Raw genomic sequence first — 454,872 nt, 5'->3', positions numbered from 1 at the left:
GGATCGCCTCCCCGACTACCTCGGGTTCCGGCTGATGACGCAGTGGCATGAAGTACGCGGAAATCGGCAGGAACTGACCCGCTGCCTCACCAGTCGCCCCTTTTCGAACCACCGCGACGCCGGCACCGAGTGGAGTCACGATGACCCCACCCGGCCGAAGCTGCTGAAGCCAAGCCGCAGGTACGTAGTCGAGCCGGCAGGTCGCGATGACAGCGTCGTACGGGCCGGCGTCCGGATAACCATTGACTCCGTCGGCGACTGCTAGCAGCGGCCGGTACCCTGCCGTTTCGAGCCGGCTCCGCGCCTGAGCGACTAGCTCGGGGTCTATGTCGACGCTTACCACCTGGTCAGGCCCAAGCCTCTCCGAGAGCAGCGCTGCGTTGTACCCGGTGCCGGTACCAATCTCGAGAACTCGCTCATTGCCGGACAACTCAAGTGCTTGGAGCATGCCGGCCATCAAACTCGGCGCCGTCGAGGATGACCTGACATCCTCAGTCGTGACGAGGTGGATGTCCGAGTAGACAGCCGACAACCACTGGTCCCCAGCTGTGGAGTCGACGATCGAGGTGCCTTGCTGGTCACCGCGATAGAACCGCGGCACGAACAGATGACGCGGTACTGCGCTGAACGCTGCCTGCCACCGCGGATCAGTGATGTGGCCGTTAGCAACGAGTTCACTGACCAGCTTGTCCAGGTCTCCTGCGGCTTGGCGGGCGAGGCTCGCTCTCGGCTCGCTCATCGGCAGCTCGTCTCCAGAAAGTCCGTGATTGCACAGGCGATGGCGTCGCGCAGCTCGGGAATGAAAGCCCATTGTCCATTGGGGTTGGCTTCGAGAAACATCCAGCCACGCTCAGGATCGACCTTGAAGTCGAGCGCGGCGAAGGTCAGTCGCAATTCGCGAAGCAGATCGAGCACCGCCCGGCGTACACCTTCGGGTACCTCGACAACCCGGTACTCCACGTTCTCATGATGAGCTCTGATATCGATCGGCCCGCCCAAATCCGCTGGATGAATTTCGGTGGCGAAGAGCTCCCCTCCGACGGCGGTCAGACGGATATCGACGCCCGAAACGAGTTCCTGGAACAGATGTGCCGTAGCGGCGATGCCCGGATCACCCCACAGATCTTCACCCACCTCGGCTGTGTACAGAACGCCGCTGCCCCGCAGATCATCGACCGTCACCATCGTGGCCAACGACTTGGTGACGATCCGGCCGCCGACCGACCTCGCGAAATCGCTGACGGACTCCGGTTCGGTGGTGATGAGCGTCGCCGGCACCCGCAGGCCACAGCGCGCCGCGACGGCGAGCTGATGCGGCTTGACCCGTGCATCTGCCATGGCCGACGGGCTGTTCAGCCAGACTGCGTCTGGAAGGCTCGTGAGAACACCTGAGAACCCATGTCGGGCCTGAGAACGAGCGAATGTCTCCTCCGCCGACGAGCCTCCGGCCGGGATTCGGAACTCCGAAGGTCTGCGGTAGTAGACGGCACGCACCGACTGAAGGTCGATCTCTCGAGGCCCTCCGGTGAATCCCCCGTCCCAGGTTGTCCCGTCCCGATCGAGCCTCGCCGTAAGGCGGAGGTCAGCCGGAAAGCTTCCCGGGTCGCAGCGCACGAAGGGGGTCCCTCTCGCATTGAGCTGATGCAGGACCACATCAGCTGTGGGGTCGTCATCATGAGTCAGCACCAGGATCCTGGCGGGGTCGGTCATCTTGGTGGCCCCGGCTACTTGTCGTCTGCCATCCAGTCCACGGTAAGCACGTCCTTACCGTCGGACTCTGTTTGGGTCATGGTCGCGGCGACCGGCATGACCTCGGTCGCAAGCTGCCCATTGACGAGGCCGACCTGTCGCTCCCGGCAGAGCGTCACCGTCGGGGGATTGAATCGCGGCCGACCAGGTGAATAGTCGACGAAGCGCAGACCGAATGGGCGAACGAACTCGTCGGCGGAGGTCTCCGCACCCTGCATACTGCTGAGCGGAAAGCGGTCTTGGTCCTGCCACATGATGTTCTCCTGGTGAGTTGAAGTCAGAGCACGGTCAACGGCCACAGCCGCTGCTCAGACGGAATCGGTGGATGATCGGGGACGCAGTCCGGATCGACAAGGACCGTGGGCGGCAGCGGCTCATTGGTGATGCGCAACCCGGCGAATCGACGGCCCATCGCAGCGGCGTACCGATCAGCGAGCAGCCTCTCGGCGACGTAGGTGGCAATCACGTGGCTGCCGAACCAGACCTGCACCCTGCGGCGCTCGAGAGCCGTCATCGCCGGCCTCGCAGATCGCGCGCTACATCGATCACCATCGCCACGACCAAGACTGCGGCGATCACGGCCAGCACTCGCATCTGTGTGTTCACGACACTCACCACTTCTTCCGTCCACTCCGCAGCCGCCGGAATTTCCCGACACGACGAGCGAACCATCGGTTACGGTGAGTTGGTACCTGTATCAACGGCCGATGTGGTGAAAGCGGTGAACGGCGAGCCCGGTCAACTGTTCACCGAGGGGAGGCAACTGTCGTGTCAAAGGCCCGGCAGCGCAACGAGAAACTCGCGGCAGTCATCGCGGAGGCTGGCTGGTCGCACGCCCAACTGGCGCTCGCTTTCGGACGTGTCGCGGCCGAGCGGCGGTCCCAAGACCAGGCCGGTGTCGGCCGATCACACGTCTCTCACTGGGTGGCCGGCTCCAGGCCGTCCGGCTCCGCACCCGACATCCTCGTCGAGACCTTGTCCCGTCGTCTCGGACGGCCGGTCACGGCTGATGAGATTGGCCTCACCCAGTTGACCTCGTCACCGATACTCGACTGGAATGCCGACACGTTGACGGCGCTGGTCGATCTCGGGAGAAGCACCTTGGATGTCGAGCGCAGGGCGGTACTGCGGGCAGCCGGCTACTCGGCCGCCGCGCTGGCATTGCCTGACCAGGCATGGTGGGACCAGCTCGCCGATCGATCCACGAAGCAGACTCTCAAGGGCGGCCGCTTGGTCGGCACGGGAGATCTCGAAGCTGTCCGAGAGACGGTGCAACTCTTCACCCGAATTGACCAGCGCCGTGGCGGAGGCCATGCCCGTGCGGCCGTCGTTCAGTACCTGACCTCGGATGTCGCGGGATATCTGCGCGCCTCCTACACCGACGACGGTGTTCGAAAGGGCATGTTCTCCACGGCCGGCGAACTCGCCTACCTCGTCGGCTGGATGGCATTCGACAACTCCGAGCACGCGATCGCCCAGCGATATTTCGCCGTCGCCGTGAAGTTGGCGGCAGAAGCCGACGATGCACCGCTAGCCGGCCACATCCTTCGCGCCATGGCGCACCAGGCGGTCGATCTAGGACATCACCGGCAGGCAGTCAAGGTAGCCGAGGCATCACTGGACGGTCGTCGCTATCAAGACGCCAGCCCGCGTGAACGCGCCCTGATCGGCGTGGTCCACGCCCGAGCGCTGGCGGTCGACGGGCAACGAACTGCTGCGGCCCGCGCCCTCCTCCGCGCCGAGACAGACCTCGCCTCCGCGAAAGCTGGCGACGACGAGCCTGGCCGCGTGTTCTTCTTCGGCGAAGCAAGCCTCGCCCACGAAACCGCCTGCACGTTGCGCGACATGGGCAACCTTGCATCGGCAACCAGAGAGTTCCAGCACAGCGTCCGTACCCGCAAGGCGGCTACCTTCACCCGCACCCACGCTGTGACCCTCGGCTACCTGGGCGCAGTACAGGCTCGCAGCGGCAGTATCGAGGAGGCATGCGGGACCTGGTCCGAGGCGCTCGACGCCATGGACGGAGTCCACTCCGGCCGAGCTCGCCAGGCGGTCCGCGACATGCGCTCCAGCCTCTCGGTCTACCGCGCCAAGGGCATCCGCTCCGTAGCTGAACTCGATAGCCGTGCAGCCAGATACCTTGCCTCGGCCGAGCACTGACAATGCCTTACTCACAAGGGAAACAATGACTGAACAGCCGATTACCCTCCACCCGGTCGCCCACGTCGTTGGCGGCCGAGTCGAGCCCACTGACGACTACTGGGGTGGCACCCAAGCCATCATCCGCATCGATGACCCGCGCCTGGACGCCGACTCCACCAAAGGCCTCGAAGACTTCTCCCACCTCGAGATCGTCTTCCACTTCCACCTGACCGATCAATCAGACCTCCACCTCGGCGCCCGCCCAGCCCGCGACAACCCCGACTGGCCAGCAGCAGGCACCTTCGCCCACCGCAACATGCGCCGCCTCAACTGGCTAGGCGTCTCCCGCTGCCGCCTCCTCAAAGTCGACGGCCTAGACCTCCACGTCGAAGACCTCGACGCCGTCGATGGCACACCCATCCTCGACATCAAGCCTTGGTTCACCGAATTCGGCCCCCGCGGCGCCATCCACCAACCCACCTGGCCCACCGAAATGCTCAGCGAGTATTTCGCGCCGCACGACTAGACATACGCTGGCCTCGCATCCGTCCTCGTCACCCAGTACGGGTGCCAGCGAAGGCTTGCCAGTGGGTTGCGCCGTTGACGTTAACGTAGGGCAGAGCGCTAACGAGTAGGCGGGCAACGGCCTCCTCGGCAGTCGCCTGTCTGTCCGGCACATAAGCAGCGTGAGCCAACAAACCGCACCTGATTGAGGCGTTGTCCATACGACCGAGCAATCGAGACTGCGTTTCGACAGCTTTCCGGATGTGCGCTGGGTGTCCTGCATTCGATAGCAGCGAGTACTCCTACTGAGAGGTCGGCCTCTTATTGATCAGACCGTGCGGGTAGTAGGGACTCAGGACCAGGACACCCACCTGGGATTCGCCTGACCATCGATGCACTCAACGCTGCATTTTGCGCGGCGATGAGCGAGGTGGGCATCGTGGCCAGCGACCCTGTGCTCCGCGAAAGCACTCTCCTGCGCAACTCTCTGCGGAAAGCGTTCTACAACGTCAGGTATTCGAGCGTCTACTCTCCCGAGAAACCAAGCGCGGCATTGTCGGAGTCGACCGCTGCATATGACGCCTATTTCCGATCCGTCCGCGAAGATCTCGGTATCGCCGAACCCAGATCCAGGGCCACACCTACCCCGTTCCCCTGATCTGGCTGGACACTCAGTCAGACATCTAAAACGGGTCTGGCCACTTCTTCTATGTAAGCGTGTTCCCGCCTTTCAGGCCGGGCCGGTCTCCGTGGGCCGCTCAGCTCATACGGCGGTCCGCATGGCCCCCCAGCCCGGAGAGCGTGCCCACTCGCCCGCACCATGCGGAGGGACCTTAAGTCGCACGAGCGTGTCACAGAACTGCGCAGGAGATCTGCCAAGCACGTCTCCTCTATAATCTGCGCTATCGACGTCGTGCAGGACTGGATACCCGGCAGGACCGGCATGCAACTCCTTCCTACCCAGGACCATGACCCGAAAGTGCTTCAGTACGATGAATGACGAAACAAACGTAGAGCGACTCGCACGCTCCCTGCCTCTGATCATCGTGGCCGGGATTGCAGACCTAGCGGCTTTTATATCCCTCCTGACGTCATCCAGGGTCAACGCATGGGTTGATCGGCATCCACAAGCAATAGCCTTCGGCGCACTGACCCTAATCACACTCCTCATCACAGTCGCAAACGTGATTGCGCGATCAAATCGAATAATGCGCCTGACAGTCATATCCAAAGATGCAGAAATTGAAGATTTGCAGCAACGGCTACACCCCACCCCTCGCGACAAGGAACTCTTCATGAGGCTTCTTGGAGAGTTCCCATCCACAACCGGAACGATCACCTTTCTGGAATATTCCTTCACGGCGAAGAGATGGCATCGCGATAAGGTTCATCACGTTCTAGCATTCCCAGAAGTATGGCGTCATGAATTTTTTGATGACAAACAAACCCAAGAGGCCTTCACCTCGTTCCGAGCGAATATCCAAGCGCTGGGCACCTGGATGGCAAGCGAGAGTTTCCCCAGCCAAGACGATCCCCAGGTTAACGAACTACCAGCGCCACATGAATTTGCCAGAGGCTACAAACAGTTCGCAGAAGTTCGTGAGCGTGGCCTTCGGTTGGCCAATGCGGTGTTGGAGGGCCGACAGCACGTCGAGCGCGTAGGGCGAAGCAGAGGACTCTGAGGCACCCAGATTGCAAGGATTCATGTGTCCCTCCAGGGATGCGCTGCACCAGGCGCGGACATCACACTGGCCGCAGCAGGGACAGCAATGGCCAACCCCATCCATCGTCTAGTCGCATCGGGAGATCGCCGGGGTCTGGGCCTGCGGGCACGCCGCACACCGTTGTTGAACTGAAGGCGGAAGATCGGTGTTTGCACCGCATCCAATTGGCCGTCGTACCGCCGCTCGACCGCTGCGCCTAGGCTGGGAGGCTTCATGGGTTGTTTACGCAGACTCGGGGGTCGCCCTTGGAGAGGTCGTGGAAGCAGGCCTTCCAGTAGACGGTGACGCCTTCTCTGATGTCGGCTGGGCCGCATGGGTTGTGGAAGACGTCTGTGGTTCCGCCTCGCCAGGTGAGGTAGCCACTGCTGTTGGTGCAGACGCCGTTGCGGCCGGTGCTTGTCCACCACACCACCTCTGCGGAGGCGCCGTCCTCGTCGCCGTCGAAGGCGTTGAAGAGTTCGCCGGTCGGCCGGAAGCAACCCTTGTAGTAGCCGCCGTCGTGCCACAGGGTCTGGCATTGGAAGAGATCCGGGTGGTATGCGTGCGCGGGGCCGGCGCCGAGGGCAATGACCGTGATGCTCGCCAATGCAATCAGGAGCGCTCTGACTTTCACGACTACTCGCTTGTTCTCCGCATACTCGCTAGTCGCCCAGCGCGAAGTCGGTGTTACACGACGCGGTTGCCGACGACGCGGCCGCGGAGAGCGACTGCAGTGGGCTTCAGCTCAGCGAGGGCTGCTCGAATTCGGCTGGCCTGTGCGAAGGGGGCCTCGTAGTCGGCGGGCGCGATAGCGCGCAGAGGGCGGGCGTTAGCACGCAAGAGCCGGCGGTAGCCGGAGAGACCTGCGCAGCAGGCAAAGGGCCGGCGACGGCCGGAAAGGTCGGCGCCAGCCGGCAAGTCCGGCCGGCGGTAGCCGGAGGGTGGGTGGGAGCGGGCGTAGCGGGCGTTGTGAGGAGCGGAGCGACGAACGACGGCTGCGGAGACCGCGTGGGGAGAAACCCCCGGGAGGGTGTTTGACGGGGTTGTGGGTTGTCGGGAAGGATGTGGGTACGGCGTGCGGCTCGCGCCGCACCTTCGGTGGCCGGCCCCAGCCCGGTCCTTGGAGAAGGCAAAGGGGTCTTGGATCTCGGGTCGCGCTCGTCCTGGTCGTCTGCCTCGGGCGGGGTTGCTGGGGGATCGCGTTCGGGTGCGTGGAAGGCCAGATGACAGCGCACAGGAGCTTCAAGCGACGGGTTCGGGCCCGCGCCGCCAAGACGGGCGAGTCCTATACGGCTGCCCTCCGGCACTTCCGTCCTACTCCTGAGGGAGAACAGATGCCGGAAAATCCCCAGACCAGCTTGCGGATCGCGGTCGCTCAGTCGACGGTTCGGCAGGATCCCACCGATGCCGACGGGTTGCGGGCCAGTGCCGCGGAGGTGCGTCGGCTGATGCAGGATGCAGCGGAGGCAGGTGCCCGCCTGGTGCACTTCACCGAAGGCGCCATCTGCTTCCCGGACAAGGTCGTGATGTCCGAGCTCGGGCCGGATGAGATCGGAGCGTCCGACTGGAGCAAGGCCGACTGGGCGGTCCTAAACCAAGAGCTCGACCGGATTGCCGCACTTTCAGGACAGCTGGGCATCTGGACGGTGATCCCCTCGATCCACCAACTGCCCGCGATGCGGCCGTACAACAGCGTGTACGTCGTTTCTGACCAAGGAAAAATCTTTACCCGGTATGACGAACGCATGCTGTCGACCACCAAGATCACCTGGATGTACACGGCCGGCGAGAAGCCGGTGACCTTCGACGTCGACGGGTGGCGGTTCGGGCTCGCGCTCGGGCTTGACGTGCTATTCCCGGAGCTCTTCACCGAGTACGACCGGCTCGACGTGGACGCAGTACTGGTGTCCTATGCGACCACCGGCGTGACGCAGAACGAGCACATCGGAGTACAGGTTCGTGGGACCGCTTCGATGAACACCTACTGGATCAGCCTCGCGGCGCCGGCCAATCCCGGGGCGGGACTTGAGTCGGGGGTGGCTGATCCGACCGGTACCTGGGTGGCCAAGGGACCGGAGGCCGGTACGCCGGGGATTGCGGTGACCGACCTCGAGAAGGCTGATGTGAGTCAGCTCGGCCGCGACTTCCGGCGCAAAACCCGGGCTCGCGTCAACTCCTGACCAAGACCTTGAGGGGCCCCAAAGCGGTGGCCCCTCAAGGCGTCAGCCGCAGATCGCCTTGTCCACAAAGGCTTCGGCCACGTCGTCGGGATCGTTGCGGAAGGCCGGCGTGAACGCGAGGGTGACCTGCCGCTTGCCGTCCTCCGTCGAGAACGAGAAGGCGTTGTAGGCGAGCGCGTCACCGTCGTTGCCGTAGATCCGGATCCCGCACGGCGTGTCTCGCCACGCGAGTCCCAGACCGTAGTTCCGCTTCGCGGTCCCCGGCGTCTTCATTGCCTCCAGCAAGTGTTTCGGCAGCAGCGTGCCGTCGAGCAGAGCGGCGAAGAACCGGTTGAGGTCCTTCGTGGTCGAGATGATCTCGCCACCGGCACCGAACAGCGACGGGTTGATCACGGTCAGGTCGACCATCTGGTCCCCGTCGGCGAACTTGATCGGCACATAACCGTGTGGGTGCGGCCCACGGATCCGCGGATCCGTCCCCGGCATTTCGGTACCGTGCAACCGCAACGGGCGGATCACCCGGCGCTCGATCTGGTCGCCATAAGACTCACCGGTCACCTTCTCGACAATCTCGCCGAGCAGCGCGTAGTTCGTGTTCGAGTACGAGTACTGCGAACCCGGGATCTTGAAGACCGGCGGGTGCGCCAACGCCCGCCGGATCTGCTCCTCAGCGGTCCACGTACGCCAGCGATAGTCCAGGAACCCTGGCTCCGGCGGCCGCGTGAGGGTGCGCAGGAAGTCGTACAAACCGCTGGTGTGGTTGAGCAACTGCTTCACGGTGATGTTCTGGCCGTTCGGCACGACACCGGGCAGCCACTTCTCCACCGGGTCGTCCAGCTGCAGCGCCCCCTCGTCGACTAGCTGCAGTACGACGGTGGCGAGGAACGTCTTGCTAATACTGCCGGCCCGGAAGCGGCTCTCGACCGGAACAGGCCGGCTCGACCCCAGTACTGCGACCCCGCTCGACCCCCGCCACACGCCTCGCTCGTCGCGCACCTCAGCCAGCGCACCGAACGCACTGGAAGTGACCACGCCATCCAGTTCTCTCTGCAACTCAGCCCGGTCCCCGCCGTGTCCAGGCGAAGCACTCGCAGCCACCGGCGCCGCAAGCACCCCCAGCCCGGTCGCCACGGCCACCAGTACCCGATGTACCCGCCTCATCCATACCTCCTGTGAAAAGTTCGTCGAGAACAGCCTCAGGGAGGACGGCTCGCCAAACCTCCGGGAACGCCCCTGCTTCTCCCCCGACGCCGGCAGCCGAATCCCTTGCCCTGGGCACCACTAGGGTTCAGGGGTAACGAAAGGAGCTTCGTGGTCGGCAAAGCGGTGTTGATGCGGTCGGGCCATCGGGTACTGCGGTTGTGGTGGCGGCTGCGGAAGCCATCGACGTACGGGGTGAAGGTTCTCGTGCTGCATCCAAGCGATCCGGAGCGGTGCCTGGTCGTGCGGCACTCGTACGTCGACCAGCACTGGTGGGGACTGCCCGGCGGCGGCTACAAGCCGCACAAGGAGACGGCGGAAGCGGCTGCGGCCCGCGAGGTCTTCGAAGAGCTCTCGCTACCGATCAGCAAGATGACCGTGCTGGAGACGCTGACCACCAACCGGGAAGGCAAGGTCGACAGCCTGACGATCCTGTCCGCCGAATCCGCCTCGGAGGACTTCAAGCTGTCACTAGAGCTGACCGAAGCGCGATGGGTGAGCACCGACCTGACCGACCTACCCGCAGACGCCGCTATCTCGCAATGGCTGCAGCGAGCCTTGACGGCAAACAAGCGCGGCTAGGGTTGGCGGGGTGGCAAGGAGACTAAAACCAGGTCAGACGGCCGAGCTGTATGTGGTCGAGATAGCAACAGGCGAGCGAAGGCTGGTCTACAGCTCCAACACATTGTTGTTCGAGGCCCCTAACTGGAAAGGCGACCAGCTGATCGTCAACGGCGACGGCAGCCTGTTCCAAATCAACCTCACCGGCGGTGAGCTCACAAAGCTCGAACTCCTCGGCGTGCCCGAGATCAACAACGACCACGTCGTGAGCCCGGACGGCAGCACCGTCTACGTCTCGGCCGAGGACGGACACCTGTACGCCGTACCGATCGCCGGCGGGCCGGGCCGGCGGATCAGCAACGAGCATGGGATTCACCACTACCTGCACGGGGTTTCGCCGGATGGCAGCCGGCTGTCCTACATCGGGTTGGAGACCCGAGGCGGCCGGCGGATCACCAACGTGTACACGGTTCCGGCAAACGGCGGGCCCGACGTACAGGTGACGGATGACGAGTTCGCCGACGACGGAGCGGAGTACGGGCCTGATGGGGAGTGGATCTACTTCAACTCCGAGCGGGCGGCGACGGTGCCGGGACATGCACAGTTGTTCCGGATCAGAGGCGAACAAACGGAGCAGCTGACCTTCGATGACAGGGTGAACTGGTTCCCGCACCCGGCCGGCTCGATGGTCGCGTACGTGAGTTTTCCGCCGGGGACGCTGGGACATCCTGCCGATGTCGATGACGTCCGCATCAGGTTGCTGCAGGCCGACGGCCAGATCTGCGAGCTGGCAACAGTCTTCGGTGGCCAAGGCACCATGAACGTCCCCAGCTGGTCCCCGGACGGCACATCCTTGGCCTACGTCGCCTACCCGATTTCTTAGCATCAGCTGTGGTCGGCGAAGAAGGCAAAGGTCACTACTACCGCGAGCAGGGCTACCAGCACGATCACCATGCCAGTGACGAGCACAGCAACAACCCCTGTCACCGAGGCGAGAGTCAATCCCGCTGCCGGCACCAGTAGCCGCAAGGCGCCCACACTCGCGCGCGTAAGACCGCGGGTAAACGCAGCCAGCCCAAGCAGCGTAGTAGTCCCAGCAGCAGCAAACACCAGCATGAGCAGCGGATGCCCGCCGTACGTCGCAATCGTGCAGGCCAGGCCGCTGCAGCCGGCAGGGGCTTGCAGCATCGCGAAGAGCGCAAGGCAGCTGCCGATCCCAACAGCGATGAGCAGCCACAGAGCGATCGTCGTACGACGGCCCAGCGCCACAGGCTGAGGAGCCCGCCCCACAGGCACGACGTCGGACACAGCGTCGAAGGAACGGACAAAAGCAGGCAGTGGTTCGGCAAGTCGAGGCGGAAGGAGGTCGAGGTGAGTCAGTTGATCAACCATGGCTCATCGCTCCCGGGTCGGCGGGCGGCGGTCGCAGGGACCGCCCTAACCCTTATTAGGCGATGAATCCGGCGGTTCTCACCACCATCGATGCCTCGACGGCATCAGCGAATCGCGTGCGCTGCCGCCAGTTCCGCCACCAGGCACTCACCAGGGCCCTGCATCGTCGCGGCCCAACTGTGTCCCGTGTCAGGCGACTCGACCAAGTCAGCAAGCTCAGCCAGCGTCGGACCACCGTCGAAGACCGGCCGGTCAGTGTCCGGCACGTCAGGCTTCAGTACGTCGACCAGCCGCGCCAGCCGCCGATGACGGGCAGCCAGGTCGCCCAGTCGCGCCTCGGCCATCGCGAGTCGCCACTCCCGCAGTACTGCGGCTGCCCGCCGCGCTCGCAACAGCGCGCCATCCGAGTCAGCCTGAGCCGGTACTACGTCGCTGTCGACGTCGAACACGTCAGCCCGCAAGTCCTCTGGCGACGAGCCGTGCAGCGGTACGACTCGCGCGAAGACCGGTGAATCGGCACCGAGCTGCCCAGCCTCGTCGCCGGTCACCAGCGTGAGCATGGCCGGCTGATGCACCTTGCCGGACTTGCGATCCACCAGCCGCACCAGCAGCCGGTCCGCGAGGTCAGCAGCCGGCAGACGCGGCCCATAGGCGGGCACTGTCACCAGGACAGCCGGCCCTTCGTCCAGGCGGACTTCTTCCATCCGTACTTCGGCAGCCGCGCGGCCGATGCCCACTACTCGGGCTGGCAGCTGACGGGGGTCCACCAGGCTTGTCAGCGCATCGTTGTCGACGGCCACCACCTGGTGAGGTGTGTCATCGGCTTCCTCACTGGAGAGGCGGTTGACGACCGGCAACTGCGCCAACAGCCTGGCCCAGGTCCTGCCCACTTTGGCCAGTTCCTTCTCAGGACCGTCGACGACCGTACGCCGCAGAGTCTCGTACCCGTCGACGAGTCGCTCCAGCCCGGCGTACAGCTCGGCCGGGATCGAGGTCGCCGAATCTGCCAGCGTGGAAAGGTAATCCGCGAACCCGCTGGCAGCCTGCCGGGTGATCACCAAGGCCTCGCCGATGACCCGCTCATGAACCGGGCCCGGCTCGAGCGTCTCCGCAGCACGCTCCCGAGCGACTCCGCGCTCAGCGTCAACCAGCGCCTGGTCGAGCGGAAGCTGCAACCGGCGATCCAGCGCATCGATCGCGGCGACTCTGAGCCAGGGATCCGGCGAGGCCAGGACGAGTGACTTGTCCTCCTTGCCCCGCGACCGGCCGGACAGCAGCAGCTCGGTCCGCAACTTGCCGAGGCGGCGCCTGGCCTTCGCACCGATCAGCGCGTCCAGCAGTTCCGGGTCGGCCTCTTCCCAGCGGGCGATCGCGACCGACCGCCAGCGCTGCGGCCGGGCGAGGTCGACCGCGACGTCGATCCCGAGGCCGACATCGGTCTGCCAGCACAGGTCGGCCGGATCCCGTGCCTCGACGCGGAGCTCGGGCGAGGCATCGTGGTCCGGGCTCGGTGCCGCGGTCACGAAGGCGAACATGGGCCGACCTCCCCTTACGACGGAACTTCCGCGTGTGTGCCGCCCGAGTCAGAGTCTTTGCCTGTCTTTCCCGCGCCGGCGAGAGGATGCGGGCACCCTTGGTCAACGGGTAGGAAAGGTGGTTGTCACCAAAGGTTAGGACTCCAGCGCGAACTCGTAAAGGCCATCGGATTCCGGAGCCTTCGCGGACTCCCACGCGCGCTCGGCCCACAACCGGACCGGCACCCGCCCCGCCAGTGCCGGTTCGGTCCACGGCGGGGCGGACCTGCTCGCCAGTTCGTTCAGCGCCAGCCACCGCAGTCCGTGGTACTGGTCGACGCGGTCCCAGACTGCTCGGGTCATGCCGCCGGAGGTGGGGCGGTACAGGCGGCGCAGGTCGGTGGCGCTGCGCAGGAGGGCTTCGCGCCGACGGTCGGTGAACTCGGCGATCCGGGTCTCGACGGCCGCGAGGTCCTCGTCCGGTGGCGACTTGGGGGCCCAGCTGCTGAGGTCGAACTCCACCCAGCAGAGGTACTCGACGAAGGCCAGCACCAGGATGTGCCGGTCCTCGGTCAGACCGATCGGGCTGTCACCGGCCCGCCGACGGAGCTGCCTCAGCTCACCCTGTTCGCGGCAGACCAGCCGGATCGTCCGGTACGCCGCCCAGCCAGGGCTGTCCGGCTCGCGTTCCGGCGGCAGCGCGAGCTGGATGGCATCGATGCCATTGGGGCGCAGGACAGGCAGGCTCGGCTGACGGCGGCGGAGCCCGGCCGCGACCTTGGCCAGCGCGGTCCAGGCCGACCCGTGGTCGCCGGCGGCGCGGTAGGCCATCGCCCGGGCGATCGTGCGCAACTCGGCGCCCAGCATCGCGTCGTACTGGCGGTCCTCGCGGAGCTGGCGCTGGGCGGCGCGCCAGGCGCCGGCCTCCAGAGCGCTGATCGGATCGCTCGCAGCGCCGCGGTCGGTTGTCATGGCGCCACCTGCTTTCGTCACATGATCCCGCCTCATGGGGCCTGTGAACGCCTCGGTCAGGTGTTCAGCGCCCCCAGCCAGCTCGTCTACCGCACTCCTTGAGTGGCTTCGGTTGGCTACACGCAGAACTACACCACCTACGGTAGATGTGCGGTGGAGCACGGTCAATATGTCGCGCGTCGGTGACTTATGGCCGGCTGGCGCGTTGAGGAAGCAGAGTGTCGGTCCAGGCCGCAGCAGGCGGCCGTTTCGGCACTCCAACTGCCCAAACTGATATCAGGCATTACGCAGTACAGTTGGGTGTTTCCGGTGTATATGGGTATAGCATCGCCGTTGTAGCGTCCGCGACGTGCGGGGCGCCGACAGATCGGGAGTGACAGTGGCCCCTTCTTCAGAGGCCGTAAGACTCGCCAGGCGGCTTCGCGGCCTGCGCGAGTCCGATGAGTCCGGGTTGACCCAGCGCGACCTGGCCAATGCACTGAGCGACGACGCTCGAGTGGCGGTCGCGACGATCAGTTCCTGGGAATCACTGTCCAACCCGAAGCTGCCCCCGGCCGAACGGCTGCGCTCCTACGCTCTGTTCTTCTGCACCGATCGCAGCCACGAGGGCAGCACCCCGCATCTCGTTCCCGAGCGGGACCTGACCCCGCCCGAGCGGGAGCGCTTCGAAAAACTGCACCACGAGCTGGTCGGCCTCCGCGACGCGGTCCGCAACCAGAGCGGCGGGGCGGGTTCGGGGGGCGGCGGCTCCTACACCTGGGACTTCGAGAGCGGCCCGATCACCATCATCTGTCCGGAAGCCGTGCCGATCGTCAACCCCGAAACGGGGCGCGAGTTCTCGCACCCGCTGGCCGACGAGCGCCACCCCAACTACACCCGGATGTTCCGGTACGCCGACCTCGACGCGCTGATGGAACTCTGGGGCCACATCCGGGCCTCCAACCCCGAGCTGCAGATCGTCCACCGGCTGCCGTCGGAGGTAATGGCCGACGACATGTCCAGCCATGTGATCGTGCTCGGCGGGATCGGCCTGAACCACGTCACCAAGCGACTGCTGAAGACCCTGCGCGAACTGCCGGTCTCCCAGTTCGAGGTGGCCGACCTGAAGACCGGCGAGATCTTCAAGGCCAGCGACGCCGGCAAGGAGTTCCGCCCGCAGTGGGAGGAAACCGGCGACGGTCCCGAGCTGGTCGAGGACGTCGCCCTGATCACCCGGGTGCGCAACCCGTTCAACCACAGCCGCACGCTCACCATCTGCAACGGCATCCACAGCCGCGGCGTCCTGGGCGCCGTCCGGACCCTGACCGACGTCCGAGTCCGCGAACGAAACGAGGCCTTCTTGTCCAGCCATTTCCCGGAGGGCTCGTTCGCCCTGCTGCTGCGCGTGCCGGTGGTGAACGGCGAGGCGATCTCGCCCGACCTCGAGATCGAGGAGAACCGCCTGTACGAGTGGTCCCCGGCCGACAAGGCGGCCGCGAAGTGAGCCGTCACTTCAAGCACCAGCAGTCGCACGCCTCACTGCTGCGCGACGTGTCGAAGTCCGCCGTCCCGACCACCCGCAGCGGTCTCGACGCGATCGTGGTGCCGGCCGCCCGGGCCTCCCTGCCGCAGCACATCATCACGCTGTCGGCCGCACTGTCGGTGCCGCTCGTCGTGCTGTGCAGCCGGCAGGCGCAGGTCGATCGGGTCGCGGATCGAGTGGCCGCCACCTTCGGCGCGCGGGCGCTGATCATCGACGTACCTGAGGGCTACCAGACCCAGTGGTCCCCGCTGACCTCGAGCCAGAATTTTTTCGACGTCAGCGCCGGGCGCTCGAGCGATCTCAGCATCAAGCGCAACCTGGGCCTCCGGCTGGCGCGGCTGCTCGGCTGGAAGAAGATCCTCTTCGTCGACGACGACATCTTCCAGCTTCGTGCCCAACACATCCATCGAATGGCTGCCCAGCTCGACCGGCACCCGGTCGCGGCGATGGCCAGCCGTGAGTTCCCCGACAACTCGGTGGTCTGCCACGCGCGCCGTACGGCCGGATTCAAGCAGGACGTCTTTGTCAGCGGCGCGGTGCTCGCGGTCAACACGCAGCACGCCCAGATGTCCTTCTTCCCCGACGTCTACAACGAGGACTGGTTCTTCTTCGCCCGGCACGCGGCAGCCCGGTCGCTGCCCAAGATCGGCGAGGTGGGTCAAGAGGAGTACAAGCCTTTCGTCGACCCGTGGCGGGCCAAGCGGGAGGAGTTCGGCGATCTGCTCGCCGAGGGTCTCTACAACCTGTTCGAGGGGACGGCGGGCTGGGAGTTCAAGGACCAGCTGTCCGTCGCGGCGAAGCCACGCTTCTGGCAGGAGGTCAGGGAGGGCCGCGAGTTCCTCATCCGGGAAACCTCCCAGCGGTTGACCGACGCGATGGACAAGCGCGGCGCCGTCGACTCCTGGCAGATGACCGAGGCGCTGAAGTCGCTCAGCTACGCCGACGAGCAACTGCAGGACATCTCCAACCAGGTGTGTGCCGACTTCATCGACAGCTGGCGAGAAGACGAGAACCAGTGGCAGTCGGTACTGCGCGGCAACGGCTCGGTCGTCGGCGAACGTGACGCCCTCGACGAGCTGGGCCTCACCACCTGGCGATCCGGCGGCTACGGCCTCGGCTGGACCGCCTCCGGATCACAGCCGGTGCCTGTCGTACCCGCCGAGGCTGAGTCCGAGTCGCTCCTCACTCCGGCCTGACGGGTCGTTCAGCGGCTGACGTTCACCGGTCGACCGGAAACCCAGCCGCTCGTACGCCGTCCGCGCCTCGACGTTGTCGGTCAGGACCCAGACCCGCCATTCCAGCACTGCTGGTTCCAGTTCGGCGAGGTAGCGGAGCAGGGTTCGCAGTACGCCGGTCCGGCGGTGTCCCGGCTCGACCCAGACCGACTCGAGGTGCCGCTCGAAGGCCGGCCGGTGCTCGACGCGGACCGATCGGGCCATCCCGACGATCTCGGGCCGGCTCCCCGCGACCACCCATACCGAGTCCTCGAAACTGCGTCGCCAGCGCGCCTCGGTCCAGGTGATCTCCGTTTGCCGGCTGGAGATGTAGGCCGTCGGCGAGTCCTCCAGGGCCCGCAGGCGGACATCCCGCAAGATCTTCCAGTCATCGGCCGCAAGCGTCTCGACATCCAAATCCCGACCCCACTTCCGTGCGTCCTGCACCGGCGGAAGGCGCAGCATGTCCGTCCCGCGACGGCGACAGTCAGCCCCTTTGGAGTGTGACCCCGGCAATCGGACGCCAAACGGCCCCTAGTTACGAAGAGTGTTAAGTCGACAACACCGTGCACCCTTCAACTACGTCGCTGCGGTGCTCCTCGCGTCACTGCCTGTGGACAATCAGCGGTATCCGGCAGGCTCGACCGAGTAGTCTCGGGGTGTGACCGCGCAGCCGCATCAGGAGTCGTCGGAGGACCCGGCGGAGATCCTGCGCGTGCTGCCGGCGAAGTGGCATCCGCAGTTCCTGCAGGAGTACCACGGAGCGCTGGATGCGGCCCACGAGGTTTGGCGGTTCCAGCAGTTGCGTGACGTGCTGCATGTGTGGCGACTCCGCGCGGCGGCGTACTCCAAACCCGGCTTCGAAGAAGCAGCCCAAGCCGCCCGCGAAAGCCACGACGACGAATTCACCCCCGCCGACCAGGTTCTTCCAGCCTGACCGATCAACCTGCCTGCCCTGCCCGGTAGCTGAACTTTTGCGTGGTGTTATGGGGTATGGGTTTGTTTGGGGAGACGCTGGCGGTTAAGGGGTTTGGGCGGCCTGAAGGGGTGTTGGGGCGGCTTGGGGGGTGGGTGATGGCTCGGGGGAACGGGCCTACTGAGAAGCATGTGGTGGAGTTGGTGCGGTTGCAGGCTAAAGAGCAAGTGTTGGTGCTTGGGCCGGGGCCTGGGGTCGGGTTGATTGCGGCTGCGCAGTACGCCGGGATTGTGGTGGGGGTGGATCCGTCCGACACGATGTTGCTGGCGGCTCGGCACAACTGTGGTGAGTTGATCGAAGCCGGGAAGGTGCAGTTGATTCGTGGGGATGCGGCTGACACGCATCAGCCGGACCAGTCCGCGAACGTGGTGCTGTCGGTCAACAACATCCAACTGTGGGAGGACCGGCAGGCGGCGTACGCCGAGATCCGGCGGGTGATGAAGCCCGGCGCGCGACTGGTCATCTCGGTGCACCAGAAGTGGCAGCCGGCCGGGATCGCTGCAGAGCTTGAGGATGCGGGCTTCACCGACGTCAGCAGCAGCACCTGGGAACCACCGAGCCGCCGGGCCACCACCGCCGCCATCTATCAGGCGAACAAGTAGCAACACCGGCGGCTAGGTAGGTCACGCAGCGACAGTCGCCTCCGCGATCTGTTCGGCATCGGGCTGCAACTGGGGCGAGGCCAAGGTCAGTACGGCGTTGGCGATCGCGAAGCCGGCCGCGACGAGCAGCCCGCGCTGGAAGCCCTCGACGAGTGCCTGCTGTTGCGGGACTCCCGCCGCAATCGCTTCCGTAGTACGGGTGATGGACAGTGTCGTCACGATCGCCAGTCCGAGCGCGCCGCCGACCTGGTACATCGCGTTGACCACACCCGACGCGGCACCAGCCTCATGGTGCTCGACCTCCGAGACCGCGGTGATCTGCGCCGGTACGCCGACGCCGAGGATGCCGAAGCCGAAGATGACCAAGCCCGGCAGCAGTTGAGTGGTGTAGCTCCCGGTCGCATCCGCCTGTGAGAGCAGCAGAAGCCCGATCACGCTGAGCGCTGCCCCAGACAGTTGCACAGTGCGCGTACCGAGCCGCTGAACCAACTGAGACGCCAGTACTGCGGCAACGATCGCGGCCCCACCCATCGGCAGGAAGTGCACGCCGGCCTCGAGCGCGGAGTCGCCACGCACCTGCTGCAGGTAGATAGCGGTCAGGAAGAACATCGACAGGAAGCCGGCGCCGTTCAGAGCCAGCGCCCCGCTCGACACACTGAGCGCTCGCGACCGGAACAACCGCAGCGGCACCAGCGGCGCCTTCGACCGAGCCTCGACGAAGACGAAGGCGGCCAGCAACGCAACGCCCGCGATCAGGAAGAACATGACCTCACCGGAGCCCCAGCCCTTCGGCTCCGAGCGGACGACGCCGTACACAACAGCCAGCAGACCAGCCGTACTGAGAACCGCTCCGGCCGTGTCGAAGGTCCGGCCGCGGTTCTCGTTGTGCCGGGTGTCGCGGACGAAGACCGGGATCAGCGCGATCAGCACGACCACGATCGGGACGTTCACGAAGAAGATCCACTGCCAGCTCAGCGCGTCGACCAGCAAGCCGCCGGCCACCACCCCGAGGGTGCCGCCGAGACCGGCCAGGCCACCCCACACGCCCATCGCGATGTTCCGCTCCCGGCCGTGCGCGAAGGTGACGGTCAGGATCGCCAGCGCGGCCGGCGACAGCAACGCACCACCAAGACCCTGTGCTGCGCGGGCGCCGATCAGGAACTCCGCCGAGTTGGCCAGCCCGGCCACCATCGAGGCCACCCCGAAGAGCACCAGGCCGCCGATGAACACCCGCGGCGGGCCGAGCAGGTCGGCCATCCGGCCACCGAGCAGCAGGAAGCCGCCGAAGAGCAGGGTGTAGGCGTTGATCACCCACTGCAGCGAGTCGGCGGAGAAGTTCAGGTCCGCCTGGATGTCGGGCAGCGCGACGTTCACGATCGTCACGTCCAGAACCACGATGAACTGCGCTAGGGCCAACACCGCGAGTGTCGCCCAGGGACTGCGTCGCATGCCTACCTCACAGAGGATGTCTACATTGTATGTATACGCTGTATGCGTACGTAGTAGACGGTAGGTCTACGTTGTAAACTTGTCAACGTGACCCCGACCAGCAGCCAGACCGCCGGCCCGATCCCCAGGCGCCTCGACCCGGCCCAACTCGCCACCAGCGCGCTGCGGCTCGCCGACGCCGAAGGACTGGAGGCGCTCACCATCCGCCGGCTGGCCCAGCAGCACGACGTGACGCCGATGGCCATCTACCGGCACTTCGCCGACAAGGACGACCTGCTCGCGGCGGTCGGCGACCGGATCCTGGCCGACATCGCCCTGCCCGAGCCGAACGACGAGCCGTGGGAGACACAGCTGCGCGCAGTACTGGCCGCGTTCGTCGCCGCACTCCGGCCGCATCCGAAGGTCGCCGGGCTGACGCTGTACCGGATCCTGGTCTGCCCGGACGGCCTGGCGCTCGGCGAGCGCACGATGGAGTTACTGACCCAGGGTGGCTTCTCCGTCGACGACGCGGCAGAGGTCGGCCGGCAGTCGATCTGCGGGTTGATCACGCTGGTCACCACCGAACCCGGCTCCAACGAGGACACCGACCCGATCGCCCGCGAGGACGCGCTGCGCGCGAAACGCGCCTCGCTGTCCGCACTGTCGCCGCACCGCTATCCGCTGATCACCTCGGCGGCCGACACCCTGATCTGCCCCGCCTCGACCGACCGGTACTACGCGCTCGGCATCGACCTGGCCGTCGCGGGCATCCGCGGAGTACTGGCGAATCTCAAGGACAGTTAGGGCTGCGCCGAAGTATTGCGGGACTACCGTCGTAGGCATGAGTCGAGCAGCTGTGCGGCAGCGGTACCTGGAGATCAACGGCGTCCACCCGATGACGGCGGAGGACGACGCCTATGTGACAAAGCAGTTCCGCGTCCTGGACGAGCTCTGCGCCGAACACGGGCGTGACGCAGACGAAGTCCGGTCGCTCATTCTGGCGAACAAGCTGCCGGTGCCGAGTTACCTGCGCAGCGACGGCGCCGAGATGGTTCCAACCGACTATTTCGCCCTCGCGGACCAGGTCGGGATCGATGCTCTCCAGGGCTGGTTCGTCGCGCACTGGGCGGATGTGGCCGAGGGCAACGAGGAGTGGAAGGCCTATCTGAGTGGGCAATATGTCTGCCTGCACTCGGTGTCCCCGGCAACGATCCGGCGCAAGGGTGAACTGATCGAAGCGATCGACGCGGCCGTCGATCCGGTCGAGGCCAAGCCGTTCGTCGACGAGCTGGACGCGCTCGAGCCCGAGTTCACCGGGTACGACCGGCTCCGGTTCGGTGGGCCGGTCTCCCGCGACACACACATCACCGCCTACAGACGGAACTGACATGTGAGGTCTACGCTCCGTAACGGAGTCATACGATCACACGGAGGTACGTCATGGCGGGGAAGTTCGAGCTCTACGAAGACAAGTCCGGCGGGTTCCGGTTCCGGCTCAAGGCCGGCAACGGCGAGGTGATCGCCAGCAGCGAGTCCTACCAGACCAAGGCCGGCGCGCTGGGCGGGATCGAGTCGATCAAGAAGAACGCCGGCGACGCGGACGTCGACGACCAGACCGCCTGAACGGGCGGGATCGTAGTACCGGCCGGCAAGTGCCGCGGTAGAACGAGCAACGGCAGCAGCTCCCCGAAGCGGAGCTGCTGCCGTTGCGTCTTTCCGGGCCGGGTCAGAGCCCCAGCTCGTGGATCACCTCGCGAACCTCCACACCGAGCCCCTCAACCCCTGCGTCCGGGATCATCGCGGCCAGCTCGACGGCACGCTCCGGGGTCGCGCACTCCAGCAGGTAGTAGCCCGCCAGGAACTCCTTGGCCTCCAGGAACGGTCCGTCCGTCACCGCCGGTACCCCGTCCCGAACCTTCACCACCGAGGTCTTGGCCGGCTCGGCCAGCGCCACCGTGCTGTGGAACTCACCCGACTCCTGCACCACCTGCAGGAACTTCTCGTGCCCGCTGAAGATCGCCTGCTGCTCCTCTTCGCTCAGGGCAGCCACCACGTCGGGGTTGATGTTCAGCACCACCAGGTATTTCACGATCTCTCCTTCACCATCGGCCCCCGAGCTGGGAACCTCTCGTCATCAGTACGGAGCGGGCTCCGCCACTTTGACATAGCGTCGCGGCATGACTGAGTTGACTCTCGCCGACGTGCAGGCGGCGGCCGAACGAATCGCCGGGGTCGCGCACCGTACTCCGGTCCTGACGTCGCGCACGCTGGACGAGCGCGTGGGCGCTGAGGTCTTCCTGAAGGCGGAGAACTTCCAGCGGATCGGCGCGTTCAAGTTCCGCGGCGCCTTCAACGCGATCAGCCGGCTGTCGCCCGAACAGCTGGCCGCCGGCGTCGTCGCGTACTCGTCAGGGAACCACGCACAAGCGGTCGCCCTGGCCGCCAAACTGGCCGGGACGACCGCGGTGAACCTGATGCCGACCGACTCGCCGCCCACCAAACTCGCGGCCACCCGCGGGTACGGCGCCGAGGTGGTCACCTTTGACCGGTACTCCCAGGACCGGGCGGTGCTGGCGAACCAGCTGGCCGAGGAACGCCGGCTGACCCTGATTCCGCCGTACGACCACTACGACGTCATGGCCGGGCAGGGCACGGTTGCCCTGGAGCTGATCGAGGACGTCGGGCCGCTCGGCGCGTTGCTGGTGCCGATCGGAGGTGGCGGGCTGATCGCCGGGTGTGCGACGGCGGCGACCGCGCTGTCACCGGGGATCCGGGTGATAGGTGTCGAGCCGGCCGCCGGCGACGACACGGCTCGCTCGCTGGCGGCGGGTGAGCGGGTGGAGATCGGCGTACCGCGGACGATCGCCGACGGCCAGGCGATCGCCAGTCCCGGCGAACTCACCTTCCCGATCGTCCAGCGGCTGGTCGACGGCATCGAACTCGTCACCGACGACGAGATCCGGGCGGCGATGAAGTTCGCCTTCGAGCGGCTGAAGATCGTCGTCGAGCCGAGTGGCGCGAGCGCGCTGGCCGCCTTGCTGACCGGCCGGATCCGCGACCTCCCCGACCGGGTCGGAGTGGTGCTGTCCGGCGGCAACGTAGGCCTGGAGAGATGGCTGGAGCTGCTCGGCCGAAGGTGACCCCAAAGGGCCCTGAACACGCGCTGTGGTCGTTGTCACACACAGCCACTGCACCACTGTGACCGGGGTCACACAAATCGGCTGTGCGGCCGCCTGGGACGCGCTCAGACACGCTCAGGACACCTGGTGTTTGCCAGAAGTCCCTGAGCCGTCAGAGAGGCGTTTGAGGGCTTTCGAGAGGGTCTCTCCCGATTTGAGGGTTTGCGTCGTGATCGTTCTGTTATACAGTCGTCGGCGGTTCGACAAATGCGCCGAACTGCGAGTGTGTCAACGCCGAGTCCTGCCAGGCACACCCGCTCCCCTCGAACACCACATGGCAGGAGTGGGGGACCCAGGAAGTTGGGGTCCGACCGTGAGTGGTCGGGTCCCTGGGGTGAAGTCCGCGGGAGCGGACCGGGCTATTGACTCTCAGCCCGAACCCGACAGCTAACTTCACAGGCGTCGGGAGACAACCATGCCCGTCACTGCCCGACGGACAGCGCTTCTTGGCGCCGTCAGTCAGAACAGCGATGCCAGTACCCGGCCCACCGGCCGCCCGTTGGCTAAGCACCGCAAGTCCAGCAAGTCCGCGACCGCTCCTCGCGCCGCAGCCGCCGTCCTCTCGGTCGGCCTCGCCGTCGGTGGTGGAGCCGCGATCAGCGTCGTCACCACTCCGACGACCGCCTCCGCGGCCAGCGACACGGCCGGCCAGGTGCGCGGCACCACCAGCATCGCCAGTCGCCCCCTGCTTCGCTTCCGCGACTCAGGCTCCACTGTCAAGTACGTCCAGAAGCGTCTGCGCATCAAGCAGGACTACTACTTCGGCACCAGCACGGTCAGAGCGGTCAAGAAGTTCCAGGCCTCGTGGGGCATCAAGCCCACCGGCTACATGAGCAAGCCGACCTGGAACCGCCTGACCTGGGCCGCCAAGCACGGCGTGCTCTACGGCCCCAAGGGCGGGTCCAGCACCACCACGACCTTCCGTGCCAAGGTCCTGCGCGAGGCCGCGAAGCTCAAGGGCACCCCGTACCGCTACGGCGGCACGAGCACCCGCGGCTTCGACTGCTCCGGCTACACCGGCTACGTGTACAAGAAGGCCGGCAAGAAGCTGCCCCGTACGTCGCGACAGCAGTACAGCGCGACGAAGCACATCAGCCGCTCGGCCGCCAAGCCCGGCGACCTGGTGTTCTTCCGCAGCGGTGGCGGCGGCGTGTACCACGTCGGCATCTACGCCGGTTCGAACATGCTGTGGCACGCCTCGAAGCCGGGTACGCGGATCAGCAAGGCAAAGATCTGGACCAAGAGCGTGGCCTTCGGCCGCGCCTGAGGTTCCAGCGCGTCAGCCGGCCCCGACTCCCCCCTCGGGCCGCTGACCTGACAACCGGCCGTGGCGTCGTCGCCCCCACCCCCTCCGACGACGCCCCGGCCGGTTGTCCCGTTCCAGGGCAGTTTCTTGGGGCTAGTTGTCGAGTAGCCCCGCGTCGTGCGCGAGGATGGCCACCTGGACCCGGTTGGTGGCGTCGAGTTTCACCAGCACCCGCGAGACATGCGCCTTCACGGTCGCCTCGCTCATGAACAGCTCCCGGCCGATGTCGGCGTTCGACAGCCCGCGCGCCACCGCTGCCAGTACTTCGCCCTCGCGGTCGGTGAGCGCGGTCAGCCGCTCCCGCGCGATCCGCTGCCGGTCCGTCCGCTGGTCCGCCGCGAAGTGCCCGATCAGTCGTCGCGTCACAGTCGGCGACAGCATCGCGTCGCCGGCCGCCACCACCCGGACCGCCTGGACCAGCTCCCGCGGCGGGGTGTCCTTCAGCAGGAACCCACTCGCCCCGGCCTGCAGCGCCCGGAACACGTAGTCGTCCAGATCGAACGTGGTCAGGACGACAACCTTCGGCGGATCGGGCAACTCCTGCACCTGCCGCGTCGCAGCGAGTCCATCCATCCGCGGCATCCGGATGTCCATCAGCACCACGTCCGGCCGGTGCTGCCGGACCATCGCGGCCGCGTCCGCACCGTCATCGGCCTCGGCCACCACCTCGAGATCGTCGGCCGACTCCAGGATCATCTTCAGTCCCGCCCGGACCAGCGCCTCGTCGTCCACGATCAGCAGCCGCGTCATCGTTCCCTTTCTTCGCCATCGGATTCTGCGAGCTTCGGCTCCGCCGCCCGATAGGGCAGCCAGGCCTCGACCCGCCAGCCGCCGTCCGGAGTGGGCCCGGCGTCGAGCCGTCCGCCGGCCAGGGTGACCCGCTCGCGCAGCCCGACCAGCCCAGCGCCGGATCCCGGCAACAGTGAATCAGCAGCGACCGGCCGTACGTTGGTCACCCGCACCGTCACACCGCTCCCGGGCGCGCCGTTCACCAGTACTTCGGTGGAAACACCCCGCGCATGCTTGTGCACATTGGTCAGCGCCTCCTGGACAACCCGATAGACCGTCCGCCCGACCAGAGCCGGTACGTCGTCCGGCAGCGACAACTCGCTGCTCACCTGTACTCCGGCCGCCTGCGACGCCTCGACCAAGCGCACCAGGTCGGCAGCTCGGGGTACCGGTGCCAGGTCGGCGCCATCCTCGCTGAGATCGGCTCGCAGTACTCCGAGAACCTCGCGTAGATCCTCCATCGCCTGCCGGGCGGTCTCGCGGATCAAGCCGGCCGAGCTCTCCACCTTCTCGGGGCCGACGGCCGGGTTCACCTCCAGCCCGCCCGCATGCAGCGCGATCAGCGACACCTTGTGGGCCAGTACGTCGTGCATCTCCTGGGCAATCCGGGCGCGCTCACCCAGCCTGGCCTGGTCGGCTCGGAGCTCCCGCTCGGCCTCGGCACGCTCGGCCCGATCGCGCAGCGACACCATCAGGTCTCGCCGGGCACCGATGTAGGCGCCGACCGCGACCCAGGTGCCGATCACGAAGGGTCCGGTGAAGAGTGCGGCCAAGAGGTTGTTGCTGCCCTCGGCGCTGGGGATCACGTACGCGACGTACGCGGCGACGGTCAGGATCGCGAGGGCGAGGTCGCGGCGCCGGATCGCCAGCGTCAGCAGTGCCAGCCCGACCGGCATGAAGATGCCGGCGGCACCCATCGCGATCACGGCGATGACGGTGACCACGACGGGGAAGCGACGCCGCCACCACAGCGCCAGCGAGGCGACCGCTCCCAGACCGAGCACGAACCAGTCGCTGCCGGCCCAGCCCGGCCGGCCGTTCGAGGTGGCCTGCAGGACGATCGTGAGCAGGCTGAACCCGACGTACATCAGGTCGCGGAGGCGCGGGGCATGCCGGACGAACCAGGCATACCAGCGCCGCAACCGTTGCATTCAGTCAGCGTAGTCGCGACGGGTCACGGCTTTCGTCCCTCTTCCGGTGGGGGTCGGGATGCCGGTTCGGCGACTTAAGTAGGGGGTCGGCGAAGCCGGTCGGTCGATGTGGCGAGGGGGTCCGGGCCGGAAGAGTAGCGGTCATGATCACCGTCGAGAACCTCAGCAAGCGCTACGGCAGCACCACGGCTGTCAGCAACGTCTCCTTCACCGTCGAGCCAGGCAGCATCACCGGCTTCCTCGGCCCGAACGGCGCCGGCAAGTCCACCACCCTGCGCATGCTGACGGGGCTCACCCCGCCGAGCGCGGGACGGGCGACGATCGCCGGTAAGAAGTACTCCGAGCTGCCGAACCCCGGGCGCGTCGTCGGCGTGATGCTGGACGCGGCGGCCCAGCACCCGGGTCGCACCGGCCGCGAGACGTTGCTGCTCAACGCGTCGCTGCTCGGCGTACCGAGCAGCCGGGCGGACGAGATGCTGGAGGCTGTCGGGCTCAGCTCGGCGGCCAAGCGCCGGGTCGGGCAGTACTCGCTGGGTATGCGGCAGCGGCTCGGGATCGCGGCCGCTCTGCTCGGCGACCCGGCCGCGCTGATCCTGGACGAGCCGGCCAACGGCATGGACCCGGAGGGCATCCGCTGGATGCGGGGGCTGCTGCAGGACTTCGCTTCCCGTGGCGGCACGGTGATCCTGTCCAGCCACCTGCTGGGTGAGGTCCAGGCGACCGTGGACAAGCTGGTCGTCATCGGCGGCGGCAAGATCGTCGCGAACGGCTCCCTGGAGGAGCTGCTGGCCGGCAGCGGCACCCTCGTCCGCGGCCTCGACCCGGTCGGCCTGAACCAGGCGCTGACCGCGGCCGGGCTGAGCCTCGAGCCCCTGTACGACGGCGCGCTGCACGTCGACGCCACCGCCGAGCAGGTCGGCCGGGCCGCGGCTGCTGCCGGTCAGGTGCTTCTCGAACTCCGCGAAAGCGACGGCGCCGGCCTGGAAGAGCTCTTCTTCCAGCTGACCAGCCCCACCGCCACCGCCGCCTGACCCACCCAACTTCTTCTTCCTGGAGCTCAAGCTCCACCCCGGTCTTCCTTTCCCTTCTTCTTCCTGGAGCTCACACCATGGCTGTTTCTGAAATCACCTCTCCGGCCGTCGCGGCGGTTCCGGGCAAGCACCGGGCGGCCGTCGGCGCCTCGCTGCCCCCGGCGCGCGGCCAGTCCTTCCTCAAACTCGTCACCATCGAGCTGCGCAAGTCGGTCAACACCCGCAGCGGCCAGGTCCTGATCCTGGCCATCCTCGCTCTGGCGCTCGCCGCGCTCACCTGGGAACTCACCCACATGCAGGACGGCAAGCAGGCCTTCGACGGATACCTGGGCGCCGCGTCGACCGGCGTGATGATCCTGCTGCCCGTGATCGGCGTGATGGCGATGACGAGCGAGTGGACCCAGCGGACCGCGCTGACCACGTTCACGCTGTCGCCGCGCCGGGTCCGGGTCCAGCTGGCCAAGTTCGTCTCGGCGATCGTGCTGAGCGTCGTCGTCCTGAGCGCCACCGTCGTGCTCGCCGTGGCGGGTACCGCGCTCGGCGGCTCGATCAGCGGCGACGGAGCGTCGTACGCCGGATTCGGTGGTGCCCTCGCCGGTGCCTACCTGACCACCGCGCTGAACGTCGTGATGGGTGCCGCCTTCGGTGCGGTGATCGCCCAGACCGCGGTGGCGATCCTGGTCTTCTTCGTCGCCCCGACCGCTTGGGCGCTGGCCGGCCCGGCGCTGTTCAAGAGCAACGCCGACTGGCTGGACGTGTTCGGCGCCTTCGGCCGGATCGCCGAGCGCGACCTGCACGGAATGGTGCCGGAGACGCTCACCGCGATCGGTGTCTGGATCGTCCTGCCGACGATCGCCGGACTGTGGGCAAGCTCACGTCGCGAGGTGAAGTAGCGCCGCGGTAAGGCGCCGAAGACGCGGGAGACCTGGCCGGTTTGAGGGGATCGGCCAGGTCTCCCGGCCGTTATCGGGCCGGTTCGGGTGTCCAGTCAGGGGGTCGCGCGTGTGTCGGAGACCGGCTCCGGGTAACCTAGAACCACGATTACTGACGACTGATCCGTGGGCGCCACGCTGCGTACCCGGTTGACTTGTGCGAGGGGGTCGACGCTATGGGGCGCGGCCGTGCAAAGGCCAAGCAGACGAAGGTCGCACGCGACCTGAAGTACCGCACCTGGGAGACCGACTTGGAGCAGCTCAAGAAAGAGCTGTCCGGCGGGGACGAGGGCGGTACCTCTGCGAACGGCAACAACGACGCAGACGTCGGCGATGACGCCGACGACTACCACCCCCGTCGGTAAAGCTGCAGCATTCTGACCTGCCCAGCGCCTCCGGGCGTCTGGGCAGGTTGGTGTGTTAGCCGACGTAGTTCCACCACACGGCAGGACAGGTGATCCCAGCCTGCCCTGTCGACACGCTGAGGTCCGGTCGGTCCGAGGCACCGCGGAGACTTCCGGGGCGCCTCAAATCGCCCGGCCGCTGCGAGCTCCGCCGACCCTGTAGCACCGCGCAGGCTCCGCTGACCCTGAGGCACCTTGCAGGGTCCGACGACTCTGCAGCAGCTCGCAGACGTCTCCGACGCTGCAGCACTTCGCGGGCTCCGCCGGCTCTGGTGGCAAGCCGGCGGAGGCGGGCCCAGCGTCAGCTGGCGTACGTCCCCTGTAGTTCCACGCCTGCCCCGGTGTCAGCTGCCGCGCTGACCTCGCCGCAGACCCAGGCGTCGATGTCGCGCTCGGCCAGCGCTGCGATCGCGCGATCCGCGGAGGCCGGGTCCAGGACCGCGACCATGCCGACGCCCATGTTCAGCGTCTTCTCCAGCTCGAGCTGCGGGACGCCACCGAGCTGACCGACCAGGCCGAAGATCGGCGCCGGCGTCCAGCTGGACCGGTCGATCCGGACCGCGAGGTCGTCGGGGATGACGCGGGCCAGGTTCGCCGCGAAACCACCGCCGGTGATGTGGGACATCGCGTGCAGCGGCTTGGTCTCGTTGACGTTCAGCTCACGGATCAGCTCGAGGCAGTGCTTCGCGTACACCCGGGTCGGGACCAGCAGCGTCTCGCCGAGCGTGCCACCGAGCTCGGGCACCTCCCGGTCGAGCTGCCAGCCGGCCCGGTCGAAGAACACGTGCCGGACCAGGCTGTACCCGTTCGAGTGGAGCCCGGAGGACGCCATCGCGACCACCACGTCACCGGCCCGGACCCGGTCCGCGCCGATCACCTCGTCGGCTTCCACGACTCCGGTCGCGGCACCGGCCACGTCGTACTCGTCGGCCTCGAGCAGTCCCGGGTGCTCGGCCGTCTCGCCGCCGACGAGCGCAGTACCGGCTTCGACGCAGGCCTCCGCGATGCCCTTGACGATCTGCGCGATCGTCTCCGGCACCACCTTGCCGGTGCAGATGTAGTCGGTCATGAACAGCGGCTCGGCGCCGCAGACGACCAGGTCGTCGACGACCATGCCGACCAGGTCGAACCCGATCGTGTCGTGCCGGTTCATCTTCTGCGCGATCGCGACCTTGGTCCCGACGCCGTCCGTGGACGTCGCCAGCAACGGCCGCCGGTACGCCGTCAGCGCACTCGCGTCGAACAGCCCGGCGAATCCGCCGAGCCCGCCGACCACCTCGGGGCGGGTCGCCTTGGCCACCCATTCCTTCATCAGCTCGACGGCCCGGTCACCGGCCTCGATGTCGACTCCGGCGGCCGCGTAGCTCGCGCCCTCGCTCACGTTGGTTCTCCTTCTTGGGGGCTTACGGGCCTCGGAGCCGTTACGGCCGGGACAGGGCGTCCGCGGCGCCGGCGCCACCGGACACGGTGGCCAGGCCGTCGGCGTCGGTGCTCACCGGTACTTCGAGCAGGTGCTTGCCCAGGTGCTCCGGGCTCGGCAGCTCGACCGGGTAGACGCCGTCGAAACAGGCGCGGCACAGCTGGTCCTTGGGCAACGTGGTCGCCTCGACCAGCGCGTCCAGGTCGATGTAGCCGAGCGAGTCGGCACCGAGCGAGCGGCAGATCTCCTCGGTGTTCAGCCCGTTGGCGATCAGCTCGGCCCGGCTGGCGAAGTCGATGCCGTAGAAGCACGGCCACTTCACCGGCGGTGCGGTGATCCGGACGTGGATCTCCTTCGCACCGGCCTCGCGCAGCATCTTGATCACCGCGCGCTGGGTGTTGCCGCGGACGATGGTGTCGTCGACCACAACCAGCCGCTTGCCCTCGATGACCTCGCGCAACGGGTTCAGCTTGAGCCGGATCCCGAGTTGCCGGATGGTCTGGCTGGGCTGGATGAAGGTGCGGCCGACGTAGGCGTTCTTGACCAGGCCCGATCCGTAGGGGATGCCGGACTCCTCGGCGTACCCGATCGCGCCCGGTACGCCGGACTCCGGGGTGGCGATCACCAGGTCGGCGTCGGCCGGGTGCTCGCGGGCCAGCCGGCGGCCGATCTCGACCCGGGTGGAGTGGATCCGCTGACCGGAGATCTGGGTGTCCGGGCGGGCCAGGTAGACGAACTCGAACAGGCAGCCCTTGGGGTCCGGGGTGGCGAACTTGGTGGAGCGCAGGCCGTCCTCGTCGATCGCGACGATCTCGCCCGGCTCGACCTCACGGACGAAGCTCGCGCCGCAGATGTCCAGCGCGGCGGTCTCACTGGCGATCACCCAGCCCCGCTCGAGCCGGCCGAGCACCAGCGGGCGGATGCCCTGCGGGTCGCGGGCGGCGTACAGGGTGGACTCGTCCATGAAGATCAGGCTGAAGGCGCCCTTCACCTTCGGCAGCACCTTGGCGGCCGCCTGCTCGATGGTCAGGTCCGGGTAGCCGGCCAGCATCGAGGTGAGGATGTCGGTGTCGGAGGAGGCGCCGTGCTTGGCGTTCGCCTTCGCGTGCTCGACGTCGGCGTCCAGCCCGAGATCGAGGTCACCGGTGCCGCCGAGGCTGGCGGCCAGCTCACCGGTGTTGGTGAGGTTGCCGTTGTGCCCGAGCGCGATCGAACCGGTCGCGGTCGACCGGAAGGTCGGCTGGGCGTTGGCCCAGACGCTCGACCCGGTCGTCGAGTACCGGCAGTGACCGACCGCGATGTACCCCTTGAGGGAGGCGAGCGTCGCTTCGTCGAACGCCTGGCTGACCAGACCCATGTCCTTGTAGACCAGGATCTGACTGCCGTTGCTGACCGCGATGCCAGCCGACTCCTGCCCCCGGTGCTGCAGAGCGTAGAGCCCGAAATAGGTGAGTTTGGCAACCTCTTCCCCGGGAGCCCAGACCCCGAAGACGCCACAAGCGTCCTGCGGGCCTAGGTCCTGCGGGTCAAGATCATGAGTGAGCCGACCATCGCCACGAGCCACGCCCAGCAGTCTACGGGACTACATGTGCCAGCACGCATTCACCGGTCCGCACTGGGGATCCCCTGGGCCCGCCTGCACCTGTGAGCCGCCCGGCAGGCCGCCGAAAATACCGGCGATCGCTGTCAGTAACAGACCGGTGGCAACTACCGTGAGAAACTTCTTGATCACAACTCGTCCCTTCGAAATAATCGGCAACCGACCAAGCAAGCGCTCATTGTCGACGCATTCTGTATATGGTCGGTTCCGAACGGGCGCTGAAGGAGTGAACAGCTGTGCTGGAACCGCTGGGTGTGGATGATGCCACCTTTGCGGTTTACCACGCCCTCCTGAGCCATCCGGACAGTACGGCCGAGCAGATAGCGACGTTGCTAAACCGGCCATTGGGCGAAGTGCTCGACACGATGGCACTGCTCCGAAAGCTGGAACTGCTGGTCCCGACCTGGTCCGACCCGGACACGGAGCACGCCGTGCATCCCCGGCTGGGCCTGTCCGGGCTGGCCGAGCGGCGCCGGGGTGAACTCAACCGGATGCTCAACGAGCTCAATCAGGCCGAGTCGTCCGCCGAGGTGATCGCCGAGCAGTACAACGAACTGCTCACCTCCCGCAGCAGCGGCGACGTCGAGGTGCTCAAGGGCCGGGCCAACGCCTCCCGGCGGATCGAGGAACTCGGCCTCAAGGCACAACGAAGCTTCTGGGGGATGATTCCGGCGCACCTGGACGACGCCATCAGCTCGGCGCCGGAGACTTCACCCGACATGCCCTTGCTCGAGCGCGGCCTGAGGATGCGCACCATCTATCTGCAGAGCATGACGGTCTCCAAGGCCGGTATCGACTACGCGGCGACCCTGCACCGGCTGGGCGGCGAGGTGCGCTCGACACCGACCCTTCCCATGCGGCTGCTGATCATCGACCAGGAGATCGCCATCATGGCGATGGACCCGGAGAATCCGACCGCGGGCGCGGTGATCCACCGCAGCCCTGCGGTACTTTCCGTCGCCATCGCCCTCTTCGATGCCTACTGGTCGCGCGCGACCGACCTCTTCTCCCCTGAAGACCGTGACAACGACAGCCCGCTCACTCCGCACGAGGCCGAGGTACTGCGCCTGTTGGCCGGCGGGGCCAAGGACGAGCAGGTCGCCCGTCTCCTCGGCATCTCCCTGCGCACGGCCCGCCGCATCACCGCCAACCTGTCCGACCGCCTGGATGCCACCTCCCGCTTCGAACTAGGCGTGGCCGCCGCGAAACGCGGCTGGGTCTGACGGTTTGTTCGAGTCGCTGGGCGTCACAGAACGCACGCTGGCCGTTTACCGTGGGCTGCTCCAGCGGCCCGCCTTGATGCACCTGTCCGAGCAGGAGCGGACGGCCGAGCTCGCCGCCCAGGTCGGGTGCGCCCAAGCCGAAATCCGCTCAGAGGTCGAACTGCTGCACCAACTAGGGTTGATCGTTCCGCGGTGGAACATCGCCGACGAGGACTACCCCCTGGATCCGGCGGTCGGCTTCGAGCGGTTGGCCGCTCTGCAGCGGCAGAAGATCGACGAGCTGGCCGACGGGCTCCGGCAGGACGAGCTGGCGGCCAGCGGATTCACCGCTGCGTACCGGGAGTTCCTGGTCAGGAAAACGGCGCGCGACGTAGAACTGCTGGAAGGGGCGGAAGCTGCCTACCAGCGCCTGCAGCACATGCAGCCGCAGGTGATTTCCTGGGCAATGATTCCGCCGAACAATGGCGGATCCCGGAAGAACGAAGATTCGCCGGACCGGGGATTTCTGGAACGCGGTGTCGAGTCCCGGTATTTGCTGGCCCAATCAGAAATCAAACACCGCTACATCCGAGAATACTGCCAGTGGGTGATCGGCTTCGGCGCGAAAGTACGAACTGTTCCCTCGGTGCCCATGAAGATGCTCATCCTGGACGACGCCGCCGTTTTGGGGATCGACCCCAAGGACACCTCTGCCGGCGCCGTGATTCACCACAGTGTGGCCGTCGTGAATCTGGCCAAGGAGTTCTACGAGAGTTACTGGCGGCGCGCCGACGACCCGTTCGCTGACGATCAGCCGGGGGCAGAGGAGATCACTGCCCAGGAGGCGGAGCTGCTGCAGTTGCTGGTGCAGGGCGCTACCGACGAGCAGGCGGGGCGGAAGCTGGGTGTCTCGTTGCGGACGGTCCGGCGGATGGCGGCGAAGTTGAGTGAGCAGGCGGGGGCCTCGGGTCGGTTCGAACTGGGGGTGCGGGCAGCTCAGCGGGGGTGGGTGCGGTGAATTTACGGCCTAGACCAATCGGGTAGGGATTGGATCGATTCAAGCGCACCAGCCAAGTTTGTGGCCGGAAGATGCCAAGAGGTTGAGTTCGCGACAGAAAAGTGCTTGGCCGGCTCGCCCTTCAATGTCGGGGGAAACCTGCTGTACCGGGCCGAGGAGCAGCAGGACGAGCAGCGCGGCGGCGGACAGAGCGGCGGGTGAATACACCATACGTTCGGCAATCATGAGCATCGCCTCCTTTCGGGCATGACAATGAGACCGCATTAGCGGCCGGCATTGCGGGGCGGAATTCGCCGCGGAGTAATCGCGGCGGGCGGCGAAGTGGTCCACACCGCTCACCCACGAACCTATTTCGCCCCGTCCCGACGGGTCAACGCCGACGCCCGGCCGCATGGTGCATTGGCACCACGCGGCCGGGGCTTCAGTTCCACCCGCTGCCGTCAGCCACTGGACTCGCCGATGCAAGGGTCGGTGCCGCTGATCGCCACCTACAGTGATTTGGGGAACAGCCACGGTCACCGAGTGTCGACTACGGGGGCGAATCATGGGGCGTCGCCGGGGACTTTTCGCCGAGCTCGAGCACCAGCGGAGCCAGCAGCAGAAGCAGGCGGCCCGCGAGCAGCGCGAGCGGGAGAGGTTGATCGCACAGGCACGGCGGGAGCGCGAGCGCCTGGCCCGAGAGGCCGACAAGGCGGACAAGCAGGCCGCGAAGGAGGCCGCCGCCCGCTATCTTCAGGCCAGGCAGACAGAGGTCAACGCACAGAACAATGAGCTGACGGCACGCATCCAGGAACTCGACAGGATCCTGGTCGACAGCCTGCGAAGGTCGGCCCGCATCCCGTTCGCCTCGCTGCGAGTGTCTCCCGAAGTATCCCGCTTCGAGCCAGGGGCACTGGCCGTACCGAAACAGCCGCCAGCTTGGGAACAGTTCGTCCCGCCACCGGCGGGCGCAGTACAACGCATGTTCAAGAAGCCGCATCTCGAACGCGCGATGGTCGAGGCTCGCGGCAGGTTCGAGCTGGCCCAGGCCGCATACGGTGCAGAAGAACAGCAACGCATGCTGCGGTTGCAGGATGCGCAGCGAGCGCACGCCACCCGAGTGGCAGCTGCACGGAAGGCCGCGGACGATGCCAACGCGCAACTGGAGGCGTTCGAGCAGGCCTACCAGGCCAAGAATCCAGAGGCGGTGAACGACTATCTCGAGCTGACGCTCGAGTCTCGGCCGCTTCCCGCCGGATTCCCCTCGGACGTAGAGGTTGCCTACCAAGCCGGCCTACGTCGTCTGCTGGGTTGTCATGGAGCTTCCAGGAATCGATGTGGTCCCCACGGCCGCGGAGTACAGATACGTCCGGGCGAAGGATGAAATCGTCGCCAAGCCGCGACCAGCCCGTGAGATCAACCAGCGCTACAGCAATGTGGTCGCGCAGCTGGTTCTGCGAACCATGCGCGACGTGTTCGAAGTCGCCGGCCATGGCCTGATCAGCGAGGTCGCCGTCACCGCACGCGTGTCGACCCGCAACAGGGCCACCGGGAGACCCGAACAGCCTTGCCTGGTCAGCCTCATCACTTCGCGTGAGCAGTTCGGCGAGCTGGTCCTGACCGACCTCGATCCAGGCGAGTGCCTACGTCACCTGAACGCCCTGGTCTCCAAGCATCCATGGGATCTGGAGGCCATTCGCCCAGTTTTCGATCCGGACCTCTCGCGGTACAAGTTCGTCGATGCCCGGGATGCGGCCGCGGGGCTGGACGGCCGACGCGTTCTCGTCGAGATGGACCCGACCGAGTTCGAGCACCTGGTCCGGCAGCTGTTCGAGGCAATGGGCCTCAAGTCCTGGGTAACGCAGGCGTCGCGAGACGATGGCGTCGATGGTGTGGCGGTCAACGAGGACCCGATCATGGGCGGGGTCTGCGTCATTCAGGCCAAGCGGTACCGCGGCGTCGTCTCGACTGAAGCCGTCCGGGCACTGGCCGGGACGATGGGTCAGTTGAAGGCAAGTCGAGGTGTCCTGGTGACGACTTCCTGGTTCGGCAAGCAGTCGCATGAGTTCGCCGCTGAGCACGGCCGCATCCAGCTGATCGAAGGCACCCACCTGAAGCAGATGTTGCAGGAGCATCTCGGCTTGGACGTGCTCATCGGCGAACTCAAAGGCCGGGCTAGACGGTCTTGACGGCGGTGAGGAGTTTGGTGAGGGACTCTCGGGCGTCGCCGAAGAGGAGGGTGGTTTTGGGGTCGTAGAGGAGTTCGTTCTCGATGCCGGCGAAGCCAGGGCGCATGGAGCGCTTGAGGAAGATGACCCGCTGGGCCTCGTCGGCGTTCAGGATCGGCATGCCGTAGATCGGGGCGCTCGGCGTCGTCCGGGCCGCCGGGTTGACCACGTCGTTGGCGCCGACCACCAGGACGACGTCGGTGGCCTTGAAGTCGCCGTTGATCTCGTCCATCTCGCGCAGCTGCTCGTACGGGACCTGGGCCTCGGCGAGCAGGACGTTCATGTGGCCCGGCATCCGGCCGGCCACCGGGTGGATGGCGTAGTCGACCTTGACCCCGCGCCCGTGCAGCTCCTCGACCAGGTCGCGCAGGACGTGCTGCGCCTGCGCGACGGCCAGTCCGTACCCCGGGACGATGATGACCCGCTGGGCGTACCCGAGCAGGATCGCCACGTCGGTGGCGCTACCCGAGATGACCGGCCGGTCGGACGCCGTACCGCCGCCGAGGGTGGAGCCGCCCTTGACCGCGCCGAACAGGATGTTGAAGACCGAGCGGCCCATCGCGTCGGCCATCAGCTTGGTCAGCAACGTACCGGCCGCGCCGACCAGCGTTCCGGCGACCAGCAGCATCGTGTTGCCGAGTACGTAGCCGCCCGCGGCCACGGCAAGGCCGGTGAAGGCGTTCAGCAACGAGATGACGATCGGTACGTCGGCGCCGCCGACCGGCAACACCAGCATCACGCCGACGGCCAGTCCGACCGCGCACAGCAGCACACCGACCCACACCCGCGGATCCGACACCAGCCAGCCCGACAGCGCGAGGCCGCCGAGGAGTCCGGCGACGAACAGCACCGGCAGCCCGGGGAACGTCACCGGCCGGGTGGTCATCAGCTCCTGGAGCTTCGCGAACGTCACGATCGAGCCCGAGAAGCTGACCGCGCCGACCAGGACGGTGAAGGCGGTCGCGATCGCGGCAATGGTCTGGCCGTCGTGCACCTCGCGGAGCTCGATCAACGCGACCAGCGCGGCCGCGCCACCGCCCACGCCGTTGAACAGCGCCACCAGCTGCGGCATGTGGGTCATCTGCACCCGGCGCGAACCGACCACGCCGGCGACCGTTCCGATCACCAGCGCGATCAGGATCGGCACCAGGTTGTCCGGCTTGTAGGCGGCGAAGGTGATGATCACCGCGAGCACGGCACCGGCGGCGCCGAGCAGGTTGCCGCTGCGGGCCGACCGCGGCGACGACAGTGCCTTCAGCCCGACGATGAAGGAGACCGCCGAGATCAGGTAGCCGATCTGGGCCCAGGTGGCGATCACTTGTGCAACTCCTTCTTGCGCGCCGCGGGCCCGCGGAACATCTGCAGCATCCGGTCGGTCACGACGAACCCGCCGACCATGTTCACCGTGGCCAGGACGACGGCCAGCAGCCCGATCACGGTCACCAGCGCCGAATCCGACTGGCCGGTGACGATGATCGCCCCGACCAGGATGACGCCGTGGATCGCGTTAGCGCCGGACATCAGCGGGGTGTGCAGCGTCGACGAGACCTTGCTGATCACCTCGACACCGACGAACGCCGCGAGCACGAAGATCGTCAGCAAAGCGATGGTCTCGGTCATGCCGGTCCTTCCAGGAGCTGGCGGGTCGGCTCGTGCAGCACGGTCCCGTCGTGGGTGAGGCAGCAGCCGCTGACGATCTCGTCGTCGAAGTCCGGGTTGAACTCCGCGTCCCGGGTCATCAGCGTGATCAGGTTGGCGATGTTCTGGCCGTAGAGCCGGCTGGCCGGTCCGGCCATCTGGCTGGGCACGTTCGCACCGCCCCAGACCAGCGCGTTGCCGATCATCAGTTCGGTGCCGGCCACCGAGCCCTCGACGTTGCCGCCGGACTCCGAGGCCAGGTCGACGACGACCGAGCCGGGCTTCATCTGCTCGATCATCGACCGGGACACCAGCATCGGCGCGGTCCGGCCCGGTACCGCGGCCGTGGTGATCAACGCGTCCGCGCCGGCCACGTACGGCGCGAGCAGGTCGCGCTGCAGCTGGGCCCGTTCCGCTGTCATCTCGCGGGCATAGCCGCCGGGCCCGTCCAGCGTGCCGAGCTCGAGCTCGATCGGCTGCGCGCCCATCGAGGCGATCTCCTCGGCGGCGGCGGTCCGGACGTCGTACGCCTTCACGACCGCGCCGAGCCGTTTCGCGGTGGCGATCGCCTGCAGCCCGGCGACACCGGCGCCCAGGACGAGGACCTGGGCGGGCGGCACCGTCCCGGCGGCCGTCATGTTCAGGGGGAAGAACCGCGGCAGCCGTTCCGCCGCGACGATGGCCGCGCGGTAGCCGGCCACCAGCGCCTGCGAGGACAACGCGTCCATCGACTGGGCCCGGGAGATCCGCGGGATCATCTCCATCGCGAACGCGGTCAGCTTGGCCCGGGTCGCGGCCCGGATCACGTCCGGCGGGTTCGTCGGCAGGAACGACATCAGCGCAGTACCGGCGTGCAGGCGTTGCAGCCGCTCGCGTTCGAGCGGCTGCACCGACACCACCACCGTCGCCGCGTGGTCGGCACCCCAGGCCACTTCGGCCCCCGCCTCGCGGTAGGCGTCGTCGGAGTACAGCGCGCGCTCACCGGCCGCGGGTTCGACCGCGACCTCGTAACCGAGCTGGACGAGTTTGACGACTTGTTCCGGCACCAGGGCCACCCGGCGCTCGGCCGGTCTGGTCTCGCGCACCACTGCGATCTTCACTCGCCGAAACCTATGCCAAACACACGGTGCCCGGAAAGCCCGGTGGGGTCGATCAGGCCAAGTTCTGAAGAAGCAGTGCCTCGGCCAGACAGACCTTGGCGAACTCCTCCAGGTGCAGACCCTCGTCGATGCCGTGCGCCCGGGTGTCCGGGTCCTCCACTCCGGTGACCAGAACGGCGGCATTCGGGAAGGCCTGCTGGAACTCCGCGATGAACGGGATCGAGCCGCCCATCCCGGTGTCCACGGGCTCCACACCCCAGGCCGCGCTGAACGCCGAACGGGCCGCGTCGTAGGCCTTGCCGCGCGCGTTGATCGAGCACGGCTGGCCGATATCCCCCTCTGTCACGGTGACTTCGGCACCCCAGGGCGCGTTCTGCTCGAGGTGGTTGCGCAGGGCCTCCATCGCCTTGACGGCGTCGTCGCCGGGGGCAACGCGCAGGCTGACCTTGGCCCGGGCGACCGGTACGAGGGTGTTGCTCGCGTCGGCGACCCGCGGTGCGTCGATGGCCAGTACGGCGATCGCCGGCCGGGTCCACAGCCGGTCGACCAGCGTGCCCGACCCGATCAGCCGGACCGAGTCCAGGACGCTCGACTCGGACCGGAACCGGTCTTCCGGATATTCCAGGTCGGCCGCGCGTGTCGCGTGCAGCCCGTCGACCGCGACGTCACCGTTGTCGTTGTGCAGGGTCGCGAGCAACCGGCAGAGCGCGGTCAGCGCATCCGGTACTGCGCCACCGAACAGCCCCGAGTGCACAGCGTGCTTCAGCGTCCGGACCTCGACGTAGCAGTCGACCAGGCCACGCAGCGAAACGGTCAGCGCGGGCTGGCCGATCGCCCAGTTGCCCGAGTCCGCGATCACGATCGCGTCGGAGGTCAGCTCCTCGGAGTACTGGTCGAGCAACTGCAGCAGGGTCGGCGAACCGATCTCCTCCTCGCCCTCGACGAACACCGTCACGCCCACCGGCAGGTCGTTGCCGAAGGCCCGTACGGCGGCGAGGTGGGCGGCGATCCCGGCCTTGTCGTCGGCGGCACCCCGGGCGTACAGCCGGCCGTCGCGCTCGGTCGGGACGAACGGCTCCGAGGTCCACTCCTCGACGGCACCGGTCGGCTGCACGTCGTGGTGGGCGTAGAGCAGCACGGTCGGCTTGCCCTCCGGGGCCGGCTTCTTCGCGATCACCGCGGGCGCGCCGTCGCCGGCCCGGACGATCTGGATCGCGAACCCTTCGGCCGCGAACAGCGCGGCGGTCGCCTCGGCGGACCGCTGGACGTCGGCCGCACGGGCCGGGTCCGCACTGACCGAGGGAATCCGGATGAGGTCCTCGAGGTCGGCACGGACAGAGGGCAGAACGCGGTCGATCGCCGCGGCTAGATCGGTCATGCGCCTACCGTACTGCGGGTCAACGACTAACCTTCTCCGCAGAAGACCCCGAAGGTTTCCGCCCCAACCTCAGCACGCACACCCCGCAGGGCGCGGGCACTTGGTACAACTGGTGCCGTAGCGGCTACTTGATGAAGGTCGCCGAGTCGAGCACCTCGTTGACCTGCTGGTTGTCGGTACTGCGAGCCTGCGTGCGCAGTACCGTCCCCGGCAGGACCAGCTCGTAGCGCTCGCCCACAGTGCTCTTCACCTTCGAGTTCGGCTCCTCGCAGGTGTAGTAGAACGTGACCGTGTCGCCGTTCCGCTCCCCCTGGCCCACCGGCGTACAACCCGCCGGGGTCCGGCCGGTCGCCGGCAGGGTGGCCGCGTCGGTCTGCTTTTGCAGGTAGACACCTGGCACTCGGCTGTCGGTCAACCAGCTGCTGGTGTCCGCCGTGACCAGCAGGCCCGCCCCGTCCGCAGTAGTCGACTTCTGGTCCCAGTCGCGCGGGACCTTCACCGACAGGTTCTTCTCTTCGACGGTCACCGGGCGGCTCATCACCAACTGGTAGCCGCCGTAGCCGCCGCCTGCGGACAGGAGCACCGCCAGGACGACGGTGATCACCCACGCTCGCGCAGAGCGCTTCGGTGCTGGTGCTGCCACCACTGTTGCCGGCACTGTCGGCGGCGCGACTGTCGGTGCGTTGGCGGCCGACGGCGCGGTCTCCTGGTCGAGGCCACCAGGACCGGCCGGCACCGGCAACTGGTCGGCAGGAACCAGGCCGGCCGGGATCTTGCCGGTGGTGTGAGCCTCGCGCAACGCGTCGAGGAAGCTGTCGAGATCCGGCCAGCGCTTGTCCCGATCCGGCTCGAGGGCCCGCCGTACGACGGCGTCGATCGCGTCCGGGACGTCGTCGCGCAAGGTGCTCATCGAGGGTGGCGGCGACTCGATCCGCATCACCGCGCCGAGGCTGATCAGTCCGTGCGGTGCCTGTCCGGTGAAGGCCGCGTAGGCGACCGCGCCGAGCGAGTAGAGGTCCGCGCGGTGGTCGAGCCGGTCGCCCATCACCTGCTCGGGCGCGACGTAGGCCGGCGTACCGCCCGGCATCGTCAACTGGGACACGGTTTCCAGCGACTTGCCCAGGCCGAGATCGCCGAGCATCGCGCGATCGCCCGACTCGTCGGTCCGGAACAGCACGTTGGCCGGCTTCACGTCCCGGTGCAGGACGCCGCGTGCGTGCAGCTGCTTCAGCCCGCTGCCGACCTGCGTGATGATCTCGACGGCGTCGGCGATCTCCAGCGGCCCGGCCTTGATCCGGTCCGCGAGCGATCCGCCGTCCGCATAGGTGAGGACGAGGTACGGGCGGCCGTCCTCGGTCTCGCCGACGTCGTGCACGCCGACCACGTGCGGTGAGTCGACCCGGCGCAGGAAGCGGCCCTCGGCCAGGAACCGGCGCCGGACGTCGTCCTCGTCGATCCAGTTGTCGGACAGGATCTTGACGGCGACTTCGGCGTCGAGCTGTTCGTCCCTGGCCAGCCAGACGGTTGCGAAGCCACCGGCACCCACCCGGCGGACCAGGGAGTACCGGCCGATCCGCGGTGGCTGGTCCATCCCCGCATTATGCTCGATCCTTCCTGCGACCGGGTCGCCGGAGCGCGGGTTCGAGACCGAAACGGGGCCGATGCACGGTGCGAGACAAGCGGCTGGTGATCTTCGTCGCGTCCGTGGCGGCGGCAGCGGTGGCCGTCGGCGGCTTCCTCGCGGCCACCCGCGGTCCGCAAGCCGATGCCGGCACCGCCGCACCGCTGGGAGCCGCCAGTACTTCGTCCGCGCCGAAGAGAGTCCCGGCCTCGACGGTCAAGATCGATCCCACAGCGCTCAAACCCGGTGCCGGTCCACGCGTCACCTATCTGCGCGCCCGCACCGTGCTGGGCGGCACGGGCCCACCCGTCAAGGTGCCCGGCACAGCGGAGATCATCGCGGTCGGCCGGCTCCGCGAGACCGTCCTGACGATCCAGATGGGCAGCAACCAGACCAGCTCCCTCGTCGTACTAGATGCCTCAGGCAAGCAAATCCGCCAGCTCGCCGCGGTGGACTCGCTCGTCACCAGCGCCGACGGCCAGGCGATCGCCTACGCCTCCGGCGGCCGGTTCACGCCGTCCGGCCGGTCGGGTGCCGGTGGCGCGGTCTACTACCAGCGCTCCATGACCGAGCCGGCCGCGAAGCTGGCCTGGCCGAACGCGTACGAGCTGGAAGTGCTCGCTGTGGTCGACCGGACCGTCTACTTCCGCTCCGGCGCGACCAGTGAGCCTTGGCACCTCTACCAGTGGAAGGTGGGGAGCCCGAAGCCCACGCTGCTCAGCAAGGTCGTCTCACCGACCATTGTGTCCCGCGACGGCACCCTGGCGGCCGGGTTGCCGGTGTTCAACGACAGTGGGATGTGCACGGCGGTCACCCCACTACCGGCCGGGACCCAGCGCTGGCGGACCTGCCAGTACAAGGTGACCCGCTTCAGCCCCGGCAAGGTGTTCGCCGCCGCTGTCCCACCCGACTTCCCCCTGTACGGCGAACCGCTGACGGTCGCGCTCGACCTGTCGACGGGCAACCGGCTCCGCGAGTGGACCGGGCCCTCTCTGCGCGACTCCACCGCCGAGGACGACGACCACCTGCTGCTGCAGTGGCACGACAAGAACGAACCCACCTCCCGGTCCGCCCTGGTCCGCTGCACGGTGAGCACCGGAGCCTGCGAACTGGCGACGCCCCTTGCCGCCGGCCCGCTCGTCATCGGATCGTGACCAACAAAACCACCCGCCCCGGCGTCCCACCTCGGACGGGGACGACCAACGACCATCCGGGGGTGACGGCGATGCGGACAAACACCCGCCTCGCCGCCATGGTCGCGTCCGTCGCGGCGACAGCGGTAGCGATCGGCGGCGCGGTGGCCTACCAACAGCGCCCCGTCGCCGACGGCTCAGCAGCGGCACCCCTGTCTCCGCTGACCCCATCGTCACCGCTGACCCCGTCGTCTCCGCTAGGCAGCACACCGACGCCAAGCTCGCCGCGTACTACGCCCACGCCCACGGCCACCTCCACCGCGCCACCCAAGCAGGCGCCGCCGGCGAAGCAAACACTCGCGCCGACGATGACGGCTCCGCCCATCGCGACCGGGCCGGTCAAGGTCGCCGTGGTACCCGCGAAGCTCAGCAAGGGCCGGGCCCCGCAGGTGCCGTACCTGGTCGACCGTGAGGTCCGGGGCGGTAGCGGCTGGACCGACAAGATCCCGAGCACCGATGTGATCCACACGGTCGTCCGCAGAGGCAACGCCGTCTTGGCAACCCTCAGCAGTCAAGCCTCGGCCGGAGACCGGCTCCTCACCATCGAGGACGGCAAGGCGACGTACACCCCCGGCGTCACCTCCCTGGTCGGTTCGCGGAACGGCGCCGCGGCTGCCTACGCGGCGAGGGGCGCCGAGTGGCGCGGCGGTGTCGTCTACTCCGCGGGCTCGAGGTCGGTGCAGAAGCTCGAGGTGCCCGCTGCGGCGTACGAGCTCGAGGTTCTCAGGGTGACCGACCAGGGCAAGGTCTACTTCCACTGGAAGGACTCCCGCAGTGCCCCCTGGAAGCTGTTCGAGTGGCTGCCCGGGCGGGCCGCGACGCAGGTGAAGTCCGTCGCCTCGGCGACGATGGTCTCGGAGGACGGCACGGTGGCCGCCTCCATCTCCGACTCCGCTCCCGGCGAGGCGACTCGAACCTGCTCCACGGTGACTGTGCTAGCGACCGGGAAGCGGCTCTGGCAGACCTGCGAGAGCACGCAGCTGAATTTCACTCCTGACCACTCGGTCACCTTCGGCCGCGGCGGCGCCGGCGATGACGGCACGGCCACCAGGATCACCGCACACGACACGGCCACCGGCAAGGTGATCCGGGAGTGGACGGGACAGTTCCTCGCTGTCCTCGCCGAGGACGACGAGCACCTGCTCATGGTCTTCGACAACGCGGTCAGCCTGGTCAAGAGGTCGATCGTCCGCTGCACCATCTCGACCGGTGCCTGCGAGGCGGCTGTCGGTCCGACCGACAGCCGGCTCGACCTCGGTGGCTGGCGGCCGTGAAGCTCCGTGCCGGCTTGCCTGCCATCTCCACGGTCGCGGTGGTCGTCCTGGCCGTGCTCGGTGGCGGGGTTGTCGCGATCAGGCAGCACCCCACCACGATTCCAGCCGCCAGCGCGGTGCCGCTGCGCGGTGATCCGGCCGAGACGCCGATCAAGCTCGCCGGGCTCCCGGTCGGCCGTACTCCGCAGCTGCCCTATCTCGCCGGCCGGGTGATCAAGGGTGGCGCCGGTGGCGACATCGTCGTACCGGGCAAGCAGAAGATCCTGCAGGCCGTCCGGTACGGCGGTTCGGCCTTCATCCTCCTGCAGACCGGGTCAACCGGCACTGAGCTGACCCGGATCGACAGCATCGACGGGGCCGTCGCCGAACGCATCCCCGACGTCCGCAGCGTTGTCGGTTCAGCGACCCAGGATGCGGTCGCCTACGCGACAGTCCGCAGTACGGGGGGCCGCGTGGTGAAGGGCAGCACTGTCTACTGGCAAGGGCTCGGCATCGACGAGCGTCGGCAGCTGCGGCGCCCCCAGGACTGGCGGTCGACAGTCCTGACCGTGCAGGGCAGCACCGTGTACTTCGCTGCTTCGCCCGGCCCCGCCGTTTCCAAGGCGACACTGCACTCCTGGGACTCGGCCACTGGCCAGGTCACGCCTCTCAAGAGCGTGATGGGCTCGATCATCACCAACCACCAAGGCAAACTGATGGCGATCGCTCCCCGCCGCGCCTGCTCGAACCTGCTGGAGCTGGCGTCGGGGCAGGAGCTCTGGCAGACCTGCGGCTACGCGGTCGGTGGCTTCACCTTCGATGGCACGACGGTCTTCGGTCGGTCGATCCCTGATTCCGAGGACCGCTCGGCCTGGGTCGCGGCCGCCGTTGACGCTCTTACGGGTGAGCTGAAACGCCGCTGGACCGGCGTACGGTTCCTGGCCGGGATTGCGGAGGACGACGACCACCTGCTGCTCGCTGTCGACGACGGAGCCGGGTCGCGGGATGCGATCATCCGGTGCACGATCGGCGGCGGTACCTGCGAAGTGGCGGCCGCGCAATCTGGTCTTCGTCTGTTGGGAGCGCGCTGATGCGGAAGCTGAACACCCTTCCGGCGGTCGTCATCGTCACGGTCGCTGTCCTCGCGGTGGCGGCGGGCGGCGTACTGGCTGCTCAGCGGAGCCCTCGCTCGGAGGGTGGCAGTGCGGCCGCACCGCTGGCACCACCGGCCACCACTCCCCTGGCGAGCCCTGCCAACGTGTCTACTTCGGCACCACCCGCGCTGCCGAACGGGAAGATCACGCTGAAGCTGAGCAAGCTCGGCAAGGGCCGTCCTCCGCAGGTGCCCTACCTGGTCGGCCGCGAGGTCCGCGGTGGAGCCGGTGATCCCGTGAAGATTCCTGGTGCGGAGCCGATCCACTACGTAGCCCGGATGGGCAACTCGGTGCTGGCCGTCCTCGGCACGAACAAGGGCGCGGACCTGCTGCGGTTGGACCCCACCGGCGAGAGCAGGCGCACGCCAGACGTCAGCAGCCTGGCAGTGACCGCCGACGCCACCTCAGCGGCGTACGCGGCACCGCGGATCGCCGAGACGGGCGAGGACCTGGGCGGCGGGACCGTCTACGCCGAGCAGGCCGACGGCACCGTGCAGAAGGTCGCCGTCGGTGGTTTCGGGGTCGAGGTGATCGCCTACCGCTCCGGCACGGTGTACTTCCGCTCAGCGAAGATCCAGACCGGCAAGGCCTGGGAGCTGTACAGCTGGACACCGGGCAATCCCACGGCCGCCCTGGTCAAGACCGTCCCGTCGCCGACCGCCCTGTCGAGCGACGCCACGATCGCCGCCTCACTCGACGTCGCCGCCGACACCTCCAGTTGCTCGGCCGTCGTCGAGGTCGCCACCGGCAAGAAGCTCTGGCGGACCTGCGAGAACGGCCTCGAGGGATTCACCCCTGACGGCCGGACGGTCATCGGCGGACCGACGTACGGCGACGGGTACGGCGCGGCCGCGACCTCGGCGCTGGACGCGCGGACCGGCAAGCTGTTGTACGAGTGGAACGGACTCGCGTTCCTGCAGACGGCCGCCGAGGACGATCAGCACCTGCTCATCCGTGCCGACGACGGCGAAGGCACCAAGGGCGCGATCATCCGCTGCGACGTCACCACGGGCCGATGCGAGCTGGCCACTCCACTGGCCCTCACTCAGGTCTCGATCGGGCAGTAAGGCATCAGGAGCCAGCCATGGAACGAAAGAACGGGCGATTGGTCGCTCTGGTCTCGTCGGTCGCGGTCGCGGCCGTCGTGACCGGCGGAGTGCTCGCCTACCGGCAGGCACCGAATGATGGTGGAGGCTCCTCGGCGGCCCCACTGCCGGGCCAGCCCACACCGAAAGCTTCGGTCAAGACACCGTCCAGGACGCCGGTCCTCACGCCGTCGGCCACCCCGTCGAGCACCCCGACACTCACTTCGCCGAGCACCCCGCCGGTCACCGCTCATCCGGTAGAGATCGAGGTGGACCTCGCCGGCCTCGCCACCGGCCCGGGCACCGACGTGACCCACCTGGCCGGTCGCGAGGTCCGGGGCGGCGGACCGACGGTCAAGATCCCGGGCAGCCAGCGGATCGTGGAATTCGCCCGGCTGGGCAACGGCGTCGTCGCGATGGTCAGGACCGACGGCGGCGGCGACGAGTTGCTCGTCACCGGCACGGGCCAACCGACCAGGCGCATCCCGCACGTCTCCACCCTCGCGGCCGACGAGACGGGCACCGCGGCTGCGTACTCGACGACCGTCGTCAACCCGGACGGCGTCGTCACCAGAGGCGGCTCCGTCCACTACCTCTCGGCGGGCGGTACCGCGAAGACCCTCGCCCTGCCCGGTGACACCTTCGCCCTCCGCGTGGTCGCGGTGCTGGACGGCAAGGTCTACTACAAGTCGACCGACGAGCACGCGGACGTCGAGCGGCTCTACGAGTGGAGCCCGGCGACCACGACGCCGAAACTGGTCAAGGCCATCACCGCGACCGCTGTGCTGTCCAGGGACGGACGGTATGCCACCTCCCACCGCAACGGCCCCAGCAGCGTCTGCCACGCCGTCCGCGTAGTTGCCACCGGCAAGAAACTGTGGGAGACCTGCAAGGCCGATCTGCTGGACTTCACTCCGGACTCCGGCGTCACGATCGGTCGCGGGTACGCCGGCGGCACCGCGATGATCCGCATCACCGCTCAGGACACCAAGACCGGCAAGCTGCTCCATGCCTGGACGGGCTTCTTCGAGAATGTGGTTGCCGAAGACAACCAGCACGTCCTGATCAGCACCGCGGGCGCCACCGGTGCCGCGTTCATCCGGTGCGCGGTCTCCACCGGCGCCTGCGAGTACGCCGTACCACCCGGTGACGCTGAGCTGCGACTCGACTCGAGGATGACGATATGAAGCAGCAGAACGGCCGGCTGGTCGCGTTGGTCGCCTCGGTGGCGGTGGCAGCCGTCGCGATCGGCGGCGTACTCGCGTACCAGCAGAACCCCCAGCAGGGCGACACCGCCGCAGCACCCCTACCCGTCCAGACCCCACCGGCAACCCCGACTCCGACACCACCAAAGACCCCGACCCCCACCCCTGCTGCCACCCCGTCCAGCAGACCCACCCCGTCGAGCGTCCCCAGCAAAGCCCCCAGCAGCACGCCACCTCCGATCACCGGGCCGACCACCATCACGCTGAATGCCGCCAAGCTGCCCAAGGGGCGCGAACCCCAACTGCCGTACGTGTTCGGCCGCGAGGTGCGCGGCGGATCGGGCCCGGTGCGAAAGGTCCCCGGCACCGACCCGATCTACGAGGTCGGCCGGCTCGACAACTCGGTGCTGGTCGTCATCAGCAAAGCGGGGAAGTCGGAACTGCTCAAGCTCAGTGACGGCAGCCCGCGGCGGACCGCCGGGGTGTCGTCGCTGGTGACCACGGTCGACCAGTCCGCGGCGGCGTACGCGGCGGTCAACAGTGACGCGCTGGGCAACGAGACCAGGGGCGGCATCGTCTATTCGGAGACCGGCGGGTCGGTCAAGAGCCTCAAGGTGCCGAACGGCTACAGAATCCGAGTGCTGGCCTACGCGGCCGGGAAGGTCTACTTCCGGTCGGGCGACGGCCCGGATGCCTGGAAGCTCTACGCCTGGACGCCGGGTGCCGCGAAGGCCGATGTCGAGAAGGTGGTCTCGCCGACAGCCGTTTCCCACGACGGCCGGATCGCCGCCTCGGCGCACCTGATCAACGACGCGGGCAGCTGCAGCACCATCCTCGAGATCGCGACCGGAAAGCAGCTTTGGCGCACCTGCGAGAACCAGGTCGTCGGCTTCACGCCGGACGGCGCCACCGCGATCGGTGGACCGGCATACGGGGACGGGTTCTGCTCGGTCGAGCAAGCCGCGCTCGCGGCCGGGAGCGGCCGGCTGCTCCGGGAGTGGAAGGGGTGCTTCCTCGACATCACCGCCGAGGACGACCAGCACTTCCTGATGGTCGCCGTCTTCGATAGTCGCCAGGACGAGAACGCCAGGCGCGCGATCGTTCGCTGCAACTTCATCACCGGCGCGTGCGAACTCGCCACGGCAGCCAGGATCGGCGACCTCGTCCTCCGCCGTTGATGTCTGCCAGCAGCTAACCAGCGGGCTCTGCGCGACCGGCGGCGGCAGACTGCTCCTATGGAGCGAGTGGTGGTGCTGGCGGATGTTCATGGTGTGCTGCCTGCGCTGGAGGTTGTGTTGGCGGAGCCGGATGTTGCAGCGGCCGATGTGATCGTGCTGGCTGGGGATATCGCCAGTGGGCCTCAGCCGGTGGAGACGTTGGACTTGCTGGTGCGGCTGGGCGAGCGGGCGGTGTGGGTGCGGGGTAACGCGGACCGCGAGCTGGTGGAGATGGCCCGTGGCTCCTACCAGGGCGAGCCGCCGGATGAGGTCAGCCCCTGGGCGGCAGCACAGCTCAGGGCCGACCAGGTCGAGCTGCTGGCCGGCCTGCCGACCACGGTCACCATCGGGGACACCTTGTTCTGCCATGCGACGCCCCGCGATGACGAGGAGATGGTGCTGGTCGACAGCCCGATCTCCCGGTGGGCGGACGTGCTCAGCGGCGTACCGGAGGAGATCAGGACGGTCGTCTGCGGGCACACGCACATGCCGTTCGCCCGGCAGGTCGACCGGCGGCTGGTGGTCAACACAGGCAGTGTCGGCATGCCGTACGGCGCACCCGGGGCCAGCTGGGCGCTACTGACTTCGTCCGGCGTCCAGCTTCGTCGTACTGCGCTGCCCTCCACCGCTGCCGACCAGCTCGCCAGGCACTCGTCGTACCCGGGGATCGAGCCCTGGCTGGACGAGTACGTGCGCACCAACTACTCCGACACCGAGGCGTTGGAGGCGTTCAGGCCGCGCTCGGAGGTCTGAGCAGCTACCGTCGGGGGCATGTTCGCGCGGCGACGGAAGCACTTCGGTACCTCGGCCGACAAGGCGACGTACGCGACCCTGCACACCGCTTCCCTGGCCACGCCGAGTCTGCGCGAGGGGTTGACCCCTGCGGCCGCCGGCAAGGCGAGCAAGCATCTGCGCGATCTGCTCGGTACTGCGGCCATCGCCATCTGCGACTCGTCCGGCGTACTGGCCTGGGACGGGGTAGGCGGTCCCTACGAGAGCAACCACCGTCGGGACGCCAAGGCCATCGCGGCCTCCACCCTGCGGAGTGGGCGGACCGCAGTACTGGGTGCTCATGACGTGGCGTGCGGTGATCCGCAGTGCCCGGTCCGTACTGCGGTGATCGCACCCATCGTCACCGAGGACCGGGTAGTTGCCGTGCTGGTCGCGTACAGCCCTCGCTCCTCGGCAGCACTCGTCCGGGCGACCGAAGAGGTGGCCCGCTGGGTCTCTGGTCAGGTGGAGCTCGCCGAGCTCAACAAGGAGCGCACCCGGGCCATGGAGGCCGAGCTGCGGGCGCTCAGGGCGCAGATCAGCCCGCACTTCATCTACAACGCCCTGGCCGCGATCGCCTCGTTCGTCCGGACCGACCCGGAGCGCGCGCGGGAGCTGCTGCTCGAGTTCGCCGACTTCTCCCGGTACGCGCTGCGCCGCGGCGGGGAGTTCACCACGCTGTCCGACGAGCTGCGCAACGTCGAGCGGTACCTGGTCCTGGAGCAGGCCCGGTTCGGCGAGCGGCTCAAGGTCTCGCTGCTGATCGCGCCCGAGGTGCTGTCGGTGGCGATCCCGTTCCTGGTGGTCCAGCCGCTGGTGGAGAACGCGGTCCGGCACGGCCTGGAGGGCACGTCCGGTATCGGCCGGATCACCATCCGTGCCCAGGACCGCGGGCTGGAGGCCGAGATCAGCGTCGAGGACGACGGCGCCGGCAGCGACCCCGAGGTGATCCGGGCCGCGCTGGCGGGTGAGTCGAGCAACGACTCGGTCGGCCTCGGCAACGTCGACGCCCGCCTGCGCCAGGTCTACGGCGACGCCTACGGCCTGGTGGTGGAGACCGCACCCGAGGCGGGCACAAAGGTCAGCTTCCGAGTGCCCAAATACTCCTCAGGGGTGCACGCCTCCGCTTAGTGTGTGGCCATGGCTGACTCTCCTTTGCGTGCGCTCGTCGCCGACGACGAGGAGCCCGCGCTCGCCGAGCTGGTCTATCTGCTGTCCCGGGACCCGCGGATCGGCCCGATCAAGACCGCGTCGAACGGCGCCGACGCGCTGAGGATCCTGCAGGGCGCGGACCTGGATGTGGTGTTCTGCGACATCAAGATGCCGGGCCTGGACGGGATCGATCTGGCGCGGGTGCTGGCCAACTTCAAGAAACCGCCGCAGGTGGTCTTCGTCACCGCCTACGACGAGCACGCGGTCGATGCCTTCGAACTGCGCGCGACCGACTACGTGATGAAACCGGTCCGCGCCGAACGCCTCTCCGAAGCAGTCCGCCGAGTCGTCAACTCCGGTACGCCGCTCGCCGTGGCGCCGCAGGAGGACTCCGAGGACGAGACCATCCCCGTCGAACTCGCCGGCGTCACCCGCTTCGTCCAACGCTCCACCGTCCGGTACGTCGAAGCCCAGGGCGACTACGCCCGCCTGCACACCGGCCAGAACTCCCACCTGGTCCGCATCCCCCTCAGCACCCTCGAGGAACGCTGGCGCGACGCAGGCTTCACCCGAATCCACCGCAGCACCCTGGTCGCCCTGGCCCACGTCGACGAAATGCGCGTAGACAGCGGCCGCTGCTCAGTCCGAGTAGGCGACGACTGGCTCCCAGTAAGCCGCCGCCACACCCGAGAACTCCGCGACCTACTGGTCCGCTCCACCTCCCTGCGAGGCTGAGATGACCACGCCGGAGCCGGTGCCGCGGCGGGTTCGGGTTACCAGCCCGCGGACGAGTGCGGCGCGGCGGACGACTGCTCACACCGGGACCCGGGAGATCGACGAGCAGACCCGGGTCGGCGAGGTCTACATGAACTCGCTGATCCAGTCGCAGCTCCGGCTCGCTCTCGCCGTCATCGCCGGGGCAACCGTCGCGCTCGGCGGGCTGCCGTTGCTCTTCCTCCTCGTCCCCGCCACCCGCACCTTCGCGATCTTCGGCGTACCGCTGCCCTGGGTGCTGCTCGGCGTCGCCGTCTACCCCGTGGTTTATGTTGCCGCCCGCATCTATGTCCGCCAGGCCGAGCGGATCGAGACCGAGTTCACCGAGTTCGTCGGGCGGAAGTAGATGTCCCCGGCAATGAGTCTGACCGCGATCGGTCTGGTGATCGTGGCAACCATCGGGATCGGGCTCTTCGGGCTGCGGATCTCCCGGACGACGAGCGACTTCTACGTCGCCAGCCGGGCCGTCACGCCACGCTGGAACGCCTCCGCGATCAGCGGCGAATACTTGTCGGCGGCATCTTTCCTCGGCGTCGCCGGCCTGGTGCTGGTGAACGGCGCCGACATGCTGTGGTTCTCGGTCGGCTACACCGTCGGCTACCTGATGCTGCTGGTCCTGATCGCCGCCCCGCTGCGTCGCTCCGGCGCCTACACCTTGCCCGACTTCGCCGAGACCCGGTTCGAATCACCCGTCGTACGGCGGATCTGCTCCTTCCTCGTCTTCGGGATCGGCACGCTCTACCTGCTTCCCCAGTTGAGCGGAGCCGGCCTGGCCCTGCAGACGGTGACCGGCGCGCCAACGGCGGTCGGCGCGGCCTTGGTCGCGGTGATCGTGGTGATCAACGTCGCCGCCGGCGGGATGCGCTCGATCACCTTCGTCCAGGCCTTCCAGTACTGGCTGAAGCTCACCGCGCTGGCCACACCGATCTTCGTCATCCTGCTCGCCTGGCGCTCCGCGGATCACCCGGTCGGAGTACTGGAGTCCTTGCACGGCGCGGGTGCTCAGTGGGCCGAACCGTTGTCCCAGGCGGGCGGGCGCGATCACCCGCTGTACGCGACGTATTCGTTGCTCTTGGCCCTTTGTTTCGGAACGATGGGCCTGCCGCACGTCCTGGTCCGCTTCTACACGAACCCGGACGGCCGAGCAGCCCGCCGTACGACGGTCGTCGTGCTGGCCCTGCTCGGTGCGTTCTATCTCTTCCCACCCCTGTACGCCATCCTCGGCCGGAGCTTCGCGCCTGACCTCATCAGCGGGAGCGCCGACACCGTCGTACTCGAACTGCCCGGCCGGATTTTCCCTGGCACAGCAGGAGATCTGCTGGGTGCTCTCGTCGCCGCCGGAGCCTTCGCAGCATTCCTGTCGACCTCCTCCGGGCTGACCGTCGCCATCGCGGGCGTGATCGACCAAGACCTGCTGCGCCACCGGCTGCATCGCTTGACCGGTGGCGACTACCTGGCAGTCAACAGCTTCCGCATCGCTGCGCTGCTTGCGGTATTGGTCCCCTATCTCGCCTTCAACCTCACCGGCGCCCTGAGCCTCGCCGACACCGTCGGCCTGGCATTCGCCGTGGCCGCGTCGACGTTCTGCCCCTTGCTGGTGCTGGGGATCTGGTGGCGCAAGATGTCCACCGTCGGCGCCGCGGCCGGCCTGGTCGTCGGCGGAGTCGCCGCGATCACCGCAGTACTGGTCAACGTCATCGGCCCGCCCTCAGCCGGCTGGCCGAAGGCCCTGATCGGCCAGCCCGCCGCCTGGACGATGCCGCTGGCCTTCCTCACCGTGATCGTCGTCTCCAAGCTCACCCCGCACAAGATTCCCCGCGGCACCGCCCGCAGCATGGTCCGCCTGCACACCCCCGAGGCCGTCGACGTGGACCGCGGCCTGCCACCGGCCTGAACCGTTCGTCGTACGGTTCCGACCGCTCGCCGCAGGTGGGTTCGCCGCCGGTCGAAAGCTGGGGGCCGCTGAGCGCTCGGTGTGGCTGCGTGCTGTTGGTCGGCAGTGAGCTGGACCACAGTACGAGCTGCAACCCTGCGTGCCGGTCATCCGCCCGGCCTGACTACGTCTGGAGGTCCCGCGATGAGCGATACCAGCCGCGCGGCCGGCGATCCAGAACTGACGACGTACCGAGACGTCCAGCTGTCACCGGACTTCTCCGAACTGCGTCGCCGGTTCCGGCGCTTCGTGTTCCCGATGACCGGGCTGTTCCTGGCCTGGTACTTCCTCTACGTCCTGCTCGCCGACTACGCCCCCGGCTTCATGTCCCAGCGGATCGGCGGCAACATCAACGTCGCCCTGGTCATGGGACTCGGGCAGTTCGTCTCCACCTTCGCGATCACGCTGCTCTACGTCCGCTGGGCCGACCAGAAGTTCGACCCGGACGCCAAGCACCTGCGTGACCAGATCGAGGGAGAGACCAAGTGAGCGCGCCAATGATGTTGCCGATGGCAACCACTGTCGGGGACCCCAAGGTCAACATCGCGATCTTCGCGCTGTTCGTGGTGGCCACCCTGGCGATCGTCATCCGGGCCTCCCGCAACAACAAGTCCGCGGCCGACTTCTACGCCGGCGGCCGCTCGTTCACCGGCCCGCAGAACGGCGTCGCGATCGCCGGTGACTACCTGTCCGCCGCATCGTTCCTCGGCATCGCCGGCGCGATCGCCCTGAACGGCTACGACGGCTTCCTGTACTCCATCGGGTTCCTGGTGGCCTGGCTGGTGGCCCTGCTACTGGTGGCCGAGCTGCTCCGGAACACCGGCCGCTTCACGATGGCCGACGTGCTGTCGTTCCGCCTCAAGCAGCGTCCGGTCCGGATGGCCGCGGCCATCTCAACGCTGGGTGTCTGCTTCTTCTACCTGCTGGCCCAGATGGCCGGCGCGGGCGGTCTGGTCGCGCTGCTGCTGGGCATCGACAACCGCGCCGGGCAGAGCCTGGTCATCGCGGTCGTCGGCATCATCATGATCACCTACGTGCTGGTCGGTGGCATGAAGGGCACCACCTGGGTGCAGATCGTCAAGGCGGTGCTGCTGGTGATCGGCGCCGGCATCATGACGATCTGGGTGCTGGCCAAGTACACCTTCAACCTGTCGGCCCTGCTGGGCGCCGCTGTCGACCGCAGCCCGGCGGCCGGTGAGAAGCTGCTCAACCCGGGGCTTCAGTACGGCGCAACGGGGATCAGCAAGCTCGACTTCATCTCACTCGGCCTGGCCCTGGTACTCGGTACGGCGGGCCTGCCGCACGTGTTGATGCGCTTCTACACGGTCCCGAACTCCCGCGAAGCCCGCCGCAGCGTCAGCTGGGCCATCTGGATCATCGGCATCTTCTACCTGTTCACCCTGGTACTCGGCTACGGCGCCGCGGCCCTGGTCGGTCCGGACGCCATCCGGGCAGCTCCGGGCAAGGCGAACTCGGCAGCTCCATTGCTGGCCTACGAACTCGGCGGGGAGATCCTGCTGGGCGTGATCTCGGCGGTCGCCTTCGCCACCATCCTGGCGGTCGTGGCCGGTCTGACCATCACGGCGAGCGCGTCCTTCGCGCACGACATCTACGGTCAGGTGATCAAGAAGGGCCAGGTCTCCGGTGACGGCGAGGTCCGGGTCGCCCGGATCACCGTGCTGGTGATCGGCGCGGTCGCGATCGTCGGCGGCATCTTCGCCAACGGCCAGAACATCGCGTTCCTGGTGGCCCTCGCCTTCGCGGTGGCGGCCAGCGCGAACCTGCCGACCATCCTGTACTCGCTGTTCTGGCGGCGCTTCAACACCCGCGGCGCACTCTGGAGCATCTACGGCGGCCTCGGCTCGGCGATCATCCTGATCGCGTTCTCGCCGGTCGTCTCCGGCAAGGTCGACGCGAAGACCGGTGCCAGCCTGTCGATGATCACCGACACCAGCATCGACTTCAGCTGGTTCCCGCTGGACAACCCGGGCATCGTCTCGATCCCGCTGGCCTTCGTGCTCGGCATCATCGGCACGCTGACCAGCAAGGAAGGCACCAACATCGACCGGTTCGCCGAGATGGAGGTTCGCTCGCTGACCGGCGCCGGCGCCGAGAAGGCGGTCCAGCACTAACCCACCCAAACCTGTCAGGCAGGCCCTGCTGATGTCCCGCGGGCCTGCCTGACAGCACCAATCACTTCAGGGTCGGCCACAACTCCAGGAACGCGATCCGGGAAGCCTCACCCCGCTGCTCCTCCGCAGCGTGCAGCCGCCCGAAGGTGAAGGCGTTACCGCCGTCGAGATACACCTGTACGGCGAGCTCGCGGAGCAGGTCACGCGCCACCACGCTGTCCTGGTGGTCGCCCAGCACCTCCTGGACCTCCTTGGCCCGCGACACCAGCCCGGTCGCCTCGTCACCAAGAACGGCAACGGCCGACTCAGCGGCGTACCGGAGTCGTTTCGAGGCCTTGCGGACCTCGTGCAGCTCGTGATCCTGGGTGGCGGCGTCCTCGGCGGCTTCCATCCGCCGGACGGCCTTGCTCATCCGCTTCCAGTCGTGATCCAGCAGCTCGGGCATCTGCTTGGCGGCCTTGCGCGTCTCGCCGGCCAGCGGCGGGTTGGCGATCAGCTCGTCCAGTGCATCCAGCAGCCGGAAGTACCGCTCGCTCTCCAGCGCTGCCAGCGCCTGCACCCGGCCGGACTTGTAGACCGCGCGCAGATGCGTGTCGATGAAATCGGCGACCTTGCCCATCACCAGCTCGACGGGTTGCGCCTCGACCGCCGTCTTGAAGTGCTCGCGCTGCACCTCCGCGTCGCGCGCGCCACCCAGCTCGCCCGCGAGCCACTTCAGCTCGGCACGGAGCTGGTCGCCGGCCTCCCGATCGACGACCGGCCGGTACGTCGCCAGCGCCGACCGCAGCCGCCGGGTCGCCACCCGCATCTTGTGCACAGCGTCGTGCACGTCGCGACGGACCTCGGGGTCGCGCTGGTGAATCGCCTGCACCTGCTCAAGGGCATAGGCGCGGAACAGGTCGGCCGTGCTCGGCTTCTTGGGCAGCTCCCACTTCTCGCGCGCCGGGACGCGGTCGCCGAGCGCCCGCGCCAGCTTGCTCGGCCCAGTGGCCGGCTTGGCGCCCGCGGCCCGCAGTACGGGCTCGGCGGCTTCGAGCAGGTCCAGCGAGCCGTTGACGAGCTCGATCTCCCACTCCCGCCAGGACTCCTCCGCGCCGTCGACCGTCGAGGTCACGTGGTCGTCGCTGACCTCGGCCAGTACCTCGCCGTCGGCGTCCAGCAGGCGGTGCACGATTCGCCGGGTTTTCAGCGTCACCACCGGGACGAGTTGGTTGTCCCGGGCATGCACCCGGACCGACCGCACGACCTGCAGCGGCACCTTGCTCACGGACCGGCCGAGCGGGTGCTGGATCTCCAGCCGCTCACCCGACGACACCGGCAGCTTCACATGCCAGCCGTCGTCCTCACCGCCGGTCCGGCGGCGCAGCGTCACCTTGGCCGCGGCCAGGTCGAGCGCGGCAGTGTCGAAGTACACGGCCTCGAGACTCAGCTCGACAGGTTGCGCAACGCGGTCGACCCCCGGCAGCTCGTGCAACGCGGGGAAGATCGCGTGCTCGTCGACGTCGTACTTGGTCTCGATCTCGAGTTGCTCAGTCGGCGGCATACCCCCTTGTTTACCAGCCGAGATCAATCCCGCATAACCGGTTCAACCTCAAGATTCACGGCGGCGAGCAACTCCGCCCGCACCCGCTCCAGGTCACGGTCCGGTACGCCGGTCAGCCCTGCCCGCGTCTCCCGCGGGTATGGCTGCCGCCGCCGATTCCCTTCCAGCCCCACGACGAGCAGCACCACGATCAGCCCGAGCACCAGCAAACCCATCACCCCGCTCCTTCCGGAATCAGCGCGACGGCCTTGAAAAACGTGTAGTGAAAGGTGCCTCCCGGCTCAGCCGCGCGTTCGAGGTCCCGGATGCCACGGCGCCACTCGTCGGGGGTCCGCAACCCGGCGGCCAGCGCGCGCTCCCGAACGGACTCGACCATCGCGATGAAGGTCTTCCGGATGAATCCGTCGACCAGGTGCGGCAGGGTCTCGTCGGCGTACACGGTGCACGGTCGCGTTCGTACGTCGTGGTAGCCGGCGGCCTGGAGCAGTGGTTGCACTCGGCGTCCAATCAGGGCGTCGCCTCCAGCCTCGGCCTGGAGGTCGGTCAGGCAGTCGATCAAGGACTGCGCGGCCGTACTGCGCGGGTGGTGGAACGCCGAGTCGTGGTCGCCCTCGATCACCGTGATGTCGCCACCGGGGCGCACGAGGCGGCGCAGTTGCCGCAGTACTCCCTCCGGATCGGCGAGGTGTTCGAGCACGAAGCAGACGAAGAGGTGGTCGAACGAGCCGTCCTCGAACGGAAGGTCGCGCAGGTCGCCGTGGTGCCACTCGACCTCGGCGTACGGCGCGGCTGCAGCGACCCGGGCCTTCGCCTGGGCCAGGGAGTCCTCGGACAGGTCGACGGAGACGAGCCGGATTCCTGGGTTGGCGGTGACGAGCTGCACGGTTTGAGCGCCGACTCCGCAGCCGACTTCGAGCACCCGTGCGCCGGGCGGGTACGTCGTACCGGCGTGCAGGAGACCGGCGAGCGTCTCCGCCTGGTCGGTCAGCCTGCGGGTCTCGTGGGTGGTGTAGCCGTGGACGTAGTCGGTTCCCATAGCTCTAAGTTCGCGTCACAATGGTCTGGTGAACAGGTCCAATCAGGGTGAGATTGGTAGGTCCAAAGCGGCGGGGGCGGACTTTCTGCAGCTTCGGCCGGAGGAGGCGCCGACTGGAGGGCTGGCCGATTGGCTGGCTGGGCGGTTTCGGGACGCGATCGCCGACGGGCGGCTCGCGGTCGGGAGCAGGTTGCCGGCGACCCGTCAGCTCGCGGCCGAGCTGCAGGTCTCCCGGGGCGTGGTGACCGAGGCCTACCAGCGCCTCACCGAGGACGGGCACGTCAGCGGCCGGGGCCGCGCGGGGACCGTCGTGGTGGCCGCGCCCATCGGCACCTCCTCCGCCGCGTCCGGCCATGCACGCGCCAGCCGCCCCGCGCTGGACGATCCCGGGCTGGAGATCTTCGATGCGATGCGAGCCGTCGAGGCGCGGATCGACCTGACTCCCGGCATCCCCGACCTCGCCGCGTTTCCCCGGGCCGCCTGGCTGAAGGCGGAGCGCGCAGTACTGGCCGAGCTCTCGGCATCAGCCTTCGGCTACGGAGACCCAGCCGGTACTCCGGCCCTGCGGCTGGCCGTCGCGAACTGGCTCGCGCGCAATCGCGGGATCAAGGCCGACCCGGCCGACCTGATCATCGTCGCCGGCGTCTCGCAGGCGATCGGGCTGGTCGCCCAGGTGCTGGGCCGGGAAGGCATCACCGAGCTGGCGGTCGAGGACCCCGGCTCGCTCGGATCGCGGCAGCACCTGCATCTGTGGGGAATGCGGACACCGCCGATCCCGGTCGACGCGGACGGCTTGCGGGTCGACGTACTGCGCGACAGCGGCGCTCCCGCCGTGATGGTGACGCCCGCGCATCAGTTCCCGACGGGCGTAGTACTGGATGGGGAGCGGCGCCGGGAATTGATGCAGTGGGCAACTGATGGGGGGTTGATCCTCGAGGACGACTACGACGCCGAGCACCGGTACGACCGGCCGCCGGTTCCCGCATTGCGGGCGATGCTCGCGGAGCACGTGATCTATATGGGCAGCGTCTCGAAGTTGCTCGCCCCGGCGTTGCGGATCGGGTGGATGCTGCCACCACCGCAGTACCGGCAGGCGCTGGTCGGCGCGAAACGGCAGGCGGACCTCGGCAACGCGGCCCTGCCGCAACTCGTCATCGCCCATCTGATGGAGTCGGGCGAGCTGGAACGTCAGCTCCGCTACGTCCGCCGCCGGCACCGGATCCGCCGCGACGCGATGATCGAGGCCATCGGTCGGCACTTGCCGACAGCAACCGTTCACGGCGCGGCCGCCGGCCTGCACCTCACCATCACCTTCGACGACCCGGACCTGACCGATCTCGCGCTGGCCTCCGCCGCACTCGACCGGGCCGTGAAGACCCAGCCGCTGTCCTGGCACTGCCAGCACCCCCGGCCCCCAGGTCTCGTCCTCGGGTACGCCGCGCGGACCCCGACGGAGATCACCGAGGCTGTCGCCACAATCGGCGAAGCACTGTCAGCCTGCTCGGTCGATGCGGTTGGCGCGGGCGAGGAGAAGTAGCAGGTAGGGGGCGCCGAGGAACGCAGTGACGACTCCGACCGGGAGTGCGGTGGGGGCGAAGAGTTCGCGGGCGAGCAGGTCGGAGGCGACGACCAGGAGGGCGCCGATCGCGCCTGCAGGTAGCAGGCCGGCGACGCCTCCGGCCAGCAGACGGCGGGCTAGTTGAGGCGCGACGAGAGCCACGAAACCGATCGGTCCCGCCGCGGCGGTGGCGAGGCCGGCCAGACCGACTGCGATCGCGATCAGAATCCCCCGCGACAGTTCGACCTTGCCGCCCAGGGCTCTGGCTAGGTCGTCGCCGAGCTCGAGCAGGCGCAGTTGCCGCGATCCGGCCATCGCGGCGGGGACGAGCACGAGCAAAGTGATGCTGATCAGCGTCGCGTGCGACCAGGAACGCCCGGCAAGGCTGCCCGCGAGCCACATGGACGCGCTCTTGGCCGTGTAGATGTCGGCCAGCGTGAGCAGGTACGCGGTGATCGAGCCGACGATCGCGGTAATGCCGATCCCGACCAGGACCAGCCGATAGCCGGTGACGCCTTGTTTGTAGGCCAACAGGTAGATAGACGTTGCTGTGAGCAATGATCCGGCCAGCGCACCGGCGGGGAGCCAACTGGTCGCAGTACCGAAGACCGTGATCATCAGTACTGCGGCCAGCGCCGCGCCTGCGTTGATGCCGACCAGATCCGGGCTGACCAGCGGGTTGCGGGCCAGCCGCTGGAAGATGGCACCCGAGATCGCGAACGCCGTACCGACCCCCATCGCGACGAGGACTCGCGGCAGCCGGTTGTTCACCACCACGTCGGTCATGATCAGCGAACCGTTGCCGGCCAGGGTGTCGAGCACCTTCGCGAGCGGGAGGTCGTAGTCGCCGAGGGTGAGCGAGACGGCGGCGATCACGGCGGTGGCAACCCAGGCGATTGCGGAGACCACGACGCTCTTCACAGTTCGGCCAGCTTGCGGCGGCGGACGAGCGCGATGAACAGTGGGGCGCCGATCAGCGCGGTGATGATGCCGACCTGCAGTTCGTCAGGCCGAGCGACCAGACGGCCCGCGATGTCGGCCAGCAGCAGGACGGTTGGCGCTAGAACAAGCGACCACGGAAGGATCCAGCGATAGTCCGGACCGACCAGAGCCCTTGCCACATGCGGAACCGCGAGTCCGACGAAGGCGATGGGGCCGGCCATCGCGGTCGCAGTACCGGCGAGCAGTACGACGGCCAGCGCGGCTGTGAGGCGGACCAGACCGATCCTGGCTCCCAGCGTGACGGCGAGGTCGTCGCCGAGTGCCAGCTGGTTGAGCGAACGTCCGAGGGTCAACGCCAAGAAGATGCCGAGAGCAATGAACGGGAACGCCTGGGCGATGATCGCACTGGTTGCCATGGTCAACGAGCCGACGACCCAGAAGCGGAACTCGTTCAGGGTGGACAGATCCAGCAAGGTGATGGCCGAGGTCATCGACCCGAGCAGGGCCGTCACCGCGGCTCCCGCAAGAGCGAGCTTCACCGGGGTCGCACCGGCTCGGCCGGCCGAGCCGACGAGGTAGACGACGACTGTCGCGATCAGCGCGCCACCCATCGCGAACCAGACATAGCCGGTCAGCGACTGGACGCCCAGCAGACCGATCGCTGCCACCACTGCCAGCGCGGCGCCCGCGTTGACGCCGAGGATGCCGGGATCAGCCAGCGGATTCCTGGTGATCCCCTGCATCACGGCGCCGGCCAGGCCGAGTGCCGCGCCGGCCAGCAGGCCTGCCGCAGTACGGGGAAAGCGTAGGTAGCGGATCACCCGGTCCGTGTCCGATCCGGTGAAATCCGCCGCCGCGACGTAGACGTCGTGCGGTCCGAACCATTGGTTGCCTGCGACAAGCGAAAGCAGCACGACGGCCAGCAGCAACCCACAGGCCGCCAGCAGACCGGCGGCCCGGCCACCCCAGGACCGGGTCACTTGACCAGGTCGGGGTGGATCAGTTTCGCGATCAGTTCGGTGGAGTTGGCGCCGCGGACACCCGCCGAGTGATGGGCGAACAGCCACGGTACGACGCGCTTGTTCCGGACCGCCTTGAGATTGGCATACGCCGGATTGGCCAGGATCTTCTGGACATCCGGCTGGACCTGCGCCTCGGTCAGGGTGGCGTCGCAGCAGCCGCTGATCAGGATGTAGTCGGGGTCTCGCTTGATGAACTCTTCGACGCTGATCTTCACGTTCCGCTTCGAGGTCAGGTCGGCGAAGGCGTTCACCCCGCCGGCCTGCCGGATCAGCACGGTTCCGAAGTCCGGACCGCCCGACACGGTCACGCCACCGCCCTCCAGCCCGGGACGCAGGATCGCGACGGTCGGCTTCGGGGCTTTGGCGACCTTCGCCTCGACGGCAGCGATCCGCTTCTGCTGGTCGGCGATCACGGTCTCGGCCCGGTCGGAGACGTTGAAGAGCCGGCCGAGGTCGCGCAGGTCGGCGTACACATTGTCCATCGAGACGGTCGACGGGTCGATCGCCTCGTCGCCCTTGCCGTCCGCAGTCGGGCAGAGCGGGCTGAAGATCCACGTCCGCACGCCGAGATCGGAAAGGCTCTTCCGGCTGCCGAAGCTCGAGTCACTGCCCGCGCTGCTGAAGACGTCGTTGAATCCGGAGAGCACGAAGTCCGGCTCCTGGCTGAGCAGTTCCTCGCGACTTGGCAGGTTCTTGTAGTACTTGCGGTCCGTCTGCGTCGCGGCGTACTGCGGCAGCACGGTCGCATCCAGGTACGCCGTACCGACCAGCTGGTCCGAGATCCCCAGCGCGTGCGCCAGCTCGATGGCCGGCTGGTACGCCGCGAACACCCGCTTGGGCGGGCCGTCGACGGTGACGTCGATCCCGCAGTTCTTCACGGTGGTACTCGGGCCGGCCTTGGGGCCGGCTTTCGCGGCACCCCCGCAGCCGGTGACCAGGGACAGTACGACAACAGCAGCAGCCAGCGTTTTCACGCGCGCCTCCAGCACCTCGTGGACGGTGTGACACGTCGTGGCCGGTCTCCTGGCTGACGGGTACTGCGCTCGCGGGCCTGACCTTCCCAGTCATCGCTGACCAGTGGTCTCCACCCTGGAACAACCCACGAACATCCCGATCACAGTGGCGAGGGCCGCGCCGGCATCACACCGGCTTCCCGAACACCACGACCCCGCCAACCTAACCCACCTGCAACCCAGTCGCAGAACGGGCGGAACCCTAGACCGGTTCTGTATGACACAAGCTGAGTTTTGTAGTACATTACAGCGGTGGCAATCACGTGGGCACCCAGTGCGGACAAACACGGCATCGACCGCGAGGACGCCCTGCACGCCATAATGAACGCCTACTTCGTCCAGCGAGAGTTCGATGAACCCCGCCGCCGGCCAACATCCGGCCGACATTGTTCATCAGGCCGCCCCGGCAACTGGGCGGAGAGTTGCTGGAGGTCATGGTTGAGATCAATCCACCACGTGATCTGCACGTCTTTGACGTGATGGTTGCTCGGCGCAAGCATCTTGAGCGGATGGAGGAGGAGAGATGAGCGAGAAGGATTACGACGCGGTGGCCGAGTGGGCTGAGCACGACATGACCCTGGCGCGGGATGCGGAGAAGGGCCTGTGTGGTCAGGAGGCAGCCGCGTTCGGCCGGGAGCTGGTCGAGCGCTCACAGGGCGGCCGGCCGTCGATCGACCCCGATGCTGCCCCCGGAGAGAAGTCGCCGATCCGTCAGGTTCGGCTCCCTCGCGCTCTCAACGCAGACCTCGACGCGTTCGCCAGGAACCATCACCGCAACGCCAGCGATGTCCTGCGGGAAGCCCTCAGCGAGTATCTGGCGGCGCACAAAGACGCCAGCTGAAGGAATTCAGCGGTAGAGCGAGGAGGTGGCGAGGGCGAACTTGACCATGTCGTCCTTGTCGGCGGTGCCGGCGGGGAGGGGGACGAGTTCGACGATTTTGCTGGTGCCGATGCGGATGAGGGTGCGGCCGGTGGCGGTGTCTACGTAGCCCTCGTCGCCCAGGGGGATCGAGAGGGAGGTGGCGGCCTTGCGGGTGGGGGCGATGACGGCTTCCGCGTCGGCGACTCGGCGGGCAGTGGAGTAGAGGACGCGGGTCTTGGTGATCCAGCCGCAGACGATGTCGCCCAGGTCGGTCTGGCCGTCGCGCCGGATGGCCGCCTCCGTGCCCATTACCTTCGCGGCAGCCGGCGTGGCGCGTTCGCACTCCGGCCGGGTGATGAGCGGCCCCGGCTCCGGCAGCCCGTCCGCCTGCTGCGCCACCTCTTTGGCCAGTACTGCGTACTTCGCCAGCGTCGCAACCGGCCCGCTGACCTTGCGCAGCTTCCCGTCGAGCAGGAACACCACGAAACGACTGGTCCCGAACCCACCCTGCCCTACCGTCACCGGTTTGGCCGGCTCGCCCTTGGTGGCGTCGTACGCCTTGCGGGCCGCGGCAAGGTCCGCAGGGGTCGCCGGCATGACAGACGTGCCAACGCGCAGTACGGGACCGGTTGGGCTCGTGCTGAGCCCCAGCTGGCACACGTCGTACGTCGGGAAGCCGAACTCCGCCGGAGCCGGCTTCGGCTGGATCTGCACCACGGGGACGCCCAGAGTCGTCTGCACCAGCGTCTGGTCCATCCGCACGCACAGGGTGTCAGCCACCTTGGAGGTGGGCGGCGTACTCGGCGTCTCGCTCGGTGTAGGTGTCTGTGTCGGTGTGGTGCTGATGGAAACGAGTGGCGGCACACTGGGCGCGGTCTCCCCACCAGGACCGCCACAACCGGCCAACAACGCAGTACTGCCGAGCAGAGCCACCACCGAACGAGTACGCATGATCACAGAGCCTACTCGCGGCTCTCGACGAACTCCTTCGTCTTGGCGATCGCGAAGCCCCAGGTCTGCTGCACGGTCGGCGCCGGGGGAACCGAGATCTCGTCGGCATTGGTCAGTACGTCGATCAGCACCGGCCCAGGCGTCTTGAGTGCCTGCTCCACCGCACCCTCCACCTCACCGGGCTGCTCCACCCGGAAGCCGGTCAGCCCGATCGCCTTGGCGACCTCGGCGAAGTTCGGGTTGGCCAGCTCGGTCCCGTACTCCGGCAATCCGACCTGCTCCATCTCCAGCTTCACCATGCCGAGCCGGCCGTTGTTGAAGACCACCAGCTTGACCGGCAGCTCGTAGGACACCGCGGTGATCAGATCCCCCAGCAGCATCGATAGCCCGCCGTCACCGCAGAAGGCGACCACCTGCCGGTTGCGGTCCAGCGCCGACATCCCGAGCGCCTGCGGCATCGCGTTGGCCATCGAGCCCAGGTTGTACGAGCCAACCAGCCGCCGGTCGCCGCGCATCCGCACGAACCGCGACAGCCAGACCGTCGACATCCCGGTATCGGTGGTGAACAACGCATCGTCGGCCGCGTGCCGGTCAACCGCGGCCGCCAGCAGCTCGGGCCGGATCCGGGCATCCGGGTTGTCCACCTTGCGCCGCAGCAGCCCCTTGGGCTTGCGGTCGAAGGCAGGGTCGGTGAACTGCTGCTGCCGCTTCCGCCAGGCGGCGTACGACGCTCTGGCCTTGTCCAGGTGACCCGTGTCGGTCTTCTGCTCCAGGAGTGGCAGCAACTGCGCCAGGGTCGGCTGCGCGTGGCCGACCAGCCCGTGGTCGGCCGTGACCCGCCTACCGATGTGGTCGCCCCGCAGATCCAGCTGTACGACGGTCTTCCCGGTCGGCAGGAAGTCGCGGTACGGGAAGTCAGTCCCGACCAGGAACAGCACGTCGCAGCCGTCGAAGGCCACCTTGGTCGCATGGTTGCCGATCAGCCCGGACTGGCCGACCTCCTGCGGCAGGTACTCCTCGAAGCGCTCCTTGGCCTTCAGCGTGAGCACAGCGGGCGCTGCCAGCGTGCTAGCAAGCTGCTGCACCTCCGCCAGCGCCTCCCGCGCCCCGATGCCGACCAGCAGCGTCACCTTGTCAGCAGCGTTGAGCACAGCCGCGACCTTCTGGAGCTCCGCTGCATCCGGCACAGTGTTCGAGGCAGGCTCGAGGAACCGCGGTACAGGCGTGTCCTTCGGTACATCGAGGCCGCCCACGTCGCCGGGAATCGACAGTACTGCGACCCCACGCTCGGCCAGAGCCGTGTTGACCGCCTGCTCGATCAGGCCGGGCGCCTGCTCGGGAGTCGACACAGTTGCGCTGAACACGGCGACATCCGAGAACAGCACATCGTTGTTGACCTCCTGGAAGTAGTCGCTGCCGATCTCCTCGCGCGGCACCTGGCCGCAGATCGCAAGTACGGGCACCCGCGACTTGGCAGCGTCGTACAGGCCGTTGAGCAGGTGGATGGCTCCCGGGCCGACCGTGCCCATGCAGACGCCTAGCCGCCCACTGATGGCCGCCTGGGCGCCGGCCGCGAACGCACCGGCCTCCTCGTGCCGTACGCCGATCCACTCGATCCGGTCCTCGCGCCGGATCGCGTCGGTGACCGGGTTGAGCGCGTCACCGACGACACCCCACACCGAGCTGACGCCGTGCTCGGCCAGCGACTCCACCAGCAGTTCGGCAATGGTGCTCACAACGGCTCTCCTCAGGTCGGGTTCGGCTCCGTCCCGCCTGTACCCACACCTGTCCGGAGGTCACGTTCGCGGACGGCGTGCTCGTCGGTGCGGGCGTCGTACCGCCAGAACTCGCGCAGCCAGGCCGCCGTACCGACGACACCCACGACGCAGAGCGCGCCCCCGCTGACGATCGCGAACCGGACGCTGGTCAGGTCGGCGACCAGGCCGGAGCGGGCCTGGCCTCCGAGTGGGCCGAGGGAGTAGCCGAGCATCTCGATCCCGGCCAGCCGGCCGCGCATCTCGTCGGGGATGGTCTGGTTCCAGATCACCGACCGGAACAGCACCGAGACCATGTCGGCGCCGCCGGCGATCGCGAAGAACCCGATCGCGAACCAGATGTTCGGCGCCACTCCGGCGATGCCGACCGACGCTCCCCAGACGATCGTCGCCAGCACCACCGCCCGGCCCTGGTGATGCACGCGTTTGGCCCAGCCGCTGGTGAGGCTGGCACACATCGCGCCGATCGCCTCGGCGCTGTAGAGCAGGCCGAGCAGCTTGGGTTCCTTGAGGATGTCCGTGGCGAACGCCGGGAACAGCACGATCGGCATCGCCATGAACATCCCGACCATGTCGACCAGGTACGTCGCCAGCAGGTCCTTGCGGCGGTAGGCGTAGACGATGCCCTCGCCGATCCCCCGCAGGCTGGGCGGTTTGCTGTGCTCACTCGTCTTGTACGACCGGAGCCGCGCGTACAGCAGGGTTGCGATGACAAGACCGGTCAGCTCGATCGCGAACGCCCAGGTCACGCCGGCCGTGCTGACCAGGACGCCGCCGAGCGCGGGCCCGGCGAGCTGCCCGACCTGCATCGTCACCGAGGTGAGCGCGACCGCGGCGGCCATCTCGTCGTGCTTCACGACCCGTGGGAACAACGCCTCCCGGCTCGGCCGCTGCAGTGAGGTGGCGATCGCGTTGAGGCCACCGCAGACGTAGATGAGCCAGACCTGCGGGTTGGCCAGCAGCGAGTTGGTCAGCATCACCGCGCAGATCAGCGCCTGGGCGATGCCGGTCGCGATCAGCATCTTGCGCCGATCGACATGGTCGGCCAGCGCACCGCCGTACAGGCCGAAGACGACCAGCGGGACGATCGTCACCAGGCCCATCGCGCCGACCGCGAAGTTGGAGCCGGTCAACTGGTAGAGCTGGAACGGCAACGCAACGTAGCCCACCATGCCGCCGAGGAAGAACACCGACCCGGCGACCACCAGGATCCGGAAGTCGCGCGATCCCCGCCACGGCGTCAGATCGATCTTCAGGCGGGCCAGCCCGGTCCGCAGTCTTGTCGCCACCGGCCCATCGTGTCAGTCGAAGTGACCCCGGATGAACCGGTTTTCCCCCTCCTGCTGTTCCATGTACGTGCAATAGCAGGAGGATCCGAACCTTCTGTACCCCTCCAGGATCTAATCTTCGACAGATCCGACCCGAGGGGGGAACCACCCGCATGATCAAGAACACACTGCGCTCCATCGCCGCCGTCGCCGCAGGCCTGGCCACTGTCGCCACCGGTGCCGCGCTGACCGCACCGGCCCAGGCCGCCACGACGGTGGCCGAATCAACTGCCCAAGCCGCCGCGATCTCCAACACCCTGCTGCCCGGCCAGCGGTTGGCGTCAGGCCAGTACATCCGTTCCACCGACCGTCAGTGGACCCTGGTGATGCGCCCGAGCGGCAACGTGGAGCTGGTCCGGACAGGCACCGGCAAGGTCTGGGAAACCGGTACGACCCGCGCGGGTTCCGTCATGGTGATGGGAACCGACGGCAGCTTCAGGCTCGTCCACGGCCGGACGACGTACTGGATCGGTGGCGCGTCCGCGAGCCCGAACGCCAAGCTCGTGCTGCCGACGGACGGGCTGCTGACGATCTACAACGGGCGCGGCAGGTCCATCTGGAACTACAAGATGATCATCGCCACCATGTACCCGGGCAACCGGATCTACGCTCCGGTCGGGTGGGGGCGAGGGCCGGTGGTGCTGTTCTCCGCCAACCGGGTCTACTCGCTGCAGATGCGCGCGAGCGGTGCACTGGAGCTGATGAAGGACAACAAGACCCGGCTGTGGTCCGCGCCCTACAAGCCGTACCCCGACTCCTGGGCCTTCCTGACGACGGACGGCACCTTCGGTGTCGCGCAGACCTGGGACACGGTGTGGACCGTTCCCACCCGCAGGTCCGGCACCGTCCTCCACCTCCGCAACGACGGCAAGCTCCTCCTGATCCACGGCCGCACCGTGGTCAGAACCCTGTACTGAGCGGCAGCAGGTTGGTGAGGTCCGTGCGTTCACCCGACGCGCGGACCTTGCCTGTTTCCCGGGCTTCCGCCCAGGTGGTGCGGCCGAGCGCCAGGTCGATCCACAGCTCCGCCGGCATCTCGATCACCGCGCCCGGCGTACCGCGCGTGTGCCGCGGACCCTCGATGCACTGCACTGCCCCGTACGGCGGTACGCGGACCTCCACCGCATGGCCCGGCGCCTTGGCGACGAGGAGCTTCAGCAGCTCTTTGACCAGGAGTTTGAGTTCCGCCCGGCCGGCCTCGCCGGCGTCGTACGAGCGCAGTGCATCTTCCATTTCCACAGGCGACAACGTTACGCGGTTTCGCCGACGCCCCCTTCGTGCCTGATAATCAACAGGCGACTAGACGCGGAAGTGAGGTCGGGATGCTCACGCCCAGGCACCAGGCGCTGCTGGCGACACTTGCGGGGATGACCGTGGGGGTGGCCGTCTTCGGCACCGTCCTGGCCATCAACGGCAACTTCTCCGGCGGCGGTACTCCATCGAGCCAGGTGGTGAACAGTCAACCCGTCGAGACGCCGAAGACGGGCGACGGCCTGCAAGCCGACTCGCTGCAGTTCGCGTCCGAGGCGTTCGGCAACGACAAGGCACCGGCCACCGCCGACGTACCGGTCGGCTGGAAGAGCACGCAGACCGGCACCAGACCGAAGTACGTCGATCCCACCGGCGTCTGGCAGGTGCGCTTCGACGTCCGCGGCAGCGACGAGTCGCCGGCCGACCTGGTCGCCGCCCGTGAGCGGAGCATCGAGGAGAAGAGCCTCAAGGTGATCAGCCGCGACGGCGGCACGCTGATCTACACCTACGTGGACGAGACGCGTGGCCCGCGGATGGGCCTGTCCACGTTCCGCCCCACCGCGGACGGCGAGGGCACGGTGGCCGAGATCACCGTCGGCGGCCGCCCGCAGGACGAGGCCGGCCTGCGCGCGGTCCTGCAGCGCGCCACCGACACCCTGCAGATCTCGGGAGCCGGCGACACCCGCCCGAACTAGGTCAGCACTTGATGTCGCCGGCCGGCGGCGTGCCCTTGAGGAGATAGGTCTCGATGGCGTCGTCGACGCACTGGTTGCCTTCGTTGTAGCCGGTGTGGCCGTCGCCGTCCCGGGTGATCAGGACGCCGCTGTCCAGTTGCCCGGCGAGCCCGACCGCCCAGTCGTACGGCGTGGCCGGGTCGCGGGTGGTGCCGACCACGACGATCGGCTTGGATCCGGTCGCCTTGATCGTGTGCGGCTTGTCGGTGGCCTTCACCGGCCAGTTCGCGCACGGCAGCGAGCCCCAGAGCAGGAACGCCCCGAAGCGCGGTGACTCGGCCTTGAACTTCGCTTCGTCGGCCTTCGCCTCGGCGACCGAGGAGATGTCGGGGCGGTCGAGGCAGTTGACCGCGTAGATCACCTCGTTCTGGTTGTTGCCGTAGCCGCGCGGCGTCCGGTCGGTGTACTCGTCGGCGAGCGCGAGCAGCCGGGCGCCCTTGCCTGCGATCCCGTCCACCACCGCGTCCTCGAGCCGCGGCCAGTAGTCCTTCACGTACAGCGGGAAGATCACGCCCAGGACGACAAGCGCCTGCGGCACGTCCCGCTTGCCGTCACCGGGAAGCGGGGTCGCGTCGCTGCTGGTGATCAGCTGGTCGACCTTCGCGAGCACCTCCGCCTTCGAGCTGCCCAGCCGGCACGACCGCTGCGCGCAGTCCTCGGCGAAGGCGTCCAGCGCGGTGTCGAAGCCCTTCGCCTGGGCGATGTTGTTCTCCTCGGACGTCTTCGACGGGTCGACCGCGCCGTCGAGGACGAGCCGGCCGACGTTCTTCGGGAACAGCTCGGCGTAGGTCGCGCCGAGCAGGGTGCCGTAGGACATGCCGAGGTAGTAGAGCTCGGAGTCGCCGACGATTCCGCGCAGTACGTCGATGTCGCGGGCGGCGTTCTTGGTCGAGACGTGCGGCAGCAGGTCGCCGGAGCGCTGCTGGCACCCGTCGGCCAGCGCCTTGGCCTCGGTGTTCAGGGCCTCGATCTCGGCCTCGTCGTCCGGGCTCCCGTCGGCGGCGATGAACTTGTCCAGCTGCTCGGTGTCGAGACAGCGGACCGGCGTCGAGTCGCCCACTCCGCGCGGGTCCCAGCCGACCACGTCGAACTTGCGCAGCAGCGGCGCGCCGAGCACGAACCCGGCCGCTGCGGCGAACTCCTGGCCGGAAGCGCCCGGACCGCCGGGGTTGATGAACAGCGTGCCGATCTTGCCGGTCCGGTCGCGCGCCGGCACCTTGCGGGCCCGCAGCTCGATCGTCTTGCCGTCGGGCTTGCTGTAGTCGAGGGGCACGTTGATGGTGGCGCACTGGTTGCCCGAGCCACACCGCTGCCAGTTCGGCTGCTGCTGGTAGAACTTCTCCAGCCCCGCCGGTACCGGCCCGGCCGGCCCCTTGGGCGCAGTACTGGACTGAGTCCCGCCCGGCCCGTCAGCATCCTGAGCCCGGCTCGCCACTCCACACGCACTCACCACGAGGGCCAGGCCCACCACGACCACGGTCATCCTGCGCATCATCACAGCGAGCTGTCTCCCGTACCCTCGTCCGACCCGTCCTGTACTGCGCTCTCAGTCTCGCCGTCGGTGTGGGTCAGCCGACGCCGCCGACGCGGTTTGCGCTTCCGCGGAGCCTCTTCAACCGTCTCCGCCGCCTCGACCACCTCTTGCGGTTCGGGCTCAGGTGGAAGGATCGGTGGGGCGTCTGGCGTGGTGGTGGGGGATGCCTCGTATTGCTGGCGTGGGGAGCAGACGTCTGCCCGACTGCAGGCGCAGCGGCGGCCTGAGGCAGCCAGCCGGACCACCACCGTGTCGCTGGGGACGTTGTGCCCGACAACCACGCCGTCACCCGCGGGGGTTTCGACCGGCGTACCGGTGGCTGGTGCCTTGGCGTTGAACTCCTGGTAGAGCGGGTGCTCGTACTTCAGGCAGCACATCAGCCGCCCGCATGCTCCGGAGATCTTCAGCGGGTTGAGCGGCAGGTCCTGGTCCTTCGCCATCCGCACGCTGACCGGCTCGAAGTCCTTCAGGAAGGTCGCACAACACAGGTCGCGCCCACACGGCCCGATCCCGCCCTGCAGGCGCGCCTCGTCGCGGGCGCCCACCTGGCGCAGCTCGATCCGGGCTCGCAACCCGCGGGCCAGGTCGCGGACCAGTTCACGGAAGTCCACCCGGTGCGGCGCGGAGAAGTACACGATGACCAGCTGGTCGACCTCCGCGCGGCGGTCGACGAAGTCGATGCCGACCACCTTCATCGGCAACCCGTGCTCGCGGATCAGCCGCTTGGCGGTCAGCCGCGCGTCGGCCCGGCGCTGCCGGTTCTGCTCGTCGCGCTCCAGGTCGGCCGCGGTCGCGACGCCCTCACACAGCGGCAGCCCACCGATCTCCTCGGTGACGTACTGCGGCGCCCAGACGCACTCGGCGACCTCGGGCCCGTCGTCGGTCGGGACCAGCACTTTGTCCCCGACCCGCGGTCTGTGCGGGCCGGGGTCCAGGTAGTACAGCCGTCCGTACCGCTCGAACGACACCGCCATCACCATGCCCACGGCGCCCAGACTACGTGCCCGTCAGCGTTTGCTGTCTTTGACCGTTCTGGTGAGGAGGTCGTAGTCCGGTCCGTAGGCGGCACAGACGACCAGACGATCGCCACTGTCCCAGTCGTCCTCCTCCGGGTACCAGTAGTCGGATTCCAGTTCCGACTGGCTCCGCGGGGTGCCGACATACTTGCCGAACTCGGCGTCGCACCGCGCCCGCGACAGGTCGTCCACCTCGCCGTCACCCGGATACGGACCGGCCGGCAGCGTGACGTTGGCGACGATCTCGCCGTCGTGCTCCTCGCTGCAACTCCGGCGGTGCACCTCGTCCATCCCCCAGCCTTCGTTGAAGCACTCGCCGACCGCCAGTGAGTCGACCCTCGTACTTGGCCCGTCGGCGCTGTCCGCCTCGCTGAAGCCGATGATCAGCGCGAGTGCGAGCAGGCCGACACCGAACGCGGTGATCAGCCCGCCGACGACGATCCCCCCGATCGCCATCCCCTTCCCGGACTCGCCCCGCCGCTTGATCTGCACCAGCGCCGCGATCCCCAGCCCGACCCCGACCGGCGCGCTGAGCCCGATCACCAGCCCACCCAGCCCACAGACCAGCGCCGCGATCGCAAGACTGTTCGTCTTGACCATCCCCGCACCCGGATACCCGTAGCCGTAGCCATACCCGTACGGCGGCGGGTGCTGCTGCCCGTGGGGCGTGGGCGGCGGATACTGCTGCCCGTACGGCGCCGGCGGTGGGTACGGCTGCCCATACGGCGCCGGCTGCTGCCCAGGCGCCTGCCAGCCCGGCGCCTGCGGCGGCGGTGATGGTGGGTTCACCGGCTCCGGCGGACGCCCGTACGTCGGGAACCCGCGCGGCGTGTCCTGCGGCCGGCTGGGATCCGGCGGCCCCTGCGGATAACTCACAGATCTCCCCCTAACGCTGGGATCCGCGCATGGACCCGGTCAGCTGCTCGCCGGGTTTCCCGACCATGCACAAGACGTTGCCGTCAGCAACCGCTCGATCCTCCAGCACGACGTAGTACATGTCCAGTTCCGACCGCTCGTACGACTTGCCGATGAACGCCTCGAAGGCGGTCGCACACTGCTGGGTCGCGACCGCGCCCTTCTGGTCCGCCGACAACCCGGTCAGCATCGCACGGACCTTGGCGTACGCCTCACCCGAGTGCGGCACGGCACAGTCCGCGATCCGCACCTGGCGCAGCGTGTCCACCTCCAGGTCGGCGTCGAAGCACTGCTCGACCCGCACCTGCGAGATCGTCGTCGTCCGGCCGATGCCCGCGCGCCGTTCGCCGTCCAGATTGAGCGCGGCGGCGACCCCGATCGCGATCAGCCAGCACAGGCTGATCACCAGCGCGCCGATCGCCAACGCACGGCCGCGTGCCCCGGACCTGCGGATCCGCGACAGCGCGATCAGCCCCAGCACCGCGGCGATCGGCACCAGCCCGGGCAGGCTGGTCGCGAAGGCAGCCACCGCCCAGCGGTCCAGCCGGCGCTGCGCGGGGGTCGGTACGCCGGTCAACCACGACTCCGCCGGCGGGAGCGGGGCCCGGACAGGCTGGATCGGCGGCGGTTGGGTCAAGGAACATCCTTCGGGAGGGTCACGCCTGGCGGGGTCGAACCCCTCGCCCACCCACTCATCGGCGGCGCCTCCGCCTTCGTTACATCTCAGCCATGCCCTAGCCCTCGAACAACGCGATCGTCATCGCCTCGAGCGCCAGCAGCGGGGCGACATTGCCCTCGATCGCCTCCCGGCAGCCGGTCAGCGCGTCGATCCGCCGGATCGTCTGCTCGGCGGTCGTCCGGCTCGCCAGCCGCTGGATGTCCTGGCTCAGCTCGGCGTTGATCAGCTCCGCGCCGGCGCCGGTCTGGAGGACCAGAACGTCGCGGTACAAGGCCATCAGGTCGACCAGGGACCGATCGAGGACGTCGCGTTCCCAGCGTTTGGCGCGCGCCTTCTGCTGGTCCTCGAGTTCCTTCAGCGCGGCGCCGGCCTCGCGGGGCCGGGCGCCTTTGGTGCCGACGCCGAGCGCCTGCTCGAGCTCGGCCCGTTCCTTCTCGTCGACCTTCGCCGCGCTGGCCTTGGCCTCTTCCTTCGCCGCGTCGACGAGGCGCTGCGCCGCTTTCAGGCAGGCACCGATGTCGTGCAGCTCGAAAGGAACCTCCAGCACCCGGGTCCGCCGGCTGCGCACCTCAACGTCTCGAGCCAACGCCTTGGCACGACCGATGTGCCCCTGCGCCGCCCGCGCCGCGAAACCGGCCAGCTCAGGCTCGACCCCGGACTGCCGGGTCAGCATCTCCGCGACCGCCGCCACCGGCGGGGTGCGCAGTACGAGCAGGCGGCAGCGAGAACGGATCGTCGGTACTACGTCCTCGACGGTCGGCGCGCAGAGCACCCACACCGTGCGGGCCGCGGGCTCCTCGATGCTCTTCAGCAACGCGTCGGCGGCCTGCTCGGTCAGCCGGTCCGCGTCCTCGACCACCATGACCTGCCAGCCACCCTGGGTCGGACTCATCGCGGCCCGGCGAACCAGGTCGCGGATCTCGCTGACGCGGATCGACAGCAACTCGGTGCGGATCAGCGAGACGTCGGGGTGCGCGCCGTTGAGCGCAGTACGGCAGACGGCGCACTCGCCACAGCCGTCGGTCAGGCATTGCAGGGCCGCGGCGAATGCCCGGCCGGCGTTGGACCGGCCCGAGCCAGGCGGGCCGGTGATCAGCCAGGCATGCGTCATCCCGTTGGTCGCCGTGCCACTCTCGCCACGCAACCGGGCCGCCGCCCCGGCAACGGCTTTACGCAGTACGGCGACCGCGGGCTCCTGGCCGACCAGGTCATCCCAAACGGTCATGGCCCTACCTTCGGCAACATCGGGAGCAAGCGCGACCGGATCTGCTCGGCCAACTGGGCCCGGTCCTGGGTCGCGTCGAGGACGAGGTAGTGCTGCGGCTCGGCGGCCGCGAGCTCGAGGAACGCCTTGCGGACACGCTCGTGGAAGTCCGCCGACTGCGCCTCGATCCGGTCCCGCTCCTCGAACCGGCCGAGCCCGCTCTTGGGTGGCAGGTCCAGCAGGATGGTCAGGTTGGGGCGCAGGTCGTCGGTGGCCCAGCGGTTCACGCGCTCGACGTCGGCGAGGTCCAGGTCGCGCCCGGAACCCTGGTAGGCAAGCGCTGAATCGACGTACCGGTCGGTGATGACGACGGTGCCCGACTTCAGCGCGGGTTTGATCACCGAGTCGACGTGTTCGGCCTTGTCGGCGGCGTACAGCAACGCCTCGGCGCGATGCGAGATGTCACCGGTCGCCGGGTCGAGGACGATCTGGCGCAGGGTCTTGCCGAGCGCGGTGGCGCCCGGTTCGCGGGTGAGGAGAACCTCGTGGCCCTGCTCCTTCAGCCACTCGACCAGCAGCGCGGCCTGCGTCGACTTGCCCGCGCCCTCGCCGCCCTCGAGAGCGATGAAGAAGCCGGTGGTCGGGTACACCCCGGGTGTCTTGCCGAAGCTGCGGCGCAGATCCCGCCAGAACGGTACGCCGGGACGGTCGTCCATCTGCCGCCACGCGACCAGCCCGATCACGCCGGCCAGCACGGCCGCGATCAGCATCGTCATCGCGGCCCCGTTGTAGCTGACCGAGCGGTCGCCGACCGACACCGTACGCCGGCCGATCGCACCCGCGATGAACGGCGCGATCGCGAGCGTCACAGCCAGCACGGTCCGGACCGCGGACTGGACGAACGCGAACGTCCGCCCGCGCACGTTGTCCGGCACCTCCAGCCCGAGCAGCGTGTACCCCGAGACCCACGAAGCGCCGGCGCAGAAGCCCAGCACGACCGCGATCATCGTGGCGATCTCGATCTGCTGGATCAGCGCGAGCCCGGCCAGCCCGATGCCCGACCCGACCAGGCCGGCAGCGAACAGCCTCCGCCGCGACAGGCCGGAGAAGATCCGTGGCGCGAACCCCATCCCCAGGGCGAGTCCACCGAAGACCGCTCCGAACAGCACGCCGTACCCCGGGTCGCCCGCGTCCAGGTCCTCGACGTACGTGCGGCCGAGGCCGATCACGACCGCACCGGCCGCGAAGGCGCCCGAGATGCCGACCACGAGACCGCGCACGACCGGCGTACCGGTGACGTAGGACCAGCCCTCGACCATCGTGCGCCACAGGGTCGGGTGTTCCTCGTGGGGATGGTCGCCGGCCCGGCCGATCTCCGCGACCGACACGATCGCCAGGGCGGAGATCAGGAAGGTGGCGGCGTTGACGTAGACGGCCAGATCGATCGAGAAGTCGCCGAGACCGCGGGTGACGAGGGTGATCGCGGTGAAGATCACGGCGGCCGGCAACGCCGATCCGTACGTCGTGATCAGGCTGATCTGGTTGGCCGCCTCCAGCCGGTGCCGGGGCACCAGGTTCGGCACGCTGGCGTCCTTGGCCGGCCCCCAGACCAGGCTGACGATCTCGATCAGCACGGTCGCCACCAGCACCCAGGTCAGGGTGCCGACGATCGGGATGCTGACGAAGAACGCGGCCCGGATCAGGTCGCCGAGGATCATCGTCCAGCGCCGGTCCAGCCGATCCGCGATCCAGCCCGCGACCGGCCCCATCACCAGCGCGGGCAAGACCCGCAGGAACAGCACACCGCCGATCGCGAAGTTGGCCGCCTGGTAGTCGTCGCCGGCGAAGGCCTTGGCCATCGCCGTCAACGCCAGCAACCCGATCCAGTCACCCAGACTGGACAGCCCGAAGGCGATCCAGAGGCGCCGGAACGCCCGGATCCGCAACACCGCGCGCAGGTCGTGCGCCGGTGCAGGATCAGTCAGCGGGTCATACACCTCCGGCACACCCGGAAGCCTAGTCGGTCGGAACTGAGAACTTGACAGACAGTGAGGCCGGGGCGGTCTTCAGCTGGTACTGCGCGGGCAGGACCGGGCCGCAGGAGTTGGAGCCGATGCCTGCCTGAGCCAAGTCGAGCGTCACGTACGTCGTGTCGCCTGCCACCAGGTCCGGAGCGTGTTTCGCCTTGGCCAGGTCGGCTGTCGTCCAGTCGCGGACGGTGAGGCCGAAGAGGTCAGGCGCTGCCTCGACCCGCAGGGAGTCCAGCTGGGCCCAGCGGGTGTCGATGCGGTGACCGTTCTCCTGGGGACGGACGTACGGCGTCTGCAGCTGCTCGACCGTGGCGGAGTACTTACCCACCGCAGCGGCCGCGCGGGTGTCGACGTACGCCTCCCCCGGGCCGGTGCCGAACCACTCGACCTGGCTGACCTTCGGCAGCTCGAAGGTGATGCCCAGTCGCGGCAGCGCGGCCGGGTACTGCCCGTCGGGCTCCACCGACAGATCCAGTACTACGGAACCGTCCTGCGCGTGGGTCCAGCGCCAGGTGGCGACCAGACCCCACTGCAGCGCCGGCGGCGCAGTACGGGTGACTACCTCCCAGGCCCCGTCAACCAGACCAGCCGACACCACCCGATGCTGCACCCGATGCAACCCAGCCTCAAGCCAAGCGTTCGAAACCCCCGGAATCACATCGTTGTCGATCGGAGCCCGCCACACATCCAACCGAAGATTACGGACCCCCAGCGAACCAACATCAATCCCGTTGGCACCAGCGCTGACATCCTCCCCGGCATCGCTCCGAGCATGCCGCGCCTCGCCGCCTACGACGGCCTCGGCGGGGAGGGAGGAAGTAGCAGCAGCGCCCGCCACGGCTGCGCTCGCGCTGGCCGACGAGGCCGTCCCGGCGATGTGTCGCGCGCCAGTTGGGTGGTCTAGGCGGAGTTGGCCCCATGCCACCCGGTGGCCGGCCTCGGCCCAGGGGGTGCTTTCCGTGAGTTCTGCGGTGACTGTCACCCAGGTTTCGGGCTGGACGTCGGCGGTGGCTGCCGGAGGGAGTTCCACCGTGACGGTCTGGCCGGGGGCGATCGCGGGCACGGCCAGCGTCCCGCTACCCACCCGCTCGCCGCCGACCTCGGTGACGATCCGGAAGGTGAGGTGACTTGTGTCGAGGACCTCGTAGCGGTTGGTGATCGTGATGCCGGTGGTGTCGCCGGCGATGACCAGCGGCTCGATCACCTTGATGTACTCGTGCATGCCCGGCGACGGCGTCCGGTCCGGGAACAGCAGGCCGTCGCAGACGAAGTTTCCGTCGTGGATCTCCTCGCCGAAGTCACCGCCGTACGCGTAGATCTCCCGGCCGTCCTTCGTCGTCCGCAGCCCGTGGTCGATGAACTCCCAGATGAAACCGCCCTGGCAGCGCGGGTACTTATCGAACAGCGCGCGGTAGTCGGACAGCCCGCCCGGCCCGTTGCCCATCGCGTGCCCGTACTCGCACAGGATGAACGGCAGTCCCCGGTACGACGTGGGGTCCTCGCCGATCTCGGTCACCTTCTCCAGCGAGGTGTACATCTGCGAGTACACGTCCACGAACTCCGCGTGCGTGTCCCGCTCGTAGTGCACCGGCCGGGACGGGTCGCGATCGTGCGTGAAGGCGTACATCGACTTCAGGTTCTCGCCCATCCCGCACTCGTTGCCGAGTGACCAGAGCACGATGCTCGGGTGGTTCTTGTCCCGCTCGACCATCCGGCGCATCCGCTCGACCAGGTCGGCCTCGAAGCGCGGGTCCATCACCGGGTTCGGCAGTTTCGGCGGCTGCGGCTCGTACCCGAAGCCGTGCGTCTCCAGGTCGCACTCGTCCACGACGTACAGGCCGTACTGGTCGCACAGGTCGAGGAAGTGCGGGTGCGGCGGGTAGTGGCTGGTGCGGACCGCGTTGATGCCGGCCCGCTTCATGATCAGCACGTCGTCGAGCATGTCCTGCTCGGTCAGCGCCCGGCCGCGATCGGGGTGGAACTCGTGCCGGTTGACACCGTTGAAGAGCACCCGGTTGCCGTTGACGGTCAGTACGCCGTCCACGATCGCGATCGTGCGGAACCCGATCCTGAGCCGGACGTCGCCGCCCCCGGTTCGCAGTACGGCGTCGTAAAGGCGCGGGCTCTCGGCGCTCCACGGCTCGACACTCGGGACGGGCGTCTCGAAACCGGTCGGGAACTCCAGACCCAGCTCCTCGACCACCACGGTGCCCGGAACGTCCGAGTCGACCTTGAGCGTGCCGGTGCCGTCGACGTACGTCGCGTGCACGAACACGTCCGTCGGCGCCTGCGGGTTCAGGCCGAGCAGGTTGACCTCACGGAAGATGCCGGACAGCCACCACATGTCCTGGTCCTCGACATAGCTGCCGGCCGACCACTGGTGCACCCGGACGGCGATCTTCGCCTCATTGCCCGGAGCAACCAGTTCGGTGAGGTCGAACTCGCTCGGCAACCGGGAACCCGACGACCAGCCGATCGACTCACCGTTGACGAACACCGCGAACCGCGAGTCGACCCCCTCGAACCGCAGGATCACCCGGCGCCCGTCCCAGTCGGACGGCACGGTCACGGTCCGCACGTAGTCACCGGTCGGGTTGGCCGTCGGCACGTGCGGCGGGTCCACCGGGAACGGGTAGTCGATGTTCGTGTACGCCGGAGCGCCGTACCCGCTCAGCTGCCAGTGACCGGGCACCGCGATCGTGTCCCAGCCGGACACGTCGGGGTCCAACAGGTCGTCCGGCGCCTCGGCCAGGCTGGGTGAGAGCCGGAAACTCCACTCCCCACTCAGCGGCACCCGGGCGGCATCATCGTCGAGCCAGGCCCGCGGGGACAGTACACCGGCGCCGGAGGCGAAGTCTTCGACATAACTGTGGTCGTAGGTCACAGGCATCGACCCTACGGCCGATCTGTTCACAATTCCACACCGATGAACAGATATGGACAAATTCACGCCAGCGCCAGGCACCCTCCGCTAGGGGTCCCGGCCACTCAAGCCAGGAGGCTCAGCCGAGAACCAGCCGTTCGTCACCGAAATCGGCGACGATTTCGAGCTTGCCACCGATTGCTTCGACATACCTACGGATCGTGTTGAGCTCGGAACGGTCCAGGTCGCCGCGCTCGATCTTAGACACCGCCGTCTGGCTGACATGCAGCCGCTCGGCGACATCGATCTGGGTCAGCCCATGCTTCTGACGAACGTCAGCCAGCCGGTAGGCGCGCACCTCATCCAGCGCCTCGTCTCGGAACGCGGCCAACTCAGCCTCGTCCTGCGGTGTCCTGACAAGCTCCTCACGGACCTCGTTGTGCCTGCGATACTTCATCTGCTTCCTCCTGTTGTGCCAGGCGCTCATCTGGCGACGCGACCAACAGGCCGCGCATGTACTACCTAGTTCTCCTTTAAGTCAATCAGCCACTCGTCGTACAGTTCGTCAGCGATCGGGATGTTCTGCCGGTACCACGACTCCCACCGATCCACCTTGTCGCCGCCGATCAGCAACACGGCCTGCCGAAGAGGATCGAAGGCGAACAGCACCCGAAGAGTGCCGCTGCGGATCTCCTTCAGATTCGCGTGCCCACCCTGGCCAGTAGGCGGTTCCGCTCGCTGGCTGGTAGCTGCTTTAACCACTTGTAGCAACCGTCGGTGTAGACGACCTCGAACGCCATGCTCAAACTGTAGCACCCAGAGGTTATAGAACCCAAAGGTTCTATTCTAAGATTCCGCCAGCCGGTGAACTGTCGGTACAGGTGCCTAGCATCGCGGGCTATGAATGCTTCTATCGAGCAACCTGCCGACCTCGACGTGGTCCGGACTTCGTACGACCGCGTCGCCGACAACTACGTGGAGATGAACGTCGGCGACATCAGGACCTACCCCTGGCTGCGGGCCGCGGTCGACGGATTCGCGGCGGCGGTACAGGGCCTTGGTCCGGTCCTGGACGTCGGATGCGGTCCGGGAGCTGTCACCGGCTACCTGGCTGAGCGCGGCGTCGACGTGTCCGGCGTCGACCTCTCACCCCGGATGGTCGAGCACGCCCGACGGTTGTACCCGGACCTGAAGTTCGACGTAGCGTCGGCCACCGAGCTGGACCTGCCGGACTCGTCGTACGGCGGAATCCTCGGCTGGTGGTCGCTCTTCAACCTGCCGCGCCACATCCTCCCGCAGGTCCTCGAGTCCTTCGCCCGAGCCCTGCTCCCCGGCGGCCACGTCATCATCGGTACGCACAGGGGTGACCACGACATCGAACGCACCGAGGCGTACGGCGCGGTCCCGGTCACCTGGACCACTCACCTGTGGCAACCCGACGAGCTCTGGCCGATGCTCACCAAGGCAGGCCTCACCTCGGTGGCCGAAGTACGGCTGAGCGAAAGCGTCGCCGGCGTACCGTCATTGATCCTCGTCGCCCAGCGCCCGGCCAGTTAGCTGCTGCAGTCCTTGCAGAGGCCGACCAGGGCGACCTGCTCCGGCGCGAGATGGAAGTCGAGCTCGCGCTGGAGCTTGCGGCGAACCGGGTCGAGGATGTCGCCGGCCACATCGAGCACCGTGCCGCAGTCGCTGCAGCGAAGGTGGAGGTGACGCGGCGCGAGCTCGCCGGCCAGGTGGTACGTCGTACCGGCGCGTCCGAGGTGGACGTGCGTCACCAGGCCGAACTCGCCCAGTGCATCCAGGGCCCGATAGACCGTCGCCCGGTGGATCCCCGGTCGCAACTGCTCGGCGCGTTCGCCGATCTGCTCCGCGCTCAGGTGCTCGTCGGTGGAAGCCAGTACTTCGACCACGGCGAGCCTGGCCGGGGTCACTCGCTCGCCTCGTTCTCGGAGGCGTTGCGCGGTGACCTCGGCCGGGCCCTGCGTAGTACCGGACATCAAGCCTTCTTGGCGGTCTTCTTGGCGGTCGTCTTCTTGGCGGTCGTCTTCTTGGCCGCGGTCTTCTTCGCTGTCGTTTTCTTGGCCGCCGTCTTCTTGGTGGCGGTCTTCTTCGCGGCCTTCTTGGCGGTCTTCTTCACCGGCCCGCGGGCCCGCTTGTCGGCCAGCAGCTCGGCGGCGCGCAGCAGCGAGATCGTCTCGACCGAGTCGTCCTTGCGCAGCGTCGCGTTGGTCTCGCCATCGGTCACGTACGGACCGAAGCGGCCCTCCTTGACCACCACCGGCTGACCCGACTCCGGGTCCTCGCCGAGCTCCTTCAGCGGCGGCGCCGCGGCGCGACGGCCACGCTGCTTCGGCTCGGAGTAGATCTTCAGCGCTTCCTCGAGAGTGATCTCGAAGAGCTGCTCCTCGGACTGCAGCGACCGGGAGTCCGTGCCCTTCTTCAGGTACGGCCCGTAGCGCCCGTTCTGCGCGGTGATCTCGTCCCCGGACTCCGGGTCCTTGCCGACCACCCGCGGCAGCGAGAGCAGCTTCATCGCGTCGTCGAGCGTGACCGTGTCCAGCGCCATCGTCGACAGCAGGGAGCCGGTCCGCGGCTTGGCGCTCTTCGGCGCGTCCTCGGGCAGTACCTCGGTCACGTACGGCCCGTAGCGGCCCGCCTTCGCGACGACCTTGAGCCCGGTGTCGGGCGCATTGCCGAGCTCCAGCTCGACACCTGACGGCTGGCTCAGCAGCTCCTTGGCGCGCTCGACCGTCAACTCGTCCGGCGGCAGGTCCTCGGGCACGTTCGCCCGGGTCTCCTCCGGACCCTCGACATACGGCCCGTACCGGCCGACGCGGACGACGATCCCGCTGTCCGGCGGGCCGACCGGGAAGGTCGACATCTCCCTGGCATCGATGTCGCCGAGATCGCTGACCATCGACTGCAGGCCTTCGATCCCGTCGTCACCGAAGTAGAACCGGCCGAGCACACCCTCGCGCTCCAGGTTCCCGGCGGCGACGTCGTCGAGCACGTCCTCCATCGAGGCGGTGAACGCGTAGTCGACCAGCCGGGTGAAGTGCTCCTCCAGCAGCCGGACGACGGCGAACGCCAGCCAGGCCGGCACCAGCGCGTTGCCCTTCTTGTAGACGTAGCCACGCGCCTGGATGGTGCCCAGGATCGACGCGTACGTCGACGGCCGGCCGATCTCGCGGTCTTCCAGCTGCGCGATCAGCGTCGCCTCGGTGAAGCGTGACGGCGGCTTGGTCTCGTGACCGGAGGCGACCACCTCGGTGGCCGGCAGGACATCACCCTCGGACACGTCCGGGATCTGCGTCTCGCGGTCGTCGGTCTCGGCGGACGGGTCGTCCGCGCCCTCGACGTACGCCTTCAGGAAGCCGTGGAAGGTGATCACCCGGCCGGACGAGGTGAACTCGCAGTTCTCCCCGGTCGAGGCCTTGGCGTCGATCTTGATCGAGACGCTGTTCCCGGCCGCGTCCTTCATCTGCGACGCGATCGTGCGCATCCAGATCAGCTCGTAGAGCCGGTACTCCGGGCCGCTCAGCCCGGTCTGGGCCGGCGTCTGGAAGACCTCGCCGGCCGGCCGGATCGCCTCGTGCGCCTCCTGGGCGTTCTTCACCTTGGAGGTGTAGACCCGCGGCTTGTCCGGCAGGTACGACGCGCCGTACAGCTCGCGGACCTGGGCCCGGGCCGCGGTGATCGCGGTGTCGGACAGCGTGACGCTGTCCGTACGCATATAGGTGATGTTGCCGTTCTCGTACAGCCGCTGCGCGATCTGCATCGTCTGCGAGGCGGACATGTTGAGCTTGCGCCCGGCCTCCTGCTGCAGCGTGGTGGTCCGGAACGGCGCGTACGGCTTGCGGGTGTACGGCTTGGACTCGATCGAGCGGACCGTGAAGGTCGAGTCCTGCAGCGCCGCGGCCAGCGCGGTGGCGGTCGCCTCGTCCAGGTGGACGGTGCTGTTGCTCTTCAGCTCGCCGTTCGAGGCGAAGTCACGGCCCTGGGCGATCCGCCGGCTGTCCACCGAGACGAGCCGGGACGGGAAGATCCGCGGCGTCTTGCCCTCGCCGGCGTCGAGCTTGGCATCCAGGTCCCAGTACGACGCGGAGCGGAACGCGATCCGCTCCCGTTCGCGGTCGACCACCATCCGGATCGCGACCGACTGGACCCGGCCCGCCGACAGCTTCGGCATGACCTTCTTCCAGAGCACCGGCGAGACCTCGTAGCCGTACAGCCGGTCCAGGATCCGCCGGGCCTCCTGGGCGTCGACGAGCGCGTCGTTGATGTCCCGCGCACTGCCGACCGCGTCCTGGATCGCCTTCGGGGTGATCTCGTGGAAGACCATCCGCTTGACCGGGATCTTCGGCTTCAGCTCGTCCAGCAGGTGCCACGCGATGGCCTCGCCCTCGCGGTCCTCATCTGTGGCCAGATAGAGCTCGTCGGCGTCCTTCAGCAGATCCTTGAGCTTGCGGATCTGTGCCTTCTTGTCCGCCGGGACGACGTACAGCGGGTCGAAGTGGTCCTCGATGTTGACCCCGAGCCGCGCCCAGGGCAGGCCCTTGTACTTCGCCGGGATCTCGTCGGCCCCCTTCGGCAGGTCCCGGATGTGGCCGAAGCTCGACTCCACCACGTATCCGGCGCCCAGGAAACCGGCGATCATCCGCGCCTTCTTCGGCGACTCGACGATCACCAGTCGACGCGAACCACCAGCGGCTGCCGTCGCCGACGAGCCGCCCGATGCTTTCGTTCCTGTTGCCCCTGCCACTGCGCTCCTTGCCTGTCAACGCCATCGATGAACCCTTGCGGCCGGACTACTTGTTCCCCCGAGCACAAACCGCACCGTCCGAGGACAGCGTACGGCCGACAGCAACGCATTTCTCAACGCACGGTAACCGCTCCGGGCGCCGTCAGCCTCATCAGGGTTTCAGAAAGTGGCGGAAAATCGAGGCGAGCGCATGTCGGGTGGAGGCCGTCGAGACGTCCGGATCGACCGTTCCGGGCCCGTCGCGACGCCGAACATCCCGATCCGGTTCAGGTCCATCGCCTGCCGTAGCCGGCACGGCAGCCGGGAGAGTGCGTCGAGGACGAATCTCACATCCACCGTCCGCGTGTCAGTGGCCAATTTCGCGATGGCCACCACGACGTAGCCCTGGCTAGCCAGGTCCTCTCGCGACCCACCCGACCCGGGTGAGTAGAGCAGTACCGGGTGCCGTCCCCAGGGCTTGGCGCGGGTGCGGCCGGCGTACTGGCGCTGGGGGGACCTGGTCGGGTACCAGACGCTCACCATCAGTTCGCGCCGGGCGTCCGTCAGGTGGACCGTTGCTGTCCCGACCGAGTACGGCCCGGTCGGCTTCAGCGACACCACCCGGTACGGCGTGCTGACGGTCGAGGCCGGGACTGCAACAGCGGTGACGGCGGTCGTGAGGATGGCGGTGGCGAGGACGGCTGCGACGATGCGGCGCCAGATCATCCCCTCAGCAAATCGGAGCAACCGCCCCGGCGAATCGTCCTAAGGCGTGATCTCCGGTCATCCTCAAGTACTACTCAGCGCACGAAGGTGATCTCCGGGAAGTCCGGTGACTGGTTCTCGAGCAGCGGCTGCGGGTGGTCGCGGAGGGTCTGGTCGAAGAACGCGGTCAGATAGGTCCGCTGGGCCAGCATCGCGCGGGAGCGGACGACGATGCCGGTCGTGTTCGCCTGGACCTGGTCGGCGATGTCCGCGTCGTGGACCAGGCCGAAGACCACGTCGTACCAGAAGAACTGGTGGTCGGAGAAGCCGAGGTGGTACGAGCCGGGCAGCTGCAGGTTGAGCTTCCAGCCCCGCTGCGCTTTCCACCACGACGCCCACGACTTGTCGTAGTACTCCGCGTCCGGCCGGGTGCGCTGGGTGGTGTCCGAGCCGAACAGCAGGAACGGACGGTCCAGCCCGTGCACCGCGGCCTTCCCCAGCGCGGTCTTCTCCGAGTCGTACGCGAGCGTGCCGTCCAGGTTGACGCCGGACCTGATCCGGCCGTCGGCGTACATCGCGTTGGCCGCCGTGTGGCCGCCGGCCGAGAACCCGAACATCCCCACCGAGCGGATGTCGAGCGCCTGCCGTAGTCCGCGCGGAAGCTTGCGTCCGTCGGCGTCCGGATTGCGGCCGCGCGACAGCAGCGTGAGTTGGTCGAGCACGAACCGGGTGTCGGCGACACGGGCGCCGATCAGCGACTCGAGTTGTTCAGCGGTCGGCTCCTGGATGTCGGAGCCCGGCACGAACCTGCCGCCCGGGAACTCGACCGGCCCCTCGTGGGTGTGGTCCATCGTCACGACGACGTAGCCGCGACTGGCCAGCTCCTCGACCTGAGCCGTGTTGTAGAACCGGCTCTGCTGATAGCCCGGCGAGAACAGAATGACGGGATGCCTGCCGAGCTTCGCCGGTGTGCCGACGCGGGCATGGGTGTCGCTCTGCGCGAAGCCGAAGACCGGGTCCCGCGTGCCGAGCAGCTTCGAGAGGGCGGGGTTCACCGCGGCCGAGGTCTTCTCCGGCATGTACTTCGCGACCGGGCCATCGGCGTCGGAGCGCGCGGGATACCAGACGCTGACCATCAACTCCCGATCGCGAGCGTGATCGACCAGGCGCAACTCGGTCGTGCCAATTTTGTTCGGTCCGGTCGGCGCAGGCACCGAGATCTTCACCGGCTGGTACTTCGTGTTCGCGACGGTCACCGACCCGCTGTCGCGCTCGACGGGCGGGTAGGCCCCGGCCTGCGCCGGAATCGACAGGAGCGCGATCGCGACCGAGCCGACGACCAACAGACTGCGGCGGCTGAGGCTTTGACAGTTCGGCATGCGAAACATCGTCGCCGCCGAGCCCGCCGCTTGGGCCCAACGCTCGATGGAGACCCCATCTCAACTTCATGACGGTCCAGCCGGGCCGAACTAGTGACAAGAGTCGGTCCGGTGGGTTATCAATGGCGCAATCCTGTTCATAGATGCGTGAAGTGAGGCACTCGTGAGCATCTTTGTCCGCGTTAAACGTTCAATCATCATTGCCGGGACATCCCTGGCCTTACTCGCGGGTGCCCTGGCCAACGCCGTCACCCCCGCCAACGCCGAGCCGACCGCAGCCACACCGGGCACCTCCCTGGGCGCGGTGACCGACTTCGCCGCCGACGGCGCGCAGTACACGCTGAGTGCGGGTACCGCGAAGGTCCGGGTCGTCTTCCTGAAGGACGACGTGTTCCGGATCTGGCTGGCGCCGGACGGCACGTTCGCCGACCCGGCCAACACGCCACCGAGCGACCCGACCGCCCCAGCGTCGAACATCGTCGTCAAGACCGACTACGCGAAGCCTGCGACCAGTTGGACCGACAAGGGCAGCTACTACTCGCTCACCACGGGCAAGATCGAAGTACGGGCGAACAAGTCGCCGCTGCGCTTCTCGCTCTACCGGGCGAACGGCCAGCAGGTCTGGTCGGAGACAGCGCCCCTGTCCTGGACCGACACCTCGGCCAGCCAGTCACTGAGCCGCGGCGCCAATGAGCAGTACTTCGGCGGCGGCATGCAGAACGGCCGCTTCTCCCACCGGGACAAGACCATCAAGGTCGCCCGCGATTTCAACTGGGAAGACGGCGGCAACCCGAACGCGTCGCCGTACTACATGAGCACGGCCGGGTACGGCGTACTGCGGAACACGTTCGCGCCGGGTAGCTACAGCTTCACCGAGCCCGTCGTCACCAAGCACGACGAGAAGCGGTTCGACGCCTACTACTTCGTCGGCGACCTCAAGACCTCGCTGGACCGCTACACCGAGCTCACCGGCCGGCCGTTCATGCCGCCGATCTACGGGCTCGAGTACGGCGACTCCGACTGCTACAACCGCGGCCACTACGCCACCGACCCGGACCCCAGCAACGACTGGAAGGTCAACCCGGAGAAGGTGACCACGCTGGACGCGGTCAAGGTCGCCCAGAAGTTCGTGGACAACGACATGCCCGGCGGCTGGATGCTGGTCAACGACGACTACGGCTGTGGCTACTCCGACAACACCGAGTCGGAGCTGGTCGAGGGCACCTGGTGGGGCAAGCGGGAGATCCCGGCGCTCAAGCAGACCGGTGACGAACTGCGCAAGCGGAACATCGAGATGGGTCTGTGGACGCAGTCCTCGCTGGACCGTCAGCCGGCCGAGGTCGGCGAGGCCGGCGTGCGAGTACGCAAGCTGGACGTCGCCTGGGTCGGCCCCGGCTACCGGCACGCACTGAGTGCCTGCGACACCGCCCACAGCGGCATCGAGCAGCACAGCAACGCCCGCGGTTACGCCTGGATGGTCGAGGGCTGGGCCGGTGCGCAGCGGTGTGCGGTGCAGTGGACCGGTGACCACAGTGGTTCGCTGGACGCGATCAAGTGGCAGATCCCGGCCATCACCGGCTCCGGCAACTCCGGAATCGCCTACAGCGCAGGGGATGTCGACGGCATCTTCGGCGGCTCACCGACCAGCTACACGCGCGACCTGCAGTGGAAGGTGTTCAACCCGGCCTTCATGACCATGTCCGGCTGGGCGACACCGGCGTACAAGCAGCCGTGGACGTACGGCGAGCCGTACACCTCGATCAACCGCAAGTACCTCAAGCTGCGCGAGCGCTTGCTGCCCTACTTCTACTCGTACGCCGCCGAGGCGCACGCGACCGGCGCACCGCTGAACCGCTCGCTGGTGCTGGAGTACCCGAACGACCCGAAGACCTGGGACGACACCACGAAGTACGAATTCCTTGCTGGTAAGGAGTTCCTGGTGGCTCCGATGTGGGGTGCCGACGAGGTGAAGAACGGCATCTACCTGCCGAAGGGCAACTGGGTCGACTACTGGACCGGCAAGGTCTACCAGGGGCCGACCACCGTCAACGGCTACCACGCGAAGCTCGACACGCTGCCGTTGTTCGTCAAGGCCGGTGCTGTCGTGCCGATGTGGAAGCCTGGTATCAACTCGGCCGCCCAGCAGGGTTTCGGCGATCGGCTCACCGTCGACATCTACCCCGAGGGCAAGTCGTCGTTCCGGCTCTACGAGGACGACCGCGTCACGCGCGACTACAAGCAGGCCAAGTCGGCCACCCAACTGCTAGAGGTGACCGCACCCGTCGCCGCCCGTGGTGACGTCACGGTCAAGATCGGTGCCAGCAAGGGTTCGTACGCCGGTAAGCCGGCCGCGCGTCCGTACGAGCTGACCGTTCACACCGGCACCGCACCGCGCGACGTCTCGATGGACAACGTGGCGCTCGCCAAGCAAGCCAGCAAGGATGCTTACCTCGCTGCCGCCACCGGCTGGTACTACGAGAATGGCGTCGTCCTCGTGAAGACGGCATCCATCTCCACCTCCCGTGACGCCACTGTCCGGCTGGGCGGCACCACCTCGGTCGGCGGCGGCAAGGCCGTCCTCGAGTCCTTCGGTACGCCGGAACTCAACTCGCCCGCGCTCTGGAACGCACCAGGCCAGGCAACCGAGCTGACGGCAACCTTCACCAACCCCGGTACGACGACGATGCGCGACGTACGGCTCGCGCTTGATCTGCCGGCCGGGTGGACCGCGACCGGCACGAGCACCTTCGCCAAGGTCGAGCCAGGCCAGACAGTCACCACCAAGCTCGCGGTGACACCGGCTGCCTCGGTCAAACCCGCCAGCTTCACCTTGCGGCTGGACGCGTCGTACCTGGTGCACCAGACCAGGTATCAGAACAGCACGGTGGCGACCGCACAGTTGCCCTACGCATCGTTGTCGCAGGCAGCGACCGTGGTCGGTATCAGCGACGCGTCGAGCTTTGCCAAGGGCAACTTCGACGGATCCGGCAACAGCTTCAACGGCGAGGCTCTGGCCGCCGCCGGCTACACCCCCGGCGCCAAGGTCACCGTGCAAGGCGCCGACTTCACCTGGCCGACCGGAGCGCCCGGTACGCCGAACCTGGTCAAGAACCAGCCGGCCCCGATCCTCGTCTCCGGCACCGGGACGCACCTGGCCCTCCTGGGGGCGGGCGCGAGCCTGAACGCGAAGGGCAGCGTGACGATCATCTACACCGACGGCACCGAGTCGCAGGCGCCGTTCCAGTTGCCCAACTGGTGTTGTCAGGACCCGACTACGGGCGGCGCGAAACTCGCTGTCTCCGTCAAGGGCCGGTACACGCAAGCCGGTCTGGCCAACACCACCACGGACTACCGGGTCTTCTACACCGCAGTACCGCTGACACCGGGCAAGACGGTGAAGGCGATCAAGTTGCCCGGTGGCGGTCTCGGCTTCTTCGCGGCGACGCTGGCGAACAAACCGTTGCCCCCGGCTCCGACCGGTACGCCGTGGGTGAGCGACCTGGAGTGGGTCGACTCGAGCAACGGCTGGGGACCGGTCGAACGGGACAAGAGCAACGGCGAGGACGCGGCCGGCGACGGGGCTGCCCTGACGCTCGACGGCACGCAGTACGCGAAAGGCCTGGGCACGCACGCGGCGTCGTCGGTCACCGTCCGGCTGGGCGGCAACTGCACCGGCTTCACCGCCAAGGTCGGGGTCGACGACGAGGTGACGGACCGCGGCAAGGTGAGCTTCAAGGTGCTGGTCGACGGTGTGGTGAAGTACACATCGGATCTGCTCACCGGAACCTCGCCCACGGTGCCCGTCAGCGTCGACACGACCGGTGGGCAACTGCTGACCTTGCAGGTCACCGACGCCGGCGACGGCGTCACCAGTGACCACGCCGACTGGGCGGAGGCGCGACTGACCTGCAAGAGCGCCTGACCGAAGCGCCGAACCGGCCCGGCGCAAGCGACTTTCGGCTGGACTTTCCCTGAGCTACCCCGGAACCCACCTGATCGCCGTCCCAGGGGACGGTACAGGTGGGTTCCGGTGGTGTGCGGGCCCTCGTCCATGACAAGGTCTGTGCTGGCACCTCGAACGCAGCGCCGTGGCCCCCTCCCATGGTGGTGCAGGAACCACCATCGAAGTGGTGCCAAGACCATCAGATCTGGTCCCCGCGACGACTACTTTTCACTGTAGACGGAGCCATTGGGGGCTGCAGTTCAGAGAGGGCGCGTGGGAGTCATGGTTGCGACATACCTGAAGAGATGGGTCGGCAACCGGGTCTTGAGCAGGACCACCCGCAAGGGTGGTCTCAACCTGTCCAAGATGCGGGTCTTCCCGCGTCAGGTCTCGATGCCGCTGCGGCGCGAGGGTCTGGATCCGGTACCGGAGCTCGGCGCGATCCGGGAGATCGAGCCGGTGCACAAGCTGGCCAACCTGTTCGGCCTGAACGTCTGGATGGTCACCGGCCATGCCGAGGCCAAGGCGGTGCTCGCGGACTCCACGAACTTCAGCAACGACATCCGGCCGATGATCGGCTCGGACCCGAACAAGCCGTCCGAGGGCATCGGCGGGCTCGGCTTCACCGATCCGCCGGACCACACCCGGCTGCGCAAACTGCTCACGCCCGAGTTCACCAAGCGCCGGCTGGCGCGGCTGGAACCGATGATCGAGAAGATCGTCAACGACCAGCTCGACCTGATGGAGCTCAAGGGCCCGGTCGTCGACATCGTCGCGGACTTCGCCTTCAACGTGCCGTTCCTGCTGATCTCCGACCTGCTCGGCGTCGAGGAGTCCGACCGCGACCGGTTCCGCGCCCTCGGCCCGGCCCGGTTCGACCTGTCCGGCGGCGGCATCGGCGTCTTCGGCTCGGCCAGCGAGTCGCGGGAGTTCCTGTTCGAGATCGTCGGCAAGCAGCGCAAGCACCCCGGCGACGGCCTGATCGGCTCGATCATCCGCGAGCACGGCGACAGCATCGACGACATCGAGCTCGGCGGCCTCGCCGACGGTGTCTTCCTCGGCGGCTACGAGACCTCCGCGAGCATGCTCGCCCTCGGCACCCTGGTCCTCCTGCGCGACCCGGAGAACTTCGCCCGGATCCGCAACGAGCCCGAGTCGGTGGACGCCATCGTCGAGGAACTGCTGCGCTACCTGACCGTCGTCCAGGTCGCCTTCCCCCGCTTCGCCAAGCACGACCAGGAACTGTTCGGCCAACAGGTCAAGAAGGGCGACCTGGTCGCCGTCTCCCTGTCCGGCGCCGACCGCGACAAAGCCGTCTTCGGCAACGACGCAGAAGACTTCTGGCCCCGCCGAGCCTCCCCCGCAGCCCACCTGGCCTTCGGCCACGGCATGCACCGCTGTGTAGGCGCCGAACTGGCCCGCATGGAACTAAGAGCAGCCTTCACCGCCCTAGCCAACCGCTTCCCAGACCTCTCCCTAGCCATCCCCGAAGAAAAACTCCGCTTCCGAGACTTCTCCATCGTCTACGGCGTCGAATCCCTCCCAGTACAACTAGACGCAGCCAAAGAACAACAGGTCGCCGGCTAACCCCCCACGCATCCTCCGCCCCGCCCCACCGACGACCCACAGCCGCGGGACAGTTGTCGGATCGGGTCCGTCGCGTTCGTAGCAGGAGTACAGGCCGCCCAACGGAGAGGCGGCACGCGAGGGCAAAGGAGAACACCATGAGCACCACCTTCACCGTCGACTTCTTCTGCAGCGTTGATGGCTACGGCATGGCCGAGGGCTGGCCCGGCTATTGGGGGAAGGAAGGTCCCGAGCTCATCGAGGACCGGATGCGAACGTTCGCGCAGGACCAAGTGCTCGTTTTCGGCGCGACGACCTTCCGGGAGTTCCGCGAGTTCGTGGTCGAGTACGACGAGCCCTACTACAACAGCCTCAACGAACTGCCGAAGATCGTGTTCTCCAGCACGCTCGAACAGCCGCTGGGGTGGAACAACTCGACTGTCCTCAACGAGGATGCGGTGACGGCGATCGAGCGCCTGAAGCGCACGACGGCCGTCCCGATGCGTTCACATGGCAGCATCTCGCTGAACCGCGCCCTGCTCGCCGCCGGCCTCGTCGACCGGCTCGAGATCATGGTGTTCCCCGCCGTCACCGGCCGCGCCGGCGCGAAGGCGCTCCTCCACGGTGGCGCCGAACTCGACCTGGAACTCGTCGAGTCCACCGTGCTCGACGGCCGGACCCAGAAGCTTGTCTACATCCCCCACCTGCACGGCGAGATCCCCGAAGACGCCGGTCCGCAGCGCCGAAACCGCTCTGGGCAGTGACAGTGGGCTCCGTCGCGGCCACAATGGGCGGTCTTACCTGAGCAGTTGGTGACCAAACGGGGAGGGCGGGCGATGGGAGCGGGGCAGTTGTCCGCACGGCTCGCGGCGGCGATGACGTTGGCCCAGTCGGGCGGTCATGTGGTCGCGGCTGCTCAGGTCGATGCCATCCGCCACGAACTCGGTGGTGTCCCGAGTTACGAGCTGGCCGCGGCGGAGTACGTCCGTGGGGTGACTGCGCACCACGCCAGCGACGCCGACGAGGCCCTGGCCGCGGTGGAGGCGTGCCTCGCCGTCGCCCGCGCGATCGAGGAGCCGGGTTGGGAAGCCAATGCGTTGCCGATCCGGATCATCACGCTGGCCAGGAGCGGGCGCGGTGGTGACACCGTCGCCGACCTGGTCGCGGCGGAGTACGCCCTCAGCCGGACCCGCGATCCGGGCCTGACCGGCTGGGCGCACACCGGCATCGGCTACGCGTACGACGTACTGCGGCTGTTCGAACTTTGTATCCCGCACTATGAGCTTGCCGCCGGCATCGACGTCGACGTGCTCCCGCTGGCCGAGTCCCCCGCGATCGACCGGCTCAACCTGGCTGAGACCTATCTGCGCTGGGCCCACGAACTCGAGCGTCTCGGCGACCCGTCGTACCAGGCGGAGATCGATGAGCGGCTGGCCGCTGCGGCGCACTGGGCGCGCGAGGCCGAGCTGGTGATCGTCGACGACGAGAGCCAGGAGTACTGGCGGTTGAGCGCGCGACTCTGGCTGGCGGCGGCCGCGACCTCGACTGATCCTGCTGTCGCTGCTGACGACCTGACCAACCTCCGGGACGAGATCAGCAAGCTCGGTGAGACCGAGCGGCTGGCGATCGCGGGCGCCTACCTGGCAAGGGCTTTCGCCGCGCAGGAGCTGTGGGACCAGGCGCGCGCGGCGGCTGATCGTGCCATCGAGGATCTGCTCCCGCTGGCCGATCCGTCGACTCAGGTTCTGGTCCTGCAGACACGATCCGAGCTGGCCGCGCAGACCGGCGAGCCGGGCGCGACGGCTGCGCTCGGCTATGCCCGTTCGGTGGCGCGCGCCTGGTGGAAGGAACGCCAGCGCGGGCTGAACGCAGTACGGCATGCCCTGATCGCTCATGACCTCTCGGCCCGCCATGATGCCGAGTGGCACGCCGCGCGGCAGGACGCGTTGACCGGGCTCGGCAACCGCCGGGCGCTGGACGAGCGGCTGTCCGCGGCCCGGGATTCCCAGCGGGCGGTGACGCTGCTGGCGATCGACGTGAACGATCTGAAGGTCGTGAACGACACGTTCGGGCACGCCTGCGGCGACGAGTTGCTGCAGGTTGTTGCAAAGCTGCTGGTAGAACAGGCGAGAGCCACCGATGCCGTGATTCGATCGGGAGGAGACGAGTTCTTCGTGGTGCTGGACCAGCCGGATGCCAAGGGTGGCGCACAGCTGGCCGAGCGGGTCCGAGCCGCGGTCGCCCTGGTGGCGGCCACGACGGCGAAGCCGTGGCTGAAGAAGCTGGGGTTGAGCATCGGGTACGCCGCCACCGCGGAGGGCGTGCCGGTGGAGTTACTGGTCCCGATGGCGGACAGCCGGCTGTACGAGGACAAGCGCCGCCCAAGGTGAAGTTGGGTCGAGCAGGACAACACGGGGAGGCCGGGTGCGCGAGACTTCGGGGGTGACCGCGCGGATCGCGGCGGCGATGACGCGGGCCCAGTCAGGGCACTCGTCGGCCGCGGCGACCGAGATCCGCCTGCTGCTCACCGAGCTGGGAGCGGAGCAGTCCAGCGAACGCGCCGCCGCGGAGTACGTCCGGGCGGTCGCCGCGCATCACTCCGGCGACGCCGAAGCGGCACTGGACGCCGTCGACGCCTGCATCCGGGTGTCCCGGGCGATCGACGAGCCCGGCTGGGAGGCCAACGCGCTGGCTGTTCGGATCGTCACGCTGATCCGGACCGGCGAAGGTGGTGACTCGGTCGCCGACCTGGTTGCCGCGGAGAACGCGTTGTCCAGGACCAGAGATCTCGGTCTCGCGAGCTGGGCGCACACCGGTCTGGGTTATGCGTATGACCTGCTGCGCCTGTTCGAGTTGTGCATCCCGCACTTCGAGTTCGCCGCCGCGGCTGATGTGGATCCGCTCGGGCTGCCCGAGTCGCCGGCCATCAACCGGCTCAACCTGGCCGAGTCGAACCTGCGCTGGGCGCACGAGATGGAGCGGCTCGGCGATCCGGCGTACGACGAGGAGATCCTGCGCCGGCGCCAGGAGGCCAAACGCTGGGCCGCCCAGGCAAATGAGGTGATCGTCCGCGCGAACCTGATCGGCTACTGGCCGCTCACCGGCCGAATGTGGCTGGCGGCAAGCGACTTCGACGCCGATCCGGGCGAGGCGGTGGTCATCCTGAAGGACTGCCGCGACCAGCTGGCCAAGCTGGGCTCGCTCGAACTCGCCGCGATCGCCGGCGCCTACCTGGCGAAGGCCTATGCGTCCCTGGGTCGGCCCGATGAGGCGCTGGAGGCCGCCGAGCGGGCGGGGACCGATCTGCCGCCGACGTCGGATCCGCCCGTCGAGGCGCTGGTCCGGCACACCGCAGTACGGATTGCCGCTGATTCGGGGGATGCGGGTGCGGCCTCTGGGTTGCAGTACGCGCGAGCGATCACCAGGGGTTGGTGGGCCGAGCGGTTGCGCGGCCTGTACGCCGTACGGAGTGCGCTCGCGACTCATGACCTCTCCATCCGGCATGACGCCGAGTGGCGGGCCGCCCGTGAGGATCCGCTGACGGGTGTCGGCAACCGGCGGGCTCTGGACGAGAGGATGAGCGCGGCCTTCGACTCGGGCCGTTCGGTCGCGGTACTGGCGATCGACGTGGACAACCTCAAGATCGTCAACGACAGTCACGGCCATGCCTGCGGCGACGACGTACTGCGTAGCGTCGCCCAGCTGCTGACCGAGCAGTGCCGGGCCGAAGACGTGGTCGCGCGAGCCGGTGGTGACGAGTTCGTCGTCGTGCTGGACAACCCGGACGAGCGCGGAGCCGGTGAACTGGTCGAGCGGATCATGGCGGCGGCGGAGCGGTTCGCTCGGGGAGCGGTCGATCCGTGGTTCGCCATGCTGCGGTTGAGCATCGGGCACGCGAGCAGCACGGAAGGCGTGCCGGTCGCCGACCTGCTGACCGCCGCCGACCAGCGCATGTACGAGGAGAAGCGGCGCCGCCGGGCCTCCTCCAGTTGATCAGCTAGTCAGGAAGCCCTCCCTGATCAGGTTGGCGATCTTCGGCAGGTAGTCGCCGTGCAGGTCGTCGCGATCCAGCAGGCTGGCGAGCGCATCCAGGATCTGGCCGACGCTGAGGTCGCCGTCGCACGCACCGACGAAGCCGGCGAGCACAGTGTCGACCTGCTCGGCCCGGCGCATGCCGCGCTGCCGCCGCAGCACGATCGTCGCCGGATCCTCCGCGCCCGGCGGTCCGGCCGTCTCCTGTACTACGTCGTCGGCCATGGTCAGGTAGAGCCCAGTGAGATCCGCCGGCAACGCCTCCGTCCGCTCGAACCTGTCGAGCACGTGCGGGCCGATCGGCTGCTCGATCTCGTACGGCCACTCCTCCGCATCCAGGCTGCCCACCGTGTTGTGCAGGTTGATCCAGCCCATCCCGATCGCCTCGACCTGCTGCTCGTCGAGCCACCGCAGCCAGGCGTCGTACCGGCTCGTGTACTCCGGACGCCCGTGCAGGCCCGCGTCGCGCAGCCACAGCTCGACGTACTCCGCTGGGTCGAGCTGCTCGCGTTGCACGACCCACGCGGACCTGTCGCCGGTCCAGCCCGCAATGCGCTCCTGCCAGTCCTGACCGCGGACAGACGCCCAGTTGGCCAGCAGCTGGCACCAGCCGCCGTCCGTCAGGTGCTGAGGAGCCTGCCGGACCAACTGCTCGACAACGGCGTCGCCGGCGAACCCGGTCTCGCGATAGGTCAGCCGCTCATCCGCCGCGGGCGGGGCGATCACGTAGGGCGGGTTGCTCACGATCAGGTCGAAACGCTCCCCCTCGACCGGTTCGTAGAGGCTGCCGTCCCGGACGTCGAGCTCGACGCGGTTGAGCGCGGCGGTCCACCGGGTCAGCTGGAGCGCGCGGGGATTGACGTCGGTGGCAACGATATGGCCGATCCGGTCGGCGAGGTGGAGCGCCTGGATGCCACAACCGGTGCCGAGATCGAGCGCCTTCTCGGCCTCGATCGGCACGGTCAGCTTGACCAGGCTCAGGCTGGCCGGCGCGATCCCCAGCACGTAGTCCGGTCGCATCGGCTCCCGCCTGCCGTCCAGTCCGGGTGTCAGATCGGCGACCACCCACCAGTGCCGATCGTCCTCGGCGTACGGCCTCACGTCGAGCGCCGCCGCAAGCTGATGTCCGGCTTCCTTAATGATGCCTAAGGCAATCATTTGATCCAGCGCACCGGGAAGCGCCTTCTCCGCAAGTTCTCGTGGCACGGCCCGTTGCAGCAGGAACAATCTGATCAGCGTGTCCAGTGGATCACCCGCAGCGGTCCGCCGGAAGGCAAGCGTCGTCTCGTTGCGCCCCAGCGCCTGGTTGCCCTGAGCACCCAACCGCTCCGCCACACCTTCGACCGTGTACACCGCCGCGTCGAAGGCAGCCCGCAACCGGTCGACCAGGTCCGCATCCAGCTCTCGCTCGTCCATGTCCCTATTCTCTCAGGCCGTCGCCCAGTCGCCCGAGGTTATCCACAGGTTCACAACTCGTCCGTTCCGGAGAGGCCAACGCTGGCAAGATTCAAGTGTCAGGAAGTCAGCAAATGAAGGGGAAACGCGATGAAGACTCGAGTGGGGATCGCCGTGGCCGCAAGTCTGGTGGTTGTGGCCGGCTGTGGGGCGACGGGTCTGCGGACGGGCGCCGGGACGGTCGAAAAGGAGACCGCCTCGGCCTTCCTGACCACTGCCGAGAGAGACTGGCACGGGCAGGTGGACGGCGAGCCGGTCAAGAATCTCAGCCCGGCAGCGCGCTGCTATTTCGTGACAGGTGCCGACGGCAACCAATCGCTCGGCACGATGGCCTGCGGCCCACTGCGTCGGCTCGGCAGCGCGGAGCGACAAGTGTGGGACATCGTCCGGATCGAGACCACCGGTGGCGACAAGCCCGGCCTTCGACTGCCCGATGGTGAGCAATGGAAGAAGTCCCAGCTCCGCCCGGACAGCAGCGATCTGTGGCGACCGGACGACAAGGCTGCCGACGACAACGCGGATGCCCTGGCCGCACCGCAGCCACCAGCTGCCCCGACGGGACTGACATCGGTCACCAGCAAGAGCGAAACCCTTGAGCTCAAGGCGGCCGATGGCAAGTTGGTGGTTCCTGACGGCACGGTCACGCTCAAGGGAATCGCAACTCCCGGGACGTTCGGCAGCGGGGCCCAGCAGGTCACACCGGCTTCCGGAGAGAAGTTCGTGGTCGCTGTCTTCGGCACGAGTCCGACGATCGACCCGTTGACCGGCGAGGCGGCGTACGAGCGGGAGGCGGCCAAGCGAACACCCGCGACCAAGTGGACGGTCACGGTCGGCGGACAGCAGCGCCCGGTCGACATCCTCCCTGGCGATCAGGGCACGATGACCGCCGAGCAGACTCTGCTCGTCTCGGTTCCGAAGGACAGCTCCGAAGTGCTGTTGACGGCTACCAGCGGGGCGGTCGTGCAGTCGCTGTCGTTGACCACCGGGCAGCGGACGGCGACCGACGTCGCCGCGGCGTACTACCGGACGGGCGTCTCCGCCGATCTGAACAAGTCGCTGCCGACGACGGTCCGCAACGTCGGCAGGGATTTCAAAAGCTCGTTCTCGCTCTCGCTCGGGAAGGCGGCACTGACGCCCTGGGACCCGGCACGCGGCTGGGCGCCCCAGGGAAAGGCGTGGGCTCGGGTCCAGGTCCGCTCGACCTTGGACTACTCCAACTTCACCTACGCCGCCGCCTGGGTCTCACCCTTCCTGACGGCGACCGCGGACGGCGTCGCGATCCCGACGATCGCCGGGGATCCGGACACGGAGGTGATCGCGATCCCGGTGCCTGCCACGACGAAGGTCCTGCAACTGAGTGCGAAGACCGCACTGAAGTTCAACAGCCGCATCTCGAGCGCCGTGCCGATGAAGGGCACAGCCTCTTTCCCAGCCTTGACCGCGACCGCAGGCTTCCAGTGATCAGGTGGCTGTGGCGGTGACGTACAGGACGGTGCCGGACTCGATGAAGGCGTCGGGCTCGAGTCGGCTCAGCTCCCGCTCGGCAGCCGCCAAGCACGCCGTACGCCGGTCCGATGGCAGCTGCTCGATTCGTCGGGCCATCGCGCCGATCACCTGCGAGTGGGCCAGGAACCGGGCAGCGGTCGGATGGTGGTGGAAGCGCTCGACGGTGATCTCGATGCTGCCGAAACCCGCTGTCTGCAAGGCGATCTCGAGCTTGCCGGGATCGGAGGTGACGGCATGGGAGGGCATCTGGGGAGCTGGGTCGGGTGGAGCACCGTACTCGTCGATCACCTCGACCCAGACCTGGTACGCCTGGTGCGGGTCATGCTCGAACCAGGTGACGGCGCCGAACGAACCGCCGGCGGCCAGCGTCCGGCGTACCTCGGAAAGAGCGAGCGGGAGGTCAGGGACGTGGAAGAGGACGAAGGGCATCAGTACGGCGTCGAGCGTGCCCGAGCGGAAGGGCAACGCCTGGGCGTCAGCGGCCACGCGATCGAACCGCGTGGGCGCTTGGTGGAGCATCTCCTCGGTCAGGTCGATGCCGACCACCCGCGCATCCGGCGCCAGCCGCTCGAGGTCAGCCAGGACGAGCCCTGGACCACAGCCGACCTCGCCCACCCACCGGAGCGCCCGGCCATCCGGGAGGAGGCGTTCGGCCAGGGCGCGGCCGTGGTGGGCGAGCGTTTCCGCCCATTGACCGGCGTACGTCGTCGCAACCCGGCTGTAGTTGGCCCGGATCGCCGCGGTCGTCGGATCAGTACTCGTCGTCTTCTCACTACCGGCCGCCATGGCTGCGCCGGATCAGAAGTAGTACGGCGTCGCGGTGCGGAACAGCTCGACCAGCTTGGCCTTCACCTGATCGCGATGCGGCACCTGGGTGATCCCCTCGTCGCCGAGGCGGACACCGTGGTCGACCAACAGGTAGACCACGCGCAACGTGCGCAGGGTGTTGGAGACCTCCGGCCGGATGCCCGTGGTCGAGACCGTGGCGACCGCCCGTACGGCCGGGTCGAGCCAACCGATCGCGTCCTCCTCGGCGAGGTCCGGCCGGGTCAGCGCGACCGCGAGAGCGAACCCCAACCGGTCGTCCTCGAAGTCTCGTAGGACGTACTCCGTCGGTGTGAGGAGCCGCCCGATGCCCAGCCGGAGCATCTGCACGGGCTCCACCGCCTTTACGCGTGCCAGTGCCGCCAGGAGGTCGCTCCCGTGGGCGACGGCATGAAGCCAGCCCAGCTTGGGGTCGAAGCCGCGCAGATCGTCCTCAGCGACGTACCAGCGCTCGAACGGCGGCACCCAGGACGGTTCGAACACGCCCTGGGAGACGATCGAGTCGAGGATCAGCGGCGCGAACGTCCGCGCCTGGATCTCCGGATCGGCGAACCGGGTCACCATCTCGTCCCCGAGCGCGCGCAACTGCTCCGCCGAGAGCGCGCCGTTACCGATCCAGGTGGCCAGCGTCGAGTAGGCCTGCCCGTCGCGGACCTGCGGATCCGGCGACCGGAGCATCAGCGAGAGCTCGTCGACCAGTTCGTCGAGTGGCCGATCAGCCGGTACGGCGAATCCGTCAGCGCGCACCTGCGCCCAATCGGTCATGCAGCGCAGGCTAACAAAGGAAACGGCCCATGGGACATCTGTTACCAGATGTTCCATGGGCCGTCAGCGGCCAGGACCCCTCAGCCCGGCCGGGCTCAGGTGTCAGGCGTCGCGCTTGCTCGCGGTGACCAGTGCGATCACCAGCAGGCCGATGCCCCAGGCCGCGAAGTACGCCAGCGCCCACCACGGCGACAACGAGGTCGAGGCGCCCGCCGCCTCGGCGCCGGCCAGGCCCATGTCCTGACCGCCGTTGATGAACTGGTTCGCGTTGGTGAACGGCGACCACTTCTGCAGGTCGTCGCCGACCTTCGGAATCAGCGGCAGCAGGCTCTCCACCAGCAGCGGCCAGAGGATCAGGATGGCGATCGCGCCGGCGCTCTGCCGGATCAGGATGCCGACCGCGATCGCGAAGATCGCGGCGATCCCGTAGACCAGGCCCTGACCGAAGATCAGCCGCCATTCGGCCGACGTGTTGATCGCCATGTCGGCGCTGCCGGCCAGCAGGTAACCCATCGCCCAGGAACCCCAGGAGGCCACCAGGCCGACCAGGGCGGCCAGTCCGGCGACCACGACGGTCTTGTTCAGCAGCAGGACCGCACGCTGCGGGACGGCCTGGAAGCTGGTCCGGATGGTGCCGAACCGGTACTCGGTGGTGACGGCCAGCGCGGCCATCACCATGATGACCATCTGCCCGAGGTTGACGCCGAACTGCGACATCGCGGGCGTGATCTGGGCTTCGTCGGGCCCGGACGCCAGACCGGTGGCGAGCGAGGCCAGGCCGATCGACAAGACGGCGGCGATGATCATGCACCACCATGGCGACCGGGTGGAGAAGAGCTTGATCCGCTCGACGGTGATCAACGACATGTCAGTTGTCCTCCTTCGGCCCGACGGCCACCTCGACGCCGGAGACCGGCGGAACCGCGTTCGGGTCGGTGACCGCGGCGATCTCGTCGTGGGCGTGGTACTCGACCGAGTCGCCGGTCATCTGCATGAAGGCGGCCTCCAGCGAACCGCGCTGCAGGGTCAGCTCGTGCAGCACGATGCCCTGCGCGGCGGCGGTCTCGCCGATCGCGTCGGTGGTCAGGTCGCCCTCGACGAACAGCACCTTGCCGTCGTCCTGGACGTCCTCGATCCGGGTGACCAGGTTCTGCTGCTGCAGCACGCTCTGCAGCTGGTCGAGCTGCGGGCTGCGCACCTTGACGGTGGTCCCGCTGGCGCGGTCGACGAAGTCCCGCGTGGAGCTCTGCGCGATCAGCTTGCCGCGGCCGATCACGATCAGTTCCTCGGCGGTCAGCGCCATCTCGGACAGCAGGTGGCTGGACACCAGCACGGTCCGGCCCTCGCCGGCCAGCCGGTGCATGAAGGTCCGGATCCAGACGATGCCCTCGGGGTCGAGGCCGTTCACCGGCTCGTCGAAGAGCAGCACCTCCGGGTCGCCGAGCAGGGCGCCGGCGATGCCGAGCCGCTGGGACATGCCGAGGGAGAAGGCCCCGGCCCGCTTGTTCGCGACCGAGGTCAGGCCGACCATCTCCAGCGCCTTGTCCACACTGGACTTCGGCAGCTTGTTGGAGGCAGCCATCCAGGCCAGGTGGGCCCGGGCCGACCGGTTCGGGTGCACCCACTTGGCATCCAGCAACGCGCCGACCTTGGTCAGCGGCTGGTGCAGGTCGCGGTACCGCTGGCCGTCGATCCGGACATCGCCGGAGGTCGGGGTGTCCAGGCCCAGGATCATTCGCATGGTGGTCGACTTGCCGGCCCCGTTCGGGCCGAGGAAGCCGGTCACCTTACCGGGCTTCACCTCGAATGAAAGGTTGTCAACGGCAACGGTTGCGCCGTATCGCTTGGTGAGGCCTTTTGCCTCGATCATCCCGTACTCCTCGTTCGGTGGCGCGCCAATGAGTTCATGGGCGGGCGGTCTCGATTCAGTATCGAGGTCGGACCCGGTCATCACATCGGACCCGGGGCGGATCCGGTGTGTCCACCCTCAGGGGGATTCTGCCGTCCTCCCGCCCGGGGATGCCATCGGTTAACCCCCTGACCCGCCCCCGACGATCCCGTACCGCGGCCCCGCCCGCATCCGACCAAAGTAGACAACCGATGGCCGAATGTCTTTTTTGCCAAGGCAATTCCATCCGCGCCGAATGAAAGTCCCTTCCAGGTGAAGGTCGATGCCAGAAAACGAGAAGCCCGCCGGAACGGGTCCGGCGGGCCTCTCGGCGTACTGCGTCAGTCGGTCAGGCCGCTGCGTTGACCTCGGCCGGGGTGTCCGAGATGACGGACTCCCGGCGCTTCGAGATCACCACTGCCACCGCGATGATGGCGACCGCCACCAGGGCGATGATGATCCGCAGCGGGGTGTTGGTGTCCTCGCCGATCGCGGACATTCCGACGACGGCCGGAGCGATCAGCACCGAGACCAGGTTCATCACCTTGATCAGCGGGTTGATGGCCGGGCCGGCGGTGTCCTTGAACGGGTCGCCCACGGTGTCACCGATGATGGTGGCCTCGTGCGCCGGCGAACCCTTGCCGCCGTGGTTGCCGTCCTCGACCAGCTTCTTCGCGTTGTCCCAGGCGCCACCGGAGTTGGCCAGGAAGACGGCCATCAGGGTGCCGCTGGCGATCGCGCCGGCCAGGTAGCCGGCCAGCGCCGAGGCGCCCAGGCCGAAGCCGACCGCGATCGGGGCCAGGATCGCGAGCAGACCGGGGGTGGCCAGCTCACGCAGCGAGTCGCGGGTGCAGATGTCGACGACCTTGCCGTACTCCGGCTTGCCGGTGCCCTCCATGATCCCGGGGATGTCGCGGAACTGGCGACGAACCTCGTAGACGACCGCACCGGCGGCGCGGCCGACGGCGTTGATCGCGAGACCGGAGAACATGAACACCACGGCCGCACCGATGATCAGGCCGACCAGCGTGGACGGGTCGAAGACCAGCGCGTCCATGTTGAACGCGGCGTCACCGGCCTCGTTCAGGACCGAGTAGATCGAGTCGGTGTAGGACCCGAACAGCGCGGTCGCCGCGAGCACCGCGGTGGCGATCGCGATGCCCTTGGTGATCGCCTTGGTGGTGTTGCCGACGGCGTCCAGCTCGGTCAGGATCTGGGCGGCTTCGCCGTCCACGTCACCGGACATCTCGGCGATGCCCTGCGCGTTGTCCGAGACCGGGCCGAAGGTGTCCATCGCGACGATGACACCGACGGTGGTGAGCAGACCACAACCGGCCAGCGCGATCGCGAACAGCGCGACCACACCGCCACCGCCGACCAGGAACGCGCCGTACACGGCGGCGGCGATCACCAGGGCGGTGTAGACGGCCGACTCGAAGCCGACCGAGATACCCGACAGGATCACCGTGGCCGCACCGGTCAGCGACGTCTTGCCGACGTCCTTGACCGGCTTGTCCTCGGTACCGGTGTAGTAGCCGGTCAGCGCCAGGATGACCGCAGCCAGCACGATGCCGATGATCACCGAGACGGTGGCGATGATGCGCGGGTCGCCGTCGTTGGCGGCGATCGCCTCGGTGGCACCGGTCAGGCCGCCGAAGCTGTCCGGCAGGTAGACGAAGGCCGCGACCGTACAGAGCACGGCCGAGATCAGCGCCGAGATGTAGAACGCCCGGTTGATCGTGCGCAGGCCGTTCTCGCCGGCCCGCGGCTTGGTCAGGTAGACACCGATCACCGCGGTGATGACGCCGATGGCCGGCACGATCAGCGGGAAGATCAGGCCCTGCTCACCGAAGGCCGCCTTGCCCAGGATCAGCGAGGCGACCAGCATGACGGCGTAGGACTCGAACAGGTCCGCGGCCATACCGGCGCAGTCACCGACGTTGTCGCCCACGTTGTCGGCGATGGTCGCCGCGTTGCGGGGGTCGTCCTCGGGGATGTTCTGCTCGACCTTGCCGACCAGGTCCGCGCCGACGTCGGCGGCCTTGGTGAAGATACCGCCGCCGACCCGCATGAACATGGCCAGCATGGCGGCACCGAAGCCGAAGCCCTCCAGCACCGTGGGCGCGTCGCCCTCGAAGAACAGCACCACGACGGCCGCACCCAGCAGGCCGAGACCGACGGTGGCCATGCCGACCGTGCCACCGGTGCGGAACGCCACCCGCATCGCGGGCTCACGTCCCTCGGAGCGCGCGGCGGCGGCGACCCGGACGTTGGCCCGGGTCGCGAGCCACATGCCCAGGTAACCGATGGCGGCGGAGAAGCCCGCGCCGATCAGGAAGAAGACCGACCGGAAGATCTTCAGCGTGGTCTCGTTGCCGTCACCGTGCACGGGCAACAGGAACAGCAGCAGGAACGCCACCACGGCGAAGACCGACAGCGTCTTGAACTGGCGGGACAGATAGGCCGAAGCCCCTTCCTGCACCGCCAAGGCGATCGTCTTCATGTTCTCGGTGCCATCGTTCGCGGCAAGCACCTGACCGCGGAACACCATCGCGATGGCGACCGCGAAGATCGCGATCACTCCGACGACGATGACCAGCGTGGTGTTGCTCGACGAAAGATCCACCGCTTGTACAGCAAGCAGCCCGGACATCCGTCCTCCTTGTAGGCAACCCTCAGGGCTGACGGCCCCCGTACTGCCGTGACCGAAGGGTTGAGAATTACGACACAGCGCCAAAGGCCTGACGCGGTGGGTCACTCTAACGGGTAGCCGACCAGACCTGACGACAGGGTGGTCTACGTCATACCCGCTGTCGGCAGCCTCAGATGGCCGAGGCGACGTCCGGGTGGATTTCGAAGACCTTGGTCAGGCCGGTGATCCGGAAGATCTTCAGCAGCCGTTCCTGGGTACAGACCAGCGACAGGGAACCGTCGTGGGTCCGCACCCGTTTCAGTCCGCCGACCAGCACGCCGAGACCGGTGGAGTCCAGGAACTCCACCCGCTCCAGGTCGACGACAAGGTCGTAGTGCCCCTCGTCCACCAGCGTGACAATGGTTTCGCGGAGCTTCGGCGCGGTGTAGACGTCGATCTCCCCACCCACCTCGACGACGGTGCGCCCACCCTCCGTGCGCGTCGTCAGCGACAGATCCACTTCGGCCTCCGATCCCGTGAACTGTTGCATTCAACCATGTACGGACCGTGCGCGCCCGTCCAGTTAGGGTCGGAGTATGAGTGAGGCGGCCGACGTACTCAAGCGGCTCGCGGCCGCGCCCGGCCGCGCCGAACGGCTGACCCATGTGGAATCCGTACCGCCCCGGCCGGGTCGAACGGGCGTTTGGCCGCGCTGGACCCCGCCCGAGGTGCTCAGCCAGCTGGCCGACTGCGGCATCACGGCACCCTGGAGCCATCAGGTCGAGACCGCCGAAGCGGCGTACAGCGGCAAGCATGTGGTGGTCGCGACCGGTACTGCGTCCGGCAAGTCGCTCGGCTTCCTCCTGCCCGCCTTCGCCACGTTGAGCATCGCGCACGCGGCGTCACCGCATCGGCGGACGGCGTCTGTTCTGTACTTGTCTCCGACCAAGGCGCTGGCGCATGACCAACTGCGGGCGATCTCGCAGTACACGGTGCCGGGGTTGCGCGCGACGACGCTCGACGGCGACTCGGAGCGGACCGAGCGGGACTGGGCTCGCGACCACGCCACCTATGTCTTGAGCAATCCGGACATGCTGCACCGGTCCGTCCTGCCGAACCACCAGCGGTGGGCCAGGTTCCTGGGCTCCCTGCAGTACGTCGTGGTGGACGAGTGCCATCACTACCGAGGCGTGTTCGGTGCACACGTCGCCGGAGTACTGCGCCGGCTGCGGCGCGTCTGCGCGCAGTACGGGGCCCATCCGATCTTTGTCTGCGCTTCGGCGACCGTTGCGGAGCCTGCTGTCTCGGGTGAGCGGCTGACCGGCCTGCCGATGGTGGAGGTGGTGCAGGACGGCTCACCGCGGGGCGGCATCTCCTTCGGCCTCTGGGAGCCCCCGCTGACCTCCCTCCGCGGCGAGAACGGAGCCCCGGTACGCCGGTCCGCCCCGGCTGAGGTCGCCGACCTGCTGACCGACCTGGTGGTGTCGGGAGTCAGAACCGTGGCGTTCGTCCGGTCACGCCGAGGAGCCGAGTCGGTGGCGATGACGGCCCGGGAGAACCTCGCGGAGATCGACCCGGCGTTGAGCGAGCAGGTGTCGGCGTACCGGGCCGGCTACTTGCCGGAGGAGCGACGGCGACTCGAGAGCATGCTGCAGAGCGGGGAGCTGACAGGTGTGGCTGCGACCAACGCACTGGAGCTGGGCATCGACATCGCCGGGCTGGACGCAGTACTGCTGTCCGGCTGGCCGGGGACGCGTGCCTCGCTCTGGCAGCAGGCTGGACGGGCCGGGCGGTCCGGTGGCGACGCACTGGCTCTGCTGGTGGCTCGCGACGATCCGCTCGACACCTATCTGGTCCGGCACCCAGCAGCGATCTTCGGCCGGCCGGTCGAGGCAACAGTGTTCAATCCCGAGAACCCGTACGTGCTCGGTCCACAGCTGTGCGCCGCCGCTCAAGAGCTGCCGCTCACTCCTGACGACTACGACATCTTCGGGGCGACGACCGAGAGCGTCATCAAGCAGCTGGTCAAGCAAGGGCTGCTGCGCGAGCGGCCGCACGGCTGGTTCTGGACGCGGCGTGACAGGGCTGTCGACGCTATCGACATCCGCTCGGCCGGTGGCAAGACAGTGCAGATCGTCGAGGACCAGACCGGTCGGCTGCTCGGCACTGTCGACGGCGGCTCGGCACATGCCAGCGTGCACGCCGGTGCCGTCTACGTCCACGCCGGGGAGTCGTACCTGGTCCGCACACTGGACCTGGAGAACCACGCGGCGATCGTCGAGCCTGCCTCGCCGGACTACACCACCTTCGCTCGCGACGTCACCGAGATCAGCATCCTGGCCACCGAGGACACCCAGCACTGGGGTGCGGCCGAGCTGTCCCGGGGCTGGGTGCAGGTGACCAACCAGGTGATCTCGTTCCAGCGCAAGCAACTGGTCACCGGTGACGTGCTCGACGAGCAGCCGCTGGACCTGCCGGAGCGCACGCTGCGGACCAAGGCCGTCTGGTGGACCATGCCGGACTCGATGGTCGCCGAGCTGGGGCTGAGCGAAGTACCGGGAGCAGCTCATGCGGCCGAGCATGCGGCGATCGGGCTGCTGCCGCTGTTCGCCACCTGCGACCGGTGGGACATCGGCGGCGTCTCCACCGCCAAGCACGCCGACACCGGCCGGCTCACCGTCTTCGTGTACGACGGTCACCCGGGCGGGGCGGGCTTCGCCGAACACGGGTACGCCGCGGCGCGCGAATGGTTGACCGCGACACGTGAGGCGATAGCACACTGTGAGTGCGTGGACGGGTGTCCGTCGTGCGTACAGTCACCGAAATGTGGGAACGGGAACAACCCGCTCGACAAAGGTGGCGCAGTAGCGCTGCTTACCGCACTTCTTCGCAGTGAGGCCTGAAACCTCCAGCACCAGGCTGCTGGAAGAAAGGCAGCGATCATGCTAGCCCTCGGAATCGTCCTGATCGTCCTTGCCGTCCTCTTCGGCCTGGGCGTCACCGTCTCGTCCGGCGACTCGACCACCATGTCGGTGTTCGGCGTCGACTTCGGCCTGGCCGTCCCCACCCTGTTCTTCCTCGGCGTCGCCGCCGGTATCGCCGTCACCCTCGGCCTGTGGCTGACGAAGAAGGGACTGGGCCGCGGCTACCGCCGGCACAAGGAAGTCCGTCAGCTCCGCGAGAAGGTCGCGGAGGTCGACAACCAGCCGGAAGAGCCCACCGGTACGCCGGTCGGCCGGCACGCCGCGGATCCGGACAGCACCCCTGCCGCTGATGACCCGGACACCCGCACCGTCGACGTCTCGGAGGGCGAACGACTGGCGCGCGACCAGCACATCGTTGCCGATGGCACCGATCCGAAGCAGCCGCACTGACACGGAAACCGTTGTAATATGTCGATCTGAGCACAGCCGCCACTCGGCCACGGCACAGCCATCTCGCAGCCGCATATCGATGCCCTGCGCAACGGTTTTGCCGTGGCAGTTAGTTGCCATTGGCATCAAGTTCCTCCGGATCTCGATAACCACCGCGGACCCAGCTGTGTATTACTGGTCGTGGCGTCAACGTCGCGTTGAGTCACCGTCGGCCGTTCCGGGCCACACCGCCTCCTCATCGGGGGACCGACCCGCAAGCTCGCTCCGCGCAAGGAGCATTCGCGGTAGTCCGGAAAGGCTCGGCCACTCTCGCCTCGGGGTCCCGACGACCTGACGCCGCGAGATGGCACGACCTCTGGAGGTTGTCTTGATCATCCGTAGCATTTTGAGTCGCACCGGCGTGGCAGTCCTCGCCGTCAGCGTCGCCCTGGCCACCGCGATCCCCGCCCAGGCGGCGGCTCCGGCACCGGCCGACCCACCGGGCGTCGAGGTCGGCGTGGTGAAGCAGATCGCGAACCGGGCCGACACCCGGTACTGCCTCACCTTCGTCACCTCGAACAAGGTCCCGATGGCGGTGATGATGGCCTGCGCTCCCGGCAAGGAGGGCAAGACCCAGGAATGGGTGCGCACCGAGAAGGGCCAGCTGCAGGTCGCGATGAGCAGGAGCGTCGGTGGCGCCCTTGCCCGGACCGGTGCCTGCCTGGACACCGGCGCGGATCTGGTCGCCACCCCGAAGGACGCACCGGTACTGGTGCTGCCGTGCCGGGACGGCGACGGACAGAAGTGGAACTACGACGAGTCGTCCGGCTCCTTCGTCAACGCAGCGAACGGAATGGCACTCAGCTCGCTGCTCGGCAAGGGCAAGGCGAAGCAGGCTCAGCCGACCGGTAACCAGCCGGCCAGCGGTGGCAAGTACCAGGGCTGGAGCGCACTGCCGCTGCCGGGCCTGGACATCCTCGGCGCGGTACTGGCACTCGTGAACGCACTACTGGCATCGCTGGGCCTGGCCCTGCCGCTGCCGATCGCGAACGCCGCGACGAGTCTGTTCGACCTGGTCCGGGCGAAGACCCCGGTACCGGCCCAGATGACGACCCTGCCGAAGCAGATGATGCAGCTGGCACAGCGCTGACGCCGGTGGATCCTCAGCCAAACAGAGGAGGGCCGGTCCCGACATCGTCGGGACCGGCCCCTTCCTCGTTGTGGGCGATCCGCTGCTTGCGCGTCAGCGGAGATGCCCCCGATCAGTCGGTCACCACCAGCAGTGGCAGTGGTAGTGGCAGTAGCCGAGAAGGTCGTGGAGCAATCCGAGCAGCATGTCCGTCACCTCCGATCCAGTAGGTCTGATCGGCACCGACGCTACCTCGCGCTCTCACAATCTGTATCTAGTCAGCTACTTTTTGTGATGTAACCGCGAGTGAGCTTTAACTATTCCGCAATGCCCTCCGCCTGTCCCCAGTTTGACGTCCACCCAGCGCGTCCGGGAAGTAGCCGAGGGCAACGAGCCGCCGTAGGAAAATGACAACGTTTTCCTCACCGCCGTGAAAAAGTCTTCACAAAGTTGGCCGTGAGTGCCAAGGTGAACCGGCACTGGCTGAACTGACCCGCAAGGAGCCCCCTGATGCGACGTATTCCGCCCTTGTTCCGGCTGGCCGTCCTCGGCTCGGCCGCCACCGTCCTGCTCACCGGCTGCCTCGGCTCGTCGGACTCCGGCGGCGAGCAGGACACGAACCGCAACGCCGACGCGAAGAAGGTCGAGTTGGTGATCGGTGCCAACGCGGTCAAGGGCGGCAAGAACACCGCCGGCGCGGAGTTCACCGAGACCGTCCTGATCCCCAAGTTCGTCGAGGCGCAGAAGGCCAAGGGCGTCGACGTCACCGTGAAGTTCCAGGGTGACGGCTCCGAGGACGAGGTCTACAAGCAGAAACTCGCGCTCGGCCTGTCGAACAAGACCGGCCCGGACCTGATCAACGTGGACGGCATCTGGGTCGGCGAGTTCGCCCAGGCCGGCTACCTCAAGCCGCTCACCGACACCGTCGGCGACGCCGCCAAGGTGGACGACTGGGACGGCTGGAAGCAGATCCCCGACGCGGTCCAGCAGCTCGGCATGTTCGACGGCAAGCGGTACGGCGTACCGGGTGGCACCGACGGCCGGGTGCTGTACTTCAACAAGAAACTGTTCGCCCAGGCCGGACTGCCGGCCGACTGGCAGCCCAAGTCGTGGGACGAGATCATCCAGGCCGGCCAGGCGCTGAAGAAGCTGCCGGGCGTCAAGCCGATCCAGATCAACGCCGGTACGGCGATGGGCGAGGCGACCACGATGCAGGGCGTGCTGCCGCTGCTGGTGGGCACCGGCGCGACCATCCACACCGACGGCAAGTGGCTCGGGGACACCCCGCAGCTGCGGCAGGTGCTCGACTTCTACAAGTCGATCTACGGCAGCGGCCTGGGCGACCCGATCCTGCAGCGCGAGGCGAAGGGCCGGGACAAGTCGTTCGCCGAGTTCGCCGCCAACAAGATCGGCATCCTGCTCGAGGGCGACTACTTCTGGCGCAGTGTGGTGGAGCCGAAGTCCGGCGTCGCCAAGATGGCGGACCGCGACACCGCGGTCGGCTACGCGCTGATCCCGGCCAGCAAGCCCGGGGCCGGCGTCAAGGGCCAGGACTTCGTCTCGATGTCCGGTGGTGGCGCGGTCGCGATCAACCCGAACACGAAGTTCCCGCAGCAGGCCTGGGAACTGCTGCAGTTCATGAACTCGGCCGAGATGGTCAAGGCCGGGCTGAACGGCGCCGCCAAGATCACCCAGCGCACGGACGTCAACGCCGAGGTGCTGTCCGGCGACCCGATGCTGAACTTCGTCGCGACCAAGGTGCTGCCGATCACGCAGTACCGGCCCGGTCTGGCGGAGTACCCGCAGGTCTCGGCCGCGCTGCAGCAGGCGACCGCTGATGTGATCGGTGGCAAGCCCACCGAGGCCGCGGCGAAGGGCTACCAGACGGCCGTGGTGGCCGCGGCGGGTAGCAAGGACAAGGTCACCAGCAATTGAGGAGGGTTCGTGGTCCGGCCCAGGACGTCGCCGGGCTCGGCGTCGGCCGGGCCGTCGGCTTCCTGGCGCCGGCGCTGCTGCTGATCGGGGCGTTCCTGGTCTTCCCGGCGCTCTGGACGATCTACATCGGCATCACCAACTACCGGCTGACCGGTGTGCAGGCGGTGTCGCCGTCGATCGTCGGATTGTCGAACTACACCAAGGCCCTCAACGACGCGTTGTTCCACAACGCGCTCTGGCTGACGCTGCTGTTCGTCCTCGGCTCGGCGATCATCGGGCAGAACATCCTCGGCTTCGCGCTCGCCTGGACGATGCGCCGCGCCCGGCCGGCGGTCCGGCGTACCGTCGAGGCGCTGGTCCTGCTGGCCTGGATCCTGCCGTCGACGGTGGTCGCGTACCTGTGGATCGCGTTCTTCGACCGGGACACCGGGACACTCAACAGCATCCTCGGGACACAGGGCACGGCCTGGCTGATCGACTATCCGATGGTCTGCCTGGTCCTGTTCAATACCTGGCGCGGTACGGCGTTCTCGATGATGCTCTACTCCTCCGCGCTGCAGGCGGTTCCGCCGTCGCAACTGGAGTCCGCGCGGATGGTCGGTGCGTCGGGCTGGCAGACGCTGCGCGACGTCGTGTTCCCGCACATCCGCGGGCACGTGCTGACCAACACGTTGCTGATCTCGCTGTGGACCGCGAACGACTTCTCGCCGTTCCTGCTGACCAAGGGCGGGCCGAACCACGAGTCGGAGACCGTGCCGGTCTACATCTACAACGTCGCGCTGCAAGGCGGTGAGCTCGGCTACTCGTCGGCGATCTCGTTCCTGCTGCTGATCGCGAACCTGCTCGTCGCGCTCTTGTATCTTCGGTTGCTGCGGAGGCGCTCATGACCCCGGGCTTCGTCGTACGGCGGATCGGCTTCTACACGCTGATCTGCGCGATCACGTTGTTCTTCGCGGTACCGATGCTGTGGATCGCGTCGGCGCCTTTCGACGCTTCTCCTGGTCTGGGGGTTGGCTGGCCGGACTGGACGCTGGAGAACTTCCGCAAGACGCTGGCGCATCCGTACGCGATGCACTCGATGGTCAACTCGCTGCTGATCTGTGTCACCACGGCTGTAGCCGTGACAGCTTTTGCCGCGCTGGCCAGTTATGCGTTGTCGCGGGTCCGGGTTCCTGGCCGGGACGCCTTGCTGTACGGGCTTCTGCTGCTGTCGTCGGTGGTCACCGGGACCGCGGCGATGGTGCCGATCTTCGTGATGATGTTCCAGCTCGGGCTGATCGACTCGCGCTTCGGCGTCGCGCTGGTGATGACCGGCGGGTTGTTGCCGGCCGCAATCTTCATCCTGAAGGACTTCGTCGACGCGGTACCGAAGTCGTACGAGGAGTCGGCCCGGGTGTTCGGCGCCTCGACGCTGCAGATCCTGCGCGACGTGGTGCTGCCCGTCGCCCGGCCGGGGCTGGCGACCATCCTGGTCTGGGCGTTCGTGAACTCGTGGGGCAACTTCCTGGTGCCGTTCCTGCTGATCCGGTCCACCGACCTGCAGCCGGGTGCCGTGTTGTTGCAGACCTTCACCGACGAGGGCGGCAGCGCCAACCTGTCGGTGATCCCGGTCTTCTCGCTGCTGTTCTCGATTCCGGTCGTCGTGCTGTATCTGCTGGTGAACTCGAGGTACGGGTTCCGCTTCCATGGAGGGATCAAGAGCTGATGGCGGGCATCGACATCGAAGGCCTGGCGACCGTCTACCCGAACGGCGTCCGCGCCGTCGACGGGCTGGACCTGACCGTGGCCGACGGCGAGTTCTTCGCCCTGCTCGGCCCGTCCGGGTGCGGGAAGACGACGCTGCTGCGGACGATCGCCGGACTGGAGGCCGCGAGCGAGGGGACGGTCCGGATCGACTCGGTCGACGTGACCCGGCTCGAGCCCGGCAAGCGCGGGGTGGCGATGGTCTTCCAGGACTACGCGCTCTTCCCGCACATGACCGTCTCGGAGAACATCACCTACCCATTGAAGGTACGCCGAGTCGCTCCGTCGACTCGTGCTGAGGTGGCGGAGCGGACTGGCGCGGAGCTGTCGCTGCAGGGGTTGCTGGAGCGCCGGCCGGGGCAGCTGTCCGGCGGGCAGCAGCAGCGGGTCGCGCTGGCCCGGGCGATCGCTTCTGAGGGCAAGGTGCTGCTGCTCGACGAGCCGCTGTCCAACCTGGACGCTCGGTTGCGGCTGGAGGCCCGGACGTTCCTGAAGAAGCTGCAGCGGGATCTGGGGATCACGACTGTCTTCGTCACGCACGACCAGGCGGAGGCGTTGGCTCTGGCGGACCGGATCGCGGTGATGCAGAACGGTCAGCTGCGCCAGCTCGGGTCGCCGCGGGAGGTGTTCGCGCGGCCCACGAACACCTTCGTGGCGAACTTCATCGGCTCCACCCCGATGAACCTGCTGCCCGGGGCCGTGTCGTCCGAGGGCACGGTTTCGCTCGCCGGCGGGTCATTGCCTGCCGCAACCTCGTCGGTGCCGGCCGGTGCGGACGTGACGGTCGGGATCCGGCCGGAGTACCTGACGCTGTCGACCGGCGACGTATCCGGGCCGTCGTTGCGCGGCTCGGTGGTTGTCGCGGAGAACCTGGGCACGATGTCGCTCATCAGCGTCGACTGCGCCGGAACGCTGATCGGCGTGACGGTGCCCGAGGAAGACGAGCCGGCGCCGGGCACAGCCGTAGTACTGACTGCTTCCGCTCAGCGAGTGCTGCTTTATGACAAGGAGTCGGGCGAACTGCTGGCCCGCCAGCCGGCTGTCGTCGGCTGATGGCGAGTACGACGTACCGGCAGCGCTGGACGCTGGACGACCGGGCGGAGTCGGTCTGGCATTCGTTGCCGGTCGACATCCCGCCTGGCTGTCCCGGGCTGCTGGTGAGTCTCACCGTGCCTGCGGTGGAGGGGGCGGTGATCGATCTTGGGTGTGAGGGCGCCGGCGGCTGGCGCGGCTGGTCGGGTGGCGCTCGTCGGACCTTCGCGATCACTCCTTCCGCTGCTACGCCTGGCTATTTGGCCGGTGAGCTGGAGGAGGGCACCTGGTTCGTGGTGATCGGGTTGCATCGCGTCCCGGTCGAAGGCGTGGAGTTGGAGGTCGAGGCGGTCACCGGGCCGGTCTCGGTGATCCCGGGACTGGACGAGTACGCCGCGTTGACGGCTGCTGTCGGCGTACCGGCTCGGCCGCCGCGTCGTGAGTTGCCTGCTGGTGAGGGGCTTCGGTGGGTGGCGGGTGACTTCCACGCGCACTCGCTGCACTCGGACGGCTCGACACCGGTCGCCAACCTCGCCGCGCTCGCTGTCTCGGCCGGGCTGGACGTCATGGCGATCACCGACCACAACACCGTGGCGCATCAGTCGGAGCTTTCTGAGGTGGGGCGACAGTTCGGTATCGGGCTCATCCCTGGGCAAGAGGTGACTACGGATACCGGCCATGCGAACGCTTTCGGGGGGATCGGGGCGATCGACTTCCGCCGGCCGGCGTCGTACTGGGTCTCGGAGGTAGCCGGCCGTGGCGGGCTGTTGTCGATCAACCACCCGCTGGGCGGCGACTGCTCCTGGCGATACCCGCTACCGGAGCACCCGCCACTCGCGGAGGTCTGGCACTCGTCGTGGCTCGACCACACCTGGGGCGGCCCCATCGCCTGGTGGCAGGCGTGGGGCCTGGGGAACACCACGCCCATCGGCGGCAGCGACTTCCACAACCCGTCGTCCCTGACCCTGCCCGGCACCCCCACAACCTGGCTGGCCATCGACGCCGCCGCCGAAGGGCCGGACGAACTAGTCCCCGCCGTCCTGGACGCCCTAGCCGCCGGCCGCACAGCTATCTCCGCTGGCTACACCGGGCCCGTAGTACTCCACAACGACAACGAACTAGTAGTGATCGACGCCCCCAACACCCTCCTACTAACCCCGGACGGCACCCGCCACCCCATCCGCACCGCCTACGAAGCCATCCCGGCCCTCACCACCACCGGCACAGCCCTGATCACCCACACCAACCGCTTCCTGTCCCTCACCAACTAAGGCGCTAGGGGGCTGGCGCAGCTCGAGCCGGCGTTGACGATGCTGTAAGAGCTGATGATCGCGGCCGAGTAGGACCAGGCCCCGCCCGGCTCGACCTTGTGTGACCAACCACTCTGCCCCCTGTTGTAGTTGTGGTGCTGGTAGACGCAGACGTAGGCGCCAGTCCGGTTCCAGACGGACTCGGCCCAGTCTCCGAACCCGATGGAATGCAGGTTCACGTGCCAGATCGGTGCAACCCCGTCGGTGTAGGGAGTACCTACACCGTCTTCATAGGGGAAGAGGCAGAACTTCCCCGCCGCGCAGTCGGACCAGGCGGCGTTTGCCTGGGTGGCTGGTGCCGCGACCAGGACGGCTGCGCCGAGGCCGGTGGCTAGTGCTGCTGAGGTGAGAACCCGTCGAATGTTCATCGTCGATCCTTTCGAAGATGTGCTGACGGCTTCGACTCTGAGTGATGCCGCGGCTTCGGTGGGCAATCCCGGACGAATCCGGATGCGGGCTCGCCGGGGCCGGGAGGCCGGGCGGTCGCGATCTGGTCGCAATCTGGTAGAGATACCGCGTTGATGTGGACGGCGTCAGTTTCTGCCCTCCATGATCTGGAATCCGAAGTCCTGCCCATCTCCTCCCGGACGCACTTCCCCGGCGCCCGGACGGACCCCCGGAGGCTCGTTTGCCCGACCGCATCCGGCTGTTACTGGTCGACGACCAGATCCTCAGCCGAGGCGTGCTCAGAAGCGGCCTGGAACGCGAGCAGGATCTCCAGGTCGTTGCCGAGCTCAACCGCACCGACGACGTGGTCGGCGCCGCGAAGCACCACCGCGCCAACGTCGCCCTGCTCGACACCGCCGGTCCCGGCTCCAACAGCCTCAGCGTCACCACCGAGCTCCGTACCTCGATGCCGGAGTGCCGCGTCGTCATGCTCACCACGTTCGGCCGCCCCGGTCATCTCCGCCGCGGCCTGGAAGCCGGCGCCAAAGGCTTCGCCCTCAAAGGCAGCCCGGCACCGCAACTGGCCGACGCCGTACGCCGCGTCCACCTCGGCCTCCGCGTGGTCGACGCCAGCCTCGCCGCGGAAACCCTCCAGTACGCCGAGACTCCGCTCAACGACGGCGAGACCGACACCCTCCGCGCCGCCCGCGAAGGCGGTTCGATCGCCCTGATGGCCCGCAACCTCCAAGTCTCCGAACGAGTCGTCCGCACCCGCCTCTGGTCCGCCATCGGCAAAACCGGCGCCCGCACCCGAGCCGACGCCATCACCATCGCCGAACAGAACGGCTGGCTGCTCGACTAGCTGCCGTGTCGCGTTGCGGGTGCGGCTCAGGAGGGTAGTTGGGCTCGGAGCCAGCTGGGCCCCGTGGGTCAGGAAGGCAATTGGCCTCGGAGCCAACCGGGGCCAGTGGTCTGAGCGCCGAGCGCTTCCACTCGATCTCGGAGGCCTCGGTCGGCGGTGACGACGGTGATCTGGCGGTTGTTGTCCGCCGCGGCGGCTGTCGCGACCAGATCGACGATCGCGTCATCGCCCGAGCCGGAGGCCAGAACGATTCGGAGCTCGGGGTAGTCCGAGCCCGACCCCGAGTCGGAGCCCGTGCCCGAGTCCGTGCCCGTGCCCGTCGCGCTGTCCCGGTCTACTGCCGCCTTTGCTGCTCCTTCCAGGATGACGGCTATCTCGGTGGGTTCGTCGAGGCGGGCGGGGAGGGCTTGGAGGCTGGTGAGGAGGCGTCGGGCCGCGCCGGCGCGGTCGCGCCACCAGCCGTCGGGGCGTGAGCCGACCACGTTTGCCGCGTCGACGACCAGGAGGGGCACGGAGTTGTCGGTCACCGGATCAGTTTGCTCCTTCGGCCGGTCCGGCTCGTGCTTCTGCTGTCACGATCGGCGTGCCGAGGACACCTAGCCGCAACTTCACCGCCACGACGATCGCGACTGATTCCCCGGCTTGGTGGCAGGCGTGGACTTCCGCTTGCTGGGCAGCTGCGATTCGGCTGGCTGTCAGGCAGGCATCATTGGCTCCCGTCTGTAGTGCTTGGGCTGCACTGAGGGCTGCGAGATCCGCGGCGGATGCTGCCCGGTGGCGCCCGACGGACACGGCTGCCCAGAAGACGCCCACCAGACAGCCGCCGAGCAGGACCGTTGCCAGTCCGATCGCGAGGATGCTTGCAGTGCCTGACTCGCTTCGAGGGGTGGACTCAGCCATGGGTCGGCTCCGTTTGGACGGTGGCGGTGGCTTGGGCGGTTGGGTTGGGTAGGGCGCGGAGTACGCCGGGTGGGGTGGCTGAGGTGGCGATCACCTGGACGTGGATCGTGGAGTCGGTCTGGGTGATGGTGATGGTGGCGCCCGATGGTGCGGTTCGTTCGCCGAGTTGGCGGGCGGCCTCGGTGGGTTCGCCGCGCGCGACGGCTCGGGCGGTGTCTCGGGCCGCGTCGATGCAGCGGATGTTGGTGATGACGGTGCCGACGAGCCAGAGGCCCGCGGCCAGGACAGCCAGCAGGACGGGGATAACGAAGGCCACCTCGGCGGTCGCGGAACCGCGGTGGTTGTGACGGCGCTGGGTTGGCATGGACGTGCCTCCGGGTCGGCCGGCCGCGGCGGGGAGGGGTGACGCCGCGGCCGGAGGGCTTGGGGGTCAGATCTGTACGCCGTCGACGCCGGCGGCCTTCAGGGCGTAGTTGATGATTGCCTTGAGCAACGTCATCATCGCCGGCGACTTGAACAGCGCGATGAGGATGCCACTGAGGCCGCAGGCCGCGACGATCGTGACGGCGTACTCCGCGGTGGCGGCGCCACGGTCGGTGCGCTTGCGGGATCGGCGAGCGGGTACCAGCGCCAGGGACATGTCGAACCTCCTGCTCTGCGACCCGGCTGCTCCGGATCGGCTTACTGACAAGGTGCCGTCGTCAGAGCCCTTGCAGAAAAGGAGTTCTCAGCCTGGGGACAACTAGGTCCGATCGGCCTCCGCCAGGCGCTTCAGCTGGTCATCGGACAGTCGGAGCTGGGCTGCTTCCACGTTCTCCCGCAGGTGGTCCGCCGACTTCGTCCCCGGAATCGGCACCATCACCGGCGATCGATGCAGCAGCCACGCCAGCGAAACCTGCATCGGCGTGGCATCAAGCTCGGCCGCGATGTCGGACAGCACCCTCGAGGAGGTGGCATGCGCGCCCAACGCAACCGGCAGCCAAGGCACGAACGCAATTCCTTGCTCTGAGCAATGATCTAGGACAGCGTCGTGTTCGCGGTCGGTCAGGTTGTAGCGGTTCTGCACACTGACCACCTCGATCACCTGGCGCGCCTCTTCCAACTGCTCAATCGTTACCTCCGACAAGCCGAGATGCCGGACCTTGCCTTCGGCCTGCAACTGGGCCAGCGCGCCGAGCTGGTCCTGGAACGGCACCTGTGGGTCGATCCGGTGCAACTGCAGCAGGTCGAGCCGCTCGACCTTCAGCCTCCGCAGTGACAGTTCCGCCGCCTGCCGCAGGTACTCCGGCCGCCCGACCGGTTTCCATTCGCTCGGCGACGGGCGGGTATGGCCGATCTTCGTCGCGATCACCACGTCATCGGCGTACGGGTGCAGCGCCTCGGCCAGGAGCTCCTCGTTGGCGCCGATGCCGTACGCGTCGGCGGTGTCGATGAAGTTCACCCCCAGCTCGACGGCCAGCCGGGCCACCCGGATCGCGTCCGCGCGGTCCGCTACCGGCCGGAATCCGGTCAGCCGCATCGCCCCGAACCCGAGCCTGCGCACCTCCAGCTCACCGAGCTTCAGCGTCGTGGAGAGGTTCATCGGAGTACTCCTTCTGGTCGGCGCCGTGCAGCGCGACGGCGGCTCGTGTACTGCGCATGCTCGCCGCCGGCCGGAGAGCTCCTACAATGATTTAGCTATCACTAAATCGACAATTGCGGCTGCGGGTGACGGATGTGCTGACGATCAGCTTCACCGTGGAAGACCTCGCGCGCACCCGGCTCGCGGTCTCGCCGCTGTGGGAGGTGGTCGCGAGCATCCGGCTGCTCAAGACGCCACGGTCACAGACCTTTCACCGCACCTGGGCCCGGACAACCACGGAGCGGATCAACCGTTCGGGCGTCGAGCTCGATCTGCTCTTCGACTTGGTCGACCCACGGGTCTGGTACCTCGCCGACTTCCTGACTCCGCCCCCGCAAACGCCGGTGCCCGACCTGACCACAGATCTGAGCGCTCTGCGCCGGGTTCCCGCCGACCAGATTCGCGCGGATCTCGACGTACTTGCCTACGCACAGAAGAACCCCATCGGCTCGCTCGAGGCCGCATCCCTCCCCCGCCGCAGGCGACGCACCACCGCGAGCGACATGCCAACCTGCGCGATCGCCGACCTGTACTCCGATCCGCCGGCCGGCGTCGAGCGGCTGGTCGGGCAACTGCAGGCGTACTGGGAACTGGCGATGGCGCCGCACTGGGGGCGGATCCGCGCACTGCTCGAAGGTGATCTGTTGTATCGCGGACGGCAGCTCGGCCAAGCGGGACATGGCGGACTCTTCGACGATCTCGCGGCGACGGTGAAGTGGCGTGACGGGTCCTTGCACATCAGGCACCGGCGGTTCACAGGCGTGCGGCAACTGGCCGGCGAGGGGTTGCTGATGAGCCCGTCCGCTTTCGTCTGGCCGACGGTGTACTCGAGCACGATTCCGCCCTGGCAGCCGACACTGACCTACCCGGCTCGTGGAGTGGCGACGCTGTGGAGCGATCCGGTACGGACCACCTCAGCCGGCGTCACCGCAGTACTGGGGCGGTCGCGGGCCGAGTTGTTGACGCGCCTGGACACGCCGCGATCCACGACAGAGCTGGCTGCGCACATCGGGATGACAGCCGGCGGCGTCTCGCAGCACTTGAGTGCACTCCGGGCCGGAGGACTCGTCACTCCTCATCGGCTCGGCCGGGTTGTCCTGTATGCGCGCACGGCGGCGGCGGAGGCGCTGCTCGCCGCGGCCGAGGTCGGTACGCCGGGCTAGCCTGGTCGCCATGTTTGTTCTGGAACTGACCTACACCGCCCCGCTCGAGCGCATCGAGGAACTCATCGCCGACCATGTGGCCTGGCTGAAGCCGCAGTACGAGGCCGGGGTGTTCCTGATGTCGGGGCGTAAGGATCCTCGGGACGGCGGCCTGATCATTGCTGCCGGCGACGACCGGGCCGCGATGGAGGAACTGGTGGCGAGCGATCCGTTCTCGGTCGCGGGGGTGTGCGAGTACCGGGTGACGCAGTTCCTCGCGACGAACGTCGCGCCGGCGCTGGAGCAGTTCCGGGATCAGCCTTCAGTCTAGGAAGCTCAGCAGGCCGGACAGTGAACTGGCGATGGTCGGGATGATGCCGAGCAAGACGAACGCTGGAAGGAAGCACAGGCCCAGCGGTACGACCGAGCGGGACTCGACCGCACGGGCCTGCTCCTCGGCGGTCCAGCGGCGGGCTTGCCGGGTGTCGTCGGCTTGATGTTCGAGGATCTTCGCGAGTGGGGCGCCGGACCGGAGGGCTCGTTGGGTCGCGCGGGCGAAGGCGGCGCAGGCGGGCTCCTTGAGGAGGCATGACCAGGCGTCGATCGGGTCGGCGCCGAGGTTCATCCGGCGTTCGACCTCGGTCAGCAACTCTGCGAGTGGGCCGTCGAGAGACTTGCCGACCACTCCGATCGCCGCTTGCGGCGGGCGGCCGGCTCGGAGGCAGGCGGCTAGCAGGTCCACGGCCAACGGGAGGTCGGCGACTAGTCGCGCCGTACGCCGACGGTTGGCTGCGGGCTCCAATCGGCTGAGGGCGGGTGGGGCTCCGACGAGGACTACGGCGGCGGGGATCACGCCGGCTGGGATGCCGAGCATGAGGAGCAGGCCGACTGCGGCTGTGGCGGCGACCGTCAGGTGCAGGCGGCGCGTGGTTGGCGGTACCTCCTTTGGCGTCAGCAGGCTGAACGGCCAGCGTCGGGCGAGAGCAGGACGCTGCGCCGCCAGCCGTCGACGCCCCGGCGGGCTTGGAAGGAAAAGCACGACCGCTATTGCTATGGCGATCGCGGGAAGGATTGGGCCGGGGTTGTCCATGGGGGGTCAGGTTGTCGAGTGGGTAGGTTCCCACGGCGGTCTGGTCTGGGCGTCGGTCCAGCGGAGGCCGAGGATGATGAGGGTCAGGCCTAGCGCAAGGCATAGCCAGCCCGGTGGGGTGTTGGTGAGGAAGGCGAGCGGATCGGCACCGATGGCGTAGCCGAGTGCTGTGCCGAAGACCGGCAGAACCGCTAGCAAGCGGGCAGTCGCGCGGCTGCCGGCGACACCCGTCGTGATCTGGCGGCGGATGGTCTCGTCGGCGCGGAGGGACTCGGCCAGACGCTCGGTGATGAGGGCGAAGGCAGCGCCGGACTCGTCGGCGACTCGCCAGGCTGCTGCGAGGGCACGAAAACCTTCGGTTCCTGGGGATTCGGCGACTAGCTCAAGGAGGGCGGGGACGTCACCGCCCAGTTTGGCTGCTGCGGAGACGACCTCGAGATCTGGGCACACGGTGGCGGCGCCTGCCAGAGCGGCGGCTGGTGGGCGTCCGGCGCTGAGCTCTGCAGCTAGTACCTCGCAGGCTTCGATGACGGTGGCGCGTTTTGCGGCGGCGGCTCGGCGTTGGACAGAACGGGCGCGTTGCTTGACGACGACTGTTGCGATGACGCCGACTGTCACGGCTACTACCACCACGGATGGGTCGGTCGAGGCAGCGAGCAAGATGCCTATGGCAACTACTGCGGCAATCAGTCCGAGCCGTCGCGCGGTCGATCGGGCGAAAGCGCCTGCGCCTGCGCCGGCAGAACCGAGCCTTCGCCGCGGCGCTCGGCTGAACCGCTGTGGGTTGCCGGGCCGGCCCGAGGCGCCGGGCTGCTCGTAGCGGCTGGGTTGTGCTCGGCCGCGCGGTCTCGGGGTCGGGGTGTCGAGGCGGTGGAGGGCGCGGTTCGGCGATGGCACGAGGGTGACGACAGCGATCGCGGCCAGGAGCGCGGTCAGTGCTTGCATCAAGAAACTCCAAAGGAGCAGCGGGTGGTCGGTGGGGCTCGTCAGGTGGATGGGGCGGTGAACTGCGATTGAGTGCTGGCATGCAGTCGATCGGACGGCGGTGGGTGGTTGGGGTTAAGGCGGGGGTCAGGCTGCTTTGGGGTGGTTGGCGCTGAGGAGGGCGGCGGCTGGGTGGAGGGTGGGTGGGCCGGTGGGGGTGAATTCGATGGCGGGGACGGTGATGGCTTGGCCGGTGGGGGTTCGGGTGATGGCTCGGATTTCGGTGATGCGGCGTACGCCGGTTGGGGAGCGGGTCAGGTGGATCACCGCGTGCAGGGCAGAGGTGATTTGGCTGTGGATGGCTTCTCTCGTCAGGCCGGCCAGGGCTCCTAGCGCTTCTAGGCGGGCCGGGAGATCGGCGGCTGAGTTTGCGTGGACTGTGCCGCAGCCGCCTTCGTGGCCGGTGTTGAGCGCAGTGAGCAGGTCCACCACTTCCGCGCCGCGGACTTCACCAACCACTAATCGGTCGGGTCGCATTCGCAGCGCCTGCCGGACGAGGTCGCGCAACGAGATCTCCCCCGCGCCTTCGACGTTGGGCGGGCGAGCCTCCAGCCGGATCACATGCGGATGGTCGGGATAGAGCTCGCTCGAGTCCTCGACCAGGACAAGACGTTCGGCGGGATCGGCCAACGACAGCAGGGAGTTGAGCAGGGTCGTCTTGCCCGTGCCGGTGCCACCGCTGATCAGGAAGGCGACGCGAGCGTGCAGGAGATCTCGGAGTACGGAGGCTCCGACGGCGGGGAGGGAGCCTGCGGTGACCAGGTCCTGGAGGGAGAAGACCTTCCGGGACGGCACCCGCAACGACAGGCATGTCCCGGGCGCCGCGATCGGTGACAGGACGGCGTGGAAGCGGGTGCCGTCCGGCAGACGCACGTCGACGTACGGCGTCGCGTCGTCGAGACGGCGGCCGGCTGCTGCCGCGAGGCGGACAGCTAGGCGCCGGACGGCATCCTCGTCGCCGGTTCGCAAGGCGATGCGCTCGAGACCGGCGCCGCGATCGACGTACACCTCGTTGGGTCCGTTCACCAGGATGTCGGTGATGCCGGGCTCCGACAGCAAGCCGTCGAGTGGTCCGGCGCCCATCGCCTCACGCCGCAAGGCGGCCACGACGGCGAGCACGAGCGCGTCACCGCAGACCTCGCCTCCCGAGCGCAAGGCGGCCGCGACCAACGCCGGCGTCGGCTCGGATCCCTGCTCGGCAAGGATTCCGCGCACCCGGTCGAGGAGTTCGGCCGAGACGTTCATGCGGCGAGCAATCCGTAGAGACCGAACAGGTCCAGTACTTCGCCCGCCGCGCGCCCCAGCGCACTACGTGGCCGTGGGTCGAAGTACCCCTCGTCCAGAAGCGACGGCAGGTCGCGCTCGAACCCGAGCTTGGCCGCCAGCGGGAGCGACAGGTAATCGGCCACGTCGAGAGCGGACAACCCGTTGAGCCCAGGCTCCCGCGCGACCACCCGAAGGTCATGCGCGACCTCGCGCAACGGCGCCACCAACCGAGCGGCCGCCGCACAGGAGCGGACATCGCGCGGCACCACCACCAAAGTCGAAGTGGCGCGAACAAACGCCTCCTCGGCAGCAGGATCCGGACGACGCGGCAGATCGACCACGACCAGATCGCTGCTGCGCTGGGCCGCGCTGAGCACCGATCGCATCGCCTCTGGCGGAAGCGCGGTCACGTTCGACCGATCCCACGACAACACGGCCAACCCGTTCGCCAGCGGCAGCGCCGACCGCAACGCACTGGCACTGACCCGGCCAGCGGCATTCAGCAACGACGGCCACCGAGATCCCTCGTCGGCCTCGGTCCCGAGCACCAGATCGATACCGCCACCCAATGGATCGCCGTCAATCAGCAAGCAGCGCAAGCCACGCCGACTGCCGGTCACGGCAAGCGCCGCCGCCAAAGTGGTCGCGCCCGCACCACCACAGCCCCCGACGACGGCGAGCGTGACGGCGGTCCGCACCCCACCGTCCAATGCGTCGGCCAACTTGTCGCCAAGGGCAGCCTCCTCGGCCGGCATGGCAAAGACACCTTCGGCGCCGATCGCGAGCGCGTGCCGATACGCGTCGCCGTCGCCCGGATCGACGCCGGCCACGATCACGCCCGGCCGGCGGGCAGGCTGGGTCCGCGCCAGTGGCTCGGCCAGATCCTGACCGACCACAACCAGCACGGGAGTCTGCCAGTTGCGGCGCAGGCCGAGCAGGTCGTTCTCGACCCGGGGCGCGATCTCCGCGGCCGCGGCGAGGCGGAGCAGGTCGTCGAGCAGGAACTCGTCGGCGGTGGCCAGCAGCACGGCCGGCGGCGGCACAGAAAGAAGGTTCTCCATGCCTTAGAAGGTGCCGTCGTCGCAGGCCCGCGCCAGAACCAATCGAGAGCCTGTGGAGAACTGTCGGTTATCCGTCACCTGCGGCAACCCGCCAGCGCGACCCGGAGACCTGCGCGCCGGCAAGAGCTACGGTTCCTTTCGAAGCGTCCTTAACTAAATTGTTCCCAGAACGCTCCGAAGTCGTCCATTCGTGGACACCAGCTGGACAACCCGTGCCTTGCTCAGCTCCTAACCGGAGGTCCGCCCCATGAGTCGAATGCGCAGCTTCGCCGCTGTGGCCACTGTCGCCGCGAGCGCCCTGATCACGGTCGCCGGAATCTCGGCCGCCACCGCGGGACCACCCGCGACCAGTACCGCCCCAGCCGCCCGGGCCGCCACCAGTGGTGGCGTGAAGACGGCCTACTTCACCCAGTGGGGCATCTACCAGAACGCCTTCTATCCCAAGAACCTGATCACCACCGGGATCGCGGGCAAGCTCGACTTCCTCAACTACGCGTTCGCGAACATCCACCCGACCAGCCACACCTGCTTCATGGCCAACAAGGCCGCCTCGCAGGACGAGAACAACCCGAACGCCGGGGACGGTGCGGGTGACGCGTTCGCGGACTACGGCAAGTCCTACGGCCCGGACATCAGCGTCGACGGCGTCGGTGACGTCTGGAACCAGCCGATCCAGGGCAACTTCAACCAGCTGAAGAAGCTGAAGGCGAAGTACCCGAACCTCAAGATCCTGATCTCGCTCGGCGGCTGGACCTACTCGAAGTACTTCTCCGACGCGGCCGCCACCGACGCCAAGCGCAAGGCGCTGGTCAGCTCCTGCGTGAACATGTTCGTCAAGGGCGACCTGCCGATGATGGACGGCTTCGGCGGTCCCGGCAGCGCGGCCGGAATCTTCGACGGCATCGACATCGACTGGGAGTACCCCGGCTCGCCGGGCGGTCACGTCGGCAACCACTACAGCCCGGCGGACAAGCAGAACTTCACCCTGCTGCTGGCCGAGTTCCGTCGCCAGCTCGACGCGTTCGGCAGCAGCGTCGGCAAGAAGATGTGGCTGACCGCCGCGACGCCGGCGGGCCAGGACAAGATCAACAAGATCGAGACCGACAAGATCGGCGCGTACCTCGACTACAACAACGTGATGACGTACGACATGCACGGCGGCTGGGAGGCGACCGGTCCGACGAACTTCCAGGACCCGCTCTACCAGGCACCGGACGACCCGAGTACGCCGATCCCGCCGGGCACCAAGAAGTACTCCATCGACGGAGCCGTGAAGGCGTGGACCACCGGCGACCCGGAGTACGGGATTGCCGGCGGGTTCCCGGCGAACAAGATCACGATCGGCTATCCCTTCTACTACAGGGGATGGAAGGGTGTCCCGGCCACGGCGAACGGCAAGTACCAGACGGCCACCGCCCCGGCCGACGGTCACGCGTTGAGCGGCAACGTGCCCGGCGTCTCGTTCTACAAGGAGCTGACCGGCTTCGTCGACAGCCCGTCCGCGACGTTCTACGACGAAGCCACCAAGGCCTCCTGGTTCTATCGCAACGGCACCTTCTGGTCCGGTGACAACGCGCGGTCGATCAAGGAGAAGGCCGACTACCAGCACTGCAACGGGCTGGCCGGCGCGATGATGTACTCCCTCGAAGCTCTGGACCCCGGCGTCACGCTCTTCAACGCCGTCGTGAACTCGGTGAACGCCGAGACTCCCGGCTGCAGCGGCCCCACGCCGACGCCGACGCCGACCCCCACGCCTACTCCCATCCCGACGCCGACGCCGACCCCCACACCGACGCCGACGCCTACTCCCACCCCCACGCCGACTCCCACCTCGACACCTCCCACGGCGACCCCGTGGGCGCCGAACACCGCCTACGCGACCGGCTCCCTGGTGTCCTACAACGGCGTCACCTACAAGTGCATCCAGGGCCACACCTCGCTGACCGGATGGGAACCGCCGAACGTCCCCGCACTCTGGGGCCGGGTCTGATCACGTACCGCCCACTGATCGGAGCATGATGAAACGCAAGCACATCTCGGTCGCCATCGCGGCGATAGCAGCAGTGGTGATGTCCGTCCTGTTCATCCCGTCGGCCTCGGCCGCACCGGTGAGCGCGGCCTTCACCAAGGTGTCGGACTGGGGTAGCGGCTTCGAGGGCAAGGTGACCGTCACCAACGGCACCACCGCCTCGATCAGCACCTGGTCGGTCGCCCTGGACTTCCCGTCCGGCTACACCATCAGCAGCTCGTGGGACGCCACCCGTAGTACCAGCGGGCAGACTCATACCTTCACCCCGCCCGGCTGGGCAGGGCCGCTCGCTCCTGGCGCCAGTGTCACCTTCGGCTTCAACGGCAGCCCGGGCAACTTCCCCGGGATCAGTGCCTGCCGGTTGAACGGCGGCTCCTGCACTGGTGGCGGTGGCGGAACAGTCCCCGGTGCACCTAGCGGACTCACCGGTACGTCGACCGCCTCGTCCGTAAGCCTCTCCTGGTCAGCAGCGAGCGGCGCGACCAGCTACAACGTCTACCGCAACGGCTCCAAGGTGGGCACAGCCACCGGTACGTCGTACACGGACACCGGGCTGGCCGCGAACACGGCGTACAGCTACCAGGTCAGCGGCTCCAACAGTGTCGGTGAAGGCGCCAAGAGCGGCTCCATCTCCGTGACCACCAAGACAGGTGGTGGCGACACGGGCACCCGCAGGGCCGCGCCGTACCTCTACATGGGCTGGGGCGACCCGCCGAACCCGGCAACCGTCATGAACGCCACCGGCATCAAGTGGTTCACGATGGCCTTCATCCTGTCGTCCGGCGGCTGCAACCCGGCCTGGGACGGCGCCCGGCCGCTGCAGGGCAGTGCGGACGCCACGGCGATCGCCCAGATCCGTGCGGCCGGCGGCGACATCGTCCCGTCGATCGGCGGCTGGAGCGGGAACAAGCTCGGCCCGAACTGCAGTACGCCGGAAGCGCTGGCCGGCGCCTACCAGAAGGTGATCGACGCCTACGGCCTGAAGGCGATCGACGTCGACATCGAGAACTCCGACGAGTTCGAGAACGAGGTGGTCCAGGACCGGATCCTGAACGCGCTGAAGATCGTCAAGCAGAACAACCCCGGCATCCAGACGATCCTCACCTTCGGCACCACGACCACCGGCCCGAACTACTACGGCAACCGGCTGATCGAGCGGTCCGCGGCGCTGGGCGCGAACATCGACGTGTTCACCCTGATGCCGTTCGACTTCGGCAGCAGCAACATCTACAACGACACGGTCGCCGCGTCCCAGGGCCTGAACAACAAGCTGAAGGCGGTCTTCGGCTGGACCACCGCGCAGGCCTACGCCCACCAGGGCATCTCGGGCATGAACGGCCTGTCCGACCAGCAGGAAATGACCACGACGGCGACCTGGCAGAACATCACCAACTGGTCCAAGAGCAACGGCCTGGCCCGGCTGGCGTTCTGGTCGGTCAACCGTGACCGCGGCTGCGCGGGCGGCGGGGTCGTCTCCAATTGCAGCGGGATCGCCCAGCCGGACTGGGAGTTCACCCGCATCACCGCAGGGTTCTGACCGGTACTGCGTACCGCGGCGACCCGCCGCGGTACGCAGTACGTCAGCCGGCTCTGAGTGCCTGGACGATCAGTTCGTTCCGGGCGTCCTGGCCGTACGGGACCGAGGTGTGGATGCCCTGCCGCAAGTAGGTGCCGAGCCGGGTCGGCTTGGCCGCCAGCCACTCCGCCCAGCGGACGATCCGCAGGTTCGGGTGGCGGCGCTGTGCGTCGGCCAGCTGCAGGTTGATCCACGCGCTGTTGCGCTGGTCGGCCAGCTGGACCGCCGCGCTCACCGTCGTCCGCGCGACCTGGGTGTTCACCCAGAACACCGTGCGGCTCGTCCCGGCGATGCTCATCGCCCGGTCGACCTGCGCCCCGAAGACCGACGGCGTGAAGATGTCGTTGGTCCCGCACGCCATCAGGATCCCGCGGGTCAGTCCGTACTCGGCCTTCCACTGGGCCAGCGCGTCGACGGTCTCCTTCGTCGGCCGGCCGGACCAGTTGTTCACCGCCAGCGACAGGTTCAGCGAGCTCAGCATGCGCTGGGCCAGCGCCTTGCCGTCCTGGACGCCCAGGCTGTCCCCGAACATGAAGATGCCGTTGTTCTGCCGGGTGCGCTCGATGGTCGTGGGCGTGGAGATCGCCCTGGTCAGACGGGTCCACGGGGCCAGATCCCCCGATCCGAACCCGCCCGCCGTCGCACTCTCGGTCGCGGCCACGGTGGAGGCCGCCACCACTGCCCCGGCCAGAAACACTTGTCGCCTGTTCGGCCTGACACTCGTTGGCTTCCTCACTGGGGCAACCTTAGTGGATTTCCAGTTTCAGACAAACGTCTTGCACAAATGTCTTAATCGGCTTTAGCGTGGGCCCATGACAGACCTGGCCCTGACCCACGTGACCGTCATCGACCCCGAACGCGACCACCCCCAACGCGACCTGACCGTGCTCATCTCCGGGGACCGGATCACCAAGATCGGCGATCAGCTCCGGATCACACCCGGTACGCCGGTGGTCGACCTGACCGGCAAGTTCTTGATCCCGGGACTCGCCGACCTGCACGCGCACAGCATCAGCTCGGAACGGATCTCGCCTCCGCTCTACGTCCTCAACGGCGTCACCACGGTCCGCGAGATGGCCGCGTCGGCCGAGGTCAGCGACTGGCGGCGCAAGATCGACCGCGGCGAACTGCTCGGCCCGACCTGGGTGATCGCCAGCCAGATCATCGATGGCTTCCCGTCCCTGCTGACCGAACCTGGCGAGGAAAGCGACATCATCACGGTCACCACGGCCGCCGAAGGACGGCAGGCGGTACGCCGGGCCAAGGCCGAGGGCGCCGACTTCGTGAAGCTCTACTCCCGGATTCCGGCGGAGGCCTTCTTCGCCATCGTGGCCGAGTCGCGCAAGCTGCGGATCCCGATCGCTGGGCACGGTCCCGACCAGCTCCCGGTCGAAGCCGTGATCGACGCCGGCTATCGCAGTATCGAGCACCTGCACACGCTGCCGCTGGCCACCTCGAGCCGGCCGGCCGACGTACGGCGGGAGCTGGATGCGATCACGATCAGGCCGGGTGACTACGGCGGCTGGTTCCGGAAGCTCCATCCGATCGAGTGGCTGGCCGCGAACAACCCGAGCGCGACCCGCCGGGAAGCCGTGTTCGAGCGGATGGTGCAGCGCGGGACCAGGTCAGTGCCGACGCTGATCATGCACCAACTTCTGGACAAGCCCGAGGACGCGATCCTTGACGATGACCGGCTGCGCTACGTCCCGACCGAGACGCGGGAGTTCTGGAGATTCGTCCTGGAGGAGTACTACCTCAAGGGCCGGACGAACGAGGAGAAGGCGCAGCAGCGGGAGCTGTACCAGCGCCGGCTCGAGTTCGTCCACGCGATGCAGCGCGCCGGCGTACCACTGCTGGCAGGTAGCGAAGCCGGACTGGTCTACGCCTACCCAGGCTTCAGCCTGCACGACGAACTCGCCGAACTGGTCCGCGCCGGCCTCACCCCACTGCAGGCCTTGCGTACTGCGACAGTCGAGCCGGCCAGCTTCCTCGGTACGCCGACCGGCTCGATCCGGCCCGGCCGCATCGCCGACCTGGTCGTGCTCGATGGCGACCCGTTGGCCGACATCAGGAACACGGCCAAGATCCACGCGGTCGTCGTCCGCGGCAGGCTGATCGACTCCGCCGAGCGGCAACGCCTGCTGACCGACGTAGAAGCCGCTGCGGCTGAAACCAGGGTGAGAAACTAGCCAGATGACCCGAGCGACTGAGGCAGCGGACTCTCTTGGCCTGAGCTACGAAGTCACCCAGCATGGCCGGGTGAACTCGCTGGAGGAGGCCGCGGCGGCGCGTGGCATCGAGCCGGCCAAGTTGATCAAGACGATCGTCGTGCGGCTGGCCGACGACGACTACCGGTTCGTCCTGGTCCCTGGCGACCGGGAGATCGCCTGGCCCAAGCTGCGCGCGCTGCTGGGCATCAACCGCATCTCGATGCCCAGCGCCGACAGAGCTCTCGCCGTGACCGGCTACATCCGGGGCACGATCACTCCGCTCGGCAGTACCAGCGCCTGGCCGGTGATCGCCGACGAGCGGATCACCGGCACGATCTCGATCGGCGGCGGCGACCACGGCGTCGGCCTGACGGTGAACGCCGAGGACCTGGTCAAGGTCCTCGACGCCACCGTCGCGGATGTCACCGATTAAGCAAGCAGCCCTCGCTGACCGGCTCGCAAGCCGGCTTGGAAGCGGGTGGTGGCGTCCAGCGCCTTCAAGACGCGTTGCATCCGGCGCTCGACCGTTCGCTGCGCCACCCCGAGCCTGCGAGCTATCGCCTGGTCGGTGAGCCCAGCAGCCGCCAGCGCCAGCAGTTGCTGGTCCTCGAAGCTCAACGGCCCGTCCGAAGCCGACGGCGACAGTGGAGTCGCCTGCTGCCAGAGCAGCTCGAACAACCGCAGCAGCCCGTCCAGAAGAGAGGACGACCCGATCTCGATGAGCTCCTGCCCCGACTGCAGCAGCCCTGTCCGCCGATCGGCGATCACCAGCTTCAGCGGTACGTCGCGCAGCATCCGGCACCCGGGCGCAGCACTACGAGCCGCAGCCAGCTCCGTCGGCTCAACCAGCGCGGCCATGTCGTAAACGATTCGGTAGGCAATTCCATGGGCCCGCCGCGGCTCGATCGGCAGTACGACGAGCGGCGGCTTGTCGAGCACCAGCACTTCGCTCTGGGCACTCTGCTGGGCTTGCTGGAACCGCTGCGCCATCGCCTGCTGTCCGCGGATCACCGTGAACGGCCCAGCCTCTCGCCGGGCCCGGAACTCCTTGGTGAGCACAGCAGCACCGAGTCGCGCCTGGACGATCGCGGCCTGCTTGCGAAGGGCCAGGAGCTCCACGGCAGCCTCGGGCACGGCCGGGGTGTAGCGGGCCGGGCGTCCCGGAGTACGGGAAGCCAGGCCTAGTGAGAGGAGTGAGCGGAGGTGCCGGGCCACCCGTGCGGTGGTCCAGCCTGTGTCGGCGACAAGGTCGGTAGTAGTGGCCTCCGGCCGGGCCAGAAGCACCCGGTAGAGCTGCTCGTCCTCCGAGCAGACACCGAGCGCTTCCAGCACCGGAGCGGGTCGGTAGCTGTGCATCAGGGCCGCGCCATCAGGGCAGGGTGCGGAGGTGTGCGCCGACCTGGTTGGAGAACGCGTTGCCGTTCAGCGCGTCCCAGTTGGTCGACCAGGTCATCGCACCGCGCAGCGTGGGCCAGGTGGTGCTCGGCTTGAAGCTGCCGCAGTTGGTGCCCTTGGTGAGGCAGTCCAGGGCGTTGTTGACGATCGTCGGCGACACATAGCCGCTGCCGGCTCCCCGGGTGGAGGCCGGCAACCCGAGCCCGACCTGGTCCGGCCGGAGCCCGCCCTGCAGCATGATGCACGCCTGGGCGGTGATGAAGTCGACCGTGCCCTGCGAGTACACCTGTCCGTTGCAGCCGTTCATCGCGCCGGAGTTGTAGTACTGGACGTTGACAACGGTCAGGATGTCCTTGATGCTCAGCGCCAACTTGAAGTACTCGAACGACGGGCTCTGCATGTCGATCGTCTGCGGTGCCATCGCGATGATCAGGCCACTGCCGAAGCTGCTGCGCAGACTCCGCAACGCCTGACCCATGTACTGCGCGTTGACGCCGTTCTCAAGGTCGATGTCGATCCCGTCGAAGCCGTACTCGCGCAGTACCGACAGCGCGCTGCTCGCGAAGTTTGCCGCGGCTGTAGAGCTGGCGACCGAGATGGTGCCCTTCTCGCCACCGACGGACAGGATGACCTTCTTACCGGCCGCCTGCTTGGCCTTGATGTCCGCCTTGAACGCAGCGGCGGTGTAGCCACCGAGCCGGCCGGCCAGGGTCGGGTCGAGCGTGAAGGTGATGCCACCCGGACGACTCGGGTCCGCATCGGCGAAGGCGACCGCGATCAGGTCGTAGTTGGCCTGGACGTCACTGATCCGCTGGACCGTGGCGCCGTTGTCGAAGTTCTGCCAGTAGCCGGTCAGGATGTGCTTCGGCAGGTTGCCCGGCGGTGGCTCCGTCGGCCCGCTGGACGTCGTACCGGAAACACTCGCGCCGTACGGCGAACAGTTGCCGGCCGCGTCGCAGGCTCGCACCTTGAAGCTGTACGCCGTACTCGGGGTGAGGCCCGTCGCTGTCCAGCTGGTCACATTGCCGACGCTCTGCGCGGCCTCGGAGCCACGCACCACGTCGTACCGGGCAACGCCGTTGGCGTCCGAGGCGGCCGACCAGTTCAGCTGTAGAGAGCTAGACGTCGGACTGCCGACCGTGAGACCACCAGGTGTCGTCGGCGGCGTCGTGTCCGGCGGCGGCCCACTGCCACCGGGACCGTCCAGTACTACGTCGTCGGCCTGGTACGCCGGGAGGCCGTACCAGCCGTGCAGGTAGACCGTGACCGTGCTGGCCGAGGCGCTGGTCGTGAAGGTCGTGGTGAGCTGGGCCCACCCGGTGCTCGAGGTCCAGGTGCTCGTGCCGCCGTCGGCACCGAGGTACACGTTGGAGCCCTTCACCCAGGCCGACAGCGTGTACGTCGAGCTCGGCTTGACCGAGACCGACTGGCTGCAGCGGGCGTTGTCGTTCGAGGTGGGGCTGCCCTGGAGTGCATAGGTTCCGGTGCGGGCCGAGCCGCTCACGGCGGCCCCGGACCTGGCGGTACAGGACCAGCCGGCGAGGGTGCCGGTCTCGAAGGTCCCGTTGGTGACGAGGTTGGTCGCCGCGGAGCTGGCCGAAGTGGTCAAGACCACTCCGGCGACGGCGAGCAGGCAGGCGAGCAGGACAGGGATGACCGCGGAGTGGGGGCGGTGGGTTCGCGGGTTCATGTGACACAAAGTGTGACCAGACAACTACATTGTCAAGACCCTGCATAAAGTGGGAGCGCTCTCACGCTCACCACTGGTGAGAAATAAGCTCGGCTTTACATCGGGAAAAGGCTCTCCACCACGAGGCGGCCGAGCAGCGGCAGCACCTGAAGGAGGCTGCGTCGATAAGAGGAAAGGCGACGGCCCCCGGCGGGGGGGTGACCGGGGGCCGTCTTCGGCCACGGGCTCGGGGGGAGGAGCCGGGGGCCGATCAGGAGGCGACAGTCTGCCACTGTCGAGAGGATATGTACCCCCCGAATCCGCGGATCACACATCTCAGTTCTGTTTCAACCAAGTGCCCGACCCACGACGCCTGGACCTCGATCAGAGGCTTACAGGCCAGTGCCACTGTCACACTGCTCAACAGTCTAACGGGAGACCCGCCCACACGAAAGGCCGGGCCCCTCGGCGTTTCGCGAGTCGGTCCCGAAACCCGGTCCGGACGGTTACTCCCGGTCTCCTATGCTCGACCTCATGGAGCCTCTGGGGACGAGTCGAGCGGCCGCCTTCTTCGACCTCGACAAGACGATCATCGCGCGCTCCAGCACGCTGGCCTTCTCCCGTCCGTTCTACGCCGGCGGGCTGATCAACCGGCGGACCGTGCTGCGCAGCCTACGCCCAGTTCGTCTACCTGCTCGGCGGTGCCGACCACGACCAGATGGAGCGGATGCGCGAGTACCTGTCCGCTATGTGCACAGGCTGGGACGTCCAGACGGTCCGGGCGATCGTCGCCGACACCCTGGACCACATCGTCGATCCGATGATCTACGACGAGGCCGTCACCCTGATCGAGCAGCACCGCGCGGCCGGCCTGGACATCGTGATCGTCTCCTCGTCCGGGGCCGAGGTGGTCGAGCCGATCGGCGCCAAGCTGGGCGCCGACAAGGTGATCGCCACCCGGATGGTCGTTGCTGACGGCAAGTACACCGGCGAGATCTCGGAGTACGCCTACGGTCCGCACAAGGCGACCGCGATCACCGCGCTGGCGGCCGCGGAAGGCTATGACCTGCAGGCTTCCTACGCCTATTCGGACTCGATCACCGACGAGCCGATGCTGGCCGCGGTCGGCCATCCGTACGCGGTGAACCCGGACAAGGCGCTGCGCCGGCTGGCGATCACCCGCGACTGGCCGGTGCTCGACTTCAGCAGACCGGTGGCGCTGGCGGAGCGTTCCAGGTTCCGCGAGGTCCGCCGGCCGGCCGTCGCGGCCGGCATCCTCGGCACCGTCGCGGCCGTCGCCGGAGTGCTCCTGTACGCCGCCCGCCGGCGCGCGCGACCGGAGGCAAGTTGAGGCCGGCTCCGTTCTTCACAGCTTCATGAAGGTCGCGTAAGCCCTTCCCAGGAAGGGATTCGAAGAGTACAAAGGAACTACAAAGGACCTTCGGGTCCGGTAGAGAATCGCACGGCAGCCAGGCACCCACGCGGCGACCAGCCCATCCCAACCGGGCAGCGCGACCCCAGACTCAGGCCAACGCCGAAGTTGTGGGGCGGCAGACAAGGTGCACGCTTGGTAACCAGGTTGACGTGCCAGGGACGGCGCTCTCTTCGGAGAGCGCCGTCTGCCTGCCCGGGCGCCTTCACTGATCGGACAGAGTGCTGATCGGACAGAGTGCTTACCGGACAGCGTTGTTGAGTGGCGAACGTTCCGCGGCCAGGGCAAGAACTTCACAACTGCGCAGTAACCAGTCCCGGACGCCGACCAGCCCGCCGCCGGCGTAGTCGCGCAATCCCTGCGGGTACGAGCCGGCCAGTTCGAGATGGCCGACCTCCGGGACCGTCACCGCGACCGGGTCGATGCCTCTGGCAATCAACACGGCCCGCTCGGCGGCCCGGGCGACCAGTCCGTTGGCGACCGGAAAGGGCCGGAGTACCGCGATCTCCGCGTGCACGATCGCGGCCACCACCAGGCCCGGAGCTTTGGTCGGCCGGGTCAGGGCCTGGGCCAGTCCGCTGAGGCGTTCCCACATCTCGTCGGCGGGCGGCGCGTCCGGGAGTCCGGGGATGTCGTCGGGGAGCGGCTCGCGACTGGTGCGCAGATGCCCCAACTGGTCTTCGCTGCCGAGATCGACGGCCGCCAACTGGTGCAGTCTGGTCCAGACCTGTACCGGCGCGGTGTCGAGCCGAGGCGCGAGGCCCATCAGCTCGCCCGTCATCCGGACAGCCCCCGCCGTCAGCGGGTCGCCCGCACCCCGGCGTACCTCCTCGAGCGTCGCCGAGCTGCCGGCCAGCACGGCCGACGCGTGGGCACCCCGGAGCAGCGCCTCGGCGGTGGTGTCCGCACTCACCTTCCGCAGCCCACGGTCGCGCAACAGCACGTCCACCGCATCCCGGGCCGCCCGGGCGGCAGAACCGACCCCTTCGAGTCCGGCCAACGGTTCGAACACATCAGAGGTCATGATCCGCACTCTAGGATGCAGTCTCATGGACGCCAGCACCGACTCCGCCGGGGTCCCCAAGTTCAGCATCGTGGTCCCTTGTCATGCGTCCCGAGCCTGGCTGCGGCCGTGCCTGGATTCGGTCCTGGCCCAGTCGTGCACCGACTTCGAGATCATCGGCGTGGACGACGCCAGCCCGGACGGCAGCGGCCGGATCCTGGACGAGTACGCCGCCGCCGACCCCCGGGTCCGGGTGCTGCACCTGACCGAGAACGTCGGCCTCGGCCTGGCCCGCAACGCCGGCCTCAAGGCGTGCCGCGGGGACTACGTGCTGTTCCTCGACGCCGACGACCTCTACCTGCCCGGCTCGCTGGCGGCGATCGCCGCCCGGATCGAGGCGACGGACCGGCCGGACATCGTGATGTTCGACTACGAGCGGATCTTCTGGGACGGCCGGGTGGTCCGCAACCAGCGGCACGACGCGTTCGCCCGCGAGGGCGACGGCGTGTTCACCGCGGCCGAGCGGCCGGTCTTCCTGACCTTCCTCGAGGTGGTCTGGAACAAGGCGATCCGGCGCGACTTCCTCACCCTGCACGGCTTCGTCTTCACCGCCGGGTTCTACGAGGACGCGCCCTGGACCTACTCCACGATGCTGACCGCCGAACGGATCGCGACCCTCGACCAGGTCGTCGTGCACTACCGCCAGCACCGCACCGGCGGCAACATCCACGCCACCGCGACCCGGCAGCAGTTCGACATCTTCGACCAGTACGACCGGGTGCACGCCTTCATCACCTCCGACCCGGAGCTGGCCGGCTGGCGGCGGTTCGCGTTCGACCGATCGCTGGACCACATCCTGGCCGTCCTGGACAAGCCCGAGCGGCTGCATCCCGAGCACCGGGCCGAGTTCTTCCACGCGGCCGCGGCCTTCGCCAAGCGCTGGAAGCCGGAGGGGTACGCCGTCGACAAGACCCGGCGCGGGTTCCGCCGGTGGCTGCTCGTGCACGACGACTACGCGACGTACTCGACGCTCAAGCTGAGCTCCAAGGTGCTGGCCGTGCCGAGCCCGCGCAAGACGGTCGGCAAGCTGCTGCACCGCGGCGAGCTCGATCCGAATCTGGCCGTGTACGGCGCCTACTGGTTCAAGCAGTACGCCTGCAACCCGCGAGCGATCTACGAGAAGGCCGCCGAGCTGGCTCCGCACCTGCGCGGGGTCTGGGTGATCGACGAGGACCACGTCGCCGCCATCCCGGAGGGGGTCGAGTACGTCGTGGCCGGCTCTCCGGCGTACCAGAAGCTGGTGGCCAAGGCGACATACTTCATCAGCAACATGAACCTGCCGAAGGAGCTCGAGAAGCGCGAGGGGCAGATCCACGTCCAGACCCAGCACGGTACGCCGCTGAAGACGATGGGCACCGATCTGCGCCACTACCCGCTGGCGGCGAAGGACCTCGACCTGGACGAGCTGATGCGTCAGGTCGACCGGTGGGACTTCAACATCTCGTCGAACCGGTACTCGTCGGAGATCTGGGAGCGCACCTACCCGGCGCACTTCGAGGAGCTCGAGACCGGCTACCCGCGCAACGACCGGCTGGTGAACGCGACGCTGGAGGACGTCCGGGCGATCCGCGCGTCCTTCGGGTTCGACGACTCGCACCTGGTGGTGATGTACGCGCCGACCTTCCGCGACGGCGTCGACTCGGTCCGTACGCCGGCCGGCCTGGTCGATCTCGGCGGCGACGGAATCCACCTCGACCTCGACCAGTTGGCCACCGCGGCCGGCGACCACGGGCGGGTCCTGGTCCGCACGCACTACTCGCTGTCGAAGCAGCCGTCGGCGCGCTGCGACCGGGTTGTGGACGCGTCGAACCATCCCCGGGTCGAGGACCTGATGCTGGCGGCGGACGTGCTGATCTCGGACTACTCGTCGATCAGCTTCGACTACGCGAACCTCGACCGGCCGATCGTCCTGCTGGTCGACGACCTGGGCCGGTACGACAACACCCGCGGCACGTACTTCGACATCACCGCCTTCCCGCCCGGCCTGGTCGCGCGATCTCCCGAGGAGTTGCTGACGGCGCTCCAGACGGGTGCGTTCGCCAAGGCGGAGGCGGCCAAGCACCGGCAGCTGTTCCGGGAGAAGTTCTGCGAGTTCGACGACGGGCGCGCCGCCGAACGTGTGGTCCGCCGGGTCTTCCTCGGCGAGACGGACCTGCCGTCCATTACTCCCCTGGCCGAACGCCGGCCGGCACCATCGCCGTACCAGCTCTGACCTCGTGCATAATGGTTTACATGTCGACCGGCCCGGTGATCGTGAGCGCCTTGCGCGATCGCTCCGGCCTGCGACGACGACGCACTGTCTGAACACCTCAGCCCTGTTCCAGTGCCTCGTTCGAAGGACCCTCTGCCATGTCCGCAGTCCTGCCTGTCCTGACCACCCAACTGTCCGCCGCCGTCACGGCCGCCTTCGGCGCGCAGTACGGCGAACTCGATCCTGAGCTGCGGGCAGCGACCAAGCCCGAGTTCGGTCACTTCCAGACCAACCTCGCGCTGCGGCTCGCGAAGTCGCTCGGTCAGCCGCCGCGCGTCGTCGCCGGGCAACTGGTCGATGCCCTCGACCTGACCGGGCTCTGCGAGCCTCCTGCAATCGCGGGACCGGGTTTCGTCAACCTCACGCTGCTGCCGTCGGTCCTTGCCGCCGGCGTCAACGAGCCGGTCACCTTTGCGCCACGGGGCGAACGGGTGGTGGTCGACTACTCGCAGCCGAACGTCGCCAAGCAGATGCACGTCGGCCACCTGCGGTCGACCGTCATCGGCGACGCGCTGTGCAACGTACTGCGGTACGTCGGCTACGACGTGATCCGGCAGAACCATGTCGGTGACTGGGGTACCCAGTTCGGCATGATGGTCGAGCAGGTCCTGTTCGAAGGGCTGGCCATGGAATCCCTTGATATCGAGGGATTGCAGCAGCTCTACCAACGGGGCCGGAAGCATTTCGATGCCGACAGCAACTTTGTCGAGCTGTCCCGGGCCCGGGTCGTGCTGCTCCAGTCGGGCGACGAGGAGACGCTGGCGATCTGGCGGCAGATGGTCGAGGTGTCGCTGGCCGAGTTCGACCGGATCTACGCCCAGCTCGGGTCACCGCTGAGCCGGGACGACGTGGTCGGCGAGAGCGCCTACAACGATCGGCTGCCCGCGGTGGTGGACGATCTGCAGAGCGCTGGGCTGCTGACCGAATCCGGTGGCGCGTTGTGCGCGTTCCTCGAAGGGTTCGCCGGACGGGACGGGTCGCCGTTGCCGGTGATCGTGCGGAAGTCCGACGGCGGCTTCGGTTACAGTGCGACGGATCTGGCCGCGGTGCGGCACCGGATCGACAACCTCCGGGCGGACCGGATCGTCTATGTCGTCGACCACCGGCAGGGGCTGCATTTCCAGCAGATCTTCGCGCTCTGCCGGGCGGCGGGATGGTTGCCGGAAGACGTTCCGGCGGAGCATGTTGCCTTCGGCACCGTTCTCGGGAAGGACGGAAAGCCGTTCAAAACCAGAGATGGCGGCACCGTGCGGCTGGCCTGGCTGCTGGACGGCGCGGTGGCGCGGGCGAGAGCGCTGCTCGACGAACGAGCGTCGCTGGACGAGTCGGCCAGGGCCCAAGTCGCCGCGGCGGTGGGGATCGGGGCGATCAAGTACGCCGATCTGTCCAGTGACCGGATCAACGACTACGTGTTCGATCTCGACCGAATGGTTGCGATGAACGGCAACACCGGGCCCTATCTGCAGTACGCGCATGCGCGGTTGTCGCGGCTGCTCACTAAGGCGGACGAGGCTCCCGGCCAGGTGACCGTGCTCGACGAGCCCGCTGAGCAGCGGTTGGCCTTGCTCCTGGCCGGCTTCGGCGACTGCGTAGTACAGGTTGCTGAGACGTTGCAGCCGCATCGGCTGTGTACTTATCTCTTCGAGGTTGCCACCGCGTTGTCTGCGTTCTACGAGAGTTGTCCGGTGCTCAGCAGTGCCGGGGAGGTCCGGTCGAGCCGGCTGGCGTTGTGCGCGGCAACCCGGAGCGTGCTGCACGACGGCTTGGGCTTGCTGGGCATCAGCGCACCCGACGCCATGTAAATGAGGTGCCGAGAGAGCGCGGGGACCCTACCGTCGGGGCATGGCGACATTTCCGGAGTGGGTCGAGGCGCGGCCGATCGAGACGAGCGACGCCGTCGAGTGGGCCCGGATGCTCACCGACGTCCAGAAGACCGACGGCAGTGACGAGTACTACGACCCCGAGGACCTGGTCGAGGAGCTCAGCGATCCGAAGCTGAAGCCCGACCTGGACACGGTCGGGCTGTGGGTGGACGGCGAGATGGTCGCCTTCGGTGTGGTCCTGTGGCGCAAGAACCTCCTCGACGTGGACCGGCTCAACACCGACTCCGCGGTCGGGCCGGCCTGGCGCCGTCGCGGCCTCGGCAAGGCGCTGATGACCTGGATGATCAGCCGCGCCCGCGAACTGCACGAGCAGCACCACCCGGAGGCCGAGGCCGAGCTCAACGCCTCGGTGATCAGCACCAACACCGGCGCCGCGGCCCTGTTCAGCTCGTTCGGGTTCGAGGAGTGCCGGTACTTCTTCGAGCTCAGGCGGGTGTTCGATTCGCCGATCCCGGCCATCGACGTACCGGCCGGGCTCCGGCTGGTGCCCTTCGGACCGGAGTACGACGAAGCGCTGCGGCTGACCCACAACGAGGTCTTCCTGGACCACTGGGGTTCGACCCCGAAGGACGAGGACACCTGGAAGCTGTGGTTCACCGGGTCGCGCGCGTTCCGGTCCGGGGTCAGCTTTCTCGTGCTCGACGGCGAGCAGATCATTGCGTACGCGCTCGGGTACGAGTACGACGCCGACACCGCCGCGACGGGGATCCGCGAGGTGTACGTGGGGCAGGTCGGGACGGTCCGCTCGCATCGAGGCCGCGGGCTGGCCGCGGTCGCGCTGTCGGCGCTGATGCGGCAGGCCGAGCAGGTCGGGTTCAAGCGTGCCTCACTGGGCGTCGATGCCGAGAACCCGACCGGCGCGCTCGGCCTCTACGAACGCCTCGGCTACCAGCAGTACGCGCAGTCGATCACCTATCGCCTGCCGCTGACCTGAGCCCGGCGCGGCGGTGGTACCGCCGCGCCGAAGCTGCTGTCAGTGCACGGCCGGGACTTCCTCAATCCTTTCGACCGGCACGGCAGGCGTACGACGGATCCAGGGGCGGACGCCGAGGATGATGACTGCCAGGGTGAGGGTTGCGTAGATCGCTGAGCCGACGAAGGCTGCGTGGACGCCGTCGGTCAGGATCTCCCGGGCTCGCTCGGCCGGGACTCGCGAGGCCGCGTCGGAGTTGCGGCTCGCAGTACCGAAGATCGTGACCAGGATGCCGAGACCCAAGGCCCCGCCGACCTGCTGCAGGACGTTCAGCATGCCGGAAGCGGCACCTGCGTCCTCCGGTTGGACGCCGTCGAGCGCGCGACCGGTCAGCGGGATGAAGACCATCCCGGCGCCCAGGCCGAACAGGAGCAGCGGACCGACCACCCCGCCCAGGTAGCTGGTGTCCTCGGAGACCCGGGTCAGCCAGAGCATGCCGAGCAGGACCGACACCGAACCGGTGATCATCAGCTTGCCGCCGTCGATCCGGCCGAGCAGGCGCGGCACGATCCGCGACGAGGTGAACAGCAGACCGGTCAGCGGCAGGAAGGCCAGGCCGGCCTGCAGCGGGCTGAAGGTGAGCACTCCCTGCATGTACTGGGTGAGGAAGAAGAACATCCCGAACATCGTCCCGACCAGCAACAGCATGGTCACGTACGCCGCCACGCGGTCGGTGTTGGCGAACAGCCGCAGCGGGACGATCGGGTGGCTGACCCGGCGCTCGATCGCGACGAACGCCACCAGCAGCACCACGCCGACCGAGAAGGCGGCGAGCACCTCGGCCGAGGTCCAGCCGACCTCCGCGACCCGGATGAACCCGTAGACGATCGAGGTGATGCCGAGCGTCGAGGTGAGCGCGCCGGCGACATCGAACTTGCCCTTCTCGGGCGGTGTCTCGGACAGCACCTGCCGGGCCGCGAACACCAGGCCGATACCGATCGGGACGTTGATGAACAGCCCCCAGCGCCAGGAGACCCAGTCGGTCAGCATGCCGCCGACCACCAGGCCGACGCTCGCGCCGCCGGAGGAGACCAGGCTGTACAGACCGAGCGCCTTCAGCCGCTCGGGACCTTCGCGGAAGGTGAGCATGAGCAGGGTCAGCGCGGCCGGGGCCGCGATGGCACCGCCGACACCCTGGAGAACGCGAGCCGCCAGCAGCAGCTCCGCGTTCGGGGCGAGACCGCCGAGCAGCGAGGCGGCGGTGAAGACGCCGACGCCGGTGACGAAGACCCGGCGGCGACCGAGCAGGTCACCGGCCCGGGCGCCGAGCAGCAGCAGACCGCCGAAGGCGAGCGCGTAGGCGTTCTGGACCCAGGACAGGCTGGCCGGACTGAAGTCGAGCGCGTGCTGGATCTTGGGCATCGCGATGTTCACCACGGTGCCGTCGAGGATCACCATCAACTGGGTGATCAGGATGACCGCGAGGACTACCCCCGGCCGCCGCGCGGGCGTACCGGTACTGGCGCCGGCCGGCGCCGCGGATGTTGCCGACATAGTGTGCTTGCTCCTTACCCCGGAGGGGCTAGAGTGGATTCAGACGAAGTGGAGCGCTCCTCCGGATTACCATACGGAGGCCTCCTCCGCTTTTCAAGCGATTTTGGCAATGACTTGGCGAGGAGGGCCGGATGAGTTCGACACCGCTCCCGACAGCGCGGCCCACCCGGGCCGATGCGGCGCGGAACTACGACCTCCTGGTCGCCGCAGCGCGGGAGGCATTCGCCGAACACGGCACGGACACCTCACTGGAAGAGATCGCCCGCCGCGCCGGGGTCGGCATCGGCACGCTCTACCGCCGCTTCCCGAACCGGACCGCGCTGCTGGAGGCGGTCTACGTCGACGAGATCCGGTCGGTCTGCGAGCGCGCCTACGGCTTCTCCGAGCAGCTGCCGCCGTTCGAGGCGCTGGCCGCCTGGCTGCGCAGCTTCGTCGGCTACAGCGTCTCGAAGAAGAGCCTGGCCGGTGAACTGACAGTTGCCCTAGGCAAGGACTCGGAGTTCTTCACGGCCTGTAAGACCAATGTCCGCGATGCCGGTGAACTGCTGCTGGACGCGGCGAAGGCGGACGGCTCGGTGCGCCAGGAGCTGGAGCTGATGGACATCCTGCGGCTGGTCGGCGGGATCACCATGGGCCGCGAGATGGAGCCCGACCAGGCCTACCGCCTGCTCGACATCGTCCTGGCCGGTCTCAAAGCCTGATCAGGGCCTGATCGGGGTCAACGCGTCCAGGTACGGCGCGGTCGCGTCCGCCTCGGTGTACTGCAACTCGTCCATCGGCAGCGGCCACGGTACTGCGACCCGCGGATCGAAGAGGTTCAGCACCGTACGCCGCGCCTCCGGCGTCCAGTGCTGCGTGAGCAGATAGGTGTAAACCGTGTTCGGCTCGAGCGTGCAGAACGCGTGCCCGCATCCTTCCGGCAGGAAGATCGCCTGGCCGGGGGTGAGTTCGAAGGTCTCCAACCGGCCGAACGCCGGCCCTTCGCGCAGATCCACGATCGCAGTGAAGAGCCGCCCGAGAGCCGGTGAGATGTACCGGTCCCAGGGCTCCGCGTGGACACCCCGGGTGATCCCGACTTCGGTCGTGTAGGCGACGTTGTTCTGCACGAACTCGACCTGCGGAAAGCCGAGTTCGGTCAGCTTCGCCTGCTGGAAGCTCTCCTTGAACCATCCCTGGGGGTTCTCCAGCACGTCCAGCTCGACGTGCAGAAGACCGGAGATGCTGGTCTGCTCGACACTCGGCATCAGCGACGCACCTGGGGACGGGCTTGCAGCTGGGCTTGGTCGGCCGCGGACAGGCCGGCGGCCCAGCCCGCGCCGTTCGTGATCCTGGTCCGCCGGGTGACCGTTTCGGGGAACAGCTTGGTGAACAACGCTTCGACCTGCTCCTCACGCCTGGTCAGCACAGGCAGCAACCGATCGGCATCCTCAGCCGGTACTGCGGCCTGCGCGGCCTCCGTCGTCGCCTCGAGCCGCTCTCCGATGCGTTGCGCATAGGCCATCAGGAACGACTGCCGGAACGATCTGGTCCGCGACTCACCCCGCTGCCCGATGTGTTTGCCAGCAGCAAGCATCGCGCGATTCGCCTGGACCAGCAGCGAAGTACTGAGCAGCTCGGTCAGTTGCAGGTCGAGCTCCGCGCCGACGATCGTCACCATCGCGAGCTGTTCGACCGAGACCGTGCGGCATCGGTTGGCGGAGGCAACGGCTCCGACCAGTTGCGCTTTCGCCGAGACATAAGGGGTTTCGACCCAGATCCGGCGGGCGCCCGAGTCATCGGGCAGGTCAAGCTCGGGATCGGCGTCCACCAGCGCCTGGTCGAGCGAGAACTTCGCCATCAGCTCCTGCGCCTTACCCGACAACGCCTCCGCCTCGTCGGGGAAGTCGGTCGCTTCCGCCTTCGCCAGCAGGGCTCTGATGCGCGCCAGCATCTTGTCATTCGGTACTACGGACGTGCGCGCCCGCGCCGGAGTACCGGGCAGGGGGAAGAGTCTTGCGAGTCCTGGCAAGGACTGGAGGAAGCCTGCGACGGTGAGAGCCGTGTGGAGGGTCAAGTAGCGACCGAGACGCTGGTCGGCCGCCCAGGTGGTCAGCCGCAGTTCGGCGTACGGAGGGACGATGCCGAAGTCGGTCAGTTGGTCGAGCCAGCGCGGGTCGATCGCCGGCTCCTCGTAGGCGCGGTGCTCGGCGGCGATCACGGCGAGCAGGAGCGGTTCGACACCCGGCTCCAGCCGGCGACGCGCATGCTGGACCACGTCGCCAGGCGTCCACCCGCGCTCCCACGCCGACCGGGTGAGCTTCTGCAGGAAGGTCTGGAGTGTTCGATCGACATGCGCTTGGTCGACCTCGTCGTACCCGCCCAGTCGCGCCAAGAACCTGTCAGCCTGGCTGTCGTCGCGAGAGACGGCAGCCGCGGCCGAGGGCAGCAGGTGCTGGAGTTCCTGGTCGATCACTCCGCAGAGTCTGGCATCCGGTCCAGAGGCAACCCAAATGCGGGGAACAGCGCCGGCTTGTGGAAGGCCATCACCGCGGAGATGCCGGCCTTGGTGACGGTCACGACCTTGAGGGAGTGAGCATGGAAGATGCCGTCCCGGCCGCGGCCGTACAGCGCAAAGGCGGGCTGGCCGTTTGCCGAGATCTCGACCATCTGGCGCAAGCCCTCCCCTGGTGTCAGCTTGGCCGCCAGCAGGCGTAGTACGTCGACCCGGCCACTGAACCAGGTCGGGATCGGCGGCATCTCCCACCGGGTGTCCTGGGTCAGCAGGCCCTCCAGCGCAACCAGGTCGGCCTGCTCGAACGCCTTGGCGAACTGGTCGAGCAGGGCACGGCGTACGGGTTCCTCTGGTTCACTGAACTCGTCCTCGGCCGGTGCCAGCTTGGCCATCTCCGCACGGGCCCGCTGCAACGAACTGTTGACCGCAGCAGTCGTCGTGTCGAGCAACCCGGCCACCTCGGACGCCTGCCAGGCAAGGACATCCCGCAGGATCAGTACTGCGCGCTGCCGCGGCGGCAGGTGCTGCAGTGCCGCCACCATCGCCAGCCGGAGGCTCTGCCGAGTCCCGACCACCTGTGCCGGGTCGCTGCTCAGCAGGTGATCTGGGAAGGGCTCCAGCCAACTGGTCTCCAGTGAATGCGCCTCCAGGTCATGCGGGTCGGTGCCTGGGGCACCCAAGGCCGACGGGACCATCCGGCGACTGCTGTGTTGCAGTGCGTTCAGACAGACCCTCGTCGCGATCCGGTAGAGCCACGTCTTGACCGACGACCGCTGCTCGAAGTCCGCAAAGCCTCGCCACGCCCGCAGGTATGTCTCCTGGACGGCGTCCTCCGCGTCATGCAACGAGCCGAGCATCCGGTAGCAGTGTGCGACCAGCTCACCCCGGTACTGCGCGAACTCGTCCTCCAGGTTCATCTCATCTCCTCAACCGGCTCCAACTGCTGCACAGCTACACCGGTACTGCGTCGTACTGCGATCCCCAGACCGGCAAGCGCACCGAGTAACGACAGTACGCCGCAAACCGCCAGCGCCCGGCTGAACCCAGTGGCGAACGACTCGTATCCCCCAGCACTCGCAAACACAGCGGCCAGTACTGCGACTCCGGCCACCCCGCCGAGCTGCCGCATCATGCCGTAGATGCCAGACGCGATCCCGACGGCTTCTCGCGGTAGCGCACCGACACTGGCGCTCTGCGTTGCCGGCATCGCCATCGAGACACCACAGCCGGCGACGATCAGGGGCAGCACCAGGTCGGAGTACTGGAGAGTGCCCTTGCTGACCTGGCTGATCCAGACCATGCCTACCGCTTGCAGGGCGAGGCCGGTGAAGACAAGCGGGCGTTCACCGATCCTGTCCACCAGGCGGCCTGCGATCGGGGCGACGAGGAAGAGCGTGGCCGTCCAGGGCAGCAGCTGCAGGCCTGCCTCGAGCGGACCTGAACCGAAGGCGACCTGCATGAACTGGGCCAGGAAGAAGACCGCCCCGAACAGTGACGCCGTGAGGAAGAACCCTGCTGCGTTGCCGGCCGAGAAGGCGCGGTTGCGGAAGTAGGTCAGCGGCACCATCGGTTGTGGGGCACGCTTCTCCCAGGCGAGAAATGCCAGCAGAAGAAGGGCTCCGAGGGCGAACGACCCGACCACCTCCGGGCTGGACCAGCCCGCGATCGCGCCGCGGACGACACCCCAGACCAGACCGAGGACCGCCAAGGTGATCAAGGTTGCACCGCCCAGATCCAGTCTGCGGACGGGGCCGTGGCTCTCGGGGATCTTGCTGAGCACCAGCGGGATCGCGATCAGGCCGACGGGCACGTTGATCCAGAAGATCCACTGCCAGGCGAGCCCTTCGGTGACGGCGCCGCCGATCATCGGGCCGCCCAGGACGGCCAGGCCGGTGAGTCCGCTGAAGATCCCGATCGCCCAGCCGCGCCGGTCGGGCGGGAACGCGGCGCCCAGCAGGCCCATCGCCAGCGGCATCACCACAGCCGCGCCGACGCCTTGGAGAGCCCGGGCACCGATCAGCAACGGCACCGAGGTGGCCAGCGCGCAGCCGACCGAGGCAACGGAGAAGAGGGCCAGCCCGGCCGCGAAGGTACGGCGGCGTCCCCAGCGGTCGCCGAGTGCCGCCGCTGTCAGGAGCAGCATCGCGAAGCTCAGGCTGTAGGCGTTCACGGTCCATTCGAGCTCCTCGACGCCCGCGCCGAGGTCCTGCCGGATGGTGGTCAGCGCGGCGGCCACCACCAGCACGTCGAGCGCCACCATCACCGAGCCGATCGAGGCCAGGCCGAGCACCCAGCGCTGCTCACCGGTCGTCCGTACTTTGCTGCTCACGAGGGGTCCTCCAGAGACTCGCTGTCACAGGTACTGACAGCGGCCACACCCCGAACTCATCGGCGCGATGAGTTCGGCTGTTCCGCGCGGTCTGTAGTAGCAACAGCAACCTTCGAAGGAGTACTCATGAGCTCAGCAGTGATCCGCTACCAGACCAAGCCGGAAGCCGCCGACGAGAACCAGCGCCTGATCGAGAAGGTCTTCGCCGAACTGGCGACCGAGGGGCCGGCGGGATTGAGCTACAGCAGCTTCCGGCTGGCCGACGGCGTGACGTTCGTCCACGTGGTCGACGGCGACGGCCTGCCCGAACTGGCCGCCTTCCAGGAGTTCCAGCGCACCCTCCCCGACCGGCTGGCCGTCGGCCCGGACCGCGCGGAGGCCACCTTGATCGGCAGCTTTAAGGCTGGCTGAAGACTGCGGCGCCATGATGCCTGAAAGGACACTGTCCCCTGGGGCGATACGGCGCAGGGTGACAGCGTGTAACCATTTCAGGGGGCGACCATGACTCAGACAGCCAGTAGCGGAATCGACGAACTACGGACAGCGATCAGTGGGCGGGTAGTTGAGCCCGGCGATCCGGCGTACGACGAAGTCCGGGAGGTCTGGAACGCGGACATCGACCGGCGGCCGGCCGTGGTCGTGCAGTGTTCCAACACCGCTGACGTTCGGACCGCGATCCTGTTCGCCACCCAGGCCGGGCTGGAGATCGCGGTCCGCGGTGGCGGGCACAGCATGTCCGGTGCCTCGACGGTCGACGGCGGTCTGCTGATCGACCTGAGCGCGCTGAACCAGGTGACCGTCGACCCCGGCGCCAAGCGGGCGCTGGTCGGCGGCGGCACCAAGCTCGCCGAGCTCGATGCCGCCACCCAGGCTTACGGTCTCGCCGTTCCGGCCGGGATGGTCAGCCACACCGGCGTCGCCGGGCTCACGCTCGGCGGCGGGATGGGCTGGCTGACCCGGCAGTTCGGGCTCAGCCTCGATAACCTGCTGTCGGTCCGGATCGTCACTGCGGACGGCCGGATCCTGCGGGCCGCCGACGACGAGAATCCGGACCTGTTCTGGGCCGTCCGGGGTGGCGGCGGCAACTTCGGCGTGGTGACGCAGTTCGAGTTCCAGCTGCACGAGGTCGGCCCGATGGTTCAGTACGGACTGCTGTTCTGGGGCCTGGACCAAGGACCCGCCGTACTGCGGACAGCCCGTGAGCTGATCCCCACACTGCCGAGGGAAATCAACATCGTGATCGGCGCGATCACCGCACCGCCGGCGCCGTTCGTGCCCGAGCAACACCAGTTCCAGCCTGGGTACGGGTTGATCGTGGTCGGCTTCGGCTCACCCGAGCAGCACGCGGAGACGCTGGCCCAGATCCGCGCGGCGCTGCCCCCACTGTTCGAGTTCGCCACCCCGATGCCGTACACCGCGCTGCAGCAGACGATCGACGAACCGAACGCCTGGGGCCACCACTGCTACGACAAGGGCAGTTACATCGAGGAGCTGACGGACGAGGCGATCCAGGTGATCGCCGAACACGTGCCGCTGAAAAGCTCACCGCTGTCGACCGTGCTGTTCTACCGGCTCGACCACGGCTACTCCGAAACCGACGAAGACGCCACCGCGTTCTCCGGCGGACGCTCACCGCGCTACGCGATCTTCATCATCGCCGTCGCGCCGACTCCCGACCTGCTGCCCGGGGACCGAGCCTGGGTGAGGTCGTTCTGGGAAACACTGCAGCCGCACTCGCTGGGCATCGGCAGCTACGTCAACGCGATGGCGGAGAACGACTACGACCGGGTTCGCGCCTCGTACGGCGAGACGAAGTACGCGCGACTCGCGAAGATCAAGACTGAGTACGACCCGGCCAACGTCTTCCACCGCAATATGAACATCCTGCCTGGTTAGCGCGGTGGGCCGGCGGCTAGGCGGTCGCGGACTTGTTGCATCCGGTCGGGGGTGTGTTGGGGGTTGCCCCAGCGGGTCTCCATCCACCAGGTGGCGCCGGCTTCGGCCCAGGGGGTGACCTGGGCCGCGGCTGCTCCCGGGTCGTCGGTCGGGGTCTCGCCCTCGGCCATCACGTCCAGCTCAGCTGGCGCGCCGTGCTCGGCCAGCCAGGTCCGTAGGTCTCGGAGCTCGGCCGGGCTTCCTTCGCCGGTGGAGTACTGCGGGAGGACACCGTCACATCGCAGGACCCGGCGCATCGACTTGGGGCGTGGCCAGACGCCGACCACCCAGATCGGAATCCGTTCCTGAACCGGGCGGCCGATGCTCAGCACGTTGTCGGGATGGTCGGACTCGAAGTCGTAGTACTTGCCGTGATAGCTGAACCGGCCGGCCCACAGCTCACGCATCAGGTCGATGCCCTCGTCCATCATCGCCGCGCGGGTCCGCAGATCCACCTCCTCGCGGCTCTCGGCCAAGTCAGTGGCTCCTACGCCGACCGCGAGCATGGCCCGGCCATTGGACAGCTGATCCAGCGTGACCACCTGGCTGGCCAGCTTCCACGGGCGGCGCCACGGTAGCGGGGTCAGCATGGTGCCGAGCCGGACCCGCGACGTCCGCACGGCCATGGCCGACAACAGTCCCCACGCATCGACGCCGTACGGCGCTTCCCAGACGAAGACGCCGTCCCAGCCGGACTCCTCGGCGAGGACGGCCTGTTCCAGCTGTTCGGCGGCATCGCCGCCCGGCAAGATCACTCCGAATTTCATACGAACCGTCTTACCAACCGGCACCGACAAAAAGGCGCTAGATCGAAGCGGCTCCGTCGATGACCAGGACCTGGCCGTTGATGTTGGTGTTGTCGAGCAGCAGCATGCGGACCACCGGGACGACTTCTTCCGGCTCGGTCAGGTGGCCGGTCGGGGTGCGGCGGACGATCTGGTCGAGCTGGGTCTGGCCGAGGACCGCCGACATCTCCGAGGCGAAGAAGCCGGGCGCGACGGAGTTGACCAGCACGCGACCGCCCAGCTCGCGAGCCATCGACCGGGTCGCCGCGTCCAGGCCGCCCTTCGTCGCGGAGTACGCGACCAGCCCTGGATAGCCGCGTTGCGCGCAGATCGAGGTGACGTTGACGATCCGGCCCTTCAGGCCCTTGGCCAGCATCCGGCGGAGGACGAACCGGGTAAGGATCAGGGGCGAGGTGAGGTTCGTCTGAATGATGCCCGCGAGCTGCTCGGCCGACGTGTGGACGTGCAGGGAGTCCTGGCCGACGGCGGCGTTGTTCACCAGACCGTCGATCGGGCCGAGCTTCTCCTCGACCTCCGTGACGAACACCTGCGTCGCCTTGGCGTCGTTCACGTCCACCGAACCGACGTGCAACTGCTCCGGGTACTTCGCCGCCAGCGCTGTCAGCTCGGCGGTCACGGTCCGCGCGAACGCGGCGACCTTGACGCCACCCGCGAGCAGGTCGGTGACGATCGCCAGCCCGAGACCGCGCGAACCACCGGAGACGAGCACCACCGAGGCCGGCGGCACTCCAAGAGGCTCAGACATCGCTTTTCAACGTCTCCTTCTGCGGGATCTCGGCCAGGAACTTGATCCGTCGCGGTACGCCGTAGTCCGGCAGCCGGTGCGAGCACCACTGGACCAGGTCCTCGTCGGTGATCGGCCCGATGTCGGGGTTGGCCACCACCTCGGCGGCGACCATCCGGCCGACCAGCGGCGCCTTGCGGGCGAACACCCGCGCCCAGGCGACACCCGGGTGGGCCATCAGGACGTTGCGGACCACACCGGCCGACACCTTCGAGCCGCCGACGTTGATCTCGTCGCTGTCCAGCCGGCCGGTGATCAGCACCCGCTCGCCGGCGAACTCGACCCGGTCGCCGGTCCGGACGGCACCGTCCATCCCGGCGCCGTGGTGCGGCGAGGTGATCACCAGCTCGTCGCCGTCGACCGAGAGGATCGGGCGCTCGTCGTCCGGGTCCGGTTTGCGGTCCAGCCAGGCCTTGGGGAAGCCCGCCAGGCCGTCGTGGACGACGATCGACGCGCCGACCTCCGAGGACGCGTAGATCCACGAGACGCGCGCCTTCGGGAAGATGTCGCGCAGCCGGTCGAGGATCGTCTGGTCCACGGGTTCGCCGCCCAGGGTGATCTGCTCGAGCGGCACCTTGGCGAGCGCCTCGGTGTCGCGGTAGATCGTCTGGCGCCAGAAGGTCGGCGTACCGGAGGCTGCGGTGACGCCATGTTCGGCGGCGATCGACGGCCAGATCTCCAGCTCGGACGGCTCGATCACGACCAGGCCCTGATCGGCCTGGGTGAGTGAGATCGTGACGACCTGCCACCAGGCGTAGGTGCCCGGCGAGTACGGCAGCAGCCAGGTGCGCGGCTGCTGCTGGGTGGTGACCGTGGTCAGCGACTCGAGGGTGTGACCGATGCGGGTCGGTCGGCCGGTCGAGCCCGAGGTGAGCAGCCAGGCGCGGCCGGATTCCTCCACCCGCTTGAGTTTCGCGGGCTCGACGGAGTGTTCGTCGCCCTTGGCGATGACGATCGCGAAGCCGGAGGCCGCGAGTTCCTCCCGCATGCTCAGGTCGACGCGCGAGGTAGTCGCGACCAGCAACTCGGTGCCATGCACGGCGTGATGCCGTACGGCGGCCAGCGCGTCCGCACCGTTGTCGACCAGTACCGCGGCCGGTGAGGGCAGCTGCGGCAGTTTGTGCAGGGTCCGCCACGTCACGGTCTTGCCGCCGGCGACGACGGTGTTGTCGTCCCCGATCAGGGCGGTGGACCGGCGCCGCGTGGTCACGCCGACTGGAGCTGCTCGATGAAGTCCAGCACGTCGCCGACCTTGGCGATCTGGCGCAGCCCCGGTGCGTCGAAGTTCAGCTCGTCACCGATCTCGTCTTCCACCCGCAGCGCGAGCTCGGAGAAGTCCAGGGACCGGAAGCCGATCTCCCGCAGGTCGGCCTCGTCGTCGGCCGGCAGCGTCTTGCCCTGCGCTTTCAGCACCGCTCCCATCAGGTCCCGGATCTGCTCCCGCGTCAGCTCAGCCATGACCACAGAGCCTAGCGCTTGCCTGGTCGCGAGGAGCACGGTCTACGGCACCTCCGGAGCGGGCGCTGGTTCGTTGCTGGAGTTGGAGAGTCTGCGGCGCAACCGGCGGACCCGGTCCCGGATCTCCCAGCCGATCAGTGCGAGCATCGGGGCGGCGGCCGCGAACGCGGCGAGCAGGACCTCTTCGACTGGTAGTCCTGCGATGTGCAGGGCAGGCATGACCATGACCTCCCGTGCGCTGTGTGACGGACCAGGGGGAGTTCGCCTACTCAGTGTAGGCGCGCACGGCCGGTGGGTAAACGGCTCATACACTGTGCACCGGTTGGCGAGCGAGAGGACCTTTATGGCGAGACCAGGACGGGCGATGCGCCTTGCCGCGATGGTGAGCCTGCCCGTGCTTCCACTCGCCTGGTTCATCGCGTTGCAGGACCACGCCCCCTGGATGGCCGCGGCGTACCTGGTCTATCTGGTGCTCGTGATCGCCGTGCCCGGCACGTTGTTCTGGCGCCGGCTGACCGGCGGCACCGGCTGGTTCACGGTCGACGTGGCACTCGGTACGGCGTTCGGCCTGGCGGTCGAGGCCCTGATCTATCCCATCGGCCGGTACTTCGACATCCCGCTGGCGGCCCTGGTGATGCCGGCCCTCGCGATGGGTGTTTTCCGCGCCATCCCGAAGAGCACGCTGCCGGTGAAACACACGCCTTGGTGGGCGATGGCCGGCGTGATGGTCGCCGTCGGGGCGGTCGCGGCCTGGTTCGTCCGGGTCGGTTCGCAGCTGATCCCCGTCGACGGCCCCGCGGCTTTGCGCTCGGACTCCGACGCCGCGCGCAACCTGGCGCTCGCCGGTGAGCTGACTCATCACTTCCCACCAGAGCTCCCGTACGCGTCCGGCCGGCCGCTCACCAGCCACTTCGCCGTCTACGACCACCTGGCTTCAGCGCACTGGATCACCAGCGTGGAGCTCGACGTACTGACTTTCCGGATGGCGCCGTTCGCCTTTCTCCTGCTGACGGTTCTCGGCGCCGCGGCGGTCGGTGTCGTGCTGACCGGACGCGCTGTGGCGGCCCCGATCGCTGCCGGACTCACGGTGGCCGCCGGAGATCTCACTGCCTGGCCGTGGGCCGTCGACTCGCGGCTGTTCAACGACGGCCCGTTCTCGATGGGCCAGTTCTCCCATCCGTCACAGGCTTTCTCCACAGTGCTGATGCTGCCGTTGATCGCGGTCACTGCCTTGCTGCTCCGCCGCAAACCCACGCAGACGCGAGCACAGGTCAGTGCCCTGCTGGTAGCGGCCGGCATCCTCATCGCCGCTCTCTCCGCGACCAAGGCGTCCGCCCTGCCCGTGTACGCCGCCGGCCTGGCCGCCGCGTGGGTCTACCTCACGGTGCGGGCCGGCCGGCCAAACCTGCGGGCGCTCGCGCTGGGTGCGGGGGTCGCAGCCTGGTACGGGTTCATGTTCCTCGTCGTACTGCGCGGCAAGCCGTCCACCGTCGAGTTCCAGCCGGCCAAGACCTTCCGGCACATGATGGACGTGATGACCGCGCAGCACACCACGGCGGCGCTGGTGGTGATCGCGGTCATCGTGGCGCTCGGCTGGTTGCTGCCTGCTGTTGGTGCCTTGCTGATCCGCCGGCGGGAGCCCCGCGATCCGATGGTGGTCCTGTTGCTGGTCAGCCTGATCAGCTCGGTCGTCGCGGCCGGCCTGCTGTACGACAGCGGCCAGACGCAGGTGTTCTTCGCCCGGAGCGGCTTCATCTATGGCGTACTGCTGGCCACCTGGGGTCTCGGCTCGCTCGACCGCAAGCAGTACTACGTCGCGGCGCCGTCGATGCTGATCGGCGCTGCCGCGATCTACTGGGGTCGCTACCGCTCGGACGACTCGTGCACGACGGCGAACTGCTTCGCGCAGCCGTTGGTGGTGGCGCTGGTCATCGCGCTCATCGGCGCGGGCTTGCTGGTGTTGTCGCGACGCCTGAAGCGACAGCTGTGGGCAGTGGTCGGGGTCGGGGTCGCACTGGGCCTGACGGTGTCGCCGACGATGGAGTCACTGAAGGAATTCGCCGCCACCCCGCTGACGGCGTACGAGTCGATCGCGCCGGGTGGGATCGAGGCGGCACGCTTCATCCGCCGGAACTCGGGGCCGAACGACCTGATCGCCACGAACATCCACTGCCGGCAGGCCGGAGTGGATCGCTGCCTGACCGGGTCCTACTGGCTGGCCGGGTACGCCGAACGGCGGGTGCTGGTGGAGGGCTGGGCGTACACCCAACGCGTCGACGACAGCTACGCGGCGGACGAGAAGGTCCAGGGTGCGTTCTGGAATCCCGAGCGGCGTCGGCTGAACGACGAGGCCTTCACCGCACCGACCCGGCAAGTGCTGGAGACGCTGCGGACGCAGTACGGCGTGCAGTGGTTGCTGGCCGACGAGCGCGTGGGGACACCGCCGGAGCAGCTCGAGCGGCTGACCCAGCTGCGCTTCCACTACGGCACCGTCCGCGTCTACCAGCTCTACCCGCCCCCGACGCCTGGTGGGCCGACTCCCCCACCGTCGAGCACCTTCCCGACCCCGACCCAGACGCCCTCCACGCCCGGCGGCTCTCCGTCGCAGCCGCCGGGCGGTACTCCTTCGCAGACTCCGTCACCCAGCTTCACACCGCCGACCAGCGGCACCCCCCAGCCTTGATCAGCTGAAGGTTGGAATCGGGATGCTTTGGGTGGCGGCTCGATTCAGGGCCGTCACCGTGTAAAGGTAGCGGTGGCCTTCGACGGCTGTGGTGTCCACGAAGGTCGTCCCGCGCTGGGTGGCGATCAGGTTGCGGGCGTCGTTGTCGGGGCACCAGTCGCCTGCTGTCACGTCACGGCGGTAGATCGCGTACGACGTGGTGTTGGCTGACGTCGGCTTCCACTGCAACCGGACGCCGGTGGAGGTCCGATCCGACCGCAGTGCGTGGACCGGCAGCGGTCGACGCGAGACGAGCGACGGCATCTCCGGGAGCAAGGCCGGACGCGTGTACCAGGTGCTGTTGAGCAAGCTGGTCGCGCCAAGGCGATCCGCGCGGACATCCTTGGCAGAGAAGAAGATGTCGCCCTTCACCTCAGGCACTGTCGTGTTGAAGGCCAGGTGATCGCTCAACTCCTTCGGGTCCGACCAGTCGGGCGACTGCGCCGACGTACCGACCTTGTAGGTCGCCTGGCCGATGTAGAGATGTACGTCGGTACCGCGGACCTGCTCGGCCCACCACGGCACCAGCTTGTTGTAGTCGGCGGGAGCGAATCCGCCCGCCCAGTAGACCTGCGGGACGATGTAGTCGATCCACTCCTCCCGCACCCAGCGCCGGGTGTCCGCCGCGAGGTCGTCGTACGTCTGCACGCCGGCCGTGGTGTCAGATCCCTGCGGGTCGGTCGCCTTGTTGCGCCAGACGGCGAACGGCGAGACGCCGAACTTCACCCACGGCTTGATCGCCTTGATCCGCTGCTGGATCTCCTGGATCAACAGGTTGATGTTGTTCCGCCGCCACTCGGCCAGCGTCGGGAAACCCGCGCCGTACTGCGCATAGGTGGCCGCGTCGTCGAAGACCTGGCCGGCCACCGGATACGGGTAGAAGTAGTCGTCGAAGTGCACGCCGTCGAGGTCGTAGTTCGCGACGGCGTCCATGATCGCGTCCTCGACCAGCTTGCGCGCGGCGGGGATGCCCGGGTTGTAGTAGAGCTTGCCGCCGTACGTCACCACCCACTCCGGGTGCAGCCGAGCAGGATGCGTGGGCACCAGCGCGTTGAGGTTGGTGCCCATCGAGAGCCGGTACGGGTTGAACCAGCCGTGCAGCTCCAGGTTGCGCTTGTGCGCCTCGGCGACCGCGAAGGCCAGCGGGTCGTAGCCCGGGTCGCCGCCCTGCGTGCCGGTCAAGTACTGCGACCACGGCTCGACCTTCGACGGCCAGAAGGCATCGGCGGTCGGGCGGATCTGCAGGATGATCGCGTTGTGGCGCTGCCGGACGGCGTCGTCGAGCCAGCCGATCAGCTCGGCCTTCTGCTGCTCGGCGGTCAGCCCGGTCTTCGAGGGCCAGTCGATGTTGACCACCGAGGCGACCCAGCTGGCGCGGAACTGCCGAAGCGGGGTCTGCGCGTTCGTAGTACAGGACGAAGCTTTCTCGCCTTCCGGTGGTGCAGCGGTCGCCGTACTGGTGAGGGCGCCGGCCAGCAGGCAGGCCGACGCGGTGAGGAGGCTCACGATCCGCCAGGCTTTCATGTCACTCTCCGACTGAACTCGTAGGCTGATTCGAAAGATAGTTACACAGTTGGGCCGGGCACAGAAGAGGTCGGTACGGTTGGGCCATGCTGCGCCAGGCGACGGACGACGACGTCGACACCATCCGGGCCCTGCGGAACCAGCAGGCCAACCGCGATGTCAGTCTGACCGCGCACGAGATCTCCGCCGCGGAGCACGCCGCGTGGTGGTCCAAGGCGAGTGTCGATCCCGCCCGCCGGGTGCTGATCTACGACCGCGACGGCCGGACCGCCGGGGTGGTGAACTTCTTCGACCTCGAGCTCGACGCCACCCCGCGTACCGGTGCCTGGGGGTTCTTCCTCGACTCCGAGGGGCTGGCCGAGCGCGGCGAGACGCTGCCTGCCTGGATCGAGGTGATGAAGGAGGCCGTCGGCTACGCCTTCGACACCCTCGGCCTCGACGAGCTGACCGGTGAGGTGCTCGAGCACAACACCGTGGTCCGGCAGATGAATCGCCGGTTCCGGTTCACCGAGGGCGAGCCGGAGTACCGGTACGCCGACGGGCGCGACCTCGTCGTGCTGCCGATCAAGCTGACCAAGGACAACCGGCGCAAGCCGAAGGAGAACAGATGAGCGCGACCCGGACCATCGACTTCGGCGGCGTCCCGATCGGTCCCGAGCACCGGCCGGTGGTGATCGCGGAGATGTCGGGCAACCACAACGGTGATTTCGACCGGGCCAAGGAGATCGTCCGGGCGATGGGCGACACCGGCGTCCAGGTCCTGAAGCTGCAGGCCTACACCGCGGACACGATGACGCTCGACGTCGACCTGCCCGCGTTCCGGCTGCCGGGTGACCACAAGCTGTGGGCCGACCGCCACCTGCACGAGCTCTACGAGGAGGCGCACACGCCGTCGGAGTGGTTCGAGCCGCTGTTCGAGCTGGCCAACTCGCTCGGCATGGTCGCCTTCGCGTCACCGTTCGACCTGACCGCGATCGAGATGCTGGAGAAGCTCGACGTGCCCGGCTACAAGGTCGCGTCGAACGAGATCGGCGACCTGCCGCTGGTCCGCGCGATGGCGGCGACCGGGAAGCCGGTGATCATCTCCACCGGCTCGGCGACGCTGACCGACATCGACGCGGCCGTCCGCGCGGCCCGCTCCACCGGCAACGAGCAGCTCGTCGTGCTCTCCTGTACGGCGAGCTACCCGGCCCCCGCCGACCAGTCGAACCTGCGCGGCATCCCGGTACTGCGTGACGCGCTCGGCGTCCAGGTCGGCCTGTCGGACCACACGATGGGGATCGGCGCCTCGATCGCGGCGGTCGCCCTCGGCGCGACCGTGATCGAGAAGCACGTCACGCTGTCCCGCTCCGACGGTGGCGTCGACTCGGCGTTCTCGCTGGAACCGCACGAGGTCCGGGCCCTGGTCGAAGAAACCACCATTGCCCACCAGGCTCTCGGCGAGCCGATCATCGGGCCGAAGCAGGCCGAGCAGAACGTCCTGCGGTTCCGGCGTTCGCTTTACGTCACCCGCGACGTCAAGGCCGGTGAGAAGGTCGGTCCCGGCAACGTCCGTTCGATCCGCCCCGCCGGCGGACTGCCCCCGGACGCCTTCAGCACCGTCGAAGGCCGCCCCTTCCGGACCGATGCACCGGCCGGGACCCCCTTGACCTGGGACCTTCTCTAACTACGTTCCGTCGAAAGGCCTGGTCGTGCTCGTCTCCGTCGTCGTGCCCTGCTACCGCTCGGCTGCGACTCTGCCCCAACTGGTCGACGACCTGGTGAAGGTGATGCCCACGGTCACCAGCGGGTTCGAGATCGTGCTGGTGGTGGACGGGAGTCCGGACGACACCTGGCAGGTCGCCAGCGAGCTGGCGAACAAGTACCCCCAGGCCCGGGCGATGCGGCTGGCGCGGAACTACGGCCAGCACAACGCGTTGATCGCCGGCGTGCGGAACGCGCGGTACGAGGTGGTCGTCACGATGGACGACGATCTGCAGCACCCCGCCGATCAGGTGCCGGTGCTGTTGCGGGCGCTGACCGACGACGTCGACCTGGTGTACGGCGTACCGGCCGACGAGGAGCACGGCTTCGCGCGGAGCTTCTCGTCGCGGCTGGTGAAGCGCACGATGGCGTCCGCGATGTCGGTCCGGGATGCCCGGTCGATCAGCGCGTTCCGGGCCTTCCGAACCTTCCTGCGGGACGGGTTCGACGGGCTGGACGGGCCGCACGCTTCAGTGGATGTCGCGCTGTCGTGGTCGACCACGCGGATCGCGCAGACCACCGTCCGGATGGATCCGCGCACGATCGGCCAGTCGAACTACACGACCTGGATGCTGATGAAGCACGCGCTGACGCTGATCACCGGGTACTCCGTGGAGCCGCTCCGGCTGGTCGGCTATCTCGGCTTCATCTGCGCGGTGTTCGGGGTCGGGCTGTTCGGCGTGATCATCGTCAAGTACGTGACGGGTGCGACCACAGTCGCCGGGTTCACCACGATCGCGTCGATGGTCGCGTTGTTCTCCGGCGCGCAGATGCTCGCGCTCGGCGTCCTGGGTGAGTACGTCGGGCGGCTGCACTCGGGGTCGATGGGCCGGCCGACATACGTGATCCGCGAGCGCACCGACGTGGACGCCCACCCCGACATCAAGAGCGAGCCCGACATCAAGCGTGAGGCTGACTGACATGGAGTACCTGCTGTTCCCCGGGCGGCACCACGTGCTGACCCGGTTCCAGGCGGAGTTCCTGCGCCGGTACGACGCGACGATCGTCTGGGCGGTCACGTCGGCCAACCACCACACCACCAAGCGCAACCCGGTGCCCTTCGACCGGCGGGAGGCCGCGATCGAACGGCTCAGCGTGGCGGTCGGCATCCGGTCGCTGGTGATCGGCGTGGTGGACACGCCCCCGACCGACGACTTCGCCGATGTCACCATCAAGGCGGTCGAGGCCGGGACCGACGACCAGGTGCAGCTCGATCCGGGCAACACCGTCGTCGCGTGTTCAACCCCCGAGGTCGCGAAGCTGTACGAGCAGCTCGGGTACCAGGTGATCGGCGTCGAGCCCGAGGACCAGCCGCGGCCGTGGGACGTCCTGCTGATGATTGCCGCAGGCAACAACGAGTGGCGGCAGCTGGCGCATCCGGCGACGGTCGACGTCTTCGACCGCTATCACCTGGACGCGCACATCCGGCGGTGCGTCAACGACCCGGTGGTCGGCGACGACGGCGGACTGACCACGACCCGCGACTACAAGACCTACGCGGACGCCTTCGAGACCGCCGCCGACCGGAAATGGCAGCAGATCAAGGACTTCGTCCGGCCCGGGCGCATCCTCGACATCGGCTGCGCGACCGGCGCCACCCTGCAACTGGTCGACGCCGACCCGCGGTTCCACGAGTCCGACCTGATCGGCGTCGAGGTGGCCCGGCACCTGTACGCCGAATGCGTGCACAAGAAGGAGCAAGGGCTCTTCGGCAACCCGAACGTCTACTTCTACCAGCGCAACATGCTCGGCTCGGCCGTCTTCCCCGCGCGGTCGATCGACACCACCCTCACACTGGCGCTGACGCACGAGATCTGGTCGTACGCCGATGGGTCGCGGCCGGAGACCGTCCAGCGGTTTGCTGATGCTTTGTTCGCGCACACGGCACCGGGTGGGGTGTGGGTGAACTCCGATGTCTGCGGTCCGGGCGAGCCGGAGCGGAGCGTAGTACTGGAGCTGGACGACAGCGACGGGTCGAATCCGGACGCGCCCGTGGAGTTGGAGGCGCTGGCGGATCCGGCGGCGTACGTGTCCAAGCTGTCCACGCGGGCTCGGTTCTTCCAATTCGCGCGGGACTTCCGGCGGAATGCGTCGGTGCCGTTCGAGTACGCCGAACGCGACGGCAAGCTGGTACTCCGGCTGGCGGACGCGATGGACTTCCTGACCCGCAAGGACTACGTGGACAACTGGTTGAGCGAGACCCACGAACAGTTCTGCGGACTCAACTTCGCCGGCTGGTCGGAGGTCGCGACCCAGGCGGGCTTCACCGTCGACCCCGCCTCGAAGGCGTGGCGCAACGACTGGGTGATCGACAACCGGATCGCGCCGGTTGCCTCACTCAGCACGCCGGCGGGTGAAGCCGTCGAGTGGCCGGACACGCACCAGCTGCTGATCGCCCGACGCCAGTAGCGTCAGCTGGTGCCAGCTGGCCGGCGGGTCCTGCGGCTGGACGGAGGGACAGCAGTTCGCCCTGAACCGGTTCGGGGCGGACTTCCGCCGGCCCCGGGGAGGATTTTGCGACCGATGCGGGCAGAAAACCCTCCCCGGAGCCGATGCGGAAACAGGCAGCCGCGGTTCGGCGAGCCCGGCAGTTGCGACCCGCTCCATCTGAGGGGGCGGAGCTCCAGCCCATCAATCGCGGTCGTGCGCGAGGCTCCCCACGCCCAGCCCGGGTCCCCCAGGACCGCATTGATGGGATGGGGCTCCGCCCCAACCTTGCTGGAGCACTAGAACCTGTTGCCGAGCTTCTTCTTGAGCCGGCGCTTGACCTTGTAGGCGAACTTGCGTGGGTTGCGGATGGTCGCCGCCTTGCGGATCAGGGTGGCGGCCGCGTACGCGCGGGAGTTGCGGAAGCGGGTGCGTTCGGCGTTGGCCTTCTGCACCTGAAGGCGCAGGTCGCGCAGCCGGGCCTCGCGGGTCTTGAGCGCCTTGTCGCGGAACCCGAGCGTGCGCTCGAGCCCGAAGACGTGGCCCTTCAGCTCGAACAACTCCTGCTTGGCCCGCTCGGCATCGGCCAGAGCGGTCCGTACGTCGGGGGTGGGCGTCTCCACCTTGCCGAGAGCGGCGGACAACGCGGCGGCGATCTCCTTGCCGCGGGCGACCGGCTGGTCGGGCGCCCCGGACATGCCGAGCCAGGTGGTGACAAGATCGTCCCCCACCATCCACGGCGGCCACGGGTGCCGCCGGTGCCCCTCGATCAGGCGAGCGTGGAACCGCTGCCAAGCAGCCGCCAGCAGGTCACCACGTTCAGCGTCGGCTACCCAACCAGACACCCCGAACGCAAACGAGTCTCCGTCCACCACAACGTCATCCCACCGCAAAACCACCCGCCCACTCTGCGCCAAGGACCACTCCCCAAGTCGCCCCGCAAGCGCTCGGAAACCAGGCACATCCTCAGCAGCAGCCAACCGGAGAAGAACCGTCTCGACGCTGCTCCCACCGGGAACCACAGAAGGGACAGCAGAAACGTCGAAGGAAACGTCACGGGCTGAAGGCGAGGCGGAGGTCGAGGCCGCGCCGAAGGCGGCTGATGCCCCGGCCGCGCCGGCTTCGCCGGCTGCCGTGCCGCCGGCCGCACCGGGCGCGCCGGGCGCGCCTGGGGTGATGGTCCAGCCAGTGGAGGTGTGGGCAGCAGCGAGGACGACGGGGCCTGTCTCGGTGTAGATCTCGTGTTTGAGGGGAACGCCGGTGATCGCCAGCCAGCCCGTCGCGGTGGAGGCCAGGAGGGCGGCTCGGGAGGCGGACTCGGCGGCTTCGGCGATGGGGGCGAGGAGTGGGGTTTCGGTTGACTCCAGGGCCTCGGTGGCTAGGCGGGCTGGGAGGGTGCCGGGGCGGGCGGCAGCCGCTGTGTCTACTGCTAGCAGGGTTTTGTTGGCGTAGGTGGCGTAGACCGACTGGAGGGGTAGGCCGGCTCGGGCTAGTTCGGAGGCTAGTTGTACTGCGGAGACAGGGCGGGCCGGGTCGTCGTGGAGGGGGCGCCATTCGTCGTCGCCGTGACGTTCCGACTGAGGGCGGCTGTCCAGCAAGGCGGTGAGGGAGAACTCGTTTTCCAGGCCGAGCACCAGCACGGTTTCCGGAGTGCAGAGGGCGGCGAGGGCGTCCAGGCGTTGGGGCCAGGTCAGGTCGTCGCTGTCGTAGCCCAGCACGCGGTCCAGACCGTCGACAGCAACCACAGCCTCGTACGGCGTACCGGCGAGGCCGGTGAGGCCGTCGAGGGCTCCGGCGACGACCTGCAGGTCGGGGAACTGTTCGGCCAGTGACGTAGCGTCGGAGACCGAGCGGACCAGCATGGTTGCCGACGACGACTTGGCCAGCACCGCCGCGACGAGGTCGGCCGCATGCGGGCCGACGATCAGGGTGCGTGCGTCAGCCGGCAGTACGTCGTTCAGCAGGGCCCGGAGTACCGGTCCCCCGACAGCCTGGCGCTTGCCTTCGTAGTCGCTCCACGGCTGCATCTCCCCGCGAACCACCTCGACGGCCAGCTGGTTGTCAGACACGCTCTCTCCAATCGAACAACATCCGCAGTTCGGCCGGTGGCATCATCCACGGCACGCCGAGTTCCAGGTCGGTGGTCGCCCGCGCGGCCGCCAGGTCGATCTCCTTGCCGAGCAGCTCCGGCCACAGCCGCGCGATCCGCGCCTCGCCGCCGAAGAGCGGGTTCTCGCCGGCCATCTGCATCGGGTCGCCGTACACGGCCGGTTCGCAGCCCGCCGCGATCCCGTAGAAGACCGCGGTGGACAGCCGGTTCGCCGCCACCCGCTTGTGCTTGCGGAGCTCGACCAGCTGCTTGTAGAGGAAGCGCCGGTCCGTCCCCTCGTAGGAGAACCCGCGCCGCCCGAAGGACACAACCCGGAACCCCGCGTCCTCGTAGGACTTCCGGATCTCCGGCCGGTCGTACTCCGTGTAGTACAGGCTGAACGTGACCGGACCGCGCTCGGTCTCCCGGATCTCGTCGATCAGGCGCTTGTGGTCGCCCTCGATCTTGCCGCCTTCCCAGCCGTGGAAGAGGAACCACAGCGTGCCTTCGCGCTCCTCCTCCGGGACGACGCCGAGCTCCGGTTCGAGGTCGAGCAGGTACAGGAAGGGCGCGCCGATGCTGTGGTAGTTCCGCCGGCCGAGCGCGTGACCGCGGCGCCGTGGCGCGTCGCTCCAGGTGAACCGCCAGGCGCCGTCGAAGAACTCGTGCACCGGGTTCCAGCCGTCGCCGATGTTCCAGCCGTGCTGCAGGTAGCCGCGCAGGCGAGGCGGCTGCTCGTCGTCCAGCCCGGCGTACCGGGCCAGGATGTGCGCCTGACCGTAGTAGTGGTTGTGATGATGCATCAGCGAACCTCGACGTGAAGAGTGCCTGCGTGCGGTCGCACACCCAGGGTGTGACCGATCTGGTCGACGACCAACGGCAACCGGCTGGCCAGGAACGGCTCGCACTGCACGGCCTGCGCCGAGCCGTCCTCGGCGACCGCGAACAGGACCCAGTCGGCCAGGCTGGCCAGTGGGTCGACCGCGTGCGCGACCGGGTTGGCCGGGATCAGCGCCGGCAACTTCACCGCCGCCGTCCATTGCCCGTCCCACAGCGTACTGCGGCAGGCCACGTCCAGGTGGTCGTCCGAGTCGCCGATGTACCGTCGCCAGCTGTAGGTGTGGGTTACATCGGTCGACGGCCCACTGATCCGCAACTCATTGCTCTCAGCAACGAACAGCGCCCGCTCGGCGATCAGTCGGGCGGGTCCTTCGTGCAGGTTGACGTAACCGCCGGTCGAGCGGGTCAGCGAGACCAGCCGGCCCTGTTCCAGGTGGTTGGTGGCCTGCTCCTCGGCCGTCCAGAGCAACAGCTTCTCGGTGCCGTCGCTGCCCACCAGCCGGAACGCCCAGGTGGTGCGCTGGCTGAACGGGTCGTCCGGGTTCGTCTCCGCGATGATCGGCGCATAGGGGATGCGCACGCTGAAGCGCCCGTCGCTCGACAGCTCCACCGACAGCACCTGGTCCTGCCCCGACAACGGCCTGGTCAGCTGCAGCTTGGGGTCCTCCAGCGCGGCCGGCACGCGACCTCGCAGTACGAGGGCGTCTTCGAACTGCTCGACGGAGGTCAGCCGGCAGGGATCGACCATCCGCCGCAGTACGAAGGCTCCGTCGGGCGCGGGGCCGGGCTGCACCCAGTTGTTGGGGCTGATCCAGCTGCCGGGCGGCCATCCCGGGCTACCGGCCTTCTGCCCCCGCAGCTTGCCTTCCCGCCGCGCCTTCCCAGACTTCATCCGTACTGCGAAGTGCGCGGGCGCGCCGCTGTCGGCCAGCTTGGCCAGCAACGGCTTGTCGAGGTGCACCTCGAACCCGACGGGCGCGGTGTCGCCATGCGAGTCGGTCGCGTCGTACCGGCGTACTGCGAGGGGTGTCTCGGCTCCGGCGATCACCAGTGCGATCCGCAGCGTCGAGGAGGCGTCGGTCGCGAGATGACGGATCTCGGCGGTGCCCTTGATCGACAGGCCGCCGTCCCGCCAGGCGACGTGCTGGACGGTGGTCGCCAGGGTCAGCTCACGCGCCGGCAACTGGTAGAGCGAGCGGGGAATCGCCGTGTTCGCCTCGTGGACGCCGGGATAGTTGTGCTCGAACTGCCGCCGCCGACCTGGCTTCAGCAGAGCCCGGGCGCCGCCCCGCAGACCGCCTTCGTGCCGGAAGTGCGCCAGTCGGCGGAGCAGGTCGACGTCTCCCGCTCGCAGGGCAGCGTGCTGCAGCCGGTCGTAGCCGTGGGCACGAGCGAGCACTGACCGGTCCAGCCTGTCCAGGAGGCGGCAGGCGAGTAGGACGAGGTTCTGCTCTTCCTCCGCGGGCACGGTGCCGAAGGCCATCATCAGCGTCAGCATGTCGATCTGGGTCAGGTGCGAGTGCACCCGTCGCCTGATCTCCCCCAGCCCGGGCTGGCCGGAGTCGATCAGGTCCAGCACCAGCTCCGCAGACGCCACCCGGTCGGCCAGGTTGCCGAACTGGAACTTCTGTTGGGTGATCGACTCGCCCGACTCCCGCTCGCGCCAGTAGTAGACCGGCGCGGCGAGGGCATCGACGGTGACCGCGTCCAGGTGCGCCTGCAGGGTGACCGGGTAGTCCTCGTACCGGATGGCCGGGAACTCGTAGCCGTGCTCGTCCCAGAAGGAGCGCCGGTAGACCTTGTTCCAGACCATCCGGTCGAGGATCAGGTCCGGCGTCTCGATCACGTGCGTCGCGATCCGGTCCTTGGCGAACGGCAGCCGATGGATCCACGACGGCCGGACGCCTGCGCTGTTGTTGAACCGCCGCGCGTTGCCGCCGGCCAGGCAGGACCCGGTCTCGTCCAGGGTCCGGATCAGTCGCTCGAAGCCGTGCCGGCTGACCAGGTCGTCACTGTCGACGAAGGTCAGGTAGTCGCCCTGGGCCTCCCGGACGCCGGTGTTCCGGGCCGGGCCGAGTCCCTGGTTGTCCTGCGCGACGATCCGGAACCGGGAGTCGCGCTGGCAGAAGTCCTTCGCGATCGCCGCGCTGTCGTCCGGCGAGCCGTCGTCGACCAGGATCGCCTCGAAGTCGGCGAAGGTCTGCAGGGCGATCGACTCGAGACAGTCGCCGATGTACTCCCCGACGTTGTAGAACGGCACAATCACGCTCAGCCGCGGCGTCACAACTGCGGTATCCCCTCGGCTCAGTCGAATGCGATCGTCATGCTAGCAGTAGCCGGGCGGTTACTAAGTGCACTGTCAGCAGCGTGTGTACAGGCTCAAAACCGTACCGCGCCCAGGCGCGCTGGACACCGGTGTTATGCCCTTGAGTGGAGATCACCAACCGTCGGCTGGTGCTCGCGTCCTCGACCGCTGCAAGCAGGTGCGCGTAGCGCCCACGGCCCTGCTCAGCGGGTACGACGCCGGCCAGCTCCACCTCGGTCCACGACCGTTGCTGGTCAATGGTCGCCAGCGCGAGCACCCGGCGATCGGGGCCCCGCAGTACGACGGCACCGGCTTGAGCCACGCTGCGGCGGGTCCACTCCTGGTAGCCGGCGAGTGCCTCCGAGCGCTTGAACAGCGGGTTCGCACAGTAGTGGTTGCCGTAGTCCCCGAAGATGTCGCCGACCAGGTCGTCCAGGAGGTCGTCGTCGACAGACTCCTCCAGGCTCGCGTTGAACCCGGCCAGTGGCGCCGGACGACGTCCCTTGCCGACCGGGAGCGCCCAGTAGACGAGGCTGTCGGCCAGGAGCGCCGTCCGCGAACCAGTGGCGAGTGCCGCGAACCAGCTCACCTCGCGGGCGGGGTAGCGCAGTACGACGACGTCGGCGGCGGACTTGTCGACAGCGGCGAGCACCTCGTCGAGCGGCGTACCGGCTGAGGCTGAGACGGTGATGCGGTCGACCGAGACGCCAAAACGCTTCGACTCGTACTCGGCGGGCTTGCTGGTGAGTTCCCCGGCTTCCAGGGCGTCGTACCAGCTCATGCGTCGGCCAGGTTGTAGGAGAGGACGCCGTCGATCACACGGGTCTGCTCGTCTTCTGTGAGCTGGCTGAACAAGGGCAGCCGGACCAGCCTGCTGCTCACCTGCTCGGTCACCTCGCAGCCGCCGGGTGCCACGCGACCGTAGCGTTCACCGGCCGGCGACGAGTGCAGCGGGACGTAGTGGAACGGCGCACTGATGTTGAGCTCGCGCAGGTGAGCTATCAAGCCCTGCTGGTCCGCGGGGGCTGGCATCACCAGGTAGTAGAGATGCGCAGTGTGCACACACTCTGCAGGCACCGTCGGTACGCCGACTCCACGTGAGGCGGCCCAGCCGGCGAGCTCCTCGTCGTACCGGTCCCAGATCGTGTGGCGTGGCTGCTGGATCCGGTCGAACTGCTCCAGCTGGGCCGTCAGGAAGGCGGCGAGCGGGTCGGCCGGCAGGTAGCTGGAGCCGATGTCGACCCAGCTGTACTTGTCCACCTGGCCGCGGAAGAACTGGCTGCGATTGGTGCCCTTCTCCCGGATCACCTCGGCCCGCGCGACCAGGCCGGCGTCGTTGAGCACCAGTGCGCCACCCTCGCCGCAGTGCACGTTCTTGGTCCCGTGGAACGACTGCGTCGCCATCAGCCCGAACGAGCCGAGCGGACGGCCGCGGTACGTCCCACCGAGCCCGTGCGCGTTGTCCTCGACCACCGCCAGCCCGTACTTCGCCGCGACGGCCAGCACCTCGTCCATCGCGGCCGCGACCCCGCCGTAGTGCACCACGACGATCGCCTTGGTCCGCTCGGTGACAGCGGCCTCCAGCTGGGTCTCGTCGAGGTTGAGCGTGTCCGGCCGGATGTCGACGAAGACGGGGACGGCGCCGCGCAGTACGTAGGCGTTCGCGGTCGAGACGAAGGTGAACGACGGCAGGATCACCTCGTCGCCCGGCTCGAGGTCGAGCAGCAGCGCGGTCAGCTCCAGCGCATGGGTGCAGGACGTGGTCAGCAGCGACGCGAGGCCGCCGGTGAGCTTGGTGATCAGCTCGGTCGCCCGGACGGTGAACGGACCGTCGCCGGTGACCGCGGCGGAGGTGAAGGACTGGTTCACGTAGGCGAGCTCGTCACCCGCCAGATATGCCTTGACGAACGGGATCGGCGACAGCTCCGGCATGGCAACGGAGCTTACCTTTGGTCTGTCTCCCGGGCCTCGATTGCCTCGGTGTAGCTGTGGTGGCCGGGGTCCTCGAGGCTGTCGTAGCCGACCAGGAACTGCGGCCGCCGCTGGCTCGACTGGAACAGTCTGGCGACGTACTCGCCCAGCAGACCCAGGCAGAGCAGCTGGATCGCGCCGATCACTCCTACTGCGAGCACTGTCGACGTCCAGCCCGGGATACTGCGCCCGGCCAGCTTGATGACCAGTGCACCGATCACGACAGCGCAGGACAGCAGTCCGCCGAGCAACCCGAGCCAGGTGGCCAGCCGCAGCGGTGCCGCCGAGAAGGCGGTCACGCTGTCGAAGGCCAGCCGGAACATCTTCGACCAGTTGTACTTCGTGACGCCTGCCGCGCGCTCGGCCCGCACATAGGCGACCTCGGCACTCGGGAAGCCCAGCCACGGGATCACCAGCCGGAACACCCGGCCGTCCTCGGGTAGACCGTTCACGGCGTCGACCACCCGGCGCGAGACCAGCCGGAAGTCGCCGGCGTCGAACGGGATCTGCTTGCCGACCAGACGACACATGAGCCGGTAGTACAGGCGGGCGGTGGTTCGCTTCGGCCACGAGTCACTGGAGCGGTCGGAGCGCACGCCGTACACGACATCGACGTCCTGGTCGCGGGCGGTGGCCAGCAGGTCGGCGATGACCTCGGGCGGGTCCTGCAGGTCGGCGTCGATGGTGACGAGGTACTCCCCGCGCGCCCGCCGGAAGCCGGCCGACAGGGCAGCCTGGTGACCCGAGTTGCGAAGCAGCCGGACCAGGCGGAGTTGTGGCCAGCTCGCCGCGACCTCCGTGACCAGCGCGGCCGTCCTGTCCCGGCTGCCGTCGTCAATCACCAGGAGCTCGTAGCTGATGCCGAGACCGTCCAGCAGCGGGTGCATCCGATCGAAGAAGATCGGCAGCACCTCTTCCTCGTCGTACATCGGTACGACGACAGACAGAACAGGCTGACTGGCTGGCATACAAGACCTCCTTGCCGGGGAGGCTACTCGGGCCGGTGCGCGGATAGGGTGCTCTGGTGTCAATCGTGACGGGCGATGCGCCTCGCGCCGACAGCCTCGCTGAACGTCGGCGGGAGGCAGCCGTGCGGCGGGAGAGCGCCCGTCAGCTGGAACAGGCCCGGGAGATCGAGGAAGCCCGGCTGCGCGAGGCGGCCCGGCTGCGGGACTCGGCGCGGAAGCGACGGGCCGTCATCCGGCCGCCGCTGCCACCGCCGCGACAGACCCCGGAGACGCTGACTGCGCGGCTGGTGAAGGCTGGTGCCGGGGTTGCGCTGGCAGGGCTGGCCATCTGGTTGATGGCAGGGCACGCGTCTGGCGACAGCATCGTGGCGCTGCTGCGGTTCTGGGTCTTCGGGCTGACTCTGCCCGGCTTCATTCTGTGGCGGCTGGCCAGCCCGCTGCGGCACAACCTGATCGAAGACATCGCGGCCGGCTCGCTGGTCGGTGTCTCCGCGCTGATCCTGGTCTACCTGGCTGTCTCACCACTAGGGCTGCAGCAGTGGGCGTGGCTGTGGGCCGCACCCGTCCTCCTGGCCGCTGTCTCCGTACCGAGCTGGCGCAAGCGGGTGACGAGCAAGGTCGACCGACCTGTGCATCCGTTGACCGCCTGGTTGATCGTGCTGGCCTGCGCACTGCCGCTGTACGGCACCGGGCGCTACCGCAACCTGGTGCCGGCGCCGTACACGGATGCTCGCTCCAACTCGCCCGACATGGCGTTCCACCAAGCCCTGTCGGCCAGTGCGAAGTACGACTTCCCGCTGCAGGCGCCGTACGTGAGTGGCGAGCAGATGGACTACCACTACTTCTGGCACCAGTTCACGGCCGCCACTGCCTGGGCGACCGGCGTCGACTTGACCGATCTGGTCTACACGATCGGCTGGGTGCCGCTGCTGCTCGCCGGGATCGCGCTTATCTTCGCGCTCACCGACCGGCTGGCCCCGAGCTCACGCTGGGCAGGTCCGCTCGCCATCGCGGTCGCGTCCGTCGGCGGTACGGTCAGCGTTTATCCACAGGCCTCGCTGTTGTCCGAGGGCTTGCTGAACTACGTCTGGGGCAGCCCGACGCAGAACCTCGGCGGTGCGCTCATCACGCTGCTCGCCATTCTCGGGATCGACCTGCTGCGTGGCCGGAACGCACCCGGTACCTGGGTGATGTTCGTCCTGATTGCCGCGGCCGCTTCGGGTTCCAAGGCCACCGTGCTGCCGTTGGTGATCTGCGGGCTCGGACTCGTCGTGTTCGTGCGGCTTTGCTACGGCCGGTTGGCGAAGGCTGCCGTACTCATCGCCGTGGTGCTGGGCGGGGTGTTCGCCGCATCGATCGTGGTGGTCTTCGGCATGCACTCGTCCGGGCTCGCGGTGAAGCCGTGGGTGACGTTCGCCAAGATCGGCATCTACCCGCTGATCGCGGATCCGCTGCCGTCCGGTCAGCTCGACCACAGAGCGATGTGGATCAGCGCCATCACCGCTTGCCTCGGCCTCGTCCTCGGCACCGCGGGACTCGTCATCATCACCGGTACGGCGGCCCGCTGGTTCCGCGATCCGGGCATGATCTTCCTGGTCGGCATCTCGATCGCGGGCTTCTGCGCGATGGTGCTGACCGACCAGCCGGGGACGAGCCAGCTGTACTTCCACCGCACCGCCGTACCGGTGATCGCCGCGCTGGCCGCGGCCGGGGTCTGGATGGTCGTCTTCTGGTTCGCCGACAAACGCTCCGAGCTCATCGTGCTCGCATCGGTCGTCGGTGGAGTGGGTGCGACGGCTGCCGCGCGGGCGATCGTCCGGTCCGACGCGGAGCCGTTCAGGAAGGCCGATGGCTCGCTGACCGGGCTGATCGGGCCGTGGGTGTGGACGATCGGGCTGCTGCTTCTGGTCGCCGCCGTCGTCACTGGCTTGTGGAAACTGGCCCATCGGCGAGGGCGGCCCAGCCGGATCGCGCTGGCCTCGTTCGTCCTGGCCGGGATGGGCGCGGGACTGTTCCTCCCGGTGCAGGCGATGGCGCAGTACAAGCCGGTCACGCTCGCGCCGCAGACGGACAAGCAGTTGCTCGGGCCGACCAAGAGCCAAACCGATGCGGCGCGCTGGCTGCGCGAGCACGCGGCGCCGGGCGAGCTGATCGCGACCAACGCGCACTGCGCGATGAAGAACACGATCGGCTGCGACGCGCGGCACTTCTGGATCTCGGCGCTGTCCGAGCGGCACGTCCTGCTCGAGGGCTGGGCGTACACGAACACGCTGAACGACCTCGTCGCCGGCACCGGGATGGGCCCGAACTCGCTGCCGTTCTGGGACCAGCCCAGACAGCGGGAGAACGACATCGTCTTCGTGGCGCCGACCCGGGACAACCTGCGGGTGCTGCGGGAGAAGTACGGCGTCCGCTGGCTCTACGCGGATCCGACTCAGACAATCGTCTCAAGCGCTCTGAACAGTCTGGCCACGCTGCGCTTCAAGGCTCCTGACGCGCTCGTCTACGAACTCCCCTGAGTGACAGTCCGCCTACGCATAGGAGCCGTTGCGGCATTAGGGTGACCCGCATGCACTCCAGGGCTCGACGGCGCGGGCCGAGGGAAACCGGCGCGGGCACCCTCGCCGGGCGGATGGCAGCGCTGCCGGTGCTGCTCCTGGTCCTGGTGTTGCTGCTTGCCCGGGCGCCTCTGTTCGACGTCCTCAGGTTCGGCTTGTTCCTCGCGGTCGGCGTGACTTTGCCGGGCGTCGTGCTCTGGCGGCTGGTCGGTGCGTATCGCGGCAGCCTGGTCGAGGACTTCGCGGCGGGTTTCGCGATCGGGACGGCCGTCCAGCTGATCGTCTACCTGGCCAGCGCGTCCGTGGGACTGCAGCGCTGGTCGTGGGGATGGGCGCCGATCGTGCTCGTCCTGGCCGTCCTCGACCGCGATGTGCGCAACCGCATCTGGCGCCGGGCCGAGACACCTCTTGCGCCCTGGACCGCCTGGTTGCTGTCACTGGCGACGTCACTCGTGCTCTTTGCGATCTACCGCAAGGGTCCGGAGCGCTACGCACCGGCGTACGTGGATCCGCTGGTCAGCGATCCGGGGATGGCGTTCCACCACGCGCTCGCGGCCAGCGCGAAGGCCGACGTACCGATTGTGCCGTTGTGGATCGGTGGCGAGCCGATGAAGTTCCACACCTTCTTCCACCAGATCACCGCGGCGACCTCATGGGCGACCGGGGTGGAGCTGACAACGCTGATCTATGCGCTGGCCTGGTTGCCTTTTGCGCTGGCCGGGTGCGCGCTGGTCTTCGCGGTGACCCAGCGGTTCACCGGTGTTGTTTGGGTGGGGCCGCTTGCCGTGCTGGCTGCGGGTCTGGGTGGCGCGCTGGAACCACTGCACGACGTGTCGATCGGTGGCGTCTCGATGGTGGCCGGTGCCTACCTGAGTCCGACCCAGAACCTGGGTCTGATGTTCGCGCTGCTGCTGGCCCTGCTGGCCATCGACGTACTGCGGAAGCAGGCGCCGCGGAGTCGGTGGCTACTCCTGATCCTGGTGGCGCTGGCCGCGGCCGGCGCCAAGGCGACCGTGTTGCCGATGGCGGTCTGCGGCTTCTTGCTGGTGTTCCTGTTCCGGCGATCGACCAAGGCCGCGTTCTTCGGCGTCGTGATCGCGTTGGGCCTGTTCATCGGATCGGCGATCGTCGTGTTCGGGGGCGAGTCGTCCGGGTTGCAGGTGAAGTTCGGCGATCTGTTCGTGCACCTGCCGCCGTACGAGTCGATCCGGGCGGGGGTCGATTCGGACGGCCGGGCTCAGTTGATCAGCGCGGCGGTCATCCTTGCCGCCTGGGGGCTGGCTGTCGTCGGAGTGCTGTTCCTGCGGCGGTTCTGGCGGGATCCGGGTGGGATCTATGTGGCCGGATTCGCGATCGGTGGGTTCATGGCCGCGCTGGTGACCAACCAGCCGTTGTCGTTCTACCGGATGGCGTTTCCGTTCCTGGCTGTGCTGTCTTGTGTGGGGCTGGCCAGGTTGGTCGAGCGGCTGGACGACCGGCGGAGCGGCGTACTGATAGCTGCAGCGGCCCTGCTCGGGTTGGTTGGCTGTGGCGTTGCGCGTTGGACCGCTGCTGATCGGCCGGGCGTCAAGGAGCCGTTGATCTGGACGGTCGCCGCTTTGCTGGCTGCGGGTCTGGTCGTCGCCCTTGGTTGGAAGGTGGGTCGCCGCGGTGGTGGTCTGCCGACGGCGTTCTTCGCCGCTGTCGTTGCCGCCTGCATGGTTGGTGCTGCGGCGCTGCCGCTGATCGGTCTGGTGTCGGGGCAGGCCAGCGATGTCGTCTACGGCCGTCCGGCGCGCGGCGGTCCCACCGCGGCCCAGGCGGATGCCGCTCGGTGGCTGAAGGAGAACAGCTCACGCAGCGACCTGATCGCCACCAACGCACACTGCATCGTGCGGCGCGGCGACTCGTGCGACAGCCGGCATTTCTGGATCGCGGCGCTGGCCGAGCGGCAGGTGCTGATCGAGGGCTGGGTCCGGACCAACCGGTCCCTGCGGATCTCGGCGACCACGGGCACCGACCCGGCGCAGGTGCCGTACTGGAACAAGGACCAGTTGGCCGCGAACGACGCCACCTTCACCTCACCGTCGGTGGCGATCATCGAGCGGCTGCGCAAGCTGGGCGTGCGCTGGCTGTACGCCGACAACCTGGCCGGTGAGGTGTCGCCGGAGCTGAAGCAGTTCGTCCGCCTGCGGCACGCGACTCTGGACGCGACGATCTACGAGATCAGGTAGCCGCTGGGGCTATGAGCTGCAGAAGCGCATCGGCGACTCGCACTCTGCCCCGGCCGTCGACGAGCTTCCAGCCGGCTTGAGCAAGCTGTGCTCGCTCCTGCGCGTCGGTGAGGAGCGTCCGTAGTACTGCGGACGCAGCTGCCGGGTCTGCCTTCAGCTGGGCGAGCGTGCCGACCCCTGCGGCCGCACCGGTGGCCACTGCTCGCTCGTAGCCCAGCTCCTGGTTGTCCACGACGCACACCAGACCGGCTGTGGCCCCGAGGCACAGCAGCTCCCAGGTCGACGTACCGGAAGCACTGATGACCAGGTCGGACTCCACGACGGCCTGGGCGAGTTGCGACGTCGGGCCGATCACCTGGACTCGCTGGTCTTCTGCAAGCGGCACAGCGGCGATCGCCTTGGCCAGGTCGTCGCCTGGAGCCACCACTGTCGCGTCGAAGGGTGCGCCTGACGCCGCCAGGGCCTGTACGACGTACGGGCCGGCTCCGTAGGCGTCAGTGCCGCCGAAGAACGCGAACACCTTTGGTACGCCGGACGGCCGTAGTACGGGCGGCTCGACCGGCCTCCAGGCGAGCACCTCGTCGCGCAACAACACATAGTCGAGCCCAGCCAGCCTGATGGCTCCCTCGGGCAGCACAGGCCGGTCGGACTCGGCCCCGAGATTCTGATCGACCAGTACGTCGGCGTCGGCACCCCTGAGCTCGCCATCCACGATCGCCAGCGTGGGCACCCCGGATCGGCGTACGGCGCTGAACACCTCACCCGGCAGGTCATAGGAGTCGAACACGACGGCATCGAGATTTAGCCGCTCGACCATCTCGACGTGCTCGCCAGGAGTCCACACAGCCGGCTCGACCCGAATCCCACGCCCGCTGAGCTGCGCATCAACCCACGGAACCGTCGGGCTGTCGCACACGAACACCACCTCCACCCCCCGCGCCCGCAACTCCTCCGCGAACGCCAAACACCGCATCACATGCCCGATCCCCCGCCGGACCCCGACATCACACCTGACCCCGACCCGCACCATCCACTCCACGCCCAGACGGTATCCGATCCAGGCTACGATGTAATACGTAGTAGATGTAATACGTAGGAGGATTCATGCGAATGAACAGCAAGGGGCAGGTGACCATTCCGGCCAGCCTGCGCGCGAAGCACCATCTGCACGAAGGTGACGAGCTCGAGGTGATCGAGGACGGCGACACTTTGCGCATCATCCGCGCCCGGGGCGGCGAGACGCGGGGCGAACGCCTGGTCCGCGAGATGCGCGGCCGAGCGACGAGCGGGCGGAGTACCGAAGAGCTGATGGAGCTGCTGCGTGGCGAGTGACCGCCCTCGGCAGCCCGAGCGTGCGCTGGCGACCATGGTCGACACGTGTGTCCTGCTGGACATCCTCACGGACAGCCCGCAGTGGGCCGACTGGTCCGCCGTGGCGGTCGCCGGAGCCCGCGACATCGGCGAGCTGGTGATCAATCCGATCATCTACGCCGAGGTCTGTGCCGGGTTCGACCGGATCGAGGAGGTCGACGCGGCGCTGCCCGCGGCCGACTTCCAACGGGAGGCATTGCCTTATCCAGCGGGCTTTGTGGCCTCCCGCGCCTTCGTCGCCTACCGCCGCCGCGGCGGGCAGAAGACTTCACCGCTCCCCGACTTCTACATCGGCGCCCACGCCGCGGTGAACCGGTACCGGCTCATCACCCGCGACGCCACCCGCTTCCAGACCTACTTCCCGACCCTCGAGCTAGTGACGCCGGGTTAGGCCCAGCCCGCTAGTCCTCGGTGGACTAGGGTACGGACTTGCGCGGTGTGATCGCGTGGTCCGGATTTGTGGCTCAGAAGGGTCTGACGTGTCCATCCTCACCGGCTCCGACATTCTCGTCACCGGAGGCACCGGGTCCTTCGGCCGGGCCTTCATCCGGTACGCCCTGGAGCAGCTCGATCCGCGCCGGGTGATCGTGTTCAGCCGCGACGAGCTGAAGCAGTGGGAGGTCCGGGCGCAGTTCGGCGACGACCCGCGGTTGCGGTTCTTTCTCGGTGACGTCCGCGACCGGCCCCGGCTGGTGCGGGCCATGCACCGGGTCGACTACGTCGTGCACGCGGCCGCACTGAAGCAGGTCGACAGCGGTGAGTACAACCCGTGGGAGTTCGTCCAGACGAACGTGATCGGCTCGCAGAACGTGATCGAGGCCGCGATCGATTCCGGGGTCAAGCGGGTGGTCGCCCTGTCCACCGACAAGGCTTCCAGCCCGATCAACCTGTACGGCGCGACGAAGCTGACCGCGGACAAGCTGTTCATCAACGGCAACCACTACGCGGCGGCGTACGACACCCGGTTCAGCGTGGTCCGGTACGGCAACGTGATGGGCAGCCGGGGTTCGATCATCCCGAAGTTCCGCGCGCTGCACGCGGCCGGCCAGTCGTTGCCGATCACCGACCTGCGCTGCACCCGGTTCCTGATCACGCTGCCGGAGGCGGTCCGGTTCGTGGTCGACTCGTTCGAGCTGATGACCGGCGGTGAGCTGTACGTGCCGCGGATCCCGTCGATGAAGGTGACCGACCTGGCCGAGGCGATCGCGCCCGGCGCCACCATGCACGACATCGGCCTGCGCCCGGGCGAGAAGCTGCACGAGGAGATGATCAGCCCGGAGGAGGGCCGGCGCGCGCTGGTGCTCGGCGGCCGCTTCGTCCTGCAGCCCGATCTCGCCACCTGGGGTTACACCCCGCCGGTCGAGGGGCAGCCGGTCACCGACGGCTTCCACTACGCGTCCGACACCAACGACCAGTGGTACTCCATCGACGAGATCCGCAAGATCCTCGAGAACGACTGACCGTGTCCGAGTCCTCCCCCACCCCGCCACTGCTGCCTTACGGTCGCCAGTCGATCTCGGCCGAGGACATCGAGGCGGTCACCGCCGTACTGCGCGGCGACTGGCTCACCACCGGCCCGGCCGTCACCGCCTTCGAGGCAGCGATCTCCGAGCTCACCGGCGGACATCGCGCGGTCAGCTGCACCTCCGGCACGGCCGCCCTGCACATGGCGTACGCCGGACTGGGCGTCGGCCCCGGCGACGAGGTGGTGACCACGCCGATGACGTTCGTGGCGACGGCGTCCTGCGCGGCGATCCTCGGCGCGAAGATCGTCTTCGCCGACGTCGAGGAGGACACCGCGCTGATCGACCCGGCCGCGGTCGAGGCTGTGACCACGGACCGCACGAAGGTCATCGCTGCGGTCGACTATGCCGGCCATCCGGCGGACTACGCGGCTCTCCAGCCGATCGCGGATCGCGTCGGCGCCGCGACGCTGGACGACGCGGCCCACTCGGTCGGCGGTTTCGCTGATGGCCGCCCGGTCGGCGATCTCGCCGATGTGACCACGCTGTCGTTCTTCCCGACCAAGAACCTCACCACCGGTGAGGGCGGCGCGGTCGTCGCGAAGGACCCGGCCGTCGCCCAGCGGGTGCACGAGTTCCACTTCATCGGGCTGGTCCGCGACCCGGCCCGGTTCGAGATCACCGACGAGGGCCCGTGGCACCAGGAGGTGCACGAGTTCGGGGTGAACTACCGGCTGACCGACCTCGCCTGCGCCCTCGGCCTGTCACAGTTACGCCGGCTCGCCGCCTTCAAGCAACGCCGGGCCGCCATCACGGCGAAGTACAACGAAGCCCTGGCCGGCGTCGACGGCCTCCGTACTCCGGTGCAGCGCCCGGGCGTCGATCCGGCCTGGCACCTCTACCCGGTCCGCGTGCTCGGCGGGCGCCGGCGTGAGGTGTTCGAGGGGATGCGCGCGGCCGGCATCGGCGTCCAGGTGAACTACATTCCTGTCTACTGGCACCCCGTCTTCGCCCAGCAGGGTTACCAGCGCGGCCTGTGCCCCAACGCGGAGCAGTTCTACCGCGAGGAGCTCTCGCTGCCGATGTTCCCCGACCTGACCGACGCCGACGTCGACCGGGTGATCGAAACATTGACGAAACTGGTGCGGTGAACAGCTTGTTGATGGTTGGGGCAGAGATGCTCAACTGGTCTGATCTGCGGCCTACGGATGGGCCACCGGCGACTGGTGGGCGGGCTACCGGCGCGTTGCTGGCCGCGACGTTGCGGCCGACCGACAAGGTGCTGGTCGCCGGACCGCATTCGCTGCAGGTGCTGGAACTTATCGCGAGCAGGACCGCGTCGGTCGACGTACTGGTCCGCTCCGCGCCCGATGCCGAGCAGATCGCGCGGCTCGTCACCGGCCGCGTGTACTGCGGCGCCCTCGACCGCTTCACCGGCACCGACCTGTACGACGTGGTCGTGGCGCTCGACGGATTGCCCCGGCTGATCGGCCCCGACACCCCGGCGATGGAGTGGACGGACGGCCTCGCCCTTCTCAAAGCGCGGATGGCTCCTCGCGGCCGGCTGCTCTTGGCGGCGGAGAACTCCTTCGGGATCGAGCGGCTGATCCAGCCCGACGTCACCGCGACTGTGCCCCGCAACGCGGACTGGCCGGGCGTCGTCGACGGCGCTCTGACGGCACCGGTCGGATTGGCGGCTATCCGAGCCGCTCTCGGAGCGCTGGCCGACACCACTACCGTCTACGCCGTCTACCCCGACTTGGTGAGCGCGGATCTCGCGCTGACCGAGCCGCGTGGCCCACTGACGGCCGCAGCTATCGCGAGGTCCGTCGCCGCCCGCTACAACGGGCCGACGTTGATGGATCCCTACCGTCTCGTCCAGGACGCGGTGGCCGCCGGCCTCGGTTTGGAGCTGGCGCCAGTCTGGTACTTCGTGATCGGCGACACCGCCCCCACGGTCCTCCCTGTGAAGGCAATCCCTTCGGGTGAAGGCGTGTTGCTCGAAGAACAGTTGCTGGCGGCACTCAAAATCGACGATCAGGCAGCACTTCGGTCTATGGTGCCGGCTTATGTCTCGTGGCTGGCCTCGCTCGACCGGGAGTCGGCGGCGATCGCCTCGCCGGACAACGTGATCGCGGACGGCACGGCGTACCGGCTGTTCGGTAGTGGCGTGGTGGTTTCGGGTGGCGCGGTGGAGCATCTGGCGCGGTTCGTCCGGCGGGCACAGGAAGCGGGCTCTCGGCAACCCTGGGCCGGTGACACGCAGGCGCTGACCGCCCGGCTTTCCTCGATGGCCGGGCTCGAAGTGACCGGCGAGCTGACCGTTGCCGTCGACAACCTTCGTCCGCAGGGGCAGGCCGAACAGCTCGCCACCATCGCGCGGCTGTCGCAGGAGCTGGCCGACGCGAACGAGCAGGCAACCTGGTTCGAGAGCCAGCTGGACGGGATCCGGCGGTCCCGGCCATACCGGATCGGCCACGCGGTGCTCAACCCTGCCCGGGTCGTCGTGAAGCGCCTCCGGCGGCTCTGATGCACCACGCCAACCACTTCTACGGCCACGCGCACGTGATGGCGAAGTACGCCGGACTGCGCGGTTCACCGCGGATCTGGGGCTATCTCCAGCACGGCTGGAACATCCTCGACGGGTTCGCGTACAACACCGCGTTCGTGGCCGGGATGCCGAAGTTCGTCTGGTCGGACAGCGTCCGGCGCCGCGGCTGGTCGAGGGGCCTGCGCAACCACTCGGTGATCGGCGCCCCCTGGCTCTACCTGCTCCAGGTGCATCCCGAGCTGGCGACTCCCGCGAAAGATGCTCAAGGCACCATCTTCTACCCGTTCCACGGCTGGGAAGGCCAGCACGTGCTGGGCGACCACGGCCGGATCGTTGCCTCGATCAACGAGCACGAGCAGGGTCCGGTGACGGTTTGCCTGTACTGGAACGAGTACCAGAAACCGGAGATCCGGCAGGTCTACGAGCAGGCCGGCTTCCGCGTCATCACGCACGGCTACCGCGGCCTGCACTGGCGCAAGATCGACCAGGACTTCCTGCTCAAGCAGCTCAAGGAGATCCGGCGGCACCGTCGGGTCGCCTCCAACCGGCTCAGCTCCGCGGTTCTGTACGGCGCGTCGCTCGGCCTGCAACCCGGCGTCTACGGCGACCCGATGCTGCTGGAGAACGAGCACCCGTCGTTCGGCGGCCAGGCGCGGATCAAGCGGATGTGGCCGGAGATGGACCAGCCGTACGTGCCGCTCGAGCTGGCCCGCGACTTCACCGACACCGAGCTCGGGGTGGAGCATCTCGCCCACCCGGCCGAGATCCGGGAAATGTTCCAATGGACGCTCAAGAAGGCACATTCGTGAAGATCGGCATCATCACCCAGGCTCGCGCGACGAGCACCCGGCTGCCGGCCAAGGTGCTGCTCACCGCTGGTGGGCGGACCTTTCTCGAGTACCACCTGGACCGGCTGGTCGCCACCGGACTGCCGGTGATCGTCGCGACCACCACCAACGCGGCCGACGATCCGATCGTCGAGCTCACCGAGAAGGCCGGGCTGCCGGCCTTCCGGGGTAGCGAGCACGACGTGCTCTCCCGCTTCGCCGGCGCGGCATCGCAGTACGGGCTGGACGGGGTGGTCCGGGTCACCTCGGACTGCCCGCTGATCGACGCCGAGGTGGTTGCCGCCGGGGTCGAGCGCTGGCGCGCGGAGGACGACTCCAACCTCTACCTGTCCAATTGTCTGGAGCGGACGTATCCGCGGGGGATGGACTACGAGGTGTTCTCGACGGCGCGGCTGCTGGAGGCCGATGCTTCGGCGACGCTGCCCGCCGACCGCGAGCACGTCACGCCGTACCTGCACCAGAACCGCCCCGGGGACGTCCGGTTGCTGAACCTGCCGTGGCTCGGCGGCGGCGCGCAGTACCGGCTGACGCTGGACACCGAGGACGACCGGCTGCTGCTCACCGAACTGCTCGAAAACCACGGCGCGAGCCGCCTCGGCTGCGCGGATCTGGTCGGAATTCTGGCCGAACATCCCGAACTCGTCGCGCTCAACGCGCACATCGAGCAGAAGAAGCTCGGCGAGTGACGCCCCGCGAGGCGGTGGCTACGGCATGATTTGCGGTGATGACCACCGATGACTCAGATCGCGCGCACTCCTTCGGCGCCGTCGCGGCCGCGTACGACGCGGGCCGGCCGACGTTCCCTGCCGACGCGCTGACCTGGATCCTCGGTCCGGGACGGCTGCAGATCCTCGATCTCGGGGCCGGCACCGGCAAGCTCAGCCAGGTCGCCGCGGCGCTCGGGCACGACGTCGTCGCGGTCGATCCGTCCGAGGAGATGCTGACCGTCTGCCGCAAACTGCCCGGCGTGGACACGATGGTCGGCGCCGCCGAGTCGATCCCGCTCACGCACGCCTCGGTCGACGCGGTGATCGTCGGCCAGGCCTTCCACTGGTTCGACCACTCCCGTGCGTTGCCGGAGATCGCCCGGGTACTGCGCCCGCACGGCGTCCTCGGCCTGCTCTGGAACAACTACGACACGGTGGTGCCGTGGGTCCGCCGGCTGCACCGCGCGATGATCGGCGAGGACTTCCTGGCGGTCAACGACGAGTTCGACCCGATGCCGGTGCTGCTCCAGTCCGACCTGTTCTCGATGGTCGAGACGGCCCGGTTCCGCCACTGGCACGACCTCGACCGGGCCGGCCTCAAGTTGCTCGCCCAGTCCCACTCGCGGGTCGCAGTACTGACCGAGTCGCGGCGGGAGTCGGTACTGGAGCAGATCGACGCCATCTACGACAGCACCGCCCGGCCGCCGGAGCCGCTGCGGATGCCGTACTTCACCAACTGCTACCGGACCCGTCCGAGCGACCTGGCCAACTACCGCCGCACGATGGCCTGAAACCGCTCTCCACCGGCTGAGAACATTTTGGTCGCATTCGGCCACATTTCGCCTACCAGCCGCTAACGTGCACCTGTTCGCGTTCCGAAACGAGGGGTGCAGATGACTGAGGAAACCGGGGCGGAGCGGGAAGCTCGCGCGTACGAAGCCGTCCACGAGGCGCACGACTTCCAGCAGCTGAAACGCCGGTACAGGAACTTCGTCGTGCCGTGGACGGTCGCTTTCATGGTCTGGTACCTGGCCTACGTCGCCTGTAACAACTGGGCGCGTGACTTCATGAGCCAGCGGATCGGCGGCACCCACATCAACGTGGCGCTGGTCTTCGGCCTGCTGCAGTTCGTCTCGACCTTCGCCATCGCCATCATCTACGGCCGGTTCGCGAACCGGAAACTGGATCCGCTGGCCAGTGGCCTGACCGCCAAGTACAAGAGGGAGCGCCGCCGGTGACCACCTTGCTCGTCCCACTCGCCGACGCCGAACCCGGCAACCAGGCGCTGACCATCTCGCTGTTCACCGCGGTCGTGGCCATCACGCTCTACATCACCTGGTGGGCCTCCCGGCAGAACAAGACCACGGCCGACTACTACGCCGGCGGCCGCTCCTTCAGCGGCGCGCAGAACGGCCTCGCCGTCGCCGGTGACTACATGTCGGCGGCCTCCTTCCTCGGCATCTCCGGCCAGATCGCGCTCTACGGGTACGACGGTTTCCTGTACTCGATCGGCTTCCTGGTGGCCTGGCTGGTCGCGTTGCTGCTGGTCGCCGAACTGCTGCGCAACTCCGGCCGGTTCACGATGGCCGACCAGCTCGCGTTCCGGATGCGCCAGCGGCCGGTACGAACCGCCGCCGCGTCCTCCACGATCGTGGTGTCGATCTTCTACCTGCTGGCCCAGATGGTCGGCGCGGGCTCGCTGGTCGGGCTGCTGCTCGGGGTGACGAGCGAAGGCCTGAAGGCCGGCGTGATCGTGCTGGTCGGTGCGCTGATGATCATCTACGTGACGATCGGCGGCATGAAGGGCACCACCTGGGTACAGATCGTCAAGGCCGTGCTGCTGATGTCCGGCACCCTGCTGATCACCTTCCTGGTGCTGCTGAAGTTCGACTTCAACCCGTCCAAGCTGCTCGGCGCGGCCGCGGCCAACTCGGGCAAGGGCGAGGCGTTCCTGCAGCCCGGCCTGCTCTACGGCAAGGACCTGGTCGGCCAGATCGACTTCCTGTCCCTCGGTCTCGCGCTGGTTCTCGGCACCGCGGGTCTGCCACACATCCTGATCCGCTTCTACACCGTGCCGAACTCCCAGTCGGCGCGCCGGTCGGTGCAGTGGGCGATCGGCCTGATCGGCAGCTTCTACCTGATGACGCTGGCCCTCGGCTTCGGCGCGGCGGCGCTGCTCGACACGGGCAGTTCCTCGGCGGTCGCCGAATCGAAGGGCAACACGGCGTCGGTGCTGCTGGCCGAGGTGGTCGGCGGCGGCGCCGGCTCGCTCGGCGGCGCGATCCTGCTGGCCTTGATCGCGGCAGTCGCCTTCGCCACCATCCTCGCGGTGGTGGCCGGCCTGACGCTGGCCTCGGCGTCGTCGTTCGCGCACGACCTGTACGTGAACGTCATCGCCAAGGGCACGGTCACCGAGAAGACCGAGATCCGGGTGGCGCGCTTCGCCGCGATCGGCATCGGCGCGGTGGCGATCGGGCTGGCGATCCCGGCCCAGAAGCTGAACATCGCGTTCCTGGTCGCGCTCGCCTTCGCGGTCGCAGCCTCGGCGAACCTGCCGGCCCTCCTGTTCAACCTGTTCTGGCGGCGCTTCAACACCTCGGGCGCGGTCTGGAGCATCTACGGCGGCCTGACCTCGGCCGTCCTCCTGGTGATCTTCTCACCGGTCGTCTCCGGCAAGCCCACCTCGATGTTCACCGACGTCGACTTCGCCTGGTTCCCACTCTCGAACCCAGGCATCGTCTCCATCCCACTCGGCTTCCTGCTCGGCGTAGTAGGCACCTACCTCGGCAAAGACAAGTCCTCCGCCACCCGCTACAACGAACTCTCCGTCCGCTCCCTAACCGGCGCCGGCGCAGAGGGCCCAGGCAAGCACTAGCCCTTTTCCCGTACTACGCAAATGCCCGCGGCGCCCTTTGGGGCCGCGGGCATCTTGCTCCCACCCACAGCCGCGAAGCAGCCTGCATCTAACAGCTGCCCGCGTCCCGAACTCGGTCACCACCTGCCCCTGCACCCGCACTCGCGTCGCGGGCCAGCGTCTTGCACCCACCGCACTCGCGCCGCGGGCCAACGTCTTGCACCCACCGCATTCGCGTCGCGAGCTGGCGCGCTGAGCCCGCCCGAACCACTCGCGGCAGAACGCAGTCCTCGCCCAGCCCGCATTGCGCCGCCGGGCTGGCGTCTTGGCCCCACCCGTACTCGCCTCGCGGGCCAGCGCGTTGCCCCCGCCCGAACCACTCGCGGCAGATCGCGATGAGAGACCGACTCGCTTTGCGCTGGTCGGGGCCGGCGTCTTGCACCCACCCGTACACGCGTCGCGGGCCAGCGTCTTGCACCCGCCCGAACCACTCGCGGGGAACGCGACACGCATCCAACTCGCGTCGCGCCGCTCGGGCTGGCGCCTTGGCTCCACCCGTACTCGCTTTGCGGGTTAGCGCGTCGCACCCGCCCGAACTCTTACCGACCTCGTCAAGCGGCGTCGTGCGACGCGCCGTCGTCAGTGTCCCAACCCTCTCAGCGCATGCCCCTCAGGCCACTTCTCCCATTCAAACGGCCCCGGCCGTGCGCCGTGGCCATCGACAATTCACGCAGGGCCCCCGGGACTGCGGAGTAGCGGGACGGCTTGACGCACCTGCTCGATGGACACCTCAACGTTCCTGCGGTCAGCCTCGTCATGCCCTGGTAGTAGTAGATGACCTCCTCTCGCCCACTCCGCCGGTCCCGACCCTCGGCGAGCGTGGTTCTAGGCGCCCGATCCCTGGTGATCGGGCGCTTGAGCCTGCGGCCATTTGCGCGGGCGGTCGCGGGCTGGCTTGCCCGGGTTGGTGCGGCGCCGCCGGCGGGCGCCGGGCGTTTACGGGCCGGCGGAGGGGGTGCCGTTGTCGCCCCAGGGGTCTAGGAGCGCGGTGGCTTCTGGGGTGAGCCAGGACAGGTCTCCGGTACCAGCTTGCACCTTGGGTCGCGAGCCAGGCTGCGGATCGGGTTCCTGGGTGAGGCTGGTGGTGGGTACGCGGTCGGGGTGTTCGTGCGGCGTGTTGACGCTGACCGGCTGGCGAGAGGTCGGCGTGTAGTAGTGGGATAGGTCGGTCAGGTTGGCGAGATCTGCGGCGCTGGTGATGCCGGGGCTGGTCCAGGTGGGCCGGGTTACGTGGACGACGCCGCCGGTGATGGTGATGGCCCATTGCCCGGAGTGCACGGCGCGGTGATGACCGGCGCACAGCAGCACCAGATTGGCGATCGAGGTCGGGCCGCCGTCGATCCAGTGGATCAGGTGGTGGGCGTGGCACTGCCACGGCGGGGCTTTGCAGACCACGCAGCCCTTGTCCCGCCTCATCAAGGCCCGCCGGATCGGCCGGGTCACGAAACGCTGCTCGGTGCCGACGTCCAGCGGCTGGGAGTCCGAGCCGAGCACGATGGGCAGGATGGCGGCGTCGCAGGCGAGGCGCCGGATCGCGGAGGCGGACAGGTTGTCGCCGTAAACGAGTTCGCCGACGGCGTGGGCGGTGGCGGTGCGCAGGTCGTCGAAGTCGATGGTGATGGTGATGTGCGGAACGCCCGGGGCGTGCGAGCCGTTCGAGGTGCCCGGGTCGTTGTCGGTGCGGGGTGTGTTGGCCGCGGCGAGATCCAGAATCAAGCTCAACGCGTCGGCCTGGCGCTTGTCGTGCGGGCGCGGGTCCAGCTCACCGTCAACGGTGCGGTGAGGCTTCGACAACCGGTTGATCTGGGTACGGAACTGTTCAGCGTTCTCCCCGGCCAGATAGCCGCTGAACTTCACGCCGCCGTCGGCCCGGTGCAGCGTGAGCGACTCGCGGGCGGCGGCGTCGTGTTCGGCGGGTTCGGGGCCGTCGGTGTCCAACCGGGCCAGCACCTCGCGGCCGAAACCCAGGAGCCCGTCCGGAGTGAGCAGCTGGGCGGCTTCGATCATCTGCTCCTCGGCCACCCGCAACAGCTCGTCTGGGACCGACGCTGGGGCTTTCTTCAAGGTGGTGATGATGGCTGCGGCCTGGCCCGGGTTCAACACCAGGCCCAGTGCCCGGGCGTCGGCGGTGGTGGGTGTCGGGTCGGCGGGTGCTGCCGGGTCGGGCAGGGCGGCGGTGACTGCGGTGTAGCTGGGGAGCGCCTCGGCGGTCGTGAGGTCTTGCTTGATCTCGCGGCGGTTGCGGTGGTGACGCAGCGACAAGAACTCGATGGTGTCCCGGGCACCATGCTCGGCCGCGAGGCCGCGTTGGTCGAAGTCGGCGACCAGCTGCAGGCGGTACGTGGTGAGGGTGGAGAGGGCAGATTCGACGGCGTCGAGGGTGGACAGCAGGGCGCTGTCGCTGAGCCTCGACGGTGGGAGTAGCTGCGTGGTCTCCATGCATCAAACTCTAGACACCGCCACCGACAGTTTCTGGGCTCAGGCCGCCTTGTTTATAAGGGAAACCGCGTTTGGCAGGAAGTGGCCATGTTGTGCACAAGGAGGTCAATCCTGTGGATGACGGCATGATGTTGCGTAGGGCAACAGTTTGCCGGAAGTGCTTCCCCGAACTGGACGGAGACGTACGTGTGGGCCACGAGCCGGCGCGACGCGAGCACAGGCGGGGCCAATCGCCAACCACCCACGCGACAGGTGCCGGATGCTCGTCGGCCCGGGCGAACCGTAATCTTGCTCATCTCCGGCCCGGCCCACTGGCTCACCTCGGATTCCGCATGAGGGACCCTGTACGTCGCGCGCGCTCGACCGGGCGTGCGACGTACAAGGAGGCGATAGTGAGCAACGACCAGGAGCCGGGCGCGCAGGACGAGCCTGGCCAGAAGAAGGCGAACACGACGCTGGCCACCGGAATCGCGGTCGGGCTGGCGGTCGGTGCGGCCTTCGGGTTGATGTTCGACAACATCGCCGTCGGCATCGCCATCGGCCTCGCGCTGGGAGCGGCCATCGCCGCCTCGGCCAATCACAGAAAATCCTGAACCCGAAGTAGCTCCGCCGTCGGCGCGCCATCAACGCGGGTACGCCGACGCGCACCTCGCGGGGCCGGTCAGTCGCCAGGTGGCCCGTAGGTGGAGCGTCCACGCGGAAGCCGCGGATCATAGGCCGCGATGTACCGGTCCGTACCGGGAGCCTTCGATTGGTCGCCAGATCGACGGACAAGCCGGCCAACCCGATCGCTGACACCAAGCCGCGCGCCGGCCCACTGAAACTTGAGCCAGCCGAGTAACTGGATGCCGAATCGGACGGCGCCGTTTGCCAAGGTCCGCCCTCCCCCGCCGAGCAGGTCTTTCGCAGGTAGTCCTGCGACTGTACCGACTTCCCCGGTCGTCCACCCCTGCGCGATAGCCGGTGACAGCCTGGCACTGCGGTGACCACCCCATCCCGTTGCACGACTGGAAGCCTTCACCCTCGACGTCGTAGTACGGGTGGGGTCAGGTGGGTGCGCCGATGGGGAACCTCATGGCGAAGCGGTTCAGGTCTTCTGCCGTGCCGCTGGTGGTCACCAGCTTGGTCCTGAGGGCTTCCGCCCCGTCGACCGCGCCGGTGAGGAGCGGAGCGATCGGCGCCCGTGCCTCGATGACGATCGAGCCATCGAGGGGTCCTGGGTCGACGGTCAGATCGGCGGCGTTGATGATCGCGTGGATGACGGTTTCGCCGAAGCGTAGTTCGTACTTCGCCTTGCGCTTGCCGGGGCGGAACGTCGAGCGCAGGGCCATCACCAGGATGTCCGCGGTGATGATCTCGTCGGGGCGGAGTTCGCCTAGTGAGCGGGCTCCCCAGCGTCCCAGGGCGAGGACTACGGGTTCCAGATCCGTGCCGTACTGCGTCAGCTCGTAGACGATCGCGCCCGACGGTCGCGGCTGGACCCGGCGTACGACGAGGGCTGCCTGCTCCAGCTCCTTCAGCCGGGTGGCGAGGACGTTGGTGGGGATCTTCGGCAGACCCGCGCGCAGGTCGGTGTACCGCTTCGGGCCGACCAGTAGGTCGCGGATGATCAGCAGCGCCCAGCGCTCTCCGACGAGTTCGAGCGCGCGGGCGACCCCGCAGTACTGGCCGTAGGTCTTCGTGGTCATATTTCCCATCTTACTGCTCTTGACAGAGTCTACTTGTTTTAATGAAGCTTGATGCATGGCGAAGATGACTGAGCAGCAGCGACAAGAGTTCCTGGCCGACCCGCATGTGGCGATCCTGAGCGTGGCGGGTGAGGCGGGGCGGCCGCCGATCAGTGTGCCGACGTTCTACGCGTACGAGCCGGGTGGCGAGATCACGATGTTCACCGGCACCCAGCGACGCAAACCGCAGCGGATCGAGCAGATCAAGAACACCGGTGTGGTGACCGTGGTGGTGCAGCGCGAGGAGATGCCGCCGGCGTACGTGACCGTCGAGGCCGAGCTGGTCGAGATCGGCAAGCCGACCCATGAGCAGATGCTGGCGATCGCCCGCCGCTACATGACCGAGGAGGAGGCGGAGGGGTACGTCCGGACAGAACTCGGCGACCCGGACAACATCGTCGTCCTGTTCACCTTCCGTCCGACCCGCTGGCTCAGCTCGGACGTCTCGCACGACTGATCCGACCGGCGCACTAGCGTCGGCGCTCGTGAATCGATTGCTGGCGGCAACCTTTGTCCTGTACTTCGCCGTCGCCGGGTGCACGAAGGACGACGCGGGCGCCCGCGAGACGCCGGCCGGGTTGCTCGACTACGCCACCGGTGCGGCGACTCCCGCCGGCCGGCCGCGCAAGCCGACCGGCGAGTTCACCGCGCTCACGTTCGATCGCGAGGGCCGTCTCGTCTTCGCCATCGAGGTCAACAAACCCGGGTTCGGTGGACAGTTGATACACCAAGGTGGTCCGCCGGGAGGTGACAGCGGCGCCTTTCGCTCCAGAGGGCAGCACCGCGACCCTGGGCATTCTCCGGGCCGGCATCGCCGCGGCTGATGGCTTGCTGGCGGTCACCACCGCGAACACGCCCGTCGGACCACCCGAAGACGGCCGTTTCGACTGGGCCGGCCAGCACACCGACGGGCAGCGCGCAGTACTCGATGAGGCGCGAGGGCTCACCATCCGGCTGATCCGGCCGGGCGGCACTGTCACGACTGCCGCGTTCGGCGATCGGTTCACCCTGCACGGCGGCTACCTGTACGTCGTCGTGCGGAGTTCCGCCGCTGATCGCCTGCTGCTCGACCGGGTCAAGCTCCCCGCCTGAGCGAACAGCCAGCATCCGAACCGTTGACGCCTCCGTAGCGCTGCCGTAACAATGAGCCAACGCTGCGCAAGAAATCAGCAAACTTGAGAAACTTCTAGACATCTCCACCCAATTCTTGGCAGCCGTAGTCCTTTGTGCCCTCACCACCCCGCCCATCGGAGAGGCCCGGATGCCATGAGAACCACACCTGGAAGGTGGCGGCTGCTCGCTGCCACGGTCGTCGGCAGCCTGGTGCTGTCGGCCGGCCCGATGTTCGCCGCGGTCGGCGTCACCGGCCCCGGCGCGACCGCAGCGGCTGCAGAGGCCGCAGTACTGGCCGGTCCTAACCTTGCGGCCGGCAAGTCCGCCACCGCGAGCGGCAGTACGCAGAACTACGTCGCGGCCAACGTCACCGACGGCAACCAGGGCACCTACTGGGAGAGCCCGAACCACGCGTTCCCGCAGTGGGTGCAGGTCGATCTCGGCTCGTCCGTCAGCGCCAACCAGGTCGTCCTGAAGCTGCCGACCGCCGGCTGGGGAGCACGCGACCAGACGCTCGCCGTCCAGGGCAGTACCGACGGTCAGAACTTCAACGACTTGTCGGCCTCCGCCGCCCGCGCCTTCAACCCGCCGACCAACACCGCGACCATCGACTTCGGCGCCTCGACGGTCCGGTACATCCGGATCCGGATCACCGCCAACACCGGCTGGCCCGCGGGCCAGCTGTCCGAGCTCGAGGTCTACGGACCGTCGACCGGTGACACCCAGGCTCCCACCGCCCCGGGCAGCCTGGCCTTCACCGAACCGGCCGCCGGCCAGATCCGGCTCACCTGGTCTGCCTCGACGGACAACGTCGGAGTCACCGGGTACGACGTGTACGCCAACGGCGAGCTGCGCACCAGCCTCGCCGGCAACGTCTTGACCTACACCGACACCCAGCCGGCCAGTACGTCGGTCAGCTACTTCGTCCGCGCCAAAGATGCCGCCGGCAACCAATCGCCGAACAGCAACACCGTCACCCGGGGCGGCAGCAACGGTCCGGGCAGCAACCTCGCGCTCGGCCAGCCGATCACCGCCTCCGGGCACGTGCACACCTTCGTCGCGGCCAACGCGAACGACGACAACGTGCAGACCTACTGGGAAGGCAACGGGAACCCGGCCACCCTGACCACCGAACTCGGCGCGAACGCCGACCTCAGCTCGATCGTGATCCGGCTCAACCCGGACAATGCCTGGGGCAACAGAACCCAGACGTTCTCGATCCTCGGTCGCGAGCAGAACGCGTCCGGGTTCAGCACGATCGTGGGCTCCGCGGCGTACAGCTTCAGTCCGTCCACCGGCAACACGGTGACGATCCCGGTCAGCGCGCGGGTCGCCGACGTACGGCTGAACTTCACCGCCAACACCGGCGCCCCGGCCGGCCAGGTCGCCGAGCTCCAGGTGATGGGCGTCCCCGCCCCGAACCCAGACCTCACCGTCTCGAACGTCACCTGGACCCCGTCCGCACCGGTCGAGACCGACACGATCACGCTGTCCGCCCGGGTGAACAACACCGGTACGGCGGGCTCCCCGGCGACCAGCGTCAACTTCTACCTCGGCACCACCAAGGTCGGCAACGCAGCCGTCGGCGCGCTCGCCGCCGGAGCGTCCGCGACGGTGACAGCGGCGATCGGCACCCGCGACGCCGGCAGCTACCCGCTCAGCGCCAAGGTCGACGAGACGAACGCGATCATCGAGCAGAACGACGCCAACAACACCGGCACGAGCGCCGGCCCGTTGGTCGTCACGCCGGTCCCAAGCTCTGACCTGGTCGCCTCCGCGGTGAGCTGGAGCCCGGGCAACCCGGCGGCCGGCAACACCGTCACGTTCTCCGTCGCCATCAAGAACCAAGGCAGCGTCGCCTCAGCGTCCGGCGCGCACGGCATCACCCTGACATTGCTCAACGGCAGCACCGTCGTACGGACCCTGACCGGCTCGTACTCCGGTGCGATTGCCGCGGGAGCCACCACGGCGCCGGTCAACCTCGGCACCTGGACGGCGGCCAACGGCCGGTACTCCGTCCGCGTGGTGCTCGCCGACGACGCCAACGAGCTCCCGGTCAAACGCGCCAACAACACCAGCGAGAAGCCGTTCTTCGTCGGCCGCGGCGCCAACATGCCGTACGACCACCTGGAGGCCGAGGACGCCTCGATCGGTGGCGGCGCGTTGCTGGTCGGCCCGAACCGCACCATCGGTGACCTCGCCGGTGAGGCGTCCGGACGCAAGGCGGTCACGCTGAACTCGAACGGATCGTTCGTCGAGTTCACCACCCGCGGCAGCACCAACACGCTCGTCACCCGGTTCTCGATCCCCGACGCACCCGGCGGTGGCGGGATCAACTCGACGATCAACGTCTACGTCAACGGCGCCTTCCACAAGGCGTTGCCGCTCACCTCGAAGTACGCCTGGCTGTACGGCGCGGAGGCCGGTCCGGGCAACTCACCGGGCGCGGGATCGCCGCGGCACATCTACGACGAGGCCAACATCATGCTGGACGGGACGTTCCCGGCCGGCACGAAGATCAAGCTGCAGAAGGATCCCGGCAACGACACCAACTACGCGATCGACTTCATCAACACCGAGCAGGTCGCGCCGATCGCCAACCCCGGAACCGGGTACGTCGTACCGGCCGGGTTCAGCCAGCAGGACGTGCAGAACGCGATCAACCAGGTGCAGCAGAACTCAAGCCTGCAAGGGGTCTATCTGCCGGCCGGGAACTACCCGACGTCCGGCAAGTTCACCGTCGGCGGGCGGGCGATGAAGGTGATCGGCGCCGGGCCCTGGTACACCCGGTTCGTCGCACCGACGACGCAGACCAACACCGACGTCGGATTCGACGCCTCGTCGTCGGCGAACGGGTCGACGTTCAGCGGGTTCTCGTACTTCGGCAACTACGACAGCCGCAACGATGGTCCGGGCAAGGTGTTCAACTTCGGCGGTACGGCGAACATGACCATCGACAACATCTGGGTCGAGCACCAGATGTGCCTGTACTGGGGTGCGAACACCGATAACTCGACGATCAAGAACAGCCGGATCCGGGACATGTTTGCCGACGGCATCAACATGACGAACGGGTCGGCCGGCAACACGGTCAGCAACAACGACGCCCGCAGTACCGGGGACGACAGCTTCGCGTTGTTCAACGCCGTCGACGGCGGTGGCGGCGAAGTCCGGGACAACGTCTTCGAGAACCTCTCCTCGACATTGACCTGGCGGGCGGCCGGGTTCGCGGTGTACGGCGGCACCAACAACGTGTTCCGCAACCTGTACGTCGCGGACACCCTGGTGTACTCCGGGATCACGATCAGCTCGCTCGACTTCGGCATCCCGATGAACGGCTTCGGCGCGACCCCGCCGACCCGCTGGGAGAACATCTCGGTGGTCCGGGCCGGTGGGCACTTCTGGGGAGCCCAGACCTTCCCGGGGATCTGGATCTACTCCGCCACCAAGGTCTTCCAGGGAATCCGCCTGTCCGACGTCGACATCGTCGATCCGACCTACAGCGGCATCATGTTCCAGACCGACTATGTGGGCGGGCAACGCCTCTTCCCGATCGCCGACACCATCCTGACCAACATCTCGATCTCCGGCGCCCGCAGATCCGGCGACGCCTTCGACGCCAAATCCGGCTTCGGCATCTGGGCCAACGAAATGCCCGAACCAGGCGAAGGCCCAGCCGCCGGCGCGGTCACCTTCAACAACCTCACCCTGTCCAACAACGCAGTAGACATCCGCAACACCACAACAACCTTCACCCTGATCCGCAATTGAGACCAGCGGCCGCCGGGTCTCCTCCGGCGGCCGCTCCCCTGCGTCCGCGGACCCGGCTCACCTACCGTCCGGTAGGCTGCCGAGCCAACTTCCAAGCGACTCTTCTGTCTCAAGGCATCACCAACTTTACCGACAATTCCCCTGTATTCATTGACCTTTCCCGGGGCAGATCACACTGCCCCCGAATGCCCGCCAAATCCCCTCGGTCACACACCAGGTGACCTGCAAGGCTCGGACTTTCGCATTCCGCGCCCTGGGGGAAACAAGCACATGCCGATCCACGTCTTCGTCGACGAAACCAAGTCCCGAGGATTCCTGATGGCCGCCGCGCGCTGCGAGGCCGGCGATGTCGCCGTCCACCGCAAGGCGCTCCGCGCGCTACTACTGCCCGGCCAGGAACGATTGCATTTCCGGCACGAGACCGATGCCCGACGCAAGAAGATCATCAAGGTGATCAGCGGGTTTCACATCCTGGTCGATCTCTACTACGCCGATAGAGACACGGCGATCAGCCGCCGGCGCTGTCTGGAAGCCATCGTGCGGGATGCGGCAGGGACTGCCGAGCTACTGAGGATCGAACGAGATGAATCGACCATCGACCACGACAAGCAGGTCCTGCATGCGGCGGTGGAGCGGCATGGTTGCTTTGATCTCCGTTGGGAGCTTCTTGTCCCCAAGGCGGATCCATTGCTGTGGATACCTGATGCTATTGCTTGGGCCTGGATGCATGGCGGGAACTGGCGGCGATTGGTCGCGGCGTTCAGCCAGCTGAGAGACCTCTGAATGCGCAAGACCCGGCTCACCTACCGTCCGGAAGGCTGCCGGGTCCACTTCCAAGGGACTATCCTGTCCCGAGGCAAAGCCAACTATACCTGCGATTTCTTCTTCAGGCTTTGAGTTTTGGGATCTGCCCCGTGGTGGCCGGGGGTTGCCCTGTTAGTAGGCGGTGGGCTGTGGGGGTTAGGGAGTGGTGGGCTGTGCCTGCTGTGCGGTGGGTGGTGATTAGGCCGGCGTTGCGTAGTACCCGGGTGTGGTCGCTGGCTGAGGCTAGGGAGATGCCGGTGCGGCGGGCTAGTTGGGTGGTGCTGGCGGTGGCTGTCAGGGATCGGAGTACGGCGGCTCGGGTGCGGCCCAGGAGTTCTGCCAGGGCGTCTATGTCCACCTCGTCGGCTGAGGGGAGGTCGGCGCAGGGGTAGACGAGGACGGGGCGGCGGTTCGGGACGTCCAGGACTAGGCATTCCGCGGTCAATGAGGACGGGTAGAGGAGTAGGCCGCGTCCTGCCAGGTTGATGTCGAAGGTGGGGCCGGGGCCTAGGCCGTACAACGTCAGGACGGGTGCTTGCCAATCGATGTCCGCGTGCAGCCCGCTCAGCAAGCCGTCCATTCCGTGGTGGAGGACGGCTCGGGAGCGCAACGCGAGGTCCGCGCCGTACCGTCGCTCCAGCTCCATCCCCGACGTGGCGAGTACGTGCTGATGAAAGTCCCGTACTGCGTTCCCGAGTGCTCGCCGCGAGTTCGCAGTACCGTCGAGCAGGCCGCGCATGAAGGGGTCGACCTCAGCCGGTAGGTGCGGCTCGAGGATCTCCCGCACCGCCGACGCGGGCGTCTCCATCAGCATCGCGACGGCTGGCTCCAGTCCCGGCGTCGGCACCTCGGGCGTGAGGAAGTCGGGGAACTGCCCGGCCGGGCTGATCAGCTTGAACAGCGGCCGCATCGACGGGCGGATCAGCGGCGCCACCTGCCGTCTCCACCGCCGCGCGACCGGCGGAATCGCGCGGTCACCCAGCGCCCGCGCGGCCAGCGCCGCCTCCCAGAGCGGTTCGGGCTCGGCCGGGAAGGTCACCCGCGCGAGATCGTCCGCGCTGAAGTGAATCCGGATCATCGCCGCCTCCCCGAGGAATACCTTGCGCCGATTGTGCCTGCTCGAAGGGCCGCCGGACAGACTCCTTCGGTCCTGACCGAAACCGGTCGAGCCGGCGGCCGCCCACCGTCCAGGCTGGCCCGATGATTCGCAGACGCACCGCCGCCACCGTCCTGCTGGCCGCGCCACTCATCGCCGCGACCATCCAGCCCAGCGCCCAGGCCCAGCACCCGCAGTACCACCCGCGCCCCACCACCTACGTCGTCTCGACCACGCCGGGCGACACTCCGGAAGGCATCGAGGTGACCCGCAACGGCACCATCTATGTCACCAGCGTGGGCACCGGCGCCGTGTACCGCGGCACGGTCCGCAACCCCACCCTTAAGCCTTTCCTGCCCGCCGGCAGCGACGGCCTCACCTCCGCCACCGGCGTCCACGTCGACCACTGGGGCCGCGTCCTGGTCGCCGGCGCCAGCACCTCGAAGCTCTACATGTACGACGCGCGCGGCCGCCTGCTCGCCATCCGCCCGGCCGCGGAGGGCTCGTTCCTCAACGACTTCACCTTCACCAAGGACGCCGTCTACGTCACCGACTCCGCCCACAACCAGATCTGGCGCGCCTCCCTCACGAGAGACGGAATCGGCCGGCTGAAGCCCTGGCTGACGCGCGACAAGATCCTGCCGAAGCCGTACTTCCTCAACGGCATCGTCAACGACGGCCGCAATCTGCTCGTCGGCGAGCAAGGCCAGAACGTGACGTACCGCGTCGACCTGCGCACCAAAGCCGTGAGCACAGTGGAGATCACCGGCGCGAACGGCATCCTGTCCGGCGACGGCTATCTCCTCGAAGGCCGCCGCCTGTACGCCGTCTACAACGCGGGCGGCGGCAAGTACGTCACCCGGCTCGCCTTTCTCAACGTCGATTCCACCCAGGCCCACGTGCTCGAGGACTCATTGCCAGCAGCAACCAACTCCACGCCGACCACGGTCGCGCGGGACCGCAACCGCCTCCTCTGGGTGAACAGCCAACTCGACGCCGCGCCCGGCACCCCGCCGTACACGGTCTCCGTCGTCCCCGGCCTCAGCTGACGGCCGCCGCTAGAGCGAGTCGGCCATCCGCGAGAGCACCTCACCCGCGGCGAGCACCAGCGCTCGATCGTCTTCGGAGAGATGGTCGAGCAGCTTGGTGAGGTCCTCGACCGCATGCCGGCCGGCCGCGTCCACCACCGCGGCACCCTGAGGAGTCAGCACGACCGCCGTCGCCCGCCCGTCCTGTACGTCGGCCTGGCGGCGGGCCAGCCCGGCTGCCTCCAGCGCCGCGACCGTGGTGGTCGCCGTCGGCTGGGAGCACGGCACGCGGCTGGCGATCGTGCCGATCCGGATCGGCTGCTCGTCGGCGATCAGCAGCAGCGCGATGAACTGGGTGGGGTGCAACGTGCTGCTCGCACTGGTCCGGCCCAGGTGCCGCACGATCCGGTGCATGCCGACGAGCAGCCGCAAAGTGTCCTGCTCGATGTGGATCCCCTCCCCCGTTTCCCCGAATCCGCCATCGTGGCACAGGATCGCCCGGAGGGCAGGCACTATTTCGTCCTGCTGCAACAATCTGCACCAAGCTGCAGCGACTCTGCACCAGGCCGGGGAAGTTCATTGGGCGGCCCAACGGAATACACTGGCCGCCGTGGCGACCGACGAGGGACGGGCCCCGGCCCAACTGCTGGCGATGCCGAGCTGGCTGCTGACCCAGAGCGCGATGCACGCGCACCGGATCATCAGCGAGACGTTCGCCGCCGGCAACGCCCGCGGGTACCACTACCGGGTGCTGGCGACGCTCGCGGAGTACGGGCCGGCCAGTCAGGCCTCGCTCGGCCGGCGGACCGGGATCGACCGCAGTGACGTGGTGGCGGCGATCAACGAGCTGGCCGACCTCGGGTACGTCGTACGGTCGCCCGACCCCGCCGATCGCCGCCGCAACGTCATCACGCTGACCCCGGCAGGTGAGCAGCAGCGCCACCGGCTCGAAACGCTGGTCCGCGCCGCCCAGGACGAGCTGTTCACCCCGCTCTCCCCCTCAGAGCGGGACGAACTCGCCGCGTTGCTGGCGAAGGTGCTCAGCCACCATCAAGGCTGAGATCACCAGGTCGGCAGCTGGGCGCGCAGGGAGCGCTGGGTACGGCGTACGCGGCGCTCGCGGGCGTGCACCCGGCGGCGCGCGGCACGGGACAGCTTGCGCTTGGCGGCCGGCTGCTCGGTGACCATCTCGCTCTGCGGGTACATCGCGACTCCACCTCCGTGAACATTCATCGACACGCCAACTCCGATGCGCCGGCCGGCCATCTGGTTCCACCATGTTCTTCTGCTCGACCGGGCTGCTCGACCGGGCTGCTCGACCGGGCTGCTCGACCGGTCAGGCGGCCCGTTCGGCGCAGATCGTGGGCAGCTGGGCGAGGCACCAGTACCGCGGGTGGTCCGGCGTTGGTAGAAAGGGGACCGGGGGCGCCGTGTGCGTTCCGCTGTCTTGCAGCTCTCAACGAGGAGTCCGCGACGTGACCAGTTCCGAGTCCCACCAGTCCGATGCGCTGTCGAACCTGATGCACGAGGAGCGCCGGTTCGAACCGCCCGCCGAGCTCGCGGCGAACGCGAACGTCAAGGCGGACGCCTACGCCGCGGCCGACGCCGATTTCGAGGGGTTCTGGGCGGAGCAGGCCAAGCGGCTCAGCTGGGCCGTCGAACCCACCCAGACACTGGACTGGAGCAACCCGCCGTTCGCCAAGTGGTACGCCGACGGCAAGCTCAACGCGGCGTACAACTGCGTCGACCGGCACGTCGAGAACGGCCTGGGCGACAAGGTCGCGTACTACTTCGAGGGTGAGCCCGGCGACACCCGCGAGATCACCTACGGCCAGCTCAAGGACGAGGTCAGCAAGGCGGCCAACGCGCTGCTGGAGCTGAACGTCCAGCCGGGTGACGTGGTGGCCATCTACATGCCGATGATCCCCGAGACCGTGGTCGCGATGCTCGCCTGCGCCCGGATCGGCGCCCCGCACACGGTGATCTTCGGCGGCTTCTCCGCGGACGCGCTCAAGGGCCGCATCCTGGACTGCGACGCGCGGGTCGTGATCACCTCCGACGGCGGCTACCGCCGGGGCGCGCCGGCCGCGCTGAAGCCGGCCGTCGACGCTGCGCTGGTCGACTGCCCGGACGTGCGCAACGTGCTCGTCGTGAAGCGGACCGGCCAGGAGACCGCCATGGTCGACAGCCGCGACCTGTGGTGGGAGGACTTCGTCGGCAAGCAGTCGACGGAGCACACGCCGGAGGCGTTCGACGCCGAGCACCCGCTGTACGTGATGTACACGTCCGGCAGCACCGGCAAGCCGAAGGGCATCCTGCACACGACCGGCGGCTACCTGGTGGGTACGGCGTACACGCAGTGGGCAGTGTTCGACCTCAAGCCGGACACCGACGTGTACTGGACCGCCGCCGACATCGGCTGGGTCACCGGCCACAGCTACATCGTGTACGGCGCCCTGGCCAACGCCACCACCTCGGTGCTCTACGAAGGCACCCCGGACACCCCGCACCAGGGCCGCTGGTGGGAGATCATCCAGAAGTACAAGGTCTCCATCCTGTACTGCGCGCCGACGGCGATCCGCACGTTCATGAAGTGGGGCAAGGAGATCCCGGCGAAGTTCGACCTGTCGACGCTGCGGGTGATCGGGTCGGTCGGTGAGCCGATCAACCCGGAGGCCTACATCTGGTACCGGGAGAACATCGGCGGCAACAAGGCGCCGGTCGTCGACACCTGGTGGCAGACCGAGACCGGGATGCACATGATCTCCCCGCTGCCCGGTGTGACCGCGGGCAAGCCGGGTGCGGCGATGCGGGCGATCCCGGGCGTGAGCGTCGACGTGGTCGACGACGCCGGCAACTCGGTACCGGACGGCTCCGGTGGCTACCTGATCATCAACAAGCCGTGGCCGGCGATGCTGCGCACGCTGTGGGGCGACGACGAGCGGTACAAGGACACGTACTGGTCGCGCTGGCCGGGCGTGTACTTCGCGGGTGACGGGGCCAAGAAGGACGAGGACGGCGACATCTGGCTGCTCGGCCGGGTGGACGACGTGATGAACGTCTCCGGCCACCGGTTGTCGACCACCGAGATCGAGTCGGCCCTGGTGTCGCACCCGAAGGTCGCCGAGGCGGCCGTCGTGGGCGCGTCCGACCCGACCACCGGCCAGGCGATCGCCGCGTTCGTCATCCTGCGGTCCGAGGCCGGTGACGGCGGGCCGGACGTGGTCCAGGAGCTCCGCAACCACGTCGCCAAGGAGATCGGCCCGATCGCCAAGCCGCGGCAGATCATGGTCGTCGCCGAGCTGCCCAAGACCCGCTCGGGCAAGATCATGCGCCGGTTGCTCCGCGACGTCGCCGAGAACCGCGAGGTCGGCGACGTCACCACGCTGGCCGACAGCACCGTGATGGACCTGATCAAGACCAACCTGGAATCCGGCAAGTCCGACGACGACTGACCCGTCGTTCACCTGAATCCGGTTGCCGCACCGGGCCGCTCCTGCTGGAATGGCCCGGTGCCGGCACCCAATGGATTCGACTATGCGGAACGTCCCGACGGGACCGTTCGCATCACCCACCATGGCAAGCAGGCGACCGTGCTGCGCGGTCCCCGGGCCGCCGAGTTTCTCGCCGAGGTCGACGACGACCCGCAGGAAGTGATGGCCCGCTGGACCGGCAACTACAAACGCGGCAACGAACGGATGGGGAAGAACCACCCCCGCAACCGCGGCTGACCCACCGCGGACCGCAGCGCGTGGCATGATCGACCGGTGACCGCCCTGGTAGCCATCGTCCACGCCGGCCTGGCCGCCGCCTGGGTGGGCGGCATGACGTACTCCCTCTTTGTCGTCCAGCCGAAGCTGAAGAAATACTTCGGCAGCCGCGAGGAAGAACGCGAACACCTCACCGCAGTAATTGCCTCAGGCAACCGCTACAAGGTGCTCGCCCTGATCGGCGTGATCGCCGCAACCGGCGTCATCCTCCTCCTGCTGGACCCCGACGACTGGTGGATCCACGCCCTCAAGGCCGCCCTCCTCCTGATCGCCACCACCATCTTCTGGTACGTCTCCTGGCGCCACTGGCCCCGCCGAATCTTCGCCACCGCCACCGAACGCCCGGCCCTCCAACGCCAACTCCTCATCCTCGCCACCACCATGCTCACCCTCGCCGCCACGGCATTCGCGCTGGGCGTCGCAGCCGCTCAACTCTGAAAATTGGTCTAGTTGAGTTTGGTGGACCAGCGCCGGACGACCGCTAGGTTCCTGGGTATGGGTGGAGCTGAGGAGTACCTGGAGAAAGCCATGGAATTGGCTGGGCGGGCTGTGGACACGCAGTTGCCTGTTGTTCGGGAAGCGGCTGGGGTGGTGGCGGATGCCTTGGTGGGCGGGAAGACTTTCTGGGTGTTCGGGACCGGGCACAGTCATCTGATCGCCGAGGAGTTGTACGGGCGGGCCGGTGGGTTGGCGAGTGTGCGGGCGGTGCTCGAGCCCGGGTTGATGTTGCATGAGGGGTTGCTGAAGAGTTCGCTGCTGGAGCGGCTTGGCGGGTTGGCTGACGTCTTGTTGCGGGTCAACGAGGTCGCGGCCGGGGACGTCGTACTGGTGGTGTCGAACTCGGGGCGTAACGCAGTACCGGTTGAGTTTGCGGTCGGGGCGCGGGCGGCGGGGGCGAAGGTGGTGGCGTTGACGTCACTGGCGCACAGTGAGGCTGTCGAGTTTCGGGCGCCGGGTGGGCAACGGTTGTTCGAGGTCGCTGATGTGGTGATCGACAACTGCGGGGTGCCCGGCGACGCGCTGATCGCGGTCGAGGGCAGTCCGGAGCGGACCGGGTCGACCTCGACGGTGGTCGGTGCGCTGCTGGCGCAGGCGCTCGTCGTGGAGGTCGTCGCCCTGCTCGCCGAGCGCGGGCACACTCCCGACGTACTGCGCAGCCTCAACGCCTGACCGCGGGCGCGCCACATCCGCCGTGCCTGATCAAATGGGCCAAGGGCCGCGACGGGGACGCGCGGTCGTGCAGGCCGGCCCGATCTGATCAGTGATCACGCCGGAGGTCGGCGAAGCAGGTCAGGAAGCGCGATAGGCCACGGTGATGTCGTAGCGGTCCGAGCGGTAGACCGAGCGGCCGAACTCGATGACCTCGCCGGACGCGGTCCGCGGGGCCGAGGTGATGATCAGGCAGGGCACGGTGGGGTCGATTCCGAGCAGCTCGGAGTCGGCCGGGTCCAGCGGCGCCGCGACGATCGAGGCGTTGACCATGCCCAGCGTCACGCCGTACCGGGTCGAGAGGGAGTCGTAGAGCGAGACCTCGGCGAGGTCCAGTTCCTCCAGCCCGGGATAGCGCCGCAGCGAGAGCGCGGTCCGCTCGATCGCCATCGGCTCGCCGTCGGCGGTGCGGAGTCGCACGAGGTGCAGCACCGGCGTACCGACCGGCTCTTCCAGTTCGGCGGCCAGGGTCTCGTCGGCGGTGTCGACGCGATGCTCGAGCACCTTGGCGCCGGGCGTGAGGCCGCGGGCGCGCATGTCCTGGCTGAAGGAGGAGGTGAGCATCCGGGCCGGACGCGGCTCGGTGACGAACGTGCCACCCCCTGGCCGGCGAGCGGCGAGCCCTTCCGCGACGACCCGGTCCACCTCCTGCCGCACGGTCATCCGGGCCACGCCGAAGCGCTCGGCCAGGACGCGCTCGGACGGCAGCACCGTACCTGCGGTGAGGCTGCGGGCGAGGGTCTCCAGAATCTCGCGGATCTGGTCACCCTTCGGCCGGTCGGTACGGAGCTGCGTGGGGAGTTCCGCTAGGTCACCGGGGTTGTTCCTTGGGCGGGCCATGACGTCAGTATCCCTGGGATTGTGCCCGGCAAACCGGTTGCCGGGGATCGCGAGCCACCACGTGCTCCTGGAAATGTTCGAACTAGACCATTACAGCCGACAGTACTGTTCGGCCTGCCCCGCCGCCACCTATCGGCTTCGTGGTGAGCGAGTAACTTTGCAGCTATGTCGTCCGCACAGAACGTCACTGACACCGTCCAGGACGGTGCGTGGAAGCGCCAGGGCAACCGCTTCACCGACCGGATCAGCAGGGAGTCCACGTCGGCACCCGGCGAGGGCCCTGACGAGTACGGGCGCTGGCCCGTCGAGCCCGGCCGGTACCGGCTGATTGTCAGCCTCGCGTGTCCGTGGGCGCACCGCTCGGTCATCGTCCGGCGGCTGCTCGGCATGGAGGACGTGATCAGCCTGGCCGTCGTCGACCCGGTCCGCGACGAGCGCGGCTGGCGGTTCACTCTCGACCCGGACGACACCGACCCGGTGCTCGGGATCAAGTTCCTCTCCGAGGCCTATCTCGCCACCGACCCGCAGTACGAGGGGCGGGTGACGGTGCCGGCGATCGTGGACACCGTCTCGGGTCTCGTGGTGACCAACGACTATCCACAGATCACGCTCGACCTGTCGACCGAGTGGGTCGACTTCCACGCCGCCGGCGCGCCGGAGCTGCTGCCCGCCGATCGCGAGGAGATGGACCGACTGATCGACGAGATCTACACCGACGTGAACAACGGGGTCTACCGGTGTGGGTTCGCGCGCGGACAGGAGGCCTACGAGGCGGCGTACGACGCGCTCTTCGCCCGGCTGGACGCGCTGGAGGAGCGGCTCGCCGATCGTGAGTACCTGCTCGGCGACACGCTGCGGGAGGTCGACGTCCGGTTGTTCACCACGCTGGTGCGCTTCGACGCGGTCTACCACGGGCACTTCAAGTGCAACCGCAACAAGCTCACCGAGCTACCGAACCTGTGGGCCTACGCGCGGCGGCTCTACCAGCTTCCCCACTTCGGCGAGACGGTCGACTTCGACCAGATCAAACGGCACTACTACGTCACCCACACCGACATCAATCCGAACGGCCTGGTCCCGAAGGGCCCGGACCCGAGCGTCTGGACCGCCTGACGGGGAGGCCGCGGACCCGGTAGGCGCGGAACCGGTAGGATGGGCCGCTGAGCGTCAAAGGTGTGCCGGGAAGTCTGGTCGGCGATTGGTCCGAACGATCCCGATGAAGGGTTAGTCCTGTGCCTCCAGCCCCCCGCCTGCGCACGAAGCGCCGCGCCTTCCCGCGCATCCTCGGTCCGGAGCGCGCGTTCCTGGCCGACACCCTGCGGACCGAGACCACCGGTGGCCTGCTGCTGGTGGGCGCCGCCGTGATCGCGCTGGTCTGGGCCAACTCGCCGTGGCAGGACGCCTATCACCACCTGCGCGACTTCGAGCTCGGTCCGCTGACGGTGGAGGGCTGGGCGGCCGACGGCGCGCTGGCGTTGTTCTTCTACCTGGCCGGTGTCGAGCTGAAGCGCGAGCTGGTGGTCGGCACGTTGTCTCGGATCAGCGAGGCCGTCGTACCGGTGGTCGCTGCCATCTCCGGAATGGTGCTTCCGGCAATCATCTACCTGGCCGTCAACCTGACCGTGGACGGCGGCCGGACGTCGGGCTGGGCGGTGCCGACGGCCACCGACATCGCGTTCGCCCTGGCCGTGCTGGCGATCGTCGGCTCCTCGTTGCCCGGTGCGCTGCGCGCCTTCCTGCTCACCCTCGCGGTGGTGGACGACTTCGGCGCGATCCTGGTGATCGCCGTGTTCTTCTCGCACGGCTTCCACCTGCTGGCGCTGCTCGCCGCGATCGCCCTGATCGGTGTGTACTACCTGCTGCAGCGCTTCCGCTTCCGTACGCCGCTGCTGTACGTTCCCGTCGCGCTCGGCGCCTGGTGGTTCATGCACGAGTCGGGAATTCACGCCACGATCGCGGGCGTCGCGCTCGGTCTGGTCACCCGCGTCCTGCCCGACCCGGGCGAGAAGCAAGCGCCGGCCGCGCGGATCGAGCACCGGCTGCGGCCGTGGTCGGCGGGCGTCGCGGTGCCGCTGTTCGCCCTGTTCGCCGCCGGTGTCACGCTCGGCGGCGACGCGCTGCGCGAGATGCTGACCGATCCGGTCGCGATCGGGGTGGTGGCCGGGCTGATGGCCGGCAAGATGATCGGGGTGTTCGGCGGGTCCTGGCTGACCGCCCGCTTCACCCGGGCCGAGCTGAACTCCGACCTCGCCTGGCGCGACGTCGCCGCCGTCTCGGTGCTGGCCGGCATCGGTTTCACCGTCGCGTTGCTGATCGCCCAGCTCGCCTTCGGCGACGACCTCGCCCAGATCGAGCGCGCCAAGGCCGCGGTCCTGGTCGCGTCGCTGCTGTCCGCGCTGCTCGCCGCGATCCTGCTGTTCCGCCGCAACCGCGCGTACGCCGAGGATTGACGCGGGGGTACAAGCTAGTCTCGGGAGCCAAGGACCCGTGGGAAGGAGCGCCATGTCGATGGGGCAGACCGAGGATGAGCCCACTGTCGGGCAGCTCGTCGCCAACGCCAGCAAGGATCTGTCCAGCCTGGTCCGCAGCGAGCTCGAACTGGCCAAGACCGAGCTGAAGTCGACCGCCGTCGCGGCCGGCACCGGCGCGGGGATGTTCGGCGCCGCCGGCTTCCTGGCGCTGCTCGCGGTCATCCTGCTGTCCATCGCCGCGGCGTACGGCGTGCACGCGCTCGGCCTGCATCCGGCGCTGGCCTTCCTGATCGTTGCCGTGCTCTACCTGCTGATCGCGGCCGTGCTGGTGCTGGTCGGCAAGAAGATGATGGGCAAGGCGAAAGGTCCGCAGCGCGCGATCGAGACCTCGAAGGAGTCCGTCGAGGCGCTCAAGGCGATCGGCAAGGGCGACTAGTGCGCCGCGTCGGAAGTTGCGTTGGCGATAGCGGTGCACTAATGCGCCGCGTCGGGCGATCGCCGTGGAGCTCTGACCGCTGAGTCCCGCCGGCGTTTCGGATCTGCTCGTCGACGGGCCGTGGTCGCACTCGCTGGTGGCGGCCAACGGGGCGAGGTTCCATGTGGCCGAGTGCGGTGCGGCGGACGATCCGCTCGTACTGTTCCTGCACGGCTTTCCCGAGTTCTGGTGGGCCTGGCGGCATCAGCTGCCGGTGGTCGCCGCAGCGGGGTACCGGGCTGTTGCGATGGACCTGCGCGGCTACGGAGCCAGCGACAAGACGCCCCGCGGCTACGACCCCTTCACCGTCTCCGCTGATGTCTCCGGCGTCATCAGGTCGCTCGGTGCGACCGATGCGGTTGTCGTCGGGCACGGCTGGGGCGGCTTCGCCGGCTGGTCGGCCGCAGTACTGGCGCCCAAGCAGGTGCGGGCTCTGGCGGCTGTGTCATCGCCACATCCACTTCAGCTGATGCGGTCCGGGCAGTTGCGGTCGATGGCGCAGGTCGGCTGGTTCCAGCTGCCGATCCTGCCGGAGCGGCGGCTGCTCGCCCACGACGGCATCCACATCGAGCAGCTCCTCCGCGCCTGGTCGGCGCCCGGCAGCGCCTTCCCCGACGCCGAGGCCTCCCGCCGCTACCGCGCGGCCCTGCAGGTCTGGCCGGCGCCGCACTGTGCGCTGGAGTATCACCGCTGGTTCCTCCGCTCCCGCCTACGCCCCGACGGCCGCCGGTACTCCGCCCGCATGCGCACCCCGATCGCAGTACCTGTCCTCCAACTCCACGGAGCCCAAGACGGCGCCGTCACCGCCACAACCCCCACCGGACTGCTCACGGGTCCACTACGCCGCGAAGTACTAACCACCGCCGGCCACTTCCCCCACGAAGAAACCCCAGCCCTCTTCAACGCAGTCCTTCTGGACTGGCTGGCCCGCCTACCGGCCTGAGGTTCATGACACTGCCACGGGACCGACGGTGCCGGTGATGCGCCAACCGATCTCACCTCGGACGGTGGGGTCGTCCACGAGGCGGTAGGTCAGCCAGCGCGCGTCCAGGCAACCTCGCCACAGACTCACTCCGACGGTGCCGGTCGAGATCTTCTTGTCGAAGACGACCTTGCCCAGCGTGACGTACGGCGTACCGGCGGGCTGATCGCAGATGTCGGAGCCGGTCGGCCGGCTCTTCACCCACTCGATCCGCACGCCCGAATAGGACGCTATCCACGCCCTCTCCCGCTCGTCGAACGGCCTCTTGGCCGCCCCCGGACCGCTGGGGTTTCCGGCCGCCTCGTACCACGCGTCAAGGACCTTGACGACCGGCCAGCCGCCGGGGGGACGCTCTGCTTTCGTCACCTCTTTGAGCGCCAGAGCCCAGCCGTGGGCCGTCAAGTTCAGCTCAGCGGTGGTGCTACCCGTCATCGGCCCTTTGGAACTGGCCGGTCCGGACTGCTCCACCACTTGGGTCGTCGGCGTCGGTCGGGTCGTCGGCGTCGGTCGGGCTGTCTCTTGGTGGTCTCTGCCGGCAAGGGTGACCGTGCCGGCCAGTACGGCGACGACGGCTGCCGCGGCGAGTAGGGCGGGGGCTTTGCGGCGTACCGGCCGCGTAGTTGCCGCAGGCAATTGATCGACCAGGTTTTCCTTGTCCGCAAAGGTTTCGCGGAGCAGGGCGCCGACCTCGTCGTCCGTGAGTTGGGCCATGTCAGTGATCCTTGTCGAAGGTCGGGAGGTTGGCTCGCAGGGTGGCCAGGCCGCGGGATGCGTGCGAGCGCACGGTGCCGTTGGAGCAGCCGAGGATGGTGGCGATCTCGTCGTCCGTGAGGTCCTCGTAGAACCGCAGGACCAGTACTGCGCGCTGCTGGCGCGGCAGGTCGGCCAGCAGGCGCCAGGCGGCGTCTCGTTGGACCAGGCGCGCGCTGACGTCGTCGTCGGCCGGTGCGTCGGGCAGCTCGGCCAGGGGCACTTCCTGGTTCTTGAGCCGGCGGCGCCAGCTCAGGAACTCGTTGACCACCATCTTGCTCAGGTAGGCGTCGGGCTTGTCGACCGAGCCGATCCGGTCCCAGCGCCGGTGCGCCCGGGCCAGGACCGTCTGGACGAGATCCTCCGCGCTGTGCACGCCACCGGACAACATCAGCGCGAGCCGCAGCAGGCGTCGCTCGTTCGACGACACCACCTCGTCGAACGTCAGCGGTTCGCTATGTCCGCTCGTGATCGTCACACTCCTACAACGCCGTGGGTGCGCCGATCTGTTGCGCGGGACTCAGGTGCAACTTTGGGTGGAGACCTCTTCGGTCGCCTTCGCGCCGGCCGCCGCGTCCTCGGCGACCTGTTCGGCGGTCAGCACGTAGCCGGTGCGGTTGTCCTCCACCGAGGCGGCGAAGACGACGCCGTACACGGTGCCCTTGGCGGAGATCAGCGGGCCACCCGAGTTGCCCGGGCGGACCTGCGCCCAGATCGAGAACGCCCGCCGCGTCACCGTCTTGTCGCCGTAGATGTCCGGACCACGCAGCCGCTCCTCGGACCGGATCCGGGCCGGCTCGGAGTCGAACGGCCCGTTCTCCGGGTAGCCGAGCACCACCGCGGCGGCGTCGGCCTTGCCTTCCTTGTCGAAGACCAAGGGCTTGACGTTGAGCCCAGGGACGTACAGCACCGCGACGTCGACGCTGGAGTCGAACAGCACCACCTTGGCGTCGTACTTCTTCCCGTTGACCTCGACCTTCGGCGAACTGACTCCGGCCACCACGTGCGCGTTCGTCATCACCCGCTGCGGCGCGTAGACGAAACCGCTGCCCTCGAGGCCGCGCGAGCAGTTCGCCACGCCGGTCACCTTGGCGATCCGGCTGTACGCCTCCCGCACCACCGGGTTGCGCGCGATCGCGCCGTCCGGCGGCTGCGTCTCGCGGATCCGCTCCGGCACGAACGGGTCGAGGAAGCGCGGGAACAGATCGGTGTTCACCACGTCGTTGAACGCCTGCAGAGCACGGTCCGCGCCACCCGGCAGCGCCTCGTCGACCTTGGCGAGCACCTGCGAACCGCGGACCGCCGAGGTCACGCTCGGGATCCGGGCGCCGCTGACGGCGACACCGAGCACCCAGGAGACGACCAGGACCGACGCGGCCGCCAGCGCCGCGCCACCCAGCGCGTCGACGGCTTTCACGGGTTTCCAGGAGATCTTGTTTCTCAGCTTGGACCCGAGCAAGGCACCGATCGTCCGCCCGATCGAGGCCAGGATCACCACCAGGACCAGGGCCGCGAAGGACACCTCGACACTGGGCGAGAAGTTGTCCAGCACGCGCGGTACGCCGTACACGCCGATCGCGGCGCCCGCCAGCAACCCGACGGTCGCGCACGCGCCGAGCACGAACCCCTCGATGTAGCCGGAGATCGCCACCAGCCCGGTCACCACCAGCAGCGCGATATCGAGACCGCTCACTCCACACCCTCCGGACGCCCCAGGTCGTGCTCGATGGCCGTCAGCCGCCGTACATCCTCCGGCCGTCGTCCCTCACTCCGCCAGGCCGCCTCGACCAGTCGGTCGGGCAACGGTACGACGTGGGTGGGGTCCCAGTCGCGCGCCCAGCCGCCGAGCTTGAGCAACTTGTCGAGCAGACCGGCGGTGAAACCCCAGATGTAGAGGTCACCGACAGTGAACGCCGGGCCGGTGAACCCGGACGGATGCAGGCAACTGATCCGGTTGGCGGGGTCGCTCAGCGCCTCGAGCGAGACCCGGTGGACCGACGCGACCTCGGCCGGATCGACCACCGCGACCGGTGACGGCTCGCGCCACCAGCCGAGCACGGGCGACACGGCGAAGTTGCTGACCGGCACCCACAGTGACGGCCAGACCGCGAACACCTCGACGCCGGTCGGGTCGACCCCGGTCTCTTCCTCCGCTTCGCGCAGCGCAGTACGGATCAGTCCTTCGACGCCGGTGCCGTCCTCGGGGTCGACGCGGCCGCCGGGGAAGGACATCTGGCCGGCGTGGCTGCGCAACGTCCAGGCCCGCTCGGTCAGCAGCACGTCCGGACCGTTGCCATGGACATCATTGCCCTGAGCCTCGTTGCTGTGGGCATCGTTGCCGTCGGCAAGCAGGATCAGTACTGCGGAGCCGCGGACGCCCGGGTCGTCCTCGGGCGGGAGGAAGCGGGACAACTCGTTGGGGTCGACCTCCTTGGAGGCGGTCCGCAACCGGTGCAGGAAGTCGGGCAGCTCCACGTCGTACGTCGTACTGGTCCTCACAGGCCGACTCCCAGTTTGTCCTTCACCAGCTGGTCGAGCTCCTGCTGCGAGGTGATCGGCTTGCGGTGCACGTGGACGACCGCGCCGTCCTCGTCGACGAAGACGGTCAACGGCGGACCGCCGATCTTCAGGGGCTGCTGGAGTTGCTTCTCCCGGTCGACCAGATGGGGGTAGTCCCAGTGCTGCTCGATCGCAAACTTCACCGCGAGGTCCGGCCGGGTGTCGATGTAGTCGATGCCGAGCAACTGGAGTTTGCCGCCAGCCTTGCGGTGCAGCTCGGCGAGGTAGGGCGCTTCCTCACGGCACGGGCCGCACCATTGGGCCCAGATGTTGATCACCAGCGGGCCGCGCAGGTCCGCCAGCCGGGTGTCGGGGCCCTTGCCCAGGCAGGGCAGGCTGATGTCCGGCAGCGCCTTGGCTACTGCCGGCCGCGACTGGACACTCGGGCACGCCGTCAACTGATCGGCTCCGGCGACAGTCCCATCTGGCTCCTTCGCGACACTCCCCGGCTCTTGATCGCCGCAGGCAACCAGTAAACCCAGCACCGCAAACACGCCGGCCACGAGCGCCAGGCCGCGGCGCGCAGTACGGAGGCTGGGTGGTCGGTTCACGCCGGGGTCTTCACCAGTTTTGCGGCCAACTCGGGGTCGACGGGACCGGTGCCGTACGAGGGGCACCACTGGGCGATCGGGCAGGCGCCACAGGCCGGCTTCTTGGCGTGGCAGCGGCGGCGGCCGTGGAAGATCAGCCGGTGCGAGAGCATCGTCCAGTCCTTCTTCGGGAACAGCGCGCCGATCAGGTGCTCGACCTTGACCGGGTCCTCCTCCGCGGTCCAGCCGAACCGGCGGACCAGCCGGCCGAAGTGCGTGTCGACGGTGATGCCGGGCACCCCGAAGGCGTTGCCGAGCACGACGTTCGCCGTCTTGCGGCCGGTCCCGGGCAGCTTGACCAGCTCCTCGAGCTTGTCCGGCACCACCCCGTCGTACTCGTCGACCAGCGCCTGACCGAGTTTCATCAGGCTGTTGGTCTTGGCCCGGAAGAAGCCGGTCGGCTTGAGGATCGTCTCCAGCTCCTCGCGATCGGCCTCCGCGTACGCCGCGGCGTCCGGGTACTTCGCGAACAGCGTCGGCGTCACCTTGTTGACCATCACGTCGGTGGTCTGGGCCGACAGGATGGTGGCGACCAGCAGCTCCAGCGGGGTGGTGAAGTCCAGCTCGCAGTGCGCGTCCGGATACGTCTCGGTGAGCACCTTGTGCATCTTGCGCGCCCGCCGGACCAGCTGGGTGTGGGTCTCGCCGGTGAACACGGGCGCCTTGCGCGGCAGCTTCAACGGCAGGTCTACCGGCTCGGGCAGGGCTGAGTCGACAGAGGCGAGGGCCTCGGCGCGCTGGATCGGCATGGAGGCCAGCTTACGTCCGCCCACCGACAGCTTCGTGCGGCTCGGTCAGGGTGCTGCGAAGGTGATGGTGAGGTGGCTGCCACCGGGGTGTGGCTGTGGCGCGTCGGGTGCCTTCAACCGGTCGGCTATGTCGTCGAGGACGGCAATGGTCATCCGGAGGTCCGGTACTGCGGTGCCTTCCGGCGGCAACCTGGTCTCGGCCTCCTCCGGCGGGTTGTCGCCGAAGTAGCGGGCCGTGTCCAGGTTGACCGTCCAGCAGGCCAGCGAGACCTCTGCCTGGCCAGATGCGGCCAGACCGACCCGCAGGTCGCCGTACACGGCATAGCCGGCGTCTGCGACTCTCACCGTCGTACTGCGCTCCTCTCCGGCGGAGCAGGTCGGCAGCAGCTCGCGGATCGCGGCGTCCGCCTGGGAGGCCAGCAGTTGCGAGTCGATGCCGTCGTCCCGGTGGATCCTGGCCTGCGGGACTCGCGGGATCCACGCCTTGGCCCACTCGTCACCGGCATTGACCCGGGCCTTGGCGAACGCGATGGCGGCGTCGATGCGCTGCTTCTCGACCAGCAGGTGGATGACTCGGGCCGTCGCGTCCTGTCCGGCGTACCAGGGTTGCTTGTCCTCATGCTCAGCCGGGTCGCCGCCGCCGGCGAGGAGCGTCGCCCACCACATGTAACTGGCCAGCTTGCTGGTGCCGGCGAGGGCTTCTAGGTCCTGCAGGCGGTCGAGGCGGCCGAGTGTGCGGATCAGTTGGAGCAGGTAGACGGCATCCTCTGCGGTGGCTGCCCTGGCCCGCAGCTCGTCGACCTCGTCGTGAGCAGCCAGATAGGCAGCGAGCTGCGCGGCCGACGGCTTGTCACCAGCGTCCGCCCGGCCCCGCAACTCGTCGAGCTGACCGTGCTCGGCCCGCAGGCGAGCAGCCAGCCGCGGAGCCTCCCGCAGCTCGGAGGCATCCAGTACTGCGATGGCTTCGGTGGCCTGCCCGCTGTCGGCCAGCAACTCGGCCAGCAGGTCCGGTGCGATCCACTGGCGAGGGCGCAACACGGCGAGTGCGTCGTCGGCGCGGCCCTGGTCGGCGTACAGGCGGGCCAGCTGATACCAGGCCATGTCGTCGTCCACACTCTGCTCACGTAGTACGGCGGCAGCCTCGTCGGCGAGGCCCTGCTCGATCAGGTGGTCGAACACCTTCTCGTCGGCCCTGCGCTCCTGGGCCAGCAGGTCCCTTGCTCGGGCGTTGCCGGCCTCAGCATGGGCCTGCAGCTCCTTGACCTGGCCCTGCTCGGCGAGGGCGTCGATCAGCAGGGTTTCTGCCACGCGGTCGCCGGCTGAGGCGTGCTGCCGGAGTTCATCCAGGCGGCCTTCGGCTCGGAGGGTGCCCAGCCGGATCGAGTGGTTGGCGAGCTCGCGGAGGTCGTCGGTGCGGCCGAGCTCGCGGAGCAGCGCCTGCAGTCTGGCCCGGTCCGCGGGGAGGCCGCTCGCCTTCAGCAGGTCGATCGCCTCGTCGATCCGGCCGCGCTGGAGGAGCTCGTCCACCTCGTGAGTGCGGTCGAGCGGGCGGCTGTCGATGCTGGTGAGCCGGTTGAGCTCGCTGCCACGCTCCCGGAGGAACTGGTCGAGCCTCGGAGCCACCTCCGGGTCCTTGCTGGCTCGCAGGATGTCGATCGCCTCGTCGAGACGGCCGTACTCGCGCAGCAGGAGTACCAGCAGGCCCTCGGCTCGCGGGTCGTCGCTGGCGCGCAGTACGGCGGCAGCCTCGTCGACGAACCCGTCCTTGGCCAGCGCCCGGGCCCTGCGTCCGAGCTCGAACACGGAGTCGGCTGACGGCGTACCGGTCGCCTGACCCCGGCCCTGCTTGCGGCCCTTCTTGAGGCGCCTTCTCAGCCAATCGAGCATCCCTCATCCTCACTGCTCGAGGGCCGGCTGAGTAGGCCCTCCGGCGAGTCCCGGCGGGCCTACGTGGCGGTTCGGCAAGCCGAGGGGCTACGGTTTTGGGGCGACCGGGTGTGATCCGCCTGGCGCCGGGGCGGCTCGCAGCCTCCTCGAAGGTCGCAGTTCAGGTCCAAGGAGGCCCATTCGTGGACGCCGCAGTGCTCCGACAGGCACCGCTTTTCAGCCAGCTCGACGACGAAGCAGCCGATGCGCTGGCCGCATCGATGACGGAGAGCAGGCTGCGCCGCGGCCAGGTGCTGTTCCACGAGGGCGACTCCGGTGACCGGCTGTTCGTCGTTGTCGAGGGCAAGGTCAAGCTCGGCCGCACCTCGGCCGACGGCCGGGAGAACCTGATCGCCGTGCTCGGCCCCGGCCAGATGTTCGGCGAACTGTCCCTGTTCGACCCGGGCCCGCGCTCGGCGACCGTCACGGCCGTCACCGACGCGTCGCTGATGTCGCTGACCCACGACGAGCTGCTCCGCTGGCTGGCCGGCCGCCCCGAGGTGGCCCGCGGCCTGCTGCTCCAGCTCGCGTCCCGGCTCCGCAAGGTCTCCGACGTGGTGGCCGACCTGGTCTTCTCCGACGTACCGGGCCGGGTCGCCAAGGCCCTGCTCGACCTGGCCAGCCGCTTCGGCCGCACCGCCGACGACGGCGTCCACGTCCACCACGACCTGACCCAGGAGGAGCTGGCCCAACTGGTCGGCGCCTCCCGCGAAACAGTCAACAAGGCCCTGGCCGACTTCGCCTCCCGAGGCTGGGTCCGCCTGGAACCCCGCTCAGTAGTCCTCCTCGACATCGAGCGCCTCCAACGCCGCGCCCGCTGACCTTTGAGGGGTTAACCCCTCAAAGGGCGGGTTGCACCGTCAGATTCTCGCGGGGCAACCCCGCAACTCGAGGGTCAACCCTTCACAGTGCACGCCCTGATGCTGCACGCCGGGCGAAGGCACGTCGGATGCGTGCGGCGACATCGGCGGGACCGTTCAGGTCAGTCCAGACGATCCGGACGACTTCGAGCCCGAGGGCCCGCAGACGGTCCTCGCGCAACTTCTCACGAACGAGGATCTCCGGCGAGCCTCCCGCGTACTTCACCAACCCGTCGAACTCGACGACGGTGCCTTGCTCGGCAAAGAAGAAGTCGACCCGGCCGACCAGGCCAGCGGCGTCACCGAGTTCAACCTGAAGCCGCGGCGTGGGGAGGCCCTGGTTGTGGAGCAGAACCCGCAGCCGGGACTCCCCGACCGACTCCGACAGCTTGTCGGCGAAGCCGAGAGCCGCCTTGGCCCTGGTGCTCCCTGGCCAGAACTCGATCCTGGCCAGCATCTGCTGCACGGCTGCCTCGGCCGGGTGGTCGCGGAGTACAGCATCGGCACTCACCACGGCTGACTCGAACGACGCAGTACAGGCGGTCTCGACGAGAGCCCGCGGCAGCGTCGTCACGGTCAGACCATCGACCTTCGTCAACTCGCTGGGCGCGAACCGGCCCCGGTGGTGTCTCACTCCCGCGACCGGACCGCCACGACGCCCATCGAGGCGACTTGCCTGTACTTCGGTCAGGTCCACTCCCCACAACGGCACTCCATGCAACACCAGGGCTGTCTGGTGGCTCAGTGCGATCGCTCCCGGGGCTATCGAGTTCGCCACGGCGAAGGCCAGCCTCCGATGCCGCCACGTTTCTCGATCCCACGGAGCAAGGTGACTGAGGTCTGTCCTCTCGGCGTACTGCCCATAGCGAACCTTCTCCCAGCGTCCATCAGCGACGCGTTCGCGCAATTGCTGACGTGTGTAGCCAGAGGTGAGGGCCTGCGCGCGGCTGAACACACCACCTTGCTCGAGCGCGACCGTCTTCAGCAGCGGATTCATCCGATCAGGATCGCCGCCGTCCCACCCCCGCCGCTCACCCTCCACCCACCTGTGGATAACCCTCTGAGGGGTTAACCCCTCAGAGGATGGGTTGCCTGGTGAGATTCCGGGTAGGCAACCCGCCCTTTGGAGGGTTAACCCCTCAGAGGGCGGGGTTGAGGACGTCCGCCCGCTAAGAGTTCAGGTAGTCGAGTTGGGCTCGGACTGAGCGTTCGGCGGCGGGCCAGAGGAGTTGTGGGACGTCGGCGTAGACGTGGTGGACGATCGCCTCGGGGGTGGTGTGGCCGGCGGCTACGGCTGTGCGGACCTGGTCGAGGCGTTCGTGGCGGTGGTCCAGGTAGTAGGTCAGTACTGCGCCTGGGTCGTCGATGACTGGGCCGTGGCCGGGTAGGAGGCGGGTGACGCCTGCTGGGGAGTTGGCGAAGGCCCGGAGGCTCTCCAGCGAGTGCAGATAGGGGCCTAGGGCACCGTCGGGGTGCGCCACTACCGACGTGCCGCGGCCGAGCACTGTGTCGCCGGTGAGCAGGGAGCCGTCCTGCGGGAGCCAGAAGCAGACCGAGTCCATCGTGTGGCCGGGAGTCGGCAGTACTTCGATCCGCAGGTCGCCCGCGGTGATCACGTCGCCCTCCTCGAGGCCGTGCGCGTGGTCGGTCGGGATGCGGAAGGCAGGGTCCACCGAGCGCACCGGACAGTTCGCCTGCGACGCGAACCACGCAGCGCCTTCCGAGTGGTCGAAGTGCCCGTGCGTGAGCAGCACAGTCGAGACAGTGCACCCGTACTCCGCGACTGCGTCGAGCACCGCCTGCAGGTGGTCGGTCAGGAGCGGTCCGGGGTCGACCACGACGGCCGTGTCGGCACCGGGGTCGCGGAGGATCCACGTGTTGGTGCCGTCCAGCGTCATCGGGCCCGGGTTCGCCGCGAGCACGCGCGTCGCGTAGTCGGTGACTTGCTCGACTGTCATGTCGTCTCCAGGTAGGCCTGGTCATTCTCGATCCGCACGGTCGGCAGGATCGGCCGGATCTCGCGGCTGGTGGACGTGGCGAGTACGTCGGCGACCGCGTCGTACGGGAGGAGGTCCCGGCAGCAGAGGTACGTGGGCGGGAGCATGAGCATCTCGCCGGCCTCCACTGCGCGTACTGCGTCGGCAGGAGCCATCCACGCGACCTGGTCGGACTCGCTGGTCACGTCACGCGTCACCTGCCCGGCCGGGAGGGCCGCGACGAAGAAGCGGGTGTCGTAGCGGCGCGGCTCGAACTCCGGGGTGATCCAGTGCGCCCAGACGCCGAGCAGGTCGGCACGCAGTACCAGGCCCCGGCGATGCAGGAAGTCGGCGAACCCGAGCGTGCGCGACTCCAGCGCGACCCGGTCGGCCTCCCAGTCGTCGCCGGTCGTGTCACCGACCACAGACTCCGTGGACGGCCCGGCCAGCAGCACACCGGACTCCTCGAACGTCTCCCGTACTGCGGCCGCCACGTACGCCGCGGCCGTGTCGGCAGAGCACCCCAGCCGCTCCCCGAACCACTCAGGCGACGGCCCGGCCCAGGAGTCGGCGATAGACGCGTCGGTGGGGTCCACCCGCCCGCCCGGGAAGACGGTCATCCCGGCCGCAAACGCCATCGTCTGCTGCCGGCGCAGCAGGTAGACCTCAGGACGGTGGTCGGTGTCCCGCAACAAGATGACCGTCGAGGCGGGCCGAGGCTCAGCCGCCACCCGCTCCCCTCGAGCAAAGGAAAGCGCTTCCGCAGCCATCCGCCCAGAAAGCAACTGAGACTTCAGATCCCGAACCATCCGCACCGCACCTCCACATCATCGCCCACCGTCACAGCATGCTGGCGGCGAGCGCAGCCCGCTCGGCTGGCAGCCCGGGGACCCCTTCGTAGTAACCGCTGGAGCCAGGCGCCCTGAACTGCAGGGGATCCCCCGCCAGAGGGCGGCCCACTACCGCGCTCGCTGCGGAGGCGACTCCGCAGCGGGGCGCGGCGGTGCGAGCGTCAGTTGACCTCGACGATGAGTTCTATTTCTACCGGGGCGTCGAGGGGGAGGACGGGGACGCCGACGGCGGAGCGGGCATGCTGGCCGGCCTCGCCGAAGAGCTGGCCGAAGAGCTCGGAGGCTCCGTTGGCGACCTGGGGCTGGCCGGTGAAGTCGGGGGTCGAGGCGATGAAGGCGACCGCCTTGACGATCCGCTTGATGTTCGCCAGGTCACCGATCTCCGCCTTGACCGCGGCCAGCGCGTTCAGCGCGCACTGCTGGGCGCACTCGCTCGCCACCTCGGCGGTGACGGCGTCGCCGACCTTGCCGGTGGCGATCAAGGCACCGTCACGCAGCGGCAGCTGGCCGGACGTGTAGACCAGGTTGCCGGTCCGCAGCGCCGGGACGTAGGCGGCGACCGGCTTGGCGACCTCGGGCAGCTTCAGGCCGAGCTCGGCCAGCTTCTCCTCCGGGTGGCTCATGATTCAGTGATCTCCCGCTTCAGGTAGGCGACCAGGTTCTCCGGGTTCAGGCCCGGGACGACCTGGACCAGCTCCCAGCCGTCCTGACCCCAGTTGTCGAGGATCTCCTTGGTCGCGTGGACCAGCAGCGGCACGGTCGAGTACTCGAACTTCTTCATAAGGGGACTCTAACGGGCTCCTCTACCGGAGCGCTGCGAGCCACCACCTACGCTGGACCGCATGGCAAGGCTGCATGTGGTCACCGGCAAAGGCGGGACCGGCAAGACGACGGTGGCTGCTGCCATGGCGCTCGCGCTGGCCGACCAGGGCAAGCGGATCCTGCTGGTCGAGGTGGAGGGCCGCCAGGGGCTGGCCCAGCTCTTCGACGTACCGCCGCTCCCGTACGTCGAACGCCGGATCGCCGTCGGACCCGCCGGGGGTGAGGTCTACGCCCTGGCCGTGGACGCCGAGGCGGCCCTGCTGGAGTACCTGGACATGTACTACCACCTGGGTCGCGCCGGGAAGGCGCTGGACAAGGTGGGTGCGGTCGACTTCGTCACCACGATCGCACCGGGGCTCCGGGACGTCCTGCTGACCGGCAAGGTCTACGAGGCCACCCGGCGCAAGGCGCACGGACGGCTCGCGTACGACGCCGTTGTCCTGGATGCGCCGCCAACTGGTCGCGTGGGGCGGTTCCTGAACGTGAACCATGAAGTGGCCGGGCTGGCCAAGGTCGGACCGATCCGCAACCAGGCGGACGCGATCATGGGCATGCTCCGCTCGGACGTCACGCGGATCCACTTGGTCACGCTGCTGGAGGAGATGCCGGTTCAGGAGACGCTGGACGCGGTGGAGCAACTCGAGTCGCTGGATCTCAAGGTCGGCTCGATCGTGGTGAATATGGTCCGTCACAGCCCGCTCGACGATGACGCGCTGGCCCTTGCGGTGAAGGAGAAACTACCTGCAGCCGAGCTCACGCGCGGACTCAAGGCAGCCGGCATCACCGCCACCAAGGAGCTGACCGCGGCGCTCTCACGGGAGACACACGACCACGCAGTACGGGTCGGCCTGGAACGCGAGAACCGCGACCGAATAGATGCCCTAGGCAAGAAAGTCACCGAGCTGCCGTTGCTTCCCGATGGTATCGACCAAGGCGCATTGTTTGATCTTGCTGAGGAGCTGACCCCATGATTGTGCTTTTGGCCTCGCCTGCTGTGCTTTTGGCCTCGCCTTCGGCTCGGCGGGTCATCGGGCTTAACTCCCGATCTTCCCTCGTCGCTGCGGTCGCTTCGCTCCCTCCGCTCCTCAGTCCAGATCGGGAGGCCCGATGACCACGTTGGAGCTGGATGGGTTGGGTTCATGACCACGTTGGATCTGGATGGGTTGGGTTCATGACCACGTTGGATCTGGATGGGTTGATTGATGATCCGGGGACCCGGATCATCGTCACGTGTGGCGCGGGTGGAGTGGGCAAGACCACTACGGCGGCGGCGTTGGGGCTTCGGGCTGCTGAGCGGGGGCGGAAGGTCGTAGTACTGACGATTGATCCGGCTCGCAGGCTGGCGCAGTCGCTTGGGCTGACCGAGTTGGACAACACGCCTCGGGTCGTCGCTGATGTGGATGCGGCGAACGGGGGGCGGCTGGACGCGATGATGCTGGACATGAAGCGGACCTTCGACGAGGTGGTGCTTGCGCATGCTTCGGCGGAGAAGGCTGAGCAGATTCTCGCGAATCCCTTCTACGTGGCGCTTTCGTCGTCGTTCGCGGGTACGCAGGAGTACATGGCGATGGAGAAGCTTGGCCAGTTGCACAAGCAGGCCGAGCGGACCGGCGAGTGGGATCTGATCATCGTCGACACGCCGCCGTCGCGATCGGCGCTGGATTTCCTGGACGCGCCGGAGCGGTTGGCGTCGTTGCTCGAAGGGCGGTTCCTGCGGCTGCTACTGGCGCCGGCGCGCGGTCCGCTCAGGTTGATGTCGGCCGGGGTGAATCTGGCGATGTCGGTGATGAACAAGGTGCTCGGCGCGCAGGTGCTGACCGACGTGCAGACCTTTGCTGCTGCCTTCGACACGCTCTTCGGCGGCTTTCGGGAGCGAGCCGAGAAGACGGTCGCGTTGCTGCGCGAACCGCACACGGCGTTCCTCGTCGTGGCCGCTCCGCAGAACGACGCGTTGCGCGAGGCGTCGTACTTCACCGAGCGGCTGCGCGAGGAGCGGATGCCGCTCGCCGGTGTCGTGCTCAACCGGGTGACGACGACACACGTGCCCGAGTTGTCCGCCGAGCAGGCCCTCGCGGCGGCCGAGAAGCTCGAGGCAGCCGGCAAATCAGAACTGACTGCCGCCGTACTACGTCTGCACGCCGACCGGATGCACCAGGTGGTCAGCGACCGCAAGCGCGCCGACCGGTTCCGCCGCGGCCACCGCGCGATCGCCACCGTCGACGTCCCGGCGCTGCCCGACGACGTCCACGACCTGGCCGGCCTCCGCGCCATCGGCGACCTCCTCACCGCCTGACCCACCCTCCGCTTTTGCTCGCGGATCCTCCGCTTTTCACCCTCAGCGAACGGCGAAGCGGCCCGGGAATGACCAGGTCAGGTCCTCGGTTGAGCCTGTCAGACTCAATCTTCAACAGAGGGTGTGACAGCGTGACTGAGACGTTGAATCTTCCTGTTCTTCCACTCGACGACGTCGTGGTCCTGCCGGGAATGGTCGTGCCGGTCCGGCTGGCCGATACCGAGGCTCGCGCCGCCATCGACGCCGCGCAGGCGTCCGGCGAGGACCAGGTCCTGCTGGTGCCGCGCCTGGACGGAAAATATGCCAAGGCCGGGACGCTCGGCGAGATCGAGCAGATCGGCAGGTTGCCCGGCGGAGCGCCGGCAGCCGTCATCCGGGGTGTCGCCCGGGTCCGGATCGGCGCAGGGACCACTGGTCCCGGTGCGGCCCTGTGGGTCGGCGCGACCGTACTGGACGAAGCCACTGACGACAGGTCCGCCGAGCTCGCCCGCGAGTACAAGACGCTGGTGACGACGGTCCTGCAGCGCCGCGGCGCCTGGCAGGTGATCGACTCGGTGAAGCAGGTCGACGAGCCGGGCGAACTGTCCGACCTGGCCGGCTACGCGTCGTACCTGAACAATGAGCAGAAGAGCTGGCTGCTGGAGACGCCTGACGTCACCGAGCGGCTGACCAAGCTGATCGGCTGGGTGAAGGACCACCTGGCCGAGCTCGAGGTCTCCGAGACGATCCAGAAGGACGTCCAGGAGGGCATGGAGAAGCAGCAGCGGGAGTTCCTGCTGCGCCAGCAGCTCGCCGCAGTACGCAAGGAACTGGCTGAGCTGGACGGCAAGGCCGAGTCCGAGGAGGAGGACTACCGCGCTCGCGTCGAGGCTGCTGACCTCCCGGAGCACGTCCGCAAGGCCGCGCTCGCCGAGGTCGACAAGCTGGAACGTACTGCGGAGCAGTCTCCCGAGGTCGGCTGGATCCGGACCTGGCTGGACACCGTCCTGGAGATGCCGTGGAACGAGCGGACCGAGGACAGCTACGACATCCGTGAGGCCAGGGCGATCCTGGACGCGGACCACGCCGGCCTGGACGACGTCAAGGAGCGCATCACGGAGTACCTGGCCGTACGCCGCCGCAGGGCGGACCGTGGGCTCGGAGTGGTGGGTGGACGCCGCAGCGGCGCAGTACTGGCGCTGGTTGGTCCTCCTGGTGTGGGTAAGACCTCCCTGGGTGAGTCCGTGGCACGGGCGATGGGCCGCAAGTTCGTCCGGGTCGCACTGGGCGGCGTACGGGACGAGGCCGAGATCCGTGGCCACCGCCGGACGTACGTCGGGGCACTGCCCGGGCGGATCGTCAGGGCGATCACGGAGGCGGGTTCGATGAACCCGGTCGTGCTGCTGGACGAGATCGACAAGGTGGGCGCGGACTACCGGGGTGACCCGACTGCCGCTCTGCTGGAGGTCCTGGACCCGGCGCAGAACCACACCTTCCGGGACCACTACCTGGAGGTCGAGCTGGACCTGTCGGACGTGGTGTTCCTGGCCACGGCCAACGTGCTCGACTCGATCCCGGCTCCGCTGCTGGACCGGATGGAGCTGGTCCAGCTGGACGGCTACACCGAGGACGAGAAGGTCACCATCGCCCGCGACCACCTGCTCCCGCGTCAGCTGGACCGGGCCGGTCTGTCGGCCGACGAGGTGTCCGTCGACGACTCGGCGCTGCGGCTGCTGGCCGGCGAGTACACGCGTGAGGCCGGCGTACGGCAGCTCGAGCGTTCGATTGCCCGGGTACTGCGGAAGGTGACGGCCAAGCTCGCCCTGGGCGAGGACCCGGGTTCCTTGACCATCGGCGCCGGGGACTTGAAGGGCTACCTGGGTTCGCCGAAGTTCACCCCGGACTCGGCGGAGCGTACTGCGCTGCCGGGTGTGGCCACTGGTCTCGCGGTGACAGGTGCCGGTGGGGACGTGCTCTTCATCGAGGCGTCGCTGGCGGACAAGGAGACCGGCCCAACCGGAGTCACGTTGACGGGTCAGCTCGGTGACGTGATGAAGGAGTCGGCCCAGATCGCGTTGTCCTATCTGCGGTCGCACGGTGCGGAACTGGGCTTGCCGGTCGGCGATCTGGCCGAGCGGAACACCCACATCCACGTGCCGGCGGGCGCAGTACCGAAGGACGGTCCGTCTGCCGGTGTCACGATGACGACAGCGCTCGCGTCGCTGCTGTCGGGACGGCCGGTGCGCTCGGAGGTCGCGATGACCGGTGAGGTGTCGCTGACCGGACGGGTACTCCCGATCGGTGGCGTCAAGCAGAAACTGCTCGCCGCCCACCGGGCCGGACTGACCACGATCCTGATCCCGAAGCGCAACGAGCCGGACCTGGAAGACGTACCCGAGTCGGTCCTCGCGGAGCTGACGGTGCACCCCGTGAGCGACGTACGGCAGGTGCTGGAACTGGCCCTGGAACCGGCCCAGGTGGACGCACGGCAGTACGCCGCCTGAGCTGATCGAACAGCCGGCAGGCCTCACCCCCCGAGGCCTGCCGGCTCTCGTTTGTTCCTGTTACAGACGCCCTGAACCACGCTCAGGTTGACGTGACATACAACACATTCCAGGAATTGGCGTGGCTCCGTGATCCCGTAGGCTCTAGTGCATGCGCGCAAGGGATAAAGACGATCGGGGCGTCGTCCAGTCAGTGATTCTGTTCCTGGGGGTGAGTGTGCTGTCGGGTGCACTCGCAGCGGGCCTGGCCATCCCGTTCGCCGGCCTGGCCGGCTTCACCACCGAGAAAACAGCGGAAACGCTGCAGGACCTGCCACAGGAGCTGAAGGAGTTCCCACTCAGCCGGCGCAGCCAGATCTACGCGGCCGACGGGTCGCCGATCGCGGAGCTGTACGAGCAGAACCGCACGCCGCTGACCAGCCTCAACCAGATCAGCCCGATCATGCAGAAGGCGATCGTCGCGATCGAGGACGACCGCTACTTCGAGCACGGTGCGCTCGACGCGAAGGGGACCCTGCGCGCGCTGGTCCGCAACCAGAGCAACGGCTCCGTCCAGCAGGGTGGTTCGAGCATCACCCAGCAGTTCGTGAAGCTGAGCCTGGTCGAGCGGGCGAACGCCCTGGGTGACGAGAAGGCGATCGCGGACGCGACGGCCGACACCTACGAGCGCAAGATCGCGGAGCTGCGCTACGCGGTCGCCGTCGAGAAGCAGTTCTCCAAGAACGAGATCCTGCTGAAGTACCTGAACCTGGCGAACTTCGGCGACGGTACGTACGGCGTGGAGGCCGCCGCCCAGCACTACTTCCACGTGCCCGCGTCGAAGCTGCAGCTGCACCAGGCCGCGATGCTGGCCGGCCTGGTGAAGAACCCGACCGGGTACGACCCGACGAACAACCCCAAGCGCGCCAAGGATCGCCGGGACCTCGTCCTGCGCCGCATGCAAGAGCTGAACGTCATCACCGCCAAGCAGGCCAACGCCGCCATCAAGCTGCCTGTTCTGGCCGGCCCGGTCAAGAAGGTCCCGAACGGCTGTGCCAACTCGCCGTACCCGTTCTACTGCGAGTACGTCGTGTCCAAGCTGCTGGAGAACCCGGCCTTCGGCAAGACCCCCAAGGCCCGCGACCACTACCTCAAGACGGCCGGTCTCAAGATCCGCACCACCCTCGACCCGAAGGTGCAGGCGGCGGCCCAGAGGTCGATCGACCTGAACTCGAAACCGACTGACAGGGCAATCGGCGCCGTCACGATCGTCGAGCCGGGCACCGGCGTGGTCAAGGCGATGGTGCAGAGCCGCAAATACGGCGGCAACCCGAAGAGGTACGAGACGTCGTACAACTACAACGTCGAGAAGTCGTACCAGGGTGGTTACGGCGGGTTCCAGAACGGTTCGACGATGAAGGCGTTCACCATCGCCGCGGCGATCCAGAAGGGCATCCCGCTCAACTACCGGATCAACTCGCCGAAGACGATCGAGCTCAGCAAGGTGAAGTTCTCCACCTGCTCCGGCACCACCTACGCCGAGAAGTACAGTCCGAGCAACTCCACCGCGGCCCAGGGCGACCTGAGCATGATCGACGCCGCCCGGGCGTCCACCAACACCTACTTCCTGCAGCTGTCCCAGCAGATCGGTCTCTGCCCGATCGCCAGTCTCTCGGCCAAGTTGGGTCTCCACGACGCACAGTCCGGCGAGCCACTCGATCAGGTGGTGTCGATGACACTGGGCGTCGGGTATGTGACGCCCCTGCAGATGGCGAACGCCTACGCCGCCTTCGCGGCGCGCGGTGTCTATTGCACGCCGCTGCTGATCACCGCGGTGACCAACTGGCGGGGCAAGTCGATCAGCACCCCCGGCCCGAGCTGCAAGCAGGTGCTCGCGCCCGAGGTCGCGGACGGTGTCAACTACGTCCTGCAGCAGGTCATGATGCCGGGCGGTACCGGTGGCAAGCTGAAGTTCGGCTCGACCGATCTGGCCGGTAAGACCGGAACAATCCAGGACGCCAAGGCGGTGTGGTTCGCGGGCTACTCGACCAAGCTGGCCGCGGCCGCGGTGGTGGCCGACGCCGATCCGAAGTACACGAAGCTGGAAGGCCAGACCTTCAACGGCAAGAAGATCAACGACGCCTCCGGCTCCGGAACGGCCGGTCCGGTCTGGAAGGCGGCGATGCAGGGCGCGCTGAAGGGCCTTCCGAACACCAAGTTCACCGCGCCGACCGACGTGACCGTGCGCGGTAACGTCAAGGATCTGCCGTATGTGAACGGGGTCAGCCCCGAGGAGGCCGCGAACCGGCTGCGGTCGATGGGCTTCGAGCCCGTCATCGCCACGGGCCTGGTCGACTCGGTCGAGACGGCCGGCACCGTCGCCTACCTCAGCCCCCGCACCGAGGACGGCGCACCCGAGGGCTCCCGGGTGACCATCTACGTCTCCAACGGCAGCAAGGCCGCCCCGCCACCCGTGACAGGCACCCCGCTTCCGCCAGTTCCGCCGACCACCGGCAGACCACCAGGCGGGGGCAACCAATGCCCACCCTGGCACCCGAAGTACCCAAACTGCGGCCGCGGCGGCCGCTGACAGCAACACGAAAGGCCTCGTCCAGTGGACGAGGCCTTTCGCTTTGAGCCTTCGGTGTCAGGCGCCTAGTTGGCGTTTTACTTCGGCGGAGACTGTGCCGCCGTCGGCTTTGCCTTTGACCTTGGGTTGGAGGGCGCCCATGACCTTGCCGATGCCGCGGGGGCCGAGGTCGGCGGCTCCGGTGGCGGCGATGGTTTCGGTGACCAGGGCGGTGATCTCCTCGGCCGTCAGTTGCTCGGGCAGGTACTCGGCCAGGATGTCCGCCTCGGCTTGCTCCTTGAGCGCCAGCTCCTCCCGGCCTGCCTCCCGGTACGCCGTGACTGACTCGCGGCGCTTCTTCGCCTCGGCGGTCAGCACCTCGATGATCTCGGCGTCCGACAGCTCGCGCGCCTCCTTGCCGGCCACCTCGGCCTTCGTCACGGCCGTGAGCGCCATCCGCAGGGTCGACTTGCGGAGATCGTCGCGCGCCTTGAGGGCCGCGGTCATGTCGTCGTGCAGGCGCTGCTTCATCTCGGAGTTGGACATGCCCACGATTGTGGCAGGCTGGAGCAATGAGTTTCCGGGGGCTTGCCGCCACGACGTTGAAGACCGCGGGCGTTGTCACGGCCGTGGGTGCTGCCTGCGTCGGGTACGCGGCGGCCATCGAGGTGCGCTGGTTCACACTGCGCAGGGTCACGGTGCCGGTGCTGCCGGTCGGTGCCGCGCCGATCAAGGTGCTGCACCTGTCCGACCTGCACCTGATGCCGAGTCAGGAGAAGAAGATCCGCTGGGTCAACGACCTGGCCCGGCTCGAACCGGACCTGATCGTGAACACCGGCGACAACATCTCCCACCCGGATTCGGTCCTGCCGCTGCTGCGCGCGTACGGTGCGCTGCTCGACGTACCGGGTGTTTTCGTCTTCGGCTCGAACGACTACTGGAAGCCGCACTTCAAGAACCCGGCGAAGTACCTGCTGCCTGCGAACAAGCAGCGGCACAAGCCGCACGGCCCGGACCTGCCGTTCGAGGAGATGCGCTCCGCGTTCGCCGGCGCAGGCTGGGTCGACCTCAACAACGCACGCACCAGCCTCAAGGTGAGCGGCCTGCGCCTCGACTTCGCCGGCACCGACGACCCGCACATCAAACGCGACCGGTACGCCGAGGTGGCGGGCGAGGTGGATCCGGCGGCCGACCTGTCGATCGGGGTGACGCACGCGCCGTACCAGCGGGTGCTGAACGGGTTCGTGGGCGACGGGTACCCGCTCGTCCTGGCCGGTCACACGCACGGCGGCCAGCTCGCTGTGCCGCTCTACGGGGCGCTGGTGACCAACTGCGACCTCGACACGTCGCGGGTCAAGGGTTTGTCGACGTGGGGCTACGAAGGCCGTCAGGCGGCACTGCACGTGTCGGCCGGGCTGGGCACCTCGCCGTACGCGCCGGTGCGGTTCGCGTGCCGTCCGGAAGCGACCTTGCTCACGCTCGTGGCGCGGGCCGGCGGGGGTCCCGGATAACCCGATTTCGTCCCAGCGGTGGGCGCATGTAAGCTAACGCCGACTTCGGGCTGTGGCGCAGCTTGGTAGCGCGCGTCGTTCGGGACGACGAGGTCGCAGGTTCAAATCCTGTCAGCCCGACAGAAGAAGGCGGTGGCTCTCCGGAGCCGCCGCCTTCAGTCATTCCTGGCGTCTTCGGTGAGGCGGCCGCCTAGGCTGGCGGCATGAGCACGATCGAGCGGGTCGACCTCGGCGAGGTTGACTACGAAGTCGCCGCCAAGGACATGAAGACGTGGGTCGAGCAGCGGCAGGCCGGGGAGGCCGGCGACCGGTTGTTCCTGCTGAGCCATCCGCCGGTGATCACGTACGGACCGCGGACCTCACTGGCCGACCTGCCGGCCGAGACCGCGGCCATTCCTGCCGTGGCGGTCGACCGGGGCGGCTTCGCGACGTACCACGGTCCGGGGCAGCTGGTCGGCTACCTCGTGATCGACCTCAAGCAGCGGGGCCCGGTCGACATCGTCCGCTGGGTCGAGAACGGCCTGATCGAGGCGCTCGGCGCACTCGGCTTCCCGGTGATCCGCCGCGACACCCCACGCGGCGAAAGCAGCCTGGTCGGCGTCTGGACCCCGGACCACCGCAAACTCTGCTCCATCGGCATGCGAATCCGTCGCGGCATCACCAGCCACGGCTTCTCGATCAACCTCGACCCCGACATGCACGTCTTCCAAACCTTCACCACCTGCGGCCTCCACGACGTCACCATGACCTCCCTGGCCGAACTGAGCCGAGAACTCGCCATCCCCTGCCCCACCCCCACCCAACTCCGCACCGCAGTAGCCACAGCCCTAGACGCCGCCTAGCGCTGGTGGCGGGCCCGGACGGCCCCCACTCACAAACCCTGCCGTCCGCAGCCCACAACCCACTCGCCCTCGCCTGACTAGGTCTGGTCCGTCGAGGTTTGTGAGTGGCGGCGGTCCACGACGGCATTCCACACCTCGCGGCTGCGGCACCAACCCGCCCAGTTCTCGATAACCTGCGCCAATGAGCGACGAGAAACCCGGCGCCGAGCCAGCCCCAGACGAGGTTGCCGAAGACGACGCGTCGGACGCGGGAATCACGCTTGACGAGGTCGCCGAAGACAACCCGCTGAACGCGGGCGCTGCTGAGGCAGACGTCGACCAAGTTGCGGTCGACACCGTTGCAGCGGAGGCGGACGACGCTGCGGCGGGCGACACCGGCGTGGCGGACGCAGACGCGACCGGCCGGCTCGACGAGCCAGCCAGCGGAGCTCACCGCGCCCCCGCTCTCCCCAACGGCGAGGTCGCCGAAGGCGACGAGCCCGGCGCGGGGTTCGACCCAGACGAGGTTGCCGAAGGCGACGAGTCACCCATGGGTGCCCACCATTCCTCCGCTCCCCTCAACCGCGAGGTCGACGGAGTCGACGAGCCCGGAGCCGAGACCGCTCTGGCAGATTCGAATGACGCCGACGAGTCGGCACTCGCGGCTCACCGGGCCTCCGGCTTCCCTCTCGGCAACGGCGAGGTCGCCGAAGGCGACGAGCCCGACTCAGAGCCGCAGTACGTGGAGGATGGGCCTCCGGTGCCGGGGGTGTTGGTTTTGGGGGTGGTGGGGGTGTTGGCTGGGTTTGTGTTGGTGGGGTTGGTTTGGGGTAGTGAGCGGGGGTGTGATCGGGTTCGGGACGCGCCGAATTGTGGGGCTGCTGGGTTTCCGTTGTTGGTGCTTGCCGTGGTGGTGACGGTGGTGTTGGCGGCGGTGGCGCTCGGGCGGCTGGGGATGCCGAATCCGAAACTGGTGGCGTTTCTCGGGGTCGGGTTCATGTTGCTGGTCGTGCTCGGGTTCCTGTCGGACGATCTGTTCTCCACCTGGACGCTGCTGGTCGTCCCGGTGCTCACCGCCATCACTTTCCTGCTAGCACACCTGATCGCCGGACGGTTGGAGCGAGCCGATGCCTGAACTCCCCCGCTACCCCTGCCACCGCACGCCCACCCCGCTGCCCCTCGACGGCACCCTGACCCACCCCGCCTGGGAGCAGGCGCCGTGGACCGACGACTTCGTCGACATCCGCGGCGGTGACGCGACCACTCCGAGGTTCCGCACCAGGGCCAAGCTCCTGTACGACGACCTGTACCTGTACGTCGGTGGCCAACTCGAGGAGCCGCACGTCTGGTCCACCATGACCGAGCCGAACACCTGGCTGTACGAGGAGAACAACTTCGAGCTGTTCCTCGACCCGGACGGCGACGGCCAGAACTACTACGAGTTCGAGATCAACCCGCTCGGCACCATCTGGGAGCTGTCCCTCCCCAAGCCGTACTCCGAGGGCGGCGTCCCCGTCGACCCGGACAACCTGCCGGGCCTGCGGACCGCAGTACGGATCGATGGCACACTGAACGATCCGGCGGACACCGACACCGGGTGGACTGTCGAGGTCGCGTTGCCGTGGACCGACCTCGCGAAGTACAACCTCAACCAGACCCCTCCGGCGCCCGGTGACGAGTGGCGGATGAACCTGATGCGGATCGAGTGGGACCACGAGGTCGTCGACGGCGAGTACCGCAAGGGCAAGGAACAGGATTTCTGGGTCTGGTCGCCGCAGTACGTCGTGGACATGCACCAGCCTGCCCAATGGGGCATTCTCCGGTTCGAATAGCCCCTGATCGCGGCGCCCGGTGCCAAACTCCGAGTAACGGCTGTTGCCGGCCGGGGGCGGATTGGCGACAGCCCACGCTGCGACAGGGGGAAATGTCATGAGTAGTACAGATCCAGTGGACACGTCGGAACTGACGGAGGTGCTGGACGAGGAGACGCTGCCGCCGTTGGCGGACTCGCCGGGGATCCAGACCGACGACCCGGACCTCGACGGCCCGGCCGACGAGGCGCCGTTCCAGGAGCCGATCGCGGACACCGAGCCGCTCGGTCCCGACGAGGAGCCCGGAACGGTGGGTGAGTGAGATGGCCGTCCGGATGGGCAAGGCCGCGGTCGACTTCGCCGCGGGCCAGGTCGCGAACCCGAGCCGGAACTGGACCGGCATCTGCCTGATCTTCGTCCGGAACTGCTTCAACGTCGGTCCGGTCAACCCGGACGCGCACGCGGGCTACCGGGCCGCGAAGTTCAAGCACGGCTCCGCCGGTACGCCGCCGCTCGGGGTGCCGGTGTGGTGGACCGGCGGCCGGCACGGGCACGTCGCGATCAGTACCGGCGACGGCAACTGTTTCAGCAGCGACATCAAGCGCCCGGGCAAGATCGACAAGGTGCCGATCTCGCTGATCACCCGGCGCTGGGGCATGCTCTACAAGGGCTGGACCGAGGACATCAACGGGGTCCGGATCTGGCGGCCGGGGGCGCCGTCGCTGCCGGCGGTCGATCTCAGCAACGTTCGCGAGGCGGCCACCAAGGACCAGTTCCGCCCGCCGGGACAGGGCCTGCACGAGAGCGACGTCATCATCGTCGAACGCGCGCTGTTCAAGCAGGGAGTGCGGGCGGCATCGGACGTCGACGGGGTCGCGGGGAAGGACTTCCGCAAGGCGTACGCGCTGTGGCAGAAGGCGACCGTACCGCCGCCGTTCGACGGGATTCCGGGCATCAAGAGCTTGCAGATGCTGGGCAAGCGGCGCGGGTTCCGGGTGATCACCTGACCGCGCGGGCTGATTGAGTGACCCCGCCCCGGCGGCCGGCCGGGGCGAGGTGACAATGAGTCATATGGAGTTCGCCAACCTCGGGCCTACCGCCCTCAGCCGGGCGGGCGAGCCCTCTCTGATTGGCCGCGACGAGCTGCTGACGGAGGTCGCAGACGCGCTCGCTGTGAGTCGCCTCGTGACTCTGGTGGGCCCGGGTGGCGTGGGCAAGACGGCGCTGGCCAAAGCTGTCGCGGCCTCCGTCGCGGGTGAGGTTCGCATCGTCGAGCTGGGGTCGATGGCGCCGGAGGTCGAGCTGCCGACGGCCGTGATCGACGCGCTCGGCCTGCGGCGCGAGTCGCTCGTGCAAGCGTTGGCCGGCCGCGAGCTGCTGCTGGTCCTGGACAGCTGCGAGCACTTGGTCGATGCGGTCGCCCGACTGGCCGACGAGCTTCTTGATGGTTGCCCACGGCTACGAATCCTGGCGACCAGCACCAAGGCGTTGTGGATCCGGGAGGAGACGCGGTTCGCAGTACCGGGGTTGGCTTCCGATGCCGCGGTGCGGTTGTTTGCTGAGCGAGGCCATGGGGCGGACGTGGCGACGCTGCCTGCAGTTGAGCGCATCTGTGCGCTGCTCGACGGATTGCCGCTGGCGATCGAGCTCGCGTCCGGCCGCGTCGACGTCCCGCTGGGCGACATCGCCACTGCCCTCGGGACGGCAACGGATGGCGGTCTGCGGAAGGCGATCGCCTGGAGCTGGCACCTCCTGCCGCCGGTGGAACGCGTCATCGCCGCACGACTCGCGATCTTCTCCGGCGGCGCGACCGCAGAGTCAGTGGCGGCCGTCCTCGACCTCCCACAACCAGTCACGGTCCGCCTGCTGACCACACTGACCGAGCGCTCCCTTCTGACGCTGACCGACGGCCGCTACCGGATGCCCGAGACGATCCGCGCGTACGCCGGGGAGCAACTCACCTCGGCCGAGCTAGACGACCTGCGCGCGCGGCAGGCGGCGTACCTGCTGCAGCTGGTACGCCGGGCCGACCAGCAGCTGCGTGGACCCGAACAGTTGCGCTGGGCAACTTTGCTCGATCAGGAGCGGGACAACCTTCGTACGGCGATCGGCTGGGCGGTTGACCACGATCAGCGACTCGCCCTGGAACTGGTCGCCGGGCTGTCGACGTACTGGTGGATGCGCGGCCGGCAACGCGAGGCGGGCAGGGCGGCGGGGGCGCTGCTCGCAGTACTCGGAGATGTGGTGCCTGACGGGCTGGCTGAGGAGTACCTGCTCGCAGTACTGCATGCGGCCAGCTCTGGGCGGGTGGACGGCGTTGAGCGGGCGCACGCCATCGTCCGGGAGCTGGAGGGGCCGTTCACGCATCCGGTGACGGTCTTGTTGTGGTCGATGGTTCTCGGGCCGTTTGCTCCGCGGGCGTTCGTCGCCGAAGTACTGGATCGCAACGAGCTCAGCAACGACCCCTGGACGCTGGCTGTGCTGCAGATCTGCACCGGGCTGACGGAAGAGAACTTCCATTCGGCGCTGACCAGCTTCCAGGAGATCGGTGACCGGTGGGCCGTCTCTCTGGCTCTGAACGGGCTGGCGGAGCTCGCTGCCTCGGCCAGGCGGTTTGACCGCTACAGCGACCTGCTCGGCCAGGCGCTGTCGATCGCGGACGAGCTGGGTACCGACGAGGAGGCCGCACTGCTGTTGTGCCGCCGCGGCGACCTCCGTCTGCGGCTGGGGCAGCCGCAGGCAGCAGGCGAGGACTATGGCCGAGCGCTGGTACGGGCAAGGCGCATCGGCCTCCCAGACTCCGTTGCGGCCGCTCAGATCGGCCTGGCCCGGTCAGCCCGGTACGACGGCGATCTCATGAATGCGGAGAAGCTGGCCATCCAAGCAATGGACGACTGTCCCACCGGCTGGGCTGACGCCGACCTGGCGACCACCGAGATCCTCAGCGAGCTGGCCGCGATCGCCGACGCTGCGGGCCGGCCGGACGAAGCCAACGCCTGGCGCCACAAAGCAGGCCTACCCACCGGTCAGAACTCACGGTGACCACCACCTGAACGGCGCACGGCGCAATCGGAGCGCGGCACACCTTTGGCGGGTGCTGAGTGGTCTTGGCGGACACCCCGCAGGACTTGTGGCTCTGACCACAGTGGGTGACTCTCGCCGGATTCCTGGCTGCTGGTTAGAGTCGAGCGCACACCGACCTGCAATGGAGCAGCCAGATGGACAAGACGTACGACTCGCCGCAGTCCGCGGTCGACGACATCGGCGACGGCGCGAGCCTCGCGGTCGGCGGCTTCGGGCTGTGCGGCAATCCGATGCAGCTGATCAGCGCGATCCACGCCAAGGGGGTGAGCGGGCTCAGCGTCGTGTCGAACAACTGCGGCGTGGACGACTGGGGCCTGGGCATCCTGCTCGCCGACCGGCGGATCGCCAAGATGACCTCGTCGTACGTCGGGGAGAACAAGGAGTTCGCCCGGCAGTTCCTGTCCGGCGAGCTGGAGGTCGAGCTGACCCCGCAGGGCACGCTGGCCGAGAAGCTGCGGGCCGGCGGCTGCGGGATCGCCGCCTTCTTCACGCTGGCCGGCGTCGGCACCCAGGTCGCCGAGGGCGGGCTGCCGCAGAAGTACAACGCGGACGGCTCGGTCGCGAAGGCCTCGGAGCCGAAGGAGACGCGGGAGATCAACGGTACGACGTACGTGCTGGAGCACTCGATCACCACCGACTTCGGCCTGGTGCACGCGCTCAAGGGCGACACCCACGGCAACCTGGTCTTCGACCGGTCGGCGCGCAACTTCAACCCGCTGGCCGCGATGGCCGGCCGGATCACCATCGCGCAGGTCGAGGAGCTGGTCCAGCCTGGTGAGCTGGACCCCGACGAGATCCACCTGCCCGGTGTCTACGTCCAGCGAGTGGTTGCTGTTGGCAAAGACATCGAGAAGCGGATCGAGAAGCGCACGGTGCAACCCCGCGAGGCCTACGAGGCCCAGCGCGAGAAGCTGGAGGCCTGAGATGCCACTCACCCGTGAGCAGATGGCCGCCCGGGCCGCCGCCGAGCTGGAGGACGGCTCGTACGTGAACCTCGGCATCGGCCTGCCGACGCTGGTACCGAACTACATTCCCGACGGCGTCACCGTCGTGCTGCAGAGCGAGAACGGCATCCTCGGCGTCGGCCCGTACCCGGTCGAGGGCGAAGAAGACCCGGACCTGATCAACGCCGGCAAGGAGACCGTCACGACCATGCCGGGCGCGTCGTTCTTCGACTCGTCGCTGTCGTTCGGGATGATCCGCGGCGGCGCGATCGACGCCGCCATCCTCGGCGCGATGCAGGTGTCGGCCACCGGTGACCTGTCGAACTGGATGATCCCCGGCAAGATGGTCAAGGGCATGGGCGGCGCGATGGACCTCGTGCACGGTGCCAAGAAGGTGATCGTGCTGATGGAGCACGTCGCCAAGGACGGTTCGCACAAGATCCTGCAGGAGTGCGACCTGCCCTACACCGGCCGCGGCGTGGTCAACCGGATCATCACCGACCTCGCCGTCCTCGACGTCACCGACGACGGCCTGCAGCTGGTCGAGCTGGCCGAGGGCGTCACCTTCGACGAGCTCCAGGAGAAGACGGGCGCGCCCATCAAGCAGTAGCAGCAAGCAGGAGCAGCCCGTTTCGCCCGGTGCGGAATGGATTTCACCGGGCCGGAGTTGGTTCCTTCAGGAGAGCACCGTACGGGGTCATCTTCTGGAGGAACCACCTTGAGCAACGCCGACACCGTCATCGCCGCCCTCCGCACCGGCCATGACCGGCTCGCGGACCTGGTGAAGAAGTTCGACGACGAGGACCTGGCGCGCGGATCGGCTGCCGGCGAATGGGAGATCGCCCAGGTCCTGAGCCACCTGGGCAGCGGCGCCGAGATCATGCGCTCCCGCGTCCTGACCGCTCTGGAGGTCGAGCCGGCCCCCGACGAGAACTTCAACCAGTCCGTCTGGGACCGCTGGAACGCGATGCCCCGCCGCGACCAGGCCGACGGCTTCCTCTCGCTGAACGAGAACTTCACCTCCCTGCTCGAGTCCCTGGACGCCGGCCAGCGCGAGAGCCTTCGGATCGACCTGGGCTTCCTCCCCGCGCCCCTGGACCTGGCGGCGTTCGGCCGAATGCGGCTCAGCGAACTCACCCTGCACTCCTGGGACATCCGCACCACGTTCGAGCCGGAGGCGACGCTCGACACCGCAGCGGTCCCTGAGCTGCTCGGGCGGTCCGACAACCTCGGCTGGATCAGCAAACCGGAAGCCTTGGACGGCCAGTACGCCGTACTGCTGGTCACCACGACCGAGCCGGCGAGCGAGTTTGCCCTGCACCTGAACGATCCCGTCAGCATCGACCTCGCACCTGACGGCCCTGCCGACGGCACCTTGAACATCCCCGCCGAAGCGTGGCTGCGCCTGACCACCGGCCGTCTCACTCCGGAGCACACGCCCAGCACCTTCGAACTGACCGGTCCGGTCAGCTTGGAGACGCTGCGCAAGGTCTTCCCGGGCTACTGAACAAACCTGACGTCCGGGTGCCTCGGCGAGTCCCGCCAGGCGCTCGGACGGCCGCGCAGGTGCTGGTCGAAGAACGCCGGGATGTAGGTCCGCAGCGATCGCAGGATCCGGTCCGGGTCGACTGTGCCGATGGTGTTCGCGATCAGCTCGGGCGGCACCGTGAAGAACCGCTGGAACCACGGGATCAGCGCCTGGTGGTCGACGAACGTGTAGTGCTGACCGTTCGGCACGTTGAGATCCCGCTTCCAGCCGCTCGAGTTGTCCCAGAACAGACCCCAGGACGGGTCGGTCCGGTGCGTCAGCGGGCCGCCGTCGGGACCCGTGCCGCCCGCACCCAACAACAGGAACGGCCGCTGCGTGCCGTGGGCAACGGTCGGCGAGTCGGCCGGGTTGGGGTAGCCGTAGGCGAGCGTCCCGTCCATGTCGATCCCGGCCTTCACCCGGCGATCGACGTCCATCACGTCGGCCGAGGTGATCCCACCGGCCGAGTGCCCGAAGGCACCGATCCGGGTCAGGTCGAGCACGTCACCCAGCCCGCGTGGCAGCCTTCGTTGCGCCGCGTCCGGGTTCTGCCCACGCTGCAGGCGATACAGCTCATCCAGCACGAACCGTACGTCGGCAACCCGCGCTTCCCTGGCCAGCAGGGCATACGACCCTTGCGGCAACGTCTGTACTGCGAGCCGTCCGCCAGGGAACTCCACACCGGCAGCCTCGTACGTGTGGTCCACCGTGACGACGACATAGCCGCGACTCGCCAGCTCGGCGACCATGATCGACCCGAGTCCGCGCGGTACGCCGAAACCCGGGGAGAAGACGACAACCGGCCGGCGCCCGGGGAGTACTGGGGATGAGAGGCCTGCGTGGTTGCGCGCGCCCACCCAGTCGACGGTGCCGACAGGTTGCTGTAGCGCGACCGCTGCGCCCTCGGCGTACAAGTTGGCGGTGAGGGGCGGGAGGTACGGGGCTCGCGGGGCCTTGTCGCTGGTGGATGGGTACCAGAGGCTGATCATCAGTTCGCGGGGGCGGCCGGGGACGTAGGGGTCGTCGCGACGGGGGTCGATCAGGTGGAGCTCGGTGGTGCCGACGGGGTGAGGGCCGGTCGGGCGCGGGAACCTGAGCGGCACCGGCCCGCGACGGGCTCCGGCGATCCGGGTGGCGGTCGGCTTGGCCGGAGCGGTGGGGCTGGCTGTGGCGGTTGGTGTGGGCAGGAACGGGGTGAGCGCGGCGGCTGCGGTGGCGCCGAAGAGGGTTCTTCTGGTGACCATGGCTCGACCCTGCCGCCTGGCACCCGGGGCGCACAGCCGCCGATCGTCAACGGGTGCACCTGCCGATAGTCAGGGGTCGCATTGCCGGCGGCAGCTCCGTACTGTGGTGGGTTGATGACCAGCTGTTGAGGCCTCCGCCTGAGGGGTGTCGGTGGGTGACGCCGATCGCTACCCTTCACCCCTGCCGCTTGCCCGGCTCGGTGAGGATGGACGCATGGACTTGGACGTGTTCGTGATCGGCGGCGTGGGGATCGACACGATCGTGCGAGTCCCCGGCCTGCCGTTGCCTGGCCGGGAGACCATCCACGTTCAGCCTGTCGAGACGTACGTCGGCCACACGGGTCACGGGGTAGTGCTCGGCTGTCAGCAGCTCGGACTGCTCGCGGGCCTCGCCGATGTGATCGGTGACGACGCGGAGGGCCGGCGGATCCGCGCGGAGTACGAGCGGCTGGGACTGCCGCTGGCGGTCGCCCTGCACCCGAGTGGGACCAGGCGAAGCGTCAACCTCGTCGCACCCGATGGGAGCCGCGTTTCCCTGTACGACGGCCGGCATCCACCGGGGATGCGGGTCGACCCCAACCTCTGGCGCGGCCGGATCGAACGGGCGCGACACGTGCACGTCTCGATCATGGACTTCGCGCGCCGGGCGCTTCCCGACGTACTGGCTGCCGACTGCACTCTGTCGACCGATCTGCACGACTGGGACGGCGACAACGAGTACCACCGGGACTTCGCCCAGTGCGCCGACATCGTGTTCGTGTCGACCAGCCAGCTGCGCGAGAAGGCCATCGACTGGATCTTCGTCAGCGGCCGGGCGAAGGTCGTGGTCGCGATGGCCGGCGCCGAGGGCAGCTACCTGCACGTCCGCGGGGAGGAGCCTGTGCACCTACCGGCCGTGGAGATCCCCAACCGGCCGGTGGTCGACACCAACGGCGCCGGCGACGCTTATGTCGCGGCCTTCCTGACCACCTGGCTGGACGGCCGCTCGTACTACGAAGCTGCCGAGGCCGGCACTATCGCGGGCGCGTGGGCTTGCGGCTCGCCTGGAACCCACACCGACCTGATCACCGCCGAGCAACTGATCCTCCTCAGCCGCTGATGCTTTGATCCTTGGCTCTTTGGGCTTTTGGGTCTTTGGGGTCAGCCTCGGGTGAGGGGTGGGTGGAGGGTGGCGGCCGGGCCGCGGCGGAAGAGTTGGGCGGGGCGGCCGCCGTCGCGGGTCGTGGTGGAGCCGACGGGGACGACGAAACCGTCGGTCTTGGTGGCTTTGCGGTGGAAATTGCGCGGATCCAGCTGGACTCCCCAAACCGCCTCGTAGACCCCGCGCAGCTCAGAGATCGTGAACTCGTCCGGGCAGAACGCGGCGGCGAGGGGCGAGTACTCCAGCTTGGCTCGCGCCCGCTCGACAGCGTCGGTGAGGATCCGGTGATGGTCGAACGCGAGCCGCTCCGGATCGTCGAGCACCTCCGCCACCGTCACCCATGACGCCGACGCGGCATCCGTACCGGCCACCGGCGTCGGCAGGTCGGGCACCAGGGCGAGGTACGCAACGCTGATCACCCGGCCCCGCGGGTCGCGGCCCGGTTCGCCGTACGTGGCGATCTGCTCGAGATGGATCCGCTCGGAGTTGAGGCCGGTCTCCTCGGCGAGCTCACGGCGCGCTGTCTCCGCGAGGTCCTCCGTGGGCCGTACGAACCCGCCCGGCAACGCCCACCGGCCCCGGTACGGCGCGATGCCGCGGCGGATCAGGAGCACCTGCAGGGAGCCGTCGCGGACGGTCAGGATGACGAGGTCGGCGGCTACCCCGAGTGGCTCGTAGTCCATGCCGACCGACTCTAATCGTCATCTTGACGAAAAGCCATTCGAACCATTATCGTCATAGTGACGATAAATCGTGAGGGCCACCGGATGTGCCGGTGGTGACGACAGGAGAGTTCGATGGCAGACATCACCCGGTTCCGTTTCATCAGCCACCTGCGGGCGAACCCGACGACGCACGTGCGGCACCTGCGCAACGGCAAGCTGGCGCACGACGGGGCGGGACAGGCGTTCTGGTTCCGGGCCCTGAACTCGTCGCTGAGCGAGGTGCCGATCGACGATCGCGAGCAGCCGCTGCTGTTCCACGGGCGGACGCTGGACTTCCAGGACGTGGTCGTCCAGGCGACCGTCACGTACCGGGTGACCGACCCGGCGCTCGCGTCGACCCGGCTCGACTTCGGGATCGACCCCGATACAGGGCTTTGGCGCGCGACTCCGCTGGAGCAGCTTGGTGGATTGCTGACCGAGCTTGCTCAGCAGACAGCTTTGGATCTGCTGGCCGGCCTATCGCTCACGCAGGCTTTGTCCGAGGGGATGGCTTCGCTGCGGCTGGCGATGAGCAGTGGGTTGCGGGACGACCAGCGGCTCACAGGGCTCGGGATCGGCGTCGAGGATGTGCGCGTGGTCGCAGTACGGGCTGAGAGCGATGTCGAGCGAGCACTGCAGACTCCCACTCGCGAGATGGTGCAGCAGGCGGCCGACAAGGCGACGTACGAGCGGCGCGCGATGGCGGTCGAGCGGGAGCGGTCGATCGCGGAGAACGAGCTGCAGAACCAGATCGAGCTGGCTCGGCGCGAGGAGCAACTGGTGACCCAGAAGGGTCAGAACGAGCGCCAGCGCGCGACCGAGGCGGCTGCGGCCGGTCGGATCGAGACTGAGGCTTCGGCTGGGCGGCGGCGGTTGCTGGCGGAGGCTGATGCTGATGCGAAACGTGTGCTGGGTGCGGCTGAGGCCGCTGCTGAAAAGGCTTTGCTGGATGCCTATGCGGAGCTTGACCAGGGGATGATTCTGGCGATGGCGATCAAGCAGGGGGCGTTGCCGGACATCGGCACGCTCAACCTGACGCCGGATCTGCTGACGCCGCTGCTGACCAAGCTGACCTCGGGCTCTTCTGCTTCGGGCTCCGCTTCGGGTTCTGCTTCGGGTTCTGCTTCGGGTTCTGCGGCGGCCGGTACTGCGGCCTCGGGTTCGGGGGCTTCGGGTTCGAGGGCTTCGCGTTCGGGTGGCTCGGTATGAGCCTGCCTCCTCGGGCAGTCGTGGTGCACCGGGCGACCGAACTCACCGAGCTGGTCGCCCGGCACGGCACGCGGCAGCAAGCGGGCTTCTTCCTGACCAGCCGGGGTCGCGACCTGGCGGCCCTGGACGCCCGGCACCAGGCCCAGCAGGAAGCCCTCGCCACGGTGTCCGCCGCGATCCCCCTCGACTGGCGCCGAGCCGTTGCCGAACGCAACGACCTCGACCGGTTCGTCTTCGGTCCCGAGGATGTGGTGATCGCGGTCGGCCAGGACGGGCTGGTCGCGAACGTAGCGAAGTATCTGGACGGCCAACCGGTCATCGGTGTCAACCCGGAACCCGGCTGGAACCCCGGCGTGCTGGTGCCGCACGAGCCGGCCGCAGTACCGGACCTGCTGGTTCGGCGCGACGTCGAAGAACGAACCATGGTCGCCGCCACCACCGACGACGGCCAACGCCTGCTCGCCTTGAACGAGCTCTACATCGGCCACCGCACCCACCAGTCAGCCCGCTACCGGTTGGCGTCACCGGAGGGCCTGGAGGAGCGGCAGTCCTCATCAGGCCTTCTCGTCGGCACCGGAACAGGCGCCACCGGCTGGTGCCGCTCAGCCTGGCAAGAACGCCACAGCCCCCTCCGACTCCCCCCCCGACCGACCCAACCCTCTGCTGGTTCGTCCGAGAAGCCTGGCCCTCCCCCGCCACCGGCACCAGCAACACCGAAGGCCTCCTCACCGCCACCGACCACCTGACCATCACCGCCGAAGCCGACCTGGTCATCTTCGGCGACGGCATAGAATCCGACACCCTCACCCTGACCTGGGGCCAACGCGCGGAGATCGCAGTAGCCAACATCCACCTACACCTCGTCAGGTAATCCCCCCACGCACCCTCCGCCGTCCGCTCCTACACCGCTCCCCGCTCCGGGCGCTCCCACCCGCCCGTGGGTCGCTCCTCCGTCGCGCGAAACACAAAAGCCTCACGCCAGCCGAACCCGCATCGGCCAGCACACGCCCACCGCCTGAACCCGCATCGGTCGACCCCCCCCCCGCACCCAGTTGCCGAAGGCAACCCAGATCGCGCGGTACACGTGGCGATGGCCTACCGGATCTCGTTGATCAGATCGACGGCTTCGTCCATCCGGTAGCGGTCCCGAAGCGTGGCGAGGAAGTCATCCACTGAGACCTTCGGATTGCGGAGCCGCGCAGCCAGAGTGACCGTCGCTTCCAGGGCCAGTTCGGGACGACGGCGACGGTGTTCGCAGCGAACTCACTGGGCTCGACGACCTCGATGCCTGGGGGAATCTTGTCCTGCGGAAAGTCCTTGAGATTCTCCGTGACGATGGCGCCGGCATGGCCGGCGACGGCAGCGGCGACGACATGCTCGTCATCGCGGTCCGGGAGACCGAAGGTGCCGTCATAGGGCTCCCAGTTCCTCACCTCGGCGTCGTCGAAATGACTGCGCATCTGCTCGATGAGCCGCGCGGCCCGACCTTCTGCCTCAGACCGGGAGAGGCCGTGTCTTTCGACGAGTTTCTCGATCTCGTGATCATGCAACTCATCGAGGATCGCGCTGCTCCACAGCGGTCGATAGAGGTTCACGACCGCAAGGCTGAGCAGGAAGTCCCGTTGGCGGCTCGGCCAGAGGACGCAGGTATCGAGTAGCGCAGCGAACACGCGTCGATACTGTCAGAGATCGGCGGATCGCCGCCTCTGCTCGGCCCGCTGCTTGCGGATCCGCTTGAGCCTCTCGTGCACCACCGTCAGATCCTCGTCCTCACTCACGTCGACCGAGGTGTCGGCGATTGCCTGGTACTGCCGCTGCCGACGAGCGTCGCGGTACTCGAGGAGATCCTTCAGCAAGACCTTGCGGCGGTTGCCGATCCGTTCGCAGCCGAGTTCTCCGGCGTCGATCAGCCGAACCACAGTCGGCCGACTGACCCCGAGAAGATCCGCGGCCTGCTGGGTGGTCAACTTCGGCATGGTCGGCGAGATCGTGATGGCCTTACCCGCCTTCAGCGCCGCAACAGCCTGTACCAGCAGCCTGTGCAGCGCCTCCGGGACCTCGATCTGATCGTGCTCCTCGGCGCCGGCAAGGAAGTACCGCCGCTCCGGCCGCTCGCCCGTCTTGCTGTGGTGCGCCTCGAGGAAGCTCGCGATCGTCGCCAACTGCTCCTGCTCTTCGGGCAGGTAGGTCTGCGACTCGAGCAGCTCAGCACCCATGACAGCCTCCGAATCGAACGAAACGATCGTACGTTCGTAACGTGCGAATATGATCGCATGTCGAACGGCCTTCAAACAAGCCTGGAGGGTCGCCGGACCAACCTCACCACCGTCTGCGGGGGTGGCTCTATCGTCGGGGTGCTTGGGTCGGTGAGAGGAGGGGTGTGTGGCGGATGTGTTTGCGGGGCGGTTTGAGCTGATTGATCCGGTGGGGTCGGGTGGGAACAGCCTGGTTTGGCGTGCTTGGGATCGGCGGTTGGGGCGGGTCTGTGCGGCCAAGGTGCTTCGGCAGCGGCATGCGGGGGCGTTGCTGCGGTTTGTTCGGGAGCAGGGGCTTCGGCTGGATCATCCGCATGTGTTGAGTCCGTACAGCTGGGCGGCTGAGGACGATCAGGCTTTGCTGGCGATGGATCTGGTCGGCGGCGGTTCGGTGAGCAGTTTGCTGGCCGACTTCGGGGCGCTGCCGGAGCGGTATGCGGCGGAACTGTTGGCGCAATTGCTCGGCGCGCTTGGTCAGGTGCACGCCGCGGGGTTGGTGCACCGGGACGTCAAACCCGCGAACTTGTTGCTCGAAGCCACTGGTACAGGAAGTCCCGTACTGCGGTTGAGCGATTTCGGCATCGCCTTGTCGCTCGGCGAACCGCGTCTCACCCAGCACGGCGCGATCGTCGGTACGCCGGGCTACGTGGCACCCGAAGCGCTCGCCGGCCAACCGCCATCCATCAGCCAAGACCTGTACGCCGTGGGCGTCACGGGCTGGCAACTCCTAACTGGCCAAGAGCCGCCCGCTACCGGCGTACCACTCCATCGCCCGTTAAGCGCGGATGCGGCTGACCCGGCGGACGCGGTTGGCGCGGCTGCTCCGATTGGCGCGGGCATTCTCTGGCAGGTCGTCGAAGACCTCATGCACCCCGACACGGGGTCCCGAACCCCCTCTGCCGAGGACGCCTTGGCAGCACTGGCACCTGTCCTGGCGCAACCTCTGGAGCTCCCTGCCTCCACCCCCGACGGAGAACCCATCGAGGTCTTCGACCATCTCCCACCTCTCCCAGCCCCGTACGCCGCGCTCGCCACACGGCAGTCGACCAACGCACCTCAGGCGACTCCAACGCCGGAGCAGACCCCGGAGAAAAGCCCGACCCAAGAATCCACCTCGAGCGCCCCGAGCTCCCCACCCACGCCGCACCCGACACCTCCGCAGAGCCCACAATCCGCCCCGAGCCCATCGCCCGACTCGGTCGAGCCCTCCCGGGTAGGTTCCAACGGCCGCACTCAATCGGCCGAGTCCGCCCGGCCGGGTTCAAATGGGCGCACCCAATCGGCCGAGCCCGCCCGGTCGGCTCAATCCAGCGGGCGCATCTCCACGGCCCACCCCGGTCGACCTGCCGGGTCGGTCCAACCTTCTGAGTCGAACCAGACGCCCAACACGAGCCCGTCGAGTGCGCCGCTGCCGACTGCGCAGGCCAGCCAGCCGGCCGGTCCGGCGGCAGAAGCTGGCTCGGGGACAGCGCCTGGCTCAGGAACAGCGGCTCGCTCAAGAGCGGCGGCTGGCTCGGGAACAGCGGCCGGGTCGGGTGGCGCGGCTTGGGTTGGCCGGTCGGCTGAGTCGGGAGCGGCGGGCGAGACGAGCGGGCGTGGGTTGGCGCGGGGGAAGCGGTGGAGGGTTCTGGTGGGTGGGGTCGGTGCGGCAGGGGTTGTGGCGGCCGCGGTGGTGGGGGCGATGGCTCTGGACGGAGGGCCGGATGGGAAGTCGCCGGGGCGGTCAGTCAGTCCCTCGGGTGGCCAAGCGTCGGCGTCGTCGAGTGGGCCCTCGGGTGGACAGTCGTCGGAGCCTACGGGCGGGCAATCGTCGGAGCCCACGGCCGGGGTCTCGTCAGGGCCGGTTCGTACCGGAGGTGTTACGCCGTTGCCCAATGCCGGGGTGAAGCTGGGTGGGGCCTGTGGATGGCAGGAGGCTGGGAGCGTGGAGACGACAACTGACGGCACACGGGTCGTGTGCCGTCAGCAGGCTTCGTCGTACCGGTGGGTCAGGGTCTAGCCCAGCCCTAGCTCACCGACGTCACGGCCTGTTCCAACCTTGGCCCGGGCCGTTCGGGTGGGTTGGGTACGTCGGGGGCGCCGGGGGCTTGCGGTTGCGTAGTACCAGGATGACTGCGGCGGCGACCATCACCGCAAGGACGACGGCGCCGAGGAGGATCCACAGGAGCAGCGAGGACGACGTCTCGTCGGCGATCGGCGTGGTGTCGCCGCCCGAGCCCTGCCCCGCCGGCGTGGCGGGGTTGGAGGGGGTCGGCTCGCTCTGGCTGGCCGACGGCGAAGAGGTCGGGGTCGGGGTAGGAGTCGTCGGGGTCTCACCCGATGTGCCGTACTCCGGAGCGGCGGCCTTCTCGCCTGCGACCGCCAGGTCGATCGTCACCGGTACGCCGCCCGGCTGGCTGCTGCCGGACGGGGCGCCGAGCTTGACCACGAGGTAGTACCAACCATCGACACTCGCCGCGCGCATCAGCGGTTCGCCGGCATTGCGGTTGAGGTAGACGACTCGCGGGGTGGCGAGCGGCTTGCCGCTCGACGGCAGGATGCTCGTCGAGCCGGTGTAGGCCGTCGTGTCGGACTTCATCTCCGAGCGGACCGGGCTGAACAGGCCGGTGCGGATGTTGGTCGTCGCGGCATTCGGTACGGCGCCGTAGGTGACCCGGTACGCGAGGCCCTGACCCCAGTCGAGCTTGACGCGGTAGTACAGCCACTCGCCGTTGTAGATCGTCTCGCCGTAGCGGCCGGAGCCCGGCAGCGTGGTCGCCTCGTTGAACGAACCGCCACCGCGAACCGGGCGCACGCCGCCGGCCGGTTCCTGCGCGAAGCTGACCAGGCCGGTCTGCGCGGGCTCACCGAGGCTGCCTGTCACCGGCGGCTCGATCCGCAGTTGCAGCTCCATCGGCACCCGGTCGGTGCCCTCCTTGGCGTCCCGGGTGACCCGGAAGACGTACTTGCCGGGCACGGAGCAGCCCTTGGGCTTCGACGACCCCGGAACCGTCCCGTTCCACTTGAGGACGGTGGTCAGGGCACCGCCGTCATCGTTGGCCCGGGTGTGCAGCTCACGGTCGGACCGGTTGCAGTCCGCCCCGCCGGGTCCGGTGATCTTGACGTCCAGGACCTCGAGCCCGCGCGGATTGCCCCGCGGGAAGACCGCCGTCGCCGCGAAGTACGCGGTCTCGCCGGCCTTCAACTCGGCCGCGTAGAAGCGTTCCTCGACCGGGTCCAGGGTGTCGAGGTACTGGCCGGGCGTCATCGTCGGCGCGGTGAACGGATCGCCCGTCCCGGTGATCGGCAGCCCCGTCGGCTCGTAGTGCCGGAGCGCGCGGTCGGTCACCCGGCCCAGTACGCCGAGCAGCGAGTTGGCGTCGGCCGCGTCGTGATAGGTCCCGCCGGTGCTCTGCGCGATACAGGCGAGTTGTGCCCGCGCCTTGGCGTCGACCCGGAAGCCGATCGCGTGGACGTGCAGGTCGACGCCCTGCTTGTGGAGCTCCTTTGCCACCTCGCACGGTTGCGGCGGCGCGCAGGTGTCCTCACCGTCGGAGACCAGCACGATCGAGCGCTGCCCCTCCTTCGGAAGCTGGGCGGCCGCGACTCGCAGCGAGTGGCCGATCGGCGTATAGCCGCTGGCCTTCGTCGCGGCCACCGCGCCCTTGAGCGCCGGCTTGTCGACCGTCTTGACCGGCTGGACGACTCGGACATCCTTGCACCCCGCGGCCTTCTCGGCGCCGCTCGAACCGGTCCCGGCGCCGTAGATCGCCAGCCCGACCGGAGCCTGCGGAGGCAACCCGTCGACCATCGAGGAGACGGCTCGCTTGGCGGCATCCATCCTGGTCCCGCTGCCGCCGGCGTCCCTGGCCGTCATCGAGCCCGAGGAGTCCAGCACCACCATCACGGGCGACAGCTCCCCTTCGGCAGCGGCCGCCGAGGCATTTCCGAACGCGAACGTCACGGTCAGGGCGGGTAGTGCAGCCAGTGCGGCCAGGCGGCGTATCATGGCGTCTCCAGAGGCATCGAGGGGCGAACGTGCAGAAACTTACCGTTTGCATTTGCAATTTGCAAACCGCAATCCGGAGTCGTCCGTGACCGATCTCTACGACCGGAACCGCAAGCTCCAGTACGAGTGGTACGGCGAACCGCTGGGCGACCGCTTTCGGCGGCTGCTCGATGAGCTCGGCTACACCCAGGTCCAGCTCGCCGGCGTACTCGGCCTGTCCGCGCCGATGCTGTCACAGCTGATGTCCGGCCAACGCGCCAAGATCAGCAACCCGGCCGTGCTGACGCGGCTCCTCGAACTGGAGGCGACAGCGAGCCAGCCGGGGTGGAGCAACCTGTCGCCGGCGGAGCGGGAGCGCAGACTCGAGGAGATCCGCGGATCGCAGCGGACCACCCTCACCGTCGACCACGCCGTACAGACCCCCGCGGCTCCGGCCGTCTCGAGCGATCCGGTAGCGGCAATCCAGTCGGTACTACGAGACGTCGCCTCCGCCAGCGAGATCGAGGGCGCGGCCGACTTGCTGGCCGACCAGTACCCGGACCTGGCAGAAGCCCTTCGCGTACTGGGCGCCGGCCGCACCCAGGACGCCCGCGCCTACTACGCAAAAATCACCGGCCACCACTAACACCTGCCGCGCGTACTACGCCCACGCGCCCGCCACCTACGCTCCTCCGTCGCTCCGGTTCTGGGACGCTCCCACCCACCCGTGGTTCTGGCGCTCCTACGTCGCGCGATCCGACAACCTCACGCCTAGCGAACCCGAGTCCGCCAGCACCACCGTCGCACCCGGAACCCCATGGCTCCCGACGCGAACCGAGAAGGCGGGGAGTACCAAACTCGACGGAGGGCGCACACTCTCCAAAGCTGCGATGTGGGATTCAGCGGTGTTCGAGATTCCTCTGGAGCGTGATTCGGTTAAACCGCGATGCTCGCGAACGGCCCGGAACGGTCGCGAGCGAGACCACATTGAGACTCCGGGAACGCCGTCGCGGACGACTGGGAGGGGAGTTCGAACAGGAGCCCGTCTGGTGCCGCTGTGACTGGGCCAGTCCACAGGGACCTTGACGGATATGCAGCCCTTCGTCCAAGGTTGTCCGACAGGGGATGAGCGGCTGGGGTCGAACTTTATGTGCGCGAAATGTAAGACACGTGGGGGAATGGAAATCTATGGCGGCGCCGTTAAGCTTCGAGCAGTTCAAAGAATGGTTGGTCGAGCGCGTTCCGACCGAGCCGCTTCAGTCGGCTCGCACTCGGTACGATTCCAGCATCAATCAGGCATTGTTGTCAGCGAACAACTCCACTCTTTGGCAGAAGTTTGTTGCACATATGCGCGAGCTTGGCGATGAGTACTACGTAGCAAGCGACGGATTCGTTCTATTCACAACTGTCGATCCACCGAAATGGGTTGGAAAAACATTCGACTCGGTACTGGATAAGGCATATCGCAAGAACGTATTGCTGAACCAAAGTTGGCCTGCCGCTCCGAAGGGTGGATGGATCGATCAACAGACCTTATACGGAACTGTGAATGATCTCGTGCGGACAACGATCGTTGTTAAATATCTTGATGGCGTGCAATTTGTTGCGGATGAAATCGGACGTCTCTGCGATTCTGAAGGCTTGGCACATCGTGTCGACTTCGAGGCCAGAGAAGAGGGCTACTATGCAGCACACGTCTACGTGACAATGCCTGTCGTCATACCTGAGCCGAACTGGAGCACGTCGACCGTAGATATCAGTCATGAAATTCAGATCACAACGCAACTGCAGGACTCTATTAGAAAGCTCACGCACGAGGGCTATGCTTCAAGACGAAGCGTAGCGCCCGACTCGGACGCAAAATGGCAGTGGGATCACAAGCATTCAGACTTTATTCCTAACTACCTAGGTCACATTCTGCACTATGTGGAGGGTATGATCATGGAGATTAGGGATCGGAGGGGAAGTAAATGACCACGAGTCACAACGCTAGCGTCGAGATAATCGGCAGCTATCTGGAACGCTTCGAAGCTACGCATACTATCCGTCAGCGGGTAAACGAAGTGCGCGACTTCTATGACGATATGCTACCGCCGGAGAGCCTACGCGAGACCTTCATTAGCGAGACTTCGGGAGACGATGGGCAGCGACTCATTGAGAGCTTGTGGTTCTTTTATGAGAACGTTTGGGCGGAAGCGCATAATTTCATGTTCGACGACCATTTTGACATGGCTAGGTCGCGGAATGCGGTCACATACCTTACCTACAGGCACTCGTCATACGCAATCGGGTCTCCCAGTCTAAAGTCACGACTCAACGTTAGGTTCACCCTTGACAACGTCAAGGGAGAACTGAAGGCGTCAGGCAAGAATTGCGATGAACTTTATCGCATCCTTAAGACCGTCGTTGTACCGAACGTAGGCAATTGACAGCGTTTAGACGAACACTAAGCCGTTGTCCTCAATCGACTGCGGGAGATGGTTGACGTTGGGGAACGTCCGGGCTCGCGGTCCCCGGAGACAGGCTCGCTTGAGGCCTGGGCCGTGCTCGCTTCCCGCAGGCTGTCGATGCGGCCCGCGCGGGCAGACCGTGGCACCCTGCAGCAGCGTGCATGTTCAGCTCGTCGCCCAGGAGGCCAATGCAAAGGCACGTCTCGGCGAGTCCGGTCTGCACACGCTGCTTGAAAGCGGCAAGGAGATTCTTGAACACCTGCCGTATCCCGACCGGCCTGACAACCACTTCAAGGTCGATCCCGCCAAGTGGGATCGCCAGAGCAAGTTGCACCTTCAGATGATCGCCGGAGAACTCGACCAGGAACTACGCCAACGCTTCCCCAACGAAGACCTGGTGGCCGAGTTCGAAGATGCCCTACGAGCGCTCTGAAGCAACAAGCTGCCTGTACTCCGTGCCGTCGCGGGTTGTTCGGCGGGCGACCAAGACGGCATGGGCGAGTTGCCCGAGAACGGGTCTGGCCGGCGTGAGGTAGTCGCTGGTCGCGCGACGTAGGAGCGTCAAGCCCAGGGCGGGTGGGAGCGTCCCAGAACCGGAGCGACGTAGGAGCGTAGGTGGCGGGCGCGTGGGGCGTCGTACTCGGACGTGTTGCGCTTGACGCGTTGGCTACTTGATTCGCTCGATTGGGTCTGGCTGTGGCTGGGGATAGTTCACGCCGGTTAGGTCCTCGGAGATGGTCCAGAGGCGTTGCTGGGTGGTTTTGTCGTGGGATTGCGGGCTGGAGGAGACCACGCGGGGGTTGCCGCGCAATTCGCCCAGGCCGCCAGGGCCGTAGTACTGGCCGCCGAGGACGGCTGGGTCGGTGGCGGCGCGCAGGCTGGGTAGGGCGCCGTTGGCGGCGTTTTGGCTGACCAAGGGGCCCACTATCGGTGCGAGGAAGCGCAGGGCGGCGGGAGCGTGGCGAACGAGCTCGGTGTTGGCGATGCCGGGGTGTGCGGCGACGGCGATTGTGGTGCCGTGCGGTGCGAGGCGGCGTTGCAGTTCGTAGGTGAACAGGAGGTTCGCGAGCTTGGACTGCCCGTACGCCGCGGTCCGGTTGTAGGACCGGTCCCACTGCAGGTCGTCGAAGTGGATCGCGGCGCCTCGCCAGCGGTGGGCGATGCTGCTGACGGTAACGACCCGAGAGCCTGGCACGGGCAGTAGCAGGTCCAGCATCAGGCCTGTGAATGCGAAGTGTCCGAGGTGGTTGGCGCCGAACTGCAGCTCGAACCCGTCTCGCGTGGTCTGCTTCGGCGGTTGCATCACGCCGGCATTGTTGATCAGCAGGTCGATCGAAGCGTGCTTGTCGTGCAGTTCTGCCGCGGCGTCGCGGACGGACTCCAGGGACGTCAGGTCCAGTGCCTGCACGCTGACGGTGCCGGACATGCGGGCGGCGGCCTGCTTGCCCTTCTCGACGTCGCGCACAGCCAGTACCACCGTCGCCCCGCGTTCCGCGAGGACCCGTGCGGTCTCGAAGCCCAGGCCTGTGTTGGCGCCGGTCACGACCGCCACCCGGCCCTTCTGGTCGGGGACGTCGCGCTCGGTCCACTTCTTGGTCATGGTCATGCTCCTCTTTTACGGACCGCTGGTCTCTTGTGGATTCGACCGTAAAAGACCGGAGGTCTGTTGTCAAGAGACTGTTGGTCTGTAAACTCCGGGACATGACGTTCCAGCGGGCGCGCAGCGAGGAGCAGCGGGAGATCCGGCGCCAGGCCATCCTCGACACGGCGATGGCGATGCTCGACGAGATGCCCGCGTCCGAGGTGAGCCTCAACGAGCTGAGCCGCAGGGTCGGGCTGGCCAAGTCGAACGTGCTGCGGTACTTCGAGTCCCGCGAGGCGATACTGCTCGAATTGCTGGCCGGTGCCCTCCAGGCGTGGCTCGCGGAGGTGTCGGACGAACTCGCCGCCGGTGTCGATCCTCGTCTCTCGGCGAGGGAGCGTGGCGACCAGCTGGCTGCGGTTCTCAGCCGGTCCTTGGCGCGCCAAACCGTGCTGTGCGATCTGGCCAACGCGCAGGCAGGCGTACTGGAACACAACGTGTCCGTGGACGTCGTCGTTCACCACAAGCGGGCCGCGATCGCCGCTCTCGGTACGGCGGCCGAGATGATCAGCCACCATGTGCCCGAACTCGGCGACGACGCCAAAACCGTGTGCCGGATGACACTGGTCCTGGCGGCCGCGCTGTCGGCGTACTGCCGGCCAGCCGCCAGCGCACTCGCGGCCTACGAGGTCGACCCGGCGCTGGCAGAACTCCAGCTGGACTTGCGCGCGGACCTGGAGAACGCCGTGGCCCTGCTGATTGCGGGCGCCTTGACGAGATCCGGTACCCGCTAGCCGGCCACGTGTGGGAGTTGGCCGAGGCGGCTCTGGCAGGCGTGAGGTCGTCGCAGGGCGCGCGACGTAGGAGCGTCAAAGCAAAGGGCGGGTGGGCGCCCCAGAACCGCAGCGACGTAGGAGCGTAGGTGGCGGGCGCGTGGGCGTAGTACGGCGGCGTGAAGTATTACCCGTGCTTTCCACGGAAAGTGATCGGGGGCGTGGGATTGGTGAAGACAACGGTGTCAGGTTCTGCCTATGGTGCAGCCACCACAACGGCCCTGTCGAGGGAGGGCTGTCGTAGCTTTACCCACCGCCTACAGGGGAGAGACACGCATGCGCAGAGCTCGAAACCGTTCGAGAACCGCGTTCCGGGCCGGGGTCGCACTGGTTGCGGCTGCCGTACTGGTGCCGCCGGCTTCGCTGACCGCGACTGCCCGGCCCGCCACACCGATTGATGCCGCTCAGCAGCAGGCAGCGCCCAAGCCGTTCGTCCAGGGGACCCAGACGGTCGCCGCCTACGACTACGACAACGCGATCCATGAGCGTGTCCAGGTCGATGTGCCGGGGATCGACTCGGACGCGAACGGCGTCACCGACCAGATCACCGTCGACATCGTCCGTCCGGGTGAGGCGGCGCAGGCCGGGATCGACGTACCGGTCATCGTCCAGGCCTCGCCGTACTACGCGCGGGATCCGAAGACGTACTTCGATGCCAATGGCACCCGGCAGGTGTTCGGCAGCTGGCTGGACAACTACTTCGTACCGCGGGGTTACGCGGTCGCCTTCGTCGACATGCCGGGCACCTTCCGGTCGACCGGTTGCAGTGACGTCGGCGGCAACTTCGAGGTCCGCGGCTCCAAGGCCGTCATCGACTGGCTGAACAACCGCGTTGCCGCCCACACCCCGGCGGGCGCGCCCGTGAAGGCCGACTGGTCGACCGGCAAGGCCGGCATGATCGGCGGCTCGTGGAACGGCACGATCGCGAACTCGGTCGCCAGTACCGGCGTGAAGGGGCTGGAGACGATTGTCCCGATCGCCGCGATCTCCAGCTGGTACGACTACACCCGCAGCCACGGCGTGCCCTTCTACGACGAGTACATGGGCTTCCTGCACGACTACGTCAGCAACGACGCCAGCCCTCGATGCGTCGAGCTGACCAGCGAGATCGAGCAGGACTCGGACACCCGGACCGGCAGCTATAGCCGCTGGTGGGATCCGCGCAACTACAACCTCGATGCGCGCAAGGTGAAGGCGTCGGTGTTCGTCGTCCACGGTCTCGACGACGAGAACGTCAAGACCCGGCACTTCGGCGAGTGGTGGGACCAGCTGGTCAAGAACGGCGTACCGCGGAAGATCTTCCTGCACCAGGGTGTGCACTTGGACGGCTTCAGCTTCCGCCAGACGTATGTCGACCAGCTGCACCCCTGGTTCGACTACTGGCTGCAGGGTCTGCAGAACAACGTGATGAAGAGCCCACAGGCGACCATCCAGCGGGAGGACGGCAGCTTCACCACCGAGGCGCGTTGGCCTGCCGCAGGAGTGAAGAGCACGAAGCTTGCCCTGAGCAAGGGATCCGGCACCGGCGGGCTGTCGATCGCGGCGCCGACCAGCGACCCGGTCAGCTTCACCGGCACGGACAAGGAGTCCGTCGACACCGTGGTGCTCGATCCGTCGACGCCGCGGTCCGACCGTGCGGTGTTCGTCAGCAACGACCTGGCTCAGCCGGTGCGCGTCTCCGGTACCGGCAAGGTGACCGTCCGGGTCAAGGTCAACAAGGTTGCCGCAGGCATCAAAGCTCGCCTGGTCGACTACGGTACGGCGACCCGCTACACCAACGTGACGAACGTCCCGAACACCAACAAGTGCTGGGGTGACGGCAACGTACTCGACCACGGCTGCTACCCCGAGACCAAGATCAACACGGCCGTCTCGAACACCGCCGTGGTGGTCCGGACACTCGCTGACGTCGGCCACTACCGGTCGCTGGAGAAGAAGGAATCGCTGCAGTCCGGCAAGTGGTACGACCTGACGTTCGAACTGAACGCGGACGATGTCGTGTTCGCGGCCGGCCACCGCCTCGGCCTCGTCCTGACCGTCGAACCCGACAACCCGTCGATCCCCTTCACCGGCGCGACAATCACCCTCGACCCAACCAAGTCGTCCCTCACCCTGCCGCTCACCGGCGCCACAGCAAGCCTCAACTCCCCCGAGTCCTCCCAAGCCCGCATCCCGGCCACCGACCTGGCCCAGCCCGAGCCCGAGAAGGACCCAGTCAAACTGATGGAACAGTTCGTAGAAGCCTCGCGATAAAAGGCAGGAGGCCCCGGCAGGTCACCAGACCGGCCGGGGCCTTCACCCCCGCGCTCAGCTCAGATGCGCTGTACGTCTTCGACCAGCCGCAGCCCCAGGTTCCCGGCCACCAGCTCGGCCCGCCGACGGGCATCGTCGTACGACGCGGGACGCAGGTCGAAGTCGTCCGTGGTGGTGAGGACCAGCGATCGGCCACCACCGGACAGGATCAGGGCGAACGTGTCGACGTACGACCCGACCCCGAACCAGCCCGTCACCAATTGCACGACCAGCGGCAGCGCGGGCGCTTCCGCCAGCGGCACGAGGTCGAGCCACTCCTCGGTATTGCGCGCACCGCGCATCGCCAGGTCGGGCTCAGTGTCCCAGCGGATCTCGTCCCTACGCATCGGTCCCCGGCACGACAGCCCTTTCTGCGCGTAGGACAGCGTCACGAAGCCCCGGTCGGTCTCGAACACCAACGTGCCGGGCAGGGGGATCGCGGCGTCCTCGGACCCGGCCGCCAGCCGCCAGAGCGCGGTGGCCGTGACCCCGAGCAGCGCACGGGCGACCGGGGTCAGTTCCCCGGCGGACTGGGGTTGTTCCACGGCGCACCTCCTGCTGCCCCGCCGCCCTTCACGCTCCGTACTGCGAGGTGAGGCGGCGGGCCATCTCCTCAGTTCGAAGCGTTGGCAGGTGGTTTGGTCAAGGTCGCGTAGGCCGACACCAGGAGTTCGGAGTCGTGTTCCCAGTTGAGTTCGTCGGCGGCAGCTCGTACTCCGGCGACGTAGCTGGCGTAGTCGGCGATCAGGGATCGTACGGCGGTAGTCAGTGAAGCTGCGTTGCCGGGCTCATAGAGGGTGCCCAGCTTGTACTTCGTGATGACGGCTCGCAGCTCGGGTAGATCGGCGGCCACGACTGGTACTCCGGCGCGTACGGCGTGGAACAGCTTGTTGGGGAGGGCTAGGCGGTGGTTTTCGCAGGTGTTTGTCAACGTGACAAGGGAAATGCCCGATTCCTGCAGGACTCGGTCCACGCCGTCGATCGAGGTTTCGGGCACCTTCTGGACCGGGCCGAGGTCGAGTCGGTAGTTCGGATCGACTGAGCCCATCAGCAGGGTCGGGAAAGGCGCTAGCTGGCGGGCGGCTTCGACTACGGCTGGTAGGTCGCGGCCGGCGCCGACGCGGCCGGCGTACAGGAGGCCGGTCGGCGACGAAGGCAGTTCAGGCGCCACCGTGGGGCGCGGGAAGGTGTTGCGGATGACTCGCACGTCCGGCAGGCCGCGTTCGCGCAGGCGTTGCGCGATGCCGTCGCTGACCGTGAAGACCACGGCGGCCTGACGTGCCAGGCCGAGTTCGTATTTGCGCCCGCGCACCCGCCACAGCGGCGTCGGCCGGCCCGGCAGCGCGCGGTCGAACCAGAGCTCATGAGTGTCGTAAACCAACGTCGCTGACCACTGAGAAGCGAACGACGCGGCCAGCTCCAACGTGTTGAAGTCGTGCGCGTGCACCACCTCGAAGGGCTCCAACTCCGCCAGCCGCGCAGCGGCCGCAGTACGCCACTGCCTCTCGGTGCGAAGCCGGTGCTCCGGCAGCAACAGCCAGCGGCCGAACCGCTGCACGAGCACCTTCACGCCACGCTGCCCATGGCCGACCGCGGGACCGCTGCCGCCGCGAAGGCCGGCTGAGCGGGAGACCGACTCGACGGTCGCGCCGCCTTCCATGGTGAAGCCTTCTGGCACGTCGCGGCCGACCACGTGGACCGAGTGACCGGCCCCCGTCAGTGCCGCGGCCTCGCGCAGGATTCGCGAGTCGCCCGCGATCGGGGACTGCGCAATCATCAGGATCCGCATATCAGCGCCCACCCAGGAACGGCAGGAGAACCTCGACGGACTTGCGGCCGTCATGCAGCTCCCGGACGTACCGCGGTCCGGCATCCGCCGTCTTGCGGGCTTCCTCGCGCTCCGCGACCAGCCGCTCGATCACCTCGCCCAGGTCGTCGGGTGTCGCCTCGACGATCGGCAGTTCGGTCGGCAGCAGGGCGCGGACGTCATCGCCGACGTGTCCGACCGTGACGCGCCCGGCCGCCATCGCCTCGCAGGCAAAGACGCCGTACGAGCCGAGCAGGAGCTGGTCGACGACGATGTCGGCGTCCTTGACCATCGCCATCAACTCCTGATGCGGAACGCTCTGAACCCGCTGGTACTTGATCAGGCCGCGAGCGTCGAGCTCGGTCAGCACCGGGTCGACGTACGCCGAGCCCTTCAGCGAACTCATCGAAGGTGCATGCAGCACCACCGGCACCTCACGATCCATCACCGGCACCGTGGAGGCCAGCTCGTCCGCGTCCACGACGACCGGGAGCCACTCGCTTCCCTCGACGTACTCGAGCAGGTCGGGCGTGCTGACGAACCGCGGTCCCTCGTACTCGGCCAAGTGCTCGCGGATCAGATCGTTGGCCGCCTGCAACCGGGCCGTGATCTCGTCACCACGGTCCGCGAAAGGCGAGAACTTGTACTTCGCCCGGTGCCGGGCCGGGTCGCGGACCTCGGACCCATGGAAGACCAGACCGTGCTTGATCCCGGCCGCGTCGAGCATCGGGACGTCGGCATCCCACACCTGTCCGGGCATCCGGCCGAACATCGGCCGGCCCGCCTCGAACAGCACATGGGTGACGTTCTGCAGAGCCCACGCGGCCAGCGAAAGCTGCCAGCGCAGGTCCTCGCGGTACTGCGTGGCCGTCCCGGTCCGGTGCACCTTGAAGTCGTACTTGCCGCCATCGGTGGTCAGCGACTCGGCAGCGATCGTCGGGACTTCCCGCTCCAGCGCAGTCGCCAACAGGTAGCCCTGGCCGGCGCTGTTGACCGGACCGACCAGCAGTCGTCGCCCGGGCGCCTCGGAGTTGCCGTCCAGGACCGGCTCGAGCTGCGTCCGGCCGAGCATCTCGGTGTAGAGCGCGCGCAGCCTCTCGGCCTGCCCACTCCACGCCGCTTCCTGCTTGAACTCCGGGTCGGCCAGCCGCTCGCGGTACGAGTCGGTCCGCCTGAGCAGCAGCTTCGCCTTCTCGGCCAGGTCGGCACTGTTCGCGGCCTGGAAGTACTCACCGATCCCGGTCCGGGTGACGAACTCCTTCATGCTGGCCATGTCGCTGACCAGCACCGGCAGACCACCGAGGCTGTACTCGAACAGCTTGTTCGGCATCGCCATCTCGTGGTTCGGCGCGCGCAGCATCGGGATGATGCCGGCGTCCGCCGTCGTCAGGAACGCGGTCACCTCGGACGGCGCGACCGGGTGCAGATAGTGCATCCGATCCTCGACGCCGAGCTGGCCCGCGAGCTTGCGCAGTACGTCGACCGCGGGCTGGTTCGGCGTCGGTACGGCGACGATCGCGAGGTGCACACCCGGCATGCTCGGCAGCGCCTTGATCGCGGTCTCGATGCCCCGTACCGCGGTGATGCCACCGCTGTAGACCAGCAACGGAACCTCAGCGGGCAGCCGTAGCTTGGCCCGGATGTCCAGCTCGATCTCGACCGACTCGGGGATGTCCGGGGTGTTCAGGATGACGGTCGGCTTGCGCGGGAGCTTGTGCTCCTGCTCCAGTCGCTCGGCGATCGCGGAGCTGACGGTGATGACACGATCGGCGGCACCGATGTACTCACGCTCGTGGTTCGCCCAGGCCGCGATGAACTTGCGGGTGCGCGCGCCGTACCGGGCGATCCCGGGCACGTACTCGTGCGCGTCGTACACGACCTTCAGGTCCTTGCCGCGCAGCTTGGCCCGGCCGGCCGCGCGGGCGGCCACACCGATGACGTGCATGTCGTGCGCGTGGACGACGTCCGGCTCCAGCTGGTCGATCAGATCGCCGAACGCGAGTTCGAGGTCGATCGCCTCGGGGTGCACCCGCCGCCACCGGGCCGGCCAGGTGATCCGGTGGTTCACGCCGTCCCAGGCACGCCAGGCGGACTTGAACGGCTTGTCGAGCTGGTTGCCCAGGCCCTTGCGGAGCAAGACTCCACGGCGGGCCGCCTGCCAGCCGGCCCGGCGTACCAGGCGGGTGGCGACGCCGAGCTTGAAGCCCAGCTCGCCCTTCTTGGCCTGCATCGCGTGACCCGAGTCGGCCTTCAGCGCCTTGAGCCCGGCCTGCACCCGGTAGGCGCGAGCCAGGTACGCCTGCTCGTTCGGGTACCCGACGAGCGGCGGACGCCAGTCGCGACGGCTCTTCCGGCTGGCCTTGCGCTGCTCCCGCAGGGTGAACAGAACCGCCACCCGGACGACCATCGCGCCGTCGAGCATCTCGCGGGACTGACTGCCGTTCCCCGAGACCCCGAGCACAGTGACCTGTACTCCGGCTTCGGCCAGCGCTGCTGCCTCTTTGCGGACCCGGCTGTCGTTGGTGACCTCGTTCGCGACCAGCATCACCACCCGAAGTTCTTCCGGGGAACGCGTCACTGACGCACCGACCTTCCGATCACGATCCGCCGGACACCCGCCCAGCGAGCCGCATCGGTCGCGTCGCGACCGTCGACCAGCACCTGCACACCCGGCAGCTCGGCCGGGGTGAGCTGCTTGTACTGCGGGTGGTCCGCCTGCAGCACGGCCGCGTCGACCGGGTCACCCAGGTGGTACGCCGTGAAGCCCAGGCCCTGCAGCTCCTCGTCGGAGTACATCGGGTCGTGCACGAGCACCTCGGCACCACGGGACTTGAGCGCCTCGACGGCCGGGAAGACACCGGAGAAGGCGGTCTCCTTCACCGAACCACGGTAGGACGCACCCAGGACGACGACGCGCGCGCCGGTCAGGTCGCCGTACGCGCCCTCCAGCAGACCGATGGTGTACTCCGGCATGGCGAGGTTCGCCTCGCGGGCGGCCCGGACGACGGTGGCGTCCGGGTCGGTCCACAGGTACAGCCGCGGGTAGACCGGGATGCAGTGCCCGCCGACCGCGATACCGGGCCGGTGGATGTGGCTGTAGGGCTGCGAGTTCGAGGCCGCGATCACCTGGTGGATGTCGATGCCGTTCTGCCCGGCGAACCGGGCGAACTGGTTGGCCAGGCCGATGTTGACGTCGCGGTAGGTGGTCTCGGCGAGCTTCGCCAGCTCGGCCGCCTCCGCGGAGCCCAGGTCCCAGACGCCGTTGCCGCGCTCCAGGTCGGGGCGCTCGTCGAAGTCCAGCACGGCCTCGTAGAACTCGGTGGCGCGCTTGGCGCCCTCCTCGGACAGCCCGCCGACCAGCTTCGGGTACTTGCGCAGGTCCGCGAAGATCCGGCCGGTGAGCACCCGCTCCGGCGAGAACACCAGGTGGAAGTCGGTGCCCTCGGTCAGACCGGAGATCTCCTCGAGCATCGGCTTCCACCGGGTCCGGGTGGTGCCGACCGGCAGGGTGGTCTCGTAGCTGACCAGGGTGCCCGGGCTGAGGTGCGCGGCCAGCGAGCGGGTGGCGCTCTCCATCCAGCCGAACGCGGGCTCGCCGGTCTTCTCGTCGACGTACAGCGGCACGACCACGACGACCGCGTCGCTGCCCGGGATGGCGTCGGCGTAGTCGGTGGTCGCCCGCAAGCGGCCGTCGGCGACGGTCTCGGCGAGCAGCTCACCCAGACGTGCCTCACCCGGGAACGGCTCCTGGCCGGCGTTCACCTGCTCGACCATCGCCGGGTTGATGTCGACGCCGATGACCTGATGACCCTTGGCCGCGAACTGGACCGCCAGCGGCAGTCCGATCTTGCCTAGGCCGACAACACTGACACGCACGGGAACTCCACTGAGTAGTGATTCTTCATCGAGGACCTCGCAGCTTGCGTTCCAGCGGGTGCTCGACGAACTTGTACAGCAGCCACGAGGCGACGATCGAGATGGCGCAGATCCCGGCGTACCAGGTCAGGTTCGACCAGCCGACCGGGCCGGCCACCCCGTGGTACTCCTTGATCGCGTACAGGATGGTGGCGTGCACCAGGTAGAAGGCGTACGACCACTTGCCCAGGGCAACCAATGGGCGGCTGCGCAGCAGTGACCGGCCGCCCCGGGTGTCCCGGGAGGCGACGGCCAGCAGGAGGAAGCCGTACAGGACGGTGAGGATTTCCTTCTGGGTCAGGCTCATCGTGATCGCGAACGGGATCTTGGCCGGGTGCTCACCGGAGTACCACAGGGTGAACAGCCCGAGGGCGGTGACCAGGAAGGCGAACCAGACCGGGATGCGCGGCTTCCAGCCGGTCCGCAGCATGATCGCCAGGCCGATACCGAACAGGAACGCGACCGAGTGCAGCACCGGCTGCGGCAGCACCGGTACGACGTCCTTGAAGTGGAACAGCGCCAGCCGATAGGCCACCCCGATGACGATCACCGACACACACAGGATGAAGCCACCGGTCCGCTTCAGCTTGACCGTGGCCCGCTGCATGAACGGGAAGTAGGCGTAGAAGAACGCCTCCACCGACAGCGTCCAAGAGGCCGGGTTACCGCCGTAGAGGATGGCCGAGTCGTTCGACCAGCCCTGCAGCAGGACCACCGACAAGAGCAGGACGGTGATCGAGAACGGCTTGATCCACCAAATGTTCTCCGGCGGATCGAACCGGTAGAAGACGAACATCGCCGGCACCAGCGCCACGATGTGGGCCGGCCAGATCCGGGCGAACCGGCGGCGGTAGAAGGTGCTGACCTTCGTGCCGGGCTGGGCCGACCAGGTCAGCACGAAACCGGACAGCACGAAGAAGAACGTCACCCCGGAGGTGCCGTACTTCAGGAAGTCGTGGATCGGCAGCGGCGCCAGGTTGGTCATGTGGTGCGCGAAGACGAAGAACGCCGCCCACCAGCGCAGACCGGTGAGCGACTCCACCCGCGGCAGCCGCTTGCGGGGGTCGGCCGGCGGCGGGCCGGACTCCCCCGGGAAGGTGCTGACCGGAGCGCCCGGCGGCGGGGTGGCCGCATCATCGGAGCTCTTAGCCGTGTCGGTCTTAGAAAGGGCCGAAGCCGCCGACCCCGTGGATCCCGGGGTGGGCGGCTGGCTGTGTACGTCGGCGGTCACGTAGCTACTCCGTGAGAGCGGTGACGACACGCCCGGCGGCGTGCCCGTCTCCGTAGGGCATCGGGCGGTCGGCTACCGGCGCCGGCCGGGCGGCCAGCTCGGGCAGTTTGCTCATGTCGGACGTGAGGACGTTCCAGCCATCCTCCAGCGTCTCGACCCATTCGGTCTCCGTGCGCAGCGTGGTACAAACCCGGCCGAGCAGGAAGGCCTCCTTCTGCAGGCCACCGGAGTCGGTGACCACACCGGACGAGCCCAGCACGGCCGCGACCATCTCCGGGTACGCCAGCGGCTCCCGGACATGCAGCGAACCGCCCGGACGCTCCAGCTTGATGCCCTGCTCCGCGCACTTGGCCACCAGCCGCGGGTGTGCCAGCAGCATGACCGGGTGACCGGCGTCGGCGAGGCCGTCGACGATCGCCGCCAGCCGCTCCGGGTCGTCGGTGTTCTCGGCCCGGTGGATCGTCGCCACGACGTACTCACCGGACTTCAGGCCCTCGGGCAGGTCGAAGGTGTTGTTCTTCGAGACCGCGTCGCGCACTCGGAAGCACACATCCGTCATCACGTCGCCGACCAGCCGGGCCCGGTCCGTCAGGCCCTCGTTGGCCAGGTGGCCCATCGCCACCTTGGTCGGGACCAGCAGGATGTCGGCCGCGTGGTCGGTGAGGATCCGGTTGTGCTCCTCCGGCATCCGCCGGTTGAACGAGCGCAGCCCGGCCTCCAGGTGTGCCACCGGCAGGTGCATCTTGACCGCCGACAGGGTCCCGGCCAGCGTCGAGTTGGTGTCGCCGTAGACGAGCACCCAGTCCGGCCGATGCTCGTCCAGGACGGCGTCCAGCGCGGACAGCATCGCGCCGGTCTGCACCCCGTGGCTGCCGGAGCCCACCCCGAGGTGGACGTCCGGCGCCGGGATCCTCAGGTCGGCGAAGAACACGTCCGACATGTTCTTGTCATAGTGCTGGCCCGTGTGCACGATGACGTGCTCGTGCGCGGTGGCGGCGAACGCCTCCGCGATCGGGGCGAGCTTGACGAACTGCGGGCGGGCCCCGACGACGCTGAGGACCTTCATGACTGCGCGGCCCGCGCCCCTCCGGCGACGCCGGCCGGCTCGTCGGTCAGCTTGACCGACTTGCCGCCGTCGGCCGCCGAGGCGATGACGGCTTCGGCGACGACCACAGTGGCCAGGCCCTGCTGCAGGGTGACGATGTCGGTCTCCTTGCCCAGGACCGCGTCGCGGAACGCCTCGTGCTCGGCCTTCAGCGGCTCGGGCTTGGCGATCGCGTAGCGGATCATGTCGCCCTCGCTGACACCGCGGAAGTGCGCGACGTCGTCCCAGGCGGTCTGCACGGTGCCGTTGGCGTGGAAGGACAGGTCGGCCGTCAGGGTGTCGGCGATGAACGCGCCGCGCTCACCCGTGACCATGGTGAGCCGCTCCTTCATCGGGGACAGCCAGTTGACCAGGTGACTGGTCACGGTGCCGTCCTGCAGCCGGCCGGTGACGGCGATCAGGTCCTCGTACTGCCGGCCGCTCTTGTGCGCGCTCTGCGCGGACACCGAGGCGAACGGCGACTGGGTCACCCACGCGGTCAGGTCGATGTCGTGGGTGGCCAGGTCGAGCACCACGCCGACGTCGGCGATCCGGGACGGGAACGGGCCCTGACGGCGGGTGGTGATCTGGTAGATGTCGCCCAGTTCACCGGCCGCGAGGCGGACCCGCAGCGCCTGCAGCGCCGGGTTGTACCGCTCGATGTGCCCGACCGCGCCGATCACGCCGGCGGCCTCGAAGGCCTTGGCGATCTCCTGAGCCTCGGCCGAGGAGCCGGCCAGCGGCTTCTCGATCATCGCGTGCACGCCGGCCTCGGCCAGCGCCTTGGCGATCTCGGTGTGGTACTGCGTCGGGACCGCGACCATGCAGTAGTCGATCCCGGCGGCGATCAGTTGCTCGATGTTCTCGTGCACCGGCAGGCCGTTGGCCACACCGTGCTTGTCACCACCCGGGTCGGCGACGGCGACCAGGTCGACGCCCTCGAGGGAGCCCAGGACGCGGGCGTGGTGGCGGCCCATCATGCCCAGGCCGATCAGTCCGGCGCGAAGATTCGCCATCTCAGGCACCGGCCTTCGCGACGGTCGCGACCGCGGTCACGATGCGGTCCAGGTCTTCCTCGGACAGCGAGGGGTGGACCGGCAGCGAGAGCACCTCGGCGGCGGCCTTCTCGGTCTGCGGCAGGTCCAGCTCACGCTTGAACGAGGGCAGCCGGTGGTTCGGGATCGGGTAGTAGACACCGCAGCCCACGCCGTGCTCGGTGCGCAGCGCGTCGGCGAAGCCGTCCCGGTCCTCGGTCACCCGGATCGTGTACTGGTGGTAGACGTGCGTCGCCTCGGGGGCCACGGTCGGGACGACCACGCCCTGCAGGTTCTTGTCCAGGAAGCTCGCGTTCTCCTGGCGCTGCTTGGTCCAGCCGCCGACCTTGGTGAGCTGGACCCGGCCGATGGCGGCGTGCAGGTCGGTCATCCGGTTGTTCAGGCCGACGACCTCGTTCTCGTACTGCTTGAGCATGCCCTGGTTGCGGTACAGCCGCATCCGGCGCTCGAGGTCGGCGTTCGCGACCGAGTTCATGCCGCCCTCACCGGACGTCATGTTCTTGGTCGGGTACAGGCTGAACATCGCGAACTCGCCGAAGGTGCCGACCGGGGCACCGTTCCAGGTCGCGCCGTGCGCCTGCGCGGCGTCCTCGTAGATCTCGATGCCGTGCTTGGTGGCGATCTCCTGCAGCGCGGTCATGTTCGCCGGGTGACCGAACAGGTGCACCGGCATGACGGCCTTGGTCTTCTCGGTGATCGCGGCCTCGACCGCGGCCGGGTCCAGGCAGAAGTACGTCGGCTCGATGTCGACGAACACCGGCGTCGCGCCGGTCAGCGCGACGCTGTTGGCGGTCGCGGCGAAGGTGAAGGACGGGACGATGACCTCGTCGCCGGGGCCGACGCCCGCGGCCAGCAGGCCCAGGTGCAGACCCGAGGTGCCCGAGTTCGTCGCGACGCAGGCTCGGCCGGAGACCAGCGCTGCGCCGAACTCCTGCTCGAACGAAGCGACCTCAGGACCCTGGGCGAGCATTCCGCTGCGCATCACACGGTCGACTGCTTCCCGCTCCTCCTCCCCGATGATCGGCTTCGCGGCCGGAATCGGCTGCACCATCAGTTCTCCTCCTGGTTTTCGTCGGCCGGCCGTAGCCGTCCGTCCTCTTCGATGTACGTCTCGCCCGTCGTCGGGCACTTCCAGCCGCCGTCGCCGATCTCCAGCAACGGCACTCCGGCCCGGCCGACCCACTTGATCCGCCGCGCCGGGACCCCGGCGACCAGCGCGAAGTCTGGCACGTCCTTGGTCACCACCGCACCAGCCGCCACCGTAGCCCAGCGGCCGATGGTGACCGGCGCCACGCAGACCGAGCGCGCTCCGACCGCGCTGCCCTCTTTCAGCGTCACGCCGACCGGCTCCCAGTCGTGGCCGCTCTTCAGCGAACCGTCCGGGTTGACCGCGCGCGGGAAGTGGTCGTTGGTGAGCACGACAGCCGGGCCGATGAACACACCGTCCTCGAGCACCGCCGGCTCGTAGACCAAGGCGTCGTTCTGGATCTTGCAGTTCTTCCCGATCCGCACGCCGGAGCCGACGTAGGCGCCGCGTCCGACGATGCAGTTCTCGCCCAGCACCGCGTTCTCGCGGATCTGGGACAGGTGCCAGACCGACGACCCGGCGCCGATCTGCGCGGTTTGGTCGACATCGGCGGTTGCCGCGATGCGGGACGTCACACGATCTCCTTCGAGGTGAGCCAGCGGGTGAGGGCGACGGCCGAGCGCTGTCCGTCGTGCAGCTCCGCCACGAAGCCGGGGCCGGCAGCCGCCTGCTCGGTGGCGGTGTCACGATCGGCCAGCAGGCCGGTCACCACATCACCCAGGGTGTCGGGATCGGCCTCAACGATCGGCACATCCCGCCCAGTCAGACTACGCATCCGCTCGCGGACCGCGTCACCGACGTACGAAACCACGATCCGCCCGGCGGCCAGCGCCTCGGCGGCCGCCACGCCGTACAGGCCGATCCGGAGCTGGTCGACGACGATGTCGGCGTCGCCGATCACAGTCGGCATCTGGTCGTGCCGGACGCCGGTGATCCGCCGGTACTCGATCTGACCGGCCTCGTGCAGACGGGTCAGGACGGCGTCGATCTCCTCGGTGCCCTTGAGTTTCGCGTTCGACGGAACGTGCGCGACGACGGGCTTTTCGGTACTGAACAGCGGCCGTGCGGCCTGGTGCCACGGCGTGGGGTCGATCACGACGGGTAGCCACTGAGCGTCCGGTACGTCGTCCAGCAGGTCGACCGTGGACACGAACACCGGCAGGCCGAGGCTCTGCACCAGCTCCGCGTGCCGGCGGGCCTGCTTCTCCAGACGGTCGGTCAGGTCGTCACCCGGGGTGAACGGCGACCAGCGCTCGCGCTCAGCGTGGCGGCTGGGCAGGCGGATGTCAGAGCCGTGGAACAGCAAGGAGACATCGAGGTTCTTCTCCAGCATCGCGGTGATGTCGGCCTCGGCGTCCGGGTAGCCGCGGGCGCCGAAGATCGGGCGCGCGGACTCGACCATCACGTGCGTGTACGAGCTCTCGATGTGCTGCTGCTGGGCCCGTTGCCAGCGCGGCTGACCGAACCAGGCCAGCGGCACACCGTAGTCGTCGGCGAACTCGAACTGTCCCTTGCGGTGTACGGCGAACGAGACGGCACTGACCCCGTCGATCTGGCGTGCTGCCTGGGCCCAGGCGTGGCCCTGACCGGCCGAGTTGGTCGGGCCGACCAGCATCCGCACCGGCGTCGTCGCCACCGGCGGGAAGGCGGGCAGCCGCACGTACGAGTACCGCAGGCCGCGCAGGCGCCGCCGGGCCGCTCCCGCGGTCCTGGCCAGTGGCGCCGGAAGGTGCTCGCGGAGCGAACGCGACACAGTCATCGAATCACCCATGACCTGCCGGTGCCTTCAGCTGCTCCAGCTCGCGACGGGCGGCCGGGATGCCGAGCATTGCCGGGATCGCCGCGTTCCGCTGGCCAAGATGCCAGCCGGCCCAGATCGCACCGTCGTCCAGGGCAACCACGACGGCTGCCTTGTCAATGGCGTCCAGCACGTCGCGACGACTCAGAATCGCTGCCCAGTAAGCCTTTCCGAGCTCCTTGCCGGCCTGGTTCTCGCGCAGGAAGCGGATCGGCTTCGACGAAGTGATTGCCTTAGGCAACTTCTCGGCCAGCGTGGCGTACTTCGAGGCTTGGGTCGGCGTCTCGTCCGTGGGGCCGACCAGGGTGAAGGTGACCTTGTCGTCGACCTCGCCTTCGGGCGCGACCCAGCCGATCACGTCGAGCGTGACCTCGGGGTCACCGAGCTCCGCACGGACGGTGTCGAAGTAGGTCGGCGGAAGCGCGCTGGTGCTCAGCAGTACGACGTTCACGCGGCGGCCCCCTGCACGGTGGCGGCCAGCGCCTCGATCCGCGGGTCCAGTTGCAGGTCGCGCCGGTAGGAGACGCCGAACTCGCGCGCCTTCGTCCGGATCCCGTCGTCGGCCGTCCGGGCCGCGTGCGCGGCCTCGATCAGCGCGGTGGCGATCGCTTCCGGCGTCACGTCCGAGACCGGGAACCACAGCGGGTGCCCGCGCAGTACGTCGGAGGCGGCGTTGTCCGGGTCGTGCACCGAGACGATCGGCAATCCGGTCGCCAGGTACTCGAAGACCTTGCCGCTGGTCACGTAGCGGCCCTTGCCGAGCATCAGCAGCTGGACGTCGAACTCGTCGTACGCCTTGGCGATCTCCGCCTTGCCGACCGGCCCCTCGTAGCTGACCCCGGACTCGGACGCGTCGTCGATGGTGGCGAGCATGTCCGCCCGCGGCTGGGCGTAGTACCCGAGGTAGCCGTGGACCTTCGCCCGCGCGCCCTCAAGCTCCTCGGACCGCGACCTGGCCAGCTGCCAGCCCTCGACGAACTCCGTCAGCGGGACCTTGGGCGTCACCGTTCCGACGTACCCGAAAACCAGGGGTCTATCGGTCGCGGCGTCGCGGGTGGTGACGTCCGGCACCAGGTCGGGGTCGAAGCCGTTGGCGACGGTGTGCAGCTTGCCGGCCTGGGCCGGGTAGAGCTTCTCGTGCCAGTCCTTGATCGGGTCGTTCACGAACCAGACCTCACTGGCCGACTCGACCAGCTTCTTCTCCCAGCGGGCCGCGCGGCTGTTCGGCTGGTGCAGGCGGTCACCGGTGAAAACGTCCAGCAGCCAGGCGTCGCGGTAGTCCATCACGTACGGCACGCCGTGCTTCTTGTGCAGCCGGTACGCCGCGGTGAACGTGACGTGCGGGTTCGCGGTGGCAACCGTCAGGTCGACCTTGTCCGCAGCGTGGATCTGCTCGGCAGCCTTCTCGATCACCGAACGCCACGGCCCGTACGCGGCCTCCGGGAACGCGACCTGGTCCTGCTTGATCCGCCACTTACGCCAGACCTTGGGGTTCGCGGCGCGGGCCTTGGACCAGCGGCGCAGGTCGGCCTCCAGGAGCGGCCACTCGAACGGCACCCGGACGACCTCGATCGCCGGGTCGATCCGTTCCTCCAGGGTCGGGTCGGCGCCGGTGAACCGGTGGAACGCCTCGCGCTCCGCCGTCAGGACGGTGACTCTCCAGCCGAGTGCCGCGAACCGGTTGGCCGTGGCCAGAGCCCGGTAGACGCCGCCACTCCGGCAGGGCGGGAAGCCCCAGGCGACGTACAGCACATGCGGGCGACTGTCGGTCATGCCCTGCCTTTCAGCAGGTCGACGATCGCGTCGGCCAGTTCGTCGTACGGCGTGGTCGCGGGCAGGTGCTCGGCCGCCCATCGCAACGCGTGGTCGCGCAGCTTCTCCAGCTCGCCCGGGTCCGCCGACCAGCGGCGCAGCGTTTCGGACGCCTCGGCCACCGAGTCCACCAGGACTCCGCCACCGGACTCCTCGATCACCTTCGTCTGCCGGGGCAGCCGGGTGGACAGGACGGGAAATCCGCTGGCGAGGTACTCGTAGATCTTGGACGGCATCGCTTCGACGAAGGCCGGCGTCGGCTGGAGCATGGCCAGGCTGGCCCAGGCGCCCTTGGTCAGCCGCCACGCGTCAGCCGGTGGCTGCCGCCCGTGCAGACGGATCCGGCCGGCCAGGTCGGGCTCCGCGATCCGGGCTTCGAGCCGCTCCCGGTCCGACGGTGCGACCGGGCCGATCAGGTCGAGCGACCAGTCCGGCGCCGCGGCGACAGTCTCGACCATGTCGAACAGGCCGCGGCTGGCCCGCAGGTCCCCGACATACACCGCACGCGGGGTACCCGCAGGCGGCGCGGGGACCAGGAACGGGATGTACGGGAAGTTCTGGACGACCAGCCGTCGCTTCGCCTCGTGCGGCGGGAGGTACGAGTCGGCGACGACGGTCAGGTCGGCGCCGGCGGCCAGCTTGGAGCCGGCCTGGACGATCAGCCGGGCCGGCAACCCTGCCAGGCCCTTCGCCCAGGCCCGGTCGGCGAGGAGCCGGCGGTAGTCCTCATGGACGTCGGCGACCATCTTGCGGCGGCGCAGGGTGGTGACGAGCCGGGTGACCGGGATCATGTCCGGGTCGACCGTCATCACCACCTTGGCGTTGGTCCGCCACGGCAGCACCGCGGTCCGGGCCAGCCGCTGGACCATGCTGCCGCGCGGACCGGCGTGCACGGATGCACCTGCCGGCCCACCCTCGGCGTCACCGAGGCCCCACAGCTCGACGGTGAGGCCGCGATGCTGCAGTGCCGCGGTGATCTTGTGCAGACGGGCGTCGGCAACGTCATGACCGGTCGTGATGATCCCCACGTCCGGCGCCGTACTGCGTGCCCCGGAGCGGGGGCCGGCCTTGGGCATGGTCAGAGGTCCTCGAGAGAGGCGGATTCCTTCTCGCCGACCTGGAGGAACTTGGTGTACGCCGCGATCACCTCGTTGGGCTCGCCGCGCATCATCACCTTGCCCTTGTGCAGCCAGATGCAGTCGTTGCAGAGCTCGCGGACGCTGGCCATCGCGTGACTGACCAGGAACATCGTCCGGCTGTTGGTGACCAGTTCCTGCATCTTGGCGGCGGCCTTGGTCTTGAACGACGCGTCACCGGCGGACAGTGCCTCGTCGATCAGCAGGATGTCCGGGTCCATGTGCACGGCCACCGAGAACGCCAGCCGCTGGAACATGCCGGACGAGTACGTCCGCATCGGCATCTCCATGAAGTCACCGAGCTCGGCGAACTCGGCGACCTCCTCGTAGCGTTCCTTGATCTCCTTGCGGCTCAGACCGGCCGCCAGCCCACCGAGGACGACGTTCTCCCGGCCGGACAGCATCGCGTTGAAGCCGACGCCGAGGGACAGCAGGGTGGAGACCCGGCCGTGCACCTCGATCCGGCCCGAGGTCGGCGGCAGGATGCCGGCCACCGCGCGCATCAGCGTCGACTTGCCGGCGCCGTTCGCGCCGATGATGCCGATGGTGGCGCCCTGGTCGACGTCGAAGGACACGTTCTGGACGGCCTTGACCTCGCGGACGGCCCGCTCGCCGCGGCCGAACCGGACGATCGCGCTCTTGAACGTCGGCACCCGCTCGAACGTGGTCCGGTAGGTGATCGACACGTCCTGGACCTTGACGGCCGGGACACCGGGCTGGAGCTTCTGCATCGGCTTCTTCTCTGCCTCAGAGACGGACAACGAACTCACGCTCCCTCGACATGAAGAACAAGCCACCGATCAGGGCCGCGGCAAACGCCCAGACTGTCGCACCGACCCACATGCTGGTTTCCGGAATCGTGCCCCGGACCAGCAGGTCGGTCCAGCCGCCCAGCAGGGAGTAGAGCGGATTGAACATCATGAAGTCCTGGAACTTCTTCGGTGCGTCCTCGGCGAACCACAGCACCGGCGACAGGTAGAGCCAGATCCGGACGAAGTACGGCAGGAAGCTGGTGGTGTCGCGGAAGTACACCTGCAGGGCGGCGAAGATCATCGCCATCCCGGCCGCGAAGATCGTCAGCAGCAGCAGGAAGATCGGCGCCAGCAGCATCTGCCACTTCAACCCCTGCCCGGTGGCCAGGTGGATCGCACCGTAGACGACCAGCGTCGGCAGGAAGCGGAAGAACGCCGTCCGCAGCGCCGCGAGCGGCAGCAGCATCCGGGGGAACGACATGTTCATCAGCAGCTTGCCGCCGCCGACGACGCTGGCCGCTCCGGTCGTCATCGCACCGGAGAAGTAGTAGAACGCGAACAGGCCCGCACACAGGTGGACGAAGCGCGCCGTCGCGTCCTCGCGCGAACCGCCACCGCTGAGGATCTCGATCAGCACGTAGTAGACGCCGGCCAGCATCAACGGATTCAGTACCAGCCACACCTGACCGAAGAAGGTGTTGGTGTTGGCCGCCCGGATACCGGTCCGCGACATCTCGGCCGCGAACTCACGACGCTGCCACAGCGCCCGGAAGTAAGGAGACAACGCCGGCAGGCCGACCTTGTGCGGTTCGTACACGTGCACCGACGGGTTGAACTCCTCGTCGACGCTAGTCGCTTTCATGCAGGCGACGCCTCTCTCTGCTCGAGTCGTGTCGCCGCCCGGTACGGCGGCCACGCGGACCGGGAAGCAGAGTAGCGGATCGGCGCCATGACCGACGACACAGTGGTCCTCCATAGTGATCAACAACGCACAGACGGCTACCGAACCTCACGCCCGAGTGTGCAACCGACTGAAAGTCGTGTTTCGCCGATCGTTATCTGGAATATACATTTGACAGCCTTCGACAGCCAATCCGCTTGGCTGGGCACGGAAACAGCGATTACCGCGAGGCCAGGTAACGCCAGCGTACAAGGTCGAATCGCGGCCTCCGCTACCGTAGGGCGGCTGCTAGTGCCGACCCAATACAGAGAGGTACCCCCTGCAATGAAGATCATGACGGTCTACGGGACCCGTCCGGAGGCGATCAAGGTCGCACCCGTTCTGACGGCACTCGCGGCCGAGCCCGGCCTCGAGTCGGTGCCCGTGGTCACCGGCCAGCACCGCGAGATGCTCGACCAGGTCAACGACCTGTTCGGCATCGTCCCCAAGCACGATCTGAACATTTTGCAGCCAGGGCAGACGCTGGCGGCCATCACCGCGCGCATCATGGACCTGCTCGACCCGGTGCTCGCCGAGGAAACTCCCGACGCGGTCATCGTCCAGGGCGACACGACGACCTCGACGGCGGCCGCGCTGGCGGCGTTCTACCGCCGCATCCCTGTCGTGCACGTCGAGGCGGGCCTGCGCAGCGGCGACATCAGCTCGCCGTTCCCCGAGGAGGCGAACCGTCGCCTGACCTCGCAGATCACCGCCCTGCACCTGGCCCCGACGGCAGGCAGCAAGGCCAACCTGCTCCGTGAGGGCGTCGACCCGAGCACCATCGTCGTCACCGGTAACACCGTGATCGACGCGCTGCTCGCCACCGCCGCGCAGCCCGTGCCGCTGGCCGACCCGCAGCTGGTCGCACTGGTCGAGTCGAAGGCACCGATCCTCCTGGTCACCAGCCACCGCCGGGAGAGCTGGGGCGCCGCGATGGAAGGCGTCGGCCGCGCGCTGGCCCGCATCGCTGCCGCACACCCGGAGCTCACCATCGTCCTGCCGGTGCACCGCAACCCGGTGGTCCGCGAGGCGCTGCTGCCGCTGCTCGGTGAGCTGAAGAACGTCGTGATCACCGAGCCACTCTCCTACGCCGAGTTCGCCACCCTGTTGGCTTCCGCCCACATCGTCCTCACCGACTCGGGCGGCATCCAGGAGGAGGCGCCCAGCCTCGGCAAGCCGGTCCTGGTCATGCGTGAGAACACCGAGCGCCCCGAGGCGGTCGAGGCCGGCACCGTCCGCCTGATCGGCACCGACGAGGACCGCGTCGTCAAGGAGGTCGAGCGGCTGTACCTCGACCCGGCGGCGTACACGGCCATGGCACGCGCGGTGAACCCGTACGGCGATGGGCATGCCACCGAGCGCTCTGTCGCCGCTGTCAAGGCGTTGTTCGGTCTCGGGACCCGGCTCCTCGACTTCAACGGCTGACGGGTACCTGAACGTCACCAGGGTCGCGGGCCTGGCACGACCCGCGCCCCCTGGTGACTGTGCAGTCTGGTGACCGTGAGCTTCTTCGGCTAGTCAGCCGTTCAGCGCGGCCGTCCACGCCGGGCGAACGACGGCGAGGTCGTGACGGCTGGCGTGCAGCCGCGACGCGGCGCTGAGCCGGGCGAACTCCGCCGGGTCCGCGGACGCGGCGGCGATCTTCCGGACCACACCGTCGATCGAGTCGAACGGCGCATCCGGTCCGTACAGCTCGGCAGCGCCGTCAGCGGCAGGGGTCAGGACCGCCACGCCGGCGGCCTGGGCCTCGATGACCCGTTGGTCCACCCGGCCGCTGCGGTGCGGCACCAGCAACCAGCCGACCTTGCGGTACCAGGTGGGCAGGTCGCTGTCGGGACGCTCGAACGCGACCCGCGCGGCGACCTCAGGCGTTGCCGTGAGATCGGCGACGAGCGTCCGGTAGTAGGAGCGCTCGAGCTGGTCGACCCACAGCTCCTCGGTCTCCCAGGGCAGCCGATCGCGAACGTGCAGGCTGAACTGCTCATCGGCGGCGAGCAGACCCCGCAGTACCGTGATGGCGACGTCGGGCCGGGAAGCTGACGGACTCAAATCGAGTACGCCGACCCGGTACTGACGGCCGGGCAGCCCCGGCCGGTCCACGTAGCCCGTGTCGACCGGCACCGGCGCGAGATGCAGTCGCTCCGTCGGTACGTCGAACGCGGCGGCGAACGCCGCGAGGTCGGGCTCGGCCTGGAACACGAACGCGTCGATCTCTTCGCGGTTCGCCTCCCGCAGGGCGGGCTCGTCGGTGCGCAGGTCGCGGATGTGGACGACCAGACGCTGGCCGGCAGCCTTACGACGGGTGGCCCACGGCAGGTACGGCGCCGCGTCCTCGACGACGACGGTGCCCGCGGCGGACAGGTCGCCGAGCCGGGGCTCCTCCTGGCCCGTCAGGGTCGGGTCCCACTCGGCAATGCGAACCTCGCCGACGGTCTGCCGCAGTACGGTGTGGGTGCCGCGCGAGGCCGTCAGGTTGGCGCCGACGAGCAGCAACGGCCGCCCGCTGACGAGCGTGACGCTCGGCTGCACCTCGGTGGCCCGGAGCGCGGCGTGGATGCGCTCGACCGTGGTGGCCATCCGGTACCGGTCGATGGCGTCCATCGCCTTCTTGCGCGCATCCTCGAGCAGATCGGGATCGCGGGCCACCCGCTCGATGGCGTCGAGCACCGACTCGGTGGTCGAGTCGACGAACAGCGGGTAGTCCTCGCCCAGCAGCTCGACGTGCGCGGCGATCCGGTTGACCACCGGGGCCACACCCATCGCGCAGTACTCGAGCACCTTGGTGGACAGCTCATGGGTGGAGTCGAGCGCCCGCGACCGCCAGCTGAACCCGATGTCGGCCGTCTTGGAGTACGCCGTCGCGTCGTCGCGGGAGAGTCCGCCGGCCCACTCCACGCCCGGGCTCGAGCCGAGGGCGGCCTTCATCCGGCCGCGCCAGGTCGGGTTGTGCTTGAAGTGCATGATCTTGTCGCCGATCATCGACAGCGACAGGTTGACGCCGCGCTCGGCCAGCAGCCGGGGTACGTCGCACAGCTCGAGCGTCATCCACCCCTCGGCGAACTTGCCCGCGTAGACACCCTGCAGCCGGCCCGCCGGTCGCGCCGACCGGCCGGGCATCGGGCCCAGGTCGTCGGGGATCATCGGGTTGATCACGACGCACTTGCCGACCGACGCGGGCACCCGGTACTCCATGTAGGAGCGGGAGTCCTCGGTCTGCACCAGCATCCGCTCGGACGACAGCGCGATCTCCTCGAGATCGCGCAGCCGCTTCGGGGTGGGCTCGGTGCCCGGCTCGGGGAGGTCGATGACGTAGGGCCAGAACCGGCCGTCGAACTCGCGGGTGATCGCCAGCTCGTGGGAGATGTAGAAACCGCGCGAGATGATCTTGTCGAACCGGTGCGCGCGGTCGAGCTCCACGACCTTCTCCGCGGCCTGCCGCACCGACAGCAGCTTCGTCGGCGGGACGGCGTCGCCGAGCGCCTCGAACGGGTCGACGACCGTCACGTTGTCGATGCCGTCGAGCGGCTCGAGCATCTTGCGCGAGATGATCCGGTTCTTCAGCAGCAGCGTGACGTGCGAGTTCGTCCGCGCGAGCACCTGGGCCATCGAGACCAGCCAGATGGTCGACCCGTCGATGATGTTGGTGTTTCCGTCGCTGTACAGCAGGACACGGCGCTCCACGGCGGTGGAGGAATCGGTGGTCATCAGTCTCTTTCGACGGCGGCGCGGGCGACTCGGTCGAGCAGGCTCACGACCGGGGACATGGGCACGGGGCCGAGCACGGGGTCGGCCTCCTCGACCCGCGGCAGCACCACGTCGGCGGCGTTGCGCAGCAGGTTGGTACCGACGTTCGGCGCGTCAGCGGAGTCGAGCACGATGACGGGCGCGCCGCGCTCGCGGGCCTCGGCGGCCCACTCCAGGATCTCGAGCAGCAGCGCCGTACCGGACGACGTCTCCGCGGTGCTCCAGGGACCGGACTGCAGGGCGGCCCGCTCGATCACCAGCAGGTCGCCGGACTCGAGCGCGGCGCCGAGCGACCGTGATCCCGGCGCCACGGCGGCGACGGGCAGGACGTCGCCCAGCTGCCGCGCCGTCGCGCCGGTCATGACGGCGACGGCGCGGGTGGCCGTCGCCAGCTCGCGGCGGGCGTCGAACCGGTCGGCCTCGGCGGCCGGCGCCTCCTCGGCCTCCGCCTCGACCTCGGCGTCCGGCTCGGTCAGCAGCTGCTCGGGGTAGCGCAGGGACAGGATCCGCTCGGTCGCGCGCCAGCGCGAGTCCGGCGTCTCGTGCACCCGGGTGTGACCGCTGACGGTCCGCCGGGCCTTGCGAATCACACGCCTGGGCAGCGAAACGGGCATCAGCGCCAGAGGCCCTTCGTATCGATCACGCGCTTGCCCTCGAGCATCGACCGGTCGACGCCGCGGAACTCGTCGTGGTCGACCAGCAGCAGGATGACGTCGGCGGCGGCGACGGCCCCGGCCGCGTCGGCCAGCTCGACGTTGGACAGCCCGGCCAGATCGGCCGGCAGCTTCTCGATGTGCGGCTCGACCGCGAGGATCTTGCAGTTCGGCAGCTCAGCGGCCAGGTCGCGGACGATCTGACGGGCCGGCGACTCGCGCAGGTCGTCGATGTTGGCCTTGAACGCCAGGCCCAGCGCGGCAACCGTCCCGGCGTGGGTGCTGGCGACAGCCTCGACCGCGCGGCCGACGACGTAGCCCGACTTCCCGTCGTTGACCTGCCGGGCCGTCCGGATGAGGGTGGACTCCTCCGGCGCCGCGGACACGATGAACCAGGGATCGACGGCGATGCAGTGCCCGCCGACGCCCGGTCCGGGCTGCAGGACGTTCACCCGCGGGTGGTGGTTCGCCAGCTCGATCAGGCGCCAGACGTTGATGCCCAGCTTGTCGCAGATGATCGACAGCTCGTTGGCGAAGGCGATGTTGACGTCCCGGAAGGAGTTCTCGGTGAGCTTCGCCATCTCGGCGGTGACCGCGTCGGTGAGCAGCTGCTCGCCGCGGCAGAACCGCTCGTACAGCACCTTGGCCCGGAGCGCCGCCTCTTCGGTGAGGCCACCGATGATGCGGTCGTTCTCGACCAGCTCGGCCATGATCCGGCCGGGCAGCACCCGCTCCGGGCAGTGCGCGACGTGGATGACCGGACGGCCGTCGGCGCCGTCGAGACTCAGCGCGGGGTTTGTGGCCAGGATCTCCTCGGCCATCCGCTGCGTGGTGCCGGGAGGCGAGGTGGACTCGAGGATGATGAGCTCGCCGCCGGTCAGCTTCGGCGCGATGGCGCGCGCGGCCGACAGCACGTAGCTGAGGTCGGCGGTCTTGTCCTCCAGGAACGGCGTGGGGACCGCGACGATGTACGCCTCGGCCGCCGGCGTCTCCGTGGTGGCGTCGAGCGCTCCGGAGGCCACCACATCGCGCAGTACGTAGTCGAGGTCGGGCTCGACGAACGGCAGGGCGCCGTTGTTGACCGCCTCGACCTTGCTCTGGTCGAGGTCGACACCGGTGACCCGGCAGCCCGCACGGGCCAGTACGACGGCAGTCGGAAGTCCGATGTAGCCGAGTCCGAGTACCACAATGCGCGGATGCGCACTCATATCGTTGTCTCCTCACCAGATGGCTGAGACGCCCCACCGGGGCGCCTTCTCCCGAGGCAGTCTATGCACCGAGCGGGCTAGTCTGAGCATCGGGCGGTGGACCGGTGCGGGGTAGTCTAAGCACCGGGCGGGTGGACCGACGACGCTCGTCCGCGTTGCCGACCCCTCCGACGAAAGCCTCTTAATGTCGCAGCTGAAGACCATGGCTCGCGCGCCACGCCGCCTCGTGCTCCGTGCACTCCGCGGCCCGGTTCGTGCGCTCCTCCGCCCTTTCCGCCCCCAGGTCAAGGCGGTGCGGCGGCGGCTGCCGCGCCGGGCTGACCACTATATTGCCCGCCTCGGCGGGGTTCAGACGCGCGCGATCCGCCCGGCTGTCCCGCCGGTAGCGCCGGAGCTGGTCGAGCAGGCCCGAGCGGGCCGCCCACCGGTGCCGGAGACTCCCACCCGCCTGTACGTCGCGCCGGCCAACTTCGCCGGGCAGGGCTGGTTGTGGGCACGCGCGGCAGAGCGGCAACTGCCCGGCGTCGGCGCCGTCACCATGGTCGGCATCCCCAGCGGCTTCCGGTTCCCGTCCGACCACCACGTTCCCGAGCAGGTCTACCTGCGCTCGCCCGAGTGGCAGCGTGAACAGTTCGAGTACGTTCGGCAAAACTTCACCCACGCGCTGATCGAGGCTCAGCGGCCGATGTTCGGTTCGCTGCTCAGCCTCAACGCCTTCACAGAGGCCCGGGTGCTGACCGGGTACGGCCTGCGGATCGCCACCATCGCGCACGGCCGCGACGTGCGGCTGCCCAGCCTGCACCGGGAGAACTACCCGTTCTCGCCGTACGTGCGGGAGGAGTGGGCCGACGTCGACGTACTGGAGCGCCAGGTCCGCCGTAACCTCGCCGGGCTGGCCTCGATCGACATGCCGGCCTTCGTGTCCACGCCCGACCTTCTGGACGACCTACCCGGCGCCACCTGGTGCCCCGTGGTCGTCGACCTCGCCCTGTGGGAGACCCCGGAGGCTCCGATGGAGCGGGCGAAGCCGCTGGCGGTGCACATGCCCACCAGCTCGAAGTTCAAGGGCTCGGAGCAGGTCGACGAGGCGATGAACGACCTGCAGGACCGTGGACTGCTGGAGTACCGCCGCATCGAGGGCGTCACGCCCGAGGAGGTCCGCCGCATCATCGGTTCGGCCGACCTCGTCCTGGACCAGTTCCGGCTGGGCAGCTACGGCGTCACGGCCTGCGAGGCGATGGCGGCCGGCCGGGTCGTGCTGGGCCACGTCACCGAGCACAACCGCCAGCGGGTCCAGGAGGCCAACGGCGACGAGCTTCCCATCGTCGAGGCGACGGTCGAGAACATCCGTGAGGTAGTGCTCGAGCTGCTCGACGACCGCGAGCGGGCCCAGAAGATCGCGGCGCAGGGTCCGGGCTTCGTCCGCCGCCTGCACGACGGCAGCTACTCGGCCAAGGTGCTCTCGACCTTCCTGGCCAGCTGATCAGCTCGCGGCTCCCGAAGGCGTAGTACGACGCAAAGGCCCTGACCGATCCGGTCAGGGCCTCCGTGTGTCACGGCTCAGAAGGTGTAACTGCCTCGGCGGTACGCCGGAACTGCCGACAGCGAGGCCGGCCGGGACGGTGTGATGCCGGCGGAATCCACCCAGGGCCCGGCGGTCAGCGGCTGCTGAGCGGTACCGGTCGTGGCATCGCATCCCGTGGACAGCCTCACCATCCACGGAAGCTCGCCTGGCACTGTGTGGATCCCACCGGCGACCCGGGGGCCGGACTCGCTCGGGGCGACCGCGTCGCCTGGCAAGCGGGTCCGGGCACGTGCCGAGTGCACCGGCACGATGACCAGGGCGGCGGTCATCGCACCATGGCCGAAGGCCCGGCGATGCCTGGGCAGAACCTGACGCAGTGGCTGCGACATGGGGGTCTCCTCCTCATCGGCCTCACGATGGAGATGCACAGTTTGTACACCCTCCGGCACAGCCGGTGATGGCACGGAAGTGCGAGGGCACCGATACGCCGGGATCGAGACCCAACCGAAACGGCGATCGCTGACGGGACCGCGAACTCGGGCCAGAATTGGAACAGCAGCCCGGCGGCGCTCAGGTGGTCCGTCGCCGGGCTGCTGGACCTCAATTCTCGCTCACAACTGCGCGGAAATGGTGGCCAGATGGTGACACGGCACAAGAATGCTGACAGAACAACAATCATGCCTCGGCGTACCTGCCGGGATACGGACAGTGCCATCGGGGTTTCGCGGTTCGCTCTAGTCTGGAGCGTTGGTAGCGCATGGTGAGCGCGCTCGGGAGGGATGGGAGGGTCATGAGCTCGACCGACACGGAGCGTGCCGACCACTTGCGGGTGCTCGGACTGACCGACGACGAGATACAGGTCTACCAGCACCTGCTGCGGACCGGGCCCAGCTCGGTCGCCGAGCTCGACGCCGCGGTACCGGATCTTGCCCAGGGCATCGAGGGCACGCTCGGCGGTCTGGTCCAGGCCGGGCTGGCGCGGCGGTCGGGATCGGACCACTCCAGGTTCCTCCCGGTGCCACCGGACGCCGGCCTCGAAGCACTCACGCTGCGCCGCGAGTCCGAGCTCAAGCAGGCCAGGATCGAGGTCCTGAACGCTTACGACGAGTTCCGCCGGACCGTGCACAACGAGTCGACCACGCACCTGATCGAGGTGGTCACCGGCAGCGCGATCGTCGAGCGGATCCACCAGATCAAGGGCAGTGCGCAACGCGAGATCCTGGCCATCGACACCCCGCCGTATTACCTGGGTGCCGGTCCGAACCAGGAGGAGATCGAGCAGCTCAAGCGCGGTGTCTCCTACCGGATCGTCTACTCACCGGAGTCCGTCGAAGTACCGGGCTACCTGACCGAGAACATCCTGCCCTGCGTGGAGGCCGGCGAGCAGGCGCGGGTGCTGCCCGATGTGCCGGCGAAGCTGACCATCATCGACGGTGCGATCGCGTTCGTGTCGATGTCGGTGCGCGACACCGATGTGAACCGGTCCCTGCTGATCATCCGGCCGAGCAGCCTGCTCACCGCGTTGCTCGGCATGTTCGAGCTGTGCTGGCGCAACGCCCTTCCCCTGCACGCATCCGTCGGCACCGAGGACGACCGGCTGGAGCCGATCGAACGCCGACTGCTCGCGCTGCTGGCCACGGGTGCCGCCGACGACACGATCGCCCGCACCCTGGGCATCAGCCGCCGGACCTTCTTCCGCTACCTCGAACGCCTGATGAACCGCACCGGAGCCAGCACCCGCTTCCAGCTGGCCCTGCACGCCGCCCGGGAGAACTGGCTCTGACAGGAGGCTGCATCAGCTAAGGGACGGCCGGATCAGCCGCCAGGCTTGAGCAATCCGGTCTCGTAGGCGACCGCGACAGCGGCTGCCCGGTCGTTCACCTCCAGTTTCGCGAACATGTGCAGGAGATGGGTTTTCACCGTCGCCTCGGTGATGAACAACCTCGTCGCGACATCCCGGTTCGTCGCTCCGCGCGCAACCAACGCCAGTACTTCGAGCTCGCGGTCACTCAGCCTCTGCTGTTGCTGCTGCGGTGCCGTCAGGATTCCAGCCACGGTTGGCGACAGCACGGTCTCCCCTCGGGCAGCAGCAAGTACTGCGTTCCGCAGCTCAGCGCGAGGCGTGTCCTTCAGCAGATAGCCGATCGCGCCTTCCTTCATCGCCGGCAGCACATCGGCATCGTCGTCGAAGGTGGTCAGCACGAGGACCTGCACGCCCGGCGTCTGTTCGCGGAGCCGGCGGATCACTTCGGCACCGTTCATCTTCGGCATCCGCAGATCCATCAGCACCACGTCAGGCCGGGTCCGCAACGCGGTCACCAGAGCCTCAGGTCCATCGGCTGCCTCGCCGACCACTTGGAAGCTGTCATCACCCGCGAAGATCCCGTGCAGCCCGTCCCGCACGATGGGGTGGTCGTCAACGATGAGCAAGCGGATCATGGTGTGCTCCCCTCGGGCGGAATGGCGGGGACAGTGGCCGAGATCCCGGTCCCTTGCCCGGGTGCCGTCTCGACCTCGAAGGCGCCGGCCAGCCGGGTGATGCGCTGCCGCATCGCGACCAGCCCGAATCCCGAAGTACGGACTGGGACGAAGCCGGTGCCGTCGTCGCGGACATCGAGTGCGACGACGTCTTCCATGTAGGAAAGGGTGATTCCGACTCGGCCGGCACGGGCATGTTTGCCGACGTTGGCGAGGGCTTCCTGGGCCACCCGCAACAAGGCGACCTCTACCTCGACATGCAGTGGCCGGGGTTCACCGGTGATTTCGACCGACGTGGTGACCTCGCTGGACTCCGACCATTTGTCCGCAACCTCTCGTAGCGCACTGGCCAGCTGCGCATCGTCCAGCGGCGTTGGACGCAAGGCCTGGACCGACCGGCGTGCTTCGGTCAACGCATCTCTGGCCAGCGCGCGCACGGTTTCGAGCCGCTTGCCGGCACCGTCATCCGCTTCCAACTGGGTCAGGATGCCGGTGAGGCTCTGGGCGATGGTGTCGTGGATCTCCCGGGCCATCCGCTGCCGCTCATCCAGCACACCGGCCTCTCGTGCCTGGGTGAGCAAGCGGGCTTGCAGTTCGGCGTTCTCCTCCGCGAGCTCCTGCAGCTTGCCGATCATCACCTTGCGCTGCTCGCTCTGCTCGGCGATCGCCCGAGTGGTCAGCCCGACCGCCGAGGCGATCAGTACGGCGACCAGGAACGAGAAGATCAACTCCCGGGCAGAACTCCCCGACCTAGCCGGTACTCCGACCAGTACGCCGGCCGTCGCCGCGACTCCGGCGTACGCCCACCAGCCGGGCAACAGCGTGAAGGCGAGGACGAACGCACCGATCCCGGTCACGAAGAAGACGGAGTCGATCCTGAGCAGCACGGCGAGAAAGGCCAGCAAAACAATGAAGTACGCGATCATCACAGCCGGGTGGCTGGTCCGGCGGCGATCGATCAGCAGCCAGTGCCAGGCGGCCAGTGCGAGCGGTACGAGGAGCGCTGCTGGGCGCCAGTCTCGTAGTACGGCGAAGACGGCTGGAAGGAGGACGAACAGGTACGGCAGGATCGGCTGGGCTCGATCCCACCGCGAGTCCTCTACCACCGGAAGGCCCGTACGGCGGCGCCGCCGGCGACCAGGGCTATCGCTGCCATGATGCTCAGGGTAAGCGGCGAGAGGGCGTCGCCGGCCCATGCGTCGCGGATCGTCTCGACCACCGGGGCCATCGGGGTCAGGTCACCGACCGCCCGCATCGACTCCGAGGTGATCTCGCGCGGGATCATCGCGCCGGAGACGAACACCATCGGGAAGAAGACGCTCAACCCGATCACGGTCGCGGCTCGCGCGGTGGGGACCAGAGCGCCGATCAGCAACCCGATCGCGCCGAGGCTCAAGGCACCGAGCAACCACGCCAGCAGCACCGCGGCCACGTTCGCCGGCGCCGACAGGTCGAAGGCCGCGAACCCGATGATGGTCAGCAGCACAGTGCCGATAGCGGCCAGCAGCAAATGAGCGACCCACTGCGAACCGAAGACCAGCGCGGGCGAGGCCGGAGTCGCCTGCAACCGCTTGAGGATCCGCCGCTCCCGGTACTGCGCCAGCGTGGCCGGCAGCACCACCAGCGAGGCCAGCCCGATCACGAAGACGCTGAGCATCGGCACGGTCGCGTCGATCTCGGGCAGACCACCTGGCAGTGGTTCGTCGCCGCGCAGCTTGACCCAGAGCAGCAGCGGCGGGAAGGCGAGGGCGAAGAAGGCCGACATCGGATCGCGGACGACCAGGGAGAGTTCGACCACGATGACGCGCCCCAAACCCTTCAAGCTCAGCCCTTTCATGACTGTGTCCTTCCGGTCAGCGCAAAGAAGGCGTCTTCGAGGGAACCGCTGTGCTGCTGGGCGATCAGGGCGGCCGGGGTGTCCTCGGCGATCACCCGGCCGTGGTCGACGATCGCGATCCGGTCGCACAGCGCCTCGGCCTCGTCCATGAAATGAGTGACCAGGACGACGGTGGCGCCACGGTCGCGCAGCTCGCGGATCAGTCCCCAGGTGGTCCGGCGGGCGATCGGATCGAGGCCGGTGGTGAGCTCGTCGAGGAACACGACCTCCGGGTTGCCGACCAGGGCGAGCGCGATGAACAGGCGTTGCTTCCACCCACCCGACAGGCTGCCGAACGCGGCCCGCTTCTTGTCCGCGAGACCCCAGTCGTTCAGGAGCACCCGCCAATCGGCCGGCTCGTCGTACAGGGCGGCGTACATGCGCAGTGCCTCGCCGACCCGGAGGGCGTCAGGCAGCGCGGCTTCCTGCAGTTGGGCGCCGATCCGCTGGAGCAGTTCGCGTCGCTGGGTCTGCGGGTCGAGGCCGAGGACCCGGACCGTTCCGCCGTCGGGCCGGCGCAGGCCGGACGCGCACTCCACCACGGTGGTCTTGCCGGCCCCGTTCGGGCCGGCGATCCCGAAGATCTCTCCCTGCTCGACGCGCAGGGAGAGACCGTGCACCGCCTGGTTCGCCTGGTAGTTCTTCGCCAGGTTCTCGATCTCGATCACTGTCATGGATCGAGCGTCGCGTTTCCGCGACCGCGGCGAATCAACCGATCGGTTGATGGGGCCCTGGTGCTGAAGGGCTTCAGTGCTGAAGGGCTTTGGTGCTGAGGGGCTCAGTGCTGGGCGGCGAACTCCTTGGCGACGACCTCGGCGATCTGGGCCGTGTTCAGGGCCGCGCCCTTGCGCAGGTTGTCGCCACAGACGAAGAGCTCCAGCGCCTGGTCGTCGTCCAGCGAGCGGCGGATCCGGCCGACCCAGGTCGGGTCGGTGCCGACCACGTCCGCCGGGGTCGGGAACTCCGCCTCGGCCGGGTTGTCAAAGACCAGCACGCCCGGCGCGTCCCGCAGTACCTCGCGGGCCTCGTCGACGTCGACCACCTGGCTGAAGCGGGCGTGCACGGACAGCGAGTGGGTGGTGATCACCGGCACCCGGACGCAGGTCGCGGAAACCTTCAGGTCGGGCAGGTTCAGGATCTTGCGCGACTCGTTGCGGACCTTGAGCTCCTCCGACGACCAGCCGTCGTCCTTGAGCGAACCGGCCCACGGGACCACGTTCATCGCCAGCGGCGCCGGGAACGGCCCGAGCGCGTTGCCGATCACCCGGCGGACGTCACCCGGCGTGGTGCCGAGCTCGCGGTTGCCGGCCACCTTCATCAGCTGGTCGTACAGCGCGTCGATACCTTCCTGCCCGGCCCCCGAAGCGGCCTGGTACGACGCGACGACGAGCTGCTCGAGCTCGTAGCGGTGGTGCAGCGCGCCCATCGCGACGATCATCGACAGCGTGGTGCAGTTGGGGTTCGAGATGATCCCCTTCGGCCGGTTGCGGGCCGCCTCGGCGTTCACCTCGGGCACCACCAGCGGTACCTCGGGGTCCATCCGGAAGGCGCCGGAGTTGTCCACCACGACGGCACCCTTGGCGGCCGCGACCGGCGCCCAGTGCAGCGACACCTCGTCCGGTACGTCGAACATCGCCACGTCGACGCCGTCGAAGGCCTCGGCGCTGATCGCGACGACCTCGACCTCCTCGCCGCGGACCTTCAGCCGTTTCCCTGCGGAGCGCTCGGATGCGATCAGCCGGATCTCGCCCCAGACGTTCTCCCGGGTCGAGAGCAGGGTCAGCATCACCGTGCCGACGGCGCCGGTGGCGCCGACGACGGCCAGTGTCGGCAGGCCCGTCCGGTCTTCGGTCTGATCGAAAGCGCTCACAGGGGTCACCGTCCAGTTCCTCCGTACACGACAGCTTGGGTCTGCTCGTCGTCCAGGTCGAATGCAGTGTGCGCCGCTGTGACGGCCGCGTCCACCAGGTTCTCGTCGACGACCACCGAGATCCGGATTTCGGATGTCGAGATCATCTCGATGTTCACGCCGGCGTCGGCCAGCGCGGAGAAGAACTTCGCCGACACGCCCGGGTGCGAGCGCATCCCGACGCCGACCACCGAGACCTTGCCGATCTGGTCGTCGTACAGCAGCTGCTCGTAGCCGACCTCGTCCTTCATCCGGGCCAGCGCGGACATCGCCCGGGCCCCGTCGACGCGGGGCAGCGTGAAGGAGATGTCGGTCCGGTTGGTGGCGACCGCCGACACGTTCTGCACGATCATGTCGATGTTGGTCTCGGCGCGGGCCACCGTCTCGAAGATCCGGGCCGCCTCACCGGGCTTGTCGGGCACCCCGACGACGGTGATCTTGGCCTCGTTGCGGTCCTGGACCACGCCGGAGATGATCGCCTGTTCCATGTTCTTCAGTTCCTTCGCATCGACGACCCAGGTGCCTTCCTTCTGCGAGAAGGAGGAGCGCACGTGGACGGGGACGTTGTAGCGCCGCGCGTACTCGACGCAGCGCAGGTGCAGTACCTTCGCGCCGCAGGCGGCCATCTCGAGCATCTCCTCGTAGGAGATCATCGGGATGTGCTTGGCGGCCGGCACGATCCGCGGGTCCGCGGTGAAGATGCCGTCCACATCGGTGTAGATCTCGCAGTAGTCCGCCTCCAGCGCCGCGGCCAGCGCGACCGCGGTGGTGTCGGACGCGCCGCGGCCCATCGTGGTGATGTCCTTGGTGTCCTGTGCGACGCCCTGGAAGCCGGCCACGATCGCGACGTGGCCCTCGGCCAGCGCGTCCTCGATCCGGCCCGGGGTGATGTCGATGATCCGGGCGTTCCCGTGCGCCGCGGTGGTGATCACCCCGGCCTGCGAGCCGGTGAACGAGCGCGCCTCGTAGCCGAGGTTCGCGATCGCCATCGCCAGCAGCGCGGCGGAGATCCGCTCACCCGAGGTGAGCAGCATGTCCAGCTCGCGCGGCGGTGGCAGCGGTGAGACCTGCTTGGCCAGGTCCATCAGTTCGTCGGTGGTGTCACCCATCGCGGAGATCACCACCACGACGTCGTTCCCGGCCTTCTTCGTCGCGACGATCCGTTGGGCCACGCGCTTGATGCAATCGGCGTCAGCGACCGAAGAACCGCCGTACTTGTGCACGACGCGTCCCACAGAGTCTCCTCATTGCTTGAATCCCCAGCGGTCCTGCGCTGGTTGCGGTACGCCGTGCGGCGCTGCACCGGGCGTAGTCGTTCGGGGGTCATTCTAGCCGTGATCTTCTCGTTGCCTACGGGCCGACCACCGACTGGTCCACCCGTCCGGCGGCGCGCGGGGCGGCCCGCAGGAAGTCCAGCCGGGCCGCGATCCGGCCGCAGACCTTCTTTCTCAGACGTCTTGAGCCACTGGCTGCGGTACGACGGGTCCCGCGTCCCGCTCGTCGGCCGGGGTGTGCGGCGGGACCCGCAGCACGGTCACGGCTGCGGCGAGGGTGAGGACTGCGGCCATCACCCAGACGTAGCGGACGCCGAAGGCCTCGACGACCACGCCTGCGACGGCCGAGCCGACAGCGCCGCCCGCCATCCCGGCACTCTGCATCCAGCCGAAGATCTCGGTCTTGACCGACTCCGGCGTCATGCTGCCCAGCCGCTCGTACAGCGCGGCGACCATGGGCGCCAGCCCGCACCCTGACAGCATCAGAGCGAACCCGAGCGACACCGGCGACCAGGTGGCGAAGGCACAGAGCAGCATGCCGGCCGAGACGAGGAGCGCCCGCCGCCAGACGTACGACTTGCGGCGGCCGGGCAGAGCACCGGCCAAGATGCCGCCGACCAGACTGCCGATCGCCCAGACCGCTTCCAGCCCGCCGGCGATCAGGCGATTACCGTGCGCATCCGCGAACGCCACGATCCCGAGCGAGACCGACGCGAACGCCGTGACAGCGAACGCGAACGCAAGGATCAAAGGCAACCGATGGCGATGCCAGAGCAGCTGCGGCGCCGTCAGCCGCGCACCCTTCGACTCGTCGTGCGGGACCGCCGGAGGCTGCCGCAGACCGAACCACCAGATCGAGATTCCGGCCGCGACAGCAGCAGTCAGTACTCCGACCCGCGGGCTGGCGAAGGCGACGATCAGAGCACCCAGCATCGGGCCGATCGCGAACAACACCTCCGCCGCTGTCGCATCCAGCGCATAGGCGACCCGCAGCCGGGAGCCCTGGACGATGCGCGGCCAGGCAGCTCGCAGCGTCGACCCGACCGGCGAGACGAACGCCCCGGCCAGTCCAGAGATCACCGGCATCAGCCGGTACGACTCGGACGGCAGGAGGGCGAGCACGGCCATCGCCACGCCCCAGGCGACTCCGGTGCCGATCACGACTCCCCGGGCACCACGGCGATCGGCCAGCCGCGACCAGACCGGGCCGCCGACCGTCATACCGACGGAGTACGCGCCCGCTACGACACCGGCCCAGCCGAAGTTGCCGGCGGCGTCCTTGGCGAGGAAGGACATCGGTACGAGCGCCGCGATGACGGGGAGCCGCGCGACCACCGCCGAGGTGAGCAGAGCGAAGACACCCGGTGTCTGCCAGAGCGCGCGGTAAGCCGACAGGTCCATGAGCCGCATTCTGTCCTGTCACACCGGCGTTGCGCCTCGGGATTTCTCCCTATTCGGGCCGTCCGAGAGTATGCGAACATGTGTTCGTGCCCGACGGTGAAGCGACCATTCTGCATGCCGACCTGGACGCGTTCTACGCGTCGGTCGAGCAGCGGGACGATCCACGCCTGCGCGGCCGCCCTGTGATCGTCGGCGCCGGGGTGGTGCTCGCCTGCAGCTACGAGGCGAAGGCGTACGGTGTCCGCACGGCGATGAACGGCGGCCAGGCGTTCAAGCGCTGCCCACAGGCGATCGTGGTCCAGCCGCGCATGTCGGCGTACTCGGAGGCTTCGAAGGCGGTCTTTCGCGTCTTTGAGAACACCACGCCCCTGGTCGAGGGCCTGTCGATCGACGAGGCTTTCCTGGACGTCGGCGGCTTGCGCAAGATCTCCGGTACGCCGGTCGAGATCGCCCGGCGGTTGCGGGCCGCCGTACTGGCTGAGGTCGGGTTGCCGATCACCGTCGGGGTCGCGCGGACGAAGTTTTTGGCGAAGGTGGCCAGCGGGGTGGCGAAGCCGGACGGGTTGTTGGTGGTGCCGCCCGATCGGGAGCTGGAGTTCTTGCATCCGCTGGCGGTCGAGAGGTTGTGGGGCGTCGGTGAGGTGACCGCTGAGAAGCTGCGGAATCGTGGGTTGACGACTGTTGGTGATGTCGCGATGCTGCCCGAGGCGGCCCTAGTGGCGATGCTTGGCAGGGCGTCGGGGCGGCATCTGCATGCGTTGGCGCACAACCGGGATCCGCGGCCGATCGAGGTCGGGCGGCGCCGGCGGTCGATCGGGTCGCAGCGGGCGCTGGGGCGGTCGCCGAAATCGGCGGAGACGTTGGACGCAGTACTGGCTGGGCTGGTCGATCGGGTGACTCGGCGGATGCGGTCGGCCGGGCGCGCTGGGCGGACGGTGACGTTGCGGCTGCGGTTCGACGACTTCAGCCGGGCGACCCGGTCGCATACGTTGCCTCAGGCAACTGGTCAGACGCGGGCGATCCTGGTCACCGCGCGGTCGTTGATGGCGACGGCGCGGCCGATGATCGAGAAGCAGGGCATCACGATGGTGGGTATTTCCGTCGGTAACTTGGAGAACGAGGCGAGTGTGCAGCTGGCCTTGCCGTTCGACAAGGCCAGTAACGACGAGCTGGATTCCGCGCTGGACGGGGTGCGGGACAAGTTCGGGTGCGATGCGGTGACGCGCGGGAACCTGCTGGGGCGGTCTCAGGGGCTTACTGTTCCGATGCTTCCGGACTGATCAGCTGGTCACTGCTTCCTTGGGCGGTGCGGTTGGGGCTGTGGGTGCGGCCGGGCGGGTGGCGGCGAATATGACGGTGAGGAGGGCGAGGGCGCCGATGGCGGCGCCGATCCAGCCCAGCGCGGCGTACCCGGTGCCGGCTTCGATGGCGATTCCGCCCAGCCAGGGCGCGATGGTGATGCCGACGTTGAACGCGGAGACGTTGACCGCCGCCGCGAGGGTCGGCGCACCTTCGGCCAGGCTGAACACGCGGGTGTTGACGGCCGGGTTGGTAGCGAATCCGAAAGCGCCGAGCAGCAAGATCAGCGCGATGGCAACGATCGGCTGATCGGCCCACAGGGCAATTCCGACGGACAGGGCGATGAGTCCGCTGATGCCGATGAGGAGTGTGGCGAACGGACGCCGGTCGGAGGTGCGGCCGCCGATCGTGATGCCGATCAGGGCGCCGGCGCCGTACAGGGCGAGCACTGCGGGGACCCAGCCCTCCGACAGGCCGGTGACGTCGGTGAGTAGCGGCGCGAAGTAGCTGAAGGTGACCAGCAGGGCGCCTGTGGACAAGGCGGTTGTGGAGTAAGCCAGCCAGAGGCGCGGGTTTGCCATCGCGCGGAGCTCGGCTGTGATTTGCTTTGCTGGGGTGCGGTCTGGAGTGGTCCGCGGAACTGTGACCAGTATGCCGGCCATCGCGACTGTGGACATCAAAGCGACGCCCCAGAAGGCGGCTCGCCATCCGAGGTGCTGACCCACGGCCGTTCCTGCGGGCAATCCGACGATGGTGGCGACAGTGAGTCCACCGGCCACGATGCTCATCGCCCTGCCGCGTCGATCGTCTTCGACCAGCCCCACTGCCGTGACTGCGGCGACGGCCCAGAACCCGGCGTACACAAAGGCGCCGACGGCACGCGTGGCGAGCAGTACTTCGTAGTTCGGCGCGAGCGCACCGACGACATGAGTGAGCGCGAAGACCGCGAGGAAGGTCAGCAGCGCAGTACGACGCGGCCAGCGAAGCGTGACGACTGCCAGCACCGGAGCCCCGACCAGCATCCCAACCGCAAATGCCGAAATCAGGAGCCCGGCATCCGAGATGGAAACCCCCAGATCTTGGGACAGCTCTGGGAGCAGGCCGGTGAGCATGAGCTCCGAGGTGCCTTGGGCGAAGATCGCCAGGCCCAGCACGTAAATGGCAATGGGCATGAGTCAGCTTCCTTCCGTCGAAGGTGTTTGGCCGTGCGGCGCGGCCGTCGTCAGATAGCGGTCAGTGCGGTGGTGGCAACTGATTCGAGAGCGGCGCGGTCGGCGCCGCTGCGGGCCAGCACCCGCAGGCCGCTGATCGTCGCCACCACGAACCGGGCCAGGCTCTCCGCGTCCTTGTCCGCCGCGATCTCGCCGGCGCGCTGACCGGCCTCGATCGCGGCAATCAGTGCAGCCAGCCGAATCTCCTGGTCGCGCCGCAGCCGATCGGCGATCGCCGGCTCATGCGGAGCAAGCTCGACCATCGAGTTGACCACCAGGCAGCCAAGCGGGTCCTGCTCATCCGGCTCCACCGCCCACCAGAGCACCGTGCGGATCTTCTCCCGCGCCGGCAACTCACCACCCAGCAACTCCAGGGCAGCAGCAGTCTTCAGCTCGATGTACCGACCCAGCGCCTTCTCGAACAGCTCCCGCTTACTGGCGAACGTGTTGTAGATACTGCTACGCCCGAGCCCGGTGGCCTCACACAGATCCTGCGTCGACGTGCCTTCGTAGCCGTGCGCCCAGAACGCCCGCATCGCGGCATCAACCGCCCGCTCCTCCACAAACCCTCTCGGCCGCGCCATGCCCCCACCGTAACACATTCTGAACCAATCGATCCAAAACTTCGCTTCAGGGTCGCGGGTAGCCGATCTCGGCGATGTCGTCCTTGAGATTCTTCAACAGGACCTCGGGATTCAGCGCGGTGACGATCTCCTCGGTGAGCGGCATCAGCGCATAGACGTGATGCACCGCGTCGAGCTCCAGCGCAACCTCGTAGTAGTCCTCCGCGAACGTCAGATACGCCTCCGGCCGCCCATCCGCAAGTAATTCGAACAGCCGCTCGGCGCCATCCTTCTCAACACCCTCAACCGGTCCACACTGCCAACTGTCATCGCCAGCACGACGCCAGAAGCACACCGTGGCCACCGCAACGCCGTTCTCGTCCTTGAACGCAGGCTCATCCAGTTGCGGAGCGAAGACATCCGGCACGCCGTCGAACAGCCCCGGCCAAGGGGACCGTCGGTCGTCGGAGGCGTACGGCGACATCGGTGACTCGTGATCGAATCCACGCGCGAAGGCACCCGCCGGCGAGAACACAATCGCGTACTGATCCCCGGACCCGTTGTCCATCAGAGCCGTTTCCTCGGTCTCCGACCAGCGCGCGTCAAAGCCGAAGTACCGATGCTCCGGCGCAGGACTCAGTACCGCATCAAGCATCGCCAGCGCGCGACTGGTCCGCCGAACCTGGTCGATACCGGGCAGCGTGGCGATCACGTCGTAGACAGACACGAAGCCATCTAAGCGCTTCCGCGGATGGCCGCCCCCAGCAGCCCACCGGGCTCAGACACCGTCAGCCGCCAGGCGGAAGGTCGCAGCAGTCAGTGGGATCAGGAGCTCGGGTAGCCGATCGCGGCGACGTCGCGCTGGAGATCCGCCAGCGTGAGCTCCGGATTGAGCGCGGCGACGATCTCCTCGGTGAGCGGCTTCGACGCGTAGACGTGCCGGATGGCATCGATGTCCAGAGCACTCTCGTAGCAATGCGCCTCGAACCGGCGATAGGCCTCCGGCCGACCGTCCGCGAGCAGCTCGAACATCCAGTCGGCGCCATCCTTCTCAGCGCCTTTGACGGGACCGCAGCGCCAGCGGTCGTCGGCCGGAGTGCGCCAGAAGCACACCGTGACGGCCAAGCTGCCGTCGTGGTCGCGGAAGGCCGGCTCGTCCAGGGCCACCGCCAGCTCATCGGGCAGCCCGATGAACAATCCGGGCCACGTCTTCTTGTCCGGGTTGTTCCAGTGCGAGATCGGCGACGCGTGATCGAAACCCAGAGCGACCGCGCCGCCGGCCGAGAAGACGATCAAGTACTGGTCCCCCGCCCCACTCACCATCCGCGCCACCTCTTGGCTGGTCGCCCGGCGTCGATGGAAGCTGTAGTACCGGTACTCCGGCTCCGGACTCAACACAGCGTCCAGCATCGCGAGAGCGCGGCTAGTCCTCCGTACCTCGCCGATACCGGGCAGCCGAGCGATGACTTCGTAAACAGACACATCACCAGTCAACCGCTCCCGGCGAAGATCCGCTCAGCCTCGTCAAGCCCCTGTGGATAACCGCCTGTCAGCGCCGCTGAACCACTTCTTCGGCGACCTCGACCAGTTCGCGGTCCGTGGCCTCGGTTTCGGGGTCGTGGGCCGGCTCCAGGCGGTCGTGGGCGATCAGCGACTGGATTGCCCGCAGTACGGCGCTCGCCGCGGCGCCCCAGGTGGAGACGTAGGAGAACTGCCACCACCAGAGCGCCTCGATGACCCGGCCCTCTTCGTAGTGCGCGAGTCCGTGCACCAGGTCGGTCGCGATCGCCGTCAGGTCGTCGGAGAGCCGGTTGACGGTGATCTCCGGCGGCGCGGCGTACGGGTCGAACACCTCGGCGTACTCGTCGAGACCCTCGAACAGGATCGCCAGCCGGTCGCGCATCGCGTCGAGATCCGGATCCGGACCCGCGTCGCTCTCGAACCGCTCCTCGGGGACGAAGTCCTCGAACGCGCCCAGCCGCCCGCCGGCCAGCAGCAGCTGGCTCACCTCGAGCAGCAGGTACGGCAGCGAGGCGAGACCCTCGTCGACACCGTCCTCGTCGGGTTGCGCGGCGATGTCCCGCACGGAGATCAGGAAGCTGCGCACCTGATCGGCGATCTGTTCGGCGAACTCGAGCAGATCCTCGGAGTCCGTCCCCAGCGCCCGCTCGGCGATATCCACTGGGCCAGCACTATCGGTTGATTCAGTCATCGATCGATCGTCGCCCTTCAAACGCCCGTCCGAGTGTGACCTCGTCGGCGTACTCGAGATCACCGCCTACTGGAAGTCCACTAGCCAAACGGGTGACGCGCAACCCCATGGGCCGCAGCAAGCGGCTCAGGTACGTCGCTGTCGCCTCCCCCTCCAGGTTCGGATCAGTGGCCAGGATAATCTCGGTCACCTCTCCGCTGGCCAGCCGCTGCATAAGTTCCCTGATCCGCAGCTCGTCCGGCCCGATCCCCTCGATCGGCGAGATCGCGCCGCCGAGGACGTGATAGCGGCCGCGGAACTCGCGGGTCCGCTCGATCGCCACGACGTCCTTGGCCTCCTCGACCACGCAGATCAGCGCGAGGTCGCGACGCGGGTCGCGGCAGATCCGGCACTGCGTCTCCTCCGAGACGTTGCCGCAGATCTCACAGAACTTGACCTTCTCCTTCACCTGCACCAGCACGTGCGCGAGCCGGCGTACGTCGGTCTCGTCGGCCGAGAGCAGGTGAAAAGCAATGCGCTGCGCCGACTTCGGCCCGACTCCAGGAAGCCGGCCAAGCTCGTCGATGAGGTCCTGAACGGCCCCTTCGTACACGTCAGCCCGGGTTCTGACCGGACGACCCGGCCGCACCTGGCGTGGGAGCATCCGGCGTACCGGTCGCAGGCGTGCCCGTCGCAGGCGTGCCCGTCGCAGGCGTGCCCGTCGCAGGCGTGCCCGTCGCTGGGGTGCCGGTCGCAGGCGTGCCCGTCGCTGGGGTGCCGGTCGCGTCGGGGGTGCCGGTTGCGCCTGGCTTGCCGAAGCCGATGCTCGGCTTGCTCGTGGTTTCGTCCTCGTCCTCGGCGCCACCGAAGATCCCGTCGAGACCCGGCATACCACCGCCGAGACCGCCGGCCAGCGGGCCCATCGCGTTCGCCGCAACCTGCTTGGCGTTCTCCGAAGCGTCCCGCACCGCCGCCACGATCAGATCGGCCAGCGTCTCCGTATCGTCAGGATCCACAGCCTGCGGCTTGATGGTCAGGCTCAGCAGCTCACCGGTCCCGGAAACAAGCGCGGTCACCAGCCCACCGCCGGCGCTGCCCTCGATCTCCTGGCTCTCCAGGTTCGCCTGAGCCTCCATCAACTGGCTCTGCATCGCCTGTGCCTGGGCCAGCAGGTTGGACATGTCGAAACCACCAGCGCCCTGCGAACCGCCACCGTCGAACACCGCGATCTCCCGTCCGATCTGCTTGCCCGTCCCACTTGCTCCCCGAGCCTAGCCGGTCCCTCGGACAACCCACCCCGCCAGGCACCACCCCACCGGAAACCGACAAGTATCCCAACCCCCTTCCACAAGTTGTGGACACCTTTATCCACACCCTGTGGACAACCCCACCTCCCCGCCCACCCTCCTCCCCACACCCTGTGGAAACGACGGCCGTAGCTGTGGGCATGGTCAGCGACGGCGCAGGGCTGGCGGGCTGGCGGGCTGGCGGGCTGGCGGGCTGGCGGGCTGGCGGGCTGGCGGGCTGGCGGGCTGGCGGGCTGGCGGGCTGGCGGGCTGGCGGGCTGGCGGGCTGGCGGGCTGGCGGGCTGGCGGGCTGGCGGGCTGGCGGGCTGGCGATCAGTATGCGGCGTCTGACCTACGTCTGACGGCGGTGCGCAACGCCGGGTCAGCGTCAGCGTCAGCGGATGATCCGCTGACGCCGTCTGCGGGCTGGCCATCGGGCGTCATCCCCAGGCAGGCACGCAGGCCAGCTGTCTTGTGGGGCATGCGGTGGTGCGGTGGGCGGCTGCGTGTTGGTTGTCGGACCGCCGAGGCGGTAGCGCTCGCGGGAGATGCGCTGGTGAGTTGGCGGCGCGGCGGGCGGCAGCGGAGTACGGGGGTCGACGATGGGAGCCGTGCCGAAGGCGAACGCCTACCCGGTGATCTGTCCTGCTGTCTCCCCGCCGCCCGCGATCGTCTCGACCGGCGCGGGCTCGCGCGGCGGGTGCATCGGCAGAGCGGCTGACGGAGGGGACAAGCGGTGGGATCAGTTGGGTTCTTCGCTGATGATTTGGGCGCCGAGGGTTTCGGCGAGGAGGTCGGTGTGGCTGCGGGAGTCTTCTTCGAGGACGATGTCGTCGTCGCCGATCGCCTCCGCCTCCTCCTCCGGGGTGAGCGGGGCTTCCTCGACCTGTACCTGGGCAGCGCGCCGGCTCTGCTCGGCCGCGACAGCTGCCTCCGCCGCGCGGCGCTTGCTCGCCGCCTGGGTGCGGCGATCCTCGGTGACCGGCGCCGGGTTCGCAGCCGGCGCGGGCGGTCCATCAGCTTGCTGGTCCGCCTGCAACCCCGCCTGCTCGTTCCCCGCATCCCGTACTACGACCGCCGGCGAACCCGCCGCTCCCAGCTGACCCGCCGCGTTCTCCGGCACCCGTACTGCGGTCGCCACCGCGCCACCATCCGGACCCCCGCCGACGGAGGCATTCGCAGTACCGGCAGCCGAGGCGGAGCCCTGCCCTGCTCCAGCACCCCCGTTGCCTGCGCCAGCGCCGCCCGCACCAGGTCCGTTCGGACCGCCCGCGTTCGCATCGCCGGCATTCGCCCCGCCGGCGTTTGCACCGCCAGCGTTTGCACCGCCAGCGTTTGCACCGCCGGTGTTCGCCCCGCCGGGGTTTGCACCGCCGGTGTTCGCTCCGGAGCCGCTGGTGCCGGGCGCGTTCGCCACGCCAGCTCCGTTCGGCGCGCCTGAAGCATTCCCCATGCCGGGACCCGCGTGGCCGTCGGTCGGTGCGTTGCTGCCGGAGCCCGCCGAGGCTCCCGCATCGCCCCCGTACGCGCCACCGCCACCTGCCGCGCCGCCTGCTGATGCGCCGAGTCCACCCACCGCGCTACTGCCAGCCGCGCTACCGCCTGCTGATGCGCCACCTGCAGCACCGCCTGCCGAGGTGCCGCCGCCAACGCCACCTGCCGCGTGGCCACCTGCCTGCGCACTGCCGCCTGGGGCCGTGTCTGCTGGTCCGCCGGCCGATGGGTAGCCGCCCGGCGCGTTGCCGGGGGGCGAGCTGGCGGGGGCGTCCCAGGATGATGAGGGCGGCGCGCTGGCTGGAGGTGCCGCGGGTGTTGTTGCGGTCGGGTCGCTCGACGGGTCTACGACCGCTTCCACTCGGCGGTTGAGGCCGAGGGTGTCGATCATTGCCTGTCGGAGGATCTCGTCGCTGCCGGATCGGGCGAAGCTCTCCCGGGCACCGGCGTTCACGAGCCCGAGCGTCAGGGTCTGCTCGTCGATCGCGATCACCTGCGCGTTCTGGCTGAGCATGATCCAGGCGAACCGCCGCTTGGCCTTCACCGCCTCGAGAATCTGCGGCCACAACCGTCGGACATCAACCAGCCCGACCGACCCGGACGACGTCCCGGCCACCGCAGGTCCGGCACCCTGAGCCGACACGTTCGAACTGGTTGAGGCGGCAGCTGGCGCTGCCGCAGGCGCTGCAGGAGTCACGTTCGCAGCAGCCGCGCCCGACCGCCCCTGCGCGGATCCCGCAGTCGGCTCATCGCCCCACGCCCCGGACCGGGAACCAGTGTTGTCGACCAGAGCCGGCCCGGCCTGCGAAGCCGCAGCCGCCGGCGCGGACTCGCCCCCGGCCACCCGCCCCTGCTGCTGACCTGCCTGACCTGCCTGACCACCCAACTGTCCCGAGCCACCAGCCGCAGCCGAGGGGTCACCTGCCGTCGACGAACCAGCCTGCCCCACAGGTCCACCCGCCGCTGCCTGCCCAGACGCTGCTGCCCGGCCAGACGCTGCCTGCCCACCAGCCAGTCCGGCCGTTACGCCCGATTGCCCACCCGGCGCCCCCGGCTGCCCGGCTGACACACCCGAGTGTCCGGCTGGCCCGGCCGACTGTCCGACTGGCCCGCTCGACTGGCCAGCCTGAGTCGCCGCAGGCTGATCCGGGTACCCCGCGCCAGGCGCAGTACCGGCTGGGCCAACCCCACCAGCCGCGCCACCGAGGTTCGCAGTAGCGGCGGCTGGCGCAGTACCAGGTGCTCCGCCAGTAATAGTCAGGCGGCGTTCCATGCGGTCGAGGCGGGCCTGGATGCCGTTGGTGGAGTCGTCGGCGCCGGGGAGCAGGACCTTGGCGCAGATCAGTTCCAGCTGGAGCCGGGGAGCCGTCGCGCCGCGCATCTCCAGTAGACCGGCCGCGACGATGTCCGCCGCGCGGGTCAGTTCGGCTGGGCCGATGCCCGCCGCTTGGGTCTGCAACCGCTCGCCTTGGTCCTCCGCCGCCTCGATCAGCCCGGAGGCGACCGCGTTCGGCACTGCGGACAGGATCACCAGGTCGCGCAGCCGACGCAGCAGGTCCTCGGCGAAGCGCTTCGGGTCTTGCCCGGTCTCGATGACCTTCTCGATCGTTTCGAACACGGCCTTGCTGTCGTGCGCCGCGAACCCGTCCACGCACGCGTCGAGCAGCGAGTCCGGGGTGAACCCGAGCAGCTGCACGGCGAGGCGATACGTCACACCCTCGGCGTCGGCACCACCCATCAACTGGTCGAGCACGCTCAGCGAGTCACGCACCGAGCCGGCGCCCGCGCGGACCACCAGCGGCAGCGCGGCCGGCTCGATCGTGACGCCCTCGGACTCACACAGGGTCGCCATGTAGTCGGCGAGCGCCTTCGGCGGGACCAGCCGGAACGGGTAGTGGTGGGTCCGCGACCGGATCGTGCCGATCACCTTGTCGGGCTCGGTCGTCGCGAAGATGAACTTCAGGTGCGGCGGCGGCTCCTCGACCAGCTTCAGCAGGGCGTTGAAGCCCTGCGTGGTGACCATGTGCGCCTCGTCGATGATGTAGATCTTGTAGCGGCTCTCGACCGGCGCGAAGAAGGCCCGCTCGCGCAGGTCGCGCGCGTCGTCCACACCACCGTGCGAGGCGGCGTCGATCTCGATCACGTCGATGCTGCCGGGACCGCCGCGGGCCAGGTCGGTGCAGGACTTGCAGACCCCGCACGGCTCGGCGATCGGGCCCTTCTCGCAGTTGATCGCGCGGGCCAGGATCCGGGCGCTGGTCGTCTTGCCACAGCCGCGCGGACCGGAGAACAGGTAGGCGTGGTTGACCCGGTTGTTGCTCAGCGCGTTCCGCAGCGGAACGGTGACATGGTCCTGCCCGATCACCTCGGAGAACGTCTCCGGGCGATACCGGCGGTACAACGCAAGGGGTGCTTCCACGACGGCAACCCTAGCGCCGAGCGCCGACAAATCCTCCCCGCCACCGCCTTCGGCCTGGTCACGGCCGGTACGACGGCCCTACGGTCGAGAGAAATGGTCAGACTGTTGTGTCTCGGCGGAGGCCACTCGATGAATCGCTCTCGGTCGGTAGCAGTGGTGACCTGGGTCTACGCCGCCATGTTCGGGGTCCCGGCTGTGCCTGTCGTGATCTTCCTCGCCGAGAAGGGCAGACTCCCTTCGCTGTGGGGTCTGTTCGACATGTACGCCGGCCCCTGGTCCTCCCGGCTGAGTGACGGCCGTGTGATCGCCCTACTACTGACCTATGCCGGCCTTGTGCTGGTTGTGGTCTGGTCGGGTTGGCTGCTGTGGCGTGGCCGCAAGGCCGGTGCGGTGCTGAACCTTGGACTGCTGCCGCTGGAGGCCGTCTTCTGGATCGGTTTCGCTCTCCCCGTTCCCTGGCTGTTCGGGATTGCGAGAATCGCACTGGTGTCCAGGTCGGTCGTTCAGCGCAGGCCTTCTTCCAAGAGCCCCAGCAAGTAGGCGCCGTAGCCGGATTTGGGCAAGGCATCGGCGCATCGTTGGAGGCCGGCGTCGTCGATGTAGCCTCGGCGCCAGGCGATCTCCTCCGGGCAGCTGATCTTCTGACCCTGCCGCGTTTCGACCGCGCGGACGAACTCGCCGGCCGCCATCAACGCGTCGAAGGTCCCGGTGTCGAGCCACGCCGTACCGCGCGGCAGCACCTCCACCTGGAGCCGTTTGTCCTGCAGATAACTCGCGTTGACGGCGGTGATCTCCAGCTCACCCCGCGCCGATGGCCTGATTTCCTTGGCAATCGCGACGACATCACTGGAATAGAAATAAAGCCCCGGTACTGCGTACCTACTCTTCGGCCGCTCCGGCTTTTCCTCGATACTCAGCGCCCGTCCGTCGGCATCGAACTCGACCACCCCGTACGCCGAGGGGTCGGCGACCCGATAGGCGAAGATGACCCCGCCGTCGACCTCGTTGAACCGTTGCAGGTGCAGACCGAGTCCCGGCCCGTAGAAGATGTTGTCGCCAAGAGCCAGCGCGACCGGCTCCGACCCGATGAACGACTCCCCGATCAGGAACGCCTGGGCAAGACCGTCGGGGCTCGACTGTTCGGCGTACGAGATCTCCATCCCGAACTGCGAACCGTCCCCGAGCAACCGCCGGAACTGCGCGGTGTCCTCGGGCCGGGTGATCACCAGGACCTCGCGGATGTTCGCCAGGATCAGCGTCGACAACGGGTAGTAGATCATCGGCTTGTCGTACACCGGCAACAACTGCTTGCTGGCACCCAAGGTCAACGGATGCAGCCGGGTCCCGTCCCCACCGGCCAGGATGATCCCGCGCATCCCGCCACGATACCGAGCGCACCAGCCTGCCGCTGTGTACCTACGAGGTGGCACCGGTGTAGCGCCGTACGCCGGTCCGCCACAGCAGCATGGTCCCCAGCGTGAACCCGGCCCCGAGCAGGACGGCTGCGACCAGGATGCTGAGGTCCGACCCACGGGTGAGGGTCTGGGCGGGCCAGGTGGTGATTGCTGCGACCGGAAACGCAAAAGTCAGTAGCCGCTGAAGCCAGCGGCTGTAGATGTCGACCGGGTACCGGCCGAGTTCCCAGGCGGCCCCGTGCAGGACCCCGAGGTTGAGCCGAGGAGCCCAGAACGCCAGCGATGCGAGCGCGACCGACGTTGCCCAGCCGATCACCAGGCCGATCCCAGTGAGCAGGATCCAGCCGCCCACCGCCAAAGGTGACGGGACGATGGCCAGCTCGCGCAGCCCGAGGCCGATCACTCCGATGCCAAGAATGCTCTGCACGAGAGCCAGGGGTGCGTGGCGGGTGCTGGTTGCGAGCAGCACCGTGCTTGCTGGTTGGAGTAGGAAGACGTCGAGCCGGCCGTCTCTGATTTGTTGGGAGAGGTCAGCGAGGCTGGGGTCGAGAAAGGTCGCTCGAAGGCCGGTGATGAGCGCGTAGGTGCCGACCAGAGTCAGCATCTGTCCTTGGGACCAGCCCGCCAGGAGGCCTGTCTGGGTGAAGACGATGCCGATGGTCGCGATCGATGCGGTCAGCTCCACCATCGCCAGGAGGGCGTCGAAAAACAGATTGACCCGGTAGGCCAAGGCTCGTCGCAGCGACAGCGAGAACGCCGTACTCAGGAGTCTCATCAGGCCCCCACGGTGGTGTAGCGCCGGATGCCGAGTCGCCAGGCACCGACGGCGCAACCGCCCAGCGCCGCTGTCCACAGCAGCGCGATCGCGTAGCCCGCCGCTGTTTCAGCGGGCGTCAACGTGCCGGCCGCGAGTTCGGCGGGGAAGCCGAGCATCGACCGGAACGGGAGGAGCTGGGCAATGACCCGAAGCGGATCGGGGAGCATCGCATTCGGTGCTGCGGAACCACCCAGCAGGACGATCAGTACGCCGCCGAAGGCCACGACGGCGTGGACTCGCTCGGTCCAGAACGCGGCCATCGCCAGCGTCCAGACGAACAGGAAACGTAGCGACGCCGCCAGGGCGAGAGCCGGCAGCGCCACCATGATCGCGAGCGGCGAGAAGCTCCCTCCGACCGACAGTCCGACCAGCACGATCAGGGGTACTCCGAGCAGGAACATCCAGAGCCGAACTGCCAGGTTCTCCCCGAGCGGGCCGATGACCGGCGGCTGAGGCCGCAGGAGTGCGGCAGCGACGGAACCGTTGTAGATCGACTGCGCGAACGTGTGGTTCTCGAAGGAGGCCGTCATCAGTGCCACGCAGATCACGGCGAGGTAGTAGCTGCCGACCCTGTCGCCGGCACCGGGGACCTGGAGCCAGACGACGAGGCCGAGCAGCGGCGCTACGGCCTGGCCGATGACCAACGTGAGCAGGAACCACCAGGCGCCCGACCAACCGATGACCTGGCGCCACATCTCGAGCCGCACCAGCCGCACGATCCGGCTCACGAGACGGCGCTCTTCGTACGTCGAAGGCGTTGGTAGGCCTGATCCATCACGCTGTCCAGCGACGGTTCCTCGACGGACAGGTCGGCAACCTCGAAGCCGGCCAGAATCCGGGCCGTCGTTGCCGGCGCAGCGGCTCGGTCCACCCGCAACAGCCACTGGTTCCCCTCGCGCTGCAGGACGTCGCCGTACCGGGTCAGATCTGAGTCGTCAGCTGTGACGGTGACTCGGATCAGTTTGGTCGGGGCGAAGACCGAGCGGAGTTCGTCGCGACGGCCGTCGAAGGCAATAGCGCCGCCGTCGACCAGGATCAGCCGTGGGCACAGCGATTCCACATCGGCCATGGAGTGGCTGGTCAGCAGGACAGTGGCGCCGGTCTGGGCGGAGTACTCGGCGATGAAGGTTCGGACCGCTTTCGCCGCCGAGGTGTCGAGCCCGATGGTCGGTTCGTCGAGAAACAGGACTTTCGGGCGGTAGACCAGCGCAAGCGCCAGGCCGGCCCGCATCCGCTCACCGAGGCTGAGTGCGCGTACCTGCCGCTGGAGGATGCTGTCGAGGTCGAGGAGTGCGCTCAACTCGGCCAGGTTGTTCCGGAACTCGGATTCGGCGATGCGGTAAAGGACCTGCTGGTAGCGGAACGAGTCCAGCACGGTGAGTTCCGGCGCGTCGCCGATCGGCTGACTGCCGCGGATGAGTGCGATCTCGCGCAGATACTGGTGGTGCCGTCGCCAAGGGGTGTGCCCGAGGACGCGAACTCGGCCGCCGGTCGGATGCAGGATGCCGGCCAGGATCTTCATCGTGGTCGTCTTCCCGGCTCCGTTGCGGCCGAGGAAGCCGACGACTTGTCCGGCCGTGATCTGAAAGCTGACGTTCTGGACGGCGTTGACGTCGCGGTACTGCCGCCGGACAACCGCGCGGGCCGCAGCGATCAGTCCGGCGTCCCGGAGCGGGACGCGGTACGTCATCGACAGGTCGTCCACGGCAATAGCGGGCTCTGGCCCGGGCGGAATCTCCATGCTTAAAGTCTATCTTTGAGGTATGGTTTGAGCGTTTTCCGCCTGAAGGAGGATTCTTGCCATGCGCAAACCCTCAACTGGCGCATCAAGGGTTATGCGAGGAATCGTGCTCGCCCGGGAGGCTGGGATCTCGGTCCAGCAGGTGCGCAACTACGAGCAGGCTGGACTGCTACCGACGGCCGGCCGCTCCGCCGCGGGGTACCGGGAGTTCGGGGAGGCACACCGTCGAGCCTTGGTCCCTGCCCGGGCGCTGGTCACGGCGTACGGCTGGGACGACGCCGTCACGATCATGGCGGCCGTGCACCGTGACGACCTCAAGACAGCAGTGGCCTGTATCGATCGCGCTCACGCCCAACTCGACCGCGAACGCGAACGCATCCAGCAGGCCCTGCACGCATTCGAAGTCGTCGTCACCCACCCACTCGACGCAGATCCGCGCATGGCGGCCGCGCTCGACCAGCTGGCGCGACAGGGCACGGCCTTGCGGATCGGACGGCTCGCGGCCCTCCTGGGCGTTCCCACCTCGACACTGCGCTTCTGGGAACAGGCAGGCCTCATCAGCCCTTCCCGCGAACGAGCCACCGGCTACCGCGTGTTCGACGTCGCCGCCGCCCGCGACGCACACCTTGTGCGCCTGCTGCGCGAAGGCGACTTCCCGATGACGATCATCCGCGCCGCACTGGACGAGATGCACTCCTCACCCGACGGCCGCCCCGAACGAGTCGGCGCCGAACTCAACCGCCGCATCTCCCAACTCCACGACCGCAGCCTCACCCGCCTAAGAGCCGACGCCATCCTCGTCACCTACCTCGACTGGCGCAGAACCCTTCCCCTGTAAGCGATCCGGGCCCTTCGGCGTGCCGGACAGGTCGACCGGGGTTAGACTGCGCGGCATGCCAGGGCCGAAGGATGCGTTCGCGGTCAACCGCCCGCTGGCAGTCCGTCTCTCGACCTCCGCGAACCGGATCTGACAGGACGCATGTCTGTCGCCACGTCCTGGTCCCGGATCACCGTCTGGCTTGACGCCCACCACCCAGCCACGGCCGCCCTGGTCAACCCACCTGCAACGGCAGTCGATCTTCGCTACCTCGAAGCCGCGATCAATCGACCACTGCCGGCTGACCTGGTTGAGCTACTCGAGCTTGCCAACGGCACGGAGCATCGATCGGTCCGGGGGTCGCTGATCCCGACGCTTTACAACCTCGTCCCGGCCATGCACATGCTGAAAGCCCAGCAGATGCTGCGGGAGATCCAGCGTAATATCTTCGGCTCCGGACCTCGGCCAGGCGAAAGCGAACCAGCCGGGCGGTCGTCGATGGACTGGTTGGACAGCTTTCTGCCGATCGCTGAGGCGGCGGACGCCGGACTGCTGTACGTCGACTTGCGGGACGGTCACCAGCGCGGGTGTGTGTGGGAGTGGTACGCCGAAGGTGGCCCGGCCTCGGCGCCCTGGTGGAGCAGCGTCGGCGCAATGCTCGACGACGTCGCAGGTGCCCTTGTCGACCGACGTCCGGCCCTCCGAACGTACGCGCGCGGAGCAGTCTGGCCGGAGAAGCGGGTCTCCTATCTGCCGGAAGTGGATGACGACTACTTGCGCTGGTTCGCGGCGCCCGACTGAGCACGTGGACCGCCCGGCACGCTGGGCGCCGGGAGGGTGGTGGGGGCTTAACCGAGGTGGTAGTCGGCGAAGCGGGTTCTGAGGTCTTTCTTGGAGAATTTGCCGACGCTCGTCTTCGGGACCTCTTCGATGAATTCGACTGCGTCGGGGAGCCACCACTTGGCTACCTGGGGTTCTAGGTAGGCGAGGATTTCTTCCGAGGTGACCGACGAACCCTCTTGCAGTACTACGCAGGCCAGCGGGCGTTCGTCCCACTTGGGATGGGGGATTCCGATGACGGCGGCTTCCTTGATGGCGGGGTGGGCCATCAGGAGGTTTTCCAGTTCTACTGAGCTGATCCACTCGCCGCCGGACTTCACCAGGTCCTTGGTCCGGTCGACGAGGCGCACCGAGCCGTACTGGTCGATCGCGGCGACGTCGCCCGTCTTCATCCAGCCGTCTTCGGTGTTCAGCTCAACGCCGTCGTCAGGGCGGTAGTACTCCGCCGCGATCCACGGCCCCCGCACCTGCAGCTCGCCCGTTGCCTCGTCATCCCAGGGCAACGGTGTGGTGGAGCCGGGCTCGACGATGCGGACCTCGACACCAGGCAGCGGCAGCCCTTGCCGGGCGCGCAGTTTGGCCTGCTCCTCCTCGGGCAGACCCTGGTCACGCAGCGGGACATGCGCCGCAGTAGCCACCGGGCTCGTCTCTGTCATCCCCCACGCCTGCAGGATCGGCTTGCCCAGCTTCTCTCGGAAGGCCTCGGACAACGCAAGCGGCACGGCCGAACCACCACACGGAATCCGGCGCAGCTTCGGCAACTCCACCCCATCCAGCAACGGCAACAGGCCTTGCCAGATCGTCGGGACGCCGGCCGTCAGCGTGACCTCCTGCTCCTGCAGGAGTTTGAGAATCCCCTGCGGTGACATGTCCGGCCCTGGGAAGACAAGGCTCGCCCCCGCCATTGGTGCGGCGTGCGCGAGACCCCAGGCGTTCGCGTGGAACATCGGCACCACCGGCATCACTGTGTCGGTCTCGTGCAGCCCGATCCCGGCGTTGGTGAGCACGCCGATCGAGTGCAGCCAGGTCGACCGGTGCGAGTACACGACGCCCTTCGGGTTGCCCGTCGTCCCGCTCGTGTAACACATCGCGGCAGCCTGGTTCTCGTCCTCGACGTGGAAGTCGACCGGCGACGCGGCCGCGAGCAACTCCTCGTAGTCGTGGAAGCGCGCATCGTCCGGCACCTCGACACCAGGAGCACCGGCCGGCAGATCGTCCATCACCACGACGTGCCGCACGAGTGGCAATCGATCGAGCAGCGGCAGGAAGAGCCCGAGCAACGAGCGGTCGACGAAGACGACCTCGTCCTCGGCGTGGTTCGCGATGTAGATGACCTGCTCGGGAAAGAGCCGGATGTTGAGCGTGTGCAGGACTCGCCCGGTACACGGCGCCGCGAAGTACAGCTCGAGGTGGCGCCCCGAGTTCCACGCGAACGTCCCGACCCGGCCGTCCGCGCTGATGCCCAACGTGTCGAGCACGCCGCCCAGCCGTCTGGTCCGCGCCGCCCATTCCGCGTACGTCGTCGTGGTGGGCGCTGGGCCGCCGGTATGGACGGTCTTGTCCGGGAAGAACTCCTCCGCCCGGCGGAAGATGGTGTCCAAGGACAGCTGGTAGTCCTGCATGAGTCCCTTCATGGCCCCACTGTGCCAGCACCGATGTCGGCTTGGCCATGACCGCACACCGACCCGCGAGTGCACTCAGCATGAACTCCCACCTCCACGAACAGAACAGTTGACATGACATACATGTCGTGTAATCTATTGATCATGAAGGTCGCCGAAGAGCTGAGATACCTGATCCTGGCCATCCAGCGAGAGGGCAACCGACTCCTGGCCGCAGAGCTCCGGCCACTCGGAGTTACCCCGTCCCAAGGCGAGGTACTACGAGTACTGCGCGACCACGGCCCCCTCACCCTCAACGCACTCGGCGGACTGCTCGTCTGCGAGACCGGCAACAGCCCCAGCCGCCTAGTCGATCGCCTGGTCGCCCAGGGCCTGGTCCAGCGCGACCAAGACCCCAACGACCGCCGGTACCTCGCTCTGAGCCTCACCCCAGAAGGCAAAGCGCTCAGCAAGCGCGTCGCCACCGTCGAAGAGCACCTGCACGACACCATCGCTCAACTCGTCACCGGACACCCGGTGACCGAGACCCTCACCACCCTGCGCGTACTCGCCGGCGCCTTCCCCGCAGGAGAAGCGCTAGCCCGCCGACGCGCCGCCGAGAAGGAGTGAATCCCCATGGAACAAGCAACTCTGCAGATCAGCGGCTCACCCGCCACCGCACTGCTGGCCCCACTCGACCTGCCGTCCTGGAACGAGGCCTTCCTCAGCATCGACGGCCCGAAGACACCAGTAGTCGGCCAGCGCTACCGGCTCCGCGTGCGACCCGGCCTGACCGGCTGGCTCGAGTACACGACGATCTCCCCCGAGCGGATCGAGATGACCTGGCAGGTGCCCGGTTTCCGCGAGCAGGGCGTCTGGCTGATCGACCGGGACATGGTCACGCACTCGTTCGAGCACAGCGGCCCGCTGGCGGCACTACTGCGCTCCGCCTACCGCGGCATCGCAGCAGTACGCCTCGAGCGACTAGCCGCTGTTTCCCGACCAACAACCGCCTAGCCACTGTTTCGCAGGTAGGTCAGCACGGCGTGCACCCGGCGATGCGTCGCCGACGACTCGTCGAGGGACAGTTTCTGGAAGATCGACCGCAGATGGCTCTCCACCGTACGGTCGGTGACGAACAACCGGCCCGCGATAGCGGCGTTCGAGTGGCCCTCGGCAACCAGTCCGAGCACCTCCAACTCCCTGGGTGACAAGGGTTCCAGCTCCGACCGCCGGGGAGCGAGCAAGGCGGAGACGACAGCAGGGTCCAGTGCGGAACCGCCCGCCGCAACCCGTGAAAGCGCATCCAGGAAGTCCTCGACCCGCAGTACGCGATCCTTCAGCAGGTAGCCGAAAGCACCGGTAGATACGAGCTGCACGGAGTGCCGCGTCTCCAGGTGCTGCGACAGCAGCAGGATCGGCTGATCGGGGCGAAGCAGCCGAATCTCCCGAGCAGCATCCGCGCCGTCGTCAGTCATCCGCGGCGGCATCCGTACGTCGATCACGGCCACCGCCGGCCGGTGTTCGACGACCGCCTCCACCAGCCCTTCCGCACTGGCCAGCGACGCCACGATCTCGTGGCCGGCCGTGGCCAGGAGCCCGGCAAGCCCTTCACGGAACAACGCCGAGTCCTCCGCGATCACGACGCGCACGGCAGCACCGCCTCGATCGTCGTACCGCCGGAAGGTCCGCAGGTCACGGTGAGCCGGCCGCCAACCGAGCCGACGCGGTCGCGGAGCGCGGTGAGGCCACTATCAACCGGAACCCCACCGACCCCATCGTCCCGCACAGTCACCCGCAACCCGTCGCCCTGACGTTCGACGTTGATGCCGATACGAGACGCACGCGCGTGTTTGAGCGTGTTGGCCATCGCCTCCGCGACCACGAAGTACGCGGTCACCGTGACGACCTCCGAACTCGCCGCATCCTCGACCTCGAAGTCAACCGGGAGCGGGCACTCCGCCCCAAGCCGAGCCAGCGCCGCGGGCAAACCATCATCCAGACTTGCCGGCCGTACTCCGTGCGCCAAGCGGCGAAGCTCGGCGACAGTCGCCTCGAGCCGCTCGACCGCCAACTCGAGATCACCCGCAACCGGGTCACCAACTCCCAGCCGGTACTGCGCGGCGCGCAACTGCATGCCGATGGCAACGAGCTGTTGCTGCGCGCCGTCATGCAGATCCCGTTCCAGCCGTTGCCGCTCGTCAATGGTTGCCGACACCAACCGACTCCGGCTCTCAGCGACGTCGGTCAGCGCGCGACGTAGCCCGATCCGGAGCCGGCTGACCTCGATCGGCAAGCGAGCTGCGGACGCGGCCAGCTTCACCCGCCGCAGCCGACGCATCGAGCCAGGATCGACCAGGATGACCCCGATCTCCGTACTCGCCGTCCGCAGCGGCACCTGGACCTTGTCCGGCGGCAGCGTCCGAACGGCGCCGGTCAGGTCGACCAGGCCGGTCCCAGCTGGGTCGGACAACAGCAGAGTCAGCTCCGGATCGCGAGCCGCCACCCGGAGTACGGTCTCGATCTCTTCGGGCTCGGCAGTTCCCTCGCGGACCTGTTCGACGAACAACGAGATCTGCTCGATCAGGAAGGTGTGGTCCCGGTCGAGCACCCGCCTGACCGCGTGGTGAACCCTTCTGTGCAAAGGAAAGACGAGCAGCGCGACCAGAAACACCGAACCGGTCAGGCCGATCACTGAATCCCGGCCAGCCAGATAGCCGGTGAGCACGACTCCGAGAGTGAGCAGCGCCGCCGCGATCAGAGTCGTCAGAAACCAGGCGACAGAGTCGCTGAGGAGCCGGTCGATCTCGAAGAGGTCATGGCGCAGTACGGCGATCGCGACAGCGGCCGGGACCAGTACCAGAATCCCGAGCAGGAAGGCCGAGTACGCCTCCGGGCCGGCCAGCTCGAGGGAGGTGACGATCCAGCTCGCCACCATCAGGATCACCACGGTCCCCGCGGCCAGGATCAACCAGCGCAGCTGTTGCCGCGTACGCTCACCACCCCGGCGGTAGCGCAGTACGACACTGGCGCCGCAGGCCACGACCACCACCAGCAGCAGTCCCAGGGCGCTGATCATCAGCGGCATCCAGACGGGCTCTGGCACGAGTACAGGCGCCGTGAAGTACCTCGGCTCGGCGTAGTCCATGGTCACGGTCATCGCTACGCCGACTACTAGTGCAGACACGGGCACACCTGCCGCAATCAGCTTCCAGCGGCGGCCGGGGAGCAGGCCGTCAGGGAAGACCAGCAGCAACGCCAGGAAGCCAGTCAGCTGCCACGGCCACGCCACTACCCCCAGTGCCGCCATCAGGTCCGCTGCTGGCCAAGGTGTCCTCCCCCAAGCATCCACAGCCGGTACTACGAGCAGCGACGCGGCCAGCCAGGCCAGTGCCGCCCCTATCGGGCCACCCGGAGCCCGTACTGCGATCAGCCAGCCGAGCGCGAGTGGTACCAGCCCCAGCAGGTAGAGCGCGCTCAGCCACCCGTCCCCAGCCGGCCGGAGCGAGCACAGGGCAAGGACCAGGCCGGCGGCGACGCACAAGGCGGTCGCAAGCCAGATAGGCCAGAACCTGCGGCTCATGGTTCGCATTGTCCACCGGAACGACGCATCCGGTGATCAGTGCTGGCACTGACCGCCTAGTCAGCGCAGGCCTCGATGCGACCCAGGGGTGCGACGGACGACCGTGGAGTCTCAACCAGCTTCGGGAGGCATCACCATGATCGCCGTTCTCACCATCCTCGTCGCGCTGCCGCTCGGACTCCTGGTCCGCAACCGGCTGGCCGCCTACCTGACCTACGCGATCCTGTTCGCGCAGGTCTTCACCTTCCAGACCGCCAACCTGGTGATGGAGTGGGTCAAGGGCTCCACCGAGGCCTTCCCGGCAGAACCGGGCCTGTCCGGCACCTGGGGCTACCTGGCCTTCACCAGCATGATCTACGCCATCGGCTTCGGCCTGATCACGGTCGGCCACTGGCTCCGCAACCGCCGGCGCGAGCGGGCGGACGCAGTACTGCTGGACAACTGACGTCAGTTGAAGTGGGCGCCTGGTTTTCGGTAGCCGCGGAGGAGGTCGCGGGAGATGATCAGGCGCTGCATCTCGTCGGTGCCCTCGAAGATGCGCCACAGGCGTACCTCCCGGAACCAGCGCTCGACCGGCAGTTCCTTGGTGTACCCCATGCCGCCGTGGATCTGCAGCACCCGGTCGGCCACCCGGTTGACCGTGTTGGTGCCGTAGAGCTTGGCGATCGCGCTGTCGTGCTGCGGCGGACGCCCCTGGTCGACGGACCACGCGGCGTACAGGACAAGCCAGCGGGCCGCCTCCAGCTCGACCTCGGAGTCGGCGATCATCCACTGGATCGCCTGGTTGTCGCCGATCGGGCTGCCGAAGGTCTGCCGGGTGGTGGCGTGCTCGATCGCCAACTGGAGCAGGCGTTCGCAGGCACCGATACCGCGCGCCGGGATGATGAAACGCCCCTTCATGATCCAGCGCATCGCGAGCTCGTACCCTTGCCCGATCTCGCCGAGCACATGATCGTGCGGCACCCGGACGTCGTCGAAGTTGAGCGTCGCCGGCATCGCCTGGCCCATCGTGATGATCGGGTCGGAGGTCCAGCCGCGATCCCGGTCGACCAGGAACGCCGTGAAGCCGCCCTTCGAGCCCTTCTCAGCGTCCGTGACCGCGATGACGATCGCGAAGTCGGCCTCGTTGCCGCCGGTGATGAAGGTCTTCTCGCCCCGGATCACCCACTCGTCACCGTCCCGCCGCGCGGAGGTCCGGATCGCCCGGGTGTCCGAGCCCGCACCTGGTTCGGTGATCGCGAAACAGGACTTCCGCTCGCCGGAGATCGTCGGCAGCAGGTACTCCTTGCGCTGCTCCTCGTTACTCTCGTAGAGGATGTTGTCGGCCTCGCCACCGAACGAGAACGGTACGAACGTCCGCCCCAGCTCACTCGTGATCAGCGCCTGGTCGACCGCCGACAGGTCCATCCCGCCGTACTCCTCCGGCGTACTCAACCCCCAGAACCCGAACGACTTCGCCTTCAACCGCAGCGCCTTGAGCACCTCCGGCTCGACCCCCGGCAGCCCCTCCCGCTCCCGCTTGAGCACCTCGTTCTCCAGCGGCATCAGCTCCTTGCGCACAAACTCCCGCGTCGTCTCGCGAATCGCCCGCTGTTCCTCACTGAGTGAGAAGTCGACCATCAGCCCTCCAACGAGTGGGTGTCCAACCACCGTAGGCCCATCTACGCTGCCCCACATGTTGATGGAGATTCGCGGCACCCGCCTGTACGTCGACCAGCGCGGCCCCGCGGACGCCCCGGCGCTCCTCTACCTCCACGGCGGCCCCGGCTCGGGCACCTACGACTTCCTGGCGTTCCAGGGCGACGCGCTGGCCGAGCGACTGCGGCTGATCGCCGTCGACCAGCGCGGCGTACAGCACTCCGACCCGCTGGAAGGCCCGGTCACCGAGCACGACCTCATCGCGGACTACGAGGCGGTGCGAGAAGCACTGCGTATCGACAGCTGGACGATCCTCGGCCACTCGTACGGCGGCCGGCTGGCCCTCCGGTACGCCGTGACGCACCCCGCCACGGTCGACCAGGTGATCTTCGAGAATCCGGCCTGGGACATGGAACTCGTCACCCGAACCCTGCTGCTGGCAGGCCGCCCGCTACTCCGCGAACTTGGGCTGGATGACGGCATCGAGGAACTGCTGGCGGACAACGGCCCGGCGACGGCCGAGATGTGGACCGCCCGGACCGGCCTGCTGGCGCGCCTCGCCGACCGCCGAATGGAGATCTATCTGGGGCCGTCTTCGCGAGACCTGAAGCTGCCCGCCGACGATCTGCCCGACGAGATCCAGAACCGCGCCGGACGGTTCGCGGAAACCATCTTCCGTACTCCGGAATTCGTCGAGTCACTCCTGCCCCTGCTCGCCGAAATGACCCAGCGCGCGCTGTTGATCAAGGGCGAGCACGACCCGGTGACCAGTCCCACCGAGGTTGCTCGGTTCCAGTCGGATGTTGCTGACGGCACCTTTCGGCGGTTCGACGGCGCCGGCCATTTCGTGCATGCCGAGGCGGCCGGCGACTACACCCGACTGGTGACGGGGTTCGCTCTCAGGGCGTAGTACCGGCGGTCAGGGGGCGATCGGGACGGCGCGCTTGTGGGTGGTGCGGCGGTGGTAGGAGATGATCGTTTCGGCGGCCTTGTCGCTGACCTGCTTGCCCTCGAGGAAGTCGTCGATCTCGTCGTAGGTCACGCCGAGGACCACCTCGTCCGGGACGCCCGGGTTGCCGCTCTCCAGGTCGGCAGTCGGCACCTTCCCGGTGATCACGTCGGACGCCCCGAGGCGCGAACCGATCGCCCGCACCCGCCGCTTGGTCAGCCCCGCGAGCGGAGTCAGGTCGCAGGCGCCGTCGCCGTACTTCGTGAAGAACCCCATCACCGCCTCGGCCGCGTGATCCGTTCCGACGACCAGCCCGCCGCGCGCACCGGCGACGGCGTACTGCGCGATCATCCGCTGCCGGGCCTTCACATTGCCGGCGTGGAAGTCAGTGCGCTCGCCGAGCTCGTGCTGGACCGCTTCGACCAGCGCATCCGTGGCCGGCTTCACGTCGACCGTGAGCGTCTCGTCAGGGCGAATGAACTCGAGTGCCCGCTGCGCGTCGTCCTCGTCAGCCTGTACGCCGTACGGGAGCCGCATCGCGATGAAGGTCGCGTTGCCGCCATCCGCGCGCACCCGCTCGACGGACAGCTGGCAGAGGCGGCCCGCAGTACTGGAGTCGACGCCGCCGGAGATGCCGAGCACGTACGCGGTGGCGCCCGACAGGCGGAGGCGGTCGGCCAGGAAGCTGATCCGGCGCTCGATCTCGAGCTCGGCATCGAAGGACGGCGACACTCCGAGCTCACCGATGATCAGTTCCTGCAGGTACCGGCGGTCGAGCTCGCTCATCGGACTCCCTCGTAGGCGGTGATCGTCGATCCCAGCCTATTTCGCACCGCCGAGCGGTCTGCCGAAGGGGGTCCGGACATGAGGATTCCCCGCGCACCCGGAAGAGCTCACTTACCCTTGCTGCCTTCCGGCCCTGGGGGAGTTGGGCGAGATACCGCCACGCGGGGAACCGTCCAAAAGCATACGTGATCACCGCCCACCCTCCGAATCCACCCCCACCCGTACGCCGAGTGCGGGTCCGCCGGACCGCCGCCACTCACAAACCTCGCCCGGCTGGTTCTCCTCAGGCGCGGGTGTGCGCGCGCCGGGCTGCGCGGAGCAGGTTCGTGAGTGGCGGCGGTCCGGTCGCCCCCACCCGCGGCCGAGCACGCGGTGGAATGTGGTTGGAAGGCACGGGGTTGAGGTTGTTATGACGAGCCTTGACTTCGGTGCTTTCGGGATCACGACCGGGCTGGACGGCAGCCCCCACTCGCTCGAGGCGGCGGTCGCCGCGGAGGAGCTGGGCTACCCGGCCATCTGGCTGTCCGGCGGCCCACTGCCCGGTCTGCCGACCATCCACGACCTCGTCGACGCGACCTCGTCGATCAAGTTCGTCACCGGCATCCTCGCGGTCGACACGTACTCCGCCGCCGAGGTGGCTTCCACGTACGCCGATCTGGCGGCGACCGCACCCGGCCGATTCACCGCAGGCCTCGGCGGCGCCCACGGCCCCCACCCCATCGCCACCCTCAACACCTTCCTGGACCAACTCGACGGCGTACCGGGAGAGGCAACACCGGCAGGAGCCGGCGTCGGCGTACCAGTTGAGCATCGGCTGTTGGCGGCGCTCGGCCCGCGCATGCTGGAGCTCGCCCGCGACCGCACCGCAGGCGCGTACCCGTTCCTCATCACACCGAAGTACACCGCCGAGGCCCGCCAGGTCCTCGGCCCGGACAAGCTGCTCGCCGTCTCCCACCTCGTCGTCCTCGAGACCGACCCCGAGCGGGCTCGCGCGATCGCCCGCGACACCATCAGCTTCTTCCCGCAGCTCCCCGGCTACGCCGCATCACTCAAGCGCCAAGGCTTCACCGACGCCGACCTCAAGGATCTCCCCGACCACCTGATCGACTCCCTGGCCGCCTGGGGAACCCCGACCCAGATCGCCGACAAACTCCACCAGCACCACACCGCCGGCGCCAACCACGTCGCCATCAACGTCATCACCGGCGTAACCGGCCCGCAGCCGATCGAAGAATGGCGGGCACTAGCCACCGCGCTGCTTTCGTAGCAACACCGGAACCCAGTGATCGCCGTACCGAGCCTGGAGGTCCTCACGCCTCCAGTCCTCCCCGGTCACCTTCCCGCGACACAACGCCGAGCCGCACCGGCAAACCATCTCGAAATCAACACCAGTACTGGTCCCGTAGTCGCTGGTGACCTCTTCACCCACACCGATATCGCGCCGCGCCTCCAACGTGACCGCATCGGTCCACCAGGTATTGGGATCACAACTATGGTTGCCATAAGCAATCACAGGCCGCGGATCACTCGGCAGCACAAGATGTGCGTCATCATCCACCGTGATCGAGTCCACCGGCGGATGCTCGAGCAGCTCCCGTAACTCCGCAGTCGAAACCTTCCGCCCCGCCAACACCGCGACCACTTCCCCCTCTGAGATGGCCTCCCGCGCAAAAAGCCCTTCCCCCGCGATCTTCGACTCTTTCACCTGCAAATGCGGATGCGCCCACCCCAACGGTTTCTCGTAAAGCCGCGCAACACTTTCCACCTTGTCGTACTTGTATGGCTTGGCCTCACCTGTGGCCGCAAACCCCTGCCGCACCCAAAAGCCCTGCGCCTGCTGCGCATTCGTATCCACCACAGCCAACCTCAGCGTCCGCACCTCCGGCCATTCCCGCTCGACGTACCCCTGCACTTCCCGGTACGCCGCTGCGCCTGCACCCCGTCCTTGCCGCCGACCATGGACTTGAAGCAGGCCAATGAAAGCCGTGTGCTCATTGGGATATCCGCGCAACAGGTCGACCACAGCAACGAGCTGCTCGCCGTCCCAGAACCCAAGAACCTTCTTCGATTCCTCCGGCAACCCGTCCGGGCGCATCATCAACAGACTCTGCGCATCGGCCGCCCCCGGCGGATTGCCAGTGATCCGCTCGGTATAGCCCGGGTCCGACTCGATCAGTTCCTGCACCGCATCGACCTCGGCCGGCGCGATTTCCCGCAGTACCATCACTCGGCCTTCTCCAGGTCGTCGATGCTGCCGGCCATGATCGCCGGGACATGCCGCGTCACCTTCTCCACCGGCCAGTCCCACCAGGCGATCGCGAGCAGCCGCGCAATGTCCTCGTCCGGGAACCGCTTCCGGATCAGTTTCGCCGGATTCCCACCGACAATCCCGTACTCCGGTACGTCGTCGACCACTACCGCCTTCGACGCGACGATCGCCCCATGGCCGATCCGGACGCCCGGCATCACGGTCCCGCCGTACCCGATCCACACGTCGTTCCCCACCACCGTGTCGCCCTTCCCCGGCAACCCCGTGATCAGCCCGAAGTGCTCGGCCCACGCCCCGCCCATGATCGGAAACGGAAACGTCGACGGTCCGTCCATCCGGTGATTGGCCCCGTTCATCACGAACGTCGCCCCCTCGGCGAACGCGCAGTACTTCCCGATCCGGAGCAACTCCGGCCCGTAGTGGTACAGCACGTTCTTCTCGAGGAACCGCTCGGGCTCGACCGGGTCGTCGTAGTACGAGTAGTCCCCCACCTCCACCAACGGCGAGTCCACCACCGCCTTGAGCAGCACCACCCGCTCAACCCCCGCCATCGGATGCACAACCCCCGGATCAGGCGCAATCAACATCCCCCAACCCTAGGACGCCCACCCCGCCTCCACCCCCGATTTTCCTCCCCACCCCCACCTCGCGTATCCTCTCGCCTTGGAGGATTCGCCTAGAGGCCTAGGGCGCACGCTTGGAAAGCGTGTTGGGGGCAACCCCTCACGAGTTCGAATCTCGTATCCTCCGCCAGTCTCCCGGACTGAAGAAACCGCAGGTCAGAGCGCAGTTTCGGCCCCCCGGAGGCACGACCAAGAGAGAGGCCGGACGCTCAGCGTCCGGCCTCTCTTCATGTCCAGGGTCTCAACGAGGGTCTCAACAGCCCTCTCAGGCGGGCACGAGAACCCCACCGGCCGCCTCGTCGGGGTCGTCGTCCTCCCCCGCTTCCGTGGACCCCGCCCAGCGCATCACGAGGGAGCTGCGCGAGTTGGCAGGCGCACTCCCGCACGACCTTGACGACGCACTGAGCAAGGCTTCCGGACCTCACGAACTGCTGCTTGCAGCCGCCGCCGATCCGCAGCTCGCCGCCCGGCTTGAGCAGGCTTTGCAGGACGCCGAGCTGAAAGCGGTGGAGTCGGCGCTACCCACTCCGGGCGCGGCGGAGTCGCTGGCCGCTTGCCAGAGCAGCGGCAAACTGGCAGCGATCGTCAGCAACAACTACGCCGACGCCGTCGTGCGCTACCTCGCCCGTATCGGCCTATCCCACCGGGTAGCGCACGTCGAGGGACGCGACCCCTCAGACCCGACCCTGATGAAACCAAGTCCACACCTGATCGAGAACGCTACGACAGCGCTGGGTGTGCGCCAAACGTCCTGCATCTTCATCGGCGACCAGACAAGCGACATCGAAGCGGGCCGCGCCGCTGGCGTACACACGATTGGCTACGCCAACAAGGCCGGCAAGGCTGACTCTCTCGCCGTTACCGGAGCTGACGTGGTTGTGGCGACGATGACGGAAGTGGCAACTGCATTCCGGTGATCGCGGCCCAACCACCCGCCGAGTTCAATGTCCCTCACGATAGAGCGGACGCACCAGCGAGTGAGGGGGCAGGATGCCAGGCTTGGACGTTGTGGGCAGCGTGCTCGCGTCGTCGCAGCCTCGCGCGTGCGGGCTGTGCGGCGACGTTCGTCAACTGACCCGTACGCACGTCCCTCCGCGGGCGGCCGGTAACACGACCGCCGTCCTGCGCGCGCCTGACGTGATCGACAAGGACCGCGTGCGTCGCCCTGGATCTTGGAAAGAGGGAGGAATGTGGGTTCGTGGCCTTTGCGAAAACTGCAACCATCTGTCTGGCCGTAAGTACGATCTTGCCTATGCCGACTTCGCGAGACAGGTCGGGAATCTCAGCACACCCTTTGCTCGACGGATTCAGTTGATTCCCGGGGAACCACCAGCGGCCTTGTTCGCTCCGGGTCTAGTTGCTCGCTGTGTTCTGTTCGGAATGTTTGCGATCAACCCACGACTACGCGTTCTATTTCCCGATCTTGCTTATGATCTGAAGCACGAAACTGTCAATGGCGAGGGCCCGATCCGATGGCCCGACGGCGTCACATTGCGCGTTGGCCGCAGCCATCCCGCGATGCCGCGGCTCGGCCTCCTCACCAGTGGCATCTGGTCCATGCGGGTGCTGACAGAGCGAACCGTCCACTTCTCCTTCGCTGACATTGTCTTCAGACCGTTGATGTGGAGTTTGGTCCCCAGCAATAGCGACAGCGAGAGGGACGGCCTGGGACCGCAGATCACCAAGTCGATGACTGACGCCAGCGAGTGGGTGAAGTACGGTCCTGACCGGGCCTCGGTAGACCTCCGAAACCTGACGCGCACCTTTCCGGCTCTGCTTCACCCGTCGCTCAGCTCGCGCAGCGAGTGGGTCGAGCTGATGACACGCGACGGCTCAGATGCCGAGCCGGTGTTGGTCTTTGGTCAAACACGTTAGCCCGGTTGTCACGGCATCTCGCCGTCCGCCGGCGGACCGTGCCACACTGCTAGTCCAAGTCCGGTGACAGTCAGGTCTTCGAGGAGCCGGATTAGTCAAGTCGCCAGCAGGAGGATCTGTGGCCCAGTTGCACCTCGACCGCCTCCCGAGAGGGCAGATCGAATGGGACGAGTTCGTCACTGCCGTGGCCACATTTGATGACCGCGCGGAACGGTACTTCCTTGAGCTGAAATCTGATGTCGATCTGTCAACCGAAGCAGGGCGCGCCAAGGTTGCGAAATTTATTCTCGGTGCAGCAAATCGTATGCCCGACCTGGCGACCCGCCGATTCGACGGTCACGGATTGCTCGTCCTGGGCATCAGCAAAGGGGCAATCACAGGGATTCCATTCTTCGAGGCCAAGGACTTGGCCGCCACAGTCAAGAAGTACACCGGAGCGGATGGTCCGCGCTGGGACTTTGAGCGCGTGCGGGTGAGCGACACTCACGACGTAATCATTGTGATCGTCGACCCGCCAAAGATCGGAGATCCAGTATGGACGTGCTACAAGGATGGCCACGAGAACCTGTATGACGGTGGCATCTATATTCGAGTCGACGGAGAGACGCGCCAGGCAAAGGGCGATGAAGTGCGAGTTCTCCTTCAGCGCGCAGAGAAGACGAGCCCTGGAGCCGTGATCGAAGTAGCGATCGACGGATCAGCTGCTGCCTATCGCTGCGATCAATCTCTGATGATCGCCTACATCAATACATACAAGAGTCGACTGGAGCGGACATACCGTCTTGTCGAGGGAATTGAATTGCCCCCCGGAAAGCTCGGCATGTTCGCCACCGGGTTGCGCATCCCGCGCGTTTTCGAGGAGCCAGAAGACCGCACGCTCGAAGAATATACTGAGCAGATTGAGCAGTGGGCGCAGAATATACGAGACTCCTGGGACGGCATGGTCGACGCGTACGCGTCTGTGATCCTCCCAGGATCACAGATCCGTGTCCGAAACGCGTCACAGGCATTTCTGGAGAACCTTGAGATCGAGATTCATCTAGAAGGGCCTGTTGAGGCGACCGAAAGACCATATGTAGATTCGGTAAATCCAACAGAGGTCGATCCAACGGATCTGTTGCCGTCGCCGCCTCGCGAGTGGGGACCTCGGAGCAAATTCCCGGCGGCTTATGCACTTCATCCGAACCTGCCGGGCTACACAGTCCGCCCGGCAGCGGGAAGCGCAAGCGTGTCTTTCCGGAATGGTGGTTCCGTGGATTTCCTAGTCAGGCTGGACCAGCTGCGGCCAGAACGGACCATCGAAATCGAGGACGATGAGTTCACGCTTGTCCTGACAGAGCCGATCTCCGGTAGTCTGACGGGGCACTGGACAGCAACTGCCCAGGGATACCACGAGGTGTTCGCCGGCACGCTGGACGTCACGGTCGGCGAGGAGATCGACCTAACGCCGAGAATCCGACGAGGCCTCCTGGAGTCCGGAGACTGAGCGCCAAGGTTCGCGGTCCCATTGCCGACCTGGGCCGGTCCACGCGCTCACGGCGAGGGTCTCAAAGTGGGTCTCATCCCCCTATGTTCAGGACGGTTCGCCAACGATCGGGGTACGCACGGTTCCACGCTCCAGGAGGATCTACGAACCCCGCTGAACATCGAATCGCGGTCTTGGAAAGCGTGTTGGGGGCAACCCCTCACGAGTTCGAATCTCGTATCCTCCGCCACTCTCCGAGCGGCCACCCGACCAGTGTTTCCGCTGGTCAGTGCACTACGTGGTCGGTCGCAGGGGACGAACACACTGAGGGGCGGTTCCCGATCCGGGAACCGCCCCTCAGCCATGCCGTCTCAGTTTCCGTCTCAGCTTTACTTTCGGGCGGCGATGACTCGCATGGAGCCGCTGGTTACGCGGATTCGGCGGTCCCGGAAAGGGCGGGTTCGTTCGAAGGGTGGGATGAGGCGGGAGGCGGGGTGGAGGAGTTCGCGGATTCGGGTCATGACGAACGGCAGGGCGTAGTACTGGTAGGCGCTGTCGATGGTGGTGACTTCGAATTCGGTTCGGCGGAGTAGTTCGGTGATTGTCTGGTGGTCGTAGTAGCTGACGTGTTCGGGGATTTTGAAGGAGACCCAGCGCGCGCCCGAGACACGGGACAGCAGGCTTTTGATGTTGGGGGTGACCATCACGATCAGGCCGCCGGGGTTGAGCAGGTCGCGCGCAGTACGGAGGAAGGCGGCTGGGTCGGTGACGTGTTCGATCAGGTGGGAGGCGAAGATGACGTCGTACTTCTCGCCCTGGATCTGCGGCACCTCTTCGACGAAACCGCAGAACACCCGGCCGGGGTAGCGCTCCTCGGCGAACTTGACCGCCGTGGGCGACAGGTCCACGCCGTACGCGTCGTAGCCGGCGTCGAGGGCGGCCTTCAGGAAATACCCGTAGCCGCAGCCGACCTCGAGGATCCGGCCGGTCGGGACGAACTCACCGATCCGGCGGACGTCCTCACGGAACGTCGCCAGGTATTCCTCTTCCTGGCTCTCGTACTGCGAGTAGCCGGAGCCCTCGCCACCGAAGTACGACTCTTCCTCGTACAGCGCACGCAGCGTCTCCGGCGTCGGCGTGGGCACCAGTTGCACCAGGCCACAGCCCGGACACTCCTCGATGCCGTAACCGTCCTTCGCGCCCCGCGGCCGGAACGGCCCACCGGCACCGCACAAGATGCAGACAACGTCGGCCGACGTATCGGTCATTGCTCAATCCCGCCTCTGCTCACGCTGGAACCCCGCGAAATCAGGACGGTACCGCGTCCGGGGGCGAGTCTCGATGCCAGGGCCGAACCGAGGCATAAAAAAGCGGAGAGGAGGCAAGCACTCCTTTCCACTCCTAACTTATAGCGCATGGGTGGGCTTGCCGCAAGGCCCGGTTCGTGCCGGAGAATCGTCGGCCGTGGCCGTTACTGCGCGATCGGAGCTGCTGAAGTGAATCCTTTGACCACCAGTGCGTTCGACCTGTCCGACACCCTTTCCGGCAAGGCTGATCCGGCCTTGATCGGCGGGGACGAGAAGCATTTCGCCAAGATCGCCGAGACCCTCGAGAGTTCCATCGCCGACCTGTCCGAGCGGCTCGACGCGGCGCGCAAGGCGCCGGGCGGGAGCGGGCAGGAGGCCCTCGACCGCGACCTCGAGATCCACCGGCTGACTGGCCGGTTAAAAACCCTTCGCCGCTTCGGGCTGGACCTGACCCTCGGGAACATGGTCAGCACCGACGACCCCGAGCCTGTGTACGTCGGACGTCTCGGCCTGACCGACAGCGACGGACGCCGGCTCCTGATCGACTGGCGTTCACCCGCGGCCGAGCCGTTCTTCGGCGCGACGCACGCCAACCCGATGGGTCTGGCCAGCCGTCGCCGGTACCGCTGGACCCGTGGACGGATCAGCGACTACTGGGACGAGGTCTTCACCGCGGAAGGTTTCGAGGGCCATGCCGCGCTCGACGACCAGTCGGCCTTCATCGCCAGTCTCGGCAGCAACCGCTCGCCGCGGATGCGCGATGTGCTCGGCACCATCCAGGCGGACCAGGACTCGATCATCCGGGCCGGCTCCCGTGGCACGCTGGTCGTCGACGGCGGCCCCGGCACCGGCAAGACCGTCGTCGCGCTGCACCGCACCGCCTACCTCCTGTACTCCGATCCGCGCCTCGGCCACCGTCGGGGCGGCGTACTGTTCGTCGGTCCGCACCAGCCCTACTTGGCCTACGTCTCCGACGTCCTGCCCAGCCTGGGCGAGGAGGGCGTGCAGACCTGCACCCTGCGAGACCTCCTGCCCGAGGGAGCCAAGGCAAAGCCGGAGTCCGACCCGGAAGTGGCGCGGCTGAAGTCATCCGCGGATCTGGTGAAGGCCATCGAGCCCGCCGTGAAGCTCTACGAGGAACCGCCCACCAAGGGCATGACCGTCGAGACCCACTGGTCCGACGTCTGGCTCAGCCCGGCCGACTGGGCCGAGGCGTTCGGATCGGCAGATCCCAGTACTCCGCACAACGAGGCGCGCGACCAGGTCTGGGACGAGTTGCTCACGATCCTGCTGGACAAGCATGAGGAGGCGTACGACGAAGAAGACCTCTCGATCGACCTCGTCCGCAGGTCGCTGGAGCAGAACGAGGACCTGATCGATGCCTTCGGCAAGGCTTGGCCGCTGATCGAACCGACTGACCTGGTCGGCGATCTGTGGTCGGTCCCCGCCTACCTGCGGATGTGCAGTCCTGGACTCAGCCCGGACGAGGTCAAGAAGCTGCAACGCAAGGAGGCCCCGCAGGCCTGGACGATCTCCGATCTGCCACTGCTGGACGCGGCGCGGCAGCGACTCGGCGACCCCGAGGCCTCCCGGCGGAAGCGCCGGCAGAAGGCGGCGGCCGCGGTGGAACGCGAACGGATGGCCGACGTCATCGACCACATTCTCGAGGCCGATGACGACAACGAGGGCTGGGTACCGATGCTGCGCGGCCAGGACATCAGGGAAAGCCTGGTCGACGTGACGCCGATCCCCGCCGCCGACCCCGACGTACTGGCCGGACCGTTCGCGCACATCGTCGTGGACGAGGCGCAGGAGCTGACCGATGCGGAGTGGCAGATGCTGCTGCTCCGCTGCCCGTCGAGGAGTTTCACCATCGTCGGCGACCGCGCCCAAGCCAGGCACGGCTTCACGGAGTCGTGGCAGGAACGGCTCGAGCGGGTCGGGCTGGACCGGATCGAGTTGGCCTCCCTGAGCATCAACTACCGCACACCGGAAGAGGTCATGGCGGAGGCCGAGCCGGTCATCCGGGCCGCGCTGCCGGATGCCAACGTACCGACCTCGATCCGCAGCAACGATGTCCCGGTTCGCCACGGATCCACCGCGGAGCTGACCACGATCGTCGACACCTGGCTCAACGAGCACGCCGAGGGCATCGCCTGCATCATCAGCGCGGACGGTACTGCGAAAACCCTGACCGAAGGCCAGTCGACCCGCGTCCGAGAGCTGACCCCCGAACTGTCGAAGGGACTCGAGTTCGACCTGGTCGTGCTCGTCGACCCCGACTCCTTCGGCGACGGTATCGAGGGCGCAGTCGACCGCTACGTCGCGATGACCCGGGCAACCCAGCAACTCGTCATCCTGGAGACCTGACGGTCAGGGTTCGTCGCTCTGTTCGATCCTCTGCTTCGGGACGGCTGCCTGCATCAGCGCGGTCACGTCGTCCCGCGGTACGTCGATGACGCCTCGGCTGACCCATTCGGTGATGTTGGCCATCATGCTGCCGACCGCCCGTTGTGATGCCGCAGAAGGCGACGGCACTGTCCAGTTCGACGGGCAGCGGGCGACGAGGAAGCAGCCGTACGCGAAGGTCGAACCGTTGAGCACCCGGGCACCTGACGATGCCGTGAAGGTCGTCAGGTGCATCGGTGCGGCTCTGCCGTTCGTCCGGCAGGTGCCGGTACCGGTGGCCGCGATCTCCAGGCCGGGGTGCCGATAGAGACCCGGCTGCAGATAGTCGATCTCGCCCGCCACGAAGCCTGGCAACTGCGTTCCCGCCGCGATTCCGTCGAAGACCCAACTGTTGCCGGTGGTCAAGGTGTTGCCGGGGAGAGCGCACACGTACTCCGCACCGAGCAGCGGCTGGGACGCATAGGCGTCACCCAGGTATCGCCAGGTGGTCGAGTTGAGCTCGTCCGTGTAGCGGTCGATGTCCCAAGCCCGCCGGCTGTCGTTGGTGAAGGTGATGCGCCGGTACGCCGCGTTGGCGCCCAGGTTCGCCACATTGACTCCGCGGGCGATCGCCTGACTCAACGCAGCCCGCATGGTCAGCGAGTAGTACTCGTCGTGTCCCGGGAGGAAGACAGTCCCAGCACGATCGGGCAGTTGCCCGCCGAACTCGTCCAGGTCCTCATTGGTCCAGTAGGTGACGTCGAGCCCCTTGGACTCGGCCCAGAACACCAATCCCTGCTCCAGCGTGAGGAACTGGCCCGACCCCTGCCCTTCGCCGTACGGGCGGTCGTAGGTGAGGCGGCCGGAGCCGATGCCCGCTCCGCTGTAGAAGCTCACGCCGCCGTACTTGTTGTACGCCTGCCAGGTCGTGGTCGCCTGCTGGATCAGCAGTTCGTGCTTCGTCCCACTGTCGTCGCGCACCGTCAGAGGCGCGTACGACGCGGCGCCGCCTCCGGTGACCTTGATGAGATAGGTGCCCGGGACCCAGGTGGAGTTCACCGGGATGGTCGTGGTGGTGGTCCAGTGCGCGGCCGTCGTCATCCGCAGGTCGTTGCCGTCAGCCGTGCCACCCGTGGTCGGAGCCGCCTGAACACCAGCCGGTACGCCGTCCTGGCGCCAGATCTCGCGAGCGCCAAGGGCCTGGTAGTAGCCCATCCGGTACGCCACGATGCTGACCGGTTCGGCTGACGAAACCTTCAGCCCGACGACGTCTCCGCAGGTTGCTGACGTTTTGGTGAGGTACGCCGCCACTGCGCCGTTCATCGCGGCCGGAATCACCCAGTCGTTGGTCCCCGGCTTCGCGTTCTCCACCGCAGTGGTCGGCCAGCTCGACGGGCACCCGGCTCGGACAGCCGGCATCGACTGGGCGGGCACCAGCGGCATCTCCGCCGGCGGGGCGATCAGGGCGAGGGTCGCAGTACCGGACATGAGGGAGGTGGCCGACGCCGAGGCCGACATCGCCAACGTCAGAATGCCGCCGTACTTCGACAACACCAACCCGTAGATCGGGATGGACAGGCGAAAGCCTGCGTTGATGCTGAGCGGAGCGCGCGGCGTCCAGGTCGCGTAGCCGCCAGAGGTGGTCAGGGTGCCGTTGATGCTCGTCACCCTGCCCGACGCTCCGGCCGGCATCTGCATGCGTACGGCGGTCAGGACGCCGGCGCGCGCGACCGCACCGGCGTACGTCAGCGTCGTTGTCTGGCCCGGGATGGGGTTGGTCGCCGTGATCTTGATGTTCGGCGGATAAGTTGCCGGGGGCACCAAGGTGCCGTAGCCCGTGGACATGACGGCACCCGTCGTCGCGGTTGCCTTGAAACCAAGGGTCCACGGTCCACCACTCGGCAGGCGCAACCCGTACAGCGGAATGGAGAAGCGCGCGCCGATCGCCATCGAGATCGTCTTGCTCGGCCGCCAGCGCAGCACGGTGGCCGAAACGTTGCTCACGACACCGTTCACGGACGTGATCCGCCCGGTCGAGCCCGCCGGTATCGCCATCGTGACGTCGCGGACCACCCCCGCGCGAGTCACCGTGGCCCGATAGGTCAAGGTTGTCGTCCCGCTCACGCCGGCAGACGCGGTGATGGTCACATTGGCGCTCACCGCGGCTGCAGCGGTCAGCGTCGTCGTACCCGTCAGCGACAGAACGGCAGCGCACAGCAACAATCTCCGGACCATGGTTCCCCCCTGGATCCACTCCCCCTCTTGCGAGAGTACGGAGTTAGGGGCATTGCGCAACCACTGAGATCAGTCCGTGACCCACTCGACGCCGGAGAACACCTGACCGGCCGTGAGATCGGGGAAGTGCGCACCGACCCCACGCGTGGTCTTCAGTTGGTGCCACAGGGATTGGCGGGTCTGCTGAGCGGTAGTGGGGTCTACGTCGCCGTAGGAATGCCAGCTGGGTTCGGCCAACTGGATCGGGCAGGTGATCGCATCGCCCAGCAACAGCAACCGTTCATTGCCCGAGGCAATCGACACGCAGAGATGGCCGGGGGTGTGCCCAGGCGTCATGACCGCGTCGATGCCCGGGGCAACCGTCGTGTCGTGGGACAGCGGATGCTGGCGATCGACATTGCCCAGGAACCCGTCCCGGATGTGCGGGCGGATGTCACCGGGCCCGTTGACGAAGTAGTCCCAGTCGGCGGCGCCGTACCAGATCTTCGCGTTCGGGAAGACCGGCTCGGCGGCGAGATCGAACAGCCAGCCGACGTGGTCGGTGTGGAAGTGCGTGATGACGACATCGGTGATGTCGCCGGCGCGGACCCCCAGCGCCCCGAGGCCGACGAACAACTGCCCGCCCACGAGTCGCATCCCGCGCGGCAACTCGTCTTGGTCAGGCCCCAACCCGGCATCGACCAGGACCGTCCGCTCGCCGGTCCGCACCAGGAAGCAGCCGATCGGCAACCAGGCGAACCCGCCTCGCTCGAACACCTCCGGCCGCGCGTCCTCCGCGATCCCGGCCCCGAAGTACGTCGGATGCAACACAAAAGCTCCATCGCTCACCGCGTCCACCGAAATCCCACCGACCTGCATATGCGCCACCCCTCCGGCTGATCGTCAGGGATCTATGACAACAGCTCTGACGATCAGCCGGTGTGCTGGGGGTCAGCCGTTCAGGAGCGGGATCAGCTGGGCCTCTTCGTAGTCGAGGTGCTGAAGGAGTGCCTCGGTGAGGTGGTCGAGGTCGGCCAGGAGGGTGGTGGGAGCCGGGCTGGTGAGGAGGGCTTGCAGGTCGTCCAGGAGGGTGGCGATGGTGTCGTGTTCCGCCTGGAGGCGTTCGATGGCGGGGGCTGACTCCGGGTGTTGGGCCAGCAAGGCGGGGAACAGGCCGGCGGATTCTTTGCTGTGGTGCGTGTGCAGGCCGTGGCAGAGGGTCAGGCAGTTGATCCGCAACTGAGCGCCGAGCGGCGCGGCGGTGCCGCTGCCGTTGACCGAGGTGCCGTTGGCGGTGGCGGTGACTACCTCGTGGCGGATCAGGGCGAGTTCGTGGCGGAAGGCGTCGTGGATCTTCAGGAGGGCGTCGGCGAAGGAGCCGCCGGCCGGGCCGCCGAAGTCGCCGGACGGGGTGAGGGCGACGACGGGGATGATGCGGGTGGTGCTGGCCTGGTACTTCGCCCACCCCGGTTCCAGCTCGGCCAGACGGGCGAAGATCTCGTCGCGCTCCGCGCCCCGGAGTACGGCGGCAACGGCTGTGTAGGTGAAGGGCCCGCTCTCGACGGTGACCTGGGGGTTGGCGAGCACGTTGTAGTACCAGTCGGGGTGCTTCGGCCCACCGCCGGCCGAGCCGACGACGAGGATGCGGTCGCCTCTGTCCGGGTAGTACCCGAGGACCGTCGTGTGCGGCTTGCCGGAGCGGGCCCCGGTGGTGGTGAGGAGGAGCAGTCGCGCGCCTTCGAACTGGCCGCCGACGCGACCGGCGTTGGCGCGGAACTCCTCGATGAGCTGCTGGGTGAAAGTGTTCAGGGTTCTCTCTGCTTTCTGGCTGAAAAGGAAACTCAGGACCGGAAGAACAGAAAGATCGGCGGGGCTCGCGCGGCCCCAGCGGCGCTCAGAGCGCGGCCGGGTGCCCAACTCGTGAATGGCTGAGAGCAGCCGACCCGGTAGTCACCCGCGAAGCTTAACCACCACCCCGGTTCAAGCCAAAGCGGTATCCGGGGCAGCCACCCCCAGACCACCCCCACGTACCCCCAGGTGGGGAGTTGAGGGATTGACCCTCATGCCCTGGGGGGCGCGGGCGGACAGAGTTGTGCTTACCGAAAACGACCACTCTGGGGGTTCACCGAAATGAAGCGCCACAGCCGCTCCGCTCTCGCCGGTCTCACTCTTGCCGCTGCGATCATCCCGACCACCGCTGCTCACGCCGACCAGTTGCCACTCGCGCCGTTGTGCGCCGAGCAGCGGGACACCACGGGCACGCAGTACGCCGTGAACCTGTGTGACGTGACCGATGTCGACCAGTTCCGCACCCACCTGGCAGCCAAGGGCAACAGCCACTGTGGGCCCGCCTCGCTCTACAACGCGATGTTCTACCTCGGTGAGAAGAAGGGCCTGCCGATGCGGATCACCCCCAACGGGCAGCTGCTGACGGAGTACGACCCCGCAGTACCGGCCGACTACGACGCGGTGACGGCCTGGCTCGGGTGGCTCGGCTACAAGGCGGGCATGGGACCAGACGGCGGGGGCTCGAGTCTGAGCGAGAACCGGGCGGCCTTCGACGCCGCCACTGTGGGCGCGAAGGCGTCCGGCTGGACGGTGAACCGTGGCGTCACCACCAGCGACACCACCCCCGAGTTCGGGCTGGAGATCGCCAAGCGGCTGCGGCAGGCGCCCGTGCAGCTGACCTACGGCCGGTACGTGCTGAACGCCGACAAGACTCACACCTGGACCGGCGGGCACGCGGTCACCGTCGTCGCCGCCAAGGGTGACGTCGCCTCCGGCAAGGTCGAGCTGACCCTGCACGACCCGGGCCGCGCCGCCGACCACAAGTCCGAGGGCTACCTGGACACCCAGTCCGCGACCCGCGGCGAGAAGGTCACGCTCTACCGGATGGCGATCGCGGTGAAGTCGACGCCCAAGGACCCGAACGAGGCGCCGACCGTCAAGGCGCACACCTACTGGCGGCTCGTCGGCGACAACTACGTGGGCGACACCTTCCAGTACGTCGACGCGATGAACTGGTTCGAGGCCGCACCCCCGGTCGGCTGAAGCTGACGCACACCAACCTGGTTCGAGCGGCCCTGGAGGGAGGGGCCGCTCGAACTATGTCAGCGCTCGAGCCAGTTCGCGACGGCCGGTGATGCCCAGCTTCACGTAGATGCGGCCGAGGTGGTTCTCGACCGTCTTGGGTGACACGAACAGCTCGTGCGCGATGTCCCGGTTCGTTCGGCCGCTCACTGCCAGCCCCGCCACCCGCCGCTCGCTGGCCGTCAGTGAGTCCTGACCGGACGAGGTCAGGGCCCGAGGTCGATCTCCCAACGCCTGCAGGGCTTCCGCAGCCCGCTGCCTTACCGCTGTAGACCCACAGCTCGTCGCAAGCTCGCCACCCCGGGCCAGCGTCTCCCGAGCATCAGTACGCCGGCCAACCACGCGGTAGGCCTCCCCTAGATCCACCAGCGCCCTGGCCAGCTCCAACCGCGCCGGAGACTGCTCCAGTACTGCGACCGCATCCTCCAGCGTAGTGACCCGCCGAGCGCCCTGCCCCACGTCGACCTTCGCAGTGAGCCGCAGTGCAGCTCCCAAATCGGACGCAGCACCCCAGCGCCTCGCCAGGTCCAGCTGGTCGCCGGCAAGCTCACGAGCCGATGCCACCGACTCCTCCGAGCCGTACCGCAGCAGAGCCCAGGCGGCCGGAGTACGCCAAGGCACTGCCGGCGGGTCGAGGTGAGCGGCAGCCATCTCGTCCCGCAGGCGATAGGCGTGCTCCAGGGCTGCGGCCGGGTCGTCCTCCTCCAACGCGATCCGCGCGCGAACCTCGTGCAACCACATCGCCGGGATCACCCGCGGCGCGTCCGCGGTCTGGTGATCGAAGTCGGCGAGCAACGCCTTCGCCGCCGCGAACTCACCTTGCTCGACGGCGGCATACGCACCGAAGTTCACCGCCGTCGCCCGCAGCGCGAGCACCTGGGGAGACAACTCTTCCGGTGCCATCGCCGCGAGTACTCCATCAGCATCGGCCTCCAACGCCGGGATGTCCCCGCAGCGCCACGCAAGGAAGTCGGCGACATTGGCCACCATCGCGAACTCGATCGGCGAACCGTTGCGCCGCACCCAGTCCTGCGCGCTGGCAATCTCCCCGCGCGCCAACTCGACACCATCGGCCGCGATCAGCGACATCATCGCGAGCAGCCAGCCGACCAACGTGTCCGACTGGCCGACCGACTCGTTGAACAGTGCACCCTGCCGCAACGCGCGCTCGGCGGTTCGCCGTACGTCGGCCGACGGGCTCACCTCGTAACGCCCACACTGCGCGAGCAACGCCAGCAACGTGCGCTCCTCCGGCGTATCTCCGGGCAGCTCCGCGAATCGGCGCAAGTGCTCAGAGGCCTTCTTGCGCTCATCCGGCAGGTACGACCGGATGATCCCCAGCCGCGCCTCCAACGTGAGCCGCTCCGGCCCGTCCGGCCAACCATCGAGCGTCGACGTCAACTCGGCCACCGCGGCCATTGGCCCGTCCAGCACGGCCGTCGCGTCCGCCGCAGCTCCCAGCAGGGCAGCACGATCCCGTACTCCGATCGCGGCCGCCGCGGCGCGCAGGTGTTGCCTCGCGGCCGCGGCGTCGCCGGACCGGAGCAAGGTCAGACCGAGTTGCGCCCGAACCCCTTGATTTGCTGGGTCCGCGTCGAACGCGCGGGTGAGATAGCCGACCGCCGTCCGCGGATCACCGGCAGAGAGTGAGACGGTGGCGGCGGCCTGGAAGATTTCGGTTGCGTTCGGCAACGTTCCGGCCGGGGCGTGGACCAGATGGGCCGCGATCCGGTCGGCCGGCGCGCGATCGGTGAACAGCACCTCGGCCGCCCTGGCGTGCAGCGCCGCCTTCTCGAGCGGGCCAAGGGCTGACCGCATCGACTCGCGGATGACGGGGTGGACGAAGCTGAGCTGATCGGCGCCCGCGGCAACGACATTGGCCGCGACGAGGGCGTCGATCGCGCCGGCCAGCGTGCTGTCCGGCAACTGCGCGACCGAACCGGCCAGCCAGACATCGGCTCTGGCACCGAGGATCGCCAGCGCGCCGGCGAGCTTCAGCGCGTCCGGATCCAGGCGGCCGAGCATCGTCCGGGAGACCGTGCTCGATCCGAGACCGGCGACGGCCGCGGCGGTCGCCGGATCGTTGACGGGACGATCGAGTGCACGCAGTTCGTCGAGCAAAGACTCGGCCAGGAAGGGGTTTCCGCCACTCGCAGCAAGGACCGCGTCGACCACAGGCGGTGCCGGAACCACGCCTTGATCTCCGCCGCGCTGACCGCCGTGTGCGCCCCCGACCCGGTCGCTGGTCAGAGCGGCGATGCCTTCACGGCTGAGGGGACGAGGCAGCAATCTCTCGACGTGCCGCGAGACGGTCAGCTCGGCCAGCGGACCCAGCCGATCCGGCGGCGGCCGCGTTGCGACGATCAGCGCGATCGGCAGATCCGCGACTCGCTTGGACAGGTAGGACAGGAACCGCAACGACGGCAGGTCGGACCACTGGGCGTCATCGACGGTGATGAGCAACGGTCTTGGTGAGGCGAGATCGACCGCGACCCACCACAGCGCGTGCATGGTCCGGGCGACCTCGGCGTCCCCGGCATCGGGAGTCGCCTTGTCCAGCGCTTCGAGGGCACGCCCGGTCGGACCGGCGATGATCGCCTCCCGGGTCGCACCGGAGTACCGGGAGATCGAGCGCTCGACCATCTGCCGGACGACGCCCCAGGCCATCGCGCTCTCGAGTTCGTCGCCGGTCGCCTGCATCCGGACGAAACCGCGTTCCTTGGCCATCGCGCGGGCCTCGCCGACCAGCCGGGTCTTGCCGATCCCGGCCTCGCCCTCGATCACCAGGACCTTGCCCTCGCCGTCCTTCGAGGCGTCCAGGGCCGCGGCGATCCGGCTCAGTTCGGCCGGCCGCTCCAGCGTGCCGCTCATCTCAGGTCCGCGACTTCGCGGCGGGCAACGCCGCCACGGCCCGGGCGAGCCGGTCCGGATCGCGCAGCGGCGGACCATGGCCGAACAGAGTCAGCGCGGGACGCAGCTCGGCGAGCCGGCGCATCGACTCGTAGTTGCGCTGGACGTCGACGGTCACGAACTTCCAGGGCTGCGAGACGCGCGGCAGCCGGAAGAAGACGTCACCGCACAAGAGGGTCCGGTCGGCCTCGCGCCACAAGGCGATGTGCCCGGGCGAGTGCCCCGGTACGTCGAGGACGGTGAAACTGCCGACCGTGTCGCCCTCGACGAGCCGGCGGGACACGGGATGCGGCGGCGGCATCTTGGCGCGCGACATCAGCGCCGGGATGCGGCCCGGACCAACGACCGGGGTCGCGGTCTCGATCGCCTCGGCGTCCAGGGCTCCGGTCCACAACGGCAATCCGAGGGCCTCACACACCGCGTGGCTGGAACCGAAGTGGTCGGGATGCGCGTGCGTCACGACGTGGGCGCCGACCTGCCGGTCGCGAAGCTGCCGCAGGATCCGGCGCGCGGCCGCCGGCGTACCGGCGTCGACCAGGATGTCGTCCACCAGGTAGGCATTCATGAAATGCGGCGGCCGGCCCAGTAGCTGGTCGACCCCATCGGTTAGCGCCGGCACGAGCCGCATCATATACGCGCGGTGTGTCACTCGTCGCCGCCCGAAATCGAAGGTCCGGCACATCTCCGGCCGGGTGCTGGACAATGTCCGGCGTGGACGGAACCTCATTGCGGGACAGGCTGGTGACGGCCGGCGTCGAACTCCTCGAGGAGGAGGGGATGGCGGAGCTCTCGTTGCGCGCGATCACCCGGCGTACCGGGGTCTCGCACGGCGCACCCCGGCGCTACTTCCCCACCCACAACGCCCTCCTCGCGGCCATCGCCGCAACCGGCCTCGCCGACCTCGCCGCACGCCTCGGTACTCCGACCGAGGGCGCGACCGCCGAGGAGCAACTGGTCGAGCTCGGAACGCGCTACCTGCAGTTCGCCCAGGAGCGCCCGGCGATGTTCCAACTGATCTTCCGCCACGACCTCCTGGTCGGCGCCGGCGGCAACCTCCGCGACATCTCCCTCCCCCTCATCGCGAACCTCACCACCCTGATCGAGCAAACCGGCGCCACCGACCCCCCAACCCGAACCATCGCCCTCTGGACCAACCTCCACGGCCTAGCCACCCTCACCATCACCAACGCCCTCGACCTGGTATCCCCCAACCCCGCAGCCCTCATCCCCACCCTCGTCCACACCCACCTGACCTGATCTTTTTCACGCTCTGTAACGGCGCTCCGGGTTTGAACGATGGAAGCAGTGGCAGCCGATCTTGAGGGGGACGGTGCCGCGCGCCAATCGGCGCACCGCAGCAGGGGGGAAATTTCGCATGCCCAATCAGCAACAGCCATTCCCGGGGAACCAGCCGCCGGCGGGCCAGCCGATGCCGCAGTACGGCGTACATCTGGGGCAACCCGCGCCGCAATACGGTGGTCAACCGGGGCCGCAGTACAACGGACAGCCGGGGCAGCCGGGACAGCCGCCGCAGGCCAAGCAGGCGTGGTGGAAGTCGCGGCCGGCCATCGGGGGCGCCGCGCTCTTCCTCGGGATCGCTGTCGGGGCAGCAGGTGGAGGTGAGGGCACCGAAACCCCGGCCGCTGCGGGATCCCAACCGACGGTGACGGTGAGCGTCCCGGCCGACGGCGCTCCGGCGCCAGAGGTGACGGTTACCGCGCCGCCGAAGACTGTCCAGGTGCCCGGTCCGGTGAAGACTGTGACAGCCCCGCCACCGGCACCGGCCGCCGCGATTGCTGAAGACGGCACCTGGCTGGTCGGAGCCGACATCAAGCCAGGGACCTACCGCAGTTCCGCGGAGGCCACCTGCTACTGGGCGCGGCTGAAGAACACGAACGGCGATCTGGATGCCATCCTCGCCAATGGCAACGGTGGTAACCAGGTCGTCACCGTGAAGAAGACCGACAAGGCGTTCGAATCCGCCCGGTGCGCACCGTGGACCAAGGTCAAGTGAGGTCGGCCAGTACTCCGTAGTGGTCGCTTAGCCAGGTGTTGTTGTGGGGGGTGTTGCCGAGGAGGGTGGCTGCGGTGATGGGGGCGAGGGTGAGGATGTAGTCGATGCGGCGGCGGATGGTGGGGTCGCCGAGTAGGCGGGAGATTTCGAGGGCCGCGACCGGGTTGTCGACTGTCCAGGTGTGGCCGGGGCCGTCGCCTTTGGCTGACCAGGCGTCGTCGTAGTACCGGCTGAGGTAGGTCATGGTGGGGGATTCGGGGGTTGCGTTGAAGTCGCCGGCGACGATCGGCGGCAAGGCGGTGTGGTGTCGGGTGTCGAGGTCGACGATTTCGTGCGCCTGGTGCAGTCGCGCCTCTTCGTGTTCCGGGCGCCACGGGGTGGTCGGCACGATGAAGAGTTGGTCACCAAGGTCCGGTACTTCGACCGCTGCGGCCAGCGTCCACCAGTGCGGGTCACCGCGGTGTTCCACGACCTCCAGGATGCGATGCGGCCAGCGAGTCGCCAGTGCTGTTCCATGGCCGAAGCCGGAAGGGCCGATGAGCTCGTGCTGCTCGGTTGTCCAGATCAGCCCTGTGCCGGCGGTCAGCTCCGCGAGTTGGCCGGGATGGCAGGCCTCCTGGAAGGTCGCGAGGTCAGGCGCCGCCCGCCGGACCTCCGCGTTGATCAGGCCGGTACGCCGAGGATCGCCGGCGTCGTGCTGGACATTCATCGTGAGAACTCGCATCACCTGCCTGGTGCCCGGCACCGCGAACGACTAATCCGGCGCCGATCATTACGGAGAGTTATAGCGCCAATTCGAATGGTAGTGAAATTGCGGTGAAAGACCCGGCCGGGAGGAAGAAGTGCGGGGAATCGATGAAATTGTGGAGAAACGTGTAACGCCCCTGAGGTTGTGACGATAAAAGGTTGAGCGACCTGGCCGGGGGGCAAGTGGACGCTCCGGCGGTTCTTCGGAAGCGCTGGTGATGTGGAGGGGGCCCCAGCAGGTGCTCGCCCGGGGCGGGGTGAGCACCTGCGGAGGGGGCCGTCCCAAGGGGTGTCAGCCCTTGATCCCCACGTTGGCCATTCCCTCGACGAAGCGCTTCTGCGCGAAGACGAACATCACGATCATCGGCAGCGTCGCGAGCGCCGTACCGGCCATCAGATAGGGCCACTGGACCTCGGCCGGGTTCTGGGCGAAGATCGCCAGCCCCAGTTGCAGCGGCCGCATCTCGTCGGACGTGGTGATCATCAACGGCCAGAGGAACGCGTTCCAGGCGGCCTCGATCTGGAACACGCAGATGGTGATCAGGGCCGGTTTGACCAGCGGCGTCATGATCCGCCAGAAGATGCCGAACTCACCAAGGCCGTCGACCCGGGCCGCCTGCGCCAGCTCGTTCGGGATCGACACGTAGAACTGCCGGGCAAGGAAGGTGAACAACGGCGCGGCGCCGAGGGGAATGATCAGTCCCCACCAGGAGTTCAGCCAGCCGATGCCGCCCTGGCCGAGGATGTTGTTGCCACCGAACAGCGGGATCGACTTCACGATCAGGAACAGCGGCACCAGGATGATCTGGAACGGCACCAGGAGCAGCAGGATGAAGTAGTTCAGCAGCGCCTTGGAGCCGCGGATCGGCAGCTTGGCCAGCGCGTAGCCGGCCGTCGTACAGACCGCCAAGGTGAACACCGTCTCGCCGACGGCGATGATCAGGCTGTTGCGGAAGTAGCGCAGGAACGGCGCGGTCTGCATCGCCTCGACGAAGTTGTGCCAGCGCAGCTCACCCGGCAGCCAGGTGAACTTGGCGATCTCCAGGTCGTTCTTGAACGCGGTCAGCACCATCCACAGGAACGGCGTGATCATCAGCAGCGCGCCGATGCTCAGCGCGACGTACAGCAGGATCCGGCCGAGTCGCAGACCCGGAGGTTTCGAACCCACGATCGGGCCGGTCATCGTTGCGCTAGTCATTGACATCCGCCTTCTGGAGCAGGCGTCCGAGGCCGATGAAGACCGCGATCAACAGCATCAGGATCACGGTTTCGGCGGACGCGAATCCGAGTCGCAGGTCCTGGAACGCGTTCTGGTAGATGTCGAGCACCAGCACCATCGTCTCGGTGCCCGGGCCGCCGTCCGTCATCACGTAGACGAGGTCGAAGACCTGGAAGGTGCCGACGATCGAGGTGACGAGCACGAAGAACTGCACCGGACCCAGCGCCGGCCAGGTGACGTTGACGAATCGCTGCCACCGGTTCGCGCCGTCCAGCTCGGACGATTCCAGCAGATCGCGCGAAACGCCTTGCAGGGCGGCGAGATAGATGATGATCTTCGTGCCGAGTCCCTGCCAGACGCCGACCACCATCAGCGACGGCAGCGCGGTGTCGGGGTTGGACAACCACTGGCTCGGCGCGAAACCGAAGAGGCTGAGGAAACCGTTGGCCAGGCCGGAGCCCGGGTTGTAGATCCACAGCCAGATGGTGGCGATCGCGACCGTGGCGGTGACCGTCGGCACGTAGAACGCGGTCCGGAAGAAGCCGAGGCCGCGGATCTTCTGGTTCAGGCCGAGCGCGATCGCCAGCGAGACCGCCATCGACACCGGGATCACCACGACGGCGTACATCACGGTGTTGACGAAGGCGGCGCGGAAGTTCGCGTCACCGAACAGGATCGTGTAGTTCTCGAAGCCGACCCAGGACCAGGAGTCGCCGAAGCTGTAGTCGGTGAAGCTGAGCGCGACCGCGAAGATGATCGGGATCACCAGGAAGATCCCCGAGTGCAGGAGCGCCGGTGCGAGCAGCAGCCAGCCGGCTCGCACCTGGCTCCGGATCAGCTTGCGACTGTCCTTGGCCGGCGCGGCGCGGCGCGGACTGGCAACAGCGGGCGTGGGTCGTTCCAGCGTGGCGCTCATCGGGACTGTCCTGACAGGTTGGCCAGCGTCTTGGCCGGATCCTTCTGGCCGAGCACCGCCTGGGTGAGCTGGGTGTCGAAGTTGCCGCGCATCTCCAGCCAGTTCGCCGAACCGCCTTCGTAGATGGCGAGTTCGAGGCCGCTGGCAACGAACTTGCTGAGCGGGTTCGACTTCGCCTGCGGCGAGTTCGCCGCGTCCTTGTACGCCGGGATCTTCTTGTTCAGCTTGGCGATCGCGTCGACCGAGGACGGTTTGATCAGGGACTGGATGAAGGCCCAGGCCGCGTCCTTGTGCCGGGCGCGGGAACCGATCGAGGCGAGGTCGCCACCGACAAACTGGACCTCCTTGCCACTGTCGAACCGGAAGAACCTCAGGTCATCACAGTTGGCCTGGCCGATGCCCTTCTCCGAGCAGTCGACAGCGCCACCGGTGATGCCCATCGCCGCCTCACCGGTGTAGACCAGCGGTTGCTGGGCGGCATTGCGCTGACCGTAGACCTGGACGTTGTTGATCATCGACTTGATCCACTCCAGCGTCTGGACACCCTTCTCGTTGCTGTAGTTCGGCTGGCCGTCGACGTACAGCGGGGTGCCCGTCGAGGCGAGCAGGGTCGTGTAGGTCTGCCGGAAGCTCGTCGGGGCAGCCAGATCGAAGCCGGCCCGGGTGATCGTGCCGTTCGCGTCCCGCTTGGTCAGCTTCTCGGCCGCGATCTTCAGCTCCGCCATGCTTTTCGGCGGTTTGTCCGGATCCAGCCCGGCCTCCCGGAAGGCGCTGACCCGGAGCGCGACCGCCCGGGCGTCGGCGACGATCGGGTAGGCGTAGAGCTTGTCCTCGTACGTCGCGGCCGGCACCATCGCGCCGATGCTCTTCTCCCGGATCACCTCGGGGGTGACGCCGTACGGGCCGAGGTCGGCGAAGAGCCGCTTCGACGCGAAGGTCTGCACCCAGCCGACGCCGGTCACCATCACGTCGTACGGGATGCCGGCCGCGATCGAGGTGGAGATCTTCTCGTTCAGGTTGCTGTACGTCGCGAAGTCGGGCTCGACCTTCATCTTCGGATAGGTCTTGCGGAAGTCGGCGACGACCTTGTCGAACTCCTCCCGGCCCTTGTTGCTGGGCGGGAAGGACGGGATCAGCACCCGCAACGTCCCGGTCGCCTCGGCCGGCGGGACGCCGTCCGTGGACTTGTCGATCACCCCGTTGCCACAACTGCCGGCGGCCAGGCCGACGAGCACCGCGGCCAGCACCACCACTCCACTCCGGGCACCACGTCTCACAGGGGAACTCCTTCGCTGCCGAGTGCAGTGAAAGTAGGAGGAAAGGGCTTTCCCGTCAAGACCCAACCGCTCGAATGATCAAATTCGATCACTGGCGGAACATTACCGATCAGAGTTCCACGACACGCGGTGTGCATCCCGGCGCGTCTCAGGGCGTCTCAGGACATCCAAGGGCCGCGGGTCAGGCGGGATCGGCCGGAGTACCGGAGGACGAGCGGATCCGGAGTTCAGGGAGCAGCGAGAGGTGCTGGATGGGCGCCGGATCGGAGTTCAGCTTGTGGAGCAGGAGCTCGCACGCGGTTTCGCCGAGCAGCGGTTTGGGCGGGGAGACGGCTGTCAGCGGTACGACGGCCAGCGCGGCGGTCTCGTCGTTGTAGGCGACCACCGCCAGGTCGTCGGGGATGCGGACACCCGCCTCCAGTGCTCGTTCGGTCAACCGAGCGGCGTGCTCGTCGGAGTGGACCAGGACGGCTCGGGCGCCGAACGCTTCACACTCGGCCAGGAACGCGTCGTGCTGAGCCAGTGTCGCCGGGTCGGCCCCGTACGCCGGCAGCTCGATCGTGGAGATGAACAGCTCGACGTCGAGCAGCTCGGCCGCCTGCTCGATGCCCTGCCGGAGCCAGTACGCCGTGACGCTGGCGTCCAGGTTGACCCCGATCCGGCGATGCCCTAGCGAGACGAGATGGCGCAGTGCGAGCGTCGCGCCGTACGCGTGATCCGTGCGGACGTGGTCGTACTCGCGCTCCACGTGCGGATACCCGAAGGCGCGCTCCATCAACACGACCGGTACGTCGATCGCGTCGAGCGTCTTGCTGATCTCGGCCGCGCGCTCGTCCCCGAGTGCGGTGCTGAGCAGCAGGCCGGCCACCCCGATGCCGAGCACCTTCTCGATCCGCTCCTGCTCGACGGCCACGTCGTACCCGGAGACCCCGAGCACCAGGCGGGCGCCGTACCGGGCGGCGGTTTCCTCGGCGCCGCGGATCACGGAGGTGAAGTAGAAGGTCGAGCTCGGTACGACGATGCCGATGGTGAGCTGGCTGCCCTGACTGCTGGGCGCGGCCGCCGGGCTGATGCCGACCGCGCCGCCGTGCACCCGGCGCAGGAGTCCGGCCGAGTCGAGCTCGCCGAGGTCGCGGCGTACTGTGATCGCGGACACGCCCAGCTCTGCCGCCAAGTCGCCGACCCGCAGCCTCCCGTGCCGGCGCAGGCTGCGCAGGATCTGCTCGTGGCGTTCCGATGCGAGCACGCGGGTCCTCCGGGGATTGTGATCCGGGCCTGAGTGTTTGTGATCATACGATCATGCGCAGGCCGGCGCCGACCTTTCCAAGGAGCCTATGTGAGCGATAACAGTGGCCGCACCAACGCCGTCCTGTCCAAGCTGACCGTGATCGGCGACCTGCTCATGCTGCAGATCGTCTTCCTCGTCCTCAGCCTCGGCATCGTCACGCTGTACCCGGCGGCCTTCGCGTTCCAGCGGGTCCTGCCGGACGCGCTCAGCCAGGACCATCCCCAGCTGCTGCGCCGGTTCTTCGGCCAGTTCAAGTGGGCCTTCCGGCGGTTCTGGCTGACCGGCCTGGCTCTGTACTTCGGCAGCATCGCGCTCGCCTTCGGCCTGTTCTTCTGGGCGAACGCGAACGGCCCGATCCGGATCGCGGCGCTGGCGATCCTCATCCCGCTGACCGGGATGATCCTCGGGCTCTACCTCAGCGCACTCGCCGTCCTGCCCTCCGTAGGAGCGGACAGTACGCCCAAGAGCCTGTTCCGCGACGCCAACCTCTTCCTGCTGCGCCGGTCGCTGGCCGTCGCCGGCGGGGTGATTGCACTGCTCACCTGGTTCGCGCTGGTTTCCCAGCTGCCGACCCTGTTCGCGATCGGCTCCGGCCTGGTCCCGGCGCTGATCGGCTACTGGATCTCGCGGACCCGGACGAAGTCCCCAGAAAAAAGTTCTCCGGACGTGTCAATCTGAGTCCCGCTGGTTCGACGTAGAGGTGTAAGGCCCCCATCGGACCAGAAGGAGAACCTCAGATGCACGCGACGACCGACACCCTGGCGGAGACGCCGGCCACGCAGGGCGGCGGCCGGTCGCCCTGGCTCGCGCTCTACGTCCTCTGCGCGGGCATGTTGATGATCGTGCTCGACGTGACGATCGTGAACGTGGCGCTGCCCGCCATCCAGGACGACCTCGGCTTCACCAGCGCCAGCCTCGCGTGGGTCGTGAACGCGTACCTGATCGCCTTCGGCGGTCTGCTCCTGCTGGCCGGCCGGCTCGGCGACCTGCTCGGCCGCCGGACCATCTTCGTCAGCGGCCTGATCGTCTTCACGGTAGCCTCCGTCCTCTGCGGCCTGGCCTCCTCCGCCGAGGTACTGGTCGCGGCCCGCTTCCTGCAGGGCATCGGCGGCGCGCTGACCTCGGCCGTCATCCTCGGCATGATCGTGACCCTGTTCCCCGAACCGCGCGAGCAGGCCAAGGCGATCGGCGTCTACGCCTTCGTCGCCTCGGCCGGTGGCTCGATCGGTCTGCTCGCCGGTGGTGTGCTGACCCAGGCGATCAGCTGGCACTGGATCTTCTTCGTGAACCTGCCGATCGGCATCGCTACCGTGGCGGTGGCCCTCAAGGTGATCGAGAAGGACAAGGGCATCGGCTTCGGCCGCGGCACCGACGTACCGGGTGCCGTGCTGATCACCTCGGCGCTGATGGTCGGCGTCTTCACCATCGTCAAGCCGGCCGCCGAGTTGGGCTGGACCTCTGGCCGGACCATCGCTTTGTCGCTGCTGACGCTGACCCTGCTGGCCTGCTTCATCGTCCGCGAGGCGACCGCCGCCAACCCGCTGGTCCCGCTGCGGATCTTCAAGTCCCGCACGCTGACCGGCGCCAACCTGATCCAGGCACTGTCCGCCGCGGGCATGTTCGGCATCTTCTTCCTCGGCTCGCTCTACCTGCAGCGCGTCCTCGGGTACGACGCCCTGGAGATCGGCCTGGCCTTCCTGCCGACCACGCTCGTGATGGGGCTGCTGTCGGTCCGGTACTCCGAGAAGCTCGTGATGCGCTTCGGTGCCCGCCGGCCGCTGATCGGCGGACTGGTCCTGATCGCGATCGGCCTGGCGCTCTTCACCCAGGCACCGGTCAACGGCAACTACTTCATCCACGTGATGCCGGTCCTGCTCCTGCTGGGCCTGGGCGGCGGCGTCTGCTTCCCGGCGCTGATGGGTCTGGGCATGGCCGACGTGAAGCCCGAGGACGCGGGTCTGGCCTCCGGCCTGATGGGCACCACCGCCGAGATCGGCGCCGCACTCGGCCTGGCGGTCCTGGCCACGCTGGCCGCGACCCGCACCGAAACCCTCGCCGAAGCCGGCCAGCCGACCCTCGACGCTCTGACCAGCGGCTACCACCTCTCCTTCGCCATCGCCGGCCTCCTGGTCACAGCAGCCGTAGTCATCGCCTGCACCGTCATGCGCCCCACCCGCGCAACCACCACCTCCGACGAGGCAACCGAAGAACTCGCCCTAGACGCCGCCTGACCCCTTCACCCCCGCCCACCACTGGCGGGTTCGGACACCAAACGGCGACCTCGGACATCGCACACCTTGTCCAAGGTCGCCGTTCTGGGCGCGAACCCGCCAGTGCTGGGCTCGCGCGATTCGCGTGCGTAGTACTGGAATCGGGTGAGTTGTCCACAGGGTGGGGGCGGTGGTCGTGAAGTGTCCGGGGGATAGGGAAGGATGTGCGGTGCGGCGAGCGGGGCAGAATGCTCGTCTGTCATCGGATGTAGAGGGGATGCGGGACAGTGGCATTGCAGTCGGTCGAGCAGAGGATCGCGGACGAGCTGGAAGTCGGCGTGAACCAGGTGCGGGCAGCCGTCGGGCTGCTGGACGAGGGCTCTACGGTTCCGTTCATCGCGCGGTACCGCAAGGAGGTCACCGGCGAGCTCGACGATGCTCAGCTGCGCACCCTCGAGGAGCGCCTGCGGTACCTGCGTGAGCTCGAGGAGCGGCGGCAGACCGTGCTCGAGTCGATCGAGAGCCAGGGCAAGCTGGACGACGCGCTGAAGGCCTCGATCCTGGCCGCGGAGACCAAGTCGCGGCTGGAGGACATCTACCTGCCATTCAAGCCGAAGCGCCGGACCAAGGCGATGATCGCCCGCGAGGCCGGCCTGGAGCCGCTCGCGGACGGGCTGCTGTCCGACCCGAGCGTGCCGCCGCTGGCCGCCGCGACGGTGTTCGTGAACGACCAGGTGGCCGACCCACAGGCCGCGCTGGACGGCGCCCGGGCGATCCTGGTCGAGCGGTTCGCCGAGGACGCCGACCTGATCGGCGAGCTGCGCGAGCGGCTGTGGACCCGCGGCCGGCTGGCGTCGAAGGTGCGCGAGGGCAAGGAGACCGAGGGCGCGAAGTTCTCGGACTACTTCGACTTCGACGAGCCGTTCACGAAGATGCCGTCGCACCGGATCCTGGCGATGTTCCGCGGTGAGAAGGAAGAGGTGCTGTCGCTGACCGTCGAGCCCGAGCCGGCCGGCGTCGAGGCACCGGAGGGTCCGACGGAGTACGAGGCGACCATCGCCCGCAAGGTCGGCGTGGAGAACAAGGGGCGTCCGGCTGACCAGTGGCTGATCGAGACGGTCCGCTGGGCCTGGCGGACGAAGATCCTGGTGCACCTGGGCATCGACCTTCGCACGCGTCTGCGGCAGACCGCCGAGGACGAGGCGGTCCGCGTCTTCGCGGCGAACCTGCGCGACCTGCTGCTCGCCGCCCCCGCGGGCACTCGCGCCACGATGGGGCTCGACCCGGGCTTCCGGACCGGCGTGAAGGTGGCCGTCGTCGACGCGACCGGCAAGGTGGTGTCGACCGGCGTGATCTACCCGCACGTCCCGCAGAACCAGTGGGACCGCTCGATCGCGACCCTGGCCGCACTGGCCGCCGCGCACAAGGTCGACTTGATTGCCATCGGCAACGGTACGGCGTCGCGCGAGACGGACAAGCTGGCCGCCGAGCTGATCGCCAAGCACCCGGAGCTGAAGCTGACCAAGGCAGTCGTGTCGGAGGCGGGCGCGTCGGTGTACTCCGCGTCCGCGTTCGCCTCGGCCGAGCTGCCCGGGATGGACGTCTCGCTGCGTGGCGCGGTGTCGATCGCGCGCCGGCTGCAGGACCCGCTGGCCGAGCTGGTGAAGATCGACCCGAAGTCGATCGGCGTCGGCCAGTACCAGCACGACCTGCCGGAGAGCTCGCTGTCTCGCTCGCTCGACGCAGTGGTCGAGGACTGTGTGAACGCGGTCGGCGTCGACCTCAACACCGCCTCCGCACCACTGCTGACCCGCGTCTCCGGCATCACCGCCGGGCTCGCGGAGAACATCGTCATCCACCGCGACCAGAACGGCCCGTTCAAGTCGCGGACCGCGCTGAAGGAGGTACCGCGCCTCGGCCCGAAGGCGTTCGAGCAGGCGGCCGGCTTCCTCCGCATCCCCAACGGGGCGGACCCGCTGGACTCGTCCAGCGTCCACCCGGAGGCGTACCCGGTGGTGCGCCGGATCCTCGACTCCACCAAGACCGACCTGAAGTCACTGATCGGCTCGCCGATGCTGAAGCAGTTGAAGGCGGCCGACTACGTCGACGACATGTTCGGTCTGCCGACGGTGACCGACATCCTGGCCGAGCTGGAGAAGCCCGGCCGTGACCCGCGGCCGGCCTTCAAGACCGCGACCTTCGCCGAGGGCGTCGACAAGATCGGCGACCTCAAGCCCGGGATGCGGTTGGAGGGCCAGGTCACCAACGTGGCGGCCTTCGGCGCGTTCATCGACATCGGCGTCCACCAGGACGGTCTGGCGCACGTGTCGGCCCTGTCGAAGAACTACGTGAAGGACCCCCGCGAGGTGGTCAAACCCGGCGACATCGTCAAGGTCAAGGTCCTCGAGGTCGACATCCCCCGCCAGCGCATCTCCCTCACCCTCCGCCTCGACGACGAACCAGGCGCGCCGACGTCCGGCGGTCGTCCCGGCGAGGGCCGCTCAGCTCGCACCGGCGGTCCTGGCGGTTCGGGTGGTTCCGGCGGTTCGGGCGGCGGTCGCGGCTCTGGTGGCGGTCGCGGCCCTGGCGGTGGCGGTCCTGGTGGTGGCGGTCGCGGGCCTGGCGGCGGTCAAGGTCGCGGCGGCCGGCAGGGCGCCTCCAACCCACCGGCCAAGGAAGTCCCCATGGACGAAGGCTCCCTAGCCGACGCCTTCCGCAAGGCCGGCTTCACCGTCCGGTAGCCAACTCCCGTACGACGCTCCGGCCGACGCCTTCCGCAAGGCCGGCTTCACCGTCCGGTAGCCCACTCCCGAACGACGCTCCGGCCAACGCCTTCCGCAAGGCTCACGGTCCGGTGACTGAGAAGTTCTTGTACTGCGCCCGGCCGGCAACCCTCAGGGTTGCCGGCCGGATCCGTTTGCCGGCGGACTGCCCGGCGGCTGGTCCACCAGCTCGTAGCCGGCTTCTTCTACTGCTGCTCGGATCTTCGGCAACCCGAGCTCCCCATCGCTCGTCACCGTCACAAGCCCTGCTGCCAGGTCCACCGCAACCGCGGTAACCCCGGGCAGCCGCTCGATCTCCTCGGTCACGAACGCCACGCAATGACCGCAGGTCATCCCCAGCACCCGGACCTCGCGACTCGTCATCCTGCTGTTTCCGTCGCCGGCACGGTGACGTCCCGGGTCACCTGAGTGGATCGCCGGAGGCGCCCATCCGACGTCAGCTCGCCGAAGAGATAGACCTCGGTCGAGATCATCCGCCCCCTCCGCAGCTGCGCATGGATGGTGAACCGGGCAGCCAGTTTCTCCTTCTCCAGCAGAGCTTCGTGCACCTCGTACCGCCAGCTGACCAGGTTCTTGCGCACCGGGCGCAGATGAGCGATCAGCTTGTCGCGGTCGATCTCGATGCCGTCCGCGACCTGCAGCACGTCGGCCGCGTAGTACCGGTCGACGACCTCGGCAGGCTCGTCCGCCGCCAGCATCTCGCTGGTGAACGAGTTGTAGAACTCCTCGACAAACCTCTCGGCTGTCCGTGTCATCAGCCCTCCTCTTATCTCTTACAGCCTGTCAAAGATAGCCGGACCCGCTAACCTTGACAAGGTGACAGAGATCAACCAGACCACCGGCGGCACCACCCGCCGGCGCCGAGCGGACGCCGACCGCAGCCGGACAGCGACCCTCCAGGCCGCGATCTCCGTCCTGGCCGACACCCCGGAGGCAAGCGTCGAAACCATCGCGACAGCCGCCGGCGTCACCCGGCAAACCGTCTACGCCCACTTCCCCTCGCGAGACGCGTTGCTGATCGCGGTAGCAGACCACCTAACGACGGAGCTTCTGGCGGAGTACGAACAACTAGACCTAGAAGCCGGCACAGCGATGGACGCCGTACTGCTCCTCATCGACACCGGCCGGACCTTCTTCAAACGACACCCGGTGCAGCTCTACCCAGCGGCCGCAACCGACGACCAACAACGCCACCAACCGATCAAAGACCTGCTGACAAAGACAATCCGCCGCGGTCAACGCAACGGCGAGTTCACCAAAGCCCTCCCCGCCACCTGGCTGGCCGACGCCACCATCGCCCTGGCCCACACCGCAGCCAACCTCCCACCCCGCAAATCCACCCCCACCCTCCACACCACCCTCCACCGCCTCCTCCAAGCCGACCAACCCACCTAGCCCGCACAACCAAACCGAGCCGATCGCGGAGATTTCGGGCATGCCTCTGGGCGCCCACTCCAGCGGCTGAACTCGCTTTGCTGGAGGAGCGCTGTGGTTCTGTGAGGTATTTAGCGCAGGTCGGTGAGGTGGCCGCCGGGGTCGCCTAGGTGTACTGCGGTTGCTTTGGGGGCGTAGCCGATTCGGCGGTAGATGCGGTCGGCGCCCTCGTCGCCGGGGGTTAGCCAGGCGAGGGTTGCACCGCCGAGTTCGAAGGACTGCTGGGTCGCGTACGCCGTTGCGATTGCGCCGAGGCCCTGGCGGCGGTGGGAGTGCAGCGTGCCGACGCCGACCACCTCGGTTACGCCATCCGCGACAGCGGTCCATGCCGCCACTGCGGCCGGTACGCCGCCCTTGCGGATCAGCACGGTGGCTCCGTCGGCGGGGTTGGGCTTGAAGGGGGTCGCCATGCCTTCGGCCTCATAGGCATCAGCCGCGATGGCATCGGCCAGCAACTGCTCGTCGGGTGTGGTGACGACCGAGGCGGTGACATCGGCCGGCAGGTCGGGCAGGTTGAGGTCCGCGGGTTCGACTACCAGCAGGGGCGGGCGGGAGACGATCGTCATGCCGTTTGCCGCCAGTACTTCGGCCAGGCCGGGGTTGGCCTCCTCGATCAGCTCCACGCTCAGCCAGCGACCCTCCGCCGCGAAGGCCTTGCGGATCGTCTCGAGCGCCCAAGGCACCTCTTCGGGGTCGAAGGGCGTTCCCGGCTCGGCGGCGACGCCGCCGGACAAGTACCAGGCGTCGTTGTCGTGCAACATCCCGGCGAGCGGGCCCGCCACGATCTGACGCCTCGACCTGGTCAGGCCCTGCAATTGAGCGGACGCGATCCGCGCAGCAATTTCCACCCCTCGACCCTAGCCCGGCCGGCCACCCCACCGCTCAGCTTTCCCAGCGAGCAACCCGCCGCTCAGCTTCCCTGCCAGGCTGCCGCTCAGCTTTTCCCGGCCAGCAACAGGAGATCCAGCAGCCGGTCGAGGTCGGCGTCGGTAGGCGGGCCGGGAAGGAGCTCACCGAGAGCGTCGAGGGTCGCGACCAGCCGACGCTCCACAGTTCGTTTGGTGCTGCCGCGAGCAGCCGCGACCTCGGCGATGACGCGCTTCGCCCGCGACGAGGCGGCCACCAAGTCGGCCGAGGTGGACGGCTTCGGGGCTTCCTCGTCGACGATCGTGAGCTGCAACTGCGCCCCGAGAGCACCGGCGAGACGCTCCAGCGCCGCGAGGGTGGGATTGCCACGCCCGTTCTCGAGATTCGCGATGTACGGCACCGACAGCCCGGCGTCGACCGCGACGGAGGCGATCGTCCGCTGGGCCGCTTTCCGGCGATCTCTCAGTTCGGCGCTCAGGTCCACACCGGCAGACTATCTCCACAGAACACTGTTGCCAAGAAGTGTCCCGTGAAGATAGCGTTCCAGGACGTGAGCATCCTGCGGAACGGCGACTTCCGGCGACTCTGGATCAGCGGCGGAATCTCCGGCCTCGGCTCCTGGCTGCTGGTCGTCGCCATTCCCGTCCACGTCTTCCAGCTGACCGGATCAGCCGCCGCGACCGGCCTCACGGTGGCACTGGAAGCAGTGCCCGCCCTGCTCGTCGGACCATGGGCCGGCGTCCTCCTCGATCGCTGGAACCTGCCACGCGCCATGTGGCTGGCCAACCTCGCCGGCGCCGCATCGGTCACCCTGATCCTGTACGCCGATTCGGCCGACCGCGTGTGGATCGTCTACCTCGCCGTGCTGGCCGAGAATCTGGCGACAACGGTGTTCCGTCCGGCAGCCAGAGCACTCACCCCGGCAGTCGTTGGCACCGGCAAAGGCCTGGCCGCAGCGAACTCACTGAACGCCTTCTCCGGCAGCGTGATCCGGCTTGCCGCGCCACCCCTGGGCGCCCTCCTGCTGGCGGGACCAGGGATCAAGTTCGTCCTCGCCATCGACATCGCCAGCTACTTGCTGGCGGCAGCAATCATCGCCACGATCAAACACCCAGCAACCGCACAAGCTGAATCAGGTAAAGGATTCGGGGCACTCAAAGAAGGTCTCCAAGGCGTTGCCCGAAGCAAGATCCTCAAAGGCATCCTGCTGGCCAACGGCATCTTTCTGACCGCCAATGCCGGCGCCACCGCACTCCTCGTCCCCTTCACTGTCGAGCAACTCGACGCACCGGGGGAAACCATCGGCTATCTGATCTCAGGCCTGGGCGCAGGCTTCCTCATAGGCGCCGCGATCAGCCCGAAAGCCCTGACCTGGCTGGGAGTTCGCGACCTCTTGATCACCACTCAGGCGGCACTAGGCGTAGCCTTCTTCGCTTTGTTCAACGCCCCCAACGTCCCCTGGGCAATCGTGGCAGCAGCCTTGATCGGCGTCCCCGGGAGCGTTCTGCTCATCACCGCGGAAACCACCGTCCAGCGAGTCGCCCCGACCGAACTGCTCGGCCGCATCGGTGCGCTCTTCTTCGCGATGGACTCCCTCACCGTCGTCATCGGAGCCCTCGCAGCGCCGTTGCTCGTGACGCTCGTCGGCTTGTCTACCGCGCTCAACGTGATCGCCGGGTTCGCAGTACTGGCCGCGCCGGTGACGCTGTTCGCAGTACCGGGGCATCCTGCCAAGCTCAGCCGGATGAAAGAGCCTGCTCCGTGAGCGCGGTGCGGGTGTCGTAGTTCGCGCGGGCGGCGGCGATCTCCTGCTGGTGCTTCTCGGTCCAGGTGACCAGGGACTGGATCGTCGCGTGCAGCGTCACGCCGAGCGGGGTGAGCTCGTAGTCGACGCGGGGCGGGACGACCGGATGGACCGTACGCCGGACCAGGCCGTCGCGCTCCAGCTGCCGCAGCGTCACCGTGAGCATGCGCTGGCTGATCCCGTCGATCGTCTTCTTCAGTTCGGTGAAGCGCACCGTGCGGTTGTCGAGCAGCGCGATCACCAGCAGCGACCACTTGTCGCCGATCCGGTCCAGGATCTGCCGGACCTCACAGTCCTCGCGGGTGTCCCACTGGAACGCCTCGGAGGGACAGCAGGAGTAACTCGGTTCCTTTGAAGTGCCTTCTTCCACAATTCCCCATGGTTCCCCAAGATGAGATCAGTTACAAGAGATAACTGACCTCACTTCGAAGAACCGGAGCGTTCTCGTGCATTCCACTGTCACCCCGGACCGGCTGACCGGCCGCTCCTGGGCTGTTCTTCTTGTCCTCTGCGGCGCGATCTTCCTGGAAGGCATCGACGTCTCGATGATGGGCGTCGCGCTGCCCTCGATCCGGGCCGAGCTCGGGCTGTCCACCAGCGAACTGCAGTGGGTGGTCAGCGCCTACGTCCTCAGCTACGGCGGTTTCGTCCTGCTCGGCGGCCGGGCCGCCGACCTGTTCGGGCGGCGCCGGATGTTCGTCACCTGGCTGATCGTCTTCCTGGTCTTCTCCGGCCTCGGCGGCTTCGCGACCGAAGGCTGGGTGCTGATCCTGGCCCGCTTCGTCACCGGCGTCGCCGCCGCGTTCATGACCCCGGCCGGCCTGTCGATCATCACCACCAGCTATCCCGAGGGCCCGCAAAGAAACAAAGCCCTGCTCGTGTACGCCGGTACGGCGGCCGCCGGGTTCTCACTCGGCATGGTGGCCGGCGGCCTGCTCACGGCGATCGACTGGCGCTGGGTGTTCTTCGCACCGGTCGTGATGTCCGCGATCATCCTGGCGGGCGCACTCACCCTGTTGCCGCGCGAAGCCGTCCCTACCGCAAAGGCACGTCTGGCCGATGTGGATCTGGGCGGCGCGATCAGTCTGACCGCAGCGATGCTCCTGCTGGTCGCCACGGTGGTACGCGCTCCCGACGTACCGGTGACACAGACCCTGGGTACCGCGGTCGCCGGTCTGCTGCTGCTGGCCGCGTTCGTCGCGATCGAGCGGAGGGTCTCGGCACCGCTGATCCGGCTGGGCATTCTGCGCAGCGGGCCACTCGTCCGGGCGAACCTCGGCGCCGTCCTGCTGGTCGGATCGTTTGCCGGCTTCCAGTTCATCGGAGTGCTCTATCTGCAGGAGTTACGGTCCTGGACAGAACTCCAGACCGGGCTCGCGCTGATGGTGATCGGCATCGACTCGATCCTCGCCCCCACGCTGACCCCTTGGCTGGTCAAGCGGTTCGGCAACAGCCGGGTCGTGTTCGGCGGCTTCGCCTTCGCGGCACTCGGCTACGCGCTCTTCCTGCCACTCAGTACCGACTGGAGCTACCCGGCGATGTTGCCGTCGCTGATCCTGTTGGGGCTGGCCTTCTCACTCGCGTACGGGCCACTGACCATCGCCGCCACCGACGGAATCTCCGAGCAGGAGCAGGGATTGGCGAGCGGAGTACTGACGACGTCGTTCCAGTTCGGCTCGGCATCGGGACTCGCAGTAGTCGCCGCGGTCCTCGCCGCCAGGGACGAACTGACCGTCGATGGGTTCCGGTCCGCCCTCCTGGTTCCGTTGGGAGCCGCTGCACTCGGGCTGGCCGTGAGCTGGCCGAGGCGTCATCGCTCCGTATCCGAATGAGCGCTCGGAGTTAGCAGGAAGTCCTACTTTCCCGGCTCCAGAGAAAGGTTTTCCTGCAGGCCGAATCGTTATTGGCAAATTACTGCAAACATTCTTGACAGGCCATAAAGCCGGACCCCCGGCAAGACTGCTCAGGGCACCTCTGACCAGCGGTTTCGCCGTCACGGCCACGAGAGGTAAGGACATCGTAAAGGTCCCTGCCAGTCTATTCCGGGGTCCGGCCTTTTACGGTGTTCTTTCCTTGTGCCCAGCGTCGGGCAGCCCCTCGAGAACACGAAGGAACCACCGATGACCGAGTCGATCGAGATTCCCGCCTCGCACCGCCGCGTGCGGGTCTGGTTCGGCGCCACCACGATCGCTGACCACACCACCGACGCCGACCAGGCCGCGCAGTACGAAGAAGCCATGCGCCGCCGGTTCGCCTCGCTGCGAGTGACCAGCGAGCCCGTTCTCGCCGACGCGCTCGGCGCCCGGGAACTGTCCCGATGACCACTCGTCCGACGCTGCTCGGCTATGTCCGGGCCGACGCGCTCGGTTGCGCCGAGGAACTGGCCGCGGCCACGAACTCGCTCGCGGCCTTCGCCAGTGCCGAGGGGTTCACCCTCGGCACGGTGTACACCGAGCGCGACGCCGCCGAGTCCGCCGCGTTCCACGCGCTGCTGGACGAAGTGAAGCGGACGGACGTCCGAGCGGTCGTAGTACCGACCCTGCAGCACCTCGGCACCGCCGGGGCGCCGGTCGGGATGCGGAAGGACCTCGAGTTCCACCGCGCCCACGTCTGGGCGGTCGACACGAGGTAACCCACAGACAAGCGGAGCTGGCGTCTTGACCCCTGCATCGGCGCCGGTTCCGCTCTCCACCTCCACAGCTGCACCGACTCACGCCGGGCGGTAGTGGACCAATCAAGGCCCCACCGGCTGCTACCGGTGGGGCCTTGTCGTTGGCTCAGGCGGCTCAGGTTGCTCAGCCCGCTCAGGCGGTGATCGTGTAGCCGTAGCGCTTCATCACCGTGGCGATGCCCTCGTTGAAGATCCCGGTCACCGGCAGGCCGAACTTCAGCTGCACCTTCCGAAGTACCCGCTGGAAGTGCAGGTGCCACGACACACCGGCTCGCGGCAGCGTCTCGGCCTTGGTGATCGCCCCGACCTTCGGATGCGCCGCCCAGGCCACCACGCGGGCCCGATCGGCACCCCACTCACCGGTCATCACGTCGTGCGTCCGTGCGTACGCCATCGCGGCGAGCGAGATCGAGTGATCCGGTACTGCGGGCGGCACCGGGTGCGCCTTGAGATAGAGCTCCCAGGTCATCCCGTAGTACCCGGGCGGGCCGTCGTCCTTGCCCCGGTTGGCGAGCCCGTTGCGCTTGCGCTTGTACTCCAGCACCTGGATCGCCGCGCCGCGGGACAGATCCTTGTCGCCGATCGCGATGGCGTGCACGTGGTACGGCCAGCGTCCCTGCGCCGGCGTCCGCAACCAGGCGGCGAACCCGACCTGGCGCAGGGCGAGCACGATGGCCCGGCGCTGCGCGGGGCTCTGCTTCGCCACCCCGATGTCGACCGCGCCGCCACCGTCGTGCGTCCCGGCCGAGGCCGCCACGCCACCTTTGTTGTACGAGCCTTGCAGCAACTTGAACTGCGACCGGTAGATCTTCTCGGCGGCCATCAGCATCGCGACGGTCCGCCGGTTCAGCTGCGTGCCCCGCCAGACGATCCTTGCCTCAGGCATCCGCTGATCCGAGAATCAGCTCGGCATCCTCAGCAGCCCCCAGCGCTTCCAACTCATCCAGCTCGGCGTCGGTCAGCTCTTCCCCGTGAATCGTTTCGTCGAGCTCGGCTTCGTCGACCTGGTCGAAGACGTCCGTCATTGCGTTTCCCCTCCCCCTGTACCGCCCGTTGCCACCCCCGGCCCCGGAACCGCTTTTCAGGTTAGGGGCGCCCGGTGTCATCCGTCCATGTCCGGCCGGCCGGCCGCTTGTACGAGGAACGTGAAGTTTTCCGTTCGCGCGGGTGTGAGCGGCCTGAGCTGGGGTACGAGTAGAGGGTCCCGCGGTTCGGTCGGCCCCATTCGGGCATGGGTGGTGCTCACCGAGCCGCGAGTTCTCCCACTGAGGGGCGGGAGAACGACCGACGGCGGCGGGCGTATCCCACGGTACGCCCGCCCCTGGCCGTCTCACCGCCTGCAGCCACAGCGCCCGGCACCTACATGGGACTGCTTGTTGCTGTTAAAGAGCTGAGGCTACGAAAAGGTAGCGGTTGAGGCTGAAGAAGTAGCTTGCCGCCAGGTTGCGGAGGTCGGTGGCCCAGGCGGTGGCTTCTTGTTCGGTGACTTTGGCGCGGCCGGGGACGAAGGCTTCGACGATGTCGATCAGGCCGGCGCTGTAGGTGCGGGCGTCGTAGCCGACGTTGAGCATCGGGACCACCTGGCGGTGGGTCACGGTGAAACCTGCTTTGTCGAGGGCGTCGCCGAGGGTTCGGGGGAGGTGTGGGTCTTCCAGGTGTTCTTCGAAAGCGGTCATGACGCGGGCCATCCGGGCGTCATCCGACGAGCGCCAGACGATCGAGTCCCAGTCGGTGTCCAGCAGGATCACGCGCCCGGCAGGGCGTAGTACCCGGCGGATCTCGTTGAGAGCGCCCGGTACGTCGTCGAGGTACTCGAAGACCTGGGTGGAGACGACCACGTCGAAGCTCTCGGCGCCGTGCGGGATCCGGTCGGCGGACCCGAGCTCCAGTTCGACCTCCGGGCCGTCGGGCACCTTGGCGCGGGTGCTCGCGATCGCCAGCATGCTGTCGCTGATGTCGATCCCACAGACCCGCCCGTCCGGGCCGACCTCGGCGGCCATCTCGGCGGCCAGCAGTCCCGGTCCGACGCCGACGTCGAGCACCCGGTCACCGGGCCGGAGCGCGAGCGCGGTCCGGACCACCCGGCGCTGCTCGACCACGTCCGGGGTCGTGTAGACCGATTCGATCTGCCGCGAGACCTGCGGATCGAACTGCAGATTGCTCATTCCCCGTCCCTCCACTGTCCGCCCATGGATCACATCATGGTCCGCCCGGCGCAGAACTGGGAGGCCAAACACCCACCCAACCCACTACGGTTGACCGAATGATCGAGCTGCCCGAGACCTTCCTGGCGATGCCGCGCTGGTGGTCGGGAGGCGAGGACTGGCTGGCCGGCCTGCCCAGAGCCGTCGACCGGCAGTGCGACCGATGGGGGCTCGAACTCGACGGCCCGGTGGCTCACGGGTCGAACGCGATCGCAGTACCGGTCAGCCGGGCAGGGCAGCCGCTGGTACTGCGCATGAGTCTGCCCGGACCCGACCTCGCCGAGCACGCCCGTGCGCTGCGCTGGTGGGACGGCCGCGGAACGGTCCGGCTGTACGACGCCGATGTCGCGCACGGAGCCCTGTTGCTGGAGCGACTCGGTAGTTCGCTGCTCAACGACCCGGTCGGCGAGTCGATGGTCGTGCTCGGCCGGCTGATGCGCCGCCTGGCCGTCCCGGCTCCCCCGGATGTCCCGTCGACCGCGGCCAACGTGAGCGCCCGGGCGCCCGAGCTCGAACCCGCGTGGCAGCGTCTCGGCCGTCCCTTCGAACCAACCCTGCTGACCGAGGCCCTCGCGATCGCTCCCCAGCTCGCCGAGACCAGTTCGAATCTGGCCGCCAACGGTGACTTCCACGCCGAGCAGGTACTGCGCGGCGCCCGCGAACCGTGGCTCGTGGTCGATCCGGTGCTGTACCGAGGCGATCCCGACTGCGACCTGGCCCGGATCCTCTGGACCCGCGTGGACGAGATGGCGGACGGTGCCGAAATCCGCGAGCACCTCGCCACCCTGATCCGCGAGGCAGAGCTCGAGCCGGAGCGAGCGCGCAACTGGGTCGTCTTCCGAACCGTCGACTACTGGCTCTGGGGCCTCAACGTCGGCCTCACCGAGGACCCGGAACGCTGCCGCCGGGTCCTCGACGCTGTCACCGAATGACCCGGACCGCCCCCACTCTCAAACCTGGCCAGCACCGCCCACTGTCCGACCAGCTACGCGTGGCCGAGGCCGGCGCAGCCGGCCAAGTGAGGGGTTGGTGAGTGGCAGCGGTCCGGGCACCTGGGCTATGAGCAGGTAGAACGTCTCGGCGGGAGTTGCCCGTCGAGCAAGAACCTGCCGATGACATCCCGCGCACAAGCGGCGTTCAGGTACGCCGTGTGGCCGACCGCGTCCGCGACCAGCAAGCGGCTGCCGCGAAGCTGACGGGCCAAGCCGTAAGCATTGCTGACCGGAGTGGCCGGGTCGTGCGTGGTCGACGTGATGAGGATCGGCGGAGCGTCCTTCACCGGCGTCGGCTGCCACGGGTTGCTCGGCTTGACCGGCCAGCCGGAACAAGCGGCGGCCATCACCCAGCCCTCGACGGCCGCACCGACTCGCGGCGCCACCGCCTTGGCGCGAGCGAGGCGCGCCTTCGCATCGGCGTACCCCTTCAGCTCACCCGGGAAGTCCATACACGACACGGCCGCGTACGCCGTTTCGTAGTTGGCGAGGTAACTCGTCGAGGCGAACAGCGACCCATCGCCCTTCACCGCTTTGGCGATGCCCTCGGCGAGCGCCGACCAGGGATCACCGAAGAAGTCCGTCCTGGGCAGCAAAGTGGGCAGCGTCAACCGCATCGTGTCGCCGGTGACGGGCGCGTGATCGGGCACCGGCAGAGGAGTCTTGTCGGCCTTGGCGGTCAGCTTGTCCCAGACCGCCCCGACGTCCTGCCCGTGCAGTGCGCAGTCGGCGTCCTTGTCACACCACGCGGCGAAGCGGTCGAAGGTGTCCTCCATCTCCCTCGCCTCGTCGAGCATGAACCGCTTCGAGCCCTGCGCGTGGTCGACGATCCCGTCCAGCACCATCCGGCCGACGCGCCGCGGGAAGAGCTGCGCGTACGTCGTACCGAGGTAGGAGCCGTAGGACAGGCCGATGAAGTCGAGTTTGTCCTCGCCCAGCGCTGCCCGGATGGCGTCCATGTCGCGGGCGACCGTGCGGGTGTCCAGATTGCGCATCAGGTCGCCGTGCTGCTTGAGACACTGCTCCCCGGTCGCGCGGCTGGAGGCGACCATCGCGTCGTACTCCGCCTGGTTCTTCGGGAACACCGGTACGCCGGGACGCAGGACCGGGCCGCAGTTGAGCGCAGTACTGCTGCCCGTACCGCGTGGGTCGAAACTGACCAGGTCGTAGCGCTCGCGATAGCCGGGGAACACCTGATCGGCCAGCCCTGCCGCGAAGATCGAGGCCCCGGCGCCACCGGGACCGCCGGGGTTGAAGGTCAATGAGCCGAGCTTGCGCGCTTGGTCATTGGCCGGGACCCGCGCGACGTAGATCTCCGTCTTGGCGCCGGTCGGCTTCGACCAGTCCAGCGGGACGGTCAGCTTGCCGCACTGCTCGATGCCACCCGGCCGGCACGCGGTCCACTTGATCGGCGCCGGCTCAGCGGCCGACGCCGTTCCCGGTACCAGTACGCCGATGGTGCCAGCGGCAACCAGTACGGCAGAAAGCCCTTGTTTCCAACGTTTTTCCATGAGCTCGACCCTAAGTTCCGGAGCAGGTGACCGGGCATCCCCCATCAGTCGGTCTGCCCGGTCCGTCAATAGTCGTAGACCGACCCTGAGCCGACCCTCGGATCAGTGCGCGGGGGCGAAGTCGAGGAAGCCGATCACCTCGCTGATCTGGCCGCTGCCGTCGAGCGTGACGACATCGGTGCCACCGGCCACCGGCTCCTGACCGTCGGCGGCCAGGTGCCACGTCCAGCGGATCCGGTTGTGGTGTTCCGTGACCTCGCCGGTGAGCGAGAAGGCGTAGCCGGGGAACATCTGGTGCGCGGTCTCGACCGTCTTTGACAGCCCGTCGCGGCCGTTGACCTCGAAGGTCGGGTCGACGAAGACGCCGTCGGCGGACCAGATCTGCTCAAGTATGGCGGCCCGGGCCCCGGCGTCGGCCTCGTTCCACATCGCGATGTACTGACCGGCGAGAGTGCTGGCGTTCATGGTGTTTCTCCTCGGTTTCGGTGCTGCTCGATGACCAGAAGCCTGCCGCCGGATCCCGCCGGGGTCGATGACGTCACAGGTAATGAGGGTGACCACCTCAGCGGTTACGGTCGTGACATGACCGCGATGATCGACGAGACGTTCCAGCGCCCGGTGGGCGAGCTGTTGCGGGGCTGGCGGGAACGCCGCCGGCTCAGCCAACTGGACCTGGCCAACCAGGTGGAGGTGTCCACCCGGCACGTGAGCTTCGTCGAGACGGGCCGCTCCAAGCCGAGTCGCGAGATGGTGCTGCGGCTGGCCGAGCATCTCGACGTACCGCTGCGGGACCGCAACCAGTTGCTGCTCGCGGCCGGCTACGCGCCGATCTACTCCGAGGCCTCGCTGCACTCGCCCGCGATGCTGGCGATCCGGGCCGCGCTCCGGCGGTTGCTCAAGGCCCACGACCCGTACCCGGCGCTGGTCGTCGATCGCTGGTGGAACATCGTCGAGGGGAACGCCGCTCTGAAGCTCTTCACCGAAGAGGTCTCCGACGAGCTGCTCAAACCACCGCTCAACGCACTGCGGCTCACCCTGCACCCCGACGGGCTGGCGCCGCGGATCACCAACCTCCCCGAGGTCCGCACGAGCGTGCTGACGACGCTGCACCGGCAGGTCGCCAGCACGGCGGATCCCGACCTCCAGGACCTGTACGAAGAACTGCGCGGGTACCCCGGCGGCGAGCGCACCGACCTCGCGGCGGCGGCCGAGGTCGTCGTACCGATGAAACTGCGCCGGGACGGTCACGAGTTGTCGTTCCTGACCACGATCGCGACCTTCGGCACCCCGCTGGACGTGACGGTCTCGGAACTCATGATCGAGTCGTTCTTCCCGGCCGACGACAAGACAGCCGAGTACCTACGGGGCCTGTGATGCTTCCGGACGACCAACTGGCCGACACCCGCGAGCTCCATCTGGCCTGGCTGGACTACTACCGCGAGACGGTGGAACGGAAGCTGTCCGGGCTGAGCGAGGTGGAGCTCGTGACCAGCCGGCTCCCATCCTGCTGGTCACCAATGGAGCTGTTGAAGCACCTAGTCTTCATGGAGCGGCGCTGGTTGCGCTGGGGCTTCCTGGCCGAGCAGGTCGAGCGGCCGTGGGGCGACTCGGGAGTCGAGGACGCGCCCTGGCGACTGGAGCCGGGCGACAACCTCGACGACCTACTGGCGGCGTTGCGAGCCGGTGGCGAGCGGACCCGGGAGATTGTGACGGGTGACCTGGCGGCGAAGGCCGCGCGAGGTGGGCGGTTCGGGGCTGAGGGCGAACCGCCGACGCTGAACTGGATTCTCTTCCACGTGTTGCAGGAGTACGCCCGGCACACGGGTCAGTTGGACATCGCCCGCGAACTGGCAGATGGGGCCACCGGCGAGTAGAGGTCGAATCGCTCTACTCGCCGGTGGACCAGGGGCTACCTACCGGAGGGGGAGGGGAAACCGGTGGGCAACGAGGGGGTGGGCTTGCCTGGCCAGGTCGGGGTGGTGGTGGGCCAGCTCGGCTTCGGCAGGGTCGGCGTAGTGGGCGGTACCGACGGGAGGGTCGGGTTGGCGGTCGGCAGGGAGGGCTTGCCCGGCAGCGTCGGCTTGGTGGTCGGGACCGGCGGCAGGGTCGGCTTGCCCGGCAGGGACGGCGTCGGTACGGGCGGGAGCGTCGGCTTGCCCGGCTTGCCTGGGAGGGACGGTGTTGCTGTCGGCTCCGGCAGCTGCACGCAGGGCGGGAGCTGCGGCTTACCCGACATGGACGGCGTCGGTACTGGCGGGAGGGTCGGCTTGCCCGGCAGGGTCGGGTTGGCGGTCGGCAGCGAGGGCTTGCCCGGAAGCGTCGGCTTGGTGGTCGGCACCGGCGGCAGAGTCGGCGTACCCGGCTTGCCCGGCAGCGACGGTGTCGGTACCGGCGGCAGCGTGGGCTTGCCCGGCAGGGTCGGCTTCGCCGTCGGGACCGACGGCAGAGTCGGCTTGCCGGGGAGCGTCGGCTTGGTGGTCGGGACCGGCGGCAGGGTCGGCTTGCCTGGCAGCGACGGCGTCGGTACCGGCGGGAGCGTGGGCTTGCCCGGCAGCGTCCGCTTCGCGGTCGGCACCGGCGGCAGAGTCGGCTTGCCCGGCTTGCCCGGCTTGCCCGGCAGCGACGGCGTCGGGACCGGCGGCAGCGTCGGCATCGCGGTCGGCAGCGAGGGCTTCCCCGGCAGGGTGGGCTTCGCAATCGGCAGGCAGGTCGGGATCGCGGTGGGGGTGGCGATGGGCACCTCGATCGGGGCCGGCGGCTTGCCGTCACCAGCCAGGAGGTTGCGGACATCACCAGGTCCCCCGACTGCGGCGGACACTGTTGCGACAGTGCCGGCGAGGGCAGTCACGCCCGCCGCGGCCAGTCCACGGCGGAGCCAGGCGAACCGGCGGCCGCGACGCATCAGGTCGGCCGGGTCGGGCTGCCAGGGATCCAGGTCGTACTCGAGCGCGCTGCGCACCCGCTGCTCGTCAGTCATGCTTTTCCTCCAACGGTGGTGTCCATCAGGTCGGGTGCCAGACGCAACTTGGCCAGAGCCCGCGACGCGGTGCTCTTGACGGTCCCGACGGCCATGCCGAGCAACTCGGCGGTCTCGGCCTCGGAGAGGTCCTGCGAGTAGCGCAGCGCGACCACGGCTCGTTCACGAACGGTCAGACCGGCCAGTGCGGCGAGCACGGCTTCCCTGGTCTGCACTTCCGCGGAGAAGTCGGCGACCTCGCGGCGATCCCAGTCGTTGTCGACCGGATCACTCGGTACTTCGTTGGACCAGTGCCGGCGGGCCGCGGAGAGGAACCGGTTGACCAGCACCCGGCGTACGTAGCGCAGCGGGTCACCGTCCAGCCGGTGCCACTTCGGATAGGACCGCATCAACGCTTGCTGAACGAGATCCTCGGCCGCGTGCCGATCCCCGCACAGCATCTCCGCGAAGCGGAGCAACTGGGTCGACTGGGCCTGCACGAACCGCTCGAAGTCGGCGTCCGCGGTCCGGGTCATCGAATCTCCTCTGCCTCTGTCACACCCGTTAAACCCGCTGGGTCACCGCTTAGGTTCTGTTCTGTCACCGATTGGCCGGAAGAAATTTATTCACAAGCTATACAGAAGGGCAGTTTGTTTGTCACATTGGGTTGCACCGGGTGTGCGCCCGGTGACCTCACCGCCCCGGAGGTAGTCATGCGTATCACCACCAAGGTTCGAACCGCCGCCTGTCTTGCCGCGGCCCTCACCGTCGCCCCACTCACCGTTGCGGCCGGGCCCAGCTCGGCCGGCACCGTCCACCCCGTGGCCGTGGCCGCCCAGCCCGTCGACGGCTCGACCAACGTCCGCGTCGACGGCCGGCGGATCATCCTCGGCGACGCCCCCGCGTCAACGGGGTCGGCCGAGGTTCGTCAGCGCTCCGGCATCGCGAACCTCGACCCGGTCCGGTTCGCCGCGGCAACCTCAGCCGTCGTCGTCGACTACACCGCCGGTACGCCGGACCGGTCGACGGCTGAGGTCGACGTACGGGCTCTCGTCAGGGACAGGTGGTCGGAGTGGACCCCTGCGAAGGCGGGACAGCCGACCGCGTTGCCGGCGGCCAGTGACCAGGTTCAGCTCAGGATCATCGTGATCGCGCCACCGCAGGGCGGCAGCCCGTGGGTCGGTGACGTCAGTGTGCGCCCCACCGGCCAGGCAGACCCGAGCCGGATGGCGATCCAGGCCGCTCCGCTGAAATCGCGGGTGTTCGCGACCCGAGAAGGTCTGGTCGGCGGTACGACGGCCAACGGGCACGTGATCGTCAGCCGCGACCACTTCGTCGCACTGCCGTCTCGCCGGGGCCTGGCGAGCAACGGCTCGGGCAACTACTCGGTCAAGGTCTGTACTGCGAGCCGGTGCGCGTTCGAGCCGGTCTGGGATGTCGGGCCGTGGAACACCAAGGACGACTACTGGAACCCGGCGGCCATCCGGGAGATGTGGAAGGACCTTCCGCAGGGCCGGCCGGAAGCGCAGGCGGCGTACCAGAGCGGTTACAACGGCGGGAAGGACCAGTTCGGCCGCACGGTCGCGAACCCGGCCGGCATCGACCTGGCGGACGGCACGTTCTGGGACGGTCTGAAGCTCACCGACAACTCCTGGGTCGACGTGACCTATCTGTGGACCGGTGACGGCGGCCGCGGCACCGTCTCGATCTCGTCGGGCTATCTGAACATCCGCAACGCCGCGAGCTCCACCGGCGCGATCGTGGGGATGGCGGGCAAGTCGGCCCAGGTGACAGTCGAGTGCCAGACCACCGGCCAGAGCGTCACCGGCTCCCAGGGCACCACCAACATCTGGCTCCGCGTCCACGCCGGCATGTATGTCTCCAAGGCCTGGGTCAGCGCAGGGACCTTCGGCGCCTGCTGACCTCGGCGCCCGAAGAGCGGCGACTCTGTGTCTGAGTGTGTCAGCAACCGTGTGAGATCTGCGAGCAGGTCTCGTCGCCCCAGATGAGGTGGAACTCCTTCAGCACCGAGCCGTTTGCGCGCTGCAGCGTCACCTTGATCTTCGCGCGATTGGCGACCGCGGCGTAGGGTTTCGTCGCGCGGTGCTGCATCAACCAGTAGTCACCCTGGACGACAGCCTGGGTGGTGGTGCCGTCCGGGAACTTGTAGGCGATCTTCGCGACCCCGGAAGGCAGTCTGCCCGCGGCCCAGTAGAAGTCGTACTCCTTGCCCTTCATCGGGATGAGGTTGTTCGCCACGGCGAAGGTCTCGGCGGTCGCGGCGGGCGTCGAGATCTTCGCGGGCTGCCGCAGGGAGCCTTGGCCGTTGTGACGCGCGTACGCCGTGTTGCAGGCGGCCCAATGATTGCTATCGGCAAGCACCAGAACCGTGCCGGGCTCGGCGTCCAGTCGAGCAGTCACCTTGGCGGGGCGAAGTTGCTGCTCCTGGGTCCCCAGCAATTCCTGGCAGGCCTTGACCGCATCCTTCGGGAGCGGCTTCTCCCGCGGCCGCGCCGGAACACCCAACGGGAGCGTCGACGTACCCTGCCGGACAGTCGACGGCGCCGGCGTTGCCGGCTCAGTTCCGGGCGGGGTCGGCGTGGCCAGGCCCGTTGCGGGCGGAGCCGGCGTGGCCAGATCCGTTGCGGGCGGCACCGGGGTGGCGAGATCCGTTGTGGGTGGGGCCGGGGTGGATGGGTCCGGGCCGCCGGCCTGCGCCGCTGCGGGGCTGTCGGGTGAGCTGTTCGCCGCGGCGGCGGCCGCGAGCGCGACTCCGGCGACGGCCACCACCGCCAGTCCCGTCACCGCCAGTTGCTTGACCACGTTCTTCTTCATCTGTTGCCCTCCGCAAGTTTTTCCTGCTGTCGGGCTGAAGGACGCGATCCAGGCCGAAAGGGTTCTGCCCGCGTCAGCAACCGTGGGTGATCTGCGCGCAGGTCTGCTCGCCCGGCTTCAGCGCGAACTTCTTCAGGACCGCGCCGTTCGCTCCGAGCAACTGCACTCTGACGCGCTCCGGACTGACCGACGTCCGCGGCCCAGGCAGAAGCACCGAGTGCTGCATCAACCAATACCGTCCGCTCACGATCGCATCGACGGAACTTCCGCCAGGGAAGGTGTACCTGACGGCCGTCACCCCGGCCGGCAGCAACCCCGCGGCCCAGTAGTAGTCGAAGGTCTTGCCCGCCTTGGTCAGTTCGTTGTTCGCCACGGCGAAGGCATCCGTGTCCGAGATCGCCGGCCGCTCGACCATGCCAGGTTCCCGCACGGACATCTCGGGCCGGTAACCGCTGTCACAGGCTGCCCAATGCTTGCTATCGGCAATTACTACCAGGACGCCCTGTGAGGTTGGCAGCAACGCCTGCATGGCCGCCGTCGACCCCAGCGCCAGCGTCTGGTCCCGCCTGAGCGCTGACTTGCACAGCGCCACCAGAGCGGGCACGTTCGGTTTCGGTGTAGCAGCGCGCGACGGCTTCGGAGTACTGACTGAAGGTTTCGGCTGTTCGACCACCGGACTTCCGGTCGGCCGCGTCCCACCGAACACACTGACGGCACCAACCACAGCCAGTACCGCGACCGCTGCCGCGCCGCCGGTTGCCAGGGTTCGCTTGCGGCGGCGTCGCGCACCGGCGATCACAGTCGCCGGGTCGAGTGGTTCGATGCCGGCCGGCGGCCTCAGCGCCTCGCGCAGGTCGTCGTCGTTCATGCCTGTTCTCCCACGTAGCGGTCACTCAGCTCGGGGGCGGCACGCAGCTTCTGCAATGCCCGGGCGTTCGTACTCTTCACCGTCCCGAGCGCGACTCCGAGCGTGGCCGCGGTCTGCGCCTCGGTCAGGTCCTCGACGTACCGCAGCACCACCACTGCCCGCTCCCTTCTGCTCAGCGTCGCCAGCGCGCCGGCGATCGCGAGCCGGTGCTCAACCCTTCCGAGCGGGTCGGCCGCCATCCGGCCTGGCGGCGGCGCACCGAACTCGTCGTCGAGCTCGGCGGTTCCGCCACTCGGCCGCTCCCGCCACAGCCGGCGCCGGATCCAGGACAGATGCTGGTTGACGACCGCCTGCCGGACGTACGCGAAGGGGTCGCCGAGCTCGATCCGGTCCCAGCGCAGGTACGCCTTCTCCAGCGCCGTCTGCACCAGGTCCTCCGCCAGCCCGGCGTCGCCGCACAGCATCCGCGCGAAGTGCACCAAGCGCGCGGATCTGGCCAGCACGAAGGCCGTGAAGTCCTCATCGCGGCTCACCGACCGCTGCATCCGTTCTCCCGTCGTTCCAGCCACTCACAGCAGAAGACGCGAGCCGTCGGGAAAAGGTTCTACCGGTCCCTGGAGAGTTCTACCCGGTCCTGAAGGTCGGCCGGGGTAGGGCGCGGCAGGCCCGGCGTACCGGATGAGCGGTTGAGGCTGAAGCCGGCCTTGGGGTCGGCGAGCGTGTCGGCGGCCAGGCGGACCCGATCGCGGCCGGCGGCCTTGGCGGCGTACATGGCTCGGTCCGCCCGCAGCAGCAGGTCGTCGAGGGTGCTGCCGTCGGAGGGGTAGACCGCGACGCCGATGGACACGGTCAGCCGGAACGTGTCCGGATCCAGGTCGGGATCATCCAGTACGCCGGCGCACATCGCCGCGAGCGGACTCGAGGCCACCGCGGAGCGCAGCCGGTCCGCCGTCACAGTGGCGTCGTCGAGACCGGTGTCGGGCAGTGCGATGACGAACTCCTCGCCACCGAACCGGCCGATCACGTCCTTCGTCCGGATCGCCGAACGCAGGATGGTGGCCACCGCGCGGAGCGCCTCGTCGCCGACCAGGTGCCCGTGCCGGTCGTTGACCTGTTTGAAGTGGTCGATGTCGATGAGCAGCACGGCCATCGACTCGCGCTGCGCGCGCGACGTGCGCAGCATCTCCTCGGTCCGGCGGCGCCACCAGTCGACCCGGCCGAGGCTGGTCTTCGGGTCGGTCTGTGCCTCGGACTCCAGCTGGCCGAACAGCAGGGCGCGCTGGGCGGTCAGCGTGATCGGGATCGCCACGAACGCGAACCACGGGCTGACCAGCATCGCCGCCGCGAGCAGGCAGCCGAGCGTCCCGGCCGTCGCGTCGACGCACAGGTCGTCCTTGCCGCCGACCGTGTCCTGCCGGTTGCTGCCCGGCACGATCAACGAGATCGCCAGCCCGCAGAGCAGGGTGTCGGCCGCGGCGTACGCGACCGCTCCACCGGCCATCGCGACGACCAGGCCGAGGTCACTGCTGCCGGCGAGGTCGCGAGCGGACAGGTAGACGGCGTGTGCGGCGCCGATCGCGAGCACGTGGACCGAGGTGGAGAAGGCCCAGCGGTACGGAATGCACTTGCCGGCCCGGATTCGCCACCAGATCCGCAGCAGCAGCGCGACCAGGATGGCCAGCGCCGGATGCAGGACCAGGGCGGCCGCGATCGTCCAGGCCGGCCCGAGGTCCTTGTGCAGCGCGCCGCCCTTGCGGCGACGGCTCTCGACCCGGCGGGCACCCTCGACCGAGATCAGCGCCGAAACGGTCAGCGCGAAGACGATGTCGAGCCCGCGCCACGACGGCAGCTCGGAGAACGCCTGGACGGCGTACGCGATCGCTCCCAGGTCGACGAGCAGCACCATGCCGAGCGCCGGGACCGAGAGCGTCCACAGCGCCCAGGACCGTACCGCTCGCCTACTGTGCGCAACCATTACCTCTCACGGTACGACGAGTGAGGGGCCGGTCCCAATCCGCGACGGCGCGGTGTCGATAACCAGTTGGAAACGAAATAGGTCGTTCAGAATTCGATCGTTTGATCAAGAATCAATGATCGACGCGCCTGGTACCGCGGTCTCAGCGCTTGCGGCGGGCGGCGCCGAAGAGACCACGGATGATCTCCCGGCCGGCCGAGCGGGCGAACTGCTTGAAGGCCGACGAGCCGACCACCTGCTCGACCATCGACTTCTCCTGCTTCTGCGCCCGCGGAGCCGGCGCCGCCTTCGGTTGCGGAGCGTTCTCGGCCTCGGCCTCGGCCTGTTCGGCACCGGCCTGCACCCGCGCCGCGAGCTTCTCGTACGCCGACTCGCGATCGACCACCGCGGTGTACTTCGCGTTGCCGGCCGACCCCTGCACCGAGGCCGTCAACTGCTCGGCGGTGGCCGGCGCCATCAACGACTGCGGGGCCCGCAACCGCGTCCACGCGACCGGCGTCGGTGCGCCCTTCTCGTTCATCACCGTCACGACCGCCTCGCCGATACCGAGCTGGGTCAGCACCTCGGCGAGGTCGTACGACGAGTTCGGGAAGGTCGACACGGTCGCCTTCAGCGCCTTCGCGTCGTTCGGGGTGTGCGCGCGCAACTGGTGCTGCACCCGCGACCCGAGCTGCGCCAGGATGTCGTCCGGCACGTCCTTCGGGGTCTGGGTGACGAAGAAGACGCCGACGCCCTTCGACCGGATCAGCCGGACGGTCTGCGCGATCGAGTCCAGGAACGCCTTGGAGGCGTCCGCGAAGAGCAGGTGCGCCTCGTCGAAGAAGAACACCAGCTTCGGCTTGTCCACGTCGCCCACCTCGGGCAGGTCGTGGTACAGGTCGGCCAGCAGCCACATCAGGAAGGTCGAGAACAACGCCGGCCGGTCCTGCAGGTTCGGCAACTCGAGCAGGGAGACGACACCCTTGCCGTCGTCGCGCTGCTGCAGCAGGTCGGCCGTGTCGAACTCCGGCTCGCCGAAGAACGCGTCGGCTCCCTGGTCCGCGAACCCGATCAGCGACCGCAGGATCACCCCGGCGGTCGCCGCGGACAGCCCGCCGAGCTCCTTCAGGTCGCCCTTGCCCTCGTCGCTGGTCAGGTGCGCGATGACCGCGCGCAGGTCCTTGAGATCCAGCAGCGTCAGGCCGTGCTTGTCCGCGTAGTGGAAGATCAGTCCGAGCGAGGATTCCTGCACGTCGTTCAGCCCGAGCACCTTGGACAGCAGGACCGGACCGAACGAGGTGATCGTGGCCCGGATCGGTACGCCGGTGCCCTGCCCGCCGAGCGCGTAGAACTCCGTCGGGACGCCGGTCGCCGACCACTCCTGACCGATCGACGTGGTCCGGGCCAGCAGTTTCTCGCTCTCCTGACCGGGCTGCGAGATACCGGACAGGTCGCCCTTGATGTCGGCCGCGAACACGGCGACACCGGCCGCCGAGAGCTGCTCGGCCATCAGTTGCAGCGTCTTCGTCTTGCCGGTACCGGTGGCACCCGCGACCAGGCCGTGCCGGTTCACCATCGAGAGCGGGATCCGGACCGCCGCCGCGGGGTTCGGCGTACCGTCCACCAGCAGGGCGCCGAGCTCGATCGCCGGCCCTTCGAACGCGTACCCCTGCTTGACGGTCTCCACGACATCGGCTGTCTCGGCCATCTCAGCGTGCCTCTCGAACGAACGAAGAAACTCGGTCCCCTGCGCTCGGCATGCTAGTGCCTCGTGCCCGATGTTGTTCGAGTGATTGCGGTGTCAAGGTGCGTGCATCGCGGTGCTTGAGGAGTTTCCTCGATGCGAAGCATCGTGGATGCTCGTCAAGCACCGCGAGGTGCGTGCCTGGGCGCCGCAAGCGCCGAAGAACATTGGGCACGAGGCACTAGGTGCCCCGGGAGTGGGGTTGGGTGAACCTCACGCCGGGGCACATCGCAGTACTGCGAACCTCAGCGGATGACGACCACCCGGGTCGCCGTCGCGGCGAAGTTCCAGATGGTGGCCGACATCGCCGCCGACACCCGGATGCAGCCGTGCGACGCCCGGTAGTTGGTCCCGAGCAGCCAGTCCTGGTGGATCTGCGCGCCGTTGGTCTTGTACGTCGGGATCTGGTGGAAGCCGATCCCGCAGGGCGCGAACCGGACGAAGTTGTTCAGGTACAGGCGGCCCCCGTCGGTGTTCTTCCTGATCCGGGCCGCCCGGCCGCACTTCACACCGCTCGTGTAGGTGCCCGGCTTCAGGTACGTCGGGTTGTCGATCATGCCGCCCTGGCGAACGATCCGGTTCCGCCCGTCGACCAGCCAGACCCAGTTCTGTCCCTGGCTGATCACGATCCGGCGGCCGCTCCCGGTCCGGGTCGGTACCGGGCGGATGTCGCAGCGCTTGGCCGTCGAGGCCAGCAACCGCCGGTACGTCGTACTGTTCAGCGAACCGGTCTGGCTCAGCAGGTTGGCCGACTGGAACCGGACGGTGGCCGCCTGGGTCATCGCACCGATCTTGCCGTCGACGGGGCCGGACGTACAGCCGAGTTTGTTCAGCCGGGCCTGGGCCGTCTTGGCCTGGGTCACGGTGAGCGCTTCGGCCGGAATCGTCGTCCCGGCGACCGCCACCACGAGGGTGGCCAGACCGGCGCCCCAACGGGTCAGAGTTCTCATTTTTCTCCCCCTACTAGTGCTTATCCTGATGAGACGCCCGGCACCGGCCAAAGGTTGTACGGCCGGGCCAACTTTCCCGGTGACATTCCTGACCTCTCGCCGACCCTCACACCCGGCTAGACTTCCGTGGGTGATCTTCAAGCGCGTCGGCGAGGAACGGCCTTACCCGGACCACGGGTACAAGCCGAAGGACTGGTCCGTGCTGCCCCCGCGGCAGGTGCGGCTCGACCAGCTCGTCACGACCAAGGGCACTCTCGACCTCAACGCGCTGCTCGACGAGGACTCCACCTTCTACGGCGACCTGTTCGCGCACGTGGTCGAGTTCAAGGGTGAGATGTACCTGGAGGACGGCCTGCACCGCGCCCTGCGGGCGGCTTTGCAGCAGCGTTTGGTTCTGCACGCGCGGGTACTGGTCGTGGAGTAGAGATGAGTCGGGGGACTATCAGATGAGCGCACTCCAGCCACAACCGCGACCGCACTCGCGGATCCACTGGCGGACGCCCATCACGATGGTGGTGCTGCTGGGGGTGCTGGTCGGCGGGGCCTGGTGGGGCTGGAACTCGCTGACCCAGAGCAGCGCCGAGCAGAACTGCGTCGAGACGCTGATGCCGAACGACCGGCTCACCACGAAGCAGGTGGTGGTGAACGTCTACAACGGCGGCGCCAAGGCCGGTACGGCGCGGGCAGTGGCCGCGGTGCTGACCAAGCGCGGTTTTCACGTCAACAAGATCGCGAACGAGCCCAAGGGTGACAAGGTCACCGGCGTCGCACTGCGCGGCACGGAGGCCAACGGCCCGGAGATGAAACTGGTCGCCAGTCAGGTGAACGGCAAGGTGAAGGCCATCGCCGACGCCCGCCCCGACCACACCGTCGACCTGGTCGTCGGCGAGGGCTACCCGGGACTGCGCCCGCAGCCGATCCTCTCAGTCCCGCTCGCCAAGAACACCACCCTCTGCCTGCCCAGCATCCGCCCGACCCAGCCCGTCCCCTCCGGCCAGAACCCAGGCTGAGTCCTACTGCTGTTCGCGGCCGCGTTCGCCGAACCAACCGGCCAGGCGGCCGGCCCTGCTGACCGCGCGGAGGCGGCGGATCGTCTGCTCCCGTACTGCGGTGGGGGCGACGACCAGGACGGCGTCGCCGGCCCGTAGTACGGACCGGTTCTCGGGGACGAAGGCTCGCTTTTCGCGGATCACCAGCGAGACCGACACCCCCGGCGGCAGCCGCAGCTCGCCGATCTCGACGCCGGACAGCCGGGACTCGCTCGGGATCAGCACCTGGAGCATGTCGGCGCCCAGCGACTCCAGCGGCGCCACGTCGATGTCCACCTCGTGGGCCGCGTTGTCGTCGAGCACCCCGAGGCGCTTCGCCAGCCACGGCAGCGACGGGCCCTGGAGCAGCGTGAACACCAGCACGAGGACGAAGACCACGTCGAACACCCGGTCCGCCTGCGGCACCTCGTTCGCCAACGGGATCGTCGCGAGCACGATCGGTACCGCGCCGCGCAGCCCGGCCCAGCCGATGAACGTCTGCTCCCGCCACGGCACCCGGAACCAGGACACCGACAACGTCACCGCCGCGAACCGCCCGACCACGGTGACCGCGATCCCGATCACCAGGGCCAGCAGTAGGTCGTTCAGCCGGATCCGCCCCGGCGACGCGAGCAGGCCGAGCATCACGAACAGCCCGATCTGGGCCAGCCAGGCGATCCCGTCGACGAACGACTTGGTCGCCAGCCGGTGTGGCAGCTCCGCGCGGCCGAGGACCAGGCTGGTCACGTAGACCGCGGCGAACCCCGAAACGTGCAGCAGGACCGTGCCACCGGCGTACGAGAGGAAGCAGAGGGCGACGATGGCGAGCGGGTACAGACCGGCGGAGCCGAGCGCGACCCGGCGGATCAGGCCGACGGCCGCCCAGCCGACCACCAGGCCGAACACAGCACCGATCACGAGCTCGTAGAGGACCAGGCCGGCGAAGTACGGCAGGCCGTGCTCCTTGAAGCCGCCAGTGCTCACCAGAGTCACCAGGAGCACCGTCGGGGCGTCGTTGAGCCCGGACTCGGCCTCGAGCATCCCCCGGATCCGCGGCCGGATCGGGACGCGGCGGAGGACGGAGAAGACCGCGGCGGCGTCCGTCGGCGACGTGACGGCACCCAGCAGGATCGAGATCTGCCAGTCGAAGCCGAGGATGAAGTGCGCGAAGCAGGCAACGACTCCCACGCTGACCGCCACGCCGACGGTCGCCAGCACGATGCCCATCGGCAGCACCGGACGGACCTCGTTCCACCGGGTGGTCAGACCGCCCTCGATCAGGATGATCACCAGCGCGGCAAACCCGAGCGCGTGCGCGAGCCCGGCGTCCTCGAACTGGATCCCCGCCCCGGACTCGCCCAGCATCAGCCCCATCGCGAGATAGATCAGCAGCGAGGGCAGGCCGAGCCGGCCGGAGAACCGGACGGCGATGATCGCCACCAGCAGCACCGCGGCGCCGGCCAGCAAGATCCGGTCCATTTGGGATACGTCCACAGCGGCCCTCTCGGGTCGGGGGCTGCAGTTTAGTGGAGCCGTGCCTCCGGCAACGAATCATCGCCACGGAGCCGAATCCGGTGAGAAAAGAACGGAGACCCTGACGCATCACACAGCATCAGGGTCTCCGGCGTAACTACCACCCGAAGGTGGTTGGCGGTGGCGGAGGGAACCGTCGCAGGCTCCTCCCAAATCCCACAGCATTCGATATGAGTCGGCTGGGTCCCACACTTCGTGCGGAACCCAGCCGACTCATGGCGGTGGCGGAGGGATTTGAACCCTCGGAAGGGGGTTGCCCTTCACGCGCTTTCGAGGCGCGCTCCTTCGGCCGCTCGGACACGCCACCGCCGCAGAGGCTATCAAGACCTATGGCCTGTGAAGAAATCGCGGAGCCGCGCACCCGCTTCGTCGGCCATCACACCGCCGATGACTTCGGGCCGGTGGTTCAGTCTGCGGTCCCGGACGACGTCCCACAACGAGCCGACGGCGCCCGCCTTTTCGTCGTACGCCGCGAACACCAGCCGGTCCAGCCGGGACAGCACGATCGCGCCCGCGCACATCGTGCAGGGCTCCAGCGTGACGACCAGGGTGCAGCCGGTGAGCCGCCACTCGCCGACCCGCTCGGCCGCCCGGCGGATCGCCAGCACCTCGGCATGAGCGGTGGGATCCCCGGTCGCCTCCCGCTCGTTGTGCCCGCGCCCGATCACCCGCGCCTCGGCGTCCACGATGACAGCACCGATCGGTACGTCGGCGCTGCCGCGCGCCAGCTCGGCCTCTTCCAGGGCCAGACCCATCAGCTGGGCCCAGGCCCGGTGTGCGGGGTTAGCCAAGAGCTTCGATCGCCTCGTGGAACTGGTTGCCGAACCCGAGCACGTCGGCGATCTCCTCGAGCATCTCCTCGGGGTACAGGTCGACGTCGTCGATCAGGGCGCCCAGATCCATCGCGCTCATCCCCAGGTCGGAGATGATGCCGAGATCGCCGGCCGGGACCTGCTCGTCGTCGTCATCGGCCAGCGGGATGCCGAGCTCGTCGACGACCTCCTTGGCCAGCGGCCACTCGGTGGCGGCGGTGACGTCGGACAGCAGCAACCGGGCCCGGCCGCCGACCACCCGGAGCAGCACGAAGAAGTCCTCGTCCACCGAGATCATCCCGATCACGCCGGAATCCCCGGGGTACCGGCGCAGCGCCGAGACGAGCGCGGACAGATCGGGTTCGCCCCGCAGTACCAGTGGGGCGACCTGCCAGTCCCCGTCCTCGGTGTAGGCAGCAACCGCGAAGTCGAGTTCGGTGGTGGTCATCGGCCCAGCCGTGGGATCGGACACCTTTGCATGGTCGCAGACTCCTGACCCAGTTTTCTCTTTTTTACCGCTTTTTCCCTTTCTGTTACCCACTCAGTGGTGGTAGGTGGCGCGGCGCATGGCGGCGCGGAGCTGGCGGACCCGGGCCCGGCGCGGGGCGATCCGGTCCCGGAGGGCGCGGGCTTCCTCCAGTTCGCGGAGGAAGGCGGCGCGGCGGCGGAGGCGGTCGAGCTGCTCGGGTGACTTGCCGGTCTTCTCGGGCACAGTTTCGGGCGCTGTCTCGGGCACGGCGGCACCGTCCTCGTCGGTTCGGGAGAGGCGCCCCGGGGCGGGGGCCGGCTGACCTAAATCGACTGCGGTATCCACGCTAACAGCGGGCTTGCTTCCCGGCAGCGAATCGCCGACGGTACCGTTCGCGGCATGCAGATCCTCGTCGTGGACCACCCGCTCGTCGCCCACAAGCTCACCGCGCTGCGGGACGAGCGGACGGATTCGCCGACTTTCCGGCGGCTGACCGAGGAGCTGGTCACGCTGCTCGCGTACGAGGCGACCCGGGACGTCCGGACCGGCCCGGTCACGGTCACCACGCCGGTCGCCGAGGCCGAGGGGATCAAGCTGGCGTCACCGAAGCCGCTCGTCGTACCGATCCTGCGGGCCGGTCTGGGCATGCTGGAGGGGATGACCCGGCTGCTGCCGACGGCCGAGGTGGGCTTCCTCGGAATGATCCGCAACGAGGAGACGCTGAGCGCCTCGACGTACGCCGAACGGCTGCCCGAAGACCTGCACGGCCGGCAGTGCTACGTGCTCGACCCGATGCTGGCCACCGGCGGCACGCTGGCCGTCGCGATCCAGTTCCTGGTCGACCGCGGCGCCGACCACATCACCGCGATCTGCATCCTCGCGGCCCCCGAGGGCGTCGAGCGGATCGAACGCGAGCTCGCCGACCTGGACGTCCCCTGCACGCTCGTCATCGCCGGGATGGACTCCCACCTGAACGAGAAGGGCTACATCGTGCCGGGCCTGGGCGACGCCGGTGATCGTTTGTACGGCGTCGCCCACTAAGGCGCGTCAGAACGCGTAGGGATAGTCAGACCAGTCGGCCGGCCGCTTCTCCAGGAACGAGTCGCGGCCCTCGGCCGCCTCGTCGGTGCCGTAGGCCAGCCGGGTCGCCTCACCGGCGAAGATCTGCTGCCCGACCAGCCCGTCGTCGATCAGGTTGAACGAGTACTTCAGCATCCGCTGCGCGGTCGGCGACTTCGCGCAGATCTTCTTGCCCCACTCCAGCGCGACGGCTTCCAGCTCGGCGTGCGGCACGACCTTGTTGACCATGCCCATCCGGTACGCGTCCTCGGCGGAGTACTCATCACCCAGGAAGAAGATCTCCCGAGCGAACTTCTGCCCCACCTGCCGAGCCAGGTACGCCGACCCGAAACCCCCGTCGAACGACGCCACATCCGCATCGGTCTGCTTGAACCGCGCATGCTCGGCCGACGCCAGCGTCAGATCGCAGACGACATGCAAACTGTGCCCGCCACCGGCCGCCCAGCCCGGTACGACGCAGATGACCACCTTCGACATGAACCGGATCAGCCGCTGCACCTCGAGAATGTGCAACCGGCCCGCCTTGGCCGGGTCGATCGTGTCGGCCGTGGTGCCCTCGGCGTACTTGTACCCGTCCTTGCCCCGGATCCGCTGATCGCCTCCGGAGCAGAACGCCCAGCCGCCGTCGCGCGGGGAAGGCCCGTTGCCGGTGATCAGCACGCAGCCGACGTCGGTCGACATCCGGGCATGGTCGAGCACCCGGTACAACTCGTCAACGGTCTGCGGCCGGAACGCGTTACGCACCTCGGGCCGGTTGAACGCGATCCGGACCACACCGGCATCGACCGCCCGGTGATAGGTGATGTCGGTCAGGTCGAACCCGTCCACCTGCTTCCAGGCCGACGGGTCGAAGATCTCGGACACCTGCGCGGAGTCAGTCACTCCGCGAGCATATTCACCGATTCCCGGCTCAGCGCCGCTGGGTGCTCTCCCGCAGGACGACCTCGGCCGGGAACGTCTCGGTCCGCGGCTCGCCACCCTCGATCGCCAGCTCCAGCGCCCGGCGGCCCATCTGCTCCAGCGGCAGCCGCACGGTGGTCAGCCCGGGCCAGACGTCCCGCAGCGTCGCGATGTCGTCGAACCCGGCCACGCCGAGCTGCCCCGGTACGTCGATCCCCTCGGCCCGCAGCGCCGACATCGCACCGACCGCCATCACGTCGTTGACGGCGAACAAGCAGTCGAGATCCGCCTTCCCGGCGATGATCTCCAGCGCGGCCGCATGACCACCGTCTCGAGTGAAGTCACCAGCCTGTACTGCGACCGGCTCCAGCCCCGACTCGGCCAGCCCTTCGACGAACCCGTCCCGCCGGTCCCGCGCGGTCGCCAGCCCTTCCGGCCCACCCAGTACGCCGAACTTGCGCAACCCCTGACCCACCAGCGACCGGGCCAGCTCGGCCGCACCCGCCCGGTTGTCGGGCTCGATCGTGTGCGCCGGCATCCCGGACTGGCTGACCAGGGCGAGGCCGGCGCCGGAGTTCAGGAACGTCTCGACCTCGGTCGTCGTCCGGGCCAGGCTCTCGGCGTCGGTCCGGCGGGAGCCGATCATCACCGCCGCCCGGGCGCGCTGGGCGCGCAACGAGGAGAGGTAAGCAATCTCACGGTCGGAGTCACGGAACGTGCTCGCCATCATCACCAGCAGGCCGCGCTCGTCGGCGGCCCGCATCACCCCGTTCGCGATCGCCGCGAAGTACGGGTCCTCGATGTCGTGGACCAGGATGCCGACCACGTTGGTGGACGACTTCGCCAGCGCCTGCGCCTGCGCGTTCGGCGTGTAGCCGAGCTCCGCGGCGGCGTCCCGGACGCGTTCCTGCAGCTCCGGGCGTGGTACCCGGTCACCGCCGTTCAGTACTCGTGAGGCGGTCGCTACGGACACGCCCGCCCGCTGCGCCACATCAAGCAGTGTGACCGGTGCTCGCAGGTTCATCGCCGTACCCACCTTCTGTGCTTCTCCCCCTGGGTGGCGGTCACACTATCGGAAGTGGCGCGGTCATCACCGTGCGTGGCAGTGATGTAGGCGGCAAAGTCTCCAGAACCTGGCTTTGCGGCCCCGGAATGACTAGCCTTCCCAGCCATGACGACCGTCCGTGCCAGGAGTCTGCTCCTGGCCTCGTCCGCCGCGCTGATGTGCCTGGGTACCGTCACCGGTACCGCGGCGGCCGCGCCTGCGCCGGACGACGCCGGCGGAGCGTTCGCGGACCGGAACGGGTCGGCGCTGGAGAGCTCCACGCCGGAGACTCGGACGCCGCCGACGGAGGCCGTCGAGCAGGCTTTGGGCCAGTCGAGCACTGAGGCCGCCGGCCCGGACCCGAGTGAGGGCCCCACGCAGCGCACGGCCGCCGCCGTACCGTCCCACCTTGACCAGCGCACGCGTAGTACGCAGCCTGTCTACGACTACGCCGGCGCGATCCGCGAGTCCGTGTACGTCGACACCACGATGGACACCGACTCCGACGGCACCAACGACGTGATCGCGGTCGACATCGTCCGGCCCCGCGAAACCGCCGCGGCCGGCCGCAAGATCCCGGTCATCATGGACGCCTCGCCGTACTTCTCCTGCTGCGGCCGCGGCAACGAGGGCGAGAAGAAGACCTACGACGAGAACGGCGTCATCCAGAAGATGCCGCTGTACTACGACAACTACTTCGTCCCGCGCGGGTACGCCGTGGTCGGCGTCGACGTGGTCGGGACCAGCCGCTCCACCGGCTGCGGGGACGTCGGCGGCAACGACGAGATCGCCTCGGTGGTCGCGGTGATCGACTGGCTGAACGGCCGCAACACCGCCCACACCGGCGACGGCGACCCGGTCACTGCCACCTGGACCACCGGCTCGGTCGGCATGATCGGCAAGTCGTACGACGGCACGCTGGCCAACGGTGTCGCCGCGACCGGGGTCGAGGGGCTGAAGACGATCGTGCCGATCTCGGCGATCTCCTCGTGGTACGACTACTCCCGCTCCGGCGGCGTCCCGTACTCCGTCGACTACATGCCCTGGCTCGCCGACTACGTCGGTCACAAGACGCCGGCCTGTGCGGCCGTCCGCGCCGACCTGGGCGAACAGGACGACGACGAGACCGGCGACTACACGGATTTCTGGGACGAGCGCGACTACCTGAAGGACGCGGGCAAGGTGAAGGCGTCGGTCTTCGTGACCCACGGCCTGAGCGACTACAACGTCCAGACCAACCACTTCGCCCAGTGGTGGAACGAGCTCGGCAAGAACAAGGTGCCGCGGAAGATCTGGCTCGGCCTGGAAGACCACGTCGACCCGTTCGAGTTCCGCCGCAAGGAGTGGGTTAGCGAACTGCACCAGTGGTTCGACTTCTGGCTGCAAGGCCTGCAGAACAACGTGATGCGCGAGCCGATGGCGACCGTCGAGACCGCGCCGGACGTGTGGGCGAACTACACGACCTGGCCGGCCACCCAGAAGACCGTGCCGGTGCCGTTGTCAGCCGGCAAGCTCGGCGTGTTCGGCAAGGGCTCCGTCACCATCACCGACGAACCGACACTGACCGAGGACGACATCGTCGCCACCCCGTCGGAGCAGATCGCCGGACGGCAGATGTTCCTGTCCGCGCCACTGCCGGCCGCGATCCGGGTCAGCGGCACCCCGACGGTGACACTACGAATCAAGGCCGACGCCTCGACCACGCCGGTGACCGCCCGCCTGGTCGAGTACGGCGAGGCCCAGCGGTACTCCGGCAGCAGCCGGACCACCGACTCCACCTGCGAGGGAGAGAGCGTCGACTACGACGACGCGTGCTACTTCACGGTCGAGAAGCAGACCGCGAAGAGCGACCACGGCCTGGTCAGCCGAGGCTGGGTCGACGCCGCCCACAGCAACTCCCCGGCCAAGCCGAAGCCGCTCACCCCAGGCAAGTGGTCGACCGTCACCGTGCCACTCCGAGCCCAGGACGAGATCATCCCCAAGGGCCGCGTCCTCGGCCTCGCAGTGACCCTGAGCGACACCGAATGGACCACCCCGAACGAAACCGGCGCCACCATCGACATCGACCTCGCCAACAGCAAACTGAACCTCCCGATCACGGCCGGCAAGATCACCCCACCAGCCGCCAACGCCACCCCCCTCGAAGTAACCATCAACACCCCCACCGAACGCCCCAACCTCCACGACTCAAAGAACTAACGCTCGCCCCACGGGCCGGGCAAGCACCCACGCGGCCTCCGACGCCCGCTCCTACGTCGCGCGCACGTTCGACCACTCCCACCCACCCAGTACTTTGCGCTCCTCCGTCGCGCGGTTCGACCTCAACGCAACCACTCGACCTTGCTGACCGACGCCAATCGGGTAGGCCCTTGCCGGCTTTCCGAGTTGCGAGCTCACAGGCCTTCGTGAGGGCTCGGGCAGACTTATCAGCTGGGCGCACCGTCGGCGACGAACTGCATCGGGTCACCGAAGCCGAGATCGTCGATTCCTGCGCTGGCGAAGGCGCCGACCAGCAGTGACCTGCGGTGGGCGGCGAAGGTGAGCACGTGCGCGACCATCCCGCCGTAGCTGAACACCCGCGGCGGCTCGCACGTCGTATCGACAAAGCTGTCGTCGAAACGCCCCTCGTCGTTCAACCGATTCACCAACGCTACGAACCGCGAACCCGCATCGGCATGCCGGCTCCGCAACTCAGCGATCGGCGTAGTCACCTCACGCCCACACTCCGGCACCTGAAACGGCCGGTCCTCCACCGAGGCCAGCCACATCTCCTCCTGCCAGACCAACCGATCCAGCAGATACCGGATCGACACGTCGTCGTCGATCCCTTCCACCGACAACTCGATCGGCTTGTCCAGCTCCGCGGCCGGCAACCGACCGCCTCGCTCGATCAGTTCACCGGTGAGCCACACGTGGTGCTCGACCATCCTGACCAGTACGTCCATCCCTCTCGTCTCCTTCTGCGCAGGCAGGCGAAGACCTGCCGGTGGCTGAAAATGAACCCCGCTGGGCGCCGCCAGAAAAAACCGCCGCGACGCCTCCCGCCGCCACTCCCTCGGCGACATCCCGAAGGCCCGACTGAACGCCCGCGTAAAAGCCTCATGCGACCCGTACCCCGCCCCGACCGCCAACTCGAGCACCCCGGCATCCCCAGCCAGCAACCGGTACGCCGCCCGCTCGAGCAACAACCGCCGCCGGAAAGCAGACGGCGACTCCCCGGCAACAGCCGCAATCACCCGATCACAATGCGACCGCGACAAATGCACCCGCCCAGCCAGATCCCCACCACTGGTCCCAGGCTCATCCAGACTCTCCGCCACCGCGGCAACAAACCCAGCAAACACATCCGTCGAGTCCATGCCCCCACTCTCCCGCGAACCCGCCCCCCAAACTTGATCGTTTTCACCGCAATCGTCGGCGCCGGGTGAGGTGGTTGTCCCACGCAGCCTCCGACGCCCGCTCCTACGTCGGGTGCCCGTTCCTCACCCACTGCGTTCAAACAGCATTGCGTAGTACTCCACAGTGTGTAGTAGTGTGGTCGGCAGAGCACCGCGGGGCCGGTCTGAGGGGGCCGGTCTTGCGGTGCACCTAGCGGAGGTGGTGGAGGCGATGGATCCGAGTCAGCTGCTCAAGGGCGTGCTCGATCTGGCTGTCCTGGCGGTGCTGCGTGAGGCGGACGGGTACGGCTACGACGTACTGCGCCGGTTGCGGGCGGCCGGGTTGGAGGATGTCGCGGATGCTTCGGTGTACGGGACGTTGCGGCGGTTGTTCGCGGCCGGGGCGTTGACCTCGTACGTGCAGCCCAGCGAGGAAGGCCCGCATCGCAAGTACTACGGGCTGAACAAGACCGGCCTGGATCTGCTCGCCGAGTCCACCAAGACGTGGAACCACTTCGCCGACACGATGTCGGTGTTGCTGCTCGAGGAGGAGGCGGCGTGAACAGCACTCTGACCGGACCGGTCGCAACCTATCTGGCGCAGGTCAGGGCCGAGCTGAGCGATCTGCCGCCGGGTGAGCTGGCCGATGTCCTCGAAGACGTCACGGGCCACCTCACCGAGGTCGCCGCCGAGTTCGAGGAGGAGCCGACGGCAGCCGCGCTGCAGGAGCGCCTCGGCACTCCCCGCCAGTACGCCGACGAGCTCCGTACCGCGGCCGGTTACCCGCCTCCCAAGGCGCAGCCGAAGCTCAAGACGGGCGCCGAGGCGGCGTTGCGCTGGGGCATCGTGGCTGCGGTCGTCGGACCGTTCTTCCTGCTCATCGGCCTGCTCAACGGTGCCGAGGAGACGGTGTTCTTCGGGTTCATCGGCCTGATCGCGCTGGGCGGCGCGGCGTACCTGGGTGTGCGAGCGCTGCATGGCGCCGACCCGAGCATCGTGTTGCAGACCCCCCGGGGCAGCAAGGCCGCCGAGTCCATCCGCAGCATGGTCGACCAGATCCCGCCGAACGTCCGGCGCGAGCTCGTCACGATCGGCCAGCCGGTCTGGTGGGTCGCCCGCGGCCTGGTCGGCGGCGGCGTGCTGTTCGGCGTGTCCGGTGCGTCCGCCGTCGCCGTGGTCGGGGCGCTGGCCGGGGCCGCCGTGTCGGTCTGGATCGGCCGCAGGACCCAGCAGGACCGCCGCTGGCTCTGGTACGTCGTACCGCTGAACCTGGTCGCCGCCATCATCGTCCCCGCCTGGCTGGCCTTCGGGTTCACCGGCTACTGGTACGACAACGCGCCGTACAGCAACGGCTACCGGGACTCGGGCAGCAACACCTACGCCCCGACCGGTCTGACGCTGGACGGCAAGCAGATCGACAACATCTACCCGTTCGACGAGCAGGGCAAGCCGCTGAAGGCCCGCCTGTACGACCAGGAGGGCAACCCGGTCAACCTGCGGCTGCAGGACTGCGCGACGACCTACGGCGACAACGGCAACCGGGACACGGTCAGCAACGCCTTTCCGCTGACCACGGTGGTGGAAAGCCCTGACGGCTACACCGACGCGGAGAACTGCAAGGACACCGACAAGGCGCCGTTCGCACCACCACCGGCCCCCGCCACCATCCCGCCGTCAGGTACCCCGTCCGCCGGCCCGACGACCACGGCTCCCAGCGGGACACCGACCCCCAGCGGCAAGCCATCAACACCAGGCAAGCCCGGCGCGACCCTGACGATCACCCCCACCCGCTGACCGGAGCCTGGGCTACACGCTGGCCGCGGCAACCCTGCGGTACGTGTAGCCCAGCTTGCGATACACAGCGATCGCCGGCTCGTTGTCGTGGTGGACCATCAGTCCGACCTGCCCGTGCCGCTTCATGAGTTCGGCGGTCACGAAGGTGCAGACCTGTCGCGACAACCCCTGACCCCGCGCACTCGGCCTGGTCGCCACCCCGGCCATGAACCCGATCTCGGGTGCACTCCACGCGTCAGCCGCGATACTCAGCAACTCGCCCGCTTCACCAAGAACGGCGGCCCACCGCAGTACGCCGGGACTGCTCGGCCACGCGAACGAATCCGGCGAAGCCTCATCCAGCAACTCCTGTACTCCGCTGTCGCCGTCCAGCCAAGCCGCAGTGGTGGTCCGGGCCGGCATGACCCTGGTCTCCATCCACCCGAAGGCCGCGACGAACGACAACTCGGGAATCCGCTCGACCAGCTCGCGGATCAACGGCTCCTCGCCGAACAGCCGAAAGCCCGGTCCCGCCTCGGCAAGTACGCGCTGGGCGAGCGGCGCGAGATCGTCAACCGGCCCGCGGACCGTCACGCGGTTGAACTTCGACAACTCGGGAGTGGCCACCGCGACCGCGTCCCCGGCGTACCAGGCCCTGACTCGGCCACCGACCTCACCCTGCCCGGCCCACACGATCAGTGGATCCCCGTCGGCGATGGACGCCAGCTCCCCAGCTGTTGAAATCTCATGCACCCGGCCATTGTCCCTGAGGCGTCAGTCGTGGGTTGAGGCGCGTTGGAGCGCGTACGGCGTGAGGTGGTGGTAGCCGCGAACGGAAACCCGCCGAAGCTTGCGCAGCCGGTACTCCGGATGGCCGTCCAGCGCGGCAGCCAACTCACGGTCGACCAGCACGCGACCGGGCTTGGCCTCGGACGTGAGCCGGGATGCCAGGTTGACGACCTCGCCGTACACGTCGCCGAGGCGGATCAGGATGGTGCCGTACGCCAGACCGATCCTGAGCTCGGGCAAGTCGCCGGCCGCGGCGACCTCGTCCTGCAATGCCAGGGCGAGTGCGGCAGCCTGCGCCGGGGTGTCGGTGACGAACAGGACCTCGTCGCCGATCGACTTGATGATGCGGCCGCCGTTCAGTGCGACCACGTCGGCGGCCAGGCCTTCGAAGCGTTCAATCAAGTTGCCCAGCTCAACGACGGACAGCCGCCTGGTCAGCCTGGTGTAGCTGACGATATCGGCGAAGCCGACCACCCGGATGCCACGGGACAACTCGTCGGACCCGGCCATCGCCCGGCCGGCCGCGGCGGCCAGGTGCCGGCGCCAGACGTAGGTCTGCAGGCGCTCCATTGCCGGCAGCAACAGAGATGCGAGCTCGACCGCGTCGTCGGCGGGCAGCTTGGAGCCGGCCAGTAGTTCGAGGAACATCGCCGACTGCCAGGACGCCAGCCGCGACTGAGTCTGCCCAAGCTTCCGCGCCAGCGACGACTCCACCGCAGGATCGATGAAGCCGTCATCCTCCAGCGCCGCAACCAACCGGAGCGCCTCGACATCCCCGTCGGTAAAGGCAATCTCGTCATCCGGCACGGTCGCGAACCCGAGCGCATGCCACATCTGCTCAGCCCGGGCACTGGAAATCCCAGCCCGCTCGGAAACCTCGATCCGAGTGAACTTCCGCTCCCCACCCAACAACGCCCGCTCGAAAGCCCGCTGAACGTCCACAGAATCTGGCTGATCCGGAGCGGTTCCGTCCGGCGGCTGCGCGGGCGGTGGGTCAGGTGGGTTGGGGGCCACGGCGTTCGGCGATGGTGGCGTCGATGGCGTTGCGGAAGTTGGGCAGGCGGTTGGTCAGGTCGTCGAACTTCTCCCGGGTGAAGTGCAGCAGCTGCAGCCGGGACTTCGCCGTGACCGTTGCCGTGCGCAACCGGTTCTGCCGGACCGCGACCTCACCGGCGATGTCACCCGGGCCGAGCTCGGCGATCTCCTCGCCCTTGACCCGGACCGCCGCCGTCCCGCTCAGGATCAGGTACGCCGCGTCGGGTGGCGTCTGCTCCAGGATCAGCGACCAGCCGGCCGGAACCGAGACCTCTTCGCCGGCCCGGAAGATGTCCTTGATCTCCCGGCCGGACAGCTCCGCGAACAGCGGCAGGTCCCGCGGGGACGTCCTACCCAATGCCACGTCGATCCTCCGAGCCCGCCGGGACAGGACCCAGCGATAGCAGGCCGATGTTTCTCGCCAGTAACTCTAACGGACCACCTGTGCCGAGACGAGGAGGAGGGGTGGGCGGCGGCGGTGGATCGCCAGGTGCGGGTGAGCGGCCACCTGAGCCTCGGTCGGCAAAGGCTCCTGTACGGCGTGGAGCGAGAAGCCGTGTTGCTGCAGCGTCGCCAACGTGGCCCCGAGGGTCCGGTGGTACTTCACCACCCCGTCGACGAACCAAGTTCGTTGCCGCGGCCCCTCATCCGCGTAGTCGTCCAGCGGCCCTTCCACCAGCGGCGCCGTCACGACCGGGTGCTCGACCGAGAACACGAACCATCCACCGGCCACCAACCAGTCGGCCACCCGCCCGACCAACCCGCCGAAATCCTCGACGTAGTGCAAAGCCAAGCTGCTGACCACCAAATCCACCGAAGCGGACGACAGATCGAAGTCCGCCAGGTCCGCCCGCTCGTACCGCACCCGCGGATGCGCCCCCGCCCGCGCCAACATCGCCGCCGACGCATCAACCCCCAAGACCTCAACGGCTCCACCCTCGGCGAGCCGTACTGCGAGGTCGCCCTCACCGCAGCCGAGATCTACCACCCGCAACCCGTCCACCGCCGGGTGAAGAGCCGCCATCGCCGGGATCTCCAGCTCGTCGTTCAACCCGCGCTTGTCCCGCCTCAACTCCCGATACCCGGCCAGGAACACCGGATCGTCGTACAGCTCGTCGCCGCGCATCACAGCCACCGACCCAAGTCGTGGACGTCGATCATCGGCAGGTCCCACCGCAACGCGAACTGCTCCAAGCTGACCGCGCCGGCCATCACCCCGTCCGGCCGCATCACCTCACAGCACACGCCCACCGGTGCCAGCCCGGCCGCCAGACACAGCGCAACGGTCGCCTCCGTATGCCCGCCGCGCTCACCCAGCAACCCCGCCCGCGCCGCAAGCGGAAACACATGCCCAGGCCGCAGAAAATCCTCCGGTACTGCGTCGTGCGACGCCAGCCGCCGAATCGTCGCAGCCCGATCGGCCGCACTCACACCGGTCCCCGGCAATGACGCCAAGTCGACCGGAACGTGCATCCGCGTCCCCTGGCGATCGCCGTCACCCGGCATCCGCGGAATCTCCAACCGCTCCAGCACCTCCGGCGCACAAGGAATCGTCGTGTGTCCACAAGCCTGTGTGAGCAGGAAAGTCATCGACTCCGGCCGGAACCGCTCTGCCGCGAAGACAACATCCCCCTCACCCTCGAGCGTTGGGTCCCACACCACGACCCCACCACCAGCGGCCAGCTGAGCAACGACTTTCTGTACTCCGACCGGCCCGCTGAGGTGACCCGCCCAGGGCAACCGCGCCACCGCGTCGAGCAGCTCGGGCCCATGCCCTTCCCGCCCCATCCGCGCGAGGAGGTCACTCTCAAGATTGACTCGGTCAGCAATTACGAGGGAGTCGAGATTGGTCTTCTGCAAGGTGGTGGGCACGAGCACCACCGAGAAGCGATCCTTCAGTACTTCGGCCACCGTCACGCTCACCCCGTTCAGCGCGACGGAGGACTTCGCCACCAGGCGGGCCAGCAACCGTTCGGCCGGCTTGATCCAGACGCGCCGGCCACTCGGTTCGTCGTCGATCCGCAGTACCTTGCCGACGCCGTCGACGTGACCCTGGACCAGGTGCCCGTCGATCCGGTCACCGGCCGCCAGGGGCAGTTCGAAGTTGACCGGAGTACCGGCGGTGGCTCGGTCGAGCGTGGTACGCCGGCGCGTCTCGTCGGTGACGGTGGCGATCAGCTCGCCCGGTTGGGCCGACTGCATCGTCAGCCGGACGCCGTCCAGGCAAACGGCGCCGCCTGCAACGAGTGGGACGGCAGGATCGACGGTGATCCGGAGGGACTCCTCGCGGACCTCGGCAATGGTCGCGGTGGTCTCGATACGCCCTGTGAACATACGTTCCTACCTCTGGGTGAAGGAGGGTGCCGACCAGGCACCAGATCAACCAGGGACCCGGCTGGATCCGAGCAGGAGCGGGGTATCACCGCTTGGCCCCGGACGCAGCCGGGTCACTCCGCACCACGCGGAGCCGGCGGGCCAAGGATCACTCCCAGCCGCCACACCTTGGAATCGCACCACCCGCAGTAAAGCACAACCCCGGACTGGCACCCCCGAAGTGCCAGGCTCGCGCGACCGGGTGGTGGGCAGGACGGGGACGGGGGACTCTCCTGCCGTTTAGCATCGGGGGTTCGTACGCCGATTCGTGCGTACCAGGCTCAGGGGTGGGCGCGATGCGAGTAGTCATGCTGGGAATGGGTAGCCGCGGGGACGCGTTACCGATGGCCGTGTTCGGTGCGGAGCTCGCCGCGCGCGGCCACGACGTCACCCTCGGGCTGTGTTCCGACCTGGTCTGGATCGGGCAGGCGCTCGGACTCTCCACGGTCGACCTACGCATCAGCGCCCGGGACTTCCTGGGGTCGGAGGAGGGTCAGGAGTGGCTGGCCGCCGGCGACGTCCATTCCTACGTGCACTGGTTGATCGACCACAAGCACCGGACCGCCGACCAGCTGCACACCGACCTGATCGAACTGGCCTCGCGAGCCGACGTACTCGTCTCCGGTACTGCGACCGAACTCGAGGCCATCGTGGTCGCGGAAGCCGCCGGCATCCCCTACGTGTCGGTGTACCACGCGCCGATCCGCCGCAACAGCGCGTTCCCTCACCTGCTGGTCTCGACCGAGATCTTCTCGCCAGCCGTGAACCTGTCCACCTACGCCCAAGTGGAGAAGGCCAACTGGCCGGTCTTCGAGCCTCTCGTCAACAAACTCCGGGCCCGACTCGGCCTGTCGCCGACCGCCGAGCCGACCGGCGTACGGCTGGAGAAGACCGGCGCGCTGGAAATCCAGGCGTACAGCCGGCACGTAGTACCGGAGTTGACGGAGTGGGACGACCGGCGCCCGCTGACCGGCTTCCTGTCGCCTTCACCAGAGCAGCGCTTGTTGCTGAGTGAGCCCGTCGATCCGGACCTCGATGCCTGGCTCGACGCCGGAGAACCGCCCGTGTACTTCGGTTTCGGCAGCATGCCGGTCCTGCAACCGGACGCCGCGCTGGCCATGATCGAGAAGGTCGCCGGCCTACTCGGCGTCCGCGCCCTTGTCACGCTCAAGGCCGGCATTGCGAACGACGACAGGGTTCGCGTCGTCGGCAACCTCGACCACGACGCCGTACTGCCCCGCTGCCGCGCAGCCGTCCACCACGGCGGCGCCGGTACGTCGGCCACCTCGTTGCGCGCCGGCCTCCCGACCGTGGTCTGCGCCGTCTTCGCCGACCAGCCGTTCTGGGGCGCCCAACTCCAGCGAATGGGCGTCGGCAGCACCCTCCCTTTCACCGAACTGAGCGAGCCAACCCTCCTCGCCGCCCTAGAACCCATGCTCGCCGACGGCCCCCGCCAACGCGCCGCCGACATGGCCGCCCTACTCCAAGAAGAAGACGCCCCCACCCAGACGGCGGACGCATTCGAGCAGTCCCTCCGCAACTGAGGGCGGACGACTCCAGCCCGGCGATGCCTCGGTGGGCCGCTGGGAGCTGCTGAGCGTCGAGCTGTTGACCCTTGGTGCTGGGCTGGCTAGCGTGGGCGTGAGAAATCGATTTCTCGAGCGTTTGCTGGTTGACTGTCGAGGGGTTGCGTATGCGGAAGCGATTGGTCCTGATCCTGCCGTTGGTGCTCGGCGCGGCGCTGTTGCCGGCCAATCCGGCGCCACCCGCCCAGGCATCGGCCGCTCAGGCATTGGGCCAGGCGTCGCCCCAGGCTCCGGCTGCTCAGGTTGTTCCGGCACCGGCTGAGCAGGTTGTGCCGGCGCTGGCTGAGCAGGTGGCCAAGCTCACCGGGCCTGGGTCGATCAACGACACCGAGGCGAGGTTCCAGCTCAAGGCGACCGATCTGGGGATCCTCTGGGACAACGGGGCGGGCGAGATCCTGACTGCTTTCGGTGACAGTTACGGCAGCGGTTGGACCGGTCCGGGTGGTGGCGTTGGTGATCCGGCGACGCTCGACTGGCGCTGTAACTTGCTGTTCCGCAGCAAGGATCGCAACCTCGCGGACGGTATGACCCTCGACAGCGCGGCCGAGGACCGCCCCGGCCATGCCAAGCAGTTCCTCGACTGCAAGAAGATCGACCGCGACGAGCACACCGTCATCCCGACCGCCGGAATCGCCGTCGGCCGCCGGCAGTACGTGCACTACATGTCGGTCAACCGCTGGGGACCGGCGGGCAGCTGGTTCACCAACCACGCCGGCTTTGCGTACTCCGACGACAACGGCGAAACGTGGACCAAGGACCCGAAGGCGATCTGGCAGAACACCACCGCCTGGGACGACAACTTCCAGATGGCCGCACTGGTCCAATCGGCTGACTACGTCTACATGATCGGTACTCCGAACGGCCGGTTCGGCAACGCACATCTGGCCCGCGTACCGGAGAAGCAGCTCTTGTCGAAGAACTCCTGGCGCTACTGGGACGGCAAGACCTGGTCGAACCGCGCGAGCGCCGCAGTACCGATCACGATCGGCCCGGTCAGCGAGGTGTCCGTGCAATGGAACGCGCATCTCGGCAAGTGGTTGATGATGTACCTCGACGAGCACCGCGCTTCCGTAGTACTGCGCTCTGCCGCGTCCCTCACCGGCCCTTGGTCGGGTCAGCAGGTAGTTGCCCGGAGCACTGAATTCCCCGGTCTCTATGGCACCTACATGCATCCGTGGTCGTCCGGGACGGAACTCTATTTCACGATGTCGCAGTGGGATCCGTACAACGTGTACTTGATGCGCACCAAGCTGACCGATGACGGCCTGAAGACCAACCTGGTCAGCGATCCCGGGTTCGAAGCACAGACCACGGCGACGATTTCACCACCGTGGCAACTCAACGGCACGGGAGGCGTCGACAAGACCAACCTCGCCCACACGGGCAAGAACAACGCCTACCTCCGAGGCTCCCTCGGCGCCCACCAACTCCAGCAAAACGTTGCCGTACGCCCCCATCACCGCTACCGCCTGTCCGCCTGGATCCGCACCGCCGAAAACAACACCGAAACCTCCCTGGGCATCCGCACCCTCCGCGGCAAACCCCTCGCCCAGAAGACCGGCGGCGCACATCCGCAGTACACCCAGACAACCCTCGAGTTCACCACCGGCCGCGAGTCCCTAATCCAACTCCACGCAGGCTTCTACACCCACAACCAAGACACCTGGCTACAACTAGACGACGTAACCCTCGAAGAACTCCCCTAACAACCAACCCGCCGCCCCTCCACTCCCACTCGCCGACGCCAACCGGCATTCCAGTCCGACTCGGCGACGCCGACCGCCCCGGACCGCCCCCACTCACAAACCTCCGCCGCGCGCCCCACTGCCCACCCACCCCTGCCTGGCGGGCAGCGACCGGCACCGACCAGCACAGGTTTGTGAGTGCTGGCGGTCCGCCATCCCGAGCCACGGCACGCCAGACTCGCACCGCGCGGGCCGCGCCCGCGCCCCGGCCTCACACCTCACACCTCACACCTCGCGCCGCGCCTCGTGCTCGCGCCGCACTCCCACTGCACTCGGACCATGCACCTCGCGCCCCGCGTCTCGGGAAGTGTTGTGGTGTTAGGTCGATCTGTGGCGGCGGGTCCTGTGGGAGCGGGTGCGTTCTTTGCGTTGGCGGATGGGGCGGCGGGGGCCGACCAGGCGTGGGCCGGCTAGGCGGTCTTCCAGACGACGGGCTTCGCGGCGAATGGGCTGGGCGACGTACTCGCCGAGGATGACGCCTGAGGCGAGGGCTACTCCGATCGCGACTGCTGTGGCCAGGGAGACGATGCCGATCAGGTTGCCTAGGCTCATCAGTTCGAGCAGGCCCTTGTAGATCGTCAGTCCTGGCAGGAGTGGGACCGTGCCGGAGACGACGACCACAAGCGGCGGTACTCCGGCGCGACGGCCGAGTGAGTAGCCACCGAGGCCGACCACGAACGCGGCGGCCGCCGTCGACCACGCCGGGCCGAACTCCGCTCGCGACATCAGCGTGAAGACGAGCGAGCCCACTCCACCCACGACCGCGACCGGCAGGAGTCCTCGCAAGGGCGCGTACGACGCGTAGGCGAACGCGACTGCCATCAGCGCTCCCGAGCCGACCATGATCGGCAGGTTCGCGAGTTGGATGGTCTGCGCCTCGATCGCGACCGGGAGGCCGAGTTTGATGCCGAGACTGATGCCCAGGCTGACCCCGGCGATGATGCCGCCGGTGAGGAGCATCGCTTCGAGACTGCGCGCGGCAGCGGTCACGTAGTACCCGGTGATCGCGTCCTGGACGGCACCGGTGAGGGCGATTCCGGCCAGCAGCATGATGATGCCGGCGGCAACTACCAACGACGGTTTCACTGGGGCGTGGACGGCGTACAGGATGAGCGCGACGGCGGTGGCGACGAATGCGCCGGCCACCTGTTGGTAGAAGGCGGGCAGGCGCTGGCGGTTGAACCAGCGGTTGCTGAGCTCGATCACGATCGCGGTGAGTACGGCGACGAGGGTGATCAGCCAGCCGCCACCGAGCAGCAGCGTGGCGCCGCCGGCCATCACGCCCCAGGCGAGCACCGAGCTCCAGCGCGGGAACGGCGGTCCTGCTGACACGATGCGGGCGAGCTCGCGGCTGGCCTCCTCGCGGGTCAGCTCGGCTCGTGCGAACCGGCGTACCAGTTGGTCGACGGCGGTCAGACGGGAGAAGTCCTGGCCGCGATACCGGACGACGCGCATGTGCGTCTCCGGCGCGACGTCGGGCGCTTCCTGGTAGGAGATCGCGATCGAGGTGAAAGTGATGTCGACTTCACAGCCACGCAGTCCGGCGGCAGCGGTCACACCGAGGATCGTCGCCGTCGCGTCCGCAGTACCGGCTCCGCTGGCGAGCACGACCTCACCGATCCGCAGCGCTAGGTCGAGCGTGCGATAAAGCTCCCGCTGCTCATCCCGCGCCTGCTCGTCAGCCGCCCGCAACTCGGCAGACAACTCATCAACAGACTGCTCCCCGGTGACAACCTCCTCCGCCAGCCCCTCCACGCCCCGCCGATCCTTCCCCCTTCTCCGATCCGCCCTACGCCGATCCCCCGCGCCCCGTCGCTCTCCCCGGCGCCGCTCTACCCCGCGGCGCACCTCCGCGTGAACACCACCCCGCCGCTCCGGCGCCTGCGCGGCCCCGCCGGCCTCCGAGTCGTCGGCCTCGGTCTCGTCGGCCACCCGTGCGCCGCCACCGAGGCCGATCTCGTCGACGGCCTCGACCACCGTGCGTAGTCCCGCGTCCTCGGAGGTGTCGTCGGGTGCTGGGATCGTGCCGTCGACGGGCTTGCCGCGCTTGGCCACCGTGCTCCTTTCGTCTTCTGCGAACGACGCTAACGCCGATCGCCTCGCCGTACCCCATCGGCCAGTTCGCACGCACTCCGCCGCGTGCTGTCCGGAATCGGCCTGCAATCGCTTTCCGGCCGACTTCCCCACAGGTTGACTCGCCGTGACCACCCACCTAAGGTTGCGGTCACGAGCCTTGGAAAGCCCTTTCCCAGGCGACCCAGGAGGCGAGTATGTGCGAGTACGGCCCGGCAGCGGCCCTACCCGGCGGTATCGGCATCTCGCGGCTGACGGTGTACGACATCGAGGCGCCCGACGGACTCGTCGGCGGCACCCCGCACGTCCACCTCGCCTGCTCCGAGGGGTACTACGTGATCGCCGGCTCCGGCGCGGTCCAGACGCTCAACCCGAAGGGCTTCACCGAGACGCCGTTGCAGGCGGGGACCGTCGTCTGGTTCGACCCCGGCACGATCCACCGGCTGGTCAACAACGGCGGGCTCCAGATCCTTACCCTGATGTCGAACTCCGGCCTCCCCGAGGCGGGCGACGCCGTCCTCACCCTCCCGCCCGAGCACCTCACCGACCGTGAGACCTACCTCAAGGCGACCACGCTCACCGGCGAAGGCGAGGCCCGTACGCCGTCCGCGATGGCTCGCCGCGACCTCGCCCTGGAGGGTTTCGCCGTACTGCGGGACGCCTACTCCGCCGATGGCCCCGCGGCCCTCGATCCGTTCTACGAGGCCGCGATCCGGATCGTCCAGCCGCAACTCGCCGACTGGCGACGCCGCTGGGAGCAAGGCGCTCGCCGCCTGGCCGACGAGACCGGAGCCGCGCTGGAGGCGCTCGAGGCCGGCCAGGCACCGCATCTGCGGACCGCCGAGCTGCACGAGCTGCCTGCCCCGACCGAGTTCGGCCGCCACGGGATGTGCGGCCGGCTCGACGTCTACGACCTGAACGAGCGCCCATGACGGCCGCCGTCTCCGCCCCACACCCCGCGCAGCCGCTGCGCCGAAGAGAGGTAGCACAGTGAACGATCGACGCGTCGGCATCGTGATGAACGGCGTCACCGGCCGGATGGGCCTGCGCCAGCACCTGGAGCGTTCCATCGTGGCCATCCGCGAGCAGGGTGGTATCCCCGCCGCGGACGGGTCGATGATCATCCCCGAGCCGATCCTGGTCGGCCGCAACGAGCTCAAGCTGAAGAACATCGCCGACAAGTACGGCCTGAGCCGCTGGACCACGGATCTGGCCGAGGCGCTGGCCGAGCCGGACGTCGAGATCTACTTCGACTCCCAGCTGACCCAGCTGCGCGAGAAGGGTGTCCGCGCCGCGGTCGAGGCCGGTAAGGCGATCTACTGCGAGAAGCCGATCGCGGAGGGCCTCGACGCGGCCGTCGAGCTGGCCCGACTGGTTCGCGACTCCGGCCTGAAGAACGGTGTGGTCCAGGACAAGCTGTCGCTGCCCGGCCTGCGCAAGCTGAAGCGGCTCGTCGACGGTGGGTTCTTCGGCGAGATCCTGTCGGTGCGCGGGGAGTTCGGCTACTGGGTGTTCGAGGGCGACTGGCAGGAGGCGCAGCGCCCGGCCTGGAACTACAAGGCCGAGGAGGGCGGCGGCATCGTCGTCGACATGTTCTGCCACTGGCGCTACGTGCTCGACCAGATCTTCGCGCCGGTCAAGTCGGTCTACTGCCAGGGCGCCACCCACATCCCGACCCGGTACGACGAGCAGGGTCAGCCGTACACCGCGACGGCCGAGGACGCGGCGTACGGCGTCTTCGAGTTGGAGGGCGGCATCATCGCGCAGCTCAACTCGTCCTGGACGACGCGGGTGTTCCGTGACGAGCTGGTCGAGTTCCAGGTCGACGGGACCGAGGGCAGCGCGGTCGCGGGGCTGCGCAACTGCCGGGCCCAGCACCGCTCCGCGACGCCGAAGCCGGTCTGGAACCCCGACATCCCCGCGGAGTACTCGTTCCGCGACCAGTGGTCCGAGGTGCCGGACAACGAGGTGTTCGACAACGGCTTCAAGGTGCAGTGGGAGATGTTCCTGCGGCACATCGTCGACGACGCTCCGTTCACCTGGGACTTCGTCGAGGGCGCCAAGGGTGTGCAGCTCGCGGAGCTCGGCCTGCAGTCCTGGCGCGAAGGCCGCAAGCTGGAGGTCCCGGCACTCGACATCGAGGCGAAGGCATGAGTTTGTCCTTGCGGCTGCCGACCGGTGACGGCGGACTGGAGAGCTACCAGCTGACCGGTACGCCGGTTGCCCACGGCACCTATGAGCCGGCCACCAGCCGCCTCGCCTTCGCGGCAGCCCACGTCGTCTCCGACCCACTCGCCGACAACTCCCCAGGCGCCCCCGCAGCCATCGACTGGGAACACACCCTCGGCTTCCGCCGCCACCTCTGGTCCCTCGGCCTGTCAGTAGCAGAAGCCATGGACACAGCCCAACGAGGCATGGGCCTCGACTGGCCCGCCACCCAGGAGCTGATCCGCCGCTCAGCCGCCGAGGCGCCGCTCCGCGGCGGCGGCGCGGCGAGAGCGGAGGCCGGGGAGAGCGCCTCCAGCGCGGCGACGGTGGTAGCGGCGGGCAGCGGCGCCCCCGCCTCCTCGCACCCTGCGGGCGCCTCGCGCGCTTCGGAGAAGCGGATTGCGGTGGGGGTTGGCACCGACCAACTGCCTGCTGGCGTGCATCCACTGGATGCTGTGATTGCTGCCTACGAGGAGCAACTGGCGCTGGCTGAGGAGGTTGGGGCTCAGCCGATTCTTATGGCTAGTCGGGCGTTGTGTGCGACGGCTGGATCGCCTGATGACTATCGGAAGGTTTATGACCGGCTGCTGGGACAGTCGTCTCGGCCGGTGATTCTGCATTGGCTCGGATCGATGTTCGATCCGGCGTTGGAGGGTTACTGGGGTGGCGGGTCGCTCGACGCCGCGGCCGACGTGGTGGTTGAGCTGATCAACGACAACACCGGCAAGGTCGACGGCATCAAGGTTTCGTTGCTCGACGCAAGCAAAGAGGTTGCTCTGCGCAAGCGTCTTCCCGAGGGTGTCCGGCTCTACACCGGTGACGACTTCAACTATCCGGAGCTGATCCGCGGCGACGGCGAGCGGTACAGCGACGCGCTGCTCGGCATCTTCGCCGCGATCGCCCCCGCCGCGGCCGCCGCGCTCAAGGCGCTCGACGACGGCGAGCTGACGAAGTACGAGGAGATCTTCGCACCGACCGTGCCGTTGGCGCGGCAGATCTTCTCCGCGCCGACCTACTACTACAAGACCGGAATCGCCTTCCTGGCTTGGCTGAACGGCCACCAGCCCGGCTTCGGCATGGTCGGCGGACTCCAGACCGGCCGGTCGTTGCCGCATCTCGCCGAAACGTTCCGCCTGGCCGACGCGGCCGGCGTACTGACCTCACCCGAACTCGCCGTGGACCGCTTCCGCAAGCTGCTCATCGTGGGCGGAGTCGACGCGTGAACCGCTACAGCTTGAACCAGGCAACAACGAAGTACTGGCCCCTGGAAGAGGTAGTTGCCGCCAGCACCAAAGCCGAGCTGCAATGGATCGGCCTGTGGCGTGAGCCGATCCAGGAGTACGGCGTCGAGCGCGCGGCGAAGCTCGTCGCCGACGCCGGGCTGCGCGTTTCCTCCTTGTGCAGAAGCGGATTCTTCACCGCGACCGACGCCGCCGAGCGGCAGGCGAAGATCGACGACAACCGCCGCGCGATCGACGAGGCGGCCACCGTCGGCACCGACGTCCTGATCCTCGTCAGCGGCGGCCTGCCATCCGGTTCACGCGACCTCGACGGCGCCCGCAGGATGATCCGCGACGGCATCGCCGAGCTCGCCCCGTACGCCGCCGAGCGGGGCGTCCGGCTCGCGATCGAGCCGCTGCATCCGATGTTCTGCTCCGACCGCTGCGTCGTCTCGTCGCTCAGCGGCGCGCTCGACCTGGCCGAGCAGTTCCCGGTCGAGCAGGTCGGGGTGGTCGTGGACGCCTACCACCTGTGGTGGGACGCCGAGGTGTACCGGCAGATCGAGCGGGCCGGCGACCGAATCCTCTCCTACCAGGTGAGCGACTGGGTGACGCCGTTGCCGGCCGACAACCTGCTCGGCCGCGGCATGATGGGGGACGGCTCGATCGAGCTGCGCCGGTTGCGTGAGGCATGCGACGCCGCCGGGTACGACGGTCCGGTCGAGGTCGAGATCTTCAACCAGGAACTGTGGGACGCGCCAGGTCAGCAGGTCTTCGACCTCGCCCTGGCCCGCTACCGGGAACACGTCGCCTGACCCAGCTCGAAGGATCACAGCTCGAAGGAGACCCTCCATGAGCGACCGGACCATCCCGGCCGACGGCATCGGCATGCACCTCTACACGATGCGTGAGGCGCTGGCCGCCGACTATCCGGGCACCCTGCAGCGGCTGGCCGAGATCGGCTACCGCACAGTCGGGGTGAGCGGCCGGTTCGGTCACTCAGCGGAGGAGATCCGCTCGTACGCCGATGCGGCGGGCCTGCGGATCGTGCTGGAGCACGTCGGCTATCCCCGGCTGACCGACAACTGGGAGGGCGCGCTCGCCGATGTCCAGACGCTCGGCGGCCAGTGGATCGTCGTACCGTCGCTACCAATCGAGCTGCGGTCGCCTGATGGCTTCCGGCGGGCGGCCGCAGCGTTCAACACGGCAGGGCAGCTGGCGAAGAAGGAAGGGCTGAAACTGCTCTTCCACAACCACGGCCACGACTTCGCCGAGCTGGACGGGCAGGTGCTGTTCGACATCCTGCTCGACGAGGTCGAGCCTGACCTGCTCGGGTTCGAGCTCGATCTGTACTGGGTGGTCGACGGTGGCAAGAACCCGGCGGACTACTTCCGCGGCCACCCGGGCCGCTTCCCCGCGCTGCACGTCAAGGACAGGGCCGAGGACGGTTCGTTCGCCGACGTCGGCACCGGCACGCTGGACTTCGCGGCCATCTTCGCCGAGGCCGAGTCGGGCGGGGTCGAGCAGTGGCTGGTCGAGCACGACGCCCCCGTCGACGAGTGGGAGTCGGCGCGTACGTCGTACCGGTCACTGGCGGAACTCCGGTACTGAAATAACCCTCCGTACCGGCAAGCGTATTCTCGTCACTGACAGCAGGCGAGCGGCTCCCGTCCGGCACAATAGGGTCGTCCAGCCACACCGAAGAAGGGTCTTCGGGGCGGCCGGTCTGTCACTCTGTCAGGGGACCCTCACCACGGCGGGGTCTCGTGAGGTCGCCACTGCCGTGACTCCGGAGATCGCCCGTGCACAACGAGCCCACCGTACGGATGACGGCCGTACGCCGTCTCTACGAGGTGAGCGCCCGGATGGGCGCCGGGCGAAGCCTGGCCGAAACCCTGCAGGCAGTGGTCGACGGGGTGGTGGACGGCCTCGGCTTCGGCATCGCCGTGCTGAACCTGCGCCAGCCCGACGGCAAGTTCGAGGTGATCGCGGTCGCCGGTTCGCCGGAGGCCCGGGAGGCGCTGCTCGGCACGGTCAGCGCGGCCGACATCTTCGACGCCGAGTTCGCCATCGCGGACAAGTGGGGCGGCCTGCGGTTCGTACCGCACGAGCGGCTGCCCGAAGGTGAGATCGTCGGCTGGGTGCCGGAGATCCCGGTCTCGACGGCGCCGGACGCCTGGCATCCGCTGGACGCCCTGTTCGCGCCGCTGCACTCGCCCGACGGCGAACTGGTCGGGATGCTCTCGGTCGACCTGCCCGAGGACCAGCGACGGCCGGGGCCGATCCATCGCGAGCTGCTGGAGATCTTCGCCACCCAGGCGGGCCTGGCGATCGACAAGGCGCGGCTGACCGATCAGCTGCGGGCCGAGAAGGCGCGGCTGGAGGCGAGCGAGACGACCTTCCGGATGGTCTTCGAGGGCGCCGGCAACGGGATGGCGACGATCGCCTTCGACGGCCCGGACGCAGGCCGCGTACTGCGCGTCAACGACGCCTTCTGCCACATCACCGGCTACACCCCGGCCCAGTTGGTCGGCACGATCTTCGTCGACTACCTGCGCGACGAGAACTCCGGGCAGACCCAGCGCGAGATCGAGCAGCTCGCCACCGGGCGGGGTCCGTACCGGTTCGAGCGGACGTTCCGGCGGACCGACGGCCACGACATCTGGTTGGGCGGGACCGCCGCGATGGTTGACCAAGGCAAGGATCTGCCGCGGATCATCCTGATCCAGATCGACGACGTGACCGCGCGCAAGGACGCGGAACGCGAGCTGCAGCACCATGCGGCGCACGACGCGCTCACCGGTCTGGCGAACCGGCGGCTGCTCCAGCATCACTTCAACGCGGCGTTGACGCGGTCCCGGCAGAGTGGGCGGCGCGGGGCGCTGCTGTTCTGCGACCTGAACCACTTCAAGCAGGTGAACGACAAGTACGGCCACGAGGCCGGTGACCAGGCGCTGCGCGAGATCGCCGACCGGCTGCTGACCGAGGTCCGGCACGGCGACACGGTCGCGCGACTCGGTGGCGACGAGTTCGCGATCCTGGCCGAGGACATCGACGGCGACGACCTCGAGGCCATGATCGGCCGGATCGACGAAGCGATCAGCCGCCCGCTCGACGGCATCGACGTCCCGGTCACGGCCGCCATCGGCACCGCCGTCGTCAGCCCGTACGCCGCCGCGCTCGAGGAACTCCTCCGCACCGCCGACAACGCCATGTACGAAGCCAAACGCTCTCACCGCGCCACCCTCTGACCCTGTGCCGGTGGCGACCAGCTTCGGCCGACGCGGTGCCGGTTGGCCAGCAGGCTCTCGCCAGCGCGGTGCCGGGGCGTAGTACCGGCTAGCGGGCCGGCTTTCGCTGGCGGCGCTTCTTCTTCGGCGGCTCCGGCTTGGTGTCCTCCAGCCAGTCCTTGAGGATCGAGATCGCCGCCTCGTTGTGCCGCTCGACCAACGGCAGCACCCGGCCCAGATTGGCGAACGCGAAGATCGGCGTCCAGCGCGCCTTCCCGGCCGCGCTCTTCCACCGGACGGCCGGGAAGTTCGTGATCGCGATGATCTCGTCCTTGGCGATCCGCCGGCTCCGCAACAACCCGTGCACGTCGATCCCGCCCGCGTCACAGACCACCCCGAGCCGCCACCCGAGAAACGCCAGGTACACCGCAGCCGCCAGGCAGACCAGCGCCCCGCCGACCACCGCCACCACCGGCAGGTCGTCGCGCAACGCGATCACGATGACCCCCACCAAAATCGGCCAAACAGACGCATTACAGAGCCGCGTGATCAACAGGGGTTTCAGTTCCACCCACCCATTCTCGCTCAGCGATGAGAATGGGTGGTCCACCGCATCCTCGCCTCAGCGCTTGAGGGGCACCATCCCGCACAGATAGTCAGCGGACTCCAGCAGCTCGGCGGTCAGGCGTACGCCGGTCAGGCGCTCGGCCAGTGCGAATGCTGCCTCGCTGTGCAGGGTGTAGTCGCGATCTTCGCCCGCGCGGAGGTCGAAGCCGGCGTCCTTCATCGCCTCGACCTGGCCGTCCGGATCGCTGCCGGACCGGTGGTAGGGGAACAGCGGTTCAAAACTCAGTCGAAGATCGCCGTCGACCATCCAGCAGAACCGATCCTCCGCATCGATGTTGCGGTAGTGGGAGACCACCTGGGTGTCGGCCGACAGCGGCCCGATCACTTCCGGCCGAGTTCCCAGAAACCCGTTCGCCTCGACCAGCAGAGTCCAGTCGCCGAGGTCGGTGGCACCCATGAAGTACCGGCCCTGCTGCTGTCCCGCCCAGAAGTGCCGGTCAGCAAGTTCGACGAACTCCAAAGCGCCCGTGACCCGACCGACGCTCTCGGTTTCGATCCGCTGCAACGCCGTCGTCCGGTCGAGGTTCTTGACCAGAGTCAAGCAATAGCCCACCTCCAGGTACGGGAATCGGTCGGCGAACCAGCTGTATTCCTCGGCCTTCACGAGCCGAGCTCGGTGAGGGCTTCGTCGGTGAGGCGGAAGGTAGTCCACTCGTCCTGAGGGGTGGCGCCGAGGGATTTGTAGAAGTCGATGGTGGGGGTGTTCCAGTTGAGGACCGACCACTCGAGGCGCGGGTAGTTGTTGCGCACGCACTCCTGAGCCAGGGCCGCCAGCAGCGCTTTGCCGAGCCCGGAGCCGCGGTGGGCGGGTGAGACGAAGAGGTCTTCCAGGTAGATGCCGTGGCTTCCGCGCCAGGTGGAGAAGTTACGGAACCAGATCGCGTAGCCGACCACCTCGTCGTCGATCAGCCCGACATGGCAGAACGCGGCGGGCGTCGTACCGAAGAGGGCTCTCTCGAGTTGTTCAGCGGTCAGGTGGCATTGCTCAGGAGCGCGCTCGTACTCCGCCAGCGCGTGAACGAGGTCGACGATCGCCGGTACGTCGGCCGGCTGGGCGGGGCGAGTGCGGTTGTCGGTCTGCATAGCCCACATCCTGCCGTGTCACCGACTCACCGGGATTCACCCGGAGTAGGAACTCGTTTACCGCGGTGTTCATCTGGTGCTTGAAGGGTGGGAGCGCTGCCCAACCACACGGCCCACCGATCCGCTCACCGGAGGACTCCCCATGGCTGTTTCACGTCGTCGTTTCATCGGTCTCGGAGGGGCGGGGACCGCCGCGGTGCTGCTCGGCACCGGGGCCTGGGACGCCTCGACCACCTATGCCGCCCCGGCCGGCGCCGGCAATCCGTTCACCCTTGGCGTCGCGTCCGGCGACCCGCGGTACAACAGCGTTGTCCTGTGGACCCGGCTGGCCCTCGACCCGTTCGCCGTCGACGGCCGCGGCGGCATGCCCGCCAAGGCTGTCCGGGTGGAGTACGAGGTCGCCCGCGACGCGAACTTCCGGCACGTCGTACGCCGGTCCAGCGTGGTCGCGACGCCCGAGCTCGGCCACTCGGTCCACCCCGAGATCAACGGGCTGCTGCCGGACCACGAGTACTACTACCGCTTCCGGACCGGCGGCGAGATCTCGACGGTCGGGCGCACCCGTACTACGCCGCATCCGCTCAGCTCGCCGCGTGAGGTGCGGTTCGCGTTCGCCTCGTGCAACGCCTGGCAGGACGGGTTCTTCACGGCGTACCAGCACATGGCGGACGAGGACCTCGACCTGGTCGTGCACCTGGGCGACTACCTCTACGAGTCGGGGGTGAAGACGAACCGGCGCGGTGTGGTGACCGATCCGCGGTTCCACACCGAGACGTTCGACCTGGCCCGGTACCGGCTGCAGTACTCGCTCTACAAGTCCGAGGCGCCGCTGCAGGCAGCGCACGCCGCGCACCCGTGGATCCACACGTTCGACGACCACGAGGTGGAGAACAACTGGGCCGGCGACCTGTCGCAGGCCGACACCGAACCGGACCAGGACCCGGTGATCTTCCGGGCTCGCCGGGCGCAGGCGTTCCAGGCGATGTACGAGAACCTGCCGCTGCGGCACGAGCAGATGCCGAAGGGTCCCGACGGACGGTTCCACCGACGGCTCCCGTACGGGCGGCTCGCCGACTTCACCATCCTGGACACCCGCCAGTACCGGTCGGACCAGCCGTGCGGCGACGGCGCCTCGTCGACGTGTGACGACCGGTTCGACCCGGACAACACGATGCTCGGCGGCAAGCAGCGCCAGTGGCTGCTGGACGGGTTCCGGGAGTCCAGGGCGCGCTGGCAGGTGCTCGGCAACCAGGCCCCGATGGGCCAGACCGACTGGACGCCCGGCCCGGAGACGCATGTCTGGCTCGACCCCTGGGACGGTTATGTTGCCGAGCGCAACAAGGTGCTGGCGGCGGCTCAGGACAGCGGCGTACGGAACCTGGTGGTGATCACCGGCGACCGGCACCAGAACTACGCGCTCGAACTCAAGCGCGACTTCGCCGACCCGGACTCCCGCACGGTCGGCACCGAGTTCGTCGGTACGTCGATCACCAGCGGTGGCGACGGCGCCGACACGACTCCGCAGGGCGTGCAGTTCCTCGCGGCGAACCCGCACCTCAAGTTCTTCAACGCCCAGCGCGGCTACGTCCGGGTCACCGCCGACCGGCACCGCTGGCGCTCCGACTTCCGCGTCGTCCCCTACGTCACCCAGCCCGGTGCCCCGATCACTACCCGCGCCAGTTACGTGGTGGAAGACCGCAACCCGCACGTCCACGTCGCCTGAACGTCGCCGGGATTCAGCAGGGCACCTTCTGGCTCTCAGTGGTTTTTCCTGTTGGAAAACTGAGTCGAGCTGCGGGAGGTTGGAAGCATGGCATCTGAAACTTCAACTACCCGCAGCATCGGCGACGTCCAGGTCAGCGCGATCGGGCTCGGCGCGATGCCGATGTCGATCGAGGGCCGGCCGGACGAGAGCCGCTCGATCGCGACGATCCACGCCGCCCTGGACGCCGGCATCACGCTGATCGACACCGCCGACGCGTACCACCTGGACTCCTCCGACATCGGCCACAACGAGACGCTGATCGCGAAGGCGCTCAACTCGTACGGCGGCGACACGTCCGGCGTACTCGTCGCGACCAAGGGCGGCCATCTCCGTCCCGGCGGCGGCGCCTGGACGCAGGACGGCTCCCCTCAGCACCTGAAGCAGGCCGCCGAGGACTCTCTCAAGCGGCTCGGAGTCGACGCGATCGGCCTCTACCAGTTCCACCGGCCGGACCCGAAGACGCCGTACGAGGAGTCGATCGGCGCGATCCGCGACCTGCTCGACGAAGGCAAGATCCGCCAGGCCGGCATCTCCAACGCGAACCCGGAGCAGATCCGCCAGGCCAACGAGATCCTCGGCGGCCGGCTCGTCTCGGTCCAGAACCAGTTCTCGCCGGCCTTCCGCTCCAGCGAGCCCGAACTCGAACTCTGCGACGAGCTCGGCATCGCCTTCCTCCCCTGGTCCCCGCTAGGCGGCATCTCCAGCGCATCGGACCTCGGCACCAAGCACCCCGCCTTCCACACCCTGGCCTCCGAGCTGGGCGTCAGCCCGCAAAAGCTCACCCTCGCCTGGATGCTCGCCAAGTCCCCAGTAGTCATCCCCATCCCAGGCGCCAGCCGCCCCGAAACCATCCGCGACTCGTACTCCGCAGTCGACCTCACCCTCACCCCCGACCAGGTAGCAACCCTCAACGCCGCCTGACCCTTCGGAATATCGGCTGTGCTGCGGGGCGTTGGGGCAGGCGTGGAAGATATGCGTGCGTTGAGTTATGGGCTTGGTCAGCAGTACTTCGACGAGCGGGACTACCGGAGCGCGATTCGTTCTCTGCTTCCGATTGTCGAGGAGACTCCGGATGATGTGGGCACTCGACTGTTGCTGGCGCGTGCCTACTTTCACAGCGCATTGCTGAAGCCTGCCGAGGAACACCTGCGGGAGATCCTCGACCGCGCGCCGACCGAGTCGTACGCCCATCTGATGATGGCCCGCACGCTCGAGCGGCTCAGCCGTCACGAGGAGGCCAGCAAGCACCGTCGGATCGCCGCTGCTCTCACCGGCGACGAGTCGTTGCTGGCCTCCCACAGTCTCCGCGCCCAGTCCTGAGGCGCTCAGTCGTGGCGCGCCCGCTGGGCGGCGTACAGGTCGGTGATCGAGGGGCGTTCGGCCAGTTGGTAGGTGCCGTTCTCGAGGTCTCCCGGGAAGTCGCGCGGTAGCGCACTCCCCGCGGAGGCCAGCCCCTGTACGCCGACAGTGATGCTGCGCGGAGCCACGTCGGCCAGGTCGATCGCATACGGTACGCCGCTGGTGACGCGGATGTTCCAGTGCGCGATGCGCGCGCCGAAGAGCGGTCCCGACGCGGCCGATCCGCCGACCCGGCCGTTGTTGGTCAGCGTGATGTCGGTCCGGGCGTTCTCGAACGGCATCGCGCGATGGGTGTCGAAGGTGCCCTCCGCCATCCGGCCGCGACGCCAGACGTGGCCGGCCGAGAGCCCTTCCAGGTTGAGCCCGTGATGCAGCGCGCCGGCCGGCAGCGGTACCGAGAACTGCTCGATCTCGAACCCGTCGACCAGGTTGTCATGTGATTGCATCCGGCAAGCAAAACTGTGGTGCGCCGAACGACCACCCACCACGACATCGGTCAGCGTGACGGCCTTCGTGGTGGTGAACCCGAACCCGAGATCGCAGTTCTCCACCCGTACGTCGTCGGCCCAGCAATCATGAACCGCCTGAAAACAAAGGCCGTTCGAGCCCGGATGCCGATTGTGGATCGTCATCGTCCGTGGCGCGTTCCGGATCGTCAGCGACTCCACGCCGACATCGTGAACGGTCGGCCCGAGCGCTCGGAACCGCGACGGCCAGCTCGGCCGCAGGTCGTAGCGCAACGGCTGGGCCAGCCTCACCAGGCGGCTCCCCAACACGGCTTCGATCCGGACCGGCCACTGCAACGTGGAGTACTGCACGTACTGCGCCCCCGACCCCGTCGTGAGCTGCGGCGCCTTGACCGGCCAGTCGTACTCCCGAGTCCCGGCGACATCACCGGCCACGTGCCGTAGTACACCGGCATCCGCTGGATTGTCCGTCTCCAGTACTACGAGGTCGCCCGCCGCGAGGCGACTCGTGTCGGACACCAGCAGCACGCGCTGGCCGCGTGACGCGGAGCCGATCTCGGCCAAGGTGTCGCCGAGCAACCAGCCTTCCGAGGCGGCGAAGTTCTCGGCTTCGGACTTGGCCTTGCGCTCGGGCGCGATCACCCAGATCTGCCCACCGGTCCAGGACCAGCGACTCTGCAGGCTCGGCTGGAGGTTCGGCCGGTACGACTCCTCGAGCGGCTTGGTGAAGTGCAGGATGGTCCGCTCGCGACCCGATCCCTTCAGCACGACGTTCGACCAGTGCATCCACAGCGGGGAGTCGAGACGATAAGTCCCTGGCGGTACGACGATCGCGCCGCCACCCTGCTCACCGGCGTACCGGACGGCGGCGTTGAAGGCCGCCGCAGAGTCGGTGGCGAGGTTGGGGCTGGCGCCGAAGTCGGTGACGCGGGCGACGACGCGGGGCCGGCGCGGGCGCTCGCCGCCGCGATAGCCGGCGTGCGAGATGTCCGGTATCAGCGGGTGCGCGCCGGGCGCGCCGGCCCACTGGTTCAGCAACTCGGCGGAGATGTCCTTCGGCTTACTGGTTCCGCTGGATGGGACAGGTGCCGCTGCGGCGGGAAGGGCGGCCGCTGCGGGAAGGGCAGCGGCTCCACCTAGCAGCAGGCGACGGCTGAGTTTTGGGCGGTATGGCATGGACGGCACTCCTCGGGGCGGTGAGGGTTTCGCGTGGCGGGACCTAGTTTCACTAGATGGGACCGCACTGGCAAGAGGGTGTCCACCGCCGCCGACTTCAGGGCCGGAGCACTTGAGGGACTCGTTGATGCGGATGAAGCGGCTGCCGTGCGCGCCGGCCCGGTCGGGCACCCAGAGGCCGGATGCTCGGCCCGCACCTGGAAACCCCGCCGGAAACCGCCGATGCGGCTCGAACTCAACCGGCCAGGCGCGCAGTGACGCGTAGCCCGAGCTGGGCCGGAGTCCAGTCCCTCGGCTCGAGTTCCAGCAGATAGGCGGACGGTTCCTCGGTCGAACCCACTCCACGACTCCCCTCGGGCGGCTTCCGGCGAGGATAGTCACCGACAGGCTCGCTCGGTCCGGCCGCGGGAATGCCGACCCCTGGGTTGGCGTTGACCCGGACAGATAGTTTAATCTTGAATAGTTACTCAGACCAAGGAGTCGAGATGCAGTTCGGTGTGTTCACCGTCGGCGACGTGACCCAGGACCCGGTCAGCGGCCGGACCCTGACCGAGGCCGAGCGGATCCAGCAGATGGTGACGGTCGCCCTGAAGGCCGAGGAGGTCGGCCTGGACGTGTTCGCGACCGGCGAGCACCACAACCCGCCGTTCGTCCCGTCGTCGCCGACCACCTTGCTCGGCTACATCGCGGCCAAGACCTCGAAGATCCTGCTCTCGACCTCGACCACGCTGATCACCACCAACGACCCGGTGAAGATCGCCGAGGACTACGCGATGCTGCAGCACCTGGCCGACGGCCGGGTCGACCTGATGATGGGCCGCGGCAACACCGGCCCGGTCTACCCGTGGTTCGGCCAGGACATCCGCAACGGCATCCACCTCGCGATCGAGAACTACGCCCTCCTGCGCCGGCTCTGGCGCGAAGACGTGGTCAGCTGGGAAGGCAAGTTCCGCACCCCGCTGGAAGGCTTCACCTCGACCCCGCGCCCGCTGGACGGCGTACCCCCGTTCGTCTGGCACGGCTCGATCCGCAGCCCCGAGATCGCCGAACAGGCCGCGTACTACGGCGACGGCTTCTTCCACAACAACATCTTCTGGCCGGCCAGCCACACCGCCAAGCTGATCAACCACTACCGCACCCGGTTCGAGCACTACGGCCACGGCGCCGCGGACCAGGCGATCGTCGGACTCGGCGGCCAGGTCTTCATGCGCAAGAACTCGCAGGCGGCGAAGGCGGAGTACCGGCCGTACTTCGACCACTCGCCGATCTACGGCGGCGGCCCGTCGATGGAAGAGACGATGGAGCAGACCCCGCTCGCGGTCGGCAGCCCGCAGGAGATCATCGACCGGACGATGACATTCCGGGAGAAGTTCGGCGACTACCAGCGGCAACTGTTCATCGCCGACCACGCCGGCTTGCCGGTGAAGACCGTGCTCGAGCAGATGGACATCCTCGGCGAGGAAGTGATCCCGGTACTGCGCAAGGAGTTCGACGCGTTGCGACCGGCGCACGTGCCGGAGGCGCCGACTCACGAGTCGTTGAAGGCGGCGGCCGAGCGCGCTGCAGCCCTTGAGACCGTCAGCCCGGATGTTGTCGGCCTGGAGGGAACGCGATGACCACGCGAACCATCGCCGTGGTGACAGCCGGTCTGACGACCCCGTCGTCAACCCGCCTCCTCGCAGACCGCCTGTCCGCCGCCGTCCGCGATCAGCTGGATGGGCGCGGCACGGCGCACCGGGTCGAGGTGATCGAGTTGCGCGAGCTGGCGCATGATCTGACCAACAACTTGCTGACAGGGTTTCCGTCTCCTGAACTGAGCAAGGTGCTGGAGACGGTTGTGGAGTCGGACGGGTTGATCGCGGTCACGCCGACTTTCAGCGCGTCGTACAACGGGCTGTTCAAGATGTTCTTCGATGTGTTGGATGATCAGGCGCTCGCCGGCAAGCCCATCCTGATCGCCGCCACTGGCGGCACCGAACGCCACTCCTTGGTTCTCGACTTCGCATTGCGGCCGCTCTTCTCTTATCTGAAGGCGATCGTGCTGCCGACTGGGGTGTACGCCGCGTCGTCGGACTGGGGCGCGGGTGCGACCAAGCTCCACGGGCGCATCGAACGCGCGGCGGAGGAACTGGTCGATGCCATAGGCAACGAACGCCGCCCGACGGCGGATCCGTACGCCAACCCGACGCCGTTCGAGGATCTGCTGAACAGCTGAGGTTCCCCCACGCAGCCCCCGATGCCCGCTCCTGCGTCGCGCGGGCTTGGACTTCACTCGTGGTCGGCCGGAGTGGTTGGGCAGCGGTGATTGTGCCCGGGCTGCTCTACAACCAACGCGCTCGAAGCGGGGCGTTGTGTGCCGAAGAACAGGATGTGCGCCGCAGTCAGGTTGATCCGCACGCTCAGCAAGCAGGCCGCCGGCGGCAAATAGGGCACTACCTCCTGTTCTTCGGTGAGGCCGCGTGGGGAACTACCCCTCGCGGCGTTCGGCAATCAGCAGAGCCGTGCCATCGAGGATTCGGGTCAAGCCGAAGTCGAGGGCGTGGGACGGGTCCATGGTTGCGTTGTAGTGCTCGCCGGCAGAAGTCCCCACCCGTCCCGCCAACGGGAACCGATCCGCCACCCCAGCCATATACCGCTCCAGCACCGGGCTAGTAGTCAGCCACCACTCCTCGTCCGACATCCCAGACTCCTGCTGCGTCCGCGCCTGCTCCGCGCCGGCCCGCGCCGTCCCCATCACATGGGTCAGCACCAGCGCCAACGTCGAGTCCATCTCCACGTCCGTCAGCCCGAGCCCGTCGAGCGGTCGCAGTTCCGCCTCGTACTTCAGCGTGATGTTCGGCCCCAACGCAGTCCGCCCGGCCGACACCTCGTGGAGCCACGGATGCTGCACCAGCAGATCCCAGTTGCGCCGGGCAATGAACTCCAGCGCCCCGCGCCACCCGCCCGGCTGCCGTGACGGCTCATCCGGGTCGGCATAAAGATCGCCGTACACGGTGTCGAACATCAGGGCGGTCAGCTCACCCTTCCCCGGCACGTGCGTGTAGAGCGACATCGTCCCGACCTTCAGCTGCTCCGCGACCAGCCGCATCGAGACGGCCTCCAGCCCGCTCGCGTCCGCTAAATCGATCGCCGCTCGCACGATCGCGCGGACCGTGAGACCGGATCGCCCCGGCTTGGTGTGACTGCCCCAGAGCAGGGCCAGGCTGCGCGCCGGATCGGGCGGCGCGGTCTTTTTTGCAGGCACGGGAACAAACTCCAGCCGGTCGTCGTTGACTCGATCGTACCCGAGTCGTACGGTGTACGGTACAGTCTACGGCTCACGGCCGGACGACCGGCTGGACGAGAGGTGGGAAGTGACGACGGAGCGTGTGATCGAGGCGTTCGACGTACGGAAGAACTACGCCGGAGGCACGGAGGGGGCGGGTCTGAACGGTTTCGACCTGGAAGTGAACGCCGGCACGGTGACCGGCCTGCTGGGGCCGAACGGCGCCGGCAAGACCACAGCGGTACGGATCCTGGCGACCCTGCTCAGGATGGATTCCGGCGAGGCGAGGATCGCTGGGTACGACGTGAGCCGGCACGGCGCGGAGGTCAGGCGCAGGATCGGCCTGGTCGGGCAGTACGCGGCCGTCGACGAGATCCTCACCGGCAAGCAGAACCTGGTGATGTTCGGCCGGCTCAACCATCTCGGCCACGCCAAGGCGGTACGCCGGGCCGACGAGCTGCTCGAACGGTTCAGTCTGACCGAGTCGGCCGGGTTGCCGGCTTCGAAGTACTCCGGCGGGATGCGGCGCCGGCTCGATCTGGCCGCGAGCCTGATCGTCGCGCCGGCGGTGTTGTTCGTCGACGAGCCGACCACCGGACTCGATCCGGCCGGCCGGGCGGAGGTGTGGTCCGCCGTCCGCGAAATGGTGAGAGGCGGCACGACGGTCCTGCTGACCACGCAGTACCTGGACGAAGCAGATCAGCTGGCCGATCAGATTTCGATGCTCAAGGCAGGCAAAGTCGTTGCCCAAGGCACGCCTGACGCGCTGAAGGCCCAACTGGGCGCGGACTGGCTCGACCTGGTGCTGACCTCACCCACTGATGTCCAGCAAGTCCTTCAACTCGTCGACCGGCTCGCCGACGGCGAGACCAGGACGGACGAACTGAAGGTCAGCATCCCGGTCAAGGACCGCACCAAAGCACTCATCGAGATCGCAACGTTGTTGCAGGAGGCAAAGATCGAACCGGCGGACATCACCTTGCGCAGACCGACTCTGGACGAGGTCTTCCTGCACCTGACCGGAACGGGGGTGCCGGCATGACGGCGCTGGGCTGGACCTTGGCGGACGCCTGGACGATCACCCGGCGGACGTTGCTGCACTGGCGGATGCAGCCGGGGCCGATCATCTTCGGCTGGCTCTTCCCGGTGCTGATGATGCTGATGTTCGGCGGCCTGCTGGGCGGCGCGATCGAGATGCCGGCCGGCGACTCGTACTACGAACTGCTGGTGCCCGGCATCTTCGCGCTGTCGATGCTGTTCGGGCTCGAGGCAACGATGACCGCGGTCACCACCGACGTCTCCAAGGGGGTCACCGACCGGTTCCGCTCGTTGCCGATGAGTTCGGCGGCGGTCGTCCTCGGCCGGTGTATCGCGGATCTGCTCGACTCGGTCGTCTCGCTGATCGTGCTGAGCGGAGCCGGTCTCGCGCTGGGCTGGCGGTGGCACGGCGGCGTACTGGAGGCGCTGGCGGCGTTCGGGTTGCTGCTGTGGTTCCGCTTCGCGGTGCTCTGGATCGGGATCTACATCGGGCTGACTGTGCAGAACGCGCAGAGCATCATGGCCGTGCAGGTGCTGGTCTGGCCGGTCGGCTTCCTGTCCAGCGCGTTCGTTGCCACCTCGACGATGCCCGACTGGCTGGGCACGGTCGCCCAGTGGAACCCGCTGTCGGCGACGGCCACCGCGGCGCGCTCGCTGTTCGGCAATCCGGACCCGTCGGCGGCTTCGTGGATCGGCGATCACGCTCTCGAAGCGGCGATCATCGGGCCGTTGCTGCTCACCGCGATCTTCCTGCCGTTGTCGGCGGCCCGTTTCCGGCGGCTGTCACGCTGAGAGTTTTGCCGTGACTCTTACGCGTCGAAAAGCATGATTCTGCCCGGAACCGGGTAACGATGGGGGATGGACTATCGCGATGGAGTCGTCCGCCGGGTCGCGTGGGAGGTTCCCCACACGGCCGGGCGGGCGCTCGGCGCCGATGCCGCCCGGCGGCTCGCGCGGGTGGTGGGGTCCGCCGAAGGGCTGACCGAGGCAGGCGTCACGCGGGTCGCCCATCGCATCTCACCCCGGCTCGCGGACCAGAATCCGCACCTGGTGAAGATCCCGCCGCAGTGGGCGACGACCGACATCGCAGTACGGCGACAAGGCCTGCAGTGGCGACTCGACTTGCGGGACAACCTGCAAGCAGTCCTGTACTACGCGGGTCGCTACGAGCCGGCCGTGTCGCGGTTCCTGCGAGCCGAGCTCAGGCCGGGCGACGTAGTACTGGATGTCGGCGCCAACATCGGGCTGCACAGTCTTGGTGCGGCCAAGCAACTGAAGGACCTTGGCGGCGGGCGGGTGATCGCGTTCGAGCCGGCTGAAGACTCGCTGGACAAGCTGCGGGCTGCTGCCGAGCGCAACGATCTGACGGACCTCATCACGCTGGTGCCTGCTGCTCTGGGCGAGCGCACGCACCAGGCTGCTCTGCATGCCGACCCGCGCTACGACCCGGCCGACTCAGGTGTCCGCTCGCTGCAGGCTGACGGGGAGGTCGTGCAGGACGTACCGGTGATCCGCCTCGACGACTGGGTTCGCGAGCACTCGCTGGAGCGGCTCGACGTGATCAAGCTCGACGTCGAGGGCTCAGAGACCGCTGCGCTCGGCGGGGCGACCAGGACGTTGGTCCGCCTCCAGCCGCGCGCAGTACTGGTCGAGGACAAGCGTCCCGACCTCCGGCGGCGGCTGCACGCAGTACTGGATGAGCTGGGCTACCGCTCGACCGGCACCAGCTTCGACCACAACACCCTGTTCCGCCCCGACCGCCGCGGCGACACCAACGTCACCCGCCGCCACTCGCTGCGCTAGCACCACAGCCGGCCCCGGACCGCCCCCACTCACAAACCTGCTCCACACACCCCTAGGCGCGCTCACCCACGCCTGAGCAGGGCTGGCCAGGTGAGGTTTGTGAGTGGGGGCGGTCCGGCGACCGTCATGGCATCAGTTGGCCGCCGTTGACCTCGATGATCTGGCCGGTGACGTAGCTGCTCATGGCGTCGGAGGCCAGGTAGAGGATTGTGCCGACGCATTCGCGCGGCGCGCCGGTGCGGCCCATCGGGATGCTGGCGACCATCGCGTCCAGCTGCTCTTCGGCGGTGTGCCGTTCGTGGAACGGCGTCCGGATGACGCCGGGCGAGAGCGCGTTCACGCGGATGCCGTCAGGAGCCAGCTCCTTCGCGAGACCGCGGGTGAACGTGCTGACCGCGCCCTTGCTGGTCGCGTAGACGACTGATCCGCCGCCTCCGCCGTGCCGGCCCGCGATCGAGGTAACGTTGACGATCGCGCCGCCGCCCTGCGCGCGCAGTACGGGCACGATGCGCCTGCTCATCGCGAATACCGAGGTCAGGTTCACATCCATGATCCGGCGGAACTCCTCGTCCGGCAGGTCGACCACGGGACCGCGTTTGACCAGGTCACCGGCGTTGTTGATCAGTACGTCGATCCGCCCATGCCGCGCGAGCACCTCGTCGACCAGCCCACCCGCGGACTCGGGAACCGAGAGATCCGCCTGGTGAATGGAAGCCGTACCACCCGCGGTGCCGACCGCGTTCGCCGTATGCCGCACACCCTCCTCGTTCTGGTGGTAGTGCAACGCGACCGTCGCACCCGCCTCGGCGAACCCGACAGCAGCAGCGGCCCCGATCCCACTGCTCGCCCCGGTGATCAAAACAACCTGCCCCTGAAAATCAAGAAAAGCCATGCCACCACCCTAGGGTGAGGCACGTGCGCGACCCTCTGGTGATCAGCCTGTACGCCGTATGGCCGCTGGCCGTCGTCGTCGCCAAGCTGGCCTCTGGGGTTCGCATCCGGTTTCTGCTGGTCTCCACGCTGACCTGGGTGCTCGCACTGGCCATCGGTACGACGGCAACGCCCCCGGACCACGCTCAGCCGGTGGGGCTGATCATCGGCGCCAGCTGCTGCCTGTTCCTGGCCTTCGCCGTGAGCAACGGCGTCACGTTCACCTGGTCGCAGCACAAGACGTACTTCCGGCAGGAAGGCGAGGTGCCACGAGCGGAGCATGTAGTACTCGGCGTGGTTGCGCTGGTGGACGCTGCGGCGGTGCTTTTGGCAGTGGTTGGTTAGAGGCTCGTGAGTACACGCCGGGAGCGGGTTTGGGCGGCGGGGGGCGGCGGTAGCCTCGATGGATGGGGTATGACCTGGTGAGTCTGGATCTGCGGCGCTGGCGGGTGGCGGACGCGTTGCGGTTGACCGATGCCCATCGCGACCCCGACATGGTCAACCAGGGCGGCATCCGGGACACCGCGAGCGCGGTCGATTGGATCGGCCGGGTGGCCGATCTCGACAACGGGCACGTGTACGCCGTTGCGGATGCGGACGACCACCCCGTCGGCTGTGTCGCCGTGACCAACATCGATCGGCACCAGGTCGGCTGGGCGTGGTACTGGACCATCGCCGGCGTCCGCGGCCAAGGAGTAGCCCGCGACGCGCTCCGGGCCCTCGTCGACTGGGCGCACCACGACGCCGGGCTTTATCGGCTAGAGCTCGGTCATCGCACCAACAACCCAGCCTCCTGCCGAGTGGCCGCCAGCGCAGGCTTCCTCTTCGAAGGCCTCGAACGTCAACGCCTCACCTACGACGGCACCCGGTACGACGTGGAACGCCACGCCCGCCTCGCCTCGGACCCCCTGGACCACCCCCAGCGCCCGGTCACCATCACCACCTAACACTCCCACACCATCCAGTCCGGCTGGATCGGGGCGCCGCGCCGGGTTCTGTTGGGGCTTGCTGCCCCGAAGGCTTTACGGTGACGGCATGGCGAAAAGCAGTAAGAGTGAGACGTTCCTGTCGGTGGTGATCGGCGGGGCGGCCGGGTTCGGGTTGCTCGTGATGACCCGGCGCGCCTGGGACGTCTGCAACGTCGTCATCAACAGCGTCGGCAACGGGCCGTTCCTGCTCTTCGTCGGTCTCCCGGTGGCCCTCGTGGTCAACATCGGGCTGTTCAACATCGTGTTCCGCATCATGCGCCGCGGCAAAGGCGGCCGGTGGTTCATGCCGATGCTGGCCGCCGCCATCGCCATCGCGATCGCCGACCTCGCCCTGTTCTCCTGGGCCGGTACGCCGGCCAGCCTGCCCGGCGTCTGCCCGGCGAACGTCCCACCGTGGTGGCCGAAGAGCGTCCCGACCTGACCAAGGTGCTCAACAATGCGCGCCGCTTCAGGCCTGAGTGTCATCTGGTGGCGCGTAGCTGCGCCACCGCTCCTCGATGACGTAACCAAGCGCAAGGTTCGCTCCGAGACTGGCACCGTTGAGCGCAGCACCGCCGGTACCGAAGACACGGATACCGGCGTCGAGCAGGGCCAGCAGGGACGCCGCCTTGACGGCCTGCCCGATCCCCCGCCCGCGATAGCCCTCCAGCACCGAGGTGAACCCGGTCTCGCCGTCCATGCTGATGTAGGTCGCGCCGACCAGCCGTTCCCCGTCGAGAGCACCGAATACGCGCCCGGTCGTCCACAACGCGGCCAGCTCTTCCACCGGCTGGACCACGCGATGAGTCGCCGGCGTGTACGGGTAGTCCTTCTCGTTCGCGGTCTCCAGCGCATGCCACGCATCGGCGTACTCGGGACCCAGCTCGCCGACGGTCACCCCCTCGGCTCGCAGTACCGCAGCCTCGAGCCTCGCCGGGTCGGGATCGCGCAACCGCGCCGCCCACGACTCCCCGACGATCCGGTAACCGGCCGCCTCCAGTACTGCGCACCGCGGATCGTCGTCGCGAAGCACCTCGAACGTCAACCGATCCCCAATCGCTCGGCCAGCCCCTCCGCGTCGAACGGCGCTCGCACCTTCACGTCGTTGTCGAAGTACACGTAGACGACGTCTCGCTGCCAAGACTGGATCCGCTTGGCCCAGGCGTCGAGCGATTTGTCGTCATAGCCACTCACGTACAACTCCTCGGCCCCGTGCAACCGGACATAGCCGAAGTCGGTGGTGACGGAGTCCAGCATCGGCCACTTGCCGGCGGTGTCCGCGCAGACCACCGCGATGTCGTGTTCGCGCAGCAGCTCGAGGAACTCCTCGTTCTCGTACGACGGATGCCGCACCTCGAGCGCATGCCGCAACGGCTGGTCCACCGAACACTTCAGCAGACTCCGGCCCTCCATCCGCTCATCGTGGCCCTTGGCAACTTTTGCCGCGGCCTTCGTTGACCTGGGCAACAGGTTGAAGAAGTTGGCCAGCCGGTCGGCGTCGTACCCCAGGGTCGGAGGTAGTTGCCACAGCACCGGACCGAGTTTGTCCGCCAGCGCGAGCACGCCCGAGGCGAAGAAGTTGGCCAACGGAGCCTCGACGTCGGCCAGCTTCTTCATGTGGGTGACGAATCGCGGCCCCTTGACCGCGAAGACGAACCCGGGCGGCGTTTCGTCGTACCAGCGCTGGTACGACGTCGGTCGCTGGAGCGAGTAGAACGACCCGTTCAGCTCGATCGAGTTCAGCCGGCGGGACGCGTACTCCAGCTCGGCCCGTTGCGGAAGCCCGTCGGGATAGAACACCTTGCGCCACGGCACGTAGCGCCAGCCGGAAATCCCGACCCGATACTGCGAATCCGGCCAGCGCTCCATCCCGGGGCCCCTAGGTCAGCCCAGTTTGCGGAGGAGCGGCAGGATGTCGGCGCTGAACTGGGTCAGGAAGCGTTCCTGGTCGTGACCCGGTCCGTGCATCACCAGATGGTTGAAGCCGGCATCGAGGTACGGCTGCAGTTGCGCCATCACCTCGTCCGGATTGGAGGCAACGATCCAGCGCTTGGCGACCTGCTCGATCGGCAGCTCGTCGGCCAGCCGCTCCATCTCGGTCGCGCTGTCGACGCTGTGCTTCTGCTCCGGCGTGAGCGACAGCGGGGCCCAGAACCGGGTGTTCTCCAGCGCGAGCGCCGGGTCGCGGTCGTAGGAGATCTTCACCTCGAGCATCCGGTCGATGTCGTCGAAGGACCGCTCGGCCTTCTCCGCGCCCTCCTTGACGGCCGGGATGAGCTTCTCGTTGTAGAGCTCCATGCCCTTGCCCGAGGTCGCGATGAACCCGTCACCGACGCGGCCGGCGTACCGCGCGACGACCGGCCCGCCGGCGGCGACGTACACCTTGACCGGCGTCTCCGGGCGGTCGTAGATCGACGCGTCGACGGTCTTGTAGAACGGCCCGTCCGAGCTGACGCCCTCCTGGGTCCACAGGTTGCGGATCAGCTCGACCGCCTCCCGCAACCGCGCGAACCGCTCCTTGAACTCCGGCCACTCGCGTCCGGAGACGGCGATCTCGTTCAGCGCCTCACCACTGCCGACGCCGAGCATGATCCGGTCCGGGTAGAGCAGGCCCATCGTGGCGAACGCCTGCGCGATCACGGCGGGGTTGTACCGGAAGGTCGGCGTGAGCACCGACGTACCGATCAGCACCCGGTTCGTCCGCTCCCCCACGGCCGCCATCCAGGCGAGCGCGAACGGCGCGTGCCCACCCTCATGCCGCCACGGCAGGAAGTGGTCCGACACCGTGACGCTGTCGAGCCCGAGCTCCTCGGCCCGCACCGCGTACTCCACCAGATCCCGCGGCCCGAACTGCTCGGCGGACGCCTTGTACCCGACCCGAATGCTCACCCTTGTGCTCCCAACTCGTCAGCTGCTGACCTCTACTCTGCCACCAACCCGGGCGGACCCGAGGATGTTCCTCCGCACCTGTGGATAATTGCCTCCCCTCGCGCGCTTCGTTTTGCGTTGTGCGGCAGATAGGGGCATCGTGTTGAGCACGCAGGGCACCAAGGCTTCCATGGATTCGTCGCCTCGGTGTCCTGCTTTTCACTCTGCCCCGCGCTGGTAATCCTGTTGCCTGGGGCAAGTGGTGCTGAGAAGGTCGGGGGATGCCTACCTTTGCCGCGCCCGATGGGACTGCTCTTGCGTACCACGTCCACGGGGCCGGGGCGCCACTCGTCTGCTTGCCAGGCGGGCCGATGCAGGCTTCGGAGTACCTCGGCGAGCTGGGCGGGCTGTCGGCGTACCGGGAGTTGGTGATGCTGGATCTGCGGGGTACCGGCGATTCCGCAGTACCGGCGGACGATGCGACGTACCGGTGTGATCACCAGGTGGACGACGTGGAGGCGTTGCGGGAGACGCTCGGGCTGGCACAGCTGGATCTGCTGGCGCATTCGGCCGGGGCGAATCTCGCTGTTCTCTATGCGACGCGCTATCCGTCACGGGTTCGCAGGCTCGCACTGATCACGCCGAGTGTTTACGCCGTCGGGCTCACGGTTGCCGGTGAGACCCGTCTTGAACTGGCTCGCCTGCGCGCCGAGGAGCCGTGGTTCGGACCGGCGTACGCGGCCTTGGAAGCGATCACTGCCGGCGACCACTCCGCTGAGAACTGGGAGGCGATCACACCCTTCTCCTACGGCCGCTGGGACTCGGCTGCTCAGGACTTCCACGCCTTGGAGGACATGCAGCGCAACGACGAGGCTGCCTTTGTCTACGGCTCAGCCGGTGTTTACACGCCGCACTCCACTCGCGCCGCGCTCGCGGACTTCGCGGCGCCGGTCCTGCTGACGGCGGGCGAGTACGACCTGGGCGCCCCGCCTGCAACAGTCGCGTCGTACGCCGCGCTGTGGGCTGACGCCACGTTCACCACCCACCCAGCCGCGGGCCACTTCCCCTGGCTGGACGACCCGGCCGCCTTTGCCAGTACCGTGAACGCCTTCTTCGACGCTCATTGGAAGGGGTAATAGCCGTGGAAGCCGAAGAGGTCCTGACCGGTGGGAACGTCGCCGCGCAGGTGGTGCGGGTGGGTTCGACCGTGCGCAAGCCGGCGACTTTTCAGACGCCCTTCGTGGCGGCCGTGCTGACTCACCTTGCCGAGAACGGCTTTGCCGGCGCTCCGCGCTCGCTGGGGCGAGATGAGCAGGGCCGGCACGTCCTCGAGTACGTGCCGGGTGTTCTCGCCGACGCCGATCCTGGCTTCTCCCTCAGTGAGTTGACCCAGGTCGGGCGGCTGATCCGCGAACTGCATGACGTGATGGAGACCTTCGTACCACCGGCCGATGCCGCCGGGGAGAGCCTCATCCCCGACCCGTCGAACGGCAAGCTCATCTGCCACAACGACCTCGCCCCCTGGAACCTGGTCCGCAACGACGACCGCTGGGTGTTCATCGACTGGGACAACGCCGGACCGTCTTCGCGGCTGTGGGACCTGGGCTATGCCGCGGCTGGATTCGTGCCCTTCATGCCATGGGGCGACGCGACGGTCGACGGGCCGCGCTTGCGTGCCCTGGTAGACGGCTACGGCCTAGACGAAGACCAGCGCCAGGCGCTACCGGCCCAGATCGCGGGCCACACCCGAGGAATGTACGACCTACTCGTCCGCGGCAGCCGCACCGGAGAGCAACCATGGGCCCGCCTCCACGCAGAAGGCCACGCCAACCACTGGGGCCAGGCCGCGGACTACATCGAAAAACACCACGACGCTTGGCTGTCAGCGCTTCTCATGGACTACTGAGCCATCAGTTCGATGCCGATCAACTCGTCAGTTCCTCGTCGACATGCAATTCGTCGTACACAAGCAACGCCATGATCCGCGGCGTGAACTTCCGATACAGATTGACAAAGTCATCCCAGTGATCGGGGACCTCAGCAGCAACCGCGGGAATCAAATCCGCAGGAATCCACCCGGCCACCCGCCCGCCGGCCCCTCCACCGCCGCCATACCCGCGATCATCACCCCATCCCCACGATCCCGCCACCAAGATCAACTTGGGTTATGGGACTTGATCCGCCTCGCGCGGACCCAACACCCGCAAGCCAATCAGCAACAGCGCAAGCAACGGCAACACCAGTCGGCGCGCGATGGTCGTACGACTCGACGATGACGCTGGCGACCCAGGGGAACACGCAATCGACCCCGGCGCGGCCGGTACCAGCGGCGGCTTCATCCTGAACAACGGTCAGGCCGATGAGTACCCGGACAGTGACACCGTGGCGCTAGACGAAGGCCTTCGAATCCTGCGGCATCTATTCGCCAAAGGAAAGCCTCCTCCGGACGCAGCCTGGCAGATCGATCGATAACGCTATCCCGCCGCAAGAGAGCCGGGGTTAGCCTTCGTTCCGTGAATGACGCCAGCGAAGACACCCAGTGGTCGGACGCAGCGCGCGAGCGCTACGTCCGCCGCACCGAGGACCTCATCGCCGCGCTCAAAGCGCACTCCGCGCTGACAATCGAGCGCAGCGGCCGCCAGCGCGAACTCGAGCCGTACTTCGCCTCGATCGAAGCACTCGAGACGGCCGCCCACGAGTTCAACGAGGCCGAGCTCGACTGGTGCGGTTCCTCCCCGCTGACCCTCATGGACGACCTCGATGAGTTCGACGACGAGGACGAAGACGACGAACCTGCGGGTCCCGTCCTGTCCGGCTTGTTCCGTTGGGACTTCACGGTCACTGACGAGGCGGCCGTGATCGAGGCCGGCCGAGATGCCTATCGGCGTTTGTGGCCCTCCGACACGGACGAAGACGCCACCCTTGCCGTCCCAGACATCGGACGCGCCGCCGCCGAGATAGTCCACGCCGACGATCCCGCAGGACTAGAGAACACCCCTGGTCTGGAGCGTCGCAAAGAATGGTGGACTTTTATCAGCCACGACGGCCAATCCGATGACCAGGATGATGAAGACCCCTTCGCCGTCGCACGTGACCTGGGCACGTGAGGCATCCGGATATTCATTCGTATTAACCGCGAGGAGAGGACCAACATGACCACCCCGCCGGAGTCGCCTGCGTACGCAACTATTCGCGAGGGGATTTCGCTACGCGAACAGGGCCGCTCACCTGAGGCGAAGGCCCTCATGGAGAGCTTGGTCGCTGATGTCGAAACCGGAGACGATGCGTACGCCAAGGTCTTCCTCGCCCACTCGCTGGCCGATGTCCAGGAGAACGCCGAAGACGAACTCGCGTGGGACCTCCAAGCACTCGCCTTCCTGGACGAATTGACCGACCAGCAAGCCCTCGACAGAGGCAACCCCGGCGGCAAGAAGGCCCTCCTGCCATCCCTACATCTGAACCTGGCCGTCGACTACCGACGCCTCGGTGATGACATCAACGCGCAACGCCACTTTGAACTGGGCCAGGCGCACCTGGACGCGCTCTCAGACGACGAATACGGGACAGCATCCGCAGCGCCTTCACCGAGGGCATCTAAAGAATCACGCTGCTGCCCGACCCTCGTCCTGGTCGAACTGTTCTCGGCCGCGCTGACTGTCGGCCAGGCCGCGGAGACGGTTATTCGTCGGCGAGGCTGTTGCGGAATGTGGTGACAACCGGCCGCGGCGCGGTGTCGACAGCGAGCCGGAAGATGTCGGGGCGGTGGTAGTGGCCGACCGGGTCGAACATTCGCCGCGCCGAACGTACTCGGGCGAGATCCAGTTCGGCGACCAAGACGGTCTCGGCGTGCCTGGCAGGTCCGGCAAGGATCTCTCCATTCGGGCCCACGATCACCGTGTTGCCGGGCTCGACCCAGCCAGGGTCGTCCGGATTGTTCCGCCAGGCCCGGTCCCGGTCAGGGAAATCGGCCGGAATCTGGTCGGAATGCAGGCACGGGTTCACACCGATCACGTAGCAGCGACCTTCCCGGGCGATGTGCCGCATGGTCGCGATCCAGCCATCGCCGGTCGCCAGGGTCGGCGCCACCCAGATGTCGACACCTTGCGAGTAGAGGTAGAACCGGGCCAGCGGCATGTAGTTCTCCCAGCAGATCAGCCCGCCGATGCGACCGAAGGGGGTCGGGTAGGTCTCGAGCATCGAGCCGTCGCCCATTCCCCACACGGTGCGCTCCGAACCGGTCGGCATCAGCTTGCGATGCTTGCCGATGAGGTTGCCGTCAGCATCGAAGTACAACAACGTGTTGTAGATCGTGCTCCCCGTGGCCTCGCGTTCGTTGACCCCGATCACGAGATAGACGCCGGCTCGCCGAGCCGCGGCCCCGAGCCGGTCGGTGGCCTCACTCGTTACGACGACGGCCTGCTCGGCCAGCATCGCGAACCACTGCTCGTCACCGTCCCAGATTGGCGGCCCGTCGATCCAGATCGGCGTACCAGGCACGAACGCCTCGGGAAACACGACCAGGTCGGCCACCTGTACTGCGGGGTCGGCCAGCAAATCCTCCACCTTGGCAAGTGTCGCCTCACGATCCATCAACACGTACGCCGCCTGCACAGCCGCCACTGTCAACGTCGTCATCGCGCCTCCTGCCTCGACGATACGCCGGACGGCGCGTTTCACACCCGCAACGATGACGTACCTCTGCCCGGAATGGGCGCCCAGCGCACCATGCACAGACGACGAGAAGATGGCTTGGGCACCCTCGTCGCCCGCGGTTAAGGTCGGCCTGCGGTGCGGCATGACTGCGCGGACCTCTTGGCGCCGACCTGGTGACCCAGGTGCGACCCCGCTTCAGTGGCCTGTCGTGCCGTCGATCGCCTCGCGAATGATGTCGGCGTGACCGTTGTGCCGCGCGGTTTCCTGGACCATATGAACCAGAATCGCCCGCAGGTTGACCTCCGCACCCCACGGCATCGTGACCACATCGTCGAGCCCGCCGGCCGCAACGACAGCCCGGGCCCGCTCGTTGGTCCGTAAATACAGCCCGACCAAACCATCGGCAGTCTCATCCGGACCAACGTGAAACTCCGCGTTTAGGTCACCGTCGACCGAGAACAGATCCGGCTCGGCCGACCCTCCGTAGATCTTGAGAAACCAGCCATGCTCCGTCTCGGCCAGGTGCTTCACCAACCCCAGCAGACTGAGCCCAGACGCCGTCATCGGCCGCCGCAACTGCTCTCCATCAAGCCCTTCCAGCTTGCGAAGCAGGGTGGCTCGATGAAAGTCGAGCTGCTGCGTCAGCGCCTCCCGCTCGTCACCCAGACGATCCGGCACAGCCCGCTCCACAGGCGACGTAAACACCATGCGCCGACAATACGACCGACCTACGACATGGCAGAGGACTACGAGTCCCTAACAACTGCGGTGGTTTGGGCGATCGCCCGCCGCCGAAGCCGACCGGCGCTGTCTCCCCCGTAAGGTTCAGTTCGTGACTCAGGATGGCGATGCCCGCTCAGATCTGTGGGGCCTTGAGTGGGATTTCCTGGCGGTCGATAGCGCCGGCCACGTAGCGGTCCTGTCGTCTGCTGGCTATGGCCCCATCCCCGAATTGGTCCTCGCCGCACGCGAAGTCGTCGGGCGCGCCGATGACGCGATTGAAGCATTGCCGACCTTCACGCAAGCAGTTCGGGATAACCCGGAACGAGAAGGGAATTTCTCCGACTGGTACTCGTTGAGCGAACGCGGGCTCTTCGCCTACGACTGGAACCTGTGGCACGGCCCATACAAACGCATCGCTTCCCCGGCTGAGCCACTGAACATCAGTTCGCTGCCGGAGCAGGTCCAAGCGGCTGCGCGCCTTTTGCAGATCCCGTACTTGTTTGCGGGCGCCACTGAACTCCACCTCGCACATGAACTGACGGACATCGGTGACAGATCAGCCGAGCGCGAGTCCAGCGAACGTGACGAGGCCCGACCGGCAAGCGAAAGCGGTCGGCCCTGGTGGCTCAGGATCCCACGAGCGGTCCGGGGTCTCCGTTCCTGATTCTTGCCGTCATACCAGGGCAAGCGGAATGGCAGAGCCGGCCGGGCCTACCTCGTCCAGTCTGCAGACTTCACCGACCCCGCCTGGTGACAGGTCGAGGCGCCCGGCCATCGAGCTCAACGTCTCCGACAAGCCGCAGCTCGACTCGTTCGCCCTGCACGTCCGCGCCGCCGACCAGGCCGCCGCCAAATCGTCGCGCAACTCCTCGACCGACTCGACGTCCGGGCATTCGACCCCGAAAGGCGACACCGGCTTGTTCAGCGTTCACTAACCCGCCGCAGACCAACGCTTGACCAATGAACCGGCCACGGACGACACGGGAACCGGAGGATGGGCGGCGATCACGCGGCCGGAGGCCTATTCGCCGTGCTAATCTCGGCGTTGCAGGCGCGGGTTCAAACCCGGTTGTAGGGCGCAGCGGCAACACGCCGAAAGGGCAAGGCCCACCTACTTCACGACCGAAGAGGGAGCGCCATGCCCAAGCTCGAAACCTACAAGAAGCAGGCGAAACTGCTCGTTCGCTGGCACCGCGAAGGAAACTTCTCGATCGGCGGTCGCATCCGGCAGCTCGCGCGCTATCGCACGTTGTCCGACCGCGAAGCGCTCGCGCTGAAGTTTCCCCTCACCGAAGCCCAGGAGATCATCGCCCTCGAAGCGGGCTTCGCCAGTTGGGCCGAACTCAAGGCGAGCACGGAAGCGGCCCCACCCACCAGCGAGCAGCCGGAGACTCAGGACACGGCAGTCGCGAGCGCCAAACCGGTCCTGTACGTCGCCGACGTCGATGCCGCGGCCACGTTCTATCGGGACCAGCTCGGCTTCCGGATCGACTTCGTGCACGGCAACCCGCCGTTCTACGGATCGGTGTCGCGCGACGGCGCAACCTTGCACCTGAAGCACGTAGACGAGCCGGTGTTCGTGGCCGGTGCAGCGGAACGAGAAGGGCTCATCATGGCGTTCGTCGATACGCCGAACGTACGCGAGCTGTACACGGAATATCTGGCCGCTGACGCCGAGATCGTGCAGAAGCTGACCAAGCAAGCGTGGGGCGGCACCGACTTCATCGTGCGCGACCCGGACGGCAACGCGATCACGTTCGTCGGCTGAGGCTCAACGCGGCCGAGGCATGACCGGTGTGACAAAACCCCGGGTCATCCACCTGGTGACCTGGGGTTTTGCTGGCGCGCTCGGAGGGATTCGAACCCCCAACCTTCTGATCCGTAGTCAGATGCTCTATCCGTTGAGCTACGAGCGCCGGGCAACGTTGGGTAACGATACACGCGGGAGGGGGGTGGGTGCCAAATCGGGTGGGGAAGCGACAGGTCTCCGCGGTTGCCGCCCAGGTCTGGGGTGGGGGTGGTCAGTTGAGGAGGGTTTTGACCGAGCCGCCGGACTCGGTCAGTTTCGTGCCCAGGCCGGCCAGGGCCTCGCCGACCGAAGCGAGGATTCCGGAGAGGTCCTGGAGGTTGCCGGCCAGGCTTTCGATCTCGGTGGCGACGCCGCCGATGCTGCCGCTACCGTCGTTGAGGCGCTTGGCCGCCGCGTCGCCGATGCCGGGGATCTTGTCCAGTTCGCCGGCCAGGCCGGCCAGCATGCCGGCCGCGTCGTGGAGCTTGTCCTTGGCCGAGGTCATCGTGGTGGCGCTGCCGCTCAGGGCCTTGCGGGCGCCGCCTTCGCCGTCTTCGCCGACCAGGGCGCCGGCTGCTTTCGCGGCTTGTTCGCCGGCCTCGGCCAGGCCGGTACCGATGGTTTTCATCAGGTCGGGCAGCCGGCCGATGAAGCCGAGCGCGTCGTCCGGCAATTCGCGGACGAGTTTGAGTAGTTTTTCGAAGTCGTCGGAGTTCTCCATCACGAAGCCGACGGCTTTTTTCACGTCGCCGATGTCACGCCCGCCCAGCAAGTCCCCAAGATCCATGTCCGGATGCTATTCCTCCGGCGCCGGATTCGGGGGAACCGCGAGCGTGGTGGTGGCGTCCAACGCGGACTGGTTGTGGACGGTGTGCTGATCGACAAGGGAGAACTTCTGCGTGGCTAGGGTCGCCGGCATGGCTGGTCGAATGGTTCGGGGTACTGCGATCGCCTGTGGCGTCGCCGCGGTCGCCGGGCTGGGGATCGGGTTCGCCGTCGGACAACCTGTCCAGCCTGAGGATGTGCAGTCGGCCCGGGTGCTCCCGGCGGATCTGTGTTCGCGGCTGGGCGACATCTCCGTGTTGTTGCCGAAGGCCACCAATGCGAAGTTGACGCAGACCGGGGCAGCCGAGATCACCTGTTCGGTCAAGGTGAGTGAGCGGACGCAGCCGACGTTCTCGGGTGCCGAACTCACGATCAGGATCACCCCGTACTCCGGTCGCCGAGCGGGTGCGGGCGAGTCGTCGTTCACGCCGACCGAGATGGCCAAGGCGGCGTTCGACCGGCAGCCGTGGCCGGTCGTCAACGATCGGCCGTACCCGACCAAGGTGGAGAAGATCGCCCGGGTCGGTGGGATGGACTCGCGGGTGTCCGTACTCGTGCAGCGGGCCGATCTGGTGGTGCAGGTGGACTACGCCGCCCATCCGATCGACCTGGCGACGGCGCAACAGGCAGCCCAGGTGCTGGCTGACCGGGCCATCTGGGAGAGCAAGTGAACAGCACGCCGCAGCTGCCGGGGTACGAGCTGGACCAGCGGCTGCTGGAGCATCCGCTGGCTGAGATCTGGCGGGGTCGCTCGTTCACGGGCATGGAGGTTGTCGCGCTGGTGCTGAGTGAGAGCGGGGCTGCGGATGAGGAGGTTCGCGGGCGGCTCGGCCGGGCCAGTCGCACGGCTGCGCTCGAGCCGGGAGAGCAGCAGACGCCGTTGTGGGCTGCAAACCTCACAGCTGCTCGCCCGTACGCCGTGACGCAGCTCGTGCGGGGGCAGTCTGGCGCGGAGCGGCTCCTGGATCCGCTGGACGGACTGGTGGGGAACGACGAGGAGTCGCTGGGGTCGGTGCGGAGCCAGCTGGCGCAGTACGGCGCACTGCCGATCCGGGAGCTGCCGGGGCAGGCGCCGTTGGGCGCACAGCAGGCGGAGGGGTCGCGGGGCGCGGGAAGCGTTGCGGGGGCTCACGGTGGCGTGGGAGTAGGAGGCGGCGAGGACGCGGCTGGTGCGCAGAGCGGTGGTGGCGCGCTGGGTGCGGGCGGTGCAGGTGACGCGGCGAGGACGCGAAGGGCAAGCGACGTTGCGGGGGCGCAAGGTGGCGCTGGTGCGGTAGATGCAGTGGGGGTATGGCGCACCGCGGGCGGTGAGCAGGGTGCGCTGGGCGCCCAAGGGGCGGGAAGTGCGCAGAGTGCCGGTAGCTCGGCTGGTGCCGGAGGTGCGAGGAGTGACGCTGGTGCGGGAGGTGCTACCGCACTCCAGGGTGTGGGGGTGGAAGGTGGCGCCGGCGTGCGGGGTGCTGGTGGTGGGTTGAGTGTGGGGGACTCGGCCGAGGGTGTTGGTGGTAGTTGGCTGGATGGGGTTTGGGGGAAGGTTGGTGCGGTTGTTGTTGTGTTGGTGGTGTTTTGTGTCTTGTACTCCGTGGGGGCTGCGATAGGCAGTAAGGCCAAGGAGCAGCGGCCTGCGGGGCCGGCCCCGGGTGCGTTGGTTACGCCCGCGGCTCTGCCCTCGCCGGCACTGCAGCCGGGCATCGTCAAGCCCAAGCCGGGTTCCTACATCCCGCCGGTGCCGGCCGCCAGCCTGGTTGGCGCTGCCTATGAACGCGGCGCCGACGTACAGGAAGTAGCAGGGATCGGGTTGCCGTTTGTGTTCGGCTGGCCGCGACCCCCGAAGACTGCAGCAGTGGGCCTCTCGCCGACCACGGTCTATCAGCGAGTAGTGACGGAGCAGAACAACGGTGCTGTGACTCTCGCCGCGCAGATCGCCCTGCGGCCATGTGCGACGCTCGCGACCTGCCTGGCCGACCGGGCTGACTTTGACGAGGAGTGGACCGCCACCTTCAAGGCGCCGGTACCGGCCACCGCCAAGGACGGTCGCACTTGGCTGACGGTTCAGCCCGGTAAGCAGTACAGGCTGAGCATGACTCACGCGTTCACTGCCGACGGGCAATCCTGGCTGGTCGGTGTGGTCGTTGCCGCGGTTCCCGGCGAGGAGCTGGCGGCGCAGCGCGTCCTCAACGACATCTGGCGTCAGACGCAGTAGCCGCCGAACAGATCTGCCACGGCAGACCAGCTGAAGCCGCAAACCGGCCGCGCGACTCCTCGCGCGGCCGGTCTTTTTGCTGGGAAAGCCCTTGTCGTCCGAAATCTGTGACGGTCCTCACGTCCCAGCGGTTCTCAACACGCGTCCGGGTCGCGTAACGTTAGTACCACTTGCACACTGGTATGCGTCCACTGGACCAACTGGTCTGCGAGGTCACCATACCGCCAGCCAGCTGAATCGAACCGCCGGAGACCCCGGCGGCCGACGTCGTACCCCCTCAGCGTCGAGGGAAGGGACCGGCGCCGGGACGATCGCGAGAGGGAATGAGCCGCCGATGACGACAACCGCCAGCCCTGCCCATACCGGAGATGCTCTCAGCGCCGAGGCCGCAACTACCCCGCCCACAGCGACCTACGACCTGAGTGGCGCCCCGACTGAGCACGCGGGCCTGCTGGCCTGGGTTGCCGAGGTTGCCGAACTCACCCAGCCCGACCGGATCCACTGGGTCGACGGCTCGGACGCGGAGTACAAGGCGCTCACCGATGAGCTGATCGCCGGCGGCACGCTGGTCCGGCTCAACGACGAGAAGAAGCCGAACTCGTTCTGGGCCCGCACCGACCCGTCCGACGTGGCGCGGGTCGAGCAGCGCACCTTCATCTGTTCGGTCGACGAGGCCGACGCCGGTCCGACCAACAACTGGATGGACCCGGCCGAGATGAAGGCCCTGATGACCGAGCTGTACCGCGGCTCGATGAAGGGCCGGACGCTGTACGTCGTCCCGTTCTGCATGGGCCCGTTGACCGCCGAGAAGCCGATGTTCGGCGTCGAGATCACCGACTCGGCGTACGTCGTCGCCTCGATGCGGATCATGGCCCGCACGGGTGCCGAGGTACTGGCGAAGATGGGCACCGACGCGAAGTACGTGCCCTGCCTGCACTCGGTCGGCGCACCGCTCGAGCCGGGGCAGAAGGACGTGCCGTGGCCGTGCAACGACGAGAAGTATATCGTCCAGTTCCCCGAGGAGCGGATGATCTGGTCGTACGGCTCCGGGTACGGCGGCAACTCGCTGCTCGGCAAGAAGTGCTACTCGCTCCGCATCGCCTCTGCGATGGCGCGTGACGAGGGCTGGCTGGCCGAGCACATGCTGATCCTCAAGCTGATCTCGCCGGAGAAGAAGGTCCACTACATCGCGGCCGCGTTCCCGAGCGCCTGCGGCAAGACCAACCTGGCGATGCTCGACCCGACGCTGGAGGGCTGGGAGGTCGAGACGCTCGGCGACGACATCGCCTGGATGCGGTTCGGCGAGGACGGCCGCCTGTACGCCGTGAACCCCGAGTTCGGGCTGTTCGGCGTCGCCCCCGGTACCGGCTGGAAGACCAACCCGAACGCGATGCGCACGATCGAGAAGGGCAACTCGCTGTTCACCAACGTCGCCCTGACCGACGACGGTGACGTCTGGTGGGAGGGCTACTCGCAGACCCCGCCGAACCACCTGACCGACTGGAAGGGCCGCGACTGGACGCCGGAGTCCGGCGAACTCTCGTCGCACCCGAACAGCCGCTTCTGTACTCCGATCAAGCAGTGCCCGATCATTGCCGACGAGTACGAGGACCCCAACGGCGTACCGATCTCGGCGATCATCTTCGGCGGCCGGCGCGCCACCACCGTGCCGCTGGTGACCGAGTCCCGCGACTGGGACCACGGCGTCTTCATGGGCGCGACGCTGTCGTCGGAGACCACCGCCGCGGCGGTCGGCGAGGTCGGCGTCGTACGCCGCGACCCAATGGCGATGCTGCCGTTCCTCGGGTACAACGCCGGTGACTACCTGAACCACTGGCTGACCGTCGGCAAGGACCACGATGCGGAGAAGCTGCCGAAGATCTTCTACGTGAACTGGTTCCGCAAGGACGAGGCCGGCAAGTTCGTCTGGCCGGGCTTCAGCGAGAACGGCCGGGTGCTCAAGTGGATGATCGAGCGCATCGAGGGTCAGGCGGACGCGGTCGAGACACCGGTCGGCTACGTCCCGACGACCGACGCCCTGGACGTGAGCGGGCTGGACCTCAGCGTCGAGGCTCTGCAGGTCGCGCTGAACGTTGACGCCGACGAGTGGAAGGCCGAGCTGCCGCTGATCGAGGAATGGTTCGCCAAGCTCGGCGACAAGGTCCCGGCCACGCTCAAGCTCGAGCTCGACCACCTGAAGGACCGCCTCGGCTGACCTTCCCCGTACTCCGGCTGCTGACCCGGAAGCCAGTCAGTCGGACTGCAAAACGAAGCGCCCCGGCCACAACCGGGGCGCTTCGCTCTGTCCACCGGTACTTCGTCAGGCTGCGGAGCTACCCCTTGGATGCTGGGCACTCGGTTGGCGGAGCACTAGGTTGGGCGGCATGGAGATTCCGGAGAGTGCGCGCGCAGTACTCGAGTCGGATGCGCTCGCGCATCTGGTCACCATCAATCCGGACGGGAGCCCGCAGGTCTCGGTGGTCTGGGTGGGGCTGGACGGCGACGAAATCGTTGTCGGGCACGTGCCGAACAACCGCAAGGTGCAGAACATCCGCCGGGACGGCCGGGTCGCGCTGTCGATCGAGACCGACCGGCAGAACGAGATGGGCCTGACGGAGTACCTGGTGATCAAGGGCACGGCGCGGATCACCGAAGGCGGCGCCGTCGCGTTGCTGCGGGAGCTGGCGAAGACCTATCAGGGTCCGGACGCCGACTTCCTGCCCGGCGAGGGGCTGCCCGGCGGTTACATCACACACATTTCTGTCGAGAAGATCTCAGGAGTGGGGCCGTGGGCCTAGCCGGCAGACGGGGATCCGGCAGCTGAGTTCGTTGCCGTCGGCGGCGGTGTACTGGACGAGCGCCATCCAGCCGTCCGCGTGATGCTGCCGCCCGATCAGCCAGGCCGGTTGCCAGACGTCGTCCACCAGGGCGACGACATGAGCGGGCAGCGAGAGATCCAGGATCAATCTGAGGTCGTACGAAGACGGCCGGACCGCGAAGTCCGTCATCACCACCACATCCTTTCGTGAGGGGCGCGAAAACCGCGTCCCGATGCCTCACGAAAACCGGACGGATCCGACAGTACCCACTGGATGCCTCAGGCAAGCAATTTGGGTCGATTCTGATGGGATTCCGGTACGCCGCTGCGCGGGTAGTTCGTCGTACCGGAAATTCCTGGAGCTGAGCTCGGCGGCGCTTTAGGTTGGTGGGATGAAAATCGGAGTGATGCTGCCGGTGGGTGGGAACGACGGTCCGGCTGGCGGGAGTCCTGGCTGGGCCGACGTGAAGGCGATGGCGGTTGCGGCGGAGGAATCGGGGCTCGACTCGGTGTGGCTGGCGGACCATTTCTTCTATCGAGCGCCTGACGACACGGTCTACGGAATGCACGAGGCGTGGACGCTGCTCAGTGGGGTCGCTGCTGTGACCTCGCGGCTCGAGCTGGGGACGATGGTGCTGTGCGGGTCGTTCCGCGACCCGGGGCTGACGGCGAAGATGGCGGCGACGCTCGACCTGGTCTCCGACGGGCGGTTGATCCTGGGTGTGGGGGCTGGGTGGCACGATCCGGAGTACGAGGCGTTTGGATTGCCGACGGACCATCGGGTCGGGCGGTTCGAGGAGTGGCTGGAGATCGTCGCTCGGTTGGTGCGGGGCGAGACGGTGAGCTTTGACGGGAAGTATCACCAGGTGAAGGGCGCCGTCCTGGTGCCGGCTCCCGAGCGGCGGATTCCGGTGCTGGTGGCGGCGTTCGGCCCGCGGATGCTGGATCTGACGGCGAGGTGGGCGGACCAGTGGAACACCGCGTGGTTCGGCCTGCCGGACGAGAAGCTGACCGAACGCCTAGCCGCCATCCGCGCAGCCACAACCCCCGCCGGCACCACCGTCGACCTGACGGTAGGCATCACAGTCACCGACCCCACCCAACCTGCGGTCGCCGACCCAGAGTCCCCCACCATCTCCGGCTCGGTGGAAGACCTCGCCGAGGCCTTCAGGTCCTACGAGTCCCTCGGCATCTCCCACCTGATCGTCGGCACCGAACCGATGACCGTCCGCTCAGTAGAACACCTAGCCAAAGCCAAGTCCCTCGCCTTCGGCTGACCACTACGTGCCGAAGAACAGGAGGTAGTGCCGCTTTCGGCCAGCCGGACCCACCGCCTGAGCCTGACGTCGCGACGCAGACCGGAGCACCTCCTGTCCCTCGGCACACAAAACCTCAGCTGGAGAGGTGCCAACCCTCAGCAGACGGCGCACACCGTCGCCATTGCAAGGCCTGAGGGTGGCAGGTAGCGCCACGACGCCCCGCCGCTAGCCGAAAGCTGCTACCTCACTCCGCACCTCTGCCTGCCGAGGTGGCGCGCAGCGCCACGAGACTGCTCCACGCGTGGCAGCTGCCTTCTCGGTGCTCGCCGTCAAAACCTGCAGGCCAGCCCATGCGCGCCCTCCATCTCCTCTGCCGAGGTGGCGCGCAGCGCCACGAGCCCGCGCGGGCGGTGCGGACAGGCTTACGCGCCATCCGTCTCCGCTGCCGAGGTGGCGGGTAGCGCCACGAGGCTGCGCGTCATCTGAGCCGACCGGGCTCGTTCCGTCCGCAGTACGTCGGAGCCCGCAGCTCTAGCGTTCTTCGGCCGAGGCTGCGCGTTGGTGTTGCTATCACCCACCCCCGCAGCCGAGGGGGTGGATAGCGCTGTGAGGTTGCGGGGGCAGCTGTAGCGCGTGGCTGGGGGTGGGCCGGAAAGGTGAGAGCCGCCTTCGCCTTGCGGCGGGGCGGCTCTCGGGTGTTGCGGAGGCGGGGGGATTTGAACCCCCGAGAGGGGATTACCCTCAACCCGCTTAGCAGGCGGGCGCCATCGACCGGACTAGGCGACGCCTCCTCCGTTGCATCCGACTGCGATGCGACGACGGCCAAGACTATCCGGACAACCCGCCCGGCGGCAAAGTGGGGCCGCCGAGCCGCTCGGACGGTCGTCTTGGGGCTGGCTTTCGGGGACCTGTAACCTGACCAGTCGACGGAGTCGTAAGGTCACGTCAACCAAGGAGGCCGTGTCGGCGTCTGATTATCGGGGACCATCCTCTGAAGGTCCCGCACGCCGTCACGTCGTTGATCAGGGAACGGAGCCATGACGCGGAGTACTCGCGCAGCTGGACGCAGGTCCGCGCCTCGCGCCCACCGGTCCCGGCAGCGTGCTCAGCGTGCCTACCGCGCCCGGTCCGTGTCGAAGGCGATCGGCCTGACGCTGCTCAGCGCGCTGATCCCCGGTCTCGGTTTCGTGCTCGGCGGCCGTAAGAAGCTCGGCGCGTTCGTGATCACCCTGTACGCCGGTCTGCTGCTGCTCGCCGCCTTCATCGGCCTCACCCAGCGGGACTCGGTCCTCGCCCTCGCCGTCGACCCGAGCCAGCTGCTGCTCGCCACCGGCGCTGTCCTGGTGGCCGGGTTCCTGTGGATCTGCATCGTCGTCTCCTCGCACAAACTGCTCCGCCCGATCACGCTGACCTCGGTCGGCCGGTTCACCGGTTCGGCGTTCGTCGGGTTGCTCTGTTTCGGGATCGCGGTCCCGACCACGTTCGCCGCGCAGACCGTGATGGCCCAGCGCGACCTGATCGGTGGCGTCTTCAAGTCCGAGAAGGACTCCAAGAGCGCCACCCGGCCGAACGTCGACAAGAAGGACCCGTGGGCGAAGAAGCCCCGGCTGAACCTGCTGCTGCTCGGCGCGGACGACGGCGTCGGCCGTGAGGGCACCCGGACCGACACCGTGATCGTCGCGAGTATCGACACCAAGACCGGTGACACCGCGCTGATCTCGCTCAGCCGCAACTGGATGCGGATGCCGTTCCCCGAGGACTCTCCGCTGCACAAGATCTACCCCGACGGTTTCTACGACCCGAACGGCCCGGCCGAGCAGGCGGAGTACTACCTGGACTCGATGTACGAGAACATCCCGAAGCTGCACCCGGGCGTGCTCGGCGCTTCCGACAACGAGGGCGCCGACGCGCTCAAGGTGTCGGTGGGCGAGGCGATGGGTCTCGACATCGACTACTACATGCAGGTCAACCTCAAGGGTTTCGAGCAGATCATCGACGCCCTCGGCGGGATCACCGTCAACATCAACTACCGGGTGCCGATCGGCGGCGACTACGGCTCCGGCCCGGGGTCGAACGGGCACAAGAAGCCGTCCGGCTACCTGGAGCCCGGCCCGGACCAGAAGCTGAACGGCCGCGACGCGCTGTGGTTCGCCCGCGGCCGGTACGGCCTGAGCGACCCGTCGCGGCAGGAGCGGCAGCGCTGCACGATCCACGCGCTGGTGAACAGCGCGAACCCGCAGACCCTGGTGACGAAGTACCAGCAGATCGCCGCCGCGGGCAAGCAACTGCTGCGCACCGACATCCCGGGCGAGATCCTGGCATCCTTCGTCACGCTCGGCCTCAAGGTGAAGAACGCCAACGTCACCAACGTCGACCTGGACAAGCGCAAGAACTTCCCGACCGGCCAGAACCCGAACTACGAGGCGATGCGGGAGCTGGTCCAGAAGGCGATCCAGCCGAAGACGAAGCCGATCGCGTCGACCCCGTCCAGCAAGCCGTCGACCAGCCCGACGAAGAAGCCCACCAAGAAGCCGACCTCCGCCACCACCAAGCCGCCTGCCGGCGAGCCGCAGAACCTGAACGACGCCTGCGCCTACGACCCGAGCCAGACCGGCACCAACTAAACCGGTACGCCGGTACGCCGTCCGCCGACCCCTCCAGCCGCGATACTGGATGGGGTGAGGAGTCAGAAGCGACTGCTGGCAAGTCTTGTCGCGGCGGCGATGCTGATCACCGCCGGCTGCAGCGGTGAGGCCGACAAGCCCGCTGCGGCACCACGGACCGAGTCCACGCCGACACCCGCGCCTCCGCTGACAGTGGCGCAGTACAAGGCGTTGCTGGCTGGGATGGAGACGGCGCTCAGGCCGCTGATCGCCCAAGCGGTGACAGCCCCGACGCTGCCGGCGACCGACGCCGCCCGGGTCCGGCTGGCCAAGGTTCTCGAGCAGAACTACCAGACCTTGGACAGTGTGAAACCGCCTCCGGCCTGGGTCAGCCTCAACCGCTCCGTCCAGATGGCGATGATCAGTTACAACTCTCTCCAGAAGACCTTCAGCACCGGGATGCTGGAGAAGAAGACCGACTGCGGTGTGCCGAAGACGGTCCCCGAGCTGCTGTACGAAGCCCGGCGCGATATCTACTACACCGTCAAGAGCGCCTCGTTCGAGAACGCCGTGAAGGACCTGGCGAAGGTGAAGATCAGTTTCGGCAAGAACCTGTTCCCGGCTCCACCCCCGGATCCGCCGAACCAGAACCGGCGTGGCGTGAACGGTCAGGTGCTCCAGCGATCGGGTCCGCGCGGCAACGGCCGGCTGCAGATCACCAACGACTCGGACTCCGACGCAGTGGTCGTGGTGTCGACGGCCGGACCGAAGAAACCGCAGGCCAGCATCTATGTGCGATCCGGTTCACAGGCCACGCTGACTGGAATCCGCGGCACCTACTCGGTCTATGTGAAGACCGGGATGGACTGGGACGCCGCTCGCCGGCAGTTCACCGGCGCCTGCAACTACGAGAGCTTCCTGCAGTTCTTCGATCAACGGTCGAACTGGAAGATCAGCCTCGGCAAGAGGAAGGACGGCAACGCACTGACCAACGAGATCCCGGCGTTCTGAGTCGGGTCGGCAGTGGTCCCGCTGGTGGGTGGGCGGAGTACCGGTGAGATCCTGGGCTGATGCGTACGACGTACCGGATGCGGTCTGGGCGGTTTCTCGGGATCCCGGCCGCTGGGTTGATCCTGCTCGGGGTGGCGGCAGTGCTGTGGGGTGTCGGGTTGCCGACCGCCGTGGTGACGGTGTTCGCCGCTTTGGGCGGGCTGGTCGTGCTGGCCGGACTGTGGATCCTCCTCCGCCCGCCGGTACTGCTCAAGCTGGGGCCGGACGACGTACAGGTGCGCGGGCTGCGGACCCCTTGGACCGACATCACCGAGGTCGGCCGGACCGGTACGACGCAGGGTGAAGCGATCGTGCTGCGGACCAAGCGGGAGGAGCACTCGGTGCTGATCCCGGTGCACTGGCTCGCTCCCGCACGAGTGGACAAGCTCGAGACGGATCTGCGCGAGCGACTCAATGCGGCAAACGGTTACACCATCTGGGACGGCACTGCCGGCGAGCCGGGCGACCCCGCAGAATGAGAGTCGTTCGTTTGCGCTGACAAAGGGAGCCCGCAGACCGTGTTGTCGTTCGAGATGTCCGCCGAGGAACTGCTCACCTACCAGGGGACCAATCCCCGGCCGGCCGATTTCGACCAGTTCTGGGAGAAGTCGCTGGTCGAGCTCGCCGCCACCGAGCCGGAGACCGAGTTCGCCGAGGCGACCGACTTCCCGCTTCCGTTCGCGAAGACCGAGCATCTTTACTTCACCGGCACTGGCGGCTACCGCGTGCACGCCAAGGTGATCCGGCCGCACAACGCCGAAGGCCCGGCCGTGCTGATCTTCCACGGGTACGGCGGCGAGCAGCCCAAGTGGGTCGAGCTGCTCCCGTACGCCGCCCGCGGGTTCACTGTGGCCGCTCTCGACGTGCGCGAGCAGGTGGCGTTCCGGACCGACTCGCAGCAGGCCAACAGCTTCTCCCTGCGCAACCACCTCGTGGAGGGCCTGGACGACGGCCCGGAAGGGTTGCTGTACCGGCACGTCTTCCTGGACACCCGCCGGCTCGCCGACATCATCGGCGCCCTGCCGGAGGTCGACGAGACCAGAATCGGCACCACTGGCTGGAGCCAGGGCGGTGGGCTCAGCCTGGTCTGTGCGGCCCTGGCGCCGGGGATCAAGTCCACGGCTAGCGTGTTCCCGTTCCTGGTCGACTACCAGCGCGCGTGGGAGCTCAACCTGGAGAAGGGCCCGTACGACGAGATCACCACCTGGTTCAAGAAGCGCGACCCCAGGCACCTGCGCGAGCAGGAGGTGTTCACGACGCTCGGCTACATCGACCTGCAGCACCTGGCGCCCAAGGTCCAGTCCGACGTCACGCTCTACATCGGCCTGGAAGACCAGACCTGCCCGCCGTCGACGCAGTACGCCGCCTACAACAAGCTGGGCGGCCCCAAGCAACTCCGCGTCTACCCGGACTTCGGGCACGACGACCTGCCCGGAGCCCTGGACGAGATCTTCCAGTCCTTCAGTACGAACCTGTAGACCCCCTCGGTAGCCCCGCAGTACCCGCCTCCACCTTTTAGGTGAGTACTGCGCGGCCGCCTCGAGGTCAGTTCGCTTCTTTACCGACCCAGTAGTGCCAGGGTGGTGAAGCCACTGGAGACCGGGTCAAACCGTCCGGCCAGGTCGCCGGCAGGTCATGACTCCGAGCCGCGTACAAAATCACCTCCGATGCTGTCCGGTCACCGCGTACGGCGACTCGTGCGGCCGTCTCGGCCCGCATGTCCGCCAGGTAGTGAATGGCGGGCAGGAACTCGGCACTGAGGCGAGGGCTCAGCCGGCCGACGGGCTCGTCGTCCAGCCTGACCTCCACCACCATCTGGTGCCGCTCCTGGAACCCGTCCTCTTCCTCGACCGCGTGCATCGTCCCGTACGCCCAGCACTCGCCTTCCGGCCGGAAGAACGGCGCCAGGACATCCGGAGGGACCTCACCTCCCGGTACGACGATCCCGCTGCCCGGCGGCAGCAGGTGATAGCTCCCGGGCGGTGGCAGGTTCACCGGGACCAGCATGTGCGGCTGGCCCAGAGCGACGGCGACGCTGGCATGGAACTCGGTGCCGTGATCGCCTCTGCCCTCCCAATCGGCGGGTTCCCATTCACTGACCCACAAGTGACACGGCACCTGCGGTTGCAGGCCCTGGGCCACCAGTTCCGACAACACCGGGTGGTACCGGTGCGCATCGTCCCGCGGCAGGTAGCCGACCACCTTGCCCTGCACCCGAACTGCGATCGAGCGGGGGTCGAAGCGGTTTCGCGGTTCTGGGACAAGATCCGCGGTGGTGTCCAGGTCTGCGCCACGAGCCGGGATCGGGTCGGGAAACAGGCGACGGATCGCCTGCTCGTGCGGAGCCTCCCGCACGACCTCCTGCCCACACCACAACGCGTCGCCCCACAGACTGAACGGAATCGATTCCATCTGTGCCCTCCAGTCCCCGTTGACCGGTTTACTCGGCTCATCCCGTCCAGACCCCTGGCCGTTACACCGAGTGAGCGTATGAGAACTAGACTGCCCACGCCAGACCCTTTTCACTCCTGAAAAAACGACCTGTTGCGCAACGGTGTCCGGCGGTCCGAACTCTGGACGTAGCGTGTCTTGTGCAGCGAGCAATTCGTTGGAGATCGTGCAGATGCACGGGAAGGAACGTCATGCAGGGCAGGGCAAAGACCGACTCCATGCCGGGTCACTCAGTTGTTTCAAACGCGGTCGACGTGGGGCAGATCGAGGCTGCCGTCCGGCGCCTCGACGGGGTCGCGGTCCGGACGCCGTTGCAGCGCAACCTGCGACTCTCCGCACGCACCGGTGCCGACGTCTGGCTGAAACGCGAAGACCTGCAGATCGGGCGTTCCTACAAGCTGCGCGGCGCCTACAACTTGATTGCCCAGCTCGACGACGCTTTCAAGAAGGCCGGCGTGGTGTGTGCGAGCGCGGGGAATCACGGGCAGGGGTTGGCGTACTCATGCCACATCCTCGACGTCCACGGCCGGGTTTTCGTACCGCGGACCACGCCGCGCCAGAAGCGTGACCGGATTGCGGCTCTGGGCGGTTCTCAGGTCGAGGTCATCGTGACTGGCGACACCTATGACGATGCCGCCGCTGCTGCGCTTGCCGAGGCGGCCGCGACCGGCGCGACGCTGGTGCCTGCCTTTGACGATCCGAGAACCGTTGCGGGACAGGGGACGCTTGCTGTTGAACTCATCGAGCAGCTTGGCCATGCGCCCGACGTACTGGTGGTGCCGGTTGGTGGAGGCGGGCTGATCGCTGGGGTGGCGACTTGGCTGGCGCAGCGGCATCCCGAAGTACGGATTGTCGGGGTTGAGCCTGCGGGGGCGGCGAGTATGGCTGCTGCGTTGGCAGCTGGTGAGCCTGTGACGCTGCCGCATCTCGACAGCTTTGTGGATGGAGCGGCCGTACGCCGGGTCGGTGACGTGACACTCCCGCTTGTCGCGGCGGCTGGTGTGGAGTTGATGTCGGTGCCCGAGGGGTTGGTTTGCTCCGAGATGCTGGAGCTGTATCAGACGGACGGGTTGATCGCTGAGCCAGCAGGAGCTTTGTCGGCGGCCGCACTCGGCAACGGGGTGGAGGTCAAGCCGGGGCAGACGGTGGTCTGCCTGCTGTCGGGTGGGAACAACGATGTGAGTCGGTACGGCGAGATTTTGGAGCGGTCGCTGGTCCACAAAGGGCTCAAGCACTACTTCCTGGTGACCTTTCCGCAGGAGCCGGGAGCTTTGCGGCAGTTCCTCGATGATGTTCTTGGGCCGGATGACGACATCACGCTGTTCGAGTACGTGAAGCGCAACAACCGGGAGACCGGCGTCGCCCTCGTCGGCATCGAGATCGGCCGGCCCACTGACCTCACCGGTCTGCTGGACCGGATGGAGGCGGCACCGCTCGACATCGAACGCATCAAGCCGGACTCCGCCGAATTCCGCTACCTCATCTGACCAACCACCGGCTGGCTGGCGGGTGGGGGGCGGGTGGGATGAGTCGCCCGCGCCGCCTGCGCTGGACGCTCCTTCGTCGCATCCTGCTCCGGCTGCTCCCACCCGCTCTTGCCGCCGTACTCCTGCGATGGGTCCGCGCGCGTGCTCCTTCGTCGCCCGCTTGGTGAAAGCAGGCGGGTCGCGGGGATGCGCGTTGGCGGTGGCTGCTGGGTAGGCGGGCTACCCAGTTGGTGCAAGCGGACCGGTTGGGCGGGCAGAAACTCCGGTGGCTGGAGTGGATGGAGTGGGTAAGTTCGCCCCCCACGCTGCCTGCGCTGGACGATCCTTCGTCGCATCCTGCTCCGGCTGCTCCCACCCGCCTATGCGCGTACTCCTGCGATGGGTCCGCGCGCGTGCTCCTTCGTCGCCCGCTTGGTGAAAGCAGGCGGGTCGCGGGCTCGGGTGTCGGCGGTGGCTGCTAGGTGGGCGGGTTGCCCAGTTGGTGAGAGCGGACCGGTTGGGGGGAACCCGAGTTCGCGGCGGCTGGTGGTTGGGAGGGTGGCTGATGGCACCCGGTGGGTGAAGCGCGGGACGGTTGCGGGGAACCCCTACCCGGGTCGCTGTGGTTGGAGTGGGGCGACTCGGCTGTGGTGGAGTTCGGTCGGGCGTATCAGGTCGGGCGTCGGACGACGCTGGGCGAAGTGACGGAGCCCTGGTTCGGGTGGGCGCAAAGCTCAGACCGTCGAGCGGGCCGACCGCATCTGAGCGACAGCACGCGCTGGCGAACAGCTGACCAGCACTCCAGGGGCCGGTCGGGACTTCATCAACAACGGAACCCCCACCGACCCCTCCATGACGTGACGACACTGATCCGAATTGTTGCCTTGCGCAACATCAGATCGTTGTCCACAGAACCGGGTGCCCTGTGCACAACTTGGCTAGTTCCTGCCAACTCCGATTCTCCTTATAAACAAGGCCGTCTGAGTTCAGAAATTGTCGGTGGCGGTGTCTAGAGTTTGCTGCATGGAGACCACGCAGCTACTCCCACCGTCGAGGCTCGGTGACAGCGACCTGCTGTCCACCCTCGACGCGGTCGAGGCTGCCCTCTCCACTCTGAGCACGTACCGCCTGCAGTTGGTCGCGGACTTCGACCAGCGCGGCCTGGCAGGCGAGCATGGTGCCCGCGACACCGTCGAGTTCTTGTCGCTGCGTCACCACCGCAACCGCCGCGAGATCAAGCAAGACCTCACGACCGCCGAGGCCCTGCCCACCTACACCGCCGTCACCGCCGCCCTGCCCGACCCCGCAGCACCCGCCGACCCGACACCCACCACCGCCGACGCCCCGGCCCCGGGCCTGGTGTTGAACCCGGGCCAGGCCGCAGCCATCATCACCACCTTGAAGAAAGCCCCAGCCTCGGTCCCAGACGATTTGCTGCGGGTGGCCGAGGAGCAGATGATCGAAGCCGCCCAACTGCTCACTCCGGACGGGCTGCTGGGGTTCGGCCGCGAGGTGCTGGCCCGGTTGGACACCGACGGCCCCGAACCCGCCGAGCACGACGCCGCCGCGCGCGAGTCGCTCACGCTGCACCGGGCCGACGGCGGCGTGAAGTTCACCGGCTACCTCGCGGGCGAGAACGCTGAACAGTTCCGTACCCAGATCAACCGGTTGTCCAAGCCCCACCGCACCGTCGACGGTGAGCTGGACCCGCGCCCGCACGACAAGCGCCAGGCCGACGCGTTGACCGTGATTCTGGATCTGGCCGCGGCCAACACACCCCGCACCGACAGCGACCCTGGTACGTCGGGTGGGCCGGGTGTTCCGCACATCACCATCACCATCGACTTCGACGACCTCCGCACCGCCACCACCCACGCCGTCGGCGAGCTCGTCTACGGCGACAACCTCTCTGCCTCCGCCGTACGCCGCCTCGCCTGCGACGCTGCGATCCTGCCGATCGTGCTCGGCTCGGACTCCCAGCCGCTCGACGTCGGCACCGAGCAGCGTTTCGTGACCCGGCCGATCCGGCGGGCGCTGATGAGGCGGGACAAGGGCTGCGTGGTCTGTAAGGCGCCGCCGTGGCAGTGCCACGCCCACCACCTGATCCACTGGATCGACGGCGGCCCGACCTCGATCACGAACCTGGTGCTGCTGTGCGCCGGTCACCACCGCGCCGTGCACTCCGGCCAGTGGGCCATCACCATCACCGGCGGCGTCGTCCACGTCGCCCGGCCCACCTGGACCAGCCCCGGCATCACCAGCGCCGCGGGCCTCGCCAACCTGACCGACCTATCCCGCTACCGCAGCCCGATCTCAGGCGGACAGGTCAGTGTCAGCCCGCAGCACGAACACCCCGACCGCGTAACCACCACCAGTCTCACCGGACAATCGGGCCGTCCGTCCAGCCCGCAGACCAGCCCGCCGACGAGCCCGCAGTCCAGCGTGCAGCCAGGCGCCGGCGCCCTGCCTTGGCTGACCCCAGAAGCCGTCGCACTCCTCGACCCGTGGGGTGACGGCGGCACGCCCTCCGCCGGCCCGTAGCACCCCCGCCCCGCCGGTGGCCCCGCCCACGTGGCAAGTCGGCCCTTGAAGCCGACGGCGCGTATGCCCGCTGCCTAATCGCCCGTTCACCACGGATCGGGCGACTAGAGCCGCGCCTGAAAACATCGTCGTGTACGGGGCGACCAGCGGGCGTACATCTGGCTCGAGGGGCGGATCCCCGGCGGTGTTTCCGGCGCTGGTCGGCCGAAGTGGCTGGTGCGCCTGACGGACGGTAGGGCTGGCTCGAAGGGTGCGGCACCGGCGGTGGCTCCGGAACCGGTCGGCCGAAGTGGCTGGTGCGCCTGACGGACGGTAGGGCTGGCTCGAAGGGTGCGGCACCGGCGGTGGCTCCGGAACCGGTCGGCCGAAGTGGCTGGTGCGCCTGACGGACGGTAGGGCTGGCTCGAAGGGTGGGGCACCGGCGGTGGCTCCGGAACCGGTCAGCCGAAGTGGCTGGTGCGCCTGACGGACGGTAGGGCTGGCTCGAAGGGTGCGGCACCGGCGGTGGCTCCGGAACCGGTCAGCCGAAGTGGCTGGTGCGCCTGACGGACGGTAGGGCTGGCTCGAAGGGTGCGGCACCGGCGGTGGCTCCGGAACCGGTCAGCCGAAGTGGCTGGTGCGCCTGACGGACGGTAGGGCTGGCTCGAAGGGTGCGGCACCGGCGGTGGCTCCGGAACCGGTCAGCCGAAGTGGCTGGTGCGCCTGACGGACGGTAGGGCTGGCTCGAAGGGTGCGGCACCGGCGGTGGCTCCGGAACCGGTCAGCCGAAGTGGCTGGTGCGCCTGACGGACGGTAGGGCTGGCTCGAAGGGTGGGGCACTGGCGGTGGCTCCGGAACTGGTCGGCTGGGGTGGCTTGCGCGGCGAGCGAGCAGGGATCGTCGCGGCTGGTCGGTTTCCCAGAGCTCGGTGCCGATCGAGGCTTTGGTGAGCCTGGCGGCGGGGTGACGAGACTCGACCCGGTCGAGATCGCCCACAACCGGACAAGGCGGCGCAGGACGCCGAGCTGATCATCGTGCTCGGCGACGACGGCTCGAAGCAGCCTACGTTCGCGACGCACAACGCACTCCCGCCGATCCGCCCCAAGGCCCCGCGCCCACGCGCCCTACCCCGGCAACGTGCCCCAGTGGCTCACACCCGGCAGCCCAGACCACCCAAGGTGACCCACGCCTGGCTACCCACTCAGGCGACGAGCAGCTCGCTAGTACTCAGACCCCCACATCTGGCGACTCGCACCCAGCGACGCCCGCCGGGCAACCCGCACCCAGTGACCCCACCGGGCAACCCAAACCCAGGCAACCCGCGCCCGGGCAAGGACACCGCGGGATGAGGAGGTACCTCGGCCGGGTTCGGGTGGCCCTGGCCGAGGTTTGTGGAGGTTCGGCTGAGGTGGAGGTCGACTTGGGCGCATTGGGTGAGGAGCGAGCGGTTAGTTGGCTTGGTGGAGGGAGGGCAAGGACCAGACGTCCGCGATCGAGGGGTCATAGCCCGTGGCCGTCGCGTTGTGTTGGATTCGGACTCGGGCGGTCGGGCCATTTAGCAGGGCTGGATCGTCGATGACGAATTGATAGGTTTCCAGCCCGCCGCCCGACCGACTCATCGCTCGGCGTGTGACGACCTTGCCGTTCACCAGGATTTCGTAGTCCTTCACCTGGGCTCGGTCGTAGGTCTCTACCAGGCGCATCACGAACGGCTGGCCGGCCGTGATCGCCAGGTCGAACTCGAACCACGCGCCGGGCACATTGATCCCGGCATATCGTCGAGTTCGTCCGCTCTCCACATTTGTGCCCGACGACGGTGCGGCGGTTAAGCCGTGCGCTTTCTCGGAGGCGGGCTCGCCGAGGTCCACGTAGTCGATGGCGTTTGGCGGCTCCAACGACTGGGTCACGGTGAAGCCAAGGGGCGCGGTGGCCAGTTCGCCGCGGGTGTCCGAGAACTTCGCCGTGAAGCTCACCGGCCCCGCGTTGACGGTGAGCGGTATCGGCACCCGCACGTTGACGGTTGACCGAGCGCCGGGCGCCAGAGTCACCGTGGAAGGCTTCGGCGCAGCCCAGCCCTCCGGCACGGCTACCTCGAGCGTCCCGGTCACCGCGGAGCTCGAACGGTTCTTGACCACTGCCGTCGCCGTGGTCGTCGTACCGGGCTCGCCTGAGGACGGTGTCACCGCCACCGTTGCGAAGCTGACCGGCGCCGGTCCGACCACGAAGTGATAGGTGCCTGAGGCAACTGTCATCGACACCGTCGAACCTTCGTCGACTACGTCCCCGACGTGGTCGGCGCCGGCGAGCGGCTTACCACTTTCCTTGATCATGGCGGGGTTCAGCGCCGGGAGCCGGACAATCGCGGTCGTGTTGGCCGGCACGGTCACGTCCAGGGTCAGGCCGTACTCCGCGGAGCCTTTCCAGCGGCTCGCGATTTCGCCGTACGGCGTTTGATGGCGGAAGTCGGAGGAGTCGATGCCGTTCCCCGGCGTCGGCGCGATCAGCGCCTTGCGGTAGCCGGGCTCGGCGGCCGAGACGCCGGCGAGGGTCCGGTACATCCACTCGCCGACGGCGCCGTACGCGTAGTGGTTGAAGGAGTTCATCCCGACGTCGTTGAAGGTGCCGTCGGGATTGATCGAGTTCCAGCGCTCCCAGATCGTGGTCGCGCCCTTGCCGATCTCGTAACCCCAGGACGGGTACGACGTGTTCTGCAGCAGCTTGTACGCCAGGTCGGTGCGGCCGATCTTGGTGAGCACCGGGAGCAGTCCGTCGACGCCGAGGAAGCCGGTCGACAAGTGGGTGTCACGGCGGATGATCGTGTTCGCGAAGTGCTGCCCGGCCGCTGTCACCTTGGCCGGCGGGATGAGGTCGCTGGTGAACGCGAGGATGTAGCCCGTCTGACTGTCCGTGCCGACCCGTCCGTCGGGCAGCACGAAACGAGACGCGAAGACAGTCCGGGTGTCCTCATAGAGCTTCTGGTACTTCGCGGCGTCCGCCTGGTTGCCGATCGCGGCGGCCATCTGACTCAACTGGCGAGCGCCCTTGGCGATGAACGACGTACCGATCAGGTCACCCGGGGTCGGGTCGTCGAGGTTCAGCCAGTCGCCGTAGTCACCGCCGCCGCGGATGAGTCCGTCGGAGGTCGCGACCAAGTAGTCGACGTACCGGCGCATCGAGTCGTAGTGCTGAGTGATGATCGCCGTGTCGCCGTACGCCTGCCAGAGCGTCCACGGGACGTTGACGCCCGCGTCCGCCCAGCCGGCGTTGCCCAGTCCGCCGTCGAACGAGTTGGGCACGGTCGGCGCGACGCTGGCGTAGGCGCCGTTGGCGGCCTGGCTGTCGCGGAGATCCTGCAGCCACTTGGTAAGGAACGCCTGCGAGTCCAGGTTGTAGACGGCTGTCCGGGCGAACACATTGATGTCGCCGGTCCAGCCCATCCGCTCGTCGCGGGCCGGTGTGTCGGTCGGGATGGAGAGGAAGTTGCCGCGCTGACCCCAGACGATGTTGCTGTGCAGCTTGTTGACCAGCGGCGAGTTGGTGACGAACCGGCTGACCTCGGCGCCGTCCGTGCCCATCACCACGCCGGTGATGGCGCTGGCCGGCGGGGCTGTGGGGAGGCCGCTGACTTCGACGTACCGGAAGCCATGGAAGGTGAAGCGCGGTTGGTAGGTCTCCGGGCCGCTGGTGGCGAAGGTGTAGCGGTCGGTGGCTTTCGCACTGCGCAGGTTGTCGGTGTAGAGGGTCCCGTCGGGGTTGAGCACCTCGCCGTACCGGATCTTGACTGTCTGCCCCGGCGTCCCGGTCAGCCGGAGCCGCGCGACGCCGACCATGTTCTGGCCGAGGTCGTAGAGGTAGACGCCGGGCGTCGGCGAGGGGATCGCCGTGGCCTCGAGCTCCTCGGTGATTCTGACCGGCTGATCCGTCTGCGGGACAAGTTTTGCGGTCGCGCTCGGCCGGATCTGCACGGGCTCCCACTCAGTTGGCGTACGCCGAGCGTCATACGTTTCACCGTTGAGCAGATCAGCAGCCCGTACTGCGCCTGGCGCGGTCTCCCACGTCGAGTCGGTCCCGAAGGCGTCGGTACTGCCGTCGGTGTAGGTGACGCGCAGTTGCGCCGAGAGAGCTGTCTCGCTGCCGTACTTGTTCGAACCGAACATCGCCAGATTGCCCGCGAACCAGCCGCCGGCGAGCTCCGCGCCGATCGTGTTGGCACCCTTCGACAGCAGCCTGGTGACGTCGTAGCTCTGGGACTGGATCCGGCGGGTGTAGTCGGTCCAACCGGGGGCGAGTTGGTGGTCGCCGACCTTCCGGCCGTTGAGGCTGAGCTCGTAGATGCCCTGCGCGGCAGCGTGCATCCTCGCCCGCGCCACAGTCTTTGCTCTAGGCAACGAGATGTTCTTGCGGAAGACCGGGATCGCCTTGCCCGGCAGCCAGAGGTCGGTGGTGCCCTTCAGCTGCAGACCGCCGGCGGGCAGGAGCGAACCGTCCGGGAACGTCTGATCGCCGGAGGGGAAGGCCGTGTCGACGAGGATGCGGCCGGCGGAGTTCGTGACCCTCAGGGTGTGGACGACACCGGCTTCCGCGCCGTGGGTCCGGAAGCCGACGAGGCCGGGGGCGTTGTGATCGGCGCGGTCGCGGCGGTCGACCTGGGTGCCGTCGATCCAGGTGGTGATCGTTTGTCCGCTGACGGTGATCCGGAGGTGGTGCCGCTGTTTGAGGTTCACGTTCAGCGGGATCTCGCCGAGCAGCGTGTAGCCGCTGGGCAGCTTCACGTGCGGGCGCAGGAGCGGGCGGCTGTCGTTCTCCTGGTTGAGCTGCCACATGTAGCCGTTGCCAGCACGACCGCGGAAGAAGACTCCGAGCGCGTCCTTGGCGAGCGTGACGTCGGCGTCGAGGGTGTAATCGGTCCATTCCGCGCCCGGCTGGCTGTCGGCGCCGATCCAGTCGCCTCGCCAGTCCTGCGGTTGGAGCGCGGCCGTCTCGAAGGTCGCGACCGGCGCCCAGGCGGACGCGGTACCGGTGTCGTCCCAGACCCGGACGGTCCAGAAATACTGGGTGTAAGGCGTGAGCGCGGGGCCGGCGTACAGGATGTCGACGGAGCGGTCGGACGTGACGACGCCGCTGTTCCAGACGTCGGGCTGGGAGGTCTTCGCGGCGGTGGAGGCGACATGGATCTCGTACTGCGTTTGGGTGGTGCACCGGCGATTGCTGTCGAGCTGCCAGCTCAGGCGGGGTGTGCCGGCGGCGATACCCAGCGGGTTGGTGAGGCTGTTCGTTCTGAGGTTCGCGATCTTGGTGGTGGCCGATGGCGCGGCGGTGGCGGGCAGGAGCGGGGTGAGCAGGAGGACGGCGGCTAGTAGGCAGCCGAAGCGCGAGCGGAGAGACATCTGGACGGGCTCCTCACGGACGGGCGGTTCCACAGGAAGAGGCGTACGAAGGCACTACCGGGTACCGCCGCGAGCATTCACCAGAGGCTGCGACGGTTACGGGACCGCTGGAGGCCAGGTGACCACCGGAGGCCGTAACGCGCGTTGCCGACCAGAGGCCGGCTGGGGTTAGAGGAGGCCGCGGCGGGCGGCCCAGACGATGGCTTCTACGGCGGTGCCGAAGCCGAGGCGGTCGCAGGCGGCGCGGGTGCGCCGGCGTACGGTGCGTTCGGAGAGGTCGAGGCGGCGGGCGACCGAGTCCATCGGCAGACCGGTTGCGAGCAGGCGCAGGAGCTGGAGATCGTCGTGGCTGATCTCGCGATGCGCTCCCCGGCTGACCCGGGCCAGCGCGTCACGCGACCGGACGTCGCGACCGAGGGTCTCGTGAGCCGGCGCCTCGCGGGCGAGCAACTCCCGGTCGAGTGGGTCGTGGGCGTGCGGGTCGCGGGCGTGCGCTTCCCGCGCGTGAGCCTCCCGAGCGAACGCCTCCCTGGTCAAGGTGTCCCGCGGCTGCGGCTCGCGCCCCACCTGCTCCCTTGCATGCAGCTCCCGCGGCTGCGGCTCACGCGCCGCCTCGCGGGGACGCAAGTCGCGCGGGTGCTCGTCCCGTGCCAACTGGTCGCGGGGATGCAGGTCCCGCGCCAGGCTGTCCCGGGCTTGCTCGGCGGCGTACAGGTCGCGCGCCTGCTCGTCACCCGGTTGCTGGTCGCGCGGGGGGAGCTCGCGCGGGACGGGGCGGAGGTGGGGTTCTCGGGGGTGGGTTCGGTTTTCCGGGGCGAGGGGGTTGTTCTGGAGAATGGTCATCGGATCACCTTGTTCCGAACACCCGGGACTCGGCGGCGTCCCAGTCGGCCGGTTTGCCCTGCGGCTGGTAGTGCCGCAGCTTGTGGGTCGCGCGGACCAGTGCGCGCATAGCGGTCAGGTCGGGCAGTGGTTCGCCGAGCGCTCGCGCCTGGACCAGCACGTTGCCGAGCGCGGAGGCCTCGACCGGCCCGGCGAGCACAGGCAGTCCACAGGCGTCGGCGGTCAGCTGGCAGAGCAACTCGTTCTGCGAACCGCCGCCGATCACGTGCACGACGTCGATCTCACGGCCGGCGACGTCCTGCGCCAGCCGCAGCGTCCGGCGGTACGCCAGCGCAAGACTCTCCAGCACGCACCGCGCGACAGCCGCCCGCGATCGCGGAGCATCCTGCCCGGAGCGCGCACAGAACTCCTCGATCCGCCCCGGCATGTTGCCGGGGGCAAGGAAACTCGGGTCGTCGGGATCGATCAGTACTGCGAACGCGGGCGCCGCGGCAGCTTCGCGCAGCAGACCCGGCAAGTCGTCGTCACCCCACACCCGCAAACATTCCTGCAGGATCCAGAGCCCCATCACGTTCTTCAGGAACCTGATCCGGCCGTCGACCCCGCCTTCGTTGGTGAAGTTCGCCTGTTGCGCCTCGGCCGTGAGTACGGGCTCGTCGAGCTCCAGCCCGGCCAGCGACCACGTCCCCGAAGAGATGTAGGCGAACCGCTCGCCCTCCGCCGCCGGCACCGCGACGACCGACGATGCGGTGTCGTGCGACCCGACCGCGATGACCGGCGTCACCGGATCAAGCCCGGTCTCCTCAGCCACCGCAGGCAGCAAGGTCCCGATCATCTGCCCCGCTTCCCGAATCTCCGGCAACAACCCAGCCGGTACGCCGATCCGCTGGGCGAGACTCTCGTTCCAGCCGCGCGCCCGGACGTCGTACAGCTGGGTCGTCGAAGCGTTCGTCGCTTCTGCACCACGCTTGCCGGTCAGCCAGTAGCCGAGCAGATCCGGGATCATCAGCAACGTCGCGGCCCGGTCGAGCCCTTGCTCGGCGGCCAACTGGTAGATCGTGTTGAACGGCAACTGCTGCAACCCAGTCACCGCATACAACTCGTCCTCGGGAATCTGCGTAAGCACCCGCTCCATCACGCCATTCGTCCGGGCATCCCGGTAGTGCACAGGATTCCCCAGCAACTTGCCATGAGCGTCGAGCAACCCGTAATCCACAGCCCAGGAGTCGATGCCAACTCCGGCAAGTGGCGAGCCGTCGGAGGTCGCGCGGGCGAGGCGATCCGCTGCGGCCAGCCCGACGAGGGTCTCGCGGTACAGCGCGAGGATGTCCCAGTGCAGTGTCTCGCCGAGCCGCACCGCGCCGTTCCAGAACCTGTGTACTTCGGTCAGGTCCAGCCGGCCGGCATCGACGCGACCGACCATGACCCGGCCGCTCGAGGCTCCGAGGTCCACTGCTGCGAGATTCAGGCCCATATCAGACCTTCACGACGCGGAGGTCGAGGTGGAGGAGGTCAGCTACTGCCTTCAGTTCCGCGGCGCGGTGGCCGGTACCGAGCGCCCAGTGGTGGGCTACGCCGGACGCTGACCAGGCGTCGGTCCACTCGCCCGGGTCGCAGCCGAAGTCGACGCGCGACGTGGTGTTGCCGATCTGCAGCAGCGGACCCGGCACAACCTCGCCCTCCGAGGCGATCAACCGGAACGAGCCGTCGCGCAACTGCCCGAGCCCCAACGCAGTGACCGGGCCGTGCTTCACGTCGAACTCGACCGAGACTCCCCAGCCACGCTTGCCGTGGTACACCCCGAGCCCACGCAGCAACGGCTTCTTCGCACTGATCGCGAGGTGGGCCGGGCCGTCGTGTCCCATCTCCACCACGTTGTCGTGGAAGTTCAGCGCCTGCAGCTCGGTGAACGAACCACCCGCGCCCAGCTTGTCCATCACCAGCATCGCCAGCGACGTCCGCAGCTCGTACTCCCCCGCCGCCGGCACACCCCTTGCCGTGAGCAACGATGCGCCGAGGATCATCCCGGCGGCGACCCGCTCGTGGGTCTCGCCATCGAGCCCGCGGTGGTAGTAGGCCAGCGTGTCGAGCCGGAAGTCCTCGACCAGCCGGTCCAGCGCAACCGACACCGTCGCACCCCAGCGGAAGTCGTCCTCCACCACCGAGTCGTCCAGGTCGAAGATCTCCCGGGCGACCTTCATGCGAGCGTTCGTCTCGGACTCGGTGACCTTCTCCACCCGAACCCGCAGATCGTCGATCTCGAGGATCTCGACGTGCCCGCCGAGTTGCGCGGAGACCAGCGTCGGGTCGGTGATCACGTCCATCATGCCCGGATAGAGATGCCCGAGCAGACCGTGCCGCCCGTGCCGGAGCGCAGCCCGAACTCCCGCCGCCCTGAGCCACCGCTCGATCCGGGCCCACGCGCGCTCGTCCTCGACGTACCCGGAGACCGAGCGGAAGTCGATTCCGCAGCGTTCGAAGGCGTTCGCCATCTCCGGCAGTGGGCAGGCGCCGCAGTACGCGAGCCAGGCGCCGGTGTCGAAGGACGCGTGATCCATCGACTCCGTCGGCTGCAGGTTGAGCAGCAGGACCGGAGCTCCGCTGCGCTGGGCGATCGGGACGAGCATCGAGGCGGTCATGTAGGTGGTCAGGAAGCCGACGATCAGATCGCAGTCGGCCAGCCTGAGCTTCTCGGCCGCGGCCGCTCCCTCGGTCGCGTCGGAGATGAAGCCGACGTCGACCACCTCGCAGTCGAGCGCGGAGAACCGCTCCGACACCCGTCGCGCCGAGGCCTGCAACTGCGGGAGCAGGTCGGGGAACTGCGGCCAGTACGCGCCGAGGCCACCCGCGACCAGCCCGATCCGAGTCTTCCGTGGCTCCACCCACGGCAGCACGCCATGCCCGTCCACGGAACGACTCGGATCGCTACTCCACATGACAAACTCCTCAGCGCAGGAAGGCGGCGGCAACGCCGGCATCGACGGGTACGTGCAGGCCTGTCGTCAGGGACAGATCCCCAGCAGCGAGAGAGAACACTGCCGCGGCCACGTGCTCCGGCAGCACCTCGCGCTTGAGCAGCGTGCGCTGCGCGTAGAAGGCACCCAACTCCGACTCCGGTACGCCGTACACCGCGGCGCGTTGCGCGCCCCAGCCCTTGGCGAAGATCCCGGAACCGCGGACGACCCCGTCGGGGTTCACGCCGTTGACGCGGATGCCGTACTCACCCAGTTCAGCCGCGAGCAGCCTGACTTGGTGGGCCTGGTCGGCCTTCGCGGCGCCGTACGCGACGTTGTTGGGACCGGCGAAGACCGCGTTCTTGCTGGAGATGTAGACGATGTCCCCGCCAATGCCCTGGTCGATCAGCACCTTCGCGGCGGCGCGCGAGACCAGGAACGAGCCCTTCGCCATCACGTCGTGCTGCAGGTCCCAGTCCTTCTCGGTGGTCTCCAGCAGCGGCTTCGAGATCGACAGGCCGGCGTTGTTGACGACCAGGTCCACGCCACCGAAGGCGAGCACCGCCTCCCGCATCGCCTGCTCGACAGCCGCGCCGTCCGACACGTCCGCGCCGACGGCCACCGCACGATCCGCAGTACCGATCTCCTTGGCGACGGCTTCGGCGGCGGCCAGGTCAAGGTCGGCGACGACGACGCAGGCCCCCTCGGCGGCCAGCCGCTGAGCGATCGCCTTGCCGATACCGGAACCGCCACCGGTCACGAACGCGACCCGAGTGGCGAGCGGCTTCGGCCTGGGCATCCGCTGTAGCTTCGCCTCCTCCAGCGCCCAGTACTCGATCCGGAACTTCTCGCTCTCGTCGATCGGCGCATACGTCGAGACGGCCTCGGCGCCGCGCATCACGTTGATCGCGTTGACGTAGAACTCACCGGCGACGCGCGCCGTCTGCTTGTCCTTGCCGAAGCTGAACATCCCGACGCCGGGCACCAGCACGATCGCCGGGTCGGCCCCGCGCATCGGCGGACTGTCGGGCGTCGCGTGCCGGTCGTAGTACGCCGCATAATCCTCGCGGTACTGCAGATGCAACTCCCTGAGCCGGAGAGCGGCCTCCTCGATCGAAGCCGTCGGGGGCAGATCGAGGACGAGCGGCCGGACCTTGGTCCGCAGGAAGTGATCGGGGCACGAAGTGCCGAGGGCGGCCAGCTCGGCGAGTCGCTCGCGAGCGGTGAACTCGAGCACGACCTCTGAGTCGTTGTAGTGCCCCACCTGCGGGTTGTCCGTCGACGCGAGCCCACGGATCACCGGTGCCAACGCCGCGGCCCGCTCCCGCCGCTCCGCCTCAGGCAGCGCTTCGTACCCCGGTACGACGGCGCCGAAGGGCGCGGGCCGGCCCTTCTCGGCCAGGAAGCGTTCCGCGGTACGGATGATGTCGAGCGAGTTCGCCTCGCACTCGGCGGAGGTGTCGCCCCACGCGGTGATGCCATGGCCGCCGAGGATGACGCCGATCGCCTGCGGGTTGTCCTTCTTCACCTTGGCGATGTCCAGCCCGAGCTGGAAACCGGGCCGGCGCCACGGCACCCAGACAACTCGATCACCGAAGCATTCCGCAGTGAGCTTCTCGCCATCGGCCGCGGTGGCCAGCGCAATCCCCGAGTCGGGGTGCAGGTGGTCGACGTGCGGCGCGTCCACCAGGCCGTGCATCGCCGTGTCGATAGAGGGCGCAGCTCCCCCCTTGCCGTGCAAGCAATAGTCAAAGGCCGCAACCATCTCGTCCTCGCGGTCGACACCGGGGTACACGTCGACGAGGGCGTTCAGCCGGTCCTGGCGCAGGACGGCGAGCCCCGCGGCGGTGAGGGTTCCGAGGTCGCCACCCGATCCCTTCACCCAAACGAGGTCGACGAGCTGCTGGGTCACCGGGTCGATGGCCGTGCCCTTCGCGGACGTGTTGCCGCCCGCGTAGTTGGTGTTGCGCGGATCGGCACCCAGCCTGTTGCTTCGGGCAACCAGCTCGGTGGCGACGTTTGGAGTTTCCGGCACTGTCATGCTCCCCATCCGGCCTGCTGGCCGTCGGCGCGGTCCTTGCTGATCTGTTCGAAGTAGCCGCTGCGGTTGTAAGCGGCCACCGGGTCCGGGTCGAGACCCTGGGAGGTTCGGAGGTCGGCGAGCAGCGGGCGGACGTCGGTATTGAAGGCATCCATCACTGCGGCGTTCGCGGCCAGCACGTCACCGTCCTGCTGGGCCTTGCGCAGCGCGTCACGGTCGACCAGCAGCGCCTTGGCCGTCGCCTCCTGGACGTTCATCACCGAGCGGATGATGGCCGGGATCTTCGCCTCGATGTTGTGACACTGATCGAGCATGAAGGCGATGCCACGGTCCGGATCGAGCGCGTCGCCGCGAACGATCTCGTTCATGATCCGGAACAGCTGGAACGGATCCGCCGACCCCACCATCAGGTCGTCGTCGGCGTAGAACCGGCTGTTGAAGTCGAACGCGCCGAGCTTGTTGGCCCGGAGCAGGAACGCCACGATGAACTCGATGTTGGTCCCGGGCGCGTGATGACCGGTGTCGATACACACCGTTGCCTTCGGCCCCAGCTCCAGACAGTGCGCGTACGACGTACCCCAGTCCGGCACGTCGGTCGCGTAGAAAGCCGGCTCGAACAGCTTGTACTCCAGCAGCATCCGCTGGTCGTCACCCAGCCGGTCGTACACCTCCTTGAGGGCCTCGGCCAGCCGGTCCTGTCGATCCCACAGATCGTCCTGGCCCGGGTAGTTCGTGCCGTCGGAGAACCAGAGCTTCAGGTCCCGCGAACCGGTGGCGTCCATGATGTCGACGCACTCGAGCAGGTGGTCGGTCGCCTTCCGCCGGATCCGCGGGTCCGGGTTGGTGACGCTGCCCAGTTTGTAGTCGTCGTCCTGGAAGACGTTGCTGTTGATCGCGCCGAGCCGGACGCCCTGCTCCTTGGCGTACGCCGCCAGGGCGGCGTAGTCGTCGACCTTGTCCCAGGGGATGTGCAGCGCGACACTCGGCGCCACGCCGGTGTACTTGTGCACGACGGCCGCGTCGGCGATCTTCTCCTCCGGCGACCGCGGTACGCCGGGCTGGCTGAACACCTTGAACCTGGTGCCGGAGTTGCCGAACGCCCACGAGGGCAGTTCGATCTCCTGGCGGCTCAGTGCATCGGTCACGCTGGTCATATCAGTCCTCGGAACTCGGGGTCAGATGAAAGATCTCGGGGAGCAGGACAAATGACTCGTCCGGGGGCCGGCCGTCGATTCCGGTGAAGAACTCCTTCATCTCGGCCTGCCAGCGGCTGTTCACCTCGGTCGCCGCCATCGCCTGCTGCGCCGCCTCCAGGTCCTCGGCCTCGACGTACCCGATCAGCAGGCCGTCGTCACGGAGGAAGAGCGAGTAGTTGTGCCAGCCGGTGTCGCGCAGAGCGGCTTGCATCTCCGGCCACACGGTGCGGTGGCGTTCGACGTACTCGTCCAGGCGGTCAGGTCTGACCTGGAGGCAGAAGCAGTAGCGATTCACGGGGTCCCCAGAAGAAAGAAGCTGGCTCAGAAGTTGAACTGGTCGATGTTCGCGGCGGTGAACTCCGTCGGAGGGCCGAGCACGATCTCGCCGGCCGCGCCGACGGTGTAGTCGCCGAGCTTGCCCGCCTTGAACTTCTCGCCCTCGGCGCCGGTGATCTGGCCGGACTTGAGCGCGGCACCGGCGTACGCGGCGAGGTAGCCGATGTCGGCCGGGTTCCAGAGGGCGAACTTCTTCACCGTGCCGTCCTTCACGTACTGGCGCATCTGGTTCGGCAGCCCGAGCCCGGTGATGGCGACCTTGCCCTTGTACGACGAGGCGCTCACGTACCGCGAGGCGGCGGCGATACCGACCGTGGTCGGCGACACGATCACCTTGAGGTTCGGGTAGGACTGCAGCAGCCCCTGCGCCTCGGTGAACGACTTCTGGTCATCATCGTTGCCGTAGGCAATCTTGACGAGCTTGAGCTTGGCGTTCGCCGGCTTGGCCAGCTCGTCCTTCATCACCTTGATCCAGGAGTTCTGGTTGGTCGCGTTCGGCGTCGCGGACAGCACGGCGATCTCACCGGCGCCGCCGGCCAGCTCGCTCGCCATCTTCACCAGGCTCTCGCCGATGCCCTGCGTGGTGGCCTGGTTGATGAACACGTCCCGGCAGGTCTTCGAGGCGTCGGAGTCGAACGAGACGACCTTGATCCCGGCCTTGCGGGCCTGGTTCAGCGAGGGGCAGACCGCGTTCGGGTCGTTGGCCGCGACCGCAATCACGTCCTGCTGTTGCTGGATCAGCGTGTTGATGTAGCTGACCTGCGACGACGCGCTCGCGTCGTTCGGACCGACCAGCTTGTACTCACCCTTGAGCTCGCCCACCGCGGCCTTGCCGCCGCCCACCTCGACATCGGTGTAGGGGTTGTTCAGCTGCTTGGGCAGGAAGGCGATCTTGAGGCCCTCCTTGAGTGGCGCGTTCGGGTCGGCCGAGGCCGCTCCCGTGCTGCTCGGTGCAGCGGTGGCCTCGCCCGCAGTACTGGACTTGGTCGTGCCGCCACCGCAGGCGGTGAGTGCGAGCGAGGCAACGGCCACTGTCGACAGCGGCACCGCCAGACGGCGTGAGATGCGGAAAGACATGAGCTGTCCTTTCTGGACAAGTGGCCTTACAAGACAGGGGTGATCCGGTGCCGGCGGCGCTGGACCGAGCCGCGCACGGCGGTGGCGAGATTGGGAGCCAGGACGGAGACGATCAGCAGTACGCCGGTGACGACGTTGAGCGCCTCGTTCGACACGTCGGACAGCCGCAGAGCGTTCTGCAGCGAAGCGAGCAGCACCACACCGGCGATCACACCGGGCAGCGCGCCCTTACCCCCGAAGATGGAGACGCCGCCGAGCAGGACGGCAGCGACCACGGCCAGCTCGAGTCCGGCGCCGTTGTCGGCTCGGGCGCTGGAGTACCGCAGCGTCCAGAGCACTCCGGCCAAGCCGGCCACCAGACCGCTGACGACGTACAGCCAGAACTTGAGGCGGCCCGGACGGACGCCGGCGAACCGGGCTGCCTGCTCACTGGCGCCGACCGCGAAGACGGCCCGGCCGACCGGTGTCGCGTGCAGCACCACACCGAAGACGACGGCGAGCGCGACGATGATGAGCAGCACGTTCGGAATCGACGTACCGGCGATGTTGCCGGTCACCCAGTCGGTGTAGACAGCCGGGAAGTCGGCGACCGCGCCGTCACCGAGTACGACGAACGCCAGGCCGCGGTACAGGGCGAGGGTGCCGATCGTGACGGCGAGCGATGGCAGGCCGAGAACGGTGACGAAGAACCCGTTGACCGCACCCAGGATGGCACCGAGCAGCAGGCAGAGCGGGATGATCGTCTCGATGGGCTGGTTCGAGTTCCACAGGGAGCCCATCACCGCGCTGGACAGGCCGAGTGTGCTGGCGACCGAGAGGTCGATCTCGCCGGTCACGATCACCAGCGTCATCGGCAACGCGACGAGCGCGATCGGCAGCAGGTCGAGGATCAGGAAGCCGAAGTTCTGCGAAGTACCGAAGTTGGCCACGGTCGCGGATGCGACGATCAGGACGACGACGGTCACGGCGATGATCGCGACGTTCCAGTTGGCGAACCGGGCGGTCAGGCCGGCCGTGCCGGTCCCGGTCATGGTGTCAGCCGACATGAGCACGGCCTTCCTGGGAGTGACGCCGTTTCAGGGACGCGGCGACGCGGGCGGCGACCAGCCGGTCGGCGCCGATGGCGAGCAGGATCAGCCCGCCGACGATCGCCTGCTGCCAGAACTGGTTGATCTCCAGCACCGCCAGCGAACTGCCGATCGTGGTCAGCAGCAGCGCTCCGAGCGCGGCGCCCCAGACCGAACCGCTCCCACCGAAGACGGCGACGCCGCCGACCACCACCGCGGCGACCACATTCAGCTCGTACCCCGTGCCCGCTGCCGCGTCGATCGTGCCGAAGCGGGCCGCGAACAGCACGCCGGCCAACCCGGCCAGTGCGCCGCTCACCCCGAACGCGCCGATCGTGCGGCGTCCGACCGAGATACCGGCCAGCCGCGCCGCCTGTGGGCTCGAACCCATCGCGTACAGCTCACGCCCGACGCGGTAGTTCCGTAGTACGAGGCCGGTGATCACCAGGATCAGCAGGGCGATCAGGACCAGGTACGGAACGCCGGCGAAGGTCGCGTTGCCGAAGTCGAGGAAGCCCGCGGGCAGTTCGTCGGCGTTGATCTGCTGGCCACCGGCCCAGAAGTAGGTGATGCCGCGGACGACGTACAGCGTGCCGAGGGTGACCACCAGCGCCGGGACGTTGCCGTAGCGGACCAGCACTCCGTTGACCGCACCGCAGGCTCCTCCGACGGCGGCGCCGATGAGAAGGGCGAGCGGCACGGGCAGTCCGGGGTTGTCCCGCAGCAGCGTGCCGACGGTGAACGCGCTCAGGCCGAGCACGGACCCCACCGACAGGTCGATGTTGCGGGTGATCACCACCACGGCCTGACCGACCGCCAGAACGGCCAGGATCGCGGTACCAAGCAGGATGTCGCGGACACTTTGGCCGGACAGGAAGCGCGGATTGGAGATCGCGGTGACCGCGACCAGCGCCGCGAGCGCGAGCACGATGCCCAGCTCCCGGGCTCGCAGGACGAGGTCGAGCGTGGACCGCCCCGCAACCACCGGGGGCAGTTTGACCGGCGAGTCCGCGCGGGCAGGTGCGGCCGTCATACCGAGGCCTCCTGACCCATCGCGGCGAACATGACGGACTCCTCGGTGGCCACTGAGCGATCGAGCTCGGCCACCAGCCGGCCCTCGCGCATCACCAGCACCCGATCGGCCATCCCGAGCACCTCGGGCAGTTCGGACGAGACCATCAGGACGGCGACACCTTCCGCCGCGAGGCTCGACATCAGCCGGTGCACCTCGGCCTTGGTTCCGACGTCGATCCCGCGAGTCGGCTCGTCGACGATGAGCAGCTTCGGCGCCGTCGCCAGCCACTTGGCCAGCACGACCTTCTGCTGGTTGCCGCCGGACAAGGTGCCGACCTCGTCCTGAAGCCGCCCGTACTTCGTCTTCAGGCGCTTGGTCCACTCCTGGGCGGAGCGTCGCTCACTGCTGCCGGTCAGGAAGCCGAGCTGGGACAGCGCGCGGGACCGGGGCAGCGTGACATTGCGCTCGATCGACAGCTCCATCACCAGGCCCTGCTGCCGGCGATCCTCGGGGACCAGCGCGACCCCGGCGGCCATCGCGGCGCGCGGAGAGGCCGGTTTCAGCGTCTTGCCGGCCACCTTGACCGTGCCGGCGTCGCGCGGATCGACACCGAAGATCGACTGCACCACCTCGGACCGGCCGGAGCCCACCAGCCCCGCCAGGGCGACGATCTCGCCGGCCCGGACCTCGAAGGAGACATCGGTGAACACCGGATCGCGGGTCAGCCCGGCCACGCTCAGCACGACCGCACCGGGAGTCACGTCCTGCTTCGGGAACAGCGCGCCCAGCTCACGGCCGACCATCCGGCGCACCATCTCGTCGACGGTCACCTCGCTGATCAGGTCGGTGGAGACGTGCCTGCCGTCGCGCATGATCGTCACCCGCTCGCACAACGCGGTGATCTCCTCGAACCGGTGGGAGATGAAAACCAGCGCGGCACCGTCGTCCCGCAGGGACCGGGCCACCGCGAACAGCCGCTCGACCTCGACTCCGGTGAGCGCGGCGGTCGGCTCGTCCATCACCACCACCCGGGCATCCGCGGAGATCGCCTTCGCGATCTCGACCAGCTGCTGGTCGGCGATCGACAACCCACGCGCCGGGCGGCTCGGTTCGATCGAGACACCGAGCCGGGTGAACAGCTGCTCGGCCTGCCTGATCATCGCCGCCCGGTCGATGGTTTTGAAACGACCCAGTGGTTGCCGGCCCATCGCGATGTTCTCCGCGACGGACAGATCCGGGAACAGCGTCGGCTCCTGGTAGATCACCGCGATCCCGGCGGCCTTGGCGTCGGCCGGCGTGCTCAGCTCGACCGGAACGCCGTCGAGCTCGAGAGTGCCGGCGTCCGGCCGGTGCACGCCCGCCAGCATCTTCACGATGGTGGACTTGCCTGCGCCGTTCTCACCGACCAGCGCGTGCGCCTCCCCGCCGTACAGGTCGAAGGACACGCCTTGGACAGCGGCGACGGCGCCGAACGACTTGGACACCTCACGCACCCGCAGCACTGGGGCTTCGGTCGGCATGCTCACCTCCGGCGGGTTCGGGGTCGGTGTCAATGATTGCTGAAAGGTTTCAAGAAGATTGCACGAAGGTAATCGGGGCCGCTCCGGGCGTCAAGACCTGGTTACGAAGTCTGTGGAGAACCGCAGGGGAAGACTGAGGTTTTCCACAGGGAAACCGGGTACGCTTCCTCCGCTATCACGTTTCAACACGGGGAGGCCGCGTGACACCGAGTGGCGCTGCGGACCGCGCCCGCCGTACGCCGGACCCGGCCCGACCCCCGAAACCCCCGGCCGGCCGAGCGGGCCGGTCGGCGAGGACCGGACGATCGGCCGACGCCGCCGGCGGGCGAGCCGGAGCAGCCGCCGGCCGTCCGGCCGACCCCCAGCTGGCCCGCGAACCCAAAGCCGCCAAGCCCGCTGTGCGGCGACCTCGACGGTTGCGGTCGGGTGGCGCGACGGCACGGTCGGCGGCCGGGGTGAAGGATGTCGCGGCGGCGGCCGGTGTTTCGCTCGGCACGGTGTCGAACGTCCTGAACCGGCCGGAGATGGTCAGTCCGACGACGCGGGCGAAGGTCGAGGCCGCGATGGCCTCCCTCGGGTTTGTCCGGAACGAGTCCGCCCGGCAGCTCCGCGCTGGTTCCAGCCGGATCATCGCCTACCTGATGCTCGACGCCGGCAACCCGTTCTTCACCGACGTCGCCCGCGGCGTCGAGGAGGCCGCTCAGAAGGCCGGCCTCTCGGTCTTCCTCTGCAACAGCAACGAGGACGCGGCGCGCGAGGCCGACTACCTCGATCTGCTCGAGCAGCAACGCGTCCAGGGGGTGCTGATCACGCCGATCAACCCCGACTCGTCCCGCCTCAGCAACCTGCCCAACCGCGGTACGCCGGTGGTCGTGGTGGACCGCGCGATCGACGACGGCGAGCACTGCTCGGTGGCCGTCGACGACGTCCTGGGCGGCGAGGTCGCGCTGGCGCACCTGATCGAGCTCGGCCACGAGCGGATCGCCTTCGTCGGCGGACCGAACACGATCGGCCAGGTCACCGACCGGCGCGCGGGTGCTCACGAGGCGTTGCGGAAGGCGGGTCTGCCCGCCTCGAACCTGGTCGACGTGCTGACCGGCGCGCTGACCGTCGCCGAAGGTAGGGGCGCTGGGCAACGACTTGCCGGGCTGCCCGCGGACCGGCGCCCGACGGCCGCCTTCTGCGCGAACGATTTGCTGGCCCTGGGCCTGCTTCAGCAATGCGTGAGCCTCGGCCTGCGGGTGCCGGAGGATCTCGCGATCGTCGGCTACGACGACATCGAGTTCGCCGCGGCGGCCGCGGTACCGCTGACGTCGGTTCGCCAGCCACGCCAGTTGCTCGGCCGGACGGCGGCGGAGCTGCTGCTCGACGAGTCGTCGAACCCTGATCACGAGCACCAGCGAGTGACTTTCACCCCGGAACTGATCGTCCGGACCTCGACGCGCGGCAACACGTAGTACCGGCTGGGGTTTCGATTCCGGCTGGGGATTCGCCTCGGTCCCGAGCCGGTCGTCTGACCGCCGTACCCCTGCGGACGCCGGTAAGCGCGCCCGGCCCGAGGCCGAAGACCTCAAACCCTACCTTGGCGCGGGTGCCGTCCGGCAGGCGGAGTACGGGTCTCGGTCTGGGTCAGCAGTCCGCTATTTGATACTTATTGTTTCGCATTGCGACATGGAGTCTTGACCTTGAGTGGACTCCAGCATCGAGGCTGAGCGACATGACTGAGCTGAACATCGCCCTCGGTGCCATGGAGTACGGCACCCGCATCGACGAGAAGACTTCTTTCGCACTGCTGGACGCGTACGTCGACGCCGGCGGCGTCTGGATCGACACCGCCAACTGCTACGCCTTCTGGCAGCACGAGAGCGGCCACGGCGGCCAGAGCGAGGAGCTGCTCGGCCGCTGGTTCGCTGCCCGGCCGGGTGTCCGTGACCGGGTCAAGCTCGCCACCAAGGTCGGCTGCGAGCCGCTGTGGCCGGGCAGCTTCCCGGAGCGCACCGAAGGCCTGACCGCCCAGGCGATCGACTCCGCCCTGGAGACCTCGCTGCGCCGCCTCGGCATCGACCACATCGACTTGTACTTCGCGCACCGCGACGACCTGGAGACACCACTGGAGGAGACCGTCGGCGCCTTCGGCAAGCACGTCGCGGCCGGCACGGTCGGCAGGATCGGCCTGTCGAACTACGCACTGTGGCGGGTGGAGCGGATGCGCGGCCTGGCTGAGAAGCAGGGCGTGGAGGCCCCGACTGCCCTACAACTGCGCTACTCGTACCTGCAGCCGAGGCCGCTCGTCCGCGACAACGCACACGACCACCGCTTCGGCTGGATCACCGACGAGGTCCTGGACTACGCGGCACGCAACCCGGAGCAGCAACTGTTCGCCTACAGCCCGCTGATGTCCGGCGGCTACGAGCGCGAGGACCGCCCGATCCACGAGGCCTTCGACCACCCCGGCACCACCCGCCGCCTGGAAGCCCTCGCCCAGGTCGCCACCGAACTAGGCGTCACCCGCAGCGAAGTAGTCATCGCCTGGCTCACCGGCGGCACCCCCGCCGTCACCCCCATCATCGGCATCAGCACCCCCAACTACCTGTCAACCGCCCTCGCAGGCGCCCACCTAACCCTCTCCCCCAACCACAGAACCCTCCTCGACGCCGCCTGGTAACCCCTCGCTGTCCCAAAACTTCTGCCCACCCCGTGCTAGTAGCGTGTCGCGTCAAAACCTTGGCACTGGCGGCGCCCAGGCACGCACCTCGCGGCAGCGGAGAAACGGCAATGATGGAAAAGCATCGAGGCCGCTCCTCCGCCACCGCGATGCACGCACCTGAACACCGCCAGCACTCAAGCTTTTGACGCGACACGCTACTGGTGGACCGGGTTTCGTGACACGATTTCGGGGTGGACAGGGATGGGTTTTGGGAGCTTGTCGAGGCGGCTCGGGTTGAGGTGGATGACACGGTGGCGGATCCCGATGGGGTCGCCGACTCGTTGACGAAGGCGTTGGGTGAGCTGACGCCCGCGGAGATCGCCGCGTTCGGCGTGGAGCTGGAGCGGTTGCAGGCGGAGTCGTATCGGTGGGATCTGTGGGGTGCGGCGTACCTGATCAACGGTGGCGCCTCCGACGACGGGTTCGACTACTTCCGCGGCTGGCTGGTCGCGCAGGGGCGGGAGGTCTGGGAGGCGGCACTGGCCGACCCCGACTCGCTGGCCGACGTGGTCGACGAGGACCTGGGCGAAGGGTTCGAGGGCTTCAACGGTGAGGGCATGCTGAGCGTCGCCCTGCACGCCTACCAGTCCGCCGGTGGTTCCGAGGCGGACTACTGGGAAGCCGTCGAGGCGGGCGGCATCGACATCCCGGACGTCCCGGTCGGCCAGAACTTCGACTTCGACGACAGCGACGAACTCGAGACCCGCTACCCCCTGCTGGCAGCCCTCAAGGACTGAGCCCGTCGGGCTGCGCCTGGCAGAGGCGTGCCTGGCCGGGTTCCAGCGAAACGTCGGCGTACCTAGCCGGGCTCGCCGCTGAGGCGTTCGATGAAGGTGCGCAGCGAGCGGCGCCAGCCGGCTGGCTGGGTGGCGTCTTCGTCGGCGACGGCAAGGCTCACCAGGTGTTGCGTCATTTCGAAGCTGGCCACGGCGTCGCGCAGGGCTGTGAGGGTTTCCTCCGGTACTGCGTGCCGCCCGTGGTCCGGCTCGTCGTGGTCCTGGCCCACCGGGTGGCTGACCCAGCCAACGCCGAAGCTGTTCGGGACCAGGAGTTCCGGCACGAGTGACTCGTGCGAGAGGGACGCGAGGTCTTTGTTGCCGTTGTCGATGCTGAAGATCGTGGTACCCCGCCGGCGTACGTCGTCGATGCGTTCCAGCAGCGTGTCCGCGGGAGTCTGCTCGGCGACGACGAGCAGCGACTCGCCTCGGCCCGCCTCGCGCAGGCGGTCGAGGCCGATGGCCAGATGCGGTGGCGCGTCCGGCGGTGGCGCCCAGCGGACCAGGGCCGGGCGGATGTCCTCGATGCCGGCTCGGTGCAGCTCGTCGTCCAGGTGGGCGGTGAGGTGCCACGGCTCGTCGTCGGCCGGGCCGAACAGCATCAGGCCGCCCGTGCGGGTGGTGAACCTGCGCAGCGAGTGGGCGAACTCGGTCGTACGGCTGCCGAGTTCCGTCCCGGTCAGCATCTCGCGCAGGAGCGACGCCTTGGTGAGATCCACCCTTCAAAACTGACACACCGGCGGCGGCGCCGCGACTCGGGGTGAGGAGCCGTCCCAAGCTGTGACCGGAGGGGGCGACCTTGTGCGCGAGCTGAGCACGGGAAAGCGCTGCCCGGGACTCACGTGGTGCACAAAGTCGCGCGGGGGAAGCTCAGGGCTCGACGTCCTGGGAGGCGGGGGTCAGGTCAGGCGGTCCGCCTTGGACTGGAGGTAATTGCGTTCGGGGATGGAGGTCGTTCGGCGGGCGGCGAGTAAGTAGCCCGCGCGGGCACCGGCCAGGTCTCCCGACATCTCCAGCAGGTGCGCGCGCACTGCTTCGAGGCGGTGGTGCTCGGTGATCCGGTTGTCCGACTCGAGCGGTTCCAGCATCGCGAGCCCTTCCTTCGGGCCGGTCGCCATCGCGACCGCGACGGCGTGGTTCAGCCGGACCATCGGGTTGTCGGAAATCTGCTCGAGCACCTGGTAGAGCGCGACGATTTGCGGCCAGTCGGTGTTTTCGGCCCGCTCCGCGGTCGCGTGCACGGCGGCGATCGCGGCCTGCACCTGATACGGCCCGAGCTGGGTCCGCGACAGCGCGTCGGAGACGAGCGCCTCGCCTTCGACGATCATCTCCTTGTTCCACTTCGACCGGTCCTGCTCGGCCAGCGGGACCAGGCCGCCGTCCGGATCGGTCCGCGCCGGCCGGCGCGCATCGGTGAGCAACATCAAGGCCAGCAGGCCGGCGACCTCGCCATCGTCTGGCAGCAGCCGGCGGACGCCGCGCACCAGCCTGATCGCCTCGGTGGTCAGCTCCGCGCTGTGCAGCGAAGCGCCGGAGGACGTGGTGTAGCCCTCGTTGAAGATCAGGTACAGAACATGCAACACCGCACCCATCCGGGCGTCGCGCTCCGCCTCGGGCGGCATCTCGAAGGTGCTGCCGGCCTGCTTGATACTGCGCTTGGCCCGGCTGATCCGCTGCGCCATAGTTGCCTCAGGCACCAAAAACGCGGCGGCGATCTGCGCGGTGGTCAGACCGCC

427 protein-coding genes, 6 tRNA genes, 1 other RNA gene, 1 pseudogene and 2 riboswitches (2 of these 437 running past the window's edge) are annotated in these 454,872 nt (G+C 68.0%); of the genes and pseudogenes, 205 read left to right on the top strand and 230 right to left on the bottom strand.

The window, feature by feature from the left end; genetic code table 11:
* From ACQPYM_RS03580 to ACQPYM_RS03560, 5 genes and pseudogenes are all read right to left on the bottom strand, one after another.
* A protein-coding gene (locus ACQPYM_RS03580; RefSeq protein ID WP_433014703.1) for a methyltransferase domain-containing protein crosses the window boundary here: on the bottom strand, positions 1-739 show its 5' portion. Its footprint begins 362 nt before the window's first position; only the first 739 of its 1,101 coding nucleotides appear in the window; it begins with the start codon at positions 737-739; its stop codon lies beyond the left edge, outside the window.
* The gene (locus ACQPYM_RS03575; protein ID WP_433023527.1) at positions 736-1,338 is read right to left on the bottom strand and encodes a hypothetical protein; all 603 of its coding nucleotides are present in this window, start codon (positions 1,336-1,338) and stop codon (positions 736-738) included. The genes ACQPYM_RS03580 and ACQPYM_RS03575 overlap by 4 nt, the downstream gene beginning before the upstream one ends.
* Positions 1,339-1,401: 63 nt before the next feature.
* Positions 1,402-1,710 (bottom strand): annotated as a pseudogene (locus ACQPYM_RS03570) (MvdC/MvdD family ATP grasp protein); the annotation flags it as partial.
* Between the two features lie 14 nt (positions 1,711-1,724).
* Entirely contained in the window at positions 1,725-2,048 is a 324-nt protein-coding gene (locus ACQPYM_RS03565; protein ID WP_433014700.1) for a hypothetical protein, read from the bottom strand.
* Positions 2,027-2,263, bottom strand: a complete 237-nt coding sequence (locus ACQPYM_RS03560; RefSeq protein WP_433014697.1) for a hypothetical protein — start codon at positions 2,261-2,263, stop codon at positions 2,027-2,029. The genes ACQPYM_RS03565 and ACQPYM_RS03560 overlap by 22 nt, the downstream gene beginning before the upstream one ends.
* 254 nt (positions 2,264-2,517) lie before the next feature.
* Between ACQPYM_RS03560 and ACQPYM_RS03555 the strand changes: the two genes are divergently transcribed.
* From ACQPYM_RS03555 to ACQPYM_RS03545, 3 genes are all read left to right on the top strand, one after another.
* Positions 2,518-3,909, top strand: a complete 1,392-nt coding sequence (locus ACQPYM_RS03555; protein WP_433014694.1) for a hypothetical protein — start codon at positions 2,518-2,520, stop codon at positions 3,907-3,909.
* A 25-nt stretch (positions 3,910-3,934) separates the two neighbouring features.
* The gene (locus tag ACQPYM_RS03550; protein WP_433014691.1) at positions 3,935-4,417 is read left to right on the top strand and encodes an SAM-dependent methyltransferase; all 483 of its coding nucleotides are present in this window, start codon (positions 3,935-3,937) and stop codon (positions 4,415-4,417) included.
* Between the two features lie 970 nt (positions 4,418-5,387).
* Positions 5,388-6,077: a hypothetical protein gene (locus ACQPYM_RS03545; RefSeq protein ID WP_433014688.1), complete on the top strand. Its 690-nt coding sequence runs from the start codon at positions 5,388-5,390 to the stop codon at positions 6,075-6,077.
* Between the two features lie 253 nt (positions 6,078-6,330).
* Here the strand turns inward: ACQPYM_RS03545 and ACQPYM_RS03540 are convergent, their stop codons facing one another.
* Positions 6,331-6,732, bottom strand: a complete 402-nt coding sequence (locus ACQPYM_RS03540) for a hypothetical protein (RefSeq protein WP_433014685.1) — start codon at positions 6,730-6,732, stop codon at positions 6,331-6,333.
* 700 nt (positions 6,733-7,432) lie between these two features.
* Here ACQPYM_RS03540 and ACQPYM_RS03535 point away from each other — a divergent pair.
* Positions 7,433-8,278, top strand: a complete 846-nt coding sequence (locus tag ACQPYM_RS03535; RefSeq protein ID WP_433014682.1) for a carbon-nitrogen hydrolase family protein — start codon at positions 7,433-7,435, stop codon at positions 8,276-8,278.
* A gap of 42 nt (positions 8,279-8,320) precedes the next feature.
* Here the strand turns inward: ACQPYM_RS03535 and ACQPYM_RS03530 are convergent, their stop codons facing one another.
* Positions 8,321-9,439, bottom strand: a complete 1,119-nt coding sequence (locus ACQPYM_RS03530; RefSeq protein WP_433014679.1) for a serine hydrolase domain-containing protein — start codon at positions 9,437-9,439, stop codon at positions 8,321-8,323.
* Positions 9,440-9,589: 150 nt separating this feature from the next.
* Here ACQPYM_RS03530 and ACQPYM_RS03525 point away from each other — a divergent pair, with 150 nt between their 5' ends.
* Both ACQPYM_RS03525 and ACQPYM_RS03520 read left to right on the top strand, forming a co-directional pair.
* Entirely contained in the window at positions 9,590-10,060 is a 471-nt protein-coding gene (locus tag ACQPYM_RS03525) for an NUDIX domain-containing protein (RefSeq protein WP_433014676.1), read from the top strand.
* 10 nt (positions 10,061-10,070) lie between these two features.
* On the top strand, positions 10,071-10,922 hold the full coding sequence (locus ACQPYM_RS03520; protein WP_433014673.1) for a TolB family protein: 852 nt from the start codon (positions 10,071-10,073) through the stop codon (positions 10,920-10,922).
* Between the two features lie 2 nt (positions 10,923-10,924).
* On the opposite strand, the gene ACQPYM_RS03515 is transcribed toward ACQPYM_RS03520, so the two are convergent.
* The 3 genes from ACQPYM_RS03515 to ACQPYM_RS03505 form a co-directional block, all read right to left on the bottom strand.
* Entirely contained in the window at positions 10,925-11,431 is a 507-nt protein-coding gene (locus ACQPYM_RS03515; protein ID WP_433014670.1) for a hypothetical protein, read from the bottom strand.
* A gap of 104 nt (positions 11,432-11,535) precedes the next feature.
* Positions 11,536-12,966 (bottom strand): hypothetical protein, encoded by a 1,431-nt coding sequence (locus ACQPYM_RS03510; protein ID WP_433014667.1) that lies wholly within the window; start codon positions 12,964-12,966, stop codon positions 11,536-11,538.
* Positions 12,967-13,101: 135 nt separating this feature from the next.
* Positions 13,102-13,917, bottom strand: coding sequence for a hypothetical protein (locus ACQPYM_RS03505; RefSeq protein WP_433014664.1), 816 nt, complete (start codon positions 13,915-13,917; stop codon positions 13,102-13,104).
* Positions 13,918-14,296: 379 nt separating this feature from the next.
* Here ACQPYM_RS03505 and ACQPYM_RS03500 point away from each other — a divergent pair, with 379 nt between their 5' ends.
* Positions 14,297-15,400: a hypothetical protein gene (locus ACQPYM_RS03500; protein ID WP_433014661.1), complete on the top strand. Its 1,104-nt coding sequence runs from the start codon at positions 14,297-14,299 to the stop codon at positions 15,398-15,400.
* A complete protein-coding gene (locus ACQPYM_RS03495) occupies positions 15,397-16,635 on the top strand; it encodes a hypothetical protein (protein WP_433014658.1) in 1,239 nt (412 codons plus the stop codon). Before ACQPYM_RS03500 ends, ACQPYM_RS03495 begins: the two co-directional genes overlap by 4 nt.
* Here ACQPYM_RS03495 and ACQPYM_RS03490 read toward each other — a convergent pair.
* Complete coding sequence (locus ACQPYM_RS03490) at positions 16,573-17,070, bottom strand: N-acetyltransferase family protein (protein ID WP_433014655.1); 498 nt, start codon at positions 17,068-17,070, stop codon at positions 16,573-16,575. The two genes, ACQPYM_RS03495 and ACQPYM_RS03490, sit on opposite strands and share 63 nt — an antisense overlap.
* A gap of 244 nt (positions 17,071-17,314) precedes the next feature.
* Here ACQPYM_RS03490 and ACQPYM_RS03485 point away from each other — a divergent pair, with 244 nt between their 5' ends.
* On the top strand, positions 17,315-17,590 hold the full coding sequence (locus tag ACQPYM_RS03485; RefSeq protein WP_433014652.1) for a DUF6247 family protein: 276 nt from the start codon (positions 17,315-17,317) through the stop codon (positions 17,588-17,590).
* A gap of 212 nt (positions 17,591-17,802) precedes the next feature.
* Positions 17,803-18,231 (top strand): class I SAM-dependent methyltransferase, encoded by a 429-nt coding sequence (locus tag ACQPYM_RS03480; RefSeq protein ID WP_433023175.1) that lies wholly within the window; start codon positions 17,803-17,805, stop codon positions 18,229-18,231.
* Between the two features lie 21 nt (positions 18,232-18,252).
* Here ACQPYM_RS03480 and ACQPYM_RS03475 read toward each other — a convergent pair whose 3' ends face one another.
* Positions 18,253-19,680 (bottom strand): MFS transporter, encoded by a 1,428-nt coding sequence (locus ACQPYM_RS03475; RefSeq protein WP_433014649.1) that lies wholly within the window; start codon positions 19,678-19,680, stop codon positions 18,253-18,255.
* A gap of 87 nt (positions 19,681-19,767) precedes the next feature.
* On the opposite strand from ACQPYM_RS03475, the gene ACQPYM_RS03470 reads away from it, so the two are divergent.
* The 3 genes from ACQPYM_RS03470 to ACQPYM_RS03460 are packed head-to-tail and all read left to right on the top strand — an operon-like array spanning position 19,768 to position 21,282.
* Positions 19,768-20,463 carry a TetR/AcrR family transcriptional regulator gene (locus tag ACQPYM_RS03470; protein ID WP_433014646.1) on the top strand — a complete coding sequence of 232 codons (696 nt, stop codon included), beginning with the start codon at positions 19,768-19,770 and terminating at the stop codon, positions 20,461-20,463.
* 37 nt (positions 20,464-20,500) lie between these two features.
* On the top strand, positions 20,501-21,046 hold the full coding sequence (locus ACQPYM_RS03465; protein ID WP_433014643.1) for a DUF6058 family natural product biosynthesis protein: 546 nt from the start codon (positions 20,501-20,503) through the stop codon (positions 21,044-21,046).
* 53 nt (positions 21,047-21,099) lie between these two features.
* Positions 21,100-21,282, top strand: coding sequence for a YegP family protein (locus ACQPYM_RS03460; RefSeq protein ID WP_433014640.1), 183 nt, complete (start codon positions 21,100-21,102; stop codon positions 21,280-21,282).
* A 103-nt stretch (positions 21,283-21,385) separates the two neighbouring features.
* Here ACQPYM_RS03460 and ACQPYM_RS03455 read toward each other — a convergent pair whose 3' ends face one another.
* The gene (locus ACQPYM_RS03455; protein ID WP_433014637.1) at positions 21,386-21,748 is read right to left on the bottom strand and encodes a YciI family protein; all 363 of its coding nucleotides are present in this window, start codon (positions 21,746-21,748) and stop codon (positions 21,386-21,388) included.
* An 88-nt stretch (positions 21,749-21,836) separates the two neighbouring features.
* On the opposite strand from ACQPYM_RS03455, the gene ACQPYM_RS03450 reads away from it, so the two are divergent.
* The gene (locus ACQPYM_RS03450; RefSeq protein WP_433014634.1) at positions 21,837-22,799 is read left to right on the top strand and encodes a threo-3-hydroxy-L-aspartate ammonia-lyase; all 963 of its coding nucleotides are present in this window, start codon (positions 21,837-21,839) and stop codon (positions 22,797-22,799) included.
* A gap of 261 nt (positions 22,800-23,060) precedes the next feature.
* Positions 23,061-23,254, top strand: a riboswitch (cyclic di-AMP (ydaO/yuaA leader).
* Entirely contained in the window at positions 23,254-24,105 is an 852-nt protein-coding gene (locus ACQPYM_RS03445) for a C40 family peptidase (RefSeq protein ID WP_433014631.1), read from the top strand. (Overlaps the previous riboswitch by 1 nt.)
* 132 nt (positions 24,106-24,237) lie before the next feature.
* Here ACQPYM_RS03445 and ACQPYM_RS03440 read toward each other — a convergent pair whose 3' ends face one another.
* Positions 24,238-24,894 (bottom strand): response regulator, encoded by a 657-nt coding sequence (locus ACQPYM_RS03440; protein ID WP_433014628.1) that lies wholly within the window; start codon positions 24,892-24,894, stop codon positions 24,238-24,240.
* Complete coding sequence (locus ACQPYM_RS03435; RefSeq protein ID WP_433014625.1) at positions 24,891-26,084, bottom strand: sensor histidine kinase; 1,194 nt, start codon at positions 26,082-26,084, stop codon at positions 24,891-24,893. The genes ACQPYM_RS03440 and ACQPYM_RS03435 overlap by 4 nt, the downstream gene beginning before the upstream one ends.
* A 143-nt stretch (positions 26,085-26,227) precedes the next feature.
* Between ACQPYM_RS03435 and ACQPYM_RS03430 the strand changes: the two genes are divergently transcribed.
* From ACQPYM_RS03430 to ACQPYM_RS03420, 3 genes are all read left to right on the top strand, one after another.
* Positions 26,228-27,115, top strand: coding sequence for an ABC transporter ATP-binding protein (locus ACQPYM_RS03430; RefSeq protein WP_433014622.1), 888 nt, complete (start codon positions 26,228-26,230; stop codon positions 27,113-27,115).
* A 77-nt stretch (positions 27,116-27,192) separates the two neighbouring features.
* Positions 27,193-28,008 (top strand): ABC transporter permease, encoded by an 816-nt coding sequence (locus ACQPYM_RS03425; RefSeq protein ID WP_433014619.1) that lies wholly within the window; start codon positions 27,193-27,195, stop codon positions 28,006-28,008.
* Between the two features lie 215 nt (positions 28,009-28,223).
* Positions 28,224-28,412, top strand: coding sequence for a DUF3073 domain-containing protein (locus tag ACQPYM_RS03420; RefSeq protein ID WP_433014616.1), 189 nt, complete (start codon positions 28,224-28,226; stop codon positions 28,410-28,412).
* Positions 28,413-28,752: 340 nt separating this feature from the next.
* Here the strand turns inward: ACQPYM_RS03420 and purM are convergent, their stop codons facing one another.
* Together purM and purF are read right to left on the bottom strand one after the other, a co-directional pair.
* The gene (gene purM, locus ACQPYM_RS03415) at positions 28,753-29,832 is read right to left on the bottom strand and encodes a phosphoribosylformylglycinamidine cyclo-ligase (RefSeq protein WP_433014614.1); all 1,080 of its coding nucleotides are present in this window, start codon (positions 29,830-29,832) and stop codon (positions 28,753-28,755) included.
* A gap of 40 nt (positions 29,833-29,872) precedes the next feature.
* Positions 29,873-31,435 carry an amidophosphoribosyltransferase gene (purF, locus tag ACQPYM_RS03410; protein ID WP_433014611.1) on the bottom strand — a complete coding sequence of 521 codons (1,563 nt, stop codon included), beginning with the start codon at positions 31,433-31,435 and terminating at the stop codon, positions 29,873-29,875.
* 272 nt (positions 31,436-31,707) lie between these two features.
* Here purF and ACQPYM_RS03405 point away from each other — a divergent pair, with 272 nt between their 5' ends.
* Positions 31,708-32,694 carry a helix-turn-helix transcriptional regulator gene (locus ACQPYM_RS03405; RefSeq protein WP_433014607.1) on the top strand — a complete coding sequence of 329 codons (987 nt, stop codon included), beginning with the start codon at positions 31,708-31,710 and terminating at the stop codon, positions 32,692-32,694.
* Positions 32,695-32,698: 4 nt separating this feature from the next.
* On the top strand, positions 32,699-33,691 hold the full coding sequence (locus tag ACQPYM_RS03400; RefSeq protein ID WP_433014604.1) for a hypothetical protein: 993 nt from the start codon (positions 32,699-32,701) through the stop codon (positions 33,689-33,691).
* Between the two features lie 39 nt (positions 33,692-33,730).
* Here ACQPYM_RS03400 and ACQPYM_RS03395 read toward each other — a convergent pair whose 3' ends face one another.
* Positions 33,731-33,916, bottom strand: a complete 186-nt coding sequence (locus tag ACQPYM_RS03395; protein WP_433014601.1) for a hypothetical protein — start codon at positions 33,914-33,916, stop codon at positions 33,731-33,733.
* Positions 33,917-34,235: 319 nt separating this feature from the next.
* Between ACQPYM_RS03395 and ACQPYM_RS03390 the strand changes: the two genes are divergently transcribed.
* Positions 34,236-35,054, top strand: a complete 819-nt coding sequence (locus ACQPYM_RS03390; RefSeq protein ID WP_433014598.1) for a hypothetical protein — start codon at positions 34,236-34,238, stop codon at positions 35,052-35,054.
* The gene (locus tag ACQPYM_RS03385) at positions 34,987-35,859 is read left to right on the top strand and encodes a restriction endonuclease (RefSeq protein WP_433014595.1); all 873 of its coding nucleotides are present in this window, start codon (positions 34,987-34,989) and stop codon (positions 35,857-35,859) included. The genes ACQPYM_RS03390 and ACQPYM_RS03385 overlap by 68 nt, the downstream gene beginning before the upstream one ends.
* On the opposite strand, the gene ACQPYM_RS03380 is transcribed toward ACQPYM_RS03385, so the two are convergent.
* The 5 genes from ACQPYM_RS03380 to ACQPYM_RS03360 all read right to left on the bottom strand — a co-directional run bounded on the left by ACQPYM_RS03380 (position 35,846) and on the right by ACQPYM_RS03360 (position 41,605).
* Complete coding sequence (locus ACQPYM_RS03380) at positions 35,846-37,216, bottom strand: NAD(P)(+) transhydrogenase (Re/Si-specific) subunit beta (RefSeq protein ID WP_433014592.1); 1,371 nt, start codon at positions 37,214-37,216, stop codon at positions 35,846-35,848. The genes ACQPYM_RS03385 and ACQPYM_RS03380 overlap by 14 nt on opposite strands.
* Complete coding sequence (locus ACQPYM_RS03375; protein WP_433014589.1) at positions 37,213-37,518, bottom strand: NAD(P) transhydrogenase subunit alpha; 306 nt, start codon at positions 37,516-37,518, stop codon at positions 37,213-37,215. The genes ACQPYM_RS03380 and ACQPYM_RS03375 overlap by 4 nt, the downstream gene beginning before the upstream one ends.
* Positions 37,515-38,636 carry an NAD(P) transhydrogenase subunit alpha gene (locus tag ACQPYM_RS03370; RefSeq protein ID WP_433014586.1) on the bottom strand — a complete coding sequence of 374 codons (1,122 nt, stop codon included), beginning with the start codon at positions 38,634-38,636 and terminating at the stop codon, positions 37,515-37,517. Before ACQPYM_RS03370 ends, ACQPYM_RS03375 begins: the two co-directional genes overlap by 4 nt.
* A gap of 52 nt (positions 38,637-38,688) precedes the next feature.
* A complete protein-coding gene (locus ACQPYM_RS03365; RefSeq protein ID WP_433014583.1) occupies positions 38,689-40,014 on the bottom strand; it encodes a dipeptidase in 1,326 nt (441 codons plus the stop codon).
* Positions 40,015-40,138: 124 nt separating this feature from the next.
* Positions 40,139-41,605, bottom strand: coding sequence for a protein kinase domain-containing protein (locus ACQPYM_RS03360; RefSeq protein ID WP_433014580.1), 1,467 nt, complete (start codon positions 41,603-41,605; stop codon positions 40,139-40,141).
* 77 nt (positions 41,606-41,682) lie between these two features.
* Between ACQPYM_RS03360 and ACQPYM_RS03355 the strand changes: the two genes are divergently transcribed.
* The 13 genes from ACQPYM_RS03355 (at position 41,683) to ACQPYM_RS03295 (ending at position 55,504) form a co-directional block, all read left to right on the top strand.
* Positions 41,683-42,789: a hypothetical protein gene (locus ACQPYM_RS03355; protein WP_433014577.1), complete on the top strand. Its 1,107-nt coding sequence runs from the start codon at positions 41,683-41,685 to the stop codon at positions 42,787-42,789.
* A 71-nt stretch (positions 42,790-42,860) separates the two neighbouring features.
* Positions 42,861-44,102 carry a hypothetical protein gene (locus ACQPYM_RS03350; protein WP_433014574.1) on the top strand — a complete coding sequence of 414 codons (1,242 nt, stop codon included), beginning with the start codon at positions 42,861-42,863 and terminating at the stop codon, positions 44,100-44,102.
* Positions 44,099-45,172: a hypothetical protein gene (locus tag ACQPYM_RS03345; protein WP_433014571.1), complete on the top strand. Its 1,074-nt coding sequence runs from the start codon at positions 44,099-44,101 to the stop codon at positions 45,170-45,172. Before ACQPYM_RS03350 ends, ACQPYM_RS03345 begins: the two co-directional genes overlap by 4 nt.
* Complete coding sequence (locus ACQPYM_RS03340) at positions 45,172-46,302, top strand: hypothetical protein (protein ID WP_433014568.1); 1,131 nt, start codon at positions 45,172-45,174, stop codon at positions 46,300-46,302. The genes ACQPYM_RS03345 and ACQPYM_RS03340 overlap by 1 nt, the downstream gene beginning before the upstream one ends.
* Positions 46,303-46,319: 17 nt before the next feature.
* The gene (locus tag ACQPYM_RS03335) at positions 46,320-47,507 is read left to right on the top strand and encodes a hypothetical protein (protein ID WP_433014565.1); all 1,188 of its coding nucleotides are present in this window, start codon (positions 46,320-46,322) and stop codon (positions 47,505-47,507) included.
* On the top strand, positions 47,504-48,703 hold the full coding sequence (locus ACQPYM_RS03330; RefSeq protein ID WP_433014562.1) for a hypothetical protein: 1,200 nt from the start codon (positions 47,504-47,506) through the stop codon (positions 48,701-48,703). The genes ACQPYM_RS03335 and ACQPYM_RS03330 overlap by 4 nt, the downstream gene beginning before the upstream one ends.
* A gap of 57 nt (positions 48,704-48,760) precedes the next feature.
* A complete protein-coding gene (locus ACQPYM_RS03325; RefSeq protein WP_433014559.1) occupies positions 48,761-49,495 on the top strand; it encodes a metallophosphoesterase family protein in 735 nt (244 codons plus the stop codon).
* 18 nt (positions 49,496-49,513) lie between these two features.
* Positions 49,514-50,644: a histidine kinase gene (locus ACQPYM_RS03320; protein WP_433014556.1), complete on the top strand. Its 1,131-nt coding sequence runs from the start codon at positions 49,514-49,516 to the stop codon at positions 50,642-50,644.
* A gap of 9 nt (positions 50,645-50,653) precedes the next feature.
* Positions 50,654-51,400 carry a LytR/AlgR family response regulator transcription factor gene (locus ACQPYM_RS03315; RefSeq protein WP_433014553.1) on the top strand — a complete coding sequence of 249 codons (747 nt, stop codon included), beginning with the start codon at positions 50,654-50,656 and terminating at the stop codon, positions 51,398-51,400.
* Position 51,401: 1 nt separating this feature from the next.
* Positions 51,402-51,785: a hypothetical protein gene (locus ACQPYM_RS03310; RefSeq protein ID WP_433014550.1), complete on the top strand. Its 384-nt coding sequence runs from the start codon at positions 51,402-51,404 to the stop codon at positions 51,783-51,785.
* A 12-nt stretch (positions 51,786-51,797) separates the two neighbouring features.
* On the top strand, positions 51,798-53,333 hold the full coding sequence (locus ACQPYM_RS03305) for a cation acetate symporter (protein ID WP_433014547.1): 1,536 nt from the start codon (positions 51,798-51,800) through the stop codon (positions 53,331-53,333).
* Positions 53,334-53,516: 183 nt separating this feature from the next.
* On the top strand, positions 53,517-53,861 hold the full coding sequence (locus ACQPYM_RS03300) for a DUF485 domain-containing protein (RefSeq protein WP_433014544.1): 345 nt from the start codon (positions 53,517-53,519) through the stop codon (positions 53,859-53,861).
* 20 nt (positions 53,862-53,881) lie between these two features.
* On the top strand, positions 53,882-55,504 hold the full coding sequence (locus ACQPYM_RS03295; protein WP_433014541.1) for a solute symporter family protein: 1,623 nt from the start codon (positions 53,882-53,884) through the stop codon (positions 55,502-55,504).
* A gap of 61 nt (positions 55,505-55,565) precedes the next feature.
* Here ACQPYM_RS03295 and ACQPYM_RS03290 read toward each other — a convergent pair whose 3' ends face one another.
* The 3 genes from ACQPYM_RS03290 to ACQPYM_RS03280 are packed head-to-tail and all read right to left on the bottom strand — an operon-like array spanning position 55,566 to position 58,083.
* Positions 55,566-57,047 (bottom strand): CHAD domain-containing protein, encoded by a 1,482-nt coding sequence (locus ACQPYM_RS03290; protein ID WP_433014538.1) that lies wholly within the window; start codon positions 57,045-57,047, stop codon positions 55,566-55,568.
* A 23-nt stretch (positions 57,048-57,070) separates the two neighbouring features.
* The gene (locus ACQPYM_RS03285; RefSeq protein ID WP_433014535.1) at positions 57,071-57,262 is read right to left on the bottom strand and encodes a hypothetical protein; all 192 of its coding nucleotides are present in this window, start codon (positions 57,260-57,262) and stop codon (positions 57,071-57,073) included.
* A complete protein-coding gene (locus ACQPYM_RS03280) occupies positions 57,262-58,083 on the bottom strand; it encodes a methyltransferase domain-containing protein (protein WP_433014532.1) in 822 nt (273 codons plus the stop codon). The genes ACQPYM_RS03285 and ACQPYM_RS03280 overlap by 1 nt, the downstream gene beginning before the upstream one ends.
* Before the next feature lie 28 nt (positions 58,084-58,111).
* Here ACQPYM_RS03280 and ACQPYM_RS03275 point away from each other — a divergent pair, with 28 nt between their 5' ends.
* A complete protein-coding gene (locus ACQPYM_RS03275) occupies positions 58,112-59,620 on the top strand; it encodes a PLP-dependent aminotransferase family protein (protein WP_433014529.1) in 1,509 nt (502 codons plus the stop codon).
* On the opposite strand, the gene ACQPYM_RS03270 is transcribed toward ACQPYM_RS03275, so the two are convergent.
* The 3 genes from ACQPYM_RS03270 to ACQPYM_RS03260 are packed head-to-tail and all read right to left on the bottom strand — an operon-like array spanning position 59,576 to position 62,594.
* Positions 59,576-60,562 (bottom strand): FecCD family ABC transporter permease, encoded by a 987-nt coding sequence (locus ACQPYM_RS03270; protein ID WP_433014526.1) that lies wholly within the window; start codon positions 60,560-60,562, stop codon positions 59,576-59,578. The genes ACQPYM_RS03275 and ACQPYM_RS03270 overlap by 45 nt on opposite strands.
* Positions 60,559-61,563, bottom strand: coding sequence for a FecCD family ABC transporter permease (locus ACQPYM_RS03265; protein ID WP_433014523.1), 1,005 nt, complete (start codon positions 61,561-61,563; stop codon positions 60,559-60,561). The genes ACQPYM_RS03270 and ACQPYM_RS03265 overlap by 4 nt, the downstream gene beginning before the upstream one ends.
* Positions 61,560-62,594, bottom strand: a complete 1,035-nt coding sequence (locus ACQPYM_RS03260; protein WP_433014520.1) for an ABC transporter substrate-binding protein — start codon at positions 62,592-62,594, stop codon at positions 61,560-61,562. Before ACQPYM_RS03260 ends, ACQPYM_RS03265 begins: the two co-directional genes overlap by 4 nt.
* A gap of 7 nt (positions 62,595-62,601) precedes the next feature.
* Positions 62,602-62,785, bottom strand: a riboswitch (cobalamin riboswitch).
* A gap of 356 nt (positions 62,786-63,141) precedes the next feature.
* Here ACQPYM_RS03260 and ACQPYM_RS03255 point away from each other — a divergent pair.
* The gene (locus ACQPYM_RS03255; protein WP_433014517.1) at positions 63,142-63,459 is read left to right on the top strand and encodes a ribbon-helix-helix domain-containing protein; all 318 of its coding nucleotides are present in this window, start codon (positions 63,142-63,144) and stop codon (positions 63,457-63,459) included.
* A gap of 6 nt (positions 63,460-63,465) precedes the next feature.
* On the opposite strand, the gene ACQPYM_RS03250 is transcribed toward ACQPYM_RS03255, so the two are convergent.
* From ACQPYM_RS03250 to ACQPYM_RS03240, 3 genes are read right to left on the bottom strand one after another with little or no spacing between them, the layout of a single operon-like run.
* A complete protein-coding gene (locus ACQPYM_RS03250; RefSeq protein WP_433014514.1) occupies positions 63,466-64,431 on the bottom strand; it encodes a hypothetical protein in 966 nt (321 codons plus the stop codon).
* Positions 64,432-64,442: 11 nt separating this feature from the next.
* A complete protein-coding gene (locus tag ACQPYM_RS03245) occupies positions 64,443-66,167 on the bottom strand; it encodes a thiamine pyrophosphate-dependent enzyme (RefSeq protein ID WP_433014511.1) in 1,725 nt (574 codons plus the stop codon).
* A gap of 11 nt (positions 66,168-66,178) precedes the next feature.
* Positions 66,179-67,495 (bottom strand): MFS transporter, encoded by a 1,317-nt coding sequence (locus tag ACQPYM_RS03240; protein WP_433014508.1) that lies wholly within the window; start codon positions 67,493-67,495, stop codon positions 66,179-66,181.
* Positions 67,496-67,647: 152 nt separating this feature from the next.
* Between ACQPYM_RS03240 and ACQPYM_RS03235 the strand changes: the two genes are divergently transcribed.
* A complete protein-coding gene (locus ACQPYM_RS03235; RefSeq protein ID WP_433014505.1) occupies positions 67,648-68,451 on the top strand; it encodes a hypothetical protein in 804 nt (267 codons plus the stop codon).
* Here the strand turns inward: ACQPYM_RS03235 and ACQPYM_RS03230 are convergent.
* Positions 68,435-68,767 carry a sterol carrier family protein gene (locus ACQPYM_RS03230; RefSeq protein ID WP_433014502.1) on the bottom strand — a complete coding sequence of 111 codons (333 nt, stop codon included), beginning with the start codon at positions 68,765-68,767 and terminating at the stop codon, positions 68,435-68,437. The two genes, ACQPYM_RS03235 and ACQPYM_RS03230, sit on opposite strands and share 17 nt — an antisense overlap.
* A 134-nt stretch (positions 68,768-68,901) precedes the next feature.
* Between ACQPYM_RS03230 and ACQPYM_RS03225 the strand changes: the two genes are divergently transcribed.
* A complete protein-coding gene (locus tag ACQPYM_RS03225; RefSeq protein ID WP_433014499.1) occupies positions 68,902-69,480 on the top strand; it encodes a hypothetical protein in 579 nt (192 codons plus the stop codon).
* A 1-nt stretch (position 69,481) separates the two neighbouring features.
* Here ACQPYM_RS03225 and ACQPYM_RS03220 read toward each other — a convergent pair whose 3' ends face one another.
* The 9 genes from ACQPYM_RS03220 to ACQPYM_RS03180 form a co-directional block, all read right to left on the bottom strand.
* Positions 69,482-71,002, bottom strand: coding sequence for an alpha/beta hydrolase (locus tag ACQPYM_RS03220; protein ID WP_433014496.1), 1,521 nt, complete (start codon positions 71,000-71,002; stop codon positions 69,482-69,484).
* Between the two features lie 11 nt (positions 71,003-71,013).
* Positions 71,014-72,033, bottom strand: coding sequence for a PSP1 domain-containing protein (locus tag ACQPYM_RS03215; RefSeq protein WP_433023173.1), 1,020 nt, complete (start codon positions 72,031-72,033; stop codon positions 71,014-71,016).
* Between the two features lie 27 nt (positions 72,034-72,060).
* Positions 72,061-72,945, bottom strand: a complete 885-nt coding sequence (locus tag ACQPYM_RS03210) for a DUF4190 domain-containing protein (RefSeq protein ID WP_433014493.1) — start codon at positions 72,943-72,945, stop codon at positions 72,061-72,063.
* Between the two features lie 10 nt (positions 72,946-72,955).
* Positions 72,956-73,621, bottom strand: a complete 666-nt coding sequence (locus ACQPYM_RS03205) for a DUF4190 domain-containing protein (RefSeq protein WP_433014490.1) — start codon at positions 73,619-73,621, stop codon at positions 72,956-72,958.
* Between the two features lie 97 nt (positions 73,622-73,718).
* On the bottom strand, positions 73,719-74,888 hold the full coding sequence (locus tag ACQPYM_RS03200) for a DNA polymerase III subunit delta' (protein WP_433014487.1): 1,170 nt from the start codon (positions 74,886-74,888) through the stop codon (positions 73,719-73,721).
* Entirely contained in the window at positions 74,885-76,873 is a 1,989-nt protein-coding gene (gene tmk, locus ACQPYM_RS03195) for a dTMP kinase (protein ID WP_433014484.1), read from the bottom strand. The genes ACQPYM_RS03200 and tmk overlap by 4 nt, the downstream gene beginning before the upstream one ends.
* Before the next feature lie 10 nt (positions 76,874-76,883).
* The gene (locus tag ACQPYM_RS03190) at positions 76,884-79,787 is read right to left on the bottom strand and encodes a glycoside hydrolase family 2 TIM barrel-domain containing protein (protein WP_433014481.1); all 2,904 of its coding nucleotides are present in this window, start codon (positions 79,785-79,787) and stop codon (positions 76,884-76,886) included.
* 112 nt (positions 79,788-79,899) lie between these two features.
* Complete coding sequence (locus ACQPYM_RS03185) at positions 79,900-80,247, bottom strand: XRE family transcriptional regulator (protein ID WP_433014478.1); 348 nt, start codon at positions 80,245-80,247, stop codon at positions 79,900-79,902.
* Positions 80,248-80,282: 35 nt separating this feature from the next.
* Entirely contained in the window at positions 80,283-80,522 is a 240-nt protein-coding gene (locus tag ACQPYM_RS03180; RefSeq protein ID WP_433014475.1) for a type II toxin-antitoxin system RelE/ParE family toxin, read from the bottom strand.
* A gap of 138 nt (positions 80,523-80,660) precedes the next feature.
* Here ACQPYM_RS03180 and ACQPYM_RS03175 point away from each other — a divergent pair, with 138 nt between their 5' ends.
* Positions 80,661-81,317: a class I SAM-dependent methyltransferase gene (locus ACQPYM_RS03175; RefSeq protein WP_433014472.1), complete on the top strand. Its 657-nt coding sequence runs from the start codon at positions 80,661-80,663 to the stop codon at positions 81,315-81,317.
* On the opposite strand, the gene ACQPYM_RS03170 is transcribed toward ACQPYM_RS03175, so the two are convergent.
* From ACQPYM_RS03170 to ACQPYM_RS03155, 4 genes are all read right to left on the bottom strand, one after another.
* A complete protein-coding gene (locus ACQPYM_RS03170; RefSeq protein WP_433014469.1) occupies positions 81,314-81,757 on the bottom strand; it encodes a Fur family transcriptional regulator in 444 nt (147 codons plus the stop codon). The two genes, ACQPYM_RS03175 and ACQPYM_RS03170, sit on opposite strands and share 4 nt — an antisense overlap.
* Complete coding sequence (gene topA / locus ACQPYM_RS03165; RefSeq protein ID WP_433023171.1) at positions 81,757-84,417, bottom strand: type I DNA topoisomerase; 2,661 nt, start codon at positions 84,415-84,417, stop codon at positions 81,757-81,759. Before topA ends, ACQPYM_RS03170 begins: the two co-directional genes overlap by 1 nt.
* Before the next feature lie 264 nt (positions 84,418-84,681).
* A complete protein-coding gene (locus ACQPYM_RS03160; protein WP_433014466.1) occupies positions 84,682-85,227 on the bottom strand; it encodes an alpha/beta hydrolase family protein in 546 nt (181 codons plus the stop codon).
* A gap of 74 nt (positions 85,228-85,301) precedes the next feature.
* A complete protein-coding gene (locus ACQPYM_RS03155; RefSeq protein ID WP_433014463.1) occupies positions 85,302-86,585 on the bottom strand; it encodes a hypothetical protein in 1,284 nt (427 codons plus the stop codon).
* Between the two features lie 163 nt (positions 86,586-86,748).
* Between ACQPYM_RS03155 and ACQPYM_RS03150 the strand changes: the two genes are divergently transcribed.
* The 5 genes from ACQPYM_RS03150 (at position 86,749) to ACQPYM_RS03130 (ending at position 96,087) form a co-directional block, all read left to right on the top strand.
* On the top strand, positions 86,749-90,507 hold the full coding sequence (locus tag ACQPYM_RS03150; protein WP_433014460.1) for an NPCBM/NEW2 domain-containing protein: 3,759 nt from the start codon (positions 86,749-86,751) through the stop codon (positions 90,505-90,507).
* Positions 90,508-90,810: 303 nt separating this feature from the next.
* Positions 90,811-92,115 carry a cytochrome P450 gene (locus ACQPYM_RS03145; protein ID WP_433023169.1) on the top strand — a complete coding sequence of 435 codons (1,305 nt, stop codon included), beginning with the start codon at positions 90,811-90,813 and terminating at the stop codon, positions 92,113-92,115.
* Positions 92,116-92,252: 137 nt separating this feature from the next.
* The gene (locus ACQPYM_RS03140) at positions 92,253-92,858 is read left to right on the top strand and encodes a dihydrofolate reductase family protein (RefSeq protein ID WP_433014457.1); all 606 of its coding nucleotides are present in this window, start codon (positions 92,253-92,255) and stop codon (positions 92,856-92,858) included.
* A 72-nt stretch (positions 92,859-92,930) separates the two neighbouring features.
* Positions 92,931-94,484, top strand: a complete 1,554-nt coding sequence (locus ACQPYM_RS03135) for a diguanylate cyclase domain-containing protein (RefSeq protein ID WP_433014454.1) — start codon at positions 92,931-92,933, stop codon at positions 94,482-94,484.
* Positions 94,485-94,518: 34 nt separating this feature from the next.
* Positions 94,519-96,087 carry a diguanylate cyclase gene (locus tag ACQPYM_RS03130; protein WP_433014451.1) on the top strand — a complete coding sequence of 523 codons (1,569 nt, stop codon included), beginning with the start codon at positions 94,519-94,521 and terminating at the stop codon, positions 96,085-96,087.
* On the opposite strand, the gene ACQPYM_RS03125 is transcribed toward ACQPYM_RS03130, so the two are convergent.
* Complete coding sequence (locus ACQPYM_RS03125) at positions 96,088-97,542, bottom strand: DUF7059 domain-containing protein (RefSeq protein WP_433014448.1); 1,455 nt, start codon at positions 97,540-97,542, stop codon at positions 96,088-96,090.
* Between the two features lie 129 nt (positions 97,543-97,671).
* Here ACQPYM_RS03125 and ACQPYM_RS03120 point away from each other — a divergent pair, with 129 nt between their 5' ends.
* Positions 97,672-99,042, top strand: coding sequence for a hypothetical protein (locus ACQPYM_RS03120; RefSeq protein ID WP_433014445.1), 1,371 nt, complete (start codon positions 97,672-97,674; stop codon positions 99,040-99,042).
* On the opposite strand, the gene ACQPYM_RS03115 is transcribed toward ACQPYM_RS03120, so the two are convergent.
* From ACQPYM_RS03115 to ACQPYM_RS03090, 6 genes are all read right to left on the bottom strand, one after another.
* Positions 99,043-99,873, bottom strand: coding sequence for a class I SAM-dependent methyltransferase (locus ACQPYM_RS03115; protein WP_433014442.1), 831 nt, complete (start codon positions 99,871-99,873; stop codon positions 99,043-99,045).
* 12 nt (positions 99,874-99,885) lie between these two features.
* Entirely contained in the window at positions 99,886-100,677 is a 792-nt protein-coding gene (locus tag ACQPYM_RS03110; protein WP_433014439.1) for a DUF2785 domain-containing protein, read from the bottom strand.
* 102 nt (positions 100,678-100,779) lie between these two features.
* Positions 100,780-101,544 (bottom strand): ABC transporter permease, encoded by a 765-nt coding sequence (locus ACQPYM_RS03105; protein ID WP_433014436.1) that lies wholly within the window; start codon positions 101,542-101,544, stop codon positions 100,780-100,782.
* Position 101,545: 1 nt separating this feature from the next.
* Complete coding sequence (locus ACQPYM_RS03100; protein ID WP_433014433.1) at positions 101,546-102,547, bottom strand: ABC transporter ATP-binding protein; 1,002 nt, start codon at positions 102,545-102,547, stop codon at positions 101,546-101,548.
* A gap of 367 nt (positions 102,548-102,914) precedes the next feature.
* Positions 102,915-105,218 (bottom strand): sodium-translocating pyrophosphatase, encoded by a 2,304-nt coding sequence (locus tag ACQPYM_RS03095; RefSeq protein WP_433014430.1) that lies wholly within the window; start codon positions 105,216-105,218, stop codon positions 102,915-102,917.
* A 169-nt stretch (positions 105,219-105,387) separates the two neighbouring features.
* Positions 105,388-105,747, bottom strand: a complete 360-nt coding sequence (locus tag ACQPYM_RS03090; RefSeq protein WP_433014427.1) for an STAS domain-containing protein — start codon at positions 105,745-105,747, stop codon at positions 105,388-105,390.
* Between the two features lie 46 nt (positions 105,748-105,793).
* Here ACQPYM_RS03090 and ACQPYM_RS03085 point away from each other — a divergent pair, with 46 nt between their 5' ends.
* The 8 genes from ACQPYM_RS03085 to ACQPYM_RS03050 all read left to right on the top strand — a co-directional run bounded on the left by ACQPYM_RS03085 (position 105,794) and on the right by ACQPYM_RS03050 (position 115,660).
* Positions 105,794-108,100: a DEAD/DEAH box helicase gene (locus tag ACQPYM_RS03085; RefSeq protein ID WP_433014424.1), complete on the top strand. Its 2,307-nt coding sequence runs from the start codon at positions 105,794-105,796 to the stop codon at positions 108,098-108,100.
* 39 nt (positions 108,101-108,139) lie between these two features.
* Positions 108,140-108,571 (top strand): hypothetical protein, encoded by a 432-nt coding sequence (locus ACQPYM_RS03080; protein ID WP_433014421.1) that lies wholly within the window; start codon positions 108,140-108,142, stop codon positions 108,569-108,571.
* 367 nt (positions 108,572-108,938) lie between these two features.
* Positions 108,939-109,700 carry a ricin-type beta-trefoil lectin domain protein gene (locus ACQPYM_RS03075; RefSeq protein WP_433014418.1) on the top strand — a complete coding sequence of 254 codons (762 nt, stop codon included), beginning with the start codon at positions 108,939-108,941 and terminating at the stop codon, positions 109,698-109,700.
* A gap of 489 nt (positions 109,701-110,189) precedes the next feature.
* Complete coding sequence (locus ACQPYM_RS03070; RefSeq protein WP_433014415.1) at positions 110,190-111,614, top strand: extracellular solute-binding protein; 1,425 nt, start codon at positions 110,190-110,192, stop codon at positions 111,612-111,614.
* Positions 111,611-112,501: a carbohydrate ABC transporter permease gene (locus tag ACQPYM_RS03065; RefSeq protein WP_433014412.1), complete on the top strand. Its 891-nt coding sequence runs from the start codon at positions 111,611-111,613 to the stop codon at positions 112,499-112,501. The genes ACQPYM_RS03070 and ACQPYM_RS03065 overlap by 4 nt, the downstream gene beginning before the upstream one ends.
* Positions 112,498-113,319: a carbohydrate ABC transporter permease gene (locus tag ACQPYM_RS03060; protein WP_433014409.1), complete on the top strand. Its 822-nt coding sequence runs from the start codon at positions 112,498-112,500 to the stop codon at positions 113,317-113,319. Before ACQPYM_RS03065 ends, ACQPYM_RS03060 begins: the two co-directional genes overlap by 4 nt.
* Positions 113,319-114,410: an ABC transporter ATP-binding protein gene (locus ACQPYM_RS03055; protein ID WP_433014406.1), complete on the top strand. Its 1,092-nt coding sequence runs from the start codon at positions 113,319-113,321 to the stop codon at positions 114,408-114,410. Before ACQPYM_RS03060 ends, ACQPYM_RS03055 begins: the two co-directional genes overlap by 1 nt.
* Positions 114,410-115,660, top strand: coding sequence for a CehA/McbA family metallohydrolase (locus tag ACQPYM_RS03050; protein ID WP_433014403.1), 1,251 nt, complete (start codon positions 114,410-114,412; stop codon positions 115,658-115,660). The genes ACQPYM_RS03055 and ACQPYM_RS03050 overlap by 1 nt, the downstream gene beginning before the upstream one ends.
* On the opposite strand, the gene ACQPYM_RS03045 is transcribed toward ACQPYM_RS03050, so the two are convergent.
* A complete protein-coding gene (locus ACQPYM_RS03045; protein WP_433014400.1) occupies positions 115,657-116,067 on the bottom strand; it encodes a peptidase inhibitor family I36 protein in 411 nt (136 codons plus the stop codon). The two genes, ACQPYM_RS03050 and ACQPYM_RS03045, sit on opposite strands and share 4 nt — an antisense overlap.
* A gap of 260 nt (positions 116,068-116,327) precedes the next feature.
* On the opposite strand from ACQPYM_RS03045, the gene ACQPYM_RS03040 reads away from it, so the two are divergent.
* Positions 116,328-116,948 carry a DNA-binding response regulator gene (locus ACQPYM_RS03040; protein WP_433014397.1) on the top strand — a complete coding sequence of 207 codons (621 nt, stop codon included), beginning with the start codon at positions 116,328-116,330 and terminating at the stop codon, positions 116,946-116,948.
* 68 nt (positions 116,949-117,016) lie between these two features.
* On the opposite strand, the gene ACQPYM_RS03035 is transcribed toward ACQPYM_RS03040, so the two are convergent.
* The 5 genes from ACQPYM_RS03035 to ACQPYM_RS03015 form a co-directional block, all read right to left on the bottom strand.
* Positions 117,017-117,475: a hypothetical protein gene (locus ACQPYM_RS03035; protein WP_433014394.1), complete on the bottom strand. Its 459-nt coding sequence runs from the start codon at positions 117,473-117,475 to the stop codon at positions 117,017-117,019.
* Positions 117,476-117,479: 4 nt separating this feature from the next.
* Positions 117,480-117,848, bottom strand: a complete 369-nt coding sequence (locus tag ACQPYM_RS03030) for an Rv3654c family TadE-like protein (protein WP_433014391.1) — start codon at positions 117,846-117,848, stop codon at positions 117,480-117,482.
* A complete protein-coding gene (locus ACQPYM_RS03025) occupies positions 117,841-118,212 on the bottom strand; it encodes a TadE family type IV pilus minor pilin (RefSeq protein WP_433014388.1) in 372 nt (123 codons plus the stop codon). The genes ACQPYM_RS03030 and ACQPYM_RS03025 overlap by 8 nt, the downstream gene beginning before the upstream one ends.
* Positions 118,213-118,278: 66 nt before the next feature.
* The gene (locus ACQPYM_RS03020; protein ID WP_433014385.1) at positions 118,279-118,488 is read right to left on the bottom strand and encodes a DUF4244 domain-containing protein; all 210 of its coding nucleotides are present in this window, start codon (positions 118,486-118,488) and stop codon (positions 118,279-118,281) included.
* A gap of 102 nt (positions 118,489-118,590) precedes the next feature.
* A complete protein-coding gene (locus ACQPYM_RS03015; RefSeq protein ID WP_433014382.1) occupies positions 118,591-119,430 on the bottom strand; it encodes an aldo/keto reductase in 840 nt (279 codons plus the stop codon).
* A gap of 134 nt (positions 119,431-119,564) precedes the next feature.
* On the opposite strand from ACQPYM_RS03015, the gene ACQPYM_RS03010 reads away from it, so the two are divergent.
* Positions 119,565-120,632, top strand: a complete 1,068-nt coding sequence (locus ACQPYM_RS03010; protein ID WP_433014379.1) for a DUF5937 family protein — start codon at positions 119,565-119,567, stop codon at positions 120,630-120,632.
* Positions 120,633-120,642: 10 nt separating this feature from the next.
* On the top strand, positions 120,643-120,942 hold the full coding sequence (locus ACQPYM_RS03005; protein ID WP_433014376.1) for a YciI family protein: 300 nt from the start codon (positions 120,643-120,645) through the stop codon (positions 120,940-120,942).
* On the opposite strand, the gene ACQPYM_RS03000 is transcribed toward ACQPYM_RS03005, so the two are convergent.
* The 4 genes from ACQPYM_RS03000 to ssd form a co-directional block, all read right to left on the bottom strand.
* Positions 120,934-121,650, bottom strand: a complete 717-nt coding sequence (locus tag ACQPYM_RS03000) for a type II secretion system F family protein (protein ID WP_433014373.1) — start codon at positions 121,648-121,650, stop codon at positions 120,934-120,936. The two genes, ACQPYM_RS03005 and ACQPYM_RS03000, sit on opposite strands and share 9 nt — an antisense overlap.
* A 57-nt stretch (positions 121,651-121,707) precedes the next feature.
* Positions 121,708-122,646: a type II secretion system F family protein gene (locus tag ACQPYM_RS02995; RefSeq protein ID WP_433014370.1), complete on the bottom strand. Its 939-nt coding sequence runs from the start codon at positions 122,644-122,646 to the stop codon at positions 121,708-121,710.
* Between the two features lie 126 nt (positions 122,647-122,772).
* Positions 122,773-123,930 carry a TadA family conjugal transfer-associated ATPase gene (locus tag ACQPYM_RS02990; RefSeq protein WP_433014367.1) on the bottom strand — a complete coding sequence of 386 codons (1,158 nt, stop codon included), beginning with the start codon at positions 123,928-123,930 and terminating at the stop codon, positions 122,773-122,775.
* Positions 123,927-125,012, bottom strand: a complete 1,086-nt coding sequence (gene ssd / locus ACQPYM_RS02985; RefSeq protein WP_433014364.1) for a septum site-determining protein Ssd — start codon at positions 125,010-125,012, stop codon at positions 123,927-123,929. The genes ACQPYM_RS02990 and ssd overlap by 4 nt, the downstream gene beginning before the upstream one ends.
* 247 nt (positions 125,013-125,259) lie before the next feature.
* Between ssd and ACQPYM_RS02980 the strand changes: the two genes are divergently transcribed.
* Entirely contained in the window at positions 125,260-127,002 is a 1,743-nt protein-coding gene (locus tag ACQPYM_RS02980; RefSeq protein WP_433014361.1) for a glycosyl hydrolase family 18 protein, read from the top strand.
* Between the two features lie 25 nt (positions 127,003-127,027).
* Complete coding sequence (locus tag ACQPYM_RS02975) at positions 127,028-128,578, top strand: cellulose binding domain-containing protein (protein WP_433014358.1); 1,551 nt, start codon at positions 127,028-127,030, stop codon at positions 128,576-128,578.
* A gap of 43 nt (positions 128,579-128,621) precedes the next feature.
* On the opposite strand, the gene ACQPYM_RS02970 is transcribed toward ACQPYM_RS02975, so the two are convergent.
* Positions 128,622-129,314, bottom strand: coding sequence for a hypothetical protein (locus ACQPYM_RS02970; protein ID WP_433014355.1), 693 nt, complete (start codon positions 129,312-129,314; stop codon positions 128,622-128,624).
* A gap of 115 nt (positions 129,315-129,429) precedes the next feature.
* On the opposite strand from ACQPYM_RS02970, the gene ACQPYM_RS02965 reads away from it, so the two are divergent.
* Together ACQPYM_RS02965 and ACQPYM_RS02960 are read left to right on the top strand one after the other, a co-directional pair.
* A complete protein-coding gene (locus ACQPYM_RS02965) occupies positions 129,430-130,806 on the top strand; it encodes an amidohydrolase family protein (RefSeq protein ID WP_433014352.1) in 1,377 nt (458 codons plus the stop codon).
* A gap of 4 nt (positions 130,807-130,810) precedes the next feature.
* The gene (locus ACQPYM_RS02960) at positions 130,811-131,260 is read left to right on the top strand and encodes an aminoacyl-tRNA deacylase (protein ID WP_433014350.1); all 450 of its coding nucleotides are present in this window, start codon (positions 130,811-130,813) and stop codon (positions 131,258-131,260) included.
* On the opposite strand, the gene ACQPYM_RS02955 is transcribed toward ACQPYM_RS02960, so the two are convergent.
* Together ACQPYM_RS02955 and ACQPYM_RS02950 are read right to left on the bottom strand one after the other, a co-directional pair.
* Positions 131,257-132,183 (bottom strand): helix-turn-helix domain-containing protein, encoded by a 927-nt coding sequence (locus ACQPYM_RS02955; RefSeq protein ID WP_433014347.1) that lies wholly within the window; start codon positions 132,181-132,183, stop codon positions 131,257-131,259. The genes ACQPYM_RS02960 and ACQPYM_RS02955 overlap by 4 nt on opposite strands.
* Before the next feature lie 13 nt (positions 132,184-132,196).
* Positions 132,197-133,912 carry a chitinase gene (locus ACQPYM_RS02950; protein ID WP_433014344.1) on the bottom strand — a complete coding sequence of 572 codons (1,716 nt, stop codon included), beginning with the start codon at positions 133,910-133,912 and terminating at the stop codon, positions 132,197-132,199.
* 697 nt (positions 133,913-134,609) lie between these two features.
* On the opposite strand from ACQPYM_RS02950, the gene ACQPYM_RS02945 reads away from it, so the two are divergent.
* Entirely contained in the window at positions 134,610-135,242 is a 633-nt protein-coding gene (locus ACQPYM_RS02945) for an HAD family hydrolase (RefSeq protein ID WP_433014341.1), read from the top strand.
* Between the two features lie 322 nt (positions 135,243-135,564).
* Here the strand turns inward: ACQPYM_RS02945 and ACQPYM_RS02940 are convergent, their stop codons facing one another.
* Positions 135,565-136,347: a cell filamentation protein Fic gene (locus tag ACQPYM_RS02940; protein ID WP_433014338.1), complete on the bottom strand. Its 783-nt coding sequence runs from the start codon at positions 136,345-136,347 to the stop codon at positions 135,565-135,567.
* Between the two features lie 25 nt (positions 136,348-136,372).
* On the opposite strand from ACQPYM_RS02940, the gene ACQPYM_RS02935 reads away from it, so the two are divergent.
* The 3 genes from ACQPYM_RS02935 (at position 136,373) to ACQPYM_RS02925 (ending at position 141,454) form a co-directional block, all read left to right on the top strand.
* On the top strand, positions 136,373-138,598 hold the full coding sequence (locus ACQPYM_RS02935) for a bifunctional glycosyltransferase/CDP-glycerol:glycerophosphate glycerophosphotransferase (RefSeq protein ID WP_433014335.1): 2,226 nt from the start codon (positions 136,373-136,375) through the stop codon (positions 138,596-138,598).
* A 137-nt stretch (positions 138,599-138,735) separates the two neighbouring features.
* Positions 138,736-140,439: an arginine--tRNA ligase gene (argS, locus tag ACQPYM_RS02930; protein WP_433014332.1), complete on the top strand. Its 1,704-nt coding sequence runs from the start codon at positions 138,736-138,738 to the stop codon at positions 140,437-140,439.
* 40 nt (positions 140,440-140,479) lie between these two features.
* A complete protein-coding gene (locus tag ACQPYM_RS02925; protein WP_433014329.1) occupies positions 140,480-141,454 on the top strand; it encodes a GNAT family N-acetyltransferase in 975 nt (324 codons plus the stop codon).
* Between the two features lie 39 nt (positions 141,455-141,493).
* Here the strand turns inward: ACQPYM_RS02925 and ACQPYM_RS02920 are convergent, their stop codons facing one another.
* Positions 141,494-142,987: an MFS transporter gene (locus ACQPYM_RS02920; RefSeq protein WP_433014326.1), complete on the bottom strand. Its 1,494-nt coding sequence runs from the start codon at positions 142,985-142,987 to the stop codon at positions 141,494-141,496.
* A gap of 131 nt (positions 142,988-143,118) precedes the next feature.
* On the opposite strand from ACQPYM_RS02920, the gene ACQPYM_RS02915 reads away from it, so the two are divergent.
* Positions 143,119-143,688, top strand: coding sequence for a TetR/AcrR family transcriptional regulator (locus ACQPYM_RS02915; protein ID WP_433014323.1), 570 nt, complete (start codon positions 143,119-143,121; stop codon positions 143,686-143,688).
* Here the strand turns inward: ACQPYM_RS02915 and ACQPYM_RS02910 are convergent, their stop codons facing one another.
* Genes ACQPYM_RS02910 through ACQPYM_RS02895 form a run of 4 tightly spaced genes read right to left on the bottom strand, consistent with a single transcriptional unit; the run spans position 143,689 to position 147,807 of the window.
* Positions 143,689-144,231 (bottom strand): dTDP-4-dehydrorhamnose 3,5-epimerase family protein, encoded by a 543-nt coding sequence (locus tag ACQPYM_RS02910; RefSeq protein WP_433014320.1) that lies wholly within the window; start codon positions 144,229-144,231, stop codon positions 143,689-143,691.
* Positions 144,231-145,439 (bottom strand): DUF2786 domain-containing protein, encoded by a 1,209-nt coding sequence (locus ACQPYM_RS02905; protein ID WP_433014317.1) that lies wholly within the window; start codon positions 145,437-145,439, stop codon positions 144,231-144,233. The genes ACQPYM_RS02910 and ACQPYM_RS02905 overlap by 1 nt, the downstream gene beginning before the upstream one ends.
* Positions 145,436-146,395, bottom strand: coding sequence for a sigma-70 family RNA polymerase sigma factor (locus ACQPYM_RS02900; protein ID WP_433014314.1), 960 nt, complete (start codon positions 146,393-146,395; stop codon positions 145,436-145,438). Before ACQPYM_RS02900 ends, ACQPYM_RS02905 begins: the two co-directional genes overlap by 4 nt.
* Positions 146,392-147,807, bottom strand: a complete 1,416-nt coding sequence (locus ACQPYM_RS02895) for an MFS transporter (protein ID WP_433014311.1) — start codon at positions 147,805-147,807, stop codon at positions 146,392-146,394. The genes ACQPYM_RS02900 and ACQPYM_RS02895 overlap by 4 nt, the downstream gene beginning before the upstream one ends.
* Before the next feature lie 126 nt (positions 147,808-147,933).
* Between ACQPYM_RS02895 and ACQPYM_RS02890 the strand changes: the two genes are divergently transcribed.
* Together ACQPYM_RS02890 and ACQPYM_RS02885 are read left to right on the top strand one after the other, a co-directional pair.
* Positions 147,934-148,218 carry a hypothetical protein gene (locus ACQPYM_RS02890; protein ID WP_433014308.1) on the top strand — a complete coding sequence of 95 codons (285 nt, stop codon included), beginning with the start codon at positions 147,934-147,936 and terminating at the stop codon, positions 148,216-148,218.
* Positions 148,219-148,308: 90 nt separating this feature from the next.
* Positions 148,309-149,703, top strand: coding sequence for an FAD-binding oxidoreductase (locus ACQPYM_RS02885; RefSeq protein ID WP_433014305.1), 1,395 nt, complete (start codon positions 148,309-148,311; stop codon positions 149,701-149,703).
* Here the strand turns inward: ACQPYM_RS02885 and ACQPYM_RS02880 are convergent.
* From ACQPYM_RS02880 to ACQPYM_RS02860, 5 genes are read right to left on the bottom strand one after another with little or no spacing between them, the layout of a single operon-like run.
* Positions 149,700-150,509, bottom strand: a complete 810-nt coding sequence (locus tag ACQPYM_RS02880; protein ID WP_433014302.1) for an LLM class flavin-dependent oxidoreductase — start codon at positions 150,507-150,509, stop codon at positions 149,700-149,702. The two genes, ACQPYM_RS02885 and ACQPYM_RS02880, sit on opposite strands and share 4 nt — an antisense overlap.
* Before the next feature lie 37 nt (positions 150,510-150,546).
* Complete coding sequence (locus ACQPYM_RS02875; RefSeq protein ID WP_433014299.1) at positions 150,547-151,293, bottom strand: SDR family NAD(P)-dependent oxidoreductase; 747 nt, start codon at positions 151,291-151,293, stop codon at positions 150,547-150,549.
* Positions 151,286-152,542 carry an AMP-binding protein gene (locus tag ACQPYM_RS02870; protein ID WP_433014296.1) on the bottom strand — a complete coding sequence of 419 codons (1,257 nt, stop codon included), beginning with the start codon at positions 152,540-152,542 and terminating at the stop codon, positions 151,286-151,288. The genes ACQPYM_RS02875 and ACQPYM_RS02870 overlap by 8 nt, the downstream gene beginning before the upstream one ends.
* Positions 152,539-152,790 carry an acyl carrier protein gene (locus ACQPYM_RS02865; RefSeq protein WP_360275398.1) on the bottom strand — a complete coding sequence of 84 codons (252 nt, stop codon included), beginning with the start codon at positions 152,788-152,790 and terminating at the stop codon, positions 152,539-152,541. Before ACQPYM_RS02865 ends, ACQPYM_RS02870 begins: the two co-directional genes overlap by 4 nt.
* A 42-nt stretch (positions 152,791-152,832) precedes the next feature.
* Positions 152,833-153,009 (bottom strand): hypothetical protein, encoded by a 177-nt coding sequence (locus tag ACQPYM_RS02860; protein WP_433014293.1) that lies wholly within the window; start codon positions 153,007-153,009, stop codon positions 152,833-152,835.
* A gap of 145 nt (positions 153,010-153,154) precedes the next feature.
* Here ACQPYM_RS02860 and ACQPYM_RS02855 point away from each other — a divergent pair, with 145 nt between their 5' ends.
* Positions 153,155-155,473 carry a hypothetical protein gene (locus ACQPYM_RS02855; RefSeq protein ID WP_433014290.1) on the top strand — a complete coding sequence of 773 codons (2,319 nt, stop codon included), beginning with the start codon at positions 153,155-153,157 and terminating at the stop codon, positions 155,471-155,473.
* Here the strand turns inward: ACQPYM_RS02855 and ACQPYM_RS02850 are convergent, their stop codons facing one another.
* Positions 155,474-157,036 carry a glycoside hydrolase family 10 protein gene (locus ACQPYM_RS02850; protein ID WP_433014287.1) on the bottom strand — a complete coding sequence of 521 codons (1,563 nt, stop codon included), beginning with the start codon at positions 157,034-157,036 and terminating at the stop codon, positions 155,474-155,476.
* Positions 157,037-157,122: 86 nt separating this feature from the next.
* Here ACQPYM_RS02850 and ACQPYM_RS02845 point away from each other — a divergent pair, with 86 nt between their 5' ends.
* Genes ACQPYM_RS02845 through ACQPYM_RS02830 form a run of 4 tightly spaced genes read left to right on the top strand, consistent with a single transcriptional unit; the run spans position 157,123 to position 161,188 of the window.
* Positions 157,123-157,647 carry a GNAT family N-acetyltransferase gene (locus tag ACQPYM_RS02845; protein WP_433014284.1) on the top strand — a complete coding sequence of 175 codons (525 nt, stop codon included), beginning with the start codon at positions 157,123-157,125 and terminating at the stop codon, positions 157,645-157,647.
* On the top strand, positions 157,644-158,702 hold the full coding sequence (pseI, locus tag ACQPYM_RS02840; protein ID WP_433014281.1) for a pseudaminic acid synthase: 1,059 nt from the start codon (positions 157,644-157,646) through the stop codon (positions 158,700-158,702). Before ACQPYM_RS02845 ends, pseI begins: the two co-directional genes overlap by 4 nt.
* 25 nt (positions 158,703-158,727) lie before the next feature.
* Entirely contained in the window at positions 158,728-159,699 is a 972-nt protein-coding gene (locus tag ACQPYM_RS02835) for a glycosyltransferase family 2 protein (RefSeq protein ID WP_433014278.1), read from the top strand.
* 1 nt (position 159,700) lies between these two features.
* The gene (locus ACQPYM_RS02830; RefSeq protein WP_433014275.1) at positions 159,701-161,188 is read left to right on the top strand and encodes a class I SAM-dependent methyltransferase; all 1,488 of its coding nucleotides are present in this window, start codon (positions 159,701-159,703) and stop codon (positions 161,186-161,188) included.
* A gap of 317 nt (positions 161,189-161,505) precedes the next feature.
* Here the strand turns inward: ACQPYM_RS02830 and ACQPYM_RS02825 are convergent, their stop codons facing one another.
* From ACQPYM_RS02825 to ACQPYM_RS02800, 6 genes are read right to left on the bottom strand one after another with little or no spacing between them, the layout of a single operon-like run.
* Entirely contained in the window at positions 161,506-163,275 is a 1,770-nt protein-coding gene (locus ACQPYM_RS02825; RefSeq protein ID WP_433014272.1) for a hypothetical protein, read from the bottom strand.
* Positions 163,268-164,098, bottom strand: a complete 831-nt coding sequence (locus ACQPYM_RS02820; RefSeq protein ID WP_433014269.1) for a hypothetical protein — start codon at positions 164,096-164,098, stop codon at positions 163,268-163,270. The genes ACQPYM_RS02825 and ACQPYM_RS02820 overlap by 8 nt, the downstream gene beginning before the upstream one ends.
* Positions 164,098-166,419 (bottom strand): glycosyltransferase family 2 protein, encoded by a 2,322-nt coding sequence (locus ACQPYM_RS02815; RefSeq protein ID WP_433014266.1) that lies wholly within the window; start codon positions 166,417-166,419, stop codon positions 164,098-164,100. Before ACQPYM_RS02815 ends, ACQPYM_RS02820 begins: the two co-directional genes overlap by 1 nt.
* A 37-nt stretch (positions 166,420-166,456) precedes the next feature.
* Positions 166,457-167,221, bottom strand: a complete 765-nt coding sequence (locus ACQPYM_RS02810; RefSeq protein ID WP_433014263.1) for an N-acetyltransferase — start codon at positions 167,219-167,221, stop codon at positions 166,457-166,459.
* Positions 167,218-168,372 carry a dTDP-4-amino-4,6-dideoxygalactose transaminase gene (rffA, locus tag ACQPYM_RS02805; protein WP_433014260.1) on the bottom strand — a complete coding sequence of 385 codons (1,155 nt, stop codon included), beginning with the start codon at positions 168,370-168,372 and terminating at the stop codon, positions 167,218-167,220. Before rffA ends, ACQPYM_RS02810 begins: the two co-directional genes overlap by 4 nt.
* Before the next feature lie 11 nt (positions 168,373-168,383).
* Complete coding sequence (locus ACQPYM_RS02800; protein ID WP_433014257.1) at positions 168,384-169,379, bottom strand: glycosyltransferase family 2 protein; 996 nt, start codon at positions 169,377-169,379, stop codon at positions 168,384-168,386.
* Between the two features lie 56 nt (positions 169,380-169,435).
* Here ACQPYM_RS02800 and ACQPYM_RS02795 point away from each other — a divergent pair, with 56 nt between their 5' ends.
* The gene (locus ACQPYM_RS02795; protein ID WP_433014254.1) at positions 169,436-171,898 is read left to right on the top strand and encodes a hypothetical protein; all 2,463 of its coding nucleotides are present in this window, start codon (positions 169,436-169,438) and stop codon (positions 171,896-171,898) included.
* 50 nt (positions 171,899-171,948) lie between these two features.
* Positions 171,949-174,150 carry a hypothetical protein gene (locus ACQPYM_RS02790; protein WP_433014251.1) on the top strand — a complete coding sequence of 734 codons (2,202 nt, stop codon included), beginning with the start codon at positions 171,949-171,951 and terminating at the stop codon, positions 174,148-174,150.
* Here ACQPYM_RS02790 and ACQPYM_RS02785 read toward each other — a convergent pair.
* Positions 174,143-175,180, bottom strand: coding sequence for a PseG/SpsG family protein (locus ACQPYM_RS02785; RefSeq protein WP_433023167.1), 1,038 nt, complete (start codon positions 175,178-175,180; stop codon positions 174,143-174,145). The genes ACQPYM_RS02790 and ACQPYM_RS02785 overlap by 8 nt on opposite strands.
* Before the next feature lie 74 nt (positions 175,181-175,254).
* On the opposite strand from ACQPYM_RS02785, the gene ACQPYM_RS02780 reads away from it, so the two are divergent.
* The 10 genes from ACQPYM_RS02780 to ACQPYM_RS02735 all read left to right on the top strand — a co-directional run bounded on the left by ACQPYM_RS02780 (position 175,255) and on the right by ACQPYM_RS02735 (position 183,965).
* Positions 175,255-175,482, top strand: coding sequence for an AbrB/MazE/SpoVT family DNA-binding domain-containing protein (locus ACQPYM_RS02780; RefSeq protein WP_433014248.1), 228 nt, complete (start codon positions 175,255-175,257; stop codon positions 175,480-175,482).
* The gene (locus tag ACQPYM_RS02775; protein WP_433014245.1) at positions 175,472-175,912 is read left to right on the top strand and encodes a type II toxin-antitoxin system VapC family toxin; all 441 of its coding nucleotides are present in this window, start codon (positions 175,472-175,474) and stop codon (positions 175,910-175,912) included. Before ACQPYM_RS02780 ends, ACQPYM_RS02775 begins: the two co-directional genes overlap by 11 nt.
* A gap of 88 nt (positions 175,913-176,000) precedes the next feature.
* Entirely contained in the window at positions 176,001-176,981 is a 981-nt protein-coding gene (gene pseB / locus ACQPYM_RS02770) for a UDP-N-acetylglucosamine 4,6-dehydratase (inverting) (protein ID WP_433014242.1), read from the top strand.
* Positions 176,982-176,983: 2 nt separating this feature from the next.
* Positions 176,984-178,135: a DegT/DnrJ/EryC1/StrS family aminotransferase gene (locus ACQPYM_RS02765; RefSeq protein WP_433014239.1), complete on the top strand. Its 1,152-nt coding sequence runs from the start codon at positions 176,984-176,986 to the stop codon at positions 178,133-178,135.
* Complete coding sequence (locus ACQPYM_RS02760) at positions 178,132-179,514, top strand: hypothetical protein (protein WP_433014236.1); 1,383 nt, start codon at positions 178,132-178,134, stop codon at positions 179,512-179,514. Before ACQPYM_RS02765 ends, ACQPYM_RS02760 begins: the two co-directional genes overlap by 4 nt.
* On the top strand, positions 179,514-180,344 hold the full coding sequence (locus ACQPYM_RS02755; protein ID WP_433014233.1) for a hypothetical protein: 831 nt from the start codon (positions 179,514-179,516) through the stop codon (positions 180,342-180,344). Before ACQPYM_RS02760 ends, ACQPYM_RS02755 begins: the two co-directional genes overlap by 1 nt.
* Positions 180,341-181,069 carry a cytidylyltransferase domain-containing protein gene (locus ACQPYM_RS02750; RefSeq protein ID WP_433014230.1) on the top strand — a complete coding sequence of 243 codons (729 nt, stop codon included), beginning with the start codon at positions 180,341-180,343 and terminating at the stop codon, positions 181,067-181,069. Before ACQPYM_RS02755 ends, ACQPYM_RS02750 begins: the two co-directional genes overlap by 4 nt.
* 38 nt (positions 181,070-181,107) lie before the next feature.
* Positions 181,108-181,881, top strand: coding sequence for a class I SAM-dependent methyltransferase (locus ACQPYM_RS02745; RefSeq protein ID WP_433014227.1), 774 nt, complete (start codon positions 181,108-181,110; stop codon positions 181,879-181,881).
* A 102-nt stretch (positions 181,882-181,983) separates the two neighbouring features.
* On the top strand, positions 181,984-182,328 hold the full coding sequence (locus ACQPYM_RS02740) for a DUF485 domain-containing protein (RefSeq protein WP_433014224.1): 345 nt from the start codon (positions 181,984-181,986) through the stop codon (positions 182,326-182,328).
* Positions 182,325-183,965, top strand: a complete 1,641-nt coding sequence (locus ACQPYM_RS02735; protein ID WP_433014221.1) for a solute symporter family protein — start codon at positions 182,325-182,327, stop codon at positions 183,963-183,965. The genes ACQPYM_RS02740 and ACQPYM_RS02735 overlap by 4 nt, the downstream gene beginning before the upstream one ends.
* A gap of 975 nt (positions 183,966-184,940) precedes the next feature.
* Here the strand turns inward: ACQPYM_RS02735 and ACQPYM_RS02730 are convergent.
* Positions 184,941-186,443, bottom strand: a complete 1,503-nt coding sequence (locus ACQPYM_RS02730; protein ID WP_433014218.1) for a DUF222 domain-containing protein — start codon at positions 186,441-186,443, stop codon at positions 184,941-184,943.
* Positions 186,444-186,835: 392 nt separating this feature from the next.
* Here ACQPYM_RS02730 and ACQPYM_RS02725 point away from each other — a divergent pair, with 392 nt between their 5' ends.
* Complete coding sequence (locus ACQPYM_RS02725; RefSeq protein ID WP_433014215.1) at positions 186,836-187,036, top strand: hypothetical protein; 201 nt, start codon at positions 186,836-186,838, stop codon at positions 187,034-187,036.
* A gap of 453 nt (positions 187,037-187,489) precedes the next feature.
* Here the strand turns inward: ACQPYM_RS02725 and ACQPYM_RS02720 are convergent, their stop codons facing one another.
* On the bottom strand, positions 187,490-188,131 hold the full coding sequence (locus ACQPYM_RS02720) for a winged helix-turn-helix transcriptional regulator (protein ID WP_433014212.1): 642 nt from the start codon (positions 188,129-188,131) through the stop codon (positions 187,490-187,492).
* A gap of 55 nt (positions 188,132-188,186) precedes the next feature.
* Between ACQPYM_RS02720 and ACQPYM_RS02715 the strand changes: the two genes are divergently transcribed.
* From ACQPYM_RS02715 to ACQPYM_RS02695, 5 genes are all read left to right on the top strand, one after another.
* Positions 188,187-188,627: a pyridoxamine 5'-phosphate oxidase family protein gene (locus ACQPYM_RS02715; RefSeq protein ID WP_433014208.1), complete on the top strand. Its 441-nt coding sequence runs from the start codon at positions 188,187-188,189 to the stop codon at positions 188,625-188,627.
* 28 nt (positions 188,628-188,655) lie between these two features.
* Positions 188,656-188,994, top strand: a complete 339-nt coding sequence (locus ACQPYM_RS02710) for a hypothetical protein (protein WP_433014205.1) — start codon at positions 188,656-188,658, stop codon at positions 188,992-188,994.
* On the top strand, positions 188,918-189,262 hold the full coding sequence (locus ACQPYM_RS02705; protein ID WP_433014202.1) for a hypothetical protein: 345 nt from the start codon (positions 188,918-188,920) through the stop codon (positions 189,260-189,262). Before ACQPYM_RS02710 ends, ACQPYM_RS02705 begins: the two co-directional genes overlap by 77 nt.
* A gap of 174 nt (positions 189,263-189,436) precedes the next feature.
* A complete protein-coding gene (locus ACQPYM_RS02700; protein ID WP_433014199.1) occupies positions 189,437-193,054 on the top strand; it encodes a discoidin domain-containing protein in 3,618 nt (1,205 codons plus the stop codon).
* Positions 193,055-193,324: 270 nt separating this feature from the next.
* The gene (locus ACQPYM_RS02695) at positions 193,325-193,837 is read left to right on the top strand and encodes a hypothetical protein (protein WP_433014196.1); all 513 of its coding nucleotides are present in this window, start codon (positions 193,325-193,327) and stop codon (positions 193,835-193,837) included.
* A gap of 103 nt (positions 193,838-193,940) precedes the next feature.
* On the opposite strand, the gene ACQPYM_RS02690 is transcribed toward ACQPYM_RS02695, so the two are convergent.
* Entirely contained in the window at positions 193,941-194,936 is a 996-nt protein-coding gene (locus ACQPYM_RS02690) for a winged helix-turn-helix domain-containing protein (protein WP_433014193.1), read from the bottom strand.
* Positions 194,937-195,058: 122 nt separating this feature from the next.
* Between ACQPYM_RS02690 and ACQPYM_RS02685 the strand changes: the two genes are divergently transcribed.
* Positions 195,059-196,003, top strand: coding sequence for a superoxide dismutase (locus ACQPYM_RS02685; RefSeq protein WP_433014190.1), 945 nt, complete (start codon positions 195,059-195,061; stop codon positions 196,001-196,003).
* Positions 196,004-196,012: 9 nt separating this feature from the next.
* Here the strand turns inward: ACQPYM_RS02685 and ACQPYM_RS02680 are convergent, their stop codons facing one another.
* A complete protein-coding gene (locus ACQPYM_RS02680; RefSeq protein WP_433014187.1) occupies positions 196,013-196,495 on the bottom strand; it encodes a MarR family winged helix-turn-helix transcriptional regulator in 483 nt (160 codons plus the stop codon).
* A 97-nt stretch (positions 196,496-196,592) separates the two neighbouring features.
* On the opposite strand from ACQPYM_RS02680, the gene ACQPYM_RS02675 reads away from it, so the two are divergent.
* Positions 196,593-197,042, top strand: a complete 450-nt coding sequence (locus ACQPYM_RS02675) for a MarR family winged helix-turn-helix transcriptional regulator (protein WP_433014184.1) — start codon at positions 196,593-196,595, stop codon at positions 197,040-197,042.
* A gap of 2 nt (positions 197,043-197,044) precedes the next feature.
* Here ACQPYM_RS02675 and ACQPYM_RS02670 read toward each other — a convergent pair whose 3' ends face one another.
* Entirely contained in the window at positions 197,045-197,215 is a 171-nt protein-coding gene (locus ACQPYM_RS02670; protein ID WP_433014181.1) for a hypothetical protein, read from the bottom strand.
* A gap of 287 nt (positions 197,216-197,502) precedes the next feature.
* On the opposite strand from ACQPYM_RS02670, the gene acs reads away from it, so the two are divergent.
* Genes acs through ACQPYM_RS02650 form a run of 4 tightly spaced genes read left to right on the top strand, consistent with a single transcriptional unit; the run spans position 197,503 to position 200,922 of the window.
* Positions 197,503-199,437 carry an acetate--CoA ligase gene (acs, locus tag ACQPYM_RS02665; protein WP_433023165.1) on the top strand — a complete coding sequence of 645 codons (1,935 nt, stop codon included), beginning with the start codon at positions 197,503-197,505 and terminating at the stop codon, positions 199,435-199,437.
* Positions 199,438-199,494: 57 nt separating this feature from the next.
* A complete protein-coding gene (locus ACQPYM_RS02660; protein ID WP_433014178.1) occupies positions 199,495-199,713 on the top strand; it encodes a hypothetical protein in 219 nt (72 codons plus the stop codon).
* A gap of 36 nt (positions 199,714-199,749) precedes the next feature.
* Complete coding sequence (locus ACQPYM_RS02655; RefSeq protein WP_433014175.1) at positions 199,750-200,190, top strand: hypothetical protein; 441 nt, start codon at positions 199,750-199,752, stop codon at positions 200,188-200,190.
* Between the two features lie 57 nt (positions 200,191-200,247).
* Positions 200,248-200,922, top strand: coding sequence for a sugar isomerase domain-containing protein (locus tag ACQPYM_RS02650; RefSeq protein WP_433014172.1), 675 nt, complete (start codon positions 200,248-200,250; stop codon positions 200,920-200,922).
* A gap of 120 nt (positions 200,923-201,042) precedes the next feature.
* Here ACQPYM_RS02650 and ACQPYM_RS02645 read toward each other — a convergent pair whose 3' ends face one another.
* Positions 201,043-201,801: a GntR family transcriptional regulator gene (locus ACQPYM_RS02645; RefSeq protein WP_433014169.1), complete on the bottom strand. Its 759-nt coding sequence runs from the start codon at positions 201,799-201,801 to the stop codon at positions 201,043-201,045.
* Between the two features lie 165 nt (positions 201,802-201,966).
* On the opposite strand from ACQPYM_RS02645, the gene ACQPYM_RS02640 reads away from it, so the two are divergent.
* The 4 genes from ACQPYM_RS02640 (at position 201,967) to ACQPYM_RS02625 (ending at position 205,690) form a co-directional block, all read left to right on the top strand.
* The gene (locus ACQPYM_RS02640) at positions 201,967-202,914 is read left to right on the top strand and encodes a glutathione S-transferase family protein (protein ID WP_433014166.1); all 948 of its coding nucleotides are present in this window, start codon (positions 201,967-201,969) and stop codon (positions 202,912-202,914) included.
* A gap of 119 nt (positions 202,915-203,033) precedes the next feature.
* Positions 203,034-204,251 (top strand): Na+/H+ antiporter NhaA, encoded by a 1,218-nt coding sequence (gene nhaA, locus ACQPYM_RS02635; RefSeq protein ID WP_433014163.1) that lies wholly within the window; start codon positions 203,034-203,036, stop codon positions 204,249-204,251.
* A gap of 58 nt (positions 204,252-204,309) precedes the next feature.
* Complete coding sequence (locus ACQPYM_RS02630; RefSeq protein ID WP_433014160.1) at positions 204,310-204,708, top strand: phage holin family protein; 399 nt, start codon at positions 204,310-204,312, stop codon at positions 204,706-204,708.
* A gap of 136 nt (positions 204,709-204,844) precedes the next feature.
* Entirely contained in the window at positions 204,845-205,690 is an 846-nt protein-coding gene (locus ACQPYM_RS02625) for an alpha/beta fold hydrolase (RefSeq protein ID WP_433014157.1), read from the top strand.
* Positions 205,691-205,693: 3 nt separating this feature from the next.
* On the opposite strand, the gene ACQPYM_RS02620 is transcribed toward ACQPYM_RS02625, so the two are convergent.
* The 7 genes from ACQPYM_RS02620 to ACQPYM_RS02590 are packed head-to-tail and all read right to left on the bottom strand — an operon-like array spanning position 205,694 to position 212,264.
* Positions 205,694-206,440 (bottom strand): hypothetical protein, encoded by a 747-nt coding sequence (locus tag ACQPYM_RS02620; RefSeq protein WP_433014154.1) that lies wholly within the window; start codon positions 206,438-206,440, stop codon positions 205,694-205,696.
* A gap of 1 nt (position 206,441) precedes the next feature.
* Positions 206,442-206,957: a SigE family RNA polymerase sigma factor gene (locus ACQPYM_RS02615; RefSeq protein ID WP_433014151.1), complete on the bottom strand. Its 516-nt coding sequence runs from the start codon at positions 206,955-206,957 to the stop codon at positions 206,442-206,444.
* Between the two features lie 42 nt (positions 206,958-206,999).
* A complete protein-coding gene (locus ACQPYM_RS02610; RefSeq protein ID WP_433014148.1) occupies positions 207,000-208,172 on the bottom strand; it encodes a MarP family serine protease in 1,173 nt (390 codons plus the stop codon).
* The gene (locus ACQPYM_RS02605) at positions 208,169-208,978 is read right to left on the bottom strand and encodes an NUDIX hydrolase (protein WP_433014145.1); all 810 of its coding nucleotides are present in this window, start codon (positions 208,976-208,978) and stop codon (positions 208,169-208,171) included. The genes ACQPYM_RS02610 and ACQPYM_RS02605 overlap by 4 nt, the downstream gene beginning before the upstream one ends.
* Positions 208,975-209,589: a TlpA family protein disulfide reductase gene (locus tag ACQPYM_RS02600; RefSeq protein WP_433014142.1), complete on the bottom strand. Its 615-nt coding sequence runs from the start codon at positions 209,587-209,589 to the stop codon at positions 208,975-208,977. The genes ACQPYM_RS02605 and ACQPYM_RS02600 overlap by 4 nt, the downstream gene beginning before the upstream one ends.
* On the bottom strand, positions 209,586-210,377 hold the full coding sequence (nth, locus tag ACQPYM_RS02595; protein WP_433014139.1) for an endonuclease III: 792 nt from the start codon (positions 210,375-210,377) through the stop codon (positions 209,586-209,588). Before nth ends, ACQPYM_RS02600 begins: the two co-directional genes overlap by 4 nt.
* Positions 210,378-210,422: 45 nt before the next feature.
* The gene (locus ACQPYM_RS02590; protein ID WP_433014136.1) at positions 210,423-212,264 is read right to left on the bottom strand and encodes a hypothetical protein; all 1,842 of its coding nucleotides are present in this window, start codon (positions 212,262-212,264) and stop codon (positions 210,423-210,425) included.
* 182 nt (positions 212,265-212,446) lie between these two features.
* Here ACQPYM_RS02590 and ACQPYM_RS02585 point away from each other — a divergent pair, with 182 nt between their 5' ends.
* Complete coding sequence (locus tag ACQPYM_RS02585; RefSeq protein ID WP_360275535.1) at positions 212,447-213,124, top strand: Crp/Fnr family transcriptional regulator; 678 nt, start codon at positions 212,447-212,449, stop codon at positions 213,122-213,124.
* An 82-nt stretch (positions 213,125-213,206) separates the two neighbouring features.
* Here ACQPYM_RS02585 and ACQPYM_RS02580 read toward each other — a convergent pair whose 3' ends face one another.
* From ACQPYM_RS02580 to ACQPYM_RS02560, 5 genes are all read right to left on the bottom strand, one after another.
* Positions 213,207-214,160: a type IV toxin-antitoxin system AbiEi family antitoxin domain-containing protein gene (locus ACQPYM_RS02580; protein ID WP_433014132.1), complete on the bottom strand. Its 954-nt coding sequence runs from the start codon at positions 214,158-214,160 to the stop codon at positions 213,207-213,209.
* A gap of 172 nt (positions 214,161-214,332) precedes the next feature.
* Entirely contained in the window at positions 214,333-215,121 is a 789-nt protein-coding gene (locus ACQPYM_RS02575) for an MBL fold metallo-hydrolase (protein ID WP_433014129.1), read from the bottom strand.
* Entirely contained in the window at positions 215,118-215,870 is a 753-nt protein-coding gene (locus ACQPYM_RS02570) for an NUDIX hydrolase (protein ID WP_433014126.1), read from the bottom strand. The genes ACQPYM_RS02575 and ACQPYM_RS02570 overlap by 4 nt, the downstream gene beginning before the upstream one ends.
* A 281-nt stretch (positions 215,871-216,151) precedes the next feature.
* Entirely contained in the window at positions 216,152-216,613 is a 462-nt protein-coding gene (locus tag ACQPYM_RS02565) for a RidA family protein (RefSeq protein WP_433014123.1), read from the bottom strand.
* The gene (locus tag ACQPYM_RS02560; protein WP_020391043.1) at positions 216,610-216,771 is read right to left on the bottom strand and encodes a DUF4177 domain-containing protein; all 162 of its coding nucleotides are present in this window, start codon (positions 216,769-216,771) and stop codon (positions 216,610-216,612) included. Before ACQPYM_RS02560 ends, ACQPYM_RS02565 begins: the two co-directional genes overlap by 4 nt.
* A 61-nt stretch (positions 216,772-216,832) precedes the next feature.
* Here ACQPYM_RS02560 and ACQPYM_RS02555 point away from each other — a divergent pair, with 61 nt between their 5' ends.
* The 4 genes from ACQPYM_RS02555 (at position 216,833) to ACQPYM_RS02540 (ending at position 224,157) form a co-directional block, all read left to right on the top strand.
* Complete coding sequence (locus tag ACQPYM_RS02555) at positions 216,833-217,783, top strand: ArsA-related P-loop ATPase (RefSeq protein WP_433014119.1); 951 nt, start codon at positions 216,833-216,835, stop codon at positions 217,781-217,783.
* Positions 217,784-217,983: 200 nt separating this feature from the next.
* A complete protein-coding gene (locus ACQPYM_RS02550; protein ID WP_433014116.1) occupies positions 217,984-219,105 on the top strand; it encodes an ArsA family ATPase in 1,122 nt (373 codons plus the stop codon).
* A gap of 191 nt (positions 219,106-219,296) precedes the next feature.
* Complete coding sequence (gene lon, locus ACQPYM_RS02545; RefSeq protein WP_433023163.1) at positions 219,297-221,588, top strand: endopeptidase La; 2,292 nt, start codon at positions 219,297-219,299, stop codon at positions 221,586-221,588.
* 151 nt (positions 221,589-221,739) lie between these two features.
* Positions 221,740-224,157, top strand: coding sequence for a transglycosylase domain-containing protein (locus ACQPYM_RS02540; protein WP_433014113.1), 2,418 nt, complete (start codon positions 221,740-221,742; stop codon positions 224,155-224,157).
* Between the two features lie 57 nt (positions 224,158-224,214).
* Here ACQPYM_RS02540 and ACQPYM_RS02535 read toward each other — a convergent pair whose 3' ends face one another.
* Positions 224,215-224,682: a GatB/YqeY domain-containing protein gene (locus tag ACQPYM_RS02535; protein ID WP_433014110.1), complete on the bottom strand. Its 468-nt coding sequence runs from the start codon at positions 224,680-224,682 to the stop codon at positions 224,215-224,217.
* 26 nt (positions 224,683-224,708) lie between these two features.
* Here ACQPYM_RS02535 and ACQPYM_RS02530 point away from each other — a divergent pair, with 26 nt between their 5' ends.
* The 11 genes from ACQPYM_RS02530 (at position 224,709) to ACQPYM_RS02480 (ending at position 233,814) form a co-directional block, all read left to right on the top strand.
* On the top strand, positions 224,709-225,647 hold the full coding sequence (locus ACQPYM_RS02530) for a metallophosphoesterase (protein WP_433014107.1): 939 nt from the start codon (positions 224,709-224,711) through the stop codon (positions 225,645-225,647).
* A 46-nt stretch (positions 225,648-225,693) separates the two neighbouring features.
* Positions 225,694-225,767, top strand: a tRNA-Pro gene (locus ACQPYM_RS02525).
* An 83-nt stretch (positions 225,768-225,850) separates the two neighbouring features.
* Entirely contained in the window at positions 225,851-226,489 is a 639-nt protein-coding gene (lipB, locus tag ACQPYM_RS02520; protein WP_433014104.1) for a lipoyl(octanoyl) transferase LipB, read from the top strand.
* 181 nt (positions 226,490-226,670) lie between these two features.
* The gene (locus ACQPYM_RS02515; RefSeq protein ID WP_433014101.1) at positions 226,671-227,603 is read left to right on the top strand and encodes a hypothetical protein; all 933 of its coding nucleotides are present in this window, start codon (positions 226,671-226,673) and stop codon (positions 227,601-227,603) included.
* Positions 227,596-228,300, top strand: coding sequence for a carbohydrate-binding family 9-like protein (locus tag ACQPYM_RS02510; RefSeq protein WP_433014098.1), 705 nt, complete (start codon positions 227,596-227,598; stop codon positions 228,298-228,300). Before ACQPYM_RS02515 ends, ACQPYM_RS02510 begins: the two co-directional genes overlap by 8 nt.
* A gap of 97 nt (positions 228,301-228,397) precedes the next feature.
* Positions 228,398-228,601, top strand: a complete 204-nt coding sequence (locus tag ACQPYM_RS02505; protein WP_433014095.1) for a hypothetical protein — start codon at positions 228,398-228,400, stop codon at positions 228,599-228,601.
* Complete coding sequence (locus ACQPYM_RS02500; protein WP_433014092.1) at positions 228,594-229,286, top strand: hypothetical protein; 693 nt, start codon at positions 228,594-228,596, stop codon at positions 229,284-229,286. The genes ACQPYM_RS02505 and ACQPYM_RS02500 overlap by 8 nt, the downstream gene beginning before the upstream one ends.
* 64 nt (positions 229,287-229,350) lie before the next feature.
* The gene (locus ACQPYM_RS02495; protein ID WP_433014089.1) at positions 229,351-231,321 is read left to right on the top strand and encodes an ATP-binding protein; all 1,971 of its coding nucleotides are present in this window, start codon (positions 229,351-229,353) and stop codon (positions 231,319-231,321) included.
* A 176-nt stretch (positions 231,322-231,497) separates the two neighbouring features.
* Entirely contained in the window at positions 231,498-232,286 is a 789-nt protein-coding gene (locus ACQPYM_RS02490) for a CoA transferase subunit A (RefSeq protein WP_433014086.1), read from the top strand.
* Between the two features lies 1 nt (position 232,287).
* The gene (locus ACQPYM_RS02485) at positions 232,288-232,917 is read left to right on the top strand and encodes a CoA transferase subunit B (RefSeq protein ID WP_433014083.1); all 630 of its coding nucleotides are present in this window, start codon (positions 232,288-232,290) and stop codon (positions 232,915-232,917) included.
* A 108-nt stretch (positions 232,918-233,025) separates the two neighbouring features.
* Positions 233,026-233,814, top strand: a complete 789-nt coding sequence (locus ACQPYM_RS02480; protein ID WP_433014080.1) for a maleylpyruvate isomerase family mycothiol-dependent enzyme — start codon at positions 233,026-233,028, stop codon at positions 233,812-233,814.
* Here ACQPYM_RS02480 and ACQPYM_RS02475 read toward each other — a convergent pair.
* Positions 233,808-235,079, bottom strand: a complete 1,272-nt coding sequence (locus tag ACQPYM_RS02475; protein WP_433014077.1) for an alpha/beta hydrolase family protein — start codon at positions 235,077-235,079, stop codon at positions 233,808-233,810. The genes ACQPYM_RS02480 and ACQPYM_RS02475 overlap by 7 nt on opposite strands.
* A gap of 214 nt (positions 235,080-235,293) precedes the next feature.
* Here ACQPYM_RS02475 and ACQPYM_RS02470 point away from each other — a divergent pair, with 214 nt between their 5' ends.
* On the top strand, positions 235,294-236,178 hold the full coding sequence (locus tag ACQPYM_RS02470) for a carbohydrate kinase family protein (RefSeq protein ID WP_433014074.1): 885 nt from the start codon (positions 235,294-235,296) through the stop codon (positions 236,176-236,178).
* Between the two features lie 41 nt (positions 236,179-236,219).
* On the opposite strand, the gene ACQPYM_RS02465 is transcribed toward ACQPYM_RS02470, so the two are convergent.
* Positions 236,220-236,903 carry an NUDIX hydrolase gene (locus ACQPYM_RS02465; RefSeq protein WP_433014071.1) on the bottom strand — a complete coding sequence of 228 codons (684 nt, stop codon included), beginning with the start codon at positions 236,901-236,903 and terminating at the stop codon, positions 236,220-236,222.
* Positions 236,904-237,017: 114 nt separating this feature from the next.
* Here ACQPYM_RS02465 and ACQPYM_RS02460 point away from each other — a divergent pair, with 114 nt between their 5' ends.
* Positions 237,018-238,133, top strand: coding sequence for an SPFH domain-containing protein (locus ACQPYM_RS02460; RefSeq protein WP_433014068.1), 1,116 nt, complete (start codon positions 237,018-237,020; stop codon positions 238,131-238,133).
* Positions 238,130-238,879, top strand: a complete 750-nt coding sequence (locus ACQPYM_RS02455; RefSeq protein WP_433014065.1) for a hypothetical protein — start codon at positions 238,130-238,132, stop codon at positions 238,877-238,879. The genes ACQPYM_RS02460 and ACQPYM_RS02455 overlap by 4 nt, the downstream gene beginning before the upstream one ends.
* A gap of 366 nt (positions 238,880-239,245) precedes the next feature.
* On the opposite strand, the gene ACQPYM_RS02450 is transcribed toward ACQPYM_RS02455, so the two are convergent.
* Complete coding sequence (locus tag ACQPYM_RS02450; RefSeq protein ID WP_433014062.1) at positions 239,246-239,803, bottom strand: PIN domain-containing protein; 558 nt, start codon at positions 239,801-239,803, stop codon at positions 239,246-239,248.
* A 12-nt stretch (positions 239,804-239,815) separates the two neighbouring features.
* The gene (locus ACQPYM_RS02445) at positions 239,816-240,349 is read right to left on the bottom strand and encodes a helix-turn-helix domain-containing protein (RefSeq protein WP_433014059.1); all 534 of its coding nucleotides are present in this window, start codon (positions 240,347-240,349) and stop codon (positions 239,816-239,818) included.
* 166 nt (positions 240,350-240,515) lie between these two features.
* On the opposite strand from ACQPYM_RS02445, the gene ACQPYM_RS02440 reads away from it, so the two are divergent.
* The gene (locus tag ACQPYM_RS02440; protein ID WP_433014056.1) at positions 240,516-242,387 is read left to right on the top strand and encodes a protein kinase domain-containing protein; all 1,872 of its coding nucleotides are present in this window, start codon (positions 240,516-240,518) and stop codon (positions 242,385-242,387) included.
* Positions 242,388-242,408: 21 nt separating this feature from the next.
* On the opposite strand, the gene ACQPYM_RS02435 is transcribed toward ACQPYM_RS02440, so the two are convergent.
* A complete protein-coding gene (locus ACQPYM_RS02435; RefSeq protein WP_433014053.1) occupies positions 242,409-244,376 on the bottom strand; it encodes a vWA domain-containing protein in 1,968 nt (655 codons plus the stop codon).
* Positions 244,377-244,461: 85 nt separating this feature from the next.
* Here ACQPYM_RS02435 and ACQPYM_RS02430 point away from each other — a divergent pair, with 85 nt between their 5' ends.
* The 3 genes from ACQPYM_RS02430 (at position 244,462) to ACQPYM_RS02420 (ending at position 247,238) form a co-directional block, all read left to right on the top strand.
* Positions 244,462-245,001, top strand: coding sequence for a helix-turn-helix domain-containing protein (locus ACQPYM_RS02430; protein ID WP_433014050.1), 540 nt, complete (start codon positions 244,462-244,464; stop codon positions 244,999-245,001).
* 524 nt (positions 245,002-245,525) lie between these two features.
* On the top strand, positions 245,526-246,329 hold the full coding sequence (locus ACQPYM_RS02425; protein ID WP_433014047.1) for a hypothetical protein: 804 nt from the start codon (positions 245,526-245,528) through the stop codon (positions 246,327-246,329).
* A 633-nt stretch (positions 246,330-246,962) separates the two neighbouring features.
* Positions 246,963-247,238, top strand: a complete 276-nt coding sequence (locus ACQPYM_RS02420) for a hypothetical protein (RefSeq protein ID WP_433014044.1) — start codon at positions 246,963-246,965, stop codon at positions 247,236-247,238.
* A gap of 234 nt (positions 247,239-247,472) precedes the next feature.
* On the opposite strand, the gene ACQPYM_RS02415 is transcribed toward ACQPYM_RS02420, so the two are convergent.
* Entirely contained in the window at positions 247,473-248,405 is a 933-nt protein-coding gene (locus ACQPYM_RS02415) for an SDR family NAD(P)-dependent oxidoreductase (protein ID WP_433014041.1), read from the bottom strand.
* Between the two features lie 101 nt (positions 248,406-248,506).
* On the opposite strand from ACQPYM_RS02415, the gene ACQPYM_RS02410 reads away from it, so the two are divergent.
* Both ACQPYM_RS02410 and ACQPYM_RS02405 read left to right on the top strand, forming a co-directional pair.
* The gene (locus ACQPYM_RS02410; RefSeq protein ID WP_433014038.1) at positions 248,507-249,181 is read left to right on the top strand and encodes a TetR/AcrR family transcriptional regulator; all 675 of its coding nucleotides are present in this window, start codon (positions 248,507-248,509) and stop codon (positions 249,179-249,181) included.
* Positions 249,182-249,496: 315 nt separating this feature from the next.
* Positions 249,497-251,473 (top strand): CocE/NonD family hydrolase, encoded by a 1,977-nt coding sequence (locus tag ACQPYM_RS02405; protein ID WP_433014035.1) that lies wholly within the window; start codon positions 249,497-249,499, stop codon positions 251,471-251,473.
* Between the two features lie 59 nt (positions 251,474-251,532).
* Here the strand turns inward: ACQPYM_RS02405 and ACQPYM_RS02400 are convergent, their stop codons facing one another.
* The 15 genes from ACQPYM_RS02400 to ACQPYM_RS02330 all read right to left on the bottom strand — a co-directional run bounded on the left by ACQPYM_RS02400 (position 251,533) and on the right by ACQPYM_RS02330 (position 268,051).
* Positions 251,533-252,057 carry a hypothetical protein gene (locus ACQPYM_RS02400; protein ID WP_433014032.1) on the bottom strand — a complete coding sequence of 175 codons (525 nt, stop codon included), beginning with the start codon at positions 252,055-252,057 and terminating at the stop codon, positions 251,533-251,535.
* A 68-nt stretch (positions 252,058-252,125) separates the two neighbouring features.
* Positions 252,126-253,289 (bottom strand): glycosyltransferase, encoded by a 1,164-nt coding sequence (locus tag ACQPYM_RS02395; protein WP_433014029.1) that lies wholly within the window; start codon positions 253,287-253,289, stop codon positions 252,126-252,128.
* Positions 253,290-253,302: 13 nt separating this feature from the next.
* Positions 253,303-255,897: a glycosyltransferase family 4 protein gene (locus tag ACQPYM_RS02390; protein WP_433014026.1), complete on the bottom strand. Its 2,595-nt coding sequence runs from the start codon at positions 255,895-255,897 to the stop codon at positions 253,303-253,305.
* The gene (locus ACQPYM_RS02385) at positions 255,894-257,195 is read right to left on the bottom strand and encodes a nucleotide sugar dehydrogenase (protein WP_433014023.1); all 1,302 of its coding nucleotides are present in this window, start codon (positions 257,193-257,195) and stop codon (positions 255,894-255,896) included. Before ACQPYM_RS02385 ends, ACQPYM_RS02390 begins: the two co-directional genes overlap by 4 nt.
* Before the next feature lie 25 nt (positions 257,196-257,220).
* Positions 257,221-258,465 carry an acyltransferase family protein gene (locus ACQPYM_RS02380; protein WP_433014020.1) on the bottom strand — a complete coding sequence of 415 codons (1,245 nt, stop codon included), beginning with the start codon at positions 258,463-258,465 and terminating at the stop codon, positions 257,221-257,223.
* Between the two features lie 4 nt (positions 258,466-258,469).
* Complete coding sequence (gene wecB / locus ACQPYM_RS02375; RefSeq protein WP_433014017.1) at positions 258,470-259,531, bottom strand: non-hydrolyzing UDP-N-acetylglucosamine 2-epimerase; 1,062 nt, start codon at positions 259,529-259,531, stop codon at positions 258,470-258,472.
* Positions 259,528-260,565, bottom strand: coding sequence for a Gfo/Idh/MocA family protein (locus ACQPYM_RS02370; RefSeq protein WP_433014014.1), 1,038 nt, complete (start codon positions 260,563-260,565; stop codon positions 259,528-259,530). The genes wecB (ACQPYM_RS02375) and ACQPYM_RS02370 overlap by 4 nt, the downstream gene beginning before the upstream one ends.
* A 1-nt stretch (position 260,566) precedes the next feature.
* Entirely contained in the window at positions 260,567-261,658 is a 1,092-nt protein-coding gene (locus ACQPYM_RS02365) for a DegT/DnrJ/EryC1/StrS family aminotransferase (protein ID WP_433023161.1), read from the bottom strand.
* The gene (locus ACQPYM_RS02360) at positions 261,655-262,266 is read right to left on the bottom strand and encodes an acyltransferase (protein ID WP_433014011.1); all 612 of its coding nucleotides are present in this window, start codon (positions 262,264-262,266) and stop codon (positions 261,655-261,657) included. Before ACQPYM_RS02360 ends, ACQPYM_RS02365 begins: the two co-directional genes overlap by 4 nt.
* Positions 262,263-263,450: a hypothetical protein gene (locus tag ACQPYM_RS02355; protein ID WP_433014008.1), complete on the bottom strand. Its 1,188-nt coding sequence runs from the start codon at positions 263,448-263,450 to the stop codon at positions 262,263-262,265. The genes ACQPYM_RS02360 and ACQPYM_RS02355 overlap by 4 nt, the downstream gene beginning before the upstream one ends.
* A 4-nt stretch (positions 263,451-263,454) precedes the next feature.
* Complete coding sequence (locus ACQPYM_RS02350) at positions 263,455-263,940, bottom strand: hypothetical protein (RefSeq protein ID WP_433014005.1); 486 nt, start codon at positions 263,938-263,940, stop codon at positions 263,455-263,457.
* Positions 263,937-265,262, bottom strand: coding sequence for a glycosyltransferase (locus tag ACQPYM_RS02345; RefSeq protein ID WP_433014002.1), 1,326 nt, complete (start codon positions 265,260-265,262; stop codon positions 263,937-263,939). Before ACQPYM_RS02345 ends, ACQPYM_RS02350 begins: the two co-directional genes overlap by 4 nt.
* Entirely contained in the window at positions 265,259-266,377 is a 1,119-nt protein-coding gene (locus ACQPYM_RS02340) for a glycosyltransferase family 4 protein (RefSeq protein ID WP_433013999.1), read from the bottom strand. Before ACQPYM_RS02340 ends, ACQPYM_RS02345 begins: the two co-directional genes overlap by 4 nt.
* Positions 266,378-266,379: 2 nt before the next feature.
* A complete protein-coding gene (locus tag ACQPYM_RS02335; protein ID WP_433013996.1) occupies positions 266,380-267,168 on the bottom strand; it encodes an ABC transporter ATP-binding protein in 789 nt (262 codons plus the stop codon).
* A 16-nt stretch (positions 267,169-267,184) separates the two neighbouring features.
* On the bottom strand, positions 267,185-268,051 hold the full coding sequence (locus tag ACQPYM_RS02330) for an ABC transporter permease (protein WP_433013993.1): 867 nt from the start codon (positions 268,049-268,051) through the stop codon (positions 267,185-267,187).
* A 363-nt stretch (positions 268,052-268,414) separates the two neighbouring features.
* On the opposite strand from ACQPYM_RS02330, the gene wecB (ACQPYM_RS02325) reads away from it, so the two are divergent.
* Positions 268,415-269,554, top strand: a complete 1,140-nt coding sequence (wecB, locus tag ACQPYM_RS02325; protein WP_433013990.1) for a non-hydrolyzing UDP-N-acetylglucosamine 2-epimerase — start codon at positions 268,415-268,417, stop codon at positions 269,552-269,554.
* 93 nt (positions 269,555-269,647) lie between these two features.
* On the opposite strand, the gene ACQPYM_RS02320 is transcribed toward wecB (ACQPYM_RS02325), so the two are convergent.
* The 3 genes from ACQPYM_RS02320 to wecC are packed head-to-tail and all read right to left on the bottom strand — an operon-like array spanning position 269,648 to position 273,734.
* Positions 269,648-271,834, bottom strand: a complete 2,187-nt coding sequence (locus tag ACQPYM_RS02320; RefSeq protein WP_433013987.1) for a glycosyltransferase family protein — start codon at positions 271,832-271,834, stop codon at positions 269,648-269,650.
* Positions 271,834-272,487 carry a hypothetical protein gene (locus tag ACQPYM_RS02315; protein ID WP_433013984.1) on the bottom strand — a complete coding sequence of 218 codons (654 nt, stop codon included), beginning with the start codon at positions 272,485-272,487 and terminating at the stop codon, positions 271,834-271,836. The genes ACQPYM_RS02320 and ACQPYM_RS02315 overlap by 1 nt, the downstream gene beginning before the upstream one ends.
* Positions 272,487-273,734, bottom strand: coding sequence for a UDP-N-acetyl-D-mannosamine dehydrogenase (gene wecC, locus ACQPYM_RS02310; protein WP_433013981.1), 1,248 nt, complete (start codon positions 273,732-273,734; stop codon positions 272,487-272,489). The genes ACQPYM_RS02315 and wecC overlap by 1 nt, the downstream gene beginning before the upstream one ends.
* Positions 273,735-273,936: 202 nt before the next feature.
* On the opposite strand from wecC, the gene ACQPYM_RS02305 reads away from it, so the two are divergent.
* A complete protein-coding gene (locus ACQPYM_RS02305) occupies positions 273,937-275,217 on the top strand; it encodes a hypothetical protein (RefSeq protein ID WP_433013978.1) in 1,281 nt (426 codons plus the stop codon).
* Positions 275,218-275,294: 77 nt separating this feature from the next.
* On the opposite strand, the gene ACQPYM_RS02300 is transcribed toward ACQPYM_RS02305, so the two are convergent.
* Entirely contained in the window at positions 275,295-275,648 is a 354-nt protein-coding gene (locus tag ACQPYM_RS02300; protein WP_433013975.1) for a hypothetical protein, read from the bottom strand.
* Positions 275,649-276,049: 401 nt separating this feature from the next.
* Here ACQPYM_RS02300 and ACQPYM_RS02295 point away from each other — a divergent pair, with 401 nt between their 5' ends.
* Positions 276,050-277,042, top strand: a complete 993-nt coding sequence (locus ACQPYM_RS02295; protein WP_433013972.1) for a helix-turn-helix domain-containing protein — start codon at positions 276,050-276,052, stop codon at positions 277,040-277,042.
* 32 nt (positions 277,043-277,074) lie between these two features.
* On the opposite strand, the gene ACQPYM_RS02290 is transcribed toward ACQPYM_RS02295, so the two are convergent.
* From ACQPYM_RS02290 to ACQPYM_RS02260, 7 genes are all read right to left on the bottom strand, one after another.
* Positions 277,075-277,698 (bottom strand): response regulator, encoded by a 624-nt coding sequence (locus ACQPYM_RS02290; RefSeq protein ID WP_433013969.1) that lies wholly within the window; start codon positions 277,696-277,698, stop codon positions 277,075-277,077.
* The gene (locus tag ACQPYM_RS02285; RefSeq protein ID WP_433013966.1) at positions 277,695-278,843 is read right to left on the bottom strand and encodes a sensor histidine kinase; all 1,149 of its coding nucleotides are present in this window, start codon (positions 278,841-278,843) and stop codon (positions 277,695-277,697) included. The genes ACQPYM_RS02290 and ACQPYM_RS02285 overlap by 4 nt, the downstream gene beginning before the upstream one ends.
* On the bottom strand, positions 278,837-279,574 hold the full coding sequence (locus ACQPYM_RS02280) for an ABC transporter permease (protein ID WP_433013963.1): 738 nt from the start codon (positions 279,572-279,574) through the stop codon (positions 278,837-278,839). Before ACQPYM_RS02280 ends, ACQPYM_RS02285 begins: the two co-directional genes overlap by 7 nt.
* Positions 279,571-280,287: an ABC transporter ATP-binding protein gene (locus ACQPYM_RS02275; RefSeq protein ID WP_433013960.1), complete on the bottom strand. Its 717-nt coding sequence runs from the start codon at positions 280,285-280,287 to the stop codon at positions 279,571-279,573. The genes ACQPYM_RS02280 and ACQPYM_RS02275 overlap by 4 nt, the downstream gene beginning before the upstream one ends.
* Positions 280,288-280,391: 104 nt before the next feature.
* Positions 280,392-281,492 carry an aspartate-semialdehyde dehydrogenase gene (locus tag ACQPYM_RS02270; RefSeq protein ID WP_433013957.1) on the bottom strand — a complete coding sequence of 367 codons (1,101 nt, stop codon included), beginning with the start codon at positions 281,490-281,492 and terminating at the stop codon, positions 280,392-280,394.
* On the bottom strand, positions 281,489-282,757 hold the full coding sequence (locus ACQPYM_RS02265; RefSeq protein WP_433013954.1) for an aspartate kinase: 1,269 nt from the start codon (positions 282,755-282,757) through the stop codon (positions 281,489-281,491). Before ACQPYM_RS02265 ends, ACQPYM_RS02270 begins: the two co-directional genes overlap by 4 nt.
* A gap of 213 nt (positions 282,758-282,970) precedes the next feature.
* Complete coding sequence (locus tag ACQPYM_RS02260; RefSeq protein WP_433013951.1) at positions 282,971-284,197, bottom strand: MFS transporter; 1,227 nt, start codon at positions 284,195-284,197, stop codon at positions 282,971-282,973.
* 86 nt (positions 284,198-284,283) lie between these two features.
* Here ACQPYM_RS02260 and dinB point away from each other — a divergent pair, with 86 nt between their 5' ends.
* A complete protein-coding gene (dinB, locus tag ACQPYM_RS02255; protein WP_433013948.1) occupies positions 284,284-285,477 on the top strand; it encodes a DNA polymerase IV in 1,194 nt (397 codons plus the stop codon).
* Here the strand turns inward: dinB and ACQPYM_RS02250 are convergent, their stop codons facing one another.
* The 8 genes from ACQPYM_RS02250 to ACQPYM_RS02215 all read right to left on the bottom strand — a co-directional run bounded on the left by ACQPYM_RS02250 (position 285,478) and on the right by ACQPYM_RS02215 (position 294,690).
* Positions 285,478-286,668 carry a Cmx/CmrA family chloramphenicol efflux MFS transporter gene (locus ACQPYM_RS02250; RefSeq protein ID WP_433013945.1) on the bottom strand — a complete coding sequence of 397 codons (1,191 nt, stop codon included), beginning with the start codon at positions 286,666-286,668 and terminating at the stop codon, positions 285,478-285,480.
* Between the two features lie 50 nt (positions 286,669-286,718).
* Positions 286,719-287,291, bottom strand: a complete 573-nt coding sequence (locus tag ACQPYM_RS02245) for a TetR/AcrR family transcriptional regulator (RefSeq protein ID WP_433013942.1) — start codon at positions 287,289-287,291, stop codon at positions 286,719-286,721.
* A 46-nt stretch (positions 287,292-287,337) separates the two neighbouring features.
* The gene (locus ACQPYM_RS02240; protein WP_433013939.1) at positions 287,338-287,997 is read right to left on the bottom strand and encodes a hypothetical protein; all 660 of its coding nucleotides are present in this window, start codon (positions 287,995-287,997) and stop codon (positions 287,338-287,340) included.
* Positions 287,998-288,095: 98 nt separating this feature from the next.
* Positions 288,096-288,752, bottom strand: coding sequence for a hypothetical protein (locus ACQPYM_RS02235; protein ID WP_433013936.1), 657 nt, complete (start codon positions 288,750-288,752; stop codon positions 288,096-288,098).
* Between the two features lie 67 nt (positions 288,753-288,819).
* Positions 288,820-289,482, bottom strand: coding sequence for a DUF5063 domain-containing protein (locus ACQPYM_RS02230; RefSeq protein WP_360275716.1), 663 nt, complete (start codon positions 289,480-289,482; stop codon positions 288,820-288,822).
* Positions 289,475-290,074, bottom strand: coding sequence for a recombination mediator RecR (gene recR / locus ACQPYM_RS02225; protein WP_020391097.1), 600 nt, complete (start codon positions 290,072-290,074; stop codon positions 289,475-289,477). Before recR ends, ACQPYM_RS02230 begins: the two co-directional genes overlap by 8 nt.
* 1 nt (position 290,075) lies before the next feature.
* Positions 290,076-290,684 (bottom strand): YbaB/EbfC family nucleoid-associated protein, encoded by a 609-nt coding sequence (locus tag ACQPYM_RS02220; RefSeq protein WP_433013931.1) that lies wholly within the window; start codon positions 290,682-290,684, stop codon positions 290,076-290,078.
* A gap of 805 nt (positions 290,685-291,489) precedes the next feature.
* Complete coding sequence (locus tag ACQPYM_RS02215) at positions 291,490-294,690, bottom strand: DNA polymerase III subunit gamma and tau (RefSeq protein WP_433013928.1); 3,201 nt, start codon at positions 294,688-294,690, stop codon at positions 291,490-291,492.
* A 99-nt stretch (positions 294,691-294,789) separates the two neighbouring features.
* Between ACQPYM_RS02215 and ACQPYM_RS02210 the strand changes: the two genes are divergently transcribed.
* Positions 294,790-295,200 carry a hypothetical protein gene (locus ACQPYM_RS02210; RefSeq protein WP_433013925.1) on the top strand — a complete coding sequence of 137 codons (411 nt, stop codon included), beginning with the start codon at positions 294,790-294,792 and terminating at the stop codon, positions 295,198-295,200.
* On the opposite strand, the gene rfbA is transcribed toward ACQPYM_RS02210, so the two are convergent.
* Genes rfbA through ACQPYM_RS02190 form a run of 4 tightly spaced genes read right to left on the bottom strand, consistent with a single transcriptional unit; the run spans position 295,164 to position 298,633 of the window.
* On the bottom strand, positions 295,164-296,036 hold the full coding sequence (rfbA, locus tag ACQPYM_RS02205) for a glucose-1-phosphate thymidylyltransferase RfbA (protein WP_433013923.1): 873 nt from the start codon (positions 296,034-296,036) through the stop codon (positions 295,164-295,166). The two genes, ACQPYM_RS02210 and rfbA, sit on opposite strands and share 37 nt — an antisense overlap.
* Before the next feature lie 40 nt (positions 296,037-296,076).
* Positions 296,077-296,850: an ABC transporter permease gene (locus ACQPYM_RS02200; RefSeq protein ID WP_433013920.1), complete on the bottom strand. Its 774-nt coding sequence runs from the start codon at positions 296,848-296,850 to the stop codon at positions 296,077-296,079.
* The gene (locus tag ACQPYM_RS02195; protein ID WP_433013917.1) at positions 296,850-297,620 is read right to left on the bottom strand and encodes an ABC-2 family transporter protein; all 771 of its coding nucleotides are present in this window, start codon (positions 297,618-297,620) and stop codon (positions 296,850-296,852) included. Before ACQPYM_RS02195 ends, ACQPYM_RS02200 begins: the two co-directional genes overlap by 1 nt.
* The gene (locus ACQPYM_RS02190; protein ID WP_433013914.1) at positions 297,617-298,633 is read right to left on the bottom strand and encodes an ABC transporter ATP-binding protein; all 1,017 of its coding nucleotides are present in this window, start codon (positions 298,631-298,633) and stop codon (positions 297,617-297,619) included. The genes ACQPYM_RS02195 and ACQPYM_RS02190 overlap by 4 nt, the downstream gene beginning before the upstream one ends.
* Before the next feature lie 94 nt (positions 298,634-298,727).
* Between ACQPYM_RS02190 and ACQPYM_RS02185 the strand changes: the two genes are divergently transcribed.
* Both ACQPYM_RS02185 and ACQPYM_RS02180 read left to right on the top strand, forming a co-directional pair.
* Positions 298,728-299,471, top strand: a complete 744-nt coding sequence (locus ACQPYM_RS02185) for a MerR family DNA-binding transcriptional regulator (protein ID WP_433013911.1) — start codon at positions 298,728-298,730, stop codon at positions 299,469-299,471.
* Positions 299,472-299,612: 141 nt separating this feature from the next.
* A complete protein-coding gene (locus ACQPYM_RS02180) occupies positions 299,613-300,251 on the top strand; it encodes an SMI1/KNR4 family protein (RefSeq protein WP_433013908.1) in 639 nt (212 codons plus the stop codon).
* 47 nt (positions 300,252-300,298) lie between these two features.
* Here the strand turns inward: ACQPYM_RS02180 and ACQPYM_RS02175 are convergent, their stop codons facing one another.
* Positions 300,299-301,924, bottom strand: a complete 1,626-nt coding sequence (locus tag ACQPYM_RS02175) for a long-chain fatty acid--CoA ligase (protein ID WP_433013905.1) — start codon at positions 301,922-301,924, stop codon at positions 300,299-300,301.
* Between the two features lie 132 nt (positions 301,925-302,056).
* On the opposite strand from ACQPYM_RS02175, the gene ACQPYM_RS02170 reads away from it, so the two are divergent.
* A complete protein-coding gene (locus ACQPYM_RS02170) occupies positions 302,057-302,521 on the top strand; it encodes a MarR family winged helix-turn-helix transcriptional regulator (RefSeq protein WP_433013902.1) in 465 nt (154 codons plus the stop codon).
* Between the two features lie 6 nt (positions 302,522-302,527).
* Positions 302,528-302,908: a hypothetical protein gene (locus ACQPYM_RS02165; RefSeq protein ID WP_433013899.1), complete on the top strand. Its 381-nt coding sequence runs from the start codon at positions 302,528-302,530 to the stop codon at positions 302,906-302,908.
* On the opposite strand, the gene ACQPYM_RS02160 is transcribed toward ACQPYM_RS02165, so the two are convergent.
* Both ACQPYM_RS02160 and ACQPYM_RS02155 read right to left on the bottom strand, forming a co-directional pair.
* Positions 302,905-303,543 (bottom strand): response regulator transcription factor, encoded by a 639-nt coding sequence (locus ACQPYM_RS02160; protein WP_433013896.1) that lies wholly within the window; start codon positions 303,541-303,543, stop codon positions 302,905-302,907. The genes ACQPYM_RS02165 and ACQPYM_RS02160 overlap by 4 nt on opposite strands.
* Positions 303,531-305,474, bottom strand: a complete 1,944-nt coding sequence (locus tag ACQPYM_RS02155; protein WP_433013893.1) for a sensor histidine kinase — start codon at positions 305,472-305,474, stop codon at positions 303,531-303,533. The genes ACQPYM_RS02160 and ACQPYM_RS02155 overlap by 13 nt, the downstream gene beginning before the upstream one ends.
* Positions 305,475-305,610: 136 nt before the next feature.
* On the opposite strand from ACQPYM_RS02155, the gene ACQPYM_RS02150 reads away from it, so the two are divergent.
* Entirely contained in the window at positions 305,611-305,919 is a 309-nt protein-coding gene (locus tag ACQPYM_RS02150) for a hypothetical protein (RefSeq protein WP_433013890.1), read from the top strand.
* A 2-nt stretch (positions 305,920-305,921) separates the two neighbouring features.
* Here ACQPYM_RS02150 and ACQPYM_RS02145 read toward each other — a convergent pair whose 3' ends face one another.
* Entirely contained in the window at positions 305,922-307,094 is a 1,173-nt protein-coding gene (locus ACQPYM_RS02145) for an acyl-CoA dehydrogenase family protein (RefSeq protein ID WP_433013887.1), read from the bottom strand.
* Positions 307,095-307,149: 55 nt separating this feature from the next.
* Here ACQPYM_RS02145 and ACQPYM_RS02140 point away from each other — a divergent pair, with 55 nt between their 5' ends.
* On the top strand, positions 307,150-308,022 hold the full coding sequence (locus ACQPYM_RS02140; RefSeq protein ID WP_433013884.1) for an alpha/beta fold hydrolase: 873 nt from the start codon (positions 307,150-307,152) through the stop codon (positions 308,020-308,022).
* 9 nt (positions 308,023-308,031) lie between these two features.
* Here the strand turns inward: ACQPYM_RS02140 and nadE are convergent, their stop codons facing one another.
* Both nadE and ffs read right to left on the bottom strand, forming a co-directional pair.
* Entirely contained in the window at positions 308,032-308,847 is an 816-nt protein-coding gene (gene nadE / locus ACQPYM_RS02135) for an ammonia-dependent NAD(+) synthetase (RefSeq protein ID WP_433013881.1), read from the bottom strand.
* Between the two features lie 77 nt (positions 308,848-308,924).
* Positions 308,925-309,021: signal recognition particle sRNA small type (gene ffs, locus ACQPYM_RS02130), an RNA gene on the bottom strand.
* A 235-nt stretch (positions 309,022-309,256) separates the two neighbouring features.
* On the opposite strand from ffs, the gene ACQPYM_RS02125 reads away from it, so the two are divergent.
* Positions 309,257-310,114 carry a TIGR03620 family F420-dependent LLM class oxidoreductase gene (locus tag ACQPYM_RS02125; RefSeq protein ID WP_433013878.1) on the top strand — a complete coding sequence of 286 codons (858 nt, stop codon included), beginning with the start codon at positions 309,257-309,259 and terminating at the stop codon, positions 310,112-310,114.
* Here ACQPYM_RS02125 and ACQPYM_RS02120 read toward each other — a convergent pair.
* Entirely contained in the window at positions 310,091-311,071 is a 981-nt protein-coding gene (locus tag ACQPYM_RS02120; protein WP_433023159.1) for a GNAT family N-acetyltransferase, read from the bottom strand. The two genes, ACQPYM_RS02125 and ACQPYM_RS02120, sit on opposite strands and share 24 nt — an antisense overlap.
* Complete coding sequence (locus ACQPYM_RS02115) at positions 311,071-311,703, bottom strand: CatB-related O-acetyltransferase (RefSeq protein WP_433013875.1); 633 nt, start codon at positions 311,701-311,703, stop codon at positions 311,071-311,073. Before ACQPYM_RS02115 ends, ACQPYM_RS02120 begins: the two co-directional genes overlap by 1 nt.
* Positions 311,704-311,781: 78 nt before the next feature.
* Between ACQPYM_RS02115 and ACQPYM_RS02110 the strand changes: the two genes are divergently transcribed.
* From ACQPYM_RS02110 to ACQPYM_RS02090, 5 genes are all read left to right on the top strand, one after another.
* Positions 311,782-311,869, top strand: a tRNA-Ser gene (locus ACQPYM_RS02110).
* A gap of 235 nt (positions 311,870-312,104) precedes the next feature.
* Positions 312,105-312,656: an HAD family hydrolase gene (locus ACQPYM_RS02105; protein ID WP_433013872.1), complete on the top strand. Its 552-nt coding sequence runs from the start codon at positions 312,105-312,107 to the stop codon at positions 312,654-312,656.
* Positions 312,657-313,119: 463 nt separating this feature from the next.
* On the top strand, positions 313,120-313,614 hold the full coding sequence (locus tag ACQPYM_RS02100; RefSeq protein WP_433013869.1) for a hypothetical protein: 495 nt from the start codon (positions 313,120-313,122) through the stop codon (positions 313,612-313,614).
* A 118-nt stretch (positions 313,615-313,732) separates the two neighbouring features.
* On the top strand, positions 313,733-315,100 hold the full coding sequence (locus ACQPYM_RS02095) for an AlbA family DNA-binding domain-containing protein (RefSeq protein ID WP_433013866.1): 1,368 nt from the start codon (positions 313,733-313,735) through the stop codon (positions 315,098-315,100).
* 134 nt (positions 315,101-315,234) lie between these two features.
* Positions 315,235-315,329, top strand: a tRNA-Pro gene (locus ACQPYM_RS02090).
* Between the two features lie 139 nt (positions 315,330-315,468).
* On the opposite strand, the gene ACQPYM_RS02085 is transcribed toward ACQPYM_RS02090, so the two are convergent.
* Positions 315,469-316,347, bottom strand: a complete 879-nt coding sequence (locus ACQPYM_RS02085; protein WP_433013863.1) for a class I SAM-dependent methyltransferase — start codon at positions 316,345-316,347, stop codon at positions 315,469-315,471.
* Between the two features lie 228 nt (positions 316,348-316,575).
* Between ACQPYM_RS02085 and helR the strand changes: the two genes are divergently transcribed.
* Positions 316,576-318,756 (top strand): RNA polymerase recycling motor ATPase HelR, encoded by a 2,181-nt coding sequence (gene helR, locus ACQPYM_RS02080; RefSeq protein WP_433013860.1) that lies wholly within the window; start codon positions 316,576-316,578, stop codon positions 318,754-318,756.
* A 3-nt stretch (positions 318,757-318,759) separates the two neighbouring features.
* On the opposite strand, the gene ACQPYM_RS02075 is transcribed toward helR, so the two are convergent.
* From ACQPYM_RS02075 to ACQPYM_RS02065, 3 genes are all read right to left on the bottom strand, one after another.
* A complete protein-coding gene (locus tag ACQPYM_RS02075) occupies positions 318,760-321,009 on the bottom strand; it encodes a N,N-dimethylformamidase beta subunit family domain-containing protein (protein ID WP_433013857.1) in 2,250 nt (749 codons plus the stop codon).
* Between the two features lie 69 nt (positions 321,010-321,078).
* Positions 321,079-321,837 (bottom strand): MBL fold metallo-hydrolase, encoded by a 759-nt coding sequence (locus tag ACQPYM_RS02070; protein WP_433013854.1) that lies wholly within the window; start codon positions 321,835-321,837, stop codon positions 321,079-321,081.
* Positions 321,838-321,939: 102 nt separating this feature from the next.
* Entirely contained in the window at positions 321,940-322,905 is a 966-nt protein-coding gene (locus ACQPYM_RS02065; RefSeq protein ID WP_433013851.1) for a nitroreductase/quinone reductase family protein, read from the bottom strand.
* A gap of 213 nt (positions 322,906-323,118) precedes the next feature.
* Here ACQPYM_RS02065 and ACQPYM_RS02060 point away from each other — a divergent pair, with 213 nt between their 5' ends.
* Positions 323,119-324,039: a hypothetical protein gene (locus ACQPYM_RS02060; protein ID WP_433013848.1), complete on the top strand. Its 921-nt coding sequence runs from the start codon at positions 323,119-323,121 to the stop codon at positions 324,037-324,039.
* 54 nt (positions 324,040-324,093) lie between these two features.
* Here the strand turns inward: ACQPYM_RS02060 and ACQPYM_RS02055 are convergent, their stop codons facing one another.
* Both ACQPYM_RS02055 and ACQPYM_RS02050 read right to left on the bottom strand, forming a co-directional pair.
* Positions 324,094-326,949: a helix-turn-helix transcriptional regulator gene (locus tag ACQPYM_RS02055; protein ID WP_433013845.1), complete on the bottom strand. Its 2,856-nt coding sequence runs from the start codon at positions 326,947-326,949 to the stop codon at positions 324,094-324,096.
* A 1-nt stretch (position 326,950) separates the two neighbouring features.
* Positions 326,951-327,607, bottom strand: a complete 657-nt coding sequence (locus tag ACQPYM_RS02050) for an MBL fold metallo-hydrolase (RefSeq protein WP_433013842.1) — start codon at positions 327,605-327,607, stop codon at positions 326,951-326,953.
* Between the two features lie 92 nt (positions 327,608-327,699).
* Here ACQPYM_RS02050 and ACQPYM_RS02045 point away from each other — a divergent pair, with 92 nt between their 5' ends.
* Together ACQPYM_RS02045 and ACQPYM_RS02040 are read left to right on the top strand one after the other, a co-directional pair.
* Complete coding sequence (locus ACQPYM_RS02045) at positions 327,700-328,245, top strand: TetR/AcrR family transcriptional regulator (RefSeq protein WP_433013839.1); 546 nt, start codon at positions 327,700-327,702, stop codon at positions 328,243-328,245.
* A 118-nt stretch (positions 328,246-328,363) separates the two neighbouring features.
* The gene (locus ACQPYM_RS02040) at positions 328,364-329,002 is read left to right on the top strand and encodes a hypothetical protein (protein WP_433013836.1); all 639 of its coding nucleotides are present in this window, start codon (positions 328,364-328,366) and stop codon (positions 329,000-329,002) included.
* Here ACQPYM_RS02040 and ACQPYM_RS02035 read toward each other — a convergent pair.
* The 5 genes from ACQPYM_RS02035 to ACQPYM_RS02015 form a co-directional block, all read right to left on the bottom strand.
* Positions 328,995-329,711: an endonuclease/exonuclease/phosphatase family protein gene (locus ACQPYM_RS02035; protein WP_433013833.1), complete on the bottom strand. Its 717-nt coding sequence runs from the start codon at positions 329,709-329,711 to the stop codon at positions 328,995-328,997. The genes ACQPYM_RS02040 and ACQPYM_RS02035 overlap by 8 nt on opposite strands.
* Before the next feature lie 330 nt (positions 329,712-330,041).
* Positions 330,042-330,947, bottom strand: a complete 906-nt coding sequence (locus tag ACQPYM_RS02030; RefSeq protein ID WP_433013830.1) for a carbohydrate ABC transporter permease — start codon at positions 330,945-330,947, stop codon at positions 330,042-330,044.
* The gene (locus tag ACQPYM_RS02025; RefSeq protein WP_433013827.1) at positions 330,940-331,884 is read right to left on the bottom strand and encodes a carbohydrate ABC transporter permease; all 945 of its coding nucleotides are present in this window, start codon (positions 331,882-331,884) and stop codon (positions 330,940-330,942) included. Before ACQPYM_RS02025 ends, ACQPYM_RS02030 begins: the two co-directional genes overlap by 8 nt.
* The gene (locus ACQPYM_RS02020; protein WP_433013824.1) at positions 331,881-333,161 is read right to left on the bottom strand and encodes an extracellular solute-binding protein; all 1,281 of its coding nucleotides are present in this window, start codon (positions 333,159-333,161) and stop codon (positions 331,881-331,883) included. Before ACQPYM_RS02020 ends, ACQPYM_RS02025 begins: the two co-directional genes overlap by 4 nt.
* Before the next feature lie 181 nt (positions 333,162-333,342).
* Positions 333,343-334,407: a LacI family DNA-binding transcriptional regulator gene (locus ACQPYM_RS02015; protein WP_433013821.1), complete on the bottom strand. Its 1,065-nt coding sequence runs from the start codon at positions 334,405-334,407 to the stop codon at positions 333,343-333,345.
* A 90-nt stretch (positions 334,408-334,497) separates the two neighbouring features.
* Here ACQPYM_RS02015 and ACQPYM_RS02010 point away from each other — a divergent pair, with 90 nt between their 5' ends.
* From ACQPYM_RS02010 to ACQPYM_RS02000, 3 genes are all read left to right on the top strand, one after another.
* Positions 334,498-335,127 carry a DUF624 domain-containing protein gene (locus ACQPYM_RS02010; RefSeq protein WP_433013818.1) on the top strand — a complete coding sequence of 210 codons (630 nt, stop codon included), beginning with the start codon at positions 334,498-334,500 and terminating at the stop codon, positions 335,125-335,127.
* Between the two features lie 59 nt (positions 335,128-335,186).
* Positions 335,187-336,680, top strand: coding sequence for a DHA2 family efflux MFS transporter permease subunit (locus ACQPYM_RS02005; protein ID WP_433013815.1), 1,494 nt, complete (start codon positions 335,187-335,189; stop codon positions 336,678-336,680).
* A 266-nt stretch (positions 336,681-336,946) separates the two neighbouring features.
* A complete protein-coding gene (locus tag ACQPYM_RS02000) occupies positions 336,947-339,400 on the top strand; it encodes a Tex family protein (protein WP_433013812.1) in 2,454 nt (817 codons plus the stop codon).
* Between the two features lie 153 nt (positions 339,401-339,553).
* On the opposite strand, the gene ACQPYM_RS01995 is transcribed toward ACQPYM_RS02000, so the two are convergent.
* Both ACQPYM_RS01995 and ACQPYM_RS01990 read right to left on the bottom strand, forming a co-directional pair.
* Positions 339,554-339,805 carry a heavy-metal-associated domain-containing protein gene (locus ACQPYM_RS01995; RefSeq protein WP_433013809.1) on the bottom strand — a complete coding sequence of 84 codons (252 nt, stop codon included), beginning with the start codon at positions 339,803-339,805 and terminating at the stop codon, positions 339,554-339,556.
* On the bottom strand, positions 339,802-340,197 hold the full coding sequence (locus ACQPYM_RS01990) for a nuclear transport factor 2 family protein (protein WP_433013806.1): 396 nt from the start codon (positions 340,195-340,197) through the stop codon (positions 339,802-339,804). The genes ACQPYM_RS01995 and ACQPYM_RS01990 overlap by 4 nt, the downstream gene beginning before the upstream one ends.
* A 61-nt stretch (positions 340,198-340,258) precedes the next feature.
* Here ACQPYM_RS01990 and ACQPYM_RS01985 point away from each other — a divergent pair, with 61 nt between their 5' ends.
* Complete coding sequence (locus tag ACQPYM_RS01985) at positions 340,259-340,837, top strand: TetR/AcrR family transcriptional regulator (RefSeq protein WP_433013803.1); 579 nt, start codon at positions 340,259-340,261, stop codon at positions 340,835-340,837.
* Between the two features lie 110 nt (positions 340,838-340,947).
* Here the strand turns inward: ACQPYM_RS01985 and ACQPYM_RS01980 are convergent, their stop codons facing one another.
* On the bottom strand, positions 340,948-341,724 hold the full coding sequence (locus tag ACQPYM_RS01980) for a GNAT family N-acetyltransferase (protein ID WP_433013800.1): 777 nt from the start codon (positions 341,722-341,724) through the stop codon (positions 340,948-340,950).
* 86 nt (positions 341,725-341,810) lie between these two features.
* Positions 341,811-342,227: a helix-turn-helix domain-containing protein gene (locus ACQPYM_RS01975; RefSeq protein ID WP_433013797.1), complete on the bottom strand. Its 417-nt coding sequence runs from the start codon at positions 342,225-342,227 to the stop codon at positions 341,811-341,813.
* A 45-nt stretch (positions 342,228-342,272) separates the two neighbouring features.
* On the opposite strand from ACQPYM_RS01975, the gene ACQPYM_RS01970 reads away from it, so the two are divergent.
* Positions 342,273-343,508: an MFS transporter gene (locus tag ACQPYM_RS01970; RefSeq protein ID WP_433013794.1), complete on the top strand. Its 1,236-nt coding sequence runs from the start codon at positions 342,273-342,275 to the stop codon at positions 343,506-343,508.
* Here ACQPYM_RS01970 and ACQPYM_RS01965 read toward each other — a convergent pair.
* Positions 343,480-343,917: a winged helix-turn-helix transcriptional regulator gene (locus tag ACQPYM_RS01965; RefSeq protein WP_433013791.1), complete on the bottom strand. Its 438-nt coding sequence runs from the start codon at positions 343,915-343,917 to the stop codon at positions 343,480-343,482. The genes ACQPYM_RS01970 and ACQPYM_RS01965 overlap by 29 nt on opposite strands.
* A gap of 76 nt (positions 343,918-343,993) precedes the next feature.
* On the opposite strand from ACQPYM_RS01965, the gene ACQPYM_RS01960 reads away from it, so the two are divergent.
* The 3 genes from ACQPYM_RS01960 (at position 343,994) to ACQPYM_RS01950 (ending at position 346,179) form a co-directional block, all read left to right on the top strand.
* On the top strand, positions 343,994-345,379 hold the full coding sequence (locus ACQPYM_RS01960) for an MFS transporter (protein WP_433013788.1): 1,386 nt from the start codon (positions 343,994-343,996) through the stop codon (positions 345,377-345,379).
* Positions 345,380-345,667: 288 nt separating this feature from the next.
* Entirely contained in the window at positions 345,668-345,868 is a 201-nt protein-coding gene (locus tag ACQPYM_RS01955; RefSeq protein ID WP_433013785.1) for a hypothetical protein, read from the top strand.
* Positions 345,865-346,179 carry a hypothetical protein gene (locus ACQPYM_RS01950; protein ID WP_433013782.1) on the top strand — a complete coding sequence of 105 codons (315 nt, stop codon included), beginning with the start codon at positions 345,865-345,867 and terminating at the stop codon, positions 346,177-346,179. The genes ACQPYM_RS01955 and ACQPYM_RS01950 overlap by 4 nt, the downstream gene beginning before the upstream one ends.
* Positions 346,180-346,351: 172 nt before the next feature.
* Here the strand turns inward: ACQPYM_RS01950 and ACQPYM_RS01945 are convergent, their stop codons facing one another.
* From ACQPYM_RS01945 to ACQPYM_RS01935, 3 genes are all read right to left on the bottom strand, one after another.
* On the bottom strand, positions 346,352-347,104 hold the full coding sequence (locus ACQPYM_RS01945) for a hypothetical protein (protein ID WP_433013779.1): 753 nt from the start codon (positions 347,102-347,104) through the stop codon (positions 346,352-346,354).
* On the bottom strand, positions 347,097-347,243 hold the full coding sequence (locus ACQPYM_RS01940; protein WP_433013776.1) for a hypothetical protein: 147 nt from the start codon (positions 347,241-347,243) through the stop codon (positions 347,097-347,099). The genes ACQPYM_RS01945 and ACQPYM_RS01940 overlap by 8 nt, the downstream gene beginning before the upstream one ends.
* Positions 347,244-347,600: 357 nt before the next feature.
* Positions 347,601-348,383: a methyltransferase domain-containing protein gene (locus tag ACQPYM_RS01935; protein WP_433013773.1), complete on the bottom strand. Its 783-nt coding sequence runs from the start codon at positions 348,381-348,383 to the stop codon at positions 347,601-347,603.
* 98 nt (positions 348,384-348,481) lie between these two features.
* Here ACQPYM_RS01935 and ACQPYM_RS01930 point away from each other — a divergent pair, with 98 nt between their 5' ends.
* Complete coding sequence (locus ACQPYM_RS01930; protein ID WP_433013770.1) at positions 348,482-349,354, top strand: aminoglycoside phosphotransferase family protein; 873 nt, start codon at positions 348,482-348,484, stop codon at positions 349,352-349,354.
* 125 nt (positions 349,355-349,479) lie between these two features.
* Here ACQPYM_RS01930 and ACQPYM_RS01925 read toward each other — a convergent pair whose 3' ends face one another.
* Together ACQPYM_RS01925 and ACQPYM_RS01920 are read right to left on the bottom strand one after the other, a co-directional pair.
* Positions 349,480-350,925 carry an alpha/beta hydrolase gene (locus ACQPYM_RS01925; protein ID WP_433013767.1) on the bottom strand — a complete coding sequence of 482 codons (1,446 nt, stop codon included), beginning with the start codon at positions 350,923-350,925 and terminating at the stop codon, positions 349,480-349,482.
* 102 nt (positions 350,926-351,027) lie between these two features.
* The gene (locus ACQPYM_RS01920; protein ID WP_433013764.1) at positions 351,028-351,390 is read right to left on the bottom strand and encodes a nuclear transport factor 2 family protein; all 363 of its coding nucleotides are present in this window, start codon (positions 351,388-351,390) and stop codon (positions 351,028-351,030) included.
* Between the two features lie 117 nt (positions 351,391-351,507).
* Here ACQPYM_RS01920 and ACQPYM_RS01915 point away from each other — a divergent pair, with 117 nt between their 5' ends.
* Complete coding sequence (locus tag ACQPYM_RS01915) at positions 351,508-352,299, top strand: helix-turn-helix domain-containing protein (RefSeq protein WP_433013761.1); 792 nt, start codon at positions 351,508-351,510, stop codon at positions 352,297-352,299.
* Complete coding sequence (locus ACQPYM_RS01910) at positions 352,299-352,799, top strand: DinB family protein (protein ID WP_433013758.1); 501 nt, start codon at positions 352,299-352,301, stop codon at positions 352,797-352,799. Before ACQPYM_RS01915 ends, ACQPYM_RS01910 begins: the two co-directional genes overlap by 1 nt.
* Positions 352,800-352,834: 35 nt before the next feature.
* Here ACQPYM_RS01910 and ACQPYM_RS01905 read toward each other — a convergent pair whose 3' ends face one another.
* Together ACQPYM_RS01905 and ACQPYM_RS01900 are read right to left on the bottom strand one after the other, a co-directional pair.
* Entirely contained in the window at positions 352,835-353,902 is a 1,068-nt protein-coding gene (locus tag ACQPYM_RS01905) for a hypothetical protein (RefSeq protein ID WP_433013755.1), read from the bottom strand.
* A complete protein-coding gene (locus ACQPYM_RS01900) occupies positions 353,899-354,417 on the bottom strand; it encodes a SigE family RNA polymerase sigma factor (RefSeq protein WP_433013752.1) in 519 nt (172 codons plus the stop codon). The genes ACQPYM_RS01905 and ACQPYM_RS01900 overlap by 4 nt, the downstream gene beginning before the upstream one ends.
* Positions 354,418-354,594: 177 nt before the next feature.
* On the opposite strand from ACQPYM_RS01900, the gene ACQPYM_RS01895 reads away from it, so the two are divergent.
* Positions 354,595-355,803 (top strand): hypothetical protein, encoded by a 1,209-nt coding sequence (locus ACQPYM_RS01895; RefSeq protein WP_433013749.1) that lies wholly within the window; start codon positions 354,595-354,597, stop codon positions 355,801-355,803.
* Between the two features lie 40 nt (positions 355,804-355,843).
* Here ACQPYM_RS01895 and ACQPYM_RS01890 read toward each other — a convergent pair whose 3' ends face one another.
* The 6 genes from ACQPYM_RS01890 to ACQPYM_RS01865 all read right to left on the bottom strand — a co-directional run bounded on the left by ACQPYM_RS01890 (position 355,844) and on the right by ACQPYM_RS01865 (position 362,232).
* Positions 355,844-356,716 carry a hypothetical protein gene (locus tag ACQPYM_RS01890; RefSeq protein ID WP_433013746.1) on the bottom strand — a complete coding sequence of 291 codons (873 nt, stop codon included), beginning with the start codon at positions 356,714-356,716 and terminating at the stop codon, positions 355,844-355,846.
* 73 nt (positions 356,717-356,789) lie between these two features.
* On the bottom strand, positions 356,790-357,584 hold the full coding sequence (locus ACQPYM_RS01885; protein WP_433013743.1) for a hypothetical protein: 795 nt from the start codon (positions 357,582-357,584) through the stop codon (positions 356,790-356,792).
* Positions 357,581-358,117: a SigE family RNA polymerase sigma factor gene (locus ACQPYM_RS01880; RefSeq protein ID WP_433013740.1), complete on the bottom strand. Its 537-nt coding sequence runs from the start codon at positions 358,115-358,117 to the stop codon at positions 357,581-357,583. The genes ACQPYM_RS01885 and ACQPYM_RS01880 overlap by 4 nt, the downstream gene beginning before the upstream one ends.
* Positions 358,118-358,188: 71 nt before the next feature.
* Positions 358,189-359,559, bottom strand: a complete 1,371-nt coding sequence (locus ACQPYM_RS01875; RefSeq protein WP_433013737.1) for a diguanylate cyclase — start codon at positions 359,557-359,559, stop codon at positions 358,189-358,191.
* 142 nt (positions 359,560-359,701) lie between these two features.
* On the bottom strand, positions 359,702-361,246 hold the full coding sequence (locus tag ACQPYM_RS01870) for a helicase HerA-like domain-containing protein (RefSeq protein ID WP_433013733.1): 1,545 nt from the start codon (positions 361,244-361,246) through the stop codon (positions 359,702-359,704).
* Between the two features lie 281 nt (positions 361,247-361,527).
* Positions 361,528-362,232 (bottom strand): L,D-transpeptidase family protein, encoded by a 705-nt coding sequence (locus ACQPYM_RS01865; RefSeq protein ID WP_433013730.1) that lies wholly within the window; start codon positions 362,230-362,232, stop codon positions 361,528-361,530.
* A gap of 130 nt (positions 362,233-362,362) precedes the next feature.
* On the opposite strand from ACQPYM_RS01865, the gene ACQPYM_RS01860 reads away from it, so the two are divergent.
* Both ACQPYM_RS01860 and ACQPYM_RS01855 read left to right on the top strand, forming a co-directional pair.
* Positions 362,363-362,656 (top strand): type II toxin-antitoxin system VapB family antitoxin, encoded by a 294-nt coding sequence (locus tag ACQPYM_RS01860; RefSeq protein WP_132288237.1) that lies wholly within the window; start codon positions 362,363-362,365, stop codon positions 362,654-362,656.
* A gap of 22 nt (positions 362,657-362,678) precedes the next feature.
* Complete coding sequence (locus tag ACQPYM_RS01855; RefSeq protein WP_433013727.1) at positions 362,679-363,242, top strand: LytR C-terminal domain-containing protein; 564 nt, start codon at positions 362,679-362,681, stop codon at positions 363,240-363,242.
* Positions 363,243-363,245: 3 nt separating this feature from the next.
* Here ACQPYM_RS01855 and ACQPYM_RS01850 read toward each other — a convergent pair whose 3' ends face one another.
* The 5 genes from ACQPYM_RS01850 to ACQPYM_RS01830 form a co-directional block, all read right to left on the bottom strand.
* Positions 363,246-364,739 (bottom strand): potassium/proton antiporter, encoded by a 1,494-nt coding sequence (locus tag ACQPYM_RS01850; protein WP_433013724.1) that lies wholly within the window; start codon positions 364,737-364,739, stop codon positions 363,246-363,248.
* A gap of 270 nt (positions 364,740-365,009) precedes the next feature.
* A tRNA-Ser gene (locus tag ACQPYM_RS01845) sits at positions 365,010-365,100 on the bottom strand.
* A 13-nt stretch (positions 365,101-365,113) separates the two neighbouring features.
* Positions 365,114-365,548, bottom strand: a complete 435-nt coding sequence (gene tadA, locus ACQPYM_RS01840) for a tRNA adenosine(34) deaminase TadA (RefSeq protein ID WP_433023158.1) — start codon at positions 365,546-365,548, stop codon at positions 365,114-365,116.
* Positions 365,549-365,576: 28 nt separating this feature from the next.
* Positions 365,577-366,077 (bottom strand): tRNA adenosine deaminase-associated protein, encoded by a 501-nt coding sequence (locus tag ACQPYM_RS01835; RefSeq protein WP_433013721.1) that lies wholly within the window; start codon positions 366,075-366,077, stop codon positions 365,577-365,579.
* Between the two features lie 69 nt (positions 366,078-366,146).
* Positions 366,147-366,341, bottom strand: coding sequence for a hypothetical protein (locus tag ACQPYM_RS01830; protein ID WP_360275939.1), 195 nt, complete (start codon positions 366,339-366,341; stop codon positions 366,147-366,149).
* Positions 366,342-366,473: 132 nt separating this feature from the next.
* Here ACQPYM_RS01830 and upp point away from each other — a divergent pair, with 132 nt between their 5' ends.
* Complete coding sequence (gene upp / locus ACQPYM_RS01825) at positions 366,474-367,115, top strand: uracil phosphoribosyltransferase (RefSeq protein WP_433013717.1); 642 nt, start codon at positions 366,474-366,476, stop codon at positions 367,113-367,115.
* Positions 367,116-367,121: 6 nt separating this feature from the next.
* On the opposite strand, the gene ACQPYM_RS01820 is transcribed toward upp, so the two are convergent.
* Positions 367,122-368,036: a 1,4-dihydroxy-2-naphthoyl-CoA synthase gene (locus tag ACQPYM_RS01820; RefSeq protein ID WP_433013714.1), complete on the bottom strand. Its 915-nt coding sequence runs from the start codon at positions 368,034-368,036 to the stop codon at positions 367,122-367,124.
* A 28-nt stretch (positions 368,037-368,064) separates the two neighbouring features.
* On the bottom strand, positions 368,065-369,078 hold the full coding sequence (locus ACQPYM_RS01815) for a LacI family DNA-binding transcriptional regulator (protein WP_433013711.1): 1,014 nt from the start codon (positions 369,076-369,078) through the stop codon (positions 368,065-368,067).
* Positions 369,079-369,225: 147 nt separating this feature from the next.
* Here ACQPYM_RS01815 and ACQPYM_RS01810 point away from each other — a divergent pair, with 147 nt between their 5' ends.
* Positions 369,226-371,298: a Xaa-Pro dipeptidyl-peptidase gene (locus ACQPYM_RS01810; protein ID WP_433013708.1), complete on the top strand. Its 2,073-nt coding sequence runs from the start codon at positions 369,226-369,228 to the stop codon at positions 371,296-371,298.
* 227 nt (positions 371,299-371,525) lie between these two features.
* On the opposite strand, the gene ACQPYM_RS01805 is transcribed toward ACQPYM_RS01810, so the two are convergent.
* The gene (locus ACQPYM_RS01805; RefSeq protein ID WP_433013705.1) at positions 371,526-372,458 is read right to left on the bottom strand and encodes a helix-turn-helix domain-containing protein; all 933 of its coding nucleotides are present in this window, start codon (positions 372,456-372,458) and stop codon (positions 371,526-371,528) included.
* A 250-nt stretch (positions 372,459-372,708) separates the two neighbouring features.
* Between ACQPYM_RS01805 and ACQPYM_RS01800 the strand changes: the two genes are divergently transcribed.
* Both ACQPYM_RS01800 and ACQPYM_RS01795 read left to right on the top strand, forming a co-directional pair.
* On the top strand, positions 372,709-373,038 hold the full coding sequence (locus ACQPYM_RS01800) for a PadR family transcriptional regulator (RefSeq protein ID WP_433013702.1): 330 nt from the start codon (positions 372,709-372,711) through the stop codon (positions 373,036-373,038).
* Positions 373,035-374,270, top strand: coding sequence for a DUF1700 domain-containing protein (locus ACQPYM_RS01795; protein WP_433013699.1), 1,236 nt, complete (start codon positions 373,035-373,037; stop codon positions 374,268-374,270). The genes ACQPYM_RS01800 and ACQPYM_RS01795 overlap by 4 nt, the downstream gene beginning before the upstream one ends.
* Positions 374,271-374,282: 12 nt before the next feature.
* Here ACQPYM_RS01795 and ACQPYM_RS01790 read toward each other — a convergent pair whose 3' ends face one another.
* From ACQPYM_RS01790 to ACQPYM_RS01770, 5 genes are all read right to left on the bottom strand, one after another.
* On the bottom strand, positions 374,283-375,002 hold the full coding sequence (locus ACQPYM_RS01790; protein ID WP_433013696.1) for a GNAT family N-acetyltransferase: 720 nt from the start codon (positions 375,000-375,002) through the stop codon (positions 374,283-374,285).
* A 21-nt stretch (positions 375,003-375,023) separates the two neighbouring features.
* Positions 375,024-375,980 (bottom strand): adenylate/guanylate cyclase domain-containing protein, encoded by a 957-nt coding sequence (locus tag ACQPYM_RS01785; RefSeq protein WP_433013693.1) that lies wholly within the window; start codon positions 375,978-375,980, stop codon positions 375,024-375,026.
* Between the two features lie 52 nt (positions 375,981-376,032).
* Complete coding sequence (locus ACQPYM_RS01780; protein ID WP_433013690.1) at positions 376,033-376,437, bottom strand: cyclic nucleotide-binding domain-containing protein; 405 nt, start codon at positions 376,435-376,437, stop codon at positions 376,033-376,035.
* Positions 376,438-376,503: 66 nt separating this feature from the next.
* Positions 376,504-377,199 (bottom strand): class I SAM-dependent methyltransferase, encoded by a 696-nt coding sequence (locus tag ACQPYM_RS01775; RefSeq protein ID WP_433013687.1) that lies wholly within the window; start codon positions 377,197-377,199, stop codon positions 376,504-376,506.
* Positions 377,199-378,407, bottom strand: coding sequence for a riboflavin synthase (locus ACQPYM_RS01770; protein WP_433013684.1), 1,209 nt, complete (start codon positions 378,405-378,407; stop codon positions 377,199-377,201). Before ACQPYM_RS01770 ends, ACQPYM_RS01775 begins: the two co-directional genes overlap by 1 nt.
* Before the next feature lie 335 nt (positions 378,408-378,742).
* On the opposite strand from ACQPYM_RS01770, the gene ACQPYM_RS01765 reads away from it, so the two are divergent.
* Both ACQPYM_RS01765 and ACQPYM_RS01760 read left to right on the top strand, forming a co-directional pair.
* The gene (locus tag ACQPYM_RS01765; protein WP_433013681.1) at positions 378,743-379,990 is read left to right on the top strand and encodes a glycosyltransferase; all 1,248 of its coding nucleotides are present in this window, start codon (positions 378,743-378,745) and stop codon (positions 379,988-379,990) included.
* 149 nt (positions 379,991-380,139) lie between these two features.
* Positions 380,140-381,738 (top strand): DUF4185 domain-containing protein, encoded by a 1,599-nt coding sequence (locus tag ACQPYM_RS01760; RefSeq protein ID WP_433013678.1) that lies wholly within the window; start codon positions 380,140-380,142, stop codon positions 381,736-381,738.
* A 357-nt stretch (positions 381,739-382,095) separates the two neighbouring features.
* On the opposite strand, the gene ACQPYM_RS01755 is transcribed toward ACQPYM_RS01760, so the two are convergent.
* A complete protein-coding gene (locus tag ACQPYM_RS01755; protein ID WP_433013675.1) occupies positions 382,096-383,832 on the bottom strand; it encodes a threonine/serine ThrE exporter family protein in 1,737 nt (578 codons plus the stop codon).
* 215 nt (positions 383,833-384,047) lie between these two features.
* Between ACQPYM_RS01755 and ACQPYM_RS01750 the strand changes: the two genes are divergently transcribed.
* The 6 genes from ACQPYM_RS01750 (at position 384,048) to ACQPYM_RS01725 (ending at position 390,529) form a co-directional block, all read left to right on the top strand.
* Positions 384,048-384,782 carry a cupin domain-containing protein gene (locus ACQPYM_RS01750; RefSeq protein ID WP_433013672.1) on the top strand — a complete coding sequence of 245 codons (735 nt, stop codon included), beginning with the start codon at positions 384,048-384,050 and terminating at the stop codon, positions 384,780-384,782.
* 58 nt (positions 384,783-384,840) lie between these two features.
* Positions 384,841-386,004 carry a Gfo/Idh/MocA family protein gene (locus ACQPYM_RS01745; RefSeq protein ID WP_433013669.1) on the top strand — a complete coding sequence of 388 codons (1,164 nt, stop codon included), beginning with the start codon at positions 384,841-384,843 and terminating at the stop codon, positions 386,002-386,004.
* The gene (locus ACQPYM_RS01740) at positions 386,001-387,281 is read left to right on the top strand and encodes a dihydrodipicolinate synthase family protein (RefSeq protein WP_433013666.1); all 1,281 of its coding nucleotides are present in this window, start codon (positions 386,001-386,003) and stop codon (positions 387,279-387,281) included. The genes ACQPYM_RS01745 and ACQPYM_RS01740 overlap by 4 nt, the downstream gene beginning before the upstream one ends.
* Positions 387,278-388,093, top strand: coding sequence for a sugar phosphate isomerase/epimerase family protein (locus ACQPYM_RS01735; protein ID WP_433013663.1), 816 nt, complete (start codon positions 387,278-387,280; stop codon positions 388,091-388,093). The genes ACQPYM_RS01740 and ACQPYM_RS01735 overlap by 4 nt, the downstream gene beginning before the upstream one ends.
* 37 nt (positions 388,094-388,130) lie before the next feature.
* The gene (locus tag ACQPYM_RS01730) at positions 388,131-388,889 is read left to right on the top strand and encodes a sugar phosphate isomerase/epimerase family protein (RefSeq protein WP_433013660.1); all 759 of its coding nucleotides are present in this window, start codon (positions 388,131-388,133) and stop codon (positions 388,887-388,889) included.
* Positions 388,890-389,080: 191 nt separating this feature from the next.
* On the top strand, positions 389,081-390,529 hold the full coding sequence (locus ACQPYM_RS01725) for a diguanylate cyclase domain-containing protein (protein ID WP_433013657.1): 1,449 nt from the start codon (positions 389,081-389,083) through the stop codon (positions 390,527-390,529).
* Between the two features lie 88 nt (positions 390,530-390,617).
* Here ACQPYM_RS01725 and ACQPYM_RS01720 read toward each other — a convergent pair whose 3' ends face one another.
* Genes ACQPYM_RS01720 through ACQPYM_RS01710 form a run of 3 tightly spaced genes read right to left on the bottom strand, consistent with a single transcriptional unit; the run spans position 390,618 to position 392,218 of the window.
* Positions 390,618-391,079, bottom strand: a complete 462-nt coding sequence (locus tag ACQPYM_RS01720; RefSeq protein ID WP_433013654.1) for a hypothetical protein — start codon at positions 391,077-391,079, stop codon at positions 390,618-390,620.
* 51 nt (positions 391,080-391,130) lie between these two features.
* Positions 391,131-391,739: a DUF6461 domain-containing protein gene (locus ACQPYM_RS01715; RefSeq protein WP_433013651.1), complete on the bottom strand. Its 609-nt coding sequence runs from the start codon at positions 391,737-391,739 to the stop codon at positions 391,131-391,133.
* Entirely contained in the window at positions 391,736-392,218 is a 483-nt protein-coding gene (locus ACQPYM_RS01710; protein WP_433013648.1) for an N-acetyltransferase family protein, read from the bottom strand. The genes ACQPYM_RS01715 and ACQPYM_RS01710 overlap by 4 nt, the downstream gene beginning before the upstream one ends.
* A gap of 142 nt (positions 392,219-392,360) precedes the next feature.
* Here ACQPYM_RS01710 and ACQPYM_RS01705 point away from each other — a divergent pair, with 142 nt between their 5' ends.
* From ACQPYM_RS01705 to ACQPYM_RS01695, 3 genes are all read left to right on the top strand, one after another.
* Positions 392,361-393,941: an alkaline phosphatase D family protein gene (locus tag ACQPYM_RS01705; protein WP_433013645.1), complete on the top strand. Its 1,581-nt coding sequence runs from the start codon at positions 392,361-392,363 to the stop codon at positions 393,939-393,941.
* Between the two features lie 87 nt (positions 393,942-394,028).
* Positions 394,029-394,904, top strand: a complete 876-nt coding sequence (locus tag ACQPYM_RS01700) for an aldo/keto reductase (protein ID WP_433013642.1) — start codon at positions 394,029-394,031, stop codon at positions 394,902-394,904.
* A 51-nt stretch (positions 394,905-394,955) separates the two neighbouring features.
* Positions 394,956-395,303 carry a tetratricopeptide repeat protein gene (locus tag ACQPYM_RS01695; protein ID WP_433013639.1) on the top strand — a complete coding sequence of 116 codons (348 nt, stop codon included), beginning with the start codon at positions 394,956-394,958 and terminating at the stop codon, positions 395,301-395,303.
* A 5-nt stretch (positions 395,304-395,308) separates the two neighbouring features.
* On the opposite strand, the gene ACQPYM_RS01690 is transcribed toward ACQPYM_RS01695, so the two are convergent.
* Positions 395,309-396,985, bottom strand: coding sequence for a glycosyl hydrolase family 28-related protein (locus tag ACQPYM_RS01690; RefSeq protein ID WP_433013636.1), 1,677 nt, complete (start codon positions 396,983-396,985; stop codon positions 395,309-395,311).
* 485 nt (positions 396,986-397,470) lie between these two features.
* On the opposite strand from ACQPYM_RS01690, the gene ACQPYM_RS01685 reads away from it, so the two are divergent.
* Both ACQPYM_RS01685 and ACQPYM_RS01680 read left to right on the top strand, forming a co-directional pair.
* Positions 397,471-398,601 (top strand): LLM class flavin-dependent oxidoreductase, encoded by a 1,131-nt coding sequence (locus tag ACQPYM_RS01685; protein ID WP_433013633.1) that lies wholly within the window; start codon positions 397,471-397,473, stop codon positions 398,599-398,601.
* Positions 398,598-399,200, top strand: a complete 603-nt coding sequence (locus tag ACQPYM_RS01680) for an FMN reductase (protein ID WP_433013630.1) — start codon at positions 398,598-398,600, stop codon at positions 399,198-399,200. Before ACQPYM_RS01685 ends, ACQPYM_RS01680 begins: the two co-directional genes overlap by 4 nt.
* A gap of 252 nt (positions 399,201-399,452) precedes the next feature.
* On the opposite strand, the gene ACQPYM_RS01675 is transcribed toward ACQPYM_RS01680, so the two are convergent.
* Positions 399,453-400,229: a TetR/AcrR family transcriptional regulator gene (locus tag ACQPYM_RS01675; protein ID WP_433013627.1), complete on the bottom strand. Its 777-nt coding sequence runs from the start codon at positions 400,227-400,229 to the stop codon at positions 399,453-399,455.
* 109 nt (positions 400,230-400,338) lie between these two features.
* Between ACQPYM_RS01675 and ACQPYM_RS01670 the strand changes: the two genes are divergently transcribed.
* The 3 genes from ACQPYM_RS01670 to ACQPYM_RS01660 all read left to right on the top strand — a co-directional run bounded on the left by ACQPYM_RS01670 (position 400,339) and on the right by ACQPYM_RS01660 (position 403,091).
* Positions 400,339-401,292: an ATP-binding cassette domain-containing protein gene (locus ACQPYM_RS01670; protein ID WP_433013624.1), complete on the top strand. Its 954-nt coding sequence runs from the start codon at positions 400,339-400,341 to the stop codon at positions 401,290-401,292.
* Positions 401,289-402,080 carry an ABC transporter permease gene (locus ACQPYM_RS01665; protein ID WP_433013621.1) on the top strand — a complete coding sequence of 264 codons (792 nt, stop codon included), beginning with the start codon at positions 401,289-401,291 and terminating at the stop codon, positions 402,078-402,080. The genes ACQPYM_RS01670 and ACQPYM_RS01665 overlap by 4 nt, the downstream gene beginning before the upstream one ends.
* Positions 402,081-402,146: 66 nt before the next feature.
* Complete coding sequence (locus ACQPYM_RS01660; protein WP_433013618.1) at positions 402,147-403,091, top strand: FkbM family methyltransferase; 945 nt, start codon at positions 402,147-402,149, stop codon at positions 403,089-403,091.
* Positions 403,092-403,215: 124 nt separating this feature from the next.
* Here the strand turns inward: ACQPYM_RS01660 and ACQPYM_RS01655 are convergent, their stop codons facing one another.
* The gene (locus ACQPYM_RS01655; RefSeq protein ID WP_433013615.1) at positions 403,216-403,983 is read right to left on the bottom strand and encodes an SDR family NAD(P)-dependent oxidoreductase; all 768 of its coding nucleotides are present in this window, start codon (positions 403,981-403,983) and stop codon (positions 403,216-403,218) included.
* A 23-nt stretch (positions 403,984-404,006) separates the two neighbouring features.
* Here ACQPYM_RS01655 and ACQPYM_RS01650 point away from each other — a divergent pair, with 23 nt between their 5' ends.
* The 3 genes from ACQPYM_RS01650 to ACQPYM_RS01640 all read left to right on the top strand — a co-directional run bounded on the left by ACQPYM_RS01650 (position 404,007) and on the right by ACQPYM_RS01640 (position 405,431).
* The gene (locus ACQPYM_RS01650) at positions 404,007-404,366 is read left to right on the top strand and encodes a hypothetical protein (protein WP_433013612.1); all 360 of its coding nucleotides are present in this window, start codon (positions 404,007-404,009) and stop codon (positions 404,364-404,366) included.
* Positions 404,367-404,428: 62 nt separating this feature from the next.
* On the top strand, positions 404,429-404,968 hold the full coding sequence (locus ACQPYM_RS01645; RefSeq protein ID WP_433013609.1) for a GNAT family N-acetyltransferase: 540 nt from the start codon (positions 404,429-404,431) through the stop codon (positions 404,966-404,968).
* 88 nt (positions 404,969-405,056) lie between these two features.
* Positions 405,057-405,431 carry a hypothetical protein gene (locus ACQPYM_RS01640; protein WP_433013606.1) on the top strand — a complete coding sequence of 125 codons (375 nt, stop codon included), beginning with the start codon at positions 405,057-405,059 and terminating at the stop codon, positions 405,429-405,431.
* Positions 405,432-405,458: 27 nt separating this feature from the next.
* Here ACQPYM_RS01640 and ACQPYM_RS01635 read toward each other — a convergent pair whose 3' ends face one another.
* From ACQPYM_RS01635 to fgd, 3 genes are read right to left on the bottom strand one after another with little or no spacing between them, the layout of a single operon-like run.
* The gene (locus ACQPYM_RS01635; RefSeq protein WP_433013603.1) at positions 405,459-406,034 is read right to left on the bottom strand and encodes a hypothetical protein; all 576 of its coding nucleotides are present in this window, start codon (positions 406,032-406,034) and stop codon (positions 405,459-405,461) included.
* On the bottom strand, positions 406,031-406,858 hold the full coding sequence (locus ACQPYM_RS01630; RefSeq protein ID WP_433013600.1) for a DUF72 domain-containing protein: 828 nt from the start codon (positions 406,856-406,858) through the stop codon (positions 406,031-406,033). The genes ACQPYM_RS01635 and ACQPYM_RS01630 overlap by 4 nt, the downstream gene beginning before the upstream one ends.
* A gap of 15 nt (positions 406,859-406,873) precedes the next feature.
* Complete coding sequence (gene fgd / locus ACQPYM_RS01625; RefSeq protein WP_433013597.1) at positions 406,874-407,878, bottom strand: glucose-6-phosphate dehydrogenase (coenzyme-F420); 1,005 nt, start codon at positions 407,876-407,878, stop codon at positions 406,874-406,876.
* Between the two features lie 260 nt (positions 407,879-408,138).
* On the opposite strand from fgd, the gene ACQPYM_RS01620 reads away from it, so the two are divergent.
* The gene (locus ACQPYM_RS01620) at positions 408,139-408,993 is read left to right on the top strand and encodes an alpha/beta fold hydrolase (RefSeq protein WP_433013594.1); all 855 of its coding nucleotides are present in this window, start codon (positions 408,139-408,141) and stop codon (positions 408,991-408,993) included.
* Between the two features lie 5 nt (positions 408,994-408,998).
* The gene (locus ACQPYM_RS01615; protein WP_433013591.1) at positions 408,999-409,763 is read left to right on the top strand and encodes a phosphotransferase enzyme family protein; all 765 of its coding nucleotides are present in this window, start codon (positions 408,999-409,001) and stop codon (positions 409,761-409,763) included.
* Positions 409,764-409,782: 19 nt separating this feature from the next.
* Here the strand turns inward: ACQPYM_RS01615 and ACQPYM_RS01610 are convergent, their stop codons facing one another.
* Positions 409,783-410,016 (bottom strand): hypothetical protein, encoded by a 234-nt coding sequence (locus ACQPYM_RS01610; protein ID WP_433013588.1) that lies wholly within the window; start codon positions 410,014-410,016, stop codon positions 409,783-409,785.
* 354 nt (positions 410,017-410,370) lie between these two features.
* Between ACQPYM_RS01610 and ACQPYM_RS01605 the strand changes: the two genes are divergently transcribed.
* Both ACQPYM_RS01605 and ACQPYM_RS01600 read left to right on the top strand, forming a co-directional pair.
* Positions 410,371-410,964, top strand: coding sequence for a hypothetical protein (locus ACQPYM_RS01605; protein WP_433013585.1), 594 nt, complete (start codon positions 410,371-410,373; stop codon positions 410,962-410,964).
* 45 nt (positions 410,965-411,009) lie between these two features.
* Positions 411,010-411,570 (top strand): hypothetical protein, encoded by a 561-nt coding sequence (locus ACQPYM_RS01600; protein ID WP_433013582.1) that lies wholly within the window; start codon positions 411,010-411,012, stop codon positions 411,568-411,570.
* Here the strand turns inward: ACQPYM_RS01600 and ACQPYM_RS01595 are convergent.
* Positions 411,536-412,492: a carbon-nitrogen hydrolase family protein gene (locus ACQPYM_RS01595; protein ID WP_433013579.1), complete on the bottom strand. Its 957-nt coding sequence runs from the start codon at positions 412,490-412,492 to the stop codon at positions 411,536-411,538. The genes ACQPYM_RS01600 and ACQPYM_RS01595 overlap by 35 nt on opposite strands.
* Positions 412,493-412,705: 213 nt before the next feature.
* Positions 412,706-413,200, bottom strand: a complete 495-nt coding sequence (locus tag ACQPYM_RS01590) for a DinB family protein (RefSeq protein WP_433013576.1) — start codon at positions 413,198-413,200, stop codon at positions 412,706-412,708.
* Positions 413,201-413,342: 142 nt separating this feature from the next.
* Between ACQPYM_RS01590 and ACQPYM_RS01585 the strand changes: the two genes are divergently transcribed.
* From ACQPYM_RS01585 to ACQPYM_RS01575, 3 genes are all read left to right on the top strand, one after another.
* Positions 413,343-413,897 carry a hypothetical protein gene (locus ACQPYM_RS01585; protein ID WP_433013573.1) on the top strand — a complete coding sequence of 185 codons (555 nt, stop codon included), beginning with the start codon at positions 413,343-413,345 and terminating at the stop codon, positions 413,895-413,897.
* A gap of 28 nt (positions 413,898-413,925) precedes the next feature.
* Positions 413,926-414,168, top strand: a complete 243-nt coding sequence (locus ACQPYM_RS01580; RefSeq protein ID WP_433013570.1) for a hypothetical protein — start codon at positions 413,926-413,928, stop codon at positions 414,166-414,168.
* Between the two features lie 203 nt (positions 414,169-414,371).
* The gene (locus ACQPYM_RS01575; protein WP_433013567.1) at positions 414,372-415,001 is read left to right on the top strand and encodes a glyoxalase superfamily protein; all 630 of its coding nucleotides are present in this window, start codon (positions 414,372-414,374) and stop codon (positions 414,999-415,001) included.
* Positions 415,002-415,073: 72 nt separating this feature from the next.
* Here ACQPYM_RS01575 and ACQPYM_RS01570 read toward each other — a convergent pair.
* The 3 genes from ACQPYM_RS01570 to ACQPYM_RS01560 form a co-directional block, all read right to left on the bottom strand.
* A tRNA-Arg gene (locus ACQPYM_RS01570) sits at positions 415,074-415,149 on the bottom strand.
* A 105-nt stretch (positions 415,150-415,254) separates the two neighbouring features.
* On the bottom strand, positions 415,255-415,809 hold the full coding sequence (locus ACQPYM_RS01565; RefSeq protein ID WP_433013564.1) for a hypothetical protein: 555 nt from the start codon (positions 415,807-415,809) through the stop codon (positions 415,255-415,257).
* Between the two features lie 9 nt (positions 415,810-415,818).
* Positions 415,819-415,941, bottom strand: a complete 123-nt coding sequence (locus ACQPYM_RS01560; RefSeq protein ID WP_433013561.1) for a hypothetical protein — start codon at positions 415,939-415,941, stop codon at positions 415,819-415,821.
* On the opposite strand from ACQPYM_RS01560, the gene ACQPYM_RS01555 reads away from it, so the two are divergent.
* The 4 genes from ACQPYM_RS01555 (at position 415,940) to ACQPYM_RS01540 (ending at position 420,848) form a co-directional block, all read left to right on the top strand.
* The gene (locus ACQPYM_RS01555; RefSeq protein WP_433013558.1) at positions 415,940-416,518 is read left to right on the top strand and encodes a hypothetical protein; all 579 of its coding nucleotides are present in this window, start codon (positions 415,940-415,942) and stop codon (positions 416,516-416,518) included. The genes ACQPYM_RS01560 and ACQPYM_RS01555 overlap by 2 nt on opposite strands.
* A complete protein-coding gene (locus tag ACQPYM_RS01550) occupies positions 416,515-418,050 on the top strand; it encodes a hypothetical protein (RefSeq protein WP_433013555.1) in 1,536 nt (511 codons plus the stop codon). Before ACQPYM_RS01555 ends, ACQPYM_RS01550 begins: the two co-directional genes overlap by 4 nt.
* A 334-nt stretch (positions 418,051-418,384) precedes the next feature.
* The gene (locus tag ACQPYM_RS01545) at positions 418,385-420,265 is read left to right on the top strand and encodes a phosphoenolpyruvate carboxykinase (GTP) (RefSeq protein ID WP_433013552.1); all 1,881 of its coding nucleotides are present in this window, start codon (positions 418,385-418,387) and stop codon (positions 420,263-420,265) included.
* Positions 420,266-420,434: 169 nt separating this feature from the next.
* On the top strand, positions 420,435-420,848 hold the full coding sequence (locus tag ACQPYM_RS01540) for a PPOX class F420-dependent oxidoreductase (protein ID WP_433013549.1): 414 nt from the start codon (positions 420,435-420,437) through the stop codon (positions 420,846-420,848).
* Here the strand turns inward: ACQPYM_RS01540 and ACQPYM_RS01535 are convergent.
* Positions 420,825-421,058, bottom strand: a complete 234-nt coding sequence (locus ACQPYM_RS01535) for a hypothetical protein (RefSeq protein ID WP_433013546.1) — start codon at positions 421,056-421,058, stop codon at positions 420,825-420,827. The genes ACQPYM_RS01540 and ACQPYM_RS01535 overlap by 24 nt on opposite strands.
* Before the next feature lie 202 nt (positions 421,059-421,260).
* Between ACQPYM_RS01535 and ACQPYM_RS01530 the strand changes: the two genes are divergently transcribed.
* Positions 421,261-422,145, top strand: coding sequence for an LLM class flavin-dependent oxidoreductase (locus tag ACQPYM_RS01530; protein WP_433013543.1), 885 nt, complete (start codon positions 421,261-421,263; stop codon positions 422,143-422,145).
* A 683-nt stretch (positions 422,146-422,828) separates the two neighbouring features.
* Here ACQPYM_RS01530 and ACQPYM_RS01525 read toward each other — a convergent pair.
* Positions 422,829-422,918: transfer RNA gene (locus ACQPYM_RS01525), tRNA-Ser, on the bottom strand.
* A 246-nt stretch (positions 422,919-423,164) separates the two neighbouring features.
* Between ACQPYM_RS01525 and ACQPYM_RS01520 the strand changes: the two genes are divergently transcribed.
* From ACQPYM_RS01520 to ACQPYM_RS01505, 4 genes are read left to right on the top strand one after another with little or no spacing between them, the layout of a single operon-like run.
* Complete coding sequence (locus ACQPYM_RS01520; RefSeq protein ID WP_433013540.1) at positions 423,165-424,751, top strand: LCP family protein; 1,587 nt, start codon at positions 423,165-423,167, stop codon at positions 424,749-424,751.
* Positions 424,752-424,805: 54 nt separating this feature from the next.
* Entirely contained in the window at positions 424,806-425,741 is a 936-nt protein-coding gene (locus tag ACQPYM_RS01515; RefSeq protein WP_433013537.1) for a hypothetical protein, read from the top strand.
* Between the two features lie 59 nt (positions 425,742-425,800).
* Entirely contained in the window at positions 425,801-426,259 is a 459-nt protein-coding gene (locus tag ACQPYM_RS01510; RefSeq protein WP_433013534.1) for a hypothetical protein, read from the top strand.
* A gap of 39 nt (positions 426,260-426,298) precedes the next feature.
* Positions 426,299-427,258, top strand: a complete 960-nt coding sequence (locus tag ACQPYM_RS01505) for an acetylxylan esterase (protein ID WP_433013531.1) — start codon at positions 426,299-426,301, stop codon at positions 427,256-427,258.
* A 67-nt stretch (positions 427,259-427,325) separates the two neighbouring features.
* Here ACQPYM_RS01505 and ACQPYM_RS01500 read toward each other — a convergent pair whose 3' ends face one another.
* On the bottom strand, positions 427,326-428,192 hold the full coding sequence (locus tag ACQPYM_RS01500; RefSeq protein ID WP_433013528.1) for an HIRAN domain-containing protein: 867 nt from the start codon (positions 428,190-428,192) through the stop codon (positions 427,326-427,328).
* A 257-nt stretch (positions 428,193-428,449) separates the two neighbouring features.
* Here ACQPYM_RS01500 and ilvA point away from each other — a divergent pair, with 257 nt between their 5' ends.
* A complete protein-coding gene (gene ilvA / locus ACQPYM_RS01495) occupies positions 428,450-429,718 on the top strand; it encodes a threonine ammonia-lyase IlvA (RefSeq protein WP_433023156.1) in 1,269 nt (422 codons plus the stop codon).
* A 1,002-nt stretch (positions 429,719-430,720) separates the two neighbouring features.
* Positions 430,721-432,238 (top strand): DUF222 domain-containing protein, encoded by a 1,518-nt coding sequence (locus ACQPYM_RS01490; RefSeq protein ID WP_433013525.1) that lies wholly within the window; start codon positions 430,721-430,723, stop codon positions 432,236-432,238.
* Positions 432,239-433,665: 1,427 nt separating this feature from the next.
* Here ACQPYM_RS01490 and ACQPYM_RS01485 read toward each other — a convergent pair.
* The 11 genes from ACQPYM_RS01485 to ACQPYM_RS01435 form a co-directional block, all read right to left on the bottom strand.
* A complete protein-coding gene (locus ACQPYM_RS01485; RefSeq protein WP_433013522.1) occupies positions 433,666-437,604 on the bottom strand; it encodes a family 78 glycoside hydrolase catalytic domain in 3,939 nt (1,312 codons plus the stop codon).
* Between the two features lie 168 nt (positions 437,605-437,772).
* Positions 437,773-438,447, bottom strand: coding sequence for a LuxR C-terminal-related transcriptional regulator (locus tag ACQPYM_RS01480; RefSeq protein WP_433013519.1), 675 nt, complete (start codon positions 438,445-438,447; stop codon positions 437,773-437,775).
* Positions 438,448-438,451: 4 nt separating this feature from the next.
* The gene (locus tag ACQPYM_RS01475; RefSeq protein ID WP_433013516.1) at positions 438,452-439,921 is read right to left on the bottom strand and encodes a rhamnulokinase; all 1,470 of its coding nucleotides are present in this window, start codon (positions 439,919-439,921) and stop codon (positions 438,452-438,454) included.
* A 1-nt stretch (position 439,922) separates the two neighbouring features.
* Positions 439,923-441,383 (bottom strand): arabinose isomerase, encoded by a 1,461-nt coding sequence (locus ACQPYM_RS01470; protein WP_433013513.1) that lies wholly within the window; start codon positions 441,381-441,383, stop codon positions 439,923-439,925.
* Between the two features lie 10 nt (positions 441,384-441,393).
* The gene (locus ACQPYM_RS01465; RefSeq protein WP_433013510.1) at positions 441,394-443,436 is read right to left on the bottom strand and encodes a bifunctional aldolase/short-chain dehydrogenase; all 2,043 of its coding nucleotides are present in this window, start codon (positions 443,434-443,436) and stop codon (positions 441,394-441,396) included.
* A 2-nt stretch (positions 443,437-443,438) separates the two neighbouring features.
* Positions 443,439-444,596: an L-rhamnose isomerase gene (rhaI, locus tag ACQPYM_RS01460; RefSeq protein ID WP_433013507.1), complete on the bottom strand. Its 1,158-nt coding sequence runs from the start codon at positions 444,594-444,596 to the stop codon at positions 443,439-443,441.
* Between the two features lies 1 nt (position 444,597).
* Positions 444,598-444,933: an L-rhamnose mutarotase gene (locus ACQPYM_RS01455; protein ID WP_433013504.1), complete on the bottom strand. Its 336-nt coding sequence runs from the start codon at positions 444,931-444,933 to the stop codon at positions 444,598-444,600.
* A 26-nt stretch (positions 444,934-444,959) separates the two neighbouring features.
* Entirely contained in the window at positions 444,960-446,051 is a 1,092-nt protein-coding gene (rhaS, locus tag ACQPYM_RS01450) for a rhamnose ABC transporter substrate-binding protein (protein WP_433013501.1), read from the bottom strand.
* A 26-nt stretch (positions 446,052-446,077) separates the two neighbouring features.
* Positions 446,078-447,097 carry an ABC transporter permease gene (locus ACQPYM_RS01445; protein WP_433013497.1) on the bottom strand — a complete coding sequence of 340 codons (1,020 nt, stop codon included), beginning with the start codon at positions 447,095-447,097 and terminating at the stop codon, positions 446,078-446,080.
* Positions 447,087-448,151 carry an ABC transporter permease gene (locus ACQPYM_RS01440; protein WP_433013494.1) on the bottom strand — a complete coding sequence of 355 codons (1,065 nt, stop codon included), beginning with the start codon at positions 448,149-448,151 and terminating at the stop codon, positions 447,087-447,089. Before ACQPYM_RS01440 ends, ACQPYM_RS01445 begins: the two co-directional genes overlap by 11 nt.
* A complete protein-coding gene (locus tag ACQPYM_RS01435; protein WP_433013491.1) occupies positions 448,148-449,653 on the bottom strand; it encodes a sugar ABC transporter ATP-binding protein in 1,506 nt (501 codons plus the stop codon). The genes ACQPYM_RS01440 and ACQPYM_RS01435 overlap by 4 nt, the downstream gene beginning before the upstream one ends.
* A gap of 200 nt (positions 449,654-449,853) precedes the next feature.
* Here ACQPYM_RS01435 and ACQPYM_RS01430 point away from each other — a divergent pair, with 200 nt between their 5' ends.
* From ACQPYM_RS01430 to ACQPYM_RS01420, 3 genes are all read left to right on the top strand, one after another.
* Positions 449,854-451,110: a LacI family DNA-binding transcriptional regulator gene (locus ACQPYM_RS01430; protein ID WP_433013489.1), complete on the top strand. Its 1,257-nt coding sequence runs from the start codon at positions 449,854-449,856 to the stop codon at positions 451,108-451,110.
* A 260-nt stretch (positions 451,111-451,370) separates the two neighbouring features.
* Positions 451,371-452,318 (top strand): aldo/keto reductase, encoded by a 948-nt coding sequence (locus ACQPYM_RS01425; protein WP_433013487.1) that lies wholly within the window; start codon positions 451,371-451,373, stop codon positions 452,316-452,318.
* A gap of 293 nt (positions 452,319-452,611) precedes the next feature.
* Positions 452,612-453,097 carry a DUF4240 domain-containing protein gene (locus tag ACQPYM_RS01420; RefSeq protein ID WP_433013485.1) on the top strand — a complete coding sequence of 162 codons (486 nt, stop codon included), beginning with the start codon at positions 452,612-452,614 and terminating at the stop codon, positions 453,095-453,097.
* 62 nt (positions 453,098-453,159) lie between these two features.
* Here ACQPYM_RS01420 and ACQPYM_RS01415 read toward each other — a convergent pair whose 3' ends face one another.
* Both ACQPYM_RS01415 and ACQPYM_RS01410 read right to left on the bottom strand, forming a co-directional pair.
* A complete protein-coding gene (locus tag ACQPYM_RS01415; RefSeq protein ID WP_433013483.1) occupies positions 453,160-453,855 on the bottom strand; it encodes a hypothetical protein in 696 nt (231 codons plus the stop codon).
* 180 nt (positions 453,856-454,035) lie between these two features.
* A protein-coding gene (locus ACQPYM_RS01410) for an RNA polymerase sigma factor (protein WP_433013481.1) crosses the window boundary here: on the bottom strand, positions 454,036-454,872 show its 3' portion. It continues 396 nt past the right edge of the window; the window shows 837 of its 1,233 coding nt (coding positions 397-1,233); the start codon falls outside the window, past its right edge; the stop codon is at positions 454,036-454,038.

The organism is Kribbella sp. CA-294648, assembly GCF_050943845.1.
GTDB lineage: Bacteria > Actinomycetota > Actinomycetes > Propionibacteriales > Kribbellaceae > Kribbella.
This window is presented reverse-complemented; position numbering and strand designations above follow the sequence as displayed.

Bases quoted from the DNA above. Each gene is read 5' to 3' on its own strand.
- ACQPYM_RS02995 (WP_433014370.1), bottom strand. From the start codon at position 122,646: ATGCAAGCACTGACCGCGCTCCTGGCCGCGATCGCTGTCGTCACCCTC.
- acs (WP_433023165.1), top strand. From the start codon at position 197,503: ATGCACGAGGAGCGCCGGTTCGAACCGCCCGCCGAGCTCGCGGCGAAC.
- ACQPYM_RS01915 (WP_433013761.1), top strand. From the start codon at position 351,508: ATGACCGCGATGATCGACGAGACGTTCCAGCGCCCGGTGGGCGAGCTG.
- ACQPYM_RS03535 (WP_433014682.1), top strand. From the start codon at position 7,433: ATGCCGGAAAATCCCCAGACCAGCTTGCGGATCGCGGTCGCTCAGTCG.
- ACQPYM_RS01740 (WP_433013666.1), top strand. From the start codon at position 386,001: ATGAGTTTGTCCTTGCGGCTGCCGACCGGTGACGGCGGACTGGAGAGC.
- ACQPYM_RS01905 (WP_433013755.1), bottom strand. From the start codon at position 353,902: ATGACTGACGAGCAGCGGGTGCGCAGCGCGCTCGAGTACGACCTGGAT.
- ACQPYM_RS02335 (WP_433013996.1), bottom strand. From the start codon at position 267,168: ATGCAGAAGCTCCAGCCCGGTGTCCCGGCCGTCAAGGTCCAGGACGTG.
- rffA (WP_433014260.1), bottom strand. From the start codon at position 168,372: ATGCCGGAGCTGTCGCCGATCCCGTTCGTCAAGGCATATCTGGCGGGT.
- ACQPYM_RS02395 (WP_433014029.1), bottom strand. From the start codon at position 253,289: ATGATTGCGCAGTCCCCGATCGCGGGCGACTCGCGAATCCTGCGCGAG.
- ACQPYM_RS02055 (WP_433013845.1), bottom strand. From the start codon at position 326,949: ATGAGCGGCACGCTGGAGCGGCCGGCCGAACTGAGCCGGATCGCCGCG.
- ACQPYM_RS01480 (WP_433013519.1), bottom strand. From the start codon at position 438,447: ATGACCATTCTCCAGAACAACCCCCTCGCCCCGGAAAACCGAACCCAC.
- ACQPYM_RS03255 (WP_433014517.1), top strand. From the start codon at position 63,142: ATGAGCGAGAAGGATTACGACGCGGTGGCCGAGTGGGCTGAGCACGAC.
- ACQPYM_RS01470 (WP_433013513.1), bottom strand. From the start codon at position 441,383: ATGTGGAGTAGCGATCCGAGTCGTTCCGTGGACGGGCATGGCGTGCTG.
- ACQPYM_RS01545 (WP_433013552.1), top strand. From the start codon at position 418,385: ATGACGACAACCGCCAGCCCTGCCCATACCGGAGATGCTCTCAGCGCC.
- ACQPYM_RS03145 (WP_433023169.1), top strand. From the start codon at position 90,811: ATGGTTGCGACATACCTGAAGAGATGGGTCGGCAACCGGGTCTTGAGC.
- ACQPYM_RS03445 (WP_433014631.1), top strand. From the start codon at position 23,254: ATGCCCGTCACTGCCCGACGGACAGCGCTTCTTGGCGCCGTCAGTCAG.
- ACQPYM_RS03545 (WP_433014688.1), top strand. From the start codon at position 5,388: ATGAATGACGAAACAAACGTAGAGCGACTCGCACGCTCCCTGCCTCTG.
- ACQPYM_RS02175 (WP_433013905.1), bottom strand. From the start codon at position 301,924: ATGAAGGGACTCATGCAGGACTACCAGCTGTCCTTGGACACCATCTTC.
- lon (WP_433023163.1), top strand. From the start codon at position 219,297: ATGGTCGTGCCGGTCCGGCTGGCCGATACCGAGGCTCGCGCCGCCATC.
- ACQPYM_RS02475 (WP_433014077.1), bottom strand. From the start codon at position 235,079: ATGGTCACCAGAAGAACCCTCTTCGGCGCCACCGCAGCCGCCGCGCTC.
- ACQPYM_RS02445 (WP_433014059.1), bottom strand. From the start codon at position 240,349: ATGGGTGCTGAGCTGCTCGAGTCGCAGACCTACCTGCCCGAAGAGCAG.
- ACQPYM_RS03425 (WP_433014619.1), top strand. From the start codon at position 27,193: ATGGCTGTTTCTGAAATCACCTCTCCGGCCGTCGCGGCGGTTCCGGGC.
- ACQPYM_RS01645 (WP_433013609.1), top strand. From the start codon at position 404,429: ATGGGGTATGACCTGGTGAGTCTGGATCTGCGGCGCTGGCGGGTGGCG.
- ACQPYM_RS02510 (WP_433014098.1), top strand. From the start codon at position 227,596: ATGCCTGAACTCCCCCGCTACCCCTGCCACCGCACGCCCACCCCGCTG.
- ACQPYM_RS03325 (WP_433014559.1), top strand. From the start codon at position 48,761: ATGGAGCGAGTGGTGGTGCTGGCGGATGTTCATGGTGTGCTGCCTGCG.
- ACQPYM_RS03285 (WP_433014535.1), bottom strand. From the start codon at position 57,262: ATGGGTTTGCTGGTGCTCGGGCTGATCGTGGTGCTGCTCGTCGTGGGG.
- pseI (WP_433014281.1), top strand. From the start codon at position 157,644: ATGAGCGCGACCCGGACCATCGACTTCGGCGGCGTCCCGATCGGTCCC.
- ACQPYM_RS02485 (WP_433014083.1), top strand. From the start codon at position 232,288: ATGCCACTCACCCGTGAGCAGATGGCCGCCCGGGCCGCCGCCGAGCTG.
- ACQPYM_RS02275 (WP_433013960.1), bottom strand. From the start codon at position 280,287: ATGACAGTGATCGAGATCGAGAACCTGGCGAAGAACTACCAGGCGAAC.
- ACQPYM_RS01440 (WP_433013494.1), bottom strand. From the start codon at position 448,151: ATGACGGCCGCACCTGCCCGCGCGGACTCGCCGGTCAAACTGCCCCCG.
- ACQPYM_RS03420 (WP_433014616.1), top strand. From the start codon at position 28,224: ATGGGGCGCGGCCGTGCAAAGGCCAAGCAGACGAAGGTCGCACGCGAC.
- ACQPYM_RS03170 (WP_433014469.1), bottom strand. From the start codon at position 81,757: ATGTCCGGTACTACGCAGGGCCCGGCCGAGGTCACCGCGCAACGCCTC.
- ACQPYM_RS02330 (WP_433013993.1), bottom strand. From the start codon at position 268,051: ATGAAAGCGACTAGCGTCGACGAGGAGTTCAACCCGTCGGTGCACGTG.
- ACQPYM_RS02575 (WP_433014129.1), bottom strand. From the start codon at position 215,121: ATGACAGTCGAGCAAGTCACCGACTACGCGACGCGCGTGCTCGCGGCG.
- ACQPYM_RS03395 (WP_433014601.1), bottom strand. From the start codon at position 33,916: ATGATTGCCGAACGTATGGTGTATTCACCCGCCGCTCTGTCCGCCGCC.
- ACQPYM_RS02490 (WP_433014086.1), top strand. From the start codon at position 231,498: ATGGACAAGACGTACGACTCGCCGCAGTCCGCGGTCGACGACATCGGC.
- ACQPYM_RS01600 (WP_433013582.1), top strand. From the start codon at position 411,010: ATGACCACCCCGCCGGAGTCGCCTGCGTACGCAACTATTCGCGAGGGG.
- ACQPYM_RS03460 (WP_433014640.1), top strand. From the start codon at position 21,100: ATGGCGGGGAAGTTCGAGCTCTACGAAGACAAGTCCGGCGGGTTCCGG.
- ACQPYM_RS02180 (WP_433013908.1), top strand. From the start codon at position 299,613: ATGTCTGTCGCCACGTCCTGGTCCCGGATCACCGTCTGGCTTGACGCC.
- ACQPYM_RS01910 (WP_433013758.1), top strand. From the start codon at position 352,299: ATGCTTCCGGACGACCAACTGGCCGACACCCGCGAGCTCCATCTGGCC.
- ACQPYM_RS02345 (WP_433014002.1), bottom strand. From the start codon at position 265,262: ATGACCGACAGTCGCCCGCATGTGCTGTACGTCGCCTGGGGCTTCCCG.
- ACQPYM_RS01750 (WP_433013672.1), top strand. From the start codon at position 384,048: ATGTGCGAGTACGGCCCGGCAGCGGCCCTACCCGGCGGTATCGGCATC.
- ACQPYM_RS01425 (WP_433013487.1), top strand. From the start codon at position 451,371: ATGACTGAGCTGAACATCGCCCTCGGTGCCATGGAGTACGGCACCCGC.
- ACQPYM_RS03330 (WP_433014562.1), top strand. From the start codon at position 47,504: ATGAAGCAGCAGAACGGCCGGCTGGTCGCGTTGGTCGCCTCGGTGGCG.
- ACQPYM_RS03185 (WP_433014478.1), bottom strand. From the start codon at position 80,247: ATGAGCGCCTGGCACAACAGGAGGAAGCAGATGAAGTATCGCAGGCAC.
- ACQPYM_RS01900 (WP_433013752.1), bottom strand. From the start codon at position 354,417: ATGACCCGGACCGCGGACGCCGACTTCGAGCGGTTCGTGCAGGCCCAG.
- nadE (WP_433013881.1), bottom strand. From the start codon at position 308,847: ATGAGCGAGCTCGACCGCCGGTACCTGCAGGAACTGATCATCGGTGAG.
- ACQPYM_RS03385 (WP_433014595.1), top strand. From the start codon at position 34,987: ATGGAGCTTCCAGGAATCGATGTGGTCCCCACGGCCGCGGAGTACAGA.
- ACQPYM_RS02455 (WP_433014065.1), top strand. From the start codon at position 238,130: ATGAGCCTGCCTCCTCGGGCAGTCGTGGTGCACCGGGCGACCGAACTC.
- ACQPYM_RS01925 (WP_433013767.1), bottom strand. From the start codon at position 350,925: ATGGAAAAACGTTGGAAACAAGGGCTTTCTGCCGTACTGGTTGCCGCT.
- ACQPYM_RS02305 (WP_433013978.1), top strand. From the start codon at position 273,937: ATGGCTCGCGCGCCACGCCGCCTCGTGCTCCGTGCACTCCGCGGCCCG.
- ACQPYM_RS03190 (WP_433014481.1), bottom strand. From the start codon at position 79,787: ATGCCTGTGACCTACGACCACAGTTATGTCGAAGACTTCGCCTCCGGC.
- ACQPYM_RS02790 (WP_433014251.1), top strand. From the start codon at position 171,949: ATGCACTCCAGGGCTCGACGGCGCGGGCCGAGGGAAACCGGCGCGGGC.
- ACQPYM_RS01520 (WP_433013540.1), top strand. From the start codon at position 423,165: ATGACGCGGAGTACTCGCGCAGCTGGACGCAGGTCCGCGCCTCGCGCC.
- ACQPYM_RS03450 (WP_433014634.1), top strand. From the start codon at position 21,837: ATGACTGAGTTGACTCTCGCCGACGTGCAGGCGGCGGCCGAACGAATC.
- ACQPYM_RS02755 (WP_433014233.1), top strand. From the start codon at position 179,514: ATGCACCACGCCAACCACTTCTACGGCCACGCGCACGTGATGGCGAAG.
- topA (WP_433023171.1), bottom strand. From the start codon at position 84,417: ATGATCGCCGGTTTCCTGGGCGCCGGATACGTGGTGGAGTCGAGCTTC.
- ACQPYM_RS02315 (WP_433013984.1), bottom strand. From the start codon at position 272,487: ATGCCCGTTTCGCTGCCCAGGCGTGTGATTCGCAAGGCCCGGCGGACC.
- ACQPYM_RS02530 (WP_433014107.1), top strand. From the start codon at position 224,709: ATGAGTTTCCGGGGGCTTGCCGCCACGACGTTGAAGACCGCGGGCGTT.
- ACQPYM_RS01765 (WP_433013681.1), top strand. From the start codon at position 378,743: ATGCGAGTAGTCATGCTGGGAATGGGTAGCCGCGGGGACGCGTTACCG.
- ACQPYM_RS03560 (WP_433014697.1), bottom strand. From the start codon at position 2,263: ATGACGGCTCTCGAGCGCCGCAGGGTGCAGGTCTGGTTCGGCAGCCAC.
- ACQPYM_RS01540 (WP_433013549.1), top strand. From the start codon at position 420,435: ATGGAGATTCCGGAGAGTGCGCGCGCAGTACTCGAGTCGGATGCGCTC.
- ACQPYM_RS02035 (WP_433013833.1), bottom strand. From the start codon at position 329,711: ATGAATGTCCAGCACGACGCCGGCGATCCTCGGCGTACCGGCCTGATC.
- ACQPYM_RS03375 (WP_433014589.1), bottom strand. From the start codon at position 37,518: ATGACCGAGACCATCGCTTTGCTGACGATCTTCGTGCTCGCGGCGTTC.
- ACQPYM_RS01950 (WP_433013782.1), top strand. From the start codon at position 345,865: ATGACCACTCGTCCGACGCTGCTCGGCTATGTCCGGGCCGACGCGCTC.
- ACQPYM_RS02780 (WP_433014248.1), top strand. From the start codon at position 175,255: ATGCGAATGAACAGCAAGGGGCAGGTGACCATTCCGGCCAGCCTGCGC.
- ACQPYM_RS02155 (WP_433013893.1), bottom strand. From the start codon at position 305,474: ATGAGCCGCAGGTTCTGGCCTATCTGGCTTGCGACCGCCTTGTGCGTC.
- ACQPYM_RS02435 (WP_433014053.1), bottom strand. From the start codon at position 244,376: ATGATACGCCGCCTGGCCGCACTGGCTGCACTACCCGCCCTGACCGTG.
- ACQPYM_RS02890 (WP_433014308.1), top strand. From the start codon at position 147,934: ATGAGCTCAGCAGTGATCCGCTACCAGACCAAGCCGGAAGCCGCCGAC.
- ACQPYM_RS02145 (WP_433013887.1), bottom strand. From the start codon at position 307,094: ATGGTCGACTTCTCACTCAGTGAGGAACAGCGGGCGATTCGCGAGACG.
- ACQPYM_RS02865 (WP_360275398.1), bottom strand. From the start codon at position 152,790: ATGGCTGAGCTGACGCGGGAGCAGATCCGGGACCTGATGGGAGCGGTG.
- ACQPYM_RS03050 (WP_433014403.1), top strand. From the start codon at position 114,410: ATGGCGAGTACGACGTACCGGCAGCGCTGGACGCTGGACGACCGGGCG.
- ACQPYM_RS01580 (WP_433013570.1), top strand. From the start codon at position 413,926: ATGGCAGAGCCGGCCGGGCCTACCTCGTCCAGTCTGCAGACTTCACCG.
- ACQPYM_RS01990 (WP_433013806.1), bottom strand. From the start codon at position 340,197: ATGACACGGACAGCCGAGAGGTTTGTCGAGGAGTTCTACAACTCGTTC.
- ACQPYM_RS01660 (WP_433013618.1), top strand. From the start codon at position 402,147: ATGGACTATCGCGATGGAGTCGTCCGCCGGGTCGCGTGGGAGGTTCCC.
- ACQPYM_RS02910 (WP_433014320.1), bottom strand. From the start codon at position 144,231: ATGCCGAGTGTCGAGCAGACCAGCATCTCCGGTCTTCTGCACGTCGAG.
- ACQPYM_RS01435 (WP_433013491.1), bottom strand. From the start codon at position 449,653: ATGCCGACCGAAGCCCCAGTGCTGCGGGTGCGTGAGGTGTCCAAGTCG.
- ACQPYM_RS02465 (WP_433014071.1), bottom strand. From the start codon at position 236,903: ATGGACTACGAGCCACTCGGGGTAGCCGCCGACCTCGTCATCCTGACC.
- ACQPYM_RS02740 (WP_433014224.1), top strand. From the start codon at position 181,984: ATGACTGAGGAAACCGGGGCGGAGCGGGAAGCTCGCGCGTACGAAGCC.
- ACQPYM_RS01800 (WP_433013702.1), top strand. From the start codon at position 372,709: ATGGATCCGAGTCAGCTGCTCAAGGGCGTGCTCGATCTGGCTGTCCTG.
- ACQPYM_RS02620 (WP_433014154.1), bottom strand. From the start codon at position 206,440: ATGGCCCAACTCACGGACGACGAGGTCGGCGCCCTGCTCCGCGAAACC.
- ACQPYM_RS01815 (WP_433013711.1), bottom strand. From the start codon at position 369,078: ATGAACCTGCGAGCACCGGTCACACTGCTTGATGTGGCGCAGCGGGCG.
- ACQPYM_RS01565 (WP_433013564.1), bottom strand. From the start codon at position 415,809: ATGGATCTTGGGGACTTGCTGGGCGGGCGTGACATCGGCGACGTGAAA.
- ACQPYM_RS03435 (WP_433014625.1), bottom strand. From the start codon at position 26,084: ATGCAACGGTTGCGGCGCTGGTATGCCTGGTTCGTCCGGCATGCCCCG.
- argS (WP_433014332.1), top strand. From the start codon at position 138,736: ATGTCCGCAGTCCTGCCTGTCCTGACCACCCAACTGTCCGCCGCCGTC.
- ACQPYM_RS02880 (WP_433014302.1), bottom strand. From the start codon at position 150,509: ATGAAATTCGGAGTGATCTTGCCGGGCGGCGATGCCGCCGAACAGCTG.
- ACQPYM_RS03025 (WP_433014388.1), bottom strand. From the start codon at position 118,212: ATGCCAACCCAGCGCCGTCACAACCACCGCGGTTCCGCGACCGCCGAG.
- ACQPYM_RS03475 (WP_433014649.1), bottom strand. From the start codon at position 19,680: ATGCGACGCAGTCCCTGGGCGACACTCGCGGTGTTGGCCCTAGCGCAG.
- ACQPYM_RS01770 (WP_433013684.1), bottom strand. From the start codon at position 378,407: ATGTTCACAGGGCGTATCGAGACCACCGCGACCATTGCCGAGGTCCGC.
- ACQPYM_RS02340 (WP_433013999.1), bottom strand. From the start codon at position 266,377: ATGCCCAAGGCCGGCCCCCGCTCCGGGGCACGCAGTACGGCGCCGGAC.
- ACQPYM_RS01850 (WP_433013724.1), bottom strand. From the start codon at position 364,739: ATGGACCGGATCTTGCTGGCCGGCGCCGCGGTGCTGCTGGTGGCGATC.
- ACQPYM_RS03305 (WP_433014547.1), top strand. From the start codon at position 51,798: ATGAGTCTGACCGCGATCGGTCTGGTGATCGTGGCAACCATCGGGATC.
- ACQPYM_RS03115 (WP_433014442.1), bottom strand. From the start codon at position 99,873: ATGGCGGCCGGTAGTGAGAAGACGACGAGTACTGATCCGACGACCGCG.
- ACQPYM_RS02700 (WP_433014199.1), top strand. From the start codon at position 189,437: ATGAGAACCACACCTGGAAGGTGGCGGCTGCTCGCTGCCACGGTCGTC.
- ACQPYM_RS03100 (WP_433014433.1), bottom strand. From the start codon at position 102,547: ATGATCGAGGCAAAAGGCCTCACCAAGCGATACGGCGCAACCGTTGCC.
- ACQPYM_RS03140 (WP_433014457.1), top strand. From the start codon at position 92,253: ATGAGCACCACCTTCACCGTCGACTTCTTCTGCAGCGTTGATGGCTAC.
- ACQPYM_RS02190 (WP_433013914.1), bottom strand. From the start codon at position 298,633: ATGGAGATTCCGCCCGGGCCAGAGCCCGCTATTGCCGTGGACGACCTG.
- lipB (WP_433014104.1), top strand. From the start codon at position 225,851: ATGAGCACGATCGAGCGGGTCGACCTCGGCGAGGTTGACTACGAAGTC.
- ACQPYM_RS03105 (WP_433014436.1), bottom strand. From the start codon at position 101,544: ATGTCGTTGATCACCGTCGAGCGGATCAAGCTCTTCTCCACCCGGTCG.
- ACQPYM_RS02550 (WP_433014116.1), top strand. From the start codon at position 217,984: ATGACCACGTTGGATCTGGATGGGTTGATTGATGATCCGGGGACCCGG.
- ACQPYM_RS02875 (WP_433014299.1), bottom strand. From the start codon at position 151,293: ATGTCTGAGCCTCTTGGAGTGCCGCCGGCCTCGGTGGTGCTCGTCTCC.
- ACQPYM_RS02690 (WP_433014193.1), bottom strand. From the start codon at position 194,936: ATGATCCGGATTCACTTCAGCGCGGACGATCTCGCGCGGGTGACCTTC.
- ACQPYM_RS02320 (WP_433013987.1), bottom strand. From the start codon at position 271,834: ATGACCACCGATTCCTCCACCGCCGTGGAGCGCCGTGTCCTGCTGTAC.
- ACQPYM_RS02250 (WP_433013945.1), bottom strand. From the start codon at position 286,668: ATGCCCATTGCCATTTACGTGCTGGGCCTGGCGATCTTCGCCCAAGGC.
- ACQPYM_RS03030 (WP_433014391.1), bottom strand. From the start codon at position 117,848: ATGGCTGAGTCCACCCCTCGAAGCGAGTCAGGCACTGCAAGCATCCTC.
- ACQPYM_RS03465 (WP_433014643.1), top strand. From the start codon at position 20,501: ATGAGTCGAGCAGCTGTGCGGCAGCGGTACCTGGAGATCAACGGCGTC.
- ACQPYM_RS02560 (WP_020391043.1), bottom strand. From the start codon at position 216,771: ATGAAGAAGTTCGAGTACTCGACCGTGCCGCTGCTGGTCCACGCGACC.
- ACQPYM_RS02495 (WP_433014089.1), top strand. From the start codon at position 229,351: ATGGAGTTCGCCAACCTCGGGCCTACCGCCCTCAGCCGGGCGGGCGAG.
- ACQPYM_RS02810 (WP_433014263.1), bottom strand. From the start codon at position 167,221: ATGAGCTGGTACGACGCCCTGGAAGCCGGGGAACTCACCAGCAAGCCC.
- ACQPYM_RS03020 (WP_433014385.1), bottom strand. From the start codon at position 118,488: ATGTCCCTGGCGCTGGTACCCGCTCGCCGATCCCGCAAGCGCACCGAC.
- ACQPYM_RS02165 (WP_433013899.1), top strand. From the start codon at position 302,528: ATGGAACAAGCAACTCTGCAGATCAGCGGCTCACCCGCCACCGCACTG.
- ACQPYM_RS03310 (WP_433014550.1), top strand. From the start codon at position 51,402: ATGACCACGCCGGAGCCGGTGCCGCGGCGGGTTCGGGTTACCAGCCCG.
- ACQPYM_RS01730 (WP_433013660.1), top strand. From the start codon at position 388,131: ATGAGCGACCGGACCATCCCGGCCGACGGCATCGGCATGCACCTCTAC.
- rhaI (WP_433013507.1), bottom strand. From the start codon at position 444,596: ATGACCAGCGTGACCGATGCACTGAGCCGCCAGGAGATCGAACTGCCC.
- ACQPYM_RS03225 (WP_433014499.1), top strand. From the start codon at position 68,902: ATGACCGTGGGGGTGGCCGTCTTCGGCACCGTCCTGGCCATCAACGGC.
- ACQPYM_RS01490 (WP_433013525.1), top strand. From the start codon at position 430,721: ATGGAGACCACGCAGCTACTCCCACCGTCGAGGCTCGGTGACAGCGAC.
- ACQPYM_RS02925 (WP_433014329.1), top strand. From the start codon at position 140,480: ATGGCGACATTTCCGGAGTGGGTCGAGGCGCGGCCGATCGAGACGAGC.
- ACQPYM_RS01710 (WP_433013648.1), bottom strand. From the start codon at position 392,218: ATGCAGACCGACAACCGCACTCGCCCCGCCCAGCCGGCCGACGTACCG.
- ACQPYM_RS03250 (WP_433014514.1), bottom strand. From the start codon at position 64,431: ATGCGTACTCGTTCGGTGGTGGCTCTGCTCGGCAGTACTGCGTTGTTG.
- ACQPYM_RS02650 (WP_433014172.1), top strand. From the start codon at position 200,248: ATGGGTGGAGCTGAGGAGTACCTGGAGAAAGCCATGGAATTGGCTGGG.
- ACQPYM_RS02100 (WP_433013869.1), top strand. From the start codon at position 313,120: ATGTTTGCGATCAACCCACGACTACGCGTTCTATTTCCCGATCTTGCT.
- ACQPYM_RS03200 (WP_433014487.1), bottom strand. From the start codon at position 74,888: ATGACCGTTTGGGATGACCTGGTCGGCCAGGAGCCCGCGGTCGCCGTA.
- ACQPYM_RS02300 (WP_433013975.1), bottom strand. From the start codon at position 275,648: ATGTCGCAGCCACTGCGTCAGGTTCTGCCCAGGCATCGCCGGGCCTTC.
- ACQPYM_RS02125 (WP_433013878.1), top strand. From the start codon at position 309,257: ATGACGAGCCTTGACTTCGGTGCTTTCGGGATCACGACCGGGCTGGAC.
- ACQPYM_RS01485 (WP_433013522.1), bottom strand. From the start codon at position 437,604: ATGTCTCTCCGCTCGCGCTTCGGCTGCCTACTAGCCGCCGTCCTCCTG.
- ACQPYM_RS01700 (WP_433013642.1), top strand. From the start codon at position 394,029: ATGGCATCTGAAACTTCAACTACCCGCAGCATCGGCGACGTCCAGGTC.
- ACQPYM_RS03510 (WP_433014667.1), bottom strand. From the start codon at position 12,966: ATGTTCGCCTTCGTGACCGCGGCACCGAGCCCGGACCACGATGCCTCG.
- ACQPYM_RS01885 (WP_433013743.1), bottom strand. From the start codon at position 357,584: ATGAACGACGACGACCTGCGCGAGGCGCTGAGGCCGCCGGCCGGCATC.
- ACQPYM_RS02920 (WP_433014326.1), bottom strand. From the start codon at position 142,987: ATGTCGGCAACATCCGCGGCGCCGGCCGGCGCCAGTACCGGTACGCCC.
- ACQPYM_RS02820 (WP_433014269.1), bottom strand. From the start codon at position 164,098: ATGCATCATCACAACCACTACTACGGTCAGGCGCACATCCTGGCCCGG.
- ACQPYM_RS03070 (WP_433014415.1), top strand. From the start codon at position 110,190: ATGCGACGTATTCCGCCCTTGTTCCGGCTGGCCGTCCTCGGCTCGGCC.
- ACQPYM_RS02885 (WP_433014305.1), top strand. From the start codon at position 148,309: ATGACTCAGACAGCCAGTAGCGGAATCGACGAACTACGGACAGCGATC.
- ACQPYM_RS02515 (WP_433014101.1), top strand. From the start codon at position 226,671: ATGAGCGACGAGAAACCCGGCGCCGAGCCAGCCCCAGACGAGGTTGCC.
- ACQPYM_RS01530 (WP_433013543.1), top strand. From the start codon at position 421,261: ATGAAAATCGGAGTGATGCTGCCGGTGGGTGGGAACGACGGTCCGGCT.
- ACQPYM_RS02630 (WP_433014160.1), top strand. From the start codon at position 204,310: ATGGGGCAGACCGAGGATGAGCCCACTGTCGGGCAGCTCGTCGCCAAC.
- ACQPYM_RS03530 (WP_433014679.1), bottom strand. From the start codon at position 9,439: ATGAGGCGGGTACATCGGGTACTGGTGGCCGTGGCGACCGGGCTGGGG.
- ACQPYM_RS02295 (WP_433013972.1), top strand. From the start codon at position 276,050: ATGAGCTCGACCGACACGGAGCGTGCCGACCACTTGCGGGTGCTCGGA.
- ACQPYM_RS02505 (WP_433014095.1), top strand. From the start codon at position 228,398: ATGAGTAGTACAGATCCAGTGGACACGTCGGAACTGACGGAGGTGCTG.
- ACQPYM_RS02290 (WP_433013969.1), bottom strand. From the start codon at position 277,698: ATGATCCGCTTGCTCATCGTTGACGACCACCCCATCGTGCGGGACGGG.
- ACQPYM_RS01955 (WP_433013785.1), top strand. From the start codon at position 345,668: ATGACCGAGTCGATCGAGATTCCCGCCTCGCACCGCCGCGTGCGGGTC.
- ACQPYM_RS01640 (WP_433013606.1), top strand. From the start codon at position 405,057: ATGGCGAAAAGCAGTAAGAGTGAGACGTTCCTGTCGGTGGTGATCGGC.
- ACQPYM_RS03045 (WP_433014400.1), bottom strand. From the start codon at position 116,067: ATGAACATTCGACGGGTTCTCACCTCAGCAGCACTAGCCACCGGCCTC.
- ACQPYM_RS02170 (WP_433013902.1), top strand. From the start codon at position 302,057: ATGAAGGTCGCCGAAGAGCTGAGATACCTGATCCTGGCCATCCAGCGA.
- ACQPYM_RS01575 (WP_433013567.1), top strand. From the start codon at position 414,372: ATGCCCAAGCTCGAAACCTACAAGAAGCAGGCGAAACTGCTCGTTCGC.
- ACQPYM_RS02555 (WP_433014119.1), top strand. From the start codon at position 216,833: ATGGCAAGGCTGCATGTGGTCACCGGCAAAGGCGGGACCGGCAAGACG.
- ACQPYM_RS02355 (WP_433014008.1), bottom strand. From the start codon at position 263,450: ATGACTGTGTCGCGTTCGCTCCGCGAGCACCTTCCGGCGCCACTGGCC.
- ACQPYM_RS03315 (WP_433014553.1), top strand. From the start codon at position 50,654: ATGGCTGACTCTCCTTTGCGTGCGCTCGTCGCCGACGACGAGGAGCCC.
- ACQPYM_RS02540 (WP_433014113.1), top strand. From the start codon at position 221,740: ATGCGCGCAAGGGATAAAGACGATCGGGGCGTCGTCCAGTCAGTGATT.
- ACQPYM_RS02900 (WP_433014314.1), bottom strand. From the start codon at position 146,395: ATGAACCTGGAGGACGAGTTCGCGCAGTACCGGGGTGAGCTGGTCGCA.
- ACQPYM_RS03300 (WP_433014544.1), top strand. From the start codon at position 53,517: ATGAGCGATACCAGCCGCGCGGCCGGCGATCCAGAACTGACGACGTAC.
- ACQPYM_RS03320 (WP_433014556.1), top strand. From the start codon at position 49,514: ATGTTCGCGCGGCGACGGAAGCACTTCGGTACCTCGGCCGACAAGGCG.
- ACQPYM_RS02850 (WP_433014287.1), bottom strand. From the start codon at position 157,036: ATGAAAGCCTGGCGGATCGTGAGCCTCCTCACCGCGTCGGCCTGCCTG.
- ACQPYM_RS02670 (WP_433014181.1), bottom strand. From the start codon at position 197,215: ATGAATGTTCACGGAGGTGGAGTCGCGATGTACCCGCAGAGCGAGATG.
- ACQPYM_RS03350 (WP_433014574.1), top strand. From the start codon at position 42,861: ATGCGGACAAACACCCGCCTCGCCGCCATGGTCGCGTCCGTCGCGGCG.
- ACQPYM_RS03430 (WP_433014622.1), top strand. From the start codon at position 26,228: ATGATCACCGTCGAGAACCTCAGCAAGCGCTACGGCAGCACCACGGCT.
- ACQPYM_RS02260 (WP_433013951.1), bottom strand. From the start codon at position 284,197: ATGGACCTGTCGGCTTACCGCGCGCTCTGGCAGACACCGGGTGTCTTC.
- ACQPYM_RS01995 (WP_433013809.1), bottom strand. From the start codon at position 339,805: ATGACGAGTCGCGAGGTCCGGGTGCTGGGGATGACCTGCGGTCATTGC.
- ACQPYM_RS02410 (WP_433014038.1), top strand. From the start codon at position 248,507: ATGACGTTCCAGCGGGCGCGCAGCGAGGAGCAGCGGGAGATCCGGCGC.
- wecB (WP_433014017.1), bottom strand. From the start codon at position 259,531: ATGAAGGTCCTCAGCGTCGTCGGGGCCCGCCCGCAGTTCGTCAAGCTC.
- ACQPYM_RS02915 (WP_433014323.1), top strand. From the start codon at position 143,119: ATGAGTTCGACACCGCTCCCGACAGCGCGGCCCACCCGGGCCGATGCG.
- ACQPYM_RS02005 (WP_433013815.1), top strand. From the start codon at position 335,187: ATGCACGCGACGACCGACACCCTGGCGGAGACGCCGGCCACGCAGGGC.
- ACQPYM_RS03080 (WP_433014421.1), top strand. From the start codon at position 108,140: ATGCTAGCCCTCGGAATCGTCCTGATCGTCCTTGCCGTCCTCTTCGGC.
- ACQPYM_RS03090 (WP_433014427.1), bottom strand. From the start codon at position 105,747: ATGCAACAGTTCACGGGATCGGAGGCCGAAGTGGATCTGTCGCTGACG.
- ACQPYM_RS02535 (WP_433014110.1), bottom strand. From the start codon at position 224,682: ATGTCCAACTCCGAGATGAAGCAGCGCCTGCACGACGACATGACCGCG.
- ACQPYM_RS02830 (WP_433014275.1), top strand. From the start codon at position 159,701: ATGGAGTACCTGCTGTTCCCCGGGCGGCACCACGTGCTGACCCGGTTC.
- ACQPYM_RS02590 (WP_433014136.1), bottom strand. From the start codon at position 212,264: ATGCTCGATTGGCTGAGAAGGCGCCTCAAGAAGGGCCGCAAGCAGGGC.
- ACQPYM_RS02210 (WP_433013925.1), top strand. From the start codon at position 294,790: ATGAATCGCTCTCGGTCGGTAGCAGTGGTGACCTGGGTCTACGCCGCC.
- ACQPYM_RS03340 (WP_433014568.1), top strand. From the start codon at position 45,172: ATGCGGAAGCTGAACACCCTTCCGGCGGTCGTCATCGTCACGGTCGCT.
- ACQPYM_RS03015 (WP_433014382.1), bottom strand. From the start codon at position 119,430: ATGAACCTCTCCACGACGCTGAAGCTCGGTGAGCTGGAGGTGCGCAGG.
- ACQPYM_RS03235 (WP_433014505.1), top strand. From the start codon at position 67,648: ATGATCAAGAACACACTGCGCTCCATCGCCGCCGTCGCCGCAGGCCTG.
- ACQPYM_RS01680 (WP_433013630.1), top strand. From the start codon at position 398,598: ATGACCACGCGAACCATCGCCGTGGTGACAGCCGGTCTGACGACCCCG.
- ACQPYM_RS03360 (WP_433014580.1), bottom strand. From the start codon at position 41,605: ATGGACCAGCCACCGCGGATCGGCCGGTACTCCCTGGTCCGCCGGGTG.
- ACQPYM_RS03060 (WP_433014409.1), top strand. From the start codon at position 112,498: ATGACCCCGGGCTTCGTCGTACGGCGGATCGGCTTCTACACGCTGATC.
- ACQPYM_RS02565 (WP_433014123.1), bottom strand. From the start codon at position 216,613: ATGAGCCACCCGGAGGAGAAGCTGGCCGAGCTCGGCCTGAAGCTGCCC.
- ACQPYM_RS01810 (WP_433013708.1), top strand. From the start codon at position 369,226: ATGACGACCGTCCGTGCCAGGAGTCTGCTCCTGGCCTCGTCCGCCGCG.
- ACQPYM_RS01865 (WP_433013730.1), bottom strand. From the start codon at position 362,232: ATGAGAACTCTGACCCGTTGGGGCGCCGGTCTGGCCACCCTCGTGGTG.
- ACQPYM_RS01655 (WP_433013615.1), bottom strand. From the start codon at position 403,983: ATGGCTTTTCTTGATTTTCAGGGGCAGGTTGTTTTGATCACCGGGGCG.
- rhaS (WP_433013501.1), bottom strand. From the start codon at position 446,051: ATGTCTTTCCGCATCTCACGCCGTCTGGCGGTGCCGCTGTCGACAGTG.
- ACQPYM_RS02720 (WP_433014212.1), bottom strand. From the start codon at position 188,131: ATGACCACGAAGACCTACGGCCAGTACTGCGGGGTCGCCCGCGCGCTC.
- ACQPYM_RS03365 (WP_433014583.1), bottom strand. From the start codon at position 40,014: ATGACCGATCTAGCCGCGGCGATCGACCGCGTTCTGCCCTCTGTCCGT.
- ACQPYM_RS01870 (WP_433013733.1), bottom strand. From the start codon at position 361,246: ATGGCCGAGACAGCCGATGTCGTGGAGACCGTCAAGCAGGGGTACGCG.
- tadA (WP_433023158.1), bottom strand. From the start codon at position 365,548: ATGGGTCTGGCCCTGGAAGAGGCCGAGCTGGCGCGCGGCAGCGCCGAC.
- ACQPYM_RS03125 (WP_433014448.1), bottom strand. From the start codon at position 97,542: ATGGACGAGCGAGAGCTGGATGCGGACCTGGTCGACCGGTTGCGGGCT.
- ACQPYM_RS01760 (WP_433013678.1), top strand. From the start codon at position 380,140: ATGCGGAAGCGATTGGTCCTGATCCTGCCGTTGGTGCTCGGCGCGGCG.
- ACQPYM_RS01805 (WP_433013705.1), bottom strand. From the start codon at position 372,458: ATGGACTCGACGGATGTGTTTGCTGGGTTTGTTGCCGCGGTGGCGGAG.
- ACQPYM_RS01510 (WP_433013534.1), top strand. From the start codon at position 425,801: ATGCGTACGACGTACCGGATGCGGTCTGGGCGGTTTCTCGGGATCCCG.
- ACQPYM_RS02745 (WP_433014227.1), top strand. From the start codon at position 181,108: ATGACCACCGATGACTCAGATCGCGCGCACTCCTTCGGCGCCGTCGCG.
- ACQPYM_RS02415 (WP_433014041.1), bottom strand. From the start codon at position 248,405: ATGACCAAGAAGTGGACCGAGCGCGACGTCCCCGACCAGAAGGGCCGG.
- ACQPYM_RS03095 (WP_433014430.1), bottom strand. From the start codon at position 105,218: ATGTCCGGGCTGCTTGCTGTACAAGCGGTGGATCTTTCGTCGAGCAAC.
- ACQPYM_RS03505 (WP_433014664.1), bottom strand. From the start codon at position 13,917: ATGACAACCGACCGCGGCGCTGCGAGCGATCCGATCAGCGCTCTGGAG.
- ACQPYM_RS01855 (WP_433013727.1), top strand. From the start codon at position 362,679: ATGAGCGCACTCCAGCCACAACCGCGACCGCACTCGCGGATCCACTGG.
- ACQPYM_RS03550 (WP_433014691.1), top strand. From the start codon at position 3,935: ATGACTGAACAGCCGATTACCCTCCACCCGGTCGCCCACGTCGTTGGC.
- ACQPYM_RS02185 (WP_433013911.1), top strand. From the start codon at position 298,728: ATGCGAGGAATCGTGCTCGCCCGGGAGGCTGGGATCTCGGTCCAGCAG.
- ACQPYM_RS01535 (WP_433013546.1), bottom strand. From the start codon at position 421,058: ATGACGGACTTCGCGGTCCGGCCGTCTTCGTACGACCTCAGATTGATC.
- ACQPYM_RS01945 (WP_433013779.1), bottom strand. From the start codon at position 347,104: ATGCCTGAGGCAAGGATCGTCTGGCGGGGCACGCAGCTGAACCGGCGG.
- ACQPYM_RS02060 (WP_433013848.1), top strand. From the start codon at position 323,119: ATGAAGCGCCACAGCCGCTCCGCTCTCGCCGGTCTCACTCTTGCCGCT.
- ACQPYM_RS03220 (WP_433014496.1), bottom strand. From the start codon at position 71,002: ATGACCGTGGTCGTGGTGGGCCTGGCCCTCGTGGTGAGTGCGTGTGGA.
- ACQPYM_RS02940 (WP_433014338.1), bottom strand. From the start codon at position 136,347: ATGACCTCTGATGTGTTCGAACCGTTGGCCGGACTCGAAGGGGTCGGT.
- ACQPYM_RS02800 (WP_433014257.1), bottom strand. From the start codon at position 169,379: ATGCCAGCCAGTCAGCCTGTTCTGTCTGTCGTCGTACCGATGTACGAC.
- ACQPYM_RS02460 (WP_433014068.1), top strand. From the start codon at position 237,018: ATGGCAGACATCACCCGGTTCCGTTTCATCAGCCACCTGCGGGCGAAC.
- upp (WP_433013717.1), top strand. From the start codon at position 366,474: ATGCAGATCCTCGTCGTGGACCACCCGCTCGTCGCCCACAAGCTCACC.
- ACQPYM_RS02975 (WP_433014358.1), top strand. From the start codon at position 127,028: ATGATGAAACGCAAGCACATCTCGGTCGCCATCGCGGCGATAGCAGCA.
- ACQPYM_RS03085 (WP_433014424.1), top strand. From the start codon at position 105,794: ATGAGTGAGGCGGCCGACGTACTCAAGCGGCTCGCGGCCGCGCCCGGC.
- ACQPYM_RS02945 (WP_433014341.1), top strand. From the start codon at position 134,610: ATGGAGCGGATGCGCGAGTACCTGTCCGCTATGTGCACAGGCTGGGAC.
- ACQPYM_RS02030 (WP_433013830.1), bottom strand. From the start codon at position 330,947: ATGACTAGCGCAACGATGACCGGCCCGATCGTGGGTTCGAAACCTCCG.
- ACQPYM_RS02580 (WP_433014132.1), bottom strand. From the start codon at position 214,160: ATGAATCCGCTGCTGAAGACGGTCGCGCTCGAGCAAGGTGGTGTGTTC.
- nth (WP_433014139.1), bottom strand. From the start codon at position 210,377: ATGCCGATCCAGCGCGCCGAGGCCCTCGCCTCTGTCGACTCAGCCCTG.
- ACQPYM_RS01620 (WP_433013594.1), top strand. From the start codon at position 408,139: ATGCCTACCTTTGCCGCGCCCGATGGGACTGCTCTTGCGTACCACGTC.
- ACQPYM_RS02025 (WP_433013827.1), bottom strand. From the start codon at position 331,884: ATGAGCGCCACGCTGGAACGACCCACGCCCGCTGTTGCCAGTCCGCGC.
- ACQPYM_RS03135 (WP_433014454.1), top strand. From the start codon at position 92,931: ATGGGAGCGGGGCAGTTGTCCGCACGGCTCGCGGCGGCGATGACGTTG.
- ACQPYM_RS03160 (WP_433014466.1), bottom strand. From the start codon at position 85,227: ATGATCTGGCGCCGCATCGTCGCAGCCGTCCTCGCCACCGCCATCCTC.
- ACQPYM_RS03290 (WP_433014538.1), bottom strand. From the start codon at position 57,047: ATGCCGCCGACTGAGCAACTCGAGATCGAGACCAAGTACGACGTCGAC.
- ACQPYM_RS02075 (WP_433013857.1), bottom strand. From the start codon at position 321,009: ATGGTCCGGAGATTGTTGCTGTGCGCTGCCGTTCTGTCGCTGACGGGT.
- ACQPYM_RS01875 (WP_433013737.1), bottom strand. From the start codon at position 359,559: ATGGTTGCGCACAGTAGGCGAGCGGTACGGTCCTGGGCGCTGTGGACG.
- ACQPYM_RS02845 (WP_433014284.1), top strand. From the start codon at position 157,123: ATGCTGCGCCAGGCGACGGACGACGACGTCGACACCATCCGGGCCCTG.
- ACQPYM_RS02040 (WP_433013836.1), top strand. From the start codon at position 328,364: ATGCCCAATCAGCAACAGCCATTCCCGGGGAACCAGCCGCCGGCGGGC.
- ACQPYM_RS02685 (WP_433014190.1), top strand. From the start codon at position 195,059: ATGATTCGCAGACGCACCGCCGCCACCGTCCTGCTGGCCGCGCCACTC.
- ACQPYM_RS02730 (WP_433014218.1), bottom strand. From the start codon at position 186,443: ATGGAGACCACGCAGCTACTCCCACCGTCGAGGCTCAGCGACAGCGCC.
- ACQPYM_RS02370 (WP_433014014.1), bottom strand. From the start codon at position 260,565: ATGGCGAATCTTCGCGCCGGACTGATCGGCCTGGGCATGATGGGCCGC.
- ACQPYM_RS02980 (WP_433014361.1), top strand. From the start codon at position 125,260: ATGAGTCGAATGCGCAGCTTCGCCGCTGTGGCCACTGTCGCCGCGAGC.
- ACQPYM_RS03230 (WP_433014502.1), bottom strand. From the start codon at position 68,767: ATGGAAGATGCACTGCGCTCGTACGACGCCGGCGAGGCCGGCCGGGCG.
- wecB (WP_433013990.1), top strand. From the start codon at position 268,415: ATGAAGATCATGACGGTCTACGGGACCCGTCCGGAGGCGATCAAGGTC.
- ACQPYM_RS02280 (WP_433013963.1), bottom strand. From the start codon at position 279,574: ATGAAAGGGCTGAGCTTGAAGGGTTTGGGGCGCGTCATCGTGGTCGAA.
- ACQPYM_RS01690 (WP_433013636.1), bottom strand. From the start codon at position 396,985: ATGCCATACCGCCCAAAACTCAGCCGTCGCCTGCTGCTAGGTGGAGCC.
- rfbA (WP_433013923.1), bottom strand. From the start codon at position 296,036: ATGCGCGGGATCATCCTGGCCGGTGGGGACGGGACCCGGCTGCATCCG.
- ACQPYM_RS01775 (WP_433013687.1), bottom strand. From the start codon at position 377,199: ATGCGCGGCGACGAGCTGTACGACGATCCGGTGTTCCTGGCCGGGTAT.
- ACQPYM_RS02860 (WP_433014293.1), bottom strand. From the start codon at position 153,009: ATGCCTGCCCTGCACATCGCAGGACTACCAGTCGAAGAGGTCCTGCTC.
- ACQPYM_RS01555 (WP_433013558.1), top strand. From the start codon at position 415,940: ATGGCTGGTCGAATGGTTCGGGGTACTGCGATCGCCTGTGGCGTCGCC.
- ACQPYM_RS02950 (WP_433014344.1), bottom strand. From the start codon at position 133,912: ATGAACCCGCGAACCCACCGCCCCCACTCCGCGGTCATCCCTGTCCTG.
- ACQPYM_RS03335 (WP_433014565.1), top strand. From the start codon at position 46,320: ATGGAACGAAAGAACGGGCGATTGGTCGCTCTGGTCTCGTCGGTCGCG.
- ACQPYM_RS03515 (WP_433014670.1), bottom strand. From the start codon at position 11,431: ATGGTTGATCAACTGACTCACCTCGACCTCCTTCCGCCTCGACTTGCC.
- ACQPYM_RS03280 (WP_433014532.1), bottom strand. From the start codon at position 58,083: ATGGGAACCGACTACGTCCACGGCTACACCACCCACGAGACCCGCAGG.
- ACQPYM_RS03295 (WP_433014541.1), top strand. From the start codon at position 53,882: ATGGCAACCACTGTCGGGGACCCCAAGGTCAACATCGCGATCTTCGCG.
- ACQPYM_RS02200 (WP_433013920.1), bottom strand. From the start codon at position 296,850: ATGAGACTCCTGAGTACGGCGTTCTCGCTGTCGCTGCGACGAGCCTTG.
- ACQPYM_RS01630 (WP_433013600.1), bottom strand. From the start codon at position 406,858: ATGGAGCGCTGGCCGGATTCGCAGTATCGGGTCGGGATTTCCGGCTGG.
- ACQPYM_RS02715 (WP_433014208.1), top strand. From the start codon at position 188,187: ATGGCGAAGATGACTGAGCAGCAGCGACAAGAGTTCCTGGCCGACCCG.
- ACQPYM_RS03155 (WP_433014463.1), bottom strand. From the start codon at position 86,585: ATGCCGAACTGTCAAAGCCTCAGCCGCCGCAGTCTGTTGGTCGTCGGC.
- ACQPYM_RS02640 (WP_433014166.1), top strand. From the start codon at position 201,967: ATGTCGTCCGCACAGAACGTCACTGACACCGTCCAGGACGGTGCGTGG.
- ACQPYM_RS02140 (WP_433013884.1), top strand. From the start codon at position 307,150: ATGTTGATGGAGATTCGCGGCACCCGCCTGTACGTCGACCAGCGCGGC.
- ACQPYM_RS02470 (WP_433014074.1), top strand. From the start codon at position 235,294: ATGGACTTGGACGTGTTCGTGATCGGCGGCGTGGGGATCGACACGATC.
- ACQPYM_RS02960 (WP_433014350.1), top strand. From the start codon at position 130,811: ATGACCCGAGCGACTGAGGCAGCGGACTCTCTTGGCCTGAGCTACGAA.
- ACQPYM_RS02785 (WP_433023167.1), bottom strand. From the start codon at position 175,180: ATGGTGCGGGTCGGGGTCAGGTGTGATGTCGGGGTCCGGCGGGGGATC.
- ACQPYM_RS01475 (WP_433013516.1), bottom strand. From the start codon at position 439,921: ATGGGCCTGAATCTCGCAGCAGTGGACCTCGGAGCCTCGAGCGGCCGG.
- ACQPYM_RS02965 (WP_433014352.1), top strand. From the start codon at position 129,430: ATGACAGACCTGGCCCTGACCCACGTGACCGTCATCGACCCCGAACGC.
- ACQPYM_RS02645 (WP_433014169.1), bottom strand. From the start codon at position 201,801: ATGGCCCGCCCAAGGAACAACCCCGGTGACCTAGCGGAACTCCCCACG.
- ACQPYM_RS03390 (WP_433014598.1), top strand. From the start codon at position 34,236: ATGGGGCGTCGCCGGGGACTTTTCGCCGAGCTCGAGCACCAGCGGAGC.
- ACQPYM_RS03120 (WP_433014445.1), top strand. From the start codon at position 97,672: ATGAAGACTCGAGTGGGGATCGCCGTGGCCGCAAGTCTGGTGGTTGTG.
- ACQPYM_RS03055 (WP_433014406.1), top strand. From the start codon at position 113,319: ATGGCGGGCATCGACATCGAAGGCCTGGCGACCGTCTACCCGAACGGC.
- ACQPYM_RS01665 (WP_433013621.1), top strand. From the start codon at position 401,289: ATGACGGCGCTGGGCTGGACCTTGGCGGACGCCTGGACGATCACCCGG.
- ssd (WP_433014364.1), bottom strand. From the start codon at position 125,012: ATGGAGAACCTTCTTTCTGTGCCGCCGCCGGCCGTGCTGCTGGCCACC.
- ACQPYM_RS01445 (WP_433013497.1), bottom strand. From the start codon at position 447,097: ATGTCGGCTGACACCATGACCGGGACCGGCACGGCCGGCCTGACCGCC.
- ACQPYM_RS02120 (WP_433023159.1), bottom strand. From the start codon at position 311,071: ATGGTACTGCGGGAAATCGCGCCGGCCGAGGTCGATGCGGTGCAGGAA.
- wecC (WP_433013981.1), bottom strand. From the start codon at position 273,734: ATGAGTGCGCATCCGCGCATTGTGGTACTCGGACTCGGCTACATCGGA.
- ACQPYM_RS01685 (WP_433013633.1), top strand. From the start codon at position 397,471: ATGCAGTTCGGTGTGTTCACCGTCGGCGACGTGACCCAGGACCCGGTC.
- ACQPYM_RS01595 (WP_433013579.1), bottom strand. From the start codon at position 412,492: ATGACGACGTTGACAGTGGCGGCTGTGCAGGCGGCGTACGTGTTGATG.
- ACQPYM_RS01895 (WP_433013749.1), top strand. From the start codon at position 354,595: ATGCGTATCACCACCAAGGTTCGAACCGCCGCCTGTCTTGCCGCGGCC.
- ACQPYM_RS01500 (WP_433013528.1), bottom strand. From the start codon at position 428,192: ATGGAATCGATTCCGTTCAGTCTGTGGGGCGACGCGTTGTGGTGTGGG.
- ACQPYM_RS02695 (WP_433014196.1), top strand. From the start codon at position 193,325: ATGCCGATCCACGTCTTCGTCGACGAAACCAAGTCCCGAGGATTCCTG.
- ACQPYM_RS01695 (WP_433013639.1), top strand. From the start codon at position 394,956: ATGCGTGCGTTGAGTTATGGGCTTGGTCAGCAGTACTTCGACGAGCGG.
- ACQPYM_RS01560 (WP_433013561.1), bottom strand. From the start codon at position 415,941: ATGCCGGCGACCCTAGCCACGCAGAAGTTCTCCCTTGTCGATCAGCAC.
- ACQPYM_RS02935 (WP_433014335.1), top strand. From the start codon at position 136,373: ATGGACGCCAGCACCGACTCCGCCGGGGTCCCCAAGTTCAGCATCGTG.
- ACQPYM_RS01930 (WP_433013770.1), top strand. From the start codon at position 348,482: ATGATCGAGCTGCCCGAGACCTTCCTGGCGATGCCGCGCTGGTGGTCG.
- ACQPYM_RS02115 (WP_433013875.1), bottom strand. From the start codon at position 311,703: ATGTTGATTGCGCCTGATCCGGGGGTTGTGCATCCGATGGCGGGGGTT.
- ACQPYM_RS03005 (WP_433014376.1), top strand. From the start codon at position 120,643: ATGTTTGTTCTGGAACTGACCTACACCGCCCCGCTCGAGCGCATCGAG.
- ACQPYM_RS01940 (WP_433013776.1), bottom strand. From the start codon at position 347,243: ATGACGGACGTCTTCGACCAGGTCGACGAAGCCGAGCTCGACGAAACG.
- ACQPYM_RS02230 (WP_360275716.1), bottom strand. From the start codon at position 289,482: ATGACTGAATCAACCGATAGTGCTGGCCCAGTGGATATCGCCGAGCGG.
- ACQPYM_RS02990 (WP_433014367.1), bottom strand. From the start codon at position 123,930: ATGAACGTCTCGGCCGAACTCCTCGACCGGGTGCGCGGAATCCTTGCC.
- ACQPYM_RS03440 (WP_433014628.1), bottom strand. From the start codon at position 24,894: ATGACGCGGCTGCTGATCGTGGACGACGAGGCGCTGGTCCGGGCGGGA.
- ACQPYM_RS02150 (WP_433013890.1), top strand. From the start codon at position 305,611: ATGATCGCCGTTCTCACCATCCTCGTCGCGCTGCCGCTCGGACTCCTG.
- ACQPYM_RS01920 (WP_433013764.1), bottom strand. From the start codon at position 351,390: ATGAACGCCAGCACTCTCGCCGGTCAGTACATCGCGATGTGGAACGAG.
- ACQPYM_RS01705 (WP_433013645.1), top strand. From the start codon at position 392,361: ATGGCTGTTTCACGTCGTCGTTTCATCGGTCTCGGAGGGGCGGGGACC.
- ACQPYM_RS03575 (WP_433023527.1), bottom strand. From the start codon at position 1,338: ATGGCAGATGCACGGGTCAAGCCGCATCAGCTCGCCGTCGCGGCGCGC.
- ACQPYM_RS02855 (WP_433014290.1), top strand. From the start codon at position 153,155: ATGCGCCTTGCCGCGATGGTGAGCCTGCCCGTGCTTCCACTCGCCTGG.
- ACQPYM_RS02955 (WP_433014347.1), bottom strand. From the start codon at position 132,183: ATGCACAGCTACCGACCCGCTCCGGTGCTGGAAGCGCTCGGTGTCTGC.
- ACQPYM_RS03110 (WP_433014439.1), bottom strand. From the start codon at position 100,677: ATGACCGATTGGGCGCAGGTGCGCGCTGACGGATTCGCCGTACCGGCT.
- ilvA (WP_433023156.1), top strand. From the start codon at position 428,450: ATGCCGGGTCACTCAGTTGTTTCAAACGCGGTCGACGTGGGGCAGATC.
- ACQPYM_RS02085 (WP_433013863.1), bottom strand. From the start codon at position 316,347: ATGACCGATACGTCGGCCGACGTTGTCTGCATCTTGTGCGGTGCCGGT.
- ACQPYM_RS02405 (WP_433014035.1), top strand. From the start codon at position 249,497: ATGCGCAGAGCTCGAAACCGTTCGAGAACCGCGTTCCGGGCCGGGGTC.
- ACQPYM_RS01935 (WP_433013773.1), bottom strand. From the start codon at position 348,383: ATGAGCAATCTGCAGTTCGATCCGCAGGTCTCGCGGCAGATCGAATCG.
- ACQPYM_RS03215 (WP_433023173.1), bottom strand. From the start codon at position 72,033: ATGGTGATGGCGGTGTCGTTCGAGCGGTACGGACGGCTGTACTACCTG.
- ACQPYM_RS01890 (WP_433013746.1), bottom strand. From the start codon at position 356,716: ATGAAGAAGAACGTGGTCAAGCAACTGGCGGTGACGGGACTGGCGGTG.
- ACQPYM_RS02245 (WP_433013942.1), bottom strand. From the start codon at position 287,291: ATGGCGCGGCCGAGAGGGTTTGTGGAGGAGCGGGCGGTTGATGCCGCG.
- ACQPYM_RS03175 (WP_433014472.1), top strand. From the start codon at position 80,661: ATGAATGCTTCTATCGAGCAACCTGCCGACCTCGACGTGGTCCGGACT.